The organism is Psychrobacter sp. SWN149 (assembly GCF_015864565.1).
Classification (GTDB): Bacteria; Pseudomonadota; Gammaproteobacteria; order Pseudomonadales; family Moraxellaceae; genus Psychrobacter.
Genome location: NZ_JADYWX010000001.1, coordinates 1 through 461,373 on the forward strand (window position 1 = coordinate 1; position 461,373 = coordinate 461,373).

Below are 461,373 nucleotides of genomic sequence, written 5' to 3' on the forward strand. Positions count from 1 at the left end.
TCGCGATAGCAGCTGTTAGGGTTGTTTTACCGTGGTCAACGTGTCCGATGGTACCAACGTTGACATGTGGTTTTAGACGTTCAAACTTGGCCTTTGCCATGAGTATTTCCTCTTTTTTTGGTGAATCTTTATCAATCAAAGATCGGTTAATAGCTGTTTGACGGCTCATGATATTTATAAGACCATCAAACCGTTGACGCTATGGCTTACCTAACAAACATTATACTTAATTTTTGAGCTATTGAACATGACAAGCTATTGATACTGCTATATTTTAATCTAACCATAAGTATTGAAATAGATTTAGACTACATTCAATATTGATTGATAAATTCACAGCACTAAAAGGCAACACCTCAGTGTCACCTTTAAATTATTTTTTGCTGTAATAATTTTATATGTTTCAATAGTCTATAATTTCGGCATTGAGGCAAAGCTATATATGAATAGCAAAACAAACACAAAAGATTTAAACAATAAATGGAGCTCATATCGAGAATTGAACTCGAGACCTCTCCCTTACCAAGGGAGTGCTCTACCGCTGAGCTATATGAGCGTATGTTAAAAATCTTTGAGCTGCACTAAAAAAAATATCACGATACAGTAGTAATAATAACTGTCGTGATGAATGTTTAATAGTCTTTGCGATGGTGTATATATGGAGCGGGTGGCGGGAATCGAACCCGCGTCATTAGCTTGGAAGGCTAAGGTGTTACCATTATACCACACCCGCATTTACTCTTATTCGAACCAACTCTAATCGAGAGTCGTTAAGTATATCGAGCATGCTTGGCGCTATGACAAACTTAAAAAATATGGTGGTGGGAGAAGGATTCGAACCTTCGAAGCTTTCGCGACAGATTTACAGTCTGTTGGGTTTGACCGCTCCCCAATCCCACCTTAGGTTGCTTTAAACAAAAATGACTTTAGTTTAAGACATATTCATAAAAAGCTACTTTAAGAGAGATGGTGCCGACTGCCGGGATCGAACTGGCGACCTACTGATTACAAGTCAGTTGCTCTACCAACTGAGCTAAGTCGGCTTGTTCTCTTAAAGTGGTGGCTATTCTATCAAATATTTTGAGATGCGCAAGCCCTTTTTCATCTTTTTTTCAATTATTTTAATAAAAACATTTAAACTATTGATTAAACTAGGATTTTTATAAATAAAGATATGGCATTAAATTAGCTTTTTGTTCAAAGCATTTGTTTTTGCCACACAGCTGGCTATTTAACTAGCGAATGTGCAAACCATTACAGGCCATTTTTACAGCTTTTATCAATGACGAAGCTTTTTTATTGGTTTCATTCCATTCAGTCTCTGGTAGAGAATCAACAAAAACACTCGCGCCTGTTTGAACATGTATCTGACCACGGCGCATCACTGCTGTCCGAATTGCGATGGCCGTGTCCATATCACCGTTCCATCCCAAATACCCGACTGAGCCGCCAAACACCGTTCGACGTACTGGCTCGACCTCATCGATGATTTGCATGGCACGGACTTTGGGTACCCCTGATAGCGTACTAGCGGGAAAAGTAGCACAGAACACATCGAGTGCATCTTTATCCGGTAAGACTGTACCTTCTACATTGGACACTATATGCATAACTTGTGAATAACGCTCAATAAACATCTTTTCGGTGACTTTGACACTGTCATGAGTACAGACGCGGCTCATATCATCGCAACTCACATCGATAAACATTGAGTGCTCAGTAGTCTCTTTTGTGTCATTGAGCAACTCTTGCTCAAGCGCTAAATCTTCTGCTGCATCTCGACCACGCTTGCGTGTTCCTGCCAATGGACGTACAGTGACCTTGCCATTTTCGATACGTGACAGACTTTCAGGAGAGGCGCCGATGATATCAAAACGCTTGTGATCATCAAGCGTGTAACCATGCACTAAGAACAGATAAGGTGATGGATTTAGGTACCGCAGCGCACGATAGACAGCCAGCGAGTCACCTGTGTAGTCTGCCGTCAAACGCTGCGATGGAACCACCTGAGTGGCCTCTCCTGCCTTGATATAGCCTTTTATCTTATCAACATCACTGCAGTACTTCTCTGCGCCTGTCTGTGAAGTGAATGTTGGGGTTGGCATCACTGGCGCACGCAAGTTCGATGGCTCAGCCAGTTTTTCTTCGATTTTTTCGAGTTCACGAATGGCTGAGCTATAGCCATCCTCAGACTGACAGTCGGCATAGACGATGATCGACAAGGTGTTCTCTAAATTATCAAAGACAATGACACTCATCGAGAGCATCAACCACATGTCGGGCATCGACATCGTATTGGGGGCATCAGACAAGCCCACACTTGGTTCAATGACGCGCACCATGTCATACCCAAAGTAACCCACTAGACCGCCGCTAAAGCTCGGTAGTGTGGGAACCTCTGCTGCCGTTGGCATCTGATACTGTGCCATAAGCTTACGAATGTAATCAAAAGGATTTTCGACCCATTCCGTATCGGTATGATCGTTCTTTTTGGTGGTCATATTGCCATCAGCATACTGCACAATCAGATCACTACCCAAGCCTATCATCGAATATCGCGCCCAACGTTCACCGCCTACCAAGGACTCAAACAGATAAGCGGAGCCGTTCAAATCACGTACTTTGGAAAAGACGGACACGGGTGTTTGCGCATCCATCAATCGCTTTTTTACCAATGGTGCATGGCTAAAGCCCTGATCTTTAAACGCTTGGTATTCTTCGAAGGTCATCATAGTAATGCTCGCTTAGCAGCTTATCGTTTATCCATTGTAAAAAATGACAGCGTTAATCCCATTTGCAGTGATTTATATATGCCTGCATTCGGATCGCCTTGATATTTTTAATGGAATCAACGGCATTGGCAAAAAATAAAAAAAAGCCAACGGATCAATAAAAAAGAGCGCCAACACCTTATCTAAATGCTGACGCTAACGTTAATGCGGTAGAAACTCAGTTTTCTTTCCGCTTAACAATGACACATACAAGCCATAAGTATCATGTATAAACGACTGTTGGGTTATACAATACCTTTATTAAATAACCACAATGCCAAGCCAATAATCAAAATGGCAGCAAATACCCATATAAACCAACCGCCGCTTGGTTTTTTCTCTATGTGTCCTGCGTTGGCAGGGTTACTTATCTGTTGGTCTGCAGCGTTATTACCTTGAGTACCAAGATCATGAGATTGACCCAAATTTGCCGTGCCAGAGAACTGTGATGTAGCAGCTTGCTTGGCACGCAAGACGTCAGGATCTGCCTCTTCTTGAAGCTCAGTCGTCGTCGTTTTGTCATGTGCCATTTGAACTGCTGGCTCTTCATCTACTGCAGGCTGCTCTACTAAGGGTTCATTATCCGCAGGTACGGTTGGTTCTGTCGCCATTGCTTCAGGCTCACCAGAGATAACGTCATTAGATACCGTCTCTGCTACAACTGGTGTCTCTTCAATGGGTGAAGGCTCTACACTGTCTGCGGCAGAGAGCACTGTATTTATACCTGTTTCTTTGACAATTGGCGCTTCTTGAGACACAGGTTTGATCACATCGATAATAGCAGTAGAGATATCTGATGCGTCAGTCTTAGTCTCTAAATCCGTCTCACTAGACACATTGTCAGGCGTATCTGTGGTCGATAAAATGTCTTCGATACCCGTTTCTTTTACGATAGGCTCACTGCTCGTCAGAACGGGTTCTTCTACGATAGGTTGTTCAATAACAGTGTCTTTAGTCATAGCATCTTCAACAACTGGCTCTTCAGCAACAGCTTCTTCAGCGATAGTTTCTTCGATAACAGCATCTTCAACGATAGCATCTTCGACAACAGCATCTTCCATGATAACGTTTTCTGTTATTGCCTCATTAGTGACCGTTTCTTCAGCCGTCACTGGCTCATCGAAAATCTCTGCGGACTCAGTACTGGCAACAGTACTAGGCACGATAGCCACTACTGACTCATCTGCTGTAGCCCTAGGCATCTCTAATTCATTAGCCACTGATGTATGCACTTGAAAAGCAAAACTGGCAAAGCCAAGCGTGTCATCTACTTGTAGAAGGTTCGATTCATTGCCTTCGATGCGTCGATCGTTGACGAATGTACCATTAGAAGAATCTAAATCCTTCACGTACAACTGACCATCTAACACGCTCAGCACTGCATGATTGCGAGATACCTGCTTGCTACCTAGTACCACGTCATTGTCGTTACCACGGCCAACTGAGAGGCTATCATCAACCGTTAGCGTTAGATCTCCTAACGCCGCTGTTAATGCATTTAACTGCCAAGTTTTTGTACTTGCTGCCGGGTTCACGCTATCTATATCGTTCGTCATATAATGACTCCTTGATTTTTATTACATTTCAAATGAAAAATAGTCTTAACTCATTGTGCAAATCACAGCTGACTCATAGCAGCTAGAATCTATCTTTTTATCTTTTTATCTGCATATCTGTCTGTTTATTTACGTAAAAAATGCGGTTTTATAACTGTATCAAGCTTACTATACGGAATGCTAAGCGTCGGCATACCATAGGCATATGGACCGATAACATAAGGCTGATAGCGAATATTGATGCCCTTGTCTGTCAATATCACATCATCGCTCAGCGTAAACGGCCAACTTTTCTCATAGCTACTGACATCATCAGCGACCGTTTTTACCCATGTTTGGTATGCCTCATAAGCGAGTGCTTCAAAGCGAGGCTTTTGGCTTGCCAGTAGCATATCTGCCAATTTTATTTGCTTTTTACTGCCGAGATCAAACATTAAGTATTCGCTATAAGGCATGCCATGGGCACCACCAGTGAACACATATGAATTGATATCAAACAGCTCAAAATCATTAACGTGACCCAAATACTCAGGCCTTACCATCCACTCATATCCCCAAGATACATCATTAGGCAGGTCTTGGATTTGTGATGTTGCAAAGTCATCAAGCGCAGCTTTTATATCTTGCGGAGTGCTTGTCGTCTTAACGGTTGCTGATTCAGTTGGTTCACTATTGACGACCAAACTGTTGATACGCGCATTAACCGCCTCATTTATCCACTCATGATTACTCTCAAGATATTTGATCTCAATATCTGGGCAATTATCACGTTCTCCGCAGGCTTGCTGAACATTTTCGGGTAGTTGGTAGTCAAGATAATGGTTGCTACTGATGAGGCTACCTGCATGTGCAGACAGGCTGGTGGCACCCAGAAGCAAGCCACTCGTGAGTAAACCGATGCGATATACGCGGCTTACTCTGTCTGAAAAGAGATGAGTTAGTATAGACTTATTAACGTTCAATGGAGTCATCGCTTCCATGCATCCTTTTTTATAGATATAAAATGTTACTTAACATTCTATCGTAACAATCGTGATGTATTGTAGGAACACTGTTCGTGTTTTTAAGGGTTTACTGGTGACTGAATAGTGGTCTTGCCCCATCTGCCCTATAAACAGTAGACAATAAACCCATAAACAGCAGACAATAAAAAAGACACGGCTAGCGTGTCTTAGTAGATAACAATACCGCGATGTAACTGATTTTAATGCTCACGCGTACTGCTAAACGTGATTTCTGGATAGCGGTCTTGCATCAGCTGCAAGTTAACGCGCGACGGTGCAAGATACGTCAAATAACCACCGCCATCTAGAGACAGTTGGTCATGAGCTTTTTTCTTAAACTTAGCCAGTGCTACTTCGTCATCACAGTGAATCCAGCGAACTGTCGCGATTGAAACCGGCTCAAAGATACATTGTACTTTGTACTCTTCTTTGAGACGATGCGCGACCACCTCAAACTGTAGCACACCGACTGCACCCAAGACCAAGTCATTATTAATCTGCGGCATAAACACCTGAGTGGCGCCCTCTTCACTTAATTGCTGTAGGCCTTTTTGCAATGCTTTTGACTTTAGCGGATCTTTGAGTATCACGCGGCGAAACAGTTCAGGCGCAAAATGTGGAATCCCCGTAAAGTTCAGCTCCTCGCCTTCAGTGAAACTGTCACCGATTGAGATGGTTCCGTGGTTATGCAAACCAATAATATCACCCGGATAGGCTTCTTCTAGCGCTTCACGGTCGCCTGCTAGAAAGGTCAAAGCATCAGCGATACGGACGTCTTTACCCAAACGCACATGCTTGAGCTTCATGCCTTTTTCGTACTTACCAGAGCACACTCGCAAGAACGCGATACGGTCACGGTGGCGCGGATCCATATTTGCCTGAATCTTGAAGACAAAGCCACTAAAAGCCGTCTCATTCGCTGCCACTTCACGCTCATTGGTCGGATGTGCTTTGGGCGGCGGCGCATACTTAACCAAAGTATCTAGCACCATATTGACACCAAAGTTACCCAGCGCTGTACCGAATAGTACTGGCGTCATCTCACCCGCCAAAAATGCCTCAACACTGAACTCTTCTAGCGCCATTTGTACCAGCTCAAGCGACTCTTCAAAAGCGTCAAACATCAGCGTACCCAAACGCTCACGAATATCTGGGTAATCGTAGCCTTCGCGGGTCTCAGAGACCGTCATCTTGCCGCCATTACCTTTTTCATAAAAGTAGGTTTTGTTTTCAGTTAGATGATAGACACCGACAAAATCCTGTCCCATACCAATCGGCCACGTCACTGGAATACATTTAATCTTTAGCACCGCCTCGATTTCGCTCAGTAGCTCAAGTGGCTCACGAATCTGGCGATCGAGTTTATTCACAAAAGAGATGATAGGCGTGTCACGCATGCGGCAAACCTCCATCAATTTGATGGTTCGCTCTTCGACACCTTTTGCGCCATCAACCATCATCAGTGCGCTGTCCACGGCGGTTAATGTGCGGTAGGTATCTTCACTAAAGTCGGCGTGACCGGGTGTATCTAGTAGGTTGACCATGTGGTCTTGATACGGAAACTGCATGACAGAGGTGGTAATCGAGATACCACGCTCTTGCTCCATACTCATCCAATCTGAGGTCGCGTGACGATCCGTCTTACGACCTTTAACCTCTCCCACTACCTGAATTGCCTGTCCCCATAGCAACAGCTTCTCGGTCATAGTTGTCTTACCCGCATCAGGATGCGAGATGATAGCGAAGGTGCGGCGTTTGGCCACTTCTTTGTTCAGTTTCTTTGGATCTACACTCATAATTTTTGGCTTCAACCTTAACTTCAAAAAGGCTGTCTTTTAGACAGTAATCTAAATAAATAGAATAAATAATGGGCGTATTGTAGCCGATTTAGCATCAGGGTGCAGAATTAGCGCACAAAAAACACGTTCTCTCGTTCGCGCGGAACGCGTCAGTATAGTTTCTAACACGCAGCGTGACACTCAGCTTGCATTGCTATTAATGCTTGATAACGTTCAATAATAGCGCTCAATTTGTGCTTCCAAAAAGTCTCCAGCCACCTCATTGACGAGGGTGCAATTTACCACGCCGCGTTGACTGTCAGTATTTGGATCCGTACTCCCTTTGGCCACATAGTTGGCTTCATAGATATTTTTTGCATATTCAAGGCCGCTGTATTCGTAAGCGGGCTCATCGTCATACTCAAAAAACATGACTTGGGCGGATTTATGCTCATTGCCTACGCCAACGGCAAACTGCGAGGTGCGATGGTCTCTATCGTCACTAAAACGCTGTCTGGCAGCATCAATCCAATTATCTAACGAGGCATAGCCTGTTTTGTTTTTATCGTTGAATGCCAAAAATGAGCGCTCGCTTGTGACCACAGGGATATAGCAGACCGAGCCTTCTGGAAAGGCAATATCTGTTGGAATCTCAGGATAGTTGTTCAAGTCAGTAAGAATGCCGCGACTATCACTAATCATGCCAGCACTGACGTTTGTATTCGTGCCAGCACTATAACTATCGGCACGAACGCCTGATAAATCGAGTGTCTTATAAGTTGTTTTATACTCTAGCTTATTATTACTATTTTTCTCATAAATAGGACGTTTGACGGTACGGCCATCGACCTCGATGTCTTTATTTTCGAGTCGACCTTCAAAGTTATCTGCCAGCACTTTTCTGTCCAAATCATTCAGACTCTGATTGCTATAACTGTTTATGATATTGGTCGTTTTGATGTTGCGCGCACCTGTGCGGTAGGTTTCATCGATTCGTGCAATAGCGCTGGCATTGGCATTACTGTCATAGCTATTGGCAAAGCTTGTCAGCATAATCTTATTACTACCAGAACCATACTCGCCATCGTCTTCTTGGCAACCCAAAAGAGTCACCATCGTCAACAGGCAAACACTCGGTATCGCAATCATTCTGTTCATCAAACACTGTCCTTATGATTCAGATTGTCATCATCTATCTGGATGATACTTACTGGTCTAACCAACTATATTATTGATTCTCTTTTTTCTGCGTATGCACACTTCTAACTTTAGCAGCCAGTCATTGGCAATGGACCGATACTGCATTGGTAATATAGTACTTATTAGCTGAACCTAATCATCCCTTACCTCTGCATACAGTACCAATAAAGCCTCATTAAAAGCCTACTTACAAACTTGTTGCAAATATTTACTACTCACGCACTAACCTATACAGATAATTTGCTATGCTGTGTTGTGCGTTCATTCTTATGTATAAAGCCTAGATGTACATGGATGCACATGAAAAAATAGCAAGGAAATACACGCTGTCTAAAGTACAGATCATCTAATATATAAAATGTAAATTACTTAAAATATAAGTCACTTAAAATATAAATTATTCAAATACAAAAACGCAAAATAAAGGACATATTATGAAAACGCTATATTCTACCAAAGCAACTGTTACTGGCGGCCGCGCAGGTACAGCCAGCTTAAGCGATAATGATCTTAGCATCAACATGGTACCACCAGGTTCTGGCAAAGAAGGCAACAATCCAGAGCAAATGTTTGCAATAGGCTACAGCGCCTGCTTTGATGGTGCTCTTGGTGCTGTTAAACAAATGGAAAAAGCAAAATTTGACTCAACCACTGAGATAGAAGTCGATCTATTGCAAGGTGAAGGCAACGACTATAACATTGCGGCCAGAATCCATGTGATCGGTGAAAACACTGAACTGTCTGCCGATGAGTTTCAAGCATTGGTCGAGAAAGCACATCAAGTATGCCCATATTCTAAAGCCACGCGCGGCAATATCGATGTTAGCGTAACGTCAGAAGTCAAATAACATACTTATCGACCCATTATCCAATAGACAACTATCAAGTAGATAACGAGTAAAGTGATAGTAGGTTAATTATAAAAGAACTCAGCTGGTCTGGGTTCTTTTTTTGTTTGAAATGTTGGTGAAAAAATATTATCGCTACAACATCTCGTAACGCTTAAGCAGTTCGGCATGTCCTGATTTTATCGTTATAATAACCGTATATTTTTATCTAATAGCTGATAAGTGACTTTTATGACTGATCCTATGACCAACTCTAACACAGACAGTGACCATAACTCCCATCAAGCGCTCGACCCAAAGGCCATGCCAAACTTTGACACCATGCCCAATGTGGCGATCATGGACACCAGTCATGTGGACAAAAATCAGCCGCCATTTATCTTGGTTGATGGCTCGTACTATCTGTTTCGCACTTATCATGCCCTACCAAAAACCATGCAAAACACTCAAGGCCTGATAACCAATGCCATTCGCGGCACATTAAACGCACTACTCAAGCTGATGCGTCGTTATCACCCTACTCATATGGCAGTTTGCTTTGATACCAAGTCACCAACGTTTCGTCATCACATGTCGACCGACTATAAAGCCGCACGTCCGCCCATCGATATCGAGCTAGTAGAGCAGATTCCTTACATTCATCGCTTGGTAACGGCACTGGGGATTCCGCTGTTACGTATCGAGGGCGCAGAAGCCGATGACATCATCGGTACATTGGCTCATCGCGCCGTCGAGCAAGGTCATCACGTCGTCATCTCAACCGGTGACAAAGACATGATGCAGCTGGTCAACGACTGCGTGATATTGGAAGACAGCTTTACGGGAAAAGTGACGGACACTCAAGCCGTCATCGACAAACTTGGTATTACACCCAATCAAATGATTGATTTTTTGACCTTGATGGGTGATGCCTCAGACGGTATCAAGGGCGTACCTGGCATCGGTAAAAAAACGGCCAAAGACTTGCTCGTTGAGTATGGTGATATCGGTAATATGTTAAAGCATATTGGCTTTATCAAAGGTCGCGGTGCAAAAGGCTTGATCGAACACGCTGATGATATTCCGTTCAATCGAAAACTGGCCACTATCGTGACAGATTTGGCCATCGGCCAAGACTGGAATGACCTAAAAATCAATACTGACCCTCGCGCTCATATAGACGAGTTACGTACGCTCTATAATGAGCTTGAGTTTAGAAATGAGCTGGCGTCTCTTGCTCACCCCAATCATCCTGCGAATGGGAACGGCGCACAAAGTGTCGCTGACAGTCGCGCCGATGCTGAGTCGCAGGCACAAGTCGCCAAATCTCTACAATCGATCAATAGTGAGCACATCACAGACAGCAAACATCAGGATAAGGCGTGGCACACTATCTTGGATATGCCTGCATTTGATAGCTTGCTGACGTCATTGGAGGCGGCGCCGCACTTTGTTATCGATACCGAAACCACCAGTGTTCATTGGCGCGAGGCACAAATCGTTGGTCTGTCTTTTGCCATGCAAGCCCACGAAGCCTACTACATTCCGCTGACGCACAGTCTAGAAGGTGATGAGCTAACCGCCAAACAGCTCGACCGTGATACGGTACTGGCACGCTTAAAGCCTGTGTTAGAAAATCCAAATATCGGTAAAATCGGTCAGCACCTAAAATATGATGCCCACATTCTCAGTCATTATGATATCGATTTGATCGGCGCCATTCATGAGCAACCGAACAACTGGGCCATGGACACCATGCTTGCCAGCTATGTGATTAATGCAGCGGCCACGCGCCACGGCATGGATGATTTGGCGCGTCATTATCTAAAGACGCAGACTATTAGTTTTGAGAAAGTCGCGGGTAAAGGCGCCAAGCAAGTCACCTTTGACCAAGTGGCCATCGATATCGCTAGCGACTACGCTTGTGAAGATGCCGATATTACCTATCAGTTGTTTGATGTGTTCAGTGTTGAGCTCGCTAACGATGACAATAATGCCAAGCTACTACATGAGCTAGAGATTCCAACGGCTGAGATCCTATGTCAAATGGAAGCAAACGGTATCTTAATCAAGCGTCCGTTTTTAAACGAGTTATCGAAACGCTTTGATGAAGAAATCATTGCATTAGAAAAACGCGCTTATGAAGTGGCTAGTGAAGAGTTTAATCTCGGTTCGCCAAAGCAGCTCGGTGAGATGCTATTTGAAAAACTCGGCGTAGCTGGTGGTAAAAAAACCAAGTCCGGTCAGTACTCGACTGGTGAAGCGGTATTGTCAAAAATCGATCATCCATTGGTCGATATCACGTTGGAATATCGCAGCTTATCTAAGCTCAAGAGCACTTATACCGACGCGCTAGACAATGTGGCAGATAGCGAGACCGATCGTGTACACACCAGCTATCATCAAGCACTGACCAGCACTGGACGTTTATCTTCTACTGATCCCAATTTACAAAACATCCCGATTCGTACGGCAACTGGTCGCTTGATTCGTCAGGCCTTTATTGCACCAGCAGGTCGCGTCATCCTCGCAGCCGATTATTCACAAATCGAGCTCCGGTTGATGGCGCATTTCTCAGGCGATCACGCGCTTACTCATGCTTTTAACGAAGGGTTAGATATTCACGCTGCCACCGCTGCTGAAGTACTGGGCAAGGATGTCGCTGACGTCACCTCGACTGAGCGGCGCAATGCCAAAGCCATTAATTTTGGCTTGCTATATGGCATGAGTGCGTTTGGTCTAGCCAAGCAGCTGCAAATGAGCCGTAACGAGGCACAAGACTATATCGATATGTATTTTGAGCGCTATCCAGGCGTCAAAAACTATATGATCAATACGCGCGCCAGTGCGTACAAGCAAGGCTATGTCGAGACGATACTAGGCCGTAAGCTCTATACACCTGATATCAATCATAGTAACCGTATGGTCAAGCAAGGTGCTGAACGTGCTGCGATTAATGCGCCACTTCAAGGCTCAGCAGCAGATTTAATCAAGCTTGCGATGATCGCAGTTGATAAAGTTCTGCCAAAAGAGCATGCCAAAATGCTACTGCAAGTCCATGATGAACTGGTATTCGAAGTAGATGCCGATAAAGTAGATGAGGTGAGCCAGCTGATTACTGATGCGATGCAAGATGTATTGACGGCTACGGCAGTAGAAAAAGGCTGGAACGTCGACTTTGCCGTACCGTTACTGGTTGAGACGGATAGTGGTCAGAACTGGGATGAAGCGCACTAATCACTGATTTGGGTAAATGAGATAGAGTGTGGGTTGTTTTTTGCGTATTTGCCACCACTAAAGTTGCTATTCAGCCCACCTTCAGTGTTATAAGACTGTTGATGGCATAGATGATATTAACCCCATATACGCATTACACAGTGTTCGGTCTAGAGTGAGCCTTTGCGCTCACTTTTTTGTTTTTAAAAATCAGGAGTGTTTTATTTTGAGTACAGATGGCATTATTGAAGCCCCTGGTATTATCCTATTGATAGCCTGCCTGCTCCGCAGCTCACAGTACGTTATGAAGAGTCGCATTAGACAGAGTCAAGCTTTTTGGCTAGCCACGGTACTTTCGTTTGTCGCTGTGATTCGCCGCGAGCTGAACTACTTACCCGACTTATTGGTTCCAAGCGACTTCTCCTTTCTCAGTCAGTCTTATGACTGGTGGGAAGACAGCGTCCTGACCGTTATTTACCTTGTCGCCCTTGGTTTATTTGCTTACTCAAGACGCTACCTGTGGGCCGCATTAAAAAGCGTTCATGTCTCTGTCTACCTTGGTGTCACTGCACTCGCTATCGTGCAATACATGGGCGAGAACGCCATTGGGTTCCCTCATACGTTGGGCGGTATCGTTGAAGAACTGGCTGAAACCGCGATTTATGCCATTGCCTTAACTTATATTTGGCGATTTAATTTGACAGAATTTGCATCAGGTTTTGGCTATCCCTCAGACTATGAGCTAAACCACAGCAGTAAATAACACTCGTCAATGTTTTATAAGTATTAAAGAAATATTTACGGCTACTCGATATGGGTAGCCGTTTTGCTTGCAGCGCGGATACTAAGCGCTTGCTCGATAGATTTATCGATAAAAACATTGTCTTTAATCCGTGTGTTTTTAATCGCGCCTGCCGCGCTTTCTTCACGAATCTCAGAACCCACAACGATAGGCATACCTACCGTCGCTGCAAACCTATTTCCTTCAATCAGTGTGCCGTCATCTTCTACGATAACGCCCTTCTCTACCTGCTCAAAACGGTTATCAATAATTTGATTGTTTTTGGCACTGTCCAAATGGTAGCTAGCAAATGGCGTTTGCTTGACTAAATAAGCACCACATTCAAAACCTTTAAGATTACGTGATTGTCTTGATGCCACCCAAACACCAACTGGCTCGTCTTCAAAGACATTATTGGCAATTATATTGTCACGGCTCGATTCGGTACGTTTAAAATGATTGCCCCGCGTTGGATCATCAGCATGCTCGAAACAATTGCGGTATAGCAATACACTGCCTGCGCCATTATGAATAAAGTGATTGTTTTCGATACGGTTGTTGCTCGACGAATCGACAGCAATGGCTTCACGATTCGGCTTAAATGTACGAAAACCATTGCCGACAAACACAGAGTTTTTGATCATATTATCGCGGCTACCAAATTCTAAATACAGTCCAACAGTGCCTGCGTTTTGGATACGTACTTTATCAAAAGTGATGTCATGTACATGATCTCCGACGAACATGGCACTATTGATACTGTTGCGACTACTGACATTAATGATGTGAATATCATTTGGGGCGAGTGCGCGATTGGCAGCAGGATTGATAAAGCCGCGCGCATAACGCTGGTTTGGGTTGCTATATTGGCGAATGTGCAGCGCATGGCCGTAGCCATCCACATGACAATTGGCAACAGCAATATTTTTTATAGCCTTATCTGTTTTAGGCTTAACCATAATCGCGCTAGCCTTTGAGTTATCATCGGCCATGGTACTGAGTAACGCACCACCACAGTCAAGTGAGCTATTTGATTGATTGAGCTCAAAACGTATCGATTGCCCTGTCAAATCACAGCCATTACTGAGTGTACTATGGCCTTTTACCCTAACCGTTTGCTTGGGCTTTAGCTGTGCGCAGTCGATTATCGTCGTGGCTGTCGGCAGCTTGCCATCAATAACGAGCGGCTGCGAGTTGACAGCGCTTTCAGTGCTCTCTGAATGGAGCACAGGCAGGCGTTTGCATGCTGTCAAGCCAACGATAACGCTCATTAAAGATACTGCTATTAGACTATTAGCGCTAAACATCATTGGGTATCTCGTTTTTATGGTTTGTCTTACATTTTTTGAACATCCTGTCACACCTTACTACTATTAGTCATCATCATAAACCGTCACACTTACCTTTAACGAATGAGACGAACCATAACCCTCAATAATAATAGTAAATAACAAGGAAACTGTCATGGAAAATTCAAAGAACCCATTACCAGAAGAGATGGATCATATTGATGGCAACAGCCGCGATAATAATATAGATAACTCAGATCTTGATAGCCTAGATGAACCAGACAACCAACTGGTCGATTTAGACAATCCTATGCTACACACTACCGACAATGATGATGTGATTGATAACAGCGTAGGGTTTAACAATTCAGAAGTCGGTACAGATGCTATCCAAGGCCTGACACCTGCACATCGTCAAAACATAGACGAGTCACGTGTTGATGAGATGTTGGTTCAAGACAACTTGGATGACCGTGATTATCCAGATTCGATGGACATCGTGGACAGAGAAGCCGCCGAACGCAGTAACGATGATGACTTCTAAAAATCATTGCGATTGTTAATACAGCCTTTTAAATGAAAAAGCACGCTTAATTATATTAAGCGTGCTTTTTTATGGCTTATCCTTTCATCAATGAAAAGATACCTTTACTACGGACTAAGCCCAGCCATCCAACGTACCAGCCCAGCCTTTCACTAGTGGCAGACTCAACGCTTCTAGCAATTCAATATGCGCCTCATCAAGGTTGAGTGCTGGAATATAATGATACTCTTGCCCGCCTGCATGCAGGAAATTTTCACGGTTCTCAATTGCTAGCTCTTCTAGTGTCTCAAGACAATCGGCTGAAAATGCAGGGCTAATCACTTGCACCGAGCGCACGCCTGACTTACCCCAATCTTCCAATACCACGTCAGTATACGGCTTGACCCATTCTTGCTTACCGAAGCGCGATTGAAAACTGATAATCCATTCATCATCGTTCAGACCAAGCGCGTGTGCGACTTGTGCTGCCGTACACTTACACCGTTTAGGATACGGATCGCCTTTATCCGCATAAGGCTGCGGGATACCGTGAAAGCTAAACATCAACTTCTCAGGCTTACCATGTTTTTCTTGGAAACGGCGAATAGAGTTGGCCAATGCCTGTATATATAGCGGATGCGCAAAGTAATCTTTGACAATCGTATAATTGGGTAAGTTGCGCTGCTTGAGCGTCCATTTGGTCAGCGCATCATATACCGCACCGCCTGAAGAGGCTGAATACTGCGGAAATAGTGGCAAGATGACGAAATGATCAACCCCTTCGCCACGCAGCGTATCCATGACATCGGGCAAACCAGGATTGCCATAGCTCATCGCTGAATGCACAGAGACGCGAAATGGCGCCACACTATCCGCTAAACGCGGCTCTAACAGCTCAACTTGGCTCTTTAGTATCTTGCGAATCGGCGAATCGCCCTCCCAAATACTAGCGTAAGCCTTTGCTACGCGCTTTGGGCGACTTGGTAAGACAAATAGATTCAGAATGATCGCCCATAGGAATTTAGGAATTTCAATAACCCGTGGGTCTGACAAAAACTGTTTAAGATAGCGGCGTACGGCAGGTGCCGTTGGCTCATCTGGCGTACCGAGATTCACTAGCAAAACGGCAATACGTGGGGGCAATTTAGGTTTCATAGTGGCACTTTATTAGCAGTGAATGATTAAAGACGATGTCACCATTATAAGAGGTAAAACGGTTAAGACAAGATTGAATAGGTATCTCATTAGTGTCGCATTTTATATATTAGTGGCACGCGCGAAAAGTGCACCTATACAATTTGATATGCAGTGGCTATTTATTCAATGTTTGTTCATTACTGATTGTCTACGGCTCCTATACTGTCCCTCGTCCAAAAAACTGTGACTGAAAGGCTCGCGTGACGGTTGTACTCCTACGCGCATCGCCATACAATAGGCAGGCTCAGTTTATAAAAACTGCGTAGGTAAAATAGTCTGTCAACATCTTGCCATTTTGCTTTTATTTTATTGATGATTGTTGTCTTGCGAGGTAGCTTTGAACGCACGCTCTGATAATACCAGTGACCAGCCCCTTAATTCTGAGGCCATGTCTAATAGCTCAGCCCATACTACGGCAGGTTCAGTAGGTGTCGTTACGCCCCAAAACTTCCATTTCGCTGAGCCATTGACCTTGGAGTGTAACCGTACCCTGCCCTCGTTTGATTTGATGGTAGAAACTTACGGCACGCTCAATAGCGACCGCTCAAATGCTATTTTGATCTGCCATGCATTGTCTGGCAATCATCATGCAGCCGGCTTTCATAGCAGCGATGAAAAAAAGGCAGGCTGGTGGGACAATATGATCGGGCCCAACAAAGCCATCGATACCAATCAGTTTTATGTGGTGTGCGTCAATAATATTGGTAGCTGTTTTGGCTCAACAGGGCCTACAACCATTAATCCTGATAGCGTTGGTGTGGATGACAGCGATGAGCCGCAAGTATATGGCCCTGACTTTCCGCTTATCACAATCAAAGACTGGGTAAAGACCCAAGCCATGCTCTCAGACCGTCTGGGAATTGACATTTGGCACGCTATCGTTGGCGGTTCGATGGGCGGTATGCAGGCACTGCAATGGTCTGTTGATTATCCAGAGCGGCTAAAGCGCTGTGTGGTTATTGCTAGTACTCCCAAGCTCTCTGCGCAAAACATTGCCTTTAACGAAGTCGCACGTCAGTCGATACTATCCGACCCTGATTTTAAAGATGGTCGCTATTTACAAGCAGGCACTTATCCGCGGCGTGGGCTCATCCTCGCACGCATGGTTGGTCATATTACTTATTTGACTGATGATGCAATGAAAGCCAAATTTGGCCGTGATTTAAAATCTGGCAAGTTTATGTATGGTTATGATGTCGAGTTTCAAGTTGAGAGCTACTTACGCTATCAAGGCGAGCGCTTTAGTGAAAACTTCGATGCCAATACTTATCTGCTCATGACCAAAGCCTTAGACTATTTTGACCCGACGCGCGACTACTCTTCAGACCCATCAACTGTAATAAAAGACAATATAGAAGCAGCAGTGCAAATAGAAGACTCAATCGCAGCATCAGTCGAGTCTATCAAAGCGAATGCACAGAATGAATTAGAAAATGCAGTAACGACGATTGAAGATATTGAGTCTGATCGCCAGCAAGAGCTTTCTGCGCTTAAAGCAGCCTTTGCGCATACTCAGTGCCAGTATCTGGTGGTGTCATTCACCACTGACTGGCGCTTTGCCCCTGAGCGCTCACAAGAAATCGTCGATGCACTCATGGCCACTGGCAAACCTGTCAGCTATATCAATATTGATGCACCGCACGGACATGATTCGTTTTTGTTCGACATACCGCGTTATATGGGTGCCGTAAAAGGCTTTTTGACTGCCCCCTCTATTACCCATAGTCGCCCAGTTAGAGGAGAGTGCTCATGAGAATGGACTATCAATTGGCGGAGCGCTGGATTGCACCGCAGGCACACATACTCGATTTGGGCTGCGGTAATGGCGAGCTGCTCGCGCATTTACAGCATAACCTAGGCGTCACTGGATATGGCCTCGAGATCGATGAAGACAAAATCAATGAAGCCATCGGCAAAGGATTATCCATCGTCGAACAGGACCTCAATGATGGCTTAGCGCGTTTCGCTGACAACAGCTTCGATACGGTGGTGATGGCACGCGCGCTACAGGCAGTCAAATCACCTGATGTATTGCTGCTCGACATGCTACGAGTGGCACGCGAGGCCGTCATCACATTCCCCAACTTTGCCCATTGGCAAAACCGTGTTCATCTAGGTCTAAAGGGCATTATGCCGGTCTCTGAAGCACTGCCTTATGAGTGGTATAACACGCCAAACATTCATTTATGCACGTTCAAAGACTTTGAAAAACTGTGCGCGCAGCATGATATCGATATCATTAACCGTTTCGCTGTAAGTGATTCTGAAAAAGGTCACACACCACTAATGAAAGCGTTAATACGCCGAGCACCTAATTTGTTAGCAGATGTTGCCATCTATCGCGTGACTAAGAAAAGTATCAAGTAAAGGCTGATAATCATTTTGTATCAGGCGGCCAAAACTGATGTAAAAGTCATGTTTTTAGACTTAATAGAGTATTAATCCCTTGTCATTTTTAGTAACTGTATGATTTTGTTGGGGCAAATTAGGTATAAATGCCTAGGGTACTGTGTAATTAGTATTTGAGTTTCGTAAGTTTGGGTGTTAAGCTAGCAAAATATTGTCAGCTACCCCGCTATTACGACCGTTTGTCTAATCAGTTGGGGGTTTATCTACAATACAAATTCACTAGATCAAATTGCTAACGATTGGGTACGTTCATATTGCACGACTCCACCTAATGGTTATCACCGTCTAAAATCCTTTAGCGGTACAATTTTTTTGCTTACTCATTGCCTAATTTTGGAGCTGCTATGAAATTACTAAAAGCTGCGTTGTTTACTGCATTATTTTCTTGTGCTGGTTTGGCCAATGCTGAGTTGATATCTAACGTACCGCTTGATACCTCGCGTTTTGAGCTGATGCCTGTCAGTGAGCTGTCTAGTCGTGCTGCCCAAGGCAACGACCACGCTCAGTTCTACTTAGCCAAACGTCTGCAAAAAGGCGAAGGCATTGCCCAAAATACCCAGCAAGCACTTCAATGGTATACCAAAGCTGCTCAGCAAGGCGTTGCCCCTGCTCAGTTGAATCTGGCCATCATGTACTTGCGCGGTGAAGGCGTCCAGCCGAACTTGCAACAAGCACGCGTTTGGCTAGAAAAAGCTGCGATGCGCGGTGACAACCGTGCCAGCTATACCCTTGCACTCTTAGATGAAAAGCAAAAAAATCTGGTCGATGCCTATAAGTGGTATGACCTAGCTGCCCGTGATGGCATGCTCGATGAAAAAGTCCGTAACAAAGCACGTGGCAAAATTGGCGAATTGGCATTGAACTTATCAAGCGCAGATATCGCCAGTGCTCGCAGCAAAGCGGATACGTGGTTCCAGAGTAAATAATATCTGACTCTACGCATCAAATACCAAAAAGCTCAGTATCTTACTGGGCTTTTTTATTGGATTTTTTTCGTTACACTGCATAATCTTCATAAATCTTCAAATATCATCTCAATTTTGCTACACTACGCGCGCATTAATCAATTCCACAATCAAGCTAGTGTTATAACCCATTTTGAATTGAGAAAGTCTATTTCAAATGAATGCGATATAAGGAAGCCGAGCGCAGATTGTACCCAGAGTACATCAAGCGGGGATGACACAATAACGTGTTTATTTGAGCTAGACTGTTAACCCAACGCACTAGGTTTACGACCTAGCCAGCAGGAGAAAAATATGAGCACTACTCAAAATAGTTTTACCCAGGATGTCACTGACACTGACAATAAATCAGCGCCTGTCTACGATAGCGTCACTAATAATATCGTGGTTGCCGCCCTTTATAAGTTCACCCGCTTTGCTGATTTTGAGCACTTCCGTGAGCCCATTTTAGATACCATGCTAAGCAATGACGTCAAAGGCACGCTGCTCATTGCTGCAGAAGGCATTAATGGGACGATTTCTGGCACACGCAAAGGTATTGACACTGTCCTTGACTACTTGCGCAGTATCGCAGCCATTGGTACTTTTACCTTTAAAGAGTCTTATACCAATGAGCAGCCGTTCTATCGCACCAAAGTTAAGCTGAAAAAAGAAATCGTCACCATGGGTGTCGAAAATATTGACCCGTTACAGTCGGTTGGTCGCTATGTAAAACCAAGTGAGTGGAATGCGCTGATATCTGACCCTGATGTCATCCTTATTGATACCCGTAACGATTATGAAGTACAAATCGGTACCTTTAAAAATGCCGTAAATCCAAAAACTGACACCTTCCGTGAGTTCCCAGAATACGTGGCAAAAGAGCTCGATCCAGCCAAGCACAAAAAAGTGGCGATGTTTTGCACGGGTGGCATCCGCTGTGAAAAATCGACGGCATATATGCGTGAGCAAGGATTTGAAGAGGTCTATCACTTAGAAGGTGGTATTTTAAAATACCTAGAAGAAATCGATAGCAATGAGTCTATGTGGGAAGGTGACTGCTTTGTGTTTGATAACCGTGTATCAGTCAATCACAATTTAGAAAAAGGCAGCTACGAGCAATGTTTTGCTTGCCGTATGCCAATCACGGCCGATGATATGCAAAGCCCTGCTTATATCAAAGGCGAGTCATGCCCGCATTGTATTGATAAAGCGACTGACGAGCAAAAAGCCCGTTTCCGTGAGCGTGAGCATCAAATGCAGCTGGCGCAAAAGCGCGGTGAAGCGCATATCGGTAGCGACGTCATAGAGGTCATAGAAAAACGCAAAGCGGCTAAGGTTGAAGCACAGCGGGTCGCTGATGCCGCCAATCAGGCCAAAAAGGGATAAAAAAATTATTCCTGGCTAGGGCATGTCCTCAATTCAAACAATAATCATCTAACTGGGCTAAAAATGGCTAAATTTTGCCAAACAGCGTCAAATAGCTAGTCAATATCTCGATATTATCTATACTATTTTTCTCATTTGACGGCAATTTATCTCATTTTTATCTCCATTTTTGAAATGAGGACACACCTAAAATAAAAAAAAGAGGCTCTAATTAATAGAGCCTCTTTTTTTTATGAAAAATTGTCAGTACCTATCAGAACACTCAGCGCTGATATAGGGAATTGGCTATACTAGAACAAAATACGTACGCGGATAGTCTCTTCTACGTCTTTTAGTTGGTCTAATGCAGCGGTCGAATCATTATAATCAACATCCATCACTAGATAACCCACATCACCTTCCGTCATTAGGCTCTGTGCGAGGATGTTAATCCCAGCTTCGGCAAACAAACGGTTGATCTGAGACAGTACGCCCGGTACGTTTTTGTGGATATGTAGCAGACGATGCGAGTTCTCTTTAAACGGAATAGAAACTTCCGGGAAGTTTACCGCAGTCGCCGTATCACCTTGATCAGAGTATCTAACAAACTTATCTGCTACTTCCAGTCCGATATTGGCCTGTGCTTCTTGTGTTGAACCACCGATATGCGGGGTCAAAATCACGTTATCAAACTTACGTAGTGGTGACTCAAACTCTTCGTCAGCTGATTTTGGCTCTTTTGGGAACACATCAATGGCCGCGCCCAAGATTTTGCCAGACTCTAGTGCCGCTGCCAAATCATCAATCTCGACACACGTACCACGTGCTGCATTGATGAAGTAGCTGCCGTCTTTCATTTGTGCAAACTGCTCAGCTTTCATCATGTAGCGGGTGCTTGCCACATCAGGTACATGCAACGTCACGATATCCGCCGTTGATAGTAGCTCTTCTAAGTTACTCACTTGCACTGCATTGCCCAGTGGCAATTTGGTCACAGCATCATGATAGATGACTTTCATGCCAAAGCTTTCTGCCAATACAGAAAGCTGTGAGCCGATAGAGCCATAGCCGACAATACCGATGGTTTTGCCGCGCACTTCATGTGAGTTGGTCGCAGACTTGCCCCAACCGCCGCGATGTACGGTGGCGCTCTTTTCAGGAATACCGCGATACAGCATAATAGCTTCGGCGAGTACCAACTCAGCTACCGAACGGGTATTCGAGAATGGCGCGTTAAAGACAGGAATGCCCAATTCACGAGCAGCTTCAAGGTCAACTTGGTTAGTACCAATACAAAAACAGCCAATACCAATCAGTTTATGCGCATGCGCAAGCACTTCACGTGTCAGCTGAGTGCGCGAACGAATACCGATAAAGTGAGCATCTTTAATTTTTTCGATCAGCTCGTCTTGATCTAAGGCGTGACTGATATTCTCGATGTTATGATAACCAGCTCCTTCCAATACTTTTAAGGCATTGTCATGTAGACCTTCAAGCAATAAAAACCGGATTTTGTCTTTTTGTAGTGATAACGCCATATGAGAACTGTCCTATAATTGTTTTATAAGATTACCTGTTGGATAATCTATGATGGATGAAACGAAAACAGTCCCGATATCTTACACAAAATTTGAGATCGATGTTAGCAGATTAGATGAATTATTGGTTATCAAGCCTGAAAAATTTTTATGCTATAGTGAATCATTCTGTTTGAAAGCTATCTAATCGCTTTGTTATTATCTACCGCTTCCTAAATAAAAACCACCAACGACTTATTGCCACCACAAGCGGACTCATCACTGAATTTATATGCATTTCGCTATATAATAAGCAGTATCAACATTCCCAGCATTCCCAGCATTCCCAGCATTCCCAGCACTCCCAGCATAGTGCTTACGCCAATATTGAGATTTGACCATGACGCCACATCAAACCCAGCTCACACCCGAAGCCAACACCCTCGCTGTGCAAACCATTCTAAGCACGCTCGCTGATACCCATGCATTTGACGCTAGCCAAATCAAAACTGATGCTGAGAGCTTAGAGCATTGGGGCAAAGACTGGACCAAGCACTTCGCTCCAGCAGCCGCTGCTATCGTCTTTCCAAAGACCACCGAACAAGTGCAATCCATTGTGCTACTTGCTAATGAGCACAACGTCGTCCTGACCCCTAGTGGTGGCCGTACTGGTCTGTCTGCTGGTGCTGTGGCGGCTAATGGTGAGATTGTTGTTAGTATGGATAAAATGAACCATATCGGACAATTCTACCCTGCCGATCGCATGGTCGAGATTGAAGCGGGTGTGGTCACCGAGCAACTACAGCAGTTCGCTGAATCAAAAGACCTATACTACCCTGTCGACTTTGCCTCAGCAGGCTCTAGTCAGATCGGTGGCAACATCGGCACTAATGCAGGTGGTATCAAAGTCATTCGTTATGGCATGACCCGTCAATGGATTATGGGACTGACTGTCGTCACGGGTAAAGGTGATATCTTGCATCTTAACCGCGGTATGGTAAAAAATGCCACGGGTTATGATTTACGTCAGTTGTTTATCGGTAGCGAAGGTACGCTAGGGTTTGTCACGCATGCGCAAATCAAGCTGGAGCGTCAGCCACAAGACTTAAACGTCATGGTGCTGGGTATGGATAGCTTTAATGATGTCATGAATGTACTGGCAGCGTTTCAAGCCAAGATTGATTTGACCGCGTTTGAATTCTTTGATGATGTGGCGATTGATAAGCTGATGGCACATGGTCAAGTACAAGAGCCGTTTGAATCACGTACCAAGTTTTATACACTATTAGAGTTTGAAGCGCCTTATGAGCCCATCATGGATAAAGCGATGGCCATATTTGAGGATTGTATGGAGCAAGGCTGGGTGGTTGATGGTGTCATGAGCCAAAACCTCACGCAAGCGGCAGAGCTGTGGAAGCTGCGCGAGTATATCTCAGAGACTATCTCGGTATTCACGCCTTATAAAAACGATGTGTCTGTGCTTATCAGCCATGTGCCAGAGTTTATAGAACAGATTGATCACATTGTCAGCAGCAACTATCCAGACTTTGAGGTGTGTTGGTTCGGTCATATCGGTGATGGTAACTTACATCTCAATATTCTAAAGCCTGAGAATATGAGCAAAGATGATTTCTTTGCTGAGTGTCAGGTTGTCAACAAACACGTGTTTGAGACGGTACAAAAATATGGCGGTTCGGTGTCTGCTGAGCATGGGGTTGGTATGACGAAGAAGCCTTATCTACAGTACAGCCGTAGCGAAACTGAAATTGAGTACTTAAAGGAAGTCAAAAAAGTATTCGATCCAAAAAATATCATGAACCGCGGCAAGATTTTTGATATGTAATTGGTTATCAACTTACTGAACAACGCATTGAACGACCAACTGAAATCGAATAAAAAAGACGCTAAGCCCAAAGGCTAGCGTCTTTTTATTGCATGGCGACAAAGTCTACCGCTTATAGAAACAGCAATATCAGCGCCACAACCAGTAATATACTCAAAAACCCCTGAATGATGAGAAAGGCCTGATGCGGTGCCGCGATATGACGAAACATGTTGCCCAGCGCATTGTAAGTAATGCCAGCCGCTTTTATGTGAGGCGGACTATCAAAGGTTTTGATAATTTGCAAAAACTGCTCAGTACGATCCGGTGACCAGCCATGCGGGGCAAATGGCAAAAACGGTGATAGCTGTGCGGCTTGCTTTTTGGTTGCAGGAGACCATAGCCAGCGCTCCAAAAACAGCAGACGCATTCGCCAATCAGCAAAACTGCGGTGATCGATTACCTGTAGTAGCAATACTTCTACATTCTTATGGCGGCTATCGGCAAAGATACGTTTTTGTAAATCAAAAACATACGCTTTCTCGCCTTCAATACACTGCAAAAAGTGGCCGCTGCCGTAGCACAACGTGCCTGTGATACCGTGCTGATGATTATACTTTCGCGCATGGCCTTCGACTTCATCGAATATAGACGCACTCAAGCGTGAACCAAGCGTCAGCGTACTGACATAAACCAACTGAACCAGCGTCATGTCTTCTATTTTGTCCCACTGACTAATTTTGTTGGTGCGATCTAAAGGCATAATACAGTAATCCTAAAAAGCCGAACAAACACGACGACTTGAAACAAGCAAATGCCTGAGTTAAATAAAAAGAATGTGTCACAAAAACGTAGCAAATTTTTACCACGTAAGACTGTTATTGCTATGATAGCTTGCTATAGTCAATCGTATATAAGTTGAAGACGATATTAGGTTCATCTAATATACTATCTGTAGCGTTCTTAAGTGCCATACTCATTTACGTATACTCAAACTGTCTTGAGTAAACACCATGATAACAAGCAAAACAGAATCCATTGATACATATTATTTAGCTTGTGTATTGGTAGAATAAATAGCGTTGATGTGTTTTTGAACTGATTCATCTTACAACCGATATGCCATGTCGTATAAAATATGATGGCTATCGTTTGTTATTCAATCGCTGCTTTTACTCTGTATCAAGCAGAACAACCTTTTGAATGCAGCAATCTGAACTGCATAAAATATCATCATAACTTATTGTAAATACGGCAATAAATCATTGTAACGGCTATACCCCACTATTGAAATATGTTTATTAAATTATTTGCTCAATAACGTACCCTCACCAGTACGACAATACTCAGGTATTTGGCATACATACGTGTTTATATGAATCGGATGCGTTATCAGGCTTGTGCAGCCTAGGGCGTGTCATCAATTAGATTGTGAGGCTTAAAATAAGAAAAATTGTAGATAAACAAGGAAGAAATTGCCGTTAATATGAACATATTTACAAAATTACTGACGATGTTTAGCAAAATTTAGCCATTTTAAGGCCACTAAATACATTAATGTGCTAATTGATGACACGCCCTAGTACTGATAGGATGTTACTCGCCCTTGTCGTATCCAAATAATATTGAACAGACTATAGTCAAATTTAGCAGACATTAAAAACAGGAATATTATGAGTAACATAGAAAAACTAGATGACCTTCATTTAACGATTGCTGAGATTAAGAAAAAAGACTACCCACAGCTAAAAGCATTGATGGATCGCGTCTATGTCAACTTGGGCGGTGCATGGTCAAAGACGACCATCCATACGTTGATTGATGCCTTTCCTGAAGGTCAGATTGCTTTGTTTGATCATGATCAGCTGATCGGTATCGTTCTCTCTATGCGCGTGGACTATGCCAAGTTCTCTAACCCACATACTTATGACGATTTAATTGGTCAAAAAGAGATTATTAGAGACAACCCGGAAGGCGACGCTATCTATGGTCTAGATGCCTTGATTGATCCAGAATATCGTGGCTATCGCTTAGGACGTAGATTATATGACGCCCGTAAAGAGCTGTGTCGACAGTTGAACTTCCGCGCTATCTTGGCTGGTGGCCGTATTCCTAACTATCACAACCATCAAGACCTCACTCCTGGCGAGTACATTGATGCGGTTGAAAGCCGTGAGATTCATGATTCAGCCCTGTCTTTTCAGTTATCAAATGGTTTCATTGTCAAACGTATCTTGACGGCATACTTGCCGGATGACAAGCAATCAAAAGGCTTTGCCACTTTGCTTGAGTGGGCAAACATCTATTACGAGCCAAAAGACTATAAACCCAATACCCGCAAATCTGAAGTGCGTATTGGTGGTATTCAGTGGCAGATGCGTGAAGTTGAATCCCCTGAAGAGTTGTTGCAACAAGTCGAGTTTTTCGTCGATATCATGGCAGATTACAACTCTGACTTTGCTTGCCTGCCAGAGTTTTTCAATGCGCCTTTGATGGGACTGTGCGAATCGACCGACCAAAATGTCGCGATTCGATTTTTGGCCGGTTATACCGAATGGTTCAAAACAGAAGTCTCGCATTTGGCCGTCAGCTACAACGTCAATGTCATTGTCGGTTCTATGCCATTATTAGACGAAGACGATACCTTATATAATGTCAGCTATCTGTGTCGCCGTGATGGGACGGTTGAAGAACAACGCAAAATCCATATCACGCCGCATGAGCGCAGTGCTTGGGTCATTGAAGGCGGTGATGAAGTCAAAGTGTTCGACACGGATGCTGGTCGTATCGGCATACTGGTCTGCTATGATGTGGAGTTCCCTGAACTTGCACGCTTGATGGCTCTTGATGACATGGATATTTTGTTCGTGCCCTTCTGGACCGATACCAAAAATGGCTATCTGCGGGTTCGTCACTGTGCTCAAGCGCGGGCAATCGAAAACGAATGCTATGTGATGATTTGCGGCTCAGTGGGTAACTTACCACAAGTTGAGAGTCTGGATATCCAGTACGCTCAGTCGTCAATTTTCTCACCGTCAGACTTTGCGTTCCCACATGATGCGATCATGGCAGAGACCACTGCCAACACCGAGATGGTATTTTTCTCTGATGTGAACTTAGATAAGCTCACTCACGTGCGTCATGAAGGTTCGGTACATAACTTAATCGACCGCCGTGATGATTTGTTTAGCTTAAAGTGGAAGCGTAAAGCCAAAGTGCTAGCGAGCAAACTGACGGACGAAGAACGCCGCGAAAATTCAGGCAGCGTGCTCATTGGCAACCCCTTACAAAACCGTGCGCAAAAGCCATAGTTAATAAGAATCGATTGACGTAAAACACTTGTAATAGACTTTATAAATAATACGGCTGATTTTCAGCCGTTTATTTTTATCTATTATCTAATTTTTACGTAATGACTACATAGCTAATCACACAGACAGTCACTATAAGCAATCATTTAGCAAAAATATGCAAACCAAAAAGCGGACGTCATGACGACTGATATTAAGCAAAAAGAAGTCAAATCAAAAAAGCAGAGAATAGTTTCGATACTTAAAACGATAATGTTATATGGCCTGATGTTCATGGTCATTTATACAGCGGTCAATTGGTGGCGACAGCCAGTCATGCCTGCTAGCCCGCAATTACAGCTGACCGATTACCAAGGGCAAGCCGTTGACTTAGCCGCGCTTAGTCATGAGCAGCCTACACTTGTATACTTTTGGGGCACGTGGTGTTCAGTTTGTAGCTTTACCTCGCCTACCATCAATCAACTGGCCGCCGATGGCTATCCTGTAATTACGATCGCCATACAGTCAGGCTCTAATCAAGACTTACAGAATTACCTGACTAAAAAGAACTTTGGCTTTACAACGATAAATGATCAAGAAGGTGAGATATTTGACGACTGGCAAGGACAGGTCACACCCTCGTATGTGGTATTAGAGAATGGGGAGATGACCCAAGGCTTAACGGGTATCCAGCCGTTATGGTCATTAAAACTGCGCTTGTGGCTAGCGTCTGTTTTTTAGTGCTTGGGCAGTATTTTACGTTTTAGCGCGTTATCACTCAGAGAAGTTATGATGATTTCATCGACGATACGTGCTGTATATAAACGATTGATATTGGACAAAATAAGGCCAATACCGCTCAGCTCTTTTTACCCTACGCGTTTTGTCATATAATGGCTGCCGACCTAACCATCTTTCTCATTATTTTTATCTGCACATTTTATGTTGCAATCGTCTCATTACCATTTATTATTGACGTCACTATTTATCGAAATGGTTATTTGTTGACATGACGGTTGATAAACCAACCATCATGAGCAATATACCTATTATTATATTAGCAATTAAGCAGTAATGACTCAGCATAAGTCCCAGTATTATATTGAACATTGAGCCTTGTATCCGGTTTTAAACCGACACACAAACCTACCCTTTAAAAAGATACCTTCTATGACTGATAAAAGCACTGACACACCAAGCCAAGATTACAAAGACACGCTAAACCTTGCAGACACGCCATTTGCGATGCGCGCAAACCTTGCCAAACGCGAGCCAGATTGGCTAGCAGCGTGGGAAGCAGATGACGTCTACGGTAAAATTCGTCAGGCACGTACTGGCGCAACCAAGTATATTTTGCACGATGGCCCTCCGTACGCCAACGGTCAGATTCACTTGGGTCACGCGGTCAATAAAGTGCTTAAAGACATAATTGTCAAATCAAAGACCTTATCAGGATTTGATGCGCCTTATGTCCCAGGTTGGGATTGTCATGGCTTGCCAATCGAGCAAAAAGTCGAGGCCAAGGTCGGTAAAGTCGGTCAAAAAGTCTCTGCAACCGAATTCCGTGGACTGTGCCGCGAATATGCGAGCACGCAGATTGAACTGCAAAAAGCAGACTTCAAGCGTCTAGGTGTGTTTGGTGATTGGGACAATCCTTATCTGACCATGAACTTCCATCAAGAAGCCAACATCGTGCGCGCGCTTGCCAAAATCTATGACAACGGCCATGTGACGCGTGGTATGAAGCCGGTCAACTGGTGCTTGGACTGTAGCTCGGCCCTAGCAGAAGCCGAAGTTGAGTACCAAGACAAAGTCTCTGACGCAATCTATGTCAGCTTTGATGTGCTGGATACAGATAAAGTAGCCGCATTGGCAGAAGTAACGGGCAGTATCGCTGCGGTCATTTGGACCACCACGCCATGGACGCTACCTGCTAACCAAGCTATCTCAGTACATCCTGAGCATAACTATAGCGTGGTTGCTACCGAAAAAGGCAACTTGCTACTAGCAGCTGACCTTGTAGAGACTGCCCTAACAGAGCTTAAATTGGACAATAACGGTATCCTAGCGACCGTATCAGGCAGCGAGCTTGAAGGGTTACTTGCCCAGCATCCATTGATTGAAGACCGTCAAGTACCGCTCATCTTAGGCGAGCACGTGACCACCGATAGTGGTACTGGTCTGGTACATACCGCCCCTGGTCATGGTGTAGACGATTATATTGTTGGTCTAAAATATAACTTGCCGGTCGAAAACCCAGTAAGCGGTACAGGTGTCTATTTAGACAGTGCGGCGGTATTTGCCGGTGAGCACATCTATAAAGCCAACCCAAAAATCATCGCGGCATTACATGACAATGGTCATTTAATCAGCCATACCAAAATTGAGCACAGTTATCCGCATTGCTGGCGTCATAAGTCGCCGATTATTTTCCGCGCCACACCGCAGTGGTTCATCAGTATGGAAACCAAAGGCTTACGTGATCGCGCGCTTGCTGATATTCCATCGGTTAGCTGGACGCCAGCATGGGGCCAGAACCGTATCGAAGCGATGATGACAGGTCGCCCTGATTGGTGTATCTCACGTCAGCGTACGTGGGGCGTGCCGATTACTTTCTTTACGCATAAAGAAACAGGCGAGCTGCATCCGAACACGCTTGAGCTGATGGAAGCGGCTGCGCAAAAAATCAATGAAGGCGGCGTGGAAGCGTGGTTTGATGCCAGCTGTGAAGACTTCTTGGGCAGTGAAGCCGCTGACTATGACAAAGCGACTGATACTTTGGACGTTTGGTTTGACTCAGGTACAACGCATTTTGCGGTACTCGATCAGCGTGATGAATTGACCAACCCAGCTGACATCTATCTAGAAGGCTCTGACCAACATCGCGGCTGGTTCCAGACGTCATTGTTAACCTCAGAAGCCATGTATGAGCGCCCACCGTTCAAGCAAGTATTGACCCATGGTTTTGTGGTCGATGAAAACGGCCGCAAGATGAGTAAGTCACTGGGTAATATCATCACGCCGCAAGAAGAGATTAACAAAACAGGCGCGGACATGCTGCGTCTGTGGATTGCCTCAAGTGACTATCGTTATGAGATGAGCGCGGGCAAAACCGTCTTTAAAGGCGCGATCGATATGTATCGCCGTATCCGTAACACCTTACGATTTTTGCTTGCCAATACTGATGACTTTAATCCAGCGACTGACAGCATTGATATCAATGAATTGGTTAGCCTTGATAAATTCATTATTGAACGTGCCCAGACGGTACAAGCGCAAATCATCAGCGCCTATGATGCGATGGATTTCCACCAAGTCACTCAGCACGTGACGGCGTTTTGCTCGCAAGACTTGGGTAGCTTCTACTTAGATATCATCAAAGATCGTCAGTACACTACGCAAGCGGATGGACAGCCTCGTCGCTCTGCACAGACAGCCATCTACCATATCACTCATGCGCTGATTCGTTGGATTACTCCTATCTTGTCATTCACCGCGCAAGAGGCGTGGGAAGTATTGAACCAACGTGCTAGTGATAAAGGCGGCTACGTATTCACTCAAGAGTGGTATGAATTCCCAGCGTTTGAGCTAAGTGCTATCAGTAACGATGATTGGCAGCACATCATGCTAGCAAAAGACATGGTGAACAAGCATATCGAAACCGCACGTGGCGAAAAAACCATCAATGCCAACTTATCTGCCGATGCGAACCTATATGCTGATGGCACAATGTTTGAGAGCCTAGCTAAGCTGGGTGAAGAGCTGCGTTTTGTACTGATTACCAGCAGCGCGACCTTAAAACCAATGAGCGAAGCCCCTGCTAATGCAGAAGCTCAAGCTGATGGCAGTACAGAAGAGTCTGCCGATCTAGTCGTCGCGATCAGTGCTGCCACTGGCACTAAGTGCGTACGCTGCTGGCATATCCGTGATGACATCGGTACAGACAGTGCGCACCCTGAGCTATGCGCGCGCTGCGTGACCAATGTCAGTGGCGATGGCGAGGTGCGCCACTATGCCTAGCCCAACGAATCCATCTGACGGCCAACACGGTCAGCATCCACAAGCTGAGGTCGATCAGTCGCCTAAGCCCGCTCATGCAACGACGGGTAGCTCGACCACGCCTAGAAGCCGTCTGACTAAAACGCCAAAGATAGTGGCCAATGGCAGCCGTGCTGTCAGGTGGTATGTTTTGGCGCTGGTCATCGTTATCGTTGACCAATGGACCAAATGGTTGGCTGAAACCAATCTGACTTTTCATGATCCAGTACCAGTGATTGAACCGTTTCTCAACTGGACCTTGGCATATAACTATGGCGCGGCTTTTAGCTTTTTGGCAGATGCGGGTGGTTGGCAGAAGTGGTTTTTCTCAGGATTGGCACTCGTCATGTCGCTATTTTTAATCATCTATCTGATTAAAGCACCACGTAAAGCCACGCTACTCTCGCTTGGACTTGCCATGGTATTGGGCGGTGCAGTGGGTAACTTAATCGACCGCTTATTACATGGTCATGTGATCGACTTTATCCATGTGCATTATGCCGATGTGTGGCATTATCCGATTTTTAATATCGCTGATGTTGGTATCTCTCTCGGTGTATTATTGATTGTCATTGATATGTTGTTCTTGGAAAAAAAGCGTGAAATTCCGCGGTCGTAATTCTAAATAGAATTGTTAATACCGTTTGTTTTATCAATAAAAAAGGTGGGTTACGCAGTCGTAACCCACCTTTTTTTGTTTGTTAGCCATTTTTTACATCAAAGAATCAAGTAGCTCTTTCAAAGTCTCTAAGCCACCACCTGCTAATAAAAACAACAACCCTGCCATATTAACAACGACGGTCAAGTAATAAGTAACTCGAAACTCAGGCTTTTGTGATTTATGGCGCAGATACGTCTGGGCGAGCAATGCTCCTATCCAGCCACCTAGTGCACTCAGCACGTGCAAGGTTGACTCAGGCGTACGCCAGTCGCCACTTTGGGCAGCGGCTTTGTCTTTGGCATACATCCCATAAGTAATAATTCCTAATACTATATACCAGCCGACCACTAGCCAGCTCAGTTTATCCATCGCTGCTAATAAAACTAAGACGCCATAAAAAGCCATACCCAGCAGTGAGCGTTTTTTTTGTCCAGCTTCAAAATCCGCTTGATGACTGCGTGTCTGGTTACGCTGACGAATTTGCTTATTTTTTTGTGCCATTTTTTGCTGTACAAACCCAAGCTCTTGTACTTGCTTGGCTCGCCTACGCCCCTCCGCATCTTGTCCAATGCTAAAGACCACTGCCTCACCGATATCAGGACGGCGCTGCGCTCTGAACTCACTTGCATGAAAGAATACCGATTCGCCCGCTTCGGTTTCGATAAAGCCAAATCCTTTGTCATCCTGCCATTTTTTCACAGTGCCTTGTTGTTTATTCACCACCGATACCTCATATCCTTTAGAATCGCCAACTATAGTACACCATCTGCGTTACATTATTGACGCTTACAGACGCTCTTAGATGGCTTATCATTTCTCACACTATAATCTTTTATTCTTTTATCTCAGCAACAGATGGCTTTTATTATGACTCAATCTCAATTTATCAATCCAAATGAAGACACTCGCATTGCTTATGGTAGCCTCGTTAAGCTACATTTTGAAGTCTCACTCGAAAATGGCACGGTCATCGATTCAACGTTTAGTCGTGATGCGCCCGTATCTTTGACCATCGGCGATGAGAGTTTACTACCGGGTTTTGAGCAAGTACTGATGAACTTGCGTGCCGGTGATACCCGCAGTGCCCACCTTGATCCAGAGCAAGCGTTTGGTGAATGGAATCCTGAAAACATTCAACATTTTAGCCGCCCTCAATTCGCGCTAGTCGCTGACCATCCAGAAATCGGCATGATGGTTGAGTTCGAAGACAAAGGCAAAAACACCCTACCCGGTACGATTAGCGCACTCGATGACGATCAAGTAGAAGTAGATTTTAATCATCCCCTTGCAGGACAAGCGGTGCTGTTCAAAGTAAAAATCTTCAAAGTCACCCCGCCCGGTGTCACTGGTATCAAACTGATGTAGCCAGTTAGCATGCATTTAATTCATAACTATTTAAACGCATGTTTGTTTAAATGTGTGCTCATTCAAAAAGCATCTCAGAATTAACCTGCACTACCAAAAAATTACTATAAATAAAACACTATTAAAAAGGAAACTAGCATGCAATACAATATGCTGCCGCAGCTCGATGAAAAAGTATCTAAAATCTGCCTCGGTACGATGACATGGGGACAGCAAAATACGGAAGCTCAAGCACACGAGCAAATGGACATGGCACTCTCTGAGGGTGTGAACTTTTGGGACACCGCCGAGATGTACCCCTCACCGCCAGATAAAGACAAACAAGGCGATACCGAACGCTTTATGGGCACTTGGTTTAACAAGACCAAGCAGCGTGACAAAGTCATTCTGGCCAGCAAAATATCGCCAATGGGATTTTTGCGTGATGGGCAAACGCGCTTCAACGCTGAGCACATCAGTGGTGCTATTGATGACAATCTAAAACGTCTACAAACCGATTATATCGACATCTATCAGCTACATTGGCCTGAGCGTCAGACCAACTTTTTTAGTCAGCTTGGTTATACCGAAGAGATGGCGTCACAACCGCTAGAGGATTTGACCCCTTTTTTAGAGACCATTCAAGCACTGAATGATGAGATTAAAAAAGGTCGTATTCGGTCTTATGGTCTGTCGAACGATACTGCTTGGGGATTGATGCGCTATCTATGGGAGGCGGATAAAAATGGCTTAATCCCACCTGTTACGGTGCAAAACCCATACAGCTTGCTGAACCGCTTGTATGAGATCAATATGGCGGAGATTGCTCATCGTGAGAATGTTGGCTTACTCGCCTATTCTCCACTCGGCTTCGGCGTACTGTCTGGTAAATATCTTGATGGTAAACGTCCGACCGGCGCACGTTTGACGATGTATGATCGCTTTGCCCGCTATACCAACGAAGAGGCCATATCAGCCACGGAACAATATGCCAAAATAGCCGCTGATGCAGGGCTAGACATGGCGCAGATGTCACTGGCATTCGTCAACTCTCGTCATTTTGTCACTAGCAACATCATAGGTGCGACGACGCTCGAGCAGCTCAAATCAAACATCGATAGTGTCAATGTGACCCTGACCGCAGACGTATTAGAAGCGATTGAGGCGGTGCATACACAGCATCCTAATCCATCGCCATAATCCAATTTTGACTAGGGTGTGTTGCATCAAACACGCTTTATAAGAATTTTCCATAAGAAAGGGCGAAAATCGAATCGATTTGCGCCCTTTTATTATCTACACTAGCTCAACTGTCAATAATTAGTCACCAGCTGGAATGCTTAGTACTCTTGAATGTAGCTCAGTCAATCCCTCTTGCATACGTGCTTGCAATAGATTGGTCAGCTCACTCTTGTTACGACCTTCTGGATCTATGGGCGCGAGTGGCAATACGTAAGCTGTGACGTTTTTGCTATCGAGCACTTTTTTCATGCTGTCCTTCATCGTCATCTTGCCATAATATGGCAGTGCATCGCTTAGTGTACCGTCTTTATTAACATAAGCAATGACGATAGGCCTGATAGGTACATCAGCATCAATGGCAGCTTGGAGCAGTGTGCCATGAATCCGCTTCACTTTCTGGCCACTGGTAGTCGTTGCCTCAGGGAAGAAAATAATCGAAAAGCCTTTGGCTAGAAAGTCAGCAATCTGTGCCGATACTGAGCTTGCATCACCAGAGCCACGCTCGATAAACAGTGTCCCTGCTGCCTGGGCAAGTTTGCCAAATACAGGCCACTCACCAATCTCAGCCTTGGACAAAAAGAATGCTGGACTCACCGTGCCAACGACAGGGATGTCCATCCATGACACATGATTTGATACCCATAGGCCATGAAACTGCTCTACAGGCTCCACTTCTACCACTTTTACCCCAAAAGAGCCTGCCATTTTACGGCAAAACGTCTGGATATAGCGTGGTAGCGTTTCGCGTGGTGGCTGTTTAAATGCACCGATACGCTTTGCTGCGCGTATACCGCCGACCATGGTCGTGGTCATACCAGCAACTTGCCTGCCGCGGCTTAACTGTCGTCTGAGTGAAAAGCTTGATCTAGCGTGGCTCATCTTCGCCCTCATGATTAAATATCAGGTGTTTAATTATCAAAAAACGAGCTCAGTATAACAAAGTTCTGTGACTCAGTGATAGCTTGTTCACTCAGTGCGTGTTTAGTTTTATACAAATGAGTAATAAAGCAGATTTATAAAAACTTATCTGCAGCAAATGCTGTAACATAAAACCATCGCTAATTGTGCTCATACCCTTTAATATCAAGTGATAAGACCACATATAGACAATCAGATGAACGCTATGTCAAAGTATACTGAACTGATAATAGCGATATATTTACTTTATTAAATAGGTGATACTCTTTGGATTATTTTGAAAGACATGAAGGTGGCGAACGCGCCATCATTGTACATTTAGACATTCGCCACATTCAGGATCCTGACGATCTTGGCGAGTTTGAACTACTAGCAGACTCAGCAGGTGCTGATCGTTTGGCACTAGTCACAGGGTCACGTGCACGCCCTGATGCCAGATATTTCGTTGGCAGCGGCAAAGCAGAAGAAATCGCAGAATTGGTGCGTGAGCATGATGCGGATATCGTACTGTTTAACCACAACTTATCACCCTCACAAGAGCGTAACATCGAAGCGCTAGTGAAGTGCCGAGTACTGGATCGTACTGGTTTGATTTTGGATATTTTCGCGCAGCGCGCCCGTACTTACGAAGGTAAGCTACAAGTAGAGCTGGCACAGTTGAACCATTTATCGACACGCTTGGTTCGTGGTTGGACGCATTTGGAACGTCAAAAAGGCGGTATCGGTCTACGTGGACCCGGTGAAACCCAGCTTGAGACGGATCGTCGCTTGCTACAAGTGCGCGTCATGCAGCTTAAAAGTAGAATCGAGAAAGTCAGACAGACCCGTGCGCAAGGTCGCGCCCGCCGCCAAAAATCAGACGTACCAACCATCTCACTTGTCGGTTACACCAATGCCGGTAAGTCGACTTTGTTTAATCGTCTGGTCGATGAAAACATCTATGCCGCTGATAAACTGTTTGCGACGCTTGACCCGACGCTACGCCGCTTAGATTGGCAAGGTGTGGGACGAGTCGTTTTGGTTGATACGGTGGGTTTTGTCCGTCATTTACCACATGAGTTGGTCGAATCTTTCCATGCCACACTAGAAGAGACGCTAGAGGCAGATTTATTATTGCATGTCATCGATTCTTCTAGTGAGGACATGCATGAGCAAATTCAGGCGGTCAAAGACGTATTGGCTGAAATTGATAACGATGTGCCAGTCCTTAACGTCTATAACAAGATTGATTTGACTGACGAGCCTGCACGTATCGGCTATGCCAGTGAAGGTGAGCCTAACCGCGTCTATGTGTCTTCTAGAGAGAACGTAGGCATGGAAGCGTTATCATTAGCCGTGCAGCAGTTGCTAACTGGTACATTGACCACCTTTGATTTGACGCTACCCTACCATGCAGGCCAGTTAAAAAACACCTTGTATGAGCTTGGTGTTATTCAAGAAGAAAGCTATGACGACAGCGGTCATGAATGCTTAACGATTCGCTTGCCAAGCGACAGACTCAGACAGTTACTTGGTCAAGCCGATCTAAAGCCTGCCGATGTGTTACCGCTTGCTCAAGCTACTCTACTGATGCCTGTACTTGAAGAGTTCGAACAGCTTGACGAAGACGAAGAACTAACCATGACAGCAGAAGAAGAAAAAGCATTTGACGAATTTGATGCAATGAATGCTGATGTACTTGATTCAGAAAAATAAAAACGGCTATCAATAATTGCTTATCACATATGGTTAAGTCATTATTTGAATAAACTAATTTAGGTAAGTAATGCTGGTAGAAATAGACGATATCCATTGATATCGTCTATTTTTTTGACTATGAATTGTCATTCTGACGTTTTTACCCTCTATAAGGTTTATTAGTTGACCCACTCGCTATATAATCGGCTGTGATACATTGAACAAATATTGGCTGATAGCATTGAGCCTTCTGTGATTGATTAGTACTATCAGCATCCATAGCACTATATCCTACACAATATTTATGGTGATACGACCACCCCATCTATTAAACTCAACTCTCCATACTTGACTTGGCAAAACGATTTATGAAGCCTACTCACTCTTCTCATATCCCATTATGGCTTGCCATTATCATGACGTTAGCCATGATAATCTTTGTTCGTGAATCAGCGGTTGTTGTTTGCCAGATAATAGGCATCGAAAAAGCCGCCAATATCGTTGGTCTGGTCGCCATGTTTATTATTTTGATGACGTGGCGACTCCTAAAAGGTTTGCCCAGCTGGGTCACCCAAGCCAGCAATACCTTGCTAGTCGATAGTGGCTTTGCTTTTTTGCCAGTCTCTGCTGGCGCAGGTTTATTGTTATTTGCGCTAGGCGATGAGCTATGGGGTGTGATGGCAACGATGTTCATTAGCACGCTGATACCACTATGGGGTCTTGCGATACTGGCTAACCGCTGGTTGAATCATAATACAAGTACCGATACCGCAGCTACCCATAGTGTGGGTACGCATAATACAAAGGAGCAGCCTTAAGCTGCGGAGATAAGTCATGGTTTTTGATAGCGTATTAATGGCTACCCTTGCAGCGATACTATTGACCTTATCGGCACATGTCATCGCACGTGTATTGGCACGTAAGATTTCATGGTTGCCAATGGTAATTACCGCATTGGCACTTGTTCTGTTGTTTTTGTTTCTCTTGCAATGGGATTACAATAACTATTACAGTGCGGCAAAGCCCTTGTTTGATCGTCTGTTGGGGTATGTCACTGTATTATTGGCAGTGCCTTTGGCGGCGATGAGCTTTAAAGGATTGCCCGTCAAAAAACTCATGTTAATCGTCACCATTGCGAGTCTCGTGGGGGCATTATTACCGATGTCATTGGCGTATCTGTTTTCACTCAGTCACGACACCATACTCGCCTTTGCGACGCGTTCTGTCACCACACCGATTGGTCTTAGCGTGGCAGACTTGATAAAAGCACCCTTAGCCATGGCCAATCTCATTATCATCGTCTCAGGTCTGATTGGTGGCGCTTTGGCTCGCTTTTTGTTCCGAGGTATCGATGATGACCGCGCCAAAGGTCTAGCACTTGGACTGGCAGCTCACGCATTCGGTACAGTAGAGGCATGGCAGATTAGCCATACGGCTGGACGATATGCAGCATTTGGACTGGCGGTTAATGGCTTAGTGACTGCTATCTGGGTGCCGATCTTTATAAGTGTGCTAGTTGCTTAAATTTTGCCTTTATTTGGCGCAGCTTGATAAAGACTAAGCCCTTTTTAATCCATTCAAAACTTAGTGCTCAGATTGAAGATACTCACTAGTAGGCATGACGTATCGACCGTTTGAAACAATATAGTATGTTGATTTATTTAACAAAAATAATTAGCGTTTACTCATTATCTTATCAATCTGATACGGCACAAAGTTATTATATGTTATAGTAAGCAACTATTATTTTTTGTATCTATTGCAAGCGGTTCATTGTCAGACATGATAATTGCTAAGCCACTTTACTCGCGATTGTCTATAAATTATATGCGTCTAGTGACCGCCTAAGCGCATAAAACAACGCGTTTGTAGGCAAAATAATTTGCTATTATTCTATAAAAAGTGATAACACTATGATAAATACTGCTACTTTGATGGCTCGCTGCTTATCCCCTATTTTATTAAGTGCCATTGCCCTCACCGCCTTTTCCGCAGCTCACGCAGGCAATATGTATATCTACAAAGACAAGGGTGGACAAGTACTACTGACCAATGTCAATCCTAGTGGAAATTTTGATAAGTTTACCAAAAAAGTAAAAGTGACTTATTATAAAGACTCTAAGATGTACGATGGCAGCAGTGACAGCTATGGCAGCAGCGCTGCTAGTAACAGTGGTAGCCGAAACGCTTATGACAGCTATATTCGTGCATCAGCTGAACGTCATGGTGTAGATCCTGGGCTAATGAAAGCGATGATGCACACAGAGTCAGCGTTCAATCCAAATGCACGTTCACCTGTCGGCGCACAAGGTCTGATGCAATTAATGCCAGCCACTGCTCGCCGCTTCAATGTGAGCAACCCTTGGAATCCTGCTGATAATATCGAAGGCTCAGCCAAATATATCGCTTGGCTGATGCGCCGTTTTGACAATAAAATTGAGTATGCTGTTGCAGGCTATAATGCAGGCGAAGGTAACGTCGATAAGTACGGTGGTATCCCGCCATTTAAAGAAACCCGTAACTATGTTCAAAAAGTCATGAGTCGCTATCACAGCTTATATAAGAATGATTCAGGACTGTCCGGCGCTAGCATGAATGCCAGTAACCAAACCGCAAGCAACAATAATGGTGCTATGCAGAATGTCAGCTACGGTACGAGTAGCAATGTCAATAGTGCCAGCTACTCCAACTCTGCTTACGATGCGCTACGCTAAGTCGAGCTTGGCTTATTTGCGTTATACTAGTCACTACGCTAGATTTAATAATTGATCGCCTCTCCAACAGCCAGACACAAAAAAGCCCGCTAATAGATTAACGGGCTTTTTTATGTCTGAAGACTCTATATCGCTTTACAGCGGCAATGATAAAGCCAAACTATGCGAATTAAATAAACCCGCACAGCCTTTTGCTAGACAACTCAATACTTACTTGTTAGCAGCCTGAGTAGCAGCAACTTCAGCAGCGAAGTCTTCTTGCTTTTTCTCAATGCCTTCACCAACTTCTAAACGTTTGAAACCTAGTACTTTTACGCCTTCAGCTTTTAGTACGTCACCAACTTTCTTTTCGTTGTCCATAACGTATGGTTGACGCAATAAAGTAACTTCTTCTAGGTACTTACGTAGGCCACCTTCGATCATTTTTTCAACGATGTTGTCAGGCTTGCCAGACTCACGAGCTTTTGCCTCGATGATGTCTTTTTCACGCGCCAATAAATCAGCAGCAACGTCTTCGTCATCTACTGCAACAGGGTTGAATGCAGCGATATGCATGGCAAGGTTTTTACCAGTGTCTGCAGCGCCACCTTCATAAGAAACCACTACACCGATACGTAGACCATGACGGTATGCAGCGATGTTTGCGCCTTCAAGTACTTCAACACGGCGAATCTGAATGTTTTCACCGATTTTTTGTACCAATGATACACGTGCTTCTTCGATGCTCTGGCCGTTACCATATGGCAATTCAGCGATAGCAGCAACATTGGTTTCGTTGTTTTCTAGAGCAATGTTAGCCACTTGCTCTGCAAAGGCACCAAAGTTTTCGTCTTTTGCAACAAAGTCAGTCTGGCAGTTAACTTCTAACAAGAATGCTTTGTTTTCGCCTTGAGCGATGATGATAGCGCCATCAGCTGCGATGTTACCCGCTTTCTTAGCTGCTTTAGCTTGACCAGATTTACGTAGGTTATCAATGGCAGTTTCAACATCACCGTTTGATTCTTCTAACGCTTTTTTACATTCCATCATGCCAAGACCAGTACGGTCGCGCAATTCTTTTACCATTTTGGCAGATACTTTTACTTCTGACATAAGAGTCACCTTAGTATTGTTATGTGTTGAGGTACTTAACTTTTGCTAGTTTCTGATTGGCCGGCTGCTGCTAGATATTGCTTTTCTGCGATAAAGACGCTCATTATGACATTTCATAATAGGTATTACCTCTAAGGAGAAAAGCATAGACGATAATACTCGCCCGCTAACGAGCTATCTAACAACAATAAGGCATGACGAGTAAAACTACATCATGCCTATTGCGAGCTTATATGCTGTCAGATGTTATATGAATGCTGATAGCGTTACTATCAAGACATCCTTACAACATTAAACATTTTATGTCAGCCACTTATTCTGCTGGAGTTGCTGCTTCTTCTGCTTGCGCTTCAGCTGGTGCTTCTTCAGTAGTAGCCGCTTGCTCAGCTTTGCCGCCAGCTTGAGTTTGTGCGTATTCTTTACCAGCAATGATTGCATCAGCCATAGAAGTTACATACAAAGTCACAGCACGGATAGCATCATCATTAGCTGGGATGATGTAATCAACGTTGTCTGGGCTAGAGTTAGTATCAACGATACCGATAACTGGGATACCCAAGTTTTTGGCTTCTTTGATAGCGATGGCTTCGTGATCTACGTCAACTACGAAGATTGCGTCAGGTAGGCCGCCCATGTCTTTGATACCGCCTAGTGAACGCTCAAGTTTTTCCATATCGCGAGTACGCTCTAACGCTTCACGCTTGGTTAGCTTAGCGAAAGTACCATCTTCTGCTTGTTTTTCAAGCTCTTTTAGACGGTTGATTGACTGGCGTAGTGTTTTCCAGTTAGTCAACATACCACCTAACCAGCGATGGTCAACATAAGGCATGCCAGCGCGTGCTGCTTGCTCACGGATGATGCCGCTTGCAGCGCGTTTAGTACCAACGAACAATACTTTGTTTTTCTTAGCAGCTAGGCCGTTGACGTAAGTCAATGCTTCGTTGAACGACTTTACAGTATGCTCTAAGTTGATGATATGGATCTTGTTACGTGCACCAAAGATATAAGGACCCATTTTTGGGTTCCAAAAACGTGTTTGGTGACCAAAGTGAGCGCCGGCTTGTAGTAAGTCGCGCATTTCGATTTTGGTTGGATTCTTTGTAGCCATGTGAAAATATCCTATTGGTTGGGTTATGCCTCCACATCACAAAAACGGCCTATCTAGCAACACGCATTTGCTATCAGTCAGTCGTTACTCATAGAGCACGGACTGCGCGCAAATTAATCAAGTCGCCAGACACCCAGCCATTTTTTGCCATGATGTGTGTGTCATTGGTTGGTTTAAAAAAGAAGCTATGATCAGATTTCAGAAATATTCTCAAACCTAAACTATAACGCAAATTATAAAATAGCTGCGCCGTATTTTATCACATAACTTACTGTAACCTCCAGCAGTTTATTAGCAGCATATCAATAAGATAAAAACAAAACATAGCGCTATTAAAATAAAAAAAGCGACACTGTTGCATCGCTTTTTTGGTTATTGCTTTATATCAATGCCCTACATTCAACTATGCAATACAAATCCCAATCACAGCCTTATAGCCATGCCATGTAAATGGCGTGATATAGCTTTGGCGGTCTTTTGGCAAATATGACACGCTTGGCGCACTCTCAACAATGTGCGGCGGCGAGATAATAAACTCTGAGCCAAATTCTGTACGCGCATTACCTGAGATGGTGTTGGCCATTTCACCCAACAAATCTTTCATCATCGTGATCGAAGAGTCAGGCTCACCCATCACTTTTATCACCTCTCGCAACATCGCGCTTGGTGCACTGACGTAGACGCATCCTTCAATTGGCCCTGATATTTTAATCACGCCACTATAGTCATAACCAATAGCGCTTTTATTGTCATTCAAATAAGGGGTGTCAAGAGACACTTTTGAGCCATCGATTTGTGCAAAAAACGCATTAATCGAGCTTAAAAACACACCCAGTTTTTCTACTTTAACCATAATATATTAATATCCATCTGTATTACGTGGCAGCAGTCTCATTAATCCTGCAAACAAACCACAATCTCGCCAACTTGCGAGTTCCAAGTGATGGGAATGATAAAAGAGCGCTCATCGTTCGGCAGCACGATACTTTGCGGTGCACCTTTGAACACAAATGGCACAGAAATATGAAACTCTGGGCCAAACTCTTTGCGGGCATTTCCTGCGATTGTATTGGCCACTTCACCAGCCAAATCTATATAGTTTTCATCGCTTTTATCCGTTTCACCCATGCTGTCCAATATAGAGGATAGCAGCTGACGAGTGGCCGAAAAATACACCACGCCCTTTTGTCCTCCAGATATACCGATCACGCCCGTATAATCATGGACTTTTGGCTGCTTGTTTTCTAACAGGTAAGGGGTATCAGCAACAAGCTCTTCTCCACCAAACTGGTCAAAATAATTACTGATGATGCTCAAAAAAATCTGTAGCTTTTGTTCTTTCATAATAACATCTGCTTTAGTCGATGAATGGTATTAGTCTTGCATCAGCTCATACAAAGACTCTACAAGCTCCTCTTCTGAAAAAGGCTTGCACAAAAAGCCGCTGGCACCCAGTGACAGGGCTTCGATACCAGTGGCTTTGTCAGACAATGCTGATACCACTAAAATACGGACTTCTGGGTCAATGGCAATGATTTTTTCAATACACTCCAGTCCATCCATTTGCGGCATGGTCAAGTCCATCGTGATCACATCAGGACGATGAACATTGAATTTTTCAATGGCCTGAACGCCGCTGGTCGCTGTCGCAACCAGCATAAACTGCCCTGAATCGTACGCGCGCTGAATACGGTTTCTAATAATATTTGAATCATCAACAATCATTAACTTATGCATAACTTACCTATTACCTTTAATGAAGTGCTTGTCGTCCCTGACAATATATTTACTGTTTTTAATTAAGCTTTGGGCAATGTGATCATAAACCGCGTCATCTGACCCAGTTCACTATTGACATTAAGCTTGCCACCATACTCTTTTACTTGTGCCTTGATGATATCAAGACCGACGCCGCGCCCACCATCTTCATCTGCGTGCTCTTTGGTTGAGAACCCAGAAGAAAATAGCTGCTTGAGTAAATCACCTTGACTGAGCTGGCTGGCCTCTTCTGTACTGAAACGACCTTCTTTGCTGAGCTTACTGCGGATGCTGTCATAGTCAATACCTTGACCGTCATCTTGCACAATCAGCATGATATCTGAGCCGTTTTCTTGCACTTCTAGGTCTATCGTGCCAGCGTTAGCTTTACCAGCTGCTTGACGGACACTTGGCTTCTCAACACCATGTACCACCGCATTACGCAGTAGTTGGATACTGATGTCTTTGATTGGTTTTACCAAATGTGCTGGAATATTTGCCTGTGTCAGTGTCTTGCTGTTTAGCTGTACTTGCTTGCCTTGTCTTGCAGCAATCTCGTGTGCAAACTCATTATAAAAGGACAAGGCATCATCGTCAGCTTCATTGTCTAAGTCGATATTTAAACCGCCATCAGTATTGAAACCACCAATCGACGTCTGTTTTGGCTGAGTACTCAAAGTGGCTGGTTTTTCATTCGTTGAGACAGGCGCTACTGCTGCCTTGCTCGCTGCTGGCGCTGAGCGGTTGATACGCTCACCTAGTGTGGCAATGGTATTTGATAGACTGAGTAAGTCATCCAAATGTACCGCTAATGGCAAGAAATCATTACCAGAGAGCTGGCCTTGATTTTGCAAGGCATGTAGCTTGTCTTCCGCATCTGAGGCAATTTTTGTGAAGCTATGCAGTTTTAGCGCAGAGGCCTCGCCTTTTAAGCTATGCATTTCGCGATAGATGGCTTTTAGCTTACCCTCAAGCTCGTACTGCGAGCTACCAGGGTTTTTTAAAATGTTATTCATTTTTTCGATGTGCGATTGCGTATTATCAATAAACTCGTTAATAATCTTTGGATTTACATTCAAGATCGTGGTGAGCATCTCAATCTGCATGTCGTTTTGCGAACGCTCTTTCTCTAGACGCTGTTCTAGATAGACGGCATCTGACACATCGTTGACGTTGACCAAAATACGGGCAATGTCTTTGTTGTCATAGACACGTGAAAATTTGAAATCCAAGAAGCGATTATCAAGATTTTTGTTGTCAGAAATATTGTGTAGCATGACTTTGTTGAGTGGGTTAAGCGAGTCCACCAATTTTTCTTTGACGCGTGGGTTATAGAGCTGCTCGATGAACTGCTGTGTGGTTTTTAGGTCTTTATCAGAGATACGGCCACGCAACACGTTGGTAAAGTTCTCCCCTGCCAGTCTGTCAGAGCCGATGATATTGTTCAGCGCCCGAGAATGCTGTTGACCAATGTTTAGGTCTTTATCAAGTAGAAATAGACCCGTGTTTACCGTTTCCATAATCTCTTGGGTTTCTTGACGAGCCGCCAACGCTTCTGCATCCGTCTCACGCAGACGACGCACAAAGAAGAATACGAAGATTAGGAAGTAGGTAAAGATTGCAATAACACCCAGTACCTGAATCAGACGAATGGTGGTCGCTTGACGTTCTGCACTGTTAAAAACATCTTTGGTCAGATTGTCTAACGAGTCGTTAATAAACAAACTTGATGTTTTTGCCTGTTCAACGGCCTGCGTCAGATTATCCTCAGAGGAAATCATGATGTTATCAGCATCTTTTAGGTATGCTTGAATCTTAGGCTCTAATGCTTTCCACTGCTCATTGGCAGCGGTGATGTTCACTTGTGCATCGCTATCGATGTTTGGTAAATCATAGCTACTACCTTCAGCATCTGTGATCGTACCGCCCTGCTCGATCGCAGCGATAGAGCTTGTGATAAGCACTGTATTTTCACCCAAGCGACTAAGCACACGTTGTATATGTGGAGAGTTGGTATCCTCCCCATAACTGCTGTCCAAATCGAACAGATCTTTGATCACAGCCTGTGCACTGTTGGCCACTTGGTTGGTTTGGTCGATTAACGCGGTATTTCTTTCTAAGAGATTTGAGGTATAAAACGTAAACGCTAGCAAAGCACCGATAAGCGATAAAAACAGTGCAATTGAAATAATAAGGCCTTGATAGCGCTTATTGTCAACATTGGGGATGGTTGCCATCTTCAGAATTCCTTAATTCGATTGCTTGGTGTTAGTGTCAGAGTCGCTCTTTTCAGCAGGTTCAGCTTCACCCAACCAACGACTCTCAATCTCTTTAAATACTCCCTTTTCTTTGAGCTTGGCGATACCTTCATTAACATTGTTAATCAGCTGGGTATTTTCTTTTGCCATCAATATCACTTGCTGCGCGGATGGCGCATCATCGGCCTCATAAGGCACAATCTTAACTTTGTGCTCAGGATACCCTTTCACAATGTATTGCAATACTGGCATGTCATATAAGAAAACATCGGTCTTGCCTTGCACTAAATCCTGATAAGCCAAAAACGCCGTCGATCTTGATACCAGCTCAACCGAACTGCCCATCTCTTTTAAAGTGTCTTCTTCTTTAGAACCTTCTAACGTACCCGCTTTCAAACCTTTTATGTCATTCAAGCCTTTAATATCGAACTTACCTTCCAAGTACATGATGGTCGCTGGGTTAAAGAAGTAAGGCGTTGATAAGCCATATCTGACGGCTCGATCATCTTTATAAGAGATACCTGATATGGCCAAATCACGTTTTCCTGATTCCACACTGTCAAACATGTCTTGCCAAGTCTCTTTATAAAACTCGACTTTAAAGCCTTGCTCCTCTCCGATTGCTCTAATAGAGTCAACGTCAGTGCCTTGCATGTTGCCATAGTCATCTTGGAATGAGAAAGGTGGTAAATCACCAGTCATCGCAACTTTTAATGTGGGTGCTGTGTCAGGCAATTGACTCACAAAGCTGTCTTTGTTTTCTGTCGCTGACGTACCTGTCGAATTTACGCTTTCTTGAGTAGCTGAGTTGCCACAGCCAAATAGACCAATACTCAATACCATTGGTAACATTCGATATAACTGCATCATAATAATCTGTCCTTGAAACTTAACGTGGTTATACATTTTAGTGAATGACAATCTAGCAATATTAAGTAATGTCTATACATATTTGCTTACAGAAAGTTACGTAGATAATACTTACCTAATTTTGTGATTGCAACACCAATGCAAGCTATTATTTACAAGGGTTTATATGCAATATTGTGCATATAAACTGTCAGCATTTACTTCTATCAAAGAAACTTTGTTTAATAATAAAAATAGATTTCTTGCTCTGTTTCATTAATTAAAACTAAGGCGTATTCTTATTTCGAAAATAGTGATAAAACTGAGATGAATTGAAACCAAGCAAGGAATAAATAAACTAAGCAAAATGACACCAACACTATTGAGACACTAGCAAGTTATTTGATGAAATTTGGCAAAGATTTAGTATTTTCAAGCCATTTAAAACGTCATGCTCGAATTAAGAATCTGCCCTAATAGACAAAAAAAAGCACCCACATGTACAAGACATATGAATGCTTTTTCACACCATTTAACGGTGGTAAAACCTATTGTTTAATCTGCATCGTCTAAATTGAGGTTACGATCTATCTTCCAAATCAAAAAAGAACCCAAACTCATAAGAGAAAACATCGCAATACCTACTTTGAGTACTGGGTTGACCGGAAATAGATTCAATAATAACCCACCGAAAATACCAACGGAAAACATCAGCGAACCTTGCAGCGCACTGGCCATACCAGCACGGCGTTTTTGAAATGCCAATGCAATGGCCGAGGCATTAGGCTGAGTGAGACCAAGCCCTGCAATACAAAAGAAAATACAAGCGAGTACCAGTGGCAGCCACGCATCAGTACCTAACAGCAGGCCTATTACAAAGAGCACCCCTGCCGACACAACCTGCATCATCGCGCCAAAGCGTAAAATACTTAAAATACGAAAGCGATTGGTGAGCCACTGGTTCAATTGGGTCAAGCCCACAAACCCTGCCGCGTTCATACCAAAGAGCCAAGCAAAATGGGTCGCCGACACGCCATAAGTGTCCATGATTAGCTCAGAGGCCGAGCTGATATAAACAAACATCGCACCCATCAATAACCCGCCCCCAATCGCTGGGTAATTGAAAGTGGGGTCTTTGAGTAATTCCCAATACTGGCTGAGCACTTCTCTGGCTGGGCGTACTGTGCGATTTTCTTCAGTGAGTGTCTCAAAAAAGAAAAACTTGGTGAGTAATAAATTTAACGCGCCAAACGCCGCCAAAAACCAAAAAATAGAATGCCAATCAAAAAACTGCAAAAATAATGCACCAAGTGACGGCGCTAATATGGGGGCTAAGCCCATTACCAAAATCATAATGGAGAATGCTTTTGCCGTTTGTTTGGCAGTCAGGCGATCTCGAATCGCGGCACGAGTAACTACTGCACCCACACACGCGCCCAATGCTTGCAAGGTGCGACCTGCAAACAGTATGTACTCATTGTTGGTGGTTGCACAGAGAATTGAGGCAATGACATATAGCGTCATACCTATATATAGCGGTTTGACACGGCCAACACGGTCACTAAATGGACCGTAGAATAACTGACCAAATACCAAACCCAAAAAATACGCGGGTACGGAGTTGGCCATAAAGGCAGTCGACACCCCAAAGTCATCTGCCATCGATGGTAATGCTGGCAGATACATATCAATAGACAACGGCCCTATTGCCACTATAAGCCCAAGCATCATAATCCATGCGATAGGCAAATCAGCAGAACGTACTCGTTCAGAGGCAAGCGGACTATTTGAGTGAGGGGGTTTTAGAGCAGACATAGTAAGGCCGTTTTTTATAGTGATTATTTTATTGTTTAAACGTCATTGTACTAGGCTCTCAACATAAAGAGCACCTATCCGCTATAGAAAAGCCAATATATCTAGGCTCATATGCAGGAACTCATATACAGAGAATACAATTTTAACGACAATAGTGCATTCTTACGCGCAGCGATGCAAGTAAGAATGCTATATCGTGCTCTTCGCTTACATTTCAATAGCGAAATAACGTCTATAAAACATCCTCTAACCATTCAAAACAATCGTGGCAATACATCAAAATATGTCTGTAGATATTGAGCATGAACTTAATCAGTGTATTTGCTAAAACAAGCTTCCTTAGTCGCAGTCACTTGGCCAAATGTGATCACAGAAACCTGTTAGCGGAACTGACGTTTACCGAATGCGGTACTGGCTTGCTTCGCTTTTCTGAGCGCAAGTTTGCGATTGCGACCAATCATCATCTTTAGCTGCCATACTTTTTCTTTGTATAGCGTGGTGGCAGGTTGCTCAAACATCGCGTTAATCACTCGTTTACTTGCCAGCACCGCATCAGGGGAGCGCTCTGCAAACTCAGCGGCAAGCTCAAGTGCCTTTTCAAGTGGCGTCTCGCTACAATGACTGATTAGACCCAAAGCCTTACCTTCATTGGCATCGATAACACGGGCGCTCATGGCAAGCTCTTTTAGAATATCCTCTCGTACAACACCAAATGCCGATTGGGTCAGTCCCATATCAGGTACCAAGCCCCACTTAGCCTCCATAATAGACAACTGGCAATCAGGATGGCTGATGCGCACATCACAGGCCAAGGCCAATTGAAGCCCTGCACCAATACAGTAGCCTTCTAGCACAGCGATGACGGGGACTGGCAGATCACGCCATACCAAACAGACACGTTGAAAAGCGCTTTGACTAGGTTTAATCAGTTCCCAAAACGCATAGGCACGGTTTTTAGGATGGTTTAGATCACTCAAGTCAATGCCAGCGCAAAACGTCTCCTCTGCTCCATTTAAAATCACTGCTCGTATTGTTTTGTCTTTGCGGATGCGACTCGCCACTGCAATCAGCTCATTGATGACCTTAAAGCTCATGGCGTTTTTTTTGTGTGGACGATTTATGGTGACCGTTAGTATGTTACTGGTGATACTAACTTGTAATGTCTCATACTGGTAACTTGCAATCGCGTTCATAACAATCCTTATTCATGAATAAAATAGATATAGCCCTCATACGCATAATATTAGCAGGCTTACCTCTATCCTGCCGTAGCAATAACTGACTGCTCTAGTCAGCGAACTGCTAAACCGCTACGGCGTTATCCTTCTTAGATGTACTATTTGTACAATCTGCAGTCGGTTGCCTTGTACCCATTTTAGATTTCTTTGACTATAGGGTACGATAGACAATGCCTAATGTCGCATATATAAGATGGTCATCTAAAGAACATCATCCAAATACCTCATGATTTTTCATATTATAGCCAGACAGCTATAAACTCTCTCATCCGTTAAATCATTTTCCACGTCATATCGTTTTCGCTCAAGCGATGATAATTAAGCTGAGAGTAAGAAGACAAATCCACGGCTTGCAAATTATTGAGTGCAGCTATCAGTGCCTCATAATAGGGTTCAATCATCGCAAACTGTACAGGTGTCGTATGCTGCACATTTAACAAGCACTTATCTTCTAGATCTTGACTGGCTTGGCGAAGCTGCGGCACTCCTGTATAGCGACTACCACCCAAGATACGGTGGGCTATTTGCGCCAACATATGACGGTCACCCGCCTCCCATGCTTGAGTGAGTGCCTGCTTTTCATCATCAATTGTGTCGAGCATCATAGTAATCAATTTGGCAGCCAGTTCAGGCTTGTTCGCTGAGCGAGTCAGCGCATCTTGCCAATCTAAAATATCAGAGGTGTCACTTTTACTGATATTGTCTTTACCTTGATCATTATTGACTTGCTCATATGCTTGTGAGTGAGTCGCATTGTCTCTATTATCGCTTGCGAGAACACTATCTGTTGGCTGCTTATGTAGACGCAGACTCTCATAGCGCGGCTGGGTCTCACGCGTTGTTTCTCGTCTGTAATCTTCACGAGGCTGGCTATCGCGCAAATAATCGTCACGGATTTTTTTCAATGATAGTGGACGGGTAATTTTGGTCTCATCTGACATATGAGAGGCCCGATGATGACCGCTGTTATTTCCTACTAGGACAGGATAACTGGCAGGTTTTTGACCGGTTGACTGAGCTGTGTCACTAGTGCTTGAGTCATTTTTTAATCCAGCAATGCCTTGCAAACCTGTATCTTGCCCATCAACATTATATGACGCCGTACTTTGTAGATTAGCATTTTGTAGATCAGAGCCTTGTAGGCCGTAACCTTGCAAATCACTGTTCGGTAAACTGGCATCAGACAGTGTAGCCAGTGGCGATGTGGTGCTCTTACGCCCTAGCCATTTTTGTAGCACTTGTAATAACTGAGGTTGGCTAATGGGTTTACCCACATAGTCATTGATACCGCTGGCAATCAGCTTGTCACGTTCATCAGCCAATCCATGTGCGGTCAGAGCAATGATAGGAATATGGCTATCAGAAGTCTCAATGTTTCGGATTTGCTTGGCAGCCTCGTGACCTGACATACGCGGCATCTGAATATCCATAAAGATCAGATCGATGCTGTTTTTATCTTGAGTGGCTAGCTTGTCATCCGTACTTACCTCTTCTGCATAAATCGTGTGATTTGGTTTTTTATTCAGCTCATCACGTGCTTCGGCTTTAGACAACTGTGTCTTATTCGAGAGACTTTGCGTGTCATTTTTTGCAGGTTTGATATTTTTGGTTTGCTGCTTACTGATGATCTCTATCGCATCGAACCCACTGCTCGCGGTGATAACATGGATGCCAAGCTCGCTCAATAACGCATCGAGCACTAATAGATTGGGCAGATGATCATCGACTGCCAGTACGGTCACCCCTTTCCAACGCGGTTCTTGAATGTTTTTGGGTTTATTGCGGTTTTGGGTATCGAGCATCGCGTAGAGCTGTCTTTTGTCTAGTGGCTCATACAGTATGTTGGCATGATAACGGTTCAGTAGAGCTTGGTCAGCGGCTACTTGATAGCCAAACACCGCAAGCTTGCCTTGATAATGCAGACGAATCTGTTTGAGTAACGCCATCATATCGTCTTGGGTATCATCATCCACAATGACCCAATCCCAATAGTTGCCGTACTCTTTTAGGGATTCAAGCACGCCTGGTAACGAGTTGGCTTGCGTCAGCTTAATCGGCAAATATTGCAGACTGGCCTTCAGTACTTGTATCGAAGCGGTATGGTTGATCCATACCAAGACATTGAACTCATCTGTGTCGCTGGCGAGTGGTGCTAAGACTGGTAGCTCAATCGTTTGACCCGTCGCAGCCTCTAGCACATCGACATGGGCTGGCATACGGAACCAAAACGTTGCACCTTGATTGGCGATGTTTTCTTGAGCATTGTCATGAAACCCAATATCGCCGCCCATCAAGCGTATTAACTGCTTAGAGATTACCAGTCCCAGTCCTGTGCCACCATATTGGCGGGTGATAGAAGGATCACCTTGGCTAAAGCTCTGAAACAGCATTTTTTGATCGGCAAGAGAAATCCCTTTACCACTGTCCTGTACGCTGATCATCAGATGATTGTCGCGGTGGTCGTCCAGACTGACACGTACCACCACATCGCCGCTATCGGTGAACTTTATCGCATTGCCTACGATATTGGTCAATACTTGTTTGAGGCGCAGCGCATCACCATTGATACGCATGGGTACATCGTTGTAAAACAGCACCGCCATACGCAGACCCTTTTCAGAGGACACAGGCGAGAGCATATCAACCACATCATAAATAGTGTCATACAGATCGAACTCATGGCGATCTAGCACCAACTTGCCAGCCTCAATTTTAGAAAAATCCAACACGTCATTTACCAAAGCGAGCAAATGCGCAGAGGATTTGCGAATGGTCTGTACATACAAGTCTTGTTCGGGATTGAGCTCACCATGACGCGCCAGCAAATTAATAAAACCATCAATACTGTTCAGCGGTGTGCGTAGCTCATGACTAATATTAGCCAAAAATGCTGACTTGGCTTGGCTGGTTGAGATTGCCGCATCACGCGCATTTCGAATAGAGATATTCTGCATCTCCATCTCATCAAATGCCAAACGCAGATCATCTTCCGTTTGTTCGGCATGGTCTTTTAGCTCCTGAAAACTCCGATGCAAACGGCGCAGCGTCCTGACCAAATCTTGCTGTAGCAAGTTAAGCTCACCATCTGACTCTACGGGCACAGGCTGGTATAGATTATCAACATGGGTACGCTGCAACTGCAATCGCAGCTCATAGATCGGCGCGATCCAGCGTTTTGAGTAGATGTTGAGGCTGAGCAATAAGATTAAGATGGTAAACAAACCCGTAATCACCAACGCCATCGCGATACGATAGCGGGCGATATACAGTGGCTCGTTGTCCATATCGACCAATAGCCATAGAGTCTCCCCTTCAAATTCGCCAAGCACACTGCCGTAGGCGGTGCCCACAGGCGTTGGTTTCTGTGACAAAAACTGCTTTGAGTCACTGATTAAAGGCCACTCTTCATTGAGCCCATACCCTACTGTTGCCAACACTTGATTGCTTTCATTGATGATAGCGATACGCTGTACATGCTGCTCAGACTGCATACGCCCCAGCTTGTCTTGAATACCCGTCAGCGTCGTCATCGCCGCTTGAGGCATGTTGCCGATATTACTTCCTGTTTGCTGTTGCTCTTGTTCTAATAGTTCAGGGATCAGTGCAGCAATGGCTGGTGTATAACGAATCAGCACCGCCTCCGCAAGCACCTCCTGCTCTGAGTCGCTTGCACGCATTGTCTCATGGAACACCAAAATACCGCCGACCGCGGCTAGTACACAGATAGGCAAAAACACCAGTATTATCAACTGACCATAAGCACTACTGGTATCAAAACGTTTTTTATATGCCATGCGAGCGTTACTCTCTACTAAGGGTGGTGCCGTGGATGTTGAGCATTGTTATCAGACGTCATTCAAAACTATCGAGTGTGATGCAAAACTGACTGGGTATCTCGTCGTATTTTGATGCTCTCAATGTACAGTACATGATGTATGGCGTGCAATGTGCAATTGTCTTAACAGGACTCTAGCCAACCTATCTACCAAACATCAGCAAATATAGTGACCATTCATCCTTGATGCGATAAGCGCAGCTGACAACAAAATGATATAATGACGCAACTTTTTATTTGCCACCATAAATCACTCATAATCATACCATCATGACATATGAGTGGGTGTTATAGCGCCTAAATGTTTTGCGTCACTTATCACCATAAACCAATATACAAAGTGGCTGACTCAAATTATGATCAAACAATAAAAACCGTGATCAGCCTTAATGCTTCATTTAAGTATTGTCGCTTAAATACTTTTGCTTAAATATAGTCACTTGAATACTGTCACTTAAAAAGAGACTCTCTAAAAATATATAAGGATACCTTATGTCTGCTACGGCCACGTCAAATGCCAACTTTATCACACAGACTACCACCCTCGCCGACTGTGTTGGTCAAACGCCACTGGTCAGACTGCAGCGTCTACCTGAGCACGAGCGCATCCAAAACGGTGCAATGCTACTCGCCAAGCTTGAAGGTAACAACCCAGCAGGTTCTGTAAAAGATCGTCCTGCCTTTAATATGATCTACCAAGCAGAACAACGCGGTGATATCAAGCCTGGCGATATGCTCATTGAGGCCACCAGCGGCAATACGGGTATCGCGCTAGCGATGGTTGCAGCGATGCGCGGCTATCCTATCACGCTGTTGATGCCAACCAATTCGACTCAAGAACGCAAAGATGCCATGATTGCGTATGGTGCGACGTTGATCGAAGTGGACGAAGGCATGGAAGCGGCTCGTGATTTGGCGCTGCAAATGCAAGCGGACGGCAAAGGTGTGGTATTGGATCAGTTCAACAACCCTGATAATAGCCAAGCACATTATTTGACGACAGGGCCTGAACTATGGGCTCAAACTGAAGGGAAAATCACCCACTTTATTAGCTCAATGGGTACGACAGGCACTATCACAGGTGTCTCTCGTTACTTGAAAGAGCAAAACGCAGCGATCAAAATTATTGGTTTACAGCCTGATGAAGATGCTTCTATCGCCGGTATCCGCCGCTGGCCTGCCGCTTATATGCCGGGTATCTATGATGCGGATTTAATCGATGAAGTGATGGATATCGATCAGCGTATTGCTGAAGTTTATATGCGTAAACTGGCCAAAACAGAAGGTATCTTTGCCGGTGTGTCTTCAGGTGCAGCCGCATGGGCAGCGACCCAAGTGGCCAAAAACAACCCCAATGCCGTCATTGCCTTTATTGTTTGCGACCGCGGCGATCGTTATTTGTCGACGGGCTTATATAATGTTGACGACAGCGATACGGACAACAGCGCAGAAATTAATTAATGTACAAAAACGCCGTTTAGTAATGTTAATTTAAAAGAAGTGCAAAGCAACCAAGTGCAGATATAAACCTAATACACCAAGCAAGGTTAAAATTGTCATTCTTTTATAATAGATTAACTATAAGCTTATAAATAGTCAGGATTATCTATGTCACAAGCGCTACCATCCGACCCTATATTAGTCTTTGATATTGAGACAGTTGCCGATGTCGATGCAGCACGCCGTATCTATCCACAACTGGCTGAGCTCAATGATGCAGATGCCCTAAGCGCGCTGACAGCCATACGCATGCAAGAGGCAGGACATGATTTTATGCGCTTGCCGCTACAGCGTATTGTCTGTATCTCTGCCTTATATATAAAAGATGGTAAGCTGTCCATGTTTTCGTTGACTGCCGATAAACTCAGTGAACAAGAAATGCTTGCCAAGTTTTTTCGGGCGTTTAATGATACCAAAACCCTGCCGCAGCTGATTAGCTGGAATGGTTCAGGCTTTGATATTCCTGTACTGATATATCGTGCGATGCAATATGATTTATCAGCGCCATGGCTGTTCGAGGAAGGCAAACGTATCAAAAACATGCGTTTTGACAACTATGTCAACCGCTTCCACACGCTCCACCTTGACCTGATGGATCGGTTTAGCCAGTATGGTGCTAGCCGCCGCGAAGCCATGGATATTGTCGCAAGTTTATACGGATTACCGGGTAAAACAGACATCGATGGCAGTATGGTTGGCGCACTGGTCAATAATGACGATTGGCAGACGCTGTCCATATACTGCGAGTCTAATGTCATGAATACTTGGCTTATTTATCTACGCTGGTTACGTCTGACAGGACAGTTATCTTCACAGGACTTTGAAGCGTGGCAGCAGCAAAGCCTTGACTATCTTACTACCTACATTCAGGTAGAGAACGTACCGCGTCATAAAGCATTTATTGCTGACTGGTCATCGGCACCCAAATTGTAAAACAGCACTACTGGTTATCTTTACCCCCTATTTTTAGTTATTTATCATTTATTATTGAGGCAGGTTTATGCAACCCACCGATTCAAACACAGCGACAGCATCTGATGCGACGTCACCCGCCAACGATAGCCAAACCATCATCGTTCCACCAAGTAAGAAAAAATCTAAGCCTTCATCAAAAACACGTCGTCGTCTAAAAGATGCAGAACCGATTCCTTTTACTATTGAAAGATTGTCGCATGATGGTCGCGGTGTTGCCATCTATGGCAATGGCTTTGGGGTTGACGATGGTCATGCTGAAGACAAGCATGGCAAAACAACCTTTGTCAGTTTTGCGCTACCAGGTGAAAGCGCATTGGTCAAAATAACCAATAGCCGTGCCAGTTTTGAGGAAGGTGATGCAATCAGCATCACTGCCAACCCAAATCCTGAACGTACTGTACCGCCTTGCCCTCATTTTGGCGTTTGTGGTGGTTGTAACTTGCAGCATTGGCAGCCAGACAGTCAAATCAACTTCAAACAATCTGTATTGGCCGAGATGCTGATTCATCAAGCTAATGTCGAACCTGACAACTGGCTTGCCCCTGTGGTTGGTGATCGACTCGGCTATCGTACTAAGGCGCGTTTGGGCGTGCGCTATGTCGTCAAAAAAGAAACTGCGCTGGTTGGTTTTCGTGAGCGCTCAAGTAACTTTTTGGCAGAGCTAAATGAGTGCCATATCCTAGATCCGCGTATTGGTTTTGAGATTGAAAACCTAAAAACCCTTATCAGCACATTAGAGAGCCGTGACAAAATTGCCCAACTTGAGCTGGCCATGGGTGAGCAAATGCCTGAGCTGCCTGATGGCAATCAGCCGGTTGCTCTGATCGTGCGTAATTTAGAACCTTTGTCAGATGCTGACATAGATAAGTTAAAGGTATTTTTTGCCGCGCGCAATTGGCAGCTGTATCTACAGTCTAAAGGCGTCGATAGCATTCAACGTATTGCCTTGACGGATGCGGATGATTTGAGCGAGCAGTTTGGTCGTTTATATTATCAACTGCCAGAATATGATCTGACCTTTGAGTTTATCCCTACAGATTTTACCCAAGTCAATCTATCGGTCAACCGTCAGATGACTAAACTGGCTTGTGACTTGTTGGACTTAAAACCAGGTGAGCGAGTACTGGATCTATTCAGTGGTTTGGGCAACTTTAGCTTACCACTCGCGCGACTCGTCGGTGAGACTGGTTCAGTGGTTGGCGTCGAAGGCAGCGAAGCGATGACTGAGCGTGCCGCGACCAATGCGCGTCGCAACGGCATCAACAATACTGAGTTTTATAGCCAAGATTTGACACAGGACTGTACTGACCAGCCTTGGGCCAATCAGGGTTTTGATGCATTATTGATTGATCCGCCGCGTTCTGGCGCTTGGGACATTATGCAGTATTTACCAAAGTTCAATGCTGAGCGCATCGTTTATGTCTCTTGTAATCCAGCAACCCTCGCACGTGATACCAAAGCCTTGTTAGAGCAAGGCTATCGTCTGACGCATGCTGGCGTGATGGACATGTTCTGCCACACAGGTCATGTTGAATCTATCGCTCGCTTTGAAAAAGTAGCGGGTTAATAGTAACTGTTATCGATTGATTGCTATGAATTGATTTTGGCTTAAGTAATGTTAGTTAGATTGCTATAAAGGTGTCAGAATAGCCATCTTTATAGTGATACAGCTCTAATCGAAATATGTCAGAATTTTTATCAATAAATAGCGACTATCTGGCTTAATTAACGGCAGTCATTACAGACCCTTGCTTGATTTGTCGTTTCAAAGTGAGATAATAGTAAACAATCTTCTTATATTTTAAAGAAGGTTTTCAGAAGTATTTGCACCCGTAGCTTTATATATTTTACGCGCATCTTATGGCTGCTAAAAATGACATTTTTAGCAGTTGTATTGGTTTATAGCTAGCACTTTATGAATCGTCAATTCAAAGTGTGTGCATAGTAGATGAGGTTATAATCAATTCAAAATAGCTAAGAGGAGTCGGCTATGGTAAAAATTCGTGAAGGATTACCACTCGTGGATGGACAGACCACACAGGCCGATAGTGCGACACTTGCCGCGCAACTGGTGGCGAGCCAACGCTCTCAGCAGTCTGCCAATAGTTACGCCCAAATTCCCCTCGATATCAAATACCAGCTGGCCACTCATAAGCTACATACAACTTTTGATCGCTCAGCAGCGCACCATTATGACGGTTTGGATCCTACATTCGACGATGGGTATTTAGACAACACCGATGCAGGCGCAAACGAAAGCACAGAAACGATTGACTTAGACCAAGCCAATATCGATGTGCCTACTTGGCTAAACAATGTCGCTAAGCGTATCGGACAAGAGTCTGTGCCTGAGCTGAGTGCTGCCTGCGAGTTTATCCGTAGTCATATGAATACGAGTGAGTCTGAGCGCTCAGGTGCGTATGTCACTGGTATTGGTATGACCGACATATTGACCTATCTCTATCAAGACGAAGATGCGCTGGTCGCAGCAATGCTCTATCGTAGTGCACGTAAATCTATCATTAGTCTCTCTGAGATCGAAAAAAACTTTGGCCCAGATATTTTAACGCTCGTCAAAGATACGCTCGCGATGGGTAAACTGTCGGAGATTATTGAGAGTAATAAGCGCCTAGAGGATCATTTCGCCAATAACCAGCGCGATCAGCTATCCAATATCTATAGCATGCTCATCTCTGTTACTAATGATGTGCGCGTGGTGCTCATCAAGCTGGCTGAGCGCACGTTTGCGATGCGTGAATTGACATTTTCTAATCAAGAGCGCCAAACTCGCGTCGCCCGTGAAGTCATGACTATTTATGCACCATTAGCGCATCGATTGGGCATCGCACAACTCAAGTGGGAACTTGAAGACTTGGCCTTTCGTTATCTGGCTCCTGACAGATATAAAGAAATTGCCAAACTATTGTCAGAAAAACGTAGCGAGCGTGAGGCTTATATACAGCGTGTGGAACAAAAGCTTAACGAATCATTGGCCAATGCCAATATCGAAGGCGAAGTGTCTGGACGTGTCAAACATATCTACTCTATCTATCGCAAAATGAAGCTCAAAGGCTTGTCGTTTGATCAGCTTTACGATATCCGCGCATTACGCGTATTGGTCACCAATCCGTCAGACTGTTACCATGTTCTAGGCTTGGTACATGGTCTATGGCGCTATATTCCTGAACAGTTTGATGACTATATTACCAATCCCAAATCCAATGGCTATCGCTCTCTACATACGGCAGTGATTGCAAAAAACAAGTCGCTTGAAGTACAAATTCGTACCCACGAAATGCACTTCGAAGCTGAGCTTGGTATGTGCGCGCACGTCAATTACAAAGAAGGTCTAAAGAATAAAAAAGACAACTACCTAAACCAGAGAATCAGCTCGCTGCGTCAACTGCTTTCTATCAATAACGACACTCGCAACCAGCCGCGTTCTGCTTTACTGACAGGTGAAGAGATAGATGACACAGAGTTTGATGAAGAAGAGCAACTCGTTGATTTTGATGAGCTCGAACGCATCTATATCTTTAGTCGTGATGGCGATATCACCGAGTTACCAAAAGGCGCGACGGTTCTTGATTTTGCCTACTATGTGCATACCCAAGTTGGTAATCGTGCGCAAGCAGCTCGCGTCAATCAGCGCTATGTGCCGCTGACCTATCAGCTAAAAACGGGGGAGCAAGTTGAAATTATCACCAAGGCCTCACGTGAGCCCAATAGGGATTGGTTGGTCGCGTCATTGGGTTATATACATACCAATCGCGCGCGCTCAAAACTGCGTCAATGGTTCAACAAACAAGACCGTGATAAGAATATTGAGATAGGTCGCCAAATGCTCAGCAAAGAGCTTGAGCGTTTATCCGTCCACCCCAATAGTATCGATTTGAATGACTATATTCAGCATTTTCATGTCAATACGACAGACGACATTATCGTTGGGCTGGTGACAGGCGAGATTGGTCTCAACCAGTTGACCAGTCATATCTCTCGGCAATTACATTTAGAACCTGAGAGTCCTCCAGAAGACTTTGTACTGAATGTCGACAACAAAGACACAGGCAAACCTGGTGCTTACAAAATCCATATCGATGGACTCGATAATATCGAGATGCATTTGGCAGGCTGTTGTCATCCTGTACATGGCGAGCCCATTACAGGTTATATCACCTTGTCACGAGGTGTCAGTATTCACAACCGTGGCTGTCCAGAATATCTACGTTTAATTGAGCGCGATCCTGAGCGTAAAATAGAAGCCGCTTGGCAAGTACAAACTGGTCGTTATCAACCCGTTGATATCCATGTGGAAGCATACGATAGACGCGGTCTATTGCGGGATTTAACACAGATTATTGACAAAGAAAACGTCAATATCCGTCAAGTTCAAACGCTGAGCAATGATGACAATATTGCCTTTTTAAAATTTCATATTGAAGTCTCAGGGCTGGCTCACTTATCTAAACTGTTGGCAAAACTAGAGCAGCAACATGGTATCTTACATGCGCGCCGTGCGGTTGTTTAACATAGGCCCTGCTCTAGCAGTAATCCACTTTATAATACAGTTGTCATAAAACCATGCCTGAATTACCAGAAGTAGAAACCACAAAAACTAGCCTTGCACCGCTTTTGGGACAACGGGTGGTTGATGTACAGGTCTTTCAGCCAAAACTGCGTTGGGCGATGCCAGATGACTTGAATGTCTTAATTAATTACACATTGGATAGTGTGGAGCGCCGAGCAAAATACCTGATACTTAATTTTTTGCCCGTAGTCACCAATAATTGTGCATCAGTTTTGGCTGATATGGTCGCACCGAGACAATTGCTGATACATTTAGGCATGTCAGGCAGCTTACAACAGTACGGCGATGGTACTGATAAGCGCAAGCACGATCACTTAGTGATTACCTTTGCTGATACGGCTCATACCAAATCGCAACTGCATTACTATGATCCCAGACGTTTTGGCTCAGTGCTGTGGCATGAAGAATATGGTTCTAAGCTACTGGATCATTTGGGTCCTGAGCCCCTATCTGATGTGTTTACCGCAGATTATCTGTATGGCTTAATTCAACGTATTACAGTACTTGATGGAAATAAGATCGATAGCAAATCCGATAATACTCAGCCCAATAAACGACGGCAACCCATTGTTCGAGCGATAAAATCTGTCATCATGGAACAGCAAGTGGTGGTTGGTGTTGGCAATATCTATGCAACAGAAAGCTTATATTTATCAGGCATCCATCCTGCCACTCCTGCCAATCAAATCTCTTATGAGCAAATGGTGATTTTGGTTGATCATATAAAAGATATTCTGAAAAAAGCGATCAAACTTGGTGGCTCAACCTTACGAGACTTTACTGTGGCAAGTGGTCAAACGGGCTATTTTCAGCAAACCTTAAATGTTTATGGCAGACAAGGTGAACCGTGTTTGGCCTGTGATACTGTGCTTGAAAACATCAAGCTCAATGGCAGAGCCAGTGTTTATTGTTCACATTGCCAACCAATAAGCTAGGATGTGTCTTCAATTTAATCGATGGCACTTTAAATATTTTAGAAATGATAATGAAGTACCAAAAAAATCTTCAATACCCTTAGCAGATAGTACAATCGAATTACTTTATATTTGTGCTGTCATTAGGCCATTTTGAACAGCCATATATTTATCGCGCGCATTTTTGTTGCTTATTAATCCACATCTTGCTTTAATAGAGCTAACGCTTACATAAATAGTATTTACCGTTTATGTAGCTGTAATATTAGACCTGCTTATCGTTGCCGCATTGTTTGTATAGGGAAATTGTCTCTGTGTAAAAATAGCAGCAGCCACTAATCATACTACTGATGAGTTTTAGGATATCGTTATGACTGTTAAAGCCAAGACCCGACACACTGTTAAGCAGAAATTCTTTACAGTGTTTGCAACAGTAGGTTTGGTCGTTGCTACTATGCAACCGACCTTTGCAGCGATAGAAATTGATGAAGCTGACTTTGGACCTTCTTATGGAACCATGGTTGCTGATACTATTGTTGGCAAGCCTTTACAGCTTGTCAATGCGGTGGCTGGTACGGCAGCTTATCTTGTGAGTTTGCCTTTTTCACTGATCGGAGGTAATGCCGACCAAGCACAGCAAAAGCTATTTGTTGAGCCTTGGGATGCGATGGGACGATGCTTAGGCTGTACCGTTGCTGAAGATAATTACTACAAATCACAGGTTATTGACAATAATACGGTGCGTATTATCGTTGACCAACCTTCAGAGATTTTAATTAACACCAATGACTACGTGATTGTTACGCCATAATCTTTATCATAGAACAGTCATAAAACAATAAAAGAGGCCAACATTGTGTTGGCCTCTTTTATTGCTTTATGGTGCCCTACTATTTGATCATATTAGATTTGCTTAGTTTGGCACTGATTTCACGAAGCAATTTGACTTCTTCTGAAGGCTCCTCTACCGCTTCTTCTATAATCTCTTCTACTTCGTCAGCACGGCGCATTTTATTGACCATTCTGACCATCATAAAGATAATAAAGGCTAAAATTAGAAAGTTAATAAGTACCGTGATAAAACTGCCGTATGCCAGCACAGGAACACCCGCTTCTTTGAGTGCATCATAAGTCATGGCAATCCCATCCGGCGCATCACCTAGGACAAAAAACATATTTTTAAAGTTAATTTCGCCACCGAAGATAAACGCGACGATCGGCATGATAATGTCATCTACCAAGGATTTTGTAATGGTAGCAAAAGCCCCTCCGATGATCACACCGACTGCTAAATCCATAACATTGCCTTTTAAAGCAAATTCTTTAAACTCTGATACCATACTCATCATTTTCTCCTAAAAATTTATTTACCAATAGACCACTGTCTAAAAATTACTTCAACTTTAGCTTTTATAACAAAAAATGAATACTTTGCTACTGTTTGTTATTCTGTCTTTATTTCTCAACAATTACAACACAAAAAAAAGCAGCATAAAGTGAACGATAATTTGCTCACTCTATACTGCTTTTCTTACTTGCTCGATACTCACGCTCATCCCCTACTGGAGCTCGTGCGAGTATCAAACATAAACAATGAGAATTACTAAATAATTCCCTCGCTTATATTAAGCACCTTTCTTAGCACGGCCGTGACGCTTACGCTCACTTTCGGTCAGATGACGCTTACGGAGACGGATCGCTTTAGGTGTTACTTCAACCAACTCATCATCTTGAATGAATTCAAGTGCTTGCTCAAGGGTGAACTTAACCGCTGGCGTCAACGTCAATGCTTCATCAGTACCACTAGCACGTACGTTAGTTAGCTGTTTAGCCGTCGTTGGGTTAACTGTCATGTCATCGTTACGAGAGTTCAGACCAACGATCATACCTTCATAAACTTCAAGCTGTGGCTCAGCAAATAACTTACCACGTTTTTGCAGGTTAAACAGTGCGAAGCCTAGGCAAACACCTTTAGCCATAGAAACCAATACACCGTTAGAGCGACCACCAACATCACCGATCTTTTGCGGACCGTAATGTGAGAAGCTAGAAGTCATGATACCGCTACCTGAAGTCAGTGTTAAGAACTCAGAACGGAAACCAATCAAACCACGAGCAGGCATAGTCGCTTCAATACGCATGCGACCTTTACCATCAAGTTCCATGTTAGTCATCTCGCCTTTGCGTAGACCAACTTGCTCCATGATAGAGCCTTGATGCCCATCTTCAATATCGAACACAACGTTTTCATACGGCTCTTGTAGCTTACCATCAACTTCTTTAACGATAACTTCTGGGCCTGAAACACCCATCTCAAAACCTTCACGGCGCATGTTTTCGATAAGCACAGATAAATGAAGCTCACCGCGACCTGATACTTTGAATTTATCTGGAGACTCAGTGTCTTCTACACGTAGTGCTACGTTATGAATCAACTCACGCTCAAGACGCTCACGGATATTACGTGAAGTCACAAACTTACCATCACGACCAGCAAATGGTGAATTATTTACTTGGAAGTTCATTGAAACTGTTGGCTCATCAACCGTTAGTGCTGGTAATGCTTCAACATTAGCTGGATCACAAATCGTATCTGAGATATTAAGTGCATCAATACCAGTGATACAAACGATATCGCCTGCTTGTGCGTCTTCAACATCAATACGATCAAGACCATGATAGCCCATGATTTTTAAAATACGGCCGTTACGAGTATTGCCATGTTTGTCAATAACAGTAACTTGCGTGTTCAATTTAACTTTACCACGTTGGATACGGCCAATACCGATAACACCAACAAAGCTATTGTAGTCTAGGCTTGAGATCTGCATGCGGAATGGGGCATCAGCATCAACCTGTGGCGCTTGAACAACATCAACGATTGTTTTGAATAGTGGGGTCATATCGTCAGCTAAATTATCAGCTTCTAGACCAGCAATACCATTCAACGCTGATGCGTAAACAACTGGGAAATCAAGCTGCTCGTCAGTTGCACCTAGATTGTCAAACAAATCAAAGATTTGATCCATAACCCAATCAGGGCGTGAGCCTGGACGGTCAATTTTATTGATAACAACAATTGGCTTTAGACCTTGCTCGAACGCTTTTTGCGTTACAAAACGAGTCTGAGGCATTGGGCCGTCAACAGCATCAACAACCAAAAGTACGCAGTCAACCATTGACATGACACGTTCAACTTCACCACCAAAGTCGGCGTGACCTGGGGTATCTACGATGTTGATACGATACTCAGTTTCTGAAGTATGATCTGTCCAGCGGATGGCTGTATTTTTAGCCAAAATGGTAATACCACGTTCTTGCTCAATATCACCTGAATCCATTGCACGTTCAGCAATGTTTGCGCGGTCGCCAAAAGTACCAGACTGATGTAATAACTTATCAACCAAAGTTGTTTTACCGTGGTCAACGTGGGCAATAATTGCAATGTTACGCAGGTGTTTGATATCGTTCGCCATATAAAATGCTCGTGTCGTCTTAAAAAAATGCAGTAGCAATAAGCGCCGCTGGATAAACTATTATCATCAACCAGATAGACAAATATTGAATCCTAAATGATGCACAATAAATGCTTTCATTCAAAAAATATCAATATAATCAAATATCTATTCTGATAAATTCATCATACAGATAGCTATGCTAATGTACATTCTGTCAGTTTACAGAATGTTTCGGTGGCTAGTATAACATTATTGATTCATAAATTTATGTAATAACTTACTTTTATCAATGCATAAATAAAAAAAGCCACCCAGTGGGTGGCTTTTTTTGTAACTTTATATTTGACTATCTCATTCGCTAACTATTACTTATTGAACAACCATATCTTTAGTTTGTTCAACAGTCATTGTTTTGTCACCAGTGATGATGGCATAAACACGACGGTTCATAGCACGACCTTCTTCAGTGTCGTTTGAAGCGATTGGGTTGTCATAACCGTAACCAACAGTTGATAGACGGTTTGGAGCAATACCGAATTCGTTGGTTAGCATAGATTTAACAGCAACGGCACGGGCTTCAGACAGACGTTGGTTATAACGTGCTGAAGGACCAGTTTTAGAAGCATGACCTTCTACACGTGCTGTAGAGTTAGGATACTCACGCATCTTCTCTGCTACTTTAGCGATTTCTGGCTTGTACTGGTTTTTGATAGCTGATTTGTCGTTATCAAAGAATACACGTAGTTCCATTTTCAGCTCATCAGTAATATCTACTGGTACTGGGCAACCGCGCTCATCAACTACGACATTCATTGGAGTGCCTGGGCATGCATCGATGCTATCAGGTACGCCATCGCCGTCAGAATCAAGGTCAGCTTCAACAACTACTACAGGAGTAGTGTCGACCATTGGCTCTTCCATTGGCGGTACAGCTACTGTAGGTGCTAGATGGCCACCAAGTACAACTTCTAGACCGGCCAAAGCCATGCCTTCCCACCAGTTGTTATCAAAGTTATGAATCGCACGAGCTTCACCACGTAGGCTTAGTGCATCGTTGATACGATACATAGCACCTAGACCTAGGTTACCAATGGTATCTTTAGAGTTTGAAACTTCAGTACCAGCAGCAACTACTTCATTGTTAGAGTTAGTATAAGTTTCTTGGTTCTCTACTTTGATTTTAGACTGACCAGCACCTATTAGTACATAAGGCTTCAACGCGCTGTCAGTATAACCAGTGAATTCTTCAGTACCGATCAAGAAGTTACCAGAAATCATTTCTTGTTCGATATCAAAGCGGTTAACGCCTGCATCAGCAGAATCTTCAGAAGCTTCGCCGTTTGCATCAGACACACCATACTCTACTTGGAACTGAGTAGAAGGAGTCAATTCGATACCTAGCGCAGCACCAGTGTATAGGCTGCTTTCTTTAGCTACGCCGCCGTTGCTGTTACCACGAGTACCATCACCAATTTGCTGTGAAGGATTACTGCCATTTTGGTAAAGGTCTTTACCAGTAGTAAGAACTTCACGCTGTTTGTCAGAGGTATCACTGAATTCATCAGTCATGTGATAACCAAGTAACAATGGGCTAATAGTAACACCAGCATTAGCTGACATAGGTACAGCCGCCACAGCAATAAGAGCTAGAGCTATTTTATTCAATTTCATGGACTTCCCCCAAAGGATAATTTTAGTAATGCATTAAGCAAAACCGATTCGCAAGACGCTGTAAAATAGCCGTCTTTTACGCATTTTAAGTTACAAAGCAAAACCAATTAAGACGTAGCTTAGCGATTATCAACCCAGTTTACAACTTTTTTCGTTAAGGAGCTACACATTATTACACGATAATGTTGTAACCAAAACACAATAAGTAGACTGAGTTACTTAGAACTAACACACCTTACGATCTTTATCTTTTGTATGTCAGTTCATAATAAATACCCAACCAAGCAATACCTATTTACTGTCCACATTTTAATACAAGTTTTGCTTTTTCTCTATTGTTAATATAGAGCATTCACTAATTGAAACATTTTTTGACACTAGGCATATATTCTGTTTATATTATGAAACCCAACATTTTTTAGTACGCTAAATAACCAGACAACGTACCAGTTTTGTATGCAGCCTAAATTTTAAAAAACTGCGATTAATTGCAAAAGTATTCTAAACAGTCGCTGCGATACAAAATGAAAGATAAGGAACCTCATTTTATTACCATAATGGACTGCTATAGGATGTAGCACCTCATGATATTACATCATACAATTTCGTCAAGTTATCTCAAGCTCACTACTGTTCTCTTATTCATACGATTTTTTATCAATAATAGAGCTCATGATAGTCAATCAATATTATTCATCTATCGTCCACCTACTTCACTACTCCCGTCAGCTATATATACTGAGTCATTTCAGTCATGCTTATCTCAATCCGCATTGATATCTAAATCGTTAGTTAGTAAAGGCAACCGCGGTTTTACACTCGTTGAGCTTTTGGTGACCATGACCGTGCTAGGCATTATTGCTACTATCGCCGTTCCAAGCATCTTAACGCACTTAGCCCGTCTAGAGTCTCAGCGGGTCAAACACCAACTTAAAAACACGCTTTCGTTAGCCAGAGCTGAAAGCTATATCAGCAGACAAGATGTCTTGGTTTGCTTATCCAACAATGGGGGACGATGTCACAGAGACAGTGATGAGGTGCTATTGTTGTTTGTGGACAAAAACAATAACAAACATTTTGATAGCGACGTTGATGTGTTGTTGACTCAGCAGGATTTGAAACTTAGATATAGTACGGTGAAATTACGAGTAGGAGGTAGACGTCACTACACCAAGTTTTGGGGCGATAGTGGCAAACCTAGAGGACACTTTGGACACATCAAATACTGCCCTACTGCTTCTTATAACCAAGCTATGTATCAAATCTCGTTTAATCAGGCAGGTATAATCAAACATAAACTCAATGAAGATCACCCTACCAAATGCGGTGCATAAGACGGTGGATCAATCACATAATTAAACAGGTACCTATTGATAACGCTGCTGCTGTTGCCATAGTAAACGGCTTTGTAATGGTTGATAGTCAAGCAAGTGATCCATCAAATGTCGATGTAGCTTTGACCAGTTATTCAATGTTTTTTCGTTGATCCCTAACGCTACCATCTCAATAAGATCATCACCGCTAAAAATGGTCTGTCCAGTGACGCTGTCTAAGTGCTCAGACACTTCATCGTTTCGTACGGTAGGATCACTCTGCAGGGTCGGCATAAAACCCACATCAGGTAAGAATCGATAAGTAAAACCAGATTCGATAGCATCTTCAACGTTGTCATGCGTCAATGTTGGCGTAAAACCCAATTCAGTAAACAAGTACCGTTCAAAGTGGCGCAAACAAAGGCGAAGCTCATTGGCGTTTAAAGGATGTTTGAGTCGTTGTAGACTTATTTGATAGTGTTGCCATAAGGTAGGCATCGGGTCTTCGGTAGGGAGTAGTCGCCAGAGTATTTCATTGAGATATAAAGCAGCGTATTGGTTTTGACCACTGATATTCCCATAAGGCACTGCTGCTAATATTGTAGGCACATTATCTGATGACTCGGCGCCTACTTGCTCGGTATTTACTGGCTCAATGCTTGCTTGAGCAATGATTTGTGAGGTGATATTGATTTGACTAAATGTTTTTAGATCCCGTTTGCCCGTAGCAAAAAGTTGCAATGGCATGAACAGTGGTGCGCCTTTTTTGCCGACACCGTGTATCACACCATGTTGCTGAGAGAAAAGATAATATAAAGCGCGCTTTTCTTGATAAGGGCGCTTATGCAGCAGATAACCAATTAACGCTTCATTGCGCATTTTCTATCCCCTTCGGCTCTCAGCATCTATAAACTATTCTTAGGGCAATATCTTGCCAATATGACAGCTGTTGTTAGTACCCCAAACTGGTCAGCGCACGTTCATCATCAGACCAACCACGTTTCACTTTGACCCACAATGTCAGCATGATTTTTTTATCAAAAAGCTGTTCCATATCTTTACGAGCATCCATGCCTACTTGTTTAATACGTTGGCCTTTATCACCGATAACAATGGCTTTTTGACCACTACGCTCGACATAGATAGTCGCATCAATGAAAGTACAAGCTTTACGTGGACGTCCTGTTTTTGGATCAGTATGTGCAGGCTCATCTTTAAACTCATCAATTTGCACTGTCAAATCATAAGGAACTTCATCACCAGCACTACGCATGATTTTCTCACGAATGATTTCACTGGCTAAAAATCGCTCAGAACGATCTGTGATTTGCTCAGTATCATAAATAGGCGCCGCCACTGGTAGATGTGAGGCAATCACTTCTTGTAAACGATCTAAGTTTTGATTTCTTAGCGCAGACACAGGAACGATATCAGCAAAATCGAAGCTGTCACTAAAGGTTTCAATAAGCGGCAACACGCTACCTTTATCTTTTAGGGTATCTGACTTGTTAATCACTAGCACCACAGTCAAATTGGTGTCGCCAAGCTTTTGTAGTGTCAATAAGTCATCATCACGCCACTGATCGGAGTCAACGACGAACAGTACCAAATCAACATCTACTAGAGCAGATACTGCCGCTTTGTTCATACGCTCATTAATGGCACGCACCTCATTACGGTGAATACCTGGTGTATCAACAAAGACCGCTTGCATCTCATGGTTTGATAAAATGCCATGAATACGATGACGCGTCGTCTGTGGTTTACGTGACGTGATGGACAGTTTTTGTCCCAATAAATGATTCATCAGTGTTGACTTACCAACATTTGGACGTCCAACAATCGCAACATAGCCTGTTCTGAAATCTTCAGACATACGCTTATTATTGCTTGGTGCAAAAAACTCTTCAATGGCCATATCATTTTCTGATGTGACATTGTCTTCATTATTTTGGCTGAGGTGATTGTCTAAGTTTTCATTCATATTGTGAGTATTGTCTTCGTTGTTTGATGGCAAATCAGTACGATTGCTCATAAGTTAATCCTATAGGGTTTATGGCCCGCCAATCATCTTTTATCGTGCGCTAATTAAGTCATCACTAGAGATCGGCTGGCAATATTTGGTTTTTCAAAATAAGTGTTAAGTCAGCACTTCTGATCAATGCCTCTTTAAGATAAATGCGCTTAAAAATAATAGGATAGATTCGAAAGTATGCTGTTAATGATTCTTGGATAGTGGTTAAGAGCGTTTTTTGGCTGAGGCTGGAAGCTTATGTAGCTGATTGATCATCAGCTCTGCAGCTTTCTGTTCAGCAATACGGCGACTTTCACCAGACTCGGTAATGTCAGGACAATTATTGATATTGACATTGCAACGTACCACAAATATTTGATGCGGTGCATTACCACGCGTTTCCATAAGCTCATAGTTGGGCAAATCAAACTGCTTAGACTGTAACCACTCTTGCAGACGACTCTTAGCATCTTTTAATGCCTTTTGATCGTTTACATTGTCGATCAAGTCTCCATACCAAGACAACACGCAGTTGCGAGTAATTTGCATGTCTTGGCTGTCCAAATAGATAGCGCCAATCAAAGACTCTACCGCATCAGCCAAGATAGAAGCACGATTGCGCCCGCCGCCCTTTCGCTCACCCACGCCGAGTATCAAATGATTAGACAGCTCTAAGTTTTGAGCAATAATAACCAGCGACTCTTGACGAACCAAAGTTGCACGCATACGCGTTAAGCGACCCTCGTTTTGAGCAGGGTAACGATGGTATAAAGCCTCGCCCACAATCATACCCAAAAGAGCATCACCTAAGAACTCTAAGCGCTCATAGTTTTTCTTGCTATCAAATGAGCGATGCGTCAATGCCAGTTTTGGTAGACTCAAGTCATTGAAAACATAGCCTAACTTACGTGTCAGCACTGCTAATCTTTGGATAAACTCTGAGCTAACAACCAGTGTGTCAGCAGACGTGCTATTTTTTTGGGGAGTAGTAACCGCTTGGAGATGTTGCGAAGTTGGTTTCATGCGTGGCTTGTGGTTATCCCTTCTGTTTTACAGATTTAGTTTAATAACGTTTTATGGCTTATCTAAAAAGATTAGCATGCTGTTTGATACATCAGACGATTTATTCTGCTGCAGCCATGTCAATATCGTCTTCAAAACGATTCACGATATCAATATTGCTAAATAAATTATTGGTCACTTCATATTTTTTGTGGATGGCCAATTGTCCTGTTTTTTTATCAGTAAATACAAATACGTCTTCTGCGGTAGTGTCATAGTCAGCATTGATAGAGAGCTGTTTATTCACACGCTCAACAAACTGCTTGGCGGTGTCATTATTTTCGTTTGCTTCTTTGAGTTCGGCACTCAACAACTGGGTTAATTGGTAGTCACCAATCTGAGCAGGTAAGATCGCTACCATCAATTTAGTCGCAATGCCCAACACCATAATAATAAGAACGATATTCGTGACACTAGCACCGCGCTGTGTGGCTAAACCAGATAATTGCTGCATTATGACACCCTTCGACTGATAAACGACTGTTTTTAGTGGCCACTCAATGACTAACTAACTATTTAGTGAATAGTAAATTGGCAGATAGTAACGATATTAGCATAAAACGATTATCGATAAATCAATCAATACAGTATCTATGATGTCAATCAATAGCGCCATTGCGCTCAAACGTTGGTAAAGTAAGTCCTGGTGGTTTATGCATCCAGATATAAACTGCCTTACCAGCTAGGTTTCCGTCTGGAACAAAACCCCAAAAACGACCATCAGCACTTCGGTCACGGTTATCACCCATGACAAAATACTGACCCTCTGGCACATTAAGGCGCCACTCGGTACCCTCAGAGCTTACCACTTCTGGCGACTGCTGCTGCAAAAACGGTGCATACTGTGCGCTATTCATACCGCTTAAGTATCGAACAAGATGTGTGTTCTCGCCTTGTACTTCCTGAAAGTATTCAGCCGCGTCTTCTTCTTCTTGACCCATTGCTGCCGCACCTGCTTCTGTCAATACTTGACCTGGAGCCACTTGTCCTGGCAGATAAAGCTGCGAGGTTAATTCGTCTTTTGCAGCAAAGTCCACAGAGCTGGTTTCAACAGGCACATCATTAATAGACAGTGTGCCTTGATTATAACTAACCGTGTCACCGGGCAAACCGATAACCCGTTTTATATAATAGATACTAGGGTTTTCAGGATAACGAAAGACAGCGACATCGCCATGTTCTGGCGCGCCAGTATCCAATACTTTATTGTATGTCAAAGGCAGACGCACACCATAGGCATACTTATTAACGGCAATAAAGTCACCCGTATATAATGTCGGCACCATAGAAGATGATGGGATATTGAAAGGCTCAATTAAAAACGAGCGAACAATCAATACCACTGCCAGTACAGGAAAGAAGTCGTAAGCCCAGCGTACTAAAAGACTTTCTTTGCCACGCCCGCACGTCTTTCGTTGTTTGAGTGTCAGTTTGTCTAACAGCCAAACGATACCTAAGCCTATGGTTAACGGTACTAAAATTAAATTAAAATCAAAATCCATACCAAATTGCCTATTAACGAGCTGCTTTGACGGTTGCTATTTACAAACTATCGTATTTATAGTTATTACTTTTACATGAGTAATAACTGATTATTACTTATTCTACCTGCAATACAGCCAAGAAGGCTTCTTGTGGTATTTCCACATTACCCACTTGCTTCATGCGTTTTTTACCGGCTTTCTGCTTAGATAGTAGCTTTTTCTTACGTGAGACATCACCACCATAACACTTGGCTAGTACATCTTTACGCATGGCTTTGACCGTACTACGGCCAATAATCTGACTGCCAATAGCCGCTTGAATCGCCACATCGAACATTTGACGCGGAATAAGCTCTTTCATCTTGGTCACCAAAGCATTACCACGATAGCGTGATTGGGTTTCATGCACAATCATGGCCAAAGCATCTACTTTCTCACCGTTAATCAGTACATCCACTTTGACCAGTTTATCGACTTGGTAACGTTCAAAGTTATAATCCAGTGAGGCAAATCCGCGTGAAACTGACTTTAGACGATCGAAGAAATCCATGACCACCTCGCCCATCGGAATATCGAAGATCAGCTGAACTTGGCGACCCATAAAACGCATATCGACCTGTACGCCGCGACGCTCAATACATAGCGTCATGACATTGCCCAAGTAATCTTGGGGTACTAAAATTTGACAACGGGCGATCGGCTCACGAAACTCTTCGATATTATTTGGCTCTGGCAATCTAGATGGGTTATCAACATAGATAACTTCACCGTTCTTTTTCTCAATTTCATAGATTACTGAAGGCGCGGTAGTGATCAAATCCAAATCGTATTCACGCTCTAAACGCTCTTGGATAATCTCCATGTGCAGCATACCCAAAAAGCCGCAACGGAAACCAAAACCAAGTGCATCTGAGGTATCCGGCTCAAAGAACAACGAAGCATCGTTAATTTGCAACTTTTGCAATGCTTCACGAAACTTTTCAAAGTCGGTAGAATCTACAGGGAACATACCTGCATAGACTTGCGGGGTCACTTGTTTGAACCCAGGAATACGGTCGACGTCAGGTGTTTTGGCATGGGTAATCGTATCACCAACGGGAGCGCCCGCAATATCTTTGATACCCGCGATAATGAAACCAACTTCACCTGCCTCCAAAACACCCGTATCTAGAGGCTTCGGTGTGAACACACCAATTGAACCAACCAAATGCGCTTCTTGAGTTGACTTAATATAGAGCTTGTCACCTTTGCGTATGGTTCCTTCACGCACCCGAACCAATGACACCACGCCCAGATAGTTATCAAACCATGAGTCAATAATTAGCGCCTGTAGCGGTGCTTCGCGGTCACCAGTCGGTGCTGGAATAAATGCAACCAATGCTTCTAATAGCTTATCAACCCCTAGACCCGATTTGGCCGAGACTCTTGGTGCATCTACCGCATCAATGCCAATGATATCTTCGATTTCTTGAATAACACGCTCAGGCTCAACTTGAGGCAGATCAATCTTATTTAAGACGGCCATTACTTCTAGGCCTTGATCCACTGCGGTATAGCAGTTGGCCACTGACTGCGCTTCTACGCCTTGAGCTGCATCGACAACCAACAATGCCCCTTCACAAGCAGCTAATGAACGAGATACTTCATATGAAAAATCGACGTGGCCTGGTGTGTCAATAAAGTTCAGCTGATAACGCTCACCATTTGGATGATCATAAAACAACGTTACCGACTGTGCCTTGATGGTGATACCGCGCTCACGCTCAATATCCATCGAGTCGAGCACTTGCGCCTGCATCTCGCGATCTTGCAAGGCGCCGCACATTTGAATGAAACGATCGGCAAGCGTCGACTTACCATGATCAATGTGGGCAATGATTGAAAAGTTACGAATATTGGCTAATGCAGTCACAAAGCGCCTACTAAATTAAGGGTGATAGAATAATAAAACTGAATACTGTCAGAGGTAGTCGATAGCATACTTAGGTAGTGTAAAAACCAAACCATCAACCGAGTCAATTTTATGAATACAACGGTCTCGAATACACGGCTAAGAATGCTAACGCTTATGCGCAGACATAAAAGAGCATTCTAGCAGTTTTCTACTGCAAAGTAAGGCGATTTTGTTAGCAGAGATGTGATTTACCTTACAGGTGAGCCAATCAACTGACAAACCACGAATTTAGACAGTATGGTGCTTATCAGCTACTGATGAGGAGGGGGTTTAGAGAGTTCTGTTTCTATAGTCTTGTCTTCAGCTTGAGACAGATACTTAAACATCCAAGGAGACCGACCATAAAAAGCACCATTGATCTGAGTTTGCTCTATCAGATACTCACGAAATCTCAAATAAAATTCGTTATCTGGGCTCTTGGGATGTTGCCAGAAATCATCCAACGATTTTTGATCCGTCAGTTTAGGAATGTCGTAGATAGCACGGCCCATAACCTTGGTCGGTTTTTTATGATAGACCGACTGTAGACCTGTGGTGCTATTGATAGTGACCATGCCAATGCTATGTTTCATCAAAGTTGGCAAGTGCATATCACAACCATAAAAGACCCGATGGCTCACTTGATAGCGCTCAGCTAGACTAGAGACTAACTCTCGATAATCTCGATGACCACGATCGAGCGGATGGTGCTTGAATACCAATAACTGCTCACGCTCAGCACACGTGGCAAAACTGGCAATCGACTCATCGATAAACTGCACCACATCACGATAATCACTATGATGCGTAATCTGTGAATCGTTATGCACTTGCAGACTGATTAAAAAGTAATTATTACTTTCTTGCTTGGTGAGCTTATTTTGTAATCGTTTATCAGGCAGATAATCTCGAAACTTGCGCCAAGGTGCTTTGAGCCAAGCGATGGCTTCTTGCCATGCGGTCATCCCTCGATAATGCGAATAGTGTGGATAACGGCCTTTATAAAGCCATGCAATCACATAGTAAACAACAGCCGCGATACTCAATCGATAAAAACGATTGTGTGTGTATAAAGGCTTATCATTGGCTTTGTTAAGCGCTTTAATATCCGCAGTATTTAAGCGCGAATAGCCATTGATACCATACTCTTGCAAGGTAATATAGTCAGGGCGCAGATACCCTTCCTCAAACACGAAGAATGAGGTGCCTCTTTTTTCGCTGACACCTGCTGCTTGCGTATGATGTGGACGACAGTCCCCAAAACAAACGATCGCGTCGATACTATTTGCTTCTATCAAAGCCTGTAACCAGGATGAGAATTGAGCCAGCGTGCCCGTATACTCATAGGTATCAGCATGATGATAGAAAAAAGCATCCCCCGCATTAAAATTAATTTTACTGACTTTAATGCCTTGGGTTTGCAAAAATTCAGAAAAACGATTAAAAAATCCGCCCATCTTTCCTTGTAGCAGCAAGACGTGTCGATGAGTTAGCAAGTGAGACATCGAAGCTGCCATAGTATTGGGTTACCATTGATTGAAAAATAAAAGTTATATAAAGGACAAATAATTATACCGAAAAACCTAATGCTTGTCCCATAGGATTTATTCGGTAAATTTAACGCAAACTAGCAAGGCTATCTACGTAAACGCTGTTGCCATTGATGGCGCTGCTGCATAAAAGTGGTGGTCAATCGTTGCTTTAGTTGCGTGCGCACACTTGGTTTGGATGAAATGGATGATTGAGCTGAACCAGTAACACTACCAGATACTCCCGCCTCAGACTCTAAATTTTGGCCTTTTACTGATTGGCCATCTATTGACTGACCTAAATCTTGAGTCGGGTACAAGTAGTCAATCACTTGCTCTACTTGTGCAAGTCCATAGCCATCAGGCAAGCGATACAATGGATAGCATATCAGCGCCCCATATAGTAACTGCTCAAGAGACAACGCTGTCTCGCGTTTACGTCTGGCTAAATACTCTGCCTTAGGCTGAAGCTGTGTATCTATATCAATGGTTAAGCCCCACCCTGCATAGAATGGTAGGCCATAGCAAGTGACTCGTAAGCCGCGAAGCAGTGCTTCAAAACCTGTCAGCGAACTGATGGTATGTATTTCATCAACCCATTCTAGGCAATCAGGCATCGCCGTATCATAGGCAACCGCTTGCACTTGCTGTAGACAAGACTCTGTCACTTTACCAGCGCGCAGTCCAGCTTCCACATCGGGGTGAGGCTTATAAATAAGATAAGCATCAGGATTATCCTGCCGCACACGTTCAATCAAGCCACTATTTGTCTTAATGGCTGAGCCACAATATTGTACTGATAAATCATCTTCTACTTGACCGATAATCAGAATACGAGGTTTCCCAGAGTCCTTTGCCTCTTGCATCCATGAGGCACGCTGGCCACTAGTATTGTTGCTAGTATTGGCTTTCGAACTACCTATATTACCCCCAACATTATATTTACTCACCCGCTGAGTGAGCAGTTTTCCTCGAAGCTTTTGTACTCGCGCGCTTTGCTGTGGACTTAGCGGATGACAATCACGTAGCAATGTCTCTAAATCTGAAGGCTGAGTGGCATCATAATAGATGCCTTGGGTGTCTATCACAACAGACAATGGCGCCAATAACGTTGCACCCAAGCCATTTGAGCGGATAAACCCATCTTCCATACAGTATATGGCCGGCATATTTGGGGATTGCTCAACAAGCTTATTCTGACGTTTTGATTTTATTTTTTGGCGTTTGGCCAAGCCCCATACGAGTAGAGGCTGTTGATAATCCACACGAAAATGGTCTGGGTGCAGCAGGTTTTTTAGTCGCGGTTTTGGTTTGATAAACAGTGTCGTACGTGGCAAATTCGTAAATGCCTTAACAAAGGGCAGCTTCCATCGACTGAATTCATACACCGTCAGGCTACCTTCAAGCCGCGATTGCCAGTATCGATTGGTCACTAGCCAATCAATGGCGGTATTGATATTACAAGGTTGCTTCGTCGCTGGATCTGCATAGCGGCTATAATCAATATATGCGCTATAAAATAATGTCTCTAACGTCGTATCAAGCTTTTGACCAAACGCTTTAGGGAATAAAGCGGAGTTTGAACAGTTTTTATTTTTGACTAGCTCATTGGCAAATGCTTTACGACGTTGCTGAACAGCTCTTAAGAGGTTTTTTGGTGCGCCACTGTCATCGGTCAGCCCCCAACCACTATACCAACTGACGCCAAAGCAATGCACTGTCTTGCCTAGCATTAAGGCTTCAAAACCCATATGCGAGCTGACGGTATAGACATGATTGACTTGCGATAGCAATTTAATAGGATTGAGTGCTTGAGACAATAGCCTCACGTTTCTTGGTAACGATAAGCTGGTGAGGTATCCTGATGCTGAAGCAGGGTGTGCCTTAATCCAAATATAAGCATCAGGATGCTGCCGACACGCGGTTTTTAGCATTTGCTTAAATTGACGTTTATTCGCACCAGCCCCTTTAATAGAGGCATCACCCATTACTTGATCAATTAATAACACATGAGTTTTTGACGCGGTATTTTTGACATCTGTATATTCTTTATCAATCAACTCATCTAATAATGGGCACGCTATCACTGAGTTATATTTGCTCAGTTTTTCTGTACAGATACGTGCCATCAATTGCTGCGCATGTTGCTCATCTAACTGATGCTTCTCAGATGTGCTATCGACCTTGGTTCGAGTAACGATTAACTGCTCAAGGCGCGAGCTGCTGGTCATGTCAAAATAGATACCAATATCATCAACCACCACACTCAAGCCATGACGACTATCGACACCTGAATCTAGTGACCGCAAAAAACCATCTTCAATACTCAAAGCAGTCAGGTTTTGACTGCTAGCTGCTTTTTCGGCGCGCTGATAGCTTTTTTTGTGTCCCCAACCTATAAATGCATCGGGTCGTAATGAGTTAGGTTTATTATTAGAGCCAACACGCTTTGTTTTCGATAGTGGCAATAAAGACAGCAATGCTCGGTTACGATTAACCACGCGTTGCTGCACACCTGACCACGGATACCAGCGCTGAATATTCGCTTGCAATGCTTGAGGTAGTAACAGATTGTTACGGCGTATCCCTTTGCCAATAACTGCTAAATTTTTTGGTGATGAATACTGGTCTGGCATTAAAAGCAGCGCATTATCAGAGGTAGGTAAAGCCAATACCTTGTCTTCATTTGCTACCTTTTTTGCCATTTTTAATGCCTTGTATTAGTGGTACTTTTTTTATGGTACGTCGTTTACTGGTACATTGTGTGCTGGTGATGGTTTCGAAAATAGACTACTTTATAGTGGCCTGCTTTTAGAATCATTCACACAGCAGTCTGTTATATCTGCAAATCAATGCTTATAAATCTAGCACCACTTTAGCAGCGATGGCTAACTGATACACAATCTGAGACAAGCCACGAGCAATCTCTACACGCTTGGTTTTGACTTTTGGTAGTATCATAATCTCATCACCTTGCTGGATACGGTAAGCGGTATTAACCACTTGGCTGGCACCATTTTGATGAATAATCAGGATATCTTTGACATCTGCATTGTCAGAGAAACCACCAGAATTGGCAACATAATCACCCACCGTATAATCTGGGTTGAATGTCAACGCACCTTGTGCGCGTACTTGACCATTGACAGTAATCACAGAAGTTTGCGCTGGTATTTCAATGATATCACCTTGTTGTAAGATAATATCTTGCCAAGAATTTGGAACGACGACGATTTGGCCATCGGTCTGTACTTTACGTGCTTTAGCCACAAACTCTTTAACCAGAGCAGCATCATCCTGACGTAGCGCGGCTTCCTCACGTGTGGTTGACTGCGTAGCAAGTGTTAACTCTTCTAGGCGATCAAGCGACTCATTGATCATACGTTTTTGTTGTTCAGCAACGGACTGACGATAAATGGTCAAATTCGTTAATTTTGCCAGTGGACTTGGTTGCAGCTGTGGAACGATGTCTTTGAGGCGCGCACCATATGGCACCACCATCGCGCCATTACCTGTGTGAGCACCTTTAACTTGTACGGCGATGGTGCCCGCATAGCGATCTGAGGTCACAACCATCTGGTCACCATTATAAACAGGGACGTTTCGTGCTTCAGTGAGTGAATAATATTCTGCTGTTTGTGCACGTCCTGCACTGCGTGTAATACTAACATTGGTTGCATTTGCCGCAGGGCTGGCGACTTGTAATACGTCACCAATGGTCAAATCGTTCACATCAAATTCAAAGGTATATTCGTTTTGAACTTCCCCGCCTACTTCAAACGTTTTCTTTTGGGGTGCGACCGTAATCACATCACCATCACGAAACGAGAATGCCTGCAATTTACCCGCTAATAGAAAATCATAAAGATTGACCTGCTGTAGCATTTGACCGTTACGTTTGATTTGAATGTCGATATAGCTACCACGTGTTGGGTCAACACCGCCTGCTCTATCTAAATAAGACAATACCGAGTCTGCTGCTAGACCACCATAATAACCTGGCTGTTTAACAAAACCTGTGACGAACACCTTAACGGGCTGCGCTTGCTCTAGTGACGCATAGACACCAACGTTTGAGCGATAGATACGATTAACCGCGCTTTTGACGACATTTTGTAGATTGCCGTTTTGGACACCAGAGATACGTACTGGACCTACGTTTGGCAAGAAAATATTTCCTTGCGGATCAACGGTCATCGTCGCGGCGTACTGATAGGCACCCCACATTCTGACCTGAACGTTGTCACCAGGGTTGATAACATAACCATCATTAAAAGTAGAGCCTGACGTCGTTGAAAATGCCCCTCGAAATAGCTGCTCACCAAACATCATATCCTGAGTGTTGATGTCTTGGTAAGGACGCGTGGTGTTAATGACTGACTGACTTGGAAGGCTGGCTGCATTGACGGCCTCTTGTGTGGTTGCCTGCCCGGGTACGCCACCTGCAAATGCTTGCGTTGATACATTGATATTGCTGCGGTTCTGGTCTTGACTCATATTATTTCTGCTAGTGCCAAAACCCGAACCTGATATTTGATCGGCATAACTGGTCGCGGCTACAGCAGACATACTAATCGTGGCCATTGCCAAACTTATCATTATCACGATAGAACGTGGTTTAGTATTCATGCGTTATATTCCTTTACTGATCTATCGATCATTACTGATGTCTGGTTTGTCAAAACTGGCTTGATCAAATCTAGCTGCGATGATCACGGACGACTGCCATCACAAGGCGCACGAAACCGTATAGCATCAACAGCAGCGCCAATGATGTCCAAATAAGATATGCTTGACGAGGATACGTTGCGTCTTCAGCCTCATATGGGGTTGAGATCACAATCAAGTTTTTCATTTTCTTAAAGGCTTCTAGTCGTGACTTTTCAAGCGATGACAAAGACAGCTTATATAGCTCAGTGGCAAAATCAACATCCGCCTTAATGGTTTCAAACTGTACTGCTTGGCGGTTTAGTTTAGTGGTATTCGGTGATGTTAATTTGGTTTGCTCTTGCGTGATTTGCTCTTCAACTGCTTTTATTTGGCTTCTGAGCGAGATCACTTGCGGCGCATCTGGATTCAGATAGCTGAGCAATTGACGCTCTTCGGTACGTAGTGAGCTTAACTGTGCCTGCAAGCTACCAATCAATTGATTGACGATCTGAGCATTGGCTTGTGGATCATAAATCTCATTGTCGTTTTGATAGTTTAATAACTGCTCTTTTGCATCGTTTAAACGCTCTTGTGACTCATCTAACTGAGTTTCTGCGAACGCCAATTGATCACGTGCAACTTCTTGTGAGATACGGTTTACGAAACGCTCTGACTCACCTAAGATGGCTTTGTTCAGCTCAAATGCATACTTTGAATCAAAACCTTCGGTTGATACTGACAGCACGTAACTTTGCTCATCAAGATCAATATGAACACGTTTTTTGAAGTACTCAAGTAGATCTTCTTGCGTTGCATCAGGAGCAATTTCATAGATAGGGTCTGAACCATCAACATAATAAGCGTCACGAAATTTAAACTTACTATCGAGGCGCTTTACCATGTCATTTGACAGAATGTACTCTGTCAAATAGGTGGCGTCTTCTTTACTGGTACTATTGACACCCAATAAAGCCGATAGCCCGCCACCAGAAGGTACGCTTGCATCACTGACTTGCTTCACCACCACATCAGCCGTTGAGATAAAGCGCGGGTGAGCTAGGGTCATGACGTAAAAGATAACGAGCGCCCAAGGAATGAGCACCAAGCCGATAAACAGCGAGAAGTTAATTATCTTACTTTTTTGCTTTGTGGATATGCTTTTCATAAACCTCAATCGCTTCTGTTGTATCGTCAAAGACGTGTGCTGTTTGATCCATTAATACAATACCAATATCACAGTTTCTTTTGATATCACCAATATTATGCGATACGATTAAAAAACCTGCTTGTGCACGGCGGGCGGCTAGAATCTCTTCACTACGTTTACGAAAAGCCGCGTCCCCAACGGCACCCGCTTCATCGAGCATATAGTAATCGAAATCAAAGGCCAAGCTTAACCCGAAGGTTAATCGCGCTTTCATGCCTGATGAATAGCTTTTAACCGGCATATCAAAATAACTGCCAATATCAGCGAACTCTTCGACAAAACGAATTTTCTCATCAATATAAGGACCACTAGAATAAAGGCGACAAACAAAACGTACATTCTGCCGACCAGTCAAACTGCCTTGAAAACCACCTGCTACCCCGACTGGCCAGGAAATAGTCGAGTCGGTGATGATTTCTCCATGATCAGGCTCATCAAGTCCACAAATAATGCGCAGTAAGGTTGATTTGCCCGCACCATTACGACCTAACAAACCCACACTTTGCTTGTCACCAATGGTCAGATTCAAGTCTTTGAACAAATAATGACGCCCTTTCTTGGTCATAAATGACTTAGAAATATTTTTTATCTCAATCATTTATCCAACCCTTCCTAAAATTATCACTCATAGCTATTGATACTCATCTAACGAGAACGGATCATGTCACGTTCAGCATACTTATAGAGCAAAAGTCCCAAAAAATTCACGACGAACATCCACTTTAAAAAGTACCAGATATCAATATGATACGCTGGATAATTAGGCGCAAAGGCATGTCTTATCAGCTCGATATTATGAATGAAAGGATTATAAAGTAAGTAGCTAAAATACGGCTCAGGGATTATATGAATTGGGTAGATAATGCCCGAGGTAAAATACAGTATCGTAAACAATATGGTAATCACCTTACTAATTTCACCACCATAATACCCAACCACCATCATAATCAACGCAACGCCAAAGCTGAATATAAATAGTGTTATCCAGCAAAATAAAACTATATGCAGGTTCTCTAAGTTGGCATAGATATCAAAAAATGCCAAACCTAGCAACAGTAAAATTGATGTGAAAAAATATATGACTAATTCTAAAAAGGAGCGCGCAATAATCACATCAATGTGCTTAATTGAGCGATACATTAATAAGCCTTTATTAGCATCAACTGCGCCTAGTGCCCTTGTTGCTATCTTTTGGAACATTCTAAAAGGAACCATTCCTGCAACTAAGAACAAGGAAAAATCCATACCTGGAACTAGGCGTTCACGGATAGCGCCAAAGATAACTAAAAATATAAGCACCTGAAACAGTACTTCAAGCGGTGCCCACAAATATCCTAGGCGGTAACCGCCGAAGCGAGTCTGTAGCTCACGCATGAGTAATGCATGAAAGGCGGCACCCATGACTTTGAGGCCACTGCGGTGCTTGATAGGGCGATAAGGAGGCAATTGAACAGACATGGCATTACAGGACTTTACCGAAAACAGCCCCTATGATAAGTAAGCGCGACATAAGTTACAAGAATTAATCTGTAGCTAAACAGATAAGGCTATGATTTAGTAAGAAATGTGTAAGTAATTGCTGCAATTTGTTTATCATTGAGTCAATTTTTAGACAAAAAAAAACCAATCTTTTTAGATTGGTTTTTTAGCCGGTACTAACTAAGCTACCTATAAATGGTGGCGATGAAGAGACTTGAACTCTTGACCTCACGATTATGAGTCATGCGCTCTAACCAGCTGAGCTACATCGCCATTTTAGGTTGGCTATTATGCCTAAGCAGATGACTATCGTCAACCCCTAATAAGCACTTTTTCCAAAAAACTTGACCTAATATTAAAAATAGCGCTATTAAAAAATAGTTTTACTTCTGATACACGTTAGGCCATTAAAAAAGGTTTGGTAAACCGATAAGCCGGGTTCTGTCGTGGACAATCATTCCTCTAGGCGTACAATCGCTCGTACGCTCAAGCAACCTACCCGCATCGAACGCGGGCCGCGCCATGCCGATGCCTATTTGGTCTTGCTACGCGTGGAGTTTACCATGCCGTGAACTGTTGCCAGCCACGCGGTGCGCTCTTACCGCACCCTTTCACCCTTACCGATGACATGAATATCTTGCGATACTCACATAAGTCAAAGGCGGTCTACTCTCTGCTGCACTGGTCGTCAAGTTACCCTGCCCAGCCGTTAGCTGGCACGCTGCCCTATGTAGCCCGGACTTTCCTCCCCTGCATGTCTGTTACCAGTGTGCAGCGGCGATTGCCTAGTCTACCAAGCGCGCTAGTATAACAAACTTATGGCAGAGTGCGAACGTCTTTTGGATTTATTTTTAGTATTGAAAAATTCTCTATCAGACCGTTATTTAAATAAAGTCTATTGGTAAGGTCAAATGGTGATTTTCTGGCAGGTTATCAGTGGCAGACGTTGCATTTTTTAAATTGGGTAGCTGTAGCCAATGTGTCTGTGGAGAGTTGCTTCTGAGATAGCTTTGCAAAAATTTTATTGTACTAGTGGCTATCTCTTCATCTGTCTGAGCAGCATTATCGTGGATATGATTATAAATCACACTATGAACCTGCAATCCGCGCGACGATATTGCCTCTAGACTGAGCAAAGTATGATTGATACTACCTAAACGACCAGAAGTGACCAGAACAATTGGATAACCTTGAATAGCAATATAATCTAAAATTAATAACTGCTCCGTTATTGGTACCAGTAATCCACCAGCACCTTCTAGTAATACCAAGTCGTACTTAGCTTGCAATCGTTTGGTGGCATTAGTAATCAGTTCAGGATCTAATACTTCCCCCGATAATCGAGTGGATAAGTGCGGTGATGCAGGCTTCTCATAGCGATGAGCGCAAGTGGTAAAATCAAGGTCACATCGCTGTAGTGGAATGTCCATTAGTTGACGATGCATAATGATATCTTCAGCAATCCCCATCTCGCCAGTACTTGGATCAATACTGATGCCAGTTTGCACCAACTTTTGAGTGATGACTCTTACACCTTGCTGCATAAGCGCCTTTGCAATCATACCAGTGGCGTAGGTTTTACCAATATCGGTATCAATACCTGAGACAAATAGAACACTCATAGCTCACCTTATAAGATAAATTGACTGGTCTGTAATGCAGGGAGTTTTGCTAAACTTCACTATTCAAAGCTGAACCCGACACTTGCGCCAGATAAATTGTCACTACTTTTAAGAGCAACTGGCATAAAGCCACAAGCTCAGTATTGGTGATGACATAAGGCGGCATGATATAAACCAATTTGCCAAATGGTCTGACCCAGATACCATTCTCAATCAACAAAGCCTGAAAGACAGGTATCTCAACAGCGTCATGTAACTCAATGACGGCGACTGCACCCAAACAACGTACCTCAGCAACACCCTCTAACAATGCGGCAGGTGCCAGCTGCTGCTCCATAGTCAGTTGCATGTTGGCAGTAAGCGCTTCAATGTCATAAGACATGATCAAATCAATCGATGCACACGCGACAGCGCAGGCCAATGGATTACCCATAAAAGTCGGACCATGCATGAGTGCTGGATAGTCACTGTTATGAATGGTATAGGCAACACGGTGAGTACATAGCGTTGCGGCAAAGGTCATATAGCCACCCGTCAATGCCTTTCCAATGGTCATAATATCAGGGCTGATATCAGCATACTCACACGCAAATAACTTACCACTACGACCAAAACCAGTGGCAATTTCATCCGCGATCAATAGCACATCATGCTCGTCACACAGTTGACGCAATAACTTTAGATACTCAGGACTGTAAAAGCGCATGCCACCTGCGCCTTGAATAATCGGCTCAATAATAAAACCTGCCAGCTTATCGCTGTGCTCATTAAAAAAGGTTGTCAGTGCAGCACGGTCAGCATCTGTCAAAGCCCGCTCAAACCCCAATGGCGGCGCTGGGACAAAATGCTGCATTGGCAATTGCTTGCCGTATAAGCTGTGCATACCATTAATAGGATCGCACACACTCATGGCATGCCAGGTATCACCGTAATAACCCGAATGCGTAGAGGCAAATTGCTGCTTGGTTGGACGATTGGCCGCCACTTGATATTGCAGCGCCATTTTTAAAGCCACTTCTACCGCAATACTGCCACTGTCCGCATAAAAAATAGCATCTAAGCTTTTAGGTACAATATCGAGCAGCTTTTTGCCCAAATCGATGGCAGGCTGATGGGTCAAACCGCCAAACATCACATGCGCCATTTTACCCAATTGTTCAATAATCGCCGCATTTAGCTTGGGATGATTGTAGCCATGAACGCTTGCCCACCATGATGACATGCCATCGATAAGGCGCGTGCCGTCTTCGGTAATGATATAAATACCTTCGGCACGATCAATAACGATATTTGGATAAGTGGGTGGCAAGCTAGCATAGGGATGCCAGAGGTGTTGATGATCAAAATCGCTAGTCGATTGAGCAGTAGCTGTCGTCATATTATGGTTCCTAATACATATCAAACATCAACACTCGCCTGTGCTGAATTTACTGACCTGTGATGCGCTTATATTTAGACATCAAGTCACTTCCTGTCTCGACATGATCAGGGTCATGAGGGATACAGTCGACTGGACAAATTACCACGCATTGTGGCTCATCAAAATGTCCCACGCATTCGGTACATAAATCAGGGTCGATGACATAAATATCGTCGCCTTCTGATATAGCCTCATTGGGGCACGCAGGCTCGCACACATCACAGTTGATGCACTCATCAGTAATCAGTAGCGCCATGAACGGCTCCTTACGGTTTATTTTTAGCCTATATGCTGCAGCTATCGGCCTATTAAAAGGCTAGCTATCTTGAATCACCAGTTTTTTTGTAAAAGCATCAGACACACAAGTGGGTACAAATTTAGTGACATCGCCACCAAGTTTGGCAATTTCACGAATCATGGTCGATGAGATGAATGAATAATTCGGTGCTGGTGTTAAAAATACCGCTTCAAAATTTTCATCAAGCTCGCGGTTCATATTAGCTAGCTGAAATTCATACTCGAAATCTGACATGGCGCGCAAACCACGCAAGACAGCAGCAGCGCCTTGAGCACGCATAAAGTCGACGAGTAAACCCTCAAAGCCGACCACTGATACTTGTGGCAAATCAGCAAATACGGTCTCCACTAAGGCTACGCGCTCCTCAAAATCAAACAGAGGTTTTTTGTGATGTCCTGAAGCAACTGCAATCACCACCTCATCAAATAACTTGGTGGCGCGTGTGACCAAATCCACATGACCATTGGTAATGGGGTCAAAAGTCCCAGGATATAAGATTTTGGTGTGTAGTTTTGAGGAATTAGCAGAAATAGAGTGGCTCATAGCGTGGCTGATATCGTCGATAATAGTAGGCCATATGCTAGCAAATTTTACTCAAACTTAATACTTATCTGCTACATTTGTCCTAACAGCAGATTTACCTTTTGCTCAAAGGCTTTGATACAATAGGCAGTTCGACTCATCCCGCTTATGGTTTAGATAAAAAACCCTGCCATTGATTGGCTGAGGATGAGGAATCAGTAGGATCAGTTAGATAAGGACGCTGCGCTTTTAGCGATTCTTATGGAGAGATTATGTCAAAAAAATCAAAAAAACCAGATAATCAGATTTGTGCCAATAAAAAGGCACGTCACGAATACTTTATTGAAGAGTCGTTTGAGGCAGGTCTTGCCCTACAAGGCTGGGAAGTAAAAGCCATTCGTGCGGGCAAAATGACGATTACCGAAGCCTATGTGATATTTCGCAATAACGAAGCTTTCTTGTTTGGTGCGCACATTCAGCCATTACTATCCAGCTCAACACACGTTAGTCCAGACAGTATTCGCACCCGCAAGCTGCTTCTAAATCGTCGTGAAATCGAAAAACTGTCCGGCGCAATCAACCAGAAAGGCTATGCTTGTGTGCCATTGTCTTGCTACTGGAAAAACTCACTGGTGAAATGCCAAATTGGCTTAGCATTGGGTAAAAAACAGCATGATAAGCGTAAAACATTGAAAGACCGTGACTGGGAACGTGATAAGCAGCGAGGCTTTAAGCAGCATTTAGATTAATAACGTCAGTCTGCTATACAGTGGGGCAATGTTAATCTAATACGAAAAAGGACGACTCAATATTTACTGAGCCGTCCTTTTTTATTGTCTATGACATCTCATAGACAATCAGTTTGCTCCTCTAGAGACGTTGCTGTCTGACTATTGGCCTGACGTAGTTGCTTCACACCATGCGCAACCAGACACGCTATGCCTAACCAAATCAGACCGTAGCTATAAATCATCGCCGATTCAAACGGATTGCCCAAAACGGTGATGGCCAATACAAATAAGAGTGCTGGCTCTAAATAGCTCATCATGCCATACATATTCACAGGTAACATTTGACTGGCGTCTACATTGGTTTTCATGGCCAAGACACTTAACATGCCCAGCCCTACTAACATCATGATAAAAAAGCCAGAACCGCTTACCAAGACCACACTACTGGGCGCAAAAAAGAACAGGTAAGCCAATGCAAATGGTGCAAAAATGCTTAAGTCAACCAACAGTCCAGTTACCGCACCAATACCTTGCAGTCGGCGTAAAATATAATAAACAGGATAGGTACCGCACACCCATAGCGTTGCCCATGATACGCTTTGCGTACGCACAATTTCGCTACCCACGCCCACTGCGGCAAATGCCACTGCCAACCATTGCAGGCGGCTTAGTTTTTCGCCAAATAGAACACAGCCAAACACCACCATCATGAGTGGGAATAAAAAATAACCCATCGCGGTTTGCACACCTTGCCCATTCACTGGCGCCCACATAAATAACCAAAACTGGCTAAGGAATATTGGCGTAGGTAATAGCAGCCAAACCCATTGCTTCACGCCCTTTAGCGCTTTTAATTTATCAATGTGCAATTCCAGACGTCCACTTACCATCAGGTATCCGACCAACGCTGCCCACATCGCGAGCATGCGCCAGATAAAAACTTGCGTCCCTGATAATGGCGACAAAAAACTACTATAGGCATAGAGTACGCCAAATAGCACATTGGACAGTATGGCAAAAGACACCCCTAATATTAATGTACGTTGTTGTACGCTACCTGTCGTCCAAATCGCAGGTAGTGGCAAACGTGCAACAGTCGTTGCTAGCGTATTAGCGAATACATTGGAGAGCATTGAGATAGACATGATAAGCACCGTAGCCATTAATAGATGATAAAAACCAATTGCTAGCTCTTTTTTTAAAGCAGTTCTGATTGGTATAGTCTATTTTACTAGGGTGCTTTGATATATTATCTCTATATAAGTTTATTGATGAATAAATATCTCAAATAGGTATCATATAAATCATTATTTTATTATATTAGTATTTTTAGTGATAATATTTATAAAACATAAAAAGGTTATTACTATTAAGGACGTCGTGACATGAGCCATACTTTAGACAATATTGATAAAGCCATTTTAAACTTGCTACAGGATGATGCGACCCTACCGCTTAAAACTGTCGCAGAGCGAGTACATGTATCCATTGCGACGGCGCAGCGGCGTATACAGGCGCTGATAGATAATGACGTGATTACCAAACAAGTAGCCATCGTCAATCCTGATAAAGTGGGCTATGGTCTAACAGCAGTGGTAATGATAGAAATGGAGCGCTCTAATACCTCGATGCAGCATCGATTTGAGCGCCTGATGGACGCGCAATCACGAATCATGAGCTGTTATGAAGTATCGGGGGATTTTGACTTTATGCTCATGGTCAATGCGAAAAACATGAGTGACTATCATCAATTCACGCGCAGCTTGCTGACTTACGAGAACAACGTACGCAACTTCAAAAGTCAGTTTGTGATGAACTTTACCAAGAGTGGAACCAAAATCACGCTAGATTAATTATAATTAATCCGTCTCAGCTAAATTTACCTATCATATGACAGTTGAAGATGAGTAGCTAAGTTGCCTCTAAACCCTGTACGATATCATCAGAAGTCTAGTGATAAATAAAACCTCAATAGCCAACTTCGTAAGCCCATTTATTAGACAAGGAAGCCTAATCATGACTGAACACACAAACGCTGCTAGTAAGAACATGAAAGTGTCACTAAAACCGTTAAACCTATCAAATTCAAAAAAGGTAATGGCAGGTGTTCTGTTTACTACGATGCTAGCCAGCTCCGGCTGTGCCACCAGCTCATTATTAGATAATAGCGGACATGTCAGTACCAGCACAACGAAGCAAATACTGTCTGAAGATCAAATTGTTGCCTTTGGTCGCCCTGCGCAGGCGTTACCAAAAATGCCAAACGCGACGATGGTTATCGTTGGTGAAAAGAACAGCTACGTGCTCACCCAAGGTGGAACAGAGATGGTCAGCTTGCTCAGTAATCTCACGCAAAAAAACATTCAAGTAGATAATGACATGAGCTTTGATGTACCCAACAACGATGGGTACTTTCAAGGTGAGATGAAACTGTCTTATGCCAAATTAAAAGACGAATTTGGGCGCTCAGATTATCAGTTCTTTTTGCAAAATAACGGTAAAGAGTGCACCTCGGCAAGCGATCAACGTATCAATGCTCAGCGCTTTTGCTTCAGTGTGCCTGTCAAGGGCGCTATCTACCCACAAGTCAGTAACTTAAGCCTAATTCAGTCGAATTATCGCGCTTTGACCCAACCCTATACGGTGAGATTTTATACGCAGACTCAGCAAGATGTGGTCACTCGTAGCGGTCCAAATAGTGCACAAAAACTGGTCTTACTACCTTTTGCCCTTGCTTTTGACGTCATTACTTTCCCACTTCAGCTATTAGATAATTAATAAGCTATTAGGCAGCTCACCGCTCATGTGAAAACGTAGAGCACGTTACGAAGGAGTCTTTATCATAGAGCGTAACGTGCCTGTTTAGTCGATTAAAACAACTTTTCGACCAGTGCTTTCGGGTAGCTTTGCTTAGTCGCTTGTGCTGCTCGAAACATCATTTCATCTGCTTCAACAGGCCCTGCAACATCGCACAAGCACACATAGGCCAGCTGCACCAAATTGTTTAAGAGATACTCATCGTCAGGTACGGATGGACGACCCCCTTCCAAAAACTGTTTGATATTGATGCTATGCCCTTTGAAGGTGCGTTCTTGCGAAACAGTTTGGTGCATCGTCAGAAATAAATTGTGATTTTCCATGTCTGTTAGCTGACTACGAAGCGCCTCAATGACGCTATAAAACACCAACACCAATGGTGAGACAATGACTGGCGTATCGATGATATCGCTATGATCATCCACCTCTGGTGTTTGCGAGTTGCTCGTTTGCAACGTATCCCAAAAGGCTTTACGAATATCAGACTTGTGATCTTGTAGCTCAGGATAGCGTCTCGTGGCATCCAATATGCATTGCTGCATCATTTTTACAGAGACTGACGAGTACCGTTGCCACTGCGATTTGAGCAGCCGTACCTCTTCAGGATGCAGATACGCTGCAAGTATCTCTGTCATCGCGGACACGGCTTGGTCTACGGATTGAGTATCAATGTTCATCAGCTCTCTCCTATAAATGCCGCTCGGTTAAACTCTTAGAATCAAACATCTGCTTTTGAAATTCAGGGTAACCAAGCTCTGCATGCTCGGTATAATCAAGGCCGCGCTGCTCGTGTAAACGACTCGCCTTTAACCCAAAACTCAAGTCAATGAGCTTATACATCACCAGACCCAATCCCAGTCCCCAAGCTAATGCCACGCCGACGCCTAGTGCTTGTATACCAATCCGTGATAAGTTGAACAAATCCCCTGTATAAAACAATCCTGCCGCGAGTGTACCCCATGCACCGCCAAAACCGTGTACTGCTACAGCTGAAACTACATCATCTACTTTGAACTTTAACAATGCCTGCGTGGATAGGATATAGACAACGGAGGCGACCGCACCAATGACAATGGCAAATATAGGTGTCGTTGTAGCACAGCCTGCGGTGATCGATACCAGACCAATCAAACTGGCATTGACACTGTCGCTCAGCAAAATCGCTTTGTTAAGTGTCCGAGAGATCAACATATAACTCACGACAGCGCTCACTGCTGCAATGAAAGTATTGACGGCGATCAAACCGATATCACCTGTAATAGACAAGGTCGATCCAGCATTGAACCCGAACCAGCCAAACCATAAGATAAATCCGCCCAGCGCGAGCAACGTCATGTTATGCCCTGCGATTAGTCTGGGCGTGCCATCAGGGGCAAAGCGGCCTAGTCTTGGGCCAATAACCAAGATACCTGCCAGCGCAAGCCAACCCCCGATAGAATGCACGACGGTAGACCCAGCAAAATCAATAAAGCCAAGCTCGGACAGCCAACCTGTACCGCCGAAATATCCGCCCCACACCCAACTGGCAAATACAGGATAGATAAACAAACAAATCAAACAGGCGGCGACTGCATAGCCGATGAACGAGACACGCTCTGCCATCGCACCACTAGCAATGGTCACTGCTGTCGCCGCAAACATCATCTGAAAAAACATCAGTGCCCAGTCCATATTGGACAATTCGGTTGGCATAAAATGATCCGTACCGACAAATCCTGAGTGATTGTTGCCCATCATTAGCCCGAAGCCGACCAAATAAAATGCCAGACCACCGATGCACATATCGGTATAGTTTTTCATCATTACGTTTACTGCATTCTTTGCTCGTACCGATCCGCTCTCAAGTAGAGCAAAACCTGCCTGCATAAAGAACACCAATACCCCGCCCCAGATAATCCAAGCGATGTTTTGATATTCGAGCAACTGTGCCACTGTCAAGGTATCTGCCTCTGCGGCTTGGGCGCTACCCATCGCTGTAAACAGTAGTGTACTCAGCACCAGTATATTACTCAGCGATGACCTTAATAGTTTTAATAATATCTTTATTGTGTCTAGCCCCGCGAATGATGCTCTCATTTTATCTCCAAACACTTATCTATCTGTTCAAATGTTATCGGTGCACCATTTTCACTCATCAGTGCACACAAATAAGCCCTAACAGGGGTGGAGCAAAACCTGTGCCAAAATCTACTATTAGAAATTAAGAAAAGTCATAAGTATAAGAAAACAAATGACCAGTATTAGCCAAGTCGATATTTTGACTATCATCCTTGTAATGATGTGGCTATCGGTCAAATGAAGACGGCTAGAACCCTTGAACAAAGATTTTGAAGAGCTAGTAATATGACTGTTCTGCTTAAGCTGTTTTTACCATTATATCGTTCCATTAATCACTTACTTTGTATCAGCAGTTTATCTCATGCTATCAATAACTTATCATTACTCGCCCATCATAGAATAGGTCGCATAGTGAAGGCGATTCATGTTAAAATGAGCGCTTTTAAATTCGCCTTTATTATCAGTGAGTGATAAGGGACGTATTTTTAGTGCCAATTTTCTAATTAACAGGTCCGCCCATGTCTGCCGATACCATCGCCCGCACTGCCTTTAAACAAGGTACTAAGCCACTTTATGATTATGACAAACACTGGGCGAGCTGCTACGAGCCAGCGCCTTACCTGCCGATGAGCCGCAAAGAGATGGACGATCTGGGCTGGGATGCTTGTGACGTCATCATCATCTCAGGCGATGCCTACGTCGATCATCCAAGCTTTGGTATGGCGATTATCGGTCGCTTGCTTGAGTCACAAGGCTTCCGTGTCGGTATCATCGCTCAGCCAGATTGGAAGAGCAAAGACGCCTTTATGGAACTGGGCAAACCTGTCTATGCGTATGGCGTGACCGCAGGCAACATGGACAGCATGATCAACCGCTATACGGCAGATCGTAAAATCCGCAGTGATGATGCGTACTCTCCGGGCAACGTGGCAAACAAACGCCCTGACCGCGCCGCTATCGTCTATAGTCAGCGCTGCCGTGAAGCGTATCCTGATGTGCCAATTATCCTAGGCGGTATCGAGGGCAGTCTGCGCCGTATCGCTCATTATGATTATTGGTCAGACAAAGTGCGCCGTAGTATCTTGCTAGATGCGCGTGCTGACGTCTTATTGTACGGTAATGCTGAGCGCGCCATCGTCGATGTGGTACACGGTCTGTCTAAAGGCTATAGCTTTGAGCAAATGAGCAAATTGCGCGGTACATCGTATCTGTTGACCCCAACACGCCGCCACTGGCAAGAAGGCATGACCGAAGTCGCGAGTAACGACGTCGATACCGTTGGCCGTGTCGATCCGATCATCAACCCTTATGTAATGACCGAAGACATCGATAGCTGCTCAATCGAGCAAGAAAAGCCAAGCGACTCGCCTGTTGGTCAAGCCATGTCATCTATGTCGTCGCAGTATCAGGGATTTGTCGCTGAGCCTGTCGCGAATAAAGTCATCAACGCCGATCAAGTGGATGAAGAAACACAAGTGGTACAGATGCGCGGTTTTGATAAACCGATGACCGCACGCAAGCATAAGCTAAAAATGCCGCCACGTGAGCAAACAGTCATTCGCCTGCCTGATTATGAGCACGTCAAATCTGACCCTGTGCTTTATGCCCATGCAAGCCGTATCCTGCATCTAGAGACCAACCCAGGTAACGCGCGGGCGCTGGTACAGCGTCATAGCAGCGGTGCGGGTAACTCGCACACTTCTATCGATGTATGGCTCAACCCACCACCGATTCCACTCTCAACCGAAGAGATGGATTACGTGTTTGACTTGCCGTATGCACGTCTGCCGCATCCAAGCTATGGCGAGGCGCGCATCCCTGCTTATGACATGATTAAGTTTTCGGTCAATATCATGCGCGGCTGTTTTGGTGGTTGTACGTTCTGCTCGATCACTGAGCACGAAGGCCGCATTATCCAAAGCCGCTCAGAAGATTCTATCTTGCGTGAAGTAGAAGCGATTCGTGATACCGCGCCTAACTTTACAGGTGTGATATCTGACCTTGGTGGCCCGACTGCCAATATGTATCGTCTGAGCTGTAAAGATGAGACGATTGAGAAGAACTGCCGTAAGCCGTCTTGCGTCTATCCTGATGTCTGTGAGAACCTAATCACCGATCACAGTAATTTGACCAAGCTATACCGCAAAGCGCGTGATATCAAAGGCGTGAAAAAAATCCTGATTGCATCAGGCTTGCGTTATGACCTCGCGGTAAAAGACCCTGAATACGTCAAAGAATTGGTCAGTCATCATGTCGGCGGTTATCTAAAGATTGCCCCTGAGCATTCTGAAGAAAACGTTTTATCAAAAATGATGAAGCCGGGCATGGGCTCGTACGATAAATTCAAAGCCATGTTTGAGCAGTACAGCCAAGAAGCGGGCAAAGAGCAATATCTGATTCCTTACTTCATTGCTGCCCATCCGGGTACCAAAGATGAAGACATGATGAACCTTGCGCTTTGGCTCAAAAGTAATGGCTACCGTGCTGACCAAGTACAGGCATTTTATCCAAGCCCAATGGCAACCGCGACCACCATGTATCACACGCACAAAGATCCGCTACATAAAATCAGCCGTGATGAAGGTGACATGGATATCGTCAAGTCTGGCAAGCAGCGTAAATTGCACAAAGCATTCCTCCGCTATCATGATCCAAAAAACTGGGTAATGCTGCGTAAAGCCTTGCAAGACATGGGCCGTAGTGACTTGATCGGTAAAAACCGTGGTTGCTTGATTCCGCCATTTAACGCCAGTTTAGAAGGGCGTGATGCTGCGCAAGATACTTATCAGTCAGCGCGTAAAAAGAACAGCCGTGTTGGCAATGACTCGGTGAAGCGTAGCAATAACTCGTCAAATAGCAACGCAGCGGCAAAAGGCGCAGCAGCTACAAACGCTAAGAAAAAAGTCAGCAAAGGCAACTTCCAAACTCAGCATACGGGTCTGCCGCCGCGTAAAACAAAGTAATGTTCATAATATAGAAAAGCATGCTCGATATAGAGCGTGTTAAGTCAGTCAAAAAAGCGCCTATCAGCCATTCGTTGATAAGCGCTTTTTTTATAACCAGATTTCATAGTCAGGTTTTATAGCCAGATTCTATCATCATACTCTTCAAAACATGAGATTCAAAAAATGAGCTCAAAAATCAGTATCGCTTGCTTGATACGCTCGTTAATATTGCAAGTTACATTCGACAGCGCTTGGGTAACGAAGCTAACAGGTGACAAACAATTTCTAACATTGACACGGTTCATTTTCGCTACTATAAACCTCATATGCTAAACGCATCATTAAGGACAAGTAAATGACACCAGTGAAAAGCTTTGGAGAGCACCATGAAAATAATAACTAAAATCGCAACCGCCCTACCTGCCCTTGCGCTATTGAGCGCTTGTGCGACTACCGCACCGACTGCGACTGATACGCCTATGCCAGAAAAAGTCACAGCTGCTTATGATCGTATGGCACCAGCACCCTACACTTGTACTGATGACAGCACCATCATGGCAAAACAGTCGATCAATAAAGAACAAGTCATGCTCAACGTGACCTTGCCCAAAGTAAAATGGGCCGAGCAACCCATCATCTTAAACGGTGCAGTAAAAGGTGAAGTGGCAAGCTATGTCAATGACTCAAACCCAGAAGTGGTCTATGCATGGCACATGAAGGATGACAAAGGTATCTTTGCAATGAAATGGGCGAACGGTAAAGAATACCACGTCAACTGCCAAATCTAATCAGCTCTAAACAAGATTATAGTCGTCACAGATAGAAAGCAGTCATTACATAATGGCTGCTTTTTTGTGCATATTGGTTCTATATCTCTATGAACATGGCTATATCAAAACTTACCATCTGATGCTTTTTGCTAGAGAACCATGCAGAAAGCTGTCAAAATAGCAGGTAGAGTACATTAATCATGACTGATAATAAAAAGGATAACTCGATGGCGAAGCGTCTGATAAATCTAACGGTGATTGCAGCGGCCAGTATGTGGGCGCTGGTAGGATGTGATAGCAGTGCTGATGCTGTCAATGCCACCGACCAAGCAGCTGACAAAGTGGAGACGTCGGCTACCGCAACAGAGGCCTTAACAGCAGAAGGCAAACCAGCGGCCAACACCATCGACTGGTCGATGATGGACAGTGGCGAAAAGCCTGCTGATCCTACCAATTACAAATATCCATTTGCGCTCGATAGTCAGAACGTCCGTGATTATGCGGATTACTTTAAGGTAGATGCTGCGACTGCGCAGCACAATCTAACCATCAGCATGGCCAGTAATGAGGCAGTGTCAAAAATATTGGACCAACTGAGTGAAACCTATACCTCACATGAGCTGACCGATGGTAATGAGATGACGCTTATCATTCATACCACGCCTGATATCGCTGCCAGTCGTTATGATTATGTGCTGTCTGATGACTTTGCCAAAGGGTTAGTATTGCCTATCGTGATACAGCCAGATGGCAAGAAAGGTGATTCAAAAGCGCATAGTGAGATGGTGGAGTAGAGATTAGAATTGAGACTAGGGCATGTCTTCAATACAATCGATGGTAATCTAAATGGGTCGAAGTCCTGACTGCTTTGGTATCGTATACCATTAAAATTTTGGATTTTTTTATTGAAATTTTACTATTCCATACTATTTATGAATAGCGATAAACGCTGATGGCACTGTCGAAGTAAGCCAAACATCATTCTCTGCCTGATAAAACTTATACCCCTCTTCTTGCATTTTACGGCTATCAATACTTAATACAACAGGCTTGCCATAGCGCATGCCTGTTTTTATTGCGGTATCATAATCTTCCGTCAAATGGACATATTGCCGTTTTTGAGATAGGAGCCCTTCATTATTGATACTTTCTATAAAACGTTGAGCTGTACCATGAAGCAAGTTTGCAGGCGGCGTTGTTTCTTTCAAATTCAAGTCTACTGTCTTTAGGGAGTGACCCTGCACAGCTCTTATATACTGACCATCTTCAGAAATTGAAAAACGGCCTTTCTTATCACTTTCTACGATAGAATCAATTTGCTCTAACGTAATATTATTGCCTGATGTATTGGCTAATTGAATCAGCTCATTGATATCAGCCCATCCGTCACTGCTAAGTACCAGACCTATGGCGTCCGGCTCATGTCGCAAAATATAGCTTAAAAACTTACTGGTTTCGGTATTGTTTTTCATGAGTATTTCTCAGATCAATTAGAGTAGTTTTTTTCTAGGGGCGCTAGGCGAACTCTTCGATCTAGCTAAAAAGTGTTTTCCTAAACTCCTTAACATATTTTCCTTTATGAAATTTCCAGCTAGGATTTTCATCGAATACCTGCTCAAATAAATCCTTACTCATTGAGTGACCGAAGCTATGAAAAGTCATAACCAAAATCATATCGTAGGCTCTGAATAAAACTTTATTTATATCCGTAAACATTTTAGCTGATTCAAATCCAATTGTATTATTTCTTCTGTAGTTTTTCATTTGTTCGTCTATCTGTTTCTTTGATGGATGGACATAAGCACAAGCGTCATAAAAAAAATCTTTAACCTCACTTCGGAAATTGTTTTTTAAATCACCTGAGAATGGTGTTGAGTAGTCATCTATAACTTTTATTGATGAATTTGGAACACTATCTCTTAAGTACTCTGTTTTAGAGTCGAAACTATATCCCATTTTTGCATAATCAACGATTACATACTTAGTAGTCATTTCAATTAAATATCTCAGCTCTCTTCTAGCTGTATTATGAATACCATTTTCAATCATTACCTTAATTCCAATAGCTGATTGAATCAAATCGTCAATAGTCTTTATACATAAGAAATTATTGTAAATATCTGCACCTCTTGTTGAATACATTGAAATGAGCCTAACAGCATTGATAAAGTCCATTGAAATTGTTTGAATATTTTTTATTTCTTGCTGATATTGTTGAGAATCATAGACCTCATCTTTCCAATACGAGGTTTTAGTTAGAAAGGCCTGCTGTAATTCTTTTCTCAATTCCTCAATTGGATCTTCCATAGCTTAGGTATCTCGCGTCATATTAATCGATGAATTTGGTCAGGTGTTAAGGTATACCTCAGGCATCACATAGACATAGATAGAACACTAAATTGAAATAATATATCTCAAACACTATATTATTTCTGAGTATTAGGGTGCGCCTAGCGCACCAACGCATAAATATGAAGAAGTAAATTAAATGCAATTATCCAATTAAATTATTTTACGTTCGATTACTCATCATACAATGCTTTAAACTCGAAAATTCGTTTCTTAAAGGTGCGCTGGGCATACCCTACTCAAAAATTTGCAAAGTGCTTATTCTTGCGCGAATGAGTAAAGCAACCGTAACTCTCTACTAAAGCTGAAGACAAAAACTGTACGCGAGGGACGAGCGCCGAGTAAACCATTAAAGAAAAACGGCTTATGGCCTGCATATTTGCCCATTTTGAAAGCACTCAATGCTAAGGCCATGCTTTTAAGTCTTTATCTTTTGTTCTTGCGCTAGGGACGAGCATGTTATTAAGGTATAACCTACCTAGCAAATCCCCTCTAAGGGATTTTCACTTGCAAACCTGAGGAGGCATAAGCAAAACACTGTTTTGCCCGACGCAAGACAAGAGCTATGCTCGCAGTTAGCAGTGCAATTTTTTAACGGTTCTCATCCCCAACCATCGTCAAAAACTCGTCCTCACCCACCACTTTCACGCCCAGCTTCTCAGCTTTCGCCATTTTAGAACCCGCTTTTTCGCCTGCCAATAATGCGGTAGTTTTGGCAGAAATACTGCCTGAGACTTTTGCGCCCAGTGCCTGTAGTTTGGCTTTGGCTTCATCACGTGCCATGCTGCTCAGTGCACCCGTAATCACCCACGTTTGCCCATCAAGTGGCAAGTCTCCAGCGGCTTTTTGCTCGACCTTATCCCAATATACGCCAGCATCTAACAGCGAATTAATCACCTCGATATTGTGCGGTGCTCGGAAGAACTCGTAAGCAAGCTCGGCGGTAATAGTGCCAACGTCAGGGGTTTTGATCAGAGTCTCGATACTGGCTGCCATGAGACTGTCTAAATCACCAAATTGCTGAGCAAAGTTTTGTGCTGTGCCCTCACCCACACCGCGTATGCCAAGCGCATAGATAAAACGTGCGAGCGTAGTATGCTTACTGGCTTCAATGGCATTGATGATATTCTGTACGGACTTTTCGCCTAATTTTTCTAGCGTGATCATCTCATCCGCGTGATTGTGCAATTGGTAAATATCAGCGACAGTCTTGACCAGACCATGCTCAAAGAAACTAATGAGCCAACTTGCGCCAAGCCCATCGATATCCATCGCTCGACGCGACACAAAATGAATCAGCGCTTCTTGCTGCTGCGCGGGGCAAAATAGGCCACCAGTACAGCGTGCCAATGCTTCATCTTCTGGCAGGACGACAGGCGAGTCGCATACCGGACAAGTAGCAGGTAGCGTGACTGGCTCGCTATCGGCTGGGCGTTGGTCATGCCAAACGCGGCTGACTTTCGGTATCACATCACCAGCACGGTGTACGCTGATCATATCGCCTGCACGCACGTCCAAACGCTGAATCTCACCAAAGTTATGCAAGGTGACATTACTGACGGTGACGCCGCCGACTTTGACGGGTTCGAGCTTACCGACTGGCGTGATTTGTCCTGTCCGTCCGACTTGCCATTCGATATCGTTGAGACGTGTCATGACGGTTTCAGCAGGGAATTTATAGGCAGTCGCCCAGCGTGGCTCACGAGATAGAAACCCAAGCTGCTGCTGTAACGCAAGGCTATTGACTTTGATGACCATACCATCGATTTCAAACGGCAAACTGGCACGGCTCTCAATGACTGATTCATAATAGGTCTGGGCGGCGCGTGGGTTTGCGACCACTTCTACGGCACTGACCGTAAACCCAAGCTCGGTGAGCCATTCCAGCGCATCTGACTGGGTGTCGATAGTGTCTGGTAAACCTTGATTAACCGAGTAGCCATAGAATGCGAGTGGACGACTGGCAGCGACGGCAGGATCTAGCTGACGTAAGCTACCAGCGGCTGCATTACGCGGATTGGCAAAGGTTTTACCCTCACTCGCCTCGCTAAGTCGATTGAGACGCTCAAACCCTGCCTTTGGCATCAATACTTCACCGCGCACTTCTAATAGCTCGATGTCAGCGGCACCTGCAATCCATAGTGGCAGGTTACGAATGGTCTTAGTGTTTTGAGTAATGTCTTCACCTGTCTGACCATCACCGCGCGTGACCGCTTGTACAAACTTGCCATGTGCATATTTTAATGAGACAGCCAATCCATCGAGCTTTAGCTCCATCTCATATTCAGGACTCTGCTGCGACACGCTGAGACGGTCATTGACACGGCGCATGAAATCACGCAAATCATCGTATTCAAAAACATTGCCCAGCGATAGCATCGGGATATCGTGCGTGACTTGGGTAAAAGCAGATAAGGGCATATCGCCGACTTGATTGATCGGACTGTCTGGCTGTACCAACTCTGGATGTGCTTCTTCAATCTCAAGCAGTGAGCGACGCAACTGATCGTATTCGCTGTCTTCTAAGATTGGATTATCGAGCACATAATAGGCGTAGTTATGCGTTTTGATCGCATCAATACGAGCACGCATTTGGGCAATGATATCGTTATTAGCATGATTATTAGCAATGGACTCATGAGCAAATTGCTCAGTTATTTTTTGATTAGAGTCGGTTTGAGCAGCAGTCGGTAAGATAGGATCAGTCATAGTCGGCGTCTTTTTCGCAATTCAAGATACCGATATGATAACAAGTTTGCAGTAGGCTCGGTATAGTCAATCCCATATAAATCAGCGATGGCAGCAGGCCTACTTAGCTTAGTGCTTTGCGCATTTTTATTCGCCTTACTTGTCTCCAACTTATCTTGGACTGTGACTTTTTTAAGAAATACACATTGAAGAAATTGCAGACCATAAAAAAGGACAAATAGCGATTAATGCTACTTGCCCTTTTATTACTTCTTAGATTAATCAGCGCTTATTCTACATCACGCTTAACCTGAACAACTTTTGACCTACACAACTTTTAACCTACATAGTCGCGGACTTGATTACGTAGCTGCTGCTTATACTCAGGAGTGATTGCTTCGTTTTCTTCGTCCAAGATAGTCGCGTCAAGATCGCTTGCCATCATATAAGCAATACTCATCATGCTATCAAAGCTGTGCACGGCTTGTGGATGCGGCAATGACAAGAACACCACCACGCCATTATAACTGTTGGTCGCGACACTATGCGGATCAAAGGGCGCGATACCACTGTCAGTGATACCCATCATGCTAAACCACAATATACCTGTGCCGTCTTTTTGCTCGTAGCGATGGAACATGTTCATCGCGCCATAGCGTAGGCCATATTTATCAATCAATGCTAATAGGTCACGACCACGGATAATCGCCGCTGGACGATCGCGATATTGGTTCGGCAAGATGGTGATATTGATGTTGTCTTTGGCATGGATCAATGGGCCATTTTGCGCATCGTCGCCTGACTCTGATAAATGCTGATCGAGTATCGGACTGTTTTCATCGAAGCTTGGCTCTTCTGCCGTATCAATCGATGGCATCAAGCTATCCGTCGCTGACATTAGGCTTGAGAACGCATCAGGCTCTTGCTCGATATGCATCTGCTCGGCAGCTTCTACAAACTCAGCACTGTCGGCTCGGCGCTGCTCATCTTGCCAGCGCGCATAGTCGGCATCATCTATCACACCATAGTCATCATCTATCGCGGCATGATCAGGCTGGGTATCGACAGTGGTGTGCGGCTCGGTCATAGGTGCGTCTTCGACGACGGCATCTAGATAGCTACGATCAGGGCCAATGCTCGTCTCGCCCGCAACGGTATCCTCCAAATCTGGCTGATCAACGATATTGCGCTCGTGACGCGGTATGATGGGAATACCATTTTTATCATAATTGACCGCAGCAGCTTCGGTAGCACCTCGGCGCTTAAAGCTGCGAATGACCATAAACAGCCCTGCAAACACGATAAACGCGGCAACGGCAATCAATATAAACTGAACAACGGTCATGATAAATACATCCTAGTATATATAACAAAAGGGAATACACATTCGAGCATAAATGGCAATATTCTAGCATGGCAAACTCATGCCGTCATCACATTGTGTATTTTATAACCAGTATGCTTGACTGAGCTCAAAATCAATAGCCTCTATGCCAACTGGTTCATTGCATTGACTTATTTAATCACAGCGCATACATCAGTGATCTACTATAGTCAGCTCAATAGTGAACGAACTCGCTATACGGTCGATACAGCACGGCTGACAGTGATTTTTATTGCCATAATATAGACAATCACAGCCCAAAAAACGTCACCTGCTCGCTTATCATGATGTCCTATACCCATGTCATTTCGGGTCAATGATAAATGAATGACGGCTACTAGCTCTCCACATAACGCGCGGCCTCATCAAGCGAGACACTGACTAATGTCGAGATGCCTGCGCTTGGCATGGTAATGCCTTTTAGCTCATCAGCGATCTGCATGGTCAGTTTATTATGACTGATAAAGATAAACTGTAGGTCGTCTGCCAGCTCATGAATAAGACTGGTAAAGCGCGCGACATTGGCATCATCGAGCGGCGCATCGACTTCGTCTAATACACAGAACGGTGCCGGATGCTGCTTAAAGATGGCAAAAATCAAACTGAGCGCGGTGAGGGTTTTTTCACCGCCAGACAATACTGCTAATCGACTGTTGCGTTTGCCCTTGGGCTGCGCCATTAAGGTGACTCCTGCCCGCCATTGTTCTGACTTTGCTGTATTGGCTGGCATCTCGTCAGTATTCAACGTTAGGCTGGCTTGTCCGCCACCAAAGACTTTAGCAAACAAATTGGCCAGCTCATTGTTGACCGCATCAAGTGTCTGCATAAATAGTGTCTTGGTGGTCTCGTCAATAGAGGCAATTGCTTCGGTCAATGTCTGCATACTGGCGGCAATGTCTGCTGTCTGCTGTGCGAGTGGCTCTAGGCGTTCATTGACCTCTGCCAACTCTGCGACCGCAGCCAAATTCACTGGCCCAATCTTACTCAACTGCTGCTCAAGCGTAGCGCGTTCAGCCTCTAATTCAGCGATTTTATCTGGACGCACACGGCGATCATGAGCGATAAAATCCGCGAGCAAGTTTGAGACGCTCATCATTTGCTGATGTTGATGTTGCTGTGCTAAATGCGATTCCGATTTATATTTATGGCTCACCTTATAGTACGCTTCTAAAGCGTCATGAGTATGAGTGCTCGCATCGTCCAAACGCGCCATGCTTAGTGCCAATTCGGTGGCATGATTCGCAAGCTTACCCTGCTGAACTTGTAGCGTATTTTGCACGCTATCCAACGCTGTCTGCTGCTGAGCATACTCTTGCTTTAGCGCAGCCAATGCCGTATCACGCTCGGTCAATAATACCTGCTGCTTATCTCGTGCTATTTGCGCCGTCTGTAATGCTACTTGCAAGTCTGGTAGCTTATTCTGCTGCTTCTGATGACTCGCTTTTAGCTGCTGCTCGCTCTGTAGCGATTGATCATATTGTGCCGTCGCTCGTGCAAGGCTACTGACACTATGCTCTAAGCGCATCTCGCTCTGTTGGATACGCAGCTGCAATGCTTGCCATGCATCATCATCGGCTTGGCGTGTGCGATTTAGCTCACTGCGCTCAGCCTGTAACTGCTGACTGGTCGCACGGGCATCAGATATTTGCGGTGTTAACGCTACTATCTGACTTTGAATATCTTGCTGCTCATGAGTGAGCGCTTGTTCCTCTTGTTCTAACTCTTGTTGCTCTTGCTCAAGGGCAGATTTATCCGCCATAAGACGCTGGCTATCTGCTTGCAGGCGCTCAGCATTGGCACGCTGAGTCGTTAGCTGCTGCTGATATTTATGTTTATCACGGGTGAGCTGATCCGCTTGTGCACGCGTTTCTTCTAGATTAATCGTTAATGCATCATAGTCGCGTTGATTCTTTGCAATGGTCTTTTGCGTAGCTTGTATTTTGGTTTCAAACTCATCTAGCAAGTCTTCTAATGCTTGCAAACGACTACGCTGCTGCAATCGCTGTGTTAAAAACTGGCTATTGCTCTCACCTTGACTATCTTGCTCACCTGTAAACTTACTCAGATTAATCGTACCCTGACGACTGATGAGCCAACCGTCTGCGGTCAACAAAATAGCTGACGATGGCAACGCTTTTAAGATATTGGCAAAGTCTTCAAGAGTCTGCTGATTGGTCGCTTCTGATTGCGTAATATACAAGTAGCACTGCTGCCAAAGCGCTAATGCAGGCTGCTTAATCAGTTGTAATAACGGCAAGACTTTATCAATTAAGCTATCTGGTAAATGATTGATAAATGGCATTGTAGCTGCCTCATTTTTAGCAGTTAACCACAAGCTATGACCACTCTCTATTGAAGGTTTCCCTTCTGTATTAGCCTGCTCATTTTGTGCTGTCTGATAAGTAACGATATCCGTTAGGTCGCTCTCAAGCACATGCCATAAGCTGTTTGCTTCCTGAGAAGCATCGCTCGTATTATCAATGTTTAATTGATTAGATTGGTTAGAGATTAGTACATGACTGTCTAGCCATAACGCCAAGACGCTATCGAGTAGCGCGGCGTGCTGTTGCCCTTTTTCACTCAGCTCAACCTGCTCACGCAAAGTAGTAATGGCCAATTCGTTATAGCGATTGACGATATTGGTTTCCGAACTATCGTCTAGATTATCCGCTGTAGAGACAGAGGCTTGCTGTTGATTTTGCGGTGTAGGTTTTGGATGCAATATCTGATGCAGGGTATCATATTCACTGGCCAATACCGCGTGACGCTTCTCATGCTCACTCAACTCACGCTGCTGCGTATTCAAGCGCTGCTGTAAATCATGCGCTTGCGGTTGTAGTTCCGACAGGCGCTCATCAACGCTGTCTTGTTGGCGCTCTATCTGCTGCAACTGTTTATTTAGCTCTGTAACTTGCGTTTCTAACGTCTGCTGTAGGTTTTTTGCATCCGTTGGCGCTTGTTCATCAGAGCGCTTATCAGATTCCTTATCAAAACCATCATTATTGCTAGATGTTGATAGAGACTGTTGTAGTTGCTGCCATAGATTTTGCCAGTTTTGTTGGCGGCGCTGCCATTTATCATGGTTCTGCTGATGGCGTTTTTGCGCTTGGCTATTGATGGCTTGCTGCTGTTCAAGCATGCGCGAATTATCTTGCAAGCGTGATAGCTGGTTTTGCGCGTCATGCCATGCGCGTTGTAGCGGTTGCTCATTGCGTTTATGCGCGTCACGTTTACCCGTCAACTCACTGAGCTGTGGACGTAACGACTCTAATATATTTTGCTGCTCGGCTTGCTCAGCTTTTAATCGATCAATCTCATCCACTGCTTGCGCGCGCTGCTGATCCAAGCTTGCGAGTTGCTGATTAATCACGGTCAATTGTGACTTGGCATCGCTCAGCGCGTGCTCAGCTTGTTGATAGCCTAGCTGCTGCTGATAATGAGCGCTTTGAGCATCATCCTTGAGCCATTGCTCTTGGTTAATGTGCGTGGCGAGCTTATCTTGTTGGGTTTTTAGCGTCTCATAGTCGGCTTGCAATGTAGCGACTTCGGCAGTGCTGCGCTCATGGGCTAGTTTCTGCTGCTGCTGCGTATGCTTGGCTTGATACAACTGCTGAATAGCCAGTTGCTGCTTGATATCAGCAAGTGTTAAGGCCAGTTCTTCGTAACGCTGTGCACTGGCGGCTTGCTTAGACAAGCGTTTCTGTTGGCTAACCAGCTCACTTTGCATGTCATGCAGACGTGCTAGGTTCTCTTGTGTTTTCTCTAGTTTCTTTTGCGTTTCTTCGCGGCGCGCTTGATAACGAGACACCCCTGCGGCCTCTTCAATAAACTCACGCAGCTGCATGGGACTAGATTCGACAATACGCCCAATCATGCCTTGCTCAATCACCGCATAACTACGCGCACCAAGTCCCGTACCCAAAAACACATCGACCACATCACGGCGACGACAACGTGTACCATTGATAAAGTAATCCGAGCGCCCGTCCTTATTGACCTGACGACGAACAGACAGCTCTTGATACAGGTTAAACTCATGACGAATGCCAGTATGTTCATCTTGGGTATGCTCAAAGGTCAGCTCGACACTGGCAACACTTTTGGCAGCCTTATCTTGCGTACCAGCAAAGATGACATCACTCATCGCGCCACCACGCAGCTGCTTGGCAGAGGTCTCACCCAGCACCCAGCGAATGGCATCAATCACGTTAGATTTGCCACAGCCGTTCGGCCCGACAATGGCGGTGATGCCATGACGGAAGGTAAAAGTCGTTGGATTGGCAAAGGATTTGAAGCCTGCCAGCTTTAGAGATTTTAGACGCATGAAGAATCAGTAAACTTAGCAAAAACAGGCGGCTATTCTACCTGAAATTGTGGTGGGTTTTTAGGGTTAAACAGCTAACTGCATAAACGATTTTGATTCAAGGCTTTGGTGAAACCCCTGTAGCAGTTTTTGTTCCACTTGGCAGGTGTCATTTTCTGCTAAATATCGATTGTTAAACTTAATAAGAGCGGACCAAGAGATACTTGCCACTTCTAAATGCTCAACTATCTCTAACAGCTCTGTTCTTAGTAGATGCTGATACTTCCTCGGTCTTTTATGACATAACGCCAGCTCTCGGTCTACGAGCGTTTGCTTGTTTTGCTTTAGCGCGTCACCACCGATAAATAACAGTAGAAACTTTGTACCCTGCTCAATAAAGCCTTTTTCTAATAAATGCTCGTACATCAAACAGTATTTTAGGATTTGGTCTGGGTTTTTCCGACCAGCGAGCTTTAACTCATTTGCTACTAGCACATTCACTTGATGGTTATAGGCTAAGTTATCCATATACATCGCTTTTAGCTCTGTACTGTTTTCAAACATGCCGCTGTTGCCGTGTGTCGACCATGATCCACTTGTCTCAAAGCTAATAAACTGCTGATAAAATAAGTTGAGATAAACATCACTACACAAGCTCAAAAATATATCGAACTCTTTGTTCAGATAATCTTCAGAAAAGAATTTTACGCGGCGAACGGCCTCTCTCGCATTACAGATGCCTGACGTTTGCGTTGAGTAAGTCTCTAGCTGCTCAGATTCACTCATTTTTGTATTGAGCTTTTTGATGATTGATTGCTCAATCTCTTCTATATTTTTGCCTGTAAGCTCTGGATGGGTAGCCCATTCAATGATTTGGCGTACATATTGCTTTTTAGTAATGCCTAAAATACGCTGCGGCTCCCACGCCAAAAACTCTACCATATTAGAGAGGCCAGCCGTCCATGATAGCTGGTCTTTTAGATGATTCATTGAGCCGAAAACACGGCGGTATTTTTCTGCAGCTTTCATACTAATTATGTCTCACGGTTTGCATAGTATTTTTATAAGGAGCCATCGTTTTTATAACACCCCAATCCCGCTCAATAACAACTGTCCGCCAGCAAACACTAATAACACGCCAAACGCACGTTTAAGCATCAGCGCAGGCAACACATGGGCGAGCTTGGCACCGACTTTTGCCATCGCAAAGCTAGCTACTGAAATACATAAAAAACCTGTGATATGTACAAAGCCTATCGTACCCTCAGGCAGATTGATCACGTCTTGACCAAACCATGCAAATCCTGCCGCGCCAGCCAATGCAATCGGTAGACCGCACGCCGCTGAAGTACCGACCGATTGTTTCATCGGTAGTCCCGCCCAGTTCAAAAACGGCACAGTCAAACTACCACCGCCAATCCCGAAGATAGACGATGCCATACCAATGCCCGTACCAGCACCAAACTGGACACCAGCAGAAGGCAATGGCTTGCCCAACTGTTCTTTATTAGAGAAAAACAGCATCTTAATCGCAACCAGAAGCGCACCAATACCAATGATGGCCTGTAGTGCCTGCCCATCAATCATATCTGCGATACCAGCACCGACTAAACTACCAATCACCAGTCCAAGCGCCATCTTGCGCCATACTTCCCAGCGTACGCCGCCACGCTTATTATGTGCAGTCAGTGAGCTGATTGAGGTCACTACAATGGTCGCCAGTGAGGTACCGATGGCCAAATGGGTGATCACTTCTGGCGAAAAGTCATAAGCGGTAAAAATCCACACCAATGCTGGCACGATAATCATGCCACCGCCCACGCCAAACAAGCCCGCGCTGACACCTGCAAACGCCCCTGCAATCACAAACCACACATATAACATCATAGAACGAACCTTTTATAATACTGACTGACGCTATAATACTCACTGCCGCTTAGGCGTACTCAATTGTATTTGCCAAATCTCAACGTGACCTTTATGCTGTCATTGACAATCGCCCAGTATATCAAAATTTCCTTTAACCACATCGACTAAACTTATGCTGCCACTCACGAATTCCTCTGCCTACTTATCTGAGCTCAATCACCGTCACGTTGTCAGCAGCGCCTCAACCAATAGCGAGCTGATAGAGCAAATCCAAAACGGCACATTAGATGCCACGGCAGTACAGCTGTTGACCGCTGAAACCCAGAGCGCCGGACGTGGACAACATGGCCGTTCATGGCAGTCGCCACGCGGCAATGTCTATCTGTCGTTATATCATCCTGTGCACATGCCGATCAGTGGTGTATTGTCACTCATCATCGGCGTTGAGCTGGCAAACATGCCTATCATTCAAACATTGAATGAACAGTTACAAGCGCAAGAGTTGACGCCAATTGGTGTCAAATGGGCAAATGATCTAGGATTCTATCAACAGCAAACTAAAACCTCAGATGAAGATAAATCTGTGGCGGTTGACTCGGTATCAGATAGCCCAGTATCGGAATCGGATAGCGTAGCATCGATGAATAGTGCCGTATCGACTCAGCGTACGCTACCCTTTAATAAACTGGCTGGAATTTTGATAGAGCCTGTCACTCAGTCTGGCAGAGTGGTCGGTGTGGTATTAGGTATCGGCCTCAATGTACAAGCTGCGCCAAAACTAACGGCGCAGACGTCTGAGGGCATGAGTTACCAAGCGATTAGCCTGCAAGATATTAATGAGATGCTACCTCCAGAGACACGTTCTGAGAGACTACCAGACCTACAAACCCTCTATCAGCAGATGAGTAAAGCATTGATGGCGACGATGACGCGCTTTGAGCATTTAGGGTTAGAGCAGCCCACCGGTCATACGTATTATTTGGATGGTTTTTTGGCACAATTTGCGGCGATGGATGCCCTAGCAGGTCTGCGCTTACGTGTCACCCAACACTATAATAACAAAGAGCATGTGGTGATCGGTCATGCTTGCGGTGTGGATACTCACGGGTGTTTGCAATTGCGCTTAGATAACGGTAATATTTCTACGCTTTTTACTGGACGCATCGACGTGATTTATTAAGTATATAGTCAAAGAAATCTAAAACAGCTACAAGGCAGCCGACCGCAGATTGTACATATCGTACCTCTAGGGAGGGTAATACCGTAGCAGTTTAATAGTTCGCCGGCTATAGATAACCATACTGACGAGCATCATATATTAACGAGCACGATATAAAGGGACTTTTATGCTCTGGCTTGATCTTGGAAATACCCGCCTGAAATACTGGCTCACCGATGATATCGGTCAGATAGTCACACATGATGCCAAACAGCATTTGCAAGCACCAGCCGAATTACTGATGGGTCTGACGGATCGCTTTGAGCGTTTTGCCCCTGACTTTATCGGTATCTCATCCGTATTGGGCGACAATCTCAATGCTCAGGTATCAGAGACCCTAAGCCGTCTCAATACGCCGTTTGAGTTTGTCCATGTGGATGCCGCGCATGCGCTGATGAAAAGTAACTATAATGATGAGCAGCTCGGCTGTGATCGTTGGCTACAGATGCTGGGTGCGGTCGATAAGAAAAAACGCCAGTGTGTCATCGGCTGCGGTACAGCGGTGACGATTGATTTGATTGATCACGCTGAGCATTTAGGCGGTTATATCTTCCCGAGTATCTACCTGCAACGTGAGTCGTTGTTTTCTGGTACCAAGCAGATCACCATCTCTAACGGTACATTCGATAGCGTTGGCCAAGGCCTGACCACACAGGATGCTGTGCACCGAGGTATCTTACTCTCTATCGTTGGTGCGATTAATGAGATTAGCCACCGTCATCCTAACTTTGAGTTGATTATGACCGGTGGTGATGCAGCCACGATCTCGCAGCACGTCAATCGCCCAGTACGCTTGCGTGATGATTTATTATTAAATGGTTTGGCAAGATACTTTGATTATCGGAATAAGTCATAATAGATAACTCAGTGTCACGTTGACATGAAAAAAGCAGTACGTTTTAAACGTACTGCTTTTTTATTTTATTATCGGAAAAGAGCTGAGGTCTCGCTAGCTATAGTTAGAGAAGTTTAAAATTGCTACAAGGCAGCCGACTGCAGATTGTACAAATAGTACATCTAGGGAGGCTAACACCGTAGCAGTTTAGTAGTTCTTTAACTATATTGCCCTAATCCTTTCTTATTTGGTCTCGTTAAACAGCTCACGACCGACTAGCATACGGCGGATTTCACTGGTTCCTGCGCCAATCTCATATAACTTAGCATCACGCCAGTAGCGACCAAGTGGATACTCATTGGTATAGCCATTACCGCCAAATATCTGAATACCCTCGCCTGCCATCCACGTGGCTTTTTCAGCACACCATAAAATCACACTGGCACAATCTTTACGCACTTCTCGACTATGACCGGCACCGCGCGCGTCCAACATATCGAGATTTTTTCCGACCGTATATAAGAAGCTACGACCTGCTTGCAATATCGTATACATGTCCGCGACTTTGCCTTGGATAAGCTGGAACTCACCGATGGCTTGACCAAACTGTTTACGGTCATGGATATAAGGCACCACATTGTCCATCACGGCTTGCATGATGCCAATAGGACCTGCAGCCAATACAGCGCGCTCATAATCTAGCCCGCTCATCAGTACCTTGACGCCCTCATTGAGCCCGCCCAAAATATTTTCGCTCGGCACGGTTACATTATTAAAGGTCATCTCACCCGTATGGCTACCACGCATGCCAAGTTTATCGAGCTTTTGCGCTGTGCCGAAACCTTCCATGCCTTTTTCAACGATAAACGCTGTCATGCCTTTGCCGCCCAGCTCTGGATTGGTCTTGGCATAAACTACCATCACGTCAGCATCGGGACCATTGGTAATCCACATCTTGCTACCATTCAACACATAGCTACCGTCTTTCTCTTCGGCTTTGAGCTTCATGCTAACGACGTCTGAGCCAGCGCCCGTCTCACTCATTGCAAGTGCACCGATGAATTCACCGCTGACCAGTTTTGGCAAGTACTTTTGTTTTTGTGCTTCACTACCGTTACGTTTGATTTGGTTAATACATAGGTTTGAGTGTGCACCATAGCTCAATGCTACAGAAGCGGACGCACGGCTAATCTCTTCCATCGCGACCATATGTGCGACGTAACCCATATTAGAGCCGCCGTACTCTTCAGGGACGGTAATGCCATGTAGACCGATGTCACCCATCTTTTGCCACAGATCCATAGGGAACTCATCACTACTGTCGATTTCGCTTGCACGTGGAGCGATTTCATTGGCCGCAAACTGCTGTACCATATCGCGTAATGCATCAATATCTTCGCCAAGCTGAAAATTCAATCCAGGTAAACTCATAACTATTCCTTGTATTTTAGTATTTAATTTTTACAATAACTTTTTAAGACTGACGTTTGTTAATTAAAGCTCGTGCCACATTTGAGCCATTCGGACGCTTTAAAAACGCACTGATACGCTCGCCTGCCACGACCAATTTATCCAAATCGATACCGGTGCTGATACCCATACCATGCAGCATATACACCACATCTTCGGTTGCCACATTACCCGTTGCACCTTTGGCATAAGGACAGCCACCAAGACCAGCCACTGAGGTATCAAACTCACTAACACCCATTTGTAAGGCAGCCAAAGTATTGCTCAATGCTTGGCCATAAGTATCATGAAAATGCCCAGATAGCATAGAGATATCAGCATACTCAAGTGCAGCTTGCAACGCTCGTTGTACTTTGAGCGGTGTACCAACACCAATGGTATCTGCAATACCAATCTGCTCTGCACCAATCTCTATCAGACGCTTGGTCACATAGGCTACTTGGCTTGGGTCAATCTCACCTTCATAAGGACAGCCGACCGTACAAGAGATAACGCCTCGTACTTTGATACCCTGCGCTTTTGCAGCCGCTGCCACTGGTGCAAAACGTTCGATACTCTCATCAATACTACAATTGATGTTTTTTTGACTAAAGGTTTCACTGGCTGAGCCGAAAATAACGACTTCATCAGGACGATGCAAAATTGCATTTTCAAAACCGCGCATATTGGGTACTAGGACTGAGTAGCAAACTTCCGTCTGCCTCGTAGGCGCTAGCGCGTCAAGCAGCGCGCTATTATCACCCATTTGTGGCACCCACTTTGGCGAGACAAAACTGGTCGCTTCTAGCTTTTTGACACCGGCTGCAATCAAATCATTGATAAGTGTTTGCTTAACCTCAGTCGGTACCGTCGTTGACTCGTTTTGCAAGCCATCGCGTGGACTGACATCAACGATGGTGACATGGCTTGGATACGAATGGCTCATACTTATCATCCTTTTTAATGCTCGCCTTTCTATAGTCGATTCAATTTAAAAATAATACCGTATTGCTGGGATAGATTTTGCGAAGCCTCTGGAGCGCGAAGCGCACAGCAAGCGAGGAAAATGTATACCAGTAGAAAGCTATTTTGAACGTACTTCTTTTATATTGCACTGACTATATTATTCTTCCGTCAGCTATTCGCTTTCAGTGTCAATGCGTAATAACTCATCACCATCAGCGACCAAATCACCTGCTGCAAATAGCAATTCTGCCACAACCCCATCTGTCGGCGCAGTAATGGTATGCTCAATTTTCATAGCTTCGATGACTGCTAACGGCTCGCCTTTTTTCACAGTATCGCCAACCGCCACTTTAAAGGCCACTACTTGACCTGGCATCGGTGACTTTAAACTACCTACCGCTGCGGACTCTTCGCCTACGTGCGCCATGATATCAACAAGCGTAATTTCGTCACGGCCACTGTCTGTGAACACATAAACGGTCTCATTAAGTACCCAACTTTGCGCGCTAGTACGTGCACCATCTAACCATAACGTATGATTGTGTTCGTCACTACTGGTATAGCTCACCTGACCTTCATAGACTGTTTCGGTCTGAGCAGCTACGTTAATATTGTCATTATCCTGCGTGTTAGCGATTTCTTTTTCAATAACAAGCGTAAAGCTGCTCGACTTGTCACTGCCTTTTTTACTATCAGAACAACTTGCATTATGCCAGTTGCTCAGGCGGGCAGTATAAGCACTCTTATCATAAACCAAGCTGAATGAGCGAGTGTAATCGTTATAAGCACGGAAGCCAGTAGGTTTGCTAAATGGATCAATATCTGACTCTTGCATTGCCATCTCGCTTGCAAGCTGACGAGTAATAGCGGTCACAACCAGCGTCGATAAAGCTAAAGGCTGCTGATTAAAAATCGCATCACGCTCATGTTCAATCAATGCCGTATCGAGATTGGCTTGGCTAAATGAATCGGTATTTAAAATATAGCGTAAAAATGCCGCGTTATTCGGCAAACCCACGATACGCGTTTGGGCAAGCGCGCGATCGAGCTTGGCTAATGCTTGCTCTCGCGTTGGCGCATGAACGATGAGCTTGGCAATCATAGAATCATAGAACGGGCTAATCACATCACCTTCGCGCACGCCATCATCGATACGCACGCCAGTACCGTCTTTATCAATCATAAAGGTGCTGTGTTCAGGTTTTTGATACGTAAATAACGTACCTGTCGCTGGTAAGAAGCTATTGTCAGGGTTTTCAGCACAGATGCGCGCCTCAATTGCATGACCGTTGATAGTCAGATCGGCTTGGGTTTTTGGCAATGGCTGACCTGCTGCGACTAAAAGCTGCCACTCGACCAAATCAACACCAGTAATCGCTTCGCTGACTGGATGCTCAACCTGCAACCGCGTATTCATCTCCATGAAATAAAAATTCATAGAATCTTCGCGCTGCTCAACGATGAACTCAACTGTGCCTGCGCCAACATAATCGACCGCGCGAGCCGCTTCGATGGCAGCGGTTCCCATCGCTTCACGCATCGCAAGATCAACACCCGGCGCAGGCGCTTCTTCTAATACTTTTTGGTGACGGCGCTGTACGGAGCAATCACGCTCAAATAAATGCACATAGTTGCCATGCGTATCACCAAATACTTGGATTTCGATATGGCGCGGTTTTAAGGCGTATTTTTCAACCAACACTTTATCATCACCGAAGCTCGTAATGGCTTCACGGCGACATGAGTCTAGCAAGTCAATAAAGTCGCTGCTTTGCTCCACAATACGCATGCCTTTACCGCCACCACCCGCACTTGCTTTGATTAAGACTGGATAGCCAATGCTATCGGCCTGCTGCTGCAAAAATTCTGCATCTTGATTGTCACCGTGATAGCCCGGTATCAGTGGTACGCCAGCTGTTTCCATCAACCGTTTGGATTCAGACTTGCCGCCCATGGCACGGATAGCATCAGCCGATGGACCGATAAAGGCCAGTCCTGCATCCTGACAAGCTTGCGCAAAGTCAGCATTTTCGCTTAAAAATCCATAACCCGGATGAATCGCTTGTGCGCCAGTTTCAAGCGCTATCGCAATAATCGCATCACCTTTAAGATAGCTGTCTTTCGGCGCTGAACCACCCAAATAAATAGCCTCATCACAAACAGCCACATGCTTGGCTTCACGATCCGCATCAGAGTAAACAGCGACGGTGCTGACACCCAGACGCTTGGCAGTCGCGGCTACGCGGCAGGCAATTTCACCACGGTTGGCAATTAGAATTTTAGAAAACATAACTATCCCTGTGTGTTATCGTTTTTATTTGAGGTCTTGTCTATTTACTCATTTATCTCTCGTGCATTATTAATCTGCCGTCAACCAACTGGGCTTACGTTTTTGCAAAAAGGCTTGCACGCCCTCTTTACCTTGCTCTGATGAGCGAATATCAGCGATGCCTTTTACTGTATCGGCAATCAGCTCATCAGTGATGGGTGCACCCGCGACATTGTGTAATAGCTGTTTGCAAGTTTTGACTGCATCAGGGCTGTTTTTGACGACTTTGCTACAAAATATAGCGACCTCATCAGCTAGCCATTCTTCGCTAACACGCTCATGGATAAAGCCAAGCTGACGTGCCTTTTTAGCATCAAACACTTCAGCACTTAAGAAGTAACGCTGCGATGCTCTAGCGCCTAGTGCTCGGATGACATAAGGGCTGATAGTCGCAGGAGCTAAGCCTAAACGCACTTCACTGAGGCAGAAGTTAGCAATTTTGACGGCGATGGCCACATCACAAACAGCGACTAGACCCATGCCACCGGCATAAACATCGCCTTGGATGGCCGCAACTGTTGGTTTCGGACACTCGTAAATAGTTTTAAGCATTTGTGCCAATTTGTCCGCGTCTGCTAGATTTTCTTCATAGCTATAATCCGCCATGGCCCGCATCCAATTCAAATCGGCTCCTGCACAGAATGCCTTACCAGCAGCGGCTAGCACAATGACGCGTACCTCATCATCAGCACCAAGCGTATTGAATGCATTGGTTAGCTCAGCAATCATTTCATCGTTAAAGGCATTACGTATTTCAGGGCGGTTTAACGTCACCGTAGCCACGTGTTGTTCCACTTTAACCAGTAGGCTTTTATAATTTTCATCACTGTTTTTTTGCATTATCTTCTCTATATTTTTTATGTAAATACTTAAACAAACTCTTGGTCAATCCATAATAATATTAATACAAGGAAACCGAATGTAGATGTACAAATCGTACTTCAAATGAGGTTGACGCAGTAGTAGCTTATTATGGGAAGGCCTTAAAACTATTACATTCTAAAGACACCAAACGTCGTCTCTTCAATCGGCGCGTTATAGGCAGCGCTCAACCCTAATGCCAATACATGTCGCGTATCAGCAGGATCAATCACGCCGTCATCCCATAGACGTGCGGTGGCATAATATGGATGACCTTGCTTTTCATACATATCGAGAATCGGTGCTTTAAATGCCGCCTCGTCCTCATCACTCCATGCTTCGCCTTTACGGTCAAAATTGTCACGCTTGACCGTTGCCAAGACCGATGCTGCTTGCTCGCCGCCCATTACCGAGATACGTGCATTTGGCCACATCCATAAGAAACGCGGGCTATAAGCACGACCACACATGCCGTAGTTACCAGCACCGAATGAACCACCGACAATGACCGTGAACTTTGGTACTTTGGCATTGGCGACTGCCATGACCATTTTGGCACCATGACGCGCAATGCCTTCGTTTTCATATTTGCGACCGACCATAAAGCCAGTGATGTTTTGCAAAAATACTAATGGGATTTTGCGTTTACAGCATAGCTCAATAAAGTGCGTGCCTTTCTGCGCTGACTCACTAAATAAGATGCCATTGTTGGCAATGATACCGACTGGCATCCCTTCGATATGAGCGAAGCCGCACACCAACGTCGTACCAAAGCGTGATTTAAATTCATCAAAAGCACTGTCATCGACGATACGAGCAATGATTTCTTTGATATCAAATGGCTTGCGCTTGTCCGTTGGAATGACGCCGTATAGCTCTTTGGCATCGTAGCGTGGTGGACGTGATTTGATTTGATTAGGCACTTGCTTCGCAGGACGATTTAGATGGCTAATAATATTGCGCGCAATCGATAACGCATGAGTATCGCTCTGTGCTAAGTGATCGACGACACCTGACAGACGAGTATGCACATCGCCGCCGCCCAAGTCTTCGGCTGTGACCTCTTCACCTGTCGCCGCTTTGACCAGTGGTGGACCACCTAAAAAGATGGTGCCTTGGTCTTTGACGATAATAGACTCATCACTCATCGCTGGCACATAAGCCCCGCCAGCCGTACAGCTGCCCATGACCACAGCAATCTGTGGAATACCTGCCGCACTCATATTGGCCTGATTAAAGAAGATACGACCAAAGTGCTCTTTATCGGGGAACACGTCATCTTGATTGGGTAAGTTAGCGCCACCTGAATCCACCAAATAGACACAAGGCAAGTTATTCTCTTGCGCGATTTCTTGCGCACGCAGATGTTTTTTGACCGTCATTGGATAATAAGTGCCGCCCTTTACCGTGGCATCATTACAAACGATCATACATTCGGTACCATTGATACGACCGATACCCGCAATCACGCCAGCGGCTGGAATCTCTTCGCCATACATATCATGCGCTGCCATCGGTGCCACTTCTAAAAATGGCGTACCCACATCGAGCAAACGCTCAACACGCTCACGGGGCAAGAGTTTGCCACGGGCTAAATGCTTGGCACGTGCACGCTCTGAACCGCCTTGCACGACTTTACGTAAGTGACCATATAAGTCATCGACCACCGCTTGCATTGCGGCACTGTTTTGCTGAAATTCAGCGGCGTTTGGACTCAGTTTACTGGTTATGATAGCGCTCATGACATCCCTTTTCTTTAGTGCGTAAATGCAAGTGGCTTTTTTATTTTATGCTTTATTTTAGCTTTTACTCATATATCTTATTCATAAAATAACAGATAAGAGTGGTTAAATTTCTACAAACCTAACTCGTCTTTCATTTGTTCAATGATTTTATATTTCTGAATTTTTCCAGTGATGGTCATCGGATATTCAGTGACAAAGCGATAATAAGTCGGAACCTTATAATGGGCAATATGCTCGCTACAGAACTCACGCACTTCCTCTTCCGTCAAGCTGTCTGCTTCTTTAGGAATAATCCAAGCCGCGAGTACTTCACCATACTTTTTATCAGGAATACCGACGATTTGCACATCACGAATCTTTGGATGACGATAAAGGTAGTTTTCGATTTCGACAGGATAAATATTTTCGCCGCCGCGAATGACCATGTCTTTACTACGACCAACGATTTTGACATAACCGTCCTCATCCATCGTAGCCAAATCGCCCGTATGCATCCAACCGTCTTGGATGGCCGCGCGGGTTTTGAAGCGGCTGCCCCAATAGCCTTTCATCACTGAATAACCGCGTGTGAGTAGTTCGCCTGTCTCGCCCAAGGCTACAGTCTCACCCGTTTCCGTATTGACGACTTTAACCTCAAGCGCAGGCTGCACTAAGCCAACGGTCGATACTTGCTTATCAAGCGGCGTATGTTCATTGGTCTGGCAAGATACTGGACTGGTCTCTGTCATGCCATACGCAATGGTGACCTCACTCATGTGCATCTCATCGATGACACGGCGCATGACTTCGATCGGACAACTAGAGCCCGCCATGATACCCGTGCGCAAAGTCGATAAATCAAAGTTTTTAAACTCCGGATGGTCGAGCTCTGCGATAAACATCGTTGGCACACCATGTAAACCCGTACATTTTTCTTCTTCGACTGCTTTCAATACGGTTAGCGGCTCAAAGCCGTCATTCGGATAAACGATACAGCCGCCATGCGTGAGAATCGCGAGGTTGCCAAGCACCATACCAAAGCAATGATACAAGGGCACAGGAATACACAGCTTATCTTCTTCGGTGAGATTCATTGCCTCACCGATGAAGTAACCGTTGTTAAGAATATTACGATGGCTTAAGGTTGCCCCTTTTGGCGTACCAGTTGTGCCACTGGTGAACTGCACATTGATAGCATCCGTGTTTTTGAGCTGGGCTTGGCGCTCTGCAACCCGGGGATCGTTGGCATCGCCTTCCACCATCCATGCAGAGAATTTCTGCATAAAACCAAAGGTTTCTTCAGACTCAGGCTCATCAATCCAAATGATACGCTCAATCGTCGGAATCTCGACCAAATCAAGCTGGGTATAGTCTTTATGATAAATTTCAGGACACAGTTCACTGATGAGACTGGCGTAATCGCTAGTTTTGAAATGGCGCATAAGCACGAGCGCTGAACAGCCCAGTTTATTCAAGGCATATTGCAGCTCAAAGGTACGATAGGCAGGGTTGATATTGACGAGAATGACGCCAACTTTTGCCGTGGCCAATTGCATGAGCAACCATTCAGCATTGTTGTGTGACCAAATACCGATGCGATCGCCGATTTCCAGCCCCATCTCAATCATACTGCTTGCCAGTTGATTGACTTGCTGTTGTAGCTCGCGGTAGGTCCAGCGGATGTTTTGATGGCGAGAAACCAAAGCTTCGCGCTCTGGATACTTGGATACGATAGCATCAAAAAAATCACCGATAGTCGCTTCAATGAGCGGCACATCAGGACCTTTATCATAGCTTTGGGTAAGCGGTGCATTTGCTGAGCGTGCGCCCATATTAATACTAGGAATGCTATTTAGAATAGTATCAAAATCAATTTGAGTCGCATCAAAATTAGAAGTTTGCGTCATAACGAGTCCTTTCGTTTTACTTTTTATCGTATTTGTCATTTATAGATAGTACGTGCTGATAGCCGGCAGACCCGTCACTCTTCCTTGAATAGGTCTTTTATAGATTGTCACTACTATACCGTTGTAAACAAACGGCTGTCAATCATAGTAATACAATGCGTATCATTTAATTAGTCATTAATATTCCGTCTTAGTAAAAGGTAACATAGAATCATAGCAAATTTTTGACATAAAAAAGCCAGTCTCATTATTCATACTGAGGCTGGCTTTTACAGCAAATGAGGCTATTAATGTTGAATAGTGACACTATATAAGTGTCTGTGTTTGATAACGGCTAGTTTGATAGCAGCCCCTGCCCACAGCTCTAAATCACCCTAGACCCAACTCCTCTACCATTTGCTCAACAATTTTGAACTTCTGAATTTTACCAGTGACCGTCATTGGATATTCCGTCACAAAGCGATAATAAGTCGGTACTTTATAATGGGCGATATGCTCACCACAGAATTGGCGCACCTCCTCTTCAGTCAAACTGTCTGGTTCTTTTGCAATAATCCACGCTGCCAACACTTCACCATACTTCTTATCAGGAACCCCGACGATTTGTACATCGCGAATCTTCGGATGACGATAAAGATAGTTTTCGACTTCGACGGGATAGATATTTTCGCCGCCGCGAATAATCATGTCCTTACTACGACCCACCACAGTGATATAACCGTCCTCATCCATGGTCGCAAGGTCACCCGTATGCATCCAGCCATCTTGAATGGCCGTCCGTGTCTTAGCGCGGCTGCCCCAATACCCTTTCATAACCGCATAGCCATGCGTAAGTAGCTCGCCCGTCTCTCCAATCGGGACGACATTGCCCGTTTCAGTATCGATGATTTTGGCTTCAAGCGCAGGCAGCACCATCCCTACGGTAGAGACTCTCTTTTCAAGGGGCGTCTGCGAGCTGGTCTGACAAGAAGCCGGACTGGTCTCAGTCATACCATAAGCAATCGTCACCTCGCTCATGTGCATCTTATCCATGACACGGCGCATGACCTCAATCGGACAGCTAGAGCCGCCCATAATGCCCGTGCGTAGGCTCGACAAATCAAAACTGTCAAATTCTGGATGATCGAGCTCTGCAATAAACATCGTCGGTACACCAAGCAGCGCCTTACATTTTTCTTCTTCTATGGTTTGCAATACAGTTAACGGATCAAAGCCATCATTAGGATAAACCGCACAGCCTCCATGCGTTAATATAGCGAGATTACCGCCCACCATCCCAAAGCAATGATAGAGCGGCAGCGGAATACATAGCCTATCCTCTTCTGTCAGCTTTAAGCCTTCACCCATAAAATAACCGTTATTCAAGATATTTCGATGCGTGAGCGTAGCGCCTTTCGGTGTGCCAGTCGTGCCACTGGTAAACTGCACACTAATAGCATCGGTGTTCTTCAGCTGGGCTTGGCGCTCTGCTACGCGTAGATCGTTGGCATCGCCTTCTGCCATCCACGTAGAGAATTTCTGCATAAAACCAAACGCTTCATCAGATGCTGGTTCATCAATCCAGATGATGCGCTCAATCGTTGGAATCTCGACCAAATCAAGCTGAGTATAATCTTTATGATAAATCTCAGGACACAGCTCACGAATCATTTGCGCATAGTCACTCGTCTTGAAATGACGCATTAATACCAATGCCGAACAGCCCAGTTTATTCAGCGCATACTGCAACTCAAAGGTACGATAAGCAGGATTAATATTGACCAAAATGATGCCAATTTTTGCGGTCGCTAATTGCATCAGCAGCCATTCAGCATTGTTATGCGACCAAATAGCGATACGATCCCCAATCTCAAGCCCCATCTCAATCATACTACTTGCCAACTGATTGGCTTTTTTCTGTAGCTCGCGATACGTCCAGCGGATATTTTGATGGCGAGAAACCAAGGCTTCACGCTCAGGAAATTTATGGACAATCGCATCAAAAAAATCACCAATGGTCGCCTCAATCAGCGGCACATCAGGACCTTTATCATGGCTTTTGGTGAGTGGCGCATTTGCAGAACGTGCGCTTATATGAACTTTGGGAACGTTGTTAAGAATACTGTCAAAATCGGTAATCTGCGTCATCACGAGTCCTTTCGTTGTGCTATTTAATGTTGGTATGGCTATGCAACTGCTTATTAGACAACTTTTTATAATCGTAGAAAGTAAAATGTACCACTACCTTAAATACGATATTCTTCCTTGGATATGTTTTATCACTAGACGTGATAGTAAAATTACGCTTAGCCAATATAGCGCCTTAAACAAAAGACTGTCAATCCTATAGATACAGTGCGTATCGATTATGATTGATATAAAAGGTTATGTAGTCAAAGAAATCTAATATTGCTACAAGGCAGCCGACCGCGGATTGTACATATAGTACCTCTAGGAAGGGTAACACCGTAGCGGTTTACTAGTTCGCTGACTATAGATATAAAAAAGCCAGTGCTGCATAAAGATGGCGACACTGGCTATGGTCTTAATACTTTTACAATTAGGCTTTATCCGTTAGGCTTTAAGCACTGCAGGCGCTTTAATAGTAACTGTTGCGCTAACTTCATCACTATCATTTAGCAAGTCCATGACCAACTCTTCATCACTTTCCATTTTAACCTGCCAATTGCCAGTCGCTTGTGGCACACCTGTCACCATGACAGAGATTGCTTTGTTTTTCAGGCGAATCATTGGCGGTTTATGCTCATAACCATTATGCTCTAGGCCCAATACATCATCAGCAATAGTAGCAGCCTGCGCGCGTAATGGCGCGACATAGCGACACGGTACACCATCGATAGACATACAGTCACCAATCGCATAAATATTGGCTGTACTGGTACGCAAAGTCGGCGCATCCACCACGATACCAGTGCGACGATTGAATTCTACACTAGCAGCAGTAGGCAGCTTATCATCGACCGTCAGACCTGTACTGGCAATCACATGGTCTACGATGAGCGGTTCAATTGGCTCAGCAGTCATACTGTCTGTCGCTGATAGCAGTGCCTCGTAACTAACTTCTAGTTTTTCATCACTGAGACGCGTAATAGTAGATACTTGATAACCCCCTAAAAAGTTAATCCCTTGCGACTTCACTGCTTGGGCGATACGAGCCGTTGCTTTTGTTGGTAGCATTTGTGATAGTGGCGCATCGTTTAAATCAATGAGCGTCACCTGATGACCAGCTTTGAGTAAGTCTTCTGCAATCTCGGTCCCAACCATACCTGCACCGACGATAGCAACGTGCTGACTGCCAGTGGCTAGCTTTTCTTGCAGCTGTCCAAAACGCTCAATATGATTGACGTGCCAAACTAAATCCTCTGGCAAGCTTTTTGGGAAGATAGGATGCGCACCCATCGCCAGTACCAACTTACCATAACTGATCGTGGCATAATCCGTGTTGGCTGGATCTGAGCGCTGTGCAGATATAAGCTGCAACTGTTGAGTGGTCGTATCAACATCCGTTACTTGCGTGTTAGCAAGTAGCTTAACATTTGCCGCTTCTGCGGCGTCAACACCAGTGGCTCTAACCAAATCTGCCGCACTTTTCTTTTGGCTAATGGCCATGGTCAGCATTGGTTTATGATAACGATCACCACTATCAGCTGTCACCAACGTAATCGGAATGTCTTTGTCTTTTGCACGAATGGCATCAATCACATGCCAGCCTGCCAAACCTGCACCAATGATGACGATACCTTTAGATGATGCTACTGATGGATTTTCTACACTCATATGAACTCCAATACGGTTTATGAATTATTTTAATTATCAAAAATATTGACCGCTATTGTATCAGTAAACAGCCATTCACTCATCTACTCACTTGTATAGCCAATCATATCGATATCACGATGAGATGCATCAAGCTATCACGCACAAAAAAAGCGCCTATTCGTTAATAGACGCTTGATATAATTATAGAGCTATATAGTAAAAGCTGTATAAATGGTTAATGATTCAAAATCTTCGATAAGAACTGCTGTGCACGCTCACTTTTAGCGCCTTCAAAAAACTCATCCTTACTACAGTTCTCAACGATATGACCCTCATCCATAAAGATGATACGATTGGCTACCTGACTGGCAAAACCCATTTCATGCGTCACGCACATCATGGTCATACCATCACGAGTCAACTCCACCATCACATCGAGCACTTCTTGAATCATCTCAGGATCGAGTGCTGAGGTTGGCTCATCGAACAACATCGCTATGGGATCCATCGCGAGCGCACGCGCAATGGCGACTCGCTGCTGTTGACCACCTGATAGCTCAGCAGGATATTTATTGGCTTGAACGGTTAGCCCTACTCGATCTAAATAGGCCATGCCTTTTTGTTTGGCTTCCGCTTCTTTACGACCCAATACTTTGATTTGCGCGACCATTAAATTATCGATAATGGTCAAGTGAGGGAATAGCTCAAAATGCTGAAACACCATACCGACACGGCTACGTAGCTTAGGTAAGTTGGTTTTTGGATCACCGACAGAGATGCCGTTGACCATGATATTGCCTTTTTGAAAAGGCTCTAGCCCATTCACAGTCTTAATCAAGGTTGATTTGCCGCTGCCTGATGGACCACAGACCACGACGACATCGCCTTTGTGGACGTGAGCGGTACAATCAGTCAGCACCTGAAAGTCGCCATACCACTTGCTAACGCTATCTATCTCAACGACCATCTCACTGCTAGCATGACCACTGTCTGTGACCAGTCCACCAAAGTCATTTATAAACGTTTTAGCATCATTCATCATTGGCTCCTAGCCTTATTCTTACTCTTGCCCAATTGCATTCAGTCAAAATATAGTCAATCCTCTATAAAAGAGTTACCGCGTTAACCTCGCTTGAAGTATTACATATACATCTGCACTCGGTTGCCTTGTATCTCTTTTAAACTGAATCAACGATACATTAATGACAAATGCAGTTAAATTTTGAAAGCATTAGAGCCTATCAAATGAGATCAGATAACCATGTTCAGATAACCATGCATTGATCGACTCTAACGCTTAACAGTCCTTCATTAAAACCTTAACCTTTTTTGTACACGTTGTACGCCTACCGAAGCTGCCAAGCTTAGGACGAAATACACAGCACCAGCGCCTAAGATATAAGGCGTCAATAAGCCCATTAGCTCACCACGTACGTAGGCTGCTCGGAAGAAATCAGTCAGACCAATAGCGAACACTAAAGTTGTATCTTGGAATAAGATAATACATTGCTGCAAAATAAGCGGCAGCATCTTGCGAAAGGCCTGTGGTAAAATAACCAGACGCATGGTCTGCCCATAAGTCATGCCCAATGCTTTAGCCGCATTAACCTGACCACTACCGATAGACTGAATACCCGCACGGACGACTTCTGAGAAGTAAGCCGCTTCGAACATCATAAACGCGACAACACAAGAGGCAAAGGCTGCATCTAGTTGTAAATACTTACCCGCTGCCCAAAAATAAATCATCGGGACGGCAAAGTAGAACCACAGTAGCACCAACAGTAATGGTACGGATCTAAAATAATTGACATACAGCTTGGCGGGAATCTCTAATGCTTTGATACCTGATAAGCGCATGAGCGCCAATACCGTACCTAAGCTGATACCACCGATAATAGCCAAAAACAGGACTTTTAGCGTGGTAATCATGCCACCCATTAAGCCTGGATACGCGGTCGCAAGTTCGGTCATCATACTCATTTCTGACTCCCTGCGATAAGCCCTGGTACTCTTAGTTTACGCTCGATCAGACCCATAATAGCGATTAGCGAGAGATTAAAGACGAGGTAGATAATCGTCGCATAAGTATAAATCTCAAGGCTATTCTGTGTGTATTCGCTGATGGTTTTGGTTTGACTGATGAGCTCCATGACGCCGACTAATGAGGCGACAGAGGCATTCTTAAAACAGTTGGTCAGCTCAGAGCTAAGCGGCGGTAAGATAATACGGAATGCTTGTGGTAGCAGTACTTGCTTGTAAGCTTGCGGAATAGTGAAGCCTAGCGCATACGCTGCGTTTATCTGTCCTTTTGGTAGCGACTCGATACCCGTACGTACTTGCTCGACGATACGAGCTGCTGTAAACAATCCTAAACCAATACTGGCTGAGAGCATCGCGGATGTATTCGGTGATAAATCTCTAAACCACCATTCTTGTAGCGCTGGCGTCAACCAACCAGGTGCCACATAAAACCAAAAAAATAGCTGCACAAGCAGCGGAATATTACGAAAAAAGGTCACATAAGCGGTGCCAATGCGACGAGCTGTTTTGTTAGGTAAGGTACGCATAATACCAAAGACAGTACCGACGACCATCGCGATGGTCCAAGCAATACTACCAATCAGTAATAACCAGCCAAGACCAGTAATCATCCAGTGGATATACAGCTCGTTGCCAATACCCGTATGCTCAAAGAGCACACCCCAGTTCCAGCTATAATTCATGATTGTCTCTCCGAACAGCGATTGAAAAACTTACGTGTCAGATGGACGATGAGTCCGATCTGAACACGTAAGCAAGCTAGATTGAAGGACAAATACTACTGTGCTGCTGCTACTTTTGGCTGATCGCTATCATGCGGATTGGCGATAAGTGCTTTTAGGTTATCTGACATCTCAAAGTTCAAGTTGACGTTCTTTGGTGGAATTGGGTTTAAGAACCACTTGTCATAGATGCTATTGATTTCGCCTGAGCTAAAGGTTTTGTTCAGCGCGTCGTTCACGACTGTTTTGAATTCAGGATCGTCTTTACGCATCATACAACCATAAATTTCAAACGATTGTGGCGTACCAACGATAACCCATTCATCAGGATTTTTAGCTTTGGCTTTTTCGCCTGCTAGCAATACATCATCCATCATAAACGCATCAGCGCGGCCGCTCTCTAGCATCAAGAAACCTTCGCCATGATCTTTAGCAGAGATGATATCGGTATCCATCTTTTTCTCGTCATTGTACTGACGAATATAGCGCTCTGACGTCGTACCAGCGGTAGTCACTAGGCGCTTACCTTTTAGGTCTTCAAAGTCTTTGATACCAGAGTCTGCTTTGGTCAATAGACGTGTACCAATCTCAAAGAAACCATTAGAGAAAGCCACTTGCTCTTGGCGTTCGACGTTATTGGTTGTTGAGCCACATTCAAAGTCGACCGTACCGTTTTGGACCAAAGGAATACGAGTTTGTGAGGTGATGAGGTTATAACGAACTTCTAGATCTGGCATGTTGAGTTTTTCTTTAATACCCTCAACCACTTTCATCTCTAAATCATGCGCATAGCCCATAGGCTGATTAGGATCGTCAGCAACATATGAAAAAGGAATAGATGAGTCACGATAGCCGACCACGATGGTGCCAGAGTCTTTAATTTTTTGTAGTGTGCCGTTCATGGTCTCTGACGTCGCTGCATCATCTGCTGGCGCATCGGTAGTGGTCTCGCTGCTGTTGCTACAGCCTGCCAAGCCTAATGCCATCAATACAGCCAAAGTCAACGGTTTGGAAAATGAGTAGATCATGAAATACATCCTTTTATCACAAGTTTGAATGAGTGCTTGGACGACATTGGCCATAGTGACTGACCTGACTGCCCCGCATCCGTACGGATGTTGCTATTGTCTATCACAATGCAACTTCATGTTACTTTACAACAAAACGAGTGTTGATGGTGAATTTTTTCGACAGAATCTATAATTATGAATATATCCGATGTCAGATTCAGAATTAACTGTCTATAATGATACATAGTCATGCATTTACCCCACTATTTCGTGCGCCTCTAAACCGATTTATCCATCAACATCATGAACAGGTGACAAAACAGTACGGTCAATGCGATTGATAAATCAGCAGTAATCCCCATAAAGCCAATAACTTCTCAACACTATAAATGACTTATGACACAAGATACTCAAGTCCCAGCTACCGACCTTCCAACTGCTCACAATCATAGCGATAATGACATCCGTCAGCGCTTCTTTATCGAAGATTCTCCTGTACGCGGTGATGTCGTGCGCCTATCACGCAGTTATGCAAGCACGATTGCTCAAAAGCCTTATCCCGAAGCCATCAAACGCTTATTGGGTGAAATGCTGACGGCAGCGAGCTTGCTGATTAGTACGGTCAAAATCAACGGTCGCCTATCTATTCAGTTGCAATCATCAGACACCGATAGCCTGCTGAATTGGGCGATGGCAGAATGTGATCAAGATGGTATCATCCGTGCGCTTGCCAGCTGGAAGAGCGAGACCGATGAGCAAGCACAAGCGTGGGACAATATGATCCATGCCAAAGAAGCCTTTGCTGAGCTGGGTGCAACTGGACAAGGCGTATTGTTTATAAATATTCAGCCTGAAGGTGGCGAGCCGTATCAAGGTATCGTTGAACGTAGTCATGACAACTTGGCAGACTGCTTAGCGCATTATCAAAAGCAATCGGCACAGATTCCGACGTTGATTAACTTAGCATCTGATGGCTTGCAAGCGGGTGGTATATTGGTGCAAATGCTACCGCGTACTGCCGAAGAGACATATGAAGTCGAGCAAAACCAAGATGCTGGTATCGATGATGATTTGTGGATACGTCTGTCTGTATTAACGCGTACGGTCAAAGCTGAAGAGCTGACTACACTGGATGCCAACGAAATACTCTATCGCTTGTATCATGAAGAAAACATCGTGGCACCTGAACCTGCTCCGTTGTCATTTGGCTGCACTTGCTCACGTGAAAAGTGTGAGACAGCCATTGAGCAAATCGGCGAAGCAGAAGCCTTAGATATCGTTGAAGAGCAAGGCGGGACATTTGAGATGGATTGCGGATTCTGCGGTGAAGTCTACAAGTTCAATAAAGATGATGTAGCAGCGATATTTGCTGAGTAAGTTTTCCTACTTGCTATAAATCAGTGTTTATAAAAAAACCCTCAATCGTCATGCTTGAGGGTTTTTATTTGCAATTTTGAAAAATACATCACTACTTTGACATTGAACAGTCTTTAATCTTGATGCCATTGTTTCATGTAATCAATCGCCATTGTATTGATTGCCTGCCAGTCAGCTAAATGTTTTTTTGAAAACTGAAGTCTTACATAATTATTGTATTCAGGATACATATAATACATTTGGCATATTCGATCTTGGTCTTCATTAATTGTAGGCATACAGCGGATCATAAAAGGTGAGTTTAGATAGATATTTCCTATATAGTATATAAAGGGATTATCACCTGACCCAACGTATGCCTCTAATTCATAGTCATCTCTATCAAAATCTCTATTCTCTTCCTGCTTGATAGCATCTATTCTAGTCGGTATATCAGCACCTTCAATTTTTGAGTTTTTAGCTGCCCAGTAAAACTCTATAATATTATTGTCATAATCAAAGACATTTGGGTTTTTGTCATTATTATTGAGGCCCCGACCAGTCGGCCAAAAGAAATAACCATGACCCATATCCGTCTCAAAACTGGCATAACTACCTGTATCTGGTCTGACAATATGTTTTAAGGGAATGACATAATTGTCACCATTTACATCTACTTTAATTTGAGCGTTAGGGTCGTATACATTTGGCTTAGCACAACTAGTGACTATGAGTACGCCGCATAATAGCAAGGACAAATTTCTCAATAGCCCTTTCTTAAAAGATAAAAACGTCATTGCGCAGTACACATAGCGTAGGTAACTCAAAATAATACCCACCACTCTCTACACTGCCACATCTAAACTTCTGGGATAAGAATGTATGCGCGGACGTCCGGCATAGTCACTTCGACCATTATCGACCAACCACTCAATGACTTGCTCGCGCACTCGTCTACTATGGATTAAGTTCATATGATTGACGCCATAAAATATGGCTTTGTGACCATCTGGCACGAACAAAGCATGCTCAGCATCATCCTCACCCAGCGCTGATGCGACTGATACCAAACTGTCCCCGAGCAGATCGGTCACTTTAGAATCATAATGCGTCTCGAGCAACGCACTGGCAACAAAATAGGTTTTGATACCACTTGGCAGCCGTGCAGGATGACGAAAATCTTGTGGCAACACACTACGACCTTCTAATGCTTTCCAATCCGCATCCCGAATACTGCCATGACGCAAATCAATAATACCTGCGCTGCGCATGTCACCGAGCTTGGCAAGTGAGCCTGCAAATGGTAGCTTTGCAATAATATCCTGTACATAGTTGCCGATACGCTCAAGCACAGCACCATGATGCGGTGAGCCTAATGTGATGAGATTGCCCACACGCTTGATCCAATCTAGGCGATCTTGCTCCCCATAAAATAGCGCACTACGAGAGACTAGGCCGCCCATACTGTGTCCGACCAAATCTATCTGACTGATATTTGGGTTATTATCGACCAACTCTTGTAGCAATTGAGAGAACTTGCGACCACTGCGCGAGATACGTCGACCTGTGTTGTAATCCAAGTACAGCACTGTCGTATCAGGCTGACTGGTATGAATGGCCGCGCCCAAGTCGTTATTTTCTTGGGCTTGCCAGCTCAAGTGACTCATGCACAGACCATGACACAAGATAGCAATGCGCCCTGATAGCGCCTCAGTTTGTGGTTTCCCGTCTTGGGTGTATAGCATCATCGGAATGGCAAGCGTGTTTTGATTATTGACCAGATGATCGCCCATAACGCCATTTAGGACGTTAACCAATTTTTTTAAGGCGTCAGGTAGTGGCTGCGCTGATTTTTGGACGATGAAGTTTTTATATATTCGTAGCACCGAGGCCAAATTATTACCGACCATCAGCATGACGTGACGTATCGTGCCATAGATACGGCCTGTAAATCCGCGCTGCCAGTTGTTTACGTTCTTATCATTGAAGCGGCCCAGCGGACGCAAAATAACCTCACGATGAATGGCTTCTACAATCTCTGTGATCTCGACCACGCCCATGGTAGCCAGCTGTGCTAAGCCTTCAAAAAAGTCCGCCAAAGAGACAGGCTTGGAGGATGTCTCATCATTATCGTCCACATCTGCCAGTAATTTGACCAGCTCATCCATATCGATGGCTTCGAGTTGGTCAATCTGTTTGTATAGTTCACTGTGCAATGGCACGCTCGCATCTGGAATGAAATGCCCATCAAGCTCATGGTGAGCACGAGCATACTGGCTGTCATTTTTAGCATTTTTAGCATTACGATCATTAATACGGTCGTTATAAGGCAAATGTTGACTGATCATAATATTGGTACATTTAGCGAAAAGAATAGTTTTACATACTATCCTTTAAATACAAAAAATAGAAGCAAATGATGTGATTGTAGTGTATTTGCTCATTTTGACAATGCTTTGATAAGCCATTGATATTATTCCTATCATTATTACTATCTATAGCAAAAATCATGACCAAAACACAAAAACCCCAAGCGATGGCCTGAGGTTTTTGTATGAGCACTTATTCTGGTTATTGCTATCGATGGTGCTTTGACCGTTTACCCAACTATGTCGTGCTCAGTGCCGCATCAAATGATTCTGCTAGTATGACATCACCGTCCGCGCGAGTAATCATCACAGTCGCTGAACGAGGCGTACTACCACCAGCGACGGCGCCCCACGTATTGCCTGGATGCTGAATATTGATAAACAATGTCTTAAAATCTGGCGCCATGGTAATGCCAGTCACCTCACACCCTTCAGGACCTACAAAGAAGCGTTTGATATTGTCATTGCTTGCCAATGTACCGGCTCGCGTTGCCTGACCTGCCGAGGTAGTGGTCAACGATCCATCACTGACCTTGCCCGGTAGTGCTGCGAGCAACATGCAGCTACTGGTATCCGTATAAGCGCCGTCATCGGTCTGAATCCATAAGACACCGCGTGGATCAAAATATAGCCCATCAGGAGACGAGAAATCATTATTATCATTCAGCTGAGACAGGTTTTCTGCTGACAAGTCACTTGGGGCACCAAACAGGTAGATATCCCACTCAAAACTCATTGCCGCGTGATCGCCGCCAGCTTCTGCCCAGCGTATGATATGACCATTGTCATTACCGAGCGTTTTGTCGCCTGACTGATAGCTACGTGGATTGGCGGCTGAGACGGGTTGATCGTCACGTACACCGCGATATTTATTATTGGTCAATGTCACATAGACGTCGCCCGTTATAGGACTGACCGACACCCATTCAGGTCGATCCATCTTAGTCGCGCCAGCGACATCGGCAGCAGCACGGGCAAAGACCAACACCTCATCTTGACCATTAAATGGCAACTCGCTGTTAGACGCATCCAATCCGTTTTGGCCATGCACGAGCGCCTTCCATTCACCGCTACCGTCTTCATTGAATATGGCCACGTATAGCGTGCCATCGTTTAGATATTTGTCACCTGATTTGAGCCCGCCGCCGATGTCCGAATTTGACCAAAGTGCTTTTGACACAAACTTATAAATGTACTCGCCTCGGGAATCGTCACCCATATAAAACACTACTGGGCGGCCTTGCTCAACAGGGGCATAAGCACAGTTTTCGTGAGCAAATCTGCCCATTGCCGTGCGTTTTTGCGGCAAAGAATTTTGGTCAAACGGATCAATCTCTGTGATGTAACCAAAGGTATTGAAGCCATAGCGATAGTCGTCAGCAGCGCTGGCACCGACAGCGGTCATATCCCAACGTGAGAACTCATCTGCTATCTTGGCGTCCTTGGCCTCTGGGGTATGCCATAGGTATTCCCAACCCGGGAATTTCTCGACCGCACCGTAACGCTCGCGACCATAGTTATCACTGGCACTTAACTGACTGGCGTCTTGTCCACGTGCAAACACCCCCAAAAAGTTCTCTTCAGTCGTCAGGTAAGTGCCCCAAGGCGACAGCCCTGCACCGCAGTTGTTATTAATACCGCGAGTCTGAAACCCTGTTGGATCAAACTTGGTCTTGACCAAATCAGAGCCTGCCACAGGGCCCGCCAATTGCGCGGTCGAACTGCTGGTCAGCCTGCGATTGTATTTAGAATCGGTTACCATCTCATAACCCATGCCATCGGCGCGGCGTTTCAACTCTACTACCGACACACCATGACAATTGACCTCACGGCGCACATCACTTGCGAGGCGACGGTTTTTGAAGATAGGTGCGGCATCGTTATCTTGCGTCACATAATAGCCAAATGGGCTGAGCTCATCGCTGTTGACGTACTCATGATTCATGACCAGTAGACTGTTTTCTGAGGCTTTGGCATCATAGGCATTGCCGTTTTTGCCAAAGAACCACATACCATCGTGATTGTCACCCATACGCCATTCAAATGACTCTGCTGACTGCTCACGATTGTCTTTCCAATCATCGATACCGGAGATTAGCGGCGTGCCAAGTGGCAATATCATCTCAGCCTTGTAGCCTGCTGCAACGGTCATGGTTTCAGCCGTTGAGTGTGCGACCGCCTCAAACTTTAGCGTATCAGGTCGTTTTAGGCCACCCTGCGCAGGGATAGCGGCATTATTGTCATCACCCACAACACTACTGTCATCATCGTCATCACTACAACCGACCAAAGGCAATGCCCCAAAAAAAGCAGCGGCGGTCAATCCTGTGCCACCTTTTAAGATACTACGGCGATTCAACCGACGACTGATAATGGTTTGAAAATCAGTATTATTAGTAGGGTTTGAGTCTTCAACCACTTCGTGGGCAAGCGTTCGTTCGTTGTTCAATGATGTCATTATCAGTCACCTTGCTATTGGGCTAGATTGGCAGAGAGTTGATCGCGGCAGTACAATTACAACCACAAAGATATGAATTCCGCTTAAGTCTACTCATCCTTTGTGACAGTACGCTGAACGCTAGATGACAAACTGATGACAATTGCTCTTGCTCCTGCTAATCAGAGCAGAGCAAGGTTGGTTGATTGATGAAATAAAATGGTTTGAAAGACAAAAAGACGTATAAGCGTTAGAAAGAGGCCAAAAAAATATGGCTGCATAAAAACAAAAATCCCAAGCAATGGCTTGGGATTTTTAAAGTGGCATATATCATGATTTGATGGTTTGCATCAAAAGGTCTATCGGACTTGCGATTGCCACTCATGAGCACCCAATGTCAGCTTGAGCTGATCGCCTGCGTGCAATATGCCCACGCCGCTTGGCGTACCAGTCATAATCACATCACCTGCCTGCAGACCAAAAGCATGGCTGATATTGACCAATAGCTCATAAACAGGGAACAACATCAATGCGCTATCGCCATCTTGCATTAGCTTATCGTTGATAGTCAGCTGATACGATACGTTTTGGAGATTACCAAATACTTGTGGGTCCACCCAGTCAGCAAGGACGCAAGCCCCATCAAAACATTTAGCACGCTCCCACGGATGGCCTTTGTCTTTTAGGGTGCTTTGAAGATCACGCAAGGTCAGATCTAGACCCAAGGTCACGCCGCCAATCGCTTGCTGCGCTTGCTCAATCGTCGCCATAGACAGGTCAGTGGATAGCTGAATACAGAGCTCGGCCTCGTAGTGCGTCTCACCAAATATCTCTGGGTTTGGACGAACCACATCACTGCGGATAGAGACCACTGAAGACGCTGGCTTCATAAACAATATGGGCGTTTTTGGCACTTCATTACCCAGCTCTGCCGCATGCGCTGCGTAGTTACGACCGACACAGACGACTTTACCAATAGAAGTTCGTAAGCGCTCATTATGGTTGTCAACGCTCTGTTCTGCATTGACACCAGCAGCGATAGCCTTTGCTAATGACTGATGTGGTGATTGGCTCATACTAGACTCTCCCTGTGAGTAATAAATATTTTATCAGCAATCCGTACTTTATAGCCTGTTGTGCCGATTCTTCATTGCTAACTGCAATACTAACTATTAACTATTAACTATTAACTATGGAATCGTGTTGGTCACCACGTCTGGTGGCACGTAACTGGCATGACGGTTCATGCGTTTTTCAAACATTCTAAAGCTAAATAAGATTACCCATGACAGCAGTAGATAGACAATACCCGCTGCAAAGAATAGCTCCATCAAGGTATAAGTACGCGCACTAATCGTACGAGCAACACCAGTGATGTCCATCAATGCAATGGTCGAGGCCAGCGCACTGCCCTTTAGCATAAAGATGACTTCGTTACTATAAGCGGGAACCACGATACCAAAGGCACGCGGTAAGGTTACACGCGTGAGCTTCTGCCATTTTGACATACCAAGCGCATCGGCCGCTTCAAGCTCACCCACTGGAATCGTCTGAATCGCACCGCGTATAATCTCTGCCAAGTACGCACTGGTATTGAGGGTAAAGGCGATAATCGCACACCAGTATGCTTGACTGAGTACGGGCTCCCATAAGAACGAATCACGTACCGCTTCGAACTGGCCAAGACCGTAATAAATAAGGAATATCTGTACCAGTAGCGGTGTACCGCGAAAAAAGAAAATATACAAAAACGGAATAATCTGAACGACCCAATTCTTTGACAGCCGTAGCAGCGCTAAAACCAATCCGAAAAGCAATCCGATAATGCCTGAGATAACGACTAGCTGCACGGTCAATACCGCACCGCCTAGTAAATCAGGTATATGATCAAAAATGACCTGCCAATTCCAATCCATAGTATCTCTCCTCTATCCTATGGTCGATTGACGATGCGTTGACTGACGGCTCAGCTTTTTGGCATAGCGGGCCGCAGGATTGGCGCGCCACTCAAGCCACATCATAAAGCCCGTAATCAACATGGTCAGACCCAAATAAATAATCGCTGCTGCCATATAAAAGGTAAACGGCTGCTGTGTTGACTGCGCGGCACGTGATGACTGATACATAATGTCTTTGAGACCCACGACCGATACCAATGCGGTATCTTTGAGCAACACCAAAAACAAGTTACCCAAACCAGGTAGAGCAATCTGCCATACTTGCGGCAAGGTGATGCGATAAAACGTCTGAAAAGGACGCATACCAATCGCTTGTGCCGCCTCCCGCTGCCCTATTGGAATCTCTTGAATGGACATGCGAAAAATCTCAGTCGCATAGGCACCAAAAGCAATAGACAACGCCATCACACCGCCCCAAAAAGCGCTAATCTCGACATAGTCGTTATAGCCGAACTTTTTGAGGATGCTCATCAATAAGATAGAGCCGCCATAATAAATAAAGAGCACCAATAACAGCTCAGGGATACCGCGCATCGTCGCAGTATAGACAGTCGCAAGCTTACGCAGCAACCAGACATTAGACATCTTTGCGGTGGCGCCGAGCAAGCCTAAGGCCAGACCAATAATTAAACTGGTCACGGCAAGCTGTATAGTGACGGTAGCGCCGCTCAATAAAAGCGCGCCAAATCCTTGTAAGTCAAACACGATTATCCACTCAGTCTCTTTATATTAGCAATTTGCAAAATATGAGTTAAAAGAATCAGCATCAATAGCTGAACGCAGCCAAACACCGTATTTTTTACCACATCAATAGGGATGGTCAGCGTCAAAATAATGACGTCAGAAAAATACGATTATTGCTGCGATAGTTGACACAGTAGAAATGAGCGCTGATTTTATCATATTCACTCGCCGTGATGTTAATACTGACGCGTAAAAGCCGTGCCTAAATAGACACATATCTTTGTAAATCTGAGATAACTAAACTAAATTTAAGCAAAATTGACAGCCGCTAACGACCATCACATCATGATTCAATGGCGAAATAAAAAAGACACCGCCATGATGACGATGTCTTTTTGCTTATAAAAATTTGGTGATTACAACAATAGTGTTTGACTCATATTGATTACTGACTGACTTCTTCTGCTATAGGTTGCTCAGTGGTTTCGGCACTGACTGTGCTGGTCGCAGAGGCTGGCACCGCAAAGTACTTTTGATTGATTTTATCGTAAGTACCGTTGGCTTTGATATTGGCTAAAGATTGATTGATTTTTGCTTGTAATTCATCACCTGGACGGACGGCAATTGCAAAATTATCATTGATATCGATCTCTTCACCTTTGAGCGCATACTTGCTACCAGCAGGTGAGCTGAGCCACTCTATTGCAGGCAATTTATCAGATACCATTGCATCGACGCGGTTTGACCCTAGATCCAAAAACGCATTACTTAGCGTGTCATAAAGCTTCATATCGGCTTTTGGGTAAGTGTCTTCAAACCACTGTGATGAAATGGTCGAACGCTGGGCTGCGATAGAATGAGAATCGATGTCGCTACTCTTGCTAGGATCAAAACTGCTGTCTTTTTTGGCTAAGAAAACCAAAGTATTACTAAAATAAGGATCGGTAAAGCTGACCTGCTCTGCACGCTCCGGCGTGACGGACATCGCCGCCACAATCGCATCGTACTTGCCTGCTTTTAGACCAGGAATGATACCGTCCCAGTCTTGCGCCATGATTTCACAAGTCACCTGCATATCTTCACAGATGGCATTTGCTATCTCGATATCAAAGCCACCCAGTGTCCCATCAGCATTGGTATAGTTAAAAGGGGCATACGCGCCTTCCGTACCGATGCGCAATACCTTATCCTTCGTTGCCGCTGCTGCTTCGGTGGCCTCTGGATTGGTATCAGCTGCGCTGTCTGAACCATTGCTACAGCCAGTGACGGCAAAGGCCGTCACCAGTGCAAGTAACGGCATAGAAAGACGACTGGCCGTTATCGCATGAATAACAGATTTGCCAGTCATGGCAGAGGCTGGGGCACAATGGTTGCTCATAGTCATCCTTGAGTTTTTCTTTAGTAAACAGCACTTTTTCGATGTATAGCATTTTTTGCGAGTCAACAGTCAACTCGCTAAAACACGTATTAGTTAGCTGGCGCTTCTTCTGTAGCAACGTCGGTGGCATCATTAACGATCGCTTTACTTGCAGCAGCGGTTGAGCTGGTACCGAAATAGCTGCCCGTGATTTGATCATAGGTACCATTGTCTTTTAGCTCAGCCAATGCCGCATTGAATTTTGCGACTAAGGGATCGCCCTTGCGGAACGCGATACCCATCGCATCATCATCGGTACTGATTTCTTGACCTTTGACTTCATAGTCTTTGCCAGCATCTGTTTTTAGCCAGTCGATACCGGTTACTTTATCAGACATCATGCCGCGTACTCTACCTGAAGTCAGATCTAGATAAGCATTGTCTTGGGTGTCATATAGCTTGATATCAGCATCTGCATGCTCGTCTTGTAGATACTGCGACGCTACGGTTGAGCGCTGTGACGCGACTGGTAGACCTTTTAGCGACTCAACGCTTAGGTCATCACCTTTTTTACCGATCAAAATGATACCGCTATGGAAATACGGGTCACTGAAATCAACGACTTCTTTACGCTCAGGCGTGATGGACATACCAGCAATGGTCGCATCGAATTTTTGGGCATTTAGACCTGGGATCAAACCATCCCAATCTTGAGAGATGACTTCACATTTGGCTTTCATTTGGGCACATAGGGCATCAACCAGCTCGATCTCGTAGCCGATCAATTTGCCATCAGCATCAGTATAACTAAAAGGCTTATAGCTTGATTCTGTTGCAATTTTTATGTTCAATGGCGCTTCGGCTTCGGTCGCTGTATCCGTGGCAGCACTTTCTGTTGGTTCTGAGCTATTGCTACAACCTGCCAGCATTAGTATCGCTGCACTAAGCGGCGCCAGCCACAATGCTTTTTTGCTCATTGATGATGTCATTGAAATTGTCATACGGGTTATTCCTTAATATGTTTATCAACCGTGTCGTCATTTGCTAATTACTGAGCCAGCTTATGAATATGACTCATAAGCTCAGCTCAAGCCTTAAGACTTATTCACCAAAGTTTTTCTGCTCAAGGCGTGCAAGCTCACCGTTACTACGGATTTCGCTCAATGCTTTATCAAAGTCTGCCTTGAGTGAGTCACCTTTACGCACAGCGATAGCAATATTGTCATCGTTATCAATCTCATCACCAACAACACCAAAGCCTTCTTTATTGTCCGCTAACCATGATTTGGCAGAGACTTTTTCAGCCAAAACCGCATTGCTACGGCCAGATTTTAGGTCTAAATAAGCATTGTCATAGTTGTCATACAATTGAACGGTGTTGCCTTCTTTGCCTTCGTAGTTATCTTGCAGATAAGCGCCTGGCGTCGTAGAGCGTTGACCGCCTAGCGTGACGTTGCTGATCGCCATAGGATCAAAGCCACCATCATTACTGGTGAGCCATACCATGGTATTGGCAAAGTACGGTTCGCTGAAATCAACTTTTTCTTGACGTTCAGCCGTGATAGACATGCCGGCCACTACCGCATCGTATTTTTGTGCCAATAGCCCTGGGATAATACCATCCCAATCCTGAGCGACGATTTCACACTTGGCTTGCATCTGATCACACAAGGCATTGGCAACATCGATATCAAAACCTGCCAAGCTACCATCAGCGTTGGTGTAGTTGAATGGAGGGTAAGCGCCTTCGGTTGCAATACGAATGGTTTTGCCAGTCGTTTCTGCAGCAGCTGTGTCAGCGTTGGCATCGGTGGCTTCATCGGCAGGTTGACTACAGGCGCTCAGCATTAATGCAGCGGTCATGGTCATCGACGACCAAAGTAGGCGAGAATTCGACATCATACGTTCCTTAAATTCTGATGGGTTTTGACATAAGTTTTTGACAGGATTTTCTGACTTAGTGTTCTGATACTTTGTTCTCTGACGTCCCTGCCAGACAAGCAATATAGATAGCAGAATATATGGGCAGTCGCTAATAGTGACCACCTATAAACCTTTTGATAATACCTGAGTAAAATACCAAAAACAAACGTTTTGCATACTCATAGTTATCATTGAGCAATAAACAGCCAACAATAGTTACGATAAAGTGATTTTATGCTACTTCGAATATGGTTTTGTCAGGACTCAGCCGTTACCAAGTATTGGCAAGTGCTGTGGTTTGGATTTGGGCTTTAATTTGGGCTTAAGTGTAGGCTTGATAAGACTTTATGGTGGCAAACGCTTTGCCACCATAAGGATTGAACCGATAACGAATGTCACATTAGGTTGGGCGATGTGATGCCATAAAGTCTTTGACACGTTCAGAGGTAGGATTGTCAAATACTTGCTCAGGCGTGCCGATCTCTTCAACCACCCCTTGATGTAAAAAGACCACCTTACTGGATACTTCACGGGCAAAGCGCATTTCATGGGTAACGATAAGCATCGTACGTCCCTCTTCTGCCAGCTCTCGCATGACAGCAAGTACTTCGTTGACGAGTTCAGGATCTAGCGCAGAAGTAGGCTCATCAAATAACAAGACTCGCGGCTGCATCGCTAATGCACGGGCAATCGCCACACGCTGGCGCTGACCACCAGATAGATTGGCAGGATAAGCGTCTTTTTTGTCAAGAAGACCCACTTTATCGAGTAGTTTCTCTGCATCACTAATCGCTTGGGCTTTTTTAATCTTGAGAACCTGCGTCGGTCCTTCGATGATGTTTTGCAAAATAGTTTTGTGCGGCCACAAATTAAAGTTTTGAAAAACAAATCCCACGCGAGCACGCAAGCTCTCTAATTGTTTTACATCTACAGCCTGCAGCTCACCTGATTTATTGGGCTTTAGCATCAGCTCTTCATTGCCAATGAGGATGCGACCCTGATTTGGGTTTTCTAGAAGATTAATACAGCGCAGCAACGTCGATTTGCCTGAGCCAGATGAACCCAAAATAGAGATGACATCGCCATCATAGGCAGTAAGCGACACACCTTTTAGCACGTCTAATGAGCCATAGCTTTTATGGATGTCTTGTAAGTCTAGGGCGATAGGCCGAGTCGGAGTTTTTGCAGTATCAAGCATGGTTCAGCAGACTTCCAATAAATATGAGTGAATACACGAATAAAAATAAATAAGAGCCGTATATATAGTGTCAGTAGCACTATCGTGATAATGCGATGCCTGAGGCGGCAAAGAGAAAAATGCGGTATTGTCTCTTATTACACAGCAAAAAGGCAAATCTTGTGTTTAACCAGTCAGTTAGTCACTACTAGCTAATGATAGATATTTTATAAGCGACTATTATAAATAGTCGACCTAAAAAAGCCCAGAGTGCGTTTATCGCTCTGGGCTTTATTTTATCACTTTAGCGCACTAGGCGTGGTTTTATCTGATGAGTGTATGTCTACCATTTACGAGTAACTGCTGACATGCCTAGTGCTGGCAGCAGTTAATAGGTCGAAACGTGCTCTGAATCTCCTGTTCCATCCATGACTTCTGCATCATCTGCTGTCGCCACTGCCACATCATCATTATTGGTAACGTCCATACCCTCATCATCAGCACTGGCCACAGCGACATCATCGGAGCTGGTCGCCGTTGCATTTTCTTCAACGCTCGTTTGTGCATCGACAGTCGTGTCAGCCTCGGCCTCCATTGGTGTCTCGTCTTTTTTGCCGCAGGCACTTAAGGTTAGCGCTGCTGCGACAAGACCAACGGTTAGCCAGTTTTTGTAAGCCGTGTTTTTAGTAGCCATGTCATTCTCCATTATTCGTCGTATGATGGTTCATTGCCATCTATTGATAGCGTCGCCTTATTAATGCCTACTATACTGACGATACAATGCGGCTACCTTAGTAGTTACAGCGCATTTCTGTTAAAGGCACGTAAAAACCGTGTGCTTTGTTTATCCTATCTATATCAAAAACCTCTCGCCCTACGCTCAAAGCTTGTGTCAACCTCCTAATTAAACTTGGCAAACTTGCTCGTGAAGAATCACTAAACCGTCTCAAATGAACCTCTATAAACCTATGGCGGGGCGGAATCTGTTCACAAAATCATCTTTACTATCGACTCAATCTGCTCTATGTTAAATAGCGTAATGCCCTATCGCTATTTAAGTAGGCATTGAAAACTGCTATTTTTGCTAAATTTTCGCCTTTTTGGGCGCTTTTATTTATATAAAATCCATATGACATAAGGAAAATAATTTATGAGTCAATCAAATACGACCGATATCGCCACCTATATGCAGTCTGTTGGTAAGCAAGCTCGAGCCGCTTCTCGTGCACTTGCTGCTGCCAATACTGGCGATAAAAACGCTGCGCTCATGGCGATTCATGATGAGCTGGTCGATGCTAAGCAAGACATTCTAGCTGCCAACAAGATTGATATGGATAATGGTCAAAAAAACAATCTCGATAGTGCTCTACTTGATCGCTTGGAGCTAAACGAAGCGCGATTTAACGGTATGCTGCAAGGTCTGAAAGATGTCGCAGGTCTCCCTGATCCAATCGGTGAAGTTACTGATATGACCTATCAGCCATCAGGTATTCATTTGGGTAAAATGCGTGTACCACTTGGTGTGGTTGGTATGATTTATGAGTCGCGTCCTAACGTGACGTTAGAAGCCGCATCGCTAGCGTTAAAATCAGGCAACGCGATTATCTTGCGCGGTGGCTCTGAAGCTTTTGAGTCCAACCAAGCGATTGCTAAGTGCATCATCAAAGGTCTCAGTCATACCGACCTATCTGAGCATAGTGTGCAAGTGCTACAGACGACCGATCGCGCCGCTGTTGGAGAGCTGATTACCATGACTGAATACGTCGATGTCATCGTGCCACGTGGCGGTAAAGGTCTGATTGCTCGTATCAGTAACGATGCAAAAGTCCCTGTGATCAAGCATCTAGACGGCAACTGTCATACCTTTATCGATAGCGATGCTGATCCTGAAATTGCGATCAAAGTCAGCGTCAATGCAAAAACGCATCGCTACGGTACTTGTAATACCATGGAGACGTTACTGGTCGATGAAGCAGTCGCTAATGAGCTATTGCCTAAGATTGCCGAAGCCATCATCGCTGCTGATGACGCAATGCAACTGCGTCTTGATGACAAGTCGCAAGCCATTCTAAATGACAATGCTGCGCTTAAAGGGCATCTATCCGCTGCCACGGCTGAAGATTGGGATACCGAATATCTTGCCCCTATCCTAGCGGTAAAAGTATTGTCAGGTATTGACGAAGCCATTGAGCATATCAATACGCACGGCAGCCATCATACCGATGTCATCATCACTGATAACTATACCAAGTCGCAACGCTTCATCCGTGAAGTAGACTCAGCCAGCGTGATGATTAACGCCTCTAGCCGCTTTGCAGATGGCTTTGAATATGGGCTTGGTGCTGAGATTGGTATCTCAACTGATAAAATCCATGCGCGCGGCCCTGTCGGACTCGAAGGTCTGACGTCGCAAAAATGGATCGTCTATGGCCATGGCGAAACTCGTGCGTAGATAATGCAAGAATGCTTTACTAACCTGAGAATTAATGCTTAAGTTAAGCAACCAAGAACGTCAGCTACCGTGCTGGCGTTTTTTTTAATGTCAATTACCTAGGATGGCACAATCATGCAGAGTGGCAAGATTAAACATTGGAATAAAGACAAAGGCTATGGCTTTATTGATGTAGACAACCAAAGCGAAGACGTGTTTTTTCATGTGAGTACAGTACGGTTGTCACAGCCTATAACGGAGGGTCAGACCGTTTATTTCAATAGCAAACGCAATGAGAAAAACCAATTGCGAGCCACTGAAGTCACTTCTACTGACCTCAGTCTTCAAGACGATGTTGATCACGGTTTACCTGAACCTATAAATAGTAATAGTAATGCACGGAACCAAAACACGAGAAATAATAGCAAGGTTCGACCACATAACAGTAGTCCACCTAAGAAAAGCCCCCTATCTACCTTGATGAGTCTCATCGCGATTATCGCCGTCACTTTTTATTTCTTCGATGATCTAAAATCAACCATTTTTACAGATGATGTCGCCCCAACTACCCTATCGCAAACCGCATCTGGCAGCACAACCCAAGCAGTCTCTGGTTCTGCCATAACGGGTGATGCACAAATAGATCAAACCATCACCCTTATTCAACAAGGCGGGCCGTTTCCTTATCCCAATAAAGACGGCACGACGTTTTATAATCGTGAAGGCAAGCTGCCTGCTCAGTCGCAAGGCTATTACCATGAATATACTGTACCCACTCCTGGCGTCTCACATCGCGGGCCGCGTCGTATCGTCACAGGTGGATATCCGCCTACCGTCTATTACTTAACTGTCGATCATTACGATAGTTTTCAAAAACTGCAGGTGCCCTAACATGGAACGAGCAGACATGAAAAAAGAAAATATTAATCAAGAAAGTAAGAACCAAGCCATCCACTACGTTAATCAAGATTACATTAACCAAAACGGTACAGCACTATATGCGGGCATTCCTCCTCAGGCTGTTACCATACCCGTGGGTGACACAGTGGATAAAACCACGCTGCTGGCGAGTCTAGGCCATGCCTGTGATTTTCCCAGTTACTTTTCGCATAATTGGGACAGCGCATGGGACTGTCTGACAGATAGCGAGGTGGTGCACTTAACGCTTGATTTGACGGTGGTGAAGAGGATAAATACCGAAGATTTCAATGTTTTTAAAAGCCTCATCGAAGATGCCTATAGAGATTTTGGCAAACCAGAACTTTGGATTATTGTGCCATCTGAGGATGAAGTCTAGTCTAACTGTCAAAAGATTCGTCACCGATCATTATTCGTCATCATAGAAACCTGAATTCGAGATAAAGCCATATTTATCCCGAATTCAGGTTAATTTATTTTATAGAAAGGATTAACGTATGGAGATTACTTTAAACGGTTATTACACCTTGATATTGGCCACATTAGTACTATTACTTGGGCGATTTTTGGTAAGGAAAGTCAAGTTTTTAGAGGACTTTAATATTCCAGAGCCTGTCGCTGGTGGATTGATTGCGGCAGTCATTGTGTATGCCCTTAATTTTATTTGGGGCTACAGCTTTAATTTTCATCAGGGCTTACAGACAGCCACTATGCTGATGTTCTTTGCTTCTATCGGTCTGAGCGCTGATTTTGGTCGACTAAAAGCAGGTGGTACTCCGTTACTAATTTTTACTATTGTGGTATCAGTATTTATTATCCTGCAAGACGTCGTTGGCGTGACAATGGCAAGTGCATTAGGACTTGATCCACTGCTAGGTCTAGTCACAGGCTCTATCGCGCTTACAGGCGGTCATGGCACCGCTGGCGCATGGGGTACTGTGCTAGAGCAAGAGTATGGCGTGGTAGGCGCGACGACGTTAGGCATTGCTGTTGCGACTTATGGCTTGGTCGCAGGTGGTATCGTGGGTGGCCCTGTGGCACGTAGGCTGATCAATAAACTTGGCTTGAAGCCAACGCCTGCCAACCTTAATCCAAGTGATGTTGAAAAGGTAGCAGGCGCGCAGTCGCTATACAGTACCAAGCATAGCGAACACGAATCTGGTGACAACCAAGAGATGTTTGAGAAGCCAGACAATATCCGCCTCATTACCGCCTCATCTACCATTGAAACCTTAGCACTATTTGCTGGTGCATTGGCTTTTGCTGACCTAATGACCATCGTTGCCGAAGGTACCTCATTTGAGCTACCTACCTTTGTATGGGCACTGGCAGGCGGGGTGATTCTTCGTAATTCATTAACCATGATATTCAACTTTGATATGTTTGACCGTGCCATCGATGTGATTGGTAATGCGTCATTAAGCCTATTTTTGGCCATGGCATTGCTGTCGTTAAAGCTATGGGAATTGACAGACTTGGCAGGCCCTGTACTCATAATTTTACTGGTACAGACGTTTGTGATGATTCTATACGTTTATTTCATTACCTTTAAAGTGATGGGCAAAAACTACGATGCTGCGGTACTATCAGCAGGTCATTGCGGTTTTGGTATGGGTGCAACGCCAACCGCGATTGCCAATATGCAGGCAGTGACTGATCGCTACCTACCCTCACCTAAGGCATTTTTGATTGTACCAATGGTTGGTGCTTTCTTTGTCGATATCGTCAATGCGACAGTCTTGCAGATATTTACGACGTTGCCGTTTATGTAGGCTGATGCTGTCGTAGCGCAAAGCTTGGTTCAATGAAAACAAAAAAATCGCCTAGCAAATGCCAGATATCGAAAAGCCCGCCAAGACTAATCTTGGCGGGCTTTTTTAATTATCAAGTTATAATAAAGTATTCAATCAAACCCATTATTTATACTTTTTAACTTCACCGCTTTTCACACGAGCTACGAAAGAATTAACCTCTCTTTTCACAACTGGCATCAAGAAGTATAGACCGATGATGTTAAAGATAGCCATAGCGAACAGAGCCGCATCTGAGAAGTCGATAACGAAGCTAAACTGTACGATAGTACCGATAACAACGAAAACTAAGAAGATAAGTTTGTATATCATCTCGCCAGCTTTACCTTCACCGAACAGATAAGTCCAAGCTTTTAGACCATAGTATGACCATGAGATCATCGTTGAAAAGGCGAACAATAATACCGCTACAGCTAAGAAGTACTGGAAAATCGGTGCTGTTTCCATAAAGGCGGCACGGGTTAGATCCACACCAGTGATTGCTTGCGTTTGCAAGTTTGCGGCAGTGTTCACCCCAGAGATCGTAATAACGAGCGCCGTCATCGTACAGATAACAACCGTATCAATGAAAGGCTCTAACAAAGCCACTAAACCTTCAGTAGCAGGCTCACTTGTTTTTACCGCTGAGTGAGCAATAGCGGCTGAACCAACACCCGCTTCGTTAGAGAAAGTCGCACGTTTTAAACCTTGAATCAACGCACCAATAAAGCCACCAGCAACACCAGCACCAGTGAAGGCACCTGTGAAAATCTCGCCAAATGCGGCGCCGATATGATTAAAGTTGGCAACCAGTACGATGACACTCATTGTGATATACAACAAAGCCATAAAAGGTACAACTTTTTCGGTCACTGCTGCAATGCTAGGCATACCACCAAGGATGACTGAACCAACCAAAAGAGCCAACCCAATACCAAAGAATATGCTGTAATCCGTTGGAATGCTAAAAGTAGAGCTCATGACTGCAAAGGCTTGGTTACCCTGAAACATGTTACCAGCACCAAAAGTGGCCAATATACACATAAGGGCAAAACCGACGGCTAACACCTTACCCAATCCACCCATACCACGTTCAGCCATACCGCGGCTTAGGTAGTACATAGGTCCACCTGATACGACGCCAGATGGTAGTACCGTACGGTATTTAACACCTAGCGTACACTCTACAAACTTGGTCGCCATACCGAACAGACCGACCATAATCATCCAAAAGGTAGCACCAGGTCCACCGATAGCGAGTGCTGCACCGACACCTGCAATATTACCAAGACCGACTGTACCTGACAAAGCAGTGGCTAGTGCTTGAAAATGGCTAACCTCGCCTTCTTCTTTGACAGCAGGGTTTGGATCAGTATATTTGCCTCTGACAATATCCAAAGACAAGCCTATATGGCGAAACTGAATAAAGCCGAAATAAAAGGTAAAGACTAATGCGGCAACCAATAGCCAACCTACAATGAGCGGAAAGCTTACGTCGCCAAGAGGTACTGAAAAGAAAATAAGATCGACGAACCAGCCAAATATATTGGCCATAAAGGCATCGAGGCCCGCACCAAATGCTGCTAGACCTCCTTGTTGTTCTGCTGCTTGCGCAAGAGTAGTGCTAAGTAATAGCATCGTTGCGACTAAAGATTGTTTTTTCATGTAAATCCCTTTAGTGAAAATAATATTTATATAATTATTCAATCAATTACAGCGATACTAATACAAAGTGTAATTATTTATTATAATTTGTATTAGTATTATTACTCGATGTTCAATGCCAACTATATACTAATACTTTTATATAAACAAAAACATTTACATATTTTTCTTAATTAAACATCAACTTAGCGCTTTGAAGCTGATAGCCGTACTCAGCCAAGCTCACTATAATTACCGATAAATATCGGTAATATTTTTATCATAAATAACAGACTTAAATATAATTCAAAGGGCGAGATGACCACATCAACATAGGTTTGCGTCAAATGATCTAGTACTTATAAAGCGTAAGAACAAAAAAACCGCTAAGCAAAAGCTTAGCGGTTTTTTTATTACCATTCTAAAGTTTACTGATTTTTAGCATAGACTGGCAACTCTGCACAAATCGCTTCTACTTTACCGCGTACTTCAGTAGCAACTGCTTCATCACCGCGGCTGTCTAGTACGTCACAGATCCAACCTGCCAACTCGCCCGCTTGTGCTTCGTTGAAGCCGCGAGTAGTAATCGCTGGCGTACCAATACGAATACCAGACGTTACAAACGGTGATTTTGGATCGTTTGGTACAGCGTTCTTATTCACAGTGATGTGAGCGTCGCCAAGCCATTTATCGGCTTCTTTACCCGTCATTTCTTGCTTAACGAGGCTGATCAGCATGAGATGGTTTTCAGTACCACCAGAGATAACTTCATAGCCACGATCTTGAACGACTTTCGCCATCGCTTTAGCATTTTTAACCACTTGCTGCTGATAAGTAGAGAAGTTGGCTTCTAATGCTTCTTTAAAGCAAACTGCTTTTGCCGCGATGACATGCATCAACGGGCCACCTTGGTTACCCGGGAATACGGCAGAGTTTAGTTTCTTGGCCAGCACTTCATCACGCGCCAAGATCATACCTGAACGTGGGCCACGTAGGGTTTTGTGCGTGGTCGTAGTCACTACATCAGCGAAAGGTACTGGGTTTGGATAAACGCCACCAGCAACTAGGCCTGCAACGTGTGCCATATCAACCAATAGATACGCGCCTACTTCGTCCGCGATGTCACGGAAACGCTGCCAATCGACCACTTGTGAGTATGCCGAAAAACCAGCAATAATCATTTTAGGCTTATGCTCACGCGCTAGAGCATCTACTTGGTCATAATCAATAAGACCAGTGCCATCTACCAAACCATACTGTACGGCGTTGTAGTTCAGGCCTGAAAAGTTGATGTGCGCGCCATGCGTTAAGTGACCACCAGCATCTAGGCTCATGCCCAATACCGTGTCATTGGCTTCTAGCAATGCTAAAAATACCGCAGAGTTTGCTTGGCTACCAGAATGCGGCTGAACGTTGACGTACTCAGCACCGAACAATTCTTTTGCACGGTCAATGGCCAATTGTTCAACGACATCTACATGCTCACAGCCACCGTAGTAACGCTTGCCAGGATAGCCTTCTGCATACTTGTTAGTAAGGTCAGTACCTTGCGCTTCCATCACTGCTTGTGAGCAGTAGTTTTCAGACGCGATCAATTCGATATGGTTTTCTTGACGAACGCTTTCTGCGGCCATTGCTTCAGCAAGTACTGGATCAAAATCTTTGATAGAAATATCTTTAAACATAGTGATGTCCTAAGTAGTGACTGTCATTGAAAAAATGTCATTGAAAAGAAGCTGATAGCCTGCCCACAATAATACAACTACTGCGTCAACGTCGCTCGAGATATGTTTGATACCTCTGCACTCTGTTTTTCTACAATCTGTTGTCTTTCTACCATCTATTTTATGGTATGACCATTATTGTGAATGGCGTCTATTAGCAAAGAGTAAAATAAGAACAAACACAGGCGAGTGGCCTGCTATTAACTTGACTGATTCGTCAATAAAACCGATATACATTTGCATCGATATCACTGCGAAAGATTAAGTGTAACATGAAAAATTGTGCTGCGAACGCAAAAAAACCTCACCTTAAGATGAGGGAATTAAATGGCCCTATAACGCAGATAAATAGCCAATAAAATAAAGGATTTATCCTCTTTAAATTCTGGTTTCCATGCTATTTTATGTGAATGTTGACATTAAATATTTTTATAGGTCGCTAGATAAAAACGCTGGCAGGAACGTTTCGCTAATCATTATCTGGCGGCCATACCAATCATAACGCGTTTGCCGTTGCCAACCTTCTCTCGTGTGACTTATAAAACGCTGATTGGGTAGTGTTCGGCGGCGCTTAAATAACACGTAGCCAATCGGTGTGCCTTTGAGTTGCTGCAGACGACGCGCGCTCCCTTGCAAACTGGGCAGCGGGAACACACTTTGCGCTTGCACCCATGGCGCTTCATCACAGCCATATAGCTCTACTTCACGCACCCATGCCAGCATCGGACGACCCAGCATCCTACCTTGCAAGCCCAGTTGCTTTTTTTGTACTAAGCTCAGTCGTCGATAGCCCTCAAAGCTGCGTTTGACACGCAGTGGCTGCCCTGCTCTGTCCTCTAATATAGCAGTGAGAGAGCCTTCAGCATTGAGCCAAGGCAGCAGTTCAGTCGGAGGTGACAGAGGGTTAAAGCAAGAGGGTTGAGTACTGGACATAGTTAACGGCTAATTATGAAGTATTAAATAAGAGAAGCTGGCACTCATTGTTTATATCAAAAGACTAATGGTTCACATCGAAATCCGGCATATTGTCCGCATTAAAAGGCAATGCCTCAAATGCCTGCTGACGATACTGTGCCATATGCTCACGATCTCTAGCACAAAAATCACCAATCGCCGGTACAAAACGTGGATCATAGATACGGTGCAGCGAGTGTGTCGTCGTTGGAATAAAACCACGTACCAGTTTATGCTCGCCTTGCGTACCGGGATCAAAGGACTTAAGCCCTTGCTCAATAGCAAACTCAAGCCCTTGATAGTAGCACAGCTCAAAATGCAAACTGTCATACTCACCCAGCGCCCCCCAATAACGACCATATAAGGTGGCATTATTATCAACACCATCACCATCACCATTGTCGCTATCAGGCTTATCATATAAGAACAGACTACTAGCGATGATCTCTCCACTCGCATCGAGTGCCTGCGCGAGCATTATATGCGCAGACAGGCTCTCTGCCAATGCCATAAAAAAGTCTATCGTCAGATAAGGCTGCTGTCCGCGTACTGCATATGTCATTACATAACAGTGATAAAACGCTTTCCAATCAGCATCAGTAATATCCGATCCACACTTACGCTGGCATACGATGCCCTGTTCTGCCACCTTACGGCGCTCAGCTCGAATGGTTTTGCGTTTTTTGGCTCTTAGCGTCATCAAAAATGCATCAAAATCTGCAAACGGCTGACTATCATTCGGTAAATCTTTATTTTGCCATAAGAACTGACAGCCTTGACGCTCAAGTATTGGCATCTCAATAGGCGCAGATTCTGCGCCGCGCTCTTGTGCAGCTATCGCCAGCGCTACATCAACTTCAGTCGGCATAGAGCTGGTCGCAACAGATGCCAGCTCAGGCGTGACAAACAGTCCATGCCAGCTTGAGGCACCCACTTGTTGTGCGATATCATCGACACCTGCGATGGCAGTTTTGAGGATATCTTCATTTAACGTCTCCCCTTTCGCCAACCACAGACGCTGACCAGTAATCGGCGTATAGGGTACGCTGGTGACTAATCGCGGATAATAGTCCACGCCGTAGCGTGCGTAAGCTTCCGCCCACGCATGATCAAACACAAACTCCCCGCGATGATGACCTTTTATAAATACGGGCATCACGGCCACAGGTTGCAATACGTTTTCCGCGACACTGTCTATTAAGTTATCGGCGCTATTTTCACTATCAGCATAGTCAGCGACCCGGTGGACCAAGATAAATATCGGTAGCCATCCTGCTTGCTCACCAATAGCACCGGTATCCGCCAACGCTTGCCAAAATGCAAACGACATAAAAGGGGTATCTGGGGTATGCCACTCAGCCTGACTCTGCCAGCTGGTATCATTAATCAGCGAATATTCTAAACGCATACTTTTTGTCATTATTATAGTCGCTATATATTTATCGATAACCGATTGATTAATGACCTAGCCTAACAAATTTTTGATAGTTTGCTGTCACAATTTGCAAAAATTCATCTATATGCAATAAAAAACCACCTACTATAATATAGGTGGCTGTGTTTTATGATGATGCTTATATCCTATTTTCCATCTCATTATAAAAACCAATGAAACGACAGTAGTTGTATGGAAAAGATGATATCCAAGCCGATGACTGTTAGAATAAGGTTGTTATTAGCTTAATATAATTAGAAACCATAGGATATAAGCTAAAACAGTATACTTAGTTCATGGTATACGATTGACATCCTATCGGATTTATCATGGATTGATTATAATATGCCTTCAATGACCCGTTTTAAGTCACTCTGATATAGAGCATTGGCTTACCATTTTACAATGTCATTGTAATAAATATTAGAAAAACAAAATGTATTATCAGTCTCAATATCTCTCAAAAGATACATGTGATGTACTTGATATAAGCGTATCATTCATTACTGCATAGTATCATTGACCCATATTCGACACTATCTCTGAGCTTTATTATTCACTACAGCCTAAAGGAAGATTATACTAATATGTCAAAAATTATTTATACAAAAACTGACGAAGCCCCAGCGCTGGCGACTCTGTCGTTTTTACCGATTGTAGAAGCCTTCACCAAAACTGCAGGCGTCGAAGTTGAAACCAGCGACATCTCTGTTGCTGCGCGTATCTTGGCAGAATTCCCTGAATACTTGACCGAAGAGCAACGTGTTCCGGACAACTTGGCTGAGCTTGGTCGTCTGACGCAAGACCCAAACACCAACATCATCAAATTGCCAAACATCAGTGCCTCTGTACAGCAGCTAAAAGCCGCTATCAAAGAACTACAAAGCAAAGGCTTTGCGCTACCTGATTTTCCAGAAGATCCACAGACTGATGAAGAAAAAGAGCTGCGTAAGCGTTATGGCAAAAGCTTAGGCAGTTCAGTCAACCCAGTGCTACGTGAAGGCAACTCAGATCGCCGTGCACCAAAAGCGGTAAAAAACTTTGCCCGTAAACACCCGCATTCAATGGGTGAATGGAAACAGTGGTCAAGCACGCACGTGTCACACATGCATGGCGGCGACTTCTATGATGGCGAGCAATCTATCACGTTAGACAAAGCCCGTACCGTACGTATGGAGTTGTTACTGGATGATGGTACCCAAAAAGTATTAAAACCTAAAATTGCCTTGCTAGATAAAGAAGTCATCGATCTAATGGTGATGAGCAAACAAGCATTGCTAGAGTTTTATGAGACTGAAATGGAAGATTGCCGCGAAGCTGGTATCTTGTTCTCACTACATGTAAAAGCCACCATGATGAAAGTGTCGCATCCTATCGTCTTTGGTCACGCCGTTCGTATCTATTACAAAGAAGCCTTTGAAAAACATGGCGCTACGTTTGAAGAATTGGGCATCAATGTCAATAACGGTATGGCTGACTTGTATGACAAAATTGCCACTTTGCCAGCCTCTCAGCGTGAAGAGATTGAGCGCGACTTGCATGCGTGTCAAGAGCATCGTCCACGTCTGGCCATGGTTGACTCATCAAAAGGTATTACCAACTTCCATTCGCCAAGCGACATTATCGTCGATGCGTCGATGCCTGCTATGATTCGTAATGGCGGTAAAATGTGGGGCGCTGATGGCAAACTATATGATTGTAAAGCGGTCATGCCAGAGTCTACCTTTGCTCGTATTTACCAAGAAATGATCAATTTCTGTAAATGGCATGGTAACTTTGATCCAAAGACAATGGGTACCGTTCCTAACGTTGGCCTAATGGCTCAAAAAGCTGAAGAGTATGGTTCACACGATAAAACGTTTGAATCTAGTAATGCTGGTATTGCCCGTATTGTCGATGTTGATACTGATGAAGTATTACTCGAAAAACGTGTTGAAAAAGGTGATATCTGGCGCATGTGTCAGGTCAAAGACGAGCCTATCCAAGATTGGGTGAAACTGGCTGTACGCCGTGCTCGTGAATCAGATACGCCTGTGATCTTCTGGTTAGACCCATACCGTCCACATGAGAACGAGCTGATCAAAAAAGTTAAACTGTATCTAAAAGATCATGATACTGAAGGCTTACGTATCGAAATTATGTCTCAGGTTCGCGCCATGCGTTATACCCTAGAGCGTGTCGCTCGTGGCCTTGATACTATCTCTGCGACTGGTAACATCTTGCGTGATTACCTCACTGATTTGTTCCCTATCCTAGAGCTAGGTACCAGTGCCAAGATGTTATCGGTTGTACCACTAATGAAGGGCGGCGGTTTGTTTGAAACTGGTGCGGGCGGTTCTGCACCAAAGCACGTTGAGCAGCTCATCGAAGAGAATCACTTGCGTTGGGATTCACTCGGTGAATTCTTGGCCCTGACCGTCTCGTTGGAGCATTTGGCCGAGAACGACAAAAATGCCAAAGCCAAAGTACTGGCTGATACGTTAGACAAAGCTACTGAAACACTGCTGTTGAATAACAAATCACCATCACGTAAAACCGGTGAAATTGACAACCGTGGCAGTCACTTCTACCTAGCTATGTACTGGGCTGAAGCGCTAGCGGCGCAAGACGAAGATGCAGATCTAAAAGCCAAATTCAAAGCGCTTGCACAAACTCTGCAAGACAACGAAGCCGCTATCATGAAACAGTTCAATGAGGCTCAAGGCAAGTCAGTCGATATCAAAGGCTATTACTTAGCTGATGAAAAAATCGCTGAGCAAGTCATGCGTCCAAGCGTGCTATTTAACGAAGCATTGGCATCGTTGTAGTTTGTTTAGATAGCTTGCTGATGTGATTATATTTGATTGTCTTCTTGTTTTTACATCAAGGCGATCAAATTAATTTAGAGCAAAGAAAACACCTCAATAGTCTTAGGACGTTGAGGTGTTTTTTTATGGTATGCATATTTATAGTTTTCATACTAAGATATTGGTTTTGCATAAAGTCATGATCGGCTTATTGTCTTTAATGTGATCATAAAATTAGCTACTTCTGCCTAGCCCATTTCTAGTAATCTGTTAGCATCAGCTTATTAGACAGCATGAGAGAACCTGCGAATCATCAAAAAACACTTTATAATAGCTTGTAGGCTTCATCAAAAAAATTATAAAAAAATGAGCCATACTTCAATCCTGATAGCTATCAGATAACCAGAAAAACTGACTCACTTATATTTAGGAAATTTCCGCTTATGCCGACCTCTAGTCTCGTCTTATTTAACAAGCCTTATGGCGTGCAAAGCCAGTTCCGAGACGACAGTAATAATGATCACACTACGCTATCTGAGTATTTTACAGATAAGTCATTGCGAGTGGCAGGTAGACTCGATGCCACATCAGAGGGCTTATTGATGTTGACCAATGATGGACGAGTCAACAAAGCCATTACTCAGCCGCCCTCTGCTGCTGGTTTTGCAAAAAACAAGCGTAAACAAGCAAAGACCTACTTAGCACAAGTGGAAGGCGTAGTAACGGCGGCGCAGCTTCACGAGCTTGCGACTGGTGTTGCCCTAAAAGATGGTAAGACATTGCCTGCAACTGCCGTCGTGGTAGAGGAAGCTGATTTGCCTGTGGACTTATGGCAGCGTGACCCGCCTATTCGTGAGCGCAAAAACATACCAACGTCGTGGCTTATGCTGACGATTTATGAAGGTAAAAACCGTCAAGTCAGGCGTATGACCGCTCATGTTGGTCTGCCTTGTCTTCGTCTGATACGCTGGTCAGTGGCAGGGTTTGAGCTGGGTGATTTAGCCGTTGGTGAGTCTGTAAACATTGAACTCAATAGCGAGCACTATCAGCAGTTGGGTATCTCTCAGTGAGTTATAACTCATCATTGTTGGATGAACCGTATAGGTATTTGTTATAAAATAAATAGACTAAGACTGATTAAACTACGAGTCATTAAACATCGTGTCTCGAATGAGTAAGGTTTATCTGCTAAGATTCAGCACGTCATTGGTTATGTACAGTCATCAGTTATTACCATGGGTTTGATCCATTTATCGTTTGGTTCTTTATAATAGGGATATGTCATGATTGCTTCTCATCGTTTGGTATTATTAGCCACTAGCATCTCTGCGGCGCTTATATTGAGTGCGTGTCAGCCAATGACAGAGAGCAATCAATCAGCACCTGTAGAAGAGGCCACGACGCCTGTCACTGATATGTCCCATAGCGAGCATAATAGTACAGATACTGATACGCTCACAGACAGTGGCAATGTCGCTGATGAATCTAAAACGTCTGACATGCTCAGAGACTACACCAAATCGATGAGCCAGATGCACGATGAGATGATGGTTGGCATGAATTATAATGACCCTGACACAGCTTTTGCTAAAGGCATGCTAGGGCATCATCGCGGTGCAGTGGATATGGCAAAAATCGAGCTAAAATATGGCACTGATGACGCCATGCGCCAACTTGCCCAAGACATTATCACAGCGCAGCAAGCTGAAATTGATGTTTTGAATAAATGGCTAGCCAGCCACCCTGACGCTGCCAAACCCAAACCCAATACTGAGGCGATGCAGCAGGCCTATGCCAAAGGCATGAGTGACATGCATGGTGAGATGACATTGGGTGTTGCTGATCCTATTGCTGATATGGCGTTTGCACGCGGTATGTTGCCGCATCATATTGCTGCTGTAAATATGGCAACAACTCAGCTCATATATGGAACTGATGAAGAAATGCGCGTATTGGCACAAAATGTCATCGATACTCAGCAGACTGAGATTGATTTGATGAAAAATTGGATCGCCGCGCATCAGAAGATGGATAATACTAAACACACAGCAGTTCCAGATAGTGATGTTAAAAATGACAATGCTAAAAATGACGATGTAAAGATTGACGCTACTGCAAAGTAAAACCTGATTGCCATGATTGGAACCTCTAAAAACAAAACCCCTTAACAAGCTTTATGGCCTGTTAAGGGGTTTTTTTAATGATATTTTTTATCTTAGACGATGGCCTTTATGATAGTGGACGCGTCATCACATTGAGCCACGTCTCCCACCCTGCCTGTCCTTGTAGACCATCTTCTTTATTCTCTACTCCTTTATCGGCTTTTGCCAAACGTAGACTGACTTTATAAGGAGATGAGTCATCATGACTGTGCTCTCGCCCCATATGGTCTTGGCGTTTTTCCTCGGTGATTGTGCTCGGCTGTACCTGCACACGCATTAGCTCATCACGGCGAAACAAGTGACAATCAACCGCTCGTTTTGTATGACTCAGTGCCGCTAACTGTTTGGTATCGGCTTTTATACCATCAATCGCAATAATGACATCATGCGCTGAAATACCCGCTCTGGCAGCCACACTATTACGCATCACCCGGTTGATTTTGAGTCCAGCAGGGGTATCATTACAGCGCATCCCCCATGGTGTATGCTTATTGGCTGTCTCTTTTGTACTTGACTGGATTTTGACACCGTTTGCGATCAGTAGTGATTCAATAGGCAGCTCTTCAATGCCATTGACATAACGGTGTTCAAAATCCTCCCACTCTGCCACTGGCATAAACTGCCCAATCACGGCGCCCATATCAGTGCTATTTATACCTATGCGCTTGCTGTCATTTTGCTTGGCCTTATCATAAAAGGCTTTGACCACATCAAACAAACGATAGCGACCATTAGTATTTTTTAGCAAAATCAAATCCAGACAAAGTGCTACGAGCGCGCCTTTATTATAATAGCTGATACCTGCATTACCGGTATTTTCATCAGTCCGGTACAGCTTAATCCAAGCATCAAAGCTGGACTCTGCAACGCTTTGATACGCACGCCCCGGTGTTTGATAGTAGCGATTGATTTGTTCAGCCAACAGTTTTAGATAGCTTGGCTTATCAATCACGCCCGATGCTTGCAGCATAAAATCATCGATATAAGAGGTAAAGCCTTCAAACACCCACAGCAATGGTGTAAATGCCTCACGGCGCAAATCAACATCGATCATGACATCTGGGCGGACCGTTTTGACCCACCATGAGTGAAAGTATTCATGACTACACAGACCCAAAAATCGCTGATAGTCTGTACTCGGTATTTTTGGTTCATCAGCATTTGGTAAGTCGCGGCGCGGCGTAATCAGACTGGTCGAATTGATATGCTCAAGGCCACCATAATCCTGACCGCTGGCAAACGTCATAAAAGTATAATCGTCAAATGGGGCATCACCCAACCAGTTCAGGTAAGTCTGACAAATTTTAGTCACATCTTGCTGTAGCCTGCCCATATTAGCGCTATGCTTACCTGACAGATAAAAGTGGTGTTGCAGTTTTTGATGCTCATTACTCTTAATAATAAAATCAAATTTTTGCTGCTCTGCGATTTCAAAAGGATAATCGATCAGCTCATGATAATTGTCTGCTTGTAACTCATAACTGTGCTGGCTACCCGTTTGCTGCTCGTTCGCCAGCTCACTATCAAAATGCATGTGAGTAGATTCTAAGCCGCAGGCTAGCAGTACATTACTGTCCTCTTTGTCTGCCATAAATGCGTCTGGCACAATCAAGCCAACCCCTACTGGTGAGTGCTCTTGCCCGTCGATGGCAAATGCCAGTGAGGTAAAGTTGCCATATAGACGCTGCTGATCTACGTAGGCTGTACGCACCGACAGATCATAACAGTAGACTTCGTATTCAACGACCACCGTTTGCCCTGCACTGACCGCAGGCAGCTGCCACGTATGCTTATCCAATTTTTGCGCGCGATAAATGTCAGACTGTTTGTTTTCATCTGTGATTCGATAGTGAACCGCCGTGATATTTCGGGCAAACTCGCGCATCAAATAACTGCCCGGTATCCACGCTGGCAACCAAAGCTGCGGCGCGTCAGTGGTCGCCATAAAACTCAGTGACACATCAATCAAATGCTCAACAAAGCGGGCAAAATCGAATTGGTAGTAGATATGGCTCATCGTATTAATGCGTGCGTCATCGTGGCTGATTGAGACATCGCTCGTTGACTGATGATCGGTCGTCTTATCAAATGAAGTCATCGTCTTTCTCATCCTTATTTTTATCGTTATGGTAAAAGTGGTTTCTTAGAAACACAACTTATGAACCCTAAATAGCCAGTAGCTATCAACTGACTATAGAAAATAGCAGCTATTATTGTAAATTGTCGCATTAATTAGATTTTTTTATGTTTTTTGCCTTGAAAGTTATGTGAGCCATCTCAATTAAAGATGCTAACTGCTACAGTTACTTTAATAAACTGATGATAATTGACTAATGATATGGCTATTTGGCTTGCTGATTGGCTTTTTTAGGTTTATTGCAACCACATTTAATTTTTTACATCGATATATTTAGGATATTTTATGACTACTATCGCAAAAGACACTGCCGTCAAATTCAATTACACGCTAAAAGACGACGAAGGCAATGTACTTGACCAGTCACCAGAAGGTCAGCCACTAGCGTACCTACATGGTCACAGCAACATCATCCCAGGTCTAGAATCACAACTAGAAGGCAAATCTGCTGGCGAAAGAGTTAATGCCGTTGTTGAGCCTGCTGATGGCTACGGCGAATACCAAGAGCAAGCAGTACAGCATGTACCACGTGATAACTTCCAAGGCGTTGAAGATATCCAGCCTGGTATGCAGTTTCAGTCAGAGGCTGGTGGCCAAGTAATGTTGGTAACCGTTACTGATGTAAACGATCAAGAAGTCACTGTTGATGCAAACCATCCATTGGCTGGTAAGCGCTTGACTTTTGACGTTGAAATCCAAGAAGTACGTGCAGCAACTGAAGACGAATTAAACCACGGCCATGTACATGGTGCAGGTGGCGTTGAGCACTAATCTCTTTTTAGAGTATAGTGAAATGATTGAGTAATGGATGACGATTGATTCCTTTATTTGATCAAAGGCTCAGTAGAGATATCTACTGAGCCTTTTTTATGCGCTTTAATAGCGGATTGCTTTTCTTTATGGATGATTATGAATGGCTTGAATATGGGTATAGCAAACGAGTAGCTTATCATCAATTAATCATTAAATATTTGACCAACTATCATTAGAGGTCGGTCATTAGCGATTTGTCATTCATTTAATGAGAGCCATGCGGTCAGTTCATTTTTAACAGATTACTATGGCCTGTCCTAACACCCAGACGTAACAAAGCCGCATAACGACAAGCGTCATGCGGCTTTTATTACTAACCATCCATGTTAGCGTTACGTGATACCTAATCCCGGGGTATCTCATAACTGACAGGCATCCAGCCTTATTATCCTTAATCAGCAAACCACTTATCCCTAGTGCGACCCGTACGATACCAATCCCTAGTATCAATGAACCGTTTCGTTCAATCGTGCCGTACAGTTATAATCGCAGATTGACGCGTTGTAGGTAAGAGGTGTTAACGTCAATCCATGTAAGCATATGCTTACATGGATTGCAAAGCACCCTATTGAAAAGTACTCTTATGATCCGCTTTGTGCCAGCTTTTCTTCAGGACTGACTGGTCTTAGAGGGTCAGCGCTCAGCATGATATAAGCGGCTTCAGTAATAAATGCTTCGTCTTCTGGTAACTCTGGACGCTCAGACTCTTTCATACGACTGCGCTCTTCAAACTTAGCATCCATCGCAGCTTGATAAGTGTTCCAATTAGAGTATGGGCGCTCTCCAGTCGCTATCAGGCGTTTGTTCTCAGCTTCCAATGAGCGCTTTTCAATCAGCTGCATCTTAGCACGGCGACTATTGATATCTAAGGGAACTGGTTTTTTCTCATCGTCCATATTACGTATGTCATTGAGCGTTGATAAGTACGTAAACTGTGGGCTCTTTTCTTGACGGATTTTAGATTGCTGATTGAGTGTCGCCAAGGTATCACTGGTAAACTTGCCTTCAGGCTTATAAGGCGAGGTTTTAATAGTGTCCCAAGGTAACGCGTTTTTCTGAGCGCGCTCACCGAAGGTGGCGTCATCGTAGATATTGACCAGCTCGACATCTGGGACAACGCCTTTATTTTGCGTGCTACCACCAGTGATACGATAAAACTTGCGCTGAGTCAACGTGGCAGAACCCAAGGCCAAACTATCGAGCTGGATTTGGGCAGAGCCCTTGCCTGTTGTGGTGCTACCAACGACCAGCCCTCTACCATAATCTTGGATAGCCGCGGCAAATATTTCGCTGGCTGAGGCTGAGGCCAAGTTTGTGATGACAGTCACCTTACCGTTATAGAGCTGCTCACCGCCATCATTGTCGCGATAGACTTGAATATTGCCTCGATTGTCACGAATTTGTACCAATGGGCCACTCTTAATAAAGAAGCCCAGCATTTTGGCAACCTCATCTAACGAGCCACCTGGGTTATTGCGCAGATCAACCACCAAGCCATCAATGTTCTTTTTGTTCAATTCTTTTAGGGCTTTTTCAGTATCGATACTGACACTACGGTAGTCTTCACCATTGCGGCGGGCACGGTAGTTCAAATAAAAGCTGGGTATCTCTAATACACCGATACGCTTCGGTGTTTTATCGATATTGGGGCGTTGTACTTCTACGACGCGCTGGGTCACCCCTGACTCTTCTTGTTGAATAATGTCACGCACCACGGTGACCGTACGGGCACTGGCGTCTGGGGTATTTGGCTGACGCAATTTGAGCGTCACTGAAGTACCGCGTTTGCCACGAATCAAGCTGACAATCTCACGCGTAGACCAACCCACCACATCGGTCATAGTCTCGCCGTCTTTGGCGATACCCACAATCAAATCATTCGGTTTGATTTGACCAGACTTGGCTGCTGGGCCGCCATCTACTAAGGTTACAATACGAGTATAGTCTGGGTTTTTACGATCAGGACGAATAGAGACACCGATGCCTTCTAGTTGTAGGCTAGATTGAATCTGCAGTTCTGTCGCTTGAATCGGTGCATAGTAGTTACTATGCGGATCGTAAGTCAGCATGGCCGTGTTTAGAACGGTCTCCATGACTTCGTCATCTTTGAGACGCTTAAACTGCTCTTGCTGGCGTGACAAACGATTTTGCAAAATCTCACTTGGCGTACGCTCATCATTGCGGACTAAATCCTGCCCACGCGTGATATCTGGATTGCTTAAAAAAACTTTTTCTTTGGCTTTTTCGTCTTCTTGACCCAGTGTGATACTGATCAGTTGGAACTTCAACTGACGCGCCCAGTAGTCACGTTGCTCTTTTTTGGTCTTAAAATGATTGAGCTTTTCGCGATCAAGGATGATGGTCTCATCGCCCGTCAACTTAATATCTGTTTTGAGCATCTTGGTTGCCATCGCAAAGTACTCATTTGAGCGTTTACGATAACGGTTAAATACCTCTACCCCTGCAGACAAATCACCTTGTTTGAGACGGGCGCCAAAATCATCGGCGTATTTTTTCTTAAGCTCATCCACATCTGACTGCAAAAACAACGTATGGTTTGGGTCCAGACTGTCGATATACATAGAGAGTATTTCACTGCCAGTTTTACTGTCTAGTGACTGATTGAGATAATGACTACGATCCAACAAAGCGGCAACTTGGCGCGTGGTGACTTTTTGTTCTGGTGTCTGTATAAATTCCCCAGTATTGGTTTCTGCTACCGCTGTACCATAACTCTGGGTCAGGATAATACCAGCGATGCCCACGGATGCTGCGCTGAGTAACCACTGTGCTGGTTGTTTTTTCATCATATATACCTAGTTAATTAAAATGGATTGTATTATTGGTTTTATTTAGATTAAAGATGGCGATGTTCACGATTGTCCAAAAATGCTGTCTACTCTTTATCAATGCTTGGCGGTCATAGTGCTTTATTTCATGATCTCTGAGCGTTCAATTACTATTATTAGATGCTGATATATAGTCAAAAATCAATCAATACTAGCATGCGCGTAAACGTCGAACTGTCTCAAACTGTATAAGCAATATTACACGCTACGCCTGCACATACCAAACTTTCTATTATTTTTATTACATAAGAGACATAGGTGTTCTGGACGTAAATTTGATATCGTTCATCCATTTTAAAATAGAGATAGTAGTACTCACACGGCCATTGGCACGAATGTGCGTGAGCCTCCATCACGCTGACAAATATCAGGCACTAGGCATTTATACCAACTGCATATAGGTGTTAACGTACCAATCTCATGCCGAACGAACTATGTTTATTTTAACGTCATAATCTGCCTTATTATGCTCGGCTCATAATAGCTGTCATAATAGCTGTCATAACCAGCATATCTCTATAAAGGCAATTTTTTGATAATGGCGAACAGTTTTTCAACACCCTCCATTCGCCATATAACACTGTATAACATAATAAGGATTACGCGATGTACGGCGTCTTAATGATAGATATTGATAGTACTGCGCTGACGGCTGAAGATATCAGTTTGATTAAACAAGCACAGGTCGGCGGGGTAATACTGTTTGGTCGTAATGTGACCGATGCCGCTCAAGTGCGAGCTCTGTGTGATGATATACGCTATCACAACCCCGACATACTCATTGGTGTCGATCAAGAAGGCGGACGCGTCGCAAGACTGCGCCAAGGATTCACAGCGTTGCCTGCGATGGGTCGATTGGGCGAATTGTTCAATACAGACCCAAGCCGAGCACTCAATTGTGCTTATGATTGTGGCTATCTGATGGCCGCTGAGGTATTGGCTGTTGGTATCGATTTGAGCTTTGCGCCAGTGCTAGACAGAGATGGCATCAGCCAAGTAATTGGTGACCGTAGTTTTCATCATGAGCTGCCAGCCATTACCGCATTGGCCACACAGTTTATGCGAGGTATGAAAGCGGCTGGCATGGCAACTACGGGCAAGCACTTCCCCGGTCATGGTGCTATCGCGCCTGATTCTCATGTGTCAGAAGCCATCGATACGCGCGGTTTGGATGAAATTATCAATAGCGATATGCAGCCCTTTGCACAGACGCTGCCGTGGCTTGACGCACTGATGCCAGCACATGTTATTTTTTCACAAGTGGATGATAAGCCAGCAGGATTCTCTAAAATTTGGCTAAAAGACATCATTCGCGAGCAGCTGCAATTTAACGGTGTCTTATTCTCTGATGATCTGTCCATGGCAGGTGCAAAAGCGGCTGGTGATGTCAGTGCGCGGGTCAAAGCAGCCATCGGAGCAGGCTGCGATATTGCGCTGGTATGTAACGATCGCATTGCTGCTCATGAAGCGGCCGCCGCTGCTCAAGAATTACCGTACCCCAATCAAAAACGCATCAAAACCATGTGTGGCAAGATACCAAAGTGGCAGGGTGACCTTGAGTCTACGTGTCAGCAGTTTGACTACTGGCAACAAGCGAAGCAGAACATCACGCAGACTTTTTTTGATGATCCATCTGAGACTACGATTACGGCAGAGCATCATGAGCCAAGAGATCCCACTGCTTACAAGTAATGGGTAAATATGTTGATGTATAGTCAGCGAACTACTAAACCGCTACGGTGTTACCCTCCCTAAAGGTACTATATGTACAATCTGCGGTCGGCTGCCTTGTAGCTGTTTTAGATTTCTTTGACTATATTAACTGATGACATACCCTCATCCAGTCCACTTAATAAAAAACCGCACCTTAACAAGGTGCGGTTTTTATTATTAAATGCTATTAGAGTCAATGTGTCATAAATAGGTTCTCAAAGCGTACTATGGATTAATTGGCTAACGTTGTGTCATCACCATCTGGTAGCAAGTCATCATTATTGCTATCTAATGGGTTTACATCAGGGTCAAGTGAATCACTGTTGATGGTCATACCATCGTTTGCACCGACAACCTCTTCATTGACCACAAACTCAATACGGCGGTTACGAAAGCGGCCCTGTTCTGTTGAGTTATCTGCTACAGGTTCTGACTCACCCATGCCTTTGGTCACCAATTTACTTGCATCAATACCTTTAGAGACCAAATAAGCTTTTACTGAATCAGCACGCTCTTGTGATAGCTTCAGGTTATAAGCATCAGACGCTTGACTGTCTGTGTGGCCGATAATCATAAGCTTCATATCAGGAACTTCGGTGATAATTTTTGTCGCACGATCTAAAAATGCTTTGTTTACATCTGGAATCACTGCCTCATCCACTTTAAAGTTGATAACTTGGATACTCAGCGCACGAGCCACATCACGTGGATCTGGATTTTCACCCAGATTATTCATGGCAACATCTGCAGCAGCCAAGCTATCATCGATCTCACCTTGCAAATCTAGCGGGCCTTCTGCTTGTACCGTCATCGCAGGTGCAGCCGCTTGTAAGTCAGCTATCAACTTATCAAGTGCGGCCTGATCAGGGGCATTGACCGTGATGGTATCGCCTTTAATAATCATACTCGCATTTGGCGTGTTTTTGATAATAGGCAATATCGTTGCCAGTTGAGCCGCTGCAGGCATGTCTGTTGCAAAGCTGTCATCAACATCCGCACGGCATTTATTGGCCTCATCACCAAACACACTGGTCAAAACATTCATCACATTGGTCTGTAAGGTCTCATCACCGACGCTTAGGTTACAGGCATACAACTGTCTATTTTCACCTGTAGCGATACGCAACGATGCCGGCTGAATATCCGCTATCGCTGCACCTGACTCATTACCTTGCGCCACTTGCTGCGCTACAGCCGCCGCTGGTGTGGCTACAGGTTCAGGATTTTCTTGACAGCCTCTGAGTAACGCCCAAACTAATGCACCCAATATAATCAAGCCAATAATCGGTAGCAGTGCCTTCATAAAGCTACCTTGCGGCTCTTCTGTACGTTGTAAAGGGGCCGTGCTCACAGTATCAGAAATCGGTACGCCTGCCGGCGTAGCAGCCAGTGCGCTGGCAGGCAAAACTGCCGCTGCCCATGCAGGCACATGATGCTGATAACTACCCAGATTGTCATGCAAAAACTGCGGCACAGGGGTGGCACCGGCCAAACTTTTGATTTCGTGAAAGGCAAGCGGCGCTGCCATGGCAATCAGGCCACGTGAGTCCGTCACATCTACATCGTGCTGACTTGCCAGCTCACGAGAGATCTGGTCACGCTGCCCGCCTTCTTCCCAAACCCGATCATAAAAAGCATTGTCATCACGGGCGATAGTCTCATGAGCAAAACGATCATAAGTGCTACCATCTGCGAGTCGAGTCGCAAAAATAGCATAAAACTGCTCAAGTAGATTCTTTTTCGCTGGGCTACTGCCCTCCTCTAACACTGCTGGACTGACCGTGCGTGTCAAATGACTGATGATATCCATCATATAATTCTCCCTTTAATTTTTATTTGGGTATGTTCTCATTTTAAAATAGTAATAAGAATAGACTAATAATGCTCATTTCATGCTGTTCTAGTCTATAACCTTACTTAATGATAGATATTATAAGAGCATTAATAGAACCATCACAGTCGATGCGTTGTTGTACAAATGCTACATTAAGTAATATTTCCATCATTAATCACAGCGCTCACTGCCTCACTTGTGCAGGTTCAGCCATAATGATCGTACTTGCCATCTCATCCACTTCTGATTGTGAGAATGGACCCGGCGGTCTGGTCGTTCTATTATTTGAAGGTAGGTTGTTAGGAATGTTACTCGACACGTTCGCTGGCATATTATTGGGAGTGTTGCTAAAGCCGTTATTGTTATTGGGTAAAGGAGCAGGTATCACACGATCACCAGTGTCATCATCTGCGGCTTGGTAATCTCCATTTGTACTATTTAGACCGTCATTGTTATATTGATTATTAGCGTTAGCGCCATTCTCAAACTGATTATTTGGCCCATTCATGCCTGCCACACCATTTGTCATATCGCCATTGCCAACACTATTAGGAAGTGGCAAGGGTGCATTGCTATCGATTGCCATGGCCGGTACTAGACTACGTACATTTTCCACCAATTGCTGCAACATTATGCTATCTGGCGCGTCTAGTATGAGTCGATCATTTTGCAGTTGAAGACGAGCAAATGGTGTCGATCTAAGCATGGTTAGGACGTTAGGGATGATATCTGTCGGCATATTGGTGATACTGGTGGATTTACCCTCCTGTATCGCCAACTCGCAAATACTTGCCTGCTCCCCAAAGCTTGTATTGACCGCCTGTTGTATCGTGCTTTGTAATGCTGCGTCACCAACTGTCCCGCTACAGGTGTATAGGTTGCCAGTATTATCAACACCTATGATAAGCTCAATAGGCGTTGTCTGCACGGGCGGTTCCGGTATGGGCGGTGGTACAGCAGGTACAACAGCCACGGGCTCAACAGGTATCTCGCTGTTGGGTTTGATTAACAACGCCCATGCTGCCAGCGCTAGTGCAGCAACGGCAATAACCAATAAGAACACACGTATCAGCAAGTCGTTTCTTTGATTTCGAGTGCGAACCTGCTCGCGTTTTAGGCTGCCATTTTCTGCCAAGTGATGCGCGGCAGGGCTGGCATGGATAGCATCTAACATGTCCGCATCTGAGGCGTTAGGCTTTGCCAGCTCGGTACTTTGGGTATTGCTGCTTATACTATTTTGGCTATTACCTGTTTGTTCTACATACGTAGCCGCTGCACTCGTATCTAGATTGGCACTAGAGATAGGGCTAGCCATCAAATGATCCGCTTTATCTAATGAGACCGCAGTGACTGGCTCTTGGTCACTATCTTCACCCATACTTTGCATTGATGGATGCTCAACACCCTGTTCAGTATTCTGTGTCGCAGTGATGATAGGTGCAGACCATATGGGCAAATAGGGACGCAGTGCTGCCTGCTCTTTTTGTAGAAACGCTGGTAAAAACTGACCATTGGCTAAGGATTTTAGCTCTCGATAAGCCAAGGGTGCGGCATTTATCAATAGCTGTGTGGTCATAGACTCATCGATATGATGGGTGGCCGAAAGCTCTTTTATAATGGTTTGTTGCTGGTTATAATCTTGCCACAGCTGCTCAAATAGAGGGATTTCAGCGATATTGTCATTGACCACTACTTGATCGGTACGCAGTAATTGCGAGTAAACCTGCGATACTGCCAAACGTGCCGCTAAGATGGCATAAAACTGCTCAAGTAAACTGATATATGCCACACTGTCTAGATCGCTGCGCGCACCCAATACTGCTGGCGTAACGATTTTTTCTAATTGGTCAATAATACTCATAGATCACGGCCTCTTTTGGCTTTTTAAATCCATAAAAGTTAATCATTTATTTTTGCTAACAGCTATATGGTTGCTCTATCTTGCGATAGTATCGTCATTTATGTCAGCATAAACATCGCTAAATAAGTTTCACTTACTGTACATGATACACTGCTACATTATTCCCTAAAAAAGCATAAAAATGCATCGTGTTGTCACATAATAACCATTTGTACCATCTTAACTGCTGTTAATATTACTTTAATTAAAAGCTTATACGCTGTATTCAGTGTGATCTGTACTGCTTAGTGATACAGCCACTACTTATTAGTAGCCATCAGTTAATGGCCACGAGCCTTTTAGTGCAAGTTATATAGCCATAGTAGCAATCTATCGATTATCGGTCATATGTTAGTTTTCATTCCGCCCTAACGCTTAGGCTTTGAACATTGTCATTTGTAACACTGTCACATACCAGGCATGGCCTAAGGATTTTCCTTTGTTAAACCATACGACCCTTATTATTATCATCACAGTTATTGTCAGCTTATTGGCTTGGCAGAACAAGACACTATTCAATCGATTGATTTTTTACCCACCAGCGGTAAACAATGGTCAGTGGGATCGTTTTGTGACGCATGGCTTTATTCATGCAGATAGTATGCACCTGCTTTTTAATATGTTCACATTGTACTTCTTCGGTCGCGCTATCGAAGGACTATATCAGTCATTCCTATTTGGCTATGGTTTTGTGGTTTTTTATGTGTTGGCGATTATTGTTGCCATGATTCCAAGTTATCTAAAAAATAAAAACAATGCCAGTTACTTAAGCCTTGGCGCATCGGGCGGTGTATCAGCAGTACTGTTTGCTTTTATTTTGTTAGCACCATGGGAAAAAATCTATTTATTTGCGGTTTTGCCTATCCCTGCGATATTATTTGCCGTCGCCTATGTGTTTTATAGTATCTATGCTGATAGACGAGGTGGCTCAAACGTCAATCATATGGCACATCTGTGGGGCGGCGGATTCGGTATTATCGCAACGATTGTCTTAGAGCCAAAAGTATTGCCGCACTTTATCAATGCGCTCCTCTCCCCTGGGTTTTAGACTTCCTGACGTTTGAATAAAGTTATAATAGCCCTTTATGAGCTGTAGGTTTTATCCACATTACCTTTATATTTGAGATTGAATAATTTGTTATGATTATAGACATTATCGGTGATATCCATGGCTATGCAGATAAGCTGGTAGGCCTGTTAAAGCAGTTAGGCTATGAACATAACGGTCAATACTTTGTCCCGCCAGCTGGACATCGCGCTTTGTTTATCGGTGACTTGATTGACCGTGGTACGCAGCAATTGGCCACGCTCGAGATTGTCTTTGCTATGCTCGATGCCGATGTCGCGGATGCGGTGATGGGCAACCATGAATACAATGCATTGGCTTACGCTACTCCAGATCCTAATCCTGATATTGATACGGCCACACAGTATTTGCGCTCACATAATGAGGTGCATACACGCCAGCATGAGGCGTTTTTGGCAGAGATTCCATTTGGTTCAGCAATGCATCAGTACTGGTTGCAGCGCTTATATGAGCTGCCATTATGGATTGAAACAGACTATGCCTGCTTTGTTCATGCTTGTTGGGATACCGACAGTATGGATTTATTAAAGCCATTGCTAACTCATGATAATTGCTTAACGCCAGTAGGATTGATCGCAACGGGCAAAGAAGATACCGTAGCGTTTGACGCGTTAGAGCGGGTGCTAAAAGGGGTCGAAACACCGCTCCCTGATGGCATCGTCATGGTAGATAAAGAAGGCACTACGCGTAAGCATGTCCGTGTGCGTTGGTGGCTCGATGAGCTCAATAATCGCACATTGCGTGAGGTAGCACGTGCACCAACCTCAGCACTGGCGCAAATACCGTCTGATGCACTGGCTGATAATATTGACTTTACGCTCAAAGCGGACAAGCCTGTATTTGTGGGTCACTACTGGCTGACGGGTGTGCCTGAACCACTTAGCGCACAAGTTGCCTGTACGGATTACTCAGCAGCAGTGGATCACGGCTATCTGACCTGCTATCAGCTCGATACTGAGCAGCCACTACCGCTGACCGCTACTCAGTTTGTACAGCATTGTCATGATGATATCCAGACCATCGCTGAGTAATATCTGCTCTATCGGCAGCATAGATGCACTAAACATCAAACTTGGCTTTACGAATGCAGCAAAACTTTTGTATGATGGTCTTTTTGAGGATATCCAATCATGAGCACCACAAATACTGCTACTGATCAGAACGCGCCAATTACATCACCGAACGGTCAGCCAAAGGTTGGCATTATCATGGGTTCGCAGTCTGACTGGGCAACCATGAGCGCTGCCGCGCAGCTGTTAGCAGATTTTGATATTGCCTTTGATTGTGAGGTGGTCTCTGCACATCGTACGCCTGATCGGCTATTTGATTATGCCAAAAATGCTAAAGCCAATGGCCTGCAAGTTATCATCGCGGGTGCAGGCGGCGCCGCCCATCTGCCTGGTATGTGTGCCAGTCAAACGCCGCTACCTGTCTTTGGTGTCCCTGTAAAATCCTCTATGCTCAGTGGTTGGGACAGTCTACTGTCTATCGTACAAATGCCTAAAGGTGTTGCCGTTGGTACATTGGCAATTGGCTCAGCAGGTGCTTATAACGCAGCGCTGCTTGCGATTCAAGTATTGGCTTTGCATGATGAGACAATTGCGACTAAGCTGGATCAGATGCGTCACGATCAAACTGAGACCATTCTTGCTAGCCCTACGCCAGGGATTATTAACACCTAATTGTCGCTGCCTCAATCTCTAGCAATGAAGATCTGATAAATATGGATTGATTCTAAGTGATAGCAAGTTTTTTGATATCACGGGTTAGGGGCAAGGACTTAGCGTTATCATTGTCTTAAGAAAAATCTCACGAAGTATAAGGTGCATAAAGTGCACCTTTTCCTATTTTATATAATTGAGTTTTTACGTTTCATACACCACACATTCTATTCACTTTTTATTTAAAGAGCCTGCCATGACTACAGCAAACGCTTATCCTGTTACCCAAACCATTCGTACCATCGGTATTTTAGGCGGTGGTCAGCTAGGTATGATGCTTGCCGAAGCCGCCATGCCACTGGGTTATCAATGTGTGTTTTTAGAAGACAGTGCTGACAGCCCTGCTAGCCTATATGGCCGTGTCTTTCACAGTGATCAGTTAGCGGCTTTTATCGAAGCCGCTGACGTATTTACCTTGGAGTTCGAAAACACACCGACGACGACGGTCGAACAGCTGACTGAACTGTCAAAATCTGGTAGCAAGCAAGGCATGTTTCCACCATTGATTGCGCTTGATATAGCACAAGACCGTCTCAAAGAAAAGCAAATGTTTAATGACCTTGATATCGCCACCGTACCTTTCGTGGAAGTCAGCTCAGAGGCTGAATTAAAGCAAGCTTGTGATGAGCTAGGACTGCCTATCGTACTCAAAACCAGTCGCGGTGGTTATGATGGTAAAGGACAGTTCGTCATCAAACAAGACAGCGATATCAAAGCCGCTTGGCAAGACCTTAAAGATGCGGTCACCGGAAAGGGCTCTCTTACCCCAACACCTGCACCATTGATTGCAGAAGGGTTCGTGAACTTTAGTCGTGAGGTATCTATCATCGCCGCACGCGGGCAAAACGGTCAGGTACGTTGCTATGATCTGGTTGAAAACCATCATCACCATGGCGTTTTGGCCAAGACCCAAGCACCCGCTGTCGGTACTAGCCATCTGTTTAAAAATGCCACGGATGCGATCACTAAAGTTATGAATCATCTTGACTATGTGGGTGTCATGGCACTTGAGCTATTCGTGACCAAAGACGCGCGTGGTCATGATATGTTACTGGCCAATGAAATTGCGCCACGGGTTCACAACTCTGGACATTGGAGTATTGAGGGCGCGGTCACCAGCCAGTTTGAAAACCATATCCGCGCTGTCGTCAACTTGCCATTGGGTGATACAGATAACGTGCATCCTGCAATCATGGTGAATGTCTTGGGCCAATATCCAGATATCAGCGCTGTTTTAAACATCGATGGTGCTCACTATCATAGTTATCATAAAGCGGAGCGTGACAATCGAAAAATCGGCCATATCACCTTGATGCCCAATGACGTCATGGATTTAGAAGAAGCAATGACTAAGCTAGTGGCGATATTGCCAAATAAAGTGGGTTTGGACAAAGAGTATCCTAGCATCAATATACAGCCTAGCACACTAGCTACCGAGACAGAAAACGATGCTAAGAACAGTGCCATAGCTGATGATCTAGACAATAAAGACAGCCTGACAGCTTCTTCATCGAAACCTGAGAAGGCAAAGAAATAATGCAGATTTGGGTGGATGCAGATTCAGTACCATTGATTGCCAAAGACTTGATTATCAAAACGGCTGAGCGGACAAAGACGGTAGCGATATTCGTGGCCAATCAGTCAATCAAGCTACGAAAGTCACCGTTACTGGTCATGACAGTGGTACCATCAGGATTTGATAAGGCTGATGACTATATCGTTGAGCAGATACAAGCAGGCGATCTGGCAATTACTAGCGACATCCCTTTGGCCAACGATATTTTGGACAAAGGGGGTATGGTGCTGACGACACGCGGTGTGGTTTATGATAAAAACAACATCAAGCAAAAGCTCAATATGCGTGATTTTATGGATACGATGCGTGGCACTGGTGTACTAGAGCTACAAGAAATGAGCGGACAAAAACCTTATGGTGACCGTGATAAAAAAGCTTTTGCTGATGGATTAAACAAATTGGTACGCTAACTGCTAACATTTACCGGACATCCTGCATCTGGTCTATTACCTTGTTAACGTCCATTGTCAGCGTACTTAGCTTATTTTTCTCCTTGCAAACCGTATACACTGATAACCAAATACTATTAAATCGGCACGCTTCATAACGAAGCCTGCCGATTTTTTTGTTACTCTATATCCAGATTTTGAGATAAATACTTTTACTCTATTGTTTTAGGTTAATAATTAACTTAGCTGATAATTCAAATAGTAGTTTTCTATAAATGATAAACTTATATAAGAATAGGAATGATTATGAAAATTTTAGTAGTCGGTGCCAGTGGTCGCGTGGGAACAGATTTGGTTAAGCAGTTATTGGCTGATGAGCATCGAGTGGTTGGTACGACCCGTCAAAAAGAAAAGCTGTTTAAGGATAAGCATTACAGTCAGTTGGATTTGGACATCACTGCTAGTAAAGAGTCTATCGTAGAACAGCTTGACCAAGACATAGAGGCCGTTTATTTCGTTGCCGGTTCTGGTGGCAAAAACGTGCTAGAAGTTGATTTACATGGTGCTGTCAAAACCATGCAGGCGGCCCAAGAAAAAGATATCAAGCGCTATATTATGCTCAGCTCTGTCTTCTCACTAGAAACTGAAAAATGGGAAAATAACCCTGGTATCTCAGATCTGAAAGAATACTATATCGCTAAGCATTACGCAGATCATTGGTTGGTAAACAACAGTACACTTGATTACACCATCGTACAGCCAGGCGCTTTAAAAGAACGCGCAGGTACGGGCAAAATCACTATCAACGACACCAGTTCTGGTGAAAACGCCATTGAAGATGTGGCAACTGCATTGGCCGCCGTTTTAACAGCAGATAACACCATAGGAAAAGTCTTCAACTTGCATAATGGTGATATCGCTATCGGTGAGGCAATTGCTACTGTATAAGTGAATTCAATATTAAAAATCGAGCTGCGCATTTAGTTGCTTATATTGAATTTTAAAAGCAGCTCATAGAAAAGGTCGTTACCAATTCGCCGACACTTAACTGGCGAATCGGTAACGACCTTTTCTCATTCATTGTGTCGCTAAGTGAGTCATTTATAAATAAGTCTTAGATAAATGATTTCTGGATAAAAGAAGCATAGATGCAGCAGGAAACTTCTAACGTATTACGCTTGGCCACTAGGGAAAGGAATCACCTCTTCTACACTGCTTGCGCTTGTTATGACCATCAGCAATCTATCAATACCGACAGCGATGCCACTAGCAGGCAGTAAATCATCAGATGCTGCCAACAGATGCTCGTCGATAGGCATTTGGGGTAGATTATGACGTGCGCGTAATTGATTGTCTTGTTCAAAACGTATCCGCAGCGCCTGACCATCTGTCAGCTCATCATAAGCGTTGGCAATCTCAATACCGTTAATATATAGCTCAAAGCGCTTGGCGATTGTATTGCCTTCTTTATCTATTGCCGTCTTTGCCAATGCGGCTGTCGCGGGTGGATAATCTATAATTAAAGTTGGCAAATCATGACCCAAATTTGGCTCTACTGCATGACTGAATAATAAATCTAACCAGTTTTGGCGTCGATTTTCCTCAGTGTCCGTACCCGTGCCAGCATTAATGTCAGTACTATTAAAATCAAATCCTACTAGCCCTCTATCCTCGGCCACCGCTTGTAAAGCTGTCAGACTTGCTGTCAATGGATGTATTCCAACAAAATCCATAAAAGCATCGACATAGCGATAGTGACTCATCACTACCGGATGACCATATAGCGTCTCTAGTAATTCATTCAGCTCAGCGGCCATATTGTCTAAACTGTAATGGGGCTGATACCACTCGAGCATCGTAAATTCGATATTGTGACGGACGCCTATCTCATTATCTCGAAACACAGGACAAATCTGATAAATAGGGACTTGCCAGCTGGCCAATAAACGTTTCATCGCAAACTCAGGTGACGTATGCAAATAATAAGTATGTGGTCGATCTTGATAAGTAACCTGCGCTGCCACTGACTGTAAAAAAGTATCGGTATTACCCGCTTTTGATAACAGCGGCGTCTGCACCTCTAACACTTGCCGACGCTCAAAAAAATGCCGTATCTCACTCATGAACTGCGCACGGCGCTGCGCCATTGCCAGTGTCATGGTTGGCGCATACGTTGGTTTAGCGTGTGAATTTAGGATACTGCTTGATTGACTCATAATAACTCGCTGCAACTGATGCGCTGCAAATAACTAAACATCGATGACTAAAAGCAAATGATTGAACTGTGTACTCAAAACCTTAAGACTGCCACTCACGGCGCAGATGATAGGTACGTCTTAGCCCATCAAAATCAGCGCCACTGACTTGCCGCTCAGGTGTTTCACCAGATAGTTTATCTCGCAGTGATGCATCATCTTGCATGATGTCATAAAACTTTATCAGTCTATCTGGATGCGCTTTTAATTCAGACCATAGAAATAAGTTAAGCGGTAATAGCGCATGCATAGACTGTGTGGGTGCCACATCTAACTGCTCACACAACGCATCATAAATGATTTGCGTGCCACGCAATTTACCTTCTAGCGTATAGCCAGCGATGTGCGGCGTGGCAATAGCAAGCTTGGACAATAGGCTCTCTGGAACTTGTGGCTCGTGCTCGAACACATCTAGCACCACTTGACGCCCAGTACGCTCTATATCTGCTGCTAGATCTTTTGCATGAATCACAGGGCCACGCGCACTATTGATCAGCATGGTATTAGATGGCATCATTGCCAATGTACTTGCATCAATCAGATGTCGGGTTGGATAATCACTACCTTTGGGGTTAGTATCATCTTTTGCATTTGTCAGAGGCACATGCAGGCTAATCACATCGCTTTGGGTCAGCACTTGTTCGAGACTGGCATTATTAATATTAGAGCTTGGCAATAATGGATCATAGCCCAATACCTGCCAGCCTAGATCGTCAGCATACTGAGCCAGTGTCCTACCAATATTACCAAGTCCAATGATGCCCAATATGAGTGGCGGCAACGGCTGCTGTAAATAGTATGGGCGTAACGTCAAGATAGCCGTCAGTACGTACTGCGCCACAGAGTGCTTGCTACAGCCCGCAGCATTAGCAAAATTAATCTGACGGCTTGCTAGATAATCTTGATCAACATGATCGGTACCAATGGTCGCAGAACCGACAAACTGTACGCTTCGATTATCAGCCAACAATGCTTCGTTTACTGGGGTCACAGAACGTATGAGCAAAATATTAGGTTGCAGTTCTGCAAGTAATGCTGCATCAATATCTCGACCCGCCACCGTGATAATATTGACGGTTTGCTCATTCATTTGACCAAGTGTTGAGGCATTAAAAAATGCCTCCAAACTGGCAATATTACTATCTGCCACGATGGTGATGGCGTTGGTCATATCAATTTGATCTTTCATAGCATTTCAACTTCTTTATTAGTTATCAATCATTGCATCTGTCATTGGCAGTCTCTGGCTCAGGCATCGTTGGTATTTTGTTCTAGCTCTGGCTCGCGCGATCTCGATGGCGGCCGCGCCTGAGGATCAGACAGCAATATTTCTTGCTGAGCGAATATCTCGTTTTTGTGCTGCGATATCCATTCACGCCATACGGCAAGTCCGATTGCCAATACCACAGGGCCTATAAACAAGCCCACGAAACCAAAGGCTGTCAAGCCGCCCAATACTCCGATAAAAATAATAATAAAGGGAATTTTGGTCGCGCCGCTAATGACGATAGGACGAATCAAATTATCAACCCAACTGATAACCAATACGCCCCATAATGCCAAGCCAATACCTTCTGTGGTATGCCCTTGACTCATTAACCAAATAGAGACAGCACCCCAAGCGAATGGTGTGCCAAATGGAATCAAGGCAACAATAAAAGTCACAATGGTCAATAAAATCGGACTTGGTGCACTAGCGAAATAGTAGCCTACACCAGCCAATAGAGCCTGTGCCAATGCTGTCAGTCCAATACCATATACCACAGCACGCGTGGTCGTACCGACAGAGTCGATGTAACCATCAATGCGATTGCCAATGATATTGCGCAGTGCTTGGCGAATCTGACGGACCAGACTGGTACCATCACGGTAGAAAAAGAATAGAGTCATCAGCGCCATACCAAGCTTTGCCAAACTACTGAACACCACATCGAAGGCGACTTTACCATAATATAAGTGCGACTGAACCCAAAGACGAAAGGCCTCTAACGTCCCTTCAGGGTTTTTATTGATTCGCCATAGCACATCTTTGACTTGCTGCCCAATAATAGGCAAGTCTTTGACAGAATCAGGCACATCCAAATATCCCACTTTGATACGATAAACCAAATTACTGATCAAACTTAACGCTTCTTGCTGCAAGACAAAGACGCCGATTACAAGTGGCACACCTATTATCAAGGAAATACTCATCGTCATGATAGCCGCACTAAAATTTGGACTTAGCTTGACCTTTTCATGAAAAAAGTTATAAATCGGAAACGTCACATACGCCAAAATCGCTGCCCACAGTGCCGGTACAATAAAAAACTGCACCACTTGAAAGCACAGTACAAATAGCGCAATCAGTAATGTAATTGCCAATAAGCGTTGGATAATAAATTCTTTTGTCCAGTTTTCAATCATAGCGTATAAACCAAGAGTGGACAGCAAACGATAACGTTACTGGCCAGTTTACAAATATGCGATGAATACCAGTCTATAGGCCATGCCTGCAAACGATATCCACTGACGAGGGTGGTAAATTATGAAGATAAGGTTTTAAACTTATGGTTCTAAATATATAACTAAAAATACGATCCATTTGTGAGAACATATGACGTGATCACATCATTTGTCGTATAGCATCACATAGCATCGTCAAATAATAGTAGTCATAGGTTGGCAGCTTATAACGCTAGTGGTAAATACCTTAAATAGCGCTGCTATCACGTTTTATTATGCAATAAAGTATGCGACTTATATAACGCTATGTTGTAACCTTTACTTACAACTTTGTCTATGCAAGCTTACTAGATGATGACAATAATAACTAGCCTGTTATCCATGGATTTAGTGTGTAAAAATACTGCCACAAAAACCGCTTTTATGACGCACTATTAAACTGTTATCTTATAAGGGAATTCACTGGTGCGTTCTATTTGTCTCGACAATTGATGTTATACTAAAACCATTATTTTAAGCTTTTCAGTGTAGTCAAGCTTATCTAATCGTATTTATTTACGCTGTTGTAAAGACATTATATTGGTTGATAGTATTCTAAAACCCTCATTTATTGTCGTTTTTGAGACTATTATAAAAATCCATTTTGAGGATGGTACTTTTAACATTGTACTTATAAGACCGTACTCGTAACACTGTCATCTTAAAAACCACATAAAAGCGTATGCAGGTGTTAGGCTCATCACATCGGTTCAATATTCGAACTTGATTTGTAAGGGCTATTTTTTGAGTCAATTTTGGATTTACTTTAACCAACTTTATCCACCACATTTTAATAATATATCGATAGGAACAATAACAATGTCAAAAGACACTGATAACCCCAATCTAAACCCGTCAAGCGATACCAGCAAGACCAATAAACCACAAGACACTGTCACTTTTGCTTTAGCACAATCCCATTTTTTGGTCGGTGATATTGCTGCCAATGTCGAAAAAATGCGTACGTTAGCATTACAGGCTCGTGAGCAAGGCGCTGATGTCATTGTGTTTCCAGAATTGGCACTATTAGGCTATCCTCCTCAGGACTTATTACTCCGCCCTAGCTTATCAGGCCGCGTCAAAAGCGCACTGTCTACGCTGAGTGATATCAACGATATCGTTATGATTGTCGGCTACCCGCATGTCGATCATCATGGTACGTTTAACTCTGCAGCTATCCTTCATAACGGCCATCAAAAAGGCTTTTACCATAAGCAAATTTTGCCAAACTATGGCGTCTTTGATGAGCGTCGTTATTTTGACAAAGGTCGTAATCAAGTTTTATTTGATTATAAAGGCATTACTATCGGCCTACTCATCTGCGAAGACTTATGGGAAAAAGCACCAATTGCTGAGCTCAAGAAACAAGGTGCTGACCTCATTGTCAGCTTAAATGCCTCGCCTTTTGAGATTGAAAAACAAGACAGTCGTAAAACCATGCTGGCCAAACGCAGCCGCGAAAACAAACTGCCTATCGTCTATGTCAACGCTGTTGGCGGCCAAGACGACTTGGTGTTTGATGGTGGCTCTATGGCGGTACAAGCCGATGGTAGCATCGCACATGAAGCACCGCGTTTTATGAATCAGCTGTTATTGGCTACGTTGGATGTCAAAACTGCGAAATTCAACAACCAAACCAAAGCACCTCTCAGCCTAAGCCGTGAGTCAGAGATGTATCAGGCCTTGGTCGTCGGTCTACGCGACTATGTCAATCATTCAGGATTTTCAGGCATCATCGTTGGATTATCAGGCGGTATTGATTCTGCATTGACGCTCTGTATCGCTGTGGACGCGTTAGGCGCTGACAAAGTATATGCGGTCATGATGCCGTACGAATATACGTCTCAAATCAGCCTAGAAGATGCCCAAGCACAGGCGCGTCGCCTCAATGTCTCTTACACTGTTTGTCCTATTTTTGATGCGGTCGAGGGCATTCGTCATACGCTAGCGCCACTATTTAACAAGTCGCCTGCTGACACGACTGAAGAGAACATTCAAGCACGTGCGCGCGGCGTTATTTTGATGGCACTGTCTAACAAGTTTGGTCATTTGGTCATCACCACTGGTAATAAATCAGAGTTGGCAGTTGGCTACTCAACGCTATACGGTGATATGGCCGGCGGTTTCGATGTCCTAAAAGACGTGTACAAATCACAAGTTTACAAACTGGCAAGCTATCGCAACCGTTTAGAGGACACGCCAGTTATTCCTGAACGAGTCATTACTCGTCCACCATCAGCTGAGCTACGCCCTGATCAAAAAGATCAAGACAGTCTGCCTGATTACGATATTTTAGATGGTATCTTGGCATCTTATATCGATGGAGATATGGGCTATCAAGAAATTATCGATAAGGGCTTTGATGCAGAAATGGTCGAAAAAGTCATCAAGATGGTGGACAATAGCGAATATAAACGTCTGCAATCTCCTATCGGTACCAAAATCAGCCACAAAGCCTTTGGTCGCGAACGTCGCTACCCATTGGTTAATAAATGGTCAATAAAAGGCTAAGTGCTAGCAAATTTTAGTTGCCCATGCACTTCTCTGGCTCAGGTTTATATAAGTCAGAAGTGAGTAGGCGCTGGTTAGCTAGTGCTACAAGAAGTCGAATGTTCATGATTAGCTGGGTGCTTGCCCAGCTTTTTTAGTTTTTATCTCTAATAATTGAGCTTTAGCATGCTCTGATATTCAATATCTTTTCATTTATTACTTCTCTCTCTACTATTACCTTTATCTTTTCATTATTTCTATCTCTTTTTTCGAGTACGTCATGAGTTTGCTTACCGCTAGTGTTTTTCTTATTTTATTGCTTGCACTAAGTGCTTGTGTTTCTGCTTCTGAGATTGCCATTGCTGCCGGACGCAAAATCAAGCTACAGATCATGGCAAAAGAAGGAGATGTCCGCGCCTTTGATGTCCTAAAAATGCAGGAACATCCTGGTAGCTTCATCACTGTGGTACAGGTGTTATTAAACGCAGTCGCTATTTCCGCAGGTGCCGTGGGCGAATCCGCCATCAGCCCTTATTTACAAAAACTGTTCAATAGTGAAGCTGTGGCCTCTGTCATATCGTTTGTGCTCATTACCAGCCTGTTTTCTTTATTGGCCGATCTGATGCCCAGACGATTGGCCATGTCAGACAGTGAAGCCATCGCGGTACGGCTCGTACGTCCAATGATGATATTGATCTTCGTGTTAAAGCCTGTCATCTGGGTGTTCGATGGGGCAGCGAACACTCTCTTCAAATTGCTTGGTATCTCTACCATTCGCCAAGACGATATGACACCAGAGGACATTTATGCCGTCATGGATGCTGGTGCTGAAGCGGGTGTGATAAAAAAGCAAGAACATCATTTGATCGAAAACATCTTCGATATGCAAGAACGCACGGTCACCTCAGTCATGAATCCACGCGAAAACATCGTGTATTTTGATACCAAGACCAGTACCGAAGAAGTGGTTCAAATCATGATTGAGCAACCACACAATAAATTTTTGGTCTGTCATGATGATGATTTAGAGCATATTGTTGGTTATGTAGAGTCTCGAAGTTTTCTAGCGCTCGTTCTAAATCAGCAAGAAGTTGGCTTGACGGACAAAACCCTATTAAAACCGGCGCTCTTCGTTCCAGATACTTTGTCTTTGTTTGAAGTGCTAGAGATGTTCAAATCTACTGGCGCTGATTTTGCGGTTATCGTCAATGAGTATGGCTTAGTGGTGGGCGTTATCACCTTAAAGGATGTGATGAGTATTGTTATGGGAGAGCTTGTGACGCTTGAGGAGCAACCTATTGTTCAGCGTACGGACAACTCTTGGCTGATCGATGGCATGACCCCCATTGAAGATGTGATTCGCGCATTGGATATTGTCGACTTACCACGCAGTCAGAACTATGAAACCATCAGCGGCTTTATGATGTATATGCTGCGAAAAATCCCAAAAAAGACTGACACTATCGAGTATGCCAATTATCGGTTTGAGATTATCGCAACTGACAATCTCAAAATCACTCAGATGCTGGTAACCAAATTAGAAGAACTTATCTGATGCATCGATCAGATAGGCTGTCTCTATGAGCTTGCTCAAATGAAAGTAAACTTCGTATCTATTCGCTTACTACCCTCAAGCACTCTTAAGGCTGAGGCATGTCTTTATCATAATGCCGTGACCACGTCATAAAGAAGAAATACCCTAGGGCGTGTCCTCAATTCAATCGATAGTTATCTAAATGGGTTAAAAGTGGCTAAATCTTGCAAAATGGCGTCAAATAGCTGACTAATATCTCGATATTATTTGCGCTATTTTCCTTATTTAACTGCAATTTATCTCATTTTTATCACCATTTTTAAAATGAAGACACGCCCTAGCTTCGTGTACCAAAGATAGCGGTACCGACGCGTACCATCGTCGAGCCATTGTCTATCGCCTCTGTCATATCACCACTCATCCCCATACTAAGCGTATCCCAAGCACTCAGCTCTGGGTGACTCAGTTTGACCTCTTCAAACAGCGCTTTGGTGCGAGCAAAAGCATCGGTATTTGCTTTGGCGGGTATAATCATCAGCCCGCGCAGCTGTAAACGGTCATAGCCTTTGATCGCCGTGATCAGCTCTGGTAGCTGAGCCGGTAGACAGCCTGACTTACTATCCTCATCGTCGATATTCAACTGAATCAACACATTCAGTGGAGGCAAGTCAGCTGGACGCTGGTCGTTCAAGCGCTTGGCGATAATATCGCGCTCAAGTGTTTGCACCCAATCAAAATGCTCGGCAATATCACGGGTTTTGTTACGCTGAATACTGCCGATATAATGCCAAACGATGCCCTTGCCTTCAGGTTGCCCCTTTAAAGCAGTGATTTTCTCAATGGCTTCTTGTAGGTAGTTTTCCCCAAAGTGGCATTGCCCCTCTTTGGCTAATGTTGCCACCATCTCAGCAGGCTTAGTTTTTGAAACAGCCAATAAGAGTCTGTTATCAATAGGGGCAACTGCTTTCTTGGGTGCCTGCTCATAAGCTTGCATCATTTGCTTTTTGACTTGCTGCCAGTTATCAATAAGTGTCAGTTTATCGATATTCTTGTCTGTCTCTGTCATATTTTTCCTCTGTATCACTCTCAAAATTTATTCATTTTTTTATCTATTTTTCGTTATGCGCTATATATAGCAAACCACTTTCTGACCCGTCATATTCCGTTCAAGCAATTTAATATCACCTTATACGAATGAATTTTACGAAAACTAATTTTGCATTTTGACTATATGGTAGATGGTTAAATCTCTACAGTCTTGTTATGATATTGTTACATGGTTTAACATTTGCCACCATATGTGGTAGCAATGGTAAAGGCTACATTGTATTCAAGGTCTCGCCATACTAAGTTGAGCCTAGCAAAATAGTTCATTGACAGTCTACCACGTGCTCTTGTGCGCTTCTGTACTACCCTTACTGATTGATAGGAATATCTGATTATGACTGAGAAAAACAATTTAAGCATCGAAGATTTATTGCGTTTTACGGTCAAACATAAGGCGTCAGATTTACATATTTCAGCCGGCATGCCAGCGATGATTCGTGTTGATGGTGAAATGACGCGTATCAATATGCCATCAATGACCCATCAAGTGGTACATCAGCTTATTTATGACATCATGAATGATAAGCAACGGGCTGACTTTGAAGAGTTTTTTGAGACGGATTTTTCTTTTGAAATTCCAAATTTGGCACGTTTTCGTGTCAACGCCTTCAATCAAAACCGCGGTGCAGGTGCGGTGTTTCGTACCATTCCATCCAAAGTATTGACCATGGAAGATTTGGGCATGGGCGAGGTTTTCAGACGTGTATCGGATTTCAAACGTGGGGTGGTACTAGTTACCGGTCCAACAGGTTCTGGTAAATCAACCACGCTTGCTGCCATGATCGATTATATCAATGAGAGCCGTAAAGAACATATCTTGACCATTGAAGATCCGATTGAGTTTGTCCACGAATCCAAAAAGAGCCTGATCAATCAGCGTGAAGTCCATCGTGACACATTAGGCTTTGAACCAGCCCTACGTTCAGCCCTACGCGAAGATCCAGATGTGATTTTGGTGGGTGAGCTGCGTGACCTTGAGACCATTCGCTTGGCACTGACAGCAGCAGAAACAGGACATTTGGTATTTGGCACGCTACATACCAGTTCAGCAGCCAAAACTATTGACCGTGTCATCGACGTGTTCCCTGCGGCAGAAAAAGACATGATCCGTGCGATGCTGTCGGAGTCACTACAAGCCGTTATTTCACAAACCCTATTAAAGCGTCAAGTAGGAGGCCGTGTGGCAGCGCACGAAATCATGCTAGGCACACCTGCTATCCGTAACTTGATACGTGAAAATAAAATTGCTCAAATGTACTCTGCCATCCAAACGGGTGCAGGCGATGGCATGATCACGCTCGACCAAACCCTCAAAAACCTAGTAGCCAAAGGTACGATTAGTAAAGACGTTGCTCGCCCTTATGCCAAGCAGCCTGAGGCATTTTTATAGCATTGGCATCAAAGATAGAGACCGTTTTGAATATTAGAAAAGACAAAATAGATTGTGTTTTACTATTAGTTACTTCTATTCACAATACGATTTTAAATCATTTTTGATCGACTGACGACACATGCAGGTACGATATGGACATTGATAAACTATTGCAGCTAATGATTAATAAAAATGGTTCTGACCTTTTTATTACAGCAGATGTAGCACCTTCCATGAAGGTAAATGGAAAAATTTTACCCGTTGGTAAAACGCCTCTGAGTGCCGAGCAAACGATGAGATTGGTTAAGGGTGTCATGACCCCAAGCCAGAGAACAGAGTTTGAAGAGACCAACGAGTGTCAGTTTGCTATCGCTGATGAAGCACAGCAAGCGCGGTTTCGAGTCAGTGCCTTTATACAGCGTGATATGGCAGGTATGATTTTACGGAAAATCGAAAACAAAATTCCAACCATGGAAGAATTACGCTTACCGCCGTCGCTCAAAGATTTATCCATGAAAAAACGGGGTATTATTTTATTGGTCGGGGCAACAGGTACTGGTAAATCCACGACGCTAGCCTCCATGATAGGACACCGCAACCAAAACTCTCATGGTCATATTATCACCATAGAAGACCCCATTGAGTTTATCCATAAGCATCGCGGCTGTATCATTACCCAACGCGAAGTCGGTATCGACACACATTCATTTGAAGCAGGTCTAAAAAATACTCTACGCCAGGCCCCTGATGTGATCTTAATCGGTGAGATTCGTAACCGTGAGGTCATGAGCTACGCGATTCAATATGCAGAAACCGGTCACTTAGTGTTTGCCACTCTCCATGCCAATAATGCCAACCAAGCGATCGACCGTATTATTCACTTTTTTGAGACCAGTCGTCACAATCAGTTGTTTATGGATCTGTCATTGAACTTGCAGGCTATTATTGCTCAGCAGCTGATTCCAGCCCCTGATGGTAAAAGTCGACGTGCTGCTATTGAGATCTTATTGAACTCACAGCTGATTAGTGATTATATCCGCAAAGGTGAAGTGCACGAGATCAAAGACGTCATGACGCGCTCACGAGATAGTGGCATGCAAACCTTTGACCAAGCATTGTTTGATTTGTATGAGCAAGGAGAGATTACCTATAAAGAAGCCATTCTGCATGCGGACTCCCCCAACGACTTACGCCTCAAGATTAAACTGAGCAGCAAAAATGGTCATGCCAATTTAGATGAGGGTGCTGATAGCTTGTCATTAGATGTCAGCTAGACATCTGAGCTTGCCGCAACATTTTAGTAAAAGTAATAAAAAAGCCCTCATTATTGATAATGAGGGCTTTTTGTAGCAAAAAGAACTTTAAGACATATGAGAGATAGCATCAGGAAGATAAATGACTTCACATCTTGTTTTAGCACTGTCTTTATATAGAAATGCCTCTGTCTAAAAGTGTCTCTATCTAGCACTGTCTCTACAGGCTTGATCGGCACAAATACCATATAATACTAATGAATGGCCTGATAGTTTAAAACCATGTTTTTCTGCCACTTTGAGCTGCTCTTCTTCAATTACTTCATTGTGAAACTCAATAATTTTGCCACAAACATCACAAACCAGATGGTCATGATGTTCTTCTTGGGTAATCTCAAACACAGATAGATTGTTTTCAAAGTTGTGACGCTCAACGATACCCGCTTGCTCAAACTGAGTCAGTACACGATATACCGTCGCTAATCCAACGTCTTCGCCTTGCTCGATCAGTGCTTTATAAACTTCTTCTGCACTCATATGATGCAGTTCTGCACTTTCAAGCAGCTCTAGAATTTTGATACGAGGTAACGTGACCTTTAACCCTGCTCTGCGTAAATCTTGATTGGTAAAAGAAGCCATAATATCCCTTTTGACTGTAACAGTCTTAATAAATAAAAACCCAAAAAATATGAGATAAATAATCCCTGATACTTGTTTTTTGACAAATATCACATGTGTTCACGCTATCAAATCGACTGAATCTGTGCGAGTATTTCTTTTATTATTTTCCAAGTTATCTCAATGCAAGCCCATGAATTTAAAATATAAATAACCCAATCGATTAGAGGGTGTTTGGTAAATAATGTCTTAAGTGGTAGGCAATTGCAAGTAAATGACGTATCATTTGTCCAAGATTGTCGGCCACACTCGTACCATCTAGATTCGGCCGCACCTAATTCATTTCTTATGAGTCATCTTACCATGATAAAGACATTAAATTTTCGTCCGTTAAGCCATGCAAGTACATTGCGCACCCTTGCCATCACCAGTATGCTTAGCGCTACTGTCGCTATGTCTGGCTGCTCATTATTGAGTGTTTATAAGATTGATTTGCCGCAAGGCACGGCCATTACTCAAGTCCAAGCGCAAAAGCTGCAAGTGGGTATGAATCAGAACCAAGTGCTTTATATTTTGGGTAGCCCAGCGATTAAAGACACGCTTGAACCTAAGCGCTGGGACTATATCTATGATTATAAAGCAGGCACAGAAGGTAGCCGCAAAGGCATTGCTGATGTTAAAAATGCTAGCCAGCATTTGGTGGTCTACTTTGATAATAATGGCTTGGTGACACGTATTGAAGGCATGGAAAGTTTACCAGCCTCGTAACAAATCCTACTTATCAATCTAGCGACTCAACTGCGAGATTTGTTTTTGCGCTGAGACATCGGATCAGCGCTCAAACTGCGATACACCTCTATGCGATCAGATGGCTGTAATACATAGCTCAGCGGTTGCTTCTGCGCATAGATGCCGACGTGCCAACGTTTGGCAGTTGGTGTAGCAACATCTATGACTTGCTCACACCAACTTGCCAATTCTGCAAACTTCTCAAGCCATCCTGCTTGCGCCAACGCTGCGTATAAGCTGGTACCATGGCTGACCTGTAAAGACAAATAATGCTGGCGCTGCTCATCTTCAGCATAGGCCAAATATACTGTCATCAGCGCACTCTGCTCAGCATATTGTGCCGTATTCACGCTCGTTAGCTCAACCACTGCATCACCCAGCCTATTAATGCCAATATGAGTGCCAACGGAACAATCAAGCGTATCGCTATGCGCCACAGATTATAGAATGCTTCACTACCAAAATTCAGTGACTTACGTAAATGACTGATTTTCATCTGCCACCCTGCAAACACTGATAACAGTAGTACAGCAATGCTGCTAATAATAACCAAGAGACTGACTAGCCATGTCGTTGGAATCGCCATCACTAATAGCAGTGCTAAGGCAAATGTGATTATCAGGCTAACCAATAGCCCAAACTTATGCGTTAACTGTTGGGTACTATAATGTAATAAGTAACTGGCAACGAATAACACCCCTACCCAGTACAGCAACTGCCCAATCGGTGGTAATACCATACCACTGAGGAATAAAGCCACCACGCCTATCAGCAGCTGTAATATCCAAATCGGTAATACCAGCTTAGTGGCGCGATATTCACGAGCGGCAGCCCTGCTTTTTACTTGTTGGCTATCGTCTGCGACCGCTGTGACGGTTTGCTTACTGACTAAGTTTTGACCAAACCAATATAACCCTGTGCCTGCACCAACACTGACCAATGCTAGGGCGACTGCGCGTGCCCATTCGGTCAAGCTAATACCCGTCATGGCAAAACCAATATGGGGTATACCATTTGCGATGCCCAGTAGTAGTCCTATGACCATGAGCCCAAGCCCAATAGGTAAAGGGGCGACGCCAAGCAAACTCAGTAGTACCGTAATAACCATGAGGCCAGCTGCCACTGCAAAGCTAGGAATGCTGGGTACGCTATTGAGCTCAGTCAACGCGGCTAAGATGCCTGTGCTGGCACCCGATATCACCAATGCAGCAATGGTAATAGACACCAATGCCGCAAGCCAGCCAAAGCTGCGCCATACTGGGCTTGCATCGGCTTCACGAGTCAGCTTTTGCATACCAGCGACAGGTCCCTCGACACTGCGATACGCCAATGCAATCTCAGCATAAATAACTGGCAATGCGACCAATACCATTGCCACGAGCCACAGCAACCAAAAATCAATCTCGCCGATAGATGCTGGTGCAAACCAACGAAATAGCAGCAGTGGTAATAATGCTGCGATAAAATAAGAAGCATAACGGATCATCATAATTTCAATCCAAACGATCTAAAGTAAATAACGATAATTTATAATTATACAGAGCAATGATTAAAGCGTGTCATCATTAACCGCTGTAAATGAGTTCATCTGCATATTGTCTGCTTAATATAAGGGACATACAGTTATGAAAAAACCCCGAAATCGGGGTTTAGTAATTCAGACGTGATTCATATGCGATCTGGTAGTTAGTGGCTTTGCCGACAACATACGCACCAGATAGGTATCACCAAGGCTATTCAATTAATGAATGGCGCTCACATAGTCTGCCAAAATGCGAATATCATTGTCTGATAGTTTTGATGCGACCGTCTGCATCATGCCCATCTCGCCTTCTTTGGCAGCATCGTTGACTCGTTTTTGATCATCGCTAGCGATATCATCAACACGCCCAGCGGCACGGAAAAGCTTTAGCTGAGTGGAGATGTACTGTGCATGCTGTCCGCCAAGCTTTGGAAATGCAGCCCAGGTATTACCCGCAGCATCTGGACCATGGCAACCAGCACAACCAATCACACCGCGTGATTTATCACCACCCAAGAACAGCTTAGTGGCTGCTTGGTTGGTCGCAGGATTACCGTAGCCAACACCCCAAGGCGCTTGGCTAGAATAATAGCCTGCCACATTGGCCAAATCTTGCTGAGACAAATTGGCAACCTGTGATTGCATGATACCGTTTTTGCGGTAGCCTGCTTTAAAGTTGACCAACTGTTTGTAGAGATACTTTACGTTTTGGCCGCCCAGGTTAGGCTGTGCAGGAACAATACTGACCCCATTAAGACCATGACAAGCAGCACAAACAGTTTCTGCAATTTTTTGACCTGCATTAACATCATACTCAGGAACAACAATAGCAGCTTGTACGCTGAAACTTGCAACGCATAAGCTGGCAGCAGCGATTAACTTTTTCATTGATACAAATCCTACTAGCTCGGTGTAAGCATTATCTAGAACGGTTGCACTAATAAGATACCCAGTAAAAGCGCCCCCTTTATGAGATAGGACGGATTATATTTTAGGCTCTTGCACACAAGCAGTCTGAAAGTACTTACTAATATCAGGGTTTATTTTCGATTATTATAGCAAGACTTTGTATCATTTGCCTACTTAATCGCAGTATCCATCAGTTTTCTAACAACATGCGTTACATTACCAAGCGAAAGCAGAAACCATATATAAACAATAAATCTGATGCTCTATCAAGGTATATACGGACGTTAGATTATTCACTCATGTATTCAATCAACTGGCGATAATCATCGTCGCTGCACTTGTTGCATAGACCGCCCGCTGGCATCTGCGGCATACCTGATTTGACGGATTTAATGAGGGTTGGCATGCTTTTTTGTTTGATAAGTTGCTGCCATTTTGCACTATCACCTTTTTTGATAGCATTTAGCGCACCGCTATCATGACAAACAGCGCATGAATTGTCGTAGGTCTTGGCAATATCAGCAGCACCTGCACTGCTTGCCATAGCACCACTAATCAGTACCGTAGCAACGCCCGCGGTGACAGCGCGATAGCTTTTGCTAAGTAGTTTATTGATTGCAAACATGGAGCACCTCCTCGTGATATTTCACGTGTCTAATCCATCGTTCTAATAAGTATCTCTTATCAAATATTGTAACAATATATGTCATTCAAATATAGGTAAATTGGATAAGGCTTTGTTAATGCCCAAAACTTGTGCTGATGAATGCGCAATTTTAATGTTATCCTACTATTTATATGACGCTAATTGCAGTTATTTCAATAAGTAAGACAGGTAATGGTATAGAATAGCCGTTACTGTAAAATAGCTGCTTTTATAAGCTGTCTGATGTAGACCACTACCGTGAATTATCAGCTGATTAAAACGTTACAACTGTATCCAATTTTTTAAGATTAATGAGCCATTTATGAATACCCCGTTTACAGATGTTGCCGCCGAACATGCGGTGTTCAACACCAAATCCCGTCAAAAAATTCAGCAAACAGAATTTTTGATGTCAGCACCTACTTTTCGTCTTTGCCCACCTGATATGGGGCTAGAAGTTGCCTTCGCTGGCCGCTCAAACGCGGGTAAATCTTCTGCTATCAATGCCTTAACCAATCAGCGCCAACTGGCTCGCTCTTCTAAGACCCCTGGCCGTACGCAGATGATTAACTTTTTTAGTATCGGTGATAATGACCGAAGACTGGTCGATTTGCCTGGTTATGGCTACGCCGCCGTACCGCTTGAGATGAAAAAAGAATGGCAGGTAGAGCTAGAGGAATACCTAGTATCGCGCTCAAGTCTGGCAGGTTTGGTACTGATGACGGATATTCGCCATCCACTCAAATTCTTTGATGAGCAAATGCTACGCTGGGCAAATGATGGTGAACTGCCTGTTCATATCTTGTTGACTAAAGCAGACAAATTGAAATATGGTGCCTCTAAAAATGCATTGCTTAACACTCGTAAAAGACTAAAAGAGCTAGGGTTGAACTGTAGCATTCAGCTATTTTCAGCACTCAGAAAAGAAGGTCTGGATGAGTTGGCCGGTATTATGGGCAACTGGTATGAATATCAGCTCGAAGCTGACAAAATTATTGAGTCCTCTTTTGCGTTATTAGAAGGCGAAGAGTTAGAAGAGGCTATTGAAAAAGACAGCGCTCAACAAGAAAGCACTCAACAAGAAAACAAGTAGATATCCTAATCTTCTATTAAAAAAACCTTTAACTAAAAAGGGTTTATCGTTATCGCGATAAACCTTTTTTTATGGCTGCTACTTTTATGATTACTATAGTCAGAGAAGTCTAAAATAGGTACAAGGCAGCCGATTGCAGATAGTACAATTAGTACATCTAAGGAGAGTAACGCCGTAGCAGTTTAGTAATTCTTTGACTATACATGATTACGACGTCTGTTTTTTATCATAAAGACGCATGTCCACACAATAAATCTGCTAGGGCTTGCGGTGTCTCTACTTGATAAGTAGGATGCTGCGCAGCAAGCTCAGCATGAGATGCCGTCCCATAATTGACTGCAATACTGGTCATGCCAAGTGCGGTTGCCATTTGGATATCATAAATACTATCACCAATAAACACAGCATCAGACATCTTTTGCTGCGTGTAGTCTAGAATATCAGTCAGCATTTGCGGATCCGGTTTTGAGCCTGCCTCATCAGCGCAGCGTGTCATCACAAAATACTGATGACTCTGTGAAGCATCTAGTACCCGATCTAGCCCTTTTCTTTTTTTCCCCGTGGCTACCGCTAGTTTTTTACCCTGCTGCTGCAAAGTCTGCAACATAGCTTCTATCGGTGCAAAAAGCGGTGTAAGGTGACTATTGGCAATATAGTAATCTGCGTAGGTCTGCTGAATGGCCAGTTTTTGCGATTCATCTGCTTGCGGATATAAAATCTCAATACCTTTCATTAGGCTTAGGCCAATAATGTCCTGCACGGCTTTATCCGTCGTTTGAAACCCATGCGCTTCACCAGCCACATGCATAGAATCAACGATTAGGCCGATTGAATCCATCAATGTCCCATCCCAATCAAAAATAATAAGGGTTTTGTTAGCCAAGCAGTGCTCTGCTAATGGCTGAGCGTTTACGGTAGGTTCTGAGGCATTAACGGTAGCGGGTGTAGTCATGAATATACCTTAACGAATGACAGTAATAAATGGCAGACAGCAAAACGTCACGGTGGCTTATTGATTCAATGAGCCACCGTGACGTTTAGGGATAACACAAAGGCGCTATTACAACCTCTATTTGAAAACCTATTCAGGCAGTTTAATGGTCTCTGGTAACCAATCTGCCATCTCTTCTGGCAATGGCGCAGTGATGGTCTTGTAGCCTGGAATATCTAAGCGCCACGCGTGTAGGCACAGGCGATGAACGCCTGATTTGTCATGAACGTTGTATTTATCATCGCCCAAGATAGCATGACCGATATGAGCCAAATGCACACGGATTTGATGCGTACGACCAGTTAACGGCTTGGCTTCAATCAAACTCACTGGCTGATCTGCAATCGTAAAACGACCGTGAACGACGATGTCTGTCTGGCTTTCTTTGGATTGTGGGTCTTGCGCATCTACTTTGACGCGGCGTTCACCACTAGCGACGGTATAACGTAGCAATGACGCATCGATACGCTGCTCATTAAGCGTCGGTTGTCCTTTTGCCAGACACAGATAGTGCTTCTGAATGGTTTTATCTACCAAATGCTGCTGCAACACTTTGAGCGTTGAGCGTTTTTTGGAAATCATTAGCAGACCTGATGTGTCTTTATCAATGCGATGTATCAGTTCTAGGTATTTTTTACCCGTCACTTCACGCATGGCTTCAATCACGCCAAAGTCCAAACCACTACCGCCGTGGACAGCGATACCAGAGGGTTTGTTTAACACGAGTAATCCATCGTCTTCATAGACCACACGAGCGAGCAAGCTTTTGGCAAACTCAGTGCTAATGATTGGCTTTTCGCGGGTGGCAAGCACCACTGGTGCGATACGCACGACGTCTTCACGCTGCACTCTATCGTGTGCTTTGCAGCGCTTATTGTTGACGCGTATCTCATCTGAGCGAATCATTTTGTAGATATGCGGTTTTGGTAAACCCTTTAAGCGGTTCAGCAAAAAGTTATCCAAACGCTGGTCGTGCTGATGGCGTGTCACTTCAAGGTAGTTCACCTTGCCGAAGTTACTAATCTCATCGTCAGCGCTTTGCGGGCGTGTTTTGCTATTAAAAATAGCAGGGGCTTCATGGGTAGGAGCGTCGTCAGTCATTTTTGAGTTTGTCATTTTTAGTTAGGTATTTACACAAAGATTTGTTATAGTTTAGCATGTTGAGCGACAATTAAGCAGAGGTTACAACAATAATCATTGTTGTTCCAAATAGTTGACCACCATTTTATCACTTGTCAGTTTTTTACTGATGCCGAGTAAAGCGGTTTTCTCTATCTACCCTGCTGACATGACACGTTTCATCTGATTTTGAGTGTACTGTCTATTCAAAGCTACTACCTAAAAAAGGTATTACTGACCAAAGATAGCCTCATAATTTAAAAAACTGTACTGATTTTTTCGGTGCCATAAAATAAATAGTGACACTAGATACCATCGCGTTAATAACTCTGATAATAAATCAGCTTATTGACCGATTACAACATAACATTGACTCACTCATCGCATGACAACGACTTTATTTGATAACTGTTCATTATTTAATGATTACTTATCTGATGGTCTTTTACGCCAGCATAGTTGAGCAAGTATGGGTAGTTTAGCGTTAGGATCGAAAAGTAACTCGATAGCTGCCTAAGTATTGGTGGTCAAACAGATGATGATAAAAAGGTGACTGTAATACCATGCTGACAAGCTGGCCCCTTACTCTGTTTGCCAAGTACGCCCCGCTGATAACCAAGCTGCGATACCTAACCTTGAAATACCCAAGATATTATTGACGTTATATAAAGAACGATAAATACAGAATCAGCAATCGCTTTACCTGAGTAAAAAATCGCTGAATGACGCTATTATATATAGCCATCATGACCGCGATATTATTGTTAGACTTTGATGGATGAACAAAAGCAGCACCATGCTTTTTTAATATCAGTATTTTTTAGACCCGTAATTGACCGTCGCAGGCGCTTACAACGTTTGCTGACAATCACTACCAATAGAATGTACTGACTATAAGAGAGCCTCGATACGCTGATACATTCATATATGTACCGAGTTTATTGATGATAAAGTATGAGTACTATAGCCTTACAACCTATACTGTTTATATCCATGTTGTCCTCGCTGACAGCTTCAGGTAAAAAAGCCATTGAAAAAGCCCACGTGCTTTATGAGACCCACGATTTACGTTCTATCGTTAACTAACATCTGCAACTGCTAATATCGAATTAGCCATACTTGCCACTGTACCTTGATCTAAAAGACTGTTTTATCGTTGTTATGCGTACTCATAGGATATAAATATGAAACGCATTTTAATCAACGCCACTCAAAACGAAGAGATTCGTGTCGCCTTATGTAAAGGCAATCATTTATACGATTTCGATCTAGAAAACCGTACCCGCGAACAAAAAAAATCCAATATCTACAAAGGTCATGTGACCCGTGTCGAGCCATCGCTTGAAGCGGTATTTGTTGAATATGGCTCTCAGCGTCAGGGTTTCTTGCCGATTCGTGAAATCTCTGCTGAATACCTAAGCGGCAATCCACGTGATGAAAACATCAAAAAACTGATCAAAGAAGGCGACGAGCTAATCGTCCAAGTCGAAAAGGAAGAGCGTGGTAACAAAGGCGCTGCCCTATCAACTTATGTATCATTGGCTGGTCGCTATCTGGTATTGATGCCAAACAACCCTCGTGGTGGCGGCATCTCACGTCAAATCTCGGGTAAACTGCGCGAAGATATGAAGCGTATGCTGGGTAATCTTGATTTACCAAAAGGCATGAGCGTTATCATTCGTACTGCTGGCATTGGTAAAACTCAAGAAGACTTACAACATGATTTGAACCATTTGCTTAACATCTGGCAGGCCATTCAAGAACAGAACCAAAAGTATCCATCACCGCGCTTGGTTCATCAAGAAGCAGGCGTTGTCACACGTGCTGTTCGTGATTACCTGCGTGATGATATCGCTGAGATTTGGATCGACAACGAAAACGCTTATATCGAAGCCGCTGGCTTTATCGATGCTGTGATGCCAAAGCAAGCGGAAAAATTGCGTAAATACACCGATTACGAGCCGATGTTTTCGCGCTTTAATATCGAAAAACAAATCGAAACTGCCTATCAGCGTGAAGTTCGTCTGCCATCAGGCGGCTCAATCGTGATCGATCAGACCGAAGCATTGGTCTCTATCGACATCAACTCAGCCAAATCGACTAAAGGCTCAGACGTTGCTGAGACCGCTTATCACACCAACCTAGAAGCTGCTGACGAGATTGCCCGTCAACTACGTCTGCGTGATATGGGTGGTTTAATCGTCATTGATTTCATCGACATGAATGATAATAAGCATCAAAAAGAAGTCGAAAAGCGTCTGATTGATGCCACCAAATATGACCGTGCACGTGTGCAGTTTGGTGATATTTCTAAATTCGGCTTGATGGAGATGAGCCGTCAGCGTCTACGTCCTTCACTAGAAGAGTCAACGGGTTATATCTGCCCACGTTGCCATGGCAATGGCATGATTCGTGACCTGCGTTCGTTGTCGCTATCGATTATGCGTCAGATTGAACAAATCGCCCTAAAAGAGCGTCAAGGTGAAGTACAAGCAGAAGTACCGACTGATATCGCAGCCTTCCTATTAAATGAAAAACGTGACAGCTTGGTTTATCTTGAGCAAGACAGTGGCACGCGTATTACCATTTTGCCGCATGCTCATTTAGAATCACCAAACTTCAAGCTGCACTTTAACCGTGATGGCTTTGCCCCATCGAGCTATGAGCGTATCACTGATGCTCAAGAACAAGAGCACAGCGATCTTGGCTACAATGTTGACTGGCAAACGGCTGAAAAAGAGCGCCCAGAACAGCAGCCTACTCGCCAACCACGCCAGCAGTCGAACGATAATAGTAGCAAACCAAATAGCCCTGCAAGCACGCAGCAGAGCACCACAGTAGCCTCGCAAAACAGCACTGTTAATCATAGCAATGATCGTCGCACTCATAACAATCATAGCAACCATAAAAGCGCCGATGCAGCAGCGCCTGTGCAAGCACCGCAAGTAAATAACACTCAGAGTGTTGCTGCACCAGTAGCGACGCAACCGCAAAGCGCTCAAGCGCCTGCCCAGCCACAAGCTGTCGCTTGGTTGTCTAATCTGTTTGCGCAAGCACCGCAAGCCACAACGACACCTAACGTTAGTAGTCGTGATGCCGCCGAAGCGATTGAAGCACTGGTAAATACTGGCGCGCAAAGCCTAGGCTCATTCGGTCAAGTGGATAGCAATGCGCTCAATAGCGCAGGCTCAAACAATACAGCTACAAGCAACGACAGCCCTGCCCAATCAACTGGCAATCAAAAAAATGACAGCCAGCAGTCAGACAATCAGAACAATCGCCAACAGGCACGTCGCAATAACGACGGCGATGCTGATGAGGGTAGCAGTGAAGACAGAAGAAGACGCAAACCGCGTAAATCTAGATCTTCTAAACCGCGCCCAAGAAAAGACGCAACTGATGAGATAGATAATACTGTTGATGACAGTGCCACGATCACTACTTCAAACACTACTGATGACAAATCGTCTGATACTCAAGACCAACGTCAGCAAGACAAGCGTCAACAGGATAATAGACGCACAAACGATCGCAATCGCAACAACCGTCAAGACACCAATCGTCAGGATAGCAGTCGCAACACAAGCGAGCGTAATGAAGCTGACAACCAAGACAGCGCTAAAACCGATGAGCAAACGCGTGCTAAGCGTAAATCGCATAGCCAACGTGGCTCACGCGGCAAGCTAGAGCGCGGTGAGACGCTGACAGCAGACAGTGTCAAGCAAGGCAAGCAGCAGCAAGCTAGAAGCCATGATGCAGCCAATAGCAAAAATCAATCTAGCTCGCGCCGTAGTCAAGACCCTAACGAAGTCGTACTTCAGGTCAATGAAGCACCGACTCAGCTAAAGCCGTCCGAAGTTGTGCATTTATCTTTAGATGATAGCAAGTCTACGCAAGCAAAACCGCAGGCGACTGAAAAGCAGAATACAGCAAACGATGTGGCAAAAAACGAGCGCTCGAAAGATCGCCCTGCGCCGCATCCTGCTCAAAAGACTAATGCTGATGAGCAAAGCGCTAACAAACAGTTTGAGCAGGAAAGAAGTGCTGTAAAAACTCCTGACGTGAAAGCTAGTGAAGTAAAAACCAGCGAGGTCAAAGAAGTTGCAGACCAGCAAGTACAAAACGAGGCATCTAAGCGTGAGCAAAACACTGCTGACGAAAAACCGTCGGTAGACGCGCCAGCAGCCTCTGCGAACAGTGCTGACCTTGATGCAGACAAGCCTTCAGATAACGTACCGTCAGTAGCGACTGATACAAACGTTACTACTGCGACAGCGCAACAGCCGGAAGTAGCAACTGCAGACGAAAGCAGTTCAAACAAAGGCATTGCTAGTCAGAGCGTAGAGAAAAGCAGTCCAGACCAGGCTAGTAAAGTCAGTGATGCTGTCAGTGCTCAGGCCGATGACAGCAATACCAAGGCTGTTGATGCCAGCAATACCAGTAGCTCAACACTTAAGCTGACACGCGAGGCATTGTTTGGCACACGCTATGTAACTGCAGAGAAGTTCGGTCAAGCTAGTAACGATCCACGCGTGATTCGTAGTCAGCAATTGCAGACAACGCAAGCTGCTAAAGTTGAATCACAACCGACTGTGAAAATGGCAGCCATTGGCAGTAGTGTTGGCACGTTTATCCGCGCAACATTGCCAGATGCGCAAACTCGCTTGGAAACTGAGGGCGTTATTAATTGCTTCATCGCGGCGATTGCCTTGCATAAAGACCAAACGCAAACGACTGATGATACTCAAAGTGTGGTCAGTGACAACGATGATGCTGCGAGTGAGAGCTTTGACTTTAGCAACTATGGCTATCAGCCATTGGCGGATGATTATCTCGCACGCTTTGAAACGATGACGCAAGCCGTCAGTCAGTTCGCAGCGGCTCAAGGTAAAACAGACGTTGAATTACCTACTGTCAGTAAGCGTGCTGCCAATGATCCGCGTGGCCAGCATCCTGACTATCAGGAACCAGCGGTCTTGAGCGTACCTGCAACACAAGATGCTGAAATGAGTGCAGAATCAGCAGTGGACTCTGAGCCAACTGATAGTGAACTAGACGCTTATGTTGTGGAAGCCAGTGCACTGGTCAATCAAGCACAAGCAGACGATGTCAGTGCTGATAGCGAGCAATTGCTAGAAGTTGAACAAGCGCAATCAGCTACCAAGCAGGTAGATGTTGAGGCGAGTGACATGCCACAGGCGAATGTAGAAGAGGCCGAGCCAGCAATTGACTCTACCTTAGAGCAACCGAATAAGGAAGAGAGTCAGGCAGCAAAGTCAAAGACTACCATCGCCAGTTATAAGAACATGATCGAAAATGTGGCTGAGCAACTGCTGCCGCAAACTGGTATGTTCAATTTGACGACGCCAAAAGTGCCTAAGGCTCGCAGCCGTAAACCTAAGACAGAGCACAAAAAACCCACCCAAGCTGAAAAGCTAGCCTCTGATGAGTCAGACAGCGAAAGCTAGTTATTGAAAGCTCATCATTAAGAGTGCAAACAAAAACCCCAAAGCTGCTAGCAGCTTTGGGGTTTTTTATGTCGAGACAGATAGAACTAGCGCTTTATTTGTCAAGCAAATAGTGCTCAAAAACTATCATTTTAATGTGCAGAAGAAGCTGTATCATCTTTGCCACGCATTTTATTAATAACCGTTAATAGTGCCACGACTGCTGCACCGATAACAAAACCAATAACACCATTAAGCAAGGTCGTCGTCAGACTTTCAAATATACCTGTCAAACCTGCCAAGTCCTCGACACCATGATGCAAGAAGCCAATGCCATGTACTAAAATACCACCACCTACCAAGAACATTGCCAACGTACCCGCAATGGATAAAAACTTCATTAGCTTGGGTGCAGCGGCAAACATAAACTTGCCCAGTTTTTGTTTAAACGCACCATCCTGCTCCATCAAATGCAAACCTGCATCATCGATCTTGACGATGCCCGCGACCAAACCATAAATACCAATCGTAATACCGATCGCTAGGATAGATAATACCAGACTGCGTTCTAACAGCGTCGCCCCTGCCGTTGCCCCTAAGGCAATCACAATGATCTCAGCGGATAAGATAAAATCGGTACGTATTGCGCCCTTAATTTTTTCTTTTTCAAAGGCGACCAAATCTATCGTTTCATCCGCATTGGCTTTGCGGCGTGCGTTCTGCTCTTCATCGTGAGGCAATGCATGTGGCCAAAAACGATGTATGACTTTTTCGGCACCTTCATAAACCAAGAACAAACCGCCACACATCAGTAGAAAAGTAACGAGTGGCGGATATATTGCACTGATCAGCAGCGCGGCTGGCACTAGAATGAGCTTATTGACGAACGAGCCTTTGGCGACCGCCCAAACGACTGGTAGCTCTCGATTGGCTTTAACACCAGTCACTTGCTCAGCATTTAGCGCCAAATCATCGCCCAATACGCCAGCGGTTTTTTTAGCAGCGACTTTGGTCATGACGGATACGTCATCCAATATCACACTGATATCATCAAGTAGAGTTAATAAACTGGCACCTGCCATGTGTGCTCCTTAAAGCAAATTTGTTAAAGTAAGTCGTTCTCAAATAATCAAAACAAAGCATTTTATTCAAATTGTTATAAAAAATATGCTGTTAGCATTAGATTACAAGGGCAAGCCTATATATTACATAGTACAAATGTATCTTATTTTCTGAATTTGTATTGATAGCTATTCTTTAAAGTTGGCAGTATCTACATTTATTGGATGATGTACTTGAGCTGTCAGTTGACATAAATATGGTAATATAGAGAAGATGACTCTTCACCTTTTATTATCAATAAGTTATACAAACGTCTTCACTGTTAGACCTTTAAAACGTTGCCAAGACACATTACTATATAAAAAAGTTTCTAGCGCTTTTTTATAATGAACTCATGATTAGGCGCGATGCCTATAGGAAACCCGTATGCCGTTCCCCACGATCAAAAATACCACCTTGCGTAACCCTCTTTCTCGTACTGTTTTATCTCGTTTTATGATGAGTGCGCTACTGGTTGGTATTGCTGCTGGCTGCTCAAACAATGCCGCCGATGCAACCAGTAATACCAGTGTTGTCAACGCAGCCCCGACTAAAGCCACTCCTACTAAGACCTCAGCTGGTAATGATGCAACCGTGGTGAAGGACTTACAGGCGAATCTAAAGGCCTCTGGTATCGAGGAAACCATTATTTCGGCCGTACCGACAGATATGGATGGCATTTATTGGGTGACCGCTGAAGGTCTGCCTTCTTTCTTTACGGATAAAGCTGGTAAGCATATTATTCAAGGTCAGATCATCGCTGTGGGTGATGCCGCCCCAGTTGATATCAGTGCCGCATTGGTTGCTAGTACAGCACAAGAAGCGCTAAAGGCCGTCGATAAAAAAGACATGGTGATTTATCCAGCAAAAGGCGCGACCAAAGCCGTCATATATGCGTTTACCGATGCTGACTGTGGTTACTGCCGCAAACTACATTCAGAAATGGATGATATCAATGCACGCGGTATCGAGGTTCGTTATCTGGCATGGCCACGTAGCCAAGAATCGGTACCAAAGATGGAAGCTATCTGGTGTAGTCAGGATCGTAAAGCTGCGATGGATCAAGCAAAAATCGGTGCCAATGTACAAGCGCCTAGCTGTGCCAACCCTGTACAAGCTCACATGGCATTGGGCTCAAAACTTGGTGTGCGCGGTACGCCTGCGGTCTTTACAGAAACTGGACAGCAAGTTGGCGGCTATCTACCTGCAGCCGAATTGGCACAAGCAGTAGGCGCTAATTAATAATTTGAGTTATCAATATTAGTGACTCATATTAGAGTGACTAATATCAGCAACCAAACATAAATGACATATGCATATGCCAAACAAGATTGAAGCTACCGCTTTTCTATCATCGCAAGCTGATATAACCTTGATGATGTTGTCTTTATAGCATTGGCCTTTATGACATTGTGTAGACGTCACAACGCCTTGTCGGTATGATACGATAAAGCGCAATGCAACATGAGCAATACCCCTTTTATTTGAGCTTTTTTTATTCAACTATGATGAAGCAGATAAGCAGGCAGGACCAGACAATGCGCACAGATATTCTGTTTGATGCCGCAGACTCATGTCACACTGTCACAGCATTTTACTGGCTTCATTATATTTAACCTCTTGAGGATACTGTGAGTAATTCCATCAAACTAGCGATACTTGGTCTGGGCACCGTCGGAACGGGCGTGATCAATCTGATCAATGACAATTTAGATGAGCTAAAACGCCGTAGCGGACGCGACATTATTATTACCGAAGTGGGTACGCGTCGTCAGCGTGATGATATTGATGCCAATATCATGCAAAACAGCGATCTGATGGCAATTGCCGCAAGCGATAATGTCGATATTGTTATCGAAGTGATTGGTGGTACCACCTTAGCCAAAGACATCATTATGCAAGCCATTAAAAACGGCAAGCATGTGGTCACGGCAAATAAGGCTCTACTCGCTGAGCATGGTAATGAGATCTTTGCATTTGCTGAAAAAAACAACGTCCATGTCGCTTATGAAGCAGCAGTGGCAGGTGGCATTCCAATTATTAAGGTAATGCGTGAAGCACTGGCTGCCAATAAAATTGATTGGCTGGCTGGCATCATCAACGGTACTGGTAACTTTATCATGACCGAAATGCGTGACAAAGGTCGCCCATTTGCTGATGTATTAAGCGAAGCGCAAGAGTTAGGTTATGCAGAGGCTGATCCCACTTTCGATGTCGAAGGTATCGATGCTGCTCATAAACTGGCACTACTTGCCTCGATTGCGTTTGGCATTCCGCTACAGTTTGATAAAGTATACTGTGAAGGTATCACTGGTATCACGCTACAAGACGTCAACTATGCCGAAGAGCTTGGTTACCGTATCAAGCATCTAGGGTTTGCAGTACGCCGTGATGGTCAAGGCAATGCTGATGACGCTGGTATCGAGCTGCGCGTACACCCAACGCTGATTCCGCAAGACGCGTTGCTTGCTAACGTCAATGGCGTAAAGAATGCGGTATTGGTCAACTCACACCCACTTGGACAAACGCTGTATTGCGGCGATGGTGCAGGCGCTGGTGCAACTGCTTCTGCGGTGATGGCTGATGTCATGGATTTGGTCCGCGTCCTAGGCAATACCGACTGTGACGATCAAGGCAACAGCAATCAAAACAACCATGGCCATCATGTGCCGCATCTTGCTTTTATCCCCGAACAGCTATCAGACACGCCGATATTGCGTGCTGAGCAGATGATCACTGGATACTACTTACGTGTACATGCTAGTGACAATCCAGGTGTACTTGCGGATATCACTCGTATCTTGAGCGATGCTGGTATCAATATCGACGCTATTTTGCAAAAGCCTGCCCATAAAGTGGGTCAAGTACCTGTCATTATATTGACGCTACCTGTGGTCGAAAGCCAGATGAATCTGGCGATTGAAAAAATCGAAAAACTAGAGACTATTACTGATAAAGTAGTACGCATTCGCTTAGATGAGCTGGCATAGTTAAAACAAGCTTGGCGGCCAACGAGCGTTTGACCTTAGGGCGTGTTGAACATTCAAATATTAGGGCTGCTGATTGTTAAAATTGCACCAAACTAGGCGCAAGCCGACGATAATGTCGAGACCTTAGCTAGGCTTACAACAACGTTTGGGGTGACTTTAGCATCAGCCTTTCAGGGCAGTACTCTTTTTTGCCAATATATGGCGAAATTGTTTAACCTAGAATGACTAGGCTTCAAAAATTTCACTGCATATTGTCTAAAAAATAGTCACTGCCAGCACCACATTTGAATGTTCAACACGCCCTAATCAAAATAAAACACTTTTATTTAAAATACGTGAAAAGGAATAATAACGATGTCAAATGATGCAATTGTAATCTTAAACAGCGCTCGTACACCAATGGGCGGTTTTCAAGGTGTCCTAAAAGACATGAGCGCCACAGACCTTGGTGCTGCTGCAATCAAAGCCGCTGTCGAACGTTCTGGCGTTAGCGCTGATAACATTGATGAAGTCATCATGGGTTGTATCTTGACCGCAGGTTTGGGTCAAGGCCCTGCCCGTCAAGCAATGCGTAAAGCAGGACTGTCTGACGCAACTGGCGCTGTGACGATCAATAAGCTTTGCGGCTCAGGTCTAAAAGCAGTCATGCAAGCACATGATGGTATCAAAGCGGGTAGCTTCAATGTGGCTGTCGCAGGTGGTATGGAATCAATGACTAATGCGCCTTATCTGATGCCAGGGTCACGTGGCGGCTACCGCATGGGTCACAAAGAAGTCAAAGATCATATGTTCTTAGACGGTCTAGAGGATGCTGAAACTGGTAAACTCATGGGCATGTTTGCACAAGAAATGGCAGATGAAAAAGGCTATACCCGTGAGCAAATGGATGAGTTCGCCATTGAGTCATTGAACCGTGCTCTGACTGCTATCAAAGATGGTCACTTCGCAGACGAGATCGAAGCTGTTACGTTTAAAACTCGTAAAGGTGATCAGACTGTTGATACTGATGAGCAACCAGCCCTTGCCAATGCCGATCGCATCCCTACTCTGCGTCCTGCGTTTGCAAAAGAGGGTACGATTACGGCAGCAAATGCTAGCTCAATCTCTGATGGTGCTGCTGCTGTTGTCGTGATGAAAGAATCACAAGCGAAAGCGGAAGGTTTGGATTATCAAGCCCGCATCATTGCGACTGCCTCAAACTCACGTCACCCAAGTGAGTTCACCATTGCTCCCATTGGCGCAATCGAAAAAGTATTAGCAGGTGCAGGTTGGTCTGTGGCAGATGTTGATCTATGGGAAATCAATGAAGCATTTGCTATGGTCACGATGGCCGCTATGGACGAGTTAAAAATCGATCATGCCAAAGTAAACGTCGAAGGCGGTGCTTGTGCCCTTGGTCATCCAGTCGGCTGTTCTGGTGCCCGTATTCTTATCACACTCATCAACTCTCTCAAACGTACTGGTGGCAAAAAAGGCGTCGCCACGCTATGTATCGGTGGTGGTGAAGCAGTAGCAGTCGCTATTGAATTGCCTTGAATATCTATAGATTCTGAGCATATTGTTTTAAAGAAAGACAATGTGCAAAATATTCGATGACAATCTGATAGTTAGTATCTATTTAAAAACCGCATGGCTTTTTGCTTTGCGGTTTTTTTGTGTCTAATCGTAGGAAACAATCGTTCAATATTTCTCTTTGTAAAGCTGCGTCATCTTATACCCCTCTCTCTGTTATAGCGCTTACAGCCTATTACACGTAATTACGCCAAGTGCACACTTCGCTACCTTGCTCATATATATCACTCAGAATCATGATGTTAGGATAGCCACAAGTTGATGCAAAGACTGTCTACATCGTTTAGCACTCGATTTACTTTATTTCCAGATATTCAAAAACAACTACTAAATATTATAATTAAAAGTAATTAACTCACAAAAAGGAAGACAATAATGAGCCAACTAATTCGTTTAAAAGATATCCAAGCAACACACCATGACCTAATCGGTGATGACTATTATGATCCAACAAACAAAACAGCTTACGGTGTCAATGAAGAAAAAATCGGTAAAATTGATGGGGCTTTGGTAGAAGATACCACTGGTCGCATTCGTTACCTCATCGTTGATGCAGGTGGCTGGTTTAGCTCAAAAGAAGTATTGGTACCAGCAGGATTAGCACGTATCGTTGGTGATGATGTGTTCTTTGATAGTTTGACTAAAGGACAGGTCGAAGCAATGGAAGTCTACGATCATGATTATCAATACAGCTACAAAGATCAGTACGAAAAAGACCGTCAAGCATTCTCATCTGATATCGTTCCTGCCACAGAACGTATGGAAATTGCAGATCATGCCTATGACGCACCAAATACGTTAGAACTACTAGAAGAGCGTCTCACTGTTAATAAAGATCGTATCGTAGCAGGTCTCGTCAAAGTCGGTAAGCATGTAGTCACTGAAGAGCGCAACGTCGATGTTGAGCTTGAAGAGGAACATGCCAATATCCAGCGTACCAATGTAGATCGTCCAACAGATCGTCGTATCGGTGATGTGAACGGTAATGAAGCGATCGAAGTTGAATTACAAGCTGAACGCGCCCGAGTCGGTAAAGAGACCTACGTATCAGAAGAAGTCAATGTTGGTAAAACAACTGAACGCCATACTGAGACCATCATTGAAACTATTCAACGTGAAGAATTAGATGTCAATGATGATGGTCATGTAGTTGATCGTGAAGGTAATATCGTAGACCGTAATGACATCACTGCTGAAGATGTACGCCACGCTCGCGGTATGTAATATGCTCATACGTCACATTTCTAATAGGAGATATTTTTTAGACCATTAGCGTAAGATTATTAGCAAGTGTGACGGTATTTATTAGCTAGTTGATATTTAGCTAAACGCATTTATTTATTAGATTAAGATCAGGGCATGTCTCTGGTCTTTTTTGTATGAGTAGTTTGAGTAAATGGTCTATAGTAGAGATAGAGAATCAGGCATTTAGTTGTATGACGTTTTTAGCTTTGATGATCCAACGTTTTATAATTATCAGGAGATAACCATGAGCATCAATAAAGAAAATAATCTGCCTCAAAATAGCTTAATTAATGAACAAGACGCATCGCGTCACCAAACAAAAAATATGGTCAATATTGGCCATCTCGAACTGTTAGAAGAGCGTCCCGTCATTAATAAAGAGCGATTGGATGTTGGTAAAGTAACAGTCACCAAACATGCCCGTACTAAGACCATAAATGTCCCAATTGAGCTTGTCGAAGAATACATCACCATTCGCACTGACTATCATGATGCGGAGAGTCAAGACTTACTCTCTGGTGATTATGACGAAAAAGACATATTACGCCATGTCGAGCCATCATTAGATAGCAAAGCTGTCGTGACCATCAATGGCAAACAAATAGAAGTCGGCGACGATCCTATCGAAATCGTGGTGTCACGCCAAGTAGCCACCATCACTAAAGACACTTATGTCATTCAAGAAATTGATATTGATAAAAGCACGCACGTACATACGGATAGCATCCAAGTAGAGCTCAAGCACGAGGAGCTAGATGTGACTGAAGAAGGGTTTCTAGCGCATGGGTCGCGCGGTAAAGACGTGACTCCACCAGAGTAGATGAGAGGTTGATTAAACTGAGCACATAACTATTCACATAATTATTAGAAAATGTTGAGCTATTGAATATTTCATCATGGTATAGATATAAGATGGCACCGATATAGAATGGCGCTGATATAAAATAGTACAGATATAAAAAAGCAACGTGATACTCGCGTTGCTTTTTTTTGCTTATCGCATGGTCATTACTGTTTATTGGTTTAAGTCGTGCTGACCTTTATAGCAAGGCCCACTTAAAATTGTTATAAACTAATTATCAATCTTAATTGTTATTATAAAGACCATGACTTACTCATTAGATTTTCGTAAACAAGTTCTTAAAAGTATAGATGACGGTATGACCTTTGCTGAAGCTGCTATTTTCTATAATCTCAGCCCAACCACCATACAAAACTGGAAGAGACGTGTTCATAGCAAAACCACAAGGCAAACCAAACCCTATAAAATACCTGATGACGTGCTACTTAATGATGTCAAAGAATATCCTGATGATTACCAGTATGAGCGAGCACGTCGTTTAAACTGTAGTAAAACAGGCATTTATCATGCCTTAAAGCGCCTTGGTATCAGTCAAAAAAAAGACCTTGGAACATCCAAAAGCGTGTCCGATAAAAAGAGCGATATATCACAGTAAGCTTAATAGCTTTACGCAGCAAGGCTATCCCATTGTGTATATGGACGAAAGTGGCTTTGAGGCTGAAACTATTCGTCCTTATGGCTATGCACCGATAGGCAAACCTTGTATTGATAGCTACAACTGGCAAGGTAAAAAGCGAACCAATGTAATTGGTGCTCTTTATGAGAAAATGCTGTTTGCGCTGGATTACTTTGAGCACAACATTAACAGCAGCATTTTCTACGATTGGTGCAAACAAACACTGATCCCAAGTCTTAAAACAAAATGCGTGATTGTCATGGATAACGCTCGGTTTCACAAAAGTAGACGTATCCAAAAATTACTGAACAGGCATGGTCATCGTATGCTTTGGCTGCCGCCGTACAGCCCAGACTTGAAACCTATCGAAAAGAAATGGGCACAGGTGAAGTTTCTACGCCAAGGTTGGATGCAAAATGACTTATCTAAATTATTTTATGATATTTGTCCTGACCATAACAGTTTTATTTTGAACTGACTATAGTTCAGGAGTGTATAGATAAGACCTTTGCGTCTCGCTACCATCTACTGAGCCACTGTGTCGCCTTCTACCTCATCGCTTACTACTTCATCACTTACTACTTCATCGTCCGCTACTTCATTGACTGTCGTGTCTTCAGTATTGACGATGATATCATTGGGTTCAGCCGGTTCAGCTGACATTGGTACAACCTCTTCGGTACTAGCACCCTCTTCTGACCCTGACTCCGTTTCTGACTGCTGACAAGCGCTGAGCGTTAACGCACCAGCAAGGAACCCTACCAACGCTACGGAGGTACGTAGCTGTTTTAACGACGCTAAACTCATGACACTCTCCAAAATAAATATGTTGAACACTATAGCGTGTCCATAAATTCACGCCTATGCTGAATTTGTAAGCAATCAATATAACAGGTTTGTATATTTTATAGGCGTATATTCTTTTTCTAAAAAGATCGTTCGATGAAGGTAAAAAGCCCTTATCTAAAATAGACAAGGGCTTTTATATTCTTCTCAGCTTATAAGTACAAACTGATGGCAATAAAAACTAGATTTTACCATGGCATTGTTTGTATTTGAGACCTGATCCACAAGGACAAGCGGCGTTGCGACTGATATTCATACCTGCATATGGATTCGGCTCATTAGCGCCACTACCTGATATACCCGTATTCACGCCAGCCGCGGCGATACCGCTATTGATACCTCTAGTCTGTGGGTTTGGCTGAGCAGCTGAACGGTTCGCACCACTGTCCAAATTATCCACATCATCATGCTCAAACTGCATTTGCATATGTGCTGCATTCTCACGCTGCTGTATTTCCAACGCTTCTAGCTCTTCTTTGGTTGGAATATGTACACGTGACAGATCTTGTACGGTCTCAGACTTAATCGCCCCTAACATCATCTGAAACAATTCAAACGACTCACGCTTGTACTCTTGCTCAGGATTTTTCTGTGCATAGCCGCGCAGATGGATACCTTTACGCAGCTGATCCATCTGGGTTAAATGCTCTTTCCAGTGCTTGTCTAGGCTCTGTAGCATAAAGTGACGCTCAAGCTGTGCAGCATCTTTTTCACCCATTTGTTCACGGCGCTCATGATAACGCGCGACAGCGGTTTGGATGATTTTTTCGCGCAGTCCTTCTTCGTCTAGACGACGATCTTCATCTAGCCAATCATTGATCGGCATCGGTATCTTAAACTCATCTTCTAGCTCGTCCTCTAACCCATCGACATTCCATTGGTCATCGATAGAGCCTGGCGGAATAAACTGGTTGATCAGGGCAGTATAGATTTCATGATGCATAGTCTCAATGGCTTTTAATAAATCCATCTCAGCCAATAGGTCATCACGCTGTCCATAGATGACTTTACGCTGCTCGTTGGCAACATCATCATATTTGAGCAGATTTTTACGGGCATCAAAATCGCGACTCTCTACTTTGCCTTGAGCATTCTCAATAGATTTGGACACCATTTTATGTTCGATGGCTTCATCTTCTTTTAGACCCATGGCACGCATCATGTTGACCACACGATCGCCTGCAAAAATACGCATCAGGTCGTCTTCAAGCGATAAGAAAAAGCGCGACATACCAGGATCGCCTTGACGACCAGCACGACCACGTAACTGGTTATCGATACGGCGTGATTCATGACGCTCAGAACCAATAATGTGTAGACCGCCAGCCGCCACGACTTGGTCATGCTTGATTTGCCATTGCGCTTTTAGACGCTGCATCTCTTCTGGACTGACCGAATCAATGTCTTCGATAAATGACTGCCAGTTACCACCTAGGATAATATCCGTACCACGACCTGCCATGTTGGTGGCAATGGTGACAGATTTTGGGCTACCTGCCTGTGCGATGATTTCGGCTTCACGCTCATGCTGCTTGGCATTTAGGACATTATGCTTCACGCCCTCTTGATCGAGCAGATAAGACAGCTCTTCACTAGCCTCAATCGTCGCTGTACCAACCAGTACTGGCGCACCTTTGGCTTGGATGTCTTTAATCTCGCGAATGATGCCTTTGTATTTTCCTAACTTGGTTAAGAAAATCTGGTCATCCATATCGATACGAGCAATCGGCTCATGCGTTGGAATGACAATGACATCCAAATCATACGTCGATTTGAATTCTGCCGCTTCGGTATCAGCCGTACCGGTCATACCAGACAGTTTGTCATACAGACGGAAAAAATTCTGGAATGTCGTTGTCGCAAGCGTTTGGTTTTCTGCTTGAATCTCGACGTTTTCTTTGGCTTCGACTGCTTGATGTAGCCCTTCTGACCAGCGACGACCCGGCATGGTACGACCAGTGTTTTCATCAACGATGACCACTTCGCCTTCATCGACGATATAGTGAACGTTTTTGACAAACACATGGTGCGCACGAATGGCCGCTTGAACGTGTGCCAATAGTGGCAAACGACTTGGGCTATATAAGCTTTCGTTTTCGCCCAGCTCGCCCACTTCGATTAGGAAGCGCTCAATTTTTTCATAGCCTTTTTCGCTGATCTCAATCTGGCGATTTTTTTCATCAATCCAGAAATCTTCTTCTTCATTGTTCTTGTTTGCTTCTTCGTCCTTTGAACGTATCAGCACAGGAATAATGGTGTTGATAAGCGCATACATGCGTGATGAATCTTCAGCTTGACCTGAAATAATCAGTGGCGTACGAGCTTCATCAATCAAGATTGAGTCAATCTCATCAATAATACAGAAGTTTAGCGGACGCTGTTTTTTCTCTTTTAGACTAAAAACCATGTTGTCGCGCAGATAATCAAAGCCGTATTCGTTATTGGTACCATAGGTAATGTCTGCTTGATAGGCTGCGATTTTCTCTAATGGTGGCTGCTGTGAGTAAACCACCCCAACAGTCATACCCAAAAATCCAAATAATGGACGGTTCAATTCAGCATCACGCGCTGCCAAATAATCATTGACCGTGACCAAATGCACGCCTTTACCACTGATCGCGTTCAGATACATGGCCAAGGTTCCCATCAGGGTTTTACCTTCACCAGTTTTCATCTCAGCGATTTTGCCTTCGTGCAGAGTGATACCACCGATCAGCTGCACATCATAGTGACGCATACCATTGACACGTAATGATGCTTCGCGGCAGACGGCAAACGCCTCTGGCAATAGCGCATCTAAGCTTTCGCCTTTTTGATGGCGTGCTTTAAATTCTTCAGTTTTTTGTTGTAGTTGCTCATCAGACAAGGCTTGTATTTCAGCCTCTCGTGCGTTGATCTTGCTGACCACTTTACGCATGCGTTTTAATTCGCGGTCATTTTTGGTGCCAACCACACTGCCTATAATCTTTGATAACATAATTTTTTGACCTATGGAATATTCGATAATTAGTGCGCATTAGCCAAAGCGTAGCTCTTTGCCTTGTCATCACCCGACTAAGTACTACCTAATTTAGTATCGCCCAATTAAGTGTGCCGTCATTATATATGGTTATGGCGCTGATGGATACAAGGGCAGCGAGTAGATATTTGTCGCCCTAAAAACGCTGTAAGACGTGTTAAAATAGTGCAGTTAACCTCAAGATATTATATTGATAAAACCCTATCTAAGTACCAAAAGAGACTCTGCATGACCGTCAAGCCGTCCATTCAAAATAGCAACGCTAATCCTGTGCCATCAAACGATACTGTTTCGAACGGTACTTTTTTAAACAGTGCTATGTCAAAACAAGACAGCTCTGATCGCTTAAATGTCGGCAATACCGTCTATCACTTAGCAGATCATACGCCGATGATGGTGCAATACCTGACCATGAAAGCCAACTATCCACAAGCACTGCTGCTGTATAGGATGGGCGATTTTTATGAGCTGTTTTTTGATGATGCCAAGCGTGCCGCACAGATACTAGATATCACTTTGACTCGCCGTGGTACAGATAAATCAGGTAACATGATTGCCATGGCAGGAGTTCCATTTCATGCTGCCGATAGCTATATGGCACGCTTGATCGCTGCTGGGCAAACGGTGGTCGTCTGTGAGCAGATAGATGAATCAGCTACTGACAGTACGAGTGATAAACCCAATATCCCTGCGATGGGCGATAAGCAAAAGAAAGACAAGAGCAAATCTGGTGCTGGCATTATGCGCCGCGAAGTGGTCAAAACACTTACAGCGGGAACCATTACTGACGATGCATTAATTGCGCCCAATCATACGCCTACGGTCGTCGCCATTGATATTGCCATGCCTAAGGCAAATAGCAAACAACCCATGCAAGCGGCTATCAGTCAACTGGACTTGGCAGCTGGCACGCTGACGACACAGACCTTGCTTACCAGCAGTGATGATATTAAAGAGCTGCAAGCCCAAATGCTCACCGTGTTGGCGCGCTTTGCTCCTAGTGAATGCATCATTAGTGAAGCACTTAACGATAGTATCAGTGATATTGGCGGTACTGATGCAGAGTGGCTGCTGTGGCTGCGTCAAAATCTAGACTGCCCTATCATAGAAGTCGCGGCAAATGACTTTCATCGCGAGCATGCCAGCGACACGCTTTGTCAGCAGTTCGAAGTTCAACGCCTTGATGGATTAGGAATTCATAACGCACCACTGGCACAATCTAGTTGTGCAGCGCTCATTCACTATGCACGCCAAACCCAGCAGCGTCATGTGCCACAGGTCAATCAGCTCATTGTCGAGTACAGCGATGACTACCTCATTATCGATGCCAATAGCCAACAAAATCTTGAACTGTTTACGCCTGTTAGTAATAGCGGCACCTCATTGATATCTGTACTCAACCACTGTCAGACACCCATGGGCAAGCGACTACTGGTACAGCAAATGAAGCGCCCACTGCGTCAGCATTCACGTATCAACATGCGCTTGGATGCAATCAGTAAGCTATTACATACGGAGCAGTCGGCAACCGAATCGGATGCAGACTTAACATATAGATCGTTAGTCACAAATCTACGCGACACCCTCAATACCATCGGCGATATCGAACGAATCAGTAGTCGTATCGGGCTAATGAGCGCCAAGCCTCGTGACTTACGTAAACTCGCCGACGGGATTGCCAGTAGCGCGCAGATTACCACCCTACTCAACGAGTCAGGTATCAGTCATGAACAGGCTGGATTATTACCAATGCTCATGCAGCAATTACCTGCTCAGCTCTCTGCCGTCCAATCGGTAGCCGAGTTGATTGAGCGTGCCATTGTCATTGAGCCGCCCGCACACATTCGTGATGGTGGTATGTTAGCCGCAGGCTATGATGATGAGTTCGATCGTCTTACCCATCTGCATGACAATATCCAATCGACGCTAGATGAGATGGTTGAGCGCGCCCGTCAAGATAGCCAACTGCCCAGTTTAAAAGTAGGTTTTAATAAAGTCAGCGGCTTTTACTTTGAGCTGCCCAAGATGCAAGCAAAAAATGCGCCTGCTCACTTTATCCGTCGGCAAACACTGAAAAGTAGTGAGCGTTTCATCACTGATGAGCTAAAAGACGTCGAGACAGAATACCTAAGCGCACAGTCTTTGGCTTTAGCCCGTGAAAAGCAACTGTATCAAGAACTACTAAACCAGTTAAACAAAAACTTAGCTGAACTACAACAGCTGAGTGCAGCTATCGCCCAAATAGACGTACTAAGCAACTGGGCACAGCTTGCGACGACTTATCATTGGCAGCGTCCAATCATGGGTTATGAGGCAAAAGATAAAGATGAGTCGATAGCCAATGAAACCAGCATTGATATTCGTCAAGGTCGTCACGTGGTGGTCGAAGCGGCATTAAATCCTGCTAATACGAATGCAAAGGCTATGAATACCACGCACAAGAGCCACTTTGTCGCTAATGATTGTGCGCTAGGCAGTCTCGAAAGCCCTGAGCGACTATTGATGATTACTGGGCCTAATATGGGTGGCAAATCCACCTATATGCGCCAAACGGCACTGATAGTTCTATTGGCTCATTGCGGCAGTTTTGTGCCAGCTGAGCATGCACATATCGGTGATATTGATCGTATCTTTACGCGTATTGGCTCAGCCGATGATTTGGCAGGTGGCAAATCTACATTCATGGTGGAGATGATCGAGACGGCTAATATCTTGAATCAAGCCACCAGTAAATCATTGGTACTGATGGACGAAGTCGGGCGAGGTACAGCGACCACTGATGGTCTCGCCATTGCCCATGCTTGTGTCAATCGCTTGATGGAGATTGGTTGCCTGACATTATTTGCCACCCATTATTTTGAGCTGACCCAATTGGCCGAAGACTTAACAGAGAACGGTGAAACTCATCACGCTAGCATTCGTAACGTCCACGTCGCCGCCAGTGAAATCGATGGTCAATTATTATTACTTCATCAAATAAAAGAAGGCGCAGCAAGCTCCAGCTTTGGGCTACATGTCGCAAAAATGGCAGGTATTCCCACGCAAGTGCTGGATGATGCCAAACGCTACTTGGTCAATCATTTAAATATAGACGCGATTACAGCTAAAAACACAAAAATCATTGATGATAAAAATGAATTAGCTAAGTCAGTAACGGATAAACGGCAATTAGCCTCTCTATATAACGGACAAGATAATGGCCAAGTATCAGATACTATCAATGTTAATGAAATCCAGAAAAACTACGATATTTCAGAACAAAATCAATTATTTAGTCTGCAAGATGAGCTAAGTACTATCGATCCTGATAGCTTAACGCCCAAGCAAGCACATGATTTACTGTATCATCTGAAAAAGATCATGAGTCATTAAAGAGAATTGTCAAACCGTCGTAAAGGCGCTAAAATACGAGTTATTTTCTAGCGCTTCTATTTAGCCCCATCCAATAACAGGTAGACCTCACTATGACCTTTGTCGTTACAGATAACTGCATTCTTTGCAAATACACCGACTGTGTGGAAGTCTGTCCTGTGGACTGCTTTTATGAAGGCCCAAACTTCCTCGTCATCGATCCTGATGAGTGTATCGATTGCGCGCTATGTGAGCCTGAATGTCCGGCTAATGCCATCTTCTCAGAAGATGAAGTACCAAAAGATCAAGAGATGTTCACTCAACTCAATGAAGAGCTGGCGCAAAAATGGCCAAATATCACTGAGATGAAAGGGCAAATGCCAGAAGCCGCTAAGTGGGATGGCGTGGAAGGTAAGATTCAGTATCTAGAGAGATAAGCAATACTCTAAAATAGCACAATGTAATGTATTGAGACAATAAAAAACCACCTAATGGCCATCAAATAAAAGGGCTGTTAGGTGGTTTTTTATGGCGTATAGAATACGTTAGCTCTTTTATTAAGCGAGCAATTACAAGCTATCATTATAGTCACATGAGTTTGGTAGATATAGCGATTCTATATTACTAACACAGCTCCAAGAGCCATTACTGGTGCGTAGCCATGCTACTTTTTTACCCGCTATTCTCGGATTTACTTGCGTAGATACTGTAGCAGTGATACGAGTAGTCAATGTCAGAGGATTTGTCATCTGTGCCACGCCTGTATTATTTGGTAAGACTACACCTACCTGTGAATCGCCTGCTATCAGATTAGAAGCTGATGATCTTGGATCGCACTCGTCTGTACCTAAACCAATAACGGTTCTACCCGTTTGTAAGCACTCTTCTACTGATAGTCGTAGCTGGCCTAATTCATTTATCACTCTTGTCGCTTGAGTTTTACCAATATAAATCTGATATTGTGGTATAGCAATCGCTGCTAAGATGCCAATAATAGCCACTACAATCATTAGCTCAATAAGCGTGAAGCCAAGCTGAACAGCAATGTGATAGTTTTTGATAATTAACATAGTAGTAGCCAAATTTATAGTATCACTCTTTTAGGTGCAGACTTCATGCCATTCACTCTAGACTGATATAAAGTAACCCAACATGTTCAAAGACTATGATCTATTCAATCAACTTTAGTTATCATTTATCCTATAAGAACTATTGTTGAAAGCTTATAAAGTAATTAGACACAAAAAAGCCAAACAATATGCTTGGCTTTTTCTTCGCTTTAATATGATCTAAAACACACGCACTATCATCTAGATTACGATGCTGTACAGCCTGCTGGTGCGTATTTAGCTTGTACTTTAGTAGTACAAGTCCATGAACCAGCAGCATCGCGTGTCCAAGTTAAAGTATTTTTATTTGCTTCTTGTAATGTTTTAGCAGCACCAGTCCCAAATGTAGCTACAATTGGAGTAGCTTCTATTAGGGCTTCATCATTGTTACCATTTGCATCAGGAGCCTTACCTACCACTGTTGTTGCTTGTATATTAGAAGTAGTAATACCTAGTGGACAAGCTCCTTTAGCTCCCTTGCCTTCATTAAGGCAAGTTTCTACTGCAGTTTTAACAGATGAAGTTTCACCCATCGCACGGCTAACTTGTGACTTAGCAATATAGTTCTGATACTGAGGAATAGCGATCGCAGCTAGGATACCGATAATAGCAACAACGATCATTAGTTCGATTAAGGTAAAACCTTTTTGGATATTAGCGTTCATAATCATGTCCTTTAGATATATATCGAAGATAGAAGCGAGCGTGCTATTTTATCTTCAGTGATGTGAGGTAGTCTTTCTTATTTTAATTGTTGCAGGTAGTATGCCAACTTCATAATTAAAGTGATTACCTTCATTAAATGTTGGAATAAAACTCATATCGATGTCTAAAAGTGACTTTTTTCTTAAAAAGACCCTAGATCGTCTATAAATGTTACAAGAAAGCTACTAAAAATTGTCAGTTTGGTATCAAAGTTCGTAAAAGATAAAGCTAACTGACAATTTTTGTCAATAAAGGTCTTTTTCTAGCTAGCCATTTATTTGTTCCAGTCTTCGCCTGTGCCACAAGTACTAGCCTTGCATTTAATGCCTTGATAATTGAGACTCAATTTGCCATCACTACTCATCTGTGTATTGGTTTTAGGAGTTGCTGTAATTACCCATTTGGCAGTTAAAGGGTTAGGCGCAATTGAAACTGTATACAATACTGTACCTTGCTTGGGGAAGTCACCGCCCAATCCTGTGACAAGCGCATTACCATAAGACCCTTGGGCAAGCTTACGACTTTCGATCTCAGAGGCGATGTTATACATCTCACTCATCATATCCGTACGCTTGGTCTTAATGACGTAACGCTGATAGTTTGGATAAGCGATGGCTGCCAGTATACCTATGATAGCGACCACGATCATTATCTCAACCAGTGTAAATCCTTTATTAGCTGTGGGTAGGTCTGTCATCATGATTAGGATACTCGCTGTCTCAATGTAGTCGATGCAGTCATCATATATAAATTCACTTTCCTACCTACTATGCTTATCCCTACCATATCTGTTGTCCAGTACCGCAGTCAGTGGAGGCAATGGTCACCGTCCTATCTGTGCTCTTACACTGTGTCCCAGTACTGCTAGTCATGATGATACTGGCATCTTTGGTCACGCCTGTACTATTAGGCTCAGCAAGCATCCGCCATGAGCTGCCTGCTGTAGAATAAGTAGTGGTAGTAGGTGCTAGAGTGTTACTAGTACTGCCATCAACCAGAGTGATTTTATAGCGATAGCTAGTGGCATCACTGCCTGACGGCTCGTAAATGGTTTTATTGTCAGTACTATCATATGCACGAGTGACCGTACCATTAGAGGCAATTTTTTTTGGTTGAAACCCTTTGTAAGTCAATGCAGTGGCGCGCCAGCGATTCATTTCTAGCTCGATTTGTTTCATTCGAGCTTGTGCTTGCGACTCAGCATTTCTGACGACGTATTGCCGATAGGAGGGAATCGCAATGGCCGCCAAGATACTAATGATGATAACCACTATCATCACTTCAATAAGTGTGAACCCTCTTTGCTGTTTCAGCACTGCATTATTCATAAGACTACCTTCTCAGTCTACTTCATACCAAGTTTTTGGCTGTAGTGTAAAGCGTTCGTTGAATATCATCTCAGGTGCTGTACCATTGCCCAACGTTTGATCTGATGATGTAAGACCTTGAGCCTCATCGAGCAAGCTATTGCCACTTTTACTACCATCTGCACCAAAAGCCAATCTGTCAATCAGACGCTCGTTCAATGTCTGTGTTCCGATTAATAGACGCTGGTTTGATAATGTCGAGCTACGTGGGCCAAGTGTTAGCTCTTGAATCCCTTGACCTGCTCTCACAAATCCAGCCGTGCCATTCTTTGAGCTAGCATCAATACAGATACCATAGGGCAGACAATACAGCTGACGCTCTGAGCCACCAACGATTGTGGCACTACAAGCATTGGCTGCGCCATAGCTCATGTCAGGATTATAAACAGTGGTATATAAAAAATTGTCAACAACTTCAGATTTTCCGATACCTTTGGTATATCTAACATTGTCAAAACCATCAAATCTAGTCAGCGGATAGTACCAACCATTCCGAGCACCAGTTTGCATCGTACTGATGGCGGCATTTTTTTGAGCCAGACTGAATCCTGCAGCCGAACCGCTGCCAATCGCTGCCGGCAGCTGGGCTAGGTTACTATCGCCCAGATCGACTACTTTTTGGCCATTAATATTGCTAGTGCTTGTAAAGTTACTGGCATAAAAAACATCATTTGATTTAGTGATATCACTATCTATAATGCCGTAGAGTCTATCGGCATAAGCGGTAGTATTGCGTATCTTAGACAGTGGTGAGCTGCGGTCACCTGAAATAAGGTTGACCAATGCAAACAAATTACTGCTACTTGAATTACGATAGAAGCTGACCACTGGGCGCTCATAAAAGCGATAAGCATATTTTTGACCAAGTAAACTAGTATGTGGGTTCGTGAGAATACGAGTCACTCTGGTGTTACTAAAGCCAGATTCGGGTGAGCCTGTCCCTGTGGTCACTGGTTTCACAAAGCCTGCATTGGTAAAGTCAGCACGGAATAACTGGCCACCTAAATCTGCAAAATAGAGATGATCCATAAAACCATCATTGTCACGATCTAGTGGGGTGATGCCGCCCACGATGCTGTTTTTCATATCACTAACGACTTTGGTAGCACCACTGCTACTCGATGCTGACCATATCAATGCACCTGTTTTGGCATTGATGATATAGACGGCATTACCTTTTGCCGGTGATGTCAATGTCAGTGCACAGCCACCCAATGTAGAGTCAATCAATCCCACTTGAAAACTTTCGTTTTCGTAACACATGTCATAACCACCACCAAACACTAGCACATCGGTGCCCTTATCTGAGCTGCTGGTTTTGATTTTTGCTTTGGTTGGCTTAGACCAAATTTGTCCCATGCGACTAAAACCTGATGTCGCTGGTGTGATCGAAAACATCATACTAGGTTTGTCTTTATCTGCGAGATCCAGACCATAAAATGCCTCTCCGCCCATGCGCAGACCACCATAGGCAAATATGCCGTTATTACCACTACTATCGATTGAGACTCGTTTGTTAGCAAAGTCATATTTATAGTCAGCACTGACCAGCCACGGTGCGTCAATACCAAAGTTAGGCGAGCCTATGGCAGTTTTAGTACTGTCTTTAATGAGAGCATCTGACTTGCTAGAGTCTTTGAGAATCTCACGCGGTATAAACACAAAGCGCTCTTTTCCACCATCTCCTGCATTGCTATAACTGTCTGCATTGACCAGATGTAGACCACCTTCCGTTGAGCCAAATAATACATAGTCATCGCGTGTGTCTGTGACTTTACCACTGTCATCTAACGTCGCAGAGTAAGAGACAGAAGCTGGCGTAGAGTGTAGCGTTGCGCCAACGACTTTGATAGGTGCAGTCACATTTGCCGCTGTCAGTGTCATGTCTTTGACTGCTGTGGCAGTGCTTGGCAAGATATCAAATCCCAAGAAGTTGAGTAGCTTTCTTAGAGTCGTTTCGGAATAAGTCGCTGTGTCATTGAATTTATTACTGTTAGACAAAGCATTACCATCTAACGTAAATTTCCCCGCACTGTTGACACCAACCTTCCTGAGCATTGTTGCCTGACCTGTTGTGGTTGTCCAATCTTCGACATATAGTGTTCTGACTGAAGCCACACCAGCAGCAGGTGTGTTTAGCTGTGCATAAAACCCACCAGACTCTACTTTATCATTGGCATTGTTATAATTTTTGTCAGACCATAAATCTTGGGCCGTCTCGTTTAGCTCACCTTTTATATTTTTAAATAACTTGGTGTTGCTTTTACCATAGAGCGTCCCTTCGTTTAGGCTATATTTTTTCATATTGCCTTTCCAAATAACGGCATTATCCGCTACCGTCGGCTGTAGAGTAGGATAATAGGCAACGGCAAGCTGACTGTCAGCGCGATAAGGATCGTTCGGTATGATAATGGTACCAGATGGTGTAGAAGGTAAGCTTTGGTCCAAGTCTTTTACAAAAGATAAAACACTGTTTACCACATCGTCTGTCGTTTGGGCAGCATAAAAACCACCTTCACCAAACGTACCCACATTAGGCAGTGCTGCATTGGATTTTGCACCCCAATTGCAGGCATTTTTTGCATCTACGGCTGTTATTTTTTCACAATTATAAAACTCACCTGTTTTTGGCTCCCCTCGCGAATCTACATAAGATAGCTCACGGATTATTCGATCTGCTGGGTTAGGTTTGGCTGCATCAGCGACTCTATCCACATTGAACACAGAACCAAATCCAACCACAGCGGTCAAAATCTCCATATTTGGACCCAATGGGTTTAGCGTTGTACTACGCAGTGCTTTTGCAAATGCCCCTACCTCAGGCATACCACTCCCCGAAGTATCAGAACCCTTAGGTAGCGTGCCTGAGGTAGGTAAGCTAAATAATGCCCCTTTTACTCCTAGTGCAGACTGCATCATAGGTAATGGTGCTGGAGAGCTGTTTGGCTCACCATCTGTCAAGAAATAAATACCGCGTCCATCACAGCTGGCATTATTTGAGGACAATGGGCTCACATAATTTGCGCCAGATTTAGAGCTTGAAATCGACTTATCAAAGCCACTAAATCCCCAGTCTTTAGCACTTTGGGTTTTGTTTTTTGATAAGCAAGTACCGCTGGTATAAGCACCACAAGCTGCAGATGTATAACCGGATGTACTGGTAATATAACTACTACTGTAATAGCTTACGCAACTTGTGCCTCTCCATGAAGCGCACTGATAATATCTACTTCCACTAAAATTCACATATTCTTCTCTTGGCTTTGTGATCGTGCTAGCAGTAGTATTGCCAAGCATATAAGCCCCTGCCTCTGCATAGGCATTGGCCGTTGGTGTACCGTTCTCACCCTGCAGATTGGCAACTGCTGTTTTGATGGCTGTACGCTGAGCGGTAGTGACCAATGCGGCTGGCACCACTATTTTACCGCTACTACCGTCACCACCGTCGTATGTATTACCACTGTTACTTTGCGATGAGAACTGACCTATACCGATAGATACTTTTGTTGCATCTAAATCTGAGCTATTCATTAATGTAAAAATCGCATCTTTGAGTCGGGTTAGACGATCATAAGTAGGGGAATCATCTTTGAAGTAGTAAGTACTACCATTATTAGTTCCACTTGCAAATCCATTGGTTGATGGTTGTGTTATTCCGGTACTACATTCTGTTTCTCCAAAACTAAAACTACCTAAAGTATTACTTTCTCCGCATCCATACCAGTCATTACCTTTTTTGCGATAAAAAAACTTTCTAGTTTCACAATATACTCTAGGATAAGTTGAAGAACTATCCGTTTTGACTCCATTAGAAGAGACTCCATCAGGTAAGTCACAAGCACTAGACCCCACAACAAGTGAAGACATACTGCCCGATGTATCGAGCATCATGGTAATAGTGATCTTGCCACCTTCAGCTGCCTTATAAACCTCTAAGTCACCGATTTTTTTGTTTGCCACGTCTGCTTGCGACAGCGGTATCGTTATCATTGACGCCATGACAACGACCAGATACTTCAGTGGTGACACGGTTTTTTGGGTCTTTGGTGTTGCGTTGTCAAGTCGTTTCATGACCTCTGTCCTTATAGTAGAGTCGCATAATGGAGCAGCAAATTAGGGTGTTGTTGAGAGTACGCATTTTGAATTCATCGAGCCTTTACCATAGGGAATACATAAAGTCGATGAAGAAAGGTTCTCAACGTCTGCTTGCTCGTATAGCATTTTGCTTGGGGTACCCGCAGCCAACATACAGTCATCGAGCGATTTTTTGCCAGTAGCAACGTTTGCCTTAATACTGGTTTGATCAAAGCATTTTTCGCTATTCACTTTGGGTTCGCTATACGCTGGTAATGCTGATGATGCTCGGATATCAAACTGGTAACGTTTACTGGTTCTGTCTAGTATCTCTTTTCCAATGACCACATGTTCGAATACTGGTGTATTGGGATTGGTCGGAGTGATCGTCACGCTCATCTGTGTCATCACAGCTTGCCTTTCACTGGTATAATCGCCAGCGGTACCATAATCACATATACCACTATTTAGACTGCTCCAATAGCCACCTGTTGCGACTTTAACCGTTGCATTGGCGGCTAGGTACTTTTTGGTACGGGGGTTGAAGCAGTAAATAAATTCATTAGTGGCATTGTCAGGATTTAATAAAAAATGACCGAAGACACCAGATGCACTCGTCACATCACGATACTCGTCTGAGGCAGAACTGCCATTGATCATCATTTCAAGTTTTTGGTTAGCACTATCAGATGATTGCAACAGTACAGTATTGATCTGGTCGCTAGTGGCAACCTTAAGATCAGTGTTGCTTTGTTTAACCGCAATCACTCCAGCTAACATGATGAGTACTAAAAACAGCAACACTACGATCAACGTTGCGCCGCGCTCTGCACTAGGTGGCTTCATGTTCATGCTCACCTGAGTGCTGGTTTGAGCTAGTGACTGCTGATGGTTATTCATGTGCGTGTTCCTGCTAAGTAGTGAAAGCTTAGGGCTATAAGGCAGTGCTCACATCAACCACTCGTGCGTTACGTAATAGTGTGGTTGACTCATAAGTCGTACGTACTTGCTTTTGGCGAGTGGTATCTGTTTTTAGTTGGTGTTCTTCACCAAGTAAGGTAAATTTAGATTGATCATCACTACCTATTATTGGCGTTGTCCCGTGTACGATAATACCAAGCTTAATAGAAATAATAGCAGGCGGTGTGGGCATCAATAGGTAAGCGCTACTGGGCAGATATATCATTTGTCCATAAGTCGCAGCTTCTTGAGACTGTACCCCCAACAGCACTTTGAACTGATCGACATTTAACACAAACTCTTGTCCTGCCTGCCCAAAGGTAAGCGAGCTGGTTGCAGGACTGATGACTTTTATATCACCTGCTGTATTTAGTCGTCCTGCATCACAAGCGAGCACAAGGTTTTGTATCGTGCCACTGCCTGTACTGCTAGTTGATTTCCGTAAAAAATAACGCTCTATCGCGATGTCATTGACAGCCACATCTGCCCCTTCACAGTCGCTTATAACATTAGCAGTAATATTGGTATACTGCATCGTCAATTGGTCACTACCGATACCCATATTAGAGATGCCTGTCCAGCCATTGGTACCACTGGCACTATCACCTGCACGCCGTGTCAAATAAGCAGTATTAGTATATGGCGATGCAGTGACGCCGATATTTGCGCCTGTTAGCACAACACCACCATTGTTCGTGGTGCTCGTCAGTTTAGTCACTGGATTGCCCAAATTGGCAATACGGATTTTCTTTTCGAGCTGTTGTAGTCCAAATATACTCGCATCTTGCAGCTCACTGCCACTGGCTTGGATACTGCTGGTCTTTACATTAATGAGATATATTTGGATGACAGCAGCAGAGACTAGCAACCCTAGAACCAAGGAGATCATCAGCTCTATCAACGTAAAACCCTTTTGCTCATGTGAGCTGGATACATAACTATAGATAGATGTCATCAGTAAGCCTCCATAATAAAGCACTCAGAGCCGTTTTTATAAGTGCCATCAGCTTTAGCACATGCTTTATCTATCGTATCGCTGAGGTCGACCGTTGTATCACCCCAACTTGCAACAAAACATTGACGCTCTTGCTGGCCTGAAGTACCTGGACAGCCATTAGGCACCAGTCCAACATTGATGCTATTGGTAGTGGCATAGTCTTTGATCACGAGTGCATCACGTGTGGCAAGCTGTGCTGTCGTACATAGCTCTGCTGCTGTCGGCAAAGTACTGGCTGTTTTGATACAACTGCTCTTTGTAATACTTTTACCATCGATACTGACCGTCGTTGGTGTACCATTTATAGCTGTCTTAAAAGCAGGCATGCCATCAGGATTGGCCCGCATAACTTCAGCGCCGCCTCTCATGATTGTCAAAGAACGGGTACGCATCAGGCTCTCATCAGTCGCCTTTACGGCCGCCATTTGCATCGCGGTAAACCCTAGCACTGCCATCGCCAACAACAACAAGGCAACCAATACTTCTACTAAACCCACACCATGCTGTTGGCTGATGTTTTTCATGTGCAACTGCCTCCAAGAGTTTGAGTAATGGTTGCTAAAGCATTTACCGAAACCTGTCTAGGACTAGTACTCGTATTGCTATCACAAACGGTATAAACCCGCTCATCTGCGATCTTAGTAGGGCGAAATTTAATCGCATTGGTGGTAGATTTAATGGTGCTTCTGGCATCATATGTGTATGTCGCCACCACTTTATCACTTGGATCCTTGACACTTATACTACCTGAATCCGCTGATCCACTCTTATTGGTATAAGTCATTGTCAGTATTTGACGACGTATGATGCTTTCGACCTTGGCTTCTCTGAGCGCTGTATTTAAGGTTGCTGCGGTCGATTTGGCACGCTGATTGGCAATCTGCAAACTGATATTGGGCGTCGCAATACCTGCAATAATAGCAAGCACAGCAATCGTCACCATCAGCTCAATTAAAGTAAATCCTGAGCTGGTTGCATGAAGCTTAAGTGGTCGACTGTTTAAAGATGCGCTCACATCATATTCCTATTTATAACTGCCATTATGTATCTGATATCGTGATTAATTTAGAGCCAATAACAAACATGTTTTACTTTATAAGTATTACTTATTTGTATACTGACTTACTAAATAACCTGCAATTTTCGTTCCATCGTATTTAATGATGATATTGTCCATAAATTGCTGATGATAAGCATATTGGCAATATCGTGAAAAATTATTGTCTTAGCGAGCTGTCTCGCCTCTTAAAGCATATTAGCTCAGCTGTATTGATAACAAATTAATATATATTATTTTATTAATATAGCGTTAAGGTGATGTATTAGCAATATATTGCACTCTATAGATAGCTTTTATCATTGGCTACCATGTGCTAACGCATAGGCAGAGACACGATAGCCATTTTGATGCTTAGAATTCATTGTCTCTGTCATTTTAGTTGAAATAAGTGCACGTGCTAACGCCTGTAGACTGGCTCCCGTGGTGGAAACATCGTCGAATAACAGCAAGCGCTTTACGGGAGGTTTTGAGATAACGGCAAAAGCATTGTCTAAATTACTCAAGCGTTCAGCGCGAGTCAGTCCCTGCTGGCTAATCGTATCATCGATACGTCTAACGCCGTGCCATAAGGGGATATGCCAATGCTTCGACAGTTGTGCTGATAATATACTGACAGGGTCAAATCCACGCTTAACCAGTCGCTGATCCGTGGTTGGCATCGCGACAATGACACTATTATTGTGGTAGCAGCCATGTGGACGTGGCAGTTGACGTATGGCATGTAATAGTAGTGGCAGTTTGGTCATGTCTTCATGATGCTTGAAAGACCGAACTGCCTGACGCATTGGGTAGTCGTAGTAGGTTGCCGCTTGGATCGTCAACGAGGTGCCAGCAGCAATATCAACCTCAAAAGATTTTGGTAACCATATGATACTGTTGTGGCAGTCAGCACAGAGTAAGCCTTTGTTTAAGCGATGACTTACCCGATGACAAATATTGGCAAATATGCTGTTATTTAGTGAGGGCTCAAACGTAGCAGGCGCATTGGTTGAGTGCTCGATATGAGAGGGTGAATCGTACTGTCGTAGCTCAGATTGTGGAATACTGCGATAGGTGCGGCATAGTCGGCAGTGTACATATAGGTACTCTGCCAACCACAGTCCGGTTTGATAAGGTGCTAGACGAGGCATCAGCTGTCATAAGTCAGGGTAGATGCTACTGATATCAAAGCCCTTTCCAATCATTAAGTACGATACCGAAGCCAATAGAGGTGTTTTCATGGTTATAATCGATGATAGATTCGCCATAACCTTGGAACAACTGCACCATCCCATTGACGTTTTCTGACAACGGGTAAATATAGTCAAGCTGTGCCGCACCTTTATTGGTGCTTGGGTTGTAGCGCAACGTCCCACTGAGGCTCTGCTGATCTGGCAAATCATATAAGAACTTGATATCACCGTAGCCCATGTAGTCTTCGATATCTGGGTTATCATCATCGCTATTACTGTCACTATTTACTCGAGCCCATAGGCGCGGTATGACTGAGAGCTTGCCCCACTCTGCGCCTGCCATTAGATAAGCGCGGTTCCATGAACGTGACAACGGATCATCTTGTCCGTTAGAATGATGGACAGCACCCGCACCCAGCATACGTAAACGTCCGCCAAACGGTAGATCGGCAGTCACAGGCTGTGTCAAAAATATTTCAGGCTGATAGTCTGTGGCACGAAATGGTCGTGAGTTGTCTTCGTTATAAACTTGCCAATGCGACTCTTGGGTATAACCAAACCACAAATCAGCACTGGTATCGAATAAATCTTCTGCAACTTTTGTCTTTAGAGATAGCTGGAATTTTAGCTCAGTTTCACGCATCTCGTTAGTGGTTAACGATTCAGTCTCTTGTGATGGTGTACCTGGACTCAAATTGGGATCAAAGGTATAGAACAACGGCAGTAAATAAGTCGGGCGATACGGTCTTACTGTCCATGTACCACGCTCACTGTTTTTGTCTAGGTCATAAGATAGACTGAGTGGCGAGAATTTTTCGATGTCTGTTTGAGTGACACCTACATTTTCTAAAATCTGTGCTTCATTATCTATTTCTATGTTGCCATTTGCCTTCAATTTGCTAGCTGCTGTTTGCTGATTGGTCATTAAGATGGTATCGGCATCTTCAACTGTCGTACCACTCATTGACGTTTGAGACTCAGCCAATATCACTTTTGGATTACCTGAAACCGTACTTTGAAATGTCTTTGCCAAATCAATTGGTTGTTTGGTTGAGGTATAGCTTGGTGTTTTACCTTGTTCAGCTACCTTATCAAAACAGGCCAAACGAGCACTACTGCTCTGTACTTGCGTACACTCCAAAAACAGCTTGGCTTGCTGTGCAACAAATGCTTTGTCATTCAGCTTGTCTATTGGCATGTCTACATTTAAGTCAGCATTAAGACCGCCACTCTTTTGCGACGCGTTCAAGCTTTCGTACTCAAATGCAGCCTCTGCTGCTGGTATCTCATTATAAGTTTGAGTCGTGTCCGCAGCTTGTGCTTGTACTGCCGTAAAACTCAAGGCAATAGCGACTGCCATACTCAAACGAGTGTGCATACCTTGATAGGATATTTGGTGCGAGCTATCAGCTTTACGACTCATTGTATTGGTACGTTGCGGTTGACGTTGAGCAGTGATATGGGCAAACATAGATGTCCTTTATCTAACCGACGTCGCCGCCAGCAGAGTATATAAGATAATTGATATAGCCATTAGCGTTGCCGCTAAAAATTAGATGAAAAATCAATAACTGGCCAATACGAGAGGCAATCACTACAGACTGTAATTCGCCTTCAATATTGTTACGTTATTGTAATGAAAATATGAACACTATACTAGCGTTATTGACAGATAAAATACGCACGAATCAGCATAAATCATACTAAACCAAATACTTAGAAAATATTCTAAAAAAAGAATAAACCGCATTAAAAAAGCCAGTGTACTGACATAACAGTACACTGGCTTTCTTACTCGTTAAGCAAAAAATCATGATTTAATAACTTTATTAAGTCCTAATTATCAATCATTCAGCGCATCCAATGTCTGCTCAAACTCTGCGCGACCGATCTCACCGACTTGTTGCTGTGTCAGTTGACCCTCTTTATAGTATAGCAGCGCGGGCGGACCGAACAGCTTATAACGTGAAAAAATGGCTTTTGAGTCTTCAGTTGTCTCTGTAATATCGAGCCTCACTAGCTGCCAATCTTGCATCTGCACTGGACGGTTATGAAACAGGTTCTTGTCCATAATGCGGCACTCAATACACCACTCTGCTGTCAGATCGACTATGACTTCGGGATTGGCTGCAACAATGGCATCTAATTCAGCAAGCGTAGTGATCGTCTTATCAGTGGCGCTATTGCTAGCTAATGGCTGTGTCGCGCTCGACTGTGCCACGGTTGGCGAGGCACTCAATGACGCTAATGGATGCAAGCTATCGTCATTGCCCAATGCTGCGCCAATTATCAAGCAAGCCGCCCAAATACCAGCCATCAGACTGATCGCTTGGGTCAGCATACGCGCTTTGCCAAGCCAGCTCCATGCCCATGTGGCGACGACCATAAACCACAGCGCCCATACCATCAGCATGACTGGCGATATAAAGACCCGCTCAATCAATAGCAGTGCAACGGCAAATAATAGCAAAGCAAAGCCCTGCTTGACCCAGTTCATCCACTCGCCTGCCTTTGGCATGATTTTGCCTTGGGTCGCACCAATTAAAATGAGCGGTGCGGACAAACCAAACCCTAGCATAAATAACGCCACAAAGCCCAGTAGCGGATTGCCAATAGTAGAGACGGCTAGCAATGCCCCGAATAACGGCGCGGACACACAAGGTGACACCACAAGCGCTGATAAAAACCCAGCGACTAAACTGCCACCTGTACTACCCAGCTTACTATCCCCTGCTTGGCTCAAGCCTTGCATTTTTCGACTGATTGCTTGTGGCAAGCGAACCGTGAAAACACCGAGCATATATAGTGCTAACAAGACGAAGACGATAGCAAATCCAATGAGAATAACGGGATTTTGTAGCCAACCAATAATACCCAATGACTCACCAAACACAGCAATTATCGCGCCCAAAACACCATAAGCTGTCGCCACACCAATTGCATAGCTGGTGGTCAAAATAACGCCGCGCTTGACTGTAGGGTTCTGTTCGCGAGCCACGATATTGGCAACGATGGGCAGCATGGGCAACACACATGGCGTCAATGCCAAACCCAAACCTGCCAAAAACAACAATACCAAGGCAAGCCATGGATGAGAAGCTAAGCCAAAAGGATCACCATCGACCAACGCCTCTGATGTTGTCTCATTGCCATTAGCTGCGCCATTTACGCTGCTTTTTTCACCAGATAGCGTGTCTGTCGTCGTACTACCGTCTAACGACTCATACTCCAGACCATCGCCATCGATTAAATCATAATCAATGACTCCTTCATCAACCTCACCAGCGAGCGCCTGCTCTGACTCAGAGGCCGCGTTGTCAATATTGGCTGTTGATGCTGCTGTCGCTGATTGAATTACTGTGCTGTCGGCTACAGTAGTATTTGCGCGATTACCATTCTCAGATAATGCATTAGCAGCTGCACCATTCTCAGTGGTTGCCTGTGCTGACACAGTTTTGATATCGACTGTGGTTGTGATTTTTTCTGGTGGATAGCACAGACCTGCTTTGGCACAACCTTGCCAACCAATGACAATTGGCACATCTAGCATGCTTTTGCCGTTGCTAGTGGTCAATGTGGTGGTAGCGACCATGTTGGCTTGATCAAATACCAGTACCTTTCCAAAAGTAGGATCATCAATCGAGTATGGTGTCTGGCTGTATGTGAAAGGGGCTGCCGTCACGCCAGCTGGTAGCGTTAGCTTAAGCTGCTTCTTATAAACGTAATGCTCAGGCGTGATATCAAAGTTAACCGCTAAGCGTGTACCAGACTTGACTGGCGTAATACCACTACTCACCTGAAAAGCTTGATCGACTGGCAAAAACTTTGATTTTGATGTGCTTTGACTACTGCCAAACAAATCGCCCAGCCCTGCAGCATGAGCGGTCGTTGATGTCACTGACAGCCCTGCAAACAGCGAGCTACTCGCAATCGCTAGCGCGAAAACATAGGACTTATTTAAATAACTATTTGCCGTGAGCGATTTAGATCGTTGTGGCGGCTTGATTGACATAAATAACTACCTATTATTACCAATATTTGAATCGACCTGCATACTATTTATTTTCGTGTCGCTGCAATATCTACCTTGGTTTTTATTTTTTCGGGTGGATAGCACAGCCCTGCTGTTGCACAGCCTTGCCACTCGATAATCATTGGTGCATTTTTTGCGCCCTTGCCATTACTTGTGGTCAATGTAGTGGTTGCAACGACGCTCCTTTGTGTGAATACAGGCACTTGACCGAATGTTGGATCATCGATTGAGACAGGCGCTTGATTAAACGTAAAAGGTGTTGCACTCACGCCTTTGGGGAATTTCAAAGTCAGCTTGTTTTTATAAACATAATGACCTGGCGTAATTTCAAAACTGATCGACAACCGTGTGCCTTTGGAAGTCGCTTTGGTATTACTGACCACCTGAAAGGCTTGATCGACTGGTAGAAATTTTGATTTGACTGAGGTGTTGCCAAACAAGTCATTTAGGCCTGCAGCCTGCGCGTTGATAGATATCATAGACATGCTAGCTACCAAGGAGGCACTAATAATAGCAAAGGCTTGTGCGCGTACATTTATAGAAATGGGTTTCATAAGTACAATGGGCGATGTATTTGGCATTTTGATTGACATAAGTATTACCTTGAATGGCAGGTTTAGTAGCTGATAATAAAAGAGCGACTATATCAGTATGTAAGATGGTTATACGGGCATGCAGGCATAGTTACTATCAGGTATAGCCTCTATCAGCATGGTCATTATAAAGTCGTACTGTGAGACAAGGGTTTTTAACATTACTAAAAGTGTGTTCATAAAATATATTGATAAAAAACATCAACCAATAACGCCATATTGGTTGATGTTTTTATTAGTGCTGACTGCTTGAGTGGCTTAACTTTATAAGTGAGACTTATAGCTTGGCGTAGAGATCTGTGTCTTGACCTTCACCGCCTTGTTGTCCATCAGCACCTAACGAAAATAAATCATAGGGACGGCCCTCACTGCCAGGCGCAACATACTGCATCTCATTTTCCCAGCCATCAGTTGGATAGCCGCCTTTGATATAACCGCCTTCGGGATAGTTTTTTGCATCAGCAGGCGGTGTGGTCAACGCTTCTAAACCCTGAGCCGTGGTTGGATAACGTGAGTTGTCAACTTTATACATATCTAGCGCATTTGATACGGTGGCAAGCGCAGTCTCAGTGGTTTTGACGCGTGCTTTGTCGCTTTGTCCGACTACTTTTGGTACCACCAATCCAGCAAGAATGGCTAGGATCACAATAACGACCATAATCTCGATAAGAGTGAATCCTGCTTGACCAGATTTTCTTGCCGCACTGCTATGCATGGCTGAAGCTGAAGAAGCAATCTTATGGTCATTTAGAATATTTGAATGGGGTTGTGTATTCTGAATAGCACTTTTTGGCGTCATATTTACTTGGAGTTTGTCAGTCATAGTCATCGCTTTGGTCATCACAGTTATGTAAACAGTAAAAGTGGCGTTCTATCGTGGCTCTCATCAATGATATATCAATGAGCTCTGAAACTATGGTCACTATAAACCATGGTTTTATTTTTATCCAGCACTGTGCCCAGTTTGAGTTTGGGTTTGCTACTTTAGCCAAAGTGAACTGTTAGCTGACACCAAATGTATGACTATTAATCCGTGCTTACTATAGCGCGGCGCTTGTGTTTGCCATAGCAAAAATAGCGTTCGTTCAACAATATACAACAGTAAGCAAACCTTAAGAAAGCTAATCCATGGTTTAGCAAGCAAGATAGGTGATATTAATAGGATAAGAGAGCATTAGAGAGAGGTTTTGAAGATAGGAAGCTGGCTGTATGTAAGGAATATGATTAATAGTTAACTAACGCATTACCTGTAATTTAGCCTGCCAAATCATTCATATTAACGATTGGCAGCATCACCGCCATGACAATAATCATCACCACCACACCCATCAACACTAGCATTAAAGGCTCAAGCAATGATAGTAAGGTACTGATAAAATTGGTTGCCTCGGCCTCTTGCATATTGGCGGCACGGCTAAGCATATTTTCAAGCTCGCCTGAGTTCTCCCCACTTTTTATCATCTGTACCATCATTGGGGGAAAATAAGGGGATTTCTCTAACTGACTAGATAAACTTGAACCTTCCGTGACTCTATCGGCCGCAGTGATAATGGTTTTTTGGATATGCAGATTGGTCGTTACCGCAGCCCCAATATGCAACGCTTCAATGAGCGGCACGCCTGAGCGTACTAATATCGCAAGGGTACTGGCAAAACGTGCCGCATTGAGTCCTTTTGACAGTCTGGCCAATATGGGCAATCTCAGGACAGTACTGTCTATCGTCAACTTGCCTGCTTGCGTTTGGGCAAAGCGATAAAACAAAAATGCGGTGCCTGCCAGTACCAACAGTATCAGCCACCACCACTGAGTGATGATATTTGACAAGGCCAGAACGATTTGGGTGATTAGCGGTAGTGCCTGTTCAGATTGCTCGAATACTTTGACAATTTTGGGCACCACAAAGCTCATCAGTCCCATAATCACGCCAATGGCCATGACCATCAGCACAATTGGATAAACCATAGTGCCTTGGACTTTCTTCTGTAGCGCAAAACGGTTTTCGGTGTAGTCTGCTAGCTGATTGAGAATGAGGTCTAGGTGACCAGATTTTTCGCCTGCGGCAATCGTGGCGATATACAACGGCGGAAAACTGGCGGCTTGTTGTAGGGCACGCGCTAAGCTCAAACCCTCTAAGACATGCGAGCGTACCGCCAGCATCAGAGATTTGATATGAGTCTTTGGTGATTGTTTGGCGACAGCGGCCAACGTTTCTTCGAGCGGAATGCCTGCAGCGAGCAATACAGATAACTGACGTGTTAGCAGTGCAAGCTCATAGGCAGAAGGTTTTTTGTAGCGGTTTTTGCTTTGGCTCTGTCTGTCATTGACCGCACTGACCTCAACCGGCGTCCAGTGTTTATCACGCAACTGCTGACGGACTTGCCGCGCAGAGTCGCCTTCTAGCAAGCCCTTTTGGACACCACCATGGTCATCAAGCGCTTTAAAATGATAAGCGGGCATATCAGCGGATATCCTAAAAAGGTCACAGACAAAAGGTTGTAGTATTTACTCAAAAGCTCAGGTTTTCAAAAGCGTAAATGCTTAAAACTTTCAATACTTTAAAAATCTCAATGCTTTAAAAAGCACATTGCGTAGATAGTGTCATCATTTATACGGCAATGAGCCTATTAAAAAAACGGTGTTGAGTCATTACTGTCAGGCATCAAGCCCTGCAGCAGTAATACATCTAAATGCTGCTGCTGGATTTTTTTATCAAAATCATTAACCTCAGCTATTAGCATTCTCTCGATACGTTTGTCACTGGCAAACATACTGAGACGCGCACAGATCACAGCCAACTGATAAATGCGTTTTTTGCAATAACCATCTAGCCCTTGTAGCAGCCTAACCATATGCGGTGTCTCAAGACTGGCATAGTCATAATCAGTGATTACCTGCTGACCAAGTGCCCTGACACCATAGCTGATCGACAAGTGCGCGCAAAAATAACAGCTGAACAAATACCCAATCACATGACCGATATAATAGCCTCGATCATAGGTAAAGCTACTCACACCAAAGTGACCGAGTACATAACTATTGAGACTGCCTTGATCCTGAATTGGTTTACCATGCTTTAGTTTACCGACAGTGGCAAAGCATAATGGGTTTTGTCCGTCCTGAGTGGTCAACTGCCAACCTGCGGGCTGCTGAGCGGGCATATGACGCACAATATCATCAATGATATCGTCGATGATGTGCAGCTGCTGCCAAAGCCTATCAAGCGCCTCGGTGTCCATAAGACCACGCTTATCAAGCTGCTGAGCCAGCAAATACTGCTGATACTCTACAAACTGTGACTTGAGAGTTTGCACAAGATACGTGGGACGCGTATTGGCAGATGCCATATATAGCAGTCGAGTGCGCTCATGCTGAGTACGATAAAGCGCCACACGCTGCGCTGCTACACTCTCGTCACTAGCAGCAGGAGTTGCCGCTACGGCGTTCGCATCGGCTCGTTCAGGAGAAGCGGCTTCTGCAGCGATGGCTTCCTTATTATCTGATAATGTAAATAATGTCAGCAAGGCTGCTTTGTCAGGCATTTCTGTCGCGTTATCTGTCTGAGCAGCTTCGTTCCTGCTTTGACCATCTCTGATACTTTGCTTATTAGGCTTACTTTCTTTTTTAGCAGTTGCAGTAGTGCCTTGATGGCGATTGGCTTCTGTACTTGGCTTTGCGGTCGGTTCAGTCATAACACACCATCAGCAGCAAAAATAAACATCGTCTAGGTTTTTTATAGGACTGTCAATCAGTGACAATCAATACGCCAAAAACACGCGCTCATACCTTGACGATTCATCACCCCATAGTACCTGAACCCAATCACATTGTCAGCTGTACGTGTTCAAAAGAGCCCGCGTCAATATCAGTGATACGACACTTATAAATCCTTGATAGCCACCATAAAAAAGCGTTAAGAACACATTGGTATCCTTAACGCTTTGAATAAAACAAGTATGAGCTACCCTAGGCAAGAACTTGCTTTTGATACTGCTGACGATAAGCTTTTGGTGAAACGCCATAAACCCGCTTGAATGCTTGGCTAAAAGTAGAGTCTGAGGCATAACCTACCATCTGGCTGATACGGCAAATGCTATTTTGCTGCAAACGCAAATAGCGCGCCGCTAAGCGTAAGCGATAGTCAATCAGATAGGTCAATGGCGGCATACCAACCGTGTCTTTGAACCGCTGCGCAAAGCTAGAACGGGACATCCCTGCCACCTCCGCAAGCTGATGTATCGTCCAGTTTTTACTGGGTGCTCCATGCATTGCAGCAAGCGCTTTGGTCAAAAATGGATCTTTCATTGCCTTGAGCCAACTCTCTGTGGCTTCAGGTAAGCTCTCAATATACACGCGCAAGCATTCAATCATCATGATGCTCGCCCAGTGATTGATGACCGCTGTTTTTCCCATACGCTCACGCTCAGCTTCGAGTGTCAGCAGTTTAATCTCTACATCGATGACCTCAAACCGACCATCATCTGCATCGTTTATTTCGGGCAATATAGGTGGCAACACAGACAATAAAGGATGAATCATCTCTTTATCATATTTGCACTCAATCAATATCAAAGAGGAATTGGGATCACCATCGCCATTGATATCGAGCGTACGCTCTTTACAATTGAGCAATAAGTCGTCAAGCGATTCGGCAACATCGCCATTATGATTCAGCGCATAGCTCACATGCTTATGCGCGTTCGGGATCATAATCATATCGCCAGTACGCGCCTCTCGTAGACCATTCCCGACATCAATACAAAAGCCACCAGACATCACTAGATAAAACAAAATCGTGTCTTTTCTAGTGATTGAATAAGACCAATTGCCAGCGCCATTTAAGCGATAGTACTTCGTCTCAAATAAATGCACGTTTTGTAGCAATACGCTCAGTGCGTCCATCCATTAGTTCCTCAATAATACAGGGTCGATACCAACCAATCTCACAAAAACATACACAGTATTAAACATATCGCTTCAAACCTACCCAATAGACACAGTGATTCGTCCTGGCTGACTCTTGCTGGAGCAGGTCATCATTTCGAAACCAGGACAAAAATGATTTAAATACCAATGGCTGTCATTCAAATTGACAGTATCACGCACTATTTATCATGCAGGGTGGTATATCACTCTTTTTTCAATAGTATGCATGCATTAATTTTCTAAAGCGTATTCTGACTTTAAACTTGCCAATCAAATGAGACCCATCAGGTTGTTTAATATTACTTAAAAACCTTCGATTATGAGTATCTCACTTAGATAACTATCATTTGAGTCAGGAACACGCCTTCTTATAATGCCGAATTTAAAACCTATTGTCTATTTACTTATAAGAATAACTAAACAATAGTATGCTTAACAATTTTATTGAAGTAATTCTAAAGGATTTAGGATAGAAGTAATGAGGCACACAGAGTCAATTGACCCTCAGACAATCAAAGTCTGTTAAAGTCATTTGATAAAGCGTCATAACACAGAAGAATACAAAACAAGCAGGCACAAAAAAACGCCAACGATGGCGAATACAATTACTTAAATAGGTTGGGTAGTACAGGATAATAAGGAGAGATACTGCAGAATAAAATATGGGGCGACTGATGGGACTCGAACCCACGACAACCGAGATCACAACCCGGGGCTCTACCAACTGAGCTACAACCGCCATAACTATTGCCAATGAAAAGGCAAGATCTTCAGGCTAAATGGTGCGCCTGGCAGGATTCGAACCTGCGGCCACCTCCTTAGAAGGGAGATGCTCTATCCAGCTGAGCTACAGGCGCTCTTAGAGGACTTTTATATACCAAATCCAGTTTATAATATAATGTTCACTATATCAAAAACTAAACCATTATACATAAAAAAAAGCCTGTAAGGCTCTTAAAATAGATGGTCGGAGTGATAGGATTCGAACCTACGACCCTCTGGTCCCAAACCAGATGCGCTACCAAACTGCGCCACACTCCGAAATTCTCTATTATCTCGATAATTTGTTGATTAACTCGTCGTTGGCAATGCCTCTAACTTGTTAATGTTCCTCGCTATCGAGGTGCACATATTAAGGGGAAACAGCGATGGTGTCAACACCTATTTTCAATTAATTTAAAATAATTGCGATTTTTTTTTAAATTAACGTCCGTTTTGCAAAAATAGCGGCATTGAAACCCTTTATCAATAACAGCTACTGCCACTACCGATATCATTGTGCTTTGTTTAACGGTGATATCCATTCACCGTTGATCGTACCTGTCAGCACATTAAACGGCATCAACCATAAATGCGCAGGGCTTGAATCATCTCCATTAGTTTCGCTATCAGCATTGCTATTATCATTAGGATGGATTTTTTGCTTCAGTGCAACGGGTTGTTGCTCAACTCCTAACACTGGATAGACGAGCCAGACCTGCCCTGCTCGATACGCTTGTGCATAGCTGGTCAACTGATACGCGTCGTTTGCACTGATAGACGCAGCACTCGGTAAATGCTTCCATTTCATATCAATAACATGACTGTAGCGCCTGACTCTTTTTGCTCTCATGTTTGCTTCAGTATTTACACCAGCATTTGTTTCGACAGGCTCTTTGTTATTGCTCTGATTGTGAGCACTATCATCACAGTCAGTGTCATATATCAGCAAGTCTGGCCGTATAGATAAGCATGCTTGTCCTTTATCATCGTTTAGCCACACGCTTTTGGTTTGATAAAGAGGGCGATAAGTGTCACTAACCTGCTGAAACATCTCGGTGATACACAAGCTTGCCCATTGTTCAAACGCTTGATTCATATCAATCAATAAACACAAGCGCGGCTTAGATAGGATTTGCTGAACAGGGTCAATCCCATTGCCTGTCGCCGTATTTGATTGCTGCAATAACCAATATGCCAAATCCAATAACTCTTGAGCGGCTTGTAGTTGTTTTTGTTGCAACGGCTGAATGCTCAATTGTCGCTTTGCTTGATGGTATGTCGAGTTTAGTTGCAGCATCTCACGTTGATTCAGCGTAGGTAGTCGTTGCCACGGCTGCAAACGTGTTAAAAACATAGGTGGAGGCAATAAAGGTGTTAGGTGTATCAACGCACTTTTGATTAATCGATTGGCCAATATATCTGGACTCAGCACACTGCTCTCGCAGACAAACTTGTGTGGCTGCATAGTGTTGTAGCGCAGCTGCTCTTTGATGAGTAAACGGCCCTGCAATGAGGAGTAATTATTGGTCTGTGTTTGATACTGTTTGGTTGGTTGATAGCCTGCCACTCGCTGCAAGAACTGTGCGACCAGCCAATCTGACAATGGCAATACTTCCATCGGCAGTGGCACGGTTTGATGACTGAATTGATTGAGGTTTTTTGTATTTGGCAGCTTGCGATTCTTACGGGTGTCAAGGCGGGTCAAGTCAGATAGCATGCCCTGTACCCAGTGACGCGTCTGTACGATATCGTCGTTTTGGGTAGACTGGTTCAGCTTTGGTAGGATTTCTAAGGTCATGCCACTGGGCAATAAAATAATTCCAATATAGTGCCCGACTTTGAGTTGCCACTGTCCTTGTCGACGCTTGATCGTAAATACATCGAATTCTTTTGCCATTAGCCAATGAAAATCTGACACCTGCAAAAAATCATGCACCGTGAGACGCTGATGCTCAAATACAGTGATAACACGCTGACTAGATGAATGCGTAAACCGACTATCTACGCGGGTGTGTGAATAGTTAATGTCATACTGTTGTCGTTGATTGCTTATCACCTCAGTCACCCTGCTAATACAAACGCTGATAGACAGCGGCAGTACTAAACGCGCCTGTCTTATCGACTAGGTCTGCATTCACGTTATAGCCAGACATATTGACCGACTGACCCATCAAAAAGCCCGGCTCTGCAAACATTTGATGATGCGCATTCGGATTATGATGGTTGCTAGTTGGGCCATGTGTGTCTTGATTGGCCATCATCTGACTGTCCTGAATAAACTGCAAGCTTGTCGGCTGCGACTCATCTCTAAATATATACTGCAGGACGCTCATTTGATTACCCGCGGCTTGCGCCAACTGTGGAATGATTTGCTCGATCAGACTCGTTTGCAATTGCTCTAGATTATCCACTGACAGCAAAAAGGCGTGACCCAATTGCGCCTCTGACCCTAGCGTCTGTACGATACGCGTGTTCAATCCTATTAGCAGTTTGCCCAAGTCTACTGTGTCACTGTCATTAGTACTAAAATTATCAGTGCCGACATTATTAGTGCCTAGCTGTTTTGGTAAGCCCATAACGCTGCCAATAACGGGTAATAGTTCAGGCTGCGGTGGACAATCAATGAATCGAAAACGTCGACGTAGTGCCATATCTAATGGTGCTAGAGAATGGTCTTGAGTGTTCATGGTCGCATAGATATCGACATTGTCAGGGACACTAAAAGCCCGTCCAGAATAGGCCAGATGGATCGTCATCGCGTTTGGCATGCCCGCGCGCTTATCTGACTCAATCAAACTGAGTAATTCACCAAATACTCGTGACACATTAGCGCGGTTGATCTCATCAATCAGCATAGCATAGCGATGCTGAGGGTCGCGTACGGCGCGCTGACAGAGCTTCAAAAATGCGCCATCTTGCACAGCGTAACTCATTTGAGCGTGGTTAGAATGGCTCTGGTTGTTCTGAGTGGCGCCGCTCATCACAGGGCGAATGCCTTCGACGAACTCCTCGTAACCATAGGCCTGATGGAAGCTCACCATACTAAAGCGCTGCTGTGCAATATTCTGATTTTGATCAGTTTTGCACTCATGTTGCGCCTGCTGAAACTCTGCCAACTGCTGTGACAATCCTAACAGAAGCGGCATGCTTTCAGGCAATAAGTACCACCCGCCGCTATTGTCTTTATCAAAATAAGCTTGGCTGGCTCTGTTTTTATAACTGACGGTACCTGAGGTGGCTGGACTGTGCATTTGCAGCACTGACCAAGCTGTATTGCTTAAATTTTTCTCTCGGGAATTTTGTGTCGCTTTGGCCGTAAAGAAGTGATGATTAACCAGTTCAGGAACTTTGACCAAGTCTTTCTTATTTAATTTAAAGTCTAAGAATATTAGACAGACTACCTCTCGCCAGCTTAAGTCTTGCAGCAGTTGCCCAAGCAGATCTTTTTCACTGGCAGTAGGAAGGATATCTGTATATTGCTTAGCAATTTGTAGCAATCGATAGGTTTTACCCGTACCCGCGACGCCGGTATAAATCATATTGATAGGCTTGTGGGTCGTCGTATCAGGCATAGCGTCATCCAGCATTAAGATTCATAAGATAGGTCGTGCTAAGGCGTGTCATCATACTATGATAACGCGGCTGTTTTGTAATCGCAGCAGTTCATGCTAATAATAGTCGCAGAATCATGGTTGATGTACCATAGTGATGATAGTAGTCATCATGGCTTTGGTCATCACTACTCTCATGCTCAACTTATATAGCGGTTATAGCAACCACTATAAACATCATGCTAAAAATGCCATTCAACACATTTATGTTAAGGAATTTTGTATGTCAGGACTATTAAAAAAACTGCCCGCCAAGCTGACCAAAAAACGACCAGCCAAAGCATCTGACAGCACAAGAGCACCTACCGAAAAACCCAGTAGTACTCTAAAACCAATCAGCAATCAATTTACCAAACTGCTATCAGTGACCAAATACTTACCTGCCGGTGCGCGCTCCAGTATTTTGTCCAAAGCCTTTGGTAAAGTCGTACCTTATGTAGGTACCACAGGTATCTACTATGAAACGGTCGAGCCCAATCAAGTGGTCGTCAGTTTAAACAATAATAAAGCTGTCCAAAACCACATCGGCTCTATCCATGCCGTCGCCATCACCTTACTAGCAGAAACAGCAACAGGCTTCATTTTAGGTCTAAACTTGCCGTCTGATCGTATTCTGCTGATCAAGTCTTACTCCGTTAATTTTTATCGTCCAATCAAAAAAGGCCAGATCGCCGCCGTATCTAGCCTATCTGATGAGCAGCGCCTGCATATCTTAAACACCCCAAAAGGTGAGATGGTTATCCCGTGTATCATTGAAGATCGTGAATCGGACAGTGTCCGCGACCCCATCGTGGTCGAGATGACATGGGCTTGGATTCCAAAGTCTGAGCTAGAAACCCGGCGCCAAGGCAAAGCCAATGAAAAACTGGTAGATGGCAATCTTTTAGATGACCGTACTGATGCAGAGGAAGCTGGCTCAAACGATGCCACTTCAGATAACGATGTAAATGCAGATACTAATGCAGATGATACGAATATAGACAATGCTAAGAGCACAGCCGAATAAATCGCTGCATCTCTTAGCTCCTCAATCTGAGCATAAAAGCACGAAGCGCAAATTATTGATTGAATTTACATAGGACACGCTATTTCTTTTTTATAGCGTGTGCCGTATATTTGCGTTCAATAAAATCAATGAGGAAATAGTGATGTCCAAACTTAGCAGCTACGTATTTATGGCATCACTGATGACCCTAGGCTCGTTAGGCTTCGTTGTTGGTGCTAATGCCAATACGGCGACAGCACCTACTACCACTATTGCTGAGTCTGGCCCTGTGTTTTTGGGTGATGGTAGCAATTATCCGTTTTCAGAGGCAGTGCAAGTTGGCAATACGCTATATATGTCAGGGCAAATTGGTTTTAAAGATGGCAAACTGGTCAAAGGTGGTATCAAAGCTGAGACCAAGCAAGCGCTAGATAATCTCCACAACACCTTACGAAAATACGGCTATCAAAAATCTGATATCGTTAAATGTCTGGCGATGCTCACGGACATGGATGACTTTGATGATTTTAATAAAATCTATAAAACAGAGTTGTCCAAGCCCTATCCCGCACGCTCCGCTTTTGGCGTATCAGAACTGGCAGCAGGGGCGAGTGTTGAGATTGAGTGTATCGCGGCAAAGTAATAGCGGTATAGAGTGCCGTATCCACTCCAGTGCTTAGGTTTCAGTGCTTAGACTCCAGCGCTTAGATTGGTATTGCATCGGCCGTGAGTGCGCTTTCTTTGGTGACTCGCAGCACCTCTTCTAACGTGGTTCGTCCTTCTATCACTTTACGTAGGCCATCTGCACGAATTGACGGTGTCTGCTGACGTGCATACTCTTCTAGCTCGTACTCAGCGGTATTACTGTGAATCATACGGCGCAAGGTGTCATCGACTGGCACAACTTCATATATTGCCGTACGCCCTTTAAACCCTGACTGATTGCACTTATCGCAGCCAATAGGTTTAGGCAGACGAATCACGTCATTTATTATATTTTCAGCATCTCCCGAGACTGGCTCGATACCGATTTCGGTAAATAGCTTGGCTTGCTCGCTGTCCGCATCCTGCCAACCATGACAATGTGAGCATAACGTACGCACCAAGCGCTGTGCCACTACGCCGATGAGCGAGGACGATAATAAAAAGGGCTCAACACCCATGTCCTGTAAGCGAGTGACCGCGCCAATTGCTGTGTTGGTATGGAGTGTTGATAACACCAAATGCCCTGTCAAAGAGGCCTGTACCGCAATCTCTGCTGTTTCTAAATCGCGAATTTCACCAACCATCACCACGTCTGGATCTTGACGCAACATCGCGCGTAGACTCTTGGCAAAGGTCATATCGACTTTATTATTGACCTGCGTTTGTCCAATACCATCGAGCTGAAACTCAATCGGATCTTCAGCAGTCAAGATATTACGAGTTTGATCATTTAGATCAGTCAGCGCTGAGTATAGTGTGGTAGTTTTACCCGAGCCAGTCGGTCCTGTCACCAAGATGATGCCATGCGGACGATGAATCAGACGTTTCAGCTCAGTATAGTCATTATCAGACAGCCCCAAATACGTCATATTAAGGCGACCTGCCTGCTTGTCTAATAGACGCATCACGACACGCTCACCAAAGCTCGATGGCAGTGTCGACACACGTACATCCACCTCACGACCTGCCAGTCTGAGACTGATACGGCCATCTTGTGGCACACGCTTTTCGGCGATATCCAATTTGGCCATTACCTTAATACGTGACACCAATAATGGCGCCAATTGGCGCTTGGGTGTGATAATTTCTTTGAGCTCTCCATCGACACGAAAACGTACGACCAAACGTTTTTCAAAGGTTTCAATATGGATATCTGAAGCACTCAAACGAATGGCTTCGGACAGTAACGCGTTGATCAGACGAATAATGGGCGCATCGTCTTGCTGATCCATCAAGTCTTCCGTTTCAGGTACGCTATCGGCGAGACTGTCAAGATCAGGATGATCCTCTAGCCCAGCTGCGATGTGCTGCGATTCGCCTGTATTGCCCGCATAAGCAGCATTCATGCGCTTTTCAAAATCGTCCGAGCTGACACTGTCATAAGTGGGTATGCTACGAATACCTTGCTGTTGCAAAAACCTCACGGCTTCATTAATCGCTGGCAGTGGCGTGGCTTTGGTCAACACCAATGTCGGCGGCAACTCAGGATCAATCGCAAGTATGACCAAAATCTGATGGCGTTTTGCAAAACTGTACGGCAACTGCATCATAAGTGCGACCTGATAAATAAAGAGAGTGACAGAAAAGGGAATGATAGCCAAACGTGCTGCATGCCCTAAGCTAATTGCCTAACTGGCTAAGCCAAAAAAGAGTACAAGTAAGCGGGCATGAGTTTGTTATAATAGCATTTTGTTTTAAACACGTATTATTTTATGCGGTTGGTGGCTCATACCTATTGCTACTCGCTGAGTTTTATTGCATAAATAGTCAGTCTATAATTAAGTCATTATGAAAAATGACAACATTGACGCTTTTTTAAATGGAACCAGCTATATCAGACTGTTTTCGATTTTTTTGTTTGGTTGACAGCACGTTATTATTACTCGCGTCGCTCATTTTTATACCGCTCAAACGACACATTATATTTTGTTTGTTCCCTCGCTCATTTGCTATTAGGATTTTCAGTTATGTCAGATAATATTAGCACTACTAACCCGTCACTACTTTTGCAAGATACTTTTACTGTCGGTAGCCGTACATTTTCTTCTCGCCTATTGGTCGGCACTGGTAAATATAAAGACATGACCGAAACTGGTACAGCCATTGCCGCATCAGCTGCAGAAATTGTCACTGTCGCTATTCGCCGAGTCAATATCGGTCAAAACCGTGATGAGCCTAACCTGCTTGATGTCATCTCTCCTGATAAATATACGATATTGCCCAACACCGCTGGCTGCTTCGATGCCGAATCTGCCATTCGTACTTGCAAGCTGGCTCGTGAGCTATTGGGTGGTCATAACTTGGTTAAGCTTGAAGTGCTGGGTGACGAAAAAACCCTTTATCCTAATGTGATTGAGACCTTAAAAGCAGCTAAAGTACTGATTGATGATGGTTTTGAAGTCATGGTCTATAGCTCAGATGATCCTATCGTCGCACAAGAATTAGAAAGCATGGGCTGTGTCGCCATTATGCCACTTGGTAGCTTAATCGGCTCTGGATTGGGCGTGCTGAATCGTCATACGCTAAGCCTTATCATCGAAAATGCCAACGTACCAGTGTTGGTCGATGCAGGCGTCGGTACCGCTTCTGATGCAGCGATTGCGATGGAGCTTGGCTGTGATGGTGTACTCATGAATTCAGCGATTGCCAACGCACAAAATCCAGTGATGATGGCTCATGCGATGAAGCACGCTGTTTGGGCAGGTCGCGAGGCGTTTTTGGCAGGTCGTATGCCGATGCGTAAGATGGCCACTGCCAGCTCACCGCAAACAGGATACTTTTTTCAGTAACCTGCTAAACTGATGACGTCCAACCATGCGCTACTTATAAAATAATAAAATAAAGCATTGCTCAGGGCGTGTTTGATACTCAAGCATGACCCTGACTATCGCTTTTGACTCACTACCTATCGTCATAAAAGGATTTATTATGCGACTTCTCACCGCAGTCGACCAGTTGTTTTTACTTCTTGAGTCGCGTAAGCAGCCGATGCATGTTGGCGGAATGTTCTTATTTGAATTGCCAGAGAATGCCGATAGTGACTTTGTCTATCAATTGGTAAAGCAGATGCAAGACTCCGATGTCCCGCCAAGCTTTCCTTTTAATCAGGTTTTGGAACATCTAGTATTTTGGAAAAAAGACAAAGACTTCGATGTTGAGCATCATTTTCATCATGTCGCATTGCCAAGCCCTGGACGTATTCGCGAGCTCCTCATGTACGTTTCAAGAGAGCATGGTCGTCTACTAGATCGCGCCATGCCACTATGGGAATGTCATGTGATTGAAGGCATTCAGCCAGAAGTGGAAAGCGGTCCTGAACGGTTTGCGTGGTATTTCAAAATTCATCACTCTTTAGTTGATGGCATCGCCGCTATGCGCTTAGTACAAAAGTCATTGTCACAATCAGAGACTGAGCCAGTCACTCTACCTGTCTGGTCGCTCATGGCTCGCCATCGCAATCCAGTCGATGCCATCTTGCCTGCCGAAAAATCTATCAGACGTCTGTTAAAAGAGCAGTTTTCAACCATCAAACCGGTGGTGACCGAATTGCTGGATAATATAAAAAACCATGGTGATGAGGGTTATGTCGGTACCTTTGATGCACCGATGAGTATCTTAAATAAGCGTATATCGGCATCACGGCGGATAGCGGCGCAATCTTATGACATACAGCGATTCAATGATATCGCCGATAGACTCAAAATCAGCAAAAATGATGTGGTATTGGCGGTTTGTGCAGGTGCCATTCGTCGTTATTTAATATCAATGGATGCCTTACCTAGCAAGCCTTTGATTGCATTTGTACCGATGTCGCTGCGTACAGATGAGAGTATATCGGGCAATCAGCTGTCGTTTGTATTGGCGAACTTGGGCACGCATTTGGACAATCCATTACGCAGAATAGAGTTGATTCATCGCAGTATGAACAATGGCAAGCGTCGTTTTCGCCGTATGAATCAAGCTCAAGTCATCAATTACAGTGTCATCGCCTATGCATGGCAAGGCATCAACTTGGCGACTGGATTATTTCCAAAAAAACAAGCCTTCAACCTGATTATCTCTCACGTTCCAGGGTCTGAAAAACCGCTATATTGGAATGGGGCGCGCTTGCAGTCATTATACCCTGCGTCAATCGTGTTTAACGGGCAAGCCATGAACATCACCTTAGCCAGTTATTTGGACAAGATTGAGTTTGGCATTACCGCTTGTGGCAAAGCCTTGCCGCGTGTGCAAGACATGCTAATGCTCATAGAAGAAGAGCTGCAACTGTTAGAGACTGTCAGTAAAGAGTTGGCATTCAAAGGCATTACCGTCGAAGATAAAGGCAGCAATAAGGGTAATGATAAAACAAAAAAGCTGGCTCCATAACGGAACCAGCTTTTTGATGTTAATGAGTCTCATCAATAATAGCGACAGTCAATCAATGACAGCGTATTAATTAGAGTGCATCGCCCCATGCTGGGACAACCATTTGCATCAATGGCTTTAACAATTTCACATTGCAAGCAAAGATAGAGCCTGACGTCGCTGAGTTGTGCGCGCCAGTATGATCAACCACCACACCACGTGCTTCAGTTACGATAAGCTCGCCCGCTGCGATGTCCCAAGGCTTGATAGACATCTCAAAGTAACCGTCAAAACGACCAGCGGCCACATAGCATAAATCAAGTGCTGCTGAACCCATACGACGGACTTGACCACCGGCTTCAGAGACCTTTTGTAAGCTCTCAAAGTGCTCTTTGGCATAAGAGATGACTTCGCCGTTGCGCTTGCGCTCAAGCGGATGACCGGTCGTAAAGAACCCACCATCAATCGTTTTACGCTCGCTTACTTGCATACGGCGATTGTTCAAGCGCGCGCCTTTACCGCGGCTCGCAGAGAACATCTCGTCACGAACAGGATCATAGACCACACCATGTTGCGTGACGCCTTTATGCTGTACTGCGATAGATACGCAGAACTGCGGCACACCGTGAACAAAGTTTTTAGTACCATCTAGCGGATCGATAATCCAGCACCAGTCAGCATCTTCGCCGCGGCCTTCTTGCATACCAAACTCTTCACCCAAAAACGAATGATTCGGATAGCTGGCTTTTAGCGTCTCAATCGTGAGCTCTTCGCTAAAACGATCGATACGAGTGACTAGGCCATCAAGTCCTTTAGACTCGATATCTAGCTCAATTTTGTGACGGTTTTGATGCGCATATAAAATCTCTTTACCAACTTTTTCAGCAGTACGCGCTGCGATGACGACCATGGGTTCCATAAATAACCTATTTGCTTGATGAATGAATGTAACATTTACTTGATAAATAAATACCAAAAATAAGACCAACTCTGTGCTTACAACATGCCAATCAGCCGCCGCATCACACCACATCTATGCGATTTAAAAAACGTGTCGTTTATAAATGAAAACTTATAAACGACAACCGCATTATACTAAAATTGTTCGATAAAGACGAAAAAACCGTCACGCTGACCCAACCAATATATTGGTGATCGAAAACACTGCGCAAGTTGTAAAAAAATAAGCACCTACGGCTAGCAGGTGTTTGCTCTACGTAGAGAGCTAATATATTTATAAATAAGTGGTTCAGAGTAATAGCAAAAATCTGAGAAGCATCAACTATGACCAGAGTGACTTAATTTGTCTGACTACACCATCGACATCTAATCCACAATCCGCCAATTGCTCTGCTTGTGAACCATGCGCAATAAAACGATCTGTAATACCAATATTGCGAATAACCGGACGATGCTGCTGATAAGTCTTAGACTCATTGAGCAAGTACTCATTTACTGCACTGCCTGCGCCGCCCATAATCATGTGCTCCTCTAGCGTCACGACATGCGTCACGCCTTGTGCTAACAGGCTGTCAAGCATTGTAGTATCTAACGGCTTCACCCAGCGCATATTGACCACATGCATCTGACAATCCAGTGCTGTCTCTTGAGTGATATGCTCTGCAGCACGCTGCGCGGTGGCAACCATCGTACCAAATGCCAGTAACGCTATCTTGTTAGGTGCGTCTGTGTTACCCAATACCGACTCTATGACGGCTTCGCCAACTTTATAAATTTGAGCGGGCTGTTCTATAACTGCCCCAGTACCAAGGCCACGCGGATAACGAACTGCCGTGCATCCTTGGTATTCATAACAGGTATTGAGTAAGTGGTAGCATTCATTTTCGTCTTTGGGCGCGGCAATCACCATATTAGGTACACAACGTAAAAAGCCAAAATCAAATACGCCCGCATGCGTGGCACCGTCTTCACCGACGAGGCCCGCTCGATCAATGGCAAACATCACATCGAGATTCTGCAAAGCCACATCATGAATCAGCTGATCATATCCACGCTGCAAAAACGTCGAGTAAATCGCCACAATCGGCTTGACGCCCTGAGTTGCCATACCAGCCGCTAGTGTGACAGCGTGTTGCTCAGCAATGGCTACGTCAAAAAAGCGCTCTGGAAAATGACGAGCAAACTCAATCATGCCCGAGCCCTCTTCCATGGCAGGAGTAATAGCGAGCAACTGATCGTCTTCGGCCGCTTTATCACACAAAAACTGTCCAAACACTTGCGAGTATTTTAACGCAGTCTTTTTGACTGGGTCTTTGATAACGGGCTTCGATTCTGTTTTCTCGGTACTCTGAGAGTTACTATGACTGTCAGCAGGTAGTTTGCTGATTGCGTGATAGCCGACTGGGTCTAATTCTGCTGGCGCAAAGCCTTTACCTTTAGTCGTATAGATATGTACCAGTACTGGGCCTTTTACCTGCTTTGCCAGTGATAACACACGCAACAGCTCAGGGATATTGTGCCCATCAAACGGACCAAAGTAGGTAAAACCTATCGCCTTAAATAAATTGTCTTCTAGCTGCGGGACGTCACGCATCTCTTTGTGGCGTTTGCGTCGATCAAACGCTTGCATGTCAGGGCGTTGGCACAGAATAGGCTCGCCTGACTCAGAGATATCCACCTGATAGCCCAATTCCCACAGCATCGCTAGATGACGTGAAAAGCCGCCGATAGAGCATGATATTGACATATCATTGTCGTTTAGGATGACCAACAGATCCGCATCTTGCTGTACCGCATCATTCATGGCCTCAAATGCCATACCGCCTGTCATTGCGCCATCGCCGATGATGCAAGCAACGGTTTGCTCGCGGCGCTGATAGCGCAGGGCTAGACTCATACCCAGACCGGCTGAGATTGAGGTTGATGAATGTCCAACCCCAAAGGTATCGTAGACGGACTCTGCGCGCTCTGGGAATGCCGTCAGACCATCTTTAGACCGGATAGTGCTCAACTGATCACGGCGACCTGTCAATACTTTATGGGCGTAGGCTTGATGACCCACGTCCCATACGATCTGATCGTTTGGTGTGTCTAACAGATAATGCAGTACGATAGTCAGTTCAACCACACCCAAGTTGGCACCGAAATGCCCGCCACTCTGACCGGCTGAATATAATAAAAAAAGACGCAGTTCATCAGCCAATGTAATCAGCTGATCTTTGCTCAATGTGCTCAAGTTAGAGGGCGTATCGATTGCATCAAGCAATGGCGTATCAGGACGCACGCGTGGAATCTCAGTATAGGTCTGCTGTAAGCTCGATAGCTGGGCAGCAGAATCAAGCACTGATGCAGATAGAGACTGAGACTGTAAAGAATGAGGTGACTGCTGCATAAACCGTACGATACCTACCAATCTGCTGACAAGACATATCCTCAGCGTATAGCGATCACTATAGCCAAGGGATGTCAATAATATCTACATCGTTATTGATGTAATCGACCATATAATTATTCATGCAACTTTTGCGGTATATAACTATGTAATGTTGCTACATACCATAGCAGCGACACTGTCTGGATAAACGACGCGCCAATACTACGCTGAAACGCTAAGGGATAACATTATGCCCTATTATTTTGCATCAATATCAGATGTTAATGACGACATAGTAGTGCAAGGATAAAGACTTGTCACTGTATCCATCAAAATAGTATGGCATAATAGCATTTTTTTTTAATTGTCGCTTTAATCATCGTGCATCGTCTGTGAACTTTGTGTGTTTTTATAACAAATGCGATAAATACGCGGTATTGGTAAACAGGTTATACTGCTGCCATTCTGTTTTTGGCAATAGGCTGTGATCACACAGCGACTCAATCGCCTATCGTCATTTATAATCTGATGCTGAATATAAGATCAGCGGCCGAAAAAACAAAAAACAGATCGTCACAAATATGAAACTAGTGACAATGAACCTAGTGAAAAGTCTCTGATGATAATTAGTAAAATTGAGCCCTTTTGAAATCATTAAATGTAGGTGCGTGTTGTCTGATAACACGCTCTCAATTCGTTATAACAAACCCTCTACCGCCACAACTGTAGGCTTCTGTAGGACAGTAATGTCATATCAATTTATCACCAGTGCCAAATTACCCACTCGTCACGGCGAGTTCGATATCCATGTGTTTGAAAACGACGAAGGCCAAGAGCATGTCATGCTGACTGTGGGTCTCTCTGCAGTCGATCAGCATAGTACAGCTGAATCTCAGCCAGACTTAACTAACCCAGCAGTGAACCCGTCAAGTGATACGCTATCTCAGCGTCCGACGCCATTGATTCGTATTCATTCTGAGTGCCTAACAGGTGACTCATTCAGCTCATTAAAATGTGACTGTGGACCGCAGCTGAACGCTGCGATGCAGGCCATACAAGAATCAGGCTGCGGCGCTATCTTATACCTGCGCCAAGAAGGTCGCGGTATCGGTCTCACCAATAAGATTCGCGCTTATGCCCTCCAAGATCAAGGACATGACACGTTAGATGCCAATCTTATGCTGGGCTTGCCAGCCGATGCCCGTATCTATGACATGTGTGGCCCGATGCTCGCCCATATTGGTGTCGATGCTGTCAGACTCATTACCAATAATCCAAACAAAGTCGCTTATTTGACTGAGCATGGTATTGACGTTGTCGAACGTGTGCCACTATTGGTAGGCGTCAATGATATGAATGCTGAGTACCTAGCAACCAAGCGTGACCGCATGGGCCACTTGTTTGAGAAAAATATCGCGCTTGATACAGACCGCCATCTCGATACAGACCTTAATACCGCCATACACCTGAATAAATAGATATCTTATGAGTATTTCAAATACAGATAACAAGACAGACCCGTTAGATTCAACGACCATACCAGCCCATAGCGATATCATGCGTGTACGTGAGTTTTTGGTTGATTTGCAAGCACGTATCTGTAAGGCTTTAGAAGCACAAGAGCGTGATGGCAGCGGCACTAATAACAACGAGCATGCAACCTTCGTTCCTGATGATTGGGAGCGTCCTGAAGGCGGCGGTGGTCGCTCATGCGTGTTGACAGATGGCAAGGTCATCGAAAAAGCGGGCGTCATGTTTAGCCATATCGAGGTCCATAACCTACCTGCCTCTGCCACGGCACGTCACCCTAATATTGCTGGGCGCAAAGCGCAAGCCATGGGCGTGTCTCTGGTTGTCCATCCCAAAAACCCCAACGTTCCTACGAGCCATGCCAATGTGCGTTTATTCGTCGCAGAAGCAGAAGGCGAAGCGCCTATTTGGTGGTTTGGCGGTGGGTTCGATTTGACGCCTTTTTATCCAGTATTAGAGGATTGCGTACACTGGCATCAGGTTTGTCATGACCTATGTGCGCCTTTTGGGGACAATATATATGCTGACTTTAAGCAGTGGTGTGATGAGTACTTTCATCTACGTCATCGTGATGAGCAGCGCGGTATTGGCGGCTTGTTCTATGATGATGTCAGTACCGAGAGTCGCGGCTGGGACTTTGAGACCTGCTTTAATTTTATGAAAGCTGTTGGTAACGGCTATCTTGACGGCATATTGCCGATTTTTGAGCAGCGTAAAAACACGCCTTATACTGAAGCGCAGCGTGAGTTTCAGTTGTATCGTCGTGGCCGCTACGTCGAGTATAACTTGGTCTACGATCGCGGGACTTTATTTGGTCTTCAAAGCAATGGACGTATCGAATCTATCTTAGTCAGTATGCCGCCGCTTGCCAGTTGGCATTATCGTTTAGAGCCAGCCGAAGGCACCCCTGAATTTGAGTTGACCGATTTTTATCTAAAACCACGTGACTGGTTGACTCTATAGCTTATCTGCATATAATAAAATTGGGTGGTTCATTCTAGACAATAATCTAGAAAATTTAAACAAGGTCAGCTGCTATCGCTGGCCTTATTCATATAAGCCCATTGAAAGGACGATCGGTTGAATTGAGGCCACGTCTAAGTTCAATATTATGTTTTGGATTGTCATTTGACAATATTACGATGATATAACAACTATCTTAACTATAACTACGTAAATAGTGGTTACAATAGAAATTATATTTTTGAAAAGTTATTTAGAAGCGAACGCGTTTCTAAATAGTATGAATAAATTGCTCTATTTATATCTTGTTCAAAGCCAGCGTTTGCATACGCATACTATTAGCAAATTTTAAAGGAATAATCTATATGACAAAGGCTCATTCTAACAAATTTTTAAAATCCTTCTTCAGTGTCACCTTGATGGCAGCAGCGCTAGGTCTAACGGCTTGTAGTACTGCCAAGGATGCTGACTCAAACCCTGACGTACAAGCCCGTCAAGACAGTATGAAAAACTGGGGTGATTCAATGGGCGTGATGGGCGATATGGCAAAAGCGCCTGATACGTTTGATGCAGCTGTGTTCAAAGAGCAAGCAGCATTTATGGCAGAAGACGCCTCTACACCATGGAGTCATTTCGAAGATGCAGAAGCCAAGGGCAATGCAACCGAAGCGGTATGGTCTAACGCTGACGGCTTCAGTGCAGAAGCTGAAAACTTTCAAAAAGTCACTGCTGAGCTAAACACCGCCGCACAAAACGCCACTAGCATGGACGATGTTAAACCTGCCTTTGGACAAGTTGGTGCAAGCTGTAAATCATGCCATACCGACTTTAGAGCCAAAGAAGAATAAAACATTATACTTATAGTAAGTCAACAAGCAAAAAAAACCGCCCAATCAAATGAGATGGCGGTTTTTTATTGCTTAAAAAATATCACGTTAAAAGCAGCCCTTCAAAATAATGCACTGAGCAAATCACTCTGTCGCAGCTTTATTAACATCAATCACTTGTTGCTCATTTATCTTATTGACGATGGATTTTACCGAAGGATCACTCAAATCTATCGTGCGTATCGGGAATGGAATATTGATCTCTGCTGCATCAAGCGCATTTTTAATCTCTACAATAACTTGATGAATTGAGGCGACCTTATTGGCCTGCGTACCATCTTCAATAAACCAGCGCACCATCAGATCCATAGACGAGCCGCCAAAACCTGTGGCAATCACACTTGGTTTCGCTTTTTTCGATACGCTATCGACTTTGTCTAGCGCTCGTAGTATCTCAGCTTTTGCCGCTTCGATGTCATCTTCATAACCGATACCGACCGCAACTTGCAAACGGCGCTGCTTATAAGCAGTATTGACCGTCAGTGCTGAGGTGTACAAATCAGAGTTGGGAATTACCACTTGCCGACCGTCATAAGTCCTGATGGTGGTCGCGCGAATTTTAATGTCTTCGACCGTGCCTTCATATTCACCAGACACGATCTGATCACCGATACGAAACGGCTCTGAGATCAGTAGCAAAATACCTGATAGCAAATTTTGAAAGATATCTTTAAACGCAAAACCAATCGCGACCGAACCTATCCCGAGTGCACCAATAAGCTTAGCTGGTGTGAATCCCGGAACAGCAACAACCATCGCTATCATAAAACCAATAAACAGAATGAGTGCCCCACCTATCCGCTGAAACACCTTGACCAAGTTTTGATGACGTACGCGCGATCCTAAGATTTTATGCACCGCTTTTTTGAAAAAAATGGACAATAACCAAAAAATACCCAAAACAATGAGCGCCGCCACAAAATATGGAATGCGCTCAATAAAGCCATTTGCCAAATCTTGGGTGGTATAGACCACTTGCTGATAGATGGTCATGCCATCAGCTACTGTGTTTGATAGGCGGCTCACATCAGGGGTGGGCATAAAGGGATTGCTCCTATTGCTGTGTTAGCGCATGATGATAAATAAAGGGTTTAGTGTCAAAGCGACTCACTGCGGCTCGTTGAGAGTATGCCAACTAAGACATCAAGTTCGCTTGGACAATTTCGATCCAGTAGCCATCTGCGTCCTTGATAAAAGCAATGTGTTTCATACTGCCCTCTTCTGGACGTTTCTTAAATTCGACATCGTTTTTATCAAACCAAGCAACGGCTTCTTCTAAATTCGGTACGCTAAAGCAAATATGACCAAAACCTTGTGGCTTTTGATTGCCATCATGATAGCTAAAATCAGCCTTAGTTTCGGTACCGTAGTTGTGGGTCAGCTCTAAGATACCGCGTTGGCGGAAGGCAAAGATTTCTAAATCATCGCCTGTAGGCAAGTTTTCGCGCTCGCTCTCAGTCAGCTGTGCCAAAAAGTATAGATCAAACCCCATATCAGGGAATTTTTTGACCGCCAGTAACGTCATACCCAAAACACCAGTATAAAATGCCAATGATTTGACTGGGTCTTTGACACGGAGCATGGTGTGGTTAAAAGTAAAACCTGTCGTCTGAGTGGCAATGGGCTGCACACCATCAGTATGTACACTGCTGATAGGCTGAGCTATCACTGTGTCATTTTTATTATCGGTAGATACGTTAGACATAATTATCCTAATAGGGTTCATAAGATAGGCTGATAAATGCGCAAACCACCTTGTCGTGATTTGCGCCGTTTACTTATCATAATAAAAAATGGCGAGGTAATTGATAGGGTTTTGTAAGAAGCTGAATAGGAGTTGTTAAACTATCGATATCCATGAAGCCTATCAATAATTTAACAAATGGCTCAACGCTGCCTTAAATATGGCTTAATTGAGGACATATCCTAGCTGTCTAAGAAACGCACCTTGCCAGTTTCTAAATCATACTCTGCGCCCACTACCAGCAGCTGACCACTATTGGTTAAGTCCTCTAATGCCCGTGAGCCATGCTTTAGTTGACTGACTGACATGCGCACGTTGGCGCGGATAGAGCGGTCGACCAATTCATCTGCATCGACGTCTTGACCATTGGCAGTTGCTAGTTCGTGCAAGTTATAAACGCTTGGGCGAATACGATCAACGATAGATTGCAAGTTAGGTGAATAGTTCTGTTCAGGATTGATCAGTGTCTCAACACAAGCCGTGACAGCGCCGCATTTTGAGTGTCCAAGTACGACCACCAATTGCGTGCCAAAGGCTTCGGCTGCAAACTCGATTGAACCAATCTGCGATGGTGCAACCACATTACCTGCGACTCGTATAACGAACAAATCCCCCAAACCTTGATCAAAAACAATCTCAACGGGTACTCGTGCATCCGAGCATCCCAAAATAATGGCCAATGGGTTTTGATCTTTGACCAACTCTGGGCGACGCTGCATATACTCATCGGTACTGGTGAGGCTATCAACGTAACGCGCATTACCTGCTTTTAAAAGCTCAAGCGCTTCTTGACCTGTTGTTGGACGTGTATCGGTAGACATGAGAGATCCTTTATCATCAATAATATGAGAGTTATAAATGGCATTACATTAGGTATGCAAACATAGATTGGCTAGTGGCTACCAACCTATCAGGCTCGTGATATTTGTCAGCCATATCGTGATTGTATAGGAATAAAGGCCAAAAATCGGTAAAAAAATTTGTCTAAATGTCGTGAGGTAAATATAGTCGATACCAAAAATACAGCCGTACCCATCATGACCATGACCGTATGGCTCGCATAACTTATAACGAACTTGCACTGACTTATATCAAGGGTTTGTTATAATACGCAACAATCAGGCAGCAATCAGATCCTGCTTACGCTCATGCCAATCTCTTTGATGACAGTGATTTACCTCGATAACTGTATTGATATATTGGACGCTTAGGAACAGATATTATGGCCAATCCCTCTCCAAATACACACAGCACCTCTGCGTCACCTCATGATGATCAGGTGCTACTAAAGCTGACTGATCTCAAAAAAACCTATGATCAAACCGAGGTCTTAAAAGACATCAATCTTGATATCAAACACGGTGAGTTTTTAACACTGCTTGGGCCATCGGGCTGCGGTAAGACAACCTTGCTACGCTTGATTGCAGGCTTTGAGCAGCCAAACGCTGGGGCGATATATTTGGATGGTGTACAGATGGCAGGCTTGCCCGCTGATAAACGTCCGGTCAATACCGTATTTCAGCAGTATGCGTTGTTTCCTCATATGAGCGTCGCTCAAAATGTGGCTTATGGTCTTAAGCTAAAAAAAGTCCCAAAAGATGAAATCCAAAGACGCGTCAGCAAAATGCTAGCGATGGTACAGCTAGAGCATCTGGCCAACCGTAAACCGCAAGATTTGTCTGGTGGCCAGCAGCAGCGAGTTGCGATTGCACGCGCGGTGATTAATCGTCCTAAACTGCTACTGCTTGATGAGCCATTGTCCGCGCTCGATCATAAACTGCGCCTGCAAATGCAGTCTGAGCTAAAGCGTCTGCAACGTGAGCTTGGCATTACCTTTGTCTTTGTCACTCATGACCAAGAAGAAGCGCTGTCGATGTCAGACCGTATTGCCGTAATGAAAGACGGTACGTTTCAGCAAATTGGTACGCCTATCGAGATTTACGAAACCCCTGCCAACCTATTTACTGCCAAGTTTATCGGCGAGACCAATTTGTTTAGAGCTGAGGTCAAAGGTGTCCATCCAGATCACCCAGATCGCGATGGTAAAGTGACCAACGGACGCATCGAGGTTGAAGTCTGTGAAGCTCAAGTCCAAGAAGGGCCAACCACATTACGTAACTTACGTCGTCCCAATTTTGCCAATGAAGTGCAGGTAGGTGATATCGTTAATTTACTACTTCGCCCCGAAGACCTACGAATATATGATCCAAAAGACAATGAGCATAGCGGACTGTTAGGCCGTGTCATCGAGAGTAACTATAAAGGCAGCACCTTAGACTCGATTATCGAATTGGCAAATGGTCATATCATCAAAGCTTCTGAGTTCTTCGATGAGGATGACCCAAGCTTTGATTACAAACTTAACGAAGGTGTCAAAGTCTCATGGGTGGATGGCTGGGAATGGGTATTGCCAGAAGACTCTGAAAGGGTTCCAGACATAACGGCACAAAAGGATGGTAGCTGATGGCCCGCAACCACTTAGGCAGTAAAAGTCCATTTCGTACCGCCACGCTTTGGCTAATCTGGGGTTGGCTACTGATATTTGCACTATTACCAAATATCCTAGTCATCGCTGTCAGTTTTTTGACCCGCGATAGTAGCGCCTTTATTAGCTTGCCTGTCAGTATCGACAGCTACGTGCGCATGATTGACCCGTTGTATTTTGAGGTATTTGTCCACTCATTATGGATGGCAGGTATCACAACGGTTATCTGTTTACTGCTGGGTTACCCCTTTGCATGGCTGGTTTCCAAAGCAAAAGTGCGCTGGCAGCCACTGCTCATGATGTTACTGATACTGCCATTTTGGACCAACTCCTTGGTGCGGACTTATGCATTAAAGCTGCTCTTTGCTAACAATGGTTTGATTAACAAGTTGCTATTAGCAATTGGCGTGATTGATACGCCAATCGATATTTTATATACGCAAGGTGCGGTGATTGCAGGTTTAACCTACTTGTTATTTCCGTTTATGGTACTGCCGCTATATGCGGTATTTACTGACTTACGCAATGATATGCTATTGGCCTCGCAAGATTTGGGCGCATCCAGAACACAAACCTTTTGGCATGTGGTATTGCCATTAACGACACCAGGGATTATTTCTGGTGTACTGCTCGTGCTATTGCCTGCGATGGGTATGTTTTATGTGGCGGATATCTTAGGTGGTTCGCGTAATTTACTGGTTGGTAATATCATCAAAAACCAATTTTTGGATGCGCGTGACTGGCCCTTTGGTGCTGCGGCCAGCGTCTTATTGACACTAGCGATGGCGGTATTATTACTTGCCTACCGTGCCAGCAGCCGCCGCATTGGCAAGACTGACTTCAACGAGGTGGCCTAATGTCTGACAGCTCACCGAATAAAAAAACTCGTCCGATCAAGATTGGCAGTATCGCCGCCAAAGGTTATCTCGGACTGATTTATACTCTGCTATATCTCCCCATCATCGTCTTGGTGGTGATGTCGTTTAACAAATCAAAAATCGGCTATAACTGGGGCGGCTTTAGCTTAAAGTGGTATGAGTCGCTATTTAATAACCAAGCGATGCTCGATGCATTTTGGCACTCTATTATCTTAGGGTTGGTGGCGGCCACTGTCTCAACGTTGATAGGGACACTTACCGCGCTGGCGCTACACCGTTATAATTTTCGCGGTAAAGGCTTGCTAAACGGGCTGCTGTTTGTACTTATGATGTCGCCTGAGATTGTACTCGCTATCTCATTGCTAGCACTGTTCTTACTGATTGGTTTGCAATTGGGCTTTGTCTCATTGCTATTGGCTCACATTACTTTTTGCTTGCCATTCGTTGTCATTACCGTCTTTGCACGATTGAGTAGTTTAGATGAGCGATTGATGGAAGCGGCACGTGACTTGGGTGCTAGCGAATCAACCATGGTGCGCACAGTATTGATTCCAGTTATTTTGCCAGCCGTCATGGCAGGTTGGTTACTCGCCTTTACCTTGTCGCTCGATGATGTGGTGGTTTCGACCTTTGTTACGGGGCCTAGCTATGAGATTTTACCGCTGCGCATTTATTCTATGGTGCGCGTAGGACTCAAGCCAGAAGTCAACGCCATTGGTACGTTATTGCTGGTTGCCTCTTTAATATTGGTCGCTATCTCACAGTTATTATTACGCAAGCGCTAGTTGTTGATTGCTGATTAATTCCTTGTGAATTATGGACTATGAGTGAAAGTCAGCGCTATATTGACTATAATGAATTTTTCTCACCTTAGCGGTTAGGTCATATTATGCTTGAGCTTCGTCATCTTAATACATTAACCGCGCTACGAGCGCATGGTTCGCTTGCAGCAGCAGCGGATGAGCTACACGTTACTGCCTCAGCCGTTTCGCATCAGTTGAAAGAGCTTGAGAACTATTACGATATAAGCTTAGTTAATCGTCGAACTCGCCCGCTCAGCTTTACGCCAGCTGGCAAAACAGTATTGGCATTGGCAGACAGCATCCTACCGCAAGTGACTCGCACCAAATCTAACCTTAAACGCTTAGCGCATGGTCAAGCAGGCAGGTTGCGCCTAGCATCAGAGTGCCATAGTTGCTTTGATTGGCTCATGCCGATACTTAATCACTATCGCCGTGAATGGTCGGATGTTGAGCTGGATTTTGCCACAGGGTTTGAGCCTGAGCCGCATCATCTGCTGATGGAAGGTGATATTGATCTGCTTATCACTACCAGTGATTTGCCGCTCGACGGTATCAGTTATCAGCCGCTGTTTGAGTATGAGAGTCGCTTGGTGCTGTCACCAACACATGATCTAGCAGCACAGACATTTATTGAGCCAACTGATTTGGTCAATGAAACCCTGATTGCCTATCCGGTAGAGGCCAAACGCCTCGATATCATTGCCAACTTTATGACGCCCGCACAGGTGAGTTTTCAGAGTGTTCGTACGACAGAGCTGACCGCGATGCTGATTCAGTTAGTCGCGAGCGAGCGCGGCGTAGCAGCACTGCCCGACTGGGTCGTTGCTGAATATGAGAAAAAAGGCTGGGTCGTCTCAAGGCCACTTGGCGACGGCGTTCGCTGTCAGCTGTATGCAGCGACACGTACCTCAAGTCAAGAGACGGCATATATGCAGGGGTTTGCGAGTTTGCTACAAGGAATAGTGAAGCCGGTGTAATATTTCACTATTTACTAAATTATTCCAGTTAAGAAATATTGTTCGCTCTCTGACATTATGACGAGCGCTATGGTACATGACGGTTCCCTAGTGAGGACTTGAATCCTAGGCTGTAGGCTAGTGGTAGCGATGGTTCGAGTTGTTGGAGTAACAGCAGTGTACTTTATGGTGTACTTACCATGCATATCCTATTCGTGATCGGTGCGCCACAGGCGTCTTGGACTTCTTCTTATCCCATGAATATTAATAAACAATTGGGAATAAACTATTTTTGATTGCTGAAAGATTCATTCAAGTTTCGAAATTTTATGTCAATTTAAAATCAAAAACATTTTCGGCTTTGAATCTGTTAATGCCTCTAGAAGATGAGCTTCTTTAAACGTTATATCCCCCCAATTTATCATCATTAACATACTTGAAATAGATTTCAAGTATGTGTTATTTCCTATTCAATCCTTATGCCACTTTTCCATATAATTAATAGCCATTGTATTAATTGATTGCCAATCAGCTAGGTTTTTTCCTGAGAATTCAAGCAAGATATTGTTATTATAAATAGGATGTAAATACTCCATTTGGCAAACGCTGTTTTGCTCATCGTTGGTTGCCATCAAACAGCGAATAATAGTCGGCGAATTTGGATAGACATTACCTGTATAAGATATTATTGAGTCATCATTGTTGTCAATATAAGCCTTTAATCTAAATTTATCTTGTTCCGTATTTTTACGATTCGTTTTTTTTACGATATCTACTCTTGTAGACATATCATTGCCTACAATCCCTGAATTTTCCGCTGTCCAATAGAACTTGATAATATTATCATCATACTGCAATGCGTTTGGATCTTCATCTTCATTGGTAAGACCTCGACCACTAGGCCAAAAGAAATAACTAAGACCCATATCCGTCTCAAAACTTGCGTAACTGCCTGTGTCTGGTCTAACAATATAATTTAATGGGACTATATAATTGTCACCATCTACATCTACTTTAATTCGAGCATTAGGGTCATGTATATTTGGTTTAGTACAACTAACTGATATTAATAAACTTCCCAATAATAAAAATAGTTTTTTCATTATGTTGTCCTTAAAGGAAGTAGAAATTTCATCCGTTGATATTATAGTTTTTTTAAATAAGGTTCGGTGCGCTATACCCCAGTGGAACCAGTTATCTCACTCCTATTAACAGACCACTTAAAACAGATTGTATTTTTGGAACTACTTATAACGGACTATCGCGATTAATATCAAAGCTTACAAAACTAGCTTAAAGAAATAAAATCCAAGCGCGGTAGCTAGTAAGGTTAGTCCGACATGCAAACCGATGAGTGCTAAGCCTGCTAGCAATCGTCCGTCATGAATAAAGCCAAACACCTCTGCACTAAACGTACTAAACGTTGTCAGTCCGCCTAAAAATCCTGTAATCACAAACACGCGTACATGATCGGACAAGTTGCTACCCATGCGCTCAAACCACACTAGCGCGAGCCCTATCAGCAGTCCGCCTAATATATTGGCACTCAGCGTACCGAGTGGTATCCAACCGTGCAAAGCATTAAAACGCGATAGCCACGCTCGCAAGCAAGCACCAAATGCTGCGCCCAAACCAATAGCAAGCCACTGCATAGACTGTCCTTAATTCGTATAAACTTGATGGGCATGAGGCCCAATCAATAGCACGGTCATACGGCTGGCAATTCTGTCATCGGCCAACGCGGAATACAGCTAACGGCCAAATCATCAGACTGTCCTGCCTGCAAACGTTCAAAACCTGCATAAGCAATCATTGCGCCATTGTCCGTACATAGTGCAGGCGGTGCATAATGAACGGTTGCATTTATCTTAGCCAGTTCGCGCTCTAACGTCTCACGCAGATGAGTATTGGCACTGACCCCGCCCGCAATCACTAAGCGGCTCATCTCTGCTTGCTTAAGTGCTTTGACGCACTTCTTCACTAGCGTATCGACCACTGCATGCTGAAAGCTGGCTGCGATATCTGCGCGAACTTGCAGATCGCTATCAGATTTATGACCAGAACCGCCTGACAGTGGCGTGTCTTTAATCAAATTATGCACAGCCGTTTTCATCCCACTAAATGAGAAGTCTAAACCACGATGTAGCATCGGTCTTGGCAGCGAATACGCGTTAGGATTGCCCGTCTCTGCCAGTTTGGCAATATTGGGGCCACCAGGATAAGGCAAGCCTAGCATCTTGGCGGCTTTATCAAAGCACTCCCCCGCCGCATCATCTATCGACTCACCCAATATCTCATAACGACCAACACCATGAGCGGCAATGAGTAACGTATGCCCACCCGATACCAATAGTGAGACAAAAGGAAAGGCCGGAGGATTCGCGCCCATGAGCGGCGCAAGTAAGTGCCCTTCCATATGATGAATACCAATCGCTGGAATATCCAAACCATATGCCAAGCTACGGCCAAACAGTGCACCTGTCATCAGAGCACCAATAAGTCCTGGCCCTTTGGTATAAGCAATCGCATCGATCTCGCTTTTTTTCATATCGCACTGATCTAACAGCTCATTAAGCAATGGCACAAGTTTACGAATATGATCTCGACTGGCAAGTTCAGGCACCACGCCGCCATAGAGCGCATGTAGCTCAATCTGTGAGTACAGCACTTGACCGACCAAACCTTGATTGTCGCTATTTATTTGCTCGCTATCAAAAATCGCTAGTCCTGTCTCATCACAAGAGGTCTCTAAACCCAATACTTTCATATTTTTGCCTTTATACCTTTGTTTTCATACTGTTTTCGTGCTGTTTTTTCAACCATATTATTCGGGCGTGCGCTGATAAAAATCATGCATAAAAAAGCCGCCATTGTCAGTCACAATGACGGTCAGTTTAACAAATTTCAATGGTCAATATACGCTATATATACCGTATCAGCTTACTGACGCCAGCATATAATCAACAGCGGCTTTAACCTGTGCTTCAGTGACGTCATTTACCGCCTGTGCTGGCATTTTGTTAAAGCCTTTAGCCGAGTGCATATATAGTGTTTCTTTGTCTTTAGTCAATCGCGCTGACCAAGCAGCAGTATCACCATATTTTGGCGCATCCAGCAAACCAGCCGCATGGCAAACCTTGCAGTTTGACTCATACAGCTTAGCACCTGCATCTACGGCCAATACTTCAGGCTCAGTAGTCAATTCAGGCACTATCGCATCTTCAGCGACCATATCAGCAGGCTCTGATTGGCTCACAGCCTCAGGCGTAGCAGTGGCAGGTTCTGCTACTGCTACAGCCTCTGCCACTACGGCTACATCGGTAGACTCATCGATATCGGCCGCCTTTTCGGTGGGCGTGTTATCACTGCAAGCACTCAGTGCGAGCAGCATACTCAGACTAAGTATAGACAAGCTCAACTTATGCATATGCTGCGGTATACCAATCATCTCTCACCTCTCGCTGATAGATTATTCAGCGGCTGGAGCAGCTGCAGCTGCATCTTCAGTCGCCATGTCGGCGCTGTCAGTGGCAGCAGGAGCGGCAGCTGTGTCCGTACTATCGGTCGTTGCTGCCATATCAGCATCAGCCGTACCTGCTTCAGCAGTTGCCGTACCGTCAGCGTCTGTAGCGGCTGCATCAGCTGCTGGCATTGGTGCTGCTTCTGGAAACTTTATCTCTTCAGCTGGTGGGCCATTTTTGATGGCCAGTGCTGCGGCTTCATCAACGCGATCGATTGCCATTACTTCTTCATGCTCTTCGCCGCCACTACAAGCGCTCACGCTCACACCCAACGCCATGATAAATGCCGTGCTCAATACCGCGTTAAATACTGTTTTTTTCATTCCAACATCCTCAATAAAATACACACAAATCAGTTCATATGCTTACTAGGGTCTATTAAACATTCAAATATGGTGCTGGCAGGCTAATGCTAAAACCACCCCAACCGTTGTTGAAAACCTAGCTAAGGTCTCGACATTATCGTCGGTTTTCGCCTAGTTTGGTGTAACTTTAGACATCAGCAGCCCTAACATTTGAATATCAAACAGACCCTATAATATGGAAATTATCATAGCATAAACTCCCGCTATACCGTTATATACCGTAGGGACTTTTTATTCACGATGACTTTTCTCTTTTGACTCGCTCTAGAACAGTACAGCTAAGCTCAACTGTTCTGACAAACAAATGATAAATAGACAATAAACACCTAAAATCATTGACTTTGTTGATATTTTTTATTAAAATACCTGCCCTTGTGCTAGTGCGCAAGATTATCCTAGTTTGAGCTGATGCCTGTGATCTTGAGATATCGCGGCTAAATACTAATACACAGCCAAACTAATGCCCTTATATCTCATCCTAATCGAGGAGTCTTCATGCCTGCAGTTAAGGTTAAAGAAAACGAACCAGTTGATATCGCTATCCGTCGTTTCAAACGTGCTTGTGAAAAAGCTGGTGTATTATCAGACGTACGTAAGCGTGAGTTTTATGAAAAACCAACGCAAGTACGTAAGCGTAAAAAAGCTGCTGCCGTAAAGCGTTATAAAAAGAAATTACAACGCGAAACTATTCGTACCACTCGTATGTACTAATCAGTAATCTGATTTAGTTACGTACAAGCGCTACACTAACGCCACTGTTATCCATTGATATCAGTGGCGTTTTTTATGCTACAATTTTTATTATTAGGTTCTGTTGAAAATTTGAACAAATAACTCTTAACAAATAAGGATAATAACAGTGAGCCAACTTAAACAGACTTTATTAGATAACATCAAAGTGTCCATGAAAGCGCGTGAGCTTGAACGCGTTAAGGTACTGCGTAACGTGCAAGCGGTCGTCAAACAAATCGAGATTGACCGCCGGATAGAGCTAGATGATGCGCAAGTATTAGAAGTTTTACAAAAGCAGCTCAAGCAGCGTCAAGAATCACTCACTATTTTTACCGAAAACAACCGTGATGACTTAGCGACCAAAGAGCAGTTTGAGATTGATATTATCAATGAGTTTATGCCAAAGCAGATGGATGATGACGAAATCATCGCATTGGTGAGCGCTGAAATCAGTGAGCAAGGTGCTACGTCTATGCGTGACATGGGCAGCGTCATGGGTATACTAAAAAATAAAACCGCAGGTCGTGCTGATCCTGCTCTTATTTCTAAATTGGTCAAAGACGCATTACAAGGTAAATAGCTTGTAATGTGAATAATATGTTTGCTATTGAGTAGCGCGTCTTACTTAGAAACGATACCCTGCTGTCATAGTAAGCAATGTTAATGATATAAAAACCGCCTAAGGCTTAAAGTCTTGGGCGGTTTTTATTGCTTTAATTTCAGCATCGATATTGGCCAATAACGGACGCGTACTACTGGCCTGAGCCGTGGTTTGCAGATTTTCGGTGAGTTGCTTGGCCTGCGTCAAGGATGTCAGCGCATGCTCGTAGCGTCCACTCCATAGCTGATCTTGACTTCGATAACGCAGGGCGTTGATGGTTGCGATATTGGCCAATTGCGGTGATGCTGTGGTCTTAGCCATTTTTTCATTCGCCAATTGCAGACTTTGCCACGCATAGCGATCGCTTGGCTGCTGCTCGGTCAATGGCTTTAGCAGTGCTTGTGCAGCTGCTGGTTGATTACTGTTGGTGAGCGCTTCTGCCAAATAGAGACGCAAATCACGACGCTCAGGGTACAAGCGCTGCTGGTTTGCTAAAATCTCTGCCGCTGGTTGCCACATTTGCTGTTCGCTTAGTAGCTCACTATGCGTAATCGCAAGCAGCGGCTCTAAAGCTTGACGCTGCATGGCTGGCAGTGCGTTTATCTCAGCCAACTTATCATTGGCATCCTTAAAGCGCTGCTGCTCTGTGTACCAACGTATCAGAGCCAGTTTGGCACCCAGACTGTTTTTGGCTGCTGCTGTCAGTACCGTTTCAGACGCGTGTTTACCCGTACTTTGTACTCGCCAGTAGAGCAGATCAAATAGTGCTTGATGACGCTGCTGCTGACTCAGGGACAGTACTGGATAACGCTGCGCGCGGCTTTGTGACTCACTTAGACGCTCATTACTTAGCGGATGTGAGCGCACAAAACTGGGTAAAAATTGATCTTTCACCTGATTCAGCTGGCTTTTTTGATTCATCGTGGCAAAAAACCGTGGCATCGCTCGAGGATCGTAGCCCGCTTGGGTCATAATTTGCATCCCAACTCGATCGGCTTCACGCTCGTTGCTGCGGCTAAAAGCCATACTGCTGTTCATAAAGGCGGTTTGGCTACCCATCATCACTGCTGCTGCCGCATCACCATCTACTGCTGAGGCAGCGATCGCAGCCAACATACCGCCCAGTTGCATCAGTAGCGCCTTTTTACTCTCCTCTGCACTATGCTCGTAGTGATGCTGACTGATATGCGCCACTTCATGGGCGATGACGCTTGCCAACTCATCCATACTACTGGCCGCCAGTATGGTACCTGTATTGATACCAATCACCCCGCCGGGCGCAGCGAAAGCATTGATACTAGCATTATCAATAATAACCAAACCCAGTGGTGCTTGCTGACGCACTTGGGCATTGAGTCGCCACGTCATGTTTTTGACGGTTTCTTGCACCCAAGGGTCGTGCTCCATTTTGACGCGACCATTGATGTTTTGTAGCGACCATTCCCCCAGCATCTTATTTTGATACTGCTCAGCAAAGCTCAGCCCTTGACCGCGCAGATTCGGCAACTCTAAGGTTTGCGTATCTGGGTCTTGCCACGAGCTATTGGCAAATCCAGCGTCTTGGTTATCATTGCCATAAGCACTGGTCACTGCGGCCAATAGCATGACTGACACGCCACGCTTAGCAGCGCTCAATAAAGACCGCTTGGGGGATTTTTGATATATTTTTGGCTGCGATATTGGCTGTAATAAAAGTGGCACTGCCTTAATAGCCAACTTAGCTGTCTGGCGCGGCTCATGATTATTGTTATTTAGTCGTGATGGTCTAGTAAAGTGAGACAAGTGCGTATCCTATCGTATTGTTTACCCTGTATTTTTGACTATACGGGCTTGCAGGCATGTGGTCAATTTTACTATGCCTCTGACTACCAATCACGCAGCCATCCGTCATTATTGTGCAACATGGTTATGTGATTCTAGTGAACCGAACACAACGTTGACTATATTCAACTGCAATTATACATCGGCTATTTGGTATAATGATGGATAGCAAGGGTACGCTGACGTTAAGTTGGAAGTAACTATCAGATAAATTCGCTTGTCTCAAACGTCAATGTCTAGATCGAGTATGACTGATTACAGACACTCTTTGCGTAAAAAATATTTGCTTAAAAAAAGCACCAAACCATATATTGATATCTACAAGGTTTTTTATGTCTGCTGATACACCATCAATCATAAACCGTATGTCTCACGCTATCAGTTTATCAGCCAACTTATCTGATACAGAGCAGCACAGTATAAGCAGTTTGATGGATCTGCTGCCAGCAGAATGTGCTGATTCAAAGAGTGGCACAGAACAGACTGTATTAGATATCAAAGGCTTCGTTGATGGTTGTGGTCTTGCTTGTCCCATGCCATTGTTAAAAACCAAGGTTGCGCTACGAGGGGTATCCGTTGGGGAGTCGCTATATGTAGTCGCAACAGACCCCAACTCGCGAGCAGACATCACTGCCTTCTGTCGACAAAGTCAGCAAGCTCATTCATTAAGCCATTTAAACTTAGTCGTTAATGCAGCGACTGAGATTACCGAATCATCAGCCGTAAATAGCACATCATTACAGCGTTTCGATACAATATATCACTTCATCATTACCAAAACTGATAGCAACTAAACGGCGCTATCCTTTACAATTACAATCATAAAGCGTTTTATCTGACTATTTGCTCAACCATTTAATCAAGGTCAAGAATATGGCTAATACTACTACTGACGCTGCAGATACAAATAAAAAAGACAGCGTAACTCCTATAAGAAACGATGCACGTGATGCGGCACTCAAAGCTGCTGCACAGCGTCCGCCTTATGATGCAAGTGCATTAGGTGATACCAGTACACGTGATTTAGTACCGGCCATGCCAACGCATTTATCTGCACCAGGGGTCAACTTAGGCGCTTATATTAATACTGTGCATCAAATTCCTATTTTGACGCCAGTACAAGAGCAAGAGCTTGCCCATCGTTATCATGACGAAGGCGATGTTGAGGCAGCGCGGTTACTCGTGATGTCACATCTGCGTTTTGTGATTCACATTGCCCGCAGCTACTCAGGTTATGGACTGCCGCAGGCGGATCTCATTCAAGAAGGCAATCTGGGACTGATGAAAGCAGTCAAACGCTTCGATCCTAATAAAGGCGTACGTTTGGTCTCCTTTGCCGTGCATTGGATCAAAGCTGAGATTCATGAGTTCGTGATTCGCAACTGGCGTATTGTCAAAGTCGCCACGACCAAAGCGCATCGTAAGTTGTTCTTTAATCTGCGTAGTCTAAAGAAAACCAACAATCAGCTAACGCTAGAAGAGGCAGATGCGATCGCCAAGGACTTAAATGTCACGCGCAAGCAAGTGCTAGAGATGGAATCTCGTCTGACCTCTTATGATGCCTCGTTTGAAGCGCAGTCGAGCGACGATGATGATGGTCGCTATGCACCGCAGCTGTTTTTAGAGGATGGCATCGATCCTGCTGAGCAGTTAGAAGAAGCCGATTGGGAAGAAAACAACTCATCAGCTCTGATTGCTGCTATGGGTACCTTGGATGATCGTTCACGCGATATCGTCGAGCAGCGCTGGCTCTCTGAACAAAAATCCACCTTGCATGAATTGGCAGCGGTCTACTCTATCTCCGCTGAGCGGGTACGTCAGATCGAAAAAAACGCGATGGACAAAATTCGTGACGCCATGACCATTGATAGTGTGATTTTGCCAGATGATATTCAGTAATATTTATGAAGTCATTGAACATATGAATATTATCTATAATATCCAGACTACCTGCGGCTGTAAGCAACTGCGAGTTTCATCATGCTAAATTGGATTGGTATTGCTGCACTGAATATGGCAATCGCCGTTGCCCTAGGGGCATTTGGTGCTCATGGCTTAGAGGCTATCGTCAGCCCTCAGCAACTTGAATGGTGGCATACTGCAACCTTATATCTGTTTATACATGCGCTTGGGCTACTACTAGTTGGTTTACTGATTCGATTGAAATACACCACTCAAACCACCGCTTGGCTATTACAAGTCGGCATCGTGATTTTTGCGGGTAGTTTGTATGCGATGACGCTTGGCGCACCGCGCTGGTTTGGGGCGATTACTCCTATCGGCGGTATCTTTATGATTGCAGGTTGGCTATGGCTAGCAGTATCGACATTTAGATTAAAACGCCCGATCAGCCAATCGAAACCCAGTTAGCCAATCTAGCGGATGTCATTTACTCAAGCATTACTATTTTTGAGTACAAGGAAATCTAAATCATTAAGGAGCGCAATTATGAGCAATATTAGTGTCAATGGTAAAACCTTACAAACCACCCATCAGACAGTACAACTGGTCATCAATGAACTTGGTCTAAGTCAAGGTCGTTATGCTGTCGAAGTCGATGGGGATCTGATACCCAAAAGTGAATTGGCTCAATTGCGCATTGCAGAAGGTATGAATATTGAAGTGGTACAAGCGGTTGGCGGCGGTTAAGAATTGTTTCGCTGTAAATTGTTTATCGCTTTATTCGGCTTTAAACCTGTATACGATTTTTATTTGCCTATTAAAAAAGACCTCAACATAGGATATGTTTGAGGTCTTTTTTCTTTTGTTAGTCATGGCTTGGTAGATTGACTGTTTGTTGTCTTTTTGGTTTTTAATATATCTATCAATCCAGATGACTGCTGTTGCTTATTTAGCACCGTGTGGCGTTATTACTAAGCTGCTGGCACTGCTTCAGCGGGTGTCAAATCTTGATAGCGTCCTTCGCGTCCAGCACCCTGAGTCTTTTTACGCTCTTGGCGGGTTTTATACTTACGCACTTGTCTATCAAGTTTGTCTGCCATCTCATTAATGGCTTTGTACATATCATCTTCAAGGGCTTGGACAAACATTTCTTGACCTGAGACGCGCATAATTGCTTCAGCCTTATGGCTCTTTTTGCCGCCGTCACTGGCACCGCTATTGTCTAGCGATAATATCACTTGAATACTCTGTATCTGATCAAAGTGACGTTCTACTTTTTCAAGCTTTTCACGAACCGCTGTGTCCATAGCTTCAGTAACGCTGATATGATGACCACTGATAGAAACATTCATATTATTGTCCTTTTATTTATAACTTACAATCAACAGATGAGGTCGCATTCCTGCTCTTGTCATCCTGCCTTACCAATCATCTATCCAATGCCTCTAGTAATGTGTCGACGTATCCTTTTATCGTCTCCTTTATCAGTTATGAATAAATACTATAAATCGGCATTAAGATTTTGTGGTTGGTATGGCTCTAATTTGTCATGAAAACCAAATAGTAGCAAGCCATTAAATTGTAATTAAGTGTAACAATACCTATTATTTCTACTAAGTTTCTATATAATCAAAAAATTTTATTTTTATAACTGTATAGAAACATAGGCTAATTATCTAGCAGTCTCTCAGCTCACACTCAGTCAGATAAATAAACAGCTACCTAAATTTCTGCGGTCAAATCACTAGTATTTTTGTTTGCGCTGGGTAGATGAGCCAATATTCATAGCCTCACGGTATTTTGCGACCGTTCGACGAGCAATATCGATACCATCAGCCAATAGCTCGTTCTTTAGACGGCTATCCGATAATGGTTTTTTGGGATCTTCATCGGCGATGAGCTTTTTAATCATGGCGCTGATAGCAGTTGATGAGATATCACCATCGTTGCTGCTGACGTGTGACGAAAAGAAATGCTTTAACGAAAACATCCCTTGCGGCGTCAAGATGGTTTTACTGGTGGTCAGTCGCGAAACCGTTGACTCATGTAAGTCAACTTCTTCTGCAATAGCTTTTAAGATCAGCGGCTGCATAGCCGTCGCACCATGCAACAAAAACTCTTGCTGATAACGTACGATACTGGTCGCGACTTTTAACAGGTTTTGATTGCGCTCCTCGATGCTACGGATGAACAGTCTCGCGTCGGTGAGATTTTCTCGCAGATATTGATTGTCAGGACTGTCATCACCGCGTTTGACTAAATTGGCGTATTCTTGATTGACTCGTAGTTTTGGCAACGTGTCAGGATTGAGACGTACATGCCAGCCTTCATCTGCAGCATTGGTCGTCCCGTCATGGTGTCTGATGGGCGAGACTAACACATCTGGTATGTCATAACTGTTAGGCTGCTGAGTGTAGTCAGGTTGACTGATTTGAAACAACAATCCTGGTGACGGATTGAGTGTGCGCAGCAAAGTGATCGCAGGCGTAATGTATTCAGGGGCAAGACCCGTTAGTTCCGTCAGCGCTTTGATGTTATTGCTGACCAAATGCTCACTGGCTGATAGTAGCGCTTTTGCTTCTTGTAGGTAAGCTGTGCGAGCATCGAGCTTGGACAGCTGAATCGCTAAGCACTCACTCAAGTGCCGCGCACCCACACCAACAGGGTCACAAGATTGAATCATGCGTAGTACCGCTGTAATCTCATCATGCTCAACGCGCTCATCCCACTGATAAAAGCTGGCCATGGTATCAAAGCTCTGTAGCAGCTCATCTATATCCAACCGAATAAACCCCATGTCATCCATGGAGTCTATGAGGTATTCTGCGATCAGTGTGTCTGTCTCCGACAAGCGTTTAAAATTAAGCTGCCAGCGCACATGATCTTGAATAGTCGAAGAAGTACCGCCTTGATAGCTATCAAAGTCTTCGTTATTATTACTAGAGCCACTCGACGCAGAGGCATGGTTACTATAATCAAAGTGCTCCGTATCACTACTGGCATCAAAATTATCAGTACTACTGTCCATCGCGCCATCATCGATACTGGTCTGCTGCAACTTATCCAAGCTATCGATTGCCTCATCACCGTAGTCTGTACTGCCCTCAGCTCCTGTACTAGACCCTGCTGTATTAGAGAAATCGCTGCTGCTTTGGTTCCAACTATCCAAGGTCAATGGCTCGTTTGACGCATCACTTTTATCGTCAGAGCTTTCATAGTCGCTATCATCGCGATCGTCATCATCGTCTTCGATACGTTCAAGCAGCGGATTACTGTCCAGCTTGGCCTGAACCTCTTGCGCGAGCTCAAGACTAGAGAGCTGTAGCAATTTGATGGCTTGCTGCATTTGCGGGGTCAGTTTTTGCGAGTTGCTCAGCGTGGTCGCCAATCCGAACGACATACTCATGGTCGGCTTATTACACTCCATTCTTGATGCTATTATATTTATACTGCCAATTGAGGCCGTGATTTATCCTTATCAGGACATGACGATAGCATTTTTTGCCACAATTTTGCTATGATAATTTATACCCTGCCCAGATATGATGGTGATAAATACTGGACACCTTTATCATTTGACCCGTCATAACCCGCCCATAAATATGAATAATCTGTTCATAACTATAAGAATTTTATAATAAAGAAAACCCGATAAACACCCAATACGTCTTAACATTGAATGAGAATACTGTCATGAACAACCAACTAAACAATCTTGGATTTGGCATCGCTGCCATCCAAATGAACAGTCAGCAAGATATCGAAAATAATTTAGCCACTATAAAAGCAGCCGTTATTGACGCAGCCTCGCAGGGTGCCAAGCTCGTGGTCATACCTGAAAACTGCTGTAGCATGGGACAGCAGTTTTCCACTGCAGAGCGTTTTGATGCGCTCTCAGCGACGATGGCAGAGTATGCCCGCACCTATGGTATTTATCTGCTAGTAGGCTCACTGCCCTGCCCTTATCGCCCTGATGGGGCTATCGTACCAGATGGTAGACTGCGCCAAGTCAGCCAGCTGTTTGCCCCAGATGGTACGCTGGTAGCACGCTACGATAAGATTCATCTGTTTACCGCGACTGTAGCCGATAAGCAAGGCAGTTATAATGAGGCGGCGACTTTTGAGCCAGGCACACAAACTGTCGTCACCTCACTTGAAATAGACGATGCTGTGTATAAACTGGGTATGATGGTTTGTTTTGACTTGCGTTTTCCAGCGTTGGCACAGCGCCTACGTCAAGCAGGCGCTGACCTACTGAGTGCGCCTGCTGCCTTTACTTATCTGACAGGACAAGCGCATTGGTCACTGTTGCTACAGGCACGGGCGTTAGACAGTCAATGTATGGTGATTGGCGCAGCACAAGGCGGCGATCATGCGTATAAAGACGGCAATACTCGCCAGACATGGGGACATACTACCATTACTGATTTTAATGGACGTGTGATTGCTAGCCACGATAGTAGTGAGCTAAACACATCTGCCACAGCTGAACCAGATAAAGGATACGCCATTGTCATGGCATCACTAGACAAGCAAGCACAAATACAAGGTCGACAAAAAATGCCGATCTTTGATTGCCATCGTTTGGCGTAAATCAAATTACCCTGTGACAAGTTGTTCTATTGAAAGCTAGGTAGAATTGCTATCATTCTGAGCATGAGTCGCTCGTGGATGGGCGCGATCATAGACTTGTGTTAATTTGGCAAAATCGACATGGGTGTAAATCTGCGTGGTACTGATATCACTATGTCCTAGCATTTCTTGCACGGCGCGTAGGTCTCCACTACCTGAGAGCATATGTGAGGCAAAACAGTGACGCAATAGATGCGGATACATGTTTTGCGCGATGCCTGCACGAGTGGCCGCGACTTTGAGACGCTGCTGCACTGCTCGCGTCGATAGTCTGGTGCCGAGCTTTTCACTGATGAATAATGCACTGTCCATCTGCTCCACCCATAGATTGCGATGCGGCAAATAGCGCGCAATCGCAGCGGCAGCTTTGGCACCTAACGGTACTAGGCGGGTTTTATTGCCTTTGCCTGTGACTCGCACACGCAAATCAGACAAGTCCACATCTGCCATATCGAGCGCGACCAACTCCCCAACCCGTAGACCGCTGCTGTAAAGCAATTCAAACATGGCCTTATCCCGTAACCATAAGCGGGCCTGCTCTGGTGTGTCCGGAATTGCTTGGTCGAGCAATTGAGTGAGTAAATCCACATCGGCAATAGACGGCAGCGGTCTGGGACTACGCTTGAGCTGATAGCCAGTGGTCGGGTTGATACGTGCCAGCTCTTCCTCTATCAGCCACCCATAAAAATGACGAATCGCCGACAGCTCTTGCTGGACACTCGCCAATGCAAGCTTGTCTTCATCGAGGCGCTGACTGATATGCTGAGCCAATTGGCGTTTATCGCAGCGGGTCCATGTCAAACGCTTGCCGCGCAAATACAGCGCCAACTGATTGACACCCGCAAAATAAGCGGTCAAGGTATGCGGCGAGTGGTTACGCACTGACAGAATGTTGAGCCAACGATGGACAGGTGCTAATAACGCTCGTAATGCAGTGTCTGCCTTTACAGTAATGGCGAACTCAGCTGATAGCCAAGGCGTCATCTGTGCAGATTGACTGTCTTTATCAGTGGACATCACCATAGTAGAAGCACCCGTGCTATTTATGTCATTTGCCCAATGTCAGAATGTCAAATCTTAGCCTTCAGAATTGGGCTTGATACCGGCTTGTGCCATCAAACCATCTGGACTAAAGACACCTTCATAAACAAAGGCTGTCGGACCCGTCATCATGACTGAGTAACCTGGCTGCCATTTGATAATCATGCTGCCACCATAGAGCTGCGCGCGGATCTCTTCGCCCTCATCCAACCAGCCCTCACGTATACCGACCGCAACAGCAGCACAAGCGCCAGTACCGCATGCTTGGGTCTCACCCACACCGCGCTCATAAACGCGCAATCGAATATGGCGCTGGTTCATCACCTGCATAAAACCCACATTGACGCGAGCTGGAAACGCGGGATGCGATTCGATTGCCTTGCCTAATTTTTCGACCTCAGCATCGAGTACGTCATCGACTTTGATGACAGCATGCGGGTTGCCCATATTGGCAACATACAGCTGTACAGGCGTACCATTCACATCGAGATGGTATGTGTTTTGGATTTTGGTCGTGGCTCTTGGGCTAAATGGAATCTCATCTGGCTCAAACTTGGGTTTGCCCATATCAACCTCAACCCAGCCATAACGATCAGTCGTCAATGAAATAATACCACTGGCCGTCTCTACACGTAGACGCTGCTTAAATGACAGTTTGCGCGCTTGCACAAAACGGGCAAAACAACGTGCGCCATTGCCGCACTGCTCGACCTCGGTACCATCGGTATTAAAGATACGGTAACTGAAATCCACATCAGGGCGCATGGGCGGCTCTACCACCAGCAATTGATCAAAGCCAATGCCCAAATGACGATTTCCCAATAACGCTACTAGTTCCTTGGTCAACTCTAAGCGCTGGGTCACTAAATCAATGACCATGAAATCATTGCCCAAACCATGCATTTTAGTAAATTCTATTAGCATATTTTTGATGTCCTATCCTATTTTTATATATGTCTTATATTAGCACGCTGTCAGATACAATCATAATTATCACCGCTATCAAATACCAAGTTATCGTCATAACTCAAAACCGCTGCATTCAGTCAGCGTTTGCCATAAAAAAACCCACTGCTATCATCACAGTGGGTTTTTTATGCGTCAAGTACCGCTCTGACCGTTCTATTTATCCTGCCACAATGTTTCATCGGCATATAAGGCTTCAACCGTTTCGCGCTTACGAATGAGCTGATGATGCTCACCTGCCACCATCACTTCACTGGCACGCGGACGCGAATTATAGTTACTGCTCATGGTAAAGCCGTAAGCACCCGCACCAGTAATGGCCAGCACATCACCTGTGGCTAATGACAATAGACGGTCTTTTGCCAAAAAGTCACCCGTCTCACAAATCGCACCAACGATATCCCATGGCTGCGTACCATCCGTATTGATACCATCGCTAGGCAGTACGCTTGGAATAACAGCCATTTCAGCCTGATATAACGCAGGGCGAATCAAGTCATTCATAGCCGCATCAACGATGGCAAAATTCTTGTGCTCAGTCGGTTTGAGTACATCGACTTGGGTCAATAACACACCAGCATTGGCAACGATACTACGACCTGGCTCAAAGAACACGGTCAAACCAAGCGCACTAAGTTTTGGTAATAAGGCTTGGGCAAACTCATCGATAGTCACAGGCATCTCATCGATATAACGCACACCCAGTCCACCACCTAAATCAATATGACGTAGCTCAATGCCGTTATCACGCAGACTATGTATCAGCTCAATGACTTTATCTAACGCTGCGACAAACGGCTCTACCTCAGTCAACTGCGAGCCAATATGACAATCAATACCAACGATATCAACATGCGATAGCGCTGCCGCTTGCTGATAAACCGCTAGGGCATCTTCGTGAGTGATGCCGAACTTGTTGTCTTTAAGACCTGTCGAGATGTATGGATGCGTCTTTGCATCGACATTTGGATTGACGCGCAGCGATATCGGCGCAGGCTTATCAAGTGACTTTGCGACTTCATTGATTAAGGTCAGCTCGCTAATCGACTCGACATTGAAGCAACCGATACCTTGGATCAATGCGTACTCGATGTCGCCATAAGTTTTGCCAACGCCTGAGAATACTACGCGAGAGGCAGCGCCACCAGCAGCCAGTACACGCATCAGCTCACCACGTGAGACAATGTCAAACCCAGCACCTGCCTCTGCCAAAACACCAAGTACTGCAAGGTTAGAGTTTGCCTTTACGGCGTAGCATACTTGATGATTTAGACTGGCGAAGCTGTCCGTGTATGCTCGGTAAACGTCCAATATCGCCTGCTTTGAGTAAACATAGCAGGGCGTGCCATATTGTTTTGCCAACGCATTGATACTGACCTGCTCCATATATAACGCATCGTCGCGGTAATTCAGCGCAGGTAAATGAGTAGTCAAAGCTTCAGGGTCAATATACAACCCTTGCTCAGTTTGGGTGGTGACTGATTCGCCAGTGGTTAATTCAGTAACGTCAGTAGCTAATTCAGAAGAACTCATATAAAAATCTCTAATCTAATCAGGTTATAAAAGGTAATAATAAATACGGGTGTCAAATGTGTGTGTCGATCCAAGCAGTTTAATCAAGCCTACTCAGGTATCGCCATCGACTCTTAACGTGGCTTAACTCAGGCATCAGTATTTGAGCCAGTTAAGCGTTAATAGTTAGTCATTCGTAGCCAAGTACTAAGTGCTAATAATCGTTCGGGTCTTCACTAGGCTCTGGCAAAACCATCACGTCTGTGTCTTGGTCATTACCATCAAGACCAGCAAAAGCGGCGTCTTGTGGATGGCTAGTGCTGTCGAGCATAGATGAGCTGCCCTCAACCGTTTGGCTAGCGGAATCTACCAAGTATAAATCGCCTTTTTGGCCGCAACCTGACAACCCTGCCATAAGGACACTACCGATGATGAGCGCGCCGATAGTACGGCGACGGCTGCCAACCAATGAAGAGCTATCGTCAGTTTTTGAGAGGCGGTATATAGTAGACATAGAATGGGCAACCTGTGAGCGTATAGTCATGTAAGGGCAATAATAATTGTGATAAATAGACAACTAAAAAGGCAGTCAAAACGCTGCTGATATAAGCATTTCAATCATAGCATTATTACACAAAGCTGTACGCATACTGAATATGATTGACTCATAAACTTGATTATTATTCAGCATTTTATTGTATTTCGATTGAGTTATTATCATGATAACGAGGAATATCTCGACTGCGAAACGCGATTTATGGGTATTTGGACAACATTTCTTACAATTTGTGCCACTGATAATTCGCTGTCACCATACGCCTTAATTCTATGCCAACTTATTTAAAAATTGCTGATGGTTATTAGTCTATTTCTGGGCCAATCGCTTGCTACATCACATTCTCAAACATTTGGGTTGTTGCAGTACAGATATATGAATAGACAGCAATATCTTGGCAATTCGCTCTCATCATAGGGTTTTGGCCCGTGATTCATAGACATTCGCCGATAATAATAGTATAAAAGTACCGGCTTAAATATAAATAGAATCGGCCATATACCTGCGTGGCACATGAGATATCAGCCATCCAAAAGGATTTGTACTGACGACACGCTAGTATAAAAGACACATTACTAAAAACATTTTTTATATTTCACAAACGTTTTGATTCACCTCCATAAAAACCAATCTAAGGATAGAGTATGAGCGCCACCCTAAGCACCACTTTTGATGATAAGAACAGTGAAACATCAACCCTGACCAGTCCGACTTTAGTGCTAAACTGCGGCTCGTCTTCCATCAAATACGCGTTGATTAGTGATGACAACTCTACTCGTATCACCGGTCTTGCCGAAAACTTAGGCCTCGATACTGCCCGTATCAAACACACCACCTTAAATGGTGAGAAGCTTGAAATATCTATCCCTGGTGGTCGCCATAAGCTGGCGCTACAAAAAATCCTTGAGCTGTTAGAGCAGTATCACTTCATCGCAGTCGGTCATCGCGTGGTACATGGCGGCCGTGAATACTCTGAAGCAGTGAGAGTCGACGATCATGCACTCGCAGAAGTCAAACGCCTCAAGATACTGGCGCCACTACACAACCCTGCCAATGCGTTGGGTATCGAAGCGGTACAAGCCATTTATCCTGATATGCCGCAAGTCGTGGTATTTGATACGGCCTTTCACCAAACGATGCCGCCCGTTGCATTTCGCTATGCCCTGCCAAAGTACCTGTACGAAGAACACAAAATCCGTCGTTATGGTTTTCATGGCACCTCACATGCCTATGTCTCAGAGCGTACGAGCCAAATCACGGAGGCCAAAGGCCCACATGGTTGGCTAACAGCACATCTCGGTAATGGCTGCTCGGTGGCTGCCGTATACGATGGCAAAAGTCTCGATACCAGTATGGGTCTGACCCCACTCGAAGGTCTGATGATGGGTACGCGTAGTGGTGATGTCGATCCTAGCTTGCACATGCACCTAAAGCGTCATCTGGGTATCAGCCTAGAAGAGACGGACAAAATGCTCAATAGTGAAAGTGGACTGCTGGGCATATCAGGCTTGTCTAACGATCTGCGTACCATTGAGCAAGCCGCTAATGAAGGTCATAAAGACGCGCAGCTGGCGATTGATATGTTCTGCTATCGCGCGGGTAAATACCTTGCCAGCCTAAGCTGTGCATTGCCTGAGCTCACTGGTATCGTCTTTACTGGTGGTATCGGTGAAAACTCAGTGACCACACGTGCCAGCATTCTGGCAGTGATGCGTCATTTTGGTATCAAAATAGATGCGGACAAAAACGCCAACTTGGCTCGCGGCAAAGAAGGCAGCTTTCATGCAGATGACAGTAGCATCGAGCTGTGGGTCGTACCAACGGATGAAGAATACCGTATCGCGCAAGAGACGCGTCAGGCCTTGAATTTGGTATAAGCCTATTTAGATATTATACTCAGCGTTTGTCATTCTTGATGGTTATAAAAAACATAGAATAAAACGCTCGGTATTTTTTATGCTGCCAATAATAAATCGAAGTCTAAAACAAAATAAATCGTAGGAAAACTTATGCAAACCATTTTACTTGTTCCCATCAGCCGCGGTATTGGTGTGACGTCAGCGGCGCTCGGTCTGATTCGTGCGTTTGATTATAACGGTATTAAAGCCGGCTTTATGAAGCCGTTTTTACAAGACGACACGCTTGATAAACAGCACAGCTTGGACAGCTCAAATGCGCTCACCATGCATGCGTTTGGTCTAAAGCCGCCCAAATCTATCAGCCGCCAGCACGTCGAGCGCATGCTGGGCGATGGCAATCTTGATGATTTGATGGAAGAAGTGATCGCCAATTATCATACGATCGATGAGGGTCATGAGGTCATCATCTGCGAAGGTCTAGTGCCGACTACTGAAACCTCTTATGCCTCACAAATCAACCGCGCGCTTGCCCATGCGCTAGATGCCAAGATTATATTTGTCAGTACCGCTGATATCAATCAGCCTGCCTATTTAGCAGATAAGCTCGATGTCCATGCACGTGAGTTCGGCGGTGTCATTGATGCACGTACGCTCGGCGTGATATTGATGCGCGTACAAGACGTGCCCAACACCTTTGAAAACCAACCTGTTGCCCCTGGTGAAGCGGTTGTCAGCTTAGATCAGAACTTTATGCAGGCAGTTCAACGTCTATCGCCTTCATTTAATACCGACGCGTTTCGCCTGATCGGTGTGGTGCCCTTTAGTGACTCGTTATCAGTACCGCGTACGTGGGATATAGCGACCGAGCTGGACGCAACTTGGCTCAATGTTGGCGAAGCAAAAACACGTCGTATCAATCGTATCAGCCTAACTGCCCGTTCAGTAGCGCGTGTCAATGAAGTCTTTAAGCGCGGTACGTTGATGGTAGTACCGGGGGATCGTGATGACTTATTACTCGCTGCTGGCTTGGCTTGTATCAATGGAATTCCGCTAGCAGGTTTGGTATTGACTGGCGGTATCATGCCAAGTGCAACGGTGGCTGAGCTCTGGCAATCAGCGCTCAAAACAGGCATCCCTGTCATGAGTGTCGAAAGCGACAGCTATGAGACCGTGCAGAGCCTAATGCATATGAGCTCTGAGATTCCAAACGACGACACCGAACGAGCGGAAGAAGTGGCTCGCTATGTGGCCGCGCATTTGGATCTGAGCTGGATTAAAGAGTACTTCAGCCGCAATCACGAGCCACGTTTGTCGCCATCAGCATTCCGCCATCAGTTGGTCAAAAAATCACAGCAAGCCAAAAAACGCATCGTACTCCCAGAAGGCGCTGAGCCACGTACCGTGGAAGCGGCCTGTATCTGTCAAAGCCGCGGTATTGCCAACTGCGTGCTACTTGCTAAGCGTAGTGATGTCGAACAAGTGGCTAAAAACCGTGATTTGACGTTGCCTGAAGGGTTAGAAATCATCGATCCTGACAGCCTAGATATGAGCAAATACATCAAAGCGGTCGTTGAGCGCCGTAAGGGTAAAACCAACGAAGATGTCGCCGCTGAATATCTAAAAGATACTGTGTACCTCGGCACCATCATGCTACAGATGGATGAAGTCGATGGTCTGGTCTCAGGTGCGATTCATACGACTGCCAATACCGTACGCCCAGCATTTCAGCTGATTAAGACTGCACCGCAATATTCCTTAGTATCGTCAGTATTCTTTATGCTGTTGCCTGAGCAAGTGGTCGTCTATGGTGACTGCGCCATCAACCCTGATCCTAACGCTGAAGAGCTGGCAGAGATTGCCATTCAATCAGCTCAATCTGCGGCGGCCTTTGGTATCGATCCAAAAGTCGCGATGATCAGCTACTCTACTGGCTCATCAGGCGCAGGCGCGGATGTCGAAAAAGTCGCCCGTGCGACCCAAATCGTTCGCGAGCGTGCCCCAGACCTCAAAGTCGACGGACCACTACAGTATGACGCGGCATCGGTCATGAGCGTGGGCAAACAAAAAGCGCCTGACTCACCTGTCGCTGGTCAAGCCAATGTCTTTATCTTCCCTGACTTAAATACCGGTAACACCACTTATAAAGCGGTACAACGTAGCGCCAATGTTGTCAGTGTCGGTCCAATGCTACAAGGCCTGAACAAACCCGTGAATGATTTATCACGTGGTGCGTTGGTTGATGATATCGTCTATACCATCGCGCTGACTGCTATCCAAGCGCACAGCGATCTGATTTAATTATCTTCACGTTTGTATACTGCACACTTATAGATAACCGACTGTCATGATGATGGTCGGTTTTTTATTGGTGTTTTGATGACATTTGATGACATTTGATGTCACTTGATGACATTTAATGACAGAGGCGCGCTTGCCCTCTACAATAGCGCTATCTTCTCTAAAATCAACCAACGTATTATTAATCCTTTTACACATTTATTTATGCCAAACACCAGCACTCGCCCTCAAGCAAAAACACCTGCGCCTGCCATCCGTGCTTATCTTGGCGGCTCGTTTGATCCCGTACATAACGGTCATTTAGAAGTAGCGATGTCGGTCTATCAGCATCTACTCCCAATCGCCAAGCAGCAACAGCGCATGTTGCACGTGTCATTGCTACCCAATGCGCGCTCGCCATTTAAAATACAAAGTACAGATCCTAGCCATCGATTGGCCATGTTGAAGCTCGCGACGCAAGAGACACCGATACAAATCAATGAGCTGGAGCTATGGCAAGCACCGCCTGTTTATACTATCGACAGCGTACGTACATTGAGGCGGCAATATCCTCATGACAGCTTGATATTTATCATGGGTATGGACAGCGCCCATAGTTTGGATAAATGGAAAGAGGGATTACGACTCACTGACCATGTCAATCTGTGGGTGTTTAATCGTGAGAGCAGTACTGATACTGATACTGATACTGATACTGATACTGATACTGAAATATCTAACAGCACTATCTCTTTTGAAAATAATATAGCGACTGCACAAGATGTTGCTTTCTTAAAATCGCAACTGCCGTTGTCATTGCAGCCCTATATAACGGACTCACCGAGCGCGCTACTGACCCCGACTACTCAGCAACTAACAGATAGCTCGAACTCAAATAGCGCTAATCTGACTAGTACTGACTTGAAAGCTGACTTGAAAAATGCCAATCAAGGACGCATTTATATAGATCCGCGACCCATTGCTGCCGTATCAAGCACACAAATACGTGAGCAACTACAGAGAATAGACAATCAAACAAATAAAATGCCAGTCACCCAAAGGCAAATCACATCTATAGCACCAATAAATGATATCATTAGCAATACTGAATCTAATCCATTAGCTAAATGGCTAAATCCTGCTGTTTATCAATATATTATCGCCCATCAGCTATATTCTGCTGCTCAATTCCGTTAAAATCGCCTTATCTGTGTCATTTTGCCTATCCTGTCTCTATGCGTGACTGACGACATATGATGAGTCGGATAAGACAAATTGACGTTTTACCCCTTTATTTTATATATTTACGATTCAAGAGATTAAAATTTATGACCAACACCATGACTGAAGAACGCCTAACAGAATGTTTGACCATTGTACAAAGCGCTCTAGATGATATGAAAGCAAAGAACATCACTGTAATGAATGTAGAAGCATTGACTGACGTAACCGAACGCATCATCATCGCTGATGGTACGTCTAAACGCCATGTGCGTGCGATGGCTGATAGCGTTGGCGCTGAAGCTAAGCAAGCTGGCTTTATGCCACTTGGCCGTGAAGGCGGTATCGACTCTGACTGGACGTTGATCGATTTGGGCGCAGTTGTCGTCCATATGATGACGCCTCAAGCACGTGAATTCTATGACTTGGAAGGCCTATGGTCATCACCTGAGCAATTGGCTGAGCTGGTCGCTGTACCACGTGAAAAGAAAACTGCGGGTCGTCGTAACAAAAACAAATAAGATTATTAAATACAATAATCGCGTCATATTAAAAGCATTAGATTAAAAAGACCAGAATATCTATTCTGGTCTTTTTTTGTGTGACCTCTGAGGTGGCAAACCCGTATAATAAAATGGACATCAGACATTCCTCGCCCACTTATTAGTATGAATACCTATATTCTAGGAAACCTTATGAGCGCAGCATCAGTCACGCCAATATTTGAAAAACCCCAAAAAGACTTTAACCAAAACTTGCCACTACATATCGCCAACTTAACTTGTGTGCGCGCGGGTAAGTCCATGCCATTCACCCGTGAGCAACTGAGCGCCATTGACAAAGCGCCAATCAAAGCGCCTGTCGCGGTCAACTTCATGGGCCTCGCCACTGATGAGCAAGCCGACCGCAAGCATCATGGTGGCCCACTAAAAGCCGTGCATCAACTAGCACCTGCAACTTATGAGCATATCAATACAGAGTTTGGTCTAAACGTGCGCGTCGGTACGCTGGGTGAAAACCTCACGACCGAAGCCGTCAATAGTCTACCGGAAATGACTGAATCTATGGTTTGTATTGGTGACGTTTTTCAATATGGTGGATATGTGGAAAACGAACAAGACAATAGTAATGATGGCGACTGCGTTCAGCTACGTATCGTCCAACCGCGCCGTCCGTGCTACAAAATCAATGACCAAATCGGACAGTTTACCAAAGTGCCAAATATCGCAGCATGGGTGAGCAAACAAGGTATCTCTGGCTGGTACTTTCAAGTCGTACGTGATGGTCTAATTAATGCGGATTTACCAGTTTACTTGATAGAACGCCCCTATCCGTTTGCCACGCTTGAAAAATTATGGCAACTATCTAACTCAAAAGAGAAATACGCTGCTGATGTAATTGAGCTATGGCTCGCGATTGAGTGTTTGGAAGAGAGTTGGAAAGTAGTGCTTAGGAAGAAGATTAAGAATTAATCAATACTAACTAGAGATTAAAATCATCATGAAAGGTATTAGTATTCCCTTTTCTTTTTTACAAGAGCATAGCGTCATTTTATCTGCAGAAGAAGTCCGATTTGCGATCAGGTATGAGCTAATCGATTTAAAAGAGTTGGCTGACATTGTTGATACGTCACTAGTTAAGTACCCTAATGATGAGAGCTTATTAGAATTGGCTCTTAATCTGCTGTTAGGCAGTTTTTATATAGATACTCACAGCAAACCTTTAAGTTTAATATCTAGTGATGTAAGCATTGTTCGGAACTCAGTAAGCAGTAAATGGAGATACATTCTCTTACTTTGGCTCTATGAAAATAGAGAAAATAGTAGAGCTGATTACGATAGAATCAATAAAGTTTATGCTGACTTTGGTTACTCTGTAGATATGGAAAAACTCATAAGTTATATGCCTGCTCATGGTAATACTGAAAAGCTAGGCTATGACCATATCTTGCATAACTGGCAGGACTATTTAAGTACCTATAGATATTTAATAGCATCTTAACAACACCACAATCTGAACCACCCTTTGGAAAAATATCATTCCTACACCGAGCATTTCATGGTAAAAAACATATTCTTAGCGTTTGGCCTAACACTACCCTTGATTGGCTGCGTGACCACAACCTCTCCAGTAGCGACGACCAAAAGCTACATCGTAGATAGCAAAACCTATCAAGCCACAGGCAAGAGCGAGCGTATCAAAACCATTGTGCTGCACTATACGGTTTCAGACAATGACAGATCTATCAAAACACTGACCACAGGCAAGGTCAGCGCACACTATCTAGTGTTAGATAATGATGATGATAAAATTTATAACCTCGTACCAGAAAATGAACGAGCTTGGCATGCAGGTGATGGCAGTTTTGCAGGACGGACGATATTAAATGATACTTCTATCGGTATAGAAATCGTCAATGCAGGCATTGCGCCTGAGTATCAAAATGCCCTAAAAGACGGCCAGCTGGCGTATCATCCTTATGACCATTATGTGGCCTTTAATGAGTGGCAGATTAAAAAGGTCGCGGAGTTGGTGCAAGATATCACGGCGAGATATGACATCTCACCAAAGAATATCATCGGCCATTCTGATATGGCACCCTCACGTAAAATAGACCCCGGTGCAAAGTTCCCTTGGCAACAGCTGTATAAGCAATATGGCATCGGCGCTTGGTATGATGACGCTGACAAGCTTGCTTTTATGGATATAGATGCATTTACAACGGCCACGATACCTGAGATCAAACAGCAGTTTCGTGATTATGGCTATCAGATCAATAATAGCGACGAATGGGACAAAGCCAGTCGCGATGTCGTCTATGCGTTTCAGCTGCACTTTCGACCCCTCAATCCAACGGGCAAAGTAGATTTAGAGACTTATGCTATTTTAAAGGCATTGAATAATAAGTATGCTGATACCAACGATTTTTATTAACCCTTTTATATCATCAATAATAAACGAGCTGTACAAGGAATTTTATGAGCACATTGTTTAGCGTAAATTTGAATAAATTGGCTTTGATCCGTAACTCTCGCGGTACTGACTACCCTAACCTGTTGACCTTTGTGAAAAAGCTGATTGACCAAGGTGTCAAAGGTTTTACCGTACACCCGAGACCAGATGAGCGTCATATCAGATACCAAGACGTCTATGATATCAGTGCATTCTTAAAGGACTATCCAGAGATTGAGTTCAATATCGAAGGCAATCCAAACGAGCAGTTCTTAAAGATTATCCGTGAAGTAAAGCCGCATCAATGTACGCTCGTACCAGATAGCGACGATCAGCTGACCTCTGATCATGGCTTTGATATCATCACTCATCATGAGTTTTTATCAACGTTAAGCAAAGAGCTAGAAGCGTTCGGTACGCGCTGTGCGGTATTTATCGACCCTGATATCGAACAAATCAAAGCGGTCATCAAGAGCGATGTACAGACGATCGAGATGTATACCGAAGAATGGGCACGCGCCTACAGTAAGGGTAAGAGCGATAACAATATTGATTTCGATGAGGTCAAGCAACGCTTTAGCGACTGTATTAATCTAGCCAATCAAAATGATATCCGCGTCAATGCAGGTCATGATTTGAATTTGAATAATTTAACTGATCTGCTCGCGCTTAGTGATATCGCTGAAGTGTCGATTGGTCATGCATTTACGATTGAATCACTGGAGCAAGGCATGGATAATGTGGTGCGTCAGTATTTAGCAATTTGTGGGTAATCCATACTAATAAGCAAATAGTCTATTCACTTTACACTCGATGCGGTGGTGCTGGGATATATTTTATGCAGCCTCTGTCAGCGTAGACACAGCAAGCAAGTAAAATTTATACCAGTAGCACGGCAATATTGGCGTATCAATTCTATTTTAAAATGACTACAGTTTGGTTCTATCAGCAGTCCTAATATCTGCATTATCAATACAAACGCTAATAATATTAAAAAAAGGAATCTTTATGTATCAAGACTTTCAGAAACATCTACAACAAGAAATCAGTGATATACGCGCGGCAGGCCTGTATAAAAACGAGCGCGTTATCACTTCTCCGCAAGATGCACTCATCAAGATCGCCGATGGCCGTGAGATGCTTAACTTCTGTGCCAATAACTACCTTGGATTGTCTGATCACCCTGAGATTAAAAAGGCAGCTATCAAAGCCATCGAAAACTCAGGTTATGGCATGTCATCGGTGCGATTTATTTGTGGTACGCAAGATTTGCATAAGCAATTAGAAGCGGCGATTTCTAAGTTTTTTAATACCGAAGATACGATTCTTTATGCGGCCTGTTTCGATGCCAATGGTGGTGCCTTTGAGCCACTACTGACCAGCGATGACGCCATTATTTCTGATTCGTTAAATCATGCCTCAATCATCGATGGTGTACGCCTGTGTAAAGCCGCGCGTTATCGCTATGCCAATGCGGATATGCAGGATTTGGAGACGCAATTACAAGCGGCGCAAGCACAGCGTTTTCGCTTAATTGTCACCGATGGTGTGTTTTCGATGGATGGTAATGTGGCGCCCATGGACGAGATTTATGCGTTGGCACAAAAATATGATGCCATGGTCATGATTGACGAGTCGCATTCAGCAGGCGTGGTCGGTCACACTGGTGGCGGCGTGACTGAATTGTTTGATCTACGTGGTGATATTGAGCTGATCACGGGTACTTTAGGCAAGGCCTTTGGCGGTGCTATTGGCGGCTTTACCACGGGTAAAAAAGAAATCGTTGAGATGTTGCGTCAACGCTCACGCCCGTATCTGTTTTCAAACTCCATTCCTCCTATGGTAGCGGCAGCGGGGGTAAAAGCGTTTGAGATGCTGTCGCAAGACAATACCTTACAAGATAAATTGCATGAAAATACCGCCTATTTTGTGAAGAAAATGCAAGATGCAGGCTTCGATATCAAGCCCACCGAATCGGCCATTTGTGCAGTAATGCTTTATGATGCCAATGTCTCGCAACAAATGGCAGATGCACTGCTTGAAGAAGGCATTTATGTGATCGGCTTCTTCTACCCTGTCGTACCCAAAGACGAGGCTCGCATTCGTGTGCAGCTCTCTGCTGCTCATACTCGCGAGCAGCTTGACCAGTGTATCGCCGCCTTTATCAAAGTCGCCAAGCAAATGAAAGTGATTGATTAAGCGTCGTTCGGTATTTGTTCGGTATTCACTCGCTAGATTCAACCATTAAGCACAACACCGCTAAATAAGAGAAAAGTATGAAAGCACTGGTTAAAGCCCATGCCAAAAAAGGCATCTGGATGCAAGACATGCCAGAACCTACGGTTGGCATCAATGACGTTAAAATTAAAATTAAAAAAACTGCCATTTGTGGTACAGATTTGCACATTTATAAGTGGGATGAGTGGTCAGAAAGAACCATCAAGACGCCGATGATTATCGGACATGAATACGTCGGTGTCATTAGCGAAATGGGCGATGGTGTAAAGCACTTTGAAGTGGGTGACCGCGTCACAGGCGAAGGACATATCGCTTGCGGGCATTGCCGAAACTGCCGCCGTGGCAAGCTACATGTGTGCGAAAACACCATCGGCGTGGGCGTTGACCGCGATGGCGCGTTTGCCGAATATTTGGTGATACCTGCCGATAATGTCATCAAGCTCGATGAGCGTATCAGCGATGAGATGGCCGCCATTATGGATCCCTTTGGCAATGCCACGCATACCGCCCTTTCCTTTCCTGTCCTTGGTGAGGATGTTCTGATTACGGGTGCGGGACTGATTGGTTCTATGGCAACAGCGATTTGCCGCTTCGCAGGGGCACGTAATATCGTGGTCAGTGATATCAGTGATTATCGCCTAGAGCTTGCCAAAAAAATGGGCGCAACGATGACCATCAACCCCGCCAAAGGTGAAACCATCGAAGGCGCCATTGCTGAGTTAAAAATGCACGGCTTTGATATTGGGCTTGAGATGTCAGGCTCGCCTCAGGCCTTTGATTCGATGATTAGTAATATGTATAACGGCTCTAAAATTGCGCTCTTGGGTATTTTACCTAACACCACCACGGTGGATTGGAGCAAGATTATTTTCAAGGCGCTAACCCTAAAAGGTATCTATGGCCGTGAGATGTGGGAGACGTGGTATCAGATGGAGCAAATGCTGATCAGCGGTATTGATCTATCGCCCATCGTTACCCATCGCATGCACATTGATGACTTTCAAGAAGGCTTTGATATCATGGAAAGTGGGCAATGCGGTAAGGTGATTTTAAGCTGGGATTGATAATGTGGTGCGTCAGTATTTGAGGAGTTCTGGTTAGGGTTTAGATTGTCACGACTGATAAAACGGTACTGATTTCAGTGCCGTTTTTTATAGAGTAAAAATTATATAGAGGTAAACTATGAGCGATTCCGAAGCTGATAAACTTGAAAAGTATTTAGCAGAAAAAGCCAAGCAAGATCAGGAAAAAGAACAAGAGCCTGAGGCGCTTTCTGCTTATGATGCTTGCGTGCTAAAGGAAAGTGCCAAGATTCATGAGTTGATAGCTGAGGCTCGGAAGGGTTTGGATAGTGATTAGTTTTACTATATTAGGGCGTGTCCTCATTTTAAAATGGTGATAAAAATGAGATAAATTGTAGTCAAACAAGGAAAATAGCGCAGATAATATCGGGATATTAACCAGCTATTTAACGATGTTTGGCAAAATTTAGCCATTTTTAGCCCGTTTAGATATGATCAATTGAATTGAGGACACGCCCTAGACTCTGTATGGAATTTATATTATTTTGAAAACTGATAACAAGAATTTTTTATATCTTCTACCAATAATTTAAGTTCCATATTTGAAAATTCAGATTCAATATAACTCCTCTACTAGCCCTACACTACAGAATAAATTTATAGAAAAAGGCGAGTTAATATAGATCAACTCGCCTTTTTATTTAGCTATTTTAAAATTTAAAACTAAGACATTTCAAAACCTTGATTAATTTTCAATTCAGCCAAACCGAGTTCCATCTCCATACCCTTGTAAGCAGCAGAGCTTTTACCAACAGATTGAGAATCGTAGTGGTTATCTTTTATAGTACTGATAAGCATTCCACAATGGTTCTTTAAATTATTTTCAATAAAACCTTGCATATTAGCAACTTTCCATGAAACATTATCACCATCAATTTTAATAAATTCATTGAAGGAAACTATAATAGGAATCATGAAAGCTGGAGGGTACTTATAATCAAGCTTAAAGTTATAAAAGTTAGTTTTATAGTAGCCTTTAATTATCTTATCATCTTTATCTTTTTTCTGAGAAACACTAGAAATCCTACCAAAACTACCTTGACGAGAATTGTAGTACTCTGGAAAATGCTTATATACTAGATCAAAAAACATAGGTATATCTTTCATCAATTTGAAAGCATTTTCTACGACTTTAGGCAGTTCCAACTCTCCGTTTTCATTAGTATATTTTTCAATTATTAATGAATATGCTTCAACACACTTTTCTTTACTATTGTAAATCATAGTAGGATTAATTTTCCCAATATCTTTATCTAGCCTGTTATGTCGCTGTAAAGCAATTAATGGAATAAGTGCTAATGAAACAATATCGTTTCTTTTAATTGATTTTTCAGTATCACCATCTTTCCATTCAATTTCATTGTTTAACTTAGGATCTAATGATGCTTTCAGAATATCGTAATAGCCTTTATGGTCTGCTTTTGTACCACTGCTAAGCGAATGGTTATTATTTCTAGCATCAGAAATTTCAAAAACCTTATCACCAAATATATCTTCTTTTCCCGGTGCTGGATAAATAATTTCAATCGGGATAAGAAAATCCAATTCGTCCACTACACTATCAATTTCGCTACGACAACTTGCCCAAAGCTCAAGAAAATCATCCCAACGTTTAATACGTTTATACTCGACAGGCTCAGCAATATCACTAACTTCGAAGTACTTCTTTAAAAAGAACATTCCGATAGCCAGCATATTATGCCCACCATCGAGTAAGCCATCTGTCACTTTATCCTCAACTCTCATTTTGAAGCGTCCTCTTTCTAAAGGCTCACATTCGCCAGTTGAAAGAAGAAGTCCTTTAGATTTGAAGACCATAGATTCTGGGCTTAATTCAAGGGTTTCTTGAATTGCATTAGTAATTTTGTTTATTTTTGATTTTCTAGGATTCGCGGTAAGCTCAATATTGTCCAAAAGCTTAGCGATATTCGAGGGATTAAGAGTTCCGATTACTTTACTAATATCTTTAAAATTAAAGATAGTATGGTTTTCGGTTTTGATAGTTACAGATTTCATGGAAATTCTCCAAATTGTTAAAAACAGAATTGGAGAAACCTTACGAAGAATTTAGTCGTAAAATATATTTAAATTATATGCGTAGGCTTCTCAGCTTTTTCAGTCACTTTTCAGCAACACTTATAAATTTATATTAAATTTATTCGAGAGTCAATATAAAAAGTTATTTTTATATGTTTTACATATCAAATTCAACCTATTTTCTAAAAATATTATGATATGTATGTTATTTATAGTTAAGCAAATTTTCTAAATACTGCATTCTGAATCATAACCTAGATCAGATCATACTCTTACTAACTGACTCTACCGGCTTTTAATTTATCAGCTGAAACTGAGAAGAATGCTTGCAAGAACACGATGTCACCGCTAGCCCCGACTGTAGCGATATCCTGCTGGTTTGGGCGGGTTACGATGTCTGCTAGGTTTTGGGGTGGCGACGCGAAGCAAGCGACGACCCAAACCGTAGCTAGCGCCGCGCCCAGACTGGCAGATACAAGTGGAAAGCGGGAAATAGCTCACTTACTTATAAAAAACGTTATACATTACTCAACTCTTTTAACGCAGACAGCGCCTGCTCCGCCTTATCATCCGACACAAATATATGGTCATGATAATAAGCAGCGATCACATTGGCACTGATACCCTTTGATGTCAGTTTGGTTGCTATTGCTGCGGTTAGGCCTACCGCCTCTAAACTTGAATGCACCGTCAGAGTGATTTGTCGAAACACGCCTTCGTAATGCAAACCTGCCTCATCAGCCTTGTCTTTTGTCAAAACCAGAGTCAGCCCTTCTGTTTCTACAAACGTCGCTATTGGCGCTAAGTTTACGTATTCTGCTAGTTCCCCTTTTACAGTACAAAATACAAATAACTCATCAACCAGTGCTGGCTGCATCGAACTCAATAGCTCATTGATATCTGTAATTCCTGACATTTTATTCTTCCTTATTTTGCTTAATGCTAGTCTTTGTTGACCGTAATTTTAGCATGAGTGTAATCGCCTATACTCGTGAAAACACGGTATAAACGCTAGCCTTTATTTCCAAACGCTCAACTCTTAAACACAAAAAAGGTGAGCCTAAGCCCACCTTCTTATTTTAAAAAACAGCTGTCTAAAACTATACTTTAGAACAAATTACCCTATATCTTAACGCAACCAAGCTCGGGCATTGCGGAACATACGCATCCACGCGCCGTCTTCGTCCCACTCTTCTGGTTTCCAGCTATGGTTATACGCTTTTAGGTTACGCTCAGGGTGCGGCATCATGATAGTGACGCGACCGTCGGTGCTACACAGACCCGTGACACCGCCGACAGAACCGTTTGGATTGAGCGGATAGGTCTCAGTTGGATGACCTTGGCTATCGACATAACGCATCGCAAGCTGACCGTGTTTTGCCATACCATCGATTTCGTTGTTATCTAGTGTGGCATAGCCTTCACCATGCGCCACAGCGATTGGCAAGATGCTGTCTTGCATGCCTTTGAACAGGATAGACTTGGTACGCTCGATTTTTACATTGACCGTACGCGCTTCAAAACGAGCTGACTCGTTGGCGATGAAGCGTGGAAAGTTGTCCGCACCTGGGATGAGGTCTTTTAACTGAGCCATCATCTGACAACCGTTACAGACACCTAGTGAGAAGGTATCAGGACGGGCAAAGAAGCGGACAAACTGCATGCGTAGCTCGTCATGGAACAAGATAGAGTTCGCCCAACCAGAGCCTGCGCCGAGTACATCACCATAGCTAAAACCACCACAAGCGACCAGTCCGTCAAAGTCACGTAGGTTGATACGGCCACTGAGTAGATCACTCATGTGTACATCGACTGCTTCAAAGCCCGCTTGAGTAAAGCCTGCTGCCATTTCTGTCTGACCGTTTACGCCTTGCTCACGCAAGATAGCGACTCTTGGTTTGTTCTCGCGACTGTTGAGGTAAGGCTCTTCAACTTTTTGATTTAGATCAAAATTCGGCGCAGCAATCAGGCCTTGATGGCTTGCATCAGCAATCAAGTCATACTCTTGCTGTACGCACGCTGGGTTATCACGGCGACGCGCGATTTGATAGCTGACCTGAGTCCACGCTTGCTGCAATTCAGTACGGCTAAAGCTAAGAGTGTCATCACCCATGAGCGTTGGCGTTTGGATAAGCAGGCTGTCTTCTTCCGAGCTTTGACCCACGAGGCTGAGCATATCAACAACGTTAAACTCTTCTGCCAATTGCATTAGCGCCGCGACTTTTTCTGGCAATACTTGAATGACCGCGCCCAGCTCTTCACTGAACAGCTGACCGAGTAAGTTATCGTCCGTCAATGACAGCTTGATACCTTGACGGCTGGTGAACTGCATTTCAGCAATAGTTGCCAATAGACCACCATCACCGATATCGTGATAGGCACTGATGACGCCTTGCTCGTTGCCCGCTTGGACAAAGTTAAAGAAATCGACCAAGTCGCTTGGCTGCGCTAAATCTGGGCACTCATTACCCAATTGGCTCAGCGTTTGCGCAAGGATTGAACCGCCTAGACGTAGCTTGCCTTTAGACAAGTCAATACGGTAGAACGCACTGTCGCCATTGATTAGCTCAGGGGTTAGCGTTTTTGCGACATCAACCACAGGAGCAAAGGCGGTAATCACGAGGCTCATTGGTGATACGACTGATTTATCCGTCTCACCTGCTTCACTGCTGTCAGTCCAGTTGGCACGCATCGATAGCGAGTCTTTACCAACTGGGATAGCGATACCCAGTGCTGGGCACAGCTCTTCGCCGACTGTATATACAGCGTCAAACAATGCTGCATCTTCTGCATCATCACCACATGCTGCCATCCAGTTCGCTGACATCGTGATATCAGACAACTGAGCAATGCGCGCACCAGCAATGTTGGTAATCGCTTCACCAATTGCTAGTCGTGCTGAGGCTTGTGGACTGATTAGGGCAACTGGTGTACGCTCACCGATACTCATCGCTTCACCGCTCATCACCTGACCATCGAGCGCAATCAAGCCTGATGCGGTAACTGCACAATCCGATACTGGCACTTGATAGCGACCCACATACTGATCACGCACGACCATACCCGTGATAGAACGGTCACCAATGCTGATCAAGAATGACTTGCTAGCGACGGTTGGGTGACGCAAGACGTCTTTGATAGACTCAGCTAAATTGACTTCATTTAAATCTAATGCAGGCAAGCTGCTGTCATGACGCTCAAAGCTACGCTTCATCTTTGGCGTGCCACCTAGCAATACTTGCATTGGCATATCGACAGGCTGCTCAGCGAGCAATGTATCATCAACGACTAGCTGACGCACATCCGTGGCTGATCCCAAGATGGCATACGGGCAACGCTCACGCGCACAGATCGCATCGAATTGGGCTTCGCTTTCTGGGCGAATCGCGAGGACATAACGCTCTTGCGCTTCGTTTGACCAAATGGCCATTGGTGACATGCCAGCTTCTAACGATGGAATTTTACGCAGGTTTAGTACCGCGCCCATCTCGTGGTCATTGACCAGTTCTGGCATCGCATTAGAGATACCGCCCGCGCCCACATCATGCAATGACACGATAGGGTTACCGTCTTTGCCATTGTTGCTCGCATCGACATCATTACCGGCTAGTGCCCAGCAACGATCCATCACTTCTTGGCAACGACGCTCCATTTCAGCATTGTCACGCTGAACTGAGGCAAAGTCTAAGCCTTCATCAAGTGAACCACTATCAACGGAAGACGCTGCGCCACCGCCTAGACCAATCTGCATCGCAGGGCCACCAAGGACGATTAATAAATCACCTTGTTGAATGGCGTTTTTTTCAATGAGGTTGCGTTTGATATTGCCGTAACCACCTGCCAGCATGATTGGCTTATGATAGCCGCGCATCTCGCTGCCGTCTTTTGCCGCTGAGGTATCAAGCTGAAAACTACGGAAATAACCGCATAGATTTGGACGACCAAACTCGTTTGAGAAGTTGGCTGAACCGAGTGGTGCTTCCGTCATGATCTCCAGACTGGTTGCCATACGATCTGGCGTGCCATAAGCCTGAGTGCTCAATTGACCTGACTGCTCCCATTTTTCAGCGAGCTCTGGGATATGTAGGTGTGATACGTGGAAGCCTGTCAAACCTGCTTTTGGTTTACCGCCACGACCTGTTGCGCCTTCATCACGAATCTCACCACCAGCACCTGTCGCTGCACCCGCATACGGAGCGATGGCCGTTGGATGGTTATGGGTTTCGACTTTCATCAGAATGTCGATTGCTTCTTGATGGAAGTCATAAGGATGGGCAGAATTTGCGTCCATCGCATCAGTCGGAATTGGGTAAAAACGCATACCGTCAGACCCTGCCATCACAGCAGCGTTGTCTTTATAGGCTGATAAGATACCTTGTGGATTCGACTGGTAGGTATTTTTAATCATTTGGAACAATGATTTTGGCTGTACTGCACCATCCACTGTCCACTCAGCGTTAAAAATCTTATGACGGCAATGCTCTGAGTTGGCCTGTGCAAACATCATCAGCTCAACGTCAGTTGGATTGCGCTTTAGCTCATTGACATACGCATTCATCAAATAATCAATGTCTTCACTAGATAACGCAAAACCAAACTGAGTATTGGCAGACTCTAGCGCTGATTGACCTTGTCCGATGACGTCAATATGATTCAATGATGCTGGCTGCTCATCATCAAACAATTTGTTCAAATTATTCAAATCATAGACCAAGCTCTGCGTCATACGGTCAAACAACAACTGCTCAGCGTCTACTGGTAGTTTTTCGCCTGCTTCACCCTCAATCGTTAAGGTATAAACAACGACGCGTTCAACACGGTTAAGCTCGATTTCACAGTTATTAAAAATATCAGTCGCTTTACTTGCCCATGGCGAAATCGTGCCAAAACGTGGACCAACGATGACTTTTACCTGATTAGCTTGTGGGTCGGCGAGCACTGTTGCACTGTCAACAGCGAGTAGGTCTAACGCCTTTTTATGTTCATCACCTTCGAGCTTGCGTGATAGCACATACACTTGCTGGGTACTTATTTGACTGACATTGAGCTCGGTTTTTTGCTGGAACTGACTGATGAGTTGCTGCGTCTGAAAATCGGTAAGAAACGGTTGTCCGGCGATGGTCATCATAAAGGCATAATCCGTAAGATCAAGGCATCTCTGCCATGCTAAGTAAATGGTCTGCGTATTATAACAAGAAGCCCTGTAATAAGCAGGTCTAAACCGATATAAATTGCCGATAAGTTGCGCTCTGCTGCTATTAGATATTTGCAGAATAGCAGGCTTACGCTGACCTCTAATCGCTATCTTTTCAACTTTGCACTGGATAATCAGACAGCAAAAATACACAGTGTCACACTTTTTACCTAACCCTCATACTCCTTACAAACTCTCACATCGCATTACTGGGTACCTATATAAATGTATGGGTACAACTCGGTATTCTAGTCTCAGTTGTTAAGGCGACAATCGTTTTTGATATTTCAAATACACTTTGTCCGAATAAAAATTACTACTATAAGAACTCAACTACCTAAGCATTATCATATCAATACCTAAATATTTTAAAGAAAAGGAAATCAATTATGAGCAGACAAGACCATATCGATAAAGTACAAGCACTGGTAAAAGAAGTGAAATTTGCCATGATGACCACTCGCACTCATGAAGGCCATCTACATGCCTGCCCAATGACAACGAGCGAGACGAGCATTGGCGCAAAAGAGATTTGGTTCATCGGTGATAAAACCACTGAAACCGTCAGCGATATCCAAAAAGACCCACAAGTGAACTTGGCCTATGTCAGCCAAGATGCAAAAGACTATGTATCAATCAACGGTAAAGCAGAGTTGGTCGAAGACCAAGAGAAGCTCGATGAGCTATGGTCGCCAATCTACAATGCATTCTATGAGCAAGGTAAAGAAGATCCAAACGTCCAATTAATCAAAGTCGTACCACATGGTGCAGAATATTGGCTAAGCGGTAGTTCAGTCGTCAACATGTTCAAGATGACTACCGCTGCGGTAATGGATGGTAAAAAAGCAACTAATCTAGGCGAAAACAACTCTGTAACGCTATAAGTATCTGTTATATGAAAGCAAAATAGTAGAATACAAAAACGCCAGTGGCTAATGCGACTGGCGTTTTTACTGATAAATTATTCGTGTAGTCTTAGTCAAAGTTTACAAACTGCCTTGCCGTCGTAAAGACTAAAAGCTGTTAATTTATCTAAGGTCTTCTGTGGATTAGATTCACTAAAACCAATTTTTTTCTTTGGTGAGAAATAAGTTATTTTAGTTTGTTCATTACCTACAGACTCTAGTAAGACTTTAAAAGTATAAGTATCAAAATTAGATTTGCCGATGAAATAAGCCTTGTTTTGCTCTCTGTCTAAATTGGCGTCAATAACCTGATACCTATTTTGGTTCCGGTATTCGAAACATTTACTCATATACTTTTTTAAATTAGCATAAGAAGAGACAATATCGAGTTCGACCTCGGTCGAAACTACTCTTGCATTAGTAGTAAGCTCTGTTTCAGAAGTTGGTAAAATTGCTCTCACACAGCCTGTCAAATAGGTACTTAATAAAAAAATACTAAAAATAGCAGATAGTTTTTTCTGTAATATCATGACTACAACTCTTCTTAATTAAGGACTATTTTTCAAAAATATCAGCCACTTTTTGATTGTCATAATTACCGATTTCAACAGGACTACTAACCGTTGACTTTAGAATAATACCTTCCTTATCAGCTGGCTCAAATCTTGAGTCGGCTTCGTATTCATATACTGTGAGAGTACTAACTTCCCCTTTAGCAAAGCTTGGTTTGAACACATAGCTCTTGCCACTCTGATAGTTGACTGTAGGCAGTTGCGTATACAACGCTTTATTTTCCCATCCTGCACCACTTACTAATAGCTGATGGTTACCTGTAGGAATTTTGATAGGCCTAATACTCATTCTATAAGCATTGAGAGTTTGATTAACATTCAAACTAATTGGTATATTTTTGACCCATTGATCATCTACCTTCATAACACGAAGAGGGTCGGTAGCAAAAATACCACTACCTGTGAACTCAGCATAAGGATAGCCTCGCACTATAGCAAACTCTTGCTCATCGCTTACTACGAATTGATTGGCGTACTTAGACAATCTCTGTTCATAAGAAATACCTTCTACATTCAATTGAGGTAAGCTTGCATCTCTTCCTCTTTGGGTAGTTGGGCTAGTAAAAGCCGAGCAAGCCGTCAGACCGCTAAGAACAAATACAGCCAGTAATGTTTTGTATACCATTAGAATTCCTTTTAATATTCTAGACGTAGAAATCAATCATTCTAGAATAAAAAAATTTAATAAGGTATAAAAAATTAAACATTTTTTTATTATTTTCTCCGAAACTAATACTATCAATTACATACATAAATCACCCTAATTTTCATAGCTTGAGTGATAAAACTTAAGCAAATAAGCAAAGTAGATGCATCACCTACTAGAATAAAAACAAAAACGCCAGTGGCTAATGCGACTGGCGTTTCTTTATGCGTTATATATCTAAGTTATCTACTATCTATTGATACACATTACTGTGGTGGTTTGGCGTAGCCATTGTCTGCTGGATACGCTTGCGGTTGCTTTGGCTTGGGTTTAGCAGGATCATATAGTCCATAGATGGCTGTACCAATCACACCCGTATTGTTGATAGAACCCGAGCTGGTATTGGCAGCATAAGCACTCGCGGGCTTGCTAAATATAAAGGATGCCACCGCACTTTGGCTCTTGCGAAAACCCTCAATCACCAAATCATCATTGGGACGTAGCACATATCCGCTGTCCTGACGACTAGCAGCACTACCATCGATGACGTTTATACCATCCACACTAGCGACAATCTCATACGTGTTGGGACTGTTATTGTTGTACACCAAACGATAGGCCTGCCCTGCTTGACCTTGGACGTAGTAATTGCCTGAGTCTCGATATAGTGACAGCTCACCCGTATCCGTCTCTATCGAAAAATCAACCTTCCCTGCCAGCAGAGACATGCTATTAACCGCACGTCCTTTGTAAGACTTATCTGCATAACGGACTTGCATTTGCTCGATAGGCTGACTACTCATACGACGTAAATCAACCGTTGTCACTTGAGAATCAACGTCATCGCCCCATTTGGTACCCAAACGTTCTGACTCTGTCGCGTCTTGAGTGGCCGACATTTTAGACGACTCTGCTTGGATAGACTTATCTTGCTGAATCGTTGGGGTGGACGACTCCTGCATGCTTGGCCCTGATGAGCAGCCCGTTAGCAATGCCAGTAATAAAATGGCAGCACCTGACTGTTTTTGATGTAACGTCATACCGATCTCCCTATTTAAATGACATATAGCCATACTTCAATCAACTTCCCTGTGTCTGCTCTTTTATATTTTGTCTACTATTTCTGAGTATATAGAAACGATGCAAACAATCAATGGCTAAAATAAATCGGCCAAAAACTACTGTTTACAGTCAGCCATAAAAAATACCAGTGGCTCATGCGACTGGTATTTTTTATGCCTGTTAAGGTAGGTTGTACTAGCACGCTATCCGCTTTGCTTTAAATATGGCCAAGCTGCTCTGAGATAAATCATCATCGACCATAATGTCAAAATAACAGCGGCAACCATCAGCACATAACCAATCATTTCGAGCGATTGCCAATTGAGCAATAGCACCGTGATGGCGACCATCTGAAACGTCGTCTTCAATTTACCCACATAGGAGACTGCCACGCTGGTACTTTTGCCCAGCTCTGCCATCCACTCACGCAGTGCAGATACTGCGATTTCACGCGAGATGATGACGATAGCGGCTATCGCCATAATAATATTGGGATGCCACTGTACTAGGATTATCAGCGCTGCCGCCACCATGAGCTTGTCCGCGACTGGATCCAAAAAACGCCCAAAGGCTGACATGACATTGAGCTTACGAGCAAAATACCCATCGAGCCAGTCGGTAATCGCTGCAATGATAAAGACACCAGTCAATAGCAAGTGGCGTAATAAGCTATCGCTGAACTCGCTCATTCCTACTCGAGCGATGACATTGTCTGAGATGGCAGGCATGCCAATACCCATCGATGGTGGCCAATAGGCAATCGCGACAAACAAGGGGATCATCAGGATACGTGCAATAGTCAGATTATTAGGCAAGTTAAAAATACTCTTGGTATTTTGTGAACTTGGCGGCTCCTGCGTATGCAAATGCGTGCTGTCAGTCATGGCAAACCCAGTTTAATATAGACGTAATAATGGCAGATAGCTTAGCATTTTTCGGGCAAGGCGTCATGCCATCTCTGTAGCAGCTCAGTTATTGATTCAATTACCGACTCAGTTATCAATAATATCAACATCAAATGACTGAGTGAAGTCATCAAAGTTGTCAGGCCATCATAAGCCATTGAAAATATTTAGCTCTTCATATCCGTAGTGATACTGCCAAACACTGACAGCTCTCTAGAGACATTATCATCGATAATACCAGCAAAAGGTTGGCCTGCGCTTACGTCATTTATAACGTAATATACTGTAACCACAGCCCCTTATCGGTCAGCAGTTGCGCTATGATGGTAACTAGAAAAAACACTTGTACACTTAAATATGTAAGCAAACATGTACGCTCATTGTACTTATAAAAACTGCCCTAATAGATATGAGTTGTAGAACCTATAATTATAACAAGTTACGCCCACGGCCTCTGTAGTCACCTACACTATCCGTTTTCCTCAGCCCACAGTACCTCCTCTGTGGGCCTTTTTTTGCGTGCTTTTTATGAAGGTGTCTTTTACTTACTCAAAAACTGGCTGCCTAAACTCTGAAGCGCCCACCTATATTTTGGACAATTAATATCATAGGGCAGTACTGTAGTTATAGACAGCAATGGGGTCATTCTGTTTTCCAAATAGCCTCAATTGTTTGCTGTGCCATTTGATAGCAGCTTTCAATATTGCCTTGCCCGCACCAATCGCCACTGACGACCCATTGCTTGGTTTCATCGACCAAGATGCCTAGCTCTTCCGTATCCTTATTTACGATAGTAGCTGCATAACGCCAACGATGACAATCTGTCTGGCTAGGTGCGCTGTCCTCGTCCCAATTTAATGACTGCTTTGCTGCCTGCAATAGTTGTTCCTTGACTGCTTCCATATCGTCGTCAACGTGCGCTTGCGACCAGTTATTACGGGCATGAATGGTGACACTGGGCAGCAAGTCATCATGGGCAGGTTTTTGATGTTCAATAAATATTCTATCGATGATAGCACTATCCACATAAGCCACATCCCACTGTGGTATGGCCTGATGATTGAATGTCTCAGGCAACGGTTGTGACTTATCCCAACCAAGCATCAGCGTATAGCAAGCCTGCATTTGTGGCTGCACAATTTTGTTTTGTTCACTAAACCCACTGTCTGCCATCAGCTCCACTGCCTGACCGTTTGGCGCTGTACAGATCACCCAATCAAACCATCCAAGACTAGTCCCTGCCTCATCGAATAACTCTGTTTTTTGACTGTCCGAATGAAGAGTATCTTGATGCTGAGTGTATTGATCGAGCGGTGCCACGCGAGTCTTAAACGCGATGGTTGTGTGCTTGAGCGCAGTGGCAAGCTCGCGTCCCCAACTGGTCATTTTGGGTGTACTGATATAACGGGCATGGACAGTATCCCACTGCTCCTTATTTTGGATATCGGGCGCTTGGGTATCAGGTGCTCGAATACTCTCATTCGCTGGCGTGAGCTCAATCACATTGGCGCACCACGGCTGTAGCAAACCTGTCTGCAACCATGGCGCAATAAACTGTTGAAAGCTACCCGTTTTGGCTGTAAAGAACTGCGCGCCGAACGACCATTGCCAGTTTTTACCAGTTTCACTGTCGCTGCGATAGCGCGTCGCCAAACGACCGACACTGCGCGACTTTTCAAAGATAGTGATTTGCGGATTATCAAAGGGCATTGGGGTGTGATTCGATGCGCGCTCTAGTAAAGTGGCGGTGAGCAGTCCTGTTAGGCCACCACCGATAATGGCAATCTTGGGAGAAGGTTTATCAGTTGGGTATAAAGCGTGGTCAGTCATAATCACAATAAGCCTTATTAGGTATGTGGCGAAAATTTATGAATCGCGAGTGTAGTGTATTAAATGTTGTTCTATGATGGATATTGAACCGTCAAAATGACTTAATATCAATATCGTCTGCGTAAAAAAAGCCATGCTATTCTCGATAGCATGGCTTTTTGAACTTCTATGAACATAGATTAATAGTTGCTCTTAATCTGAATAGACAGCCCATTGATCAAACTATTAGTCAAACTATTAGTTAAACTAATATTAGTCTCCGCGACCTGCTTTGACAGCATCGACCAAATCATTAATCACTGAGCTATCTGCCAATGTGGACAAATCACCCAATCCGACATATTGCCCAGCAGCAAGATTACGTAGGATGCGACGCATGATTTTTCCTGAACGCGTCTTCGGCAGTGCATCCACCAGATAAATGGCATCCAAGGTAGCAATTGGGCCAATCTCAGCACGCACATGGCGTTTTAGCTCGGCTTTTAGATCGTCTGTTTTTTCTTCGCCAGACTTTAGAATGATAAAAGCACAGATGCCTGTACCGCGAATCTCATGCGGCATCCCAACGATTGCAGCCTCAGCAGTGGCTGGATGAGCCACGACAGCGCTCTCAATCTCTGCCGTACCCAAGCGATGTCCTGCGACATTGAGCACGTCATCGACACGACCTGTGATCCAGTAATGTCCATCTTCATCACGTTGGGCACCATCACCTGTGAAATAACGACCTGGATAATCACTAAAATAAGTTTTCAAAAAACGCTGATGATCATTATAAACGGTACGCATTTGCCCAGGCCAGCTACTGCTTATCACCAGATTGCCTTCTGCTGCACCCTCTAGTGTTGCGCCTTCACTGTCCACGATTTCTGGTTTGATACCATATAGTGGCAGCATCGCAGCACCTGGTTTTAAATCCACTGTACCTGGAATCGGTGCCATCAAAATACCACCCGTTTCAGTTTGCCACCACGTATCGACGATTGGGCATTTACTGTCACCGACAACATTATGATACCAATCCCATGCTTCTGGATTGATCGGCTCTCCGACCGAACCAAGCAGGCGTAGGCTGGAGCGATCTGATTCTCGCACAAAGGCATCGCCCTCTTTCATCATGGCGCGAATGGCTGTCGGTGCAGTGTATAGAATAGTCACGTCATGCTTATCAATAATATGACCGATACGTGCCCATGTTGGATGTTCTGGCACACCTTCAAACATCACAGTCGTCGTGCCATTGGCAAGCGGTGCATAGGTCGAGTACGTGTGCCCTGTGATCCAGCCTACATCGGCTGTACACCAGTAGACATCGTCTTCTTTGATATCAAACACATCGCGAAAGGTAGACAAGGCATAAGTAATATAGCCGCCCGTGGTATGCACAACGCCTTTTGGCTTACCTGTTGAGCCAGAGGTATATAATAAGAAGAGCGGGTCTTCGGCATTCATCACCTCAGGCTCACAATGCTCTGACTGACCATCGACTAGATTATGATACCAAACATCACGGCGACCACTCATCGGTATCGAGTTACCCGTACGATGGACGACGATGACTTTTTCGACACTGTCAGTACCATCCATGTCCAGCGCTTGATCGACGTTGGCTTTGAGCGGTGTGTGTTTACCGCCGCGCAGGCCTTCATCCGCAGTAATGACCACTTTTGAGCGACTGTCTATCAATCGATTGCCCAAGCTCTCGGCAGAAAATCCGCCAAACACCACCGAATGTACCGCGCCAATACGAGCACATGCCAGCATCGATACCATGGCTTCCGGTATCATCGGCATATATAGCGTTACGCGATCGCCTTTCCCGACCCCAAGCTTACGCAGCGAGTTACCTAGACGGCAAACGGCTTCATGCAGTTCTTTAAACGAGATAATTTTGTGCAATGAAGGATGATCGCCTTCCCAAATAATAGCGGGTTTATATGGGGTTTTTTCGAGGTGACGATCGAGGCAGTTGACTGAGATATTCAGTTGGCCATCTTCGAACCATTTGATGCGAAAGTCGTCTAAGTCATAATTGACGTCGCTGACTTTGGTGGGTTTTTTTATCCAATCGATAAGCTCAGCACGTTTCGCCCAAAAGTCATCGCGGGTTTCGTTAGAGTTGATAGAGTGGTGGTAATCTTTTAAATATTGGTCAGCGTTGGTATTGGCAGCAGCCATAAATTCGGCTGTGATTGGAAATGATTTTTGCGTCATAGTATTCGTCCTTTTTAATTATTACAACCTAAGTAGATAGTTGTCTAAAACGATCATCTATATAGGTAATAAGAGTCATCTTCCATAATGTGTGACACTCGTTTATAGTTTGACAAATAAGCGTGACGGTTGCAAGGCATCAAACGCCAAACATAACAATTTTACTGCACATCTATATACTTAGGCACAGATAGTCCCATCCTCACAAAGCGACTAGTTTGTTCATCCCAGTTAATTTCGATTCTCTACAGCTTATTGCTTATTGTTATATTAAGTACGGATTTTAGAATTATAAAAAACGATAGACTATAGTCAGTTCAATATAATTTCGATACAAGGAAACCGAGTGCAAGTTATACATTAGTATGCTTAGCGAGGATGACGATGTAGCGGATTTATATAGACTTGACTATATAAAATACAAAGTTCATAAGCGAGACAAGCCATACAACTGTATGGCTTGCTGCTATAAAAATTTCACTAAATGAATAATGCGTACTTATTTGAGCTGTGTGACGGTTTTCCATGCGCCGCTTTGTACTTGCGATAAGTAAACATCATTAAAGGCGACATGGCTCTCAGGCGTGATGGCAACAGTAGATCCTGTGATTCCATCTACAAAACTAACGGTTTCCATACCTTTATTGAAGGTATCGGCATTTAAATCTTTGCCGGCCGCTTTAAGTCCTTCAACCGTGATTCTTGCTGAAGTATAGCCAAGGATAGCACCTGCTGACACATCTTCCCCTGTGGCTTTTTTATACTTTTCAATAAAAGCTTTGGTCTCAGGCTCATTTGCTCTCAAAGCCAAATCGTTATAGTAAGAAACTGCATATAGGCCTTCACTTGCGCCGCCCGGTGCCTCAGCCACTGCGGGATGAAAACCTGTTGCAGGAGCGATGAATTTTACGTCAGTCCAGCCCATAGCGTTCGCTGTCCCTACCGCAGTGATAGCGCCACGTATCGTAAGAGATAGGCCGATTAACTCACAATTGGCTTCTTTTAATTTGGCGATTGCACCAGCAAAATCTGTTTCATCAGGACGATGCGAGCTGGCCTGAACCAGCGTGACGTTAGGGTTGCTATCGCTGATATCCTTAGCCGCCTCATTGGTCTCTTCACCATAGTCTGACGGGATATACATGACGCATAAATTTTTAATATTATTTTCGGCAATTAGGTATTCCATACCCATTTTCATGGAGTCGTAATAGGTACTACCCATCGTATAACGGCGATTGAAAGCCCCTTCTTCTTGCATAGGCTTTGCAAAAGTGATCGGCATAATATTGGGGACATTGGCGCGATCCATAATAGGGAAACTCGCTAAGTTATGCGGCGTACCAAGCGACATCAGCATACCGAATACTTTATCGCGGCTGACGAGCTTATTAGCAGCCTGTACCGCCTTTGGCACTTGATAAGAGTGATCCTCGACGATGTAACGAATCTTTCGGCCATTGACACCACCTGCCGCATTTACTTCATCAAAATACATATTGGCACCCGCGACCGCAGGATTACCGAATCCTGCAAACGGACCTGATAGATCATTGGCACCGCCCAGTAGAATCTCCGTATCCGTAACACCTTGTACCGGCATATCACTAGTAGTAGCAGCGGCCTCAGTATCTGTACCAGCTTCGGCGGGCGCGTCGGAATTACTACAGCCTGCTAAACCTATCGTACCAACAGATAGTGCCAGTAGCGTCGTCTTGAATGTCCATTTCATTGCCTTTCTCCTTGCGACTTCAGTCGCTGTTAGTTTGATGCTTTTGAGATTGATACTTTCAAGGTTGGGATAACGTCAAAATCTGAACGGTGCTAAAGAGTTAGATTAGTACATAGAGTCGATGAGAGCATGATGCTTTTTCTCAACCAAACTTCTTTTCAATTTCATCGTCGCGGTCAATTCATCATCTTCAGGGCTGAGCAGCACATCAATAAGCCTGAAGTGCTTGATGGTTTCTACCTGTGCTAACGTCTGATTGGTAGACTGTATGACCTCATCTATTAAGGCGATGACTTCTGGCGCATGACACAGCGAGCGAAAATCTGAGAACATCACCTGATTGTCTTGCGCATACTTTTCGACATTCTCCTGATCTATCATAATCAGGCAGGTCAGATATTTGCGTCTATCGCCGATGATGACGGCGTCTGAGATATAAGGCGAGAATTTAAGCTTGCTCTCAATCGCAGCGGGTGTGACGTTTTTGCCGCCTGCGGTGATAATGATGTCCTTGATGCGGCCCGTAATGAATATATAGCCCTCTTTTATCTCACCGACATCGCCAGTATGGAGCCAGCCATCCCGTAAGTCCTCAGCGGTCTTTTCGGGCTTGTTCCAGTAGCCTGCAAACACGTTCGCGCCTTTTACGAGTATCTCCCCGTTCTCGGCGATGCGGACTTCAGAATTAGGTAATGCCTTACCTACGCTACCGGCCATCTGTGCTTCAGGTGTATTGATCGATATCACGCCTGCACTTTCAGTCATGCCATAGCCTTCATAGATAGGCACGCCTATCGCATGGAACCAACGAATAACATCTAATGATATGGGCGCAGCCCCTGTGCCGGCACGGCGAATATTACTCATGCCTATCAGGTCACGAATTTTATATAGCACCAGCTTGTTCCAAAACTCGTAACGCAGTCGCTGAGCTGTCGTGGGCGTATTGCCTGCCATCACGATATCAGCGTGGTCATGACCTGCTTTTATGGCCTGATCAAATGCCCAGCCATTAAGCGCACTGGCATCACTACGCATATTACTGATAGAGGCGTACATTTTTTCCCACAATCTAGGGACGGCGGTAAAGGTATCAGGCGACACTTCTTTCATATTCTCAAATACTGTCTCTGTGCTCTCAGCAAAGTTGACGATACAGCCCCGATGAATAGGCAGATCCACTGACGTTAGACGCTCAAGCACATGGCATAACGGCAAAAAACACAGCTGCTCATCAGTGGACAAAATAGGGAGGATATCGATGGTCGTTTTTAGCCCAAAGAGGACATTGGCGTGCGTTAAAATCGCGCCTTTTGGATTACCTGTCGTGCCAGACGTGTAGATTAAGGTGCGTATATCATTCGCCGTACCTTGATCGATATAAGCGCCAAAACGCTCTCTGGCATTTTCAATACTTCGACCGATTGTATATAGATCATCAAGGAAAATAACCTGATCATCCTCTAGGCTACGCAAACCTTTACGCTCAAATACAATGACTTTTTTGACGTTAGGCGTCTGTTCACGAATCTCTAAAAACTTATGCAATTGCTCATCGTTTTCTACGATCAAAAACTTAGAATGGCTGTCATTTAATATATAGGCAAGCTGCTCGGGGCTGTCGGTCGTATAGACACCATTGGGTATCCCGCCGACGGCGCAGATGCCCATATCACAATAGAGCCATTCTTTATTATCTTCGCTCAAGATAGAGACGGTATCGCCTTTACTCAGGCCAAGCTCGATGAGTGCCATGCCGATATCGCAGCCATGATGATAATAATCAAGCCAACTATAACTCTGCCAAATACCAAAGCTCTTTTCGCGATGCGCAATCCTGTCGCCTCGGCTCAAGCAAACCTGTCGCCAGAGTTTGCTCAATGTATCGCACCCTTCTAGGATTTGAGGCGTGTGATCGAAAGGCGCATTGTGTATCTGTTGACCAGTCTCGTCATCATGATTTTTAGCATGACTTTTAGCATGGTCTTGAGACGATACTGGCGCGGCAGCTGTGACCTCAGTGATCGTAGTATCCATAGCATCCTCAGAAGAAAGTGAAGTATTGTTTTCAGTATGAACATCAATAGAGGTCGTCATGATTGTTATCGCCAAGTCTTTTTGCGTTTCCACCGAGTGGCTTCCGCAGTGTTGTCTTTGGTTTGTCCCAAATAGAACTCTTTAATATCATCAGAGTGCATCAGTTTGTCCGCTGAGCCTGCCATGACAATACGCCCTGTCTCTAACACATACCCATAATCCGCAGCTGCCAAGGCAACTCTGGCGTTTTGTTCAACCAATAAAATCGTGACGCCTTGTTCTTTATTAAGCCTGCGAATAATCGCAAATATCTCTTGTACCAATAAGGGAGACAGTCCAAGAGACGGCTCATCGAGTAGCATAAGGGAGGGTCGTGACATCAGTCCGCGACCGATAGCGAGCATCTGCTGCTGACCACCGGACATCGTGCCCGCTGCTTGAGTGCGGCGATCTTTTAGGATGGGAAAATACTCATATATCATCTCGACATCACGCTGTATCTCAGACTTGTCACGCCGAGTATAAGCGCCCATCGCCAAGTTTTCGGCGACATTCAAAAAAGGAAACACCTCGCGCCCCTCGGGTACGTGCGACAGCCCTTTTTTGACCAAGCGATCAGGCTCAGTGCCGTCGATACGCTCACCGTGGAACCACACTGCGCCTTTGCGGGGATTGATGACACCAGAGATAGTCTTCATTAGCGTCGTCTTGCCCGCACCATTAGCGCCCAAAATAGTGACGACTTTACCTTCGGGCACTTCTAGGCTCACGCCTCTCAATGCCATTACCGGACCATAAGCGGATTCTAAATTCCGCACTTCAAGCACGTTGTTCTTTACTTCAGAGTCGACCAAATTCATTTCAGTAGCCGGCGCGGCAGAGGATAGTGATTTTTTAATAGCTGACATTACACACTCTCCTGTCCAAGATAGGCTTCAATAACCTGTGGATTGGCTTGCACCTCAGCTGCTGTGCCCTGAGCCAAAAACTTACCTTCAGCGACGGCCAATACTCGATCTGACACCCGATTCACAAGACTCATGTCATGCTCTACCATCAAGATAGTCAAACCAAGATCCTTTTGCATGTCTTCGATCCACCACGCCATCTCGGACGTTTCCTCTACGCTGAGACCAGAAGCAGGCTCATCGAGCAAAATAAGCTTGGGATTAGCGGCTAGTGCGCGCGCAATCTCAACCACCTTTCTAATGCCGTAAGGCAAACCTGCGATCAGCTTATCTCGATAAGGCGCTAACTCTAAAAAATCTATAATTTTTTCAACTTGTAGACGATGCTCCCGCTCACTGCGGCGCACCTTTGGTAAAAATAATAAGTCCTGTATCCACGACGTATTGCGCTGCGAATGGCGACCGATAAGCAGATTCTGTAACACGCTTGAGTGATCAAACAATTCGATGTTTTGAAACGTACGGGCAATGCCCAATTTTGCGATATCGTGAGCAGGCAGCTTGGTAATATCAATACCATCAAAGGTAATACGACCACTGAGCGGCTCGTACAAGCGACTGATTAAGTTAAAAATCGTGGATTTACCAGCACCATTAGGCCCTACGATCGTGAACACCTCGCCCTCGTTTACCTCAAAGCTAATGTTATCAACGGCTTTGACGCCACCAAACGCAATAGATAAGGAGTCAACTTTTAATAAGCTCATCGCATACGCTCCGTTTTAAGATAAGTTTTAGAACGGCGAAATAGTCCTTTTCGATATAACGGAAACATCTGAAACCAAGTCCGTACCTTTATCCAAATACCGTATATACCGCGTGGCTCATAGATGATCATGACGACAATGACTAAAGCAAATAGCGCCGTATCAATACCGGGAACACTGGTGATACTAGAGCCCGTACTTTGACCGATAACATCGCCTAAGATAGCTATCACTTGTGGCAACAAGACAACGACGACAGCACCAAAAAACGCACCATGTATCGAGCCTAAACCGCCGATGACAATCTGCAAGAGTATGGTGATGGAGATAATAACGGTGAAGCTCTCATAATTGACCGCTTGCACAAAGTGTCCGTACATAGCGCCGCCAACAGCGGTAATCGCACAAGATATGCTAAAAGCGAGTGTTTTGGCTTGCGGTACATTGACGCCAAGCGCGCGGGCGGAGACTTCACTGTCTCTGATGGCTAAGAACGAGCGCCCAGTGCCGCTTCTGAGCAAATTAATATAACCTAAGGTCACCAACACTACGAGCGCAAGGCACAAGTAGTAAAATGCCTTTGGCGTGATATAGCGATCGATGGTGTAGCCAAAGAGGTTAATGGGAGAAGCAAAGGTACCAGAGATGCCGCCCGTAATAGGCTCAGCCACGATAGCGATGTCTTCGACGATAATACTAAGCGCCAAAGTCGCGATGGCTAAATAGATACCACTGGTTCTTAAAATCGGTCTGGCAATGATAGCGCCGATGACTCCAGTGATGAGCGCGCAGGCAATCAAGGCAGGGAAAAAATTCCACCCTCGTGCCATCAGTGCCATGTGGCTAAAGGCGCCTATCGCCATAAAGGCGGCATGACCTAAGCTGACCTGTCCTGTATGCCCCGTCAAGAGCATCAGACCCAGTCCAGAGATAGACCAAATCAATATGGCGCTGAGCTCACTAATGTAATAGTTGCTCAGTAGCCAAGGCGCCATTAATAGTAGTAAGAGGAGTACGCCATACTTTATGAGTTGGCGTTTGTCATCGAAGATATTGATATCTTGATCATAACTGTGTTTAAACTGGGCTTTCATGGGCAGTACTCATCCTTGAAAAGGTTTGGAGGCCGCTTTGTCATCCTTGAATCAAAGCTTCTATACTTTTTTCTGTTTTACCTGAGAAAAAATACCGCCTGGACGTACGATTAGCACGATCAACATAACTACATAAGGCGCAATTTGACTTAGGCCTAGCGGTAGATAGCGACCAGCAAAGGGCTCTATCACCCCTACCAGCAACCCGCCTGCCAGTGCACCAGGCAATGAGCCTAATCCGCCAATCACGGCAGCAGCAAAGGCCTTGATACCGAATAGTAGTCCGACAGAAGGCTCGATCGCGCCTTTGGCCGCAAATAGTATGCCGGCAAGCGCAGCAACCACCCCTGACAATGCCCAAACGATACCATTGACGCGCTTAACGGGAATGCCCATGTAGTAAGCTGCCATTTGGTTCTGACTACTGGCTTGCATCGCAATGCCGAGCCTAGTATGGGCAAAAAAGAAGTATAAAATGGAGGTTAATGCGATGGTAGAGATGATGATAATGATGTCAACATAAGCGATACTCAGCGAGCCTAATGCTAGCATTTTGCCTGAGAATGGTGTCTGTAGTGAGACTGGACTATGTCCCCAGATGAGACCTGCGACAAAGCGCATTAAGAATCCAAGTGAGATGGTCAGGATGACCATCGCAAATTGCGGTTGACCAAAAATACCACGTAGGACAAAGCGATCGAGTAAGTAACCAAATGCGCCCATGATAATAGCAGCAAAGGTGATACCTAATAAGAAGGGAAAGTTTGCCTGATCGGCATTAATGAAAGATATGCCTAAAAAGGCACCGAGCATCAGCATGTCGCCTTGGGCAAAGTTTACCGCCTCTGAAGCTTTGTAAATGAGTACAAAACCGAGCGCTAAGAGCCCATATATACAACCATTAGCAATCCCGCTAATGAGCAGTTGTAGGATATCCATAAATTCCCTTTTGTCTTAACAGTGTCATCCGTGACAATGTTTGAATAAGCGGTTCAATCGGCTGGCTTTTTAATATAACTACTTTTGAAGATATTTATTTTCTTCAAATAAAACGACTAAAATTTTAATCAGTCATCAACGCGGCAATAGTGGCAGCGGGTAATATTCATATTTTTACATTATACTAACTATGAATTATTGTCTACATAAAAAGTAAAGTTATTCAATGATTTATAGCAATTAGACCAAAGCTATTTATATTACTTACCTAAAAACACTGCCATTATTGCCATGGTATAATTGGGATAGTTTATATCGTTTATCCAAACCTATTCTATAAGTCATCATCATGAGTCAAATGCCAAAACAAGCAAAATCAGTGAAGCCAACCAATCCGTCAGTGGCTAATCCATCATCAGCCAAAAAGTCCAATGATAGCCAATTTGATGTCATCATCATCGGTGCTGGCGCTTCAGGATTGTACTGTGCACTTACAGCTGGTCGCCGCGGTCGACGCGTACTAGTGCTAGACCACGCCAATAAAGCCGGCAAAAAAATCCTGATGTCGGGTGGTGGCCGCTGTAATTTCACCAATTACTTCGTTGAGCCAGAGCACTTCGTCGGTAATAATCTTCACTTTTGTAAATCTGCCCTGAGTCGTTACCCAAGCTGGGAGTTCATCGGTATGGTTGAGGCTCACAAAATTGCTTATCATGAACGTGAACATGGCCAACTGTTCTGTGATGACTCCGCACAAGACATCTTGACTATGCTGCTAGATGAGTGCGCGGCGGTCGGTGTGCAAGTGAAACTGAATGCTCAAATTGAAAGTGTGCAAACCATCGAAAATGATAAAAATGCACGTTTTGAATTATTGACCACCAAACAACTCAGTAAAAAAGAAAAGCAAGAGAGAAAAGAAGCCGCCAATCAAACCAAGCTTGCGCAAACACGCTATCGCTGTGAGTCGTTGGTGGTCGCAACAGGTGGTTTGTCCATTCCGACCATGGGGGCAAGCGGCATCGGTTATGAGTTGGCACAGCAGTTTGGCCATACGCTCGTGTCAACTGATGCCAGTCTCGTGCCATTTACCTTTACGGACAAAACAGGTGAGCTTATCCGTGCATTGGCCGGTATCAGCCTGCCCGTTATCGCCAGTAACGAGCGGATTTCTTTTAAACTGCCTGTGCTATTTACCCATCGCGGACTCTCTGGCCCAGCCATGCTACAGCTGTCAAACTATTGGCAGACGGGAGAAACCATCAGTCTTAATCTGTTGCCTGACATTGATGTCACTGACTTGTTGATTGCTCGCAAAAAGTCACATCCGCGCCAACTGATACGTACCGTATTGGCAGACAACACCGATAATGCCCTACCCAAAAAACTACTAGCAGCATTACAGACGCACCTGTGGGAAGACATCAAAGATACCGAGCTTGCCAATATAAAAGACGAGCGCCTTACTGAATTGGGCGCGACAATCAATGGCTGGCGACTCAAACCCTCTGGTACTGAAGGCTATCGCACTGCTGAGGTCACACGCGGCGGCGTCACCACTGATGAAGTATCGTCAAAGACTATGCAAAGCAACTTGCAGGATGGGCTGTATTTCATCGGGGAAGTACTCGATGTCACAGGTTGGCTTGGCGGTTATAATTTCCAATGGGCATGGGCCAGTGGTTTTGTGAGTGGCGAGGTTGTCTAATAGCAGTTCGCCAATTGTGAGATAACGCGCAACGTAAGCGTCTTTCACTGTAGACTTACTAAACAGTATTTGTTTTATTGAAATTTTGGTTACTTAAATTTATGAGGTATCTCAATGCGTGCCATTCAACATGTTCATGGTGATAAAGTACCGCATTGGGTCGGTGATGGTTTTTATGTCAAAACCTTAATCAATCATCTCGAGGACAACTCTGACTTTAACTATAACCATACCGATCCTTTTTTATTGTTTGATTATGGCGAGCCGACGAGGTTTTCGCCCAATCCTGATTATAAATTGCAGCCGCATGGCATCGGACAACATCCGCATAAAGGCTTTGAAACCGTTACGCTGGCTTATGATGGTGAGATCAGCCATGCAGACTCGACAGGTGGTCGCGGTGATATTTTGGAAGGGGATGTACAGTGGATGACCGCAGGACGCGGTATCTTACATGAAGAGTTTCACTCTGAGGCATTTGGGCAGCGCGGTGGCATCTTCAGTATGGTGCAGCTGTGGGTCAATCTGCCAAGTAAGTACAAGCTGACCGACCCTAAGTATCAATCTATCAAACGGGCTGATATGCCTATCATTGAATTGATAGACGATAGTGACGCTCAGAAACAAACCATCATCGGCCAAGTTGCTATCATTGCCGGTGACTGGCACGGTATAACAGGTGCGGCAACGACATTTACCCCAATTAATATGTGGGATATCGCACTACACACCGCAGGCACGACCTCGATACAAGTCCCAGACACACACAATACGCTGCTACTGATACAACAGGGTCAGCTGCTGGTCAATGGCACAGCCGTCAGTGCGGGCGACTTGATTCAGTTTTCAGCGCCTATCCATGTCAATACAGAATCTGAACCTCCCTCTCATACGACTACTGATAGCATTGAGCTCACCTACTCTAAAGACGCGCAGGGAGTCGTCAAACTGCTACTGCTAAGTGGCGAGCCTATCGGAGAACACGTCGCAGGTTATGGCCCCTTTGTGATGAGTACACAAGAAGAGCTACGACAGGCCTTTCGCGACTATCAGATCGGCAACTTTGGTAAGTAAAAAGCCAATATAAATAAATAGCTCTAATGAATAAGACGTTCTGATAAACCATAATGCTCACGCAAAAAGAAGCCACCTAACTATGAGAGTCAGGTGGCTTCTTTTGTACGTCAGTGATTACTCAATCATCAAAGCTGATGACTAGATTACTGCGCCTGCTTTAGAAATGGATAATCAGTATAACCTTCTGAGCTGCCGCCATAAAAGCTTTCTGGATGTTGCTCATTCAGTGCAGCATTTTCACGGATACGTTCAGGCAGATCGGGATTGGCGATATAGTCACGACCAAATGCAACGGCATCGATGTAACCCGCTTTCACGTTTTTCTCAGCTTTTTCGGCCGTATAGCCGCCAGCTGCGATAATGGTATTATCAAACGCAGCACGGACACGTTGACGGAATGCATCGTTATAAGGCGTACCACCTGCCCAATCTGGCTCTGATAGATGCAGATACATCAGACCACGTTTGTTGATCTGCTCGATCATCCAAATGTTTTCTTCTTCGTTGTAACCAGCTTCTACATTGTTAAATGTACCAAGTGGCGAGATACGGATACCAACATGATCAGCATCCCAAGCATCGACACAGGCATCGATAACATCTAGCGTCAAACGTGCACGGTTTTCGCGGCTACCACCGTACTCATCATCACGCTGGTTGGTTTGCTCAACCCAGAATTGATGCAACAGATAACCATGAGCACCATGAATCTCTACCCCATCAAACCCTACTTCTTTGGCGTTTTTGGTTGCTTGAGCAAAATCAGCGATGACTTGTTTGATTTCATCAAGTGTGGCTGGGCGCGGTGTCGTTGCTTCAACACGGATGGCTTGATTGTTGCTATCACGCAATGAGGTACGGATACCAACATGAACATCTGACGCAGAAATTGGCGCTTTGCCATCAGGCTGCACGCTCTCATGAGAAACCAGACCAGTATGCCATAGCTGTACGACGATTTTGCCGCCCTTAGCATGGACATTATCTACAATAGCTTTCCATGCAGTGCTTTGATCTTGAGTATGAACGCCCGGCGCGCCTGCATAGCCTTTTGCTTGGAATGAGACTTGTGTTGCCTCAGTGATAATGAGACCCGAGCTTGCACGTTGTGAGTAGTATTCACCAGCAAGTGCTGTTGGTACATCACCTGGCTCAACTGAACGCAGACGCGTTAATGGTGCCATGATGATACGGTTCTTTAGGGTTTGGGTGCCCATCTCTACGGTTTCAAATAAATTATCGTGTGCCATAAAAAGCCTTGTTTGTTGTTTTAAACCTACATGATAGGTTTAGTATTTATTGGTCAATAGCGCTTAGTTTTATTGATTTAATTTACCAAGCACATTACTCATAAGCCTGTTCTTTATAGGGGGCAGATATGATTATTCCAAGCAATATTTACAAACAGAAACACCAATATTCACGTAATTAAATCTTTGTAAGGCCTTACTACTAATACTATTTAATAACGCTTAAACACTTTTCGCTCGAGTTCCAGTTTTGGACTGTAGTATCTTTTTGATAGACAACTCTAATGACAGATAAGTCCCGAACAATATTACCACCGAACCGACAATAGCTTGAATATTTAGGGCTTCACCAAGTAATAGATATCCCAAGATAATGGCAAAAATTGGAATCACCAACGTGATACTGGTGGCACGCGTCGGCCCAATATTTTTGATCAATTGATTCATAAAAATAAGGGCAATGGCGGTCGAAAAGACCCCAATACAAATCACTGACACCCATGCTTTTATGCTGATTTCTTGACCATAAGGGAACTCATTATAGGCCACTGGTAGCATGATTATGCTACCAATGATGAGCGATCCTGCTGTGATAGCGACCGGCGAGACATCGTATAAGTAGTTTTTGGTGATATTAGCACCGACGGCATAGCCGACACAGGCCAATAGCGCATAGCCCATCGGTAACAACCCTTCGACCAAGCCTTTGCCCTGCTCACCGCCACCAAACAAGCTCTCACTCATTAATATAATCACTCCGACCACACCGATGACCAACCCAAGCGCTTGTTTTTTAGATAGCCTATCTTTAAAAAACACGCGGGCGATAAAACCACTCATCATTGGTACCGAGGCGTTTAGTACGGCCAGCACCCCTGCATTCACTGACTGAGCAGAAAATGAGAACAACACAAAGGGTAGCGCTGCGGAAAACAAACCAACAAGCGCGAGCATTTTCCAATGCTCCTTAATACCGACTCTGTTTTTCTTATTTAGTAATACAAAGACCAACATGACCAGTCCGGCGAATATCACGCGCAGACTGGCAAAAGCCAATGAGCCAAACTCAGGCACGCCAATGCGATAAAACACAAAAGAGAGTGACCACATAAAAGAGAGCGTCACAAAGATGATGAGGTCACGGTTGGTCATTGGGCAATCCTATTAAGCGTATCGACTGAACCTGCCAACTCGTGTCGGTCATAGGCATCTGGTTAGTCGTAAAATTAGCAATTTATAAAATCTTACGATGATAACTTTTAAATGGTGCGATGGGGAGTGTTTTATAAGATTTCTGACCGTTTATTGTTTACCAATACGCACTATGCAAAACAATACTTTTATGTTGAGCGCTTCTTATAGTAAGGTGCGGTGGCAGTCTAATTCAATAATATCTATGACTAGGTAGGCTCTTATCGGTGATATCTATGTTTTCACTTATAATAATATTTATAACGCCATTAGTTGATTTTTGTTTACTAAATAATTATAGTTTGTGATGGTGCTGGTTTATTGCTGGTGGTGCAAAAATATGGACAGCAAATATCCGCTTCTAACGGATTTACTTATCAACTATTAATTTTGTCATTTATTGAGGGAACATTATGAAAAGGATAGCGTTATTCATCGGTAGTATGTCAGTGGCGACGGCAGGATTTTGCGGGGTTGGGCAATACTCAGATTCGACCGTTTGCTATATTTATAAGCAAGATAAACTGCAGAAAAAGCTAAACTGTCAGTACGATGTGGTTGAGGGGGCGTCAATGAGCTATGCGTTTAGACAGGCTTCTTACACCCTGCCAGGGTTTGGCAAGATGGCCACCTCTAACAGTGCAAACTATAACGATAGTGGTGATGTGACAGGATGGACGACCACCGTCAATGATGAGCCAGCGATTATCAGATATCGCCTGCCGACCAATCAAAGCATCGTCAGTGAGGCCTACGCGCAATCTGGTAAAGAGATACTAACCTGTTATGTCAGTAAAAAATCAAAATGGGAAATCTGTGCTGAATAGAGCAGAGTACTTTTGTAATTTGTGAATTTTTAACATTTAATTGAGCTGAGCACTTTGCTTGGCTTTTATTTCCGCCCGCTAAAAACTTGAAGCATCAGCCTTAGCTCTAACATAAGCCTCATTCAAACAATCTACTGAATTGCTTCACCTTAATCAAAGCCCAAGCCACACTACCTACTAGACAGCCATTGAATTCCAGCTCCGCATCGGTAAAGATGTCAGTATCTACTTATAAAAGCCAAGCTAAAACCTCCTACTCAAAAGGATCAGTAATGAAACTGCGTATCTTAAAATCTGCCGTGACCAACCCTTGGTTCAACCTTGCAACCGAGGACTGGATATTCCAAGCGCTAGGGACAGAACAAGAAGGAACAGAGCAATCAGCCCCAGACACGCATACCCTATTCTTGTGGCGCAATTCTGAGACTGTGGTCATTGGGCGCTCACAAAACCCATGGGTCGAGTGCAAGACGGATAAAATGGATGCAGATGATGTATTTTTGGCGCGGCGTCAGAGTGGCGGCGGCGCAGTATTTCATGATCTGGGCAACACCAATTTCACTTTTTTGTCCCCAAAACACGCTTACGACCAAACGGCTAACTTTACCATCATCATCAATGCGCTTAAAAAATTGGGTATAGACGCCACGCTATCTGGTCGTAATGACATGCAAGTCGACGACCGAAAAATATCAGGCAGCGCATTTAAACATGCCGCTGATCGCAGCTTTCATCACGGCACATTACTGGTCAATGCCAACATGCAAAAGCTTGGCGACTATCTGAATCCACATCCATTAAAGCTCAAAGCAAAGGGCATCAAGTCGGTACGCGCTCGCGTAGCAAACTTAGTAGAGTTCAATGACGCTATCAATCATGAGACGTTATCTGATGCAATTATCGAGGCGTTTTGTGAGTATTATGGAGAGGCTGCGGCAGTTGAGCAGTTGGATGAAGCCAGTCTTGCCAAGCAGCCGACGCTGAACACCTACTATCAGCAGATGGCAGATTGGGATTGGCGTTTTGGCAAGACGCCTGAGTTCACTCATCATATCGAGACGCGCTTTGATTGGGGCATGATGGATGTACATATGGATGTGAAGCAAGCGATGATTACAGAGGTTGTCATCTTCTCTGACGCGCTAAATGTTGAGCTGATTGATTTGCTTAAAGAGACATTGACAGGTGTTAAATACAATAAGAGCAAGATTCAAGATAATCTTGATCACTTAGCAAAAGCGCAACCTGAATTGGCAGCGCAAGTAAATGACTTTGAGAACTGGTTGGTTGGCGAGATGGAAGCTTAATGTATAAATCAGTCCTTTTGAGTCATTGCTAAGTGAGATATGCATCCAAAAATAAGAGGTATAGTCGGTTCAATATAATTTGGATACAAGGAAGTTGAGTGAAAGTATTACAACTAGTAGGCTAAGCGAGACTGACACCGTATCCAATTTATAGAGGATTGACTATAACTCTATAAGATAGCTATCTTATAGAGTCATCCTATTCATCCCTTTAACAACACGCTCAATCTGTTTTGTGCAATGTAGTCTGAGCAGGTAAATTATCTAAGATAGCTTTGACTTCAGTGACGTACTGACCCAAATCTGGCTCTAGATGAAAACCCTCTACGGGCGTAGGCAGGCCTTTTTGCTTACCCAATCTAACGATGATCGCGTTCCCTTCTGGTAGCACTAACACTCGCTGTCCCAAATGACCGAGCATGGCATAAAAAGGAATCGGACTGTCCATATCCGTCCATACCGAATGACCATATACCTGCGCCTGCCCTTCTGTGAACGCGGCGGCATTGGGCGTGATCATCCATTCCACATGCGCTTTACTCAGTAGCTGCTCGCCTTGCCACTCACCACCATTCAATAGCAACTGTCCAAATTTAGCAAAGTCCAGCGCACTCGCATTTAAGCAGCAATAGACCTTTTCAATATTTTTTGAACCATCAAGTGACCAGTAAGCATCGCCTTCCATCCCTAGTGGCTGCCAGAACTTTTCTTCTAAATAGCTAGAGATAGTATAGCCATGTGGCTCTAGCGCTCGCGACAGTGCAATACCAAGCATCTGTGTGTCGCCTGATGAGTATTCAAATTGGCCACCGCATGCCTCTTTAAAATCGCGATTGACCATTTGCTTAACCAAGTCATGACCATAGTAGGACTCTGCTGTGGGATTGATGGGAAAGTAATAGTCCTCTGTCCAATCGTAGCCTGAGGTCATCGCTGATAAATCTGCAAGCGTGCAGTTCTGTGCGTATTGATTGTCGACATATTCTGGCAGCCAAGTAGTAATTGGCTCATCAATGCTGTCGATATAGCCGTCTTCTACCGCTTTAAGATAAAGCATAGTCGTGACGGTTTTTGCCATAGAAAAGCTATTGGTATGCGAGTCGCTACTGTAGCTCTGCCAGTAATTTTCGTACAGTAGCTTGCCGTCTTTTATAATAGCAAAGGCAACCGTTTGGTCTGTGTCCAAGGCATTTTGTAAGGTAGGTGTAAGTTTAATTTGCTCGAAGCTGGGGTCTTTGTCCCATTTGATAGGATCTTTGGAACGAATCGTCCGATTATCAAAATCAACATAATCATCGATATTGGCAGTAGCCTCACCTTTAAAATAAGTGAGCTGTAGCCCTCGAAAAATATAGGCGTTACCCGTCACGACTAAACCGAGGCTAATAACCACTAACAGCCCTATGATAGGCAGCACTATCCATTTAAATAATATTCTCAATACAGCCATCGTAAAATCCTTTTTATATGGCGAAATTTTCTGTGTCTGGCAACCATCAATTATAGCCAGTGTGCGAGCTAAGCGTTTATTTTAAAAGCACATAAATAAAAAAAGACGGCAAACTGACTCTTGACCTGCACAGGTCACGACACTATCGACACGTAGCAGCTGACTCTGGCCTTGGTTATTGGTGACCTTGTCATACTGCACGCCAGCGACTTAAATTAGCGGCGCAAGTTGCAGACTTTAAAGAATCGTTGGTGGCAGGAATACAGGGTTGGATTTTGCGATGTCAAATTTAATCTAGCAAGTATCGCAAGGCATGCTGCTTGATAAAAAATTACTGACACAAATGCGCTTTATATAATCAATGGTATTGATATCATCAATACACTATTTGAGATTTTACCTATAGTCAACCAATGTCAAAATGATACAAAGCAGACGAGCGCAAGTAATATAGTCGGTTCAATATAATTTCGATACACGGAAGTTGAGTGAAAGTTATACATGAGTATGCTTAGCGAGGATGACGATGTAGCGGATTTGTATAGACTTGACTATACAGTGGTAGGCTAAGCGAATCTAACGCCGTAACCCTTTAAGAGTGGTTCGACTATATTAATGATGCATGACAAGCACCCTACCATTACTCCATTTTTTATAAAAAAAACATTAAGGCATTTTTATGAAGTACTTACATGCAATGATTAGAACCAACAAACTAGAAGAAACGTTATCTTTCTATTGTGATCTTATGGGCTTACAACTGCTAAGAAAGAGAGACTCTGAATCTGGCAGATTCAGCTTATATTTTTTAGCAACACATGAGGGTGCGCCAGAGATTGAGGTAACTCACAACTGGGATGAAAAAGAGTATTCCAATGGCGATAATTTTGGGCACTTTGCCTTTAGAGTCGACAACATATACGCGCAGTGCGACACCTTTATACAGGCAGGGGTCGAGATATTAAGACCACCTAGAGATGGTCATATGGCTTTTGTTAAAGACCCTAACAATATCTCGATTGAACTGCTACAAAGTGGCGAAGACTTAGAGCCTATTGAGCCTTGGATTTCGATGGAAAATATTGGCAGTTGGTAAATGAGTGAGGCTAGCTAGTTGGGCTAGGATGGATAGATGGATGGACTGATTCGTTTTTTGTAGAAAGTGATGATGACACGTATATCGCATTTATAGCTTACCTAAAATACAATCAAGCGCTAGAAACGAGGATGATATGAAAAAATTATGCATCACTACCATCAGTATTTTAGGCGCTTGTCTACTCTCCACTTATGCCAATGCAGCAAGTTTTGATTGCAACAAGGCTGCTACGTGGGTAGAAAAAACCGTTTGCGACAGTCCTGAGCTTTCTAAACTTGATGAGACCATGGCAAAAAAGTATAAAAGCAATCTTGCCACTTCTTCTAATTATGAAGACAGCAAAGTTTTTAAAGATAGACTCATTGCCAATCAACGCACATGGCTTACGTTTCAGCGTGATACCTGTAAAAGTGAAGAATGTCTGATACGTGAGTATAAAGAGTATATCGAAGCGCAAGCCAATTACGGTGTGGCTTGGGATTTTTCAGATGAGTTAAGTCGTTCTGATTTACCGAGTAAAAATGCTTTTGGTAATTTTTCTCAGAAATCTCAAATCTCACTATACAATTCAGGTACTCAGCGCTGGGAAGATACAGGAGAGGCAACAAACACGGTATCGATTCATAGTGTCGCTAATAAACCTTACCTTTCCATTATCGAGGGCGTTTTGGTTTTTACCAATGCTCATACCTGCGACTTGGGAGAGAGTAAAGCCATATGGTCAGAAAATCATTGGGTCATCAATGATGATCAGCCAGATAAAGCTGTTGAGCTGCGTTTATATCCAGCACTTTATAAAGGCCAGATTCAATTGTTATTAAGAGACATTGATAATCAATACAGAGAACTGCATTGTGGTATGCGAGGGTATTTTGACAGCATTATATTAGAGCGTGAGGTGCGTTAGGTTTTCAAGATTCAAAGCAATGATAGGCTAGATTTTATCTCCATCGAAATAACAATCTTGTGCTAATTTTAGGGTCTGTTGAACATTCAAATATTAGGGCTGCTGATTGCTAAAATTGCACCAAACTAGGCGCAAACCGACGATAATGTCGAGACCTTAGCTAGGCTTGCAACAACGTTTGGGGTGATTTTAGCATCAGCCTTTCAGGGCAGTACTATTTTTTGCCAATATATGGCGAAATTGTTTAACCTAGAATGACTAGGCTTCAAAAATTCCACTGCATATTGTCTAAAAAATAGTAACTGCCAGCACCACATTTGAATGTTCAACAGACCCTATATTCTAAACAAAAAAAACGGCAAGATAATCAATCTCGCCGCTTTGATATTTAACTTAAAACCTTAAATCGCTGCTGCAACCTCAGCGCCATCACGAATTGCACGTTTGGCATCCAATTCAGCTGCTAGCTTAGCACCGCCGATTAGATGATATTGCGCGTCTGGCGCATCACCGACATTTGGCATCAGCTCAACAACTGACTCTTGACCCGCACAAACAACGACACTATCGACACGTAACAGCTGGCTTTGACCTTGTGCATTAGTCACCCAGATGCCTTCGTTAGTGATTTTGTCATACTGCACGCCAGCCACTTGGATGACGCCGTGCGATTTGATATGCGCGCGATGTACCCAACCTGAGGTTTTGTTTAGACCACTGCCTAGGCGGCCTTTGCTACGCTGCATCAGATAGACTTGGCGGATTGGCTTGATCGCGTGCGGTCTGACCAGACCACCATCACTTTGATAGTTGGTATCATTGGTCACGCCCCACTCCTCACGCCACTCGCTAATAGACTGCGGCTCAGGACGATAGCTTGGGTCTTTTAGTCCATCAGGGCCGATCTCATCAAGCGACTGACCATGATTGGCGGTCAAGTATTCACTGACATCAAAGCCAATACCACCTGCACCAATGACTGCTACTGTGTTACCCACAGCTTTTTCGCCAGAGAGCAGCTCAGCATAGCTGATGACTTGCGGCAAATCAGCACCTTCGAGCTTACCTTCTAGGCTTCTAGGGACAACGCCAGTTGCGACGATGACATGATGGAACTTGGCTTTTTCAAGCATGTCCTTATCAACTTTGGTATTCAGTTTGATCTCAACGCCTAAGTGCTCAAGCTCATTAATATAGTAGCGAACGGTCTCAAAGAACTCTTCTTTACCAGGGATGACTTTGGCATAATTAAACTGACCACCTAGCACGTCTTTGGCTTCAAACAAGGTCACCTTATGACCACGTAACGCGGCTACATGAGCAGCTGACATACCAGCGACACCGCCACCGATGACGGCAACTTTTTTCGCTTTTTTCGCTTTTTTGTAGACCAACTCTGTCTCATAACAAGCTTGTGGGTTCACCAAACACGTTGAGCGTTTGTTTTCAAACGTATGATCGAGGCACGCTTGGTTACAGGCAATACAGGTATTGATGCGATCTGTCTGACCGTTTTTGGCTTTATTGACCCAGTGTGCATCAGCCAAGAACGGACGCGCCATCTGAATCATGTCTGCTTGACCATTAGCGACGATCTCTTCTGCTGTTTCTGGCATGTTGATACGGTTGGCGGCCATCATCGGGATATTGATGTGCTTTTTGATTTCAGCAGTGAAATCAACGAAAGCTGCTCGTGGCACACTGGTCACGATCGTCGGCACACGCGCTTCATGCCAGCCGATACCCGTGTTCATGATGGTCACGCCCGCTTCTTCTAGTGCCTTAGCTACGGTGATGACTTCATCCATAACGTTACCGTCTTTGACCAAATCGATCACTGACAGGCGGAATAAGATAATAAAGTCTGCGCCTGCTGCTTCGCGAACTGCTCTCACCACATCCACGGCAAACTTCATACGACCATGAATATCACCGCCATAAATGTCTTTACGCTTATTCACGTGACTTGATAAAAACTGGTTGAGCAAATAGCCCTCAGAACCCATGATTTCAACACCATCATAGCCTGCTTGCTTAGCAAGTTTGGCTGAGCGCGCATAGTCTTTGACCGTCTGCTCAATATTCTTGATGCTCATCTTACGCGGTTTGAACGGTGAGATTGGTGACTTAATCGGGCTAGATGACACTGCAAAAGGATGATAGCCATAACGACCACTGTGCAATATCTGCATGATAATTTTGCTGTCGTGCTTGTGCGCGGCACGAGTGACACGCTGGTGATTGATGACGTCGGCTTTGGTATTCATCGTCCCGCCAGCAGGCAGCAACCAGCCTTCACGATTGGGCGAGATACCACCTGTGATCATCATCGCCACGCCGCCTTTGGCACGCTCTTCAAAATAAGCCGCCAGCTTGCCATAGTTATAAAAACGGTCTTCGAGACCCGTGTGCATAGAGCCCATGACCATACGGTTTTTTAGCGTCGTAAAGCCCAAATCTAGTGGCTCAAATAAATGCGGGTAGTATTCATTGGTGCTGGCGGTGTCAATTGTATTGTCAGAGCGGCTGGCGGACATATCATTTTCCTTATGAATGGTTTTTTGGACTATTTCTGAAGAACCGTTGTGCTATGAGATTTAGCGTTACTGGTATCGTAACACACCGCGATTATTGTCAGCTATGCAGACAAGCGACTGATGAGTGAGCACTATATTGATTGCAATAATAAATGGTGCGGTCTATTAGACTGAAGAATGGCGTATGATTAAGCAAGCACTAAAAATCAGGCCAGTATCATAGGCAGCCTGTTTATAATAAATGACTGCCTATAATAGACGACTACTTATTCGTCATAATACGATAAGTATGCTTAACAATATTGTATTACGATGATATATTTTAATCGATAAATATCGACTTACCCAAATAATTTCTGTGCTAGATTATAGTACCGAATGATGCTGTGAAATCACGGTTCAACATAATAGTGCTACCAAATATTAGAAATACGATAAAGGATTATCACCATGACAGACTTCCACACGGGTCTTGGCAAAAATGCCGCCAACCATCAACCACTTACCCCTATCGATTTTATCATTCGCAGCGCTCAAGTATATCCTAACAAGACTGCTATCATTTATGATGACCTAGCACACAACAACCTCACTCAGACGTGGCAACAGACCTATGATCGCTGCCGACAACTGGCTGATGGACTGCGTAAACTGGGCGTGGATAAAAACGACACGGTCGCCGTCATGCTGCCAAACACCCCAGCGATGGTCGAATGTGCTTTTGGCATCCCGATGTCTGGCGGTGTGCTCTGCACGTTGAACACTCGTCTCGATATCAATGCGCTAACGTTTTGTTTGCAGCACTCAGAGGCAAAGGTTCTCATCTTAGACAGCGAGTTTGCTGACTATGCCGATATCATTAATGAGGCCTTCCCTCATTTAATCGTCATTCACTCAACCGATAATGCTGTCAGTGTCGAGCGTTTTGGGCAAATGAGCTATGAGAATTTGGTTGCCAGCTCAGACAGCTTGGATAATTGGGAGATGCCGACAGATGAGTGGGATGCGATTGCACTCAATTATACCTCTGGTACGACAGGCAAGCCCAAAGGCGTGGTCTACCATCACCGCGGAGCAACTCTCAATGCTATCTCTAATATTTTGGATTGGGATATGCCAAAGCATCCGATGTATCTATGGACGCTGCCGCTGTTTCACTGCAACGGCTGGTGCTTTCCGTGGACCATCGCTGAACGTGCCGGGGTCAATGTTTGCTTGCGTAATATTGATGCCGATTTAATACTACAGCTAATTGCCAAGCATCAGGTCACCCATTACTGTGCAGCGCCTGTCGTACACAATATGATTGCCGGCGGCAAACCTGAGTATAAAGAAGCCATTACCCATACGGTCAAAGGTTGGGTCGCTGGTGCACCGCCGTCCGAAACCATGCTGGCAGCTATGGAAGCCATGGGCTTTCATATCTCGCATGTCTACGGTCTTACCGAAGTGTACGGACCAGTGACAGTCTGCGCAGAGCAAGAAGAATGGGATGAGATCGATGTGGCGACACGTGCCCAAAAGAAATCGCGCCAAGGTGTGACGTCACATTTGATGGCAGGGTTTGAGGTGTTTAAGCAAGGTACAACTGAACCCGTTGCTGCTGATGGTCAGGAAATGGGCGAACTGGCGCTACGTGGCAATATGGTGATGAAAGGCTATCTAAAAAGCCGCCAAGCGACTGACTCAGCATTCGCTGATGGCTGGTTCCGCACTGGTGATTTGGGTGTCAAATATCCTGATGGCTACATCAAAATCATGGACAGACTCAAAGATATCATTATCTCAGGCGGTGAGAATATCTCTAGTATCGAGGTAGAAAACGTCTTGTACAAACTGCCTGAAATTCTGAGCTGTGCGGTCGTCGCTGCACCCCATGATAAATGGGGCGAAGTGCCTGTTGCCTTTATTGAAATCCATGAAGGCAATACCTTACAGCGCGATACTGTGATGGCGCATTGTAAGCAACATTTAGCGGGATTCAAAGTACCTAAATATATTGTTTTTGCAGAAATACCCAAGACCAGTACAGGCAAAGTGCAAAAATTTGAGCTACGCCAAGCAGCAAAGTCATTGGCACACGAAACGCCAAAAGTAACCGCTAGTGTGAAATAAAACGGCAACTTATTAAGTCATGTTATCACTTAACACCCATAAAAAAGGTCAGCGATGTATAGCTGACCTTTTTTTGAGCGCTAGCCTATTATATAAAACTAACGATATCAGCCAAGCTTAGGCTCAAGCCATTGATAAACCATCATTCCTATAATCATGGCAGGAATAAACACATAGGCTTGCCATTGGCCAGTACCGAGCAGTACAATTCCTGGTCCTGGGCAAATACCAACCAATCCCCAGCCAATACCGAACAACATCGCACCAATCAGCAATTTTTTATTAATGACGGTTTTGCTTGGTATCTCTATTAATGTGCCAACCCAGCTCGTCTGCTGACGCTTTGCCAATCGTACACCGAAAAACGCCACTATCAGACCACCGCCCATCACAAGGGCAAGGGAGATATCCCATGCACCAAAGATATCCAAAAATCCTTGTACCTTTGCAGGATCGGTCATACCTGACACCAGTAGCCCAAGTCCAAACAGCAATCCTGCCAGCAATCCGATTATATTTTTTAGCATCGTCGTATCTCGCTATTATTGTCTTTTATTAATCATCATATGTCGTTCGCGCGTGAGCCCAATTATTAGCATTCATCTGGCCATATGCCATGAGTTAGCTATAGCAGGCCTAATACATGACGACCTATATAAACGGTCACAATTCCAAACAACATAAAGGTGACGGTCGCTGCCAATGACCGTGGAGAGAGCCGTGCATTACCACAGATACCATGTCCACTCGTGCATCCTGAACCTAAACGCGTCCCAAAGCCGACCAATAACCCTGCACCAATTAATAATGGCAGAGAGGTACTGATAGCTACCTCAGGTAACGGTCTTGCCAGCTTATAAAGCAGTGGTGAGATGACCAAGCCCAGTATAAATAGCACTTGCCACATCTCGACACGCTTGGGTTTTAGCAAGCTGGAAAAAATACCGCTGATACCTGCGATACGACCGATACCCAACAGTAAGATAACCGTCGCTACACCTAGCATTAGTCCCCCTACTAAGGAGGTCGGTGTAAATGCTTGCCAGTCTATTTGTATGCTCATAACGGACTACCTAATTAGGTTTATTAGATACGTGCTTAAATATTAATTTATAAAAATACATTATATTATAAAATATAATAAAAAGGTAAAAAAAACTGAACCTAGCATAATGCTAATGGTCCAGTATTTTTTATAACTGTAAAGACTGCTCTGCAAAGGTTTTAAAAAAGGCGGTGAATAAGACTTAATAAGTTATCACGTCAATATCTTTGAGAGCCTTCTTGATGGCTATAATTACTGACTCAGCACTTTATCAAGTGCCGCTTCAAAACGCGCTACGGTACCATCGATATCGGTCAATTTATCCAAACCAAATAGACCCAAACGGAAAGTCTTAAAGTTATCAGGCTCGCCCACTTTCAATGGTACGCCAGCAGCGATTTGCACCCCGATTTCAGCAAACGCGCTACCCTTATGCATATCATCACGATCAGTATAAGAGACGACAACGCCAGGTGCTTTAAAACCTGCAGCAGCGACGCTCTCAACGCCTTTGTCTTCTAGTACTTCGCGGATACGCTTACCAAGCGTCCACTGCGCGTCACGCAACTTATCAAAACCAATTGCTTTGGCTTCATTAACGGCATCGCGGAACTGACGCAAGCTGTCTGTCGGCATCGTTGCATGGTAAGCATGACCGCCGTTCTCGTAGGCACGCATGATATTCAACCATTGCTTTAGATCGATGCTGAAGCTATCTGACTCAGTGCTGTCTACTTTTGTGACAGCCGCATCGCTTAGCATGACCAAACCAGCGCTCGGTGTACTGCTCCAGCCTTTCTGCGGTGCGCTAATCAGCACATCGATGCCCAATTTTTTCATGTCTAGCCAGACGCAGCCTGAAGCAATACAGTCAATGACTAACAGTCCGCCAACGCTATGCACAGCTTCGCTCAAGGCTTTGATATAGTCCTCTGACAAGATGATGCCCGATGAGGTTTCAACATGCGGTGCAAACACGACAGCTGGCTTTTCTTCTTGAATCTTCGCAACTGCTTCGTCAATGTCCACAGGTGAGAACGGCTTTGCAGCATTGCCTTCTTCACGATGCGCTGTCAAAACGGTAGTCGATTTTGCAATCTTGCCTTTTTCTAAGATCTGCGTCCAACGATAGCTGAACCAACCATTACGAATAATTAGGCAGTCTTCATCATTTGCCAACTGGCGAGCGACTGCTTCCATGCCGTAAGTACCAGAACCAGGCACGATCACCACTGCGTCAGCGTTATACACAGATTTTAGATCACTAGATAAGTCGTTCATTACTTGCTGAAAGGCTTTTGACATATGGTTCAGCGCGCGATCGGTGTAAACCACTGAATACTCTAATAAGCCGTTTGGATCGATATCTTGACGTAATGCAGGCATTGAACACTCCTAGTGTATGGGTAGATAATAAATGGCTCTTCACATCTCATACCATGATGTCTGAACCTGCAGATAATAGGAATACCCATATTGTCAGATATCATTGATGGTTGAAGGACACAGAATATAAGGCTAACGAAAAAGATTTGCATCTATGTAAAAGAGTAAGAATGCGACCGAATACAGCGGTATCAGTCATGACTCAAGTGAGATAGACGCTATCACTCTTTCGTAGTGGATTGACTATAATACGTTAACCAAGCCATTTGTGAGAGCTTGATATTAGCACTGATGCTGAGTGTTGACAACGACACGCGCAGGCAACGATATGGCTTGCGCTATTAGGCATTTATTGATAAGAAGCTTTTTGATGATAAGGAGTTTATCAATAGGAAAATATTAGTAGGTATGAGTGGTTAACGCTACTTGAAGCGTTGATTGATACGTTGATTAACAGACATCAACTGACCGCTACGGCGAGACAGTCAATGCCCTCGATGAGCGTCTTGCAATCCTGATACCACAAAATCGAGCAGATCACTATCTCCCTCGCGAGCCGCTTTGCGCATCAGCTTCGATGGCGCATGGGTCAATGTTTGGGTCAGACGCCTTGATAGCTCGGTAATGATGTCTTCTGGGCTGGTATTGTCTTGTTGCAGCTGAGCAATAGATTCCTGCAGCAGCTTCTCGACTTGACCCTGAGTACAAGCACGATACTGCTGGATATCTTTGCCCACTTGGCGCACCTGAAAGCGACGATCAATCTCAACAATCAATTGACTGACCAACAGTTCAGCATCGACTGCTGCTTGGCGACGTTGTTCGATATTGCCTGCAATCACGTGCTGCAAATCATCGATAGAGTACAGATAGATATCATCAATACGGCTGATGGTCGAGTCAATATCACGCGGTACCGCCAAATCTATCATCAGCATCGGCTGATAACGGCGACGCTTCAGTGCCTGTATGGTCATGGGTTTATCAATCAATAAATCCATACTGCCACTACAACTACTGACAATATCTGCTTCTGATAATAATTGCGGTAATGCCTGCAAAGGGTGTACTTCTATGCGCCGGTCAGGATGACGCAGTTCAGCCGCTAATGCTTCCGCACGCTCAGGATTACGATTGCAAATAATAACGCGCCCCACCCCAAGACCTGCAATATGGGTGGCGACCAAACGATTCATCTCACCTGCCGCGACGACCAGTAACGTACGACTGGGCAAATCATCAAATATCTGTGTGACCAATTTGGCTGCGGCAAAACTGAGTGATACTGCCTGAGCCCCCACTTGCGTCTCGTTACGAACTCGCTTGGCAGCGGCAAACACTTGATCGACGATCCAGCCAAGCTGATTACTCAATACTTTTTGCTCTTGTGCCAGATGTACTGAGCGCTTGATCTGACCGAGAATCTGCGGCTCACCCAAGATCATAGAATCAAGCCCAGCGGCTACTCTCAGCCAATGCGTCAATGCATGAGTGTCGCGGTGTACATAGAGATAAGGGTCAATATCAGCGAGCGGCAGTTTTTTAAAATCAGCAAGCCAAGTCTTAATCTTAGTGATATGATTGCTCATAGCAGCCGCAGAAACGTTGGTGCTACTGACAAAGTTAGACAACGACTGCTCAGCAGATTCGGCGGCTTGGCTATCCACTGACTGACTGCCCGATGATGACGAGCCCGATATCTGTGATGACGAGCTTTGATGGGTTGGGGTCTGCGGTACCAGCGCATAAATCTCGGTACGATTGCAGGTGGAGACAATCACGCTACCATCCGTAAAGGTCTCTATCTGCTCAAGTGCGACATTCACATCGTCACCCACAAGTGCCAAGCGCTCTCGCAGAGCGACTGGTGCAGTTTTGTGATTGACCCCAATGACCACTAATCTCATTATCGATAGACCATAAACATGATGCTCATCTGCCTCTGACGCTATCTTATTATTTTTAAAAGACAGTCTTTGATGACAGCGTTAAAAGGAAAACCCTAAAAACCGCCTATTATATCATTATTGCTAGCTTTAATTAACACTCACCCAGCTATGATGACTATTTGTCTGTATCTGGGCATTACTGTAACAAATCAACTACTCATGTGATTGATAAAACCAATGGTTGGATTTGAGCAATTCCTCAGTCAGAGCACATTAAATCATTCGCTTACTGAACCATAACTTGTTATATTTCCATAATATTCTGTTCAATATGCTTATCTGTTTTTGATTATCTTTTAATTGCTATCACTATAAATGTTGAGACATTCCCTGCCAATCGTTATAGGCTTTTAAGATAACGCTTGTCACTAGATGGCTAGTATTAACTAAATAGCTGCCACTATCTGAGTAACACGGACACTATTGTATAGATTGTCTGTCTACTCTTATAATGTCTGCCATGGGTAATCGTGGTTACCATTTTATTTGAAATGATTAAGATAAAATTGCTTTTTACAGAGGCAAATCAGGGGCGAATACGGTTGTCTATGGTTTTTTTCGGATCATTATTTCGAGCAAGTCCTCCACATAGCGAGCAACACAGCCTCCGTGCTCTGTTGCAAGTCGTTATCGAGCGTCTGTGCCAACGATATAAGCTGACGCTATCATTGGCGGTTTGCCTGTGCCTCACAGCACCTGCCTATGCCAGTCATCCTGATACCCCAGTAGAAGCACAAATCCCAAAGATACCCGTATCCAATAGTGTTATTAGACGAACTGATAGCGGTAATGATATTGGTACATCCGGCGACGACAGCCAAGCCAAAGATTATGTGACCAACATCGATGGTTTAGCACCCACCAGTTTATGGCAGCCAGAGCTCAATGAACCCAGTTTATATGCGCTATTGGATGCAGAGTTTTCTGCTGACCGTAATGACAAGCAACGTGCGATTGCGATCTATAAGCAGCAATCTTTTAAAGAAGATGCCACTGCAGTATTTGAGAGAGCCCTTAGCCTCTCGCTGCGTAGTGAGAGAGTTGAAGATTCATTGCAGTTTGCCAAGTCATGGCAAGATCAAAACCCTGATCACGTGCCTGCTTGGTTTTATGTCGCGCATTTGGCGTTACGGGCGCACGATTACATTCTAGCTGGCGAAACCTTAAACCGTATCTTGCGTTACGATCCGCGTGCCGATTTGAGTGAGATTTTGATTGGTATTTATCCCAATGATGATGAGGATAAGCGCGAATTACTCGCCGCCTTGCAACCTCTGGACAGTGAGCAAAATGCGTCACTGTCTGTACTAAAAGCCGGTTTACTCTATCAATTCAATGAGCCTGAGATTGCTATTGTCCATATCAATCGTGCGCTAGATCGTCAGCCCGATTACGTACCCTTTATCACTTTAAAAGCCGATATATTACGTAAAATCGTCACATCAGAGACGGTTCTCAAATATATCAGTCAAGCACGTTTACGTAACACTGATAGCAAAAGACTGTATTTATACGAGATTCGCTACCTGCTCGACTTAAAACAAAGTAAGCAAGCTTGGGAGTTATTGCTCGAGGCGCATGGCCGCTTCAGTGATGATGCCGAGATTACCTTGCTTGCAGCATTGGTAAGCCTAGATATCGAAGAATATGCGAGCGCTGACAGCCTGCTAAACATGCTCGCCAAGAGTCCTACTTACCTCAACCAAGCTTATTACTATCTTGGTATCAGTGCAGAACGTCAGCAGAAATTTGAACAGGCCAAATACTATTTCAATGGTGTCATGCAAGAGGATTTGGTACTAGAAGCTCGTAGAAAGGTGGTCGCTTTTGAATTACTCAATGACAATGTCGATGCGGCTATTGCGACGTTAGAAAAGCTGCGCAAAGACTTTGCGGTGTTTGCACCCGATACCTTTGTGATGCAAGCTGATATTCTATGGCAGCAAAACGACTCCGCAGAAGCGCTGCGCTTGCTCACGCGAGCTGCTCGTAAATACCCTGACAATGAAATGCTGATGTTTGCACGTGCCCAGCTCTTGAATGACAAAGACGACTATATCGTCAAACGCACCTTGCTCAATCATTTGCAGGCACTAGATCCTAGCAATTTGTCCTACCAGCTTAGCTATGCACAGTTACTACTGGCCAATGAGCGCAGCTATGAACAAGGGCTGACACTCGCGACATCGATTATTAAAATTCGCTACGATGACCCTCGCTACGACAACGAACTGCATTTGCAAGCTCTTAATATACTGGCAGGTAACGCACTGGCCAAAGAAAACTATCAGCAAGTCATCGACTATCTGCAAACACCTTATGATGTCCTTCCAACGCTGCGCTCAGGTACGCTCTTATTGCGTGCTTATCAAGGACTGGGTAACAATAACGAAGTCGAAGCTCTACTGACAGATTTGCAGCAGCGTTTCTCATTTGGGCAGCACAACATCAATGACCGCATACAGCTATATTGATAGTAAACCCTCCCTGCTCAGCCTTTTGATCCGTGTTTACAATGCACTTATAAGACACTAACAGCCGGGCATAACCGAGCAACAAATAACGCTTAAGCTAAACGCTTTGATCATTTGCTCCTTTTTCTATTTGCGAGAACACCTTATGTCAGCATCAATCATTGCCTATAAACCAAATAAACTGGCGCTATTTAGTGCCATGGCCGCAGCGATGGTCATCACATCAGGCTGTCAGTCACTAAAGACAGCCAATGCGACTAGCCAGCCTATGACTACCATACAAGCTCAAAACGCTGAGCAGCCCAAAAAGCTAGAGAGCTTCAATATCACCGGTAAGATTGGCGTCACGACAGCGGCTAATGACTCAACTGGTGCTCAAGGTGGTAGTGCGTTTTATGCATGGGGTCAGCAAAACGACCGTTTTGCGATCGAGTTGATTGGCGCACTAGGGATTGGTAAAACCAACATTGAATACAATGGTCAGACAGCGACTCTCGTCAGCGAAAAGACCGGTACCTTGACTGCGGATGATCCTGAGACTTTACTCAAAAAAGCCACAGGCTGGCAAGCGCCCATCTCGCAAATGCCGTATTGGGTATCTGGACGCCCTGCACCTTCAGACAGTGCACCAAAGCTAGATAGTCAAAACCGTTTGGTCAGCTCAGTCAATGGTGACTGGAGTGCCAGTTTCACTTATAAAGGTGATGAGAAACTACCAAGCAAAATCAGTGCCGTACAACCTCAAGGCAACAAAGTTGTGATGACCATCAATCATTAACGATAAGATTTTTATTGCATTCCTTTGCTTATAAAGACCGCCATCCATGACTGAAAGTTATGGCTAAAATTTATGGTTAAAAGCTATGACTGAAAGTTTCGCCGTTCAATCTGCCTCTACCATTACTCGCTTATCCCCTGCAAAGATTAATTTATTTTTGCACATTACGGATAAGCGTGATGACGGCTATCATGATTTGCAAACCGTGTTTCGCCTGCTTGATTGGGGCGATTATTTGCATTTTTCGGTGGCAGATGATGCAGTGATTTATACGGATAATGATAACTTAGATGCTAACAAGCTTTGTCATCAGCTACTGACATTGGTTGGTGCAGAGGCTATTACTGCTAGCATAGAAGATAATTTAATTTTTAAAGCGGCACGCGCGTTGCTAGTGTCTACTATACAGTCAGACAATTTACCTGAGCAGTTAGCACAAGTAGCTGTCACTGTAGACAAGTACTTACCAATGGGCGCAGGGTTAGGCGGTGGCTCCTCTAATGCAGCGACGACTATGCTTGCGCTCAATGAGATTTGGCAGCTTAATTTGTCCTGTGATGCGCTTATAAAAATCGGTGCCACAGTGGGTGCGGATGTGCCCATATTTATCTTTGGGCGTGATGCTATCGCGATGGGTATCGGTGAGGAGCTGACCGCGATTGATTTGCCAGAACAGCAGTATTTAATCTTAACGCCTGACGCCCATGTCAATACTGCAAAGCTATTCGCGCATCCAAAACTAAAGCGAGACATCACGCCCCTATCGATTGCAACCATTCAAAGCCAATACGCGGATTATGTACAAACTCTCAATGCACCCTATCACAATGTCTTTACGCCAGTAGTGACGAGCCTCTCTCCTGTTATTGAAGAGGCTTTGCATTACTTGCAAGGGTTAGAGCAGCAAGCACTAGCTACAGCACGCATGACTGGCTCTGGTAGCGCGGTGTTTTTGCCATTGGATACGAGCGTGGCTACTGACAAAACACTTCTAGCAAAGTGGGTTGCGGAAGCACCTTGTGCTGGGTATGTAGTAAGTAGTTTGGCTTCACATTTATGATGTTAGTTCTTTTCTTTTTGGTATCACAGTAGTGAAAATTTTAGGTATCGTAGGATGCCAAAACGATGCTATCTTTCATGATTTGTGAATAAATGCCATAAAAAGCCGCAAAGGACTTGCAAAATCTGAAAATTTACTTATAATAGGTCGCCTCAATAGGGGTATAGCCAAGTTGGTAAGGCATCAGGTTTTGATCCTGACATCCGTTGGTTCGAGTCCAGCTACCCCTGCCATTTTTAAGCTCAAAGCGTTTGATGTGCATATAACATAAGCAGTATTATACATACCCGCTTATCGTATTGACATTGACAACGTTATCCCAGTTTCGGTATAGTTCGCAATGAGCACCGTTAGGGAAACGTTATATTGTAAATGGTTTATCCGTTTATAAAATAGCGAACAGGTTGTGACGTTATACTAACAATGACTTTTATCAAAAGTTTCCGTTAATATCGACGTACACCATCTAGACATTACAGGGGTATAGCCAAGTTGGTAAGGCATCAGGTTTTGATCCTGACATCCGTTGGTTCGAGTCCAGCTACCCCTGCCATTTTTTACTGTAATAGTAGTCATCAATCTTTTTCACCACTCTTTTCTGAATTTGAGCAGTTTGACACTGCTTAGCGGTCGCTGCTTGAGTCAATCAATAGGACTTCTGTCATGCCTTATTTGGCGATTTTTACGGGCAATGCCCACCCAGAATTAGCAAAAACCGTAGCCGATCATCTCCATATACCTCTTGGTAAAGCTGACATCACGCGTTTTTCTGATGGCGAAATTGCCGTAGAAATCAAAGAACACGTGCGTGGTAAAGACGTGTTTATCATGCAGCCTACTTGTGCACCGACCAATGACAACTTGATGGAAATTATGATGATGGCAGACGCTTTGCGTCGCTCTAGTGCTGGTCGTATCACGGCTGTCATGCCTTATTTCGGTTATGCGCGTCAAGATCGTCGTCCTCGTTCAGCTCGTGTGCCTATCTCGGCCAAAGTTGTCGCTGATATGCTAAACATCGTTAGTATCGATCGCGTAATGACCGTTGATTTGCACTCAGATCAGATTCAGGGTTTCTTTGATATCCCTGTAGACAACATCTACGGCACGCCTGTGCTATTGAATGACCTACAAAAACAAGATTATGACAACATCATGGTTGTCTCACCTGATGTGGGCGGCGTGGTTCGTGCTCGTGCAATGGCTAAGCAATTAGGCGATACTGACATGGCGATTATTGACAAACGCCGTGCACGCGCCAATGAATCACAAGTGATGCACATCATCGGTGATGTTCGTGACCGTGATTGCGTCATTGTTGATGATATGGTTGATACCGCCGGTACGCTATGTAAAGCTGCTGAAGCATTGAAAGCCAATGGTGCGCGCCGCGTTTTAGCTTACATTACTCACCCTGTCCTCTCTGGTAATGCACTCAAAAACATCAATGAATCTGCATTAGATGAATTGGTTGTGACTGATACCATTCCACTATCTGCTGAAGCAAAAGCCTGTAGTAAGATTCGTCAGGTTAGTATCGCGCCAATGCTTGCTGAAAGCTTACGCCGTATCAATAACGAAGAATCTATCAGCGCCATGTTTGACGCTTAGATTTTATTGAGTATTTGTCACGTGTCCTTCAGGCAATGCTCGTTATAAAATACTGCTTAAGTTTAAGAAAAAGCGTCAAGTACTCTTACTTGGGGCTTTTTTTGTTTAGTCGCTTTGATTACTGATTCTACGCAGTCATTTTGCGTAGGTCTTTATTATTGCTACAGAATCACGTATAATGCGCGCCTGTGCCGACTGTTTGTTTGATTCAATCAGGTTGGCATCATTCGAAGTGCTGATCATGCCCAAAATAATGCATACAGTGGTGATAATTATCACAAAAGCGTTATTGTGAGCAAACGGCTAAAGTCGTGCCTTGTATCTGTTATGAATCATAACGAATATGAGTAACGATACTTTTTAGCCATCATCACGTCTTAGTGGATTGGTCGCAAATCCACTTTTTTATGACCAGACACTTCTCCATTCTTTTTATTAGGATTAACCCCATGAGCATTAACCATTTTGAGCTAAACGCAGTTGATCGTTCTGCTGACCAACAAGGTAAAGGTGCGAGCCGCCGCCTACGTAAGCAGAAACTAGTTCCTGCTATCATCTATGGTGGTAATGAAGAGCCAACGTCTATCTCTATCAAGATTAACGAATTGGTAAAATCGCTTGAATTTGAAGCGTTCTTCTCACACATTTTGACCATCAATGTTGACGGCGTAGAGCATCAAGCTGTTATTAAAGATTTGCAGCGTCATCCTGCTAAAGGTTTCCCAATGCATGCTGATTTCCAGCGCGTTGTGAAAGGTCAAAAAATCACTATGAACGTTCCTGTTCATTTTGCTGGTAAAGAAGAAGCGCCAGGCACAGCGAAAGCTGGTGTTTTGTCAACGCTAGTATCTGACATCGAAATCTCTTGCATTCCATCACTACTACCTGAATATCTAGAAATAGACGTATCTGGTATGGAAATCGGTGATTTGCTTCGTTTATCAGACATCAAACTTCCTGAAGGCGTTGTTATCAACGAACTTGAGTTGGAAGATGGCCATGACCGTACTATCGCTAACATGATGCCACCAACAGTTGAAGAAGTTGATGCAGATGCTGAAGAAGTTGACGCAGCTGATGTACCTGCTACTGAACAGTCTGACGATACTAAAGACGGCGAGTAATAACCAAACGCTATATAGCGACTTATTGTTTGTTATATAGCTACTGGTTCGCTTAGTCAAAAAAAACAGCAGGTGATGAATATCTCCTGCTGTTTTTGTAAGTACGGTTTGGGTATAAAAAGAATAGTGTTTATTTAATACTTCGATATCCAAGCCTTACCACTCATTTATTAAACTCAAGCAGGATGTTTTTATGGCCATAAAGCTTATTGTCGGTCTTGGTAACCCTGGTCAGCAGTATATGTTTACGCGTCATAATGCAGGATTTTGGTTTGTCCATCATTTGGCTCAGCAGTTCAACATCACACTCGCGCCTGACAAAAAATTTCATGGCGTCACCGGACGCGGACAAATCCACGGACACGATGTTCGTCTATTAATGCCTCTGACGTTTATGAATAAGTCTGGCGAATCCGTGGTACCAATGGTAAATTTCTACGGTATCCAAAATGATGAGCTATTGATCGCCCATGATGAGCTCGACATTGCAGCGGGTAGTATCAAACTCAAAACGTCCGGTGGACACGGTGGTCACAACGGCCTGCGTGATATCACACCGCACATCGGCAGTGACTTTCATCGCTTGCGTGTGGGCATTGGTCATCCCGGACACAAATCCAAAGTCAGTGGACATGTGCTGTCTAAAGCATCGCCTGATGAGCAAATTGCTATCGATAGTGCAATGACAGCTGCTTTTGAGGCGCTGCCACTCTTGTTAGATGGTGATGTCGAAAAAGCCCGCTCACAAATCAATAGCTTTAAATTACCTGAATAATATACCGGCTCTATTATAATAGCCTTTTATTTTGGCAACTTTGTCCCCATTAACCTTTTGATTTCGCTAATTAATATCAGTTACGCCAAGGAACCAACCTATGCTACTTAATATGCTTAAATGCAAATTACATCGTGCTCGCGTTACTCATGCCGAGCTTCATTACGAAGGCTCATGTGGCATCGATGGTGACCTATTAGATCTTGCAGGTCTACGTGAAAACGAGTCTATCGATATCTACAACGTGACCAATGGCAAACGTTTTCGCACTTATGCTATCCGTGCAGAAGCAGGCTCTGGTATTATCTCGCTAAATGGCGCGGCAGCTCATATGGCAGACTTGGGCGACATCGTTATTATCTGTGCATATGCTCATTTTGACGAAGTGGAAGCGTCAACCTATCAGCCAAAACTGGTCTATTGTAACGAAGACAACACGGTAAAAGACACAGCCAACATCATTCCAGTACAAGTGGCTTAAGAACATTGCTTAAGGAAATTACTTAAAAGCTTGTTACATAAAGTATGAGTAAATACGTCATCATACCATTGCCGTTGTTATCAAAATCCCATTAAAATACTTGTACTTATATCGAAGCTGAATCCAGATTGTGATTCAGCTTTTTTTTATGCCATTTTTATGCGATGTAAGATTATTCAAAACCCAATAGCTATTTTTTATCCCTAACGAAGGAGTTATCTACATGTGGTTGGCAGTCATTGCAATTTTGATTGGTCTAGCAATTTTGGTGTGGAGCGCTGATGTTTTTATCGATGGCGCAACAGCATTGGCAAAAAAGTTCCGAGTACCCAGTTTTTTAATTGGTGTGCTTATTTTAGGTATTGGTACCTCAGCACCAGAGATGGTGGTGTCGGTATTAGCCGCGTTAGATGGCAGTCCTGAGCTGGCACTAGGCAACGCGTATGGCTCAAACATTATTAATATCGCCTTGGTACTGGGTGCAACAGTTCTTATCAGTCCTATCATCATCCGTAAGGGCATCGTCAAGCGTGATCTCCCACTGCTGCTGCTAGTTACCGCCACAGCCGCTTGGCAGCTACGTGATGGCTTACTCAGTCAAGCTGACGGTATCGTGCTACTACTGCTATTGGTTGCCGTGTTGGGAATACAGATCGTCATGAGTATCCGTGAAGGCTATCATGAGCATGAAGATGATGTGGTTGTAGAAAATGCAGATCCAGATGATGTAGAGCTGAGCATAGCGCGTGGTCTTGGAAGCTTACTGCTTGGTATGTTAATGCTGGTACTCAGTTCACGTGCTATCGTTTGGGGCGCCGTGGAGTTAGCAACGCTCTGGGGGCTCAGCGAGCTTATCATTGGTCTCACGATCGTCGCGGTTGGTACGTCACTGCCTGAGCTGGTATCGAGCTTGTCAGCTGCGCGTAAAGGCGAGCATGATATGGCGCTAGGCAATATTATCGGATCTAATATTTTTAATACCCTAGCAGTGGTCGGATTGGCGACCATCATTGCCCCTATCACTGTTAGTCCTGTGATTTTGTCACGTGATGTATTAGCAATGGGACTAATAACGGTGTTACTCGTGGCCCTCTGTGTCTTTGCATTTGTGACCAAGCGTCAATTTGGTCGTACTTCAGGCGCCACGTTGATACTGTTTTTTGTGGGCTATACCGGATGGCTGATTCAGACTGCTAATATGTAACGAGTATCAGAAAACAATCTGTCTAAAGGCTATGGCGATGATAATGCGGTTTATTTTCCTTGCTTGCGGTTTCTAATCACCCGCCATAGTCCTTCATTTTCTGTTTTTGGCATTTTTAGTGTGATGGTATTCGATAACATATCCTGTACTGCGAGGCCACGAGGATTAAAGAGACAAAACGCATAATTAAAAACGAAGCCCAAAAAAGCACTGGTTAATAAAACAGCACGCGAGCCATCAACGACACTACCAATGACACCAAATACAACAGGCATGATACTGGCAGCCAAAATCCGTTTGAATGACTGTCCCCACGTCAGCAAATGACCATTATTATTGACTGTCTTTAATCGCCAAGTCTGCATACCCAATGTCTGCCCACCACGGCGCCAAAATATCCCGTAAAATCCCACCAACGTCAGTATAAAAGACGGCGTCATAATGACGTTTTGATACCAAGTTGGTAACGACTGGGCTTGAGAAGAGTCTGTACCAGTATTCATGGTCAACAAGGTGCCAATCACGGTCAGAATAGTCCCTACCAAAAATAACAATGCTAAAATCAACATACCATCATAAAGAATCGCTGCCATACGAGTACCAGCTTTGGCAATCATTGGTTCTTCAACCTCAGAGGAATGATTCGCTGAGACTGTTTGTTTAGTAGCAGATTTGGATGGGCGTTTAGGTAAACTTTTTGACATGGTACAAGCTCATAGCCAACAATGAATAATGGCTCTATTGTACCGTAAATGATGGCTTTATCGTACATTATCCTGAACGATGGCTCAATCGTATCAGCACCAAACTTAGCGGCCAATCACAAACGAGAACCACAAAAGACAGTCATAGAATAATAGTAAATAATACTATCAGGTAAAGAGAGACTGCACAGAAAAAGGTGAGACAGACAAAAGCATTCAGTAGAGTCAAAGCTTATAAATCACAGACATAAAAAAACCGCCAATTGTCATAAGACAGGCGATTGATTTAATATTTTCTTTAGACTGGCTAAAGAGCGATGATGCAAATGGTGCGCTTGGAGAGATTCGAACTCCCGACCCCTTAGTTCGTAGCCAAGTGCTCTATCCAACTGAGCTACAAGCGCGTACTTTGCACATCATTTACTGAATTGTTAAAAACAATTACAGCAAATTAGGTTGGTCATTATATAGATAATTTCGCTTGTGTCAATATCTTTTTTTATTAAAATCAAAATATTTTTTGCTTTAATAAAACAGAAGATAATCAACGCTTTTATATCGCGTCACTACTCTACTAAAAACCGAATAAATGGAGGTGAAGGAGGGATTCGAACCCTCGATACGCGCAAACGTATGGTTCCTTAGCAGGGAACTGGTTTCAGCCACTCACCCACTTCACCAAACGACGTAAGACTTTTTAAGTTCTAAAAAATAGTATTATTGCTGATAATACGTCTTATCCCGTGGGCGAGTATTATAGCAAAGCCAAAACGAATTGCAAGCGTTGTCTACAGATTTAATGCGATTTTTATTATATTTATTTATTTATAGGGTCTGAGACCCTTTTGAACGACCAAAATATCAATAAAGGCCAATAAAAATGGTATTTAAGCCCATTTACACGTACTGAGTGAATTTTCATCGAGGAATGAACCATCTACAGACGATCTCGCGCCTACTATGGCTTTTTTAGTGCTGGATGTCTATAGTATTTGTCACCGAGTTAACATACTTAAAAATCAAAATGTTTAAAAAAGGAATGATTATGCGACCTGTCGTACTATGCTTTTCAGGATTAGACCCTTCAGGCGGTGCTGGATTACAAGCAGACATCGAAGCCATCGGACAATCAGGTGCCCATGCTGCCATTGCTTGTACGGCAGTCACCATACAAAGCTCACAGCAAGTATTTGGTTTTGAGGCGTGTGCGGCAAGCCTCGTGAAAGATCAAGCCACCGCAGTGCTAGATGACCTACCTGTTAGCGCCATCAAATCAGGCATGTTGGGCACCACTGATAATATTGCGATGCTGACACACTTATTTGCTGAGCAGATCATTGCAAAGGGGACGCCTTTTGTCCTAGACCCTGTATTGGTCGCCAACAGTGGTGGCAGTTTGGGTGATGAAAAAACGCTTGTCAGCGCATTTAAACAGCTACTGCCCTATGCCACCTTGATTACACCAAATACCCATGAGCTTCGAGCGCTAAGCGGTGAGCAGGACCTGCATATTGCTGCAAAAAAACTGTGCTCACAAGGTGCTGATGCAGTACTGGTAAAAACCTCGCACGACTTTGATAGCGGTGATATCGAGCAGTACCTATATATACAAGGCGAGATGGTGCACCAAAGCACTCTACCGCGCCTAGATGGCGAGTTCCATGGTTCAGGCTGCTCGCTTGCCAGCTTTATCGCTGGTCGCTTGGCAATGGGCGATACGCTCATCAATGCGGTAAAAGCTGCCGACAGTTGGATTACCCAAACCTTGCGCGCGGCTGACGCACCGCATCCTGACAATGCTAAAGCGCAATTGATACCTAATCGATTTATAAATGTTTAACGTAAGATATAAATGATAGATATAAAAAAGGCGCTCTATGTTTATGTAGAGCGCCTTTTTTTATATCAGATTTTTAGCTTGTTAAGACTAACCTAACATTGGTAGCACACTCGCGGCCAAACCACCGATAAATATCTCAAGCAAATAAAATGCTAAGAAAGCGACCATAGGCGATAAGTCGAGCATACCTAGATTTGGCGTGATACGACGAAATGGCGCTAGAACTGGCTCTGCTAAGTTAATAATAATACCGATGATAGGATGCTCAGATCTAGTAAACACCACAATCCAGCTAACGATGATAGAACCAATCACCAAGTAGCGACACATACGCAAAAAATCTAATAGTAAGCTGGTCGTACCTGTAAAGAACAGTGGTACAGGGGCAATGCCTTTATGCGTCAATGCCGCTTTTCCAGAGATATCAATCAGACGAATCAGAAACATCAGGATAATAGCCGCAATACTGATACGACCCTGTGCTACGGTCGGAAAGATACGCCCAAACACATCGACGATATGAGTCGCTTTATAAGCAGGTGCAATCATGGGATTGCTCGCATCCATCCCTGCAAACTGCAACATAAAACGAATAAACACCAGCATCATAGCGAATGTGGTGACCAAATCAAAAATTTGAAATAACATGTTGTTCATGAAGTGCTACTCAATGTGACGTTATTAACAGGTTATAGGATGACGAATGTCACTATCAGTTGCTAATGACTATACGATAGGTGACGTTATAAGACAGCTCATGGATTTTATAGCATGAGCTGTCTTATAGTGAGCTACTTGCTCATCTCTTCACTCAATGCTTGGCTGCGATCATAGCAAGCTTGCATGGCTTCACCGATCTGGCGACCGATCTCATTGGCTTGCATCGATTCAACTGCCGCTTGTGTTGTACCATTTGGTGAGGTGACCTTGTGGCGCAGCTCAGCGGGTGCATCATCACTATTCATTGCCATTTTTGCCGCACCAATCATGGTTTGCAGTGCAAGCGCTGAGGCCTGCTCTTTATCTAGCCCTAAGCTCACGGCGCTATCGACCATCGATTCAATAAAGTAAAACATATACGCTGGTGCTGACCCTGATACAGCGGTGACTGCATGCATATGCGCTTCGTCATCGACCCACATGACCAAACCTGATGCTTCCATAACAGCAGTTGCTAATGCTTTTTGTTCTACTGAGATGTTATCTGTACCGTAGAGACCTGTCGCACCCATCTGAATCATAGAAGGCGTGTTTGGCATGGCGCGGACGATATTGCCATACCCGCCCATCATGTTTGACAAAAGATCCGTCGATAAGCCTGCCGCCACTGAAATCACTAGCTGGTTGTCTAACGCGTCGGCAAAGCTGCTTACCACTACTTTCATCATTTGTGGTTTTACTGCCAGCACCACGATATCAGCACCGATCACAGCAGATTTTGGATCAGCCATTGGGTCAACGGTATTTAGGCCTTTAGCGGCCAATTGCTCACGTACATCACTGCTAGGATCAGCGACGGTAATGAGACTCGGTTTGATGCCGCAGCCAACAAGACCACTGATGAGCGCTTGCGCCATGTTTCCGCCACCAATAAAACTGATTTTCTTATTATCTAATACCGACATACTTGTCTCCTAGTCACAACATTCAAAGGTATTCAACTTAACGTATTGATATATAAAACGACACTCAGTTTATCATACTGCCACTATCCTCGTTTGATAAATTCGAGATGCCACTCTAAGACATCGCTCATCGCATCCAATCAAAAATTCAATGCGGATAAACGATACTATTAAGCTGTTTGGCAAGTTGATCCGTATCAATCGTTATACTTACCTGCTCAGCATTTGCATTTTCAGTGCTTAAATGACTGATATCTAATACCCAACGACTAAATGGCGATAGTAACAAGATAGGTATGTCACTTATTACATTCTCTTCAGCACCATCGCTATCTAAAAAAGCGATACTAACCACGACTAAGCTCTCTCGTAGCCATAGTGGAATCCCAAGCGTTTGATATAGTTTTTTGCCTGATTGAGGACGCGAGGCCATTGCCGTTTTTAGACGTTGCTTACGATCTAACGGCGCTACTTTTAACACGAATTGAGATAGTATGTCACTTGTATGGTTTTTAAGCGGCTCTATAAATGGTATCAGTACATCCGGCATAACTTGCAGCTGCCAAATATATTTATTGCTGCTACGTAGAGTAAGTGATGTCAGATTATGATCAGCTGAATGGTTAGATAAAGTTATTCTAGGTAGTGTTAGCTCATGCTCGATCAGTGGTATCTCTAGCCAAGATAGCCACTCACTACTCAAACGGTACAACTGCTGACGATAGCGGCGAATGGTATATGACTTCTTACGACCTTGCCAAAACAGTTCTGTTTGATGGTCGTGATCACTACGCTGAGTGAGCGCCCATATGTCATCGATGAGCTGCTTAGCAGGCGGTAATGGCTCATCTTGACCCAGCCAATAGTGCAATAGTTGCCGCTGGCGGTAAATAGGTAATTCTTTTAGTGCATCGATATTCAATACACGCTGTGCGGATGAAAATTGCATATCTGCATTAGCTGTCTGCTGCAGATCCTGCATAGCTTGAGCGCTGACTGTTTGCTGTGCATCATTCAACAGCTGCGCACTGCGAGCAATATTATCAATCACATTGGGGTTATACATAGCCAGTATTGGCATGATATCGCGGCGCAGTCCGCTACGTACGTTATCACCGCTGTCATTAGTAGGATCATCTATATAAGGCAGCTCTAAACGCTTGGCATAGGCGCTGATAGTGGCGCGTCGTATCGTGAGCCAAGGTCGCCACAGGATATTGCGCTGCGCGTCCTGCGTTTGCACTCGCCATGGCTGCATACCAGAGAGACCGTTGACGCCAGCGCCTTGAATGAGCCGCATCAATACTGTTTCGGCTTGGTCATCAGCGTGATGTGCTAATAGCAATACATCGTCTTGATTGATATGTGCGCGCATGACGTCATAACGTGCCTGCCGCGCGGCTTGCTCATCATGCCCATTCACTTGAGCTTGTAAAAGCTGACAAGGTATCTGCTGCGCTTGTGCCCAATTGGCAACATGCTTGGCCCAGTGCTGACTATCCGCTTGTAGCCCATGATCGACATGTAAGAGCTGCGGCAAACATGGCAATCGTCCTTGCCTGTAGAGCTGTACCCATAGTGCCGCGAGTGCTAATGAATCACGCCCACCACTACAGGCTAGCCAAATACGCCGTCCGTGCAGCTGATCACCATATTCAGACATACTGCTCAATAACGCTGTCGCTAGCGTCTCATCAACTGGCAAAGCAGCAATTAGCTTAATAGGATGCGAGATGATTGCACTGCTGGTCATAGTCAACCTTATTTATAAGTTAGTTACTGCACAGATATAGAAATAGCTGCGTTAATTACTGAGTGACGTTAGATGTTTTATATACTAACAGCCATAAAAAAACGCGCCATTAAATGACACGTTTTTATTTTAGCATTAAGACTTAGACTCTAATATGAAAAGCCAGCTATTAAATAATAGCGGCTTAATAACAGAAAAATCCTATTAACCAATTAAGCAGGTAACATCACTTCTGAGTTAAAAGACTTTAGCTTTTCATAACGTAGCTCACAACGCTCTTGAGGATCTAAATCTTTAATCTCATCAAGCTGTTCAGTAATCAATGCTTTTAGGGCATTCATCACCGGCTGTGGCTGAATATGTGCGCCTTCACCTTCTTCGATAACGGCATCAATCAAACCCATTTGATACAGGTTGATGGCGTTTAACTTTAGCGCTTCACTAGCGTCTTGTGCTTTTTCAGCGGTTTTCCATAGGATAGAAGCACAGCCTTCAGGAGAGATCACTGAGTAAATGCTGTTTTGTAGCATATTTACTTTATCACCGACACCAATCGCCAATGCGCCACCTGAGCCGCCTTCACCAATGATAGTCACAATCACAGGCACTTTAAGGCTAGAGAATACAGCGATACTCTCTGCAATCGCTTGCGCCTGCCCGCGCTCTTCTGCACCAATACCAGGGTAAGCACCTTGGGTATCCACAAAGGTCATCACCGGAATATTAAAGCGCTCAGCCATTTTGACCAAACGAATCACTTTGCGATAGCCTTCAGGATTGGCCATACCAAAGTTATGAGCAATACGCTCACGGGTGCTACGACCACGATGCTGACCAATTACCATCACAGGCTGGCCATCAAAACGAGCCAAGCCACCCAAAATGGCTTTGTCATCGGCAAAAGCACGGTCGCCATGCAACTCGTCAAATTCGGTAAAAAGCTGATTAACATAGTCCATAAATAATGGACGCTTGGCGTGTCGTGCAAGCTGCACACTATCCCAGACAGTGCTCATAGACGCTTTCCTTTAATAATTATACTTAATGTATTTATGTTTAAGAATAATATCGTTATCCGTATTCAGATAATGAAAGTACAGTTGTAAACTCAATAGAAGCTATAGTAGCACATCTTATATAGCATGACATTATCGACAACGCCGCTTTTGTTACGTTAACCTTTAACTCGGTAATTACAATGGTAACTGTTCAATCTCTTGCGTCTCAGCGCTCATTGCTGCTGCCGTTTGCACATCAACGTCTTGAGTCTCAATCTCTTGAGCATCAACCGCTGGCGTCTCAACCACGCTAAGCTGTATGCCCCACTTAGCGAATTGGTCAATCTCGGTACGCAAATCTGCCAGCAAGAACGCGTAATGCTCACTGCTATCAGCCAAGGTAATCTGCCAGCTGTTTTCAGCCACTACCTTTAGTTCTAGCTCTGGTAGCTCATAATCACTGCGGCTATGATGAGCCAGAACCGCGAGGCGCAACAGTAAGCAGAGATAAACCAGCTGGTCGCCGCCGATCTGACAAGTTTGTTCTAGCATATCGGCTTTGAGCTTGCGGCGATGATTGAGCATCAGCTGCGCCATGCGCTTTTGATCCACTTGCGAAAACCCTGGAATGTCAGAATATTCTAGCAAATAAGCACTGTGCTTGTGATAGCTGCTGTGACTGATTGCCAGCCCTATCTCATGTAAGAATGCTGCTCGTCTGAGCAAATCACAGTCATCATTGGTCAGCGCAAGCTTATCTTTGACTTGTTCAAATAAATGACGGCTGGTCTTGACCACTTGTTTGGCCTGCTTTTTATCCCCTGAATAACGCTTGATCAATGCTAATACACTGCGGTCACGCACATCTTCGCTAGCAAAACGACCGAGCATGTCGTACATGACGCCTTCACGTAACGCACCATCTGAGTAAATAATGGTCTCAACGCCCAACACTTTCATCACAGCACGCAGCACTGCCACGCCTGCAGGGAACACGGCTTTACGATGTTCTTTGACGCCTTCTAATTCAATATCATCAATATTGCCAATCTTAATCAGCAACTTCTCTAATTTTTTGACACCTTTATAAGTGATGCGCTCTTGCTCATCAGCCCAGCCTTTTGACACGAGGACATTACGTACCGCTTTAATCGTCCCACTTGAGCCAACCACACTGCTCCAGCCTGTCTTTTGGTAACGACCATTGATGGCTAAGACTTCTTTGCGCGCGCCTGAAATAGCACTGTTGAAAGCTTCTTTGGTGATTAGCCCATCAGCAAAAAACTTTTGGGTAAAAGACACACAGCCCATCTGTAAGCTCTCTGTCAATAACGGGTCGAACTCTTGGCCAATAATGAACTCTGTTGAACCACCACCAATATCCATAACCAAGCGTTTATCGCTACTCTCATTGGTATGTGAGACGCCCAAATAAATCAAACGCGCCTCTTCACGGCCAGCGATAATCTCAATAGGCTTTGGCAAAATTTTATTGGCACGGGAAATAAAGTCATTGGCATTTTTGGCTTGACGCAACGCATTGGTCGCAACCACACGAATACGCTCTGGAGGCACTGAGTCCAAGCGCGCCACGAACCGACTCAAACAATCAAGGCCACGCTGCTCGGCTGCTGCGCTTAGAATGTTATTCTCATCTAATCCAGCGGCGAGCTGTACCTTTTCAGACATAGAGACTACTTTTCGCACTTCCCCGTGATCAAGACGAGCAATGGCCAAATGGAAACTGTTGGAACCAATATCAATGGCTGCCATCATTTCATCATCGCTGAGAGGCGGATTTGTAAGATAGTCAATAGGCATAGGACAAGTCATCACCGTGTTAGAGAGAGTGGATAGTTTACCAAAATCACGTGCTATATAGTTATAAAATCACATGTACAGAGAAAAGTAGCAACCACAGAAATCAGGGCAATTTTGTCATTAAAGCATTTATGCTGAACACTCGCAAGCGATGCAAAACTGTACCGGGGACATCAAGAAGTGACCTATGACTCAAAAGGTGTCGGCTCAGCATCTAGCGCTTGTGTTACTCATATCGGTTTGCTACATTGAAAGCTATCAATATCATGATAAAAAACCGTTATTTACAGATGTTCTACCTGTACAACTTACAGCAAAAATCACCAGTTAATCGATTGAAAATCATCTGTAAGTAATAGTTATCAAACCCACCAGCAAGGAAGCTAGTCACATGAACCAGACCACCACAAAAGACGCTACCCAAAATACTGAGACCCCTATCAGCAGCGCTAAAAAGGACATGGTAAAAACCGAAAAAGTATTGGAACAGCCATTTTATGATTTCTATTTGAATGAGCATCAAAACATGGCTTGCCGTCGCTTGCATTTCGCAGGTAGTAGTTTTGGTTTATTGGGACTCGCAAAGTCTGTAAAAACTGGCTCAGCCAAACCTTTATTGAAAGGCATCGCGGCTGGATATGCTTGCGCATGGGTCGGGCATTTTTTCTTTGAAAAAAACAAACCAGCCTCTTTTAAATCTCCTCTAAAGAGTTTTGTCAGTGATTTCCGAATGTATAGCGATGTGGTGCGCGGTAACTTGAGCCTGAAGGATCGCAAATTTGATAAAGCACGATAAGATTCAATCGTTGTATACAGCACGCATTAAAAAACTGGGTTGCTAAAAATAGCAGCCCAGTTTTTTGTTCGTTTTCATCAGTGAAATGACGTCTTTATTTATCGCAAAGACTTACGTAGTATTTTACCGACTGCCGTTTTAGGCAACTCGTTAATAAACACATAAGACTGCGGACGCTTATAGCCAGTCAAACGCTCAATAGCAAAAGCCGCCAGTTCATCAGCCGTTAAACTTGGGTCTTTTTTAACCACAAAGGCTTTCGGTACTTCACCGCTGTGCTTGTCTTCAACCCCAATGACGGCCACTTCTAGCACTTTTGGATGCTCAGTTAATGCGGCCTCTACTTCATTAGGATAAACGTTAAATCCTGAGACCAGTATCATGTCTTTTTTACGATCGACGAGTGTCAAAAAACCATCATGATCCATGACGCCAATATCGCCAGATTTAAAATAGCCATCTTCAGTAAAGGTATCTGCATTATCCTTTTGCCAATAGCCTTGCATCACTTGTGGTCCTTTGATGCCGACTTCTCCAGGTGTTCCGATCGCACATGAAGATCCATTTTCGTCAATGATTTTGATATTCATCATTGCTAACGGCAGACCAACGCTACCATTAAAAGTCGTAATCCCTGGTGGATTGAACGAGATTACCGGTGCTGTCTCAGACATTCCATAACCTTCATGAATCATCATGCCCGTCACTTGTTGCCACTGATCAGATACCGCTTTGATGATGGCGGTGCCACCACCGATAGATAAGGCCAATCGACTAAAATCAAGGCCAGCAAATTTTGGATGATTGAGCATACCAATAAACAAGGTATTTACAGAAGGAATGACATGCGGACGATGCTGCTCAATAGTATTGACTAGCCCATCGATATCACGTGGATTGGTAACCAATATATCCTCCCACCCACCATACATACCGAGCAAACCGCACACGGTAAATGAGAAGATATGATAAAGCGGTAAAGGATTCAGTATCTTGATCTGCTCGCTACGACCCACTTCAATTGCCTTGCCAAACATCGCATAACACTGACAGATATTAGCCATGACATTATAATGTGTCAGCATGGCGCCTTTTGGCTTACCAGTCGTGCCGCCTGTATATTGTAATAATGCCAAATCCTCACGCTCGATAGTCACAGGCTGATATTGCTCAGCGTGGTATGTATTTATGATATGCGCAAAGCTTACATTCTGCTCTGAGATATCGTTTGTAGCATTATCGTTTGCAACATTATCGGCTGTGGTTTGGTTGGTTTGGTTGAATTGACGAGTAGTATCAGCTGAGTCTTTAAGTTGGGTAAGTAAGGCAATATCGTTATCAGTAGGTTCAGCATTTGGATTGACAGAACAATGTACCACCAGTGATAGCTGCGATTTCACTGCATCGTCTAATTGATCGAAAGCGGCTGTCATTCCATCAAGGACAACCAGCACGCTAACTTGAGCATCCGTCAGTTGGTGTGCCAATTCATAATGAGTGTACATTGGATTGACGTTTACCAGTACGGTGCCTGAGCGCAAACAGCCAAGCAGCACGACTGCATACTGCAATATATTGGGCAGTTGTACCGCGACACGATCGCCCTTGTTGATTCCTTTTGCTTGTAAAAAAGCAGCAAAGCGGCGACTGGCAATATCCAATTGTGCAAAGGTAAGCGTAGCGGGCCCCATACTAAAAGCCACAGAATCACGATGCTGATCTATCTTGGGTTGCAATAAATCTAGCAGATTATGCTTGCCCTCTAACACATCTAGATTATTTCTTAGTCCGTGTTTCTCATACGAGGCTTGCCATAACGGTGGCGTATTACTGCTAGGCATATCATTGGTACTGGTAGTCATGAGTTAGCGTCCTTGCTGAGTATGTTTTTCTCAGCATAGCACACTCTAATCATGATTTTTTAAGCGGCTGAGTCACTTTATCAGGTCTGTTATTAGCAGTATTTTTGGTTTATACATATCGCTTTTTATGACCAATATACAGAACAAAAACTCAGCTCGACTAGCTTAAAAATGTAGATGTAATCGAACATACACATTTACCAAACCCCTCATAAATTCAAGATATAGCCGAGATATAACCATGTTATGCTAATCGCCCGTTCATACCAGTAAAGAGGTTATATGATTATCATGAGCCCTATTAAAAAAGTCGGCTGTCTTGCTTTACTGTCAACAGGATTATTTTTCAGTGCTCAAGCATCTGCAACAACCACTACCTGCGATAAGGCTCGTACTCAAGCCGATCTTAACAACTGTGTTGCAGCTCAGCTGGCCGTAGAAGACAAAAAATTGAACCAGTCTTACCGTGATTTTCAGCGCTTACTTAACAGCTCTGAGAAAAAAGAACTAAAAGCAGTACAATTATCATGGATTGATTTTAGAGACAAAGCTTGTCAGTTTTCTGCCAGTCCAGTTCGTGGCGGTAGTGCTTACCCAATGGCGCTCAATGGTTGTTTGACCACTTATACAAAACAACGACGCGTACAGTTAGACACCGATATTAAAAATATCAAAAGTAAGTAGATGATTTTAGAAAATAAGTAGTCATAAAGAATTAGCCATAAAAAAACCAGCACCTCTTAAGGTACTGGTTTTTTTATGGCTTTGATTGTTTTGATGAGTGCTACTTATGACGTTGAGTCAGAATAAATTAAGCACTGGCCATTTCAGCAAATATCTCATCAGCCGCTTTGATTGACGCATCAATGTCTTCATCGCTATGCTTGATAGACATAAAACCTGCTTCATATGCAGAAGGTGCTAAGTAAATACCACGATCTAGCATGCCATGAAAGAAAGTATTAAATACCGTCATATCACACTCTGTCACGTCATCAAAGTTCTGAGGCACAGTGGTCGCATTGTCTCTGACGAAGAACATGCCAAACATGCCGCCCAATTTATTGGTACGCAGGTTGATACCATGCTTGTCAGCCGCCGCTTGGAAACCGTCTACCAGACGATCAACTTTCGCGGCTAGTTCATCATAAAAACCATCTGCCGTTAAGTCTTCAAACATGGCAATACCAGCGCGCATTGCTAGCGGGTTGCCTGATAACGTGCCAGCCTGATAGACACCGCCAAGTGGCGCGATACAAGACATGACTTCTTTTTTACCGCCGAAAGCACCAACAGGTAAACCTGCACCGATGATTTTGCCAAAGCAAGTCAGATCAGGGTCAATACCAAAGTGTGCTTGCGCGCCGCCAAGTCCGACGCGAAAGCCAGTCATGACTTCATCAAAGATTAAGACTGCGCCATTGGCAGTACACTCGGCACGCAACGTATCATGGAACTCTTGCGTTGGGATGACCATGTTCATGTTGCCAGCGATTGGCTCTAAGATAACGCAAGCGACTTCTTCGCCCCATTTCTCAAAGCAGTCTTTGATCGCTTGCGGATCATTATAAGGAATCGTAATCGTGTGCTTAGCAAAATCAGCAGGTACGCCTTTTGAAGTTGGTTCACCGATATCGACCATACCAGAACCTGCTTTTACTAGTAGGCTATCTGAATGTCCATGATAGCAGCCTTCAAACTTCACGATTTTGTCACGCTGGGTATAACCACGCGCCAAGCGAATCGCACTCATGGTCGCTTCTGTACCTGAGCTGGTCATACGAATCATCTCCACGCTAGGAACGATTTCGCAAATCTTATCTGCAACTGTGGTTTCAAACGGTGTAGGCGTACCAAAGCTTAAACCATCATCAGCAGCTTTTTTCACCGCATCAATGACTTTTGGATGTGCATGACCCAAAATCATCGGGCCCCAAGAGCCGACATAATCGATATAGGCATTGTCTTCGGTGTCATAAATCTTGCTACCATTGGCGCGGTGCATAAAGATTGGCGTACCACCGACCCCTGCAAAGGCACGGACTGGCGAGTTGACGCCGCCTGGAATGTGTTTACTGGCTTGTGCAAAGAGCTGTTCGTTTTTAGTACTCATAGTTATTCTCTACTTATAGGTTCTATGTTTTATAACTTCTATATTTTTTGACTAAATGTATATTTTATATTTGTTTATTATAAAATTTTTCAAGCACGTTTGGCTTACTAGGCTTTTTTGACCACAGAAGACTTGAGCTTCATCGGGCCATAGCCATCAAGTTTGCAGTCAATATCATGACCGTCAGTGGCATCTGGCAACAGACGAATACTTTTTGCTTTCGTCCCGACTTTAATCACGATTGAAGAGCCTTTCACTTTTAAGTCTTTGATGACAGTCACGGCGTCGCCATCTTGTAGCTCATTACCCACTGCATCACGAATAACTGCATCTTGCTCTTCAGCTTGCGCAGCATCAGTCTCAGCCGCCGTCCATTCATGAGCACACATTGGACATACCAGTAACGCACCATCTTCATACGTATATTCAGCATCACATTTAGGGCAATTTGGTAAGCTCATTATTTCCTCGGCAGCCATGACAGATTAGGTTTTTACTAGAGCCAACATTGTACCGTAACTGATCATTTTTAACCAATTTATACGGTTGAAAACTGGGTGCTGAGCCCAATTTAATGCTTAAGTTACCACTTAGTGATGACGTTTTTTATGACAGGGTTTTTTGTGGTACTCTTCTTAGCCTCATTTAGATTTATGTGCACATATACTGTCAATGATAAAAGCGCCCGTATAATTTTTTATCGCTTCGATTTACCCACTATATTATTAATAAATAAGCTCTCATCAGAAGGATAATAACAATGACCCAGTCTCCAGACACATCAGCACTGCCGCAGTTTTCACAATTGACCATTCAAGGCGAGGACGCCGAAAAATTCTTTCAAGGACAATTGACCTGTGATGTTACCAAACTTGGGCTTAGCTATCAGGCAGCCGCCATCGGTAACTTAAAAGGCCGTATTGAATTTGGTATTTGGATTAAAAAACAAGCCGAAAAGCAGTATGATGTAGTCATCAGTAGCGACTGCGCTGAGTCATTGCAAGCACACCTTAAAAAGTATGGTGCATTTTCAAAGTTTGAGACCAGTGCACCAGTCGCTATTTATCCTTGTGTCCTAGCAGACGCGCCAACCTTTAGCCATAAAGATGACCATAATACGACTGAGGATACTCAAGCTTGGATGCAGTGCAGTATTGCCACTGGTAACTATTGGATTGTAGCCGCCACTCAAGGCGAGTTCCAACCGCAAGAGCTGCGTCTGCATCAGCGCGGCGGTATGGATTACGACAAAGGCTGCTATCTGGGTCAAGAAGTCATCGCTCGTATTTATTTCAAATCTGCACCCAAAGCATTTTTGCACTATGTACAAGGCACCGGTGAAGCACCAAGCGCAGGTAACAAACTTGATAAAATCCAAGTGGTCAATGCCATGAAAAATGACGAGGGTTTTATAGCTCTTATCGTTGCTCGCCCTGAACAGTTAGCAGAAAGCGATTTGAGCATATTGGACTTGCCAGCTGCTCTACAGGTAGATGTTGCACGTCCAAAATAAAAGTAAATCGGATCAAGCAAGCGACGCAGCAAAGGTGATGGTAGATTAATACAGCGCTACCATCATGATTAACATGAGCATAGAGAATCCTATGACACATATTGCGGTACTCGGAGCAGGCGTGGTGGGCATCACCACCGCATGGTATTTACGTCAAGCAGGCTATGATGTGACTGTGATTGAGCGTGAACCTGCCGCAGGCATGCAAACCTCGTTCGCAAATGGTGGTCAAATATCAGTGTCTCATGCCACGCCTTGGGCCAATCCTGCGACTCCGATGAAAGCGCTCAAATGGTTGTTTAAAGAGGATGCTCCACTACTGTATCGCTTGCGTGCGGATAAAGCGCAGCTCAAATGGGCCATGCAGTTTTTGCAAGAGTGCCGCGCCGATAGAGCCGATGCCAATCTAGTGCAGATGGTACGCTTAGGATTATATTCTAGAGATGCTTTGCAGCAGCTGCGTGCAGATATTGATATTAATTACGAACAACAAACACGCGGCATCATGCATTTTTATACCAATCAGGCAGAATTTGATGCCGCCATCGAACCAACCGAACGCATGCAAGCACTTGGTTGTGAGCGCTACGTAATTGATATCAATAATGCTGTCAGTTTGGAGCCAGCCCTCTACCCAATTGCTCATAAACTGACTGGGGCAACCTATACCAGTCGTGATGAGTCTGGCAACGCCCATCTATTTACCCAACGTTTGGCGCAGCGCTGCATCGATGCAGGCGTAAAGTTCTTATATGATACCGAGATTTTAGCACTCAATGCTGATGCTGATGCTGACTCTGCCCGTCCTCATGTACATAGTATTACTATCCGTCCAAAAGGCGAAAACGCGCAAACTTTCACGGCTGATAGTCATGTGGTCGCGCTTGGCAGCTATAGCGTACCTCTGCTAAAACCTTTGGGCATACACGCGCCAATATTTCCGGCAAAAGGCTATTCGGCTACTTATACCGTCAACCCACGAGCGCCGCATTTAGCGCCTTTTGTTAGCTTGATTGATGATGAGTTTAAACTGGTCACCTCACGATTGGGTGATAAATTACGGGTGGCTGGCACCGCAGAATTTAATGGCTATAACTTAGATCTGAATACCACTCGCTGTGAAGCAATTACTCGGCGTGTACAGCAATTGTTCCCCAAAGGAATTATCGCAAACTCGGTGCAATATTGGACAGGACTGCGCCCGATGACCCCATCGAACGTGCCCCTTATTGGTCGTGCACACTGCGGTCAAGTTAAACATGGTAGTCATAACGCTTCAGCTACTTTTGACAACTTATGGCTCAATACTGGTCATGGTACGCTTGGTTGGACGCATTCTTGTGGTTCTGCAAAAGCCCTTAGTTTATTAATCCAAGGCGAAACCCCTAACGTTGATTTTGACTTTGTGGGTATGAGCACTTAATCAAATAAGCGATAGATTAAGATTTCGTGCAAAAAAGAAGGCGCTTACTATAGGTGAGCGCCTTCTTTTAAATTTAGGGAAAGACTTATATTACTGTGCTACCCATTAAGATTTATGATGCCGTAGCCAATACGTCATCTGTTACTGATTCAAGCGCTTCTAACTGCACAGGCACGCCATTGACGGCTGCATTTCCACTCAGCTGATCGATTAGGGTATCATCTGTCAAATCGTTAACACTCACCCCCGCATGCGCTTGGGCAATCTTTTGCTTGACCCCTTTACGTCCATGACCAAAGCCGTGCGGGATACTGACCACACCTGGCATCAGTTCATCCGTCACTTCTGCTGCAATGATCACACTGCTGATCCGCGAGGTGACTTTTACAGATTGACCATCAACGATACCATGCTGCGCCGCTGTGTCAGGATGCAGCATCAACGTACAACGAGATTTGCCTTTTACCAATCGATGGCTATTGTGCAACCATGAGTTGTTGCTACGCACATGGCGACGGCCAATGAGCAAAATCTCATCATCATTATACTGCTTTACCATCTCTCTCACCCGTGCCAAATCCGCTTGATAGAAATCCACATGAAGATGAATCTGCTTGTCTGCATGCTTGATAGCGTCTGGCAACATACTGTGTAATGGCCCTAAGTCGATACCATGCGGGTTTTCCATGAGTACATCTAACGTGATTTCTTTATAAGGCCCATACTTTAGACCTTGCTCTAAAACAAATTTCGGCCCAAATGCTTTTATCGCTGCACGCTCTTTTTGCGTTGCTTCTGGCGCATCTTTATCCAAACGATCTGCCAGCTCTAAATAAATTTCCCAATCATGTCTCGTCTCTTCTGATCTCTCAAACAAAGCTGGCGAGTATTTGGCGACATTGTGCACCGCAAATCCATTAAACGTCACATCGTAATGGTCACGCTCTAGTGGCGATACAGGCGGCAAGATAATATTGGCATGACGACTGGTCTCGGTCACAAAGTAATCGAGTGACACCATAAACTCTAGTTTTGACAGCGCTTCGTCTAGCTTTTCACCATTTGGTGTACTGAGCACAGGGTTACCTGCAACAGTGACGAACCCTTTTAATTGCCCCTCACCTTCGACCAACATCTCATCTGCCATGGCAACCACAGGGTACTCACCATTAAAATCAGGCAAATTGCTCACGCGGCTGTGGCGTTTACCCAAATAGCCTGGGCCTGAGCTGTTCACAACATCCATTGCAGGGTTGGGGAACATCAATCCACCCACTTCATCTAAGCGCCCTGTGACGATATTAATGACCATCGACAGATACTGGCTCAATAGGCCGAACTCTTGCACCGAAATACCCATTCGGCCATAGCAGACTGAGCTTTCCGCTTCGCAGAATTCTTTGACAATACGTTTGATTTCAGGTGCCGTGATACCTGTAATAGCAGCGACTGACTCAGCTGTGTACTCTTTAGCAAACAGAGCAAGTCGATCAATCTCAGGTGCCAATGCAGCGACTTTGCTATCTAGCTTCGCATAGCCTTGCGCATAGATTTCATTCAGCATCGCGAGTAATAGCAACACGTCTGTCGCGGGGCGAATAAAATGGTGCTCACTAGCGATATCAGCAGTCTCTGTGCGGCGTGGATCAATGACCACCACTTTACCATCACGGGCTTTAATATCTTTTAGCTTTTGGCGCATGTTTGGTGCGGTCATGATACTGCCGTTAGAGGCAAGCGGATTGCCACCAATAATGAGCATGTATTGGGTGTGATTCACATCAGGAACTGGAATACGTAACATATGGCCAAATAAGTGCATACTGACGATATGGTGTGGCAATTGATCGATTGAGGTGGCAGAAAAACGACTGCGAGTTTTTAAGCTAGTGAGTAGCTGTTTGATGGTCAGCATACCGCCCATATTGTGTACGTTAGGGTTACCAAGATATACCCCCAATGCGTTTTGGCCATATTTTTGCTGTACTGATTGAATACCTGCGGCCACTTTATCCAGTGCTTCTGGCCAACTGAGCGTTTTCCAACCATCCGCCGTTCTCTCAACAGGCTGACGCAGACGGTCAGGATCTTCATGCAAATCCTGCAAAGCGGTGGCTTTTGGACAAATATACCCTTGAGAAAAAGGGTCATTTTTATCGCCTTTGATCGATAATACTTTTTCGCCATCATGTTTTATCTCAACACCGCACATCGCCTCGCACAATGTACAAGTTCTAAAATGCGTTTGCTCTTCGCCTAACGTTGGTGTAGCAATGGTTGTGGCCATAATAACTCTCCCTGTTGTGTTTGATTAATCCTAGTTTTTACGATAATAGTTGTCGCTTATTATCGTTATTCACTACTATTGCTTCCGTGCAAAAAATTGGCGAACAGTGCATCAAAGCTGCTGCTTAACGTATCAATCGCTTGCTGCCTTGAGTAGCGCTGCTGATGACAGCCTAATATGAGCTCATGTACTTGTGCAGCAGCAATATCAACACAAAGATTGACAGCGCTGCGTTCACAAGAACGGTTGGATAGCTGCAATCCTTGAATGAATATCTCTGTCCACTCTTCTTGTATCTCGGTGACCAGATTACCCAGTCCATTGTTTAACGAAGATTGGTTTTCTATATTGGCAGTAAACCGAGGGCGATCTTCTAACAAATGCTGAAACAAGGCGATGTTTTGAAAGGCAGAATCAAAAATCATCACCAGGCAGTCCTGACACTGCTGAGTAAACTGCTCTTTGCTTAGAACATCGTAATCTTTGAGCATATCGACCCATGCCAGTCGCATGGGTGATAGGTAGTTGTCTTTTAGCTGAGCGCTCAGCTCGTTTTGTAGCGCGTCTAGGCTATCGAAATGGTTATAAAAACTGGGCTGCGCAATGCCAGCACCTTTGGCCACTTTATTCATGCTCATACCCTGAGCACCTTCTAAGCTGTACAGTCGTAGCGCACTTTTTAGCAGCGCACGTCGCGTTTTGGCTTTTGCCAGCTCGCGCTTTGATTCTATGGGTGCGGTGGTCTCTTGGATTAGTACAGTCACGACACAGGTATCCCTACTTGTTAAACCATTTATTCTACACGTCAGTAATTTATCTACAGTGCTATTGCAGCAAAAAAATGTGATGATAATACTCAAATGCTGACAACTATTATTTCAACTATAAGACTATAGTCATTTAAACAATAAGTCTATAGTCAAACCCATAGCAGAACTCATGCTTCACAAAACAATATTTTTGAGGTTATTATCATGACATCTCCCGTTTTTTCACCTTTTACATTGCCGTGTGGCATCACACTATCCAATCGTTTGGCAAAGGCGGCCATGGAAGAAAACATGGCGGACACAGGCCAGATTCCAAGCGCAGCTTTGTTACGTCTATATCGAGGCTGGGCAAATGGCGGTACAGGATTATTGATTACAGGTAATGTCATGGTCGATGGTCGCGCAATGACTGGGCCCGGTGGAGTCGTATTGAACAAAGATAGTGATATAGCCCCTTTTAGAACGTGGGCGCAGGCTGCCAAGCAAAACGACACGCGCGTTTTAATGCAGCTCAATCATCCAGGTCGCCAAGTGTATGCAGCGATGGGCGGTGATGTATTGTCCCCTTCTGACGTGGCTATGGATTTGGGCAAATACTCTCATTTGTTTAGCAAGCCTCGTGCGATGACCCAATCAGATATCGAGCAGTTGATACAACGGTTTGCTGATACGGCTGTAAAGGCTGAGCAAGCAGGTTTTGATGGTGTGCAGATTCATGCCGCGCATGGCTATCTTATTTCACAGTTTTTATCGCCACTCACCAATAAACGAGACGATCAATACGGTGGCTCGATTGAAAACCGAATGCGTTTACTCATTGAAGTTATCAACGCAGTTCGTGCTCAAGTCTCGCCCAGTTTTGCAGTTGGGGTAAAAATAAATTCGGCAGATTTTCAACGGGGCGGATTTGATGCCAAAGATGCACGGCAGGTTGTTCTGGCCATGAATGAGTTGGCAGTTGATTTGGTCGAGCTGTCTGGTGGCAGTTATGAAAGCCCCGCTATGCAAGGCAATACAGCAGATGGACAGACTCTGCAGCGAGAAGCCTACTTTTTAGACTTTGCAAAGGAGATTGCGCAGGTCGCTACAATGCCTGTCATGACTACCGGTGGCGTTAGACGATTGGCTGTTGCAGAAGATGTGTTGGCTCAAGGAATTGATATCGTCGGTATGGGAACGGCATTGGCCATGAACCCTTCCTTACCCAATGATTGGAAAAAGGACAGCACGCTGAGTGCTCATGACCCCGTTGTACGCTGGAAAGACAAGACAATGAGTGCACTCGCGACTATGGCTGTCATCAAACGCCAACTACAGCGTATGAGTAAAGGCAAGCGACCTAAACCGAATGCCTCACCGATACTCTCGCTCGTTAAGGATCGTATTCGTATAAAGAGACTGACCAAACGTTATCAGCGTTACTTATCGACTCTAGAGAAATAACAGAATCCGTTCATTCTTAATTATGACCAATAAAAAAGAGTAGCTGCTTCATATGCAAACAGTTACTCTTTTTCTAGTTGCTCTTTTTCTACTGGCCATTTTCAATGATAAAATCTGTCAAAATGTTGGGTTAACTCGTCAATCATCATAACGCACAATAGACATAATTTACGATTTATGACTATAGCGACCCTCCAGATAACACACACTGCACGCTCACCATAATTAAGCAACACTATAAACATTGGATGTACAGACACGATTTATAAATGAGCCTATATTTAATACCACAAGGCAGTCAACACTTAGTGAAAATAATAAAAAGGCACGAATAACAATAAGACAGTAAAGATGCCCACTAAATGCCTTTGTTCAACATTACATTATAAAAATAATAAACAATAATAGAATATGCTCCACCTGTTCCACAGAAGTTGATAACAAAGTAAGTATCTGTAAGACTAATAAAACAACCAATAAAAAAGGAATTAACAATGAACGAACATACGCTAAAAGGTGAATGGAACCAAGTAAAAGGGTCAGTAAAGCAGAAATGGGCTGATCTAACGGATGATGATTTGCTACACGTTGAAGGCAGCCGTGACAAGCTGGTCGGCAAAGTCCAAGAGCGCTATGGCCATAGTAAGGATGATGCTGAACGTGAAGTCGATAACTGGCGCCGCGAAAACAAGTACTAAGTAGGCTGTCTTAGAAGACAGTATTTTTAAGATGCCAAGTTCAAAACAGCAAGTTTAACGTAGTAAGCAAAAAACCACATAGGATATTATGTGGTTTTTTTATGGGCGGTTGATAACGGCACACATTAAACTGAGCAATAAATTTGATATTGGTATGATCGGATATGCTAATTAGCATCACCCAGACACGATAAAACCGCATAGCAATGAATTGTTATGCGGTTTTATTGTTAACTATCCATGTTACCTATCACGACTGCTTTCTATGCATCCTTGCATAAATATTCAGTATATTATGATACTGGGCATCCTGCCCTTTTACTACACTACAGCGTTCAGTATTAACTGCTGCTATCAGCACAGGTTATGTGTCCGTATTTCAGCTACCATCGTCATCCTGATTCTGGTAATTGAAACATCATCCTTGATACGGTTAACTCAATCCTTGAGTCACATTCCCTAATGCCGTGTGACTATAATGCCAAACTATCACTGCCATGTTAAGTCGCGTAAACGTCATTGTGTGTAAGCATATGCTTACACGGTTTTAATTATCTTAATGATTACAACTTGTTAACGTAAAAGACACTTAATATAAAGCTTTGTGTCTTACTATGGAGAATGTAAGAAAATATTTCCGAGAAGATAATCTCTGACATTATTAACAATAGAGACTTATCAAAATATTGCTATATAAAGACGCTCTACAACTTATCATGCGGCGAGTGATACTACTATATCTATCACATGCTCTTTGAAAACCTTATAGGATATTGCATTATGGAACCTCTAAAGCTGTTCTCATTTAAGACAACTGTGTCTGCTGGTCTTGTTATTGCATTATTGGGTACTACTGTCGGTTGTACCGTAGTAGGGCCAGGCTATGACAATCAGTCTGTGTATCGCAGTGATAATAATCGCCAAAACGATAGCTTTACCCGTGTCAGCCAGCAATTACGTCAGGACTTGCGCCGTAAAGGCTATCAGGTCATGGACATTAGATCTGACAGTTATCGTGGCGATCGAGCCATCACTGCCTTTGCCAAAAAGGACAACCAAGCTTATGAGCTCAAATATACTTACCCAGCTCTCAGACTCATCAGCTCAAATAAAAGAGCATGGTCAAATAACTGGGAGCAGAACAGCTATAGCAAAGATAATAACCATGACAAGAAAGATAAGTATAAAGGTAATGGCAAATACAAGAATGACAAGCGCTATAAAAAAGACGATGTAGAAGACATGATTAAAAGAGAGTCACGTTACCCAGCGATTCAGCGCCGTGCTGTCAGTAAAGTAAGGTCTATGGGCTATCGTGTCGACAGTATCGACCTTAAAGAAAAAAATAAGCGCGGTGTATTCGAAATTGAGGCAAAACGTGGTTCACAAAAATATGAAATATGGCTGAGCTATCCAAATCTAGACGTTATTAGAGTTAAAAAAGACTGATTGCTTTAAAGCTTATTTGATCAGAGCAATGTTGCAAGTCCGTGCTTTGAAGCCATAGTGCTTCGTTGATCTTATCTGTTTGTGTCTTTAGCCAATTACTTTGCAATGCTCAATCCTTGGTGAGCGGCAGTGCATATATTATGAGGAAATCTTTATGGAAAATTTATCAGCTTCAACGCTCAAAACTGTCGTATCTGGCGGTATTATCGCAGCCGTATTGGCGGTAACGACTGGCTGTGTTACCACACCTAGCGGCTATAATGTCTATGACGACATCTATGGAGATGTCCACAAAGATGATAAAGAGCATAAAAAACACAAAGACAAGCATAAAAAAGCAGATAAAGATGTTTACTCAGCTACTATTGAGCGTCGAGCTGCCAATAAAGTCAGCAGCATGGGATACCGTGTCAAAGACGTGAAATACAAAAAAGGCGATCGAAAAATTAAGGTCGAGGCTGAGCGTGGTCGCGATGATTATAAAATTGAGCTTGGCTACCCAAGCTATAATGTAATTAAGATCAAAAAAGATTAGTGACGTTCTAAATACTTATGATCTCTTTTAGTTTGTATTTAAGACATCATAAGCTTTAAAGCCCAATAGGTCGTTTAATGGCTTGTTGGGTCTTTTTATAACCAGTTTTTCATGTTATGAGCCGATGTTTTAGCTTTATCAACTTAAAAATCTAGCACCTCGATGACGTCATATGCTGGTGTCTCATACGGGTGCGCTGCTTTTAACGCGGCGATAGTCGCAGTAATGAATGCGGCATCGACGACCATCTCAACTCGCCATTCATTGACCGCCTCTAGACTGTCGTGCTTGCCTATGTGCGGGTTACTGCCTGCCAATGGCATAAACTGCCCTACCCCTTGAACTTGCCAACAACACTGCTCGTAATCGCCAATGCTGCCAGCGCCAGCCGTAAATAAAGCATACTTCACTTTGTCTAATGCCTCATCAGGAATAAAAACAGTGAGCTTATACATGGACTTGCCTCTTAAAATAGATTTAAAAAATCATAAAACTGCTACTTCTTGGATAAAGAAGGATGATCGGTCCATATGTAGCGTAATAGCCAGTCTTTGGCATCGCCTGCATAATCAATACCAATACGTGGACGCAGCGACACGGGTGGCTGGCAACCATCATCTTCGACCCAAACGTTTGAGGCTGGCGTGATAGGCTTACCATATAAATCACGGTCAATTTGCAAACGCTTTGTCAGCTTCCCAGGACCTGCAAATTGCTTAGGATGCGTGAGCTGCTGATTTGAGATGAGCTGCTCTTCTTCAATCAAGCGATCACTATCATCCGTCAAAAACCCAGCACGAATCAATACTGATTCAGGCGACTCTGAATGCCCACTAATGAGATTTAGCATATGATGCACACCGTAGGTCAGATAGATATAGAACACACCGCCTTGCTCATACATAATCTCTGTGCGTGCCGTTCGTGACCCTGCATGAGAATGACAGGCTGGATCATGTTGACCGATATAGGCTTCGGTCTCAGAGATACGCATACGTAATATTTTTTCTGATCCATCGCTGTCGGTCAGCTTTCGACACAAGACTTTGCCCACCAAGTCGGCCGCGACCACACAGGTAGGACGAGTAAACCAGCTAGGGCCTAAAACAGTTGATGAGGCAGTAGACATTAGCGCAACCTTTCCTTATTTTATCATCTGATTGATATGACCAAATATTAATAAACGAGTATTAATAAATTAGCATAAAAGTCAGGCAAGGTATTGAAGACAATGTTGGCACTATGTTTGATTTTTTATACAAGTTAAGCTAAAAATTGTGTCTAAAGAGATGATGTTCATAGCGTGTAGTGAACATCAATAGTTATGGCTAGAGAGGATTTTATCACTAAGCATTATTAGTAGATGGATAAGAATCACAACCTGACTTTAGATCCATAGGTCGAGTTTTATGTTGTATGGCGTTTTGCCATATATTTGCCCAGTAAGGGTAAGCAAAATGCTGGTAATTGAAAAGCACCCAATAACGGTAAAAATACCGCACCCATAAAAGGTGCTGTTATGGTGTAAGCAAGTAATACATTGCGGCCACCACACACCAACGCAGCGATAATGGCATTTTCATAGCCAAAACGCCGATATATGATATAAGCCGTAAAATAAAACACCAATGCCAATACCGAGCTTAGCACCAGTAATAACAATGCTTGCCACGGATTATGGTCAAAGGTATCACGAAATCCTGCCATCAGTCCCAGTGGAAACAACATCAGCAGTAAGATATTAAACTGTCCAATTTTGGGATAATAACGTGACAAAATAGTAGGTGAAACGAATCGTCGTACCCCTAACGCTAGCACCATGGGCATAGCAATATAGACTAGCAAACGATTGATATAAGTGCCAATGTCTACATGCGCATTTTTATCGCCTAATAGCCACAATACGCCCAATAATGTACATGGCATAATGAGCGTGGCAGCGATGGTTTTTGCCGTCGCCAGTTGTGCATCAAACCCCACTGCATTGACCAATGCACCACTGCCAAACAATGGGGCCGTGGCACCAAGACCTGCAATAGCCAACAGCCAATCGCCACGTACACCGAGCGCATAAGCAATTAGTATTAAAACCAGACTCATACCCCCGCTTTGTAGTAGGGCAAAAACCCACACATAGCTTGTCGCTATACGTTTTAACAGCGCATATTGGTCAATACCTAATAACGTAAAAAACATCAAGAAGAACAGTATTTGGGGTAAATATACTAATACTGCGTTGGACAAGTTTGGAAAAACAAAGCCCACAATTGCACAAGCTGGCATAATTAATGTGCTATGACGTGCAATAAAACGAAGAAGCATGACCCTTCCTAATAAAAATATTTGTAAAAAAGTGGTTATTACTTTTCTTTTTTACCATCTGTTCTGCAAATAATCCCCACTAGGAAACCCAAATTAATATAACGCCATAAAAAAACTGAGCACATGGCTCAGTTTTTTTTGCTTTACGCTAAACATTGACTACTTAGCTCAGTGGCACACCAATACGGTCAGCGACCTCTTCATACGCTTCGATCACATCACCTAATGACTGACGGAAACGGTCTTTGTCCAGCTTTTTCTTAGTGTTCTTATCCCAGATACGGCAGCCATCTGGTGAGAACTCATCACCTAACACGATACGGTCATGGAAGACACCAAACTCAAGTTTGAAATCAACTAGGATTAGATCACCCTCATCAAACAATGCTTTTAGTACATCATTGACTTGATAGGTAAGCTCTTCCATCTTAGCCAATTGCTCTTTGGTCGCCCAACCAAGCGAAATTGATAAAGACTCATTCACCATCGGATCACCGAGCGCATCATCTTTATAAAACAGCTCATAGGTAGGAGACGTCAATTCTTGGCCTTCTTCTAAGCCCAAACGACGTACCAGACTACCAGCAGCAAAGTTACGGACCACGCACTCAACAGGAATCATATCCAGACGCTTGACCAATACTTCATCGTCAGATAATTGCTTTTCGAAATGCGTTTCGATGCCAGCATCAGACAGTTTTTGCATGATAAACGCATTGAAGCGGTTATTGACCACGCCTTTACGTGCCAATTGTTCGATACGTTTGCCATCAAGCGCTGAGGTATCGTCACGGAAATGTAGAATCAGAAGATCGTTGTCTTCTGTTTCATATACAGATTTGGCTTTACCTTTATACAGCATTTGTTGCTTTTGCATTATGGGGGTTCCTGTTCGTTCAAGCTTATGTGGTAAAAACGCGCAGCTACCACTGACTTTTATTTGACGTTATCGCTTTGATTGTCATAAATAATGATTAAGTCAGTGGTATGGATAAATTTAATTTGAAGAGTTACTGGTTACTCACAGCACGCTGAGGCTTTGGCAATTGGTACTGGTTGCCTGATTCGTTCTGTAGCGTGAGCGTGTTCGCACCTGTATTGGGTGTTGAGTATAAAGGGACAAATGGCGCTGTTTCTTGAGCTGCAGGCAACTCTATCGGCGCAAGCTTTTTGCTTTGCTGATAATCAAGACTGCCGTTATCACGCTTACCAAGCAAGTTTTTGGTGCTTTGGCAACCGCTCAAGACTAAAGTGCTACCCAAAACTAAGGTCAGCATTGCAGGAAATATCTTTGCCGTTGTTGATGATGTTTTCATCATAGTGTCTCTCTGAATTAGCAGTGATGGCTCATTTGGGCGATTGACTTATCATGATAAGTTAACTTGCTACTGGCTTGAATATCAACCATCGAGCTTGTAGCAAGTCTAAAATCGCTGAGTATCAGTTTATAGTATGTTTGCTCGGATCAATGCTTCATCAATAGTCGCATGATGCTGCTCTGCGAGCCAGACGAGTGGCAGACGGATACCTTTATCGATAATGCCCATTTTATGCAAGGCGTACTTGGCTGGGATAGGGCTTGATTCGATAAACAGATCGCGATGCAGATGCTTGACCACGTCATTGATTCTATCTGCAGTATCAAAATCCCCGCGTAAGCCTGCGGAAAAAGTCTCGCTCATGGCTTTGGGTGCTACGTTGGCAGTGACTGAGATATTGCCTTTGCCGCCTACTTTCATTAATTCAAGTGCGGTGCCGTCATCGCCAGATAGGATGACGATTCTATCGCCTACGACTTTGATTAATTGCTCGCCGCGGCTGACAGAGCCTGTCGCATCTTTAATCGCCACGATATTATCGATATCAGCCAAACGTTCTACTGTTTCTTGAGCGATATCAACGACTGTACGTCCTGGCACGTTATAGAGCATCTGCGGAATGTTCACCGCTTGAGCAATGGCTTTATAGTGTTGATACAGGCCTTCTTGAGGCGGTTTATTATAATAAGGCGCAACCAATAATGCACAATCTGCACCAGCGTCTGCTGCATCTTGAGTCAGCTTGATGGCTTCCATCGTATTATTAGCACCCGTACCTGCGATGACTGGTACACGACCTTTGACATGCTGCACAAAGTAGCGAATGACATCGCTGTGCTCTTGCATAGATAGGGTTGCCGACTCACCGGTAGTACCGACAGCGACAAGGGAATGGGTGCCTTGCTCAATCTGCCAGTCTATGAGATCTGCCAGACGTTTATAATCAACCTTACCGTCAGGGTGCATGGGCGTTACCAAGGCTACCATTGAACCTTGTAATCGGGTTTTGATCTCGTCGTATGCTGTGCTCATAGCCATGCCTTACTATATTATCCTAGCTTTTATAAAAGCTGTCACATGATAGGTCGTATGCAAGTGCCAAAAATCGCTTATATATTGATAAACGGTCATGGTCATATCTTGCCTGATGATGATGCTACGTCTTTATCTACTTATATCTAGTTATAATAGTGACAAAGATACTCCGTATCCACGTCAATATCGGCATTGTCTATATAGATGACTGCAAGTATCTCTCAGACGGCCAAAACATAATCATAAAAACGCCTGTTAGTGTAGCATATTTTGGTTTGACCGCTATCAATCAATTGATGCGCAATAGATAAATTGCATGCAAAAAACATACAGTGATTTGGATACCAAAAGCCATAAATATTCGGCCAAACCCTTATAGCTAAATGGACTTATGCATGGGCATCAACATCACATCATACACAATCTCTGATGAGACTTTTGAATATGATTAACGAATCGTCAACACGTCAATCGTGGGGCGATACAGACGAAACGGCAAACCACGTGTGCCAATGCCACTGCTGACAAATATTTGTGCACTGGCATGCTGGTATAAACCGCGAGGTTTACCCATGCGGCTGTTATTAAGAAGCGTCGATTGCTCATGGCTACGCTGAATGTCTTTTTGCTTGTGTGCCAGCCATATGTTTTTTTGGATGGCTTTTGCAGCACCCGTAATCAATAAGGGACGTGGCTGTAAAGCTTTTGGCAAATCACTAATACTATCAAATCGTGAGCCCAAAATAATGACAGGGCTTATGGCATTGGCAATTTCGGCACCGAGCGTGGCTTTGTCAGTCGTGTTTGCCGCTGCACTATCTTGATTGGTATCCGGAAAATCTTGCCAGCCACACAGTATCGCGACCATCGCTCTATTTAGAGTGTCCTGCTCGATGATATCCTTGTCATCTGATTTAGCGATTGGATTCACCGCTGATTTTTTATGGGTAGATCCAGCAGACGTAAGTGGCAATGAGGTACATTGCTGACCAATATAGTTGATATCTAACACATCAAACGTACTGGCCAAGGTATCTTCTAATAATGGCTGACCTTGCTTGGTCGTATTTATAGACTGATAGTTTAAATCAGAAGTACTCATCACGGTATAAACAGGTTTATTCACCCCTTTAAACAGCATGAGCTGCCCTACCAGATCGGCACTTGGGTAATACAACCAGTCACCAGTAATCAATACCGCATCTGCCGATAGAGCATTAATAGTGGTCACGAGCTTACGAATATGGCGCGGCTTGCCACCATATATGCCAATGCGTAAGTCTGACAATACCGCTACCTTTAGAGAGGTCGACAAATCCAAATCGATGGCATGATGCTCTAACCGTAAGCGATTGGGCTGTATCACCACGGTATAAAAGTACAGACCCATCAGTGAGAGTGCTACCAGCAGTAGCGATAATGGCATCTGGCCTAACACTGATACCGACATTGAATCTTGCGACCACACCATCATTAATAACACCGCCCAGAAAGGCATGGTATAGGCGGCATAATACAAGGCTAACTTGAGCCAAATACGCATAAAACGGTTGGTTGGATTGGCATTGAACGTTTGTAGCCCTGACCACAGTACGGTATACGCTAGCAATGCTGCTGACGTGTAGACAATGAACGTGTGAAGTGCGGGGTCAGTCATAATTACCTAGCTGTTGCATAGTGCAATGAGCCTATCTAGAGACTCATTGCACATGAGAGCGTGTTGAATGTGCCATACCTCACCCAAATAATGGGTTGTGATATAGGATACATTCTCAGCCATTTTATAAAAAATCAAACATTATAGAGGTCGAGCTCTACGATAGACAAGTACAATTGTTAATAGCTACTGTCATGATTGCTGCTAAATAGTGTACTCACCAGTGTCGCTATTCAATGCGCAGGCCAATAATCGCAGGGATGCCCTGACGGATGATTTCGATGGTGACCACGCCTTTTTGGGGAAGTGATGAGATTGCACCTGAAAAATCCGTGACTTGTTTAATAGGTTTTTGGTGAAAATTGGTAATCACATCTCCAGCCAAAATGCCTGAGCGTGCTGCCAATCCAGTCGGATCGACCATCGTCACCAGAATGCCTGTCTTATTATCGACGGCAATCTCTGCTTGCTCATCTGGTGTCAAATCACGCAAACGTAACCCGAGCTGCACATCATTACTCTGCTGATCGCCACTTTGTGCTCGGACGTCATCAGGGGCATAAGTGAGCTTACCACTGACCGTCATTTTTTTACCATTGCGCTGAATGTAGGCTCGAAAGGCATCATTTGGACGGGCGCGATTCAGTAGGTTTAATAGATCAGCGGCTTGCATGATCTGCACATCATTGTATTGCAAGATAACATCGCCAGGTTTCAGTCCTGACTTTTGCGCTGGCGAATCTGGCGAGACACGAGTCAGTAGAGCACCTTGAGGTTTATCTAACTGATATGCCTCGGCCAGATTACGATCGATATCTTGTGGGTAAATACCCATATAGGCACGGGTCACTTCACCATTAGTCTTGAGCTGCTCATAGATGTCCATAGCCGCATCGATTGGAATAGAGAATGACAGCCCCATGTATCCGCCAGTCCCACTAAAGATACGCGAATTAATACCAATCACCTCACCACGCTGATTGAATAAGGGACCACCTGAGTTGCCAGGATTCAGTGCCACATCCGTCTGAATAAAGGGCACACTGGTCTCACGCGAGAAGCTACGAGATTTTGCACTCACGATGCCAGCGGAGGCTGAGTAGTCAAAACCAAAAGGTGAACCAATCGCTAAGACTGGCTCTCCTACTTTTAAGACATTCGAGTCGCCAATTGGTAATGCTGGGAACTGTTTGCCTTCAACCTTTAATACAGCCACATCTGAGCGCTCATCGCTCCCGACCAACGTCGCATCAAGCTCTGTTCTGTCATTGAGGGTAACGGTTATTTTGTCAGCGCCTTCGATCACATGATGATTGGTCAGCATATAACCATCCGTTGTGACAAAAAAAGCCGTCCCATAAGCATGTTCAATCGCTGGCGTGGCCGCTCGATCAGGGATACGCACACGATCACCAAAAAACTGTCGTAACAACTCTGCCGTTTGCGCCTTGGCAAGCTCAGCCTCACTCACGGTTTTGGTGACGTTCACGCGAGCAACGGCGGGCGTGACCTGTTGAACCAGACCAGAGAAGTCAGCTGTGGTCACTGCTGCCTGCGCACTGTTTATCGTCGTGACATTGATACCAGCAATCATCACAGTACTGACAGTAAATGCCAGCATGCTGCTTTGTAGCCAGTGCTGTATTCCGACAGCACTCTGTCTGTTAGGCGTATTGATAGGCATCTCGTCTTCCTTATGAGTCATCGTTGTTATAGGTGATAGCCACAGCTCTATTGATAGCGATAGGCAGTTGAACTTGCTACAGGCATTCTGATTTCTACTTACTGGCTTACTGATTGCTACTTATTGACAGTCATCGCTTGCAGCGTGCATGACAAACGCCGCTACTGTATGATGAATAAAAACGTTATCTTGAGCTGTTCTCCATCATGCAGAATAACCCAAGGCACAGCGATTTCATACTGACTTTGTATAACTTTATGGCGACAAGATGATATCGTGGCCAGCGCTGTCTACCTAGGGATAAAATAAAACCGTGCTATGATGACAAGCAATACCATTAATTGAATAAACAAAAATCAGCTACTTACTGATGTGGTTGGTCATGCGTTTATCTAACTGATTGACACCGGCTTTATTTTCTCTCTTTTGTATTTTTAGAGCCGCACTATTTATCTAGCGGTGCTTTTGTCTTTGCTACTTTATACCATATATCATATCTGGCGAATATTGTGTCTCATAATAGTCGGTCGTCTCATAGGTCATGGACAAATGCTCTCAATAACAGCTCATGATTGAAAACTATCGCTGATTATATAATAAAGAGCGTCATTACCATTGAGCGCCTATATAGTTATGAAACGTTACGCCAAATGAATCTGATTGCCCATTCATAATGAGTGCACTGTTTTTTAGTGGGTTTGACTATAAATGACCATTTTACAGGTTCTATTGCTAGATATAACATATGACAAGATTATAAAAGGATTAATTTATGGATACCGCCCTACTGCTATCCGGCGTGGTTGGGATCGGCATTGCCGCCCAATGGTTGGCTTGGTATTTGAAGCAACCATCCATTTTGTTTTTATTACTGATTGGTATCGTCATCGGACCAGTACTGGGGGTATTTGACCCTGATTTGGTATTGGGTGAGCTGATGTTCCCCTTTATCTCTTTGGGCGTGGCGATTATTCTATTTGAAGGCTCGCTCACCCTAGAGTTTGACGAAATTAAGCAACACGGTACCGTCGTGCAAATGCTGGTATCCGTCGGCGTGCTTATCACGATCGCTATCGTAGCGTTGTCGACTTATCTATTGTTTGATGTCGATCCACTGATTGCACTGCTGTTCGGGGCGCTGGTCTGCGTCACTGGCCCAACGGTGATTATGCCGCTGCTGCGGAGTGTACGCCCCAATAAAACAATCTCTAACATCCTAAAATGGGAAGGCATCATCATTGATCCAATCGGCGCGATCGCCGTGGTATTGGTCTATGAATATATTATCTCTGGCGGCGAAGCCAGCAGTATCTTACTGTTTGCTAAGATTGTCGTATTGGCAACAGCCATGGGAATGGCAGGTGCTTGGGCGCTCGCGTTCCTCATGCGTCGTCATATGGTCCCTGAGTTTTTGCGCAATGTGTTTACGCTTGCCTTTGTCTTGGTACTGTTTTCGGTCTCGAACCATTTAGAGCACGAATCTGGGCTACTAACGGTCACCGTACTGGGCGTGGCCTTGGCAAACTGGCCAAAATTCCCGCGTGAGACCATTTTAGAATTCAATGAATCATTAACCGTTCTACTCATCTCCGTCCTCTTTATTATTCTTGCGGCACGTGTGGAGCTGGCAAGCTTAATGAGTGTGGGTTTTGCAGGCTTGGTGCTACTCGCTATCGTGATGTTTGTGGCGCGCCCACTGTCGGTCTGGGCATCCGCTATCGGCTCAAACCTAAAGACCAACGAAAAGCTCATGATCAGCTGGATTGGGCCACGTGGTATCGTAGCCGCTGCGATCTCGTCACTGTTTGCGATTCGTTTGCAAGAGTATGACATTCAAGGCGTTGAGCTGCTTGTGCCACTAGTATTTATGGTCATCATCGGTACGGTCATGATTCAGGGTCTGGGCGCAAAAATAGTCGGTAACTTGCTAGGTGTTCGTGAGCCTGAAACCAATGGTATTCTGATCGTTGGCTCAAACCCTATTGCACTACTCATCGCGACGTCGCTTAAAGATCAAGGCTTCGATGTTATCGTCGCGCACAATAACTATACCAATATTGCTCGCGCACGCATGAGTGGTCTGCGTACTTATTTTGGCAACCCTATCTCGGATCATGCAGATCATCACCTTGATCTCATCGGTATCGGTCGTCTGTTTGCCATGAGTATGGACAAAGAAATGAACACCTTATCCGAGATTCATTATCGTCATGAGTTTGGCGAGCGTAAATTATATCGTCTCAAATTCAGTGATGAAAAGGTCAGAAGTGAGCGTGAGGACAAGCAATCAAACTTTCATTCGCAGTGGTTGTTTGGCAAAGACGCTACCTATACTAAGCTTGCCAGCATGCTATCTAAAAAAGCACGTATCAAAATTACCAATATCACGGACAGCTATAGCTTTGAGCAGTATAAAGCGGACAACAAACAGTTTGTACCGCTTTATACGATAGACAAGGAAGGCAAGCTACATGTCATCACCGATCAGTTCGATGGCACGGTACCCCGTGACCGTAAACTTATCTCACTCGTGGTAGAGGATGAGGTGCAACCAAAGCCCGTCGACGTGACTTCTAAGCAAGAGCAAGCACGTATCGCCGCAGATGCTAACTTTGAATCCAGCTCAAAAGCGCCTGACAAGCGTAAAGGAAAAGAACTGGAAGATGATAGTGACATATTAAATAACTCTACAGACATTGATAAAACGAGTGATAAAAATGAAGAGCAAGATACGAGCAATCCAGCGGCTAGTAGTAAGTCATTAGATAACCAAAGCAAGAGCATGGACTCTACTGCTTCATCTGATGCACTTGGGACAAAAACGGTAGCACCAGAGACAGCAACGACCAGCTCAAATAATAAAGGCGTGATGTCTGCAAACGCAACAGCAGTGTCAAAGACCCAAGCCTCTACTAGCAGCCATACAAATGGTAATGGTAATGCACCTAAGACTAAAAAGGGCGCGCTCGACCCCAATCGTTTGCCAGATTCTGGACAGGATGCTGCTGTTAATAAAAGTCCTGACAGTGATACCACTGATATCGCTAAGGATACGAAGCAAGATAGCTAATACAGTCGGAGCAGTTGCAAAATACCTCAATTTTATGAAGTAGCTGCTACTATCTTAATCGCTTATAAAAAAGCCCCAACACGATGTTGGGGCTTTTTATGGTGACGATTTTGACAATCGCCCTATTAATAAAAGTAGTCAAAATCTGGAAGCTCAGAATCTCCTTAACCGGACAGCTATTTAATATCTAACTTATCTTGCACCACCTGCCATATACGTGCACTGACCTTATCGGCACTGCCAGAGGCATCGATACGCTGTATACGCTCAGGGTACTGGGCAGCAAGCGTACTAAAACCGGTATGCACCCACGTAAAAAACTCGGTTGCTTGCTGCTCAAAACGATCGGCAGCACCGCGCTTATTGGCGCGTGCCATGCCTTCTGATATCGGTAAATCCAACCATAAAGTCAGCTCAGGCAACTGCGGTACGAACTGACTGATAAGCGTGTCAATCTTAGCTCGGTCAGCAACATCACCATGTGCACGTCCGAATCCTTGATAGGCGATGGTTGAGTCTGTGAATCTGTCACATATCACCCATGTACCCTGCTGTAGCGAAGGTAGAATCACTTGCTGCATATGATCACAGCGCGCGGCAAACAGCAGCAACAGCTCAGTATCATCCTCGATATCCGTTGCAGGGTCTAATAATATAGCGCGCAAACGCTCCGCAAACGGACTGCCACCTGGCTCACGCGTACGAATATAGGGAATGCCACTGCCGTCTAGTCGCAAGCACAGCTGCTCAATCGCAGTGGTTTTTCCCACCCCTTCTGTGCCCTCAAAGCTGATAAAACGCCCTGTATTGGGCGTTCTAGTCGTAGGAGAGGTATTTGATTGTTCTGGATTCAAAGATGATACGTTGGTGTGCATGGGTACTGACATGATATGACCTTGTGTCATCGATGAGCGCTATAGATAGATGATAGCCGTCAGGTTATAGCGCTCAATAAACGATAGGTTTTAAAAAAGTAGAGGTGCTGCTGTTATAGACAGTTACTGCGCTGCTGCTTGAGATTTTTTCTCACGCATGACGCTCAAATAGTCTTTGACCGCTTGATTGTGTGCCGCCAAGCTGTTGGTAAATTTATGCCCGCCGTTACCGGTTGCCACAAAATAAAGCGCGTCACTATCGGCAGGGTGTAGCGTCGCTTCGATAGAGGCCGCAGACGGTAGTGCAATTGGCGTAGGCGGCAAGCCATCGATTTGATAGGTGTTATAAGAGGTTTTTTCATCGATATCTCTACGGCGGATATTGCCGTCATAACGACTGCCCATGCCATAGATGATGGTCGGATCAGTCTGCATGCGCATCCCTTTATCCAAGCGATTTCTAAACACGGCAGAGACGATAGGACGCTCCTCTGAGACGCTGGTTTCTTTTTCGATAATAGAGGCCATGACCAGTGCTTCGTAAGGTGTCTTATAAGGCAGGTTTGGCGCACGATTTTCCCATGCATCGGTCAGTGCTTGCTGCTGGCGCTTGTATAGGTCAATGAGCACTTTTTTGTCCGTAGTGCCTTCACTATAGTAATAAGTATCAGGAGCAAACCAGCCTTCGAGGTTATAATTGACGATAGAGTCGCCACTGTTCGTCACGCTGTCTGGCAATATACCGGCCAATTCCAATGCGCTAGCGATACTGGCATTGTCGCTATCTGCGGTCAGTACTTCTTTTTTGATCTTGTCATTATCACGCAGCACTTGATACAAATCTTTAGAGGTTTTACCTTCGATAATCTGTACCTTTATGACAGCCGCTTTGGCACCTTGCCCTAGTATCTGTAGCGCTTCTGTGATGGTAGGATTTTCTGGTAATTGATACGTCCCGGCATGCAAAGACCCATCCATTTGCGCTTTGATATACAGCTTAGCCACAGTTGCTGAAAACAGCGGGATTTGCTGTTGCCACTGCGGCAGTAGTCCATAGTAGGTCTGCCCTTTTTCGATAGTGACCATTTGCTTGGGTTGTTCAATACGCCCAAACAATGTCTGATAGACCATCGCTAATAAAAACGCAGCAATGAGCCCCAACACGAGTAACACTTGATAGCCGCGCTGCATAAAAAACGAAGGGTTGTTCACTCTATAACGACGAGGCTTGTTTTTACCACTGATGAGTGAGACATTGGTTGCTGGCGTTGCTGATGTTTCTTCCACCTCATTTACCACTGGCTGCGTGTCTGGCAATGTGGTGTCGACACGCTCCTCAACTGTGCCATCTTGGGTGTTTGATGGCGACTCATTGGGACGTTCAGGTGGTGTATTGGGTGTAGGTGTGCTCATGGCGACTCGCGAGGCAGATGTTTGCTAGAATTTAGCACTGAACCGTGCGATTTTCAATGGTATTTGCTTAGCTTGTGAATTATCTTGGTACTGAGTCTCATTTATATGGCTTAATACTTATACGCTTTTTTCGATATTCTTAGCTTATCTACTAATAATGAAAACATCTTATGAATCTATATTTCGATCAAAGTCTTGCCAAAAACTATAAATCACCTAGCCAGATAATTCGAGTATTGAGTGAAAACTGGGTCGCAACCAATAGCTACTGTCCTAACTGTAACACCCAACCATTATCAGAATTTACAAACGGCAAGCCTGTGGCTGATTTTTATTGCGCACAGTGTAGTGAGCAATATGAGCTAAAAAGTAAAAAATCCAAATTAAGTAACATCATTAATGATGGTGCTTATAAGACCATGATTGAGCGTATAAATAGTGCAGACAATCCCAATTTTTTCTTCCTGACATATTCAAAAGAATATACCGTGAATAACTTTTTGATTATTCCTAAGCAATTCTTTAAGCCCGATATTATTATCAAGCGTAAGCCGTTATCAGCGACTGCCAAACGCGCAGGTTGGGTTGGATGCAATATCGATTTACGCCAAGTACCAGAATCAGGCAAAGTATTTTTGGTCAAAAATCAGCAAGTCATACCACGAGATGATGTCAGCCAACAATTTCAAAAAACTTTGTTTTTACGAAAACAGTCTGTCGCTTCGCGTGGTTGGACACTCGATATTTGGCAGTGCATCGATAGGCTTGATACTCACTTTTCGCTAAAGCAAGTTTATGCTTTTGCTGACGAGTTAAAACTTAAACATCCTGAAAACAACTACATTCCAGATAAAATCCGTCAGCAACTACAGATACTACGCGATAGAGGCATTATTGAGTTTGTAAGCCGTGGTCACTATCGAAAATCATACTAATCGCTTCTCATTGTAACGCTCAGGTCTCGGCTTTCCTGTTTTATCGCGGTATACATCGGCAATCAGCTCATCTCTATCATCCCATAGTGGTAATCGCGCAGTAGCAACGAGGCGCTGATGAAACTTATGCGCTGGGTAATTCCAATCAATCTCGTCATTAATTTTGAAAAAATGCTCTTCACGATAATCAACGTAAGCGTGCATTCTATTTTTCACATAATCATTCCACTGCCATAAAAGCCCAACTACATTGCGAGCAGGCTTGGTAAAAGCTTTTAAGTTGACTGTCAGTGCACACATCACTAGCTCATCATTAGGAATGACAGAAATACGCTGCTCAATAACCTCCTCTCGCGTGTCCGCATACTCAAACATACCACCAAAAGCGACGAACCTTTTAAAGTCCTTCAAATACATGACACCAAACGCCAATTCAGTATAGGGCGATAAATGCACAATTTCATCAGGGTTGGCTTTTGCCAATCGACAAGTTTCATCAAAAACCATCAAGCGTCTGATTTGTACTGGAATTCTTGTCTCTTCATATATTGAACGCATACGATACTGTCCTTTTAACGATTTCTACTGAAAAAGGATCATTGATCGATTTGCCCTAAGACACAAGCCAACGTAACAAAAGACGATCACTTCTTTTGAGCGCTTTTGCTAATCTAGTTGGCATTGATGACTGAAGTGATGTGTGAGAAATGGAAATGAATACGACGAAAAAAGATGAGAAAGCAGCGCAAAAATTTCAAATAGAGCTTGTCGAAACACTAAGCAATATCGTGGAAGTCGTCGCAGAAGATAAACAAAGTGCGCTCTTAAAAGTGCAAGAGATGTATAGAAGTGAGCAAGTGATTTTATATCCTGATGAATTTATAGATACTAAGTTTAATATTATTGGAAGAGGATAGGCTGTTTAGCTTATACGTGACTGTTATTTAAACCCCACAACCTCACCTGACAGCAATGTCAAACGGCTCATTGGCATGATACCGCGCAGCGCATTGCAAAAAAATAACTGCGTTAATCGAGGCAAGTCCTCATCTGCTAACGGTCTAATCTCAACTGGACAAGCCGTACTTGATAAAGCATCAATAAGCACTTGCCGCATGACACCAGCGACACCCGATTGCGCCATAGAGGGTGTGTACCACTGACCTGTAGTGAGCGTAGTGAGATAGTTGTCATTATTTTCATAATCGTTAGAGAGTTTTGTAGGTTCTGATAATGACTTATCGGCTAATTGATAAAACACATTGCTCATCGTCCCTTCCACCCAGTGTCCGCTCATATCACGTAGCAGTCCTTCACTGAGGGTTTTTGCGATAGCAGACGCTAGTGGTTCAGCCTTAATCTGTTGCAACTCACCACTGGCAAGGACATTGTCTAGGCGATTGAGGGTTTTGAGTCCTGCCAGCGTGGGCGGCAGGCAAGCAATTTGAGAAGACAGGCATATCGCAGCAGCAGCGGGCTGCATCGGTACCAATTCCCCATCAGGCAGCGTCAATTGCAGCGCAGTAGACACTCGCATCACAGAAGGCTTTAACCATATCTCACAAGCACTGCCAGAGACAGTTGGCGTATAGCCATAACCTCTGATATCTTGCGCGGCGCGAGTCACTATCAGTTTGAGCATACCCTGCTCTAACTGCTCGGCATATAGCTTTAATACGGCTATTATTTCTGAAGCGTCTATATCAAACTGTAGCGCATCAGCATGAGAGATAAGGCGCTGATAGTGGTAGTCGTCCCACAGTATCTGTCCATCGATGACACCCATAGTGGTAAAGAACCCATCAGCATAGGCCAATCCACGGTTGTCTGGCGACACGGCTACTATTGCCGAGGCTGCGGCTGTTGCCCTATCATTCTGTGGATATAGACAGACCCAGTGGTTGGGCAGTGGTATCGCGGCGGGCACTGATTAGCTGTCATCTGTTTGAGCAGCGGATTTATTGATGACCAGCATACAGCTATAAAACTCACATTTGGCCAGCTCGACTTTTTGTCCACCGACGACTCTGTTTTTGATGATTTGGCCATTAAGCATATCAGCCACCAGTTTGCCGCCGTCATCACCCATCAGCTGACGTGATAGCTGGTAGGACTTTTTGGCATGGTTTTGGCTCAGCTCTTTTTCTTTGTCTGAGTCAGTAGGATTGGCGTAATACCAGCCAAGCTCTAGATATTTTTCGGAGTCGATAATATCCAAATACGGTGCATCGTTTTTCATAAAGCGATATTTGGCAGCAGGGTTACTGGCATAGTCTAGGCTGTTTTCGTCTGTGCTCATGACCTTACCAAATGCGGATTGAATACTGTCTAGCTCAGTAGTGTTCAGTGGTGTGACCTCGCCAGTGCCCCATGCTGCGACATCATATTTGACAGGCGTGCCTTGCTGCGCTGTTGCCCCGTCCAAATCAGGGTTATCGGCAGTACTGTCTTGCACTGGTGTATTCGTCACTGCCTGCTCATTACTCTCAGCGTTCACATCTGGGTTTTGAGCCTCTTCTTTTGTGCTGTCACAGCCACTGAGCGATACACCAACTGCTATGATCGTAGCTGATAGAAGGGTTTGTAGATTATGATTCCACATGAATAGTTTACTCACACTTTTAGTTGATCTCAAAATATTAAGAAGCTGGCAAAATGCCGCTGATAACCAAAAATTTAATAAAGATAGAAGGCTTATGGTTTATAGTTTACCCAACTGCTTAGTACTTGACTAGCTTTTACGTTACACCGAACACGCCCAGAGAGTACAGATTTGTTAACTATATCACTGGCCAAAAACCCTCTTTCATAAAAGGTTGCTTGGACGCGCGCTTGATTTGTCAATCATCACATTATCGCTTATGATGACCGCGTATCTGTTTTTTACTGCTCTCTCTCTTGTCGCCTTTCGCCACTGGACTTCCTATGACTCAACACTTTATCGTTATCGGCAACCCCATTGCCCACAGCAAATCTCCTGAGATTCATGAGCAGTTCGCGGTACAAGCTGGCATCGATATCAGTTATCAACGTCAGTACTGTCCTGATGATACTGCCAGTTTTATCGCAGTGGTGGAAGCTTTTTTTAATGGTGGCGGTGTGGGTGCGAATGTGACGGTACCATTTAAACAAGTTGCTTATGATTGCTGCGCGGCACGCGGCGGACTATCAGCGCATGCCAAAACAGCAGGCGCCGTCAACACGCTATCCATCAATCAAGCGATGCTGCAACAAGGCGCTTCGATAACAGAGGCGCTATACGGTGACAATACCGATGGACAGGGGCTTATCAATCATATAAATAGCTTAGGCTGGCCGTTGACCGGTGCTCGTGTGGCACTGATTGGTGCAGGCGGCGCGGCACGTGGTGTCATATTACCGCTGATTGAATCGGGTATCGGCACGCTCACTATTGCCAATCGCACAGTGAGCAAAGCGTCCAATTTAGTAGATGAGCTGAGTACCGCGAGTGAGACTATCGGTAAACACAGTATCAAAACTTGTGCGACAAGTGAATTGACCGGACAATTTGATATCATTATCAATGCCACATCGATTGGCCTATCAGGCGATACGCTACCGCTCAGTGAAATGCTGAACTGTCATTACGCCTATGACATGATGTACGGACGTCCGCTGCCATTTTTGCAGCACTTTGCCGCGCGTGACGCGCAAACATCAGAAGGCTACGGCATGCTTATCGGGCAGGCAGCTTTAAGCTTTGAGCGCTGGACTGGCTACCAAATCGATGTTGCAACAGCCACCGAAACATTGCGTCAAAATAAATAGCGCAAGTCACTAAGCATCAATCAGCATAATAGCAACGTAAAAGCAGCGACTGGCTATACGCTAAAATGTGTTAGCAGGTAATTTTCTAAACGTCGCAGCGGTACACGTAATCGCGTGGAGTGTATCGCTAACCCACCACCCAGACCAATCGCACAGCCAAGTGCAGTATCGACCATGCGCGCATGAATGATGACGTCAGCCACAGGCGCTGCAAGCATCGTGCTGCCGTATTCTGCGATAAATATTGTCAAAGGCGTGATAAATATTACAGCGATGCCATAATGCCGATCGACAAACGCCTCAATCAACAGCATCATGAGTAGTATCGCAATGGCAACGCCCCACACCGACAGCCCCCACGATAGCATCCAACCAGCGACGCCCATCCCAACCAACGTACCCAATAGACGATGTAATTGCTTAATCCATATTGTCCGCATCTGCATGCCTTGGATAATGATAAAGCAGCTCATGGCCGCCCAATACGGATAAGGCATCTCTAACAATACGGCGATTACTAATGCCAGACTGACAAAACTCACCACAATGAAACTATCACTGAGCATATCTGGCTCATAGCGATAGGTAGGTGCAGAAACAATAGGACGTGTCGCGAGTAAAAATAGTGTATATAGCAGCGCCAATAACATCGACGAGCCGCTACCCATCAACACAAGCCCGATCGCTGAAACCACATCCTCAAGCGGCACAGGGATAAACAGCGCAATCGCACCCGCCATCAATACAAACAATCCCGCTGGTGGCGGCTGTCGATAGTAACGACCCAACATTACCACACCAAAACCAATCAGCATAAATACAGGTAGTCGCAGTACCGGCAACTGCTGTGCCATAAGCCCCAGTGCAAAACTGAGTATCATGGCAAACCCCCATGCCATGACCGTCACTAACCGATAAGGCAGGGCACCGACCAATGGCAAGTTCAAAATAATCATCGACCCAAGCGAGGCTTTGATGCCAGAAGGCAAGTCACCAAAGTAAGCCCCCACGAACACTGGGAAGCTGATAGCAATCGCCGCAATAATCGGCATATGCCACGGTCTCTGACTACGATTAACGGTCAGTAAATGATTCAGCTCACCACCGATAAGCAATGCCATACGATCTAATAACATGGACAACCATGACCCTCGTCTCTGTTTTTTTATCACAGTCATAAATGGCTTCCTTTGTATGATAAGTCCATTTTTTTGACGCTTTGTTTATTATCAATCGTCCATAACACATAAATATGAGATATGGATAAACCATATTAAAAACTAAATGTAATGTATAATATTGTTATACATGAATAATAGTTGTTGATTGTATATTTGTCACTCTATAAGATTTATAATCATATCAACACCATAATAGCTGGGGTGACCAAAGTCACCTTAACTCATGGCACTCAATGCTAATAGCCAGAATCGCCATGTTTTAGCCAGCCACATAATAATCTGTATTATCTACTACATCCAAAATAAGTGAACGTCGTTTACCTAAGCTGTGACTCATATACTGCGCCATAAGCCTATGATAGCGAACCAACCAAAGAGAGCGATTATGTTAACTTACAAAGCACCTCTACGTGATATCAAATTTTTGATTAATGATGTATTTGATTTTCAAACCCACTATAAAAGTCTAGATAACGGCGAAAACGCTGACCCTGAAACAATCGATATGATTTTGCAGGGTATGGCTGACTTTGCTGAAAACGTCCTTGCCCCTATCTATCAATCAGGTGATGAAGAAGGCTGTCATTTCGAAGATGGCGTAGTCACCACACCAAAAGGCTTCAAAGAAGCGTATGCACAGTTTGTAGAAGGCGGCTGGCAAGGTATCTCATACCCTGAAGAATACGGCGGTATGAACCTGCCAACATCAATCAACCTAATCAAAGCTGAAATGATAGGTACGGCTAACTGGCCTTGGGCGATGTACCCTGGCCTATCAACAGGCTGTATCAACACCCTACTCCAATATGGCAGTGACGAGCAAAAAGCGCTGTATTTGCCAAAACTAATCGAAGGCTCGTGGGCTGGTACCATGTGTCTGACTGAACCACAATGTGGTACGGATTTGGGTCAAGTTAAGTCAAAAGCCATTCCACAAGATGACGGCAGCTACAAAATCAGTGGTACCAAAATCTTTATTTCAAGCGGTGAGCATGACTTAACAGACAACATCGTTCATATTGTCTTAGCACGTCTACCGAACGCACCAGAAGGCACGCGCGGTATCTCGCTATTTATCGTACCGAAATTCACGCCAAACGCGGAAGGCGAATCTGGCGAGCGTAATGCGGTAGTCTGTGGTTCAATCGAACACAAAATGGGTATCAGCGCGTCTTCAACGTGTGTATTGAACTTTGATGGTGCTACTGGCTACCTGATTGGTGAACCGCACAAAGGCCTAAAAGCCATGTTCACCTTTATGAACACGGCACGTATCGGTACTGGTATCCAAGGTCTGGCGCATACTGAGTTGTCTTTCCAAAACGCACTACCCTATGCCAAAGAACGTCGTTCTATGCGTACGCTATCTGGTACCAAAGATCCTGAAAAAGTAGCAGATGCCATTATTCATCATGCTGATGTACGCCGTATGCTATTGACGCAAAAAGCCTTTGCTGAAGGCGGCCGCTCGATGATTTATCACTCAGCGCGCTACGCCGATAAAATGGCACAGGGCATCATCAATGGCGATGATGAAGAGTTTGAAAAATGGGATGATAAATTAGGCTTCTATACGCCAATCCTAAAAGGCTTTTTGACTGAGCTAGGTATCGAAGCGGCCAAACATGGCCAGCAGATCTATGGCGGCCACGGCTATATCAAAGAATGGGGCATGGAGCTGATCGCTCGTGATGCACGTATCGCAACAATGTACGAAGGTACGACTGGCGTACAGGCGCTTGATTTGCTAGGTCGTAAGGTTATCTTGCAATCTAAAGGTAAAATCATCCGTGATTACACCTCTAGCATCATGAAATGGTGTGGCGAGTATGCGCTTGATAAAGACATGCGTAAATTCGTTTGGGCGCTAACCAAACTATGTGCTGAATGGAACACCTTGACCGTACGCTTGATGCTAATGGCACGCAAAGATCGTGAAATTATCTCAGCCGCATCAGATGATTTCTTAATGTACTCAGGTTATGTGATGATGGGCTATCATTGGGCACGTATGGCAGCAGTGTCGTACGAAAAACTCAAAAATGGTGGCACTGAATCACCAGAGTTCTACAAAGCCAAAATCCAGACTGCTGAATTCTACTTTGATAAGCTATTGCCACGTACTTCAGGCCACGCCGAAGCTATGGTCGCACCAAGCGATAGCATGACATCTATGGAAATTGAGAACTTCGCTTTCTTAGACTAAAACTGACTAAAACTGACTAAAACTGTAGCCCTAATCAATAAAAAAGCGCCTATCATTTAGGCGCTTTTTTATTGTCTGACCAAAACCAGTCAAGTTACTTTTGGACTGTGCAGATAATTAGAGTGAGGTGTCTGTTTTATTAAGGCAGTTTATTAGAGCATTTTTTTATGATAGACCGCACTAATCTCTTCGACTTCCACACATATCTGCAATGCTGCTCGGCCTGATTGCTCTGCACCTAGTATATCTTCTATGGCTGTCGTCAGCAGCTCTGCCAACTGATTACGAACGGCGATATCGCGTCCCGTCATCATCTTTAGATGGGCATAAATAAATCCATTGGCCTGCTCATCATCTTCCACACCCACCAAAAATGTCTGAATAGGTAAGATACGCGCTTTGATATCAGTTTGTTGTTTAAACTGACCACTGTCCCATAGCACTTTATTGAGTGATTTGAGCAATGATTCCTCATGAGCAATACTAACGTTAGGCGTCACTTGAATGGTTAAATGCGGCATCGGTATGTCCTTATTAAGTATAAATAAAAAGTAATGGATAATCGGGTATGGCAGCTTACGTTTACTCTCACTGCCGTAAGAGGTTATTCGTCCGTAATATCTGTAAAGACAGCAGCCAGTGTATTGGCCAGTTGCATCGGTGGCAGCTCAATCTCTAGGCCACGGCGACCACCGCTCACATAGATACTCGGCTGCTCTTGAGCAGTCATATCTATCACTGTTTTTAGACGCTTTTTTTGACCCAATGGACTGACGCCGCCCAGCACATAGCCTGTACTACGCTCTACCTGTTTGGGATCTGCCATCTGTACTTTTTTGCAGGCCAGCAATTTATGAGCCGATAAGGCTTTGGCCATTTTTTTAAAATTAAGCGTTTTATCCACTGGCAATATCGCCACCGCAAGCGCGCCTGTATCCGTCGCTACAACGAGCGTCTTAAACACTTGTGTCACAGCCACGCCAAGCTTTTCGGCGGCTTCCAAGCCAAACGAAGCTGCATGGCTATCATGACTATATTCGTGTACTTGATAGTCAAGCCCAGATTTTTTGGCAAGGTCAATAGCTGGCGTCATAAGGTTTTGTCTTCATCAAATAGACATAAAAGAATAGATATTAAACTGAATAATTAGCAATTATGCAAATGTATTATTGCGCCAAACGCGTTAACTTTCAAACACCTGAGCATGTATAAGATTGACCACTCACTGCAGCGTAACTAGGACGTATTAATATTGGCAGTATGTACAGACACTATATATCGCTTTGATAGCTTTTATGGCATCATAAGCGCAACATATTTGACTAATTTTGATATCCATTATGATACCCAGTTTCTTAAAGAATAAGTTCCTAAAAAAACGGATTTTTAAAGCGCCCGTGGCGACTGATAGCACCGCTGAGACGGCGACTGATTCAGCTGCCATCAAGCCTTATGCTAATGCGCCGATCAATAAGCTCTACCGTAAGCTATCGGGTCAACTACTCGACGTCGCCGTCAAGCCTAAGCTATTAGGTGAGCTGCCTGAGTTCGATAATGACGATCAGACAATCAGATTTTATGTGTTGCAAGATTATTCTCGCTCCAATAGTATCTTGATTGACTTACAGACCCAAGAGCATAAATTACCACCCGCATTGGTTGGGGTCTATGATGCCGCGCACGATATCAAAGAAAATGCGGCCATTATATTTTTGAATCATCCACACGCCAAAGACAGCCAACTATCACCGCGCCTGTCTCGTTTGGTCTCTGCAGTACTGCAAAACCCTGAACTAAAGGTACATCTGGTACCGGTATCTATTCTTTGGGGGCGCGCACCTGAAAAAGAGGACTCGCTGTTTAAACTACTGACGGCAGACAACTGGCAAGACCCTAGTATCACAAAACAGTTATTTAATATCGGTGTGATGGGCCGCGATACTTTTGTACAGTTTCATCCACCGCAGGATTTGCGCACGCTCATTAATAGTCATCTGAGCGGTGATGTAGAAGGGCCTGCTATTTTTGATTCAGTTGCGACTGACACGCAAAAGACAGCACCAACCAATACGCATCCTGATTTATCAACGCAAGCTGATAAGTTACCCAGCTATGCATTAGTCGCAGCAGCGGATAGCAACCGTGAATTGGTTCGGTCTCTACAGCAGCAACTATCGACTTATTTAGATAAGCAGCGTGCCAGCATGCTCGGCCCTGATCTATCAGACAGACGCAACTTGGTAGACAAACTGGTGTACTCGCCTGCCATCAAGCACGCGATCGAGATGGAAGCCGTCGAGACCGGTACCAGCGTTCGGGAGGCTCGCAGTCAGGCCAGAGGCTATGCCAATGAGATGGTCAATGACTATTCGCACTCTATCATCCGCGGGTTTTATAAGTTTTTGACTTGGTTGTGGACGCAGTTATACGATGGCGTCGAAGTACATCACTTTGAGCGCGTACGTGATCTTGCGACCGATTATGAGCTGATTTATGTGCCTTGCCATCGTAGCCATGTCGACTATCTATTGTTGTCTTATGTCATCTACAAGCGTGGCCTGAGCATTCCTTATGTGGCAGCAGGTGATAACTTAGATGTGCCTGTATTGGGCCCACTATTGCGCGGTGCAGTCGCTTTTTATATACGTCGTAGCTTCCGTGGCAACGCGCTGTATACCGCCGTATTGCGTGAGTATATGCATACTCTTATTACTCGTAACACACCGATTGAATACTTCATCGAAGGTGGTCGCTCACGTTCGGGTCGCTTGCTGCCACCAAAAATGGGTATGCTGGCGATGACGGTACACAGCCAATTGCGCCAAACCAATAAACCTGTCGTGTTCATTCCGACTTATATTGGCTACGAACGTATCATGGAAGGTGGCACTTATATTGGTGAGCTCAAAGGCAAGCCAAAAGAGTCAGAGTCTCTCATCGGACTGCTCAAGGTGGGTCGTAAGATTGAGCGTATCTTTGGCAATGTACATTTGAGCTTCGGTACACCACTGCACCTCACCGAATTTATGAAAAAGTTTGATGTGCCTGCCAGTAGTTTGCCCTCAGATCGCACGGACTCGCCGCTCGATGAAAAAACCAGCGCCATGGTGGATAATATCGGCGTAAAAATCATGCAGCATATCAATAAAGCTGCGGTTGTGACGCCAGTGTCGCTGCTATCATTGGTCCTACTATCAGCACCGAAAGCAGCACTGGATGAAAATAGCTGCCGCGAGCAAATCGCACTGTACCAAGGTCTGGCGCAGCAGCTTGCTTATTCAGATGATACTGTCATCACCGATATGACACCGCAGCAAATCATTGATTATGGTATCAAGCTCAAACTTATCGAGCGCACCCCGCATATCCTAGGTGATATCATTCAAGTCGCAGGCAAGCAAGCGGCACTGCTGAGCTACTTCCGTAATAATATTTTGCATGTCTTTATTCTGCTGTCTTTCTTATCAGCGCTCGTGGCACGTAACGGCCGTATCAAACGCAGTCGTCTAGATAGTATCGCTGAGCAGTTGTATCCGTTTTTGCAAAGCGAGCTGTTTTTGTATTATCCAGCGCATGGCCTAGCTGAAACCCTCAATAAAAAAGTCGATAGCCTGCTCGCGCATGGACTGATCGTGGAATTGGGTGATGGTGTACTCAGCGTTCCTGAGTCTAACAGCAAGTCTTATCAGCAGCTGCAAGCACTAGCAACACCCGTTGGACAGAGTCTTGAGCGTTACTTTATGACGCTTGCCCTACTCGCGCAGCAAGGCTCAGGTAATTTGACCGAAAACGAAGTCGTTGATCTGTGTCACCTTCTCGGACAGCGTTTGTCTGTGCTCTATGCAGACGACATTCCTGACTTCTTTGATCGCGCCTTATTCACCAGTTTCATCGGCGCGCTGACCCGTCTCGATTATCTACAAAAAGACGACGCTGGTGTGTTGACCTTTGATCATCGTATCAATGACATTGCGCATCATGCTAAGTACGTACTAACGCCTGATATGATGCAAATCTTGCAGCAAGTCGCTAGTTTGGATGAAGAAGAAATCACTCACGCGATTACTGAGATTAGCAATAAAAAGCAGCGTAAATTTGGTCTTAAGCGCTAATCTTTTAGGCAATAATCCTTTAAACGGTAACCTTTAATTACTGCTAACATCTCGCCAAGTCAGACAAATAAAAAAAGACCTCTAACGATTAGAGGTCTTTTTTATTGCGTTTGAGTATTCTAAACAGCCGTATTAGTTGGTAATTTTCTTATATTTGGCACGTTTAGGACTGGCGTCATCGCCCATGGTCTTTTTACGATAGGTTTCAAACTCAGAGTAGTTACCATCGTACCAAACAGGGCCTTCTTCTTCGAATGCCAAGATATGAGTGGCGATACGATCAAGGAACCAGCGATCATGCGAGACGACCATGACCGTACCGGGAAATACTTGAATCGCATCCTCTAGCGCACGTAAGGTTTCGATATCCAAATCGTTTGATGGTTCATCGAGTAGCAATACGTTTGCGCCCTGCTTTAGGGTTTTTGCCAGTTGCAGACGGTTACGCTCACCACCTGATAATTGGCCAACACGTTTTTGCTGATCTGAGCCTTTGAAATTAAAGCGGCCGATATAAGCGCGGCTAGGCGTGGTGTAATCACCAACTGTGATGATGTCAAGGCCGTCAGACACTTCTTCCCAAACAGTTTTACTGTCATCTAAATGATCACGTACCTGACCAACATAAGCGACTTTAACACTTTCACCCAAATCAACGGTTCCAGTGTCTGGAATATCACGCTCAGTAATCATGTTAAACAGTGTGGTTTTACCCGCACCATTTGGACCGATGATACCGACGATCGCACCAGCTGGCACGTTAAAGCTTAGGTTTTCATAAAGCAAACGATCGCCAAATGATTTAGAGATATCGTTAATCTCAATAACCTTGTTACCCAAACGTGGACCAGGTGGAATATAAATCTCAGCCGTCTCATTACGCTGCTGGAACTCAGTTGAGTTCAACTCTTCAAAACGCTGTACACGAGACTTAGACTTGGCTTGTTGGCCTTTTTGGTTTTTGCGAATCCACTCAAGCTCTTTTTTCAGCGCTTTAGCAAAAGATTCTTCTTGCTTATTCTGCTGCTCTAGACGCGTGTTCTTTTGCTCGAGCCACTCAGTATAGTTGCCTTCATACGGATAGCCATGGCCACGGTCAAGCTCTAGAATCCACTGAGCGACGTTGTCTAAGAAATATCTATCATGGGTAATGGCAACGATGGTACCGCTGTAGTTCTGCAAGAACTGCTCTAGCCATGCGACGGATTCTGCGTCCAAATGGTTGGTCGGTTCGTCAAGTAATAGCATGTCAGGGCGAGACAATAGTAGACGGCATAGTGCCACACGGCGTTTTTCACCACCAGAGAGTTTGCTAACGTCCGCGTCCCATGGTGGCAGACGTAGCGCATCGGCTGCTTTTTCTAGCTGATTGTTTAAGTTATGTGCATCCCAAGCTTGGATGATGTCTTCCATCTTGCCTTGCTCTTCAGCAAGCTTATCAAAATCAGCATCAGGCTCTGCATATTCTGCATAGATAGCATCTAGACGTGCGAGTGCATCTAATGCTTCACGCATACCGTCTTCGACGTTACCGCGAACGTCTTTGCTGTCATCCAGCTGTGGTTCCTGCGGCAGATAGCCGACTTTGGTACCGGCTTGTGCGCGTGCTTCACCACTGAACTCAGTGTCGACGCCTGCCATGATGCGTAGCAACGTTGATTTACCTGAACCGTTAATACCTAGGACACCAATTTTGGCACCTGGGAAAAACGACAGATTGATATTTTTTAAAATTTCACGCTTAGGGGGAACAAGTTTTGACACGTTGTTCATCGTGTAAATATATTGAGCCATTAACACTCCGATAGACTGCATAGAAGAGAACAGCAAATGCAACTCGGCGATGATGCCAAGCGTGCCGTACCTCAAAATCAGGGTTACAAATTATAGGTCATTATCGCATTGTGGCGCATACCCTGCAAGCTGACAGGTTGTTTTAACACCTGTTTTGCTAGTTTTGTCACCGTCAGCGGTACTTTATCGCTAAAAGCCACTAAAAACATATGCTGCCAATGACATGGTTAACATTTTGATTCAATACTGTTTTATAAAGCCCACAAAAAATAGCATCAAAACTTTCGCAAATTTAATCAATAGCCGTTAGCATGTTAGGGTAGCTTAATAGACGTGAACAGATTGAGTTGAGATACAGTCGATAAGACCATCAATAGGTTGACTTAATATCTGTGACGTACACCCTTTAATAACCCATCTAATAACATTCATAAAGGTATCAATCATATGGCCACCGGCTATCGCCCTGAAATTGTTCAACGTGCGTTTGTCGATTTTATCGGGTCGCGCCTGCACCCGTTTCGGTCATTGACTGCGCCCAAGCTGCGCCTCGTTGCGCGGTATGATCTGAGTGACGACCTGATAGCGCTTCGATTTGAAACCAACCGCGCTTTTAGACAGCAAACGAATGGTGCAAAATCAGGCTGGCAAGGCGGTCAGTATATTGACTTACGTGTTTTGATTGATGGCATTTATCATCAGCGCAGTTATTCGTTAGTGGGTTTGGTCAATCAGCCCCTAGGGTGGCACGATGCCATTGTCGATAGTACTCCTAGCAAATCCAAGCGCCATACGGTGACGATTGCGATTAAGCCGCAAGGGATGGTCTCCCGTTACTTAACCAAACATCTACCGATTGGCGATGTCATTAATACGAGCATCCCACGTGGTCATTTTACGTTGGCACAGTCATTGATGACCGCGAAGAGAGAAGCTTCGAATCTAGAACACTTACCTAGAGAAAATACTCAGAAAAACATGTTGCTGTTTATTGCAGGTGGCAGCGGTATCACACCCATGCTAGGGCTCATTACTCAAGCATTAGAGGATCAGCATCAAGTCGTACTGCTGCACTACAACCGCACTGCATTGGTTGCACTCACTCAGCAGTGGCAGCAACTGGCTGCAGCGTATCCAGACTCATTTAGGTATCATCTGATTAATACCGAAGACCAAAACAGCTACTTGTCAGGTAATCGACATTTAACGACAGACAGCTTATTATCATTAAACCTACCATGGGCAGATACGCAGATATTTGCGTGTGGCTCACAGGCATTATTGGCTGGTTTATACCAAGCAGCGACAGACATCACACTACCGCATGGAAGGTCTCTGCGCGACAGTATTACGATAGAAAACTTCGGCAGTGCGTTGGCTGATGTTAATTCTGATAGTCACCAAACTGGTGATAAGGCAATCGATGTACAAGAGCACACTATTTACCTGCGAGCGCGGCAACGGCAGTTTAGCAGTGACACGACTTTGCTCGCGGCGGCTGAGCGTGAAAATATACGCTTAGCCTATGGTTGCAGGCAAGGCGTGTGTCAATTATGCCGATGTAATAAAGTGAGCGGCGTGGTCAAAAACATCCAAACCGGTCGGCTAAGTAGCGATGGTTATGAGCCGATTCAGACTTGTATCAACGTTGCGATGACTGATGTGGTGTTAGATATTTAAAACATACGATTGATTAATCGCTATCTAGTTTAACAGTCCTTTGCTATTTCATATGATGTGCCCAACTCTGTATCAACGCTGTCTGTGTGAACACTCAGCCGACTCATTAAACCGAACTCAGTACTGCTTATTCGTGCCATGTCGGTTAAGGATTTATTTATGCGCTTATTACCCCCTATTATAATGCCGAAATCTGCTGTACCGATTTTTACTCCGTTGTCAGGCATCCAACTGGCAAGTCAAGCGCGTGTGCCGCTCGCGCCACAAGCATCGTACGCCCATGAGAATAATGCCGCCAATGACAGCGCCAAGTCCGATCAGGCTTTCTCTTCAGTTCGGTATCCAACGCTGACAAGTGCACCCTTGACCAAAGCACAGAGCGATGTGCTAGCCGTAGAGTTAAACGAGATATATGCAACCGTAATGGACTCACTGGGTAGCGACGATGCAAAATACATTCAGCGGGTTTATGCCACGGTGGTCTATAGTGAAGTTATCGCTCGTGGTTTGCTCGCCGCAGCTGGGCGCATGCCATCGAAACGACGTCTACTAGGGACTTGGTTACTTGGTACATCTCTGCTCAGCTTTAGCAAAATACTAAACAATATGGAGCTAGGACATAATGTCATGCATGGTCAATATGACTGGATGCAGCATCCTCATCTCAACAGTCAAAAGTTCGATTGGGACATCGTTTGCCCTGCCCCGTTATGGCAACACTCACATAATTATTTGCATCATACCTTTACCAATATCGTAGGCCGCGATCATGATGTGGGTTATCATTTGATTCGGGTCACTGATGAGCAGCTTTGGGTACCAGAAGACCGTTATAACCTGCTTAGTACCGCAGGATTGGCACTTGGCTTTGAGTGGGCCGTTGCCTTTCATGATATTCAAATTAGCGCCGATGAGTATGCCGACTCACCTGATTTGCATAACATTATTCAGCAAAAGTCTCGCGCCTTGTTTGCCAAAATCGGTCGTCAAGTAGGCAAAGACTATATTGCATTACCAGTGATAGCAGCAATGGCCCTAGGTCGTCGCAGCGCACTGGGTACATTGAGCGGGAACATAACGGCCAATACTGTCCGTAATCTATGGACGTGGGCGGTGATTTTCTGTGGTCATTTCACAGAGCAGGCACATATCTACACTCACCTCGATGCTGATGAAACCAAAGGTGACTGGTATGTACGCCAGATACTGGGTTCTAGCAATATCAAAGGTAGCAAATGGTTCCATATTCTGACGGGCAACTTATCCCATCAGATTGAGCACCATATATTCCCTGATATGCCAGCCCGCCACTATGCAAAAATTGCGCCGCAAGTGCAAGCCCTATGTCTCAAGTATGGTCTGACGTACAACACAGGCAGCTTTGGCACGCAGCTTCGACAAGTCATTGGTCGTATTCACCACTTTAGCAAACCTAGTGTCCAAGAGCGGCAGGAGTATGAAAAGTCTATCGCGAATGCTGATAATACTGTCCGCCACAATACACAGACAGAAATCCAAGCGGAAGGCGGCCTCAGTCGGTTTTTGCCGCCAGTGGTTCAAAAAGCCATATCCTATGCGTGGGGCTAGGACAAAAAATCAGTATTTGAGGTATGGATGAAATTAACGATTGCCCTATCTGCTATTACGGTAAGGGTCTAGATTGTTTGGCATTGATGCTACATACTAAACTAGCAATATAGAGTTTTATAACCCTATACTGATATAGTCAGTTCAATATAATTTCGATACAAGGAAACCGAGTGCAAGTTATACATTAGTATGCTTAGCGAGGATGACGATGTAGCGGGTTTATATAAACTTGACTATAGAGCATAACAATTCAGAAAATACTTAATCTATAATAAAAATTCGATAATAATAAAGGGAGTTTATCAATGAGCAATCAAGAGTCTAAGCCAAACCTAGATATTACTCACAATGAGTCAGCAAAACGTTTTGAGACAACCATCGACGGTCATACAGGTTATATCAGCTATCAGAATAGTCAGGATAAGCTGGTATATGACCACACTATCGTCCCCGAGCAATTAGGCGGACGCGGTGTTGGTTCAGCATTGGTGAAGCATGCCTTGAACTATGCACGTGAGCAAAATAAAAAGGTCGTGCCTCAGTGCTCATTTGTCGCCTCGTATATCAGCAAACATCCTGAATATCAGGATTTAGTTTAGGCTGCCACGACTCATTATTTAATAGCATCGAGTACACCCAACATTGAGCACATTAGAGATATAATATATCTATCTTGGATTAGGAGAGACACTTAGCACTACCCTAGTAGCACTTTTAATAAACCAATTCGACATAACAATAAAGGTTATTAATATGAGTAGTTTATCTGACAAACAAATCAATATGCAGCTAGAAGATCTGCCAGGCTGGCAACGTGATGGCAATAGTATTGTCAAAACTTATCACTTCAGCGATTTCATTGAAGCCATGAGTTTTATGAATCAAGCAGCATTTCATGCTGAAGCAATCGAACATCATCCTGAATGGCGTAATACGTATAACATAGTAGAGGTACGCTTAACCAATCAGGATACAGGTGGTATTTCTAGTTTGGATATTCGCTTAGCAAAGCGCATGGAGCACATCGTTCAGCCAAAGCGTCTATAAAATCTAAGCACACAAAAAAGTCCTCGATTGAGGACTTTTTTGTGTGCTTAGAATATGTTGTCTTCAGAACGCGCTTTCCAAGTTACATCTTGCGGCTAACGAACGCGACAATGAATAAGATGACTGCAACTGCTAAAAAGATATATGCCAAATTAGCAGATAAGCCAGCCACGCCGCCAAAACCTAGGAAACTTGCCAACAGCGCAACCACTGCAAAAATAATAGCCCAACGAAACATAATATTCTCCTCAAATAATTGTTAAAAAACCAGATAGTGAACTTGTATAGTATCGATTTAACTTTTTGTTTTTTTAATACTATTCATATCTGTGTACAAACATAGAGTAGCAATATTTTTTTCTAAAAAACGTGCACTTTAGTAATGATGTCGGTAGGTTATGTAAACTTTGTAGCAAGTCGTCATACCTTTTATTTTTTCTTGTCTCGGTGAGTGCAAGTTATACATTAGTATGCTTAGCGAAGATGACGATGTAGCGGATTTATGTGGGTTTGACTATATTTTATAATGTCGTATAGACAGCTCTAGCGTTGTCTATCTATACCTCAGCGTCACGATGACATTTTTTGAGCATAAGTTTACCAATGGAAACTGTAGCGACCCCATAAACTCCTAACGTATCCAAACAACTTGGTTTATAGTTTACTGTCTATTCATCATAAATTTATTAAGGACAATACCTATGAATACCGAGACGGATACTGCAGACTTAACAGCACAGAACAGTAGTGAAACACGCCCTTATGCCGTTGTACTATACGGTGCAACCAGTTTTGTGGGACAAATCACTGCCCATTATTTGGCCACATTTTTGGCTGATGCCAAAAATACAGATGGCTCTGCTGTCACCTGGGCGATCGCAGGGCGTGACGAAGACAAGCTGAATAAATTGCAGTCCAAGCTTGATAGCCAAGTCGATATGATCATTGCCAACAGTAAAGACGCGGCCAGCCTTGATGACATGACCAAACAAACTAAGGTTATCATCTCAACCGTAGGGCCTTATCTTAAATACGGTGAGCCTTTGATCAAATCTTGTACCAAAAATGGTACCGATTATGTCGATCTCACTGGCGAGGCGATATTTATCAAAGACATGATGGACAAATATCAAGACTCTGCCAAGCAAAGCGGTGCACGTATCGTCAATTCATGCGGTTTTGACTCTATTCCATCTGATTTGGGCGTTTACTTTACACAAGCCAAAGCAGAAGAGGCATTCGGTCAGAGATGTAATGTGATTAACATGCGTGTCAAAGCAGCCAAAGGCGGTATCTCTGGCGGTACCATTGCCTCGATGGCAACTATCTTTGAAGAAGCAGGTCAAGACAAAGCACGGCGCAAACAAGTCGCCAATCCTTATCTGCTGAATGATGACACCGATGCGCCAAGCGTGCGTCAGGACAATGTCAGCAAACCTTTATATGACAGCGAGCATAAACGCTGGCTGGCGCCTTTTGTCATGGCAACCATCAATACGCGTATCGTACATCGCAGCAATCAATTGCTAGGGTATGACTATGGTCGCGATTTTAAATACGATGAAGCCATGTGGATGCCGGATGGTATCAAAGGAAAAGTCTCAAGCTATGCCATGAGTGCAGGTTTATTGGGTTTTGCCACGGCCATGATGATCAAACCGAGTCGTGAGCTACTCTCCAAGCATATACTACCAAAAGCAGGCTCAGGCCCCTCTAAAGACGACCAAGAAAATGGCTTTTTTGATATTCGTCATTTTGGTCAAACCACCAAACATGACAACATCACCGTTAAAGTAACAGGTGATCGAGATCCTGGTTATGGCAGCACCTCTCGTATGCTGTCACAAGCGGCACTATGTCTCGCGCTAGATGTCAGCAAAGAAGAGGTCGGCGGTGGATTTTGGACACCTGCTGCTGCCATGGGTGACAAGCTCATTACTCGCTTAGAAGCACATGCTGGTCTCAGCTTTGAGGTAATTGACAGCTAACTGATTAGCCTTTTCTTTTTCATCTTTGAATACCGTGTCTTAGCAATAAGGCACGGTTTTTTATTGGATCATACTTATCATGACTTTAGCAGAAGTTAATAAAGCTCTATATCGTATTTCTTTGGTGAATAGTGTTGCGCTTTTATGACTTTTTAATACGTTGTACATTGGGTTTTTTGTCGAAAAATAATAATACCTATTGGCACGCCATATAGACTCGAGTCATTATTAAATTAATGCAAATAATAGAATATATATGAAATTTTATGTGAAAGGCTTACCTAATAGAAATAGTCACTCATATTTATTATAGGTAGGTATAGATTGGTCAATTAAAATATACAGATTAATATCGATGCTATTTAAAACCAAAGCCAATAGTAGACGATTGCACAACATCACAATAAAACATCAAGCTGTTAGAACAGCAATGAGTTTACTACTGAATCACAAGACCTATAACTGGTACTTTCCATACAGCATTTTTGCACAGTGCAATAATAAACAATCCTAATAGAAAACTGATGACAGCTCAGCATTATTATTTAAGTACTGAATCACAGTTTTTAATCATTACCAATTTTATATGTTTTGGAGTTTTATCATGAAGAAAAATATCTTATCGTTAATCATGGGTGCCACACTTGTATTACCAACAATGGCTATGGCTATGCCAACCAGTCATGGCGACATGATGCCGCCGAGTATGCCAAGCGTTTCCGCTAAGAGCACGGCACAGGCTAATATGCAAAGCCCTAATGCCAAGCCAATGGCTCACCAGTCTAGTGCAGTGGAGACCAATGAATCTGATGATATGCAGATGGATGACGAATCAGGTGATATGGACGAAGACACTAGCGATATGAATTATGAATCTGGTGATATGGACAATGCACCTCGTGATATGAATAAGCAAGCTAGCCCTGTGAATAACAATAATACGGCTGCAATGGCACGCGCTGCAACAACCAATACTGCTACCACTGCCCGAGCGTCTGCACCAAACACTCAAGCACCTAATATGCAGCACAGCAATGCAGACTATCAACCATTAATTACAGGCGAAGCTGCTGCCGAAAACAAAATGGCCAATACGGCTAGTACCTTGCAAGAGAAAACAAAAGACAAGCGTGGTGAATTGTTAGCCACTCAGCCAGCCAATGTACAATTCAAAGAAAACCGCCGTATTGCTGTGTCACGCTAAAAGCAGTTTTTGTAAAGCATGATTTTTATAGCGCTAGATTTTAACGCTTTATTTAGCACAAAAAAAAGCAGCCATATGGCTGCCTTTTTTTGTGTGCTACTAATGATTATTTCTTGTTTTTGGTCACGCCAGCTTCTTGTAACAAGGCGCCAAACGTACCTAACTTGCTAGGTGCTTCTGCTTTTTCAGTTCTTGGTGCTTTAGCATGACTGCTATTAGCATTGTCTTTATCCTGACGCTTACCACGTGGCTTAGATGGACGTTTATCCGCAGCTGGACGATTGCTACTTGGACGGTCACTACGCAAGCGAGTGCCCTTCTCATCAGAACCCGCATCTTTGGCCGTCGGTTTTGCTGCTGGACGTACTGATTTTTCAGATTCAGGCTTCATGCTAAAGCCAATGCGACCACGTTTTTCATCAATAGAGATGACACGGACTGAGATGATATCGCCTGGTTTAACACGATTCATCGGATCTGCAACAAAGTCATTGGCCATTTGTGAGATATGTACTAGGCCATCCTGATGGACACCAACATCGACGAAACAACCAAAGGCCGTCACATTTGTCACAACGCCTTCCAAAGTCATGCCTTCGCTCAAATCTTTGATGCTATTCACATCATCACGGAAGTTGGCCGTTTTGAACTCTGGACGTGGATCACGTGCAGGTTTGGCAAGTTCTTCAATAATGGCTTTGACGCTGACATTATCATCGTTAGCAGCCAGTGCAGTGGTATCGATAGTGTTTAGCACACCATCATTCCCGATCACTTCTGATAATGGCTTGTCAGCTTGTACCAATAAGCTATCGACCAATGCATAGCTTTCTGGATGCACACCAGTCGCATCAAGTGGATTGCTACCATTATGAATACGTAAAAAACCTGCTGCTTGCTCAAACGTCTTAGCACCCAAACGCGGCACGTTTTTGAGCGATTCACGGCTATCAAAGGCACCATGCTCTTTACGATAGGTGACGATTTGCTGTGCCACATTGCGATTAAGACCAGCAATGTGAGCTAATATAGCAGGGCTCGCGGTATTCACATCAACACCAACGGCATTCACGCTGTCTTGAGTCACTTTATCGAGACTGTCTGCCAGTTGACTTTGATTCACGTCATGCTGATATTGACCCACACCGATGGCTTTTGGATCGACTTTAACCAATTCTGATAATGGATCTTGCAAGCGACGCGCGATAGAGACGGCTCCGCGTACAGACACATCCAAATTACCAAGCTCATCAGTGGCAAGCTCACTGGCTGAATAAACAGAGGCACCAGACTCATTGACGATGACGGCTTTGGCTTTTAATGCATCATTCGCGGTCAAAATCTCTTTGATCATTGCATCTGTTTCGCGGCTTGCTGTACCATTACCGATAGCCACTAGATCCACATTATAAGTGCTTAATAGCGCATCGATGACTTTTTTGGCTTCACTCATCTTATTATCAGGGGCAAACGGATAAACGGTCGCGATGACAGGTTTCTCTTCGCTATCTGACATGACATGACCTTGCGCATCAACGATGGCCATTTTTACGCCATGACGGATACCAGGATCGACACCTAAGATCACTTTAGGGCCTGCAGGTGCTGACATCAGTAGATGCTGTAAATTGCTAGCAAATACATCGATGGCATCGGCTTCTGCTGCCAAACGCTTTTCAGTTAACAGGCGGTGCTCGATATGCGGGCGCCACTTGTCTTTCCACAAGCTACTGGCTGCCTCTGACAAAAACTCACTTCGTTCAGAAGGTGCTTTAGCAGTAATCTCAAAATGCTGAATGATTTTGTCGATAAATGGGGTGTCTTCGCCTTCAATCTTTAGACCTAAGACGTTTTCTTGACGACCACGTAACATCGCTAATAGGCGATGGTTTGGCAGGCGAGCCAAGCTTTCGCTATGCTCAAAATAGTCTTTGAATTTCTCACCGACTTCACGCTTTTCATCACTAGCAACGCTCGATACAATACTGGCAGTTTTGGCAAAACCATTACGCAGGCTATCCAATAGGCCCAATGCTTGTGTCCATTCATCAACGATGATGGCTTGCACGCCGGCCAATTGTTTTTCGATGTCGCTAAAATCAACCTCGATCTCATTACCACTATCGTCAGTGATCGTTGACTGAACTTGGTAATCAGCCAGTGCTTCTGTTGGCGTAATCTCTTGCGTCAATACCGCCTGAGCAGCAACATCAAGACCCGCAGCACGAGCTTTGGCAGCTGGCGAACGACGACGCGGACGATATGGCAGATAGATATCTTCAAGCTCAAGCTTAGAGGTCGCATTATCAATACGCGTCTGTAGCTCATCGGTCATATTGCCCTGTGTGCTCAGCAGCTCAGTAATTTTGAGGCGACGTGTGGCCATGTCACGCTCATAATTAAGAGACTTCTCTAAAGCACGCAACTGCGCATCATCAAGATTCTGGGTTTTCTCTTTGCGGTAACGCGCAATAAAGGGAACGGTCGCACCTTCATCGTAAAGTTTGACAAACGCATTGACTTGAGCAGTCTTAATGCCAAGCGCGCGAGCAAGCTTGTCGTGAATATTCGCGTGTGTGGTTGCATCCAAAACCTGTGCATTTGTCGAGGTTTGAGATGACGTTAAGGTATCAGTGCTACTCATATACGTATCAATCGTTGAGAAATGTAGCTTTGCATTATAGCAAAAGCTGCATGAATAAAAATCCTTTTTATCTTTTCGTTATTTATCGGCTGTTTTGCGGCTCAAATCGTTTTATATCATGCGTTCTGTCGCATCGTTAAACAAACGCATACAGCATTTATCTTTATGAGTGATGCAATTGGCCGTGCAATCTTATACACTAAAGTATCAATAGCGCGAATATTGATAGGTGCTGCCATATTGAACAATAGTCTTTGATTTTATGACGTACTTATTTTTGACCCATTATTAAATAATAATACTTGGTTAGCAGTCATTTTTACTCATGGCTTTTTATTTATAGTCTCTGCTAACCGCCGTTTTTGCTAACAATAATTTTTATAAGAGGATGCCTGTATGCCTGATAATAACAGCCCTGATACCTTGACCCAGCGTATTTTGGTCGTCGATGATGATGCCCGCCTACGCTCTTTGTTACAGCGCTTCCTAGAAGACGACGGCTTTGTGGTTCGTACTGCTCATGATGGCGGCCAGATGGACAAACTCATGCAGCGTGAGCTTTTCTCACTAGTGGTATTGGATTTGATGCTGCCAGGCGAAGATGGCATCAGCATCTGTAAGCGTCTACGTGAAGACAACGCTGACATTCCAATCATTATGCTTACCGCTAAAGGTGGCGATGCCGATCGTATCGCAGGCCTAGAAGCTGGTGCAGATGATTACTTGCCAAAGCCTTTTAACCCAAAGGAATTACTGGCTCGTATCAAAGCGGTACTACGTCGTCAAAATCGTGAGCTACCTGGCGCACCAAGTCATCAGCTAGAAGTGGTTGAATTTGGTCCGTGGACGTTAGATCTATCGACTCGTACCCTCAAACGTGATGGTAACGTAGTGACGTTGACGACAGGTGAGTTTTCAGTATTAAAGGCATTGGTACAGCATCCACGTGAGCCATTGACCCGTGACAAACTGATGAATCTTGCCCGTGGTCGTGAATGGGGTGCGATGGAGCGCTCTATCGATGTACAGGTATCACGCCTGCGTCGCCTGATTGAAAGTAATCCTTCACAGGCACGCTATATCCAGACCGTTTGGGGCGTGGGCTATGTGTTCGTTCCTGACGAGACCGAAGTAGAGACCGCCAAGGGTGAGTAATTTTCGCCAAATATAACTCTTACCTAGAGCATGTCATTAGGGCGTGTTAATGACATGCCCTAATATCTCCAAACGAATGAGCCTATCTTTGAAACCATCTACTATTTTTCAAAATATACCCTGCACATTAGTGACAGGGTTTTTGGGTGCTGGAAAAACCACCGTAATTAACCAGTTACTTGCCACGAAACCTGTTGATGAGCGCTGGGCTTTACTCATCAATGAGTTTGGTCATATCGGTATCGATGGTGCGTTGCTAGCAAGCTCACAAGACAGCACTGCTGAGCAAGACAGCATTGCGATTCGAGAAGTCAGTGGCGGCTGTATTTGTTGCACCAGTCAATTGCCTTTGCAAATCGCGATTAGTCGTTTGCTGAGCGACCATCACCCACAGCGCCTACTCATTGAGCCGACTGGGCTTGCCCATCCACGTGAGCTGATACGACAACTCAGCGCCTCGCATTGGCAAACTGCACTAAAAATGCAGGCGGTGATAACTGTACTCAGCGGCGTACAGTGGCAACAAGTCAAATATCGCACTCATGAAGGCTTTCAAGCGCATGTCCGTGATGCCGATGTACTGGTGGTCAATCGCTATGACCAACTGAATGCGGGCGAAAAACAAGCCTTGATAGAATGGATAGCCACGCTCAATTCGCAAGCAAGCATCATTTGGGCAGTATCTGAGCCAATGACCACTGATACAACTGAGGCATCAAGTGTGGATCTGGCAAAGGCTTATGCATCTGCACTAAGTACCCAACTGAGTAAACCTAGCCAAGTTATATCAGCACAGCGCAAAGTAGCTATTGCTAGCCTTCAACGGTCTACTGTCAGCTTACGACCGCAGACTAACTCTTTGACAATGGCATCATCAGCGAGCACTGCTATAGATGAGAGTGATACTCAGAACATCACTAATACTGGCACTGATACTGACCTGCCCTATCGTTACCATGAGAATCAGCAAGATTTGGCTTTGGCAGGATGGCGTCTGCCAGCGAGTTATATATTGAACGCTGACGATTTACAGAACTGGTTGCTAGCGTTGCCAAACTGGCAGCGTATAAAAGGTGTGGTACATACGTCTGATGGCTGGCTACAGATTAATTTCACCCCTGATAGCCTCACCACGAGCACAGTTGAGACACAGTCTGATAGTCGGTTAGAGATTATTTTACAACTAGAGGATATTTCCGATACGGCTCTGGAAGCCACAGACTCTCAGTATCAGCCTAAAACATCAACTGCGATAGATTGGGAAGCTTGTGATCGTGAATTGATGGCTATGGTTATATAAGTTACGAGTAATGACGTGTATCATCAACATAGCTAAAATCAATGTATAAATAAGATTTGCCACAAAAAAGCGACCCTGTTATTTTCATAACAGGGTCGCTTTTTGATTAACGTAATTGACTGTCTTTACTACCGCGCCGATTGAACAGTTCAGTGGCTTTCGCCTCTTGTTCAAGCTCTGTCTGACAACCAACACAGTGCTGGATACCAGGCACCGCTATCCGCCGTGCCTCCGGAATAGGATTGCCACATTCATCACAAAACTCAGCACTGACGCCCGTCGGTAATGAACGTCTCGCTCGCTCCAACGCATCATTTACCGTCGCATCCATCTGTTCGTGCTCAGCACCATCTCTTGACCAACCACCTGCCATAATTTTATCCTATTTATTATCATTAGATATTATAAATTACTTTAATAACAGATAGATGGGGCTATATTGAGTCAATTACAAGCGATAAATGGCTGTATAAACCATGGTTAATTAAACATAAAATCAATAGGTTGCTTTTAGGGTTTTTTGACTAGCATTTTTTGTTCCCTAACAAACTGACGCTACTAATCTTTTGGCTGTAGCTCAACCACTTGACCGCGCACACCGATACTTTCATCACTCATCAGACAGACGTACCCTGCCATAATATCTTCAGGAGTTTTAAGGCTCATCGGGCTTTCTCCTGGGTATGCATGGGCGCGCATATTGGTACGAGTGCCACCAGGATTGATACAGTTAAAACGCAGATTCGTGGTGTTTTGCGTCTCTTGAGTGAAGATATCGCTCATCCCTTCCACTGCTTGTTTTGACAGTGCATAAGCACCCCAAAATGCACGCGGATGTGTGCCTACCGTACTAGAGGTAAAGACGATAGAGCCTTGATCGGCATCTTTTAGCAACGGTAGCAGCGCTTGAGTAAGCATAAAGGTAGCGGTAAAATTGACTTTCATGACTTGAGCAAAGGTATCGATGTCGTACATTTCAAGAGGCGTCAGCTGTCCGAGCACGCCTGCATTATGTAGGATGCCATCTAACTGACCGACCTCTTTATCGATCAGCCCTTCTAGCTGCTGCATTTCAGCATAACTGGCACCTTCTAGATTCATGGGTAACATGGCAGGCTGCTTACCACCGAGGCTTTCGATCTCATCATAAACATATTCAAGCTTACTACTGGTACGTCCCAATAGCAGTACTGTGGCGCCATAACGGGCATAAGTTAATGCTGCTACACGGCCAATACCGTCGCCTGCACCAGTCACCAAGATAGTTTTGCCATCTAGACAGTTTTCAGGTGGTACAAAGTTGCGAATATCGTCATGAGTCAAAGGTTGTGTAAGACTTTGAACGGTTTTTTGGTTGTCTTGCTGACTGGCCAGCTGATTAATATTGTCACTCATGGCATTACTCACTACTTATCATTGAATCGTTGGGGATAGGTGCTTATAGTTGCAAATTTAGTATTACTAATGCTGCTAATCTATTTGCTACTCATAAAATAGACGTTTATAAATATTCAAACTTACCAGAAGAAAGCAGCAACTTATTTAACTGCTTCGGCGTATCAGTGATGTAGTCTGCGCCCCATTTTTTGAGGGACTTTTGCTCATCGCTCGGGATATAACCATAAGCGGCCAAAATTGTTGGCATACCAGCCGCATTACCTGCTTCGATATCACGGATATGGTCGCCGACATAGATGACGCAGCCTGCAGCGCCTCGTGGTATTGCAAGCTTCTCTAACGCCATATACATCGGTTCTGGGTCTGGTTTTGAACGTGATACATCATCAGGACACACCAAAGCAGCGCAGCGCTCATCCAATTGCATCTGGCCTAGTAGTTTTTCTGCCAAGTAACGCGGCTTGTTGGTGACAATCCCCCATGGCACGCCTTTTTGCTCAAGCTCAGTTAACACTTCTTCAAGCTCAGCGAACACACAGCTATCGACACAAATATCTGCTTCATAATCGTCTAAAAACTGCTGACGAAAATTAAGCAAATCCTCTTCACTGACATCAAGTTGGTCATTATGCCGCAGCATTAATTGCACCATAGCAGAGGCACCTGCAGAGACTTGCTCTCGGATTTCGGCTTCAGGCGGTGCTTGCCAACCGTTTTCGAGACTCATCTTGCCAATGATACGAACAAAATCAGCAGCAGTATCGATTAATGTCCCATCAAGGTCAAATAAAACAGCTTTTACAAATTGGGTCATAGTGAAATGCTCTTGAGATTAAAAATGTGTTTGATGAATAGGCGAGAATGCTGCCATCGTCGCATTCGCTTAGCACTATCGCATTCGCTTAGCACTGTAGTATTCGCTTAACGTAACGGTTTTTGTACTGCCATCATATAGTTGACGTCGACATTTTGAGCGAGCCAGTAGCGTTTGGTCAACGGATTATAATGTAACCCAATAATGTCCTGACGTACAAATTCAGCAGTGATGGCCATTTTGTCTAGCTCAGCTGGGGTGATGAATTTGGCATAATCGTGTGTGCCACGATCAAGCAATCGCAGTACATACTCTGCCCCAACGATGGCAAATAGATACGATTTTGGGTTTCGATTAATGGTCGATAACACACAGACGCCGCCCGGCGCCAACAGATCAAAACAGGCTTGCACAATCGAGCTTGGATCAGGCACATGCTCCAGCATCTCCATGCAAGTCACCACATCGAACTGACCTGCATGCGTCTTTGCCAGCTCTTCAACTGGAATATGCTGATAGCGAAGCGTGTTTTCTAAGCCACTTTGCTCCGCGTGCACGGTTGCTGCCTTGAGATTTTCAGTACCCAAATCAATCCCTGTCACGTCAGCACCGCGACGCGCCATTGACTCTGCTAAGATACCACCGCCACACCCTACGTCGAGTACTTTTTTGCCAGTCAGCCCTTGCTCAGCTGTTTTACTGGCAGTCTCATGAGAGACGCTATTATGGATAATACTGTCGTTTTGATAGCCGCGCTTTACGTTTTCTTCTATCCAATTCAAGCGTAATGGGTTGATCTCGTGTAACGTGGCAAATGCGCCCGTGTTGCTCCACCACTCACCAGCCAAGTTATTGAATTTTTCTACTTCGCTGGGATCCACATTGATGATAGTATTTGGTGTATGGTCGAGTGTGCTGCTTGTTGTATCATTCGAAGAGGATAAAGCTTGGCTCATAGCAGGTTTCCTTGATTGTCTTTCTTGATTGCTGTTATCGTTATTATCAGTGTTATCGTCTACATTTAGTAGTTATGCATTTAATATTAGCATGAGCACAGTGGTTTTGCCGTAAGTACATCGTCACCGATTGTGAATAGTTTTAGCAATGTTATGTTATCTTTAAATCTAAATAACTTCAAAACAAGCGAATGAAAAGTTAACCGATAAGCAAATAACCATCATTAGCCTAATGGCCTATGACTATTTATGCTTTAAGTAAGACGCCTTAAATAATAGCTAACAGCTTTACAACTATTGGTTAAGAATCCGATTCACAGTCACGTATGTTTTACGTTATCATAGTCGATACTTGAGTATCGTTGGATTATACTCGACGCTGCGTCATGTAGGCACTCTAAAAACTGTATATTTAGAGATTGCATGCTTTAAAGATCATAGATATACCAACCTCTTAACCAATTCTAAATCCCCACATCTCAAGGATAAAGTATGAAACGTGTCATCACACTGACTGGTTTGGCCATGGCCATTGGACTTTCCTCTATGGGCGCACAGGCTGCGGACTATGTCGCTGGAAAAGATTATCGCGTGATAGACAACCCAGAGACCATCAGCGGTGATGCTATCATTGTTCGTGAGTTTTTCTGGTATGGCTGCCCGCATTGTAACGCGCTCAATCCGCACATGGAAAAATGGGCAAAAACCAAAGATAAAGATGTCGCATTTTTCAAAACGCCAGCAGCACTGAATCCTGTTTGGGAAGCCAATGCTCGTGGTTTTTATGCAGCACAGTTATTAGGTTTCGAGAGCAAAACGCATGATGCGCTCTTTAATGCTGTACATAAAGATGGCAAAAAACTGTTTGATCAGTCTTCACTCAGCAAATGGTATGCAACTAAAGGCGTGAATGAAAAGAAATTCAACAGTCTTTATAACTCATTTGCCGTTGGTACGAAAATCGGTCGCTCACAAGAAGGTGCCAAACGTTATCAGATCACTGGTGTCCCATCTGTCGTCGTACAAGGCAAATATGTGGTCACAGGTGAAGATGCTAAAGTGGTCAAAGTTGTCGATTACTTAGTTGATAAAGTACGTGCTGAAAAGAAATAATATCAATATAAGTCACATATCTTCCTATTGATTATAGAAAATTATGACACAAAAAAGCCAATCATTCAGTGATTGGCTTTTTTATTTGGGTGTATCGCTGTTATTTCTTTAGCTGTGACAATATAGCCACTTCACGAATATAACTGGCCAAATCTGCTTTTGACTCTGACATTAGCTCATCATCATTTGTATGCTTAGCATACTCAATCCAAAGCAATAGCTGATACATACTATGGTGCTCGGAAGCTTTGTATTGTTTGACAAATTGCTTTAGCGTACCTTCATCGTTGATGTTTAAGCGATCGTACCAGCTCTCTATTTTTGAGACCTGCTCTTTCGGAAAAAATGCATCAAATAATGCTTTTATCAGCTCATGGCGATTTTCTTCAATCATAAGCTTGCCAACACGTTTGGTCTGACGATTACGTGCATTGGCGCTGGTGATATCAGCCAGTGCCATTAGCTCTGCCATAAAATAATCACTGGCAGGCAAGGCTTTTAGCTGCTTTTTCGATAAACTCGCAAGCGGTATCGATAACTGCTGCAAGCGCTCATGGGCTTTTTTGAGTTCGGTGCGCGAGACGCGCATATCCTGTTCTTTCCAGTCGATCATAAAAGCTTTCCAAAATAATAAATAATAAAATGAATGGTGTCTGCTGTTACCAGCGACTTTTTTCGCGATGTTTAGCCAACACCTTGATGCCTGCTGGCATCGTATCTTTAAGACGGCGCTGCAAATGATCAGTAATAAACACTGAACGATGCTTGCCACCTGTACAGCCAATGGCCACGGTCACGGTGTGACGATTATTGTGTAAAAATTCTGGTAGCCAGCGTGTCAAAAATCGATTGATATCATCTGTCATCTCAGCCACTTCTGGATAGTCAGCAAAGAATGCCCCAACCTCAGAATCAAGACCCGTCGATGCACGCAGTTCAGGATTCCAGTGCGGATTGGGCAAAATCCTAACATCAAAGACAAAATCAGCATCGATAGGACTGCCATATTTAAATCCAAACGACAGTAGATTGATAACAATCTGATTGTCAGCGCCGATATATTCACGCAAACTGTCTTTTAATTGGTGAATATTCAGACTACTGGTGTCAATTTTAATATCGGCATGGCCCGCAATTGGCTCTAGTAATTCAATTTCTTTTTTGATCGCAGCTGGCAGGTTGAATGCGATGTGGTTAGCGTTATCACTGTCGACATCCTGTGACATCAATGGATGCACACGACGTGTCGCATTAAAACGGGCAATGAGTGTACTCTCTTGTGCGGTCACATAGAGCACTTGAACCGTATCTGCACCATACGTTTTTTTGAGCAGATCACGTGTTTGTGCAAAGTTGGACAAATCAGCACGCGGCGTGCGAATATCGACACCAAGTGCGATGCGATGAATACCGCTTTCGTTGACCAATTTATGCGCCGCATCCGGTAATAAAGACAGTGGCAGATTATCAATAGAGTAATAGCCCAAATCCTCTAAAATATTCAGAACCGACGTCTTTCCTGATCCTGAACGTCCTGACACTACCAAGATACTCAGCTTATCGCTTGATACTTGGTCTGTCATCACTGTATCTTTACGAACGTTTTGATCTTGACTCACACTCATGACTTATCCATTCCATTTCACAGCGGTTAGTACGATACGGTTATAACAATACTGACTCGCCCATGCTCATTTATGATAGCTAATTCACTGATTATAATTAAGCGACTGCTACTAATGGATTGTCGCTAACTGATAGTTAATTAGTGACAGTTAGTTAGTGATAGTTAATCAGTGATAGTGACTAATTGATTGTCCAATAAACGTGCTTGTCCCAACCAAGCAGCGACTAAGATCACAACGTTTTTGCTGTCTGTATTAAAATCTGCCACACCACTGACGACAGGTGTTAGCGCTTCTGTCTTTACAGCCAAATAATCAATGGTAAAGCCAGCATCACTTATACAAGTTCGCGTGTCTGCCAGTGACTTCTCAAATGCTTGCTGACTCAGCTTGCCAGTCTCTAACTGCTGTGCCAATACTTGTAGTACTTGATGCAGTATAGGTGCTATCTGCCGTTCAGATTTGCTTAAATACTGATTGCGTGAGGAGAGCGCCAAGCCATCATCAGCACGTACAATAGGTGCGCCAATGATCTCAATAGAATAGCTCAAGTCGCGTACCAGCTGCTTGATAATAGCGAGCTGCTGATAGTCTTTTTGTCCGAATACTGCCACATCTGGTTGGACAATATTGAATAATTTAGAGACAACAATCCCAACACCATCGAAGTGTCCAGGACGTGATTGACCACAAAGTTGCTCAGTGATGACGCCAGCCAATACAGAGGTCGGTGGCGGTAATACTGGATACATCTCCTCGATGCTAGGCGCAAAAACATAGTCCGTGCCAACGGTTTCTAGTTTGGCGACATCTTCATCTAGCGTACGAGGGTAGCTGTCAAAATCCTCTCCCGCCCCAAACTGCGTAGGATTGACAAAAATACTAACCACTACAATATCGGCGTGTTGCTTGGCGATTTTTACTAGCTCGAGATGACCGTCATGCAGATTACCCATGGTTGGTACTAAAGCAATACGCTGGAGTCCATCTGGTTTATCAGTTTTTTGACCACGATAAAGCTGTAAAGCGGTACGTAGTGATGAGATATGATGATGAATAATAGGAGACATGATTACGGTTCTTTTTCAGACATTTAGTGATTCAATGGCTTGTATGAGACTAGCTAAATTGGTGTTGTTCGGTTGGAAAACTGCCTTCTCTGACCGACTGCTGATAGAGCGCAAATGCGCCCTCAATACTATGTGCGGTATTGCGCTCATCCGTCAAAAAGTCATGAATGAAGCGCGGGACACGGCCATGAGCTATGCCAAGCATGTCATGCATCACTAACACTTGGCCATCAGTATCCGCACCAGCACCAATACCAATCACGGGTACGGCAACGGCTTCGGTGACTGATTTTGCAAGCTCAGCAGGGACACATTCCAATACTAGCAGTGCAGCACCTGCTGCGACGACAGCTTTGGCATCAGCAAGCAGTTTATCCGCGGCTTCATCACCGCGACCTTGAATCTTGTAGCCACCAAAGACATTAACCGACTGCGGGGTCAGACCAAGATGCACGCACGTTGGTGTGCCCGCTCGCGCTAAGGTCGTGACCAATTCACAAAGCTCGCTTCCACCTTCGACTTTGATCACATGTGCACCCGCTTGCATTAACTGTCGACTATTAGCGATGGCTTCTGGTAATGTCACATAACTCATGAACGGCAGGTCAGCTAAAATAAGCGCATGTTTATTGCTACGCGCGATATTAGCGGTATGATAGGCCATATCATTGACTGTCACCGGTAACGTTGACTCATGGCCTTGTACAACCATGCCTAAGCTATCGCCAATCAGAATCGTATCAATCTGCGCGTTTTCCATCATACGTGCAAACATCGAGTCATAGCACGTCAAACAAGTAAACTTGGTACCGTCTTTTTTAAATTTATTTAAAGTAGATAACGTCGTCATATGACCCTCGATTATTCTGCTGTGCAGCTACTCATTAATATTGTTCATCAGTTATCAGTAACGCTAACGACGACTGTTCTGACATTTAAAATCATGCGTCGTTTGACAATAACTTTAAGCCTGTCCAGTCATAACTCTGTGGATAGTCGGCTATTGGCTTGTCCATAATCATTAGATTCGGCGCCAGCTCACGTAGCGGCACCAGTACAAAGTTACGCTCACATAATCCCGCATGCGGTATCGTGAGTTGAGGCTCGGTTATCTGCAGCTCACCATACAATAAGATGTCCACATCTAGGCTACGCTCACCCCAGTGACGTAAGCGAGCACGTTTGGCTAACTGCTCCAATTGCTGGCAAAAGCTAAGCAGCTCAAATGGCGTCAATGTTGTCTCAAAACCTGCAACAGCATTAACGAAGTCCGGCTGATCTTGTGGCCCCATAGGATCTGACGCGTAAAGTGAAGATACTTCAACATTATGTATTTGTGCATGTTGACGCAGGCTCTTGACTGCTTGTTGCAAATGCTCTGCAGGTGAGCCCAACTCATTGGTCAGATTGCTGCCCAAGCCCACATAGCTCATAAACCAAATCGGCTCATCCATATCGCTTTACCCAACTGTCTATAGATCATACTTAAGCATTATCAGTACTTGGCTGACGGCGACGGCGCTTCGATGGTACAGGGCCTTTGTTATCTGTCATTTTGATAACAGACATCTGACTATTCGCTTGAGCGGTTTGATCAGGCTTAGCGGTGGTCGCTTTGACTGGTCTTTTAGTTTTTGTAGCAGTCGCGCTAGCGCTGCTTTTTACTGCTTTAGGCTCTACAGACTTAACACCTTTGGTATCAGCTTGATTGTTCATCTGATCCGCTGGTTTCGGCACTTTTTTGGCATATTGCTTGGTCGTCTGCTTTCTCTCACTGCCTCGTCCATCAATACTGTTTTTCACTTCAGTGCTGTTTTTCACTTCAGTACTGCTATGTGCTTGAACAGTGCTACTAGTATCCACGGTAGGCTGACGGCGGCGACGCTTGTACGGTACTGGTTCGTTGTTCATGCTCACTAATGCAGGCGATCTTGCAATAGAGCGCGTAGGACGTGCTTCATCAGATGATGGCGCTGCCTTTGGCTCATGAGCTTTAGCAGATTGAGTATTGTTTGAACGAGTGACTTTAGCCGTTTTCGGTTGTGCTGCTTCACGCGTTGCTGACTGACTCTTAACGGGCGCAACCGTAGGTTTTGACTCTTCACAATTCGATAACTGCTTTTGTAGCGGCGGTACGACATTACCGTGTTCGATCACAAACAGCGGCGCAGGTTTAGAGTGATGGCGCTTGTTCGATGATGGCTGACTATTCGCAAGAGACAACTGCTGTAGCTGAGCGAGCTCATGACTGTCTTGTTTCACTTGCTGCCTATTGCTATCTTTACTGTCATTTTGAACCGCTTTAGAATGACTGGCTGCGCGGCGACGGCGTGCTGGTATATTAGACGGGTCATTCACTACGCTCTGACCATCTCTACTATTTTCTGCACTATCAGCTACACGGCCTTGCTTAGTGTTACTCTGCTTGGCTGGCGCATTGTCAATAGTTGTCTCAGGCTTTTGACGATTGCGTCCGCGACCGCTTTGGACTTTTTTGTAAGCACCGCGGCGAATATTTTCATCAAAGTCATCAATCGCTTGCTGCTGCTCTTGTTCAGACAAGGTCTGATAGGTCTGCCACCAGTCACCCATGTCATTGGTTGATTCTGACAGTGGATGCTCAGCATCACCGCATTGCTCACGCAGTAATAAAAAGTCAAAACCTGCACGAAAACGTGGATGCTCAGAGAGCTGGACGATTTGTTTGCTACGCGGCGCCGCCAGTTTTGGCTGCAATACCCAAATGTCACGGATAAACTGCTCTGCAAACTTTGGAATCGCGGTTTTGATACGCTGACGATCAATCACTTTGCCCGCGGCATGCATTTGCGCTTCAGCAAAAGGCATATTGCGTTTTTTGGCTTTTGCCAATTGATGCAGGTAGTTTTCCCACAGTAACGCTGCATAGAAAAATGCCGGATTGATACTCTTGCCTGATGCGATACGTTTATCAGTATTGATGGCCACCTGATTCACTAACGCGCTTGGCTCAGCCGGCGGATAGATAATCAGGCTATCAATCGCACCTGATTCAAACAATAGCGGCAACAATGGCACAAGATAGCCACCCGTAAACATCTTTTGCGTTTCGTCATAGAGACGATGCGGTGATATTTGCTCAAGTAGTGCCCAATTACCATCATGGAACTGATCAGCCAGTGCCTCATCAAACTCAAAACCCAGCTTGGCTTTGAAGCGTAGCGCGCGTAACAAACGTACTGGATCTTCTTCAATACGCACAGGCGCATTACCCAATAGGCGGATGATTTTGTTATCGATGTCATCAAGTGCATCACAAAAATCATGGACAATGCCTTTGAGCGGTTGATAATAAAGCGCATTGATAGAAAAGTCGCGACGGGAGAAATCTTGTTTGATGTCACCCCAGACATTGTCGCGCAAAATCATACCGTCTTGATTGGTATTGGCATCATTGGTTGGTGGACCACGAAAAGTAGCCACTTCTATCAACTCTCGGCCAGAATATACATGCGCCAACTGAAAGCGGCGACCGATAATACGGCAGCGCTTACCAAAGACATCTTTGATCTCATGTGGCTTGGCATCAGTGACAGCATCGAAATCCTTTGGACGTAGGCCCAATAAGGTATCACGCACGCCGCCGCCGACGATATAGGCATCAAACCCAGCTCGGGTTAATGTGGCAATCACTTCAGTAATGGAATTGGGTAATTCAGATTTGTTCAGTTCTAACTGCTTGGCGGCACGCTCGGCCATGCATCTACTCCTCGCCGGTATTCTTTGACCACCCCTGAATAACACAGCGTTTATCAGGCGGATGTACCTGCTAGTTTAACAAATTTTGTGCGTGGTGGGTGTGTTATGACATTTACTTACATGCTATTTTGTCAATATTGGGGTTGATTCATACAAAATATCGCCTTTAATCTTGCACACTCAACCGTCTTCGATTTTTCTCAACCGTTTTTTCACCGATACCTTTGACTTTTGATAATTCATCAACCATGGTAAAACCGCCAAACATCTCACGATATAAGATAATTGCCTGCGCTTTGCTACTACCGATACCCTCTAACGAAACTAGCTCGCCTTCGTTTGCTCGATTGATATTCACAATATATTGCTCACGTGCTTGTGTGACAGCATTTTCTTTTGCGATCAAATACTCATAGGCCTTTTGCGGGTTATCAAAACAGGGGGCAGCATGACTGTTAGTAACAGTCATAGTCGCCAATATCGAGCAAAAAACAACACGTGTCATCAAGCTAATCGGTATGCTCAAGCGAGCAAATAAAACGTTACGAGGATCGTTCATGTTGTTTGGCTTGCTCCCACAGTGCTTCCATTTCAGTTAAGTCGCTGTCTTCTAACTGCTTGCTAGCGAGCGCTAGCTGCTCCTCAATATAACCAAAGCGTGACTTAAATTTATGGACACAGGTTAAGGTTGCTGTTTCTGCATCAAGATTTAATTTGCGTGCGACATTGACCAGCGCAAACATACAATCACCCAGCTCTTTTTCAATATCAACAATATTGGCTTTGCTTATGTCATATCCAACAGCAGTTGTAGAACTATCTGTCAGCTCATGCTTTAGCTCAGCAATCTCTTCATCCAGTTTATCAAAAGCACCGCTAACACCTTCCCAATCAAAACCCAGTTTAGACGCTTGCTTTTGTACGTCTTGCGCTTGCATCAATGCACTGCCCGCTTTGGTATTGTCTAATCGACGTTTTGGTTTGCCACTTGCCGTGCGCGCTTGCTGCTCCTCCGCTTTAATCTCATCCCAGCGTACTTTTACCGCTGCATCGTCTTTCAAGTTTTCGGCCTCAAATACATGCGGATGACGACGAATCAGCTTCTCTTGCAAAGTGGTAATGACGTCGCTCAGATCAAAGCGCCCTTGTTCAGCATACATCTGACAATGAAACACCACTTGTAGCAGCACATCACCCAGCTCGCCTTTGATATCTTCGTCGTCCTCACTTTGTACCGCCTCACCAAGCTCATAAGACTCTTCGATGGCATAGGGAATGAGACTGTGATTGGTTTGTTTCTGATCCCACGGACAATCAACTCGCAGCCGCGCCATCAATGCTAAAAGATCATCAAGCTGGCCTGTGGCTTCTGGTGTTCCTTGTACTGGTGCAGGCACTGTGATTTTATTGTCGAGAGTATTCATAAGGGAGGCTCTTATCGTTTTGTTTGTTATCTTCTTCGGTGGCTTAGTATAAAGTTAATCAATAACTATTGGCGCGCGTTTGATTCATCATTGAGTGGTTAGTGTATCATTGAACCCTGATTGGCCTATAATTGTGCCATCTACTTTATTAATTTACCATTGCTCACGCGCAAGGAATTTTCTTATTATGTCCACTTCTGCGATCACCCCCTATCAACCAGCATCTGAACTCACGCCCATGACGATTGACTCATTCAAAGCTTATGATATTCGCGGTGAGCTTGGTGTTAATCTGGATGAAAACATTGCTTACCGTATTGGGCGTGCTTTTGCACAGATTTTATATCAACGTTATTCCACAGCAATTCAAGCTAATGACGCGGATATGGCAAACCTACAACCTGCCATCGTTATCGGTAGCGACATTCGTCACTCGAGTGAGCAATTGAAGCAAGCGGCGATCGCAGGTATGATGGATGCAGGCATCGATGTAATCGATCTGGGCATGAGTGGTACTGAAGAGGTGTATTTTGCCACTAGTCACTATCAGGCATTGGGCGGTATTGAAGTCACTGCCAGTCACAACCCCATTAACTATAATGGCTTAAAACTGGTGAAAGAACATTCAAAACCGATCAGTGCCGATGATGGTCTGGCAGAAATTCAGGCGCTTGCTGAGTCTGGCCAATTTACCGCTAGCCATAAACTGGGAACATTACAACGCTTGACTGACAAAAGCGCGTATATCACTCATATAATGACGTTCAGCGATACTAAAAAACTACAACCGCTCAAGCTGGTCATTAACTCAGGCAATGGCAGTGCAGGTCCTGTGGTTGATTTATTGATTGATAAACTGATGCAAGCTGGTGCACCAATTGAGGTGATTAAACTACACCATACGCCTGATGGTAACTTCCCCAATGGCATCCCCAATCCCATGATTAAAGCCAATAGAGTCGCGACTCAGCAGGCGGTATTAGAGAATAAAGCCGATCTTGGTATTGCATTCGATGGGGATTTTGACCGTTGCTTTTTATTTGATGAAAAAGGCGAATTTATCGATGGGAGCTATGTGGTCGGTATGCTTGCACAAGCCTTTTTGAATAAGTACCCTAACGAATCTATCGTCTATGATCCCCGGGTAATATATAACACCGAAGCGGTAATTAAAGAACACAATGGCAAGGCTGTCATTAGTAAATCAGGGCACTCTTTTATCAAGCAGGTCATGCGTGACTCAGGTGCAGTATACGGTGGCGAGATGTCAGCGCATCATTACTTCCGAGATTTTTTCTATTGCGACAGCGGCATGATTCCGTGGCTACTGACTATTGAGCTACTGTCTATCACGGGTAAAACCTTGTCAGAGTTGGTCGCAGGTTATATCGAGGCATATCCTAGCTCAGGTGAACTGAACTTTCGCCTCACCACTCTTGATGCACCGGCTATCATCAACGCGATTGAAAAGAAGTTTAGCGTTCAGAATCCAGTCAAATCAACGCTAGATGGCTTAAGTCTGAATTTTGGAGAATGGCGCTTTAATTTGCGAGCATCTAACACAGAGCCATTGATCAGGTTAAATATCGAAAGTCGCGGTGATAGAAACTTATTGGTTACTAAGATACAAGAAATTCAACAGTGGCTAGCAGAACAAGGTGCTGTAACAGCATAAGACTATAACTTTGAACAAAGACAGTTTGGGTTATCAATCGAAAGAAGCTCGCTAAGTATTATTAGCGAGCTTTTTTAATGATAAAAAATCTTGAATAATATTGTCTTATATAAAGCTATTTGGAACGACCAATACCCATGTAATCACCCACTAGGCTATCTATCTGCGACCGAGTAAAAACATTTTGCGCATCAAATACTGGCATGGCGTGCTGATTGATTTTAGCAATATCCAACTGATCTCTGGGCGACCAGCTAATGACAAAAATAGCCTGAGCACTATCCAACTGATGATAAGGATGATCAACCAGCTCAAGCAGTGGTTGCTGCGTATAAATAGCGGCAAGCTCAGCCTGTGCTTTATCGCTATAAACGAGCGTACGAATATTATAAGACCACAATAATTCGAGTAATGGATGGATAGCCGAGCCTGCTGTACGCCCCGAACCAGCTTTGTAACTACCGCCCCAGATCATCACGGTCTTATTATCAATAAATCCATCGAAGTACTGCCAAAACTTACGGAAAATCAGCTCTTTCTGGTCTTCATTGATATGCATAATAGATTGCAAAAGTGGCATATCTAAACTGTGCGTTTGGCTTGATTGCTGCAGTTTTGCCAGTTCAGTCGGCAGCGTATTGCCACCAAACCCCCAACCTGCCTGCAAGTAGCTGCTACCTACCCGCTCATCTAGCCCCATGATACGGCTCACTTGACTGATATCAACCTGCTGACTATCAGCCAAGCGTGACATCTCATTCATAAAGCTCACTCTGGTCGCAAGCATCGCCATAATACTACTACGAGCAAACTCTATCGTAGCGATATCTGCATGATGGGCGGCGCGTGCATGCTCAATTAGTGGCTTTAAAACATCTAAATGTTGGCTACTGTCTGCTGTTTTTTCGCCAAGTAACCACAGTGAAGGATTTAACATCGAACTATAAGCATCACCATCTTGTAAAAACACAAATGGTATATAGTAGACCCAAGCACGCTGTAACCGCTGAGCCACAGCTGAGACAGTACCCAGCTTTTCGATACCACTCATCACGATAGGCTGCGTTTGCTGATGGCTGTGATTGAAAGCCATAATCCAGCTCGCCTCTGTCCATACAGGTTTGATACTGTCTAAAAACAACCAATACAGCGTGACGGTATTCTTTGCTTGTAGATTGCTACCATCAAGGTCATTAGTGCTAGCGCTATTTTTCGTTTCGTAGTACTGGATCAGCGTATCAGGACTGTCTGGCAATGCTTGACTGGTGATAATCTGCTGCTGCGCATACATTTGCCATAGTGCTTGCAGATGATGCTCAAAACCATATTGCTGTATCTGCTGAGTTAATAAATTCATATCCGCATACAAATGGATGCGTTGGCCTAAGCTTGCCAGTACCACTGCACTAGTAATAGCTTCAATGCTATGACCAATCAACACACAAACTTGATTACTGTCAGCACCTTGTGGTTGAGATACATTCATATACTTGGACGTGTTGTCGTTTATAAAATCAGCGCTCATGAGCTTACCTTTTAATTTGACTGACATATCGGTAGCAGTATTAAGACAGCTGTTTAATATGCTGTAGCAATTGGTCAGTGGAGGTATCGAATTGGCCTTCGACATCTTGCTGCATCGCTTGATGTACGGACTCTGCCATTTGCTTGCCCATCTCGACACCCCATTGATCAAATGGGTTGATATCCCAAATACTGGCCATGACGTAAACTTTGTGTTCATACAGCGCTATCAAAGATCCCAAACTATGCGGTGTTAGAGCATTGATAAGCAAGGTGGTTGACGGCTGGTTACCATGATAATGTTTGTACTTATCTGCTCTAGCCTCACTTTGATCATCCATGCTTGCAGTGCTATTCGCAAGACCTTTGTCAGTGTCTATAGCAGGACTTGCAACCGCGTCATTGCCAAAAGCTAGGACTCGACTTTGCGCCAGACAGTTGGCCAAAGACAGCTCATGCTGCTGCTGTAGAGAGCTGTTTTGTACCTCGTCACTATAACGACGTACACAAGCAATAAAGTCACAAGAGACCTGCTGCGTACCTTGATGCAATAGTTGATAAAACGCATGCTGAGCATTGGAGCCAATTTCACCCCATAGAATTGGACAAGTATCATAGTCGATATGATTGCCATGCTGAGTCACAGACTTACCATTACTCTCCATCTCAAGCTGGGTTAGATAGCTTGGTAGATAGCCTAGCCTGCCATCATAAGGCAGTACCGTATGCGCGTTCACCTGCAAAAAAGTACTGTTCCAAACAGCAAGTAAACCGAGTAACACGGGCAAGTTGTCTGAAAATTCTGCCTGTGCAAAATGCTCATCCATACTATGAGCACCAGCCAGTAGCTCTTTGAACCCTGCCATACCGATACGAATCGCAATCGCCAAACCTATCGCTGACCACAGAGAAAACCTTCCACCAACCCATTCCCACAATTGCAACTGATGCTCAGGATGGATACCCCAAGCACTCATTTTTTCACTATTGGCTGAGATACCAATGAAGTGTCGGCGTAACACGCTGTCTTCAGTACCTGCCCGCAGTTTTGCCGTCGCGAGCAGCCACGATAATGCAGTCTTAGCATTAGATAATGTATCGACAGTACCAAATGACTTAGAGGAAATAATAAATAGCGTGGTCTCAGGATTTAGATGTTTCAACAAATTATCAAGTTGCGTGCCATCCATGTTGGATACGAAATGCACTTCTATCTGAGTATCCGCCCACTCATCAAGTGCGCTAGTCGCCATAAGTGGTCCAAGATCAGAGCCACCAACGCCAATATTGACCACATCGGTTATGGCTTTACCCGAAAACCCGCGCCATGTGCCTTGACGCACACGCTCAGATAGGCGCGCAACTTGTGACAAACTATGATGCACATCAGCGACGACATTTTGCCCCTCTACGTCTAGTTTAGCAGACGCTGGCAATCGTAGTGCGGTATGCAAGGCAGCACGCTCCTCGCTAGTATTGACCATCGCGCCTTGCATGAGCGCATTAATACGCGCATTCAAGTCGCAACTGTCCGCCAAGTCTAGTAGACCGGACAACACCGTCGTATCGATACGCTGCTTGCTATAGTCCATATATAGCGCGCCAGCTTGCATACTAAACTGCTTAGCACGATTATCATCCTGTGCAAACAACTCAACAAGCGACCACGGCTGCTTAGCAAGTGTCCGAAGTTGTTGCCAGTATTTGGAGTCACGAGCGCTGCTGTAGACGGTACCGCCGTTCATATCATTCATCAGCTACTCATCATCGGCTAATTGCTGCTCGGCGAAGTATATAAACGCCTGCATATAGGAGCGCATATCGCCTGCATCATAGCTGTCACCGCACATGGTCGTCACATTCACACCATATTCACTAATTAAAGCATCAATGGCATCGGTCAGCTGAATCTCACCACCGACCGAGGCTTTGGTATTGGCCAGATAATCAAAAATCTTATTGCTAAAGACATAGCGTCCAACGACTGCTAATTTAGAAGGTGCATCGGCTAAGTTAGGTTTTTCTACAAACCCTGCCACTTTAAAGCTAATGTTAGTGTCTGATTGCTCATCAATATTACTGGCATCCCTCAGCTTAGCAATACCGTATTTATGCACATCTTCATCAGCGACTTTATCGACCAATATTTGTGAATGGTTGTCTGCGCCAAAGGCATCCATCATAAACGCTAAGTTATCGGCAGACATATTACCTGTAAATGGATCGAGCACGACATCAGGTAGCAGAACGGCAAAGTCATGCTCACCGATGATGGGTCGAGCCGCCAATACTGCATGCCCTAAACCTAAAGCGTTACCTTGGCGTATCATCGATACGGTCACATCTTCTGGCAGCCAGTTCAAACTATCAGCCAGTGCATCTTTACCTTTTACACGTAGTTGACTGTCTAGCTCGGCATTAATATCAAAATAGTTTTCAATCGCACTTTTTTGCGCATGCCCGACTAGTACAATATGCTTGATACCGACAGCAATTGCCTCTTCAACTACATAGTGAATGGCAGGACGATTACCCAGTGGCAATAGCTCTTTTGGCACGGATTTGGACAATGGCAACATACGAGTGCCAAAGCCTGCAACAGGGATAACGGCGTGAGTGATTTTTTTCATAATTTTTAAATTGCCCCAAAGGAATAGGATTCAGAAAGCAACAGCCATTAACTATAGCTCGATAAACTCTACAATATACTTAATCCACTGATCGTAGTTATAGTTTTTCAGTACATGGTCACTGGCGTAACGCATCATTTTTACTTGCTGTTTGGTATAGCCTCCAGATAATTGCGCAAACAACTCATCTGCCTGCTCTTTGCTATCGATAACTTCACACATACCTTCAAATCGGGTACTAACTGATAAGCTAGGATTAGTAACTGCTAAGCGGCCACACGCCATGATTTCAATTAAACGGCGAGAAAACATACTGGGAGAGTCAGTCACAGTATTAACATTGAGACAATGTGAATACTGCTTGAATAGCTTACCTGTCTGGTCATAAGGCACAGCAGGCTTAATAGTCATATTGGCTAGATCTGGATAGCGATACACGTCAGATTTACGATTAGAGTTACGATCGACAATGGTCAGTCCATGAGGAGAGGCTGCAGTAAATGCCATATCCTGCCAACACTGCCGTGCATTGTGAATATGCTGGCTGTAACTACCAACAAACAAGCTCTCATTATGACGTGGTGGTAATGAGGTAGGATAATGAAATTTGGGCTGGACTGCAAAAGGTAGAACGCCTACTTTTACACTATTGCCCAGTATAGCTTGGTAACGTTCAACGCAGTTGGAGTCAACTGTCAGTACATACTTAAATAGACTCGCCGAATCGATAAAACGATTGAAATGAGCACCGTCTTCTTTATTCCAAAATACTGCCGGAATACTATATTTGTCTGCTATTTCTAAAAGTTTACGTAGCTCAATATTGTTACGTTCAGGATAATCAGGATAATTAGCTATCTTATAACGCCATTTATCTTTATGGCCACGCCATGCTGATTCAACTAAGATAAAATCAGGTTTACGTTTTCGCCAAAATTCGTACTGTAATTTATATTCGAGTAGTTTGACAGAATCTACCATGCTTAAGGATTGAGAGGTCAACTCATCACTAATTAGTGCTAGCTTTAACAAAGTATTAGGCCTATATTTTAAGTTTAGATTTTTTAATTTTAGATAGTGACAGGACTAGCATATTTATATTTGTTTTAGAATTCTATCAGATTAGAACTATTTTGGAGAAACTGTTTGCAAAGACGTCAACTAAGTAAAGGTTTATTAAGTTTTGCGATGTTAGCCAATAGTGTCTATATAAAAAATTCATTCGCGATGCAAAATTCACTATCTGTCAGACAATTTGGAGCAGTTGCTGACGGAGTTACAGATGATAATGAGGCCGTACAAGCAGCTTTCAATCAAGCAGCTAAAACAAAGCAGTCTCTTTTTTTCCCTTCTGGGATTTATCTAGTATCCGGTATAGATATAAAAGGGGTTTCTTTTTCTGGTGATCAAGCTTGTATTATGAGCAATCAAGATACAAACCATCGTTACCTCATGTTTGACTCGTCAATGAACGCTATTGAAATATCAAATATTGCTTTCGATGGTAAGACTACGGTTCAGTCCAAAAAATCTTATCAAGTTGCTTTAAGGTTCGAAAATAACAAGCAAATTGAGCTAAACAATATAGATGCGCATAACTTTAAAAATAACGTAGCTATATTCGAACAAGGAACTTCACATAATGTAGTGCGAGGTGGCATTATCAAGGACTGCCAAAGCAATAATATTTACTCCTTCAAAGGGCAATATAATCAAGTATATGGTGTCAGCTTTTTAAATTGTAAAGAGCATGTTATCAGATTTGGACGCTTCAACTCTGACAAGGACAAAGATTCCGGTCGTTACAATATCGTGGATGCTTGTGTCTTTGAACACGTTGGTAATGACGCTATCTTATATGAGCTTAATTCTGGTAAAGGCATTATCAAAGGATGTATAGGTCATCACATTCGCTCACTTGTAAAAGCAGAAACGTCATCAGAAGCTGAATTACCCGGGCAAAAATCTCGTGATATTCACGTTTTAAATAATTATATCGATCAAACTATTGAAGAGAAGGGAGCTTGTATTAAACTTAATGGGGCAGAGCATTGTATGGTTGCTAATAATACTGTCATAGGTTTTTATGATGGCGTTTCCGCTGGCTCTTCTAGTATCATCGCTGAGAATATCATCCGTGATACTGAACATGTTTCTATACGTTGTAACGGTGATCATATGATTATTAAAAGCAATCAGATTATTAAGGCATCTTATGGATGTATGGCTAATAAAACGGAGTTCAATTATTTAACAATCACTGATAACCACCTACAATCCTGTAAAGAGTATGCGATTTCGATAGCTTCCTCTAACAACATTATTAATAATAATGCTATTACAAACTCTAAAGTAGCTATTAGGCTAGCTGACAAAGCTGAACATAATAAGGTTATTAACAATACAGGTTCAAATAACGATAAAAATATTAGAAAAGGTAACACTACTAATACATTTAATGAAAACTTTAAATAATGACTTATTTTGTTAAATTAATTCAATAGAGACATATTATGACAATAGCATCATTGCCTATAGAAGCAAGAATAGGTTTAGAAAGAATGCATAATGCGATTAGTAATCAGCTCCCAATAAAAGAAAAATTAGAAATCTCCATAGGATATGCCATCAATATTCATATTATCGACTATAGTCAGCCTCTATTATTTACTTTCGATAATCTGCATATATCTCGAAATATGGAAGGCACAACATTCGAACATAGAAAGGGATGGGGATATGATTATGTGGTAGATAAAGGCTGGAATATATGTTCTTTTCTAGAATCTGACTATACACGCTGGTATCGTCACCCTTCTTTTATTGCCATCATGAAATACATTGAATCAAAAGGTTTGTTTAAAAATTACAAATCTAAAAAGATAGCTTATGGCAGTTCAATGGGCGGATATGCTGCTACTTATACTAAAGCACTGTCTGCCAATGTAAGTATACTTTTCAATCCTTGCTCAACGTTAAATGCTATTCTAGTCCCTTGGGAGACTAGAGAATCCTACTCAGCACCATGTAACAACTGGCAAAGTAAATATCACGATGCTATTGATGGGTGTCTGTCTTCAGAAAATTATATTATATATGATCCCACATTTAAGTTAGATTATCTTCATGTTAATCGATTCGTTGAAAAATGTGCACAAACTATACAAATTAGAGTTCCCGGTGTAGGCCATAGTATACCTGGTCATCTTACTAAAATTGACGTTCTAGACTTAATATTAACTAGCATTGTAACTGGTAATTATCTGTCATCTAAATTGAAAATTTTTGAGGCTTTAAAAAAACGACGCAATTATGCTGGTTATCACAAATTTATGTTGAGCCTAAATCCACAGATGACTGACGCTAGAAAACAGATTGTCATGAAGTACTGTCTAACTGTATTAGGCGACAAATACTCACAACCTACACAGGCTTCTTTATTCTATAGAGATGCGAGTGACCTTTACGCTTTTTATGATCGAGATACAGCTTTAACCTTTATAAAAAAAGCAGCCACGCTGAAGCCTGACTGCCCTAAAATAAATAAAAGATTAAATGCTTTGTTACCAGCTTATTAATTGTTTACATCTACTTTTATTCTGTAGTCTAAAACATACGTCAGTATGGTTTTGTTTAGTTATAATAAAATTTCTGAATACTTTTCTTTTAACTGGGCCAGCTTATTTAAGTCGCCAGCTCTCAGATAAGCTTGATAGCTATTCTCCACTACTGCTTTAGACTCATCTAGTTGAAGCGCTTTATTGGCAAAAACTGATTCGATGCTTGTTCCTTCTTCAGCAATGGCTCCTATTGCACGACTTGCTCTAATAAGTAATACCGCCTTTACCCTGTTATTAAAGCGAGTATCGTTTTCTATAGCGAATATCAAAGTCTGAACACCATAACGACGATATAAGCGCTTAAAATACATTTTTTGTTCTGACAAATCTTCCGTTGGTATAGATTCAGAATATTCTTTAACGTTATTTGCTATTTTCTGGTTTTGATACTGTTTCTGATACTCTTCTATAAAGGCTTCAATATCGACGTCGTCTTTATTATTATCGACTAGTTGCTGCTTGATCAGAGCATACTGTTTGTGAGGTTCTACAGACTGCTCCTCATAATAATAGTGCAGATAGGACAAACACTTTAAGGCTTCATGAGTATGATCTAATTCGATATAAAGTAAAGCTGCTATACGATAAATACTCTCGTGTCTGCTTAAATCAAAAGCAATATCTGGTAAATAGCTTAATTTCTCTTTAATTGATTTCTTAGCCAATTCACGACCAGCTTTTAACAAGTTATAAGCTTGAACTCTTGGGTTGTTTTCTTCGTTATCTTGATTTAAATAAGTTATCAAACCATAGATACCAAATATCTGGAAACTAGACTCTAATTTCGAATTCATTCTTGAGCTACCTTACTATTAATAATTTCTTTGACTGATTTTTCTAAAAATATTGGATAGTGAACTGCCAAATCCTCATGAGTATTATAATCACCAAAATCCCACTTCACATTATTTATTTCTAATGTATCGACCCATTTCATGAAAGGAACAGCATGCTCAGCATAGTGTGGCTCCCCTTTACCAACGTGTATTATGGTACTAGGGAATGGTTTTTTAGAGGTCTCTAAAACTTTATACATAAGGTTGTTGGCATAGCTCTTGTTCATTTCATTTTCTTCACCGAAAATCCCTCTAAATATAGGAGATCTTATAGAGGAGTCTGAGTATACGCATAAATAATCCCCAAGCATCGTTTGTGGGCCACCAACTGAAATATGTCCTGCTCCAAACTTATAGCCATGATATAGCCCCGCATAACCACCTTTACTTGATCCAATAAATATTGTATTAACTTTAGGGATGTCTAAAGCTAAAACGTAAGCGTTTATAAGACTCTGTACCAAATCATCTACTGCAATAGGATTTTTTTCATTTAGATAGTAACTTGAATGCGTATTTTCATCATTTCCATACCCATCTTTAATATATAATCTATGAGCATTAATATGTGCTATTGTTCTTATATAATTGTATTTAGGAATTGCTTGTATAGCTTGGAAGCAAACTACTAAATAGTTACTTGGATTCTGAGAAGGATAGAATGCATATTTTAAACCGCTCTCATCTGCTATTTCTGGGATTAAATAACGATAGCCATCCCCTAAATCTGTCCATCTTTTAGTATCTAAATCAAGTTTTTGATATTTATATTTGTAGTTATAATGGCTTTCTAATTCATCGTGTTTTAAAACAAATACTTCGCGTGATTCTAATATCTTTAGTAAGCTAAATTCATTCTTTACATTATCATGTATAACTAGTCTAACTTTTTCATCCAATTCCTTCTCTAGATAAGGGTTAAAGGTAAATTCGCCAATAAGTTTCATTTCTTTCTCCAAAAGTTAGTTTTTATTTAAGTGTGTATTTTACTTTAAACTCTACATCCTTTTCTCTAAGCAATGAAAACTCATGTACACCAATATCATCTGTCCAAGTAAAATATAATTTCCTACCTGATGTATTAGCAAAGTTATCTTCTAGTTTCACTTCGCAGATGCTGTTGAAACTAAACAACGTAGCAAGCGAACTAGTATTAACTTGAGATAAACTAAAATTGATAGAATCTGATGGTACAAACTCTCGCTCTGCAGGCGAAAACCAACCTTGTAACCTTGGCTCCTTGAGCCCATTCATTACTTCAGATCCTTGAGCTCCTTTCAACAAATTTGTAATATGCAGCTCATTTGCATCATCTAGTTTACAATGGTAAGAGTTATTGAATTGAGTCAGCGCAATTTTTGAGTCAAAATGAAACCATTGCTTAATATCATGCAGACCATCTAAATTATCTTTGAACCAATCAAATACAATTAGCCATTGATTAGGCATATATACAAGCACCCTTACATGTCTAATACTCTTATTATGCTTACATTCCGTTTCAAGTACTGTGAGACCATTTGGATATTGTTTAGATCTTTTGGTGGCACTCCCATAGGGTTTTACACCTTTACGCATATAGTCTTTGTCATCAAACTCTAGTGTATTGTGTGCGCGTGTAGATTCGCAATATAGTCTGTTAGGGTGAGTATACCAGTAGCCTTGTGACCATAGCTCTGTACCCATTTCAGCTTTGCCAATATATCCATATCGACCTGCATCTATTAAGATATTATGTCCACGGTCATACCATATAAAGCTCAAGTCATCTGCATGTTTATGAGTACGTGAGTGAAAAGCGGCAGTTTGTGCAAGGTAGCTATATTTATCATAACCTAAGTCTTTGACAGAATTACTATTACGTACAATAAAATAGCCTGCTTCTTTAAACTCTTTTAGCTCATTGCTTCCTAGCTTCCCTACTTCTCCATTCGTCGTGACAAATTTCATCATCGAAGTTTGCCATTTTCTTTCAGCAGCTGAGCTTTTTATACGCATTAAACGCCAATCAGAGTCACCAAAATTAGCGATATGTTGATTCGGTAATATAAACCAAGATAGAGCTTCTTCAATCTTATAAGTGAATGACAGAATTTCTTCATCTTTTATTAAATCGGCTTTTATTACACCGATTAATGTATCGTAAACCATGCGGTGGTAGTCCGGAGAATGCTCACGATGGACACCATCTTCTGTAAACTGCTGGTTTAACATTATTTTGAATCGTGATATACCTTGCTCTAATGCAAACGCCATTACAGAAGACGTTTCTTTGAATCGTCTCCCCATAGCAATCTGTCCAGCAGCTTGGTAATAACCATGATTATTATGAAAAGTTATATTACTATCTAAATTTAAGTAAGCCTGATGAGCTAAGATACCACTCCATAGCTTTGCACTAATTGAATCATTCTTTTCTACATTCTGTGTATATGCGTCATATATATAAGATAGCCTATAAGCTCTTAAACCTACTGCCATATCGTACCAAGCAAAATCTGTACTATTTTCATAGTTAACTGGAGCATTCGCCTTTATATCTACATACTGATCTATCCAGTCTAGAGCTATATTTAATGCTGGGTTAAATATTTTATCTTCTGGAGCCTTATCATAGGCATATAACAATATATCTATCATATCCCAAGAATGGATATAAAAGTTCCATGAGCGCTCATCTTGGGAAGTAAGCGTCCATGATATTGGATTATTTATATCTATGAAAGGATAGTTCCTTCGTGACCAACCTTTTTCAAGAATATCATAAGCTTCTAGAGTCGCTTCTTCTTTCGATTTTTTTCTGCTTGTCAGATTTTCATAAGGAATTTTCATAAAATAATTATCTCTAATATGCTTATCAAGCAGAAACTTATAAAATGCCACGAATTATTAGAGATGCCTTTTCAGCAGTACGCTGCCAAGTACGTTCATTCTCAACGAATATACGGCCTTCCTCACCATAGCCTAGCCATTTCTCTGGATGATCAAGCAAGTATTTGAGTTGCACTACTAAGTCATCTGTATTACCACGCTCAAACACTCGACCATTCACGTCATGAGTGATCATTTCCGTTAAAGCCTTGTTGCTTGATACTAATACTGCCTTTTTCATTGAAAGTGCTTCTAAGGTTTTCATAGGAGGAACTATCTCACATACTGGCCATGCTTTGCGAGGGAATGGAGCAATATCAATCAGTGAGTAATATCGTTCAACTTGTTCAAAAGGTATTCTACCGGGCATAATCAGCCAATCCATAAACCCTGCGTCATGAGCAATTTGCTCTACTTGTTTTACAATACTACCTTTACTCTGTCCTGTTGCATCCTCATTGCCAACTATTAACAATCTAAACGTATAACCTAACTGCTTGAGTTTTGAACAAGCAAAAGCAAGATCATCAAGTCCTTCATAACTGACTAAGGTGCCAACATAACCTATCACAGGCACATCTAGGGGAATATTTAGCTCGGCGGCCAATTCTATATCTTTTGACATAAGGTTAAAGCGTTCAATATTGCACGAGTTAGGTAATAAGGTGACTCTATCTTTAGTTGGTACACCTCTCGACTCTAATTCATCCACCATTCCTTGAGTAAGCGTAAATACATGATCGGCATTTTCTGCAACAACCGCTTCTAAGCGCTTTTCTACTTCGAACATAGGGTCTTGTTCAAACTCAGGATACTTTGAAAGACGAGTTATTTCCCAAAAACCACGTATTTCGTAGATAAATGGAATACCGAGAGCACGTGCTGCAAACATAGCAGGCATACCATCTAGATGGTTTGACGCTGCAATAATGAGAGCAGGTTTATCTACTTCAAAAGCTTGTTTATAACTTTCTACTGATTTTAATATGTACTCATAATTTGAATAATCACGGCGAGAAGGTGATAATAAACGCTTATAGACAACATCATCTATTCTATCAGCTGGCGTTATATCTTCTATTTGGACTTGACTGATGTCATGGGGGTAGCCAGGCCTCGTGATAGCATAGATGTCTAGACCTTGACCTTTTAACGCAGTTAATAGTCCATGTCCTCGAGTGGCATAACCGCCGCTAGAATATGGTAAGCTATTATGAATGACATAACAAACTCGACCGGCAATCGGTTGATAGTTTCCATCGACATTGATATCAGGGACTTGGGTGGTTAATGTCATTAGATGTTGTGGAGTAGACCACAATAGTTTGCGCTGTCTCTGTGTTGGATTGGAGCCTACAACCACACTCAATAACTTAATTACTTCCTTCAACTTGTCTTGCTGAAGAGTACGCTGGTATGCAAAATATACATTACGTAATGTACTTTCGCTTTTATCGAGGCTATAAGCATACGATGCTAATAGATTAGTGTCTTTTTCAAAATCTATTGGACGAGAGTTCGTATAACTACGTACTACTTTAGCAGCTTTTAATGCAAGTGTAGCTTTAGCTTTATTGCTTAGTGTTTCACTATCTATAAGTTTTATAAGACTCTCAGCACCTTCTTTATCTAATATAGTGAAAACATATTCTTCAGCGTACTTGTCGTTATGTATCTTGTTATATTTAGCAGCTGAGTGAGTAGATTTTTTATTATTATTTTTTACTATGTTGATAACGCTACCATTTAGGTCAATTTTATGTATGTGTTGTTCAAGCGTAGATAGCAAATTAGTTTTAAGCTTGGCAATTTTTTCCTCTTCAACCTGGTATGCATTTTGAAGCTTTAGAATCGCTTGATTTGCTTCTACAATACTACCAGTATTTATACATACCCCTGCATGAGCCATTAACGTATATCTATCTTCATAAAGAGACAGAGCAATTTTACTCAAGACTTGTAAGCTTGAATTTTTAAAACCATTACTTTTCGCATGATTTATCAGCTGGATATATAAACGAGATTTATGCTTGTTACCTAAACCCATATATCTTGCTTCGAAAAAAGCAATTAAGCTAGATATATCATTTCTTAGCAACAGAATTAAACTTTCTTCAAAAAACTCCTGATCTGATTTCTCCGAGAAAATTTCTTTTGATTTGATGATAAGGTCTGAGTCAAATAGCTTCTCTTCCTTTACTGAATGTTTATTTCCTAAAGTATCTAAATAAAAGAATTTTACGGAAATATTTAGACTAGTTGGGAGTGTTTTAAAAGTGTACTTACTTTCTGAAATATAACTTGATTTCTCAATAAGCATTTGATTTACATATAGATAAAAGGCATAACGTATACCTTCTAACTTTTCAGTATTCGCAACAATTAGCCCGTCTTGTTCGCTAATATATCTGCTCATATTTTCTATCTGAGCTTCAAACGCTTTATTTTCCAAGTTTATTTCTTCCATTCTTAGGCTCTAATATAATGTGTGACTACTCAATAAAAAATAGGGTAATTTTAATCTTGAAATAAAGACATGAAACATAACTAATCTCATCGGAAGACTAGAATACTTTCTACCTTTCTTAAAATTAGGATTTTTTAGATAAAAAAAAATAAGATAGATTTAGAAAATCTACTTAACCTGGTATTTCTTCTATAGTCAGTCCAATATTAAAAAGATACAGCGGGACTGGGATGAATTTTTTACAGCCTCTGTCGGCATAGGCACAGCAACCTAGAAAAACTTATACCAGTTTCGCGTTATTGAATACTGTATCCGTTTTATTGAGTATCGGCTATACTTTAAGTAGATAGCTTGAGTATAAACTTCAATTCTCTTTGCTATGCTATGCTATGCTATGCTATCTAAATAAAAAACTATTTATTTCTAGTAAAGTATTCTTATTTAAAATTAATATTAAATCATCTTGTGATTAGTTACTAATGACAGTGTTTTTTCAAAACAAGCCAGTTGCAATAATAGTAGATATTGGAATACCTTCTTTAGCGCTAGCAAACTTCCCATTATCTATAGCCTTATCTAAAACTTTAGAAGCTTTATTAATAAAATCTTCATTCCATAATTCTTTTACTAGTTTAGTATTGCAAGCTCTATCAAAATCCTCCTTCAAGTATTTAAAAACCACACTCTTAGAAATCTTTGGCTTGATATCTTTTTCAACAGACTGTCCTACAAAGATGGAGCCTTTTTTTATGGAAATATTAGAATTAACTTTAATCAGTTGATCAAAGTTTTCTTTTACGGGTGCCTTTTTAGGATCATCATAAGGCAAATTCAATAAATCATCAGTAAGATTTATCAGATCATATAGAACTTGCAGATTTTGAATTTTTTTAGAATTATCTTTTTTTGCTATATTGGCTAGGTATTTAGAACTCAAAGGGTTGAAACTAACACGATACTGTGGGGATAAGCCTGTATGAAATCGATTTCTGAAATGTCTATAGTGGAGAATTAAAGGATCTATCTCTTTACCACATTGATCTAGATCTTGTATACGCAGTAATGTTTCATATAAATTAATAGCAAAGCCTAATTGAAGACTTTTTTTATTTAGTTTACTACATAAAAGTTTAACAAAATCACTATAGTTATTAGTATTAGGCCGCTTGGTATAAAAAGGACGATAGTTCTCACCACCACCTCCTCCTATTTTAACTTTTTTATAGTCGATTTCAGATTCAGGAAAATATATTGGTTGATAAAGTCCTAAGCATGTGTTTTTCCAAGTTAAATAATTATCTTCATCACTTAAATATTTTACTTTATAGACAGAGTTTCCTTTTCGGTTAAGTTCGTAACCATAATTAGATGATATTTTGTCGGCTATCTTAATATCTATGTCACTTCCATTAGTTAAATAACTTGATAGCCTATAGTCAGAGTTGTTGGAAGAGTCAATATTTTTGTAAGCAAGATGAGATAGTGAAAATACAGCGCGAGAATCCAATCCTCCTGTCAATGCTTGTTGTATTAATACATTTTCACATGACATTAAGGTTGAGAACCTAGAAGCCCACATATTAGCAAAGTTTAGTATTATTTCACTATAATTAACAACATCTACTTCTTCATCTTGGACTTTTTCAATATCTAGGCTATTTTTCCCTATTGTAAGCACGGTATTGATTGGAAGTATACTGATTTCTTTAACAATAGTGTCAAATGTCATCGGTTGTTGGGTTGCCGAAATTTCTATAGACAACATCAACAAAGATTCGAGATTAGGTGTAATTTGAATGGAGTGTTTAGTTAAATGCTCAATCATTAAAACTATGGAGTTTGAAACCACCCAAACTCCTAGTTTTTTATCGTGAAAATATAGTATTTTCTTATATCCTGCACTATCTGATCCTATTACAAAATTTTCTCCAACTTTCCTTGCTAATACATAACAACCATCCTCCCCAAAAGAAATATCTTTATCAGTAGCTTTCAGATACTCATCCGCCCCTGACTGTCCGAATATAAAGTCCTCTTTATCGAAACAATAACCTTGGAAAAATCCATCTGGATTTTCCTCAAAACTAGATAGAAGATATGTAGCATTATTTTGCATTTTATTCCCAAACTAAAAATTAAGGGGTGCTAAGATTAGATTAATCAAATAATAAAGATAGACTTAATCGCCATCTCCATAAGTATTCTTGATACCAATTTACAGTTTAATCGTTTATATAAGAAGATAATTTAGAGTTTTTCGTTATAATTTTATCTTTAATCAAAGATATAGTCGGTTCTACTAGGAGTTTTTGACTAAGTATAAACTTAGTCAATATTGTAGTTTTCTTATCCAAAATAGTAGATATTCTTAGAGTAGAAGTTGGTTCATATTGAAGATAGCTTTTAGAAACCCATCCGATAAGTTCATCGTTTAATTCATACCCTTTGTATTTATGATAACTTATCTCGCCACCTGAACACTGAGAGGTTATTTCTGTACTAAAATTTTTGTTAGTCTCTATAACAACCTTATTTTCTTCAATAAAAACTTCTGTATTAGTATCGAAATGCCACCATTGATCTATATTTCTTAAACTATTTTTTCTTTTATTAGTAATTATATCGACTATATATAGTTCTTCGTTAGGTTTATATATTACGGTTCTCTCATGGATATATTGATTTACCTTATGATCGACCCTACCTTCTAATACCCAGAAACCATCAATATTTTTTGGCTCTCCTAGAATTGCACTTCCATAAGTATATTTTTGACTACGAGTAGTACTCTGTTCGTCAACTTCAATAGTGTTATGGGAACGTGTACTCAAAAAATACTCTCGATACTTATCCTGATGATATCCGTATTTCCCAGAATCTATTAATAAATCTACTCCATTCTCTTGTAAGATAAATGAAAGATCATCGCTATGTTTATGATGATGACTATTAAATGATCCTTGAAAAAACAAGAATGATGATTTTTCTAATGGAATTGATGCGCATGATCTGATAATTGCATAACCATCTACTTTTACACCAATATAATTATCAAATTTTGTATGTGGCCAGCTCTCTAGTTTAGGTAGTTTACTGATAGCTGAACCAGTGTGTGAGTCGCCAATAGGTACACATTTATTGTTAGGGAAAACTAACCATGCCTTTGCCAGCTCCCCTTGCTCAAGTAAATTTAAAATATCTTTATCTAAATCATTCCACCAAGGTGAGTTAACCATTTTAATCAATCTTTTATGAGTGAAAAAATGATAATCAGGTGAGTTTTCTGTATGTACCCCATACCGCCCTAATTGCGACGTAATTAGTTTTCCCATTTGTTCGTTAGCATAGCTACCTATACTTTTAATAGAACATGCCTCTTCATTGCAACTTTCTAAAATATAAACCAAGCTTTTAAGTCCATGTAACTGGAACAATCCGTGATTACCAGAATTAAGCTCCTTTGGATCACTAAGATGCCTTAAATGTTCATGAAACAAATAATCTAAATCTGAAATTTGGTGATCAATACCTTTTTCATAGCAACATTTCAAATAAAGACTAATTTTAAGTGCACGCAAACCTACTGACATGTCATACCATAGCCACTTACTTACATTATTTTTTTCGAAGTATATCCAATCATTGATAATTTTAGCTATATAGTTTAAATCTTCAATATTGCCTCGATTAAAATATGGTTCTAACATTCGCCACGCATTTAATTGATACATCCAGTTTCTATCATTGAATGGATCAGATGACCAATCTATGGGTATGGTTAAAAAATATGAAATACTATCCTCTCTTGGTCTAAAGCCTTCTGTTTCATATATTTGAATGGCTTCAGGTTTAGAAGATACTATTTCACAATATTTTAAAGATACTTTCTCTAAATTGGAACTCGAAAAAGAATAGTTTAATTCTTCTTTAATAAGGACTGGATAATACTTTGATTTTTTTATTGCATGATTTTCTTTGTCTCTAAAAAATACTTTTATTTTTAGATTAATAGCGTTTTTTTTCGAAATATAAAATATGTGTCTATTATTATACTTATAGTCACTTTTATATATTACTTCATCATTAGAATATAGATAAGATGCGCATTCTATATGTTCATTCTCATTTTTTAGTAAAATTTTTACATCGACCTTTAGCCCATCATAACTAATATCTACTATAGCTGAATTACTAATTTCTATAACTTCTGCCATTTCCATTACTTTTCTCATTATCAGCGATCAGCGTCTAACATTAATTGGTCTTTGATAGTCTCAGTCGTTTTGACCCAATTTCGCTCCTGTTCGACCCAAACTCGTCCATTTTCACCCAACGTATGTCTCAAACTTTTATTGTCAATTAACAACTGTAGTTTATCAGCAAGGTCATTAATATTACCTTTTTCGAATACCAATCCCGTTTCCTCTTCGACTACCATTTCTTTTAGTGCTTGAACACTAGAAACTAATACCGCTTTTTTCATAGCCAATGCTTCTAAAGGCTTCATGGGAGAAACGAGTTCGCATACTGGTTGAGGTTTTCGGGGGAATGGGGCGATATCTATGAGGGAGTAATAGCTCTCGACTTCATCAAAGGGTATACGTCCTGGCATAATCAACCAATCAGCAAAACCATAGGTAGTAGCAATCTCGCTAATTTTAGCAGTGATTGGTCCTACTTCTTGGCCTGAAGCGTTTTCATTACCAACTAGTAGTAGTCTGAATTGCACACCTTTCATTTTAAGTAGAGCACAAGCCTCGGCTAGGTTATCTAACCCTTCATACTGTACGAAAGTACCTATATAACCAATTACAGGAACATTCTTTGGAATTCTAAGTTTTTTCACTAATTCCATATCGCGTTCTTTTGGGGTAAATTTCTCTGGTGAGCATGAATTAGGGACCAATGATATATTTTTGCTTTCAACCCCTCTTTTTGCTAACTCATCAACCATCGGTTGCGTCAAAGTGAATACATGATCAGCATGCTTCGCTGCTAAAGTCTCAAGCAAAACCTGTACAGTATAGGCAGGTTTTTTTTCAAATTCTGGCTCGCGTGAAACGCGAGTAATTTCCCATAAACCACGTACTTCGTAATAAAATGGAATCCCCAATCTTTTTGCCGCTATTAAACTGGGAATAGCTGTAATATGATTAGATGCCGCTATAACGTATTGAGGGCGGTACTCTAAAAATCGTCTTTCAAGTACATTTGCGGCTTCTGACATATAGTCATAAGGAGTCATCCCTCTACGAGATATTGATAAAGAACGTACATATTTGTACCCATCTATTGTTTCGATTTCTGGTACATCTTCAACGCTTAGCTCATCTTTAATATCTAACGGGAAGCCTGGACGATTGATAACGACTACTTCAAAGCCATGGTTATTTAACCCTTCGCATACCCCAAAAGCTCTAGTAGCATAGCCACCGGAGGAATAAGGAAAACTATTATGAAGCACATATGCTACTCTCTTCGGAATAGAATCCACTCTAGTTTGAGGTTCGCTCACGATTTGACTTTCTATTAATAAACTATAGGCAGGCGATTTATATATCTTTTCTAATAACAGCTTTTGCTTATCATCTGAAGATTTTTCTAAAATAGGTACGAGTTTTCTTAAAACTATTGCCGTATTACTAAAATCTTGGCTTCTCTGATAAGCCCATAAACTGGCTCTCAGTGTCTTTTCGCCTTGATCTATTTTCAAGGCTTCTTCACAAAAATATGTTTCTAGCGTTTTATCATGAGCAGATAATACTTTTGAGATTTTAATAAATAAAAAGGCTCTATCAGTTTTTTTCATATGATAGGATTTTGACTTTATAAACTGTGCAAGTTTTTCTTTACCGTACTTAAAGTAAAACTCTAAAACTAATTCGGGAAATTTATCGGTATCGTAATCCAATAAATTCTCTTCATAAGCGATATCATAACCTTGTAGCTTATTTATCTTTTTTTCAGATAAAAGATAATCTAGTTTTTTCTTGAATAAATCTACTAATTCGAAATACTCCTTATCTTTCGTTCTATTTCCCTCTTTAAGGAGCATTTCTATAATTACCTCTAATTGATCTAGATCTCTTAGATGGTAATTACTCCATGCATATGCTTTTAGGTTTCTTTTGTTAGGCTTCAACTTGACAGACATACCCATTAAGGTTTTGTAAAGATTAATATTTTGTTCTTTAACCGTAAGTGCATTGTCATAAACTATATTAGATTTTTCTTTATTTGAAACGTCGTACCATTCCAGAAATTCTGTGATACCTAATAATCCATGCTTTTTATGTACGGTTATTAATACTTTATCAATTGAACTAGACTTAAGAATTTGTTCGTAATTTAACTTCGGTTTTTTCCGAGTCTGACGGCTTTTAGCATCTTTTCTCAAATGATATAATTTCAGAGGTAACGTTAACGCTCCTTCAACCGTTTTAGCATCGATCAAAGCTTTACCTAAGCGGTAGGATATAGTTTGATATTCATTTTTAGCCGTCTTCTCATTTTTCATTTACATTACTCTTAAGTCTGGTTTTTTAAATAATACCTACAGCATCTATAACTGCTACACTATTTTTCAATGGCTCCTTTTTGAACTCGTCATGAGCAACCAAAATACCAATGATATCGGCTATTTCCATAGCTTCTACTAAGGAAACAAGCTTACCTGACTCTAAATCTTTTGGTAGTGTCTCAATATTGGGTTCAACTAATATAATATTAGCTGACTGGTTTTCAAGCATTTTTTTAGCGATAGTGACTGCTGGACTTTCGCGTAGATCGTCAATATCTGGTTTGAACGCAAGACCCAATAGTGCTACTGTCGGCTTTTCAACACCCTGAGACTTTAATTGCTCGATTTGATCATTGATCTTACCAATGACCCAATTAGGTTTATTATCGTTTATTTCACGTGCTGATCGAATGATTTTAGCCTCTTCAGGGTTTTGATTTACAATAAACCATGGATCGACAGCAATACAGTGACCCCCTACGCCTGCACCTGGCTGTAAAATATTAACGCGTGGATGACGGTTTGCCAGTTCGATTAAATCCCAAACATTGATGTCTAGTTTATCAGAGATAATAGACAACTCATTGGCAAAGGCAATGCTCACATCACGAGAGGCATTTTCTGTCAGCTTTGCCATTTCAGCAGTACGAGAGTTTGTCTCTAATAAGTCTCCTTTTACAAAGATACGATATACATCTTGTGCTTTTTTGGTCGACTCTTTAGTCATACCACCAATAATACGATCGTTTGAGATCAGCTCTTCTATGACTTTACCTGGTAATACACGCTCTGGGCAGTAAGCAACAAAAATATCAGCTTCGTTATCGGGCTCATGATATTTTGGAAATGTTAAGTCAGAACGTTCTTTAGAAAGCCATTCAACCATCTTCTCAGTGGCACCAACTGGTGAAGTGGATTCTAATATTACTACGTCACCTTTTTCTAAAAGCGGTGCCAATGCTTTACTGACAGCTTGGATATAAGATAAATCAGGCTCGTGGTCATCACCTTTAAAAGGTGTTGGTACAGCAATAAGATAGGCATCTGAATGTACTGGGGTAAGGCTAGCTTTGAGAGTACCTTTACCTACCGCTTGTTTGACGATTGCTTCAAGACCCGGCTCTACAATGTGAATTTTTCCTTGATTAATTGTATCCACTGCATGCTGGTTGATATCAACACCAACAACATTAGCGCCGTGATGTGCAAACATAGCTGCTGTTGGTAAGCCGATATATCCTAGACCAAAAACACAAATATTCTTCATTTTTACCTCATTTAATCTATATATGTTTAGTTAGCTACTTTGAAGATTCTGAATCGTTAAAAAAGCTAACGATAGTATCTGATATGCGTTGTGAGGCTTTACCGTCACCGTATGGGTTATGTGCTTCACTCATTTTTAAATAGAGTGCTTCATTTTCTATAAGATTACTAACTTCAGTGACTATAGTAGCGTGATGAGTACCTACTAGCTTAACAGTACCAGCCTCAACAGCCTCTTGGCGTTCAGTCGTTTCTCTCATTACTAATACTGGAATACCAAGTGAAGGTGCTTCTTCTTGAATTCCTCCAGAGTCAGTTAAGATAATATGACTGGTACTCATCAAATAAACGAATGGTAGGTAATCTTGTGGCTCAATCAGTTTGACGTTATCGAGGCCTTGCAATAAGCGCTCAACAGGTTCTTTGACATTAGGATTTAAATGTACAGGGTAAACAAATTCGTAATCTGGATATTTTTGTGCTAACTCTTGAATTGCTTGACAAATTGATTCAAATCCATCGCCAAAATTCTCTCGACGATGCCCAGTAATTAATACACGACGCTTATTAAAATCCAGTTCTGAAAATCGCTGCTGTAAATCTTTCCTGAGAGAATCACTGTTTTCTAATTTATCTTTGACACCTAATAGTGCATCAACTACGGTATTACCAGTGACATAAATGAATTCAGGGTTATTATGTTCATCGTATAGATGCTGAGCAGCTGTTTTAGTTGGTGCAAAATGTAACTTAGTAATGATACTAGTTAGCTGTCTGTTGGCTTCTTCTGGCCATGGAGAGTAAATATTATAAGTGCGAAGTCCTGATTCTACATGTCCAATAGGTATTTGCTGGTAAAATGCTGCTTGAGCACCACATAACGTAGTTGAGGTATCACCATGAACTAACACTAAATCTGGTTTACACTCTTCTAGAATAGGTTCAAGAGCCATTAACATTCTTGAACTAGCTTGCGTCAAACTTTGTCCTGACTTCATAATATCCAGATCATAGTCTGGAGTTATTTCAAATAGCGACAGTACTTGATCAAGCATTTCACGATGTTGTGCTGTCACACAAACTAATGATTTAATATTAGGATTCGCTTCTAAAGCTTTCACCACTGGTGCCATCTTGATGGCCTCTGGACGAGTGCCAAAAATACTTAGTACTTTTATCATAGGGATCTCTTATTGGTTTCGATATATTTTAAATACAGACTAGTTCTTTGCGTTATAACCATCTGGATTCATGCTCTGCCAACGCCATGTATCTCGACACATATCAGCAATCGATAGTTCAGCGTGCCACCCTAACAACGTTTTCGCTTTATCTGCACTGCCATAACAACTCGCAATATCACCTGCTCGACGATCTATAAACTGATAAGCAATTTTTTTTCCAGTTTCTTTACTAAAAGTGTTCACTAACTCTAGTACAGAAGTACCTTTGCCAGTTCCTAGATTGATTGGTAGAAATCCTACTGATTTTTTTTGAATTGCATTAGTTCTATCTGAAGAAAACTTCTGTAGATCAGTTTGCTGCTTTAGATAATTAAGCGCTGCAACATGACCTTGTGCCAAATCAGTAACGTGAATAAAGTCACGTACGCCTGTACCATCTACAGTAGGATAATCATGACCAAAGATACTGAGTTTTTCAAGCTTACCCACAGCTACTTGTGAGATATACGGCATCAAATTATTCGGAATATCATTGGGATCTTCACCAATTCTCCCTGATGGATGTGCGCCTACCGGATTAAAATACCTTAAACAAATCAAATTCCAATTTTCGTCTGATACAGCAATATCTTCTAAAATGTATTCAACTGCAAGTTTACTTTGTCCGTAAGGATTAGTGCAAGAACGCGGAGATTTCTCATCAATAGGTAAGATTTCAGGGTCACCATACACAGTAGCAGATGATGAAAAAATAAGATTTTTAATATTATGCTCATCCATTACTTCTAGCAAAGTAATGGTGCCATTAACATTGTTGTTGTAATACATTAATGGTTTGGAAACAGATTCACCAACTGCTTTTAAACCAGCGAAATGAATAACGCCATAAAAATGATGCGCATTAAATACTTTTTTAAGTAATTCAGCATCTCGTATATCACCTTCGATAAAATCAATAGGCTGACCAATAAGCATAGAAACTCGATTGATTGCTTCACGGCTACTATTAGACAAATTATCGTATACGACAATACCGTAACCCGCTTCATGCAATGCGATACAAGTGTGAGAGCCAATATACCCAGCACCACCAGTAACCAAAATCTTATTTTTCATAATGTTACTTTCAGAATAAAAAAGACACCCCATTGTAGGGGTGTCTGCTTCATAATTCAATACAGTTTTGGTAGCTTATAGACTTATGTCTATATTACCAACCAGTAACTTCTTTTAGCTTCTCACCAAGCTTAGATGGGTCACGCGTATAAGCGATACCAGCATCTTCAAACGCTTTGAATTTCTCTTCAGCAGTACCTTGACCACCAGAGATGATAGCACCAGCATGACCCATACGCTTGCCTTCTGGAGCAGTAACACCAGCGATATAACCAACAACTGGCTTAGTTACATGGTCTTTGATATAAGCAGCCGCTTCTTCTTCAGCAGTACCACCGATTTCACCGATTAAGATGATAGCTTCAGTTTGTGGATCCGCTTCGAACAATTTCAATGCGTCAATCTGGTTCATACCAGGGATAGGATCACCACCGATACCGATACACGTTGACTGACCAAAACCAAGCTTAGTTGTTTGAGCTACGGCTTCATAAGTCAAAGTACCAGAGCGTGAGATGATGCCCACTTTACCTGGCTGATGGATATGGCCTGGCATGATGCCAATTTTGCACTGACCCGGAGTGATAACACCTGGGCAGTTAGGACCAACTAGACGCACATCGCCCGCTTCTTCAAGATAACGTTTGGCTTTTAGCATATCGATAGTTGGTACGCCTTCAGTGATCACTACGATCAATTTAACGCCAGCATCGATTGCTTCAACGATAGAATCTAGTACGAATGGTGCAGGTACATAGATAACAGACGCATCAGCTTGAGTCGCTTCCATGGCTTCTGCCATAGTATTAAATACTGGTAGGCCTAGATGCGTTTGACCGCCTTTACCTGGCGTTACGCCACCGACTACTTTAGTACCGTATTCGATTGCTTGTTCAGAGTGGAACGTACCATTTTTACCAGTGAAACCTTGTACCAATACTTTGGTATCTTTATCGATTAATACACTCATTATTTATTCCTTGTATTCGGTTGTCTTGTGAGAGCGACTCTTAGCACCACTTTTATTCAATATTAATGGTCCGTTTTTATATAAGAGCCACTATCACGCGTTGACTACTATGCTTTGGTATTTATTGCTAAATACCAATCATTAAAGACTTAGGCTTTAACCGCATCGACAATTTTTTGAGCGGCATCTGCTAGGCCTTGAGCTGTAGTCAGCTTAAGACCAGACTCTTCTAGAATTTGTAAGCCTTTTTCAGCGTTATTACCTTCTAGACGTACAACCACAGGTACTTGTACATCGACTTCTTTAACAGCAGCGATAATAGCTTCTGCAATCATGTCACAACGTACGATACCACCGAAGATGTTGATTAGAACACCTTCAACGCTGCTGTCTTCAAGAATGATCTTGAATGCTTCAACAACGCGATCTTTAGTTGCGCCGCCGCCAACGTCCAAAAAGTTAGCAGGCTTGCCGCCATACAGTTTGATGATGTCCATCGTTGCCATTGCAAGACCAGCACCGTTAACCATACAACCGATGTTACCTTCTAGAGCAACGTAGTTTAGGTCAAACTCAGCAGCTTTAAGCTCACGCTCGTTTTCTTGCGTTTTGTCTTGTAGTGCTGCAATTTTAGGCAGACGATATAGTGCGTTTGAATCGATACCGATTTTGCCATCAACACAAACGATTTCGCCATTTTCACGAACTGCTAATGGGTTAATTTCCATTAATGCAAAGTCGTTTTCAACAAATGCTTTATAAGCGCCAGTCATCAATTTAACGAACTGGTTGATTTGCTTACCTTCTAGACCAAGTTTGAACGCAACATCACGCGCTTGGAAAGGCATTAGACCAACTAAAGGATCAACATGTACTTTAAAGATTTTTTCTGGGGTGCTGTGTGCAACTTCTTCGATATCCACACCACCTTCGGTAGATGCCATGAAAGTCACGCGACGAGTCGCACGGTCAACCACTGCGCCAAGATATAGCTCAGTTTGTACTGGATACATATCTTCTGCAACCAATACAAAGTTTACTGGCTGACCATCAGCATCAGTTTGGAACGTTACTAGGTTAGTACCGATTAGCTCTTCAGCAACTTGCTTAGCTTCTTCACGAGTTTTAACCAGCTTTACACCACCCGCTTTACCACGGCCACCAGCATGTACTTGCGCTTTAATTACCGCAATGTCAGTTGGGGTTTTATCAAAAGCAGCAGCAGCTTCGTCGCCATTATAGGCAATGATGCCTTCTTGAATTGGCAAACCGTAGCTTTTTAATAGCTCTTTTGCTTGATACTCATGTAAATTCATTGATTGTATCCTTTATTTTTTACAATTAATAAAAAGTGAAATCAAGTGCGCGGCAACTTACGTCTAACGCACTCATGACTGTGGATATCGCCACAATAGCGATACCACAATCAGGTTGTAAATCGATAATAATAAAACTCGTTATTTCTTACGCTTTTTACGCTGGATAGCATGAATAGCACGGCCATCAGCAGATAACGCTGCTTCGTGCACCGCTTCTGAAATCGTTGGATGAGCAAATGTCATCAACTGAAGATCTTCGATACTAGAGACAAACTCCATCGCGATCATACCTTGATGGACGATATCACCAGCACCAGCAGCGATAGCATGCATACCTAACAGGCGATCTGTTTTAGCATCAGCAACAACTTTCACAGAGCCTTCCGCTTCGCTTTGAGCCAATGCACGGCCGTTAGCCGCTAGATTGAACGAACCAGTTTTAACTTCGTAGCCTGCAGCTTCAGCTTCTTGCTCAGTCAGACCTACCCATGCGATTTCTGGGTGAGTATAAATGACATTGATGATAGTGTCATAGTTTACTTGAGGTTTTTCGCCATGAATGCGCTCAACAGCCATCATGCCCTCTTCCATTGCTTTATGTGCAAGCATAGGACCACGGACCAAATCACCGATAGCATACACGCCATCAAGATTGGTTTTGCACTGATCGTTAACGTCAATAAGACCACGTTCAGTCAAGGTGATACCACTGTCATCACCAAGCAATTTTTCAGAGTAAGCGCGGCGACCAACACAAACGATTAGCTTATCAAAGCTCTCTTCAGATGACTCACCTTTGCTCTCACTAGTGACAACAACTTGATCGCCTTTAACTTCAGCATTGGTTACTTTGGTATCAACACGGATATCAAGACCTTGCTTCTTCAGCATTTTACCAGCTTCTTTTGCGATATCTTTGTCAGCGGCTGCTAAGAAACTTGGAAGTGCTTCATACACAACCACTTCTGCACCTAAACGACGCCATACTGAACCAAGCTCAAGACCGATAACACCAGCACCGATAACGCCTAGACGCTTAGGAACTTCAGTGAAATCAAGTGCGCCAGTAGAGTCAACGATACGATCGCCGTCAGTTTTGGCCACAGGGATATCGATAGGGACAGAACCTGCCGCTAAGATGACATTTTTTGCAGTGATTGTGGTTTCGCTTTCATCTGCAAGTGCAGTGAATTTGATTTGCTTGTCAGCGCCTTTACCGTCAACCAACGTGCCCCAGCCTTGCAGCCAATCAACACCATTGCCTTTTAGCAAAGCAGCAACACCGCCCGTCAATTGCTTAACGATGCCTTCTTTACGAGCAATCATTTTCTCGATATCGATGGTTACATCGCTAGTGCTGATACCATGCTCAGCGAGATCGTGCTTGGTCGCTTCATAGCGATGTGAGCTATCAAGCAATGCTTTTGATGGGATACAACCGACGTTCAAGCAAGTCCCGCCAAGTGCTGGCTCACCTTTATAAATACGCTTTTCGATACAAGCAACGCTCATACCCAATTGGCCTGCACGGATAGCGGCTTCGTAACCACCAGGACCGCCGCCGATGACGACTAAATCATAATTGTCTTTCATAGTACGTTCCTATTTTTAATTGTATGTGTCATTTAAACTGGTTATTTTCTCGCTGATCGATCAGCGTTATCTACACTTAATAGTTAATACACTATGTCAGTGGGAAAGACTCACTCATCGATATTCGATAGCAAGTCACCATTATTAAATTCATTTAAATACAGTTACCAGCGAATCAGGTGATCGCTGATTAATAAAAATCATTATCTATACCAAAGTTAAAAAGCTTGTATCAGCGGTTGCCAATACAAGCTTAAAAGCTTACAGGTCTAGTAGTAGCATTGCTGGATCTTCAACCAATTCTTTGATGGTTACTAAGAACTGTACCGCTTCTTTACCATCAATCATACGATGGTCATAAGATAGGGCTAGATACATCATTGGTAGGATTTCAACTTTACCATCAACTGCCATTGGGCGGTCGTTGATAGCATGCATACCTAGGATAGCCGTTTGTGGTGGGTTCAAAATAGGTGTAGACATCAATGAGCCAAATACACCACCGTTTGAGATAGTGAAAGTACCGCCAGTCATGTCATTCAGACCAAGTTTACCTTTTTGAGCAAGGCCACCAAGCTCACGAATACGGCTTTCTACATCAGCCATGCTCATACGATCTGTATCACGTAATACTGGTACAACCAAGCCGCGATCTGAAGATACAGCAACACCGATATCATAATAACCATGATAAACAATATCATCGCCATCTAATGAAGCGTTTACAGCTGGGAAGCGTTTGAGTGCTTCTGTTGCTGCTTTTACGAACAATGACATAAAGCCCAAACGTACGCCATGACGTTTTTCGAACTGGTCTTTATACTTAGCACGCATATCCATCAACGGCTTCATATTCACTTCGTTGAACGTCGTTAGCATCGCAGTATCTTGTGATGCTGACAATAGACGATTCGCTACTGTTTTACGTAGACGTGTCATTGGAACACGTTTTTCAGTACGCTCACCCGTTGATTCAGCAACTGGACGACCGCTGTCAGATTTGATGTTGCTGTCAGATTTTAGTGTTGGGTTAGCCATGTCAGTTTTGGTCACACGACCGCCTCGACCACTGCCTTCAACTTCTTTAGGATCGACGCCAGACTCTTTTGCTGCTTTGCGCACTGCTGGGCTTTGATCTTTATGATCAGCTTCGTCTTTTTTGTCTGTTACTTGTACTGGCTCGCCGCCGTCTGCTGCTTGGTTTTCTTGTGCTGGTGCAGCTGACTGCTCTGCAACTGGTGCTTCACCTGCAGTTGCGCCCGCTTCAAACTGTGCGATTAGCTCGTCAGACAAAACAGTATCATCTACTTGCTTGACAATTTTAGTCAATACACCGTTATCAGGTGCCACAACTTCTAATACTACTTTATCAGTTTCGATTTCAGCTAGTAGGTCATCACGATTGACTTGTTGACCTTCAGTGACGTGCCATTCAACGATTGTGCCATCGGCAACCGATTCTGGAAAAACGGGGGCTTTGATGTCAGCCATCGATATACTCCTTAGATTTGGATATTCATACTTATTGTTAAGTCGTGATAGGCAGTCAATATCAATTTAACGTGTGTCGATTAGAGCATATTAAAAAGTACTGACTGTTATCGCCTGATTCATTTATTTTCTATAATATTTCGGTCAAACAGCCTATTACTTAGCCAACTCATCAACACTGATACCGAGGCCGCCAGCAATTAATGCTTGCTGCTGCTGAGTATGCAATTTAGGTGAGCCCGTTGCAGGTGCAGCACTAGCAGGGCGTGCCACTGGCTCCATGACTTTCGCCTTGGTTGGATGTGGTACGACAATACGGAACATACTCGGTGCCAAATAGTACCAAGCGCCTTGATTCAATGGCTCTTCTTGCGTCCATACGATCTCTGTTAGATTGCTGTATTTTTCAATCTCTTCAACCAGACGCTTCTCAGGAAGCGGATACAGCTGCTCGATACGAACGATAGCAACGTGATCAAGTCCCAATGCACGGCGTTGTTCTAACAGATCATAATAAACCTTGCCACCACATAGCACCATACGAGTCACGCTGTCTGCATTGTGATTGTCTAGCTCTGGCAATACTGTCTCAAACTTACCATTAGCCAGCTCTTCTAATTGAGACGTTGCCAGCTTATGACGTAACAAGCTCTTTGGTGACATAACAATCAATGGCTTACGAATTGGACGCACCGCTTGACGACGTAATGCATGATATATTTGCGCTGGCGTCGTTGGCGTAATAACTTGCATATTGTCTTCAGCACACAGCTGTAAGAAACGCTCAAGACGAGCTGATGAATGCTCAGGACCTTGACCTTCAAAGCCATGTGGCAACAGCATAGTCAAACCACAAACACGCTGCCATTTGGTTTCGCCACTTGAGATAAACTGATCAATAACAACCTGAGCACCGTTGACGAAATCGCCAAACTGGGCTTCCCAAACGACCAATGCATTTGGTACTGTCGTTGCATAGCCATACTCAAATGCCAATACTGCTTCTTCTGATAGCAATGAGTTATAGGTTGCAAAGCGCGCTTGGGTTTCACTCATGTGAGCCAGTGGCACATACATGCTGCCGTCATTCACATTGTAAATTTCACTGTGACGATGTGAGAAAGTACCACGGCCAACATCTTCACCAGTGATACGTACTAGGACGTCATCGTTATCGACTAATGAGGCATAAGCCAATGTCTCAGCTGCACCCCAGTTCAGTGGCTCTTCGCCTGTCTGCATAGCTAGACGCTGCTCGACTAATTTTTGAACTTGGCGCTGTAGTTTGTAACCCTCTGGCATCTCAGCCATACGGCGTCCATAACCTTTAAGTTTTTCGATATTGACACTAGTGTCCCACTCATCAACCAATTCATGGCCAAGATATGGTGTCCAATCTACAAATAGTTGTTCGTTAGGTTCTTGAACCAAAGAGCTGACAACATAATCACCACGATCTAAAGACTCGCGATAATCATCTTCATACTGCTTCTCTCTGTCCGCAGTCAAGATACCGTCTGCGATAAGCTTCTGTGCATAAAGCGTACGAGTCGTTGGCAATTGCTTAATGACAGCATACATCAATGGCTGAGTTGCTGAAGGCTCATCAGCCTCGTTATGGCCGTTACGGCGATAGCAGAACAAATCAATGATGATGTCTTTGTCAAATTGATGACGGTAATCCAATGCCAATTGAGCCGCAAATACCACTGATTCAGGATCATCGCCATTCACGTGCAAGATAGGTGCATGTACCATCTTGGCAACGTCAGTACAATATTCAGTAGAACGAACATCTTCTTGACGGCTGGTGGTAAAGCCAACTTGGTTATTGATAACGATATGTACAGTACCACCAGTGGTATAAGCACGGGTTTGTGACATCTGGAAGGTTTCTTGAACCACGCCCTGACCAGCAAAAGCGGCATCACCATGGATGACGATTGGTAATACTGAATTACCACCAGTGTTATCCAATAGTGGCTGATCGTTGCGACGTACTTGACGGGCACGTACTGAACCTTGTAGTACTGGTGCGACAATCTCAAGATGCGATGGATTAAATGCCAATGCTAGATGCGCTTCACCGCCCGGTGTCATCACATTAGATGAAAAGCCGTTGTGGTATTTTACATCGCCTGAGCCTTTTTCTGGCTGTACTTTGCCATCAAACTCATCAAATAAGTCCGCTGGGTTTTTACCCAAGATGTTGACCAACAAGTTTAGGCGGCCACGGTGAGCCATGCCAATAACCATCTCTTTGGTACCGTAACCGCCTGCACGTTGGATGATTTCATTGATCGCAGGAATGAAGCTTTCGCCCCCTTCCAAACCGAAACGCTTAACACCTGTATATTTACGCGCTAGATATTTTTCTAGACCTTCAGCAGCCGTCAGACGCTCAAGAATAGACAGACGCTTTTCTTCGTCAAATTTGATGTAACCTAAGTTGGTTTCTACATACTCTTCCATCCAGCGTTTTTCAGTGCTGGTCGTAACGTGCATATATTCGATACCGATATGACGGCAATAGACACGTTCCATGATTTCAATGATTTCACGCAATGGCGCTTCATCTTTGCCAATGACCAAATCATTGGTAGGAAATACAGTATCAAGGTCAGCTTCTGAAAGATTGTGATAGGCGAGTGTTAGATCTTCCACTTCTGCACGTGGATGTAAATCTAAAGGATCTAGCTTGGCACGGCGGTGACCACGGCGGCGGTATGCTGAGATAAGCTGCTGCACACCCATTTGCTTGGGATCGCCATTATCTGACTTGCTGCTTGACTCAGTGCTCTCGCTGCTGCTCTTATTCGCAGTCTGATTGCGTGCTAAGAGTAAAAACTGATCTTTGATAGCATTGTGTTGAGCGTCGTTTTGCGATTTATACTGCGCAAAGTACGTCTGCCACTCTTCATCAACACTACTCGGGTCGGTTAGGTACTGCTCGTAAAGAGCTTCTATATAGTTGGCGTTGTCTGCGGCCAGCTCAGTATGCCCTGAGCCTGCTTTTTCTTTGGTTATACTATTCATAATAATCGTCTATTTGATAGATAAATGAATGGAATCGTGCTTATGATTGTGTCAATCGTCATATATTAGATGATTGGACAATTTGTCTCATCTCATCTCATAGTGGTCGATAAAACACTTTTACCCTCAAGTATTGCCGCTACTCTAAACCGTTGTCATTGTCTAAATAAGCAAGTGATGCTACATAGTGATGACAGCGCCTATTGCAATACCTATATCAAAAATAAAATTATTTGTGAACGTACAGTTTTCTGATCTGTCTCGATTCACAACATTAATTTATATATACTTCTTTTAGTCATAACCAATTTATTAATAACCGTCTATCAATAAACTGTCGAGTTATTTGGCTGGCCTATTAAACTGGCTTTTTTTGCCAAAGCGTTCCTGAGATGACGATACATCAAGTCTTACCAGACAAACATACACTGCTGTATAGAATAACATGTTTGTTTTTTATCACATAGTTTGTTTGCTCAATAATAGTTATTTACATAATGAATAACTATTATCAATCCTAGATGTATCATTATAGTATTCAAAATAAACATCAAACTTATACAAACACATTCTATCAATCATCTGCTTAAACTTGTGGCGTAATTATACCAAAATTTGCTCGCGTCCATATCTGAATTATATCCTCTGCCCATTTATATATCAGATATCCTTACATATGACCAACGCATTACTTGTACAGTTTTACTGTCGTATCACCTACCAATTATATATCAATTGTCATATTGTATTTAAAAGTCTATTAAATAAACAAAAACACCACCCAATAAAATAGGTGGTGTTTTTGTGTTGCATCTATCTAGAGCGATTAACCCGCTTGATCAATCAACATATTACGCAGATGACCGATTGCTTTGGTTGGATTCAAGCCTTTTGGACAAACGGATACACAGTTCATGATACCGCGGCAACGGAACAAGCTAAATGGATCGTCTAGACGAGCCAAACGCGCTTGAGTGTCACCATCACGGCTATCAGCAACAAAGCGATAAGCATGCAATAGTGCTGATGGGCCTAGGAACTTATCAGGGTTCCACCAGAATGATGGGCAGCTGGTAGAACAGCAAGCACATAAGATACATTCGTATAGACCGTTCAGCTTCTCACGCTGCTCAGGCGATTGTAGGCGCTCTGTTGGCGGTGCTGGCTGGTCATTGATTAAGTATGGGTGTACTTTTTCGTATTGCTCGTAGAATTGGTTCATATCGACAACCAAATCACGAACGACTGGAAGACCAGGCAACGGACGAACGGTTACTTTTTCTGGCAAAGTATTCATGTTGATTAGACATGCTAGACCATTTTTGCCATTGATGTTCATGCCATCAGAGCCACAGATGCCTTCACGGCAAGAGCGACGGAAGGTCAGTGTTTCATCTTCCTTTTTTAGGCGTAATAACACGTCAAGCAACATACGATCTGAGTCTAACAACTCAACCGTATACGTTTGCATGCGTGGCGCTGCGTCCAGATCAGGATCGTAGCGATAGATTTCGATGGTGCGAGTACCTCGGCTCATAATGCTAAACTCCACACGTAGGTGATGGCGGGCATACAAAGATTGCAACAGGATGACGCTAACTCTTAATCCGTACTGATAAACGATATCAAATACCGATTAATAGTGTGTTAGCGCTGGCATGTGCATGTAGCTGGCGGTCACCTTTTTAATAAATTAATAAAGGATAAAACATTAACGCTGCTGTATATCAGGCGCAACATCTAAGATTAATAGACGCGAACTTTTGGCTCGATATAATCAACCGTCAATGGAACTTTGCGAACTGGCTTATAAATAATGCGATTGCCTTCAGAATACCATAAGGTATGCTTCATCCAATCGTGGTCATTACGGCCGTTTGGTGCATAGTCATCATCTTCTGGACGATCGTAGTCAGACACACTGTGAGCGCCGCGACTTTCATGACGCATCGCTGCTGAGATCATCGTCGCTTTAGCCACTTCATACAAGTTGGCAACTTCGAAAGCTTCGATACGCGCAGTGTTAAAGACTTGTGATTTATCAGCCAAATGAATCTGGTCGATTTTGTCGCCTAGCGCTAAAATTTTCTCAACGCCTTCGTCCATCATTGCTTGGGTACGGAATACGCTAGCATGCATCTGCATCGCTGCACGAATCTCATCAGCTACATCTTGAGCATTGTAACCTTCAGTAGACTGTTGCAGCTTGTCCAAACGACGCATAGTGTAGTCAAGCACACGAGGATCAAGTGGTTTGTAGTTATGATCAGCATGATGGAATTCATCAACGATATGCTTACCAGCAGCACGGCCAAATACCAATAGATCAAGTAGTGAGTTCGTACCTAGACGGTTAGCACCGTGGACACTGACACACGCACATTCGCCGATAGCGTAAAGACCTTTAACGACAGTACCGTTAGCATATAAACCGTCTTCATCCGTACCCGCTTCTAGATCAGGCGTGATTACTTGACCATGAATTGTGGTTGGAATACCGCCCATCATATAATGAATGGTTGGGATAACTGGGATAGGCTCTTTAGTGATGTCTACGTTAGCAAAGTTTTTGCCAATCTCGAATACTGATGGCAGACGCTTCATGATAGTTTCAACACCCAAATGCGTCATATCCATAACGATATGGTCGGCATTAGGACCACAACCACGGCCTTCTTTGATTTCTTGATCCATAGAGCGTGATACTAGATCACGTGGTGCCAAGTCTTTTACGGTTGGCGCATAACGCTCCATAAAGGCTTCGCCATCTTTATTACGTAAGATAGCGCCTTCACCGCGGCAACCTTCAGTCAATAGTACGCCTGCACCATGAACGCCCGTTGGGTGGAACTGCCAGAATTCCATATCTTGTAATGGAATACCTGCACGTACCGCCATGCCAATACCGTCACCAGTATTGATATAAGCATTGGTGGAAGCCGCAAAGATACGGCCTGCACCACCAGTCGCTAGGACAGTAATCGGTGACTGGAATACAGCAATAGTACCAGTCTCTTGCTCAAGTGCGATGACGCCGTTGATGTTACCAGCTTCATCTTTGATCAAATCAAGCGCAATCCACTCGATGAAAAACTCAGTACCTTGCTCTAGGTTTTTCTGATATAGCGTATGTAGCAGTGCATGACCTGTACGGTCAGCAGCAGCACAAGCACGTTGAACGGCTTTTTCGCCATAGTTAGAGGTATGACCACCAAACGGACGCTGATAGATCGTGCCATCTTCGTTACGGTCAAAAGGCATGCCCATGTGCTCAAGCTCATAAACGACTTTTGGCGCTTCGCGGCACATGTATTCGATAGCGTCTTGGTCACCTAACCAATCTGACCCTTTAACAGTGTCATAAAAGTGAAAGTGCCAGTTATCGTTACTCATGTTACCCAAGCTTGCACCGATACCGCCTTGAGCTGCTACCGTGTGCGAACGGGTTGGGAATACTTTGGTCAGGACAGCAACCTTCATACCTGCTTCTGCCAAATGTAGTGAAGCACGCATACCTGAGCCGCCACCACCAACGATGACTGCATCGTAGTTGAGGGTCTTAATATTACTAATGGTATTATCTTGTCTAGTTGCCATTACGGTTTTCCTGATGCCTGTTAATGCTTAGAATTAAATAAAAAAGCTGTATTAAGCGTCATCTCATTGCAGGGCTAAATGTTATATTTATTCAGCCATTAAACGCAATTACTTAAAATGAGGACACAAACAACCTTTGGCCACTTAATTTGCATATCTATCTTTATATTGAGCCAATTTCATCTACTTTCAAATTGACTCAGCAGTCTTTAAGTGACTGCTCAAGTCAGAAATTGCCCAATGCTATGACTATTATCGGCTATAACGGATGGCTTTGGAGTCATTCAGCAGCTGATAGTGCTACTGAGTGCATCCGCTATTATTTATAGATAGTAAAGGTATGAATTAATGGTTAAACAGCAGCGATACCGAAGCCGTTACCCCAAAAAATCATAATGCCCCAAAATAGAAATACTAAAATAGCGATAATCATCAATGACTGTAATACCAAACGTAGACCTGCCGCGCTTGAGCCCAACTTGCCTGTTGTAATATAGTCAGTAAACACTGTCCACATGCCAACCCAAGCATGGCCAGCTAGTGCAAGTACTGCCACTAAGCTAAACAAACGCATTGGTAGGCTGGTCATGAATGATGACCATTCAACGAAAGTGACATTGCCATGGGTCAAAAAGAAGCCTAGCAATACCACACTATAAACGGCTAAAACGACAGCACTAATACGCTGAATAATCCAATCACGTGAGCCTGAACCTGTCAGACCAGTCGCGCTTTTGATTCCTGAATCATTTTTTATCATTAGAACATCACCCATACAAATGACGCGACAACTAAAATCGCTGCAATCACAAAACTGACCATAGAGGCAGTGCGGCCAGATTTCAGCTCTTCATTCATGCCCATATCAGCAAATAAATGTTTGATACCCATCACAAAATGATATGCGATGGCTGCAACAAATATCCATGCCAAAAAGCGCACAAGTACATTGTCAAATACAGTTGCAAAACTCTCAGGCGATGCCAGTGAGTTCTGTAGTATCCACAGCATGACAGGAATCAATAAAAATAAAATAATGCCAGAGATACGATGCAAGATAGAGGCGATCGCGATCGGTGAGCGATTAACGCTAATCACTTGGCTTAGAGGCAGATCAATAGGTCGGTTGCTTTTCACAGCGGGCATCCTTTTGCGGTTATACTCCTGTATCTGCTATCAATGCTAGACATAAATAGTGTCAATTAAGCATCGAGCAACACACGAGACGAATAAAGTAAGGAAGAGCTAGCTGACTTCGTTTAGTTTGCGCTAAATATGAAGAAAGGATCATGTATATAAAGGTATGGATAGACGGCTCAATATCGCTTGTCGAACTGACAGGCCTATCAAACAACCTATCTATTATACAACAAAGAGAATAAACATGAGTAAGATCGACTAACCAGTCTATTTTTATAGGTCGTATGAAGAACAAGACAGCGTTACTATGTCTTCTATATCAGAGCAGACCTTATGCTGAGCAATCAAAACACTGTGCCAAACAAATAGAAAAGATTGGTTAAGAACAAAATTCAAACCATAGAATGCGGTTTGGCCTATCGTAATACCAGACAATCGTAAATAAGCATGAATAGAATACGCTCTGAGCGACACTATAGCATGATCATTTGTTCATTCGCGCAAAGCTAGTGCTAGTTAATGGCTACAATTATAAAATGACTGAGCGATAATTACAAACTTATCCATCTAGTAAGAATATATACATACTGGATCGATAAATTCGTTAACAAAGACAATGCTGATTTTCAATAGCAATTATTATCAAAACCGTCACTTGCTTGCTAGGTATGCTCTGCCAGTTTTTGCTGTGATTGTTTGTGAGATTTGTCTCTGAATTATATTGAAAAACCGAAAATATTAGACTCGTAATGCTGCTGTAGACTTTCTCATGAAGAGATGTATTTTAAGTAAAATAACCTGACAGACATATTTTGATACAAAGTTTACAGCCGATAAGCACTATTAGCGCACGTCTATTGGTGGTCTAGCGAGTAAAAGTCTTTTCAAAACTTAAGTAATAACTGCTAATATAGCCTGCATATTAAATGGGTCACATTCATTTTGGCCATTTGACTATTTATGACGCGAGGGTGTGCGTCACTATTATTTTTGTTCTAACAAGTTAAAACAATGGAGATTAAATTATGGCTGACAATCAAGCCACATTGACCGTAGATGGTAAGGACTACCAACTTCCTATTACTGAAGGTACTTTAGGACCGTCAGTAATCGAAGTTGCTGCTTTCCAACAAGCTGGCTACTGGACCTATGATCCAGGTTTCATGGCAACCGCTCCTGTCGAATCAAAAATCACCTTCATTGATGGTGGTAAAGGCGAGCTATTGCATCGCGGCTACCCTATTGACGAGTTAGCAAACAATGCTGAATACCTAGAAGTCGCTTATGCGCTGATTCATGGTGATCTGCCTAACAGCGATCAAAAAGCTGTTTTCTTTGAAAAAATCCGCGAGCATACTGCTGTTCATGATCAATTGCGTAAGTTCTTTGAAGGCTTCCGCCGTGACGCGCATCCGATGGCTATTATGGTTGGTGTCGTTGGTGCTTTATCAGCGTTCTATCATGAAGACCTAGACGTGAGCAATGAAGAACATCGCGAAATCACAGCTATTCGTCTGATTGCTAAGATGCCTACGCTTGCTGCGATGAGTTACAAATACTCTCAGGGCGAACCGTTCATGTATCCGCGTAATGACTTTAACTACGCAGAAAACTTCTTATACATGATGTTTGCAACGCCTGCTGATGTGGATTATCAGAAAAACGATGTCATCACTCGCGCAATGGACAAAATCTTTACTTTGCACGCTGACCATGAGCAAAACGCTTCTACCTCAACGGTACGTTTAGCAGGCTCTACAGGTGCTAACCCTTATGCATGTATCGCTGCTGGTATCGCTGCACTTTGGGGACCATCACATGGCGGCGCGAATGAAGCTGTTCTTGAGATGCTAGATGAAATCGGTACGGTTGAAAATGTGCCTGAATTCATGGAAAAAGTGAAAAGCCGTGAAGTGAAGCTAATGGGCTTTGGTCACCGTGTCTACAAAAACTTCGATCCACGTGCTCAAGTAATGAAAGAGACTTGTGATGAAGTACTAGAAGCACTCGGTATCAATGATCCTAAGCTTGAGCTAGCGATGGCGCTTGAAAAAATTGCTTTAGAAGACCCGTTCTTCATCGAGCGTAATCTGTATCCAAACGTTGATTTTTACTCTGGTATCATCTTGAAAGCCATTGGTATCCCAACGTCAATGTTTACCGTAATCTTCGCATTGGCTCGTACTTCTGGTTGGATCAGCCATTGGTTAGAGATGCACAGTGCACCATTCAAAATTGGTCGCCCACGTCAGTTATATACTGGTGAAACGCGCCGTGATTTTGTAAAGGTCGAAGATCGCAAGTAAGCTAAATAGTATTTGAGCAATAAAAAATCCCGCCATCGTGCGGGATTTTTTATTGCTTTATTTTTAGATAAAAGTATTAGCTCTATTTAATACGATTACGGGTTCGAGCGTGCTCAATATCTTTAGTTATTGAAACTCTTTTAAAGTCTGCTCGTACTTGGCAATCTGTTCATCATATCCTTCGATGGTGTCATTAAATTTGGTCATCAATGTCTCAAACTCTGTTTGTTGGTCGAGCTTCATTTGTTGCATATCGATTACTTGCTGAGCTTCTATTTGTTCCCATACCTGATGCTGAATGATCAAACGTGCCAGCGCTGGGCTCTTTGCACTGACCCGTCCAGCAATCTCTGCGTGTTCAAATAACTGCGGCACCAAAGTTGCTATATCGATTAGCGTGTCAGAATCTTCTGCACTGAGCGGTGTGGTCACAGGCTGATACAGTGCATCCATCGTTTGTTGATAGCGTTCTATGATTTGATCTTCGGTCAACATGACAGGTTTACGCGGCTCAAGACTGATACGCTTTAATACAGTCAAATCACGTTCACCCACCTCAGTACTTGTATTGATATCGGCATCTACGTCTGTTTTGCTATCTACAGTGGTAGGTAGTACTGGGCTAGTCGCAGTTGTACCTTGTCCAGTGCTGGTTTTCGGATTATCCGCGCCACTAGTATCTATTGTAGAAGCTGCTGGAGACGCAAGCTCACCCGTTGTTGTCTCATTGACGTTACTACTGGTGCCCGTATCATTATCTAAGAGCAAGGCTTCGCTGTCTGAGGCATCAGCAGCTTCCAACGATTCATACTCTGCCTGCAAACGACGTTGCAATCCCAATGCTTGGGTAACATATATCGGCTGAAACTGTTTTATACGTGCTTTAGCCGAATCACTTTGCGGCATCGTTTGACTGTCTTCTTCACTTGTTTTTTCACTGGGCTGACTGTTATCTGTCGCAGGCTGTGTCTCTGATTGCTGTTGGCAACCCGTTAAAAACAACGTGCCTGCCAACGCACTGGCCAGTAAGGCTGACTTATAATAGGTGTCACTATTTGGTGTCACTGACAGAAGTCTAAACATGAGCGTACACATCCTTTGATAAAGCAAAGCAATTAGGGGTTAAATGGTAACCGTCTTTCATTATTAACGTGTTTCTGAGCACATGATTGCATTAGCTGTGACAGAGACGATCAATTACTGACTGTCCTTATAGTTGACGACGGCGGATATTATCAGTTATCAAAAATGGAATGCAATCTTCTAAATCTTGGCAGTTTTGGCCTCGCTGATGACGCAAAAAATAATCTTGAACCATGCGAGCCTGCTGCTCGATACCATACTTAAAAAACGACTTTCCAGTCTCTAGTACATAATTGTAGCGCCTATCCATCAGCGCCCCACGCACGACTTTCAGGCCTTGTTGCAACTGCCACACATGCGTGAGCTCATGTATGAGCCAACTTTGCTTACTTAGTGAAGCCTCGCTAAAATCTGCAATCCAGTCAGCTGGATTAAAATAAATATTGCCATTTGGGCTTACAGCATAGTTTTTTAGTACCCACCAAGCAGTCTTTAGTTGCACTCCATCCAGTCTGATACTGTCACCAAAGACCGATTGCGCCAGTACGATCTCGCCAGTGGTCAAGAAACGTGACTGTTGCTTGCCTGTATCACTACGCAAGTAACGATTGAAAAACCCTTTACGAGTCGATTTAGTTATCTTCAGTGTCATCCCTTATATTTGACAGGCTATTTCTAATAGCCATACTTAACGAACAGTACTTAATGAATAGTTCTTGTCATTACATTAGAACTATTAATAGTAGAGCCTTTAATATAGGTGAATCATGAGAACTAAAGCATCGAGGACATAAGCTATACGCTTAGTTAGCTTTCATTAACATATTTTTGCGTTAGCCTAGGGCATATATGCATTATCTATAACAAATACTACCTTATAAACTAGCCTATTTTCGCTATTAATGTCTAATACTCATTGCTATTATAAAATTACTGCGAGAATCATGCCAAAAAATAAGGGTTCCAAAGCAATAACAGTAATTAAAGTAGCATAGTACATTGCTATATAGATTTTGCTATCAAAGCCCACGAGTGACTGCCGTTGTAGCCAACAGATAGATTTTTAATTTTCCAATAGAGAGTCTTATGCCACCTAATTTCCATGCGGATACCCCACTTGCTCAGCGTATGCGCCCCACTACATTGGCTGATATCATAGGTCAAGAGCATCTGCTAGCAGCAGGCGCACCCTTGCGGCGTTTGGTCGATCAAGGACACCTGCCGTCTATTATCTTGCATGGGGAAGCAGGTATCGGTAAGACAACTATTGCGATGCTGCTAGCAGATGCTGTTGGGCGTCCATTTCATGCGCTTTCCGCCTTGAATACTGGCGTCAAACAATTACGCGAAGTATTAGATAATAAGGACTCATTGGCATTTGAATCTCCTGTGGTGTTTATCGACGAGATTCATCGTTTTAATAAAGCACAGCAAGATGCACTACTGGGCGCAGTAGAGTCTGGCGATATTACCTTGATAGGTGCCACGACCGAAAACCCCTCATTCAGTGTCAACAATGCCCTACTCTCACGTTGTCAAGTGTATCGTCTAGAACCTCTGACACCAGAGCAAATCAGTGTGGTATTACAGCGAGCACTGTCGGAAGACAACGTGCTAAAAGAACTGACTGTCGATTTGCAAGCAAAAGACACTATCAGCCAACTGGCACATGGTGACGCTAGAAAGGCACTGAACTTATTAGAGCTTGCTGTTCAAACAGCTGACCCTAAGCAATCACCAATGCTCATTGATGATGCATTGGTCGGTCGGGTAGCACAGACGGCACTGGTGCGCTACGACAAAAATGGTGAGCAGCATTACGATATCGTCTCAGCAATGATAAAATCAGTACGTGGCTCCGATCCTGATGCTGCACTATATTGGATGGCGCGGATGCTGGTGGGCGGCGAGCCTGCTGACTTCATCGCGCGGCGTTTGGTCATTCTAGCAAGCGAAGATATCGGCAATGCCAATCCTAATGCCTTACTTCTTGCTGATGCCGCGTTGCGCAGTGTGCAGTCCATTGGTATGCCTGAGGCACGTCTAATTTTAGGGCAAGTGGTGGTTTATCTGGCGACCAGTGCCAAAAGTAATAGCACCTATAAAGCGATCAATGCTGCGATGGCATTGGC

General features: G+C 43.8%; 363 protein-coding genes, 12 tRNA genes, 1 other RNA gene and 1 pseudogene (1 of these 377 only partly in view). 142 read left to right on the forward strand and 235 right to left on the reverse strand.

Features of this window, described 5'->3' with window-relative positions:
• From I6E86_RS00005 to I6E86_RS00050, 10 genes are all read right to left on the reverse strand, one after another.
• Positions 1 to 100: GTP-binding protein (locus I6E86_RS00005; protein ID WP_227680485.1), on the reverse strand; the 100-nt coding region annotated here is incomplete at its 3' end.
• A 381-nt stretch (positions 101 to 481) separates the two neighbouring features.
• Positions 482 to 556 (reverse strand) — tRNA-Thr (locus tag I6E86_RS00010).
• Positions 557 to 659: 103 nt separating this feature from the next.
• Positions 660 to 733 (reverse strand) — tRNA-Gly (locus tag I6E86_RS00015).
• Between the two features lie 83 nt (positions 734 to 816).
• A tRNA-Tyr gene (locus I6E86_RS00020) sits at positions 817 to 900 on the reverse strand.
• Between the two features lie 67 nt (positions 901 to 967).
• Positions 968 to 1,043 (reverse strand) — tRNA-Thr (locus I6E86_RS00025).
• Positions 1,044 to 1,235: 192 nt separating this feature from the next.
• Positions 1,236 to 2,732 (reverse strand): anthranilate synthase component I family protein, encoded by a 1,497-nt coding sequence (locus tag I6E86_RS00030; protein ID WP_197174542.1) that lies wholly within the window; start codon positions 2,730 to 2,732, stop codon positions 1,236 to 1,238.
• Positions 2,733 to 3,016: 284 nt separating this feature from the next.
• Entirely contained in the window at positions 3,017 to 4,327 is a 1,311-nt protein-coding gene (locus tag I6E86_RS00035; protein ID WP_197174543.1) for an FHA domain-containing protein, read from the reverse strand.
• 125 nt (positions 4,328 to 4,452) lie between these two features.
• Complete coding sequence (locus I6E86_RS00040) at positions 4,453 to 5,298, reverse strand: RsiV family protein (protein ID WP_227680455.1); 846 nt, start codon at positions 5,296 to 5,298, stop codon at positions 4,453 to 4,455.
• A gap of 233 nt (positions 5,299 to 5,531) precedes the next feature.
• On the reverse strand, positions 5,532 to 7,127 hold the full coding sequence (locus I6E86_RS00045; protein ID WP_194363721.1) for a peptide chain release factor 3: 1,596 nt from the start codon (positions 7,125 to 7,127) through the stop codon (positions 5,532 to 5,534).
• Positions 7,128 to 7,343: 216 nt separating this feature from the next.
• Positions 7,344 to 8,267: a hypothetical protein gene (locus I6E86_RS00050; RefSeq protein WP_197174545.1), complete on the reverse strand. Its 924-nt coding sequence runs from the start codon at positions 8,265 to 8,267 to the stop codon at positions 7,344 to 7,346.
• A 476-nt stretch (positions 8,268 to 8,743) separates the two neighbouring features.
• Between I6E86_RS00050 and I6E86_RS00055 the strand changes: the two genes are divergently transcribed.
• The 3 genes from I6E86_RS00055 (at position 8,744) to I6E86_RS00065 (ending at position 13,115) form a co-directional block, all read left to right on the forward strand.
• A complete protein-coding gene (locus I6E86_RS00055) occupies positions 8,744 to 9,157 on the forward strand; it encodes an organic hydroperoxide resistance protein (RefSeq protein WP_197174546.1) in 414 nt (137 codons plus the stop codon).
• Positions 9,158 to 9,388: 231 nt separating this feature from the next.
• Positions 9,389 to 12,373, forward strand: coding sequence for a DNA polymerase I (polA, locus tag I6E86_RS00060; RefSeq protein ID WP_413786975.1), 2,985 nt, complete (start codon positions 9,389 to 9,391; stop codon positions 12,371 to 12,373).
• A gap of 205 nt (positions 12,374 to 12,578) precedes the next feature.
• Entirely contained in the window at positions 12,579 to 13,115 is a 537-nt protein-coding gene (locus tag I6E86_RS00065; RefSeq protein WP_197174547.1) for a hypothetical protein, read from the forward strand.
• Positions 13,116 to 13,156: 41 nt separating this feature from the next.
• On the opposite strand, the gene I6E86_RS00070 is transcribed toward I6E86_RS00065, so the two are convergent.
• Positions 13,157 to 14,404, reverse strand: coding sequence for a NosD domain-containing protein (locus tag I6E86_RS00070; protein WP_197174548.1), 1,248 nt, complete (start codon positions 14,402 to 14,404; stop codon positions 13,157 to 13,159).
• 193 nt (positions 14,405 to 14,597) lie between these two features.
• On the opposite strand from I6E86_RS00070, the gene I6E86_RS00075 reads away from it, so the two are divergent.
• The gene (locus I6E86_RS00075; RefSeq protein WP_197174549.1) at positions 14,598 to 14,966 is read left to right on the forward strand and encodes a hypothetical protein; all 369 of its coding nucleotides are present in this window, start codon (positions 14,598 to 14,600) and stop codon (positions 14,964 to 14,966) included.
• A 114-nt stretch (positions 14,967 to 15,080) separates the two neighbouring features.
• On the opposite strand, the gene hemH is transcribed toward I6E86_RS00075, so the two are convergent.
• On the reverse strand, positions 15,081 to 16,100 hold the full coding sequence (hemH, locus tag I6E86_RS00080; protein WP_197174550.1) for a ferrochelatase: 1,020 nt from the start codon (positions 16,098 to 16,100) through the stop codon (positions 15,081 to 15,083).
• A 430-nt stretch (positions 16,101 to 16,530) separates the two neighbouring features.
• Between hemH and metX the strand changes: the two genes are divergently transcribed.
• From metX to I6E86_RS00100, 4 genes are all read left to right on the forward strand, one after another.
• Entirely contained in the window at positions 16,531 to 17,895 is a 1,365-nt protein-coding gene (metX, locus tag I6E86_RS00085) for a homoserine O-acetyltransferase MetX (RefSeq protein WP_197174958.1), read from the forward strand.
• On the forward strand, positions 17,892 to 18,509 hold the full coding sequence (gene metW, locus I6E86_RS00090) for a methionine biosynthesis protein MetW (protein ID WP_197174551.1): 618 nt from the start codon (positions 17,892 to 17,894) through the stop codon (positions 18,507 to 18,509). Before metX ends, metW begins: the two co-directional genes overlap by 4 nt.
• A 386-nt stretch (positions 18,510 to 18,895) precedes the next feature.
• Positions 18,896 to 19,477 carry a tetratricopeptide repeat protein gene (locus tag I6E86_RS00095; protein ID WP_197174552.1) on the forward strand — a complete coding sequence of 194 codons (582 nt, stop codon included), beginning with the start codon at positions 18,896 to 18,898 and terminating at the stop codon, positions 19,475 to 19,477.
• A gap of 333 nt (positions 19,478 to 19,810) precedes the next feature.
• Positions 19,811 to 20,884, forward strand: a complete 1,074-nt coding sequence (locus I6E86_RS00100) for a rhodanese-related sulfurtransferase (protein ID WP_227680456.1) — start codon at positions 19,811 to 19,813, stop codon at positions 20,882 to 20,884.
• Positions 20,885 to 21,174: 290 nt separating this feature from the next.
• Here the strand turns inward: I6E86_RS00100 and serA are convergent, their stop codons facing one another.
• Positions 21,175 to 22,401: a phosphoglycerate dehydrogenase gene (serA, locus tag I6E86_RS00105; RefSeq protein WP_194363712.1), complete on the reverse strand. Its 1,227-nt coding sequence runs from the start codon at positions 22,399 to 22,401 to the stop codon at positions 21,175 to 21,177.
• 379 nt (positions 22,402 to 22,780) lie between these two features.
• Between serA and I6E86_RS00110 the strand changes: the two genes are divergently transcribed.
• Positions 22,781 to 24,223 (forward strand): FAD-binding oxidoreductase, encoded by a 1,443-nt coding sequence (locus I6E86_RS00110; RefSeq protein ID WP_197174553.1) that lies wholly within the window; start codon positions 22,781 to 22,783, stop codon positions 24,221 to 24,223.
• Between the two features lie 112 nt (positions 24,224 to 24,335).
• Here the strand turns inward: I6E86_RS00110 and I6E86_RS00115 are convergent, their stop codons facing one another.
• Entirely contained in the window at positions 24,336 to 24,965 is a 630-nt protein-coding gene (locus I6E86_RS00115; protein WP_197174554.1) for a BLUF domain-containing protein, read from the reverse strand.
• A 910-nt stretch (positions 24,966 to 25,875) separates the two neighbouring features.
• Between I6E86_RS00115 and I6E86_RS00120 the strand changes: the two genes are divergently transcribed.
• The 4 genes from I6E86_RS00120 (at position 25,876) to lspA (ending at position 32,149) form a co-directional block, all read left to right on the forward strand.
• Positions 25,876 to 27,513: a carbon-nitrogen hydrolase family protein gene (locus I6E86_RS00120; protein WP_197174555.1), complete on the forward strand. Its 1,638-nt coding sequence runs from the start codon at positions 25,876 to 25,878 to the stop codon at positions 27,511 to 27,513.
• Positions 27,514 to 27,693: 180 nt separating this feature from the next.
• The gene (locus I6E86_RS00125) at positions 27,694 to 28,233 is read left to right on the forward strand and encodes a protein disulfide oxidoreductase (protein WP_197174556.1); all 540 of its coding nucleotides are present in this window, start codon (positions 27,694 to 27,696) and stop codon (positions 28,231 to 28,233) included.
• Between the two features lie 429 nt (positions 28,234 to 28,662).
• Positions 28,663 to 31,512: an isoleucine--tRNA ligase gene (ileS, locus tag I6E86_RS00130; protein ID WP_197174557.1), complete on the forward strand. Its 2,850-nt coding sequence runs from the start codon at positions 28,663 to 28,665 to the stop codon at positions 31,510 to 31,512.
• Entirely contained in the window at positions 31,505 to 32,149 is a 645-nt protein-coding gene (gene lspA, locus I6E86_RS00135) for a signal peptidase II (RefSeq protein WP_197174558.1), read from the forward strand. Before ileS ends, lspA begins: the two co-directional genes overlap by 8 nt.
• Positions 32,150 to 32,242: 93 nt before the next feature.
• Here lspA and I6E86_RS13825 read toward each other — a convergent pair whose 3' ends face one another.
• Positions 32,243 to 32,911, reverse strand: a complete 669-nt coding sequence (locus I6E86_RS13825; RefSeq protein ID WP_320158507.1) for a DUF1294 domain-containing protein — start codon at positions 32,909 to 32,911, stop codon at positions 32,243 to 32,245.
• 147 nt (positions 32,912 to 33,058) lie between these two features.
• Here I6E86_RS13825 and I6E86_RS00145 point away from each other — a divergent pair, with 147 nt between their 5' ends.
• Both I6E86_RS00145 and I6E86_RS00150 read left to right on the forward strand, forming a co-directional pair.
• Positions 33,059 to 33,556, forward strand: a complete 498-nt coding sequence (locus tag I6E86_RS00145) for an FKBP-type peptidyl-prolyl cis-trans isomerase (protein ID WP_197174560.1) — start codon at positions 33,059 to 33,061, stop codon at positions 33,554 to 33,556.
• 138 nt (positions 33,557 to 33,694) lie between these two features.
• Positions 33,695 to 34,735 carry an aldo/keto reductase gene (locus I6E86_RS00150; RefSeq protein ID WP_197174561.1) on the forward strand — a complete coding sequence of 347 codons (1,041 nt, stop codon included), beginning with the start codon at positions 33,695 to 33,697 and terminating at the stop codon, positions 34,733 to 34,735.
• 120 nt (positions 34,736 to 34,855) lie between these two features.
• Here I6E86_RS00150 and I6E86_RS00155 read toward each other — a convergent pair whose 3' ends face one another.
• Complete coding sequence (locus I6E86_RS00155; RefSeq protein ID WP_197174562.1) at positions 34,856 to 35,656, reverse strand: lysophospholipid acyltransferase family protein; 801 nt, start codon at positions 35,654 to 35,656, stop codon at positions 34,856 to 34,858.
• Positions 35,657 to 35,962: 306 nt separating this feature from the next.
• Between I6E86_RS00155 and hflX the strand changes: the two genes are divergently transcribed.
• The 4 genes from hflX to I6E86_RS00175 all read left to right on the forward strand — a co-directional run bounded on the left by hflX (position 35,963) and on the right by I6E86_RS00175 (position 40,086).
• The gene (hflX, locus tag I6E86_RS00160) at positions 35,963 to 37,390 is read left to right on the forward strand and encodes a ribosome rescue GTPase HflX (RefSeq protein WP_197174563.1); all 1,428 of its coding nucleotides are present in this window, start codon (positions 35,963 to 35,965) and stop codon (positions 37,388 to 37,390) included.
• 350 nt (positions 37,391 to 37,740) lie between these two features.
• Positions 37,741 to 38,190 carry a CidA/LrgA family protein gene (locus I6E86_RS00165; RefSeq protein WP_197174564.1) on the forward strand — a complete coding sequence of 150 codons (450 nt, stop codon included), beginning with the start codon at positions 37,741 to 37,743 and terminating at the stop codon, positions 38,188 to 38,190.
• Between the two features lie 16 nt (positions 38,191 to 38,206).
• Positions 38,207 to 38,896 carry an LrgB family protein gene (locus tag I6E86_RS00170; RefSeq protein WP_197174565.1) on the forward strand — a complete coding sequence of 230 codons (690 nt, stop codon included), beginning with the start codon at positions 38,207 to 38,209 and terminating at the stop codon, positions 38,894 to 38,896.
• Between the two features lie 389 nt (positions 38,897 to 39,285).
• The gene (locus I6E86_RS00175; RefSeq protein WP_197174566.1) at positions 39,286 to 40,086 is read left to right on the forward strand and encodes a lytic transglycosylase domain-containing protein; all 801 of its coding nucleotides are present in this window, start codon (positions 39,286 to 39,288) and stop codon (positions 40,084 to 40,086) included.
• Between the two features lie 210 nt (positions 40,087 to 40,296).
• Here the strand turns inward: I6E86_RS00175 and tsf are convergent, their stop codons facing one another.
• The 10 genes from tsf to I6E86_RS00225 form a co-directional block, all read right to left on the reverse strand.
• Positions 40,297 to 41,178 (reverse strand): translation elongation factor Ts, encoded by an 882-nt coding sequence (gene tsf / locus I6E86_RS00180; protein WP_194363698.1) that lies wholly within the window; start codon positions 41,176 to 41,178, stop codon positions 40,297 to 40,299.
• 313 nt (positions 41,179 to 41,491) lie between these two features.
• Positions 41,492 to 42,286, reverse strand: a complete 795-nt coding sequence (gene rpsB / locus I6E86_RS00185; RefSeq protein WP_194363697.1) for a 30S ribosomal protein S2 — start codon at positions 42,284 to 42,286, stop codon at positions 41,492 to 41,494.
• 403 nt (positions 42,287 to 42,689) lie between these two features.
• Complete coding sequence (locus I6E86_RS00190; RefSeq protein WP_197174567.1) at positions 42,690 to 43,139, reverse strand: chemotaxis protein CheX; 450 nt, start codon at positions 43,137 to 43,139, stop codon at positions 42,690 to 42,692.
• Between the two features lie 41 nt (positions 43,140 to 43,180).
• Positions 43,181 to 43,630, reverse strand: a complete 450-nt coding sequence (locus I6E86_RS00195; protein WP_197174568.1) for a chemotaxis protein CheX — start codon at positions 43,628 to 43,630, stop codon at positions 43,181 to 43,183.
• 30 nt (positions 43,631 to 43,660) lie between these two features.
• Positions 43,661 to 44,023 carry a response regulator gene (locus I6E86_RS00200; RefSeq protein ID WP_045443633.1) on the reverse strand — a complete coding sequence of 121 codons (363 nt, stop codon included), beginning with the start codon at positions 44,021 to 44,023 and terminating at the stop codon, positions 43,661 to 43,663.
• Positions 44,024 to 44,085: 62 nt separating this feature from the next.
• Entirely contained in the window at positions 44,086 to 46,281 is a 2,196-nt protein-coding gene (locus I6E86_RS00205) for an ATP-binding protein (protein ID WP_197174569.1), read from the reverse strand.
• Between the two features lie 12 nt (positions 46,282 to 46,293).
• Positions 46,294 to 47,172 carry a transporter substrate-binding domain-containing protein gene (locus I6E86_RS00210; RefSeq protein ID WP_197174570.1) on the reverse strand — a complete coding sequence of 293 codons (879 nt, stop codon included), beginning with the start codon at positions 47,170 to 47,172 and terminating at the stop codon, positions 46,294 to 46,296.
• Positions 47,173 to 47,706: 534 nt separating this feature from the next.
• Entirely contained in the window at positions 47,707 to 48,966 is a 1,260-nt protein-coding gene (locus tag I6E86_RS00215; RefSeq protein ID WP_197174571.1) for a multidrug effflux MFS transporter, read from the reverse strand.
• 380 nt (positions 48,967 to 49,346) lie between these two features.
• The gene (locus I6E86_RS00220; protein ID WP_197174572.1) at positions 49,347 to 50,159 is read right to left on the reverse strand and encodes a crotonase/enoyl-CoA hydratase family protein; all 813 of its coding nucleotides are present in this window, start codon (positions 50,157 to 50,159) and stop codon (positions 49,347 to 49,349) included.
• Between the two features lie 317 nt (positions 50,160 to 50,476).
• Positions 50,477 to 53,998, reverse strand: coding sequence for an ATP-binding protein (locus tag I6E86_RS00225; protein ID WP_197174573.1), 3,522 nt, complete (start codon positions 53,996 to 53,998; stop codon positions 50,477 to 50,479).
• A 533-nt stretch (positions 53,999 to 54,531) separates the two neighbouring features.
• Between I6E86_RS00225 and cysM the strand changes: the two genes are divergently transcribed.
• From cysM to I6E86_RS00255, 6 genes are all read left to right on the forward strand, one after another.
• The gene (gene cysM / locus I6E86_RS00230; RefSeq protein WP_197174574.1) at positions 54,532 to 55,500 is read left to right on the forward strand and encodes a cysteine synthase CysM; all 969 of its coding nucleotides are present in this window, start codon (positions 54,532 to 54,534) and stop codon (positions 55,498 to 55,500) included.
• A gap of 147 nt (positions 55,501 to 55,647) precedes the next feature.
• Positions 55,648 to 56,472 carry a 3'-5' exonuclease gene (locus I6E86_RS00235; RefSeq protein ID WP_197174575.1) on the forward strand — a complete coding sequence of 275 codons (825 nt, stop codon included), beginning with the start codon at positions 55,648 to 55,650 and terminating at the stop codon, positions 56,470 to 56,472.
• A 67-nt stretch (positions 56,473 to 56,539) separates the two neighbouring features.
• Positions 56,540 to 58,081 (forward strand): 23S rRNA (uracil(1939)-C(5))-methyltransferase RlmD, encoded by a 1,542-nt coding sequence (gene rlmD / locus I6E86_RS00240; RefSeq protein ID WP_197174576.1) that lies wholly within the window; start codon positions 56,540 to 56,542, stop codon positions 58,079 to 58,081.
• Positions 58,082 to 58,504: 423 nt separating this feature from the next.
• On the forward strand, positions 58,505 to 61,042 hold the full coding sequence (locus I6E86_RS00245) for a RelA/SpoT family protein (RefSeq protein WP_197174577.1): 2,538 nt from the start codon (positions 58,505 to 58,507) through the stop codon (positions 61,040 to 61,042).
• A gap of 53 nt (positions 61,043 to 61,095) precedes the next feature.
• Positions 61,096 to 62,037 (forward strand): bifunctional DNA-formamidopyrimidine glycosylase/DNA-(apurinic or apyrimidinic site) lyase, encoded by a 942-nt coding sequence (mutM, locus tag I6E86_RS00250; protein ID WP_197174578.1) that lies wholly within the window; start codon positions 61,096 to 61,098, stop codon positions 62,035 to 62,037.
• Between the two features lie 349 nt (positions 62,038 to 62,386).
• On the forward strand, positions 62,387 to 62,827 hold the full coding sequence (locus I6E86_RS00255; protein WP_197174579.1) for a hypothetical protein: 441 nt from the start codon (positions 62,387 to 62,389) through the stop codon (positions 62,825 to 62,827).
• Between the two features lie 79 nt (positions 62,828 to 62,906).
• Here the strand turns inward: I6E86_RS00255 and mscL are convergent, their stop codons facing one another.
• The 3 genes from mscL to I6E86_RS00270 form a co-directional block, all read right to left on the reverse strand.
• A complete protein-coding gene (gene mscL, locus I6E86_RS00260) occupies positions 62,907 to 63,362 on the reverse strand; it encodes a large conductance mechanosensitive channel protein MscL (protein ID WP_197174580.1) in 456 nt (151 codons plus the stop codon).
• A gap of 279 nt (positions 63,363 to 63,641) precedes the next feature.
• Positions 63,642 to 65,492 (reverse strand): translational GTPase TypA, encoded by a 1,851-nt coding sequence (gene typA, locus I6E86_RS00265; protein WP_194363681.1) that lies wholly within the window; start codon positions 65,490 to 65,492, stop codon positions 63,642 to 63,644.
• Positions 65,493 to 65,843: 351 nt separating this feature from the next.
• A complete protein-coding gene (locus I6E86_RS00270; RefSeq protein WP_197174581.1) occupies positions 65,844 to 67,145 on the reverse strand; it encodes an OmpA family protein in 1,302 nt (433 codons plus the stop codon).
• A gap of 773 nt (positions 67,146 to 67,918) precedes the next feature.
• Between I6E86_RS00270 and I6E86_RS00275 the strand changes: the two genes are divergently transcribed.
• The gene (locus tag I6E86_RS00275; RefSeq protein WP_413786976.1) at positions 67,919 to 68,479 is read left to right on the forward strand and encodes a GspH/FimT family pseudopilin; all 561 of its coding nucleotides are present in this window, start codon (positions 67,919 to 67,921) and stop codon (positions 68,477 to 68,479) included.
• Positions 68,480 to 68,512: 33 nt separating this feature from the next.
• Here I6E86_RS00275 and recO read toward each other — a convergent pair whose 3' ends face one another.
• The 18 genes from recO to coaD all read right to left on the reverse strand — a co-directional run bounded on the left by recO (position 68,513) and on the right by coaD (position 87,699).
• Positions 68,513 to 69,337, reverse strand: a complete 825-nt coding sequence (gene recO / locus I6E86_RS00280; RefSeq protein ID WP_197174583.1) for a DNA repair protein RecO — start codon at positions 69,335 to 69,337, stop codon at positions 68,513 to 68,515.
• Positions 69,338 to 69,410: 73 nt separating this feature from the next.
• A complete protein-coding gene (era, locus tag I6E86_RS00285; protein WP_413786980.1) occupies positions 69,411 to 70,376 on the reverse strand; it encodes a GTPase Era in 966 nt (321 codons plus the stop codon).
• 321 nt (positions 70,377 to 70,697) lie between these two features.
• On the reverse strand, positions 70,698 to 71,495 hold the full coding sequence (gene rnc / locus I6E86_RS00290; RefSeq protein ID WP_197174584.1) for a ribonuclease III: 798 nt from the start codon (positions 71,493 to 71,495) through the stop codon (positions 70,698 to 70,700).
• 100 nt (positions 71,496 to 71,595) lie between these two features.
• Entirely contained in the window at positions 71,596 to 71,988 is a 393-nt protein-coding gene (locus I6E86_RS00295; RefSeq protein WP_227680457.1) for a DUF4845 domain-containing protein, read from the reverse strand.
• Between the two features lie 145 nt (positions 71,989 to 72,133).
• Entirely contained in the window at positions 72,134 to 73,036 is a 903-nt protein-coding gene (gene lepB / locus I6E86_RS00300; RefSeq protein ID WP_197174585.1) for a signal peptidase I, read from the reverse strand.
• A 97-nt stretch (positions 73,037 to 73,133) separates the two neighbouring features.
• A complete protein-coding gene (gene lepA / locus I6E86_RS00305) occupies positions 73,134 to 74,930 on the reverse strand; it encodes a translation elongation factor 4 (RefSeq protein ID WP_197174586.1) in 1,797 nt (598 codons plus the stop codon).
• Between the two features lie 293 nt (positions 74,931 to 75,223).
• Complete coding sequence (locus I6E86_RS00310; protein ID WP_227680458.1) at positions 75,224 to 76,456, reverse strand: capsule biosynthesis protein; 1,233 nt, start codon at positions 76,454 to 76,456, stop codon at positions 75,224 to 75,226.
• A gap of 131 nt (positions 76,457 to 76,587) precedes the next feature.
• A complete protein-coding gene (locus I6E86_RS00315; RefSeq protein WP_197174588.1) occupies positions 76,588 to 79,185 on the reverse strand; it encodes a capsular polysaccharide biosynthesis protein in 2,598 nt (865 codons plus the stop codon).
• A gap of 151 nt (positions 79,186 to 79,336) precedes the next feature.
• Complete coding sequence (locus I6E86_RS00320) at positions 79,337 to 81,109, reverse strand: polysaccharide biosynthesis/export family protein (protein WP_197174589.1); 1,773 nt, start codon at positions 81,107 to 81,109, stop codon at positions 79,337 to 79,339.
• Between the two features lie 70 nt (positions 81,110 to 81,179).
• Positions 81,180 to 82,295 carry a capsule biosynthesis protein gene (locus I6E86_RS00325; RefSeq protein WP_197174590.1) on the reverse strand — a complete coding sequence of 372 codons (1,116 nt, stop codon included), beginning with the start codon at positions 82,293 to 82,295 and terminating at the stop codon, positions 81,180 to 81,182.
• Positions 82,264 to 82,902, reverse strand: coding sequence for an ABC transporter ATP-binding protein (locus I6E86_RS00330; protein ID WP_265090668.1), 639 nt, complete (start codon positions 82,900 to 82,902; stop codon positions 82,264 to 82,266). The genes I6E86_RS00325 and I6E86_RS00330 overlap by 32 nt, the downstream gene beginning before the upstream one ends.
• An 80-nt stretch (positions 82,903 to 82,982) precedes the next feature.
• A complete protein-coding gene (locus I6E86_RS00335; protein WP_197174591.1) occupies positions 82,983 to 83,795 on the reverse strand; it encodes an ABC transporter permease in 813 nt (270 codons plus the stop codon).
• 217 nt (positions 83,796 to 84,012) lie between these two features.
• Positions 84,013 to 84,089, reverse strand: a tRNA-Met gene (locus I6E86_RS00340).
• A gap of 141 nt (positions 84,090 to 84,230) precedes the next feature.
• Positions 84,231 to 84,613, reverse strand: an RNA gene (rnpB, locus tag I6E86_RS00345) — RNase P RNA component class A.
• Positions 84,614 to 84,700: 87 nt separating this feature from the next.
• On the reverse strand, positions 84,701 to 85,438 hold the full coding sequence (gene bioD / locus I6E86_RS00350) for a dethiobiotin synthase (protein WP_197174592.1): 738 nt from the start codon (positions 85,436 to 85,438) through the stop codon (positions 84,701 to 84,703).
• 49 nt (positions 85,439 to 85,487) lie between these two features.
• Positions 85,488 to 86,816, reverse strand: coding sequence for an adenosylmethionine--8-amino-7-oxononanoate transaminase (bioA, locus tag I6E86_RS00355; protein WP_197174593.1), 1,329 nt, complete (start codon positions 86,814 to 86,816; stop codon positions 85,488 to 85,490).
• 49 nt (positions 86,817 to 86,865) lie between these two features.
• Complete coding sequence (locus I6E86_RS00360; RefSeq protein WP_197174594.1) at positions 86,866 to 87,114, reverse strand: YfhL family 4Fe-4S dicluster ferredoxin; 249 nt, start codon at positions 87,112 to 87,114, stop codon at positions 86,866 to 86,868.
• Between the two features lie 60 nt (positions 87,115 to 87,174).
• The gene (gene coaD, locus I6E86_RS00365) at positions 87,175 to 87,699 is read right to left on the reverse strand and encodes a pantetheine-phosphate adenylyltransferase (RefSeq protein ID WP_197174595.1); all 525 of its coding nucleotides are present in this window, start codon (positions 87,697 to 87,699) and stop codon (positions 87,175 to 87,177) included.
• A gap of 251 nt (positions 87,700 to 87,950) precedes the next feature.
• Between coaD and smpB the strand changes: the two genes are divergently transcribed.
• The gene (gene smpB, locus I6E86_RS00370) at positions 87,951 to 88,427 is read left to right on the forward strand and encodes an SsrA-binding protein SmpB (RefSeq protein ID WP_194363663.1); all 477 of its coding nucleotides are present in this window, start codon (positions 87,951 to 87,953) and stop codon (positions 88,425 to 88,427) included.
• Between the two features lie 98 nt (positions 88,428 to 88,525).
• Here the strand turns inward: smpB and rarD are convergent, their stop codons facing one another.
• A complete protein-coding gene (rarD, locus tag I6E86_RS00375) occupies positions 88,526 to 89,554 on the reverse strand; it encodes an EamA family transporter RarD (protein WP_265090669.1) in 1,029 nt (342 codons plus the stop codon).
• Between the two features lie 240 nt (positions 89,555 to 89,794).
• On the opposite strand from rarD, the gene I6E86_RS00380 reads away from it, so the two are divergent.
• Together I6E86_RS00380 and I6E86_RS00385 are read left to right on the forward strand one after the other, a co-directional pair.
• The gene (locus I6E86_RS00380) at positions 89,795 to 90,262 is read left to right on the forward strand and encodes an Lrp/AsnC family transcriptional regulator (protein WP_102091517.1); all 468 of its coding nucleotides are present in this window, start codon (positions 89,795 to 89,797) and stop codon (positions 90,260 to 90,262) included.
• A 163-nt stretch (positions 90,263 to 90,425) separates the two neighbouring features.
• Positions 90,426 to 91,187 carry a hypothetical protein gene (locus tag I6E86_RS00385; RefSeq protein WP_197174596.1) on the forward strand — a complete coding sequence of 254 codons (762 nt, stop codon included), beginning with the start codon at positions 90,426 to 90,428 and terminating at the stop codon, positions 91,185 to 91,187.
• 92 nt (positions 91,188 to 91,279) lie between these two features.
• Here the strand turns inward: I6E86_RS00385 and I6E86_RS00390 are convergent, their stop codons facing one another.
• A complete protein-coding gene (locus I6E86_RS00390; RefSeq protein WP_197174597.1) occupies positions 91,280 to 91,903 on the reverse strand; it encodes a hypothetical protein in 624 nt (207 codons plus the stop codon).
• Positions 91,904 to 91,913: 10 nt separating this feature from the next.
• On the reverse strand, positions 91,914 to 93,197 hold the full coding sequence (locus I6E86_RS00395; RefSeq protein WP_197174967.1) for an ammonium transporter: 1,284 nt from the start codon (positions 93,195 to 93,197) through the stop codon (positions 91,914 to 91,916).
• Between the two features lie 605 nt (positions 93,198 to 93,802).
• Between I6E86_RS00395 and I6E86_RS00400 the strand changes: the two genes are divergently transcribed.
• From I6E86_RS00400 to I6E86_RS00410, 3 genes are all read left to right on the forward strand, one after another.
• Entirely contained in the window at positions 93,803 to 96,247 is a 2,445-nt protein-coding gene (locus tag I6E86_RS00400; RefSeq protein WP_197174598.1) for a YgiQ family radical SAM protein, read from the forward strand.
• Positions 96,248 to 96,615: 368 nt separating this feature from the next.
• Positions 96,616 to 97,017, forward strand: a complete 402-nt coding sequence (locus tag I6E86_RS00405) for a hypothetical protein (protein WP_197174599.1) — start codon at positions 96,616 to 96,618, stop codon at positions 97,015 to 97,017.
• 209 nt (positions 97,018 to 97,226) lie between these two features.
• On the forward strand, positions 97,227 to 97,793 hold the full coding sequence (locus tag I6E86_RS00410) for a hypothetical protein (protein WP_197174600.1): 567 nt from the start codon (positions 97,227 to 97,229) through the stop codon (positions 97,791 to 97,793).
• A 132-nt stretch (positions 97,794 to 97,925) separates the two neighbouring features.
• Here I6E86_RS00410 and I6E86_RS00415 read toward each other — a convergent pair whose 3' ends face one another.
• The 7 genes from I6E86_RS00415 to I6E86_RS00445 form a co-directional block, all read right to left on the reverse strand.
• Positions 97,926 to 98,471, reverse strand: a complete 546-nt coding sequence (locus I6E86_RS00415; protein ID WP_197174601.1) for an RNA 2'-phosphotransferase — start codon at positions 98,469 to 98,471, stop codon at positions 97,926 to 97,928.
• Positions 98,472 to 98,532: 61 nt separating this feature from the next.
• Positions 98,533 to 99,306 (reverse strand): hypothetical protein, encoded by a 774-nt coding sequence (locus tag I6E86_RS00420; RefSeq protein ID WP_197174602.1) that lies wholly within the window; start codon positions 99,304 to 99,306, stop codon positions 98,533 to 98,535.
• Positions 99,307 to 99,939: 633 nt separating this feature from the next.
• Positions 99,940 to 101,940: an NAD-dependent DNA ligase LigA gene (gene ligA / locus I6E86_RS00425; protein ID WP_413786981.1), complete on the reverse strand. Its 2,001-nt coding sequence runs from the start codon at positions 101,938 to 101,940 to the stop codon at positions 99,940 to 99,942.
• A 433-nt stretch (positions 101,941 to 102,373) separates the two neighbouring features.
• Positions 102,374 to 103,381, reverse strand: coding sequence for a cell division protein ZipA C-terminal FtsZ-binding domain-containing protein (locus tag I6E86_RS00430; protein WP_197174604.1), 1,008 nt, complete (start codon positions 103,379 to 103,381; stop codon positions 102,374 to 102,376).
• A gap of 376 nt (positions 103,382 to 103,757) precedes the next feature.
• The gene (locus tag I6E86_RS00435) at positions 103,758 to 107,744 is read right to left on the reverse strand and encodes an AAA family ATPase (protein WP_197174605.1); all 3,987 of its coding nucleotides are present in this window, start codon (positions 107,742 to 107,744) and stop codon (positions 103,758 to 103,760) included.
• Between the two features lie 66 nt (positions 107,745 to 107,810).
• Complete coding sequence (locus tag I6E86_RS00440; protein ID WP_197174606.1) at positions 107,811 to 108,752, reverse strand: hypothetical protein; 942 nt, start codon at positions 108,750 to 108,752, stop codon at positions 107,811 to 107,813.
• Between the two features lie 51 nt (positions 108,753 to 108,803).
• A complete protein-coding gene (locus I6E86_RS00445; protein ID WP_197174969.1) occupies positions 108,804 to 109,607 on the reverse strand; it encodes a sulfite exporter TauE/SafE family protein in 804 nt (267 codons plus the stop codon).
• A gap of 157 nt (positions 109,608 to 109,764) precedes the next feature.
• Between I6E86_RS00445 and I6E86_RS00450 the strand changes: the two genes are divergently transcribed.
• Both I6E86_RS00450 and I6E86_RS00455 read left to right on the forward strand, forming a co-directional pair.
• Positions 109,765 to 110,772, forward strand: a complete 1,008-nt coding sequence (locus I6E86_RS00450; protein ID WP_197174607.1) for a biotin--[acetyl-CoA-carboxylase] ligase — start codon at positions 109,765 to 109,767, stop codon at positions 110,770 to 110,772.
• 166 nt (positions 110,773 to 110,938) lie between these two features.
• Entirely contained in the window at positions 110,939 to 111,667 is a 729-nt protein-coding gene (locus I6E86_RS00455) for a pantothenate kinase (RefSeq protein ID WP_197174608.1), read from the forward strand.
• A 222-nt stretch (positions 111,668 to 111,889) separates the two neighbouring features.
• Here I6E86_RS00455 and I6E86_RS00460 read toward each other — a convergent pair whose 3' ends face one another.
• The 12 genes from I6E86_RS00460 to I6E86_RS00515 all read right to left on the reverse strand — a co-directional run bounded on the left by I6E86_RS00460 (position 111,890) and on the right by I6E86_RS00515 (position 128,434).
• Entirely contained in the window at positions 111,890 to 113,077 is a 1,188-nt protein-coding gene (locus I6E86_RS00460; protein WP_197174609.1) for an isovaleryl-CoA dehydrogenase, read from the reverse strand.
• A 43-nt stretch (positions 113,078 to 113,120) separates the two neighbouring features.
• Positions 113,121 to 114,041 carry a hydroxymethylglutaryl-CoA lyase gene (locus tag I6E86_RS00465; RefSeq protein ID WP_197174610.1) on the reverse strand — a complete coding sequence of 307 codons (921 nt, stop codon included), beginning with the start codon at positions 114,039 to 114,041 and terminating at the stop codon, positions 113,121 to 113,123.
• Positions 114,042 to 114,233: 192 nt separating this feature from the next.
• Positions 114,234 to 116,351, reverse strand: a complete 2,118-nt coding sequence (locus I6E86_RS00470) for an acetyl/propionyl/methylcrotonyl-CoA carboxylase subunit alpha (protein WP_197174611.1) — start codon at positions 116,349 to 116,351, stop codon at positions 114,234 to 114,236.
• 69 nt (positions 116,352 to 116,420) lie between these two features.
• Positions 116,421 to 117,230: an enoyl-CoA hydratase/isomerase family protein gene (locus tag I6E86_RS00475; protein WP_197174612.1), complete on the reverse strand. Its 810-nt coding sequence runs from the start codon at positions 117,228 to 117,230 to the stop codon at positions 116,421 to 116,423.
• 152 nt (positions 117,231 to 117,382) lie between these two features.
• Complete coding sequence (locus I6E86_RS00480) at positions 117,383 to 118,993, reverse strand: carboxyl transferase domain-containing protein (RefSeq protein ID WP_197174613.1); 1,611 nt, start codon at positions 118,991 to 118,993, stop codon at positions 117,383 to 117,385.
• Between the two features lie 113 nt (positions 118,994 to 119,106).
• Positions 119,107 to 120,882: an AMP-binding protein gene (locus tag I6E86_RS00485; protein ID WP_197174614.1), complete on the reverse strand. Its 1,776-nt coding sequence runs from the start codon at positions 120,880 to 120,882 to the stop codon at positions 119,107 to 119,109.
• Positions 120,883 to 121,251: 369 nt separating this feature from the next.
• A complete protein-coding gene (locus I6E86_RS00490; protein WP_197174615.1) occupies positions 121,252 to 123,009 on the reverse strand; it encodes an AMP-binding protein in 1,758 nt (585 codons plus the stop codon).
• A gap of 426 nt (positions 123,010 to 123,435) precedes the next feature.
• On the reverse strand, positions 123,436 to 124,659 hold the full coding sequence (locus I6E86_RS00495; protein ID WP_197174616.1) for an FAD-dependent oxidoreductase: 1,224 nt from the start codon (positions 124,657 to 124,659) through the stop codon (positions 123,436 to 123,438).
• Between the two features lie 217 nt (positions 124,660 to 124,876).
• On the reverse strand, positions 124,877 to 125,608 hold the full coding sequence (locus I6E86_RS00500) for an amino acid ABC transporter ATP-binding protein (protein ID WP_194196339.1): 732 nt from the start codon (positions 125,606 to 125,608) through the stop codon (positions 124,877 to 124,879).
• Positions 125,609 to 125,952: 344 nt separating this feature from the next.
• A complete protein-coding gene (locus I6E86_RS00505) occupies positions 125,953 to 126,624 on the reverse strand; it encodes an ABC transporter permease subunit (protein WP_010201838.1) in 672 nt (223 codons plus the stop codon).
• Positions 126,621 to 127,367 (reverse strand): amino acid ABC transporter permease, encoded by a 747-nt coding sequence (locus I6E86_RS00510; protein WP_189582821.1) that lies wholly within the window; start codon positions 127,365 to 127,367, stop codon positions 126,621 to 126,623. Before I6E86_RS00510 ends, I6E86_RS00505 begins: the two co-directional genes overlap by 4 nt.
• A gap of 95 nt (positions 127,368 to 127,462) precedes the next feature.
• Entirely contained in the window at positions 127,463 to 128,434 is a 972-nt protein-coding gene (locus I6E86_RS00515; RefSeq protein ID WP_194363641.1) for a glutamate/aspartate ABC transporter substrate-binding protein, read from the reverse strand.
• A 378-nt stretch (positions 128,435 to 128,812) separates the two neighbouring features.
• On the opposite strand from I6E86_RS00515, the gene I6E86_RS00520 reads away from it, so the two are divergent.
• Entirely contained in the window at positions 128,813 to 129,793 is a 981-nt protein-coding gene (locus I6E86_RS00520) for an Hsp33 family molecular chaperone HslO (RefSeq protein ID WP_197174617.1), read from the forward strand.
• A 113-nt stretch (positions 129,794 to 129,906) separates the two neighbouring features.
• Here I6E86_RS00520 and I6E86_RS00525 read toward each other — a convergent pair whose 3' ends face one another.
• From I6E86_RS00525 to I6E86_RS00575, 11 genes are all read right to left on the reverse strand, one after another.
• Entirely contained in the window at positions 129,907 to 130,569 is a 663-nt protein-coding gene (locus I6E86_RS00525; RefSeq protein WP_197174618.1) for a hypothetical protein, read from the reverse strand.
• 48 nt (positions 130,570 to 130,617) lie between these two features.
• The gene (locus I6E86_RS00530; RefSeq protein ID WP_197174619.1) at positions 130,618 to 132,120 is read right to left on the reverse strand and encodes an alpha/beta fold hydrolase; all 1,503 of its coding nucleotides are present in this window, start codon (positions 132,118 to 132,120) and stop codon (positions 130,618 to 130,620) included.
• A 259-nt stretch (positions 132,121 to 132,379) separates the two neighbouring features.
• The gene (locus I6E86_RS00535) at positions 132,380 to 134,599 is read right to left on the reverse strand and encodes a PhoX family protein (RefSeq protein WP_197174620.1); all 2,220 of its coding nucleotides are present in this window, start codon (positions 134,597 to 134,599) and stop codon (positions 132,380 to 132,382) included.
• Between the two features lie 338 nt (positions 134,600 to 134,937).
• Entirely contained in the window at positions 134,938 to 135,654 is a 717-nt protein-coding gene (locus I6E86_RS00540; protein WP_197174621.1) for a fumarylacetoacetate hydrolase family protein, read from the reverse strand.
• A gap of 114 nt (positions 135,655 to 135,768) precedes the next feature.
• Positions 135,769 to 136,494: an ABC transporter permease gene (locus I6E86_RS00545; RefSeq protein WP_194363635.1), complete on the reverse strand. Its 726-nt coding sequence runs from the start codon at positions 136,492 to 136,494 to the stop codon at positions 135,769 to 135,771.
• A 12-nt stretch (positions 136,495 to 136,506) separates the two neighbouring features.
• The gene (locus I6E86_RS00550) at positions 136,507 to 137,241 is read right to left on the reverse strand and encodes an ABC transporter permease (protein ID WP_194363634.1); all 735 of its coding nucleotides are present in this window, start codon (positions 137,239 to 137,241) and stop codon (positions 136,507 to 136,509) included.
• A gap of 424 nt (positions 137,242 to 137,665) precedes the next feature.
• Positions 137,666 to 138,598, reverse strand: a complete 933-nt coding sequence (locus I6E86_RS00555; RefSeq protein WP_197174622.1) for an ABC transporter substrate-binding protein — start codon at positions 138,596 to 138,598, stop codon at positions 137,666 to 137,668.
• Between the two features lie 89 nt (positions 138,599 to 138,687).
• Positions 138,688 to 139,578, reverse strand: coding sequence for a transporter substrate-binding domain-containing protein (locus tag I6E86_RS00560; protein ID WP_197174623.1), 891 nt, complete (start codon positions 139,576 to 139,578; stop codon positions 138,688 to 138,690).
• A 100-nt stretch (positions 139,579 to 139,678) separates the two neighbouring features.
• A complete protein-coding gene (locus tag I6E86_RS00565) occupies positions 139,679 to 140,479 on the reverse strand; it encodes a transporter substrate-binding domain-containing protein (RefSeq protein ID WP_197174624.1) in 801 nt (266 codons plus the stop codon).
• Between the two features lie 421 nt (positions 140,480 to 140,900).
• Positions 140,901 to 141,698: an ABC transporter ATP-binding protein gene (locus tag I6E86_RS00570; RefSeq protein ID WP_194363630.1), complete on the reverse strand. Its 798-nt coding sequence runs from the start codon at positions 141,696 to 141,698 to the stop codon at positions 140,901 to 140,903.
• 367 nt (positions 141,699 to 142,065) lie between these two features.
• The gene (locus I6E86_RS00575) at positions 142,066 to 142,371 is read right to left on the reverse strand and encodes a hypothetical protein (RefSeq protein WP_197174625.1); all 306 of its coding nucleotides are present in this window, start codon (positions 142,369 to 142,371) and stop codon (positions 142,066 to 142,068) included.
• 456 nt (positions 142,372 to 142,827) lie between these two features.
• Here I6E86_RS00575 and I6E86_RS00580 point away from each other — a divergent pair, with 456 nt between their 5' ends.
• From I6E86_RS00580 to gltS, 4 genes are all read left to right on the forward strand, one after another.
• Positions 142,828 to 144,129 (forward strand): glutamate-5-semialdehyde dehydrogenase, encoded by a 1,302-nt coding sequence (locus I6E86_RS00580; RefSeq protein ID WP_197174626.1) that lies wholly within the window; start codon positions 142,828 to 142,830, stop codon positions 144,127 to 144,129.
• A gap of 114 nt (positions 144,130 to 144,243) precedes the next feature.
• Complete coding sequence (locus I6E86_RS13750) at positions 144,244 to 144,999, forward strand: ribonuclease domain-containing protein (protein ID WP_197174627.1); 756 nt, start codon at positions 144,244 to 144,246, stop codon at positions 144,997 to 144,999.
• Between the two features lie 16 nt (positions 145,000 to 145,015).
• Positions 145,016 to 145,405 carry a barstar family protein gene (locus I6E86_RS00590; RefSeq protein ID WP_197174628.1) on the forward strand — a complete coding sequence of 130 codons (390 nt, stop codon included), beginning with the start codon at positions 145,016 to 145,018 and terminating at the stop codon, positions 145,403 to 145,405.
• Positions 145,406 to 145,523: 118 nt separating this feature from the next.
• Positions 145,524 to 146,798, forward strand: a complete 1,275-nt coding sequence (gene gltS / locus I6E86_RS00595) for a sodium/glutamate symporter (protein WP_197174629.1) — start codon at positions 145,524 to 145,526, stop codon at positions 146,796 to 146,798.
• A 144-nt stretch (positions 146,799 to 146,942) separates the two neighbouring features.
• Here gltS and I6E86_RS00600 read toward each other — a convergent pair whose 3' ends face one another.
• From I6E86_RS00600 to I6E86_RS00615, 4 genes are all read right to left on the reverse strand, one after another.
• A complete protein-coding gene (locus tag I6E86_RS00600; protein ID WP_197174630.1) occupies positions 146,943 to 148,481 on the reverse strand; it encodes an alanine/glycine:cation symporter family protein in 1,539 nt (512 codons plus the stop codon).
• Between the two features lie 407 nt (positions 148,482 to 148,888).
• Positions 148,889 to 150,145, reverse strand: a complete 1,257-nt coding sequence (gene glyA, locus I6E86_RS00605) for a serine hydroxymethyltransferase (RefSeq protein WP_197174631.1) — start codon at positions 150,143 to 150,145, stop codon at positions 148,889 to 148,891.
• Positions 150,146 to 150,613: 468 nt separating this feature from the next.
• Positions 150,614 to 151,117 carry a chorismate--pyruvate lyase family protein gene (locus I6E86_RS00610; RefSeq protein WP_197174632.1) on the reverse strand — a complete coding sequence of 168 codons (504 nt, stop codon included), beginning with the start codon at positions 151,115 to 151,117 and terminating at the stop codon, positions 150,614 to 150,616.
• Between the two features lie 64 nt (positions 151,118 to 151,181).
• Entirely contained in the window at positions 151,182 to 152,546 is a 1,365-nt protein-coding gene (locus tag I6E86_RS00615) for a GNAT family N-acetyltransferase (RefSeq protein WP_197174633.1), read from the reverse strand.
• Positions 152,547 to 153,160: 614 nt separating this feature from the next.
• Here I6E86_RS00615 and I6E86_RS00620 point away from each other — a divergent pair.
• From I6E86_RS00620 to I6E86_RS00630, 3 genes are all read left to right on the forward strand, one after another.
• Complete coding sequence (locus I6E86_RS00620) at positions 153,161 to 155,380, forward strand: NADP-dependent isocitrate dehydrogenase (RefSeq protein ID WP_197174634.1); 2,220 nt, start codon at positions 153,161 to 153,163, stop codon at positions 155,378 to 155,380.
• Between the two features lie 422 nt (positions 155,381 to 155,802).
• The gene (locus tag I6E86_RS00625) at positions 155,803 to 156,429 is read left to right on the forward strand and encodes a pseudouridine synthase (RefSeq protein ID WP_197174635.1); all 627 of its coding nucleotides are present in this window, start codon (positions 155,803 to 155,805) and stop codon (positions 156,427 to 156,429) included.
• 213 nt (positions 156,430 to 156,642) lie between these two features.
• Positions 156,643 to 157,482 (forward strand): DUF305 domain-containing protein, encoded by an 840-nt coding sequence (locus I6E86_RS00630; RefSeq protein ID WP_197174636.1) that lies wholly within the window; start codon positions 156,643 to 156,645, stop codon positions 157,480 to 157,482.
• 106 nt (positions 157,483 to 157,588) lie between these two features.
• Here the strand turns inward: I6E86_RS00630 and I6E86_RS00635 are convergent, their stop codons facing one another.
• Complete coding sequence (locus I6E86_RS00635) at positions 157,589 to 159,619, reverse strand: M61 family metallopeptidase (RefSeq protein ID WP_197174637.1); 2,031 nt, start codon at positions 159,617 to 159,619, stop codon at positions 157,589 to 157,591.
• 324 nt (positions 159,620 to 159,943) lie between these two features.
• Here I6E86_RS00635 and I6E86_RS00640 point away from each other — a divergent pair, with 324 nt between their 5' ends.
• Complete coding sequence (locus I6E86_RS00640) at positions 159,944 to 160,429, forward strand: FKBP-type peptidyl-prolyl cis-trans isomerase (RefSeq protein WP_194363616.1); 486 nt, start codon at positions 159,944 to 159,946, stop codon at positions 160,427 to 160,429.
• A 623-nt stretch (positions 160,430 to 161,052) separates the two neighbouring features.
• Here the strand turns inward: I6E86_RS00640 and I6E86_RS00645 are convergent.
• Positions 161,053 to 163,278 (reverse strand): carboxy terminal-processing peptidase, encoded by a 2,226-nt coding sequence (locus I6E86_RS00645; RefSeq protein WP_197174638.1) that lies wholly within the window; start codon positions 163,276 to 163,278, stop codon positions 161,053 to 161,055.
• A 648-nt stretch (positions 163,279 to 163,926) separates the two neighbouring features.
• Between I6E86_RS00645 and nagZ the strand changes: the two genes are divergently transcribed.
• Positions 163,927 to 165,012 (forward strand): beta-N-acetylhexosaminidase, encoded by a 1,086-nt coding sequence (gene nagZ, locus I6E86_RS00650; RefSeq protein WP_197174639.1) that lies wholly within the window; start codon positions 163,927 to 163,929, stop codon positions 165,010 to 165,012.
• Positions 165,013 to 165,265: 253 nt separating this feature from the next.
• Here the strand turns inward: nagZ and I6E86_RS00655 are convergent, their stop codons facing one another.
• Positions 165,266 to 166,846, reverse strand: coding sequence for an OmpA family protein (locus I6E86_RS00655; protein ID WP_227680459.1), 1,581 nt, complete (start codon positions 166,844 to 166,846; stop codon positions 165,266 to 165,268).
• 205 nt (positions 166,847 to 167,051) lie between these two features.
• Positions 167,052 to 168,728: a hypothetical protein gene (locus I6E86_RS00660; RefSeq protein WP_197174640.1), complete on the reverse strand. Its 1,677-nt coding sequence runs from the start codon at positions 168,726 to 168,728 to the stop codon at positions 167,052 to 167,054.
• A 478-nt stretch (positions 168,729 to 169,206) separates the two neighbouring features.
• Here I6E86_RS00660 and I6E86_RS00665 point away from each other — a divergent pair, with 478 nt between their 5' ends.
• The 6 genes from I6E86_RS00665 (at position 169,207) to I6E86_RS00690 (ending at position 174,488) form a co-directional block, all read left to right on the forward strand.
• Complete coding sequence (locus I6E86_RS00665) at positions 169,207 to 169,815, forward strand: rhomboid family intramembrane serine protease (RefSeq protein ID WP_197174641.1); 609 nt, start codon at positions 169,207 to 169,209, stop codon at positions 169,813 to 169,815.
• Positions 169,816 to 169,907: 92 nt separating this feature from the next.
• Positions 169,908 to 170,885 (forward strand): metallophosphoesterase, encoded by a 978-nt coding sequence (locus tag I6E86_RS00670; RefSeq protein ID WP_197174642.1) that lies wholly within the window; start codon positions 169,908 to 169,910, stop codon positions 170,883 to 170,885.
• 99 nt (positions 170,886 to 170,984) lie between these two features.
• Positions 170,985 to 171,536, forward strand: coding sequence for a 5-(carboxyamino)imidazole ribonucleotide mutase (purE, locus tag I6E86_RS00675; protein WP_197174643.1), 552 nt, complete (start codon positions 170,985 to 170,987; stop codon positions 171,534 to 171,536).
• A gap of 235 nt (positions 171,537 to 171,771) precedes the next feature.
• A complete protein-coding gene (locus tag I6E86_RS00680) occupies positions 171,772 to 173,112 on the forward strand; it encodes a 5-(carboxyamino)imidazole ribonucleotide synthase (protein ID WP_197174644.1) in 1,341 nt (446 codons plus the stop codon).
• Positions 173,112 to 173,561: a YaiI/YqxD family protein gene (locus tag I6E86_RS00685; RefSeq protein WP_194363609.1), complete on the forward strand. Its 450-nt coding sequence runs from the start codon at positions 173,112 to 173,114 to the stop codon at positions 173,559 to 173,561. Before I6E86_RS00680 ends, I6E86_RS00685 begins: the two co-directional genes overlap by 1 nt.
• Positions 173,562 to 173,846: 285 nt before the next feature.
• The gene (locus I6E86_RS00690) at positions 173,847 to 174,488 is read left to right on the forward strand and encodes an NAD(P)H-binding protein (RefSeq protein ID WP_197174645.1); all 642 of its coding nucleotides are present in this window, start codon (positions 173,847 to 173,849) and stop codon (positions 174,486 to 174,488) included.
• A gap of 224 nt (positions 174,489 to 174,712) precedes the next feature.
• Here I6E86_RS00690 and epmA read toward each other — a convergent pair whose 3' ends face one another.
• The 3 genes from epmA to I6E86_RS00705 all read right to left on the reverse strand — a co-directional run bounded on the left by epmA (position 174,713) and on the right by I6E86_RS00705 (position 178,201).
• Positions 174,713 to 175,756: an EF-P lysine aminoacylase EpmA gene (gene epmA, locus I6E86_RS00695; protein ID WP_197174646.1), complete on the reverse strand. Its 1,044-nt coding sequence runs from the start codon at positions 175,754 to 175,756 to the stop codon at positions 174,713 to 174,715.
• 82 nt (positions 175,757 to 175,838) lie between these two features.
• Positions 175,839 to 176,984, reverse strand: a complete 1,146-nt coding sequence (locus I6E86_RS00700) for a 4-phosphoerythronate dehydrogenase (protein WP_413786977.1) — start codon at positions 176,982 to 176,984, stop codon at positions 175,839 to 175,841.
• A gap of 59 nt (positions 176,985 to 177,043) precedes the next feature.
• The gene (locus tag I6E86_RS00705; protein ID WP_227680460.1) at positions 177,044 to 178,201 is read right to left on the reverse strand and encodes an AI-2E family transporter; all 1,158 of its coding nucleotides are present in this window, start codon (positions 178,199 to 178,201) and stop codon (positions 177,044 to 177,046) included.
• 897 nt (positions 178,202 to 179,098) lie between these two features.
• On the opposite strand from I6E86_RS00705, the gene I6E86_RS00710 reads away from it, so the two are divergent.
• Complete coding sequence (locus tag I6E86_RS00710) at positions 179,099 to 180,790, forward strand: NAD+ synthase (RefSeq protein WP_194363606.1); 1,692 nt, start codon at positions 179,099 to 179,101, stop codon at positions 180,788 to 180,790.
• A gap of 259 nt (positions 180,791 to 181,049) precedes the next feature.
• Positions 181,050 to 182,324, forward strand: coding sequence for a hemolysin family protein (locus I6E86_RS00715; RefSeq protein ID WP_197174647.1), 1,275 nt, complete (start codon positions 181,050 to 181,052; stop codon positions 182,322 to 182,324).
• Positions 182,325 to 182,640: 316 nt separating this feature from the next.
• Here I6E86_RS00715 and I6E86_RS00720 read toward each other — a convergent pair whose 3' ends face one another.
• On the reverse strand, positions 182,641 to 183,369 hold the full coding sequence (locus tag I6E86_RS00720; protein WP_197174648.1) for a YggS family pyridoxal phosphate-dependent enzyme: 729 nt from the start codon (positions 183,367 to 183,369) through the stop codon (positions 182,641 to 182,643).
• Between the two features lie 375 nt (positions 183,370 to 183,744).
• Between I6E86_RS00720 and I6E86_RS00725 the strand changes: the two genes are divergently transcribed.
• Together I6E86_RS00725 and I6E86_RS00730 are read left to right on the forward strand one after the other, a co-directional pair.
• On the forward strand, positions 183,745 to 184,800 hold the full coding sequence (locus I6E86_RS00725) for a type IV pilus twitching motility protein PilT (RefSeq protein WP_197174649.1): 1,056 nt from the start codon (positions 183,745 to 183,747) through the stop codon (positions 184,798 to 184,800).
• 134 nt (positions 184,801 to 184,934) lie between these two features.
• Entirely contained in the window at positions 184,935 to 186,056 is a 1,122-nt protein-coding gene (locus I6E86_RS00730; RefSeq protein ID WP_197174650.1) for a PilT/PilU family type 4a pilus ATPase, read from the forward strand.
• A gap of 183 nt (positions 186,057 to 186,239) precedes the next feature.
• Here the strand turns inward: I6E86_RS00730 and fur are convergent, their stop codons facing one another.
• Positions 186,240 to 186,674, reverse strand: a complete 435-nt coding sequence (gene fur, locus I6E86_RS00735) for a ferric iron uptake transcriptional regulator (protein ID WP_194363602.1) — start codon at positions 186,672 to 186,674, stop codon at positions 186,240 to 186,242.
• A 327-nt stretch (positions 186,675 to 187,001) separates the two neighbouring features.
• Here fur and I6E86_RS00740 point away from each other — a divergent pair, with 327 nt between their 5' ends.
• Positions 187,002 to 187,421 (forward strand): outer membrane protein assembly factor BamE, encoded by a 420-nt coding sequence (locus I6E86_RS00740; protein WP_194363601.1) that lies wholly within the window; start codon positions 187,002 to 187,004, stop codon positions 187,419 to 187,421.
• Positions 187,422 to 187,447: 26 nt separating this feature from the next.
• Here the strand turns inward: I6E86_RS00740 and I6E86_RS00745 are convergent, their stop codons facing one another.
• From I6E86_RS00745 to I6E86_RS00760, 4 genes are all read right to left on the reverse strand, one after another.
• Positions 187,448 to 187,810 (reverse strand): RnfH family protein, encoded by a 363-nt coding sequence (locus I6E86_RS00745; RefSeq protein WP_320158508.1) that lies wholly within the window; start codon positions 187,808 to 187,810, stop codon positions 187,448 to 187,450.
• The gene (locus tag I6E86_RS00750) at positions 187,798 to 188,931 is read right to left on the reverse strand and encodes a hypothetical protein (protein WP_197174651.1); all 1,134 of its coding nucleotides are present in this window, start codon (positions 188,929 to 188,931) and stop codon (positions 187,798 to 187,800) included. Before I6E86_RS00750 ends, I6E86_RS00745 begins: the two co-directional genes overlap by 13 nt.
• 252 nt (positions 188,932 to 189,183) lie before the next feature.
• Positions 189,184 to 189,852 carry a c-type cytochrome gene (locus I6E86_RS00755; protein ID WP_197174652.1) on the reverse strand — a complete coding sequence of 223 codons (669 nt, stop codon included), beginning with the start codon at positions 189,850 to 189,852 and terminating at the stop codon, positions 189,184 to 189,186.
• A 310-nt stretch (positions 189,853 to 190,162) separates the two neighbouring features.
• Positions 190,163 to 190,498, reverse strand: coding sequence for a c-type cytochrome (locus I6E86_RS00760; protein WP_197174653.1), 336 nt, complete (start codon positions 190,496 to 190,498; stop codon positions 190,163 to 190,165).
• Between the two features lie 343 nt (positions 190,499 to 190,841).
• Here I6E86_RS00760 and yihA point away from each other — a divergent pair, with 343 nt between their 5' ends.
• Complete coding sequence (gene yihA / locus I6E86_RS00765) at positions 190,842 to 191,612, forward strand: ribosome biogenesis GTP-binding protein YihA/YsxC (RefSeq protein ID WP_197174654.1); 771 nt, start codon at positions 190,842 to 190,844, stop codon at positions 191,610 to 191,612.
• A gap of 226 nt (positions 191,613 to 191,838) precedes the next feature.
• Here the strand turns inward: yihA and I6E86_RS00770 are convergent, their stop codons facing one another.
• Positions 191,839 to 192,564, reverse strand: coding sequence for an HAD family hydrolase (locus I6E86_RS00770; protein WP_197174655.1), 726 nt, complete (start codon positions 192,562 to 192,564; stop codon positions 191,839 to 191,841).
• Positions 192,565 to 192,693: 129 nt separating this feature from the next.
• Positions 192,694 to 193,704, reverse strand: a complete 1,011-nt coding sequence (locus tag I6E86_RS00775; RefSeq protein ID WP_194363595.1) for an RluA family pseudouridine synthase — start codon at positions 193,702 to 193,704, stop codon at positions 192,694 to 192,696.
• Between the two features lie 1,202 nt (positions 193,705 to 194,906).
• On the opposite strand from I6E86_RS00775, the gene I6E86_RS00780 reads away from it, so the two are divergent.
• Complete coding sequence (locus tag I6E86_RS00780; protein WP_197174656.1) at positions 194,907 to 199,190, forward strand: Rne/Rng family ribonuclease; 4,284 nt, start codon at positions 194,907 to 194,909, stop codon at positions 199,188 to 199,190.
• Between the two features lie 131 nt (positions 199,191 to 199,321).
• Here I6E86_RS00780 and I6E86_RS00785 read toward each other — a convergent pair whose 3' ends face one another.
• Complete coding sequence (locus tag I6E86_RS00785) at positions 199,322 to 200,251, reverse strand: DUF808 domain-containing protein (protein WP_197174657.1); 930 nt, start codon at positions 200,249 to 200,251, stop codon at positions 199,322 to 199,324.
• Positions 200,252 to 200,657: 406 nt separating this feature from the next.
• Here I6E86_RS00785 and I6E86_RS00790 point away from each other — a divergent pair, with 406 nt between their 5' ends.
• From I6E86_RS00790 to I6E86_RS00820, 7 genes are all read left to right on the forward strand, one after another.
• Positions 200,658 to 201,512 carry a DsbC family protein gene (locus I6E86_RS00790; protein WP_197174658.1) on the forward strand — a complete coding sequence of 285 codons (855 nt, stop codon included), beginning with the start codon at positions 200,658 to 200,660 and terminating at the stop codon, positions 201,510 to 201,512.
• Between the two features lie 389 nt (positions 201,513 to 201,901).
• Positions 201,902 to 203,260: a homoserine dehydrogenase gene (locus I6E86_RS00795; RefSeq protein ID WP_197174659.1), complete on the forward strand. Its 1,359-nt coding sequence runs from the start codon at positions 201,902 to 201,904 to the stop codon at positions 203,258 to 203,260.
• Between the two features lie 354 nt (positions 203,261 to 203,614).
• Positions 203,615 to 204,796: a thiolase family protein gene (locus I6E86_RS00800; RefSeq protein WP_197174660.1), complete on the forward strand. Its 1,182-nt coding sequence runs from the start codon at positions 203,615 to 203,617 to the stop codon at positions 204,794 to 204,796.
• Positions 204,797 to 205,207: 411 nt separating this feature from the next.
• Positions 205,208 to 206,056, forward strand: a complete 849-nt coding sequence (locus tag I6E86_RS00805; protein ID WP_197174661.1) for a DUF2382 domain-containing protein — start codon at positions 205,208 to 205,210, stop codon at positions 206,054 to 206,056.
• Between the two features lie 265 nt (positions 206,057 to 206,321).
• Entirely contained in the window at positions 206,322 to 206,897 is a 576-nt protein-coding gene (locus I6E86_RS00810; RefSeq protein ID WP_197174662.1) for a YsnF/AvaK domain-containing protein, read from the forward strand.
• A gap of 340 nt (positions 206,898 to 207,237) precedes the next feature.
• On the forward strand, positions 207,238 to 207,534 hold the full coding sequence (locus I6E86_RS00815; RefSeq protein WP_320158509.1) for an IS630 transposase-related protein: 297 nt from the start codon (positions 207,238 to 207,240) through the stop codon (positions 207,532 to 207,534).
• A complete protein-coding gene (locus I6E86_RS00820) occupies positions 207,485 to 208,033 on the forward strand; it encodes an IS630 family transposase (protein ID WP_197174664.1) in 549 nt (182 codons plus the stop codon). The genes I6E86_RS00815 and I6E86_RS00820 overlap by 50 nt, the downstream gene beginning before the upstream one ends.
• A gap of 47 nt (positions 208,034 to 208,080) precedes the next feature.
• On the opposite strand, the gene I6E86_RS00825 is transcribed toward I6E86_RS00820, so the two are convergent.
• Together I6E86_RS00825 and secA are read right to left on the reverse strand one after the other, a co-directional pair.
• Positions 208,081 to 208,362 carry a hypothetical protein gene (locus I6E86_RS00825; protein ID WP_197174665.1) on the reverse strand — a complete coding sequence of 94 codons (282 nt, stop codon included), beginning with the start codon at positions 208,360 to 208,362 and terminating at the stop codon, positions 208,081 to 208,083.
• Positions 208,363 to 208,582: 220 nt separating this feature from the next.
• Positions 208,583 to 211,378 (reverse strand): preprotein translocase subunit SecA, encoded by a 2,796-nt coding sequence (secA, locus tag I6E86_RS00830; RefSeq protein ID WP_197174666.1) that lies wholly within the window; start codon positions 211,376 to 211,378, stop codon positions 208,583 to 208,585.
• A gap of 270 nt (positions 211,379 to 211,648) precedes the next feature.
• Between secA and mutS the strand changes: the two genes are divergently transcribed.
• A complete protein-coding gene (gene mutS / locus I6E86_RS00835; RefSeq protein WP_197174667.1) occupies positions 211,649 to 214,792 on the forward strand; it encodes a DNA mismatch repair protein MutS in 3,144 nt (1,047 codons plus the stop codon).
• 92 nt (positions 214,793 to 214,884) lie between these two features.
• On the forward strand, positions 214,885 to 215,208 hold the full coding sequence (gene fdxA / locus I6E86_RS00840; RefSeq protein ID WP_194363584.1) for a ferredoxin FdxA: 324 nt from the start codon (positions 214,885 to 214,887) through the stop codon (positions 215,206 to 215,208).
• 132 nt (positions 215,209 to 215,340) lie between these two features.
• On the opposite strand, the gene I6E86_RS00845 is transcribed toward fdxA, so the two are convergent.
• The 22 genes from I6E86_RS00845 to I6E86_RS00950 form a co-directional block, all read right to left on the reverse strand.
• A complete protein-coding gene (locus I6E86_RS00845; protein ID WP_197174668.1) occupies positions 215,341 to 215,841 on the reverse strand; it encodes a pilin in 501 nt (166 codons plus the stop codon).
• A 245-nt stretch (positions 215,842 to 216,086) separates the two neighbouring features.
• The gene (locus I6E86_RS00850; RefSeq protein WP_197174669.1) at positions 216,087 to 216,545 is read right to left on the reverse strand and encodes a pilin; all 459 of its coding nucleotides are present in this window, start codon (positions 216,543 to 216,545) and stop codon (positions 216,087 to 216,089) included.
• A 314-nt stretch (positions 216,546 to 216,859) separates the two neighbouring features.
• Entirely contained in the window at positions 216,860 to 217,285 is a 426-nt protein-coding gene (locus I6E86_RS00855) for a type IV pilin protein (RefSeq protein WP_320158510.1), read from the reverse strand.
• 79 nt (positions 217,286 to 217,364) lie between these two features.
• Positions 217,365 to 217,913, reverse strand: a complete 549-nt coding sequence (locus I6E86_RS00860) for a prepilin-type N-terminal cleavage/methylation domain-containing protein (RefSeq protein ID WP_320158511.1) — start codon at positions 217,911 to 217,913, stop codon at positions 217,365 to 217,367.
• Positions 217,914 to 217,925: 12 nt separating this feature from the next.
• Entirely contained in the window at positions 217,926 to 222,023 is a 4,098-nt protein-coding gene (locus tag I6E86_RS00865) for a pilus assembly protein PilY (protein ID WP_227680462.1), read from the reverse strand.
• Between the two features lie 42 nt (positions 222,024 to 222,065).
• Entirely contained in the window at positions 222,066 to 222,926 is an 861-nt protein-coding gene (locus I6E86_RS00870; protein WP_227680463.1) for a pilus assembly protein PilX, read from the reverse strand.
• A 34-nt stretch (positions 222,927 to 222,960) separates the two neighbouring features.
• A complete protein-coding gene (locus tag I6E86_RS00875; protein ID WP_197174670.1) occupies positions 222,961 to 223,941 on the reverse strand; it encodes a PilW family protein in 981 nt (326 codons plus the stop codon).
• The gene (gene pilV / locus I6E86_RS00880) at positions 223,941 to 224,507 is read right to left on the reverse strand and encodes a type IV pilus modification protein PilV (RefSeq protein WP_197174671.1); all 567 of its coding nucleotides are present in this window, start codon (positions 224,505 to 224,507) and stop codon (positions 223,941 to 223,943) included. The genes I6E86_RS00875 and pilV overlap by 1 nt, the downstream gene beginning before the upstream one ends.
• Positions 224,504 to 224,998: a GspH/FimT family pseudopilin gene (locus tag I6E86_RS00885; protein ID WP_197174672.1), complete on the reverse strand. Its 495-nt coding sequence runs from the start codon at positions 224,996 to 224,998 to the stop codon at positions 224,504 to 224,506. Before I6E86_RS00885 ends, pilV begins: the two co-directional genes overlap by 4 nt.
• Positions 224,999 to 225,339: 341 nt before the next feature.
• On the reverse strand, positions 225,340 to 226,173 hold the full coding sequence (locus tag I6E86_RS00890; RefSeq protein ID WP_197174673.1) for a ComF family protein: 834 nt from the start codon (positions 226,171 to 226,173) through the stop codon (positions 225,340 to 225,342).
• A gap of 34 nt (positions 226,174 to 226,207) precedes the next feature.
• Positions 226,208 to 227,686 (reverse strand): phospholipase A, encoded by a 1,479-nt coding sequence (locus I6E86_RS00895; RefSeq protein ID WP_197174674.1) that lies wholly within the window; start codon positions 227,684 to 227,686, stop codon positions 226,208 to 226,210.
• Between the two features lie 372 nt (positions 227,687 to 228,058).
• On the reverse strand, positions 228,059 to 230,227 hold the full coding sequence (gene dsbD / locus I6E86_RS00900; RefSeq protein ID WP_197174675.1) for a protein-disulfide reductase DsbD: 2,169 nt from the start codon (positions 230,225 to 230,227) through the stop codon (positions 228,059 to 228,061).
• A gap of 47 nt (positions 230,228 to 230,274) precedes the next feature.
• Positions 230,275 to 230,841: a protein-disulfide reductase DsbD N-terminal domain-containing protein gene (locus I6E86_RS00905; protein ID WP_227680464.1), complete on the reverse strand. Its 567-nt coding sequence runs from the start codon at positions 230,839 to 230,841 to the stop codon at positions 230,275 to 230,277.
• Positions 230,842 to 231,118: 277 nt separating this feature from the next.
• Entirely contained in the window at positions 231,119 to 231,664 is a 546-nt protein-coding gene (gene gspG, locus I6E86_RS00910; RefSeq protein WP_413786978.1) for a type II secretion system major pseudopilin GspG, read from the reverse strand.
• 431 nt (positions 231,665 to 232,095) lie between these two features.
• Positions 232,096 to 233,298 carry a type II secretion system inner membrane protein GspF gene (gene gspF / locus I6E86_RS00915; protein WP_197174676.1) on the reverse strand — a complete coding sequence of 401 codons (1,203 nt, stop codon included), beginning with the start codon at positions 233,296 to 233,298 and terminating at the stop codon, positions 232,096 to 232,098.
• Between the two features lie 167 nt (positions 233,299 to 233,465).
• Entirely contained in the window at positions 233,466 to 234,530 is a 1,065-nt protein-coding gene (locus I6E86_RS00920; RefSeq protein ID WP_197174677.1) for a hypothetical protein, read from the reverse strand.
• Positions 234,531 to 234,804: 274 nt separating this feature from the next.
• A complete protein-coding gene (locus I6E86_RS00925; RefSeq protein ID WP_197174678.1) occupies positions 234,805 to 235,740 on the reverse strand; it encodes an AraC family transcriptional regulator in 936 nt (311 codons plus the stop codon).
• A gap of 687 nt (positions 235,741 to 236,427) precedes the next feature.
• A tRNA-His gene (locus tag I6E86_RS00930) sits at positions 236,428 to 236,503 on the reverse strand.
• 41 nt (positions 236,504 to 236,544) lie between these two features.
• A tRNA-Arg gene (locus tag I6E86_RS00935) sits at positions 236,545 to 236,621 on the reverse strand.
• A 107-nt stretch (positions 236,622 to 236,728) separates the two neighbouring features.
• Positions 236,729 to 236,805 (reverse strand) — tRNA-Pro (locus tag I6E86_RS00940).
• A 232-nt stretch (positions 236,806 to 237,037) separates the two neighbouring features.
• The gene (locus I6E86_RS00945; RefSeq protein ID WP_320158512.1) at positions 237,038 to 238,582 is read right to left on the reverse strand and encodes a 5-methylcytosine restriction system specificity protein McrC; all 1,545 of its coding nucleotides are present in this window, start codon (positions 238,580 to 238,582) and stop codon (positions 237,038 to 237,040) included.
• A gap of 13 nt (positions 238,583 to 238,595) precedes the next feature.
• On the reverse strand, positions 238,596 to 240,098 hold the full coding sequence (locus I6E86_RS00950; RefSeq protein WP_197174679.1) for an McrB family protein: 1,503 nt from the start codon (positions 240,096 to 240,098) through the stop codon (positions 238,596 to 238,598).
• Between the two features lie 262 nt (positions 240,099 to 240,360).
• Between I6E86_RS00950 and I6E86_RS00955 the strand changes: the two genes are divergently transcribed.
• Together I6E86_RS00955 and I6E86_RS00960 are read left to right on the forward strand one after the other, a co-directional pair.
• Positions 240,361 to 241,143, forward strand: coding sequence for a DUF4442 domain-containing protein (locus I6E86_RS00955; RefSeq protein WP_197174680.1), 783 nt, complete (start codon positions 240,361 to 240,363; stop codon positions 241,141 to 241,143).
• 142 nt (positions 241,144 to 241,285) lie between these two features.
• On the forward strand, positions 241,286 to 241,765 hold the full coding sequence (locus I6E86_RS00960; protein ID WP_197174681.1) for a RidA family protein: 480 nt from the start codon (positions 241,286 to 241,288) through the stop codon (positions 241,763 to 241,765).
• Positions 241,766 to 241,826: 61 nt separating this feature from the next.
• On the opposite strand, the gene gspE is transcribed toward I6E86_RS00960, so the two are convergent.
• A complete protein-coding gene (gspE, locus tag I6E86_RS00965; RefSeq protein WP_197174682.1) occupies positions 241,827 to 243,377 on the reverse strand; it encodes a type II secretion system ATPase GspE in 1,551 nt (516 codons plus the stop codon).
• Positions 243,378 to 243,794: 417 nt separating this feature from the next.
• On the opposite strand from gspE, the gene I6E86_RS00970 reads away from it, so the two are divergent.
• Positions 243,795 to 244,616, forward strand: a complete 822-nt coding sequence (locus I6E86_RS00970) for a thiazole synthase (protein ID WP_197174683.1) — start codon at positions 243,795 to 243,797, stop codon at positions 244,614 to 244,616.
• Between the two features lie 139 nt (positions 244,617 to 244,755).
• Positions 244,756 to 246,195, forward strand: a complete 1,440-nt coding sequence (locus tag I6E86_RS00975; protein WP_197174684.1) for a WS/DGAT/MGAT family O-acyltransferase — start codon at positions 244,756 to 244,758, stop codon at positions 246,193 to 246,195.
• A gap of 70 nt (positions 246,196 to 246,265) precedes the next feature.
• Here I6E86_RS00975 and I6E86_RS00980 read toward each other — a convergent pair whose 3' ends face one another.
• Together I6E86_RS00980 and dxs are read right to left on the reverse strand one after the other, a co-directional pair.
• Entirely contained in the window at positions 246,266 to 247,093 is an 828-nt protein-coding gene (locus I6E86_RS00980) for an inositol monophosphatase family protein (RefSeq protein ID WP_197174685.1), read from the reverse strand.
• 363 nt (positions 247,094 to 247,456) lie between these two features.
• A complete protein-coding gene (gene dxs / locus I6E86_RS00985) occupies positions 247,457 to 249,526 on the reverse strand; it encodes a 1-deoxy-D-xylulose-5-phosphate synthase (protein WP_197174686.1) in 2,070 nt (689 codons plus the stop codon).
• Between the two features lie 728 nt (positions 249,527 to 250,254).
• Between dxs and ribA the strand changes: the two genes are divergently transcribed.
• From ribA to I6E86_RS01000, 3 genes are all read left to right on the forward strand, one after another.
• The gene (gene ribA / locus I6E86_RS00990; protein WP_197174687.1) at positions 250,255 to 250,986 is read left to right on the forward strand and encodes a GTP cyclohydrolase II; all 732 of its coding nucleotides are present in this window, start codon (positions 250,255 to 250,257) and stop codon (positions 250,984 to 250,986) included.
• 7 nt (positions 250,987 to 250,993) lie between these two features.
• Positions 250,994 to 252,001, forward strand: coding sequence for an oxygen-dependent coproporphyrinogen oxidase (hemF, locus tag I6E86_RS00995; RefSeq protein ID WP_197174688.1), 1,008 nt, complete (start codon positions 250,994 to 250,996; stop codon positions 251,999 to 252,001).
• A 365-nt stretch (positions 252,002 to 252,366) separates the two neighbouring features.
• On the forward strand, positions 252,367 to 252,849 hold the full coding sequence (locus I6E86_RS01000) for a c-type cytochrome (protein ID WP_197174689.1): 483 nt from the start codon (positions 252,367 to 252,369) through the stop codon (positions 252,847 to 252,849).
• 123 nt (positions 252,850 to 252,972) lie between these two features.
• Here I6E86_RS01000 and I6E86_RS01005 read toward each other — a convergent pair whose 3' ends face one another.
• The 3 genes from I6E86_RS01005 to I6E86_RS01015 form a co-directional block, all read right to left on the reverse strand.
• The gene (locus tag I6E86_RS01005; RefSeq protein ID WP_197174690.1) at positions 252,973 to 253,929 is read right to left on the reverse strand and encodes a mechanosensitive ion channel family protein; all 957 of its coding nucleotides are present in this window, start codon (positions 253,927 to 253,929) and stop codon (positions 252,973 to 252,975) included.
• Between the two features lie 94 nt (positions 253,930 to 254,023).
• Complete coding sequence (gloA, locus tag I6E86_RS01010; protein ID WP_197174691.1) at positions 254,024 to 254,593, reverse strand: lactoylglutathione lyase; 570 nt, start codon at positions 254,591 to 254,593, stop codon at positions 254,024 to 254,026.
• A 221-nt stretch (positions 254,594 to 254,814) separates the two neighbouring features.
• The gene (locus I6E86_RS01015) at positions 254,815 to 255,453 is read right to left on the reverse strand and encodes a carbonic anhydrase (protein ID WP_194363557.1); all 639 of its coding nucleotides are present in this window, start codon (positions 255,451 to 255,453) and stop codon (positions 254,815 to 254,817) included.
• 401 nt (positions 255,454 to 255,854) lie between these two features.
• Here I6E86_RS01015 and potA point away from each other — a divergent pair, with 401 nt between their 5' ends.
• The 4 genes from potA (at position 255,855) to I6E86_RS01035 (ending at position 259,775) form a co-directional block, all read left to right on the forward strand.
• Entirely contained in the window at positions 255,855 to 257,096 is a 1,242-nt protein-coding gene (gene potA, locus I6E86_RS01020; protein WP_197174692.1) for a spermidine/putrescine ABC transporter ATP-binding protein PotA, read from the forward strand.
• Positions 257,096 to 257,974: a spermidine/putrescine ABC transporter permease PotB gene (potB, locus tag I6E86_RS01025; protein WP_197174693.1), complete on the forward strand. Its 879-nt coding sequence runs from the start codon at positions 257,096 to 257,098 to the stop codon at positions 257,972 to 257,974. The genes potA and potB overlap by 1 nt, the downstream gene beginning before the upstream one ends.
• Entirely contained in the window at positions 257,974 to 258,780 is an 807-nt protein-coding gene (potC, locus tag I6E86_RS01030) for a spermidine/putrescine ABC transporter permease PotC (RefSeq protein ID WP_197174694.1), read from the forward strand. Before potB ends, potC begins: the two co-directional genes overlap by 1 nt.
• Before the next feature lie 104 nt (positions 258,781 to 258,884).
• Positions 258,885 to 259,775 (forward strand): LysR family transcriptional regulator, encoded by an 891-nt coding sequence (locus tag I6E86_RS01035; RefSeq protein WP_197174695.1) that lies wholly within the window; start codon positions 258,885 to 258,887, stop codon positions 259,773 to 259,775.
• Positions 259,776 to 260,224: 449 nt separating this feature from the next.
• Here I6E86_RS01035 and I6E86_RS01040 read toward each other — a convergent pair whose 3' ends face one another.
• The 5 genes from I6E86_RS01040 to I6E86_RS01060 all read right to left on the reverse strand — a co-directional run bounded on the left by I6E86_RS01040 (position 260,225) and on the right by I6E86_RS01060 (position 263,598).
• On the reverse strand, positions 260,225 to 260,857 hold the full coding sequence (locus I6E86_RS01040; protein ID WP_197174696.1) for a hypothetical protein: 633 nt from the start codon (positions 260,855 to 260,857) through the stop codon (positions 260,225 to 260,227).
• A 177-nt stretch (positions 260,858 to 261,034) separates the two neighbouring features.
• Complete coding sequence (gene crcB, locus I6E86_RS01045) at positions 261,035 to 261,406, reverse strand: fluoride efflux transporter CrcB (RefSeq protein ID WP_197174697.1); 372 nt, start codon at positions 261,404 to 261,406, stop codon at positions 261,035 to 261,037.
• Between the two features lie 56 nt (positions 261,407 to 261,462).
• A complete protein-coding gene (gene tsaD / locus I6E86_RS01050) occupies positions 261,463 to 262,521 on the reverse strand; it encodes a tRNA (adenosine(37)-N6)-threonylcarbamoyltransferase complex transferase subunit TsaD (protein ID WP_197174698.1) in 1,059 nt (352 codons plus the stop codon).
• Positions 262,522 to 262,689: 168 nt separating this feature from the next.
• Positions 262,690 to 263,202, reverse strand: a complete 513-nt coding sequence (locus I6E86_RS01055) for a c-type cytochrome (protein WP_197174699.1) — start codon at positions 263,200 to 263,202, stop codon at positions 262,690 to 262,692.
• A gap of 21 nt (positions 263,203 to 263,223) precedes the next feature.
• Entirely contained in the window at positions 263,224 to 263,598 is a 375-nt protein-coding gene (locus I6E86_RS01060; protein WP_197174700.1) for a hypothetical protein, read from the reverse strand.
• A gap of 537 nt (positions 263,599 to 264,135) precedes the next feature.
• On the opposite strand from I6E86_RS01060, the gene rpsU reads away from it, so the two are divergent.
• Both rpsU and I6E86_RS01070 read left to right on the forward strand, forming a co-directional pair.
• Positions 264,136 to 264,351, forward strand: coding sequence for a 30S ribosomal protein S21 (gene rpsU / locus I6E86_RS01065; RefSeq protein WP_010195908.1), 216 nt, complete (start codon positions 264,136 to 264,138; stop codon positions 264,349 to 264,351).
• 148 nt (positions 264,352 to 264,499) lie between these two features.
• Positions 264,500 to 264,952 carry a GatB/YqeY domain-containing protein gene (locus tag I6E86_RS01070; RefSeq protein ID WP_197174701.1) on the forward strand — a complete coding sequence of 151 codons (453 nt, stop codon included), beginning with the start codon at positions 264,500 to 264,502 and terminating at the stop codon, positions 264,950 to 264,952.
• 99 nt (positions 264,953 to 265,051) lie between these two features.
• Here the strand turns inward: I6E86_RS01070 and I6E86_RS01075 are convergent, their stop codons facing one another.
• Positions 265,052 to 266,755 carry a M48 family metalloprotease gene (locus I6E86_RS01075; RefSeq protein WP_227680465.1) on the reverse strand — a complete coding sequence of 568 codons (1,704 nt, stop codon included), beginning with the start codon at positions 266,753 to 266,755 and terminating at the stop codon, positions 265,052 to 265,054.
• A 371-nt stretch (positions 266,756 to 267,126) separates the two neighbouring features.
• Here I6E86_RS01075 and I6E86_RS01080 point away from each other — a divergent pair, with 371 nt between their 5' ends.
• From I6E86_RS01080 to thiS, 4 genes are all read left to right on the forward strand, one after another.
• A complete protein-coding gene (locus I6E86_RS01080; RefSeq protein WP_197174702.1) occupies positions 267,127 to 267,588 on the forward strand; it encodes a sulfurtransferase TusA family protein in 462 nt (153 codons plus the stop codon).
• Positions 267,589 to 267,829: 241 nt separating this feature from the next.
• A complete protein-coding gene (gene rpoH, locus I6E86_RS01085) occupies positions 267,830 to 268,693 on the forward strand; it encodes an RNA polymerase sigma factor RpoH (protein ID WP_197175000.1) in 864 nt (287 codons plus the stop codon).
• Positions 268,694 to 268,774: 81 nt separating this feature from the next.
• On the forward strand, positions 268,775 to 269,164 hold the full coding sequence (locus I6E86_RS01090) for a DUF423 domain-containing protein (RefSeq protein WP_197174703.1): 390 nt from the start codon (positions 268,775 to 268,777) through the stop codon (positions 269,162 to 269,164).
• Between the two features lie 78 nt (positions 269,165 to 269,242).
• Positions 269,243 to 269,443 (forward strand): sulfur carrier protein ThiS, encoded by a 201-nt coding sequence (gene thiS, locus I6E86_RS01095; RefSeq protein ID WP_194363542.1) that lies wholly within the window; start codon positions 269,243 to 269,245, stop codon positions 269,441 to 269,443.
• A 224-nt stretch (positions 269,444 to 269,667) separates the two neighbouring features.
• On the opposite strand, the gene hpf is transcribed toward thiS, so the two are convergent.
• Together hpf and rpoN are read right to left on the reverse strand one after the other, a co-directional pair.
• The gene (gene hpf, locus I6E86_RS01100; protein WP_194363541.1) at positions 269,668 to 270,048 is read right to left on the reverse strand and encodes a ribosome hibernation-promoting factor, HPF/YfiA family; all 381 of its coding nucleotides are present in this window, start codon (positions 270,046 to 270,048) and stop codon (positions 269,668 to 269,670) included.
• Between the two features lie 392 nt (positions 270,049 to 270,440).
• Positions 270,441 to 272,102: an RNA polymerase factor sigma-54 gene (gene rpoN / locus I6E86_RS01105; protein ID WP_197174704.1), complete on the reverse strand. Its 1,662-nt coding sequence runs from the start codon at positions 272,100 to 272,102 to the stop codon at positions 270,441 to 270,443.
• Positions 272,103 to 272,389: 287 nt separating this feature from the next.
• Between rpoN and I6E86_RS01110 the strand changes: the two genes are divergently transcribed.
• On the forward strand, positions 272,390 to 273,289 hold the full coding sequence (locus I6E86_RS01110; RefSeq protein ID WP_197174705.1) for a carbon-nitrogen hydrolase family protein: 900 nt from the start codon (positions 272,390 to 272,392) through the stop codon (positions 273,287 to 273,289).
• 36 nt (positions 273,290 to 273,325) lie between these two features.
• Here the strand turns inward: I6E86_RS01110 and I6E86_RS01115 are convergent, their stop codons facing one another.
• The 4 genes from I6E86_RS01115 to lptM form a co-directional block, all read right to left on the reverse strand.
• Positions 273,326 to 274,351: a tyrosine recombinase XerC gene (locus I6E86_RS01115; RefSeq protein WP_197174706.1), complete on the reverse strand. Its 1,026-nt coding sequence runs from the start codon at positions 274,349 to 274,351 to the stop codon at positions 273,326 to 273,328.
• 54 nt (positions 274,352 to 274,405) lie between these two features.
• Complete coding sequence (gene dapF / locus I6E86_RS01120; protein WP_194363537.1) at positions 274,406 to 275,293, reverse strand: diaminopimelate epimerase; 888 nt, start codon at positions 275,291 to 275,293, stop codon at positions 274,406 to 274,408.
• Between the two features lie 198 nt (positions 275,294 to 275,491).
• Positions 275,492 to 276,868 (reverse strand): diaminopimelate decarboxylase, encoded by a 1,377-nt coding sequence (gene lysA, locus I6E86_RS01125; RefSeq protein ID WP_227680466.1) that lies wholly within the window; start codon positions 276,866 to 276,868, stop codon positions 275,492 to 275,494.
• Between the two features lie 193 nt (positions 276,869 to 277,061).
• A complete protein-coding gene (lptM, locus tag I6E86_RS01130; RefSeq protein WP_197174707.1) occupies positions 277,062 to 277,361 on the reverse strand; it encodes an LPS translocon maturation chaperone LptM in 300 nt (99 codons plus the stop codon).
• Positions 277,362 to 278,047: 686 nt separating this feature from the next.
• Between lptM and I6E86_RS01135 the strand changes: the two genes are divergently transcribed.
• The 11 genes from I6E86_RS01135 to I6E86_RS01185 all read left to right on the forward strand — a co-directional run bounded on the left by I6E86_RS01135 (position 278,048) and on the right by I6E86_RS01185 (position 289,309).
• The gene (locus I6E86_RS01135; protein WP_197174708.1) at positions 278,048 to 279,280 is read left to right on the forward strand and encodes an acetate/propionate family kinase; all 1,233 of its coding nucleotides are present in this window, start codon (positions 278,048 to 278,050) and stop codon (positions 279,278 to 279,280) included.
• A 132-nt stretch (positions 279,281 to 279,412) separates the two neighbouring features.
• On the forward strand, positions 279,413 to 281,560 hold the full coding sequence (pta, locus tag I6E86_RS01140) for a phosphate acetyltransferase (RefSeq protein WP_197174709.1): 2,148 nt from the start codon (positions 279,413 to 279,415) through the stop codon (positions 281,558 to 281,560).
• Between the two features lie 108 nt (positions 281,561 to 281,668).
• Positions 281,669 to 282,736 (forward strand): nicotinate-nicotinamide nucleotide adenylyltransferase, encoded by a 1,068-nt coding sequence (locus I6E86_RS01145; RefSeq protein WP_227680492.1) that lies wholly within the window; start codon positions 281,669 to 281,671, stop codon positions 282,734 to 282,736.
• A 131-nt stretch (positions 282,737 to 282,867) separates the two neighbouring features.
• The gene (gene rsfS, locus I6E86_RS01150) at positions 282,868 to 283,281 is read left to right on the forward strand and encodes a ribosome silencing factor (protein ID WP_194363532.1); all 414 of its coding nucleotides are present in this window, start codon (positions 282,868 to 282,870) and stop codon (positions 283,279 to 283,281) included.
• Between the two features lie 174 nt (positions 283,282 to 283,455).
• Complete coding sequence (locus I6E86_RS01155; RefSeq protein WP_197174710.1) at positions 283,456 to 284,232, forward strand: MOSC domain-containing protein; 777 nt, start codon at positions 283,456 to 283,458, stop codon at positions 284,230 to 284,232.
• Positions 284,233 to 284,260: 28 nt separating this feature from the next.
• Positions 284,261 to 284,761: a DUF2247 family protein gene (locus tag I6E86_RS01160; RefSeq protein WP_197174711.1), complete on the forward strand. Its 501-nt coding sequence runs from the start codon at positions 284,261 to 284,263 to the stop codon at positions 284,759 to 284,761.
• Positions 284,762 to 284,818: 57 nt separating this feature from the next.
• Entirely contained in the window at positions 284,819 to 285,694 is an 876-nt protein-coding gene (locus I6E86_RS01165) for an N-acetylmuramoyl-L-alanine amidase (RefSeq protein ID WP_197174712.1), read from the forward strand.
• Positions 285,695 to 285,738: 44 nt separating this feature from the next.
• On the forward strand, positions 285,739 to 286,485 hold the full coding sequence (locus I6E86_RS01170) for a pyridoxine 5'-phosphate synthase (RefSeq protein ID WP_197174713.1): 747 nt from the start codon (positions 285,739 to 285,741) through the stop codon (positions 286,483 to 286,485).
• 235 nt (positions 286,486 to 286,720) lie between these two features.
• Positions 286,721 to 287,911: a glycine C-acetyltransferase gene (kbl, locus tag I6E86_RS01175; protein ID WP_197174714.1), complete on the forward strand. Its 1,191-nt coding sequence runs from the start codon at positions 286,721 to 286,723 to the stop codon at positions 287,909 to 287,911.
• Between the two features lie 77 nt (positions 287,912 to 287,988).
• The gene (gene tdh / locus I6E86_RS01180) at positions 287,989 to 289,014 is read left to right on the forward strand and encodes an L-threonine 3-dehydrogenase (protein ID WP_197174715.1); all 1,026 of its coding nucleotides are present in this window, start codon (positions 287,989 to 287,991) and stop codon (positions 289,012 to 289,014) included.
• Between the two features lie 118 nt (positions 289,015 to 289,132).
• Positions 289,133 to 289,309, forward strand: coding sequence for a hypothetical protein (locus I6E86_RS01185; protein ID WP_197174716.1), 177 nt, complete (start codon positions 289,133 to 289,135; stop codon positions 289,307 to 289,309).
• Positions 289,310 to 289,695: 386 nt separating this feature from the next.
• Here the strand turns inward: I6E86_RS01185 and I6E86_RS01190 are convergent, their stop codons facing one another.
• The 3 genes from I6E86_RS01190 to purL form a co-directional block, all read right to left on the reverse strand.
• The gene (locus I6E86_RS01190; protein ID WP_197174717.1) at positions 289,696 to 291,048 is read right to left on the reverse strand and encodes a hypothetical protein; all 1,353 of its coding nucleotides are present in this window, start codon (positions 291,046 to 291,048) and stop codon (positions 289,696 to 289,698) included.
• A 538-nt stretch (positions 291,049 to 291,586) separates the two neighbouring features.
• Entirely contained in the window at positions 291,587 to 291,985 is a 399-nt protein-coding gene (locus I6E86_RS01195) for an ACT domain-containing protein (protein ID WP_197174718.1), read from the reverse strand.
• 213 nt (positions 291,986 to 292,198) lie between these two features.
• Complete coding sequence (gene purL / locus I6E86_RS01200; RefSeq protein ID WP_197174719.1) at positions 292,199 to 296,197, reverse strand: phosphoribosylformylglycinamidine synthase; 3,999 nt, start codon at positions 296,195 to 296,197, stop codon at positions 292,199 to 292,201.
• A gap of 455 nt (positions 296,198 to 296,652) precedes the next feature.
• On the opposite strand from purL, the gene I6E86_RS01205 reads away from it, so the two are divergent.
• On the forward strand, positions 296,653 to 297,147 hold the full coding sequence (locus tag I6E86_RS01205) for a pyridoxamine 5'-phosphate oxidase family protein (protein ID WP_010195997.1): 495 nt from the start codon (positions 296,653 to 296,655) through the stop codon (positions 297,145 to 297,147).
• A gap of 95 nt (positions 297,148 to 297,242) precedes the next feature.
• Here I6E86_RS01205 and I6E86_RS01210 read toward each other — a convergent pair whose 3' ends face one another.
• The 12 genes from I6E86_RS01210 to I6E86_RS01265 all read right to left on the reverse strand — a co-directional run bounded on the left by I6E86_RS01210 (position 297,243) and on the right by I6E86_RS01265 (position 311,874).
• Positions 297,243 to 297,698, reverse strand: coding sequence for a hypothetical protein (locus I6E86_RS01210; protein ID WP_197174720.1), 456 nt, complete (start codon positions 297,696 to 297,698; stop codon positions 297,243 to 297,245).
• A gap of 25 nt (positions 297,699 to 297,723) precedes the next feature.
• A complete protein-coding gene (locus I6E86_RS01215; protein ID WP_197174721.1) occupies positions 297,724 to 298,365 on the reverse strand; it encodes a hypothetical protein in 642 nt (213 codons plus the stop codon).
• Between the two features lie 287 nt (positions 298,366 to 298,652).
• Positions 298,653 to 299,426 carry a hypothetical protein gene (locus I6E86_RS01220; protein ID WP_197174722.1) on the reverse strand — a complete coding sequence of 258 codons (774 nt, stop codon included), beginning with the start codon at positions 299,424 to 299,426 and terminating at the stop codon, positions 298,653 to 298,655.
• 225 nt (positions 299,427 to 299,651) lie between these two features.
• Positions 299,652 to 300,332 carry a CDP-diacylglycerol--glycerol-3-phosphate 3-phosphatidyltransferase gene (gene pgsA / locus I6E86_RS01225; RefSeq protein ID WP_194363521.1) on the reverse strand — a complete coding sequence of 227 codons (681 nt, stop codon included), beginning with the start codon at positions 300,330 to 300,332 and terminating at the stop codon, positions 299,652 to 299,654.
• A gap of 663 nt (positions 300,333 to 300,995) precedes the next feature.
• A complete protein-coding gene (locus I6E86_RS01230) occupies positions 300,996 to 302,183 on the reverse strand; it encodes an NAD(P)/FAD-dependent oxidoreductase (protein WP_197174723.1) in 1,188 nt (395 codons plus the stop codon).
• A 252-nt stretch (positions 302,184 to 302,435) separates the two neighbouring features.
• Positions 302,436 to 304,397: an acetate--CoA ligase gene (gene acs, locus I6E86_RS01235; protein ID WP_194363519.1), complete on the reverse strand. Its 1,962-nt coding sequence runs from the start codon at positions 304,395 to 304,397 to the stop codon at positions 302,436 to 302,438.
• A 499-nt stretch (positions 304,398 to 304,896) separates the two neighbouring features.
• Positions 304,897 to 306,129, reverse strand: a complete 1,233-nt coding sequence (locus tag I6E86_RS01240) for an ABC transporter substrate-binding protein (RefSeq protein WP_197174724.1) — start codon at positions 306,127 to 306,129, stop codon at positions 304,897 to 304,899.
• Positions 306,130 to 306,234: 105 nt separating this feature from the next.
• Complete coding sequence (locus I6E86_RS01245) at positions 306,235 to 308,226, reverse strand: AMP-dependent synthetase/ligase (protein ID WP_197174725.1); 1,992 nt, start codon at positions 308,224 to 308,226, stop codon at positions 306,235 to 306,237.
• A 5-nt stretch (positions 308,227 to 308,231) separates the two neighbouring features.
• A complete protein-coding gene (locus tag I6E86_RS01250; protein ID WP_037032897.1) occupies positions 308,232 to 309,026 on the reverse strand; it encodes an ABC transporter ATP-binding protein in 795 nt (264 codons plus the stop codon).
• A gap of 47 nt (positions 309,027 to 309,073) precedes the next feature.
• Entirely contained in the window at positions 309,074 to 309,841 is a 768-nt protein-coding gene (locus I6E86_RS01255) for an ABC transporter ATP-binding protein (RefSeq protein WP_197174726.1), read from the reverse strand.
• On the reverse strand, positions 309,838 to 310,935 hold the full coding sequence (locus I6E86_RS01260) for a branched-chain amino acid ABC transporter permease (RefSeq protein WP_197174727.1): 1,098 nt from the start codon (positions 310,933 to 310,935) through the stop codon (positions 309,838 to 309,840). Before I6E86_RS01260 ends, I6E86_RS01255 begins: the two co-directional genes overlap by 4 nt.
• Positions 310,936 to 310,995: 60 nt before the next feature.
• Positions 310,996 to 311,874 carry a branched-chain amino acid ABC transporter permease gene (locus tag I6E86_RS01265; RefSeq protein ID WP_194363514.1) on the reverse strand — a complete coding sequence of 293 codons (879 nt, stop codon included), beginning with the start codon at positions 311,872 to 311,874 and terminating at the stop codon, positions 310,996 to 310,998.
• 349 nt (positions 311,875 to 312,223) lie between these two features.
• Here I6E86_RS01265 and I6E86_RS01270 point away from each other — a divergent pair, with 349 nt between their 5' ends.
• Both I6E86_RS01270 and I6E86_RS01275 read left to right on the forward strand, forming a co-directional pair.
• Positions 312,224 to 313,582, forward strand: coding sequence for an NAD(P)/FAD-dependent oxidoreductase (locus tag I6E86_RS01270; protein WP_227680467.1), 1,359 nt, complete (start codon positions 312,224 to 312,226; stop codon positions 313,580 to 313,582).
• A gap of 114 nt (positions 313,583 to 313,696) precedes the next feature.
• A complete protein-coding gene (locus I6E86_RS01275; protein WP_197174728.1) occupies positions 313,697 to 314,656 on the forward strand; it encodes a pirin family protein in 960 nt (319 codons plus the stop codon).
• Positions 314,657 to 314,802: 146 nt separating this feature from the next.
• On the opposite strand, the gene I6E86_RS01280 is transcribed toward I6E86_RS01275, so the two are convergent.
• A complete protein-coding gene (locus I6E86_RS01280; protein ID WP_197174729.1) occupies positions 314,803 to 315,909 on the reverse strand; it encodes an alkene reductase in 1,107 nt (368 codons plus the stop codon).
• A gap of 222 nt (positions 315,910 to 316,131) precedes the next feature.
• On the reverse strand, positions 316,132 to 317,061 hold the full coding sequence (locus tag I6E86_RS01285; RefSeq protein WP_197174730.1) for a DMT family transporter: 930 nt from the start codon (positions 317,059 to 317,061) through the stop codon (positions 316,132 to 316,134).
• A 452-nt stretch (positions 317,062 to 317,513) separates the two neighbouring features.
• On the opposite strand from I6E86_RS01285, the gene I6E86_RS01290 reads away from it, so the two are divergent.
• On the forward strand, positions 317,514 to 317,927 hold the full coding sequence (locus I6E86_RS01290; protein WP_197174731.1) for a hypothetical protein: 414 nt from the start codon (positions 317,514 to 317,516) through the stop codon (positions 317,925 to 317,927).
• Between the two features lie 272 nt (positions 317,928 to 318,199).
• Positions 318,200 to 319,234: a lipoate--protein ligase gene (locus tag I6E86_RS01295; protein WP_197174732.1), complete on the forward strand. Its 1,035-nt coding sequence runs from the start codon at positions 318,200 to 318,202 to the stop codon at positions 319,232 to 319,234.
• Between the two features lie 223 nt (positions 319,235 to 319,457).
• On the opposite strand, the gene I6E86_RS01300 is transcribed toward I6E86_RS01295, so the two are convergent.
• Positions 319,458 to 320,684: a serine hydrolase domain-containing protein gene (locus I6E86_RS01300; RefSeq protein WP_197174733.1), complete on the reverse strand. Its 1,227-nt coding sequence runs from the start codon at positions 320,682 to 320,684 to the stop codon at positions 319,458 to 319,460.
• 102 nt (positions 320,685 to 320,786) lie between these two features.
• Positions 320,787 to 320,894, reverse strand: a pseudogene (locus tag I6E86_RS13865) (hypothetical protein); the annotation flags it as partial.
• Between the two features lie 469 nt (positions 320,895 to 321,363).
• Here I6E86_RS13865 and I6E86_RS01305 point away from each other — a divergent pair.
• Positions 321,364 to 321,780, forward strand: a complete 417-nt coding sequence (locus I6E86_RS01305; protein ID WP_197174734.1) for a VOC family protein — start codon at positions 321,364 to 321,366, stop codon at positions 321,778 to 321,780.
• 136 nt (positions 321,781 to 321,916) lie between these two features.
• On the forward strand, positions 321,917 to 322,690 hold the full coding sequence (locus I6E86_RS01310) for a lysozyme inhibitor LprI family protein (RefSeq protein WP_197174735.1): 774 nt from the start codon (positions 321,917 to 321,919) through the stop codon (positions 322,688 to 322,690).
• 401 nt (positions 322,691 to 323,091) lie between these two features.
• Here I6E86_RS01310 and I6E86_RS01315 read toward each other — a convergent pair whose 3' ends face one another.
• Positions 323,092 to 325,227: an NADPH-dependent 2,4-dienoyl-CoA reductase gene (locus I6E86_RS01315; protein WP_197174736.1), complete on the reverse strand. Its 2,136-nt coding sequence runs from the start codon at positions 325,225 to 325,227 to the stop codon at positions 323,092 to 323,094.
• A 450-nt stretch (positions 325,228 to 325,677) separates the two neighbouring features.
• Here I6E86_RS01315 and I6E86_RS01320 point away from each other — a divergent pair, with 450 nt between their 5' ends.
• Positions 325,678 to 327,342 carry an AMP-binding protein gene (locus I6E86_RS01320; protein WP_197174737.1) on the forward strand — a complete coding sequence of 555 codons (1,665 nt, stop codon included), beginning with the start codon at positions 325,678 to 325,680 and terminating at the stop codon, positions 327,340 to 327,342.
• 107 nt (positions 327,343 to 327,449) lie between these two features.
• Here the strand turns inward: I6E86_RS01320 and I6E86_RS01325 are convergent, their stop codons facing one another.
• The 4 genes from I6E86_RS01325 to hemA form a co-directional block, all read right to left on the reverse strand.
• Positions 327,450 to 327,869 carry a DUF6691 family protein gene (locus I6E86_RS01325; protein ID WP_197174738.1) on the reverse strand — a complete coding sequence of 140 codons (420 nt, stop codon included), beginning with the start codon at positions 327,867 to 327,869 and terminating at the stop codon, positions 327,450 to 327,452.
• Positions 327,870 to 327,967: 98 nt separating this feature from the next.
• Entirely contained in the window at positions 327,968 to 328,405 is a 438-nt protein-coding gene (locus I6E86_RS01330) for a YeeE/YedE family protein (protein WP_197174739.1), read from the reverse strand.
• 234 nt (positions 328,406 to 328,639) lie between these two features.
• Positions 328,640 to 329,773, reverse strand: coding sequence for an aminotransferase class V-fold PLP-dependent enzyme (locus I6E86_RS01335; protein ID WP_197174740.1), 1,134 nt, complete (start codon positions 329,771 to 329,773; stop codon positions 328,640 to 328,642).
• 485 nt (positions 329,774 to 330,258) lie between these two features.
• Positions 330,259 to 331,680: a glutamyl-tRNA reductase gene (gene hemA, locus I6E86_RS01340; RefSeq protein WP_197174741.1), complete on the reverse strand. Its 1,422-nt coding sequence runs from the start codon at positions 331,678 to 331,680 to the stop codon at positions 330,259 to 330,261.
• 590 nt (positions 331,681 to 332,270) lie between these two features.
• Here hemA and I6E86_RS01345 point away from each other — a divergent pair.
• The 10 genes from I6E86_RS01345 (at position 332,271) to I6E86_RS01390 (ending at position 341,229) form a co-directional block, all read left to right on the forward strand.
• Entirely contained in the window at positions 332,271 to 334,196 is a 1,926-nt protein-coding gene (locus I6E86_RS01345) for a tetratricopeptide repeat protein (RefSeq protein WP_197174742.1), read from the forward strand.
• A gap of 145 nt (positions 334,197 to 334,341) precedes the next feature.
• Positions 334,342 to 334,974 carry a lipoprotein insertase outer membrane protein LolB gene (lolB, locus tag I6E86_RS01350; RefSeq protein WP_197174743.1) on the forward strand — a complete coding sequence of 211 codons (633 nt, stop codon included), beginning with the start codon at positions 334,342 to 334,344 and terminating at the stop codon, positions 334,972 to 334,974.
• An 85-nt stretch (positions 334,975 to 335,059) separates the two neighbouring features.
• Positions 335,060 to 336,034: a 4-(cytidine 5'-diphospho)-2-C-methyl-D-erythritol kinase gene (gene ispE, locus I6E86_RS01355; protein ID WP_197174744.1), complete on the forward strand. Its 975-nt coding sequence runs from the start codon at positions 335,060 to 335,062 to the stop codon at positions 336,032 to 336,034.
• Positions 336,035 to 336,191: 157 nt separating this feature from the next.
• Positions 336,192 to 336,267, forward strand: a tRNA-Gln gene (locus I6E86_RS01360).
• A gap of 244 nt (positions 336,268 to 336,511) precedes the next feature.
• Positions 336,512 to 336,587 (forward strand) — tRNA-Gln (locus I6E86_RS01365).
• A gap of 110 nt (positions 336,588 to 336,697) precedes the next feature.
• A complete protein-coding gene (locus I6E86_RS01370; protein ID WP_194363496.1) occupies positions 336,698 to 337,645 on the forward strand; it encodes a ribose-phosphate pyrophosphokinase in 948 nt (315 codons plus the stop codon).
• A 449-nt stretch (positions 337,646 to 338,094) separates the two neighbouring features.
• Entirely contained in the window at positions 338,095 to 338,769 is a 675-nt protein-coding gene (locus tag I6E86_RS01375; RefSeq protein ID WP_197174745.1) for a 50S ribosomal protein L25/general stress protein Ctc, read from the forward strand.
• 193 nt (positions 338,770 to 338,962) lie between these two features.
• A complete protein-coding gene (pth, locus tag I6E86_RS01380; RefSeq protein ID WP_197174746.1) occupies positions 338,963 to 339,544 on the forward strand; it encodes an aminoacyl-tRNA hydrolase in 582 nt (193 codons plus the stop codon).
• Positions 339,545 to 339,644: 100 nt separating this feature from the next.
• Positions 339,645 to 340,025: an aspartate 1-decarboxylase gene (gene panD, locus I6E86_RS01385; protein ID WP_010196068.1), complete on the forward strand. Its 381-nt coding sequence runs from the start codon at positions 339,645 to 339,647 to the stop codon at positions 340,023 to 340,025.
• A 223-nt stretch (positions 340,026 to 340,248) separates the two neighbouring features.
• Positions 340,249 to 341,229: a calcium/sodium antiporter gene (locus I6E86_RS01390; RefSeq protein ID WP_197174747.1), complete on the forward strand. Its 981-nt coding sequence runs from the start codon at positions 340,249 to 340,251 to the stop codon at positions 341,227 to 341,229.
• A 50-nt stretch (positions 341,230 to 341,279) separates the two neighbouring features.
• On the opposite strand, the gene I6E86_RS01395 is transcribed toward I6E86_RS01390, so the two are convergent.
• The 3 genes from I6E86_RS01395 to I6E86_RS01405 all read right to left on the reverse strand — a co-directional run bounded on the left by I6E86_RS01395 (position 341,280) and on the right by I6E86_RS01405 (position 342,613).
• Positions 341,280 to 341,933 (reverse strand): RDD family protein, encoded by a 654-nt coding sequence (locus I6E86_RS01395; protein WP_197174748.1) that lies wholly within the window; start codon positions 341,931 to 341,933, stop codon positions 341,280 to 341,282.
• Between the two features lie 327 nt (positions 341,934 to 342,260).
• Positions 342,261 to 342,337 (reverse strand) — tRNA-Arg (locus tag I6E86_RS01400).
• 186 nt (positions 342,338 to 342,523) lie between these two features.
• A tRNA-Ser gene (locus tag I6E86_RS01405) sits at positions 342,524 to 342,613 on the reverse strand.
• A 365-nt stretch (positions 342,614 to 342,978) separates the two neighbouring features.
• On the opposite strand from I6E86_RS01405, the gene I6E86_RS01410 reads away from it, so the two are divergent.
• Positions 342,979 to 343,773 carry a hydroxymethylpyrimidine/phosphomethylpyrimidine kinase gene (locus tag I6E86_RS01410; protein WP_197174749.1) on the forward strand — a complete coding sequence of 265 codons (795 nt, stop codon included), beginning with the start codon at positions 342,979 to 342,981 and terminating at the stop codon, positions 343,771 to 343,773.
• A gap of 87 nt (positions 343,774 to 343,860) precedes the next feature.
• On the opposite strand, the gene I6E86_RS01415 is transcribed toward I6E86_RS01410, so the two are convergent.
• The 5 genes from I6E86_RS01415 to ppx all read right to left on the reverse strand — a co-directional run bounded on the left by I6E86_RS01415 (position 343,861) and on the right by ppx (position 349,970).
• Positions 343,861 to 344,421, reverse strand: a complete 561-nt coding sequence (locus I6E86_RS01415) for a YggT family protein (protein WP_227680468.1) — start codon at positions 344,419 to 344,421, stop codon at positions 343,861 to 343,863.
• Between the two features lie 143 nt (positions 344,422 to 344,564).
• Positions 344,565 to 345,398 carry a pyrroline-5-carboxylate reductase gene (gene proC / locus I6E86_RS01420; RefSeq protein ID WP_197174750.1) on the reverse strand — a complete coding sequence of 278 codons (834 nt, stop codon included), beginning with the start codon at positions 345,396 to 345,398 and terminating at the stop codon, positions 344,565 to 344,567.
• 148 nt (positions 345,399 to 345,546) lie between these two features.
• Complete coding sequence (gene tilS / locus I6E86_RS01425) at positions 345,547 to 347,151, reverse strand: tRNA lysidine(34) synthetase TilS (RefSeq protein ID WP_197174751.1); 1,605 nt, start codon at positions 347,149 to 347,151, stop codon at positions 345,547 to 345,549.
• A gap of 212 nt (positions 347,152 to 347,363) precedes the next feature.
• On the reverse strand, positions 347,364 to 348,167 hold the full coding sequence (locus tag I6E86_RS01430; protein WP_057758024.1) for an acetyl-CoA carboxylase carboxyltransferase subunit alpha: 804 nt from the start codon (positions 348,165 to 348,167) through the stop codon (positions 347,364 to 347,366).
• A gap of 177 nt (positions 348,168 to 348,344) precedes the next feature.
• Positions 348,345 to 349,970, reverse strand: coding sequence for an exopolyphosphatase (gene ppx / locus I6E86_RS01435; RefSeq protein WP_197174752.1), 1,626 nt, complete (start codon positions 349,968 to 349,970; stop codon positions 348,345 to 348,347).
• A 460-nt stretch (positions 349,971 to 350,430) separates the two neighbouring features.
• Here ppx and I6E86_RS01440 point away from each other — a divergent pair, with 460 nt between their 5' ends.
• Positions 350,431 to 350,766, forward strand: coding sequence for a DUF962 domain-containing protein (locus I6E86_RS01440; RefSeq protein ID WP_227680493.1), 336 nt, complete (start codon positions 350,431 to 350,433; stop codon positions 350,764 to 350,766).
• Between the two features lie 98 nt (positions 350,767 to 350,864).
• Here I6E86_RS01440 and I6E86_RS01445 read toward each other — a convergent pair whose 3' ends face one another.
• Positions 350,865 to 352,628 (reverse strand): AMP-binding protein, encoded by a 1,764-nt coding sequence (locus I6E86_RS01445; protein ID WP_197174754.1) that lies wholly within the window; start codon positions 352,626 to 352,628, stop codon positions 350,865 to 350,867.
• A 282-nt stretch (positions 352,629 to 352,910) separates the two neighbouring features.
• Between I6E86_RS01445 and I6E86_RS01450 the strand changes: the two genes are divergently transcribed.
• Positions 352,911 to 353,312, forward strand: a complete 402-nt coding sequence (locus tag I6E86_RS01450; RefSeq protein ID WP_197174755.1) for a lysozyme inhibitor LprI family protein — start codon at positions 352,911 to 352,913, stop codon at positions 353,310 to 353,312.
• A gap of 127 nt (positions 353,313 to 353,439) precedes the next feature.
• On the opposite strand, the gene hemL is transcribed toward I6E86_RS01450, so the two are convergent.
• Positions 353,440 to 354,741 (reverse strand): glutamate-1-semialdehyde 2,1-aminomutase, encoded by a 1,302-nt coding sequence (gene hemL, locus I6E86_RS01455; RefSeq protein WP_197174756.1) that lies wholly within the window; start codon positions 354,739 to 354,741, stop codon positions 353,440 to 353,442.
• Between the two features lie 107 nt (positions 354,742 to 354,848).
• Positions 354,849 to 355,202 carry a zinc ribbon domain-containing protein YjdM gene (locus I6E86_RS01460; RefSeq protein WP_110921964.1) on the reverse strand — a complete coding sequence of 118 codons (354 nt, stop codon included), beginning with the start codon at positions 355,200 to 355,202 and terminating at the stop codon, positions 354,849 to 354,851.
• Between the two features lie 299 nt (positions 355,203 to 355,501).
• Here I6E86_RS01460 and I6E86_RS01465 point away from each other — a divergent pair, with 299 nt between their 5' ends.
• Positions 355,502 to 356,254 (forward strand): YgfZ/GcvT domain-containing protein, encoded by a 753-nt coding sequence (locus I6E86_RS01465; RefSeq protein WP_197174757.1) that lies wholly within the window; start codon positions 355,502 to 355,504, stop codon positions 356,252 to 356,254.
• Positions 356,255 to 356,345: 91 nt separating this feature from the next.
• Positions 356,346 to 357,677 (forward strand): D-amino acid dehydrogenase, encoded by a 1,332-nt coding sequence (locus I6E86_RS01470; protein ID WP_197174758.1) that lies wholly within the window; start codon positions 356,346 to 356,348, stop codon positions 357,675 to 357,677.
• A gap of 112 nt (positions 357,678 to 357,789) precedes the next feature.
• Here the strand turns inward: I6E86_RS01470 and I6E86_RS01475 are convergent, their stop codons facing one another.
• Together I6E86_RS01475 and I6E86_RS01480 are read right to left on the reverse strand one after the other, a co-directional pair.
• Positions 357,790 to 359,964 (reverse strand): molybdopterin oxidoreductase family protein, encoded by a 2,175-nt coding sequence (locus I6E86_RS01475; RefSeq protein WP_197174759.1) that lies wholly within the window; start codon positions 359,962 to 359,964, stop codon positions 357,790 to 357,792.
• 65 nt (positions 359,965 to 360,029) lie between these two features.
• On the reverse strand, positions 360,030 to 360,728 hold the full coding sequence (locus I6E86_RS01480) for a TetR/AcrR family transcriptional regulator (protein ID WP_197174760.1): 699 nt from the start codon (positions 360,726 to 360,728) through the stop codon (positions 360,030 to 360,032).
• A 210-nt stretch (positions 360,729 to 360,938) separates the two neighbouring features.
• On the opposite strand from I6E86_RS01480, the gene I6E86_RS01485 reads away from it, so the two are divergent.
• The 4 genes from I6E86_RS01485 (at position 360,939) to I6E86_RS01500 (ending at position 364,859) form a co-directional block, all read left to right on the forward strand.
• Entirely contained in the window at positions 360,939 to 362,177 is a 1,239-nt protein-coding gene (locus I6E86_RS01485) for an NADH:flavin oxidoreductase/NADH oxidase family protein (RefSeq protein ID WP_197174761.1), read from the forward strand.
• Between the two features lie 494 nt (positions 362,178 to 362,671).
• Positions 362,672 to 362,875 (forward strand): CsbD family protein, encoded by a 204-nt coding sequence (locus tag I6E86_RS01490; RefSeq protein ID WP_197174762.1) that lies wholly within the window; start codon positions 362,672 to 362,674, stop codon positions 362,873 to 362,875.
• Positions 362,876 to 363,655: 780 nt separating this feature from the next.
• Positions 363,656 to 364,324 (forward strand): hypothetical protein, encoded by a 669-nt coding sequence (locus I6E86_RS01495; protein WP_197174763.1) that lies wholly within the window; start codon positions 363,656 to 363,658, stop codon positions 364,322 to 364,324.
• A 154-nt stretch (positions 364,325 to 364,478) separates the two neighbouring features.
• A complete protein-coding gene (locus I6E86_RS01500) occupies positions 364,479 to 364,859 on the forward strand; it encodes a hypothetical protein (protein ID WP_197174764.1) in 381 nt (126 codons plus the stop codon).
• A 143-nt stretch (positions 364,860 to 365,002) separates the two neighbouring features.
• Here the strand turns inward: I6E86_RS01500 and I6E86_RS01505 are convergent, their stop codons facing one another.
• The 8 genes from I6E86_RS01505 to I6E86_RS01540 form a co-directional block, all read right to left on the reverse strand.
• Complete coding sequence (locus I6E86_RS01505; RefSeq protein ID WP_197174765.1) at positions 365,003 to 365,314, reverse strand: NGG1p interacting factor NIF3; 312 nt, start codon at positions 365,312 to 365,314, stop codon at positions 365,003 to 365,005.
• Positions 365,315 to 365,355: 41 nt separating this feature from the next.
• Positions 365,356 to 365,988, reverse strand: a complete 633-nt coding sequence (locus I6E86_RS01510; RefSeq protein ID WP_197174766.1) for a DNA-3-methyladenine glycosylase — start codon at positions 365,986 to 365,988, stop codon at positions 365,356 to 365,358.
• A 278-nt stretch (positions 365,989 to 366,266) separates the two neighbouring features.
• Positions 366,267 to 367,181, reverse strand: coding sequence for a lantibiotic ABC transporter permease (locus I6E86_RS01515; RefSeq protein WP_194363474.1), 915 nt, complete (start codon positions 367,179 to 367,181; stop codon positions 366,267 to 366,269).
• A gap of 163 nt (positions 367,182 to 367,344) precedes the next feature.
• Positions 367,345 to 368,058 (reverse strand): phosphoribosylaminoimidazolesuccinocarboxamide synthase, encoded by a 714-nt coding sequence (gene purC, locus I6E86_RS01520; RefSeq protein ID WP_194363473.1) that lies wholly within the window; start codon positions 368,056 to 368,058, stop codon positions 367,345 to 367,347.
• Between the two features lie 133 nt (positions 368,059 to 368,191).
• Positions 368,192 to 368,500 (reverse strand): hypothetical protein, encoded by a 309-nt coding sequence (locus tag I6E86_RS01525; protein ID WP_227680470.1) that lies wholly within the window; start codon positions 368,498 to 368,500, stop codon positions 368,192 to 368,194.
• A 126-nt stretch (positions 368,501 to 368,626) separates the two neighbouring features.
• A complete protein-coding gene (gene dapA, locus I6E86_RS01530) occupies positions 368,627 to 369,532 on the reverse strand; it encodes a 4-hydroxy-tetrahydrodipicolinate synthase (protein WP_197174767.1) in 906 nt (301 codons plus the stop codon).
• Positions 369,533 to 369,983: 451 nt separating this feature from the next.
• The gene (locus I6E86_RS01535) at positions 369,984 to 371,192 is read right to left on the reverse strand and encodes a hypothetical protein (RefSeq protein WP_197174768.1); all 1,209 of its coding nucleotides are present in this window, start codon (positions 371,190 to 371,192) and stop codon (positions 369,984 to 369,986) included.
• Positions 371,193 to 371,421: 229 nt separating this feature from the next.
• Complete coding sequence (locus tag I6E86_RS01540; RefSeq protein ID WP_197175008.1) at positions 371,422 to 372,813, reverse strand: Do family serine endopeptidase; 1,392 nt, start codon at positions 372,811 to 372,813, stop codon at positions 371,422 to 371,424.
• Positions 372,814 to 373,648: 835 nt separating this feature from the next.
• On the opposite strand from I6E86_RS01540, the gene I6E86_RS01545 reads away from it, so the two are divergent.
• Complete coding sequence (locus tag I6E86_RS01545) at positions 373,649 to 375,946, forward strand: cation:proton antiporter (protein ID WP_197174769.1); 2,298 nt, start codon at positions 373,649 to 373,651, stop codon at positions 375,944 to 375,946.
• Positions 375,947 to 376,122: 176 nt separating this feature from the next.
• Here the strand turns inward: I6E86_RS01545 and tmk are convergent, their stop codons facing one another.
• Both tmk and mltG read right to left on the reverse strand, forming a co-directional pair.
• Entirely contained in the window at positions 376,123 to 376,833 is a 711-nt protein-coding gene (gene tmk / locus I6E86_RS01550; protein ID WP_227680471.1) for a dTMP kinase, read from the reverse strand.
• A gap of 111 nt (positions 376,834 to 376,944) precedes the next feature.
• Entirely contained in the window at positions 376,945 to 378,234 is a 1,290-nt protein-coding gene (gene mltG / locus I6E86_RS01555) for an endolytic transglycosylase MltG (RefSeq protein WP_197174770.1), read from the reverse strand.
• Between the two features lie 170 nt (positions 378,235 to 378,404).
• On the opposite strand from mltG, the gene I6E86_RS01560 reads away from it, so the two are divergent.
• A complete protein-coding gene (locus tag I6E86_RS01560; protein WP_197174771.1) occupies positions 378,405 to 379,169 on the forward strand; it encodes a DpnI domain-containing protein in 765 nt (254 codons plus the stop codon).
• Here I6E86_RS01560 and I6E86_RS01565 read toward each other — a convergent pair.
• A complete protein-coding gene (locus I6E86_RS01565) occupies positions 379,161 to 379,727 on the reverse strand; it encodes a hypothetical protein (protein WP_197174772.1) in 567 nt (188 codons plus the stop codon). The genes I6E86_RS01560 and I6E86_RS01565 overlap by 9 nt on opposite strands.
• 149 nt (positions 379,728 to 379,876) lie before the next feature.
• Between I6E86_RS01565 and I6E86_RS01570 the strand changes: the two genes are divergently transcribed.
• The gene (locus tag I6E86_RS01570; protein WP_227680472.1) at positions 379,877 to 380,086 is read left to right on the forward strand and encodes a DpnD/PcfM family protein; all 210 of its coding nucleotides are present in this window, start codon (positions 379,877 to 379,879) and stop codon (positions 380,084 to 380,086) included.
• Between the two features lie 23 nt (positions 380,087 to 380,109).
• Here the strand turns inward: I6E86_RS01570 and I6E86_RS01575 are convergent, their stop codons facing one another.
• The gene (locus I6E86_RS01575) at positions 380,110 to 381,096 is read right to left on the reverse strand and encodes an aminotransferase class IV (protein ID WP_320158513.1); all 987 of its coding nucleotides are present in this window, start codon (positions 381,094 to 381,096) and stop codon (positions 380,110 to 380,112) included.
• A 3-nt stretch (positions 381,097 to 381,099) separates the two neighbouring features.
• Positions 381,100 to 381,771 carry a hypothetical protein gene (locus I6E86_RS01580; RefSeq protein ID WP_197174773.1) on the reverse strand — a complete coding sequence of 224 codons (672 nt, stop codon included), beginning with the start codon at positions 381,769 to 381,771 and terminating at the stop codon, positions 381,100 to 381,102.
• Between the two features lie 323 nt (positions 381,772 to 382,094).
• Between I6E86_RS01580 and aroE the strand changes: the two genes are divergently transcribed.
• Complete coding sequence (gene aroE / locus I6E86_RS01585; RefSeq protein ID WP_197174774.1) at positions 382,095 to 382,958, forward strand: shikimate dehydrogenase; 864 nt, start codon at positions 382,095 to 382,097, stop codon at positions 382,956 to 382,958.
• A 53-nt stretch (positions 382,959 to 383,011) separates the two neighbouring features.
• Here the strand turns inward: aroE and I6E86_RS01590 are convergent, their stop codons facing one another.
• The gene (locus tag I6E86_RS01590) at positions 383,012 to 384,136 is read right to left on the reverse strand and encodes an FUSC family protein (protein ID WP_197174775.1); all 1,125 of its coding nucleotides are present in this window, start codon (positions 384,134 to 384,136) and stop codon (positions 383,012 to 383,014) included.
• A 388-nt stretch (positions 384,137 to 384,524) separates the two neighbouring features.
• Between I6E86_RS01590 and I6E86_RS01595 the strand changes: the two genes are divergently transcribed.
• Entirely contained in the window at positions 384,525 to 386,345 is a 1,821-nt protein-coding gene (locus tag I6E86_RS01595) for an acyl-CoA dehydrogenase C-terminal domain-containing protein (RefSeq protein WP_194363461.1), read from the forward strand.
• Between the two features lie 152 nt (positions 386,346 to 386,497).
• Here the strand turns inward: I6E86_RS01595 and I6E86_RS01600 are convergent, their stop codons facing one another.
• Together I6E86_RS01600 and ybaK are read right to left on the reverse strand one after the other, a co-directional pair.
• On the reverse strand, positions 386,498 to 386,866 hold the full coding sequence (locus I6E86_RS01600; protein WP_197174776.1) for a 5-carboxymethyl-2-hydroxymuconate Delta-isomerase: 369 nt from the start codon (positions 386,864 to 386,866) through the stop codon (positions 386,498 to 386,500).
• An 83-nt stretch (positions 386,867 to 386,949) separates the two neighbouring features.
• Positions 386,950 to 387,438 carry a Cys-tRNA(Pro) deacylase gene (gene ybaK / locus I6E86_RS01605; RefSeq protein ID WP_197174777.1) on the reverse strand — a complete coding sequence of 163 codons (489 nt, stop codon included), beginning with the start codon at positions 387,436 to 387,438 and terminating at the stop codon, positions 386,950 to 386,952.
• 247 nt (positions 387,439 to 387,685) lie between these two features.
• On the opposite strand from ybaK, the gene plsB reads away from it, so the two are divergent.
• A complete protein-coding gene (gene plsB, locus I6E86_RS01610; RefSeq protein ID WP_197174778.1) occupies positions 387,686 to 390,457 on the forward strand; it encodes a glycerol-3-phosphate 1-O-acyltransferase PlsB in 2,772 nt (923 codons plus the stop codon).
• A gap of 132 nt (positions 390,458 to 390,589) precedes the next feature.
• Here the strand turns inward: plsB and ettA are convergent, their stop codons facing one another.
• Positions 390,590 to 392,251 carry an energy-dependent translational throttle protein EttA gene (ettA, locus tag I6E86_RS01615; RefSeq protein WP_197174779.1) on the reverse strand — a complete coding sequence of 554 codons (1,662 nt, stop codon included), beginning with the start codon at positions 392,249 to 392,251 and terminating at the stop codon, positions 390,590 to 390,592.
• Positions 392,252 to 392,698: 447 nt separating this feature from the next.
• On the opposite strand from ettA, the gene I6E86_RS01620 reads away from it, so the two are divergent.
• The 4 genes from I6E86_RS01620 (at position 392,699) to I6E86_RS01635 (ending at position 396,568) form a co-directional block, all read left to right on the forward strand.
• On the forward strand, positions 392,699 to 393,931 hold the full coding sequence (locus I6E86_RS01620) for a flavin reductase family protein (protein ID WP_197174780.1): 1,233 nt from the start codon (positions 392,699 to 392,701) through the stop codon (positions 393,929 to 393,931).
• Positions 393,932 to 394,090: 159 nt separating this feature from the next.
• A complete protein-coding gene (locus I6E86_RS01625; protein WP_227680473.1) occupies positions 394,091 to 395,518 on the forward strand; it encodes a fatty acid desaturase family protein in 1,428 nt (475 codons plus the stop codon).
• A gap of 308 nt (positions 395,519 to 395,826) precedes the next feature.
• Positions 395,827 to 396,120 carry a GNAT family N-acetyltransferase gene (locus I6E86_RS01630; RefSeq protein WP_197174781.1) on the forward strand — a complete coding sequence of 98 codons (294 nt, stop codon included), beginning with the start codon at positions 395,827 to 395,829 and terminating at the stop codon, positions 396,118 to 396,120.
• A gap of 154 nt (positions 396,121 to 396,274) precedes the next feature.
• Complete coding sequence (locus I6E86_RS01635) at positions 396,275 to 396,568, forward strand: 4a-hydroxytetrahydrobiopterin dehydratase (RefSeq protein ID WP_194363454.1); 294 nt, start codon at positions 396,275 to 396,277, stop codon at positions 396,566 to 396,568.
• An 82-nt stretch (positions 396,569 to 396,650) separates the two neighbouring features.
• Here the strand turns inward: I6E86_RS01635 and I6E86_RS01640 are convergent, their stop codons facing one another.
• A complete protein-coding gene (locus I6E86_RS01640; RefSeq protein WP_194363453.1) occupies positions 396,651 to 396,806 on the reverse strand; it encodes a DUF1328 domain-containing protein in 156 nt (51 codons plus the stop codon).
• 463 nt (positions 396,807 to 397,269) lie between these two features.
• Between I6E86_RS01640 and I6E86_RS01645 the strand changes: the two genes are divergently transcribed.
• Both I6E86_RS01645 and I6E86_RS01650 read left to right on the forward strand, forming a co-directional pair.
• Entirely contained in the window at positions 397,270 to 398,556 is a 1,287-nt protein-coding gene (locus tag I6E86_RS01645) for a saccharopine dehydrogenase family protein (RefSeq protein ID WP_197174782.1), read from the forward strand.
• Positions 398,557 to 399,160: 604 nt separating this feature from the next.
• Positions 399,161 to 399,760 carry a hypothetical protein gene (locus I6E86_RS01650; RefSeq protein WP_197174783.1) on the forward strand — a complete coding sequence of 200 codons (600 nt, stop codon included), beginning with the start codon at positions 399,161 to 399,163 and terminating at the stop codon, positions 399,758 to 399,760.
• A 106-nt stretch (positions 399,761 to 399,866) separates the two neighbouring features.
• Here the strand turns inward: I6E86_RS01650 and I6E86_RS01655 are convergent, their stop codons facing one another.
• The gene (locus I6E86_RS01655; RefSeq protein WP_197174784.1) at positions 399,867 to 402,404 is read right to left on the reverse strand and encodes a Tex family protein; all 2,538 of its coding nucleotides are present in this window, start codon (positions 402,402 to 402,404) and stop codon (positions 399,867 to 399,869) included.
• 396 nt (positions 402,405 to 402,800) lie between these two features.
• Between I6E86_RS01655 and ompR the strand changes: the two genes are divergently transcribed.
• Positions 402,801 to 403,559, forward strand: coding sequence for a two-component system response regulator OmpR (gene ompR / locus I6E86_RS01660; protein WP_194363449.1), 759 nt, complete (start codon positions 402,801 to 402,803; stop codon positions 403,557 to 403,559).
• 76 nt (positions 403,560 to 403,635) lie between these two features.
• Positions 403,636 to 404,859, forward strand: coding sequence for a GTP-binding protein (locus tag I6E86_RS01665; protein WP_197175026.1), 1,224 nt, complete (start codon positions 403,636 to 403,638; stop codon positions 404,857 to 404,859).
• 106 nt (positions 404,860 to 404,965) lie between these two features.
• Here the strand turns inward: I6E86_RS01665 and I6E86_RS01670 are convergent, their stop codons facing one another.
• The 4 genes from I6E86_RS01670 to ubiG all read right to left on the reverse strand — a co-directional run bounded on the left by I6E86_RS01670 (position 404,966) and on the right by ubiG (position 408,027).
• A complete protein-coding gene (locus tag I6E86_RS01670) occupies positions 404,966 to 405,232 on the reverse strand; it encodes a DksA/TraR family C4-type zinc finger protein (protein WP_194363448.1) in 267 nt (88 codons plus the stop codon).
• Between the two features lie 185 nt (positions 405,233 to 405,417).
• The gene (locus I6E86_RS01675) at positions 405,418 to 406,254 is read right to left on the reverse strand and encodes a YciK family oxidoreductase (RefSeq protein ID WP_197174785.1); all 837 of its coding nucleotides are present in this window, start codon (positions 406,252 to 406,254) and stop codon (positions 405,418 to 405,420) included.
• A gap of 106 nt (positions 406,255 to 406,360) precedes the next feature.
• A complete protein-coding gene (locus I6E86_RS01680) occupies positions 406,361 to 407,071 on the reverse strand; it encodes an HAD family hydrolase (protein WP_197174786.1) in 711 nt (236 codons plus the stop codon).
• A gap of 107 nt (positions 407,072 to 407,178) precedes the next feature.
• On the reverse strand, positions 407,179 to 408,027 hold the full coding sequence (gene ubiG / locus I6E86_RS01685; protein ID WP_197174787.1) for a bifunctional 2-polyprenyl-6-hydroxyphenol methylase/3-demethylubiquinol 3-O-methyltransferase UbiG: 849 nt from the start codon (positions 408,025 to 408,027) through the stop codon (positions 407,179 to 407,181).
• 492 nt (positions 408,028 to 408,519) lie between these two features.
• Here ubiG and I6E86_RS01690 point away from each other — a divergent pair, with 492 nt between their 5' ends.
• A complete protein-coding gene (locus I6E86_RS01690; protein ID WP_194363444.1) occupies positions 408,520 to 409,140 on the forward strand; it encodes a thiol:disulfide interchange protein DsbA/DsbL in 621 nt (206 codons plus the stop codon).
• Between the two features lie 100 nt (positions 409,141 to 409,240).
• On the opposite strand, the gene yjgA is transcribed toward I6E86_RS01690, so the two are convergent.
• The 8 genes from yjgA to mazG all read right to left on the reverse strand — a co-directional run bounded on the left by yjgA (position 409,241) and on the right by mazG (position 416,997).
• Entirely contained in the window at positions 409,241 to 409,753 is a 513-nt protein-coding gene (yjgA, locus tag I6E86_RS01695) for a ribosome biogenesis factor YjgA (RefSeq protein WP_197174788.1), read from the reverse strand.
• Positions 409,754 to 409,799: 46 nt separating this feature from the next.
• The gene (gene rapZ, locus I6E86_RS01700) at positions 409,800 to 410,765 is read right to left on the reverse strand and encodes an RNase adapter RapZ (protein WP_413786979.1); all 966 of its coding nucleotides are present in this window, start codon (positions 410,763 to 410,765) and stop codon (positions 409,800 to 409,802) included.
• A gap of 164 nt (positions 410,766 to 410,929) precedes the next feature.
• Positions 410,930 to 411,835, reverse strand: coding sequence for a pantoate--beta-alanine ligase (gene panC, locus I6E86_RS01705; RefSeq protein WP_197174789.1), 906 nt, complete (start codon positions 411,833 to 411,835; stop codon positions 410,930 to 410,932).
• A 49-nt stretch (positions 411,836 to 411,884) separates the two neighbouring features.
• Entirely contained in the window at positions 411,885 to 412,685 is an 801-nt protein-coding gene (panB, locus tag I6E86_RS01710; protein WP_197174790.1) for a 3-methyl-2-oxobutanoate hydroxymethyltransferase, read from the reverse strand.
• A gap of 91 nt (positions 412,686 to 412,776) precedes the next feature.
• The gene (folK, locus tag I6E86_RS01715; protein ID WP_197174791.1) at positions 412,777 to 413,289 is read right to left on the reverse strand and encodes a 2-amino-4-hydroxy-6-hydroxymethyldihydropteridine diphosphokinase; all 513 of its coding nucleotides are present in this window, start codon (positions 413,287 to 413,289) and stop codon (positions 412,777 to 412,779) included.
• Positions 413,290 to 413,320: 31 nt separating this feature from the next.
• Positions 413,321 to 415,573, reverse strand: a complete 2,253-nt coding sequence (gene pcnB / locus I6E86_RS01720) for a polynucleotide adenylyltransferase PcnB (protein ID WP_197174792.1) — start codon at positions 415,571 to 415,573, stop codon at positions 413,321 to 413,323.
• A gap of 166 nt (positions 415,574 to 415,739) precedes the next feature.
• Positions 415,740 to 416,132 carry a ComEA family DNA-binding protein gene (locus I6E86_RS01725; RefSeq protein WP_197174793.1) on the reverse strand — a complete coding sequence of 131 codons (393 nt, stop codon included), beginning with the start codon at positions 416,130 to 416,132 and terminating at the stop codon, positions 415,740 to 415,742.
• Positions 416,116 to 416,997 carry a nucleoside triphosphate pyrophosphohydrolase gene (mazG, locus tag I6E86_RS01730; RefSeq protein ID WP_197174794.1) on the reverse strand — a complete coding sequence of 294 codons (882 nt, stop codon included), beginning with the start codon at positions 416,995 to 416,997 and terminating at the stop codon, positions 416,116 to 416,118. The genes I6E86_RS01725 and mazG overlap by 17 nt, the downstream gene beginning before the upstream one ends.
• A 187-nt stretch (positions 416,998 to 417,184) precedes the next feature.
• On the opposite strand from mazG, the gene I6E86_RS01735 reads away from it, so the two are divergent.
• Complete coding sequence (locus tag I6E86_RS01735; protein ID WP_197174795.1) at positions 417,185 to 418,672, forward strand: phosphomannomutase CpsG; 1,488 nt, start codon at positions 417,185 to 417,187, stop codon at positions 418,670 to 418,672.
• A gap of 115 nt (positions 418,673 to 418,787) precedes the next feature.
• On the opposite strand, the gene I6E86_RS01740 is transcribed toward I6E86_RS01735, so the two are convergent.
• The 4 genes from I6E86_RS01740 to I6E86_RS01755 form a co-directional block, all read right to left on the reverse strand.
• Positions 418,788 to 420,158 carry a UDP-glucose/GDP-mannose dehydrogenase family protein gene (locus tag I6E86_RS01740; protein ID WP_227680475.1) on the reverse strand — a complete coding sequence of 457 codons (1,371 nt, stop codon included), beginning with the start codon at positions 420,156 to 420,158 and terminating at the stop codon, positions 418,788 to 418,790.
• A 79-nt stretch (positions 420,159 to 420,237) separates the two neighbouring features.
• The gene (pgi, locus tag I6E86_RS01745; protein WP_197174797.1) at positions 420,238 to 421,950 is read right to left on the reverse strand and encodes a glucose-6-phosphate isomerase; all 1,713 of its coding nucleotides are present in this window, start codon (positions 421,948 to 421,950) and stop codon (positions 420,238 to 420,240) included.
• Between the two features lie 3 nt (positions 421,951 to 421,953).
• Entirely contained in the window at positions 421,954 to 422,826 is an 873-nt protein-coding gene (locus I6E86_RS01750; RefSeq protein WP_197174798.1) for a UTP--glucose-1-phosphate uridylyltransferase, read from the reverse strand.
• 51 nt (positions 422,827 to 422,877) lie between these two features.
• Positions 422,878 to 423,858 carry a glycosyltransferase gene (locus I6E86_RS01755; RefSeq protein ID WP_197174799.1) on the reverse strand — a complete coding sequence of 327 codons (981 nt, stop codon included), beginning with the start codon at positions 423,856 to 423,858 and terminating at the stop codon, positions 422,878 to 422,880.
• A 114-nt stretch (positions 423,859 to 423,972) separates the two neighbouring features.
• Between I6E86_RS01755 and I6E86_RS01760 the strand changes: the two genes are divergently transcribed.
• Positions 423,973 to 425,301 (forward strand): right-handed parallel beta-helix repeat-containing protein, encoded by a 1,329-nt coding sequence (locus I6E86_RS01760; protein WP_197174800.1) that lies wholly within the window; start codon positions 423,973 to 423,975, stop codon positions 425,299 to 425,301.
• Positions 425,302 to 425,339: 38 nt separating this feature from the next.
• Positions 425,340 to 426,404, forward strand: a complete 1,065-nt coding sequence (locus I6E86_RS01765) for a hypothetical protein (RefSeq protein ID WP_197174801.1) — start codon at positions 425,340 to 425,342, stop codon at positions 426,402 to 426,404.
• A 59-nt stretch (positions 426,405 to 426,463) separates the two neighbouring features.
• Here the strand turns inward: I6E86_RS01765 and I6E86_RS01770 are convergent, their stop codons facing one another.
• From I6E86_RS01770 to sdhC, 19 genes are all read right to left on the reverse strand, one after another.
• The gene (locus I6E86_RS01770; RefSeq protein ID WP_197174802.1) at positions 426,464 to 427,240 is read right to left on the reverse strand and encodes a hypothetical protein; all 777 of its coding nucleotides are present in this window, start codon (positions 427,238 to 427,240) and stop codon (positions 426,464 to 426,466) included.
• Positions 427,237 to 428,229 (reverse strand): hypothetical protein, encoded by a 993-nt coding sequence (locus tag I6E86_RS01775; protein WP_197174803.1) that lies wholly within the window; start codon positions 428,227 to 428,229, stop codon positions 427,237 to 427,239. The genes I6E86_RS01770 and I6E86_RS01775 overlap by 4 nt, the downstream gene beginning before the upstream one ends.
• A gap of 22 nt (positions 428,230 to 428,251) precedes the next feature.
• Entirely contained in the window at positions 428,252 to 430,165 is a 1,914-nt protein-coding gene (locus tag I6E86_RS01780) for a heparinase II/III family protein (RefSeq protein WP_197174804.1), read from the reverse strand.
• Positions 430,152 to 432,620, reverse strand: coding sequence for a glycosyltransferase family 4 protein (locus I6E86_RS01785; protein ID WP_197174805.1), 2,469 nt, complete (start codon positions 432,618 to 432,620; stop codon positions 430,152 to 430,154). The genes I6E86_RS01780 and I6E86_RS01785 overlap by 14 nt, the downstream gene beginning before the upstream one ends.
• A gap of 493 nt (positions 432,621 to 433,113) precedes the next feature.
• Positions 433,114 to 434,736 carry a hypothetical protein gene (locus tag I6E86_RS01790; RefSeq protein ID WP_197174806.1) on the reverse strand — a complete coding sequence of 541 codons (1,623 nt, stop codon included), beginning with the start codon at positions 434,734 to 434,736 and terminating at the stop codon, positions 433,114 to 433,116.
• A 106-nt stretch (positions 434,737 to 434,842) separates the two neighbouring features.
• Positions 434,843 to 436,840 carry a heparinase II/III-family protein gene (locus tag I6E86_RS01795; protein ID WP_197174807.1) on the reverse strand — a complete coding sequence of 666 codons (1,998 nt, stop codon included), beginning with the start codon at positions 436,838 to 436,840 and terminating at the stop codon, positions 434,843 to 434,845.
• Positions 436,841 to 436,854: 14 nt separating this feature from the next.
• Positions 436,855 to 439,137 carry a glycosyltransferase gene (locus I6E86_RS01800; RefSeq protein ID WP_197174808.1) on the reverse strand — a complete coding sequence of 761 codons (2,283 nt, stop codon included), beginning with the start codon at positions 439,135 to 439,137 and terminating at the stop codon, positions 436,855 to 436,857.
• 25 nt (positions 439,138 to 439,162) lie between these two features.
• Positions 439,163 to 440,407 (reverse strand): UDP-N-acetyl-D-mannosamine dehydrogenase, encoded by a 1,245-nt coding sequence (wecC, locus tag I6E86_RS01805; protein ID WP_197174809.1) that lies wholly within the window; start codon positions 440,405 to 440,407, stop codon positions 439,163 to 439,165.
• A gap of 34 nt (positions 440,408 to 440,441) precedes the next feature.
• On the reverse strand, positions 440,442 to 441,587 hold the full coding sequence (wecB, locus tag I6E86_RS01810) for a non-hydrolyzing UDP-N-acetylglucosamine 2-epimerase (RefSeq protein WP_197174810.1): 1,146 nt from the start codon (positions 441,585 to 441,587) through the stop codon (positions 440,442 to 440,444).
• Between the two features lie 39 nt (positions 441,588 to 441,626).
• A complete protein-coding gene (gene galE / locus I6E86_RS01815; protein WP_197174811.1) occupies positions 441,627 to 442,706 on the reverse strand; it encodes a UDP-glucose 4-epimerase GalE in 1,080 nt (359 codons plus the stop codon).
• A 94-nt stretch (positions 442,707 to 442,800) separates the two neighbouring features.
• Positions 442,801 to 443,676, reverse strand: coding sequence for a succinate--CoA ligase subunit alpha (gene sucD, locus I6E86_RS01820; protein ID WP_110922029.1), 876 nt, complete (start codon positions 443,674 to 443,676; stop codon positions 442,801 to 442,803).
• A 149-nt stretch (positions 443,677 to 443,825) separates the two neighbouring features.
• A complete protein-coding gene (gene sucC / locus I6E86_RS01825; RefSeq protein WP_194363427.1) occupies positions 443,826 to 444,992 on the reverse strand; it encodes an ADP-forming succinate--CoA ligase subunit beta in 1,167 nt (388 codons plus the stop codon).
• Positions 444,993 to 445,133: 141 nt separating this feature from the next.
• The gene (gene lpdA / locus I6E86_RS01830; RefSeq protein ID WP_197174812.1) at positions 445,134 to 446,588 is read right to left on the reverse strand and encodes a dihydrolipoyl dehydrogenase; all 1,455 of its coding nucleotides are present in this window, start codon (positions 446,586 to 446,588) and stop codon (positions 445,134 to 445,136) included.
• Between the two features lie 261 nt (positions 446,589 to 446,849).
• Complete coding sequence (odhB, locus tag I6E86_RS01835; protein ID WP_197174813.1) at positions 446,850 to 448,079, reverse strand: 2-oxoglutarate dehydrogenase complex dihydrolipoyllysine-residue succinyltransferase; 1,230 nt, start codon at positions 448,077 to 448,079, stop codon at positions 446,850 to 446,852.
• 156 nt (positions 448,080 to 448,235) lie between these two features.
• Positions 448,236 to 451,115: a 2-oxoglutarate dehydrogenase E1 component gene (locus I6E86_RS01840; RefSeq protein ID WP_197174814.1), complete on the reverse strand. Its 2,880-nt coding sequence runs from the start codon at positions 451,113 to 451,115 to the stop codon at positions 448,236 to 448,238.
• Between the two features lie 826 nt (positions 451,116 to 451,941).
• Positions 451,942 to 452,652, reverse strand: coding sequence for a succinate dehydrogenase iron-sulfur subunit (locus I6E86_RS01845; protein ID WP_194196177.1), 711 nt, complete (start codon positions 452,650 to 452,652; stop codon positions 451,942 to 451,944).
• Positions 452,653 to 452,861: 209 nt separating this feature from the next.
• The gene (gene sdhA, locus I6E86_RS01850; RefSeq protein ID WP_194363423.1) at positions 452,862 to 454,712 is read right to left on the reverse strand and encodes a succinate dehydrogenase flavoprotein subunit; all 1,851 of its coding nucleotides are present in this window, start codon (positions 454,710 to 454,712) and stop codon (positions 452,862 to 452,864) included.
• Between the two features lie 352 nt (positions 454,713 to 455,064).
• Entirely contained in the window at positions 455,065 to 455,451 is a 387-nt protein-coding gene (sdhD, locus tag I6E86_RS01855; protein WP_320154174.1) for a succinate dehydrogenase, hydrophobic membrane anchor protein, read from the reverse strand.
• 20 nt (positions 455,452 to 455,471) lie between these two features.
• The gene (gene sdhC / locus I6E86_RS01860) at positions 455,472 to 455,858 is read right to left on the reverse strand and encodes a succinate dehydrogenase, cytochrome b556 subunit (protein ID WP_082624524.1); all 387 of its coding nucleotides are present in this window, start codon (positions 455,856 to 455,858) and stop codon (positions 455,472 to 455,474) included.
• Between the two features lie 1,019 nt (positions 455,859 to 456,877).
• On the opposite strand from sdhC, the gene gltA reads away from it, so the two are divergent.
• Positions 456,878 to 458,158, forward strand: a complete 1,281-nt coding sequence (gene gltA / locus I6E86_RS01865; protein ID WP_197174815.1) for a citrate synthase — start codon at positions 456,878 to 456,880, stop codon at positions 458,156 to 458,158.
• A gap of 126 nt (positions 458,159 to 458,284) precedes the next feature.
• Here gltA and I6E86_RS01870 read toward each other — a convergent pair whose 3' ends face one another.
• Complete coding sequence (locus I6E86_RS01870) at positions 458,285 to 459,241, reverse strand: hypothetical protein (RefSeq protein ID WP_197174816.1); 957 nt, start codon at positions 459,239 to 459,241, stop codon at positions 458,285 to 458,287.
• Between the two features lie 127 nt (positions 459,242 to 459,368).
• On the reverse strand, positions 459,369 to 459,893 hold the full coding sequence (locus tag I6E86_RS01875; RefSeq protein ID WP_227680476.1) for a type IV secretion protein Rhs: 525 nt from the start codon (positions 459,891 to 459,893) through the stop codon (positions 459,369 to 459,371).
• Positions 459,894 to 460,327: 434 nt separating this feature from the next.
• Between I6E86_RS01875 and I6E86_RS01880 the strand changes: the two genes are divergently transcribed.
• Positions 460,328 to 461,373, forward strand: partial view of a replication-associated recombination protein A gene (locus I6E86_RS01880; protein WP_197174817.1) — the 5' portion only. Its footprint extends 244 nt past the window's final position; the window shows 1,046 of its 1,290 coding nt (coding positions 1-1,046); its start codon is at positions 460,328 to 460,330; the stop codon falls past the right edge of the window.

Bases quoted from the DNA above. Each gene is read 5' to 3' on its own strand.
- I6E86_RS00670 (WP_197174642.1), top strand. From the start codon at position 169,908: ATGATTATAGACATTATCGGTGATATCCATGGCTATGCAGATAAGCTG.
- I6E86_RS00430 (WP_197174604.1), bottom strand. From the start codon at position 103,381: ATGACCGTTGTTCAGTTTATATTGATTGCCGTTGCCGCGTTTATCGTG.
- pta (WP_197174709.1), top strand. From the start codon at position 279,413: ATGCAAACCATTTTACTTGTTCCCATCAGCCGCGGTATTGGTGTGACG.
- I6E86_RS00660 (WP_197174640.1), bottom strand. From the start codon at position 168,728: ATGAGTATTATTGACCAATTAGAAAAAATCGTTACGCCAGCAGTATTG.
- I6E86_RS13750 (WP_197174627.1), top strand. From the start codon at position 144,244: ATGCAGAGTGGCAAGATTAAACATTGGAATAAAGACAAAGGCTATGGC.
- tsf (WP_194363698.1), bottom strand. From the start codon at position 41,178: ATGTCAGAAGTAAAAGTATCTGCCAAAATGGTAAAAGAATTGCGCGAC.
- I6E86_RS00690 (WP_197174645.1), top strand. From the start codon at position 173,847: ATGAAAATTTTAGTAGTCGGTGCCAGTGGTCGCGTGGGAACAGATTTG.
- I6E86_RS01110 (WP_197174705.1), top strand. From the start codon at position 272,390: ATGAACAACCAACTAAACAATCTTGGATTTGGCATCGCTGCCATCCAA.
- I6E86_RS01645 (WP_197174782.1), top strand. From the start codon at position 397,270: ATGAATACCGAGACGGATACTGCAGACTTAACAGCACAGAACAGTAGT.
- pgsA (WP_194363521.1), bottom strand. From the start codon at position 300,332: ATGACTGACAGCACGCATTTGCATACGCAGGAGCCGCCAAGTTCACAA.
- ispE (WP_197174744.1), top strand. From the start codon at position 335,060: ATGACTGAAAGTTTCGCCGTTCAATCTGCCTCTACCATTACTCGCTTA.
- I6E86_RS01280 (WP_197174729.1), bottom strand. From the start codon at position 315,909: ATGGCACACGATAATTTATTTGAAACCGTAGAGATGGGCACCCAAACC.
- I6E86_RS01320 (WP_197174737.1), top strand. From the start codon at position 325,678: ATGACAGACTTCCACACGGGTCTTGGCAAAAATGCCGCCAACCATCAA.
- I6E86_RS00045 (WP_194363721.1), bottom strand. From the start codon at position 7,127: ATGAGTGTAGATCCAAAGAAACTGAACAAAGAAGTGGCCAAACGCCGC.
- I6E86_RS01650 (WP_197174783.1), top strand. From the start codon at position 399,161: ATGAAGAAAAATATCTTATCGTTAATCATGGGTGCCACACTTGTATTA.
- I6E86_RS00495 (WP_197174616.1), bottom strand. From the start codon at position 124,659: ATGAGTGTAGAAAATCCATCAGTAGCATCATCTAAAGGTATCGTCATC.
- I6E86_RS00220 (WP_197174572.1), bottom strand. From the start codon at position 50,159: ATGAACGCGATTGCAAGTTACCAGTATGAGACATTACAAGTTAGTATC.
- smpB (WP_194363663.1), top strand. From the start codon at position 87,951: ATGTCAAAAAAATCAAAAAAACCAGATAATCAGATTTGTGCCAATAAA.
- I6E86_RS00255 (WP_197174579.1), top strand. From the start codon at position 62,387: ATGACTGTTAAAGCCAAGACCCGACACACTGTTAAGCAGAAATTCTTT.
- kbl (WP_197174714.1), top strand. From the start codon at position 286,721: ATGTATCAAGACTTTCAGAAACATCTACAACAAGAAATCAGTGATATA.
- dapF (WP_194363537.1), bottom strand. From the start codon at position 275,293: ATGCTAATAGAATTTACTAAAATGCATGGTTTGGGCAATGATTTCATG.
- mltG (WP_197174770.1), bottom strand. From the start codon at position 378,234: ATGAGCACACCTACACCCAATACACCACCTGAACGTCCCAATGAGTCG.
- ettA (WP_197174779.1), bottom strand. From the start codon at position 392,251: ATGGCTCAATATATTTACACGATGAACAACGTGTCAAAACTTGTTCCC.
- I6E86_RS01230 (WP_197174723.1), bottom strand. From the start codon at position 302,183: ATGACTGACCACGCTTTATACCCAACTGATAAACCTTCTCCCAAGATT.
- potB (WP_197174693.1), top strand. From the start codon at position 257,096: ATGGCCCGCAACCACTTAGGCAGTAAAAGTCCATTTCGTACCGCCACG.
- I6E86_RS01670 (WP_194363448.1), bottom strand. From the start codon at position 405,232: ATGGCAGGTGGTTGGTCAAGAGATGGTGCTGAGCACGAACAGATGGAT.
- I6E86_RS00445 (WP_197174969.1), bottom strand. From the start codon at position 109,607: ATGTTATATGTGTGGTTTGTGATTGCAGGGGCGTTTGCAGGTGTCAGC.
- bioA (WP_197174593.1), bottom strand. From the start codon at position 86,816: ATGACGACAGCTACTGCTCAATCGACTAGCGATTTTGATCATCAACAC.
- I6E86_RS00525 (WP_197174618.1), bottom strand. From the start codon at position 130,569: ATGACGTTTTTATCTTTTAAGAAAGGGCTATTGAGAAATTTGTCCTTG.
- folK (WP_197174791.1), bottom strand. From the start codon at position 413,289: ATGGATGAGCCGATTTGGTTTATGAGCTATGTGGGCTTGGGCAGCAAT.
- I6E86_RS00420 (WP_197174602.1), bottom strand. From the start codon at position 99,306: ATGGAAGATCCAATTGAGGAATTGAGAAAAGAATTACAGCAGGCCTTT.
- I6E86_RS00860 (WP_320158511.1), bottom strand. From the start codon at position 217,913: ATGAATAATGCAGTGCTGAAACAGCAAAGAGGGTTCACACTTATTGAA.
- rsfS (WP_194363532.1), top strand. From the start codon at position 282,868: ATGACCAACACCATGACTGAAGAACGCCTAACAGAATGTTTGACCATT.
- proC (WP_197174750.1), bottom strand. From the start codon at position 345,398: ATGTCGGTATTAGATAATAAGAAAATCAGTTTTATTGGTGGCGGAAAC.
- I6E86_RS00825 (WP_197174665.1), bottom strand. From the start codon at position 208,362: ATGAGTTTAGCGTCGTTAAAACAGCTACGTACCTCCGTAGCGTTGGTA.
- I6E86_RS01270 (WP_227680467.1), top strand. From the start codon at position 312,224: ATGAGTCAAATGCCAAAACAAGCAAAATCAGTGAAGCCAACCAATCCG.
- I6E86_RS00035 (WP_197174543.1), bottom strand. From the start codon at position 4,327: ATGACGAACGATATAGATAGCGTGAACCCGGCAGCAAGTACAAAAACT.
- I6E86_RS00890 (WP_197174673.1), bottom strand. From the start codon at position 226,173: ATGCCTCGTCTAGCACCTTATCAAACCGGACTGTGGTTGGCAGAGTAC.
- ileS (WP_197174557.1), top strand. From the start codon at position 28,663: ATGACTGATAAAAGCACTGACACACCAAGCCAAGATTACAAAGACACG.
- lysA (WP_227680466.1), bottom strand. From the start codon at position 276,868: ATGAGTTCTTCTGAATTAGCTACTGACGTTACTGAATTAACCACTGGC.
- I6E86_RS00905 (WP_227680464.1), bottom strand. From the start codon at position 230,841: ATGTCAATCAAAATGCCAAATACATCGCCCATTGTACTTATGAAACCC.
- I6E86_RS01690 (WP_194363444.1), top strand. From the start codon at position 408,520: ATGAAACGTGTCATCACACTGACTGGTTTGGCCATGGCCATTGGACTT.
- I6E86_RS01135 (WP_197174708.1), top strand. From the start codon at position 278,048: ATGAGCGCCACCCTAAGCACCACTTTTGATGATAAGAACAGTGAAACA.
- I6E86_RS00715 (WP_197174647.1), top strand. From the start codon at position 181,050: ATGAGTTTGCTTACCGCTAGTGTTTTTCTTATTTTATTGCTTGCACTA.
- I6E86_RS01015 (WP_194363557.1), bottom strand. From the start codon at position 255,453: ATGTCTACCGATACACGTCCAACAACAGGTCAAGAAGCGCTTGAGCTT.
- ybaK (WP_197174777.1), bottom strand. From the start codon at position 387,438: ATGACGCCAGCTATTGACCTTGCCAAAAAATCTGGGCTTGACTATCAA.
- I6E86_RS00725 (WP_197174649.1), top strand. From the start codon at position 183,745: ATGACTGAGAAAAACAATTTAAGCATCGAAGATTTATTGCGTTTTACG.
- I6E86_RS00580 (WP_197174626.1), top strand. From the start codon at position 142,828: ATGAGTCAATCAAATACGACCGATATCGCCACCTATATGCAGTCTGTT.
- I6E86_RS00270 (WP_197174581.1), bottom strand. From the start codon at position 67,145: ATGAAATTGAATAAAATAGCTCTAGCTCTTATTGCTGTGGCGGCTGTA.
- gspG (WP_413786978.1), bottom strand. From the start codon at position 231,664: ATGACTGACAAACTCCAAGTAAATATGACGCCAAAAAGTGCTATTCAG.
- I6E86_RS00040 (WP_227680455.1), bottom strand. From the start codon at position 5,298: ATGACTCCATTGAACGTTAATAAGTCTATACTAACTCATCTCTTTTCA.
- I6E86_RS01450 (WP_197174755.1), top strand. From the start codon at position 352,911: ATGATTATCATGAGCCCTATTAAAAAAGTCGGCTGTCTTGCTTTACTG.
- I6E86_RS00685 (WP_194363609.1), top strand. From the start codon at position 173,112: ATGCAGATTTGGGTGGATGCAGATTCAGTACCATTGATTGCCAAAGAC.
- hemL (WP_197174756.1), bottom strand. From the start codon at position 354,741: ATGAGTACTAAAAACGAACAGCTCTTTGCACAAGCCAGTAAACACATT.
- I6E86_RS00515 (WP_194363641.1), bottom strand. From the start codon at position 128,434: ATGATCTACTCATTTTCCAAACCGTTGACTTTGGCTGTATTGATGGCA.
- I6E86_RS00750 (WP_197174651.1), bottom strand. From the start codon at position 188,931: ATGATGATCCGTTATGCTTCTTATTTTATCGCAGCATTATTACCACTG.
- I6E86_RS00360 (WP_197174594.1), bottom strand. From the start codon at position 87,114: ATGGCGCTACTGATTACTGATGAGTGCATCAACTGTGATGTGTGCGAG.
- I6E86_RS00310 (WP_227680458.1), bottom strand. From the start codon at position 76,456: ATGTCTCACTTGCTAACTCATCGACACGTCTTGCTGCTACAAGGAAAG.
- I6E86_RS00165 (WP_197174564.1), top strand. From the start codon at position 37,741: ATGAAGCCTACTCACTCTTCTCATATCCCATTATGGCTTGCCATTATC.
- I6E86_RS00590 (WP_197174628.1), top strand. From the start codon at position 145,016: ATGAAAAAAGAAAATATTAATCAAGAAAGTAAGAACCAAGCCATCCAC.
- I6E86_RS00790 (WP_197174658.1), top strand. From the start codon at position 200,658: ATGCCGTTCCCCACGATCAAAAATACCACCTTGCGTAACCCTCTTTCT.
- ubiG (WP_197174787.1), bottom strand. From the start codon at position 408,027: ATGAGCCAAGCTTTATCCTCTTCGAATGATACAACAAGCAGCACACTC.
- I6E86_RS00110 (WP_197174553.1), top strand. From the start codon at position 22,781: ATGACGCCACATCAAACCCAGCTCACACCCGAAGCCAACACCCTCGCT.
- I6E86_RS00600 (WP_197174630.1), bottom strand. From the start codon at position 148,481: ATGAAAAAACAATCTTTAGTCGCAACGATGCTATTACTTAGCACTACT.
- I6E86_RS01770 (WP_197174802.1), bottom strand. From the start codon at position 427,240: ATGAATTCGAAATTAGAGTCTAGTTTCCAGATATTTGGTATCTATGGT.
- I6E86_RS01750 (WP_197174798.1), bottom strand. From the start codon at position 422,826: ATGAAAAAAATCACTCACGCCGTTATCCCTGTTGCAGGCTTTGGCACT.
- I6E86_RS01430 (WP_057758024.1), bottom strand. From the start codon at position 348,167: ATGAGCACTGTCTGGGATAGTGTGCAGCTTGCACGACACGCCAAGCGT.
- I6E86_RS01440 (WP_227680493.1), top strand. From the start codon at position 350,431: ATGGTAAAAACCGAAAAAGTATTGGAACAGCCATTTTATGATTTCTAT.
- tdh (WP_197174715.1), top strand. From the start codon at position 287,989: ATGAAAGCACTGGTTAAAGCCCATGCCAAAAAAGGCATCTGGATGCAA.
- crcB (WP_197174697.1), bottom strand. From the start codon at position 261,406: ATGCAGTGGCTTGCTATTGGTTTGGGCGCAGCATTTGGTGCTTGCTTG.
- rpsU (WP_010195908.1), top strand. From the start codon at position 264,136: ATGCCTGCAGTTAAGGTTAAAGAAAACGAACCAGTTGATATCGCTATC.
- I6E86_RS01325 (WP_197174738.1), bottom strand. From the start codon at position 327,869: ATGCTAAAAAATATAATCGGATTGCTGGCAGGATTGCTGTTTGGACTT.
- I6E86_RS00755 (WP_197174652.1), bottom strand. From the start codon at position 189,852: ATGAAAAAGTTAATCGCTGCTGCCAGCTTATGCGTTGCAAGTTTCAGC.
- I6E86_RS00155 (WP_197174562.1), bottom strand. From the start codon at position 35,656: ATGAGCCACGCTAGATCAAGCTTTTCACTCAGACGACAGTTAAGCCGC.
- I6E86_RS01625 (WP_227680473.1), top strand. From the start codon at position 394,091: ATGCGCTTATTACCCCCTATTATAATGCCGAAATCTGCTGTACCGATT.
- rpoN (WP_197174704.1), bottom strand. From the start codon at position 272,102: ATGAGTATGTCGTTCGGATTGGCGACCACGCTGAGCAACTCGCAAAAA.
- I6E86_RS01000 (WP_197174689.1), top strand. From the start codon at position 252,367: ATGACAAAGGCTCATTCTAACAAATTTTTAAAATCCTTCTTCAGTGTC.
- polA (WP_413786975.1), top strand. From the start codon at position 9,389: ATGACTGATCCTATGACCAACTCTAACACAGACAGTGACCATAACTCC.
- I6E86_RS01495 (WP_197174763.1), top strand. From the start codon at position 363,656: ATGGAACCTCTAAAGCTGTTCTCATTTAAGACAACTGTGTCTGCTGGT.
- I6E86_RS00625 (WP_197174635.1), top strand. From the start codon at position 155,803: ATGCCGACCTCTAGTCTCGTCTTATTTAACAAGCCTTATGGCGTGCAA.
- I6E86_RS00970 (WP_197174683.1), top strand. From the start codon at position 243,795: ATGTCAGATAATATTAGCACTACTAACCCGTCACTACTTTTGCAAGAT.
- I6E86_RS00565 (WP_197174624.1), bottom strand. From the start codon at position 140,479: ATGATGTCGAATTCTCGCCTACTTTGGTCGTCGATGACCATGACCGCT.
- I6E86_RS01215 (WP_197174721.1), bottom strand. From the start codon at position 298,365: ATGGTATACAAAACATTACTGGCTGTATTTGTTCTTAGCGGTCTGACG.
- I6E86_RS01680 (WP_197174786.1), bottom strand. From the start codon at position 407,071: ATGACCCAATTTGTAAAAGCTGTTTTATTTGACCTTGATGGGACATTA.
- I6E86_RS00415 (WP_197174601.1), bottom strand. From the start codon at position 98,471: ATGAAAAACAATACCGAAACCAGTAAGTTTTTAAGCTATATTTTGCGA.
- purE (WP_197174643.1), top strand. From the start codon at position 170,985: ATGAGCACCACAAATACTGCTACTGATCAGAACGCGCCAATTACATCA.
- I6E86_RS01255 (WP_197174726.1), bottom strand. From the start codon at position 309,841: ATGAGCTTATTAAAAGTTGACTCCTTATCTATTGCGTTTGGTGGCGTC.
- I6E86_RS00115 (WP_197174554.1), bottom strand. From the start codon at position 24,965: ATGCCTTTAGATCGCACCAACAAAATTAGTCAGTGGGACAAAATAGAA.
- I6E86_RS01275 (WP_197174728.1), top strand. From the start codon at position 313,697: ATGCGTGCCATTCAACATGTTCATGGTGATAAAGTACCGCATTGGGTC.
- I6E86_RS01295 (WP_197174732.1), top strand. From the start codon at position 318,200: ATGAAACTGCGTATCTTAAAATCTGCCGTGACCAACCCTTGGTTCAAC.
- bioD (WP_197174592.1), bottom strand. From the start codon at position 85,438: ATGAGTGTTCTATTTGTCTCAGGTATTGATACCGATATTGGTAAAACC.
- I6E86_RS00190 (WP_197174567.1), bottom strand. From the start codon at position 43,139: ATGGTTAAAGTAGAAAAACTGGGTGTGTTTTTAAGCTCGATTAATGCG.
- I6E86_RS01115 (WP_197174706.1), bottom strand. From the start codon at position 274,351: ATGGTGATGTCCACTGATAAAGACAGTCAATCTGCACAGATGACGCCT.
- fdxA (WP_194363584.1), top strand. From the start codon at position 214,885: ATGACCTTTGTCGTTACAGATAACTGCATTCTTTGCAAATACACCGAC.
- I6E86_RS00855 (WP_320158510.1), bottom strand. From the start codon at position 217,285: ATGATGACAGACCTACCCACAGCTAATAAAGGATTTACACTGGTTGAG.
- purC (WP_194363473.1), bottom strand. From the start codon at position 368,058: ATGCAAAAGCAACAAATGCTGTATAAAGGTAAAGCCAAATCTGTATAT.
- I6E86_RS00770 (WP_197174655.1), bottom strand. From the start codon at position 192,564: ATGACTACACCCGCTACCGTTAATGCCTCAGAACCTACCGTAAACGCT.
- mscL (WP_197174580.1), bottom strand. From the start codon at position 63,362: ATGAGTATGGTATCAGAGTTTAAAGAATTTGCTTTAAAAGGCAATGTT.
- I6E86_RS00960 (WP_197174681.1), top strand. From the start codon at position 241,286: ATGTCCAAACTTAGCAGCTACGTATTTATGGCATCACTGATGACCCTA.
- I6E86_RS00870 (WP_227680463.1), bottom strand. From the start codon at position 222,926: ATGAATAACCATCAGCAGTCACTAGCTCAAACCAGCACTCAGGTGAGC.
- pth (WP_197174746.1), top strand. From the start codon at position 338,963: ATGGCCATAAAGCTTATTGTCGGTCTTGGTAACCCTGGTCAGCAGTAT.
- I6E86_RS01510 (WP_197174766.1), bottom strand. From the start codon at position 365,988: ATGTCTACTGCCTCATCAACTGTTTTAGGCCCTAGCTGGTTTACTCGT.
- I6E86_RS01565 (WP_197174772.1), bottom strand. From the start codon at position 379,727: ATGCGTTCAATATATGAAGAGACAAGAATTCCAGTACAAATCAGACGC.
- I6E86_RS01800 (WP_197174808.1), bottom strand. From the start codon at position 439,137: ATGAAAAATGAGAAGACGGCTAAAAATGAATATCAAACTATATCCTAC.
- galE (WP_197174811.1), bottom strand. From the start codon at position 442,706: ATGAAAAATAAGATTTTGGTTACTGGTGGTGCTGGGTATATTGGCTCT.
- ppx (WP_197174752.1), bottom strand. From the start codon at position 349,970: ATGCCTATTGACTATCTTACAAATCCGCCTCTCAGCGATGATGAAATG.
- potC (WP_197174694.1), top strand. From the start codon at position 257,974: ATGTCTGACAGCTCACCGAATAAAAAAACTCGTCCGATCAAGATTGGC.
- glyA (WP_197174631.1), bottom strand. From the start codon at position 150,145: ATGTTTAAAGATATTTCTATCAAAGATTTTGATCCAGTACTTGCTGAA.
- mutS (WP_197174667.1), top strand. From the start codon at position 211,649: ATGACCGTCAAGCCGTCCATTCAAAATAGCAACGCTAATCCTGTGCCA.
- I6E86_RS00205 (WP_197174569.1), bottom strand. From the start codon at position 46,281: ATGGCAACCATCCCCAATGTTGACAATAAGCGCTATCAAGGCCTTATT.
- typA (WP_194363681.1), bottom strand. From the start codon at position 65,492: ATGGCGAACGATATCAAACACCTGCGTAACATTGCAATTATTGCCCAC.
- I6E86_RS00335 (WP_197174591.1), bottom strand. From the start codon at position 83,795: ATGTCTGTTCAATTGCCTCCTTATCGCCCTATCAAGCACCGCAGTGGC.
- I6E86_RS00620 (WP_197174634.1), top strand. From the start codon at position 153,161: ATGTCAAAAATTATTTATACAAAAACTGACGAAGCCCCAGCGCTGGCG.
- I6E86_RS00705 (WP_227680460.1), bottom strand. From the start codon at position 178,201: ATGATTGAAAACTGGACAAAAGAATTTATTATCCAACGCTTATTGGCA.
- I6E86_RS01620 (WP_197174780.1), top strand. From the start codon at position 392,699: ATGGCCACCGGCTATCGCCCTGAAATTGTTCAACGTGCGTTTGTCGAT.
- I6E86_RS00200 (WP_045443633.1), bottom strand. From the start codon at position 44,023: ATGCATAAGTTAATGATTGTTGATGATTCAAATATTATTAGAAACCGT.
- I6E86_RS00435 (WP_197174605.1), bottom strand. From the start codon at position 107,744: ATGCGTCTAAAATCTCTAAAGCTGGCAGGCTTCAAATCCTTTGCCAAT.
- lptM (WP_197174707.1), bottom strand. From the start codon at position 277,361: ATGTCTACTATATACCGCCTCTCAAAAACTGACGATAGCTCTTCATTG.
- I6E86_RS00510 (WP_189582821.1), bottom strand. From the start codon at position 127,367: ATGAATTATAGCTGGAACTGGGGTGTGCTCTTTGAGCATACGGGTATT.
- hemF (WP_197174688.1), top strand. From the start codon at position 250,994: ATGAGTATTTCAAATACAGATAACAAGACAGACCCGTTAGATTCAACG.
- I6E86_RS01160 (WP_197174711.1), top strand. From the start codon at position 284,261: ATGAAAGGTATTAGTATTCCCTTTTCTTTTTTACAAGAGCATAGCGTC.
- I6E86_RS00395 (WP_197174967.1), bottom strand. From the start codon at position 93,197: ATGGGTAGCGCCCAAGCCGCAGAGGCAGATACCTTGACAGTGGCACAG.
- I6E86_RS00700 (WP_413786977.1), bottom strand. From the start codon at position 176,984: ATGAAAGATCAAATTGATATGACCAACGCCATCACCATCGTGGCAGAT.
- I6E86_RS00440 (WP_197174606.1), bottom strand. From the start codon at position 108,752: ATGAAAGCTGCAGAAAAATACCGCCGTGTTTTCGGCTCAATGAATCAT.
- I6E86_RS01415 (WP_227680468.1), bottom strand. From the start codon at position 344,421: ATGTTATTTCAAATTTTTGATTTGGTCACCACATTCGCTATGATGCTG.
- I6E86_RS00100 (WP_227680456.1), top strand. From the start codon at position 19,811: ATGAGCACTACTCAAAATAGTTTTACCCAGGATGTCACTGACACTGAC.
- I6E86_RS01570 (WP_227680472.1), top strand. From the start codon at position 379,877: ATGGAAATGAATACGACGAAAAAAGATGAGAAAGCAGCGCAAAAATTT.
- I6E86_RS00450 (WP_197174607.1), top strand. From the start codon at position 109,765: ATGCTGCCACTCACGAATTCCTCTGCCTACTTATCTGAGCTCAATCAC.
- I6E86_RS00030 (WP_197174542.1), bottom strand. From the start codon at position 2,732: ATGATGACCTTCGAAGAATACCAAGCGTTTAAAGATCAGGGCTTTAGC.
- I6E86_RS00780 (WP_197174656.1), top strand. From the start codon at position 194,907: ATGAAACGCATTTTAATCAACGCCACTCAAAACGAAGAGATTCGTGTC.
- ribA (WP_197174687.1), top strand. From the start codon at position 250,255: ATGTCATATCAATTTATCACCAGTGCCAAATTACCCACTCGTCACGGC.
- I6E86_RS01875 (WP_227680476.1), bottom strand. From the start codon at position 459,893: ATGACACTGAAGATAACTAAATCGACTCGTAAAGGGTTTTTCAATCGT.
- I6E86_RS01630 (WP_197174781.1), top strand. From the start codon at position 395,827: ATGAGCAATCAAGAGTCTAAGCCAAACCTAGATATTACTCACAATGAG.
- gltA (WP_197174815.1), top strand. From the start codon at position 456,878: ATGGCTGACAATCAAGCCACATTGACCGTAGATGGTAAGGACTACCAA.
- dsbD (WP_197174675.1), bottom strand. From the start codon at position 230,227: ATGTCAATCAAGCCGCCACAACGATCTAAATCGCTCACGGCAAATAGT.
- I6E86_RS01635 (WP_194363454.1), top strand. From the start codon at position 396,275: ATGAGTAGTTTATCTGACAAACAAATCAATATGCAGCTAGAAGATCTG.
- sucC (WP_194363427.1), bottom strand. From the start codon at position 444,992: ATGAATTTACATGAGTATCAAGCAAAAGAGCTATTAAAAAGCTACGGT.
- I6E86_RS00320 (WP_197174589.1), bottom strand. From the start codon at position 81,109: ATGAATACTAAACCACGTTCTATCGTGATAATGATAAGTTTGGCAATG.
- I6E86_RS00390 (WP_197174597.1), bottom strand. From the start codon at position 91,903: ATGAACATTGATACTCAATCCGTAGACCAAGCCGTGTCCGCGATGACA.
- I6E86_RS00680 (WP_197174644.1), top strand. From the start codon at position 171,772: ATGACTACAGCAAACGCTTATCCTGTTACCCAAACCATTCGTACCATC.
- I6E86_RS01205 (WP_010195997.1), top strand. From the start codon at position 296,653: ATGAGCAGACAAGACCATATCGATAAAGTACAAGCACTGGTAAAAGAA.
- I6E86_RS01795 (WP_197174807.1), bottom strand. From the start codon at position 436,840: ATGGAAATGGCAGAAGTTATAGAAATTAGTAATTCAGCTATAGTAGAT.
- I6E86_RS00385 (WP_197174596.1), top strand. From the start codon at position 90,426: ATGACTGAACACACAAACGCTGCTAGTAAGAACATGAAAGTGTCACTA.
- I6E86_RS01300 (WP_197174733.1), bottom strand. From the start codon at position 320,684: ATGGCTGTATTGAGAATATTATTTAAATGGATAGTGCTGCCTATCATA.
- I6E86_RS00475 (WP_197174612.1), bottom strand. From the start codon at position 117,230: ATGCAAAAAAACAGTGATGAAAATTATAAAAGCCTACTGGTTAAAGTG.
- I6E86_RS01040 (WP_197174696.1), bottom strand. From the start codon at position 260,857: ATGAAAAAACTATTTTTATTATTGGGAAGTTTATTAATATCAGTTAGT.
- rapZ (WP_413786979.1), bottom strand. From the start codon at position 410,765: ATGAGTGTGAGTCAAGATCAAAACGTTCGTAAAGATACAGTGATGACA.
- I6E86_RS00925 (WP_197174678.1), bottom strand. From the start codon at position 235,740: ATGGACGCACTGAGCGTATTGCTACAAAACGTGCATTTATTTGAGACG.
- thiS (WP_194363542.1), top strand. From the start codon at position 269,243: ATGAGCAATATTAGTGTCAATGGTAAAACCTTACAAACCACCCATCAG.
- I6E86_RS01580 (WP_197174773.1), bottom strand. From the start codon at position 381,771: ATGTGGAATCATAATCTACAAACCCTTCTATCAGCTACGATCATAGCA.
- I6E86_RS01790 (WP_197174806.1), bottom strand. From the start codon at position 434,736: ATGCAAAATAATGCTACATATCTTCTATCTAGTTTTGAGGAAAATCCA.
- I6E86_RS00315 (WP_197174588.1), bottom strand. From the start codon at position 79,185: ATGGCAAAAAAGGTAGCAAATGAAGACAAGGTATTGGCTTTACCTACC.
- dxs (WP_197174686.1), bottom strand. From the start codon at position 249,526: ATGCAGCAGTCACCTCATTCTTTACAGTCTCAGTCTCTATCTGCATCA.
- I6E86_RS00635 (WP_197174637.1), bottom strand. From the start codon at position 159,619: ATGACTTCATTTGATAAGACGACCGATCATCAGTCAACGAGCGATGTC.
- I6E86_RS01265 (WP_194363514.1), bottom strand. From the start codon at position 311,874: ATGGATATCCTACAACTGCTCATTAGCGGGATTGCTAATGGTTGTATA.
- I6E86_RS00615 (WP_197174633.1), bottom strand. From the start codon at position 152,546: ATGCGTTTAGAATATTCGCTGATTAATGATACCAGCTGGCAGAGTCAG.
- fur (WP_194363602.1), bottom strand. From the start codon at position 186,674: ATGGCTTCTTTTACCAATCAAGATTTACGCAGAGCAGGGTTAAAGGTC.
- I6E86_RS01055 (WP_197174699.1), bottom strand. From the start codon at position 263,202: ATGATTGGTATACCGCAGCATATGCATAAGTTGAGCTTGTCTATACTT.
- I6E86_RS01145 (WP_227680492.1), top strand. From the start codon at position 281,669: ATGACATTTAATGACAGAGGCGCGCTTGCCCTCTACAATAGCGCTATC.
- I6E86_RS00955 (WP_197174680.1), top strand. From the start codon at position 240,361: ATGTCAGGACTATTAAAAAAACTGCCCGCCAAGCTGACCAAAAAACGA.
- metX (WP_197174958.1), top strand. From the start codon at position 16,531: ATGTCTAATAGCTCAGCCCATACTACGGCAGGTTCAGTAGGTGTCGTT.
- I6E86_RS01305 (WP_197174734.1), top strand. From the start codon at position 321,364: ATGAAGTACTTACATGCAATGATTAGAACCAACAAACTAGAAGAAACG.
- I6E86_RS00480 (WP_197174613.1), bottom strand. From the start codon at position 118,993: ATGAGCGCTATCATAACCAGTAAACTGAGTCCAAACGCCGCTGAATTT.
- I6E86_RS00950 (WP_197174679.1), bottom strand. From the start codon at position 240,098: ATGCCTGATACGACGACCCACAAGCCTATCAATATGATTTATACCGGC.
- I6E86_RS01465 (WP_197174757.1), top strand. From the start codon at position 355,502: ATGACCCAGTCTCCAGACACATCAGCACTGCCGCAGTTTTCACAATTG.
- wecC (WP_197174809.1), bottom strand. From the start codon at position 440,407: ATGAAGAATATTTGTGTTTTTGGTCTAGGATATATCGGCTTACCAACA.
- I6E86_RS01470 (WP_197174758.1), top strand. From the start codon at position 356,346: ATGACACATATTGCGGTACTCGGAGCAGGCGTGGTGGGCATCACCACC.
- I6E86_RS00405 (WP_197174599.1), top strand. From the start codon at position 96,616: ATGAAAATAATAACTAAAATCGCAACCGCCCTACCTGCCCTTGCGCTA.
- I6E86_RS01655 (WP_197174784.1), bottom strand. From the start codon at position 402,404: ATGAGTAGCACTGATACCTTAACGTCATCTCAAACCTCGACAAATGCA.
- gspE (WP_197174682.1), bottom strand. From the start codon at position 243,377: ATGATGCAGTTGCCGTACAGTTTTGCAAAACGCCATCAGATTTTGGTC.
- sdhA (WP_194363423.1), bottom strand. From the start codon at position 454,712: ATGGCAACTAGACAAGATAATACCATTAGTAATATTAAGACCCTCAAC.
- plsB (WP_197174778.1), top strand. From the start codon at position 387,686: ATGATACCCAGTTTCTTAAAGAATAAGTTCCTAAAAAAACGGATTTTT.
- I6E86_RS01155 (WP_197174710.1), top strand. From the start codon at position 283,456: ATGAGCGCAGCATCAGTCACGCCAATATTTGAAAAACCCCAAAAAGAC.
- I6E86_RS00740 (WP_194363601.1), top strand. From the start codon at position 187,002: ATGAGTCATCTTACCATGATAAAGACATTAAATTTTCGTCCGTTAAGC.
- I6E86_RS01665 (WP_197175026.1), top strand. From the start codon at position 403,636: ATGAGCCTATCTTTGAAACCATCTACTATTTTTCAAAATATACCCTGC.
- I6E86_RS01545 (WP_197174769.1), top strand. From the start codon at position 373,649: ATGGATACCGCCCTACTGCTATCCGGCGTGGTTGGGATCGGCATTGCC.
- wecB (WP_197174810.1), bottom strand. From the start codon at position 441,587: ATGATAAAAGTACTAAGTATTTTTGGCACTCGTCCAGAGGCCATCAAG.
- I6E86_RS00295 (WP_227680457.1), bottom strand. From the start codon at position 71,988: ATGCAGCAATTATCTGGTTTAGCCACACAGCGCGGTGCTAGTGTCACG.
- I6E86_RS00125 (WP_197174556.1), top strand. From the start codon at position 27,694: ATGACGACTGATATTAAGCAAAAAGAAGTCAAATCAAAAAAGCAGAGA.
- I6E86_RS00540 (WP_197174621.1), bottom strand. From the start codon at position 135,654: ATGAGCCAATCACCACATCAGTCATTAGCAAAGGCTATCGCTGCTGGT.
- I6E86_RS00895 (WP_197174674.1), bottom strand. From the start codon at position 227,686: ATGTTTGCCCATATCACTGCTCAACGTCAACCGCAACGTACCAATACA.
- I6E86_RS01725 (WP_197174793.1), bottom strand. From the start codon at position 416,132: ATGAACGATCCTCGTAACGTTTTATTTGCTCGCTTGAGCATACCGATT.
- gloA (WP_197174691.1), bottom strand. From the start codon at position 254,593: ATGTCTAACGTATCTACCGATAATAAAAATGACACAGTGATAGCTCAG.
- odhB (WP_197174813.1), bottom strand. From the start codon at position 448,079: ATGGCTGACATCAAAGCCCCCGTTTTTCCAGAATCGGTTGCCGATGGC.
- I6E86_RS00975 (WP_197174684.1), top strand. From the start codon at position 244,756: ATGCGACTTCTCACCGCAGTCGACCAGTTGTTTTTACTTCTTGAGTCG.
- I6E86_RS01170 (WP_197174713.1), top strand. From the start codon at position 285,739: ATGAGCACATTGTTTAGCGTAAATTTGAATAAATTGGCTTTGATCCGT.
- I6E86_RS01390 (WP_197174747.1), top strand. From the start codon at position 340,249: ATGTGGTTGGCAGTCATTGCAATTTTGATTGGTCTAGCAATTTTGGTG.
- I6E86_RS01590 (WP_197174775.1), bottom strand. From the start codon at position 384,136: ATGACTGTGATAAAAAAACAGAGACGAGGGTCATGGTTGTCCATGTTA.
- rpoH (WP_197175000.1), top strand. From the start codon at position 267,830: ATGCCAACGCATTTATCTGCACCAGGGGTCAACTTAGGCGCTTATATT.
- recO (WP_197174583.1), bottom strand. From the start codon at position 69,337: ATGCGCAATGAAGCGTTAATTGGTTATCTGCTGCATAAGCGCCCTTAT.
- I6E86_RS00150 (WP_197174561.1), top strand. From the start codon at position 33,695: ATGCAATACAATATGCTGCCGCAGCTCGATGAAAAAGTATCTAAAATC.
- pilV (WP_197174671.1), bottom strand. From the start codon at position 224,507: ATGAAAAACATCAGCCAACAGCATGGTGTGGGTTTAGTAGAAGTATTG.
- I6E86_RS00865 (WP_227680462.1), bottom strand. From the start codon at position 222,023: ATGAAACGACTTGACAACGCAACACCAAAGACCCAAAAAACCGTGTCA.
- I6E86_RS00410 (WP_197174600.1), top strand. From the start codon at position 97,227: ATGGCGAAGCGTCTGATAAATCTAACGGTGATTGCAGCGGCCAGTATG.
- I6E86_RS00555 (WP_197174622.1), bottom strand. From the start codon at position 138,598: ATGAGCAACCATTGTGCCCCAGCCTCTGCCATGACTGGCAAATCTGTT.
- I6E86_RS00380 (WP_102091517.1), top strand. From the start codon at position 89,795: ATGAGCCATACTTTAGACAATATTGATAAAGCCATTTTAAACTTGCTA.
- I6E86_RS01640 (WP_194363453.1), bottom strand. From the start codon at position 396,806: ATGTTTCGTTGGGCTATTATTTTTGCAGTGGTTGCGCTGTTGGCAAGT.
- era (WP_413786980.1), bottom strand. From the start codon at position 70,376: ATGGCCATTGAAGAGTTTTTTGCACCAAGCAATAATAAGCGTATGTCT.
- purL (WP_197174719.1), bottom strand. From the start codon at position 296,197: ATGATGACCATCGCCGGACAACCGTTTCTTACCGATTTTCAGACGCAG.
- I6E86_RS00575 (WP_197174625.1), bottom strand. From the start codon at position 142,371: ATGGCTACTAAAAACACGGCTTACAAAAACTGGCTAACCGTTGGTCTT.
- I6E86_RS00545 (WP_194363635.1), bottom strand. From the start codon at position 136,494: ATGGATTGGAATTGGCAGGTCATTTTTGATCATATACCTGATTTACTA.
- I6E86_RS01595 (WP_194363461.1), top strand. From the start codon at position 384,525: ATGTTAACTTACAAAGCACCTCTACGTGATATCAAATTTTTGATTAAT.
- I6E86_RS00645 (WP_197174638.1), bottom strand. From the start codon at position 163,278: ATGAAAAAACAACCAGCACAGTGGTTACTCAGCGCAGCATCCGTGGGC.
- pcnB (WP_197174792.1), bottom strand. From the start codon at position 415,573: ATGGCCGAGCGTGCCGCCAAGCAGTTAGAACTGAACAAATCTGAATTA.
- I6E86_RS01330 (WP_197174739.1), bottom strand. From the start codon at position 328,405: ATGAGCATACAAATAGACTGGCAAGCATTTACACCGACCTCCTTAGTA.
- I6E86_RS00170 (WP_197174565.1), top strand. From the start codon at position 38,207: ATGGTTTTTGATAGCGTATTAATGGCTACCCTTGCAGCGATACTATTG.
- panD (WP_010196068.1), top strand. From the start codon at position 339,645: ATGCTACTTAATATGCTTAAATGCAAATTACATCGTGCTCGCGTTACT.
- I6E86_RS00535 (WP_197174620.1), bottom strand. From the start codon at position 134,599: ATGACATCATTGAACAACGAACGAACGCTTGCCCACGAAGTGGTTGAA.
- I6E86_RS00720 (WP_197174648.1), bottom strand. From the start codon at position 183,369: ATGACAGAGACAGACAAGAATATCGATAAACTGACACTTATTGATAAC.
- I6E86_RS01090 (WP_197174703.1), top strand. From the start codon at position 268,775: ATGCTAAATTGGATTGGTATTGCTGCACTGAATATGGCAATCGCCGTT.
- serA (WP_194363712.1), bottom strand. From the start codon at position 22,401: ATGGCGTTATCACTACAAAAAGACAAAATCCGGTTTTTATTGCTTGAA.
- I6E86_RS01335 (WP_197174740.1), bottom strand. From the start codon at position 329,773: ATGCCTGCATTACGTCAAGATATCGATCCAAACGGCTTATTAGAGTAT.
- I6E86_RS00845 (WP_197174668.1), bottom strand. From the start codon at position 215,841: ATGTTAATTATCAAAAACTATCACATTGCTGTTCAGCTTGGCTTCACG.
- I6E86_RS01395 (WP_197174748.1), bottom strand. From the start codon at position 341,933: ATGTCAAAAAGTTTACCTAAACGCCCATCCAAATCTGCTACTAAACAA.
- I6E86_RS01185 (WP_197174716.1), top strand. From the start codon at position 289,133: ATGAGCGATTCCGAAGCTGATAAACTTGAAAAGTATTTAGCAGAAAAA.
- pgi (WP_197174797.1), bottom strand. From the start codon at position 421,950: ATGAATGATATGAACGGCGGTACCGTCTACAGCAGCGCTCGTGACTCC.
- I6E86_RS00570 (WP_194363630.1), bottom strand. From the start codon at position 141,698: ATGCTTGATACTGCAAAAACTCCGACTCGGCCTATCGCCCTAGACTTA.
- I6E86_RS00760 (WP_197174653.1), bottom strand. From the start codon at position 190,498: ATGTTTGCAATCAATAAACTACTTAGCAAAAGCTATCGCGCTGTCACC.
- I6E86_RS00465 (WP_197174610.1), bottom strand. From the start codon at position 114,041: ATGAGCCATTCGTATCCAAGCCATGTCACCATCGTTGATGTCAGTCCA.
- I6E86_RS00470 (WP_197174611.1), bottom strand. From the start codon at position 116,351: ATGTTTTCTAAAATTCTAATTGCCAACCGTGGTGAAATTGCCTGCCGC.
- metW (WP_197174551.1), top strand. From the start codon at position 17,892: ATGAGAATGGACTATCAATTGGCGGAGCGCTGGATTGCACCGCAGGCA.
- lpdA (WP_197174812.1), bottom strand. From the start codon at position 446,588: ATGAAAGACAATTATGATTTAGTCGTCATCGGCGGCGGTCCTGGTGGT.
- I6E86_RS00815 (WP_320158509.1), top strand. From the start codon at position 207,238: ATGACCTTTGCTGAAGCTGCTATTTTCTATAATCTCAGCCCAACCACC.
- I6E86_RS01345 (WP_197174742.1), top strand. From the start codon at position 332,271: ATGGTTTTTTTCGGATCATTATTTCGAGCAAGTCCTCCACATAGCGAG.
- aroE (WP_197174774.1), top strand. From the start codon at position 382,095: ATGACTCAACACTTTATCGTTATCGGCAACCCCATTGCCCACAGCAAA.
- I6E86_RS01165 (WP_197174712.1), top strand. From the start codon at position 284,819: ATGGTAAAAAACATATTCTTAGCGTTTGGCCTAACACTACCCTTGATT.
- I6E86_RS01445 (WP_197174754.1), bottom strand. From the start codon at position 352,628: ATGACTACCAGTACCAATGATATGCCTAGCAGTAATACGCCACCGTTA.
- lspA (WP_197174558.1), top strand. From the start codon at position 31,505: ATGCCTAGCCCAACGAATCCATCTGACGGCCAACACGGTCAGCATCCA.
- I6E86_RS01410 (WP_197174749.1), top strand. From the start codon at position 342,979: ATGCGACCTGTCGTACTATGCTTTTCAGGATTAGACCCTTCAGGCGGT.
- gspF (WP_197174676.1), bottom strand. From the start codon at position 233,298: ATGCCCGCTTATCATTTTAAAGCGCTTGATGACCATGGTGGTGTCCAA.
- rarD (WP_265090669.1), bottom strand. From the start codon at position 89,554: ATGTCTATCTCAATGCTCTCCAATGTATTCGCTAATACGCTAGCAACG.
- secA (WP_197174666.1), bottom strand. From the start codon at position 211,378: ATGTTATCAAAGATTATAGGCAGTGTGGTTGGCACCAAAAATGACCGC.
- I6E86_RS00235 (WP_197174575.1), top strand. From the start codon at position 55,648: ATGTCACAAGCGCTACCATCCGACCCTATATTAGTCTTTGATATTGAG.
- I6E86_RS00810 (WP_197174662.1), top strand. From the start codon at position 206,322: ATGAGCATCAATAAAGAAAATAATCTGCCTCAAAATAGCTTAATTAAT.
- yjgA (WP_197174788.1), bottom strand. From the start codon at position 409,753: ATGATCGACTGGAAAGAACAGGATATGCGCGTCTCGCGCACCGAACTC.
- I6E86_RS01035 (WP_197174695.1), top strand. From the start codon at position 258,885: ATGCTTGAGCTTCGTCATCTTAATACATTAACCGCGCTACGAGCGCAT.
- cysM (WP_197174574.1), top strand. From the start codon at position 54,532: ATGTCTGCTACGGCCACGTCAAATGCCAACTTTATCACACAGACTACC.
- acs (WP_194363519.1), bottom strand. From the start codon at position 304,397: ATGACGCAAAAATCATTTCCAATCACAGCCGAATTTATGGCTGCTGCC.
- I6E86_RS00640 (WP_194363616.1), top strand. From the start codon at position 159,944: ATGACTACTATCGCAAAAGACACTGCCGTCAAATTCAATTACACGCTA.
- I6E86_RS00195 (WP_197174568.1), bottom strand. From the start codon at position 43,630: ATGAAAGAACAAAAGCTACAGATTTTTTTGAGCATCATCAGTAATTAT.
- I6E86_RS00400 (WP_197174598.1), top strand. From the start codon at position 93,803: ATGTCTGCCGATACCATCGCCCGCACTGCCTTTAAACAAGGTACTAAG.
- rpsB (WP_194363697.1), bottom strand. From the start codon at position 42,286: ATGGCTACAAAGAATCCAACCAAAATCGAAATGCGCGACTTACTACAA.
- I6E86_RS01210 (WP_197174720.1), bottom strand. From the start codon at position 297,698: ATGATATTACAGAAAAAACTATCTGCTATTTTTAGTATTTTTTTATTA.
- I6E86_RS00980 (WP_197174685.1), bottom strand. From the start codon at position 247,093: ATGGAACCCATGGTCGTCATCGCAGCGCGTACTGCTGAAAAAGTTGGT.
- I6E86_RS01370 (WP_194363496.1), top strand. From the start codon at position 336,698: ATGCCTTATTTGGCGATTTTTACGGGCAATGCCCACCCAGAATTAGCA.
- I6E86_RS00225 (WP_197174573.1), bottom strand. From the start codon at position 53,998: ATGGCATATAAAAAACGTTTTGATACCAGTAGTGCTTATGGTCAGTTG.
- I6E86_RS00210 (WP_197174570.1), bottom strand. From the start codon at position 47,172: ATGATGCAGTTATATCGAATGTTACCAATGGTATTGAGTATTGGTCTA.
- I6E86_RS00730 (WP_197174650.1), top strand. From the start codon at position 184,935: ATGGACATTGATAAACTATTGCAGCTAATGATTAATAAAAATGGTTCT.
- I6E86_RS01525 (WP_227680470.1), bottom strand. From the start codon at position 368,500: ATGATGAAAACATCATCAACAACGGCAAAGATATTTCCTGCAATGCTG.
- I6E86_RS00330 (WP_265090668.1), bottom strand. From the start codon at position 82,902: ATGACCAAGAAAGGGCGTCATTATTTGTTCAAAGACTTGAATCTGACC.
- I6E86_RS01375 (WP_197174745.1), top strand. From the start codon at position 338,095: ATGAGCATTAACCATTTTGAGCTAAACGCAGTTGATCGTTCTGCTGAC.
- I6E86_RS00775 (WP_194363595.1), bottom strand. From the start codon at position 193,704: ATGACTGACGACGCTCCTACCCATGAAGCCCCTGCTATTTTTAATAGC.
- I6E86_RS00500 (WP_194196339.1), bottom strand. From the start codon at position 125,608: ATGGTCGTTGAGATAGATAGCGTTAGCAAGTGGTATGGCGACTTTCAG.
- I6E86_RS00630 (WP_197174636.1), top strand. From the start codon at position 156,643: ATGATTGCTTCTCATCGTTTGGTATTATTAGCCACTAGCATCTCTGCG.
- coaD (WP_197174595.1), bottom strand. From the start codon at position 87,699: ATGAGCCACTCTATTTCTGCTAATTCCTCAAAACTACACACCAAAATC.
- I6E86_RS01845 (WP_194196177.1), bottom strand. From the start codon at position 452,652: ATGAGCCGAGGTACTCGCACCATCGAAATCTATCGCTACGATCCTGAT.
- I6E86_RS01560 (WP_197174771.1), top strand. From the start codon at position 378,405: ATGAATCTATATTTCGATCAAAGTCTTGCCAAAAACTATAAATCACCT.
- I6E86_RS01675 (WP_197174785.1), bottom strand. From the start codon at position 406,254: ATGAGTGACAATATTAATCAGCTGGCCAGTCAGCAAGACAACCAAAAA.
- I6E86_RS01600 (WP_197174776.1), bottom strand. From the start codon at position 386,866: ATGCCGCATTTAACCATTCAAGTGACGCCTAACGTTAGTATTGCTCAT.
- I6E86_RS00560 (WP_197174623.1), bottom strand. From the start codon at position 139,578: ATGACAATTTCAATGACATCATCAATGAGCAAAAAAGCATTGTGGCTG.
- I6E86_RS00075 (WP_197174549.1), top strand. From the start codon at position 14,598: ATGGAAAATTCAAAGAACCCATTACCAGAAGAGATGGATCATATTGAT.
- dapA (WP_197174767.1), bottom strand. From the start codon at position 369,532: ATGAGCACAGCATACGACGAGATCAAAACCCGATTACAAGGTTCAATG.
- I6E86_RS01740 (WP_227680475.1), bottom strand. From the start codon at position 420,158: ATGAATGTATCTCAACCACAAGGTGCTGACAGTAATCAAGTTTGTGTG.
- I6E86_RS00245 (WP_197174577.1), top strand. From the start codon at position 58,505: ATGGTAAAAATTCGTGAAGGATTACCACTCGTGGATGGACAGACCACA.
- hpf (WP_194363541.1), bottom strand. From the start codon at position 270,048: ATGAATGTTTCTATCAGTGGTCATCATATCAGCGTTACTGAAGCTATG.
- lepB (WP_197174585.1), bottom strand. From the start codon at position 73,036: ATGGATTTTGATTTTAATTTAATTTTAGTACCGTTAACCATAGGCTTA.
- I6E86_RS00055 (WP_197174546.1), top strand. From the start codon at position 8,744: ATGAAAACGCTATATTCTACCAAAGCAACTGTTACTGGCGGCCGCGCA.
- I6E86_RS01535 (WP_197174768.1), bottom strand. From the start codon at position 371,192: ATGACTGACCCCGCACTTCACACGTTCATTGTCTACACGTCAGCAGCA.
- sdhC (WP_082624524.1), bottom strand. From the start codon at position 455,858: ATGCCCGCTGTGAAAAGCAACCGACCTATTGATCTGCCTCTAAGCCAA.
- I6E86_RS01080 (WP_197174702.1), top strand. From the start codon at position 267,127: ATGTCTGCTGATACACCATCAATCATAAACCGTATGTCTCACGCTATC.
- I6E86_RS01765 (WP_197174801.1), top strand. From the start codon at position 425,340: ATGACAATAGCATCATTGCCTATAGAAGCAAGAATAGGTTTAGAAAGA.
- hemH (WP_197174550.1), bottom strand. From the start codon at position 16,100: ATGAAACCTAAATTGCCCCCACGTATTGCCGTTTTGCTAGTGAATCTC.
- I6E86_RS01505 (WP_197174765.1), bottom strand. From the start codon at position 365,314: ATGTATAAGCTCACTGTTTTTATTCCTGATGAGGCATTAGACAAAGTG.
- I6E86_RS00805 (WP_197174661.1), top strand. From the start codon at position 205,208: ATGAGCCAACTAATTCGTTTAAAAGATATCCAAGCAACACACCATGAC.
- I6E86_RS00145 (WP_197174560.1), top strand. From the start codon at position 33,059: ATGACTCAATCTCAATTTATCAATCCAAATGAAGACACTCGCATTGCT.
- I6E86_RS01240 (WP_197174724.1), bottom strand. From the start codon at position 306,129: ATGAAATGGACATTCAAGACGACGCTACTGGCACTATCTGTTGGTACG.
- I6E86_RS01870 (WP_197174816.1), bottom strand. From the start codon at position 459,241: ATGTTTAGACTTCTGTCAGTGACACCAAATAGTGACACCTATTATAAG.
- I6E86_RS01285 (WP_197174730.1), bottom strand. From the start codon at position 317,061: ATGACCAACCGTGACCTCATCATCTTTGTGACGCTCTCTTTTATGTGG.
- I6E86_RS00095 (WP_197174552.1), top strand. From the start codon at position 18,896: ATGAAATTACTAAAAGCTGCGTTGTTTACTGCATTATTTTCTTGTGCT.
- I6E86_RS01195 (WP_197174718.1), bottom strand. From the start codon at position 291,985: ATGTCAGGAATTACAGATATCAATGAGCTATTGAGTTCGATGCAGCCA.
- ligA (WP_413786981.1), bottom strand. From the start codon at position 101,940: ATGCGTGCTCGTATTGATGCGATCAAAACGCATAACTACGCCTATTAT.
- hemA (WP_197174741.1), bottom strand. From the start codon at position 331,680: ATGAGATTAGTGGTCATTGGGGTCAATCACAAAACTGCACCAGTCGCT.
- I6E86_RS01245 (WP_197174725.1), bottom strand. From the start codon at position 308,226: ATGACGACCTCTATTGATGTTCATACTGAAAACAATACTTCACTTTCT.
- I6E86_RS00610 (WP_197174632.1), bottom strand. From the start codon at position 151,117: ATGTCCAGTACTCAACCCTCTTGCTTTAACCCTCTGTCACCTCCGACT.
- I6E86_RS00875 (WP_197174670.1), bottom strand. From the start codon at position 223,941: ATGACATCTATCTATAGTTATGTATCCAGCTCACATGAGCAAAAGGGT.
- I6E86_RS00655 (WP_227680459.1), bottom strand. From the start codon at position 166,846: ATGATGGATATCATCAGTCATTTGACACGCACGGTCAGTCCAGCAGTG.
- I6E86_RS01290 (WP_197174731.1), top strand. From the start codon at position 317,514: ATGAAAAGGATAGCGTTATTCATCGGTAGTATGTCAGTGGCGACGGCA.
- panB (WP_197174790.1), bottom strand. From the start codon at position 412,685: ATGACGACGTTATCTACTTTAAATAAATTTAAAAAAGACGGTACCAAG.
- mutM (WP_197174578.1), top strand. From the start codon at position 61,096: ATGCCTGAATTACCAGAAGTAGAAACCACAAAAACTAGCCTTGCACCG.
- I6E86_RS01060 (WP_197174700.1), bottom strand. From the start codon at position 263,598: ATGAAAAAAACAGTATTTAACGCGGTATTGAGCACGGCATTTATCATG.
- I6E86_RS00850 (WP_197174669.1), bottom strand. From the start codon at position 216,545: ATGAACGCTAATATCCAAAAAGGTTTTACCTTAATCGAACTAATGATC.
- I6E86_RS00070 (WP_197174548.1), bottom strand. From the start codon at position 14,404: ATGAGCGTTATCGTTGGCTTGACAGCATGCAAACGCCTGCCTGTGCTC.
- I6E86_RS00455 (WP_197174608.1), top strand. From the start codon at position 110,939: ATGCTCTGGCTTGATCTTGGAAATACCCGCCTGAAATACTGGCTCACC.
- I6E86_RS01260 (WP_197174727.1), bottom strand. From the start codon at position 310,935: ATGAAAGCCCAGTTTAAACACAGTTATGATCAAGATATCAATATCTTC.
- rlmD (WP_197174576.1), top strand. From the start codon at position 56,540: ATGCAACCCACCGATTCAAACACAGCGACAGCATCTGATGCGACGTCA.
- I6E86_RS01515 (WP_194363474.1), bottom strand. From the start codon at position 367,181: ATGCTTCTTCGTTTTATTGCACGTCATAGCACATTAATTATGCCAGCT.
- mazG (WP_197174794.1), bottom strand. From the start codon at position 416,997: ATGAATACTCTCGACAATAAAATCACAGTGCCTGCACCAGTACAAGGA.
- I6E86_RS01785 (WP_197174805.1), bottom strand. From the start codon at position 432,620: ATGGAAGAAATAAACTTGGAAAATAAAGCGTTTGAAGCTCAGATAGAA.
- I6E86_RS01490 (WP_197174762.1), top strand. From the start codon at position 362,672: ATGAACGAACATACGCTAAAAGGTGAATGGAACCAAGTAAAAGGGTCA.
- I6E86_RS00800 (WP_197174660.1), top strand. From the start codon at position 203,615: ATGTCAAATGATGCAATTGTAATCTTAAACAGCGCTCGTACACCAATG.
- panC (WP_197174789.1), bottom strand. From the start codon at position 411,835: ATGTCTCCTATTATTCATCATCATATCTCATCACTACGTACCGCTTTA.
- I6E86_RS00175 (WP_197174566.1), top strand. From the start codon at position 39,286: ATGATAAATACTGCTACTTTGATGGCTCGCTGCTTATCCCCTATTTTA.
- I6E86_RS00460 (WP_197174609.1), bottom strand. From the start codon at position 113,077: ATGAGTTTACCTGGATTGAATTTTCAGCTTGGCGAAGATATTGATGCA.
- tsaD (WP_197174698.1), bottom strand. From the start codon at position 262,521: ATGAAAGTATTGGGTTTAGAGACCTCTTGTGATGAGACAGGACTAGCG.
- I6E86_RS01475 (WP_197174759.1), bottom strand. From the start codon at position 359,964: ATGGCCACAACCATTGCTACACCAACGTTAGGCGAAGAGCAAACGCAT.
- nagZ (WP_197174639.1), top strand. From the start codon at position 163,927: ATGTACGGCGTCTTAATGATAGATATTGATAGTACTGCGCTGACGGCT.
- I6E86_RS00520 (WP_197174617.1), top strand. From the start codon at position 128,813: ATGACACAAGATACTCAAGTCCCAGCTACCGACCTTCCAACTGCTCAC.
- ompR (WP_194363449.1), top strand. From the start codon at position 402,801: ATGCCTGATAATAACAGCCCTGATACCTTGACCCAGCGTATTTTGGTC.
- tilS (WP_197174751.1), bottom strand. From the start codon at position 347,151: ATGACCAGCAGTGCAATCATCTCGCATCCTATTAAGCTAATTGCTGCT.
- I6E86_RS01190 (WP_197174717.1), bottom strand. From the start codon at position 291,048: ATGAAATCTGTAACTATCAAAACCGAAAACCATACTATCTTTAATTTT.
- I6E86_RS01735 (WP_197174795.1), top strand. From the start codon at position 417,185: ATGTCCACTTCTGCGATCACCCCCTATCAACCAGCATCTGAACTCACG.
- I6E86_RS01310 (WP_197174735.1), top strand. From the start codon at position 321,917: ATGAAAAAATTATGCATCACTACCATCAGTATTTTAGGCGCTTGTCTA.
- potA (WP_197174692.1), top strand. From the start codon at position 255,855: ATGGCCAATCCCTCTCCAAATACACACAGCACCTCTGCGTCACCTCAT.
- tmk (WP_227680471.1), bottom strand. From the start codon at position 376,833: ATGTCAGTACCCATGCACACCAACGTATCATCTTTGAATCCAGAACAA.
- gltS (WP_197174629.1), top strand. From the start codon at position 145,524: ATGGAGATTACTTTAAACGGTTATTACACCTTGATATTGGCCACATTA.
- I6E86_RS00710 (WP_194363606.1), top strand. From the start codon at position 179,099: ATGTCAAAAGACACTGATAACCCCAATCTAAACCCGTCAAGCGATACC.
- sucD (WP_110922029.1), bottom strand. From the start codon at position 443,676: ATGAGTGTATTAATCGATAAAGATACCAAAGTATTGGTACAAGGTTTC.
- I6E86_RS00530 (WP_197174619.1), bottom strand. From the start codon at position 132,120: ATGATCAGTCAACATTTGCCTTATAACGACCGTATTAATGATCGTAAT.
- rnc (WP_197174584.1), bottom strand. From the start codon at position 71,495: ATGAAACCAACTTCGCAACATCTCCAAGCGGTTACTACTCCCCAAAAA.
- I6E86_RS00485 (WP_197174614.1), bottom strand. From the start codon at position 120,882: ATGACGCAAACTTCTAATTTTGATGCGACTCAAATTGATTTTGATACT.
- I6E86_RS01250 (WP_037032897.1), bottom strand. From the start codon at position 309,026: ATGAATTTGGTCGACTCTGAAGTAAAGAACAACGTGCTTGAAGTGCGG.
- lolB (WP_197174743.1), top strand. From the start codon at position 334,342: ATGTCAGCATCAATCATTGCCTATAAACCAAATAAACTGGCGCTATTT.
- yihA (WP_197174654.1), top strand. From the start codon at position 190,842: ATGAATACCCCGTTTACAGATGTTGCCGCCGAACATGCGGTGTTCAAC.
- I6E86_RS00215 (WP_197174571.1), bottom strand. From the start codon at position 48,966: ATGTCTGCTCTAAAACCCCCTCACTCAAATAGTCCGCTTGCCTCTGAA.
- I6E86_RS01005 (WP_197174690.1), bottom strand. From the start codon at position 253,929: ATGCCCACCCCTGATGTGAGCCGCCTATCAAACACAGTAGCTGATGGC.
- I6E86_RS00325 (WP_197174590.1), bottom strand. From the start codon at position 82,295: ATGAAAAGCATATCCACAAAGCAAAAAAGTAAGATAATTAACTTCTCG.
- I6E86_RS01500 (WP_197174764.1), top strand. From the start codon at position 364,479: ATGGAAAATTTATCAGCTTCAACGCTCAAAACTGTCGTATCTGGCGGT.
- I6E86_RS00505 (WP_010201838.1), bottom strand. From the start codon at position 126,624: ATGAGTATGATGACCGAACTTGCGACCGCGTATCCAGGCTTAATGGGT.
- epmA (WP_197174646.1), bottom strand. From the start codon at position 175,756: ATGAGTCAATCAAGCAGTATCCTAAATTCACACGCTAAACCAACGTAT.
- I6E86_RS01220 (WP_197174722.1), bottom strand. From the start codon at position 299,426: ATGACGTTACATCAAAAACAGTCAGGTGCTGCCATTTTATTACTGGCA.
- I6E86_RS00920 (WP_197174677.1), bottom strand. From the start codon at position 234,530: ATGACTGAACCGACCGCAAAGCCAAGTACAGAAGCCAATCGCCATCAA.
- I6E86_RS01485 (WP_197174761.1), top strand. From the start codon at position 360,939: ATGACATCTCCCGTTTTTTCACCTTTTACATTGCCGTGTGGCATCACA.
- I6E86_RS00785 (WP_197174657.1), bottom strand. From the start codon at position 200,251: ATGGCAGGTGCCAGTTTATTAACTCTACTTGATGATATCAGTGTGATA.
- I6E86_RS01840 (WP_197174814.1), bottom strand. From the start codon at position 451,115: ATGAATAGTATAACCAAAGAAAAAGCAGGCTCAGGGCATACTGAGCTG.
- I6E86_RS01540 (WP_197175008.1), bottom strand. From the start codon at position 372,813: ATGCTGGCATTTACTGTCAGTACTGTGATGATTGCTGGTATCAATGTC.
- I6E86_RS01460 (WP_110921964.1), bottom strand. From the start codon at position 355,202: ATGAGCTTACCAAATTGCCCTAAATGTGATGCTGAATATACGTATGAA.
- I6E86_RS00050 (WP_197174545.1), bottom strand. From the start codon at position 8,267: ATGAACAGAATGATTGCGATACCGAGTGTTTGCCTGTTGACGATGGTG.
- I6E86_RS00490 (WP_197174615.1), bottom strand. From the start codon at position 123,009: ATGACGCAGATTACCGATTTTGACAGTATTCTTAACAACGTTCCCAAA.
- I6E86_RS01315 (WP_197174736.1), bottom strand. From the start codon at position 325,227: ATGTCCGCCAGCCGCTCTGACAATACAATTGACACCGCCAGCACCAAT.
- I6E86_RS01775 (WP_197174803.1), bottom strand. From the start codon at position 428,229: ATGAAACTTATTGGCGAATTTACCTTTAACCCTTATCTAGAGAAGGAA.
- I6E86_RS00120 (WP_197174555.1), top strand. From the start codon at position 25,876: ATGAGTAACATAGAAAAACTAGATGACCTTCATTTAACGATTGCTGAG.